General features: G+C 69.9%; 421 protein-coding genes, 2 tRNA genes, 2 pseudogenes and 1 other annotated feature (2 of these 426 only partly in view). Of the genes and pseudogenes, 181 read left to right on the top strand and 244 right to left on the bottom strand.

All coding sequences use genetic code 11. The features are described 5' to 3' along the window. The 3 genes from fmt to def (GY170_RS00430) all read right to left on the bottom strand — a co-directional run. Positions 1-666, bottom strand: the 5' portion of a protein-coding gene (gene fmt, locus GY170_RS00420; protein ID WP_163888914.1) for a methionyl-tRNA formyltransferase. It extends 270 nt beyond the left edge of the window; 666 of the gene's 936 nt are visible here — the first part of the coding sequence; it begins with the start codon at positions 664-666; the stop codon falls past the left edge of the window. 73 nt (positions 667-739) lie between these two features. Continuing rightward, on the bottom strand, positions 740-1231 hold the full coding sequence (def, locus tag GY170_RS00425; protein WP_163888915.1) for a peptide deformylase: 492 nt from the start codon (positions 1229-1231) through the stop codon (positions 740-742). A 40-nt stretch (positions 1232-1271) separates the two neighbouring features. Beyond that, positions 1272-1790 carry a peptide deformylase gene (gene def / locus GY170_RS00430; protein ID WP_163888917.1) on the bottom strand — a complete coding sequence of 173 codons (519 nt, stop codon included), beginning with the start codon at positions 1788-1790 and terminating at the stop codon, positions 1272-1274. Between the two features lie 86 nt (positions 1791-1876). Here def (GY170_RS00430) and GY170_RS00435 point away from each other — a divergent pair, with 86 nt between their 5' ends. Beyond that, positions 1877-3043: a MalY/PatB family protein gene (locus tag GY170_RS00435; protein ID WP_163888919.1), complete on the top strand. Its 1167-nt coding sequence runs from the start codon at positions 1877-1879 to the stop codon at positions 3041-3043. Between the two features lie 34 nt (positions 3044-3077). Here GY170_RS00435 and GY170_RS00440 read toward each other — a convergent pair whose 3' ends face one another. From GY170_RS00440 to GY170_RS00475, 8 genes are all read right to left on the bottom strand, one after another. Continuing rightward, on the bottom strand, positions 3078-3425 hold the full coding sequence (locus GY170_RS00440) for a hypothetical protein (RefSeq protein WP_163888921.1): 348 nt from the start codon (positions 3423-3425) through the stop codon (positions 3078-3080). A gap of 86 nt (positions 3426-3511) precedes the next feature. Beyond that, complete coding sequence (gene cobM, locus GY170_RS00445) at positions 3512-4291, bottom strand: precorrin-4 C(11)-methyltransferase (RefSeq protein ID WP_163888923.1); 780 nt, start codon at positions 4289-4291, stop codon at positions 3512-3514. Continuing rightward, positions 4288-6078, bottom strand: coding sequence for a precorrin-3B C(17)-methyltransferase (cobJ, locus tag GY170_RS00450; protein WP_163888925.1), 1791 nt, complete (start codon positions 6076-6078; stop codon positions 4288-4290). The genes cobM and cobJ overlap by 4 nt, the downstream gene beginning before the upstream one ends. Beyond that, positions 6069-6767, bottom strand: coding sequence for a precorrin-2 C(20)-methyltransferase (gene cobI, locus GY170_RS00455; RefSeq protein WP_163888927.1), 699 nt, complete (start codon positions 6765-6767; stop codon positions 6069-6071). Before cobI ends, cobJ begins: the two co-directional genes overlap by 10 nt. 148 nt (positions 6768-6915) lie before the next feature. After that, positions 6916-8172 carry a precorrin-6y C5,15-methyltransferase (decarboxylating) subunit CbiE gene (gene cbiE / locus GY170_RS00460; protein ID WP_163888929.1) on the bottom strand — a complete coding sequence of 419 codons (1257 nt, stop codon included), beginning with the start codon at positions 8170-8172 and terminating at the stop codon, positions 6916-6918. Then, entirely contained in the window at positions 8165-8794 is a 630-nt protein-coding gene (locus GY170_RS00465; protein WP_163888931.1) for a precorrin-8X methylmutase, read from the bottom strand. Before GY170_RS00465 ends, cbiE begins: the two co-directional genes overlap by 8 nt. After that, the gene (locus GY170_RS00470) at positions 8794-10008 is read right to left on the bottom strand and encodes a sirohydrochlorin chelatase (protein ID WP_163888933.1); all 1215 of its coding nucleotides are present in this window, start codon (positions 10006-10008) and stop codon (positions 8794-8796) included. The genes GY170_RS00465 and GY170_RS00470 overlap by 1 nt, the downstream gene beginning before the upstream one ends. Then, positions 10005-10235 carry a DUF6732 family protein gene (locus GY170_RS00475; protein ID WP_163888936.1) on the bottom strand — a complete coding sequence of 77 codons (231 nt, stop codon included), beginning with the start codon at positions 10233-10235 and terminating at the stop codon, positions 10005-10007. Before GY170_RS00475 ends, GY170_RS00470 begins: the two co-directional genes overlap by 4 nt. Positions 10236-10522: 287 nt before the next feature. Between GY170_RS00475 and GY170_RS00480 the strand changes: the two genes are divergently transcribed. The 5 genes from GY170_RS00480 (at position 10523) to GY170_RS00500 (ending at position 14138) form a co-directional block, all read left to right on the top strand. Continuing rightward, a complete protein-coding gene (locus tag GY170_RS00480; RefSeq protein ID WP_163888938.1) occupies positions 10523-11515 on the top strand; it encodes a glutathione S-transferase family protein in 993 nt (330 codons plus the stop codon). A 112-nt stretch (positions 11516-11627) separates the two neighbouring features. Then, positions 11628-11789 (top strand): hypothetical protein, encoded by a 162-nt coding sequence (locus GY170_RS00485; RefSeq protein ID WP_163888940.1) that lies wholly within the window; start codon positions 11628-11630, stop codon positions 11787-11789. Between the two features lie 69 nt (positions 11790-11858). Further along, positions 11859-12248, top strand: a complete 390-nt coding sequence (locus GY170_RS00490) for a DUF1636 family protein (protein ID WP_163888944.1) — start codon at positions 11859-11861, stop codon at positions 12246-12248. Further along, positions 12245-13162: a threonine-phosphate decarboxylase gene (locus GY170_RS00495; RefSeq protein ID WP_235937764.1), complete on the top strand. Its 918-nt coding sequence runs from the start codon at positions 12245-12247 to the stop codon at positions 13160-13162. The genes GY170_RS00490 and GY170_RS00495 overlap by 4 nt, the downstream gene beginning before the upstream one ends. 61 nt (positions 13163-13223) lie before the next feature. Continuing rightward, positions 13224-14138 carry a CobD/CbiB family cobalamin biosynthesis protein gene (locus tag GY170_RS00500; RefSeq protein WP_163888949.1) on the top strand — a complete coding sequence of 305 codons (915 nt, stop codon included), beginning with the start codon at positions 13224-13226 and terminating at the stop codon, positions 14136-14138. On the opposite strand, the gene GY170_RS00505 is transcribed toward GY170_RS00500, so the two are convergent. After that, positions 14135-14575, bottom strand: coding sequence for an Lrp/AsnC family transcriptional regulator (locus GY170_RS00505; protein WP_163888951.1), 441 nt, complete (start codon positions 14573-14575; stop codon positions 14135-14137). The two genes, GY170_RS00500 and GY170_RS00505, sit on opposite strands and share 4 nt — an antisense overlap. A gap of 128 nt (positions 14576-14703) precedes the next feature. Here GY170_RS00505 and GY170_RS00510 point away from each other — a divergent pair, with 128 nt between their 5' ends. From GY170_RS00510 to GY170_RS00520, 3 genes are all read left to right on the top strand, one after another. Next, on the top strand, positions 14704-15828 hold the full coding sequence (locus GY170_RS00510) for a type III PLP-dependent enzyme domain-containing protein (RefSeq protein ID WP_163888953.1): 1125 nt from the start codon (positions 14704-14706) through the stop codon (positions 15826-15828). A 129-nt stretch (positions 15829-15957) separates the two neighbouring features. Next, a complete protein-coding gene (locus tag GY170_RS00515; protein WP_163888955.1) occupies positions 15958-16677 on the top strand; it encodes an AzlC family ABC transporter permease in 720 nt (239 codons plus the stop codon). After that, positions 16674-17012 (top strand): AzlD domain-containing protein, encoded by a 339-nt coding sequence (locus GY170_RS00520; RefSeq protein ID WP_163888956.1) that lies wholly within the window; start codon positions 16674-16676, stop codon positions 17010-17012. The genes GY170_RS00515 and GY170_RS00520 overlap by 4 nt, the downstream gene beginning before the upstream one ends. A gap of 11 nt (positions 17013-17023) precedes the next feature. Here the strand turns inward: GY170_RS00520 and GY170_RS00525 are convergent, their stop codons facing one another. The 5 genes from GY170_RS00525 to GY170_RS00545 form a co-directional block, all read right to left on the bottom strand. Further along, entirely contained in the window at positions 17024-17674 is a 651-nt protein-coding gene (locus tag GY170_RS00525; protein ID WP_235937765.1) for a hypothetical protein, read from the bottom strand. Positions 17675-17679: 5 nt separating this feature from the next. Then, entirely contained in the window at positions 17680-17814 is a 135-nt protein-coding gene (locus tag GY170_RS00530) for an aa3-type cytochrome c oxidase subunit IV (protein ID WP_163888960.1), read from the bottom strand. A 127-nt stretch (positions 17815-17941) separates the two neighbouring features. Next, positions 17942-18964 (bottom strand): MBL fold metallo-hydrolase, encoded by a 1023-nt coding sequence (locus GY170_RS00535; protein ID WP_163888962.1) that lies wholly within the window; start codon positions 18962-18964, stop codon positions 17942-17944. Beyond that, positions 18961-20658, bottom strand: coding sequence for an acyl-CoA dehydrogenase family protein (locus GY170_RS00540; protein ID WP_163888964.1), 1698 nt, complete (start codon positions 20656-20658; stop codon positions 18961-18963). Before GY170_RS00540 ends, GY170_RS00535 begins: the two co-directional genes overlap by 4 nt. A gap of 365 nt (positions 20659-21023) precedes the next feature. Next, entirely contained in the window at positions 21024-23084 is a 2061-nt protein-coding gene (locus GY170_RS00545) for a lytic transglycosylase domain-containing protein (protein ID WP_163888966.1), read from the bottom strand. Positions 23085-23225: 141 nt separating this feature from the next. Here GY170_RS00545 and dapA point away from each other — a divergent pair, with 141 nt between their 5' ends. After that, a complete protein-coding gene (dapA, locus tag GY170_RS00550; RefSeq protein ID WP_163888968.1) occupies positions 23226-24095 on the top strand; it encodes a 4-hydroxy-tetrahydrodipicolinate synthase in 870 nt (289 codons plus the stop codon). Between the two features lie 4 nt (positions 24096-24099). Here the strand turns inward: dapA and GY170_RS00555 are convergent, their stop codons facing one another. After that, positions 24100-24651, bottom strand: coding sequence for a hypothetical protein (locus tag GY170_RS00555; protein WP_163888969.1), 552 nt, complete (start codon positions 24649-24651; stop codon positions 24100-24102). 327 nt (positions 24652-24978) lie between these two features. Between GY170_RS00555 and GY170_RS00560 the strand changes: the two genes are divergently transcribed. From GY170_RS00560 to GY170_RS00630, 15 genes are all read left to right on the top strand, one after another. Continuing rightward, the gene (locus tag GY170_RS00560; protein ID WP_163888971.1) at positions 24979-25944 is read left to right on the top strand and encodes a metal ABC transporter solute-binding protein, Zn/Mn family; all 966 of its coding nucleotides are present in this window, start codon (positions 24979-24981) and stop codon (positions 25942-25944) included. Further along, the gene (locus tag GY170_RS00565; protein ID WP_163888973.1) at positions 25941-26708 is read left to right on the top strand and encodes a metal ABC transporter ATP-binding protein; all 768 of its coding nucleotides are present in this window, start codon (positions 25941-25943) and stop codon (positions 26706-26708) included. Before GY170_RS00560 ends, GY170_RS00565 begins: the two co-directional genes overlap by 4 nt. After that, positions 26705-27895: a metal ABC transporter permease gene (locus GY170_RS00570; protein ID WP_163888975.1), complete on the top strand. Its 1191-nt coding sequence runs from the start codon at positions 26705-26707 to the stop codon at positions 27893-27895. The genes GY170_RS00565 and GY170_RS00570 overlap by 4 nt, the downstream gene beginning before the upstream one ends. Then, the gene (locus tag GY170_RS00575; RefSeq protein WP_163888986.1) at positions 27895-28824 is read left to right on the top strand and encodes a metal ABC transporter permease; all 930 of its coding nucleotides are present in this window, start codon (positions 27895-27897) and stop codon (positions 28822-28824) included. The genes GY170_RS00570 and GY170_RS00575 overlap by 1 nt, the downstream gene beginning before the upstream one ends. A gap of 58 nt (positions 28825-28882) precedes the next feature. Beyond that, positions 28883-29425, top strand: coding sequence for a dihydrofolate reductase family protein (locus GY170_RS00580; protein WP_163888988.1), 543 nt, complete (start codon positions 28883-28885; stop codon positions 29423-29425). A gap of 558 nt (positions 29426-29983) precedes the next feature. Further along, the gene (locus tag GY170_RS00585) at positions 29984-30679 is read left to right on the top strand and encodes a sugar transferase (RefSeq protein WP_328799876.1); all 696 of its coding nucleotides are present in this window, start codon (positions 29984-29986) and stop codon (positions 30677-30679) included. Positions 30680-30820: 141 nt separating this feature from the next. After that, positions 30821-32203 (top strand): hypothetical protein, encoded by a 1383-nt coding sequence (locus GY170_RS00590; RefSeq protein ID WP_163888990.1) that lies wholly within the window; start codon positions 30821-30823, stop codon positions 32201-32203. A gap of 10 nt (positions 32204-32213) precedes the next feature. Continuing rightward, entirely contained in the window at positions 32214-33521 is a 1308-nt protein-coding gene (locus GY170_RS00595; protein ID WP_163888992.1) for a glycosyltransferase family 4 protein, read from the top strand. Next, on the top strand, positions 33511-35439 hold the full coding sequence (locus GY170_RS00600; protein WP_163888994.1) for a hypothetical protein: 1929 nt from the start codon (positions 33511-33513) through the stop codon (positions 35437-35439). Before GY170_RS00595 ends, GY170_RS00600 begins: the two co-directional genes overlap by 11 nt. Positions 35440-35541: 102 nt before the next feature. Beyond that, positions 35542-36366, top strand: coding sequence for a glycosyltransferase family 2 protein (locus GY170_RS00605; protein WP_163888996.1), 825 nt, complete (start codon positions 35542-35544; stop codon positions 36364-36366). Positions 36367-36544: 178 nt separating this feature from the next. After that, on the top strand, positions 36545-37909 hold the full coding sequence (locus GY170_RS00610) for an oligosaccharide flippase family protein (protein ID WP_163888998.1): 1365 nt from the start codon (positions 36545-36547) through the stop codon (positions 37907-37909). A gap of 79 nt (positions 37910-37988) precedes the next feature. After that, the gene (locus GY170_RS00615) at positions 37989-44282 is read left to right on the top strand and encodes a type I polyketide synthase (protein ID WP_163889000.1); all 6294 of its coding nucleotides are present in this window, start codon (positions 37989-37991) and stop codon (positions 44280-44282) included. Then, complete coding sequence (locus GY170_RS00620; RefSeq protein WP_163889002.1) at positions 44279-45265, top strand: glycosyltransferase family 2 protein; 987 nt, start codon at positions 44279-44281, stop codon at positions 45263-45265. Before GY170_RS00615 ends, GY170_RS00620 begins: the two co-directional genes overlap by 4 nt. Then, positions 45237-49826, top strand: a complete 4590-nt coding sequence (locus tag GY170_RS00625) for a MupA/Atu3671 family FMN-dependent luciferase-like monooxygenase (RefSeq protein ID WP_163889004.1) — start codon at positions 45237-45239, stop codon at positions 49824-49826. The genes GY170_RS00620 and GY170_RS00625 overlap by 29 nt, the downstream gene beginning before the upstream one ends. A 46-nt stretch (positions 49827-49872) precedes the next feature. Beyond that, positions 49873-51165 carry a Wzz/FepE/Etk N-terminal domain-containing protein gene (locus GY170_RS00630; RefSeq protein ID WP_163889006.1) on the top strand — a complete coding sequence of 431 codons (1293 nt, stop codon included), beginning with the start codon at positions 49873-49875 and terminating at the stop codon, positions 51163-51165. Positions 51166-51293: 128 nt separating this feature from the next. Here the strand turns inward: GY170_RS00630 and GY170_RS00635 are convergent, their stop codons facing one another. From GY170_RS00635 to GY170_RS00655, 5 genes are all read right to left on the bottom strand, one after another. Continuing rightward, entirely contained in the window at positions 51294-52760 is a 1467-nt protein-coding gene (locus GY170_RS00635) for a CpsD/CapB family tyrosine-protein kinase (protein WP_163889008.1), read from the bottom strand. A 74-nt stretch (positions 52761-52834) separates the two neighbouring features. Continuing rightward, a complete protein-coding gene (locus GY170_RS00640) occupies positions 52835-53794 on the bottom strand; it encodes a glycosyltransferase family 2 protein (RefSeq protein WP_163889010.1) in 960 nt (319 codons plus the stop codon). Beyond that, positions 53791-54969: a glycosyltransferase family 4 protein gene (locus tag GY170_RS00645; protein ID WP_163889012.1), complete on the bottom strand. Its 1179-nt coding sequence runs from the start codon at positions 54967-54969 to the stop codon at positions 53791-53793. Before GY170_RS00645 ends, GY170_RS00640 begins: the two co-directional genes overlap by 4 nt. Further along, the gene (locus GY170_RS00650; protein WP_163889014.1) at positions 54966-55853 is read right to left on the bottom strand and encodes an NAD-dependent epimerase/dehydratase family protein; all 888 of its coding nucleotides are present in this window, start codon (positions 55851-55853) and stop codon (positions 54966-54968) included. Before GY170_RS00650 ends, GY170_RS00645 begins: the two co-directional genes overlap by 4 nt. Positions 55854-55968: 115 nt before the next feature. Next, on the bottom strand, positions 55969-57102 hold the full coding sequence (locus GY170_RS00655; protein WP_163889016.1) for a Gfo/Idh/MocA family protein: 1134 nt from the start codon (positions 57100-57102) through the stop codon (positions 55969-55971). Between the two features lie 104 nt (positions 57103-57206). Here GY170_RS00655 and GY170_RS00660 point away from each other — a divergent pair, with 104 nt between their 5' ends. Next, positions 57207-57962, top strand: coding sequence for a WecB/TagA/CpsF family glycosyltransferase (locus GY170_RS00660; protein ID WP_163889018.1), 756 nt, complete (start codon positions 57207-57209; stop codon positions 57960-57962). Positions 57963-58590: 628 nt separating this feature from the next. Here GY170_RS00660 and GY170_RS00665 read toward each other — a convergent pair. The 5 genes from GY170_RS00665 to greA all read right to left on the bottom strand — a co-directional run bounded on the left by GY170_RS00665 (position 58591) and on the right by greA (position 64786). Then, the gene (locus GY170_RS00665) at positions 58591-59334 is read right to left on the bottom strand and encodes an SDR family oxidoreductase (protein WP_328799877.1); all 744 of its coding nucleotides are present in this window, start codon (positions 59332-59334) and stop codon (positions 58591-58593) included. Further along, complete coding sequence (locus GY170_RS00670) at positions 59331-60896, bottom strand: GMC oxidoreductase (RefSeq protein ID WP_163889020.1); 1566 nt, start codon at positions 60894-60896, stop codon at positions 59331-59333. The genes GY170_RS00665 and GY170_RS00670 overlap by 4 nt, the downstream gene beginning before the upstream one ends. Beyond that, positions 60896-62980, bottom strand: coding sequence for an acyltransferase family protein (locus GY170_RS00675; RefSeq protein WP_163889022.1), 2085 nt, complete (start codon positions 62978-62980; stop codon positions 60896-60898). Before GY170_RS00675 ends, GY170_RS00670 begins: the two co-directional genes overlap by 1 nt. A 324-nt stretch (positions 62981-63304) precedes the next feature. Beyond that, on the bottom strand, positions 63305-64294 hold the full coding sequence (locus GY170_RS00680) for a hypothetical protein (protein WP_163889023.1): 990 nt from the start codon (positions 64292-64294) through the stop codon (positions 63305-63307). A 21-nt stretch (positions 64295-64315) separates the two neighbouring features. Beyond that, positions 64316-64786, bottom strand: a complete 471-nt coding sequence (gene greA / locus GY170_RS00685; protein ID WP_163889025.1) for a transcription elongation factor GreA — start codon at positions 64784-64786, stop codon at positions 64316-64318. Between the two features lie 216 nt (positions 64787-65002). On the opposite strand from greA, the gene GY170_RS00690 reads away from it, so the two are divergent. Both GY170_RS00690 and GY170_RS00695 read left to right on the top strand, forming a co-directional pair. After that, the gene (locus GY170_RS00690; protein ID WP_163889029.1) at positions 65003-66652 is read left to right on the top strand and encodes an electron transfer flavoprotein-ubiquinone oxidoreductase; all 1650 of its coding nucleotides are present in this window, start codon (positions 65003-65005) and stop codon (positions 66650-66652) included. Between the two features lie 712 nt (positions 66653-67364). Next, positions 67365-68234: a 4-(cytidine 5'-diphospho)-2-C-methyl-D-erythritol kinase gene (locus tag GY170_RS00695; RefSeq protein WP_203531125.1), complete on the top strand. Its 870-nt coding sequence runs from the start codon at positions 67365-67367 to the stop codon at positions 68232-68234. A 102-nt stretch (positions 68235-68336) separates the two neighbouring features. Here the strand turns inward: GY170_RS00695 and GY170_RS00700 are convergent, their stop codons facing one another. From GY170_RS00700 to GY170_RS00765, 14 genes are all read right to left on the bottom strand, one after another. Further along, complete coding sequence (locus GY170_RS00700) at positions 68337-68549, bottom strand: toxin-antitoxin system YwqK family antitoxin (RefSeq protein WP_167803277.1); 213 nt, start codon at positions 68547-68549, stop codon at positions 68337-68339. Between the two features lie 3 nt (positions 68550-68552). Continuing rightward, positions 68553-68822: a hypothetical protein gene (locus GY170_RS00705; protein ID WP_235937767.1), complete on the bottom strand. Its 270-nt coding sequence runs from the start codon at positions 68820-68822 to the stop codon at positions 68553-68555. After that, positions 68819-69415, bottom strand: coding sequence for a glycerol-3-phosphate 1-O-acyltransferase PlsY (gene plsY / locus GY170_RS00710; protein ID WP_394351479.1), 597 nt, complete (start codon positions 69413-69415; stop codon positions 68819-68821). The genes GY170_RS00705 and plsY overlap by 4 nt, the downstream gene beginning before the upstream one ends. Before the next feature lie 14 nt (positions 69416-69429). Further along, on the bottom strand, positions 69430-70713 hold the full coding sequence (gene pyrC / locus GY170_RS00715; protein ID WP_163889032.1) for a dihydroorotase: 1284 nt from the start codon (positions 70711-70713) through the stop codon (positions 69430-69432). Then, on the bottom strand, positions 70710-71318 hold the full coding sequence (locus tag GY170_RS00720) for a hypothetical protein (protein WP_163889034.1): 609 nt from the start codon (positions 71316-71318) through the stop codon (positions 70710-70712). The genes pyrC and GY170_RS00720 overlap by 4 nt, the downstream gene beginning before the upstream one ends. A 67-nt stretch (positions 71319-71385) precedes the next feature. Further along, positions 71386-72348, bottom strand: a complete 963-nt coding sequence (locus tag GY170_RS00725) for an aspartate carbamoyltransferase catalytic subunit (RefSeq protein ID WP_163889036.1) — start codon at positions 72346-72348, stop codon at positions 71386-71388. A 620-nt stretch (positions 72349-72968) separates the two neighbouring features. Next, positions 72969-73409: a large conductance mechanosensitive channel protein MscL gene (gene mscL, locus GY170_RS00730; RefSeq protein WP_163889038.1), complete on the bottom strand. Its 441-nt coding sequence runs from the start codon at positions 73407-73409 to the stop codon at positions 72969-72971. A gap of 112 nt (positions 73410-73521) precedes the next feature. Further along, positions 73522-75915 (bottom strand): phenylalanine--tRNA ligase subunit beta, encoded by a 2394-nt coding sequence (gene pheT, locus GY170_RS00735; RefSeq protein WP_163889040.1) that lies wholly within the window; start codon positions 75913-75915, stop codon positions 73522-73524. A gap of 103 nt (positions 75916-76018) precedes the next feature. Then, positions 76019-76300 carry a YrhK family protein gene (locus GY170_RS00740; protein ID WP_163889042.1) on the bottom strand — a complete coding sequence of 94 codons (282 nt, stop codon included), beginning with the start codon at positions 76298-76300 and terminating at the stop codon, positions 76019-76021. Beyond that, positions 76297-76932, bottom strand: a complete 636-nt coding sequence (locus GY170_RS00745; RefSeq protein WP_167803278.1) for a hypothetical protein — start codon at positions 76930-76932, stop codon at positions 76297-76299. Before GY170_RS00745 ends, GY170_RS00740 begins: the two co-directional genes overlap by 4 nt. Further along, positions 76929-77999: a phenylalanine--tRNA ligase subunit alpha gene (pheS, locus tag GY170_RS00750; RefSeq protein WP_163889044.1), complete on the bottom strand. Its 1071-nt coding sequence runs from the start codon at positions 77997-77999 to the stop codon at positions 76929-76931. The genes GY170_RS00745 and pheS overlap by 4 nt, the downstream gene beginning before the upstream one ends. Before the next feature lie 111 nt (positions 78000-78110). After that, positions 78111-78473, bottom strand: a complete 363-nt coding sequence (gene rplT / locus GY170_RS00755; RefSeq protein WP_163889046.1) for a 50S ribosomal protein L20 — start codon at positions 78471-78473, stop codon at positions 78111-78113. 12 nt (positions 78474-78485) lie between these two features. Beyond that, positions 78486-78686: a 50S ribosomal protein L35 gene (gene rpmI, locus GY170_RS00760; RefSeq protein ID WP_163889048.1), complete on the bottom strand. Its 201-nt coding sequence runs from the start codon at positions 78684-78686 to the stop codon at positions 78486-78488. A 248-nt stretch (positions 78687-78934) separates the two neighbouring features. Then, on the bottom strand, positions 78935-80293 hold the full coding sequence (locus GY170_RS00765; protein WP_394351467.1) for a FliI/YscN family ATPase: 1359 nt from the start codon (positions 80291-80293) through the stop codon (positions 78935-78937). A 92-nt stretch (positions 80294-80385) separates the two neighbouring features. Here GY170_RS00765 and GY170_RS00770 point away from each other — a divergent pair, with 92 nt between their 5' ends. From GY170_RS00770 to GY170_RS00810, 9 genes are read left to right on the top strand one after another with little or no spacing between them, the layout of a single operon-like run. Then, complete coding sequence (locus tag GY170_RS00770) at positions 80386-80772, top strand: FlgB family protein (RefSeq protein WP_163889050.1); 387 nt, start codon at positions 80386-80388, stop codon at positions 80770-80772. A gap of 13 nt (positions 80773-80785) precedes the next feature. Then, positions 80786-81181 (top strand): flagellar basal body rod protein FlgC, encoded by a 396-nt coding sequence (gene flgC, locus GY170_RS00775; RefSeq protein WP_163889052.1) that lies wholly within the window; start codon positions 80786-80788, stop codon positions 81179-81181. Positions 81182-81239: 58 nt separating this feature from the next. After that, on the top strand, positions 81240-81518 hold the full coding sequence (gene fliE / locus GY170_RS00780; protein ID WP_163889054.1) for a flagellar hook-basal body complex protein FliE: 279 nt from the start codon (positions 81240-81242) through the stop codon (positions 81516-81518). Positions 81519-81528: 10 nt separating this feature from the next. After that, the gene (locus GY170_RS00785) at positions 81529-81795 is read left to right on the top strand and encodes a flagellar biosynthetic protein FliQ (protein WP_163889056.1); all 267 of its coding nucleotides are present in this window, start codon (positions 81529-81531) and stop codon (positions 81793-81795) included. 3 nt (positions 81796-81798) lie between these two features. Further along, the gene (locus tag GY170_RS00790) at positions 81799-82515 is read left to right on the top strand and encodes a flagellar hook-basal body complex protein (RefSeq protein WP_163889058.1); all 717 of its coding nucleotides are present in this window, start codon (positions 81799-81801) and stop codon (positions 82513-82515) included. Positions 82516-82527: 12 nt separating this feature from the next. Beyond that, entirely contained in the window at positions 82528-83313 is a 786-nt protein-coding gene (gene flgG / locus GY170_RS00795; protein ID WP_163889060.1) for a flagellar basal-body rod protein FlgG, read from the top strand. Continuing rightward, positions 83313-83744 (top strand): flagellar basal body P-ring formation chaperone FlgA, encoded by a 432-nt coding sequence (flgA, locus tag GY170_RS00800; RefSeq protein ID WP_163889062.1) that lies wholly within the window; start codon positions 83313-83315, stop codon positions 83742-83744. Before flgG ends, flgA begins: the two co-directional genes overlap by 1 nt. Beyond that, positions 83744-84478, top strand: a complete 735-nt coding sequence (gene flgH / locus GY170_RS00805; RefSeq protein WP_163889064.1) for a flagellar basal body L-ring protein FlgH — start codon at positions 83744-83746, stop codon at positions 84476-84478. Before flgA ends, flgH begins: the two co-directional genes overlap by 1 nt. A gap of 10 nt (positions 84479-84488) precedes the next feature. Then, positions 84489-85013 carry a flagellar basal body-associated FliL family protein gene (locus GY170_RS00810; protein ID WP_163889066.1) on the top strand — a complete coding sequence of 175 codons (525 nt, stop codon included), beginning with the start codon at positions 84489-84491 and terminating at the stop codon, positions 85011-85013. 105 nt (positions 85014-85118) lie between these two features. Here GY170_RS00810 and GY170_RS00815 read toward each other — a convergent pair whose 3' ends face one another. From GY170_RS00815 to GY170_RS00835, 5 genes are all read right to left on the bottom strand, one after another. Continuing rightward, a complete protein-coding gene (locus GY170_RS00815; protein ID WP_163889068.1) occupies positions 85119-88451 on the bottom strand; it encodes an efflux RND transporter permease subunit in 3333 nt (1110 codons plus the stop codon). 127 nt (positions 88452-88578) lie between these two features. Then, positions 88579-90153 carry an efflux RND transporter periplasmic adaptor subunit gene (locus GY170_RS00820; protein ID WP_163889070.1) on the bottom strand — a complete coding sequence of 525 codons (1575 nt, stop codon included), beginning with the start codon at positions 90151-90153 and terminating at the stop codon, positions 88579-88581. A gap of 192 nt (positions 90154-90345) precedes the next feature. Further along, positions 90346-90885 (bottom strand): molybdenum cofactor biosynthesis protein B, encoded by a 540-nt coding sequence (moaB, locus tag GY170_RS00825; RefSeq protein ID WP_163889072.1) that lies wholly within the window; start codon positions 90883-90885, stop codon positions 90346-90348. Between the two features lie 34 nt (positions 90886-90919). Continuing rightward, complete coding sequence (locus GY170_RS00830; RefSeq protein WP_163889073.1) at positions 90920-91510, bottom strand: metallophosphoesterase family protein; 591 nt, start codon at positions 91508-91510, stop codon at positions 90920-90922. Further along, on the bottom strand, positions 91507-92334 hold the full coding sequence (locus GY170_RS00835; RefSeq protein WP_163889075.1) for a uracil-DNA glycosylase: 828 nt from the start codon (positions 92332-92334) through the stop codon (positions 91507-91509). The genes GY170_RS00830 and GY170_RS00835 overlap by 4 nt, the downstream gene beginning before the upstream one ends. 220 nt (positions 92335-92554) lie before the next feature. Here GY170_RS00835 and lysA point away from each other — a divergent pair, with 220 nt between their 5' ends. Both lysA and GY170_RS00845 read left to right on the top strand, forming a co-directional pair. Further along, positions 92555-93820, top strand: coding sequence for a diaminopimelate decarboxylase (lysA, locus tag GY170_RS00840; protein WP_163889077.1), 1266 nt, complete (start codon positions 92555-92557; stop codon positions 93818-93820). 72 nt (positions 93821-93892) lie between these two features. Then, positions 93893-96475, top strand: a complete 2583-nt coding sequence (locus GY170_RS00845) for a TIGR02302 family protein (protein WP_328799878.1) — start codon at positions 93893-93895, stop codon at positions 96473-96475. Positions 96476-96798: 323 nt separating this feature from the next. On the opposite strand, the gene GY170_RS00850 is transcribed toward GY170_RS00845, so the two are convergent. The 8 genes from GY170_RS00850 to GY170_RS00885 form a co-directional block, all read right to left on the bottom strand. Next, on the bottom strand, positions 96799-97149 hold the full coding sequence (locus GY170_RS00850) for a hypothetical protein (protein ID WP_163889079.1): 351 nt from the start codon (positions 97147-97149) through the stop codon (positions 96799-96801). A gap of 4 nt (positions 97150-97153) precedes the next feature. After that, positions 97154-97906, bottom strand: coding sequence for a DUF6478 family protein (locus tag GY170_RS00855; protein ID WP_235923979.1), 753 nt, complete (start codon positions 97904-97906; stop codon positions 97154-97156). Positions 97907-98002: 96 nt separating this feature from the next. Further along, a complete protein-coding gene (locus GY170_RS00860; RefSeq protein ID WP_163889083.1) occupies positions 98003-98629 on the bottom strand; it encodes a dihydroxy-acid dehydratase in 627 nt (208 codons plus the stop codon). A gap of 1 nt (position 98630) precedes the next feature. Beyond that, positions 98631-100394: a dihydroxy-acid dehydratase gene (ilvD, locus tag GY170_RS00865; protein ID WP_163889085.1), complete on the bottom strand. Its 1764-nt coding sequence runs from the start codon at positions 100392-100394 to the stop codon at positions 98631-98633. A gap of 470 nt (positions 100395-100864) precedes the next feature. Continuing rightward, complete coding sequence (lpxK, locus tag GY170_RS00870; RefSeq protein ID WP_163889087.1) at positions 100865-101851, bottom strand: tetraacyldisaccharide 4'-kinase; 987 nt, start codon at positions 101849-101851, stop codon at positions 100865-100867. Between the two features lie 43 nt (positions 101852-101894). Continuing rightward, a complete protein-coding gene (locus GY170_RS00875) occupies positions 101895-103292 on the bottom strand; it encodes a 3-deoxy-D-manno-octulosonic acid transferase (protein WP_235924019.1) in 1398 nt (465 codons plus the stop codon). Beyond that, complete coding sequence (locus GY170_RS00880) at positions 103175-103420, bottom strand: DUF4170 domain-containing protein (protein WP_163891060.1); 246 nt, start codon at positions 103418-103420, stop codon at positions 103175-103177. Before GY170_RS00880 ends, GY170_RS00875 begins: the two co-directional genes overlap by 118 nt. Before the next feature lie 526 nt (positions 103421-103946). Continuing rightward, the gene (locus GY170_RS00885) at positions 103947-104366 is read right to left on the bottom strand and encodes a tellurite resistance TerB family protein (RefSeq protein WP_163889089.1); all 420 of its coding nucleotides are present in this window, start codon (positions 104364-104366) and stop codon (positions 103947-103949) included. Positions 104367-104458: 92 nt separating this feature from the next. Here GY170_RS00885 and GY170_RS00890 point away from each other — a divergent pair, with 92 nt between their 5' ends. After that, positions 104459-106045 (top strand): lysine--tRNA ligase, encoded by a 1587-nt coding sequence (locus GY170_RS00890; RefSeq protein WP_163889091.1) that lies wholly within the window; start codon positions 104459-104461, stop codon positions 106043-106045. On the opposite strand, the gene GY170_RS00895 is transcribed toward GY170_RS00890, so the two are convergent. Further along, entirely contained in the window at positions 106033-106917 is an 885-nt protein-coding gene (locus GY170_RS00895; RefSeq protein ID WP_163889093.1) for a CHAD domain-containing protein, read from the bottom strand. The genes GY170_RS00890 and GY170_RS00895 overlap by 13 nt on opposite strands. 98 nt (positions 106918-107015) lie before the next feature. Here GY170_RS00895 and GY170_RS00900 point away from each other — a divergent pair, with 98 nt between their 5' ends. Continuing rightward, positions 107016-107642, top strand: coding sequence for an HhH-GDP family DNA glycosylase (locus GY170_RS00900; RefSeq protein WP_163889095.1), 627 nt, complete (start codon positions 107016-107018; stop codon positions 107640-107642). Between the two features lie 74 nt (positions 107643-107716). Further along, on the top strand, positions 107717-108142 hold the full coding sequence (locus GY170_RS00905) for a DUF4864 domain-containing protein (RefSeq protein ID WP_163889097.1): 426 nt from the start codon (positions 107717-107719) through the stop codon (positions 108140-108142). Positions 108143-108444: 302 nt separating this feature from the next. Here GY170_RS00905 and GY170_RS00910 read toward each other — a convergent pair whose 3' ends face one another. The 6 genes from GY170_RS00910 to GY170_RS00935 form a co-directional block, all read right to left on the bottom strand. Then, on the bottom strand, positions 108445-109527 hold the full coding sequence (locus GY170_RS00910) for a Zn-dependent alcohol dehydrogenase (protein WP_163889099.1): 1083 nt from the start codon (positions 109525-109527) through the stop codon (positions 108445-108447). 163 nt (positions 109528-109690) lie between these two features. Further along, positions 109691-110086 (bottom strand): 4-carboxymuconolactone decarboxylase, encoded by a 396-nt coding sequence (pcaC, locus tag GY170_RS00915; protein ID WP_163889100.1) that lies wholly within the window; start codon positions 110084-110086, stop codon positions 109691-109693. Next, positions 110079-110876, bottom strand: coding sequence for a 3-oxoadipate enol-lactonase (gene pcaD, locus GY170_RS00920; protein ID WP_163889102.1), 798 nt, complete (start codon positions 110874-110876; stop codon positions 110079-110081). Before pcaD ends, pcaC begins: the two co-directional genes overlap by 8 nt. A gap of 87 nt (positions 110877-110963) precedes the next feature. Further along, complete coding sequence (locus tag GY170_RS00925; protein ID WP_163889104.1) at positions 110964-111335, bottom strand: DUF4260 domain-containing protein; 372 nt, start codon at positions 111333-111335, stop codon at positions 110964-110966. 112 nt (positions 111336-111447) lie between these two features. Then, positions 111448-111744: a 50S ribosomal protein L28 gene (gene rpmB / locus GY170_RS00930; protein WP_163889106.1), complete on the bottom strand. Its 297-nt coding sequence runs from the start codon at positions 111742-111744 to the stop codon at positions 111448-111450. Between the two features lie 141 nt (positions 111745-111885). Continuing rightward, positions 111886-112257: a hypothetical protein gene (locus tag GY170_RS00935; protein WP_163889108.1), complete on the bottom strand. Its 372-nt coding sequence runs from the start codon at positions 112255-112257 to the stop codon at positions 111886-111888. Between the two features lie 82 nt (positions 112258-112339). Here GY170_RS00935 and GY170_RS00940 point away from each other — a divergent pair, with 82 nt between their 5' ends. Continuing rightward, a complete protein-coding gene (locus GY170_RS00940; protein ID WP_163889110.1) occupies positions 112340-113083 on the top strand; it encodes an alpha/beta fold hydrolase in 744 nt (247 codons plus the stop codon). A gap of 44 nt (positions 113084-113127) precedes the next feature. On the opposite strand, the gene GY170_RS00945 is transcribed toward GY170_RS00940, so the two are convergent. Next, positions 113128-113616, bottom strand: a complete 489-nt coding sequence (locus GY170_RS00945) for a pyridoxamine 5'-phosphate oxidase family protein (RefSeq protein ID WP_163889112.1) — start codon at positions 113614-113616, stop codon at positions 113128-113130. 166 nt (positions 113617-113782) lie between these two features. Here GY170_RS00945 and GY170_RS00950 point away from each other — a divergent pair, with 166 nt between their 5' ends. Both GY170_RS00950 and GY170_RS00955 read left to right on the top strand, forming a co-directional pair. Next, the gene (locus tag GY170_RS00950) at positions 113783-114208 is read left to right on the top strand and encodes a BrnA antitoxin family protein (RefSeq protein WP_163889114.1); all 426 of its coding nucleotides are present in this window, start codon (positions 113783-113785) and stop codon (positions 114206-114208) included. 100 nt (positions 114209-114308) lie between these two features. Continuing rightward, positions 114309-114785 carry an REP-associated tyrosine transposase gene (locus GY170_RS00955; protein ID WP_163889115.1) on the top strand — a complete coding sequence of 159 codons (477 nt, stop codon included), beginning with the start codon at positions 114309-114311 and terminating at the stop codon, positions 114783-114785. Between the two features lie 476 nt (positions 114786-115261). On the opposite strand, the gene GY170_RS00960 is transcribed toward GY170_RS00955, so the two are convergent. Both GY170_RS00960 and lepA read right to left on the bottom strand, forming a co-directional pair. Continuing rightward, on the bottom strand, positions 115262-115822 hold the full coding sequence (locus tag GY170_RS00960; protein WP_167803279.1) for a hypothetical protein: 561 nt from the start codon (positions 115820-115822) through the stop codon (positions 115262-115264). A 258-nt stretch (positions 115823-116080) separates the two neighbouring features. Then, complete coding sequence (gene lepA, locus GY170_RS00965) at positions 116081-117880, bottom strand: translation elongation factor 4 (protein WP_163889119.1); 1800 nt, start codon at positions 117878-117880, stop codon at positions 116081-116083. A gap of 114 nt (positions 117881-117994) precedes the next feature. Between lepA and GY170_RS00970 the strand changes: the two genes are divergently transcribed. After that, entirely contained in the window at positions 117995-118723 is a 729-nt protein-coding gene (locus tag GY170_RS00970) for a glycosyltransferase family 25 protein (RefSeq protein ID WP_163889121.1), read from the top strand. A gap of 122 nt (positions 118724-118845) precedes the next feature. Here GY170_RS00970 and ppk2 read toward each other — a convergent pair whose 3' ends face one another. Beyond that, positions 118846-119766, bottom strand: coding sequence for a polyphosphate kinase 2 (ppk2, locus tag GY170_RS00975; RefSeq protein WP_163889123.1), 921 nt, complete (start codon positions 119764-119766; stop codon positions 118846-118848). A gap of 180 nt (positions 119767-119946) precedes the next feature. Here ppk2 and GY170_RS00980 point away from each other — a divergent pair, with 180 nt between their 5' ends. Both GY170_RS00980 and GY170_RS00985 read left to right on the top strand, forming a co-directional pair. Beyond that, positions 119947-120222: an arginine transporter gene (locus GY170_RS00980; RefSeq protein ID WP_235923980.1), complete on the top strand. Its 276-nt coding sequence runs from the start codon at positions 119947-119949 to the stop codon at positions 120220-120222. Between the two features lie 13 nt (positions 120223-120235). Beyond that, entirely contained in the window at positions 120236-120919 is a 684-nt protein-coding gene (locus tag GY170_RS00985) for an NAD-dependent deacylase (RefSeq protein WP_163889127.1), read from the top strand. 312 nt (positions 120920-121231) lie between these two features. Here the strand turns inward: GY170_RS00985 and GY170_RS00990 are convergent, their stop codons facing one another. From GY170_RS00990 to GY170_RS01010, 5 genes are all read right to left on the bottom strand, one after another. Continuing rightward, complete coding sequence (locus GY170_RS00990; protein ID WP_163889129.1) at positions 121232-121681, bottom strand: copper chaperone PCu(A)C; 450 nt, start codon at positions 121679-121681, stop codon at positions 121232-121234. A 108-nt stretch (positions 121682-121789) separates the two neighbouring features. After that, entirely contained in the window at positions 121790-122944 is a 1155-nt protein-coding gene (locus tag GY170_RS00995; RefSeq protein ID WP_163889131.1) for a TFIIB-type zinc finger domain-containing protein, read from the bottom strand. A gap of 54 nt (positions 122945-122998) precedes the next feature. Then, positions 122999-123322, bottom strand: a complete 324-nt coding sequence (locus tag GY170_RS01000) for a GFA family protein (protein ID WP_163889133.1) — start codon at positions 123320-123322, stop codon at positions 122999-123001. 1 nt (position 123323) lies between these two features. Beyond that, entirely contained in the window at positions 123324-124463 is a 1140-nt protein-coding gene (locus tag GY170_RS01005) for an SPFH domain-containing protein (RefSeq protein ID WP_163889135.1), read from the bottom strand. A gap of 715 nt (positions 124464-125178) precedes the next feature. Then, positions 125179-126156 carry a DUF2927 domain-containing protein gene (locus GY170_RS01010; RefSeq protein WP_163889137.1) on the bottom strand — a complete coding sequence of 326 codons (978 nt, stop codon included), beginning with the start codon at positions 126154-126156 and terminating at the stop codon, positions 125179-125181. A 517-nt stretch (positions 126157-126673) separates the two neighbouring features. Here GY170_RS01010 and mnmH point away from each other — a divergent pair. Beyond that, a complete protein-coding gene (gene mnmH / locus GY170_RS01015; RefSeq protein WP_163889138.1) occupies positions 126674-127753 on the top strand; it encodes a tRNA 2-selenouridine(34) synthase MnmH in 1080 nt (359 codons plus the stop codon). A 135-nt stretch (positions 127754-127888) separates the two neighbouring features. On the opposite strand, the gene selD is transcribed toward mnmH, so the two are convergent. The 10 genes from selD to GY170_RS01065 form a co-directional block, all read right to left on the bottom strand. Continuing rightward, entirely contained in the window at positions 127889-130024 is a 2136-nt protein-coding gene (gene selD, locus GY170_RS01020) for a selenide, water dikinase SelD (RefSeq protein ID WP_163891063.1), read from the bottom strand. Further along, entirely contained in the window at positions 130021-130638 is a 618-nt protein-coding gene (locus GY170_RS01025) for a pyridoxamine 5'-phosphate oxidase family protein (RefSeq protein ID WP_163889140.1), read from the bottom strand. Before GY170_RS01025 ends, selD begins: the two co-directional genes overlap by 4 nt. Before the next feature lie 38 nt (positions 130639-130676). Continuing rightward, positions 130677-131714, bottom strand: coding sequence for a lipocalin-like domain-containing protein (locus GY170_RS01030; RefSeq protein ID WP_163889142.1), 1038 nt, complete (start codon positions 131712-131714; stop codon positions 130677-130679). Next, entirely contained in the window at positions 131704-134061 is a 2358-nt protein-coding gene (locus GY170_RS01035; protein WP_163889144.1) for an FtsX-like permease family protein, read from the bottom strand. Before GY170_RS01035 ends, GY170_RS01030 begins: the two co-directional genes overlap by 11 nt. 127 nt (positions 134062-134188) lie before the next feature. Beyond that, positions 134189-134845 (bottom strand): ABC transporter ATP-binding protein, encoded by a 657-nt coding sequence (locus tag GY170_RS01040; RefSeq protein WP_235937768.1) that lies wholly within the window; start codon positions 134843-134845, stop codon positions 134189-134191. Continuing rightward, positions 134838-135110 carry a hypothetical protein gene (locus tag GY170_RS01045; protein WP_163889146.1) on the bottom strand — a complete coding sequence of 91 codons (273 nt, stop codon included), beginning with the start codon at positions 135108-135110 and terminating at the stop codon, positions 134838-134840. Before GY170_RS01045 ends, GY170_RS01040 begins: the two co-directional genes overlap by 8 nt. Before the next feature lie 84 nt (positions 135111-135194). Beyond that, positions 135195-136166, bottom strand: coding sequence for a PLP-dependent cysteine synthase family protein (locus GY170_RS01050; RefSeq protein WP_163889148.1), 972 nt, complete (start codon positions 136164-136166; stop codon positions 135195-135197). 13 nt (positions 136167-136179) lie between these two features. Next, positions 136180-137310: a hypothetical protein gene (locus tag GY170_RS01055; RefSeq protein WP_163889150.1), complete on the bottom strand. Its 1131-nt coding sequence runs from the start codon at positions 137308-137310 to the stop codon at positions 136180-136182. Positions 137311-138019: 709 nt separating this feature from the next. Next, complete coding sequence (tdh, locus tag GY170_RS01060; protein ID WP_163891066.1) at positions 138020-139045, bottom strand: L-threonine 3-dehydrogenase; 1026 nt, start codon at positions 139043-139045, stop codon at positions 138020-138022. A gap of 11 nt (positions 139046-139056) precedes the next feature. Next, a complete protein-coding gene (locus GY170_RS01065) occupies positions 139057-140238 on the bottom strand; it encodes a glycine C-acetyltransferase (RefSeq protein ID WP_163889152.1) in 1182 nt (393 codons plus the stop codon). Positions 140239-140430: 192 nt separating this feature from the next. On the opposite strand from GY170_RS01065, the gene GY170_RS01070 reads away from it, so the two are divergent. Together GY170_RS01070 and GY170_RS01075 are read left to right on the top strand one after the other, a co-directional pair. Further along, entirely contained in the window at positions 140431-140787 is a 357-nt protein-coding gene (locus GY170_RS01070) for a GFA family protein (RefSeq protein WP_163889154.1), read from the top strand. Beyond that, positions 140784-141149 (top strand): GFA family protein, encoded by a 366-nt coding sequence (locus GY170_RS01075; protein WP_163889156.1) that lies wholly within the window; start codon positions 140784-140786, stop codon positions 141147-141149. Before GY170_RS01070 ends, GY170_RS01075 begins: the two co-directional genes overlap by 4 nt. Here GY170_RS01075 and GY170_RS01080 read toward each other — a convergent pair. Then, complete coding sequence (locus GY170_RS01080; RefSeq protein ID WP_163889158.1) at positions 141140-141613, bottom strand: GAF domain-containing protein; 474 nt, start codon at positions 141611-141613, stop codon at positions 141140-141142. The genes GY170_RS01075 and GY170_RS01080 overlap by 10 nt on opposite strands. A gap of 239 nt (positions 141614-141852) precedes the next feature. Between GY170_RS01080 and GY170_RS01085 the strand changes: the two genes are divergently transcribed. Continuing rightward, positions 141853-143427, top strand: coding sequence for a gamma-glutamyltransferase family protein (locus GY170_RS01085; RefSeq protein ID WP_163889160.1), 1575 nt, complete (start codon positions 141853-141855; stop codon positions 143425-143427). 90 nt (positions 143428-143517) lie between these two features. On the opposite strand, the gene hspQ is transcribed toward GY170_RS01085, so the two are convergent. Further along, positions 143518-143844 carry a heat shock protein HspQ gene (gene hspQ, locus GY170_RS01090; RefSeq protein ID WP_163889162.1) on the bottom strand — a complete coding sequence of 109 codons (327 nt, stop codon included), beginning with the start codon at positions 143842-143844 and terminating at the stop codon, positions 143518-143520. Between the two features lie 210 nt (positions 143845-144054). Here hspQ and GY170_RS01095 point away from each other — a divergent pair, with 210 nt between their 5' ends. Beyond that, positions 144055-144639 (top strand): transglycosylase SLT domain-containing protein, encoded by a 585-nt coding sequence (locus tag GY170_RS01095; protein WP_163889164.1) that lies wholly within the window; start codon positions 144055-144057, stop codon positions 144637-144639. A 52-nt stretch (positions 144640-144691) separates the two neighbouring features. Here GY170_RS01095 and GY170_RS01100 read toward each other — a convergent pair whose 3' ends face one another. Then, positions 144692-145297 carry a LolA family protein gene (locus GY170_RS01100; RefSeq protein WP_163889166.1) on the bottom strand — a complete coding sequence of 202 codons (606 nt, stop codon included), beginning with the start codon at positions 145295-145297 and terminating at the stop codon, positions 144692-144694. Between the two features lie 143 nt (positions 145298-145440). Here GY170_RS01100 and GY170_RS01105 point away from each other — a divergent pair, with 143 nt between their 5' ends. Both GY170_RS01105 and GY170_RS01110 read left to right on the top strand, forming a co-directional pair. Next, the gene (locus GY170_RS01105; RefSeq protein ID WP_163889168.1) at positions 145441-145932 is read left to right on the top strand and encodes a GFA family protein; all 492 of its coding nucleotides are present in this window, start codon (positions 145441-145443) and stop codon (positions 145930-145932) included. A 1-nt stretch (position 145933) separates the two neighbouring features. Then, entirely contained in the window at positions 145934-146920 is a 987-nt protein-coding gene (locus tag GY170_RS01110) for a Kelch repeat-containing protein (RefSeq protein WP_163889170.1), read from the top strand. Here GY170_RS01110 and gst read toward each other — a convergent pair. Next, positions 146904-147590, bottom strand: coding sequence for a glutathione transferase, Atu5508 family (gene gst / locus GY170_RS01115; RefSeq protein ID WP_163889172.1), 687 nt, complete (start codon positions 147588-147590; stop codon positions 146904-146906). The two genes, GY170_RS01110 and gst, sit on opposite strands and share 17 nt — an antisense overlap. Positions 147591-147736: 146 nt before the next feature. Here gst and GY170_RS01120 point away from each other — a divergent pair, with 146 nt between their 5' ends. Then, complete coding sequence (locus tag GY170_RS01120; RefSeq protein WP_163889174.1) at positions 147737-148531, top strand: hypothetical protein; 795 nt, start codon at positions 147737-147739, stop codon at positions 148529-148531. A 51-nt stretch (positions 148532-148582) separates the two neighbouring features. Here the strand turns inward: GY170_RS01120 and GY170_RS01125 are convergent, their stop codons facing one another. The 8 genes from GY170_RS01125 to recF all read right to left on the bottom strand — a co-directional run bounded on the left by GY170_RS01125 (position 148583) and on the right by recF (position 156413). Further along, positions 148583-149695 (bottom strand): NADH:flavin oxidoreductase, encoded by a 1113-nt coding sequence (locus GY170_RS01125; RefSeq protein WP_163889176.1) that lies wholly within the window; start codon positions 149693-149695, stop codon positions 148583-148585. Positions 149696-149846: 151 nt separating this feature from the next. Further along, a complete protein-coding gene (locus GY170_RS01130; RefSeq protein ID WP_163889178.1) occupies positions 149847-150398 on the bottom strand; it encodes a hypothetical protein in 552 nt (183 codons plus the stop codon). 1 nt (position 150399) lies between these two features. Next, positions 150400-150714 (bottom strand): SMI1/KNR4 family protein, encoded by a 315-nt coding sequence (locus tag GY170_RS01135; RefSeq protein ID WP_163889180.1) that lies wholly within the window; start codon positions 150712-150714, stop codon positions 150400-150402. Between the two features lie 122 nt (positions 150715-150836). Further along, entirely contained in the window at positions 150837-151172 is a 336-nt protein-coding gene (locus GY170_RS01140) for a hypothetical protein (RefSeq protein WP_167803280.1), read from the bottom strand. A gap of 232 nt (positions 151173-151404) precedes the next feature. Continuing rightward, complete coding sequence (gene gyrB / locus GY170_RS01145; protein ID WP_163889184.1) at positions 151405-153819, bottom strand: DNA topoisomerase (ATP-hydrolyzing) subunit B; 2415 nt, start codon at positions 153817-153819, stop codon at positions 151405-151407. Between the two features lie 92 nt (positions 153820-153911). Then, positions 153912-154532 (bottom strand): LysE family translocator, encoded by a 621-nt coding sequence (locus tag GY170_RS01150; RefSeq protein WP_163889186.1) that lies wholly within the window; start codon positions 154530-154532, stop codon positions 153912-153914. Between the two features lie 281 nt (positions 154533-154813). After that, positions 154814-155344 carry a GNAT family N-acetyltransferase gene (locus GY170_RS01155; protein ID WP_163889188.1) on the bottom strand — a complete coding sequence of 177 codons (531 nt, stop codon included), beginning with the start codon at positions 155342-155344 and terminating at the stop codon, positions 154814-154816. Continuing rightward, a complete protein-coding gene (recF, locus tag GY170_RS01160; RefSeq protein ID WP_163889190.1) occupies positions 155328-156413 on the bottom strand; it encodes a DNA replication/repair protein RecF in 1086 nt (361 codons plus the stop codon). Before recF ends, GY170_RS01155 begins: the two co-directional genes overlap by 17 nt. 320 nt (positions 156414-156733) lie before the next feature. Between recF and GY170_RS01165 the strand changes: the two genes are divergently transcribed. Both GY170_RS01165 and GY170_RS01170 read left to right on the top strand, forming a co-directional pair. After that, complete coding sequence (locus GY170_RS01165; protein ID WP_163889192.1) at positions 156734-158413, top strand: tannase/feruloyl esterase family alpha/beta hydrolase; 1680 nt, start codon at positions 156734-156736, stop codon at positions 158411-158413. Between the two features lie 156 nt (positions 158414-158569). Beyond that, a complete protein-coding gene (locus tag GY170_RS01170) occupies positions 158570-159778 on the top strand; it encodes a hypothetical protein (protein ID WP_163889194.1) in 1209 nt (402 codons plus the stop codon). A 201-nt stretch (positions 159779-159979) separates the two neighbouring features. Here the strand turns inward: GY170_RS01170 and GY170_RS01175 are convergent, their stop codons facing one another. Continuing rightward, the gene (locus GY170_RS01175) at positions 159980-160363 is read right to left on the bottom strand and encodes a winged helix-turn-helix transcriptional regulator (RefSeq protein ID WP_163889196.1); all 384 of its coding nucleotides are present in this window, start codon (positions 160361-160363) and stop codon (positions 159980-159982) included. 92 nt (positions 160364-160455) lie between these two features. Between GY170_RS01175 and GY170_RS01180 the strand changes: the two genes are divergently transcribed. Then, the gene (locus GY170_RS01180; protein WP_163889198.1) at positions 160456-161319 is read left to right on the top strand and encodes an SDR family oxidoreductase; all 864 of its coding nucleotides are present in this window, start codon (positions 160456-160458) and stop codon (positions 161317-161319) included. Here the strand turns inward: GY170_RS01180 and GY170_RS01185 are convergent. The 4 genes from GY170_RS01185 to GY170_RS01200 form a co-directional block, all read right to left on the bottom strand. Next, positions 161316-162485: a toxic anion resistance protein gene (locus tag GY170_RS01185; RefSeq protein ID WP_163889199.1), complete on the bottom strand. Its 1170-nt coding sequence runs from the start codon at positions 162483-162485 to the stop codon at positions 161316-161318. The two genes, GY170_RS01180 and GY170_RS01185, sit on opposite strands and share 4 nt — an antisense overlap. 9 nt (positions 162486-162494) lie before the next feature. Further along, a complete protein-coding gene (locus GY170_RS01190; protein ID WP_163889201.1) occupies positions 162495-163397 on the bottom strand; it encodes a 5-bromo-4-chloroindolyl phosphate hydrolysis family protein in 903 nt (300 codons plus the stop codon). A 4-nt stretch (positions 163398-163401) separates the two neighbouring features. Next, positions 163402-163614: a hypothetical protein gene (locus GY170_RS01195; protein WP_163889203.1), complete on the bottom strand. Its 213-nt coding sequence runs from the start codon at positions 163612-163614 to the stop codon at positions 163402-163404. A gap of 136 nt (positions 163615-163750) precedes the next feature. Then, positions 163751-164803 carry a pseudouridine synthase gene (locus GY170_RS01200; RefSeq protein ID WP_163889205.1) on the bottom strand — a complete coding sequence of 351 codons (1053 nt, stop codon included), beginning with the start codon at positions 164801-164803 and terminating at the stop codon, positions 163751-163753. 66 nt (positions 164804-164869) lie between these two features. On the opposite strand from GY170_RS01200, the gene GY170_RS01205 reads away from it, so the two are divergent. The 5 genes from GY170_RS01205 to GY170_RS01225 all read left to right on the top strand — a co-directional run bounded on the left by GY170_RS01205 (position 164870) and on the right by GY170_RS01225 (position 170989). Continuing rightward, entirely contained in the window at positions 164870-165322 is a 453-nt protein-coding gene (locus tag GY170_RS01205) for a nucleoside deaminase (protein ID WP_163889207.1), read from the top strand. A 464-nt stretch (positions 165323-165786) separates the two neighbouring features. Continuing rightward, entirely contained in the window at positions 165787-167781 is a 1995-nt protein-coding gene (gene dnaG, locus GY170_RS01210; protein WP_163889208.1) for a DNA primase, read from the top strand. 165 nt (positions 167782-167946) lie between these two features. Continuing rightward, positions 167947-169950 carry an RNA polymerase sigma factor RpoD gene (rpoD, locus tag GY170_RS01215; RefSeq protein ID WP_163889210.1) on the top strand — a complete coding sequence of 668 codons (2004 nt, stop codon included), beginning with the start codon at positions 167947-167949 and terminating at the stop codon, positions 169948-169950. A 2-nt stretch (positions 169951-169952) separates the two neighbouring features. After that, entirely contained in the window at positions 169953-170225 is a 273-nt protein-coding gene (locus GY170_RS01220) for an HlyU family transcriptional regulator (RefSeq protein ID WP_163889212.1), read from the top strand. Between the two features lie 71 nt (positions 170226-170296). Beyond that, positions 170297-170989 carry a DUF8692 domain-containing protein gene (locus GY170_RS01225; protein ID WP_163889214.1) on the top strand — a complete coding sequence of 231 codons (693 nt, stop codon included), beginning with the start codon at positions 170297-170299 and terminating at the stop codon, positions 170987-170989. A gap of 19 nt (positions 170990-171008) precedes the next feature. Here the strand turns inward: GY170_RS01225 and GY170_RS01230 are convergent, their stop codons facing one another. Together GY170_RS01230 and GY170_RS01235 are read right to left on the bottom strand one after the other, a co-directional pair. Then, positions 171009-171680: an SDR family oxidoreductase gene (locus GY170_RS01230; RefSeq protein WP_163889216.1), complete on the bottom strand. Its 672-nt coding sequence runs from the start codon at positions 171678-171680 to the stop codon at positions 171009-171011. Further along, complete coding sequence (locus tag GY170_RS01235) at positions 171677-172756, bottom strand: AI-2E family transporter (RefSeq protein ID WP_163889218.1); 1080 nt, start codon at positions 172754-172756, stop codon at positions 171677-171679. The genes GY170_RS01230 and GY170_RS01235 overlap by 4 nt, the downstream gene beginning before the upstream one ends. Before the next feature lie 132 nt (positions 172757-172888). Here GY170_RS01235 and GY170_RS01240 point away from each other — a divergent pair, with 132 nt between their 5' ends. The 3 genes from GY170_RS01240 to ribD all read left to right on the top strand — a co-directional run bounded on the left by GY170_RS01240 (position 172889) and on the right by ribD (position 175035). Then, positions 172889-173293, top strand: coding sequence for a secondary thiamine-phosphate synthase enzyme YjbQ (locus tag GY170_RS01240; protein WP_163889220.1), 405 nt, complete (start codon positions 172889-172891; stop codon positions 173291-173293). 177 nt (positions 173294-173470) lie between these two features. Then, positions 173471-173938: a transcriptional regulator NrdR gene (gene nrdR / locus GY170_RS01245; protein WP_163889222.1), complete on the top strand. Its 468-nt coding sequence runs from the start codon at positions 173471-173473 to the stop codon at positions 173936-173938. Positions 173939-173961: 23 nt separating this feature from the next. Beyond that, positions 173962-175035, top strand: coding sequence for a bifunctional diaminohydroxyphosphoribosylaminopyrimidine deaminase/5-amino-6-(5-phosphoribosylamino)uracil reductase RibD (ribD, locus tag GY170_RS01250; protein WP_163889224.1), 1074 nt, complete (start codon positions 173962-173964; stop codon positions 175033-175035). A gap of 133 nt (positions 175036-175168) precedes the next feature. Here ribD and GY170_RS01255 read toward each other — a convergent pair whose 3' ends face one another. The 3 genes from GY170_RS01255 to GY170_RS01265 form a co-directional block, all read right to left on the bottom strand. Then, on the bottom strand, positions 175169-177166 hold the full coding sequence (locus tag GY170_RS01255; RefSeq protein WP_235937770.1) for a capsule polysaccharide biogenesis protein: 1998 nt from the start codon (positions 177164-177166) through the stop codon (positions 175169-175171). Further along, a complete protein-coding gene (locus GY170_RS01260; RefSeq protein WP_163891070.1) occupies positions 177163-178248 on the bottom strand; it encodes a polysaccharide biosynthesis/export family protein in 1086 nt (361 codons plus the stop codon). The genes GY170_RS01255 and GY170_RS01260 overlap by 4 nt, the downstream gene beginning before the upstream one ends. Positions 178249-178463: 215 nt before the next feature. After that, complete coding sequence (locus tag GY170_RS01265; RefSeq protein WP_163889226.1) at positions 178464-179753, bottom strand: capsule polysaccharide biogenesis protein; 1290 nt, start codon at positions 179751-179753, stop codon at positions 178464-178466. A gap of 159 nt (positions 179754-179912) precedes the next feature. Between GY170_RS01265 and GY170_RS01270 the strand changes: the two genes are divergently transcribed. Further along, a complete protein-coding gene (locus GY170_RS01270; protein WP_163889229.1) occupies positions 179913-180515 on the top strand; it encodes a riboflavin synthase in 603 nt (200 codons plus the stop codon). Continuing rightward, positions 180512-181087, top strand: coding sequence for a hypothetical protein (locus GY170_RS01275; protein ID WP_235937772.1), 576 nt, complete (start codon positions 180512-180514; stop codon positions 181085-181087). Before GY170_RS01270 ends, GY170_RS01275 begins: the two co-directional genes overlap by 4 nt. Positions 181088-181178: 91 nt before the next feature. Here the strand turns inward: GY170_RS01275 and GY170_RS01280 are convergent, their stop codons facing one another. Next, positions 181179-181628, bottom strand: a complete 450-nt coding sequence (locus GY170_RS01280) for a DUF1489 family protein (RefSeq protein ID WP_163889231.1) — start codon at positions 181626-181628, stop codon at positions 181179-181181. An 89-nt stretch (positions 181629-181717) separates the two neighbouring features. Between GY170_RS01280 and GY170_RS01285 the strand changes: the two genes are divergently transcribed. After that, a complete protein-coding gene (locus GY170_RS01285; RefSeq protein WP_163889233.1) occupies positions 181718-183976 on the top strand; it encodes an adenosylcobalamin-dependent ribonucleoside-diphosphate reductase in 2259 nt (752 codons plus the stop codon). Between the two features lie 4 nt (positions 183977-183980). Here GY170_RS01285 and GY170_RS01290 read toward each other — a convergent pair whose 3' ends face one another. Continuing rightward, the gene (locus GY170_RS01290) at positions 183981-184898 is read right to left on the bottom strand and encodes a LysR family transcriptional regulator (RefSeq protein ID WP_163889235.1); all 918 of its coding nucleotides are present in this window, start codon (positions 184896-184898) and stop codon (positions 183981-183983) included. Between the two features lie 116 nt (positions 184899-185014). Here GY170_RS01290 and GY170_RS01295 point away from each other — a divergent pair, with 116 nt between their 5' ends. Continuing rightward, positions 185015-185947: a VOC family protein gene (locus GY170_RS01295; RefSeq protein WP_163889237.1), complete on the top strand. Its 933-nt coding sequence runs from the start codon at positions 185015-185017 to the stop codon at positions 185945-185947. Between the two features lie 5 nt (positions 185948-185952). After that, positions 185953-186555: an alpha/beta hydrolase gene (locus GY170_RS01300; protein WP_163889239.1), complete on the top strand. Its 603-nt coding sequence runs from the start codon at positions 185953-185955 to the stop codon at positions 186553-186555. 60 nt (positions 186556-186615) lie between these two features. On the opposite strand, the gene GY170_RS01305 is transcribed toward GY170_RS01300, so the two are convergent. From GY170_RS01305 to GY170_RS01345, 9 genes are all read right to left on the bottom strand, one after another. Further along, complete coding sequence (locus GY170_RS01305; RefSeq protein ID WP_163889241.1) at positions 186616-187467, bottom strand: universal stress protein; 852 nt, start codon at positions 187465-187467, stop codon at positions 186616-186618. A gap of 13 nt (positions 187468-187480) precedes the next feature. Beyond that, positions 187481-188962, bottom strand: a complete 1482-nt coding sequence (locus GY170_RS01310; protein WP_163889243.1) for a SulP family inorganic anion transporter — start codon at positions 188960-188962, stop codon at positions 187481-187483. A gap of 66 nt (positions 188963-189028) precedes the next feature. Further along, positions 189029-189085, bottom strand: a sequence feature (sul1 is cis-regulatory element that is thought to sense ions involved in sulfur or methionine metabolism; They are found in Alphaproteobacteria). A 317-nt stretch (positions 189086-189402) separates the two neighbouring features. Further along, entirely contained in the window at positions 189403-190440 is a 1038-nt protein-coding gene (locus GY170_RS01315; RefSeq protein ID WP_163889245.1) for a GGDEF domain-containing protein, read from the bottom strand. Next, positions 190418-190993, bottom strand: coding sequence for a methanogen output domain 1-containing protein (locus GY170_RS01320; protein WP_203531127.1), 576 nt, complete (start codon positions 190991-190993; stop codon positions 190418-190420). The genes GY170_RS01315 and GY170_RS01320 overlap by 23 nt, the downstream gene beginning before the upstream one ends. A gap of 199 nt (positions 190994-191192) precedes the next feature. Then, entirely contained in the window at positions 191193-191453 is a 261-nt protein-coding gene (locus tag GY170_RS01325) for a hypothetical protein (RefSeq protein ID WP_163889247.1), read from the bottom strand. Between the two features lie 375 nt (positions 191454-191828). Continuing rightward, positions 191829-193118, bottom strand: coding sequence for an O-acetylhomoserine aminocarboxypropyltransferase/cysteine synthase family protein (locus GY170_RS01330; RefSeq protein ID WP_163889249.1), 1290 nt, complete (start codon positions 193116-193118; stop codon positions 191829-191831). 117 nt (positions 193119-193235) lie between these two features. After that, positions 193236-193670, bottom strand: a complete 435-nt coding sequence (locus GY170_RS01335; protein ID WP_163889251.1) for a PPC domain-containing DNA-binding protein — start codon at positions 193668-193670, stop codon at positions 193236-193238. Continuing rightward, entirely contained in the window at positions 193670-195424 is a 1755-nt protein-coding gene (locus GY170_RS01340) for an FAD-dependent oxidoreductase (protein ID WP_163889253.1), read from the bottom strand. Before GY170_RS01340 ends, GY170_RS01335 begins: the two co-directional genes overlap by 1 nt. Before the next feature lie 229 nt (positions 195425-195653). Beyond that, positions 195654-196205, bottom strand: a complete 552-nt coding sequence (locus GY170_RS01345; RefSeq protein ID WP_163889255.1) for a thioredoxin family protein — start codon at positions 196203-196205, stop codon at positions 195654-195656. A 192-nt stretch (positions 196206-196397) separates the two neighbouring features. On the opposite strand from GY170_RS01345, the gene GY170_RS01350 reads away from it, so the two are divergent. The 4 genes from GY170_RS01350 (at position 196398) to yidD (ending at position 198537) form a co-directional block, all read left to right on the top strand. Then, positions 196398-197408 carry a Hint domain-containing protein gene (locus tag GY170_RS01350; protein ID WP_163889257.1) on the top strand — a complete coding sequence of 337 codons (1011 nt, stop codon included), beginning with the start codon at positions 196398-196400 and terminating at the stop codon, positions 197406-197408. 405 nt (positions 197409-197813) lie between these two features. Next, on the top strand, positions 197814-197948 hold the full coding sequence (gene rpmH, locus GY170_RS01355; protein WP_013385276.1) for a 50S ribosomal protein L34: 135 nt from the start codon (positions 197814-197816) through the stop codon (positions 197946-197948). A 23-nt stretch (positions 197949-197971) separates the two neighbouring features. Further along, complete coding sequence (gene rnpA, locus GY170_RS01360; RefSeq protein ID WP_163889260.1) at positions 197972-198319, top strand: ribonuclease P protein component; 348 nt, start codon at positions 197972-197974, stop codon at positions 198317-198319. Continuing rightward, a complete protein-coding gene (gene yidD / locus GY170_RS01365; RefSeq protein WP_163889261.1) occupies positions 198316-198537 on the top strand; it encodes a membrane protein insertion efficiency factor YidD in 222 nt (73 codons plus the stop codon). The genes rnpA and yidD overlap by 4 nt, the downstream gene beginning before the upstream one ends. A 5-nt stretch (positions 198538-198542) precedes the next feature. Here yidD and GY170_RS01370 read toward each other — a convergent pair whose 3' ends face one another. Next, positions 198543-199004 (bottom strand): SRPBCC family protein, encoded by a 462-nt coding sequence (locus tag GY170_RS01370; RefSeq protein ID WP_163889263.1) that lies wholly within the window; start codon positions 199002-199004, stop codon positions 198543-198545. Between the two features lie 598 nt (positions 199005-199602). Further along, positions 199603-200550 carry an NAD(+) diphosphatase gene (gene nudC, locus GY170_RS01375; protein WP_163889265.1) on the bottom strand — a complete coding sequence of 316 codons (948 nt, stop codon included), beginning with the start codon at positions 200548-200550 and terminating at the stop codon, positions 199603-199605. 166 nt (positions 200551-200716) lie between these two features. On the opposite strand from nudC, the gene GY170_RS01380 reads away from it, so the two are divergent. The 3 genes from GY170_RS01380 (at position 200717) to GY170_RS01390 (ending at position 205040) form a co-directional block, all read left to right on the top strand. Then, positions 200717-202624 (top strand): bifunctional 2',3'-cyclic-nucleotide 2'-phosphodiesterase/3'-nucleotidase, encoded by a 1908-nt coding sequence (locus tag GY170_RS01380; RefSeq protein WP_163889267.1) that lies wholly within the window; start codon positions 200717-200719, stop codon positions 202622-202624. Positions 202625-202916: 292 nt separating this feature from the next. Then, positions 202917-204158 carry a dual-specificity RNA methyltransferase RlmN gene (gene rlmN / locus GY170_RS01385; protein WP_163889269.1) on the top strand — a complete coding sequence of 414 codons (1242 nt, stop codon included), beginning with the start codon at positions 202917-202919 and terminating at the stop codon, positions 204156-204158. A 57-nt stretch (positions 204159-204215) separates the two neighbouring features. Continuing rightward, on the top strand, positions 204216-205040 hold the full coding sequence (locus GY170_RS01390; RefSeq protein WP_163889271.1) for a hypothetical protein: 825 nt from the start codon (positions 204216-204218) through the stop codon (positions 205038-205040). Positions 205041-205179: 139 nt separating this feature from the next. Here the strand turns inward: GY170_RS01390 and GY170_RS01395 are convergent, their stop codons facing one another. The 7 genes from GY170_RS01395 to GY170_RS01425 form a co-directional block, all read right to left on the bottom strand. Continuing rightward, positions 205180-206313 carry a Gfo/Idh/MocA family protein gene (locus GY170_RS01395; RefSeq protein ID WP_163889273.1) on the bottom strand — a complete coding sequence of 378 codons (1134 nt, stop codon included), beginning with the start codon at positions 206311-206313 and terminating at the stop codon, positions 205180-205182. Between the two features lie 12 nt (positions 206314-206325). After that, positions 206326-207066 (bottom strand): sugar phosphate isomerase/epimerase family protein, encoded by a 741-nt coding sequence (locus GY170_RS01400; RefSeq protein WP_235923982.1) that lies wholly within the window; start codon positions 207064-207066, stop codon positions 206326-206328. Positions 207067-207068: 2 nt separating this feature from the next. Continuing rightward, complete coding sequence (locus GY170_RS01405; RefSeq protein WP_235937773.1) at positions 207069-209486, bottom strand: glycoside hydrolase family 2 protein; 2418 nt, start codon at positions 209484-209486, stop codon at positions 207069-207071. Further along, positions 209483-210565, bottom strand: a complete 1083-nt coding sequence (locus GY170_RS01410) for an ABC transporter ATP-binding protein (protein ID WP_163889275.1) — start codon at positions 210563-210565, stop codon at positions 209483-209485. Before GY170_RS01410 ends, GY170_RS01405 begins: the two co-directional genes overlap by 4 nt. Before the next feature lie 5 nt (positions 210566-210570). After that, positions 210571-211563, bottom strand: a complete 993-nt coding sequence (locus GY170_RS01415) for a carbohydrate ABC transporter permease (RefSeq protein WP_203531186.1) — start codon at positions 211561-211563, stop codon at positions 210571-210573. A 19-nt stretch (positions 211564-211582) separates the two neighbouring features. Further along, the gene (locus GY170_RS01420) at positions 211583-212518 is read right to left on the bottom strand and encodes a carbohydrate ABC transporter permease (protein ID WP_163889279.1); all 936 of its coding nucleotides are present in this window, start codon (positions 212516-212518) and stop codon (positions 211583-211585) included. Between the two features lie 109 nt (positions 212519-212627). Beyond that, positions 212628-213860, bottom strand: coding sequence for an ABC transporter substrate-binding protein (locus GY170_RS01425; protein ID WP_209316602.1), 1233 nt, complete (start codon positions 213858-213860; stop codon positions 212628-212630). Between the two features lie 244 nt (positions 213861-214104). Here GY170_RS01425 and GY170_RS01430 point away from each other — a divergent pair, with 244 nt between their 5' ends. Genes GY170_RS01430 through GY170_RS01440 form a run of 3 tightly spaced genes read left to right on the top strand, consistent with a single transcriptional unit; the run spans position 214105 to position 217274 of the window. Beyond that, positions 214105-215091 carry a LacI family transcriptional regulator gene (locus tag GY170_RS01430; protein ID WP_235923984.1) on the top strand — a complete coding sequence of 329 codons (987 nt, stop codon included), beginning with the start codon at positions 214105-214107 and terminating at the stop codon, positions 215089-215091. 15 nt (positions 215092-215106) lie between these two features. Next, positions 215107-216162 (top strand): sugar phosphate isomerase/epimerase family protein, encoded by a 1056-nt coding sequence (locus GY170_RS01435; RefSeq protein WP_163889285.1) that lies wholly within the window; start codon positions 215107-215109, stop codon positions 216160-216162. Then, a complete protein-coding gene (locus GY170_RS01440; protein ID WP_235923985.1) occupies positions 216159-217274 on the top strand; it encodes a Gfo/Idh/MocA family protein in 1116 nt (371 codons plus the stop codon). The genes GY170_RS01435 and GY170_RS01440 overlap by 4 nt, the downstream gene beginning before the upstream one ends. 492 nt (positions 217275-217766) lie before the next feature. Here the strand turns inward: GY170_RS01440 and GY170_RS01445 are convergent, their stop codons facing one another. Both GY170_RS01445 and GY170_RS01450 read right to left on the bottom strand, forming a co-directional pair. Continuing rightward, on the bottom strand, positions 217767-218660 hold the full coding sequence (locus GY170_RS01445; protein ID WP_163889287.1) for an LOG family protein: 894 nt from the start codon (positions 218658-218660) through the stop codon (positions 217767-217769). Positions 218661-218732: 72 nt separating this feature from the next. Further along, on the bottom strand, positions 218733-219017 hold the full coding sequence (locus GY170_RS01450; protein WP_163889289.1) for a hypothetical protein: 285 nt from the start codon (positions 219015-219017) through the stop codon (positions 218733-218735). A gap of 261 nt (positions 219018-219278) precedes the next feature. Between GY170_RS01450 and dapD the strand changes: the two genes are divergently transcribed. The 3 genes from dapD to pncA are packed head-to-tail and all read left to right on the top strand — an operon-like array spanning position 219279 to position 221515. Then, positions 219279-220106, top strand: a complete 828-nt coding sequence (dapD, locus tag GY170_RS01455; RefSeq protein WP_163889291.1) for a 2,3,4,5-tetrahydropyridine-2,6-dicarboxylate N-succinyltransferase — start codon at positions 219279-219281, stop codon at positions 220104-220106. Continuing rightward, positions 220106-220873: a class I SAM-dependent methyltransferase gene (locus tag GY170_RS01460; RefSeq protein ID WP_163889293.1), complete on the top strand. Its 768-nt coding sequence runs from the start codon at positions 220106-220108 to the stop codon at positions 220871-220873. The genes dapD and GY170_RS01460 overlap by 1 nt, the downstream gene beginning before the upstream one ends. Before the next feature lie 39 nt (positions 220874-220912). After that, positions 220913-221515, top strand: coding sequence for a bifunctional nicotinamidase/pyrazinamidase (gene pncA, locus GY170_RS01465; protein ID WP_163889294.1), 603 nt, complete (start codon positions 220913-220915; stop codon positions 221513-221515). Positions 221516-221566: 51 nt separating this feature from the next. Here the strand turns inward: pncA and GY170_RS01470 are convergent, their stop codons facing one another. Continuing rightward, positions 221567-222520: an NAD(P)-dependent alcohol dehydrogenase gene (locus GY170_RS01470; RefSeq protein ID WP_394351471.1), complete on the bottom strand. Its 954-nt coding sequence runs from the start codon at positions 222518-222520 to the stop codon at positions 221567-221569. A gap of 33 nt (positions 222521-222553) precedes the next feature. Here GY170_RS01470 and GY170_RS01475 point away from each other — a divergent pair, with 33 nt between their 5' ends. Both GY170_RS01475 and pncB read left to right on the top strand, forming a co-directional pair. Next, entirely contained in the window at positions 222554-223054 is a 501-nt protein-coding gene (locus GY170_RS01475) for a hypothetical protein (RefSeq protein ID WP_163889298.1), read from the top strand. Between the two features lie 53 nt (positions 223055-223107). Next, complete coding sequence (gene pncB / locus GY170_RS01480; protein WP_163891081.1) at positions 223108-224400, top strand: nicotinate phosphoribosyltransferase; 1293 nt, start codon at positions 223108-223110, stop codon at positions 224398-224400. Here pncB and GY170_RS01485 read toward each other — a convergent pair. Further along, entirely contained in the window at positions 224397-225905 is a 1509-nt protein-coding gene (locus GY170_RS01485) for an anti-phage dCTP deaminase (protein WP_163889300.1), read from the bottom strand. The genes pncB and GY170_RS01485 overlap by 4 nt on opposite strands. A gap of 421 nt (positions 225906-226326) precedes the next feature. On the opposite strand from GY170_RS01485, the gene GY170_RS01490 reads away from it, so the two are divergent. Further along, the gene (locus GY170_RS01490; RefSeq protein ID WP_163889303.1) at positions 226327-227328 is read left to right on the top strand and encodes a serine hydrolase domain-containing protein; all 1002 of its coding nucleotides are present in this window, start codon (positions 226327-226329) and stop codon (positions 227326-227328) included. Positions 227329-227341: 13 nt separating this feature from the next. Here the strand turns inward: GY170_RS01490 and arfB are convergent, their stop codons facing one another. The 6 genes from arfB to GY170_RS01520 form a co-directional block, all read right to left on the bottom strand. Next, entirely contained in the window at positions 227342-227755 is a 414-nt protein-coding gene (gene arfB / locus GY170_RS01495) for an alternative ribosome rescue aminoacyl-tRNA hydrolase ArfB (protein ID WP_163889305.1), read from the bottom strand. Between the two features lie 317 nt (positions 227756-228072). Next, entirely contained in the window at positions 228073-228714 is a 642-nt protein-coding gene (locus GY170_RS01500; RefSeq protein WP_163889307.1) for a queuosine precursor transporter, read from the bottom strand. Positions 228715-228814: 100 nt separating this feature from the next. Continuing rightward, a complete protein-coding gene (locus GY170_RS01505) occupies positions 228815-229660 on the bottom strand; it encodes an esterase-like activity of phytase family protein (RefSeq protein WP_163889309.1) in 846 nt (281 codons plus the stop codon). Beyond that, positions 229657-230577, bottom strand: coding sequence for a penicillin-insensitive murein endopeptidase (gene mepA / locus GY170_RS01510; RefSeq protein ID WP_163889312.1), 921 nt, complete (start codon positions 230575-230577; stop codon positions 229657-229659). The genes GY170_RS01505 and mepA overlap by 4 nt, the downstream gene beginning before the upstream one ends. Next, positions 230544-231929, bottom strand: a complete 1386-nt coding sequence (locus GY170_RS01515; protein WP_163889314.1) for an MFS transporter — start codon at positions 231927-231929, stop codon at positions 230544-230546. Before GY170_RS01515 ends, mepA begins: the two co-directional genes overlap by 34 nt. Before the next feature lie 655 nt (positions 231930-232584). Beyond that, positions 232585-233130 (bottom strand): acyl-CoA thioesterase, encoded by a 546-nt coding sequence (locus GY170_RS01520; RefSeq protein ID WP_163889316.1) that lies wholly within the window; start codon positions 233128-233130, stop codon positions 232585-232587. Between the two features lie 157 nt (positions 233131-233287). Between GY170_RS01520 and GY170_RS01525 the strand changes: the two genes are divergently transcribed. Together GY170_RS01525 and recQ are read left to right on the top strand one after the other, a co-directional pair. Then, a complete protein-coding gene (locus tag GY170_RS01525) occupies positions 233288-233575 on the top strand; it encodes a YggT family protein (RefSeq protein WP_163889318.1) in 288 nt (95 codons plus the stop codon). Positions 233576-233643: 68 nt separating this feature from the next. Continuing rightward, complete coding sequence (recQ, locus tag GY170_RS01530; protein WP_163889320.1) at positions 233644-235704, top strand: DNA helicase RecQ; 2061 nt, start codon at positions 233644-233646, stop codon at positions 235702-235704. A gap of 133 nt (positions 235705-235837) precedes the next feature. Here recQ and GY170_RS01535 read toward each other — a convergent pair whose 3' ends face one another. The 3 genes from GY170_RS01535 to GY170_RS01545 all read right to left on the bottom strand — a co-directional run bounded on the left by GY170_RS01535 (position 235838) and on the right by GY170_RS01545 (position 238609). Next, positions 235838-236530, bottom strand: coding sequence for a nitroreductase family protein (locus tag GY170_RS01535; protein WP_163889322.1), 693 nt, complete (start codon positions 236528-236530; stop codon positions 235838-235840). Next, positions 236530-237507, bottom strand: a complete 978-nt coding sequence (gene mbfA / locus GY170_RS01540; protein ID WP_163889324.1) for an iron exporter MbfA — start codon at positions 237505-237507, stop codon at positions 236530-236532. Before mbfA ends, GY170_RS01535 begins: the two co-directional genes overlap by 1 nt. A gap of 106 nt (positions 237508-237613) precedes the next feature. Then, entirely contained in the window at positions 237614-238609 is a 996-nt protein-coding gene (locus tag GY170_RS01545) for an asparaginase (protein WP_163889326.1), read from the bottom strand. A 199-nt stretch (positions 238610-238808) separates the two neighbouring features. On the opposite strand from GY170_RS01545, the gene GY170_RS01550 reads away from it, so the two are divergent. Both GY170_RS01550 and GY170_RS01555 read left to right on the top strand, forming a co-directional pair. Then, a complete protein-coding gene (locus GY170_RS01550; protein ID WP_163889328.1) occupies positions 238809-239333 on the top strand; it encodes an invasion associated locus B family protein in 525 nt (174 codons plus the stop codon). Further along, positions 239333-239716: a glyoxalase superfamily protein gene (locus GY170_RS01555; protein ID WP_163889330.1), complete on the top strand. Its 384-nt coding sequence runs from the start codon at positions 239333-239335 to the stop codon at positions 239714-239716. Before GY170_RS01550 ends, GY170_RS01555 begins: the two co-directional genes overlap by 1 nt. 98 nt (positions 239717-239814) lie before the next feature. Here GY170_RS01555 and rimM read toward each other — a convergent pair whose 3' ends face one another. The 7 genes from rimM to ffh are packed head-to-tail and all read right to left on the bottom strand — an operon-like array spanning position 239815 to position 244140. Then, complete coding sequence (rimM, locus tag GY170_RS01560) at positions 239815-240318, bottom strand: ribosome maturation factor RimM (RefSeq protein WP_163889332.1); 504 nt, start codon at positions 240316-240318, stop codon at positions 239815-239817. Next, complete coding sequence (rpsP, locus tag GY170_RS01565; RefSeq protein ID WP_163889334.1) at positions 240315-240722, bottom strand: 30S ribosomal protein S16; 408 nt, start codon at positions 240720-240722, stop codon at positions 240315-240317. The genes rimM and rpsP overlap by 4 nt, the downstream gene beginning before the upstream one ends. A gap of 41 nt (positions 240723-240763) precedes the next feature. Then, entirely contained in the window at positions 240764-241060 is a 297-nt protein-coding gene (locus GY170_RS01570) for a chorismate mutase (RefSeq protein WP_163889336.1), read from the bottom strand. Further along, a complete protein-coding gene (locus GY170_RS01575) occupies positions 241057-241575 on the bottom strand; it encodes a GNAT family N-acetyltransferase (protein ID WP_163889338.1) in 519 nt (172 codons plus the stop codon). The genes GY170_RS01570 and GY170_RS01575 overlap by 4 nt, the downstream gene beginning before the upstream one ends. Continuing rightward, positions 241572-242093 carry a GNAT family N-acetyltransferase gene (locus GY170_RS01580; RefSeq protein WP_163889340.1) on the bottom strand — a complete coding sequence of 174 codons (522 nt, stop codon included), beginning with the start codon at positions 242091-242093 and terminating at the stop codon, positions 241572-241574. Before GY170_RS01580 ends, GY170_RS01575 begins: the two co-directional genes overlap by 4 nt. Beyond that, complete coding sequence (locus tag GY170_RS01585; RefSeq protein ID WP_163889342.1) at positions 242090-242611, bottom strand: GNAT family N-acetyltransferase; 522 nt, start codon at positions 242609-242611, stop codon at positions 242090-242092. The genes GY170_RS01580 and GY170_RS01585 overlap by 4 nt, the downstream gene beginning before the upstream one ends. Before the next feature lie 2 nt (positions 242612-242613). Further along, positions 242614-244140 (bottom strand): signal recognition particle protein, encoded by a 1527-nt coding sequence (ffh, locus tag GY170_RS01590; RefSeq protein ID WP_163889344.1) that lies wholly within the window; start codon positions 244138-244140, stop codon positions 242614-242616. A 424-nt stretch (positions 244141-244564) separates the two neighbouring features. Between ffh and GY170_RS01595 the strand changes: the two genes are divergently transcribed. Further along, positions 244565-245446, top strand: coding sequence for a DMT family transporter (locus GY170_RS01595; RefSeq protein ID WP_163889346.1), 882 nt, complete (start codon positions 244565-244567; stop codon positions 245444-245446). Positions 245447-245534: 88 nt separating this feature from the next. Here the strand turns inward: GY170_RS01595 and GY170_RS01600 are convergent, their stop codons facing one another. After that, positions 245535-245873 carry an ArsR/SmtB family transcription factor gene (locus GY170_RS01600; RefSeq protein ID WP_163889348.1) on the bottom strand — a complete coding sequence of 113 codons (339 nt, stop codon included), beginning with the start codon at positions 245871-245873 and terminating at the stop codon, positions 245535-245537. 194 nt (positions 245874-246067) lie between these two features. Between GY170_RS01600 and GY170_RS01605 the strand changes: the two genes are divergently transcribed. The 5 genes from GY170_RS01605 (at position 246068) to GY170_RS01625 (ending at position 248749) form a co-directional block, all read left to right on the top strand. Then, positions 246068-246403, top strand: coding sequence for an AtpZ/AtpI family protein (locus tag GY170_RS01605; protein WP_163889350.1), 336 nt, complete (start codon positions 246068-246070; stop codon positions 246401-246403). Continuing rightward, positions 246396-247145 carry a F0F1 ATP synthase subunit A gene (locus GY170_RS01610; RefSeq protein WP_163889352.1) on the top strand — a complete coding sequence of 250 codons (750 nt, stop codon included), beginning with the start codon at positions 246396-246398 and terminating at the stop codon, positions 247143-247145. Before GY170_RS01605 ends, GY170_RS01610 begins: the two co-directional genes overlap by 8 nt. 59 nt (positions 247146-247204) lie before the next feature. Then, a complete protein-coding gene (locus GY170_RS01615; RefSeq protein WP_163889354.1) occupies positions 247205-247438 on the top strand; it encodes a F0F1 ATP synthase subunit C in 234 nt (77 codons plus the stop codon). 176 nt (positions 247439-247614) lie between these two features. Then, entirely contained in the window at positions 247615-248097 is a 483-nt protein-coding gene (locus GY170_RS01620) for a F0F1 ATP synthase subunit B' (protein WP_235924025.1), read from the top strand. Between the two features lie 4 nt (positions 248098-248101). Next, entirely contained in the window at positions 248102-248749 is a 648-nt protein-coding gene (locus GY170_RS01625; protein ID WP_163889358.1) for a F0F1 ATP synthase subunit B family protein, read from the top strand. 52 nt (positions 248750-248801) lie between these two features. On the opposite strand, the gene GY170_RS01630 is transcribed toward GY170_RS01625, so the two are convergent. From GY170_RS01630 to GY170_RS01650, 5 genes are all read right to left on the bottom strand, one after another. Next, on the bottom strand, positions 248802-249209 hold the full coding sequence (locus GY170_RS01630; RefSeq protein WP_163889360.1) for an NUDIX hydrolase: 408 nt from the start codon (positions 249207-249209) through the stop codon (positions 248802-248804). A gap of 98 nt (positions 249210-249307) precedes the next feature. Then, positions 249308-251374, bottom strand: coding sequence for a hypothetical protein (locus tag GY170_RS01635; RefSeq protein WP_163889362.1), 2067 nt, complete (start codon positions 251372-251374; stop codon positions 249308-249310). Between the two features lie 13 nt (positions 251375-251387). Continuing rightward, positions 251388-254186 (bottom strand): DUF4159 domain-containing protein, encoded by a 2799-nt coding sequence (locus GY170_RS01640; protein ID WP_163889364.1) that lies wholly within the window; start codon positions 254184-254186, stop codon positions 251388-251390. 216 nt (positions 254187-254402) lie between these two features. After that, complete coding sequence (locus tag GY170_RS01645) at positions 254403-255290, bottom strand: DUF58 domain-containing protein (protein WP_163889366.1); 888 nt, start codon at positions 255288-255290, stop codon at positions 254403-254405. Beyond that, a complete protein-coding gene (locus GY170_RS01650) occupies positions 255287-256309 on the bottom strand; it encodes an AAA family ATPase (protein ID WP_163889368.1) in 1023 nt (340 codons plus the stop codon). Before GY170_RS01650 ends, GY170_RS01645 begins: the two co-directional genes overlap by 4 nt. Before the next feature lie 151 nt (positions 256310-256460). On the opposite strand from GY170_RS01650, the gene GY170_RS01655 reads away from it, so the two are divergent. Together GY170_RS01655 and GY170_RS01660 are read left to right on the top strand one after the other, a co-directional pair. Next, positions 256461-257024 (top strand): DUF1285 domain-containing protein, encoded by a 564-nt coding sequence (locus GY170_RS01655; protein WP_163891084.1) that lies wholly within the window; start codon positions 256461-256463, stop codon positions 257022-257024. A gap of 121 nt (positions 257025-257145) precedes the next feature. After that, positions 257146-257907: a hydroxypyruvate isomerase family protein gene (locus GY170_RS01660; protein WP_163889370.1), complete on the top strand. Its 762-nt coding sequence runs from the start codon at positions 257146-257148 to the stop codon at positions 257905-257907. A gap of 336 nt (positions 257908-258243) precedes the next feature. Here GY170_RS01660 and GY170_RS01665 read toward each other — a convergent pair whose 3' ends face one another. The 4 genes from GY170_RS01665 to GY170_RS01680 form a co-directional block, all read right to left on the bottom strand. Next, on the bottom strand, positions 258244-260310 hold the full coding sequence (locus tag GY170_RS01665) for a VWA domain-containing protein (RefSeq protein ID WP_163889372.1): 2067 nt from the start codon (positions 260308-260310) through the stop codon (positions 258244-258246). Next, on the bottom strand, positions 260307-260843 hold the full coding sequence (locus GY170_RS01670) for an RNA polymerase sigma factor (protein ID WP_163891086.1): 537 nt from the start codon (positions 260841-260843) through the stop codon (positions 260307-260309). Before GY170_RS01670 ends, GY170_RS01665 begins: the two co-directional genes overlap by 4 nt. Before the next feature lie 287 nt (positions 260844-261130). Next, the gene (locus tag GY170_RS01675) at positions 261131-263392 is read right to left on the bottom strand and encodes a CehA/McbA family metallohydrolase (protein WP_163889374.1); all 2262 of its coding nucleotides are present in this window, start codon (positions 263390-263392) and stop codon (positions 261131-261133) included. A 718-nt stretch (positions 263393-264110) separates the two neighbouring features. Next, the gene (locus GY170_RS01680) at positions 264111-265100 is read right to left on the bottom strand and encodes a DMT family transporter (protein WP_163889376.1); all 990 of its coding nucleotides are present in this window, start codon (positions 265098-265100) and stop codon (positions 264111-264113) included. Between the two features lie 321 nt (positions 265101-265421). Between GY170_RS01680 and GY170_RS01685 the strand changes: the two genes are divergently transcribed. After that, positions 265422-266669: a sensor domain-containing phosphodiesterase gene (locus tag GY170_RS01685; protein WP_203531129.1), complete on the top strand. Its 1248-nt coding sequence runs from the start codon at positions 265422-265424 to the stop codon at positions 266667-266669. Positions 266670-266725: 56 nt separating this feature from the next. On the opposite strand, the gene GY170_RS01690 is transcribed toward GY170_RS01685, so the two are convergent. Together GY170_RS01690 and GY170_RS01695 are read right to left on the bottom strand one after the other, a co-directional pair. Then, positions 266726-267703 carry a calcium/sodium antiporter gene (locus GY170_RS01690; protein WP_163889378.1) on the bottom strand — a complete coding sequence of 326 codons (978 nt, stop codon included), beginning with the start codon at positions 267701-267703 and terminating at the stop codon, positions 266726-266728. 174 nt (positions 267704-267877) lie between these two features. Next, on the bottom strand, positions 267878-270034 hold the full coding sequence (locus tag GY170_RS01695) for an esterase-like activity of phytase family protein (RefSeq protein ID WP_203531130.1): 2157 nt from the start codon (positions 270032-270034) through the stop codon (positions 267878-267880). Between the two features lie 460 nt (positions 270035-270494). Between GY170_RS01695 and urtA the strand changes: the two genes are divergently transcribed. The 5 genes from urtA to urtE all read left to right on the top strand — a co-directional run bounded on the left by urtA (position 270495) and on the right by urtE (position 276635). Then, positions 270495-271781, top strand: coding sequence for an urea ABC transporter substrate-binding protein (gene urtA / locus GY170_RS01700; protein ID WP_163891091.1), 1287 nt, complete (start codon positions 270495-270497; stop codon positions 271779-271781). A gap of 85 nt (positions 271782-271866) precedes the next feature. Further along, positions 271867-273792, top strand: a complete 1926-nt coding sequence (gene urtB / locus GY170_RS01705) for an urea ABC transporter permease subunit UrtB (protein WP_203531131.1) — start codon at positions 271867-271869, stop codon at positions 273790-273792. Between the two features lie 162 nt (positions 273793-273954). Further along, entirely contained in the window at positions 273955-275190 is a 1236-nt protein-coding gene (urtC, locus tag GY170_RS01710) for an urea ABC transporter permease subunit UrtC (RefSeq protein ID WP_163889384.1), read from the top strand. Further along, on the top strand, positions 275191-275931 hold the full coding sequence (urtD, locus tag GY170_RS01715) for an urea ABC transporter ATP-binding protein UrtD (RefSeq protein WP_163889386.1): 741 nt from the start codon (positions 275191-275193) through the stop codon (positions 275929-275931). An 8-nt stretch (positions 275932-275939) separates the two neighbouring features. Further along, entirely contained in the window at positions 275940-276635 is a 696-nt protein-coding gene (gene urtE / locus GY170_RS01720; RefSeq protein ID WP_163891093.1) for an urea ABC transporter ATP-binding subunit UrtE, read from the top strand. A gap of 385 nt (positions 276636-277020) precedes the next feature. Here the strand turns inward: urtE and GY170_RS01725 are convergent, their stop codons facing one another. After that, the gene (locus GY170_RS01725; RefSeq protein WP_163889388.1) at positions 277021-278502 is read right to left on the bottom strand and encodes an NAD-dependent succinate-semialdehyde dehydrogenase; all 1482 of its coding nucleotides are present in this window, start codon (positions 278500-278502) and stop codon (positions 277021-277023) included. A gap of 218 nt (positions 278503-278720) precedes the next feature. Here GY170_RS01725 and rpe point away from each other — a divergent pair, with 218 nt between their 5' ends. The 3 genes from rpe to GY170_RS01740 all read left to right on the top strand — a co-directional run bounded on the left by rpe (position 278721) and on the right by GY170_RS01740 (position 281338). Beyond that, positions 278721-279374, top strand: a complete 654-nt coding sequence (gene rpe, locus GY170_RS01730) for a ribulose-phosphate 3-epimerase (RefSeq protein ID WP_163889390.1) — start codon at positions 278721-278723, stop codon at positions 279372-279374. Between the two features lie 298 nt (positions 279375-279672). After that, positions 279673-280368 (top strand): response regulator transcription factor, encoded by a 696-nt coding sequence (locus GY170_RS01735; protein WP_163889392.1) that lies wholly within the window; start codon positions 279673-279675, stop codon positions 280366-280368. Between the two features lie 25 nt (positions 280369-280393). After that, positions 280394-281338 (top strand): sensor histidine kinase, encoded by a 945-nt coding sequence (locus GY170_RS01740; protein ID WP_235937774.1) that lies wholly within the window; start codon positions 280394-280396, stop codon positions 281336-281338. 656 nt (positions 281339-281994) lie between these two features. On the opposite strand, the gene GY170_RS01745 is transcribed toward GY170_RS01740, so the two are convergent. The 3 genes from GY170_RS01745 to GY170_RS01755 all read right to left on the bottom strand — a co-directional run bounded on the left by GY170_RS01745 (position 281995) and on the right by GY170_RS01755 (position 284464). Next, positions 281995-282831: an NAD-dependent epimerase/dehydratase family protein gene (locus GY170_RS01745; protein ID WP_163889393.1), complete on the bottom strand. Its 837-nt coding sequence runs from the start codon at positions 282829-282831 to the stop codon at positions 281995-281997. Between the two features lie 16 nt (positions 282832-282847). After that, positions 282848-284026, bottom strand: a complete 1179-nt coding sequence (locus GY170_RS01750) for an NAD(P)/FAD-dependent oxidoreductase (RefSeq protein WP_163889395.1) — start codon at positions 284024-284026, stop codon at positions 282848-282850. A 183-nt stretch (positions 284027-284209) separates the two neighbouring features. Then, positions 284210-284464: a GlsB/YeaQ/YmgE family stress response membrane protein gene (locus GY170_RS01755; RefSeq protein ID WP_163889397.1), complete on the bottom strand. Its 255-nt coding sequence runs from the start codon at positions 284462-284464 to the stop codon at positions 284210-284212. Between the two features lie 306 nt (positions 284465-284770). Between GY170_RS01755 and GY170_RS01760 the strand changes: the two genes are divergently transcribed. Both GY170_RS01760 and dapE read left to right on the top strand, forming a co-directional pair. Continuing rightward, positions 284771-285127, top strand: a complete 357-nt coding sequence (locus GY170_RS01760; protein ID WP_163889399.1) for a DUF8846 family protein — start codon at positions 284771-284773, stop codon at positions 285125-285127. Beyond that, positions 285120-286262 carry a succinyl-diaminopimelate desuccinylase gene (gene dapE / locus GY170_RS01765; protein ID WP_163889401.1) on the top strand — a complete coding sequence of 381 codons (1143 nt, stop codon included), beginning with the start codon at positions 285120-285122 and terminating at the stop codon, positions 286260-286262. The genes GY170_RS01760 and dapE overlap by 8 nt, the downstream gene beginning before the upstream one ends. Before the next feature lie 9 nt (positions 286263-286271). Here dapE and rnr read toward each other — a convergent pair whose 3' ends face one another. The 7 genes from rnr to GY170_RS01800 all read right to left on the bottom strand — a co-directional run bounded on the left by rnr (position 286272) and on the right by GY170_RS01800 (position 295409). Next, the gene (rnr, locus tag GY170_RS01770) at positions 286272-288530 is read right to left on the bottom strand and encodes a ribonuclease R (protein WP_163889403.1); all 2259 of its coding nucleotides are present in this window, start codon (positions 288528-288530) and stop codon (positions 286272-286274) included. A 53-nt stretch (positions 288531-288583) separates the two neighbouring features. Then, on the bottom strand, positions 288584-290032 hold the full coding sequence (locus GY170_RS01775; protein WP_163889405.1) for a TIR domain-containing protein: 1449 nt from the start codon (positions 290030-290032) through the stop codon (positions 288584-288586). 116 nt (positions 290033-290148) lie between these two features. Next, entirely contained in the window at positions 290149-291090 is a 942-nt protein-coding gene (locus GY170_RS01780) for an ABC transporter substrate-binding protein (protein ID WP_163889407.1), read from the bottom strand. Between the two features lie 28 nt (positions 291091-291118). Then, positions 291119-292123 carry an ABC transporter permease gene (locus GY170_RS01785; protein ID WP_163889409.1) on the bottom strand — a complete coding sequence of 335 codons (1005 nt, stop codon included), beginning with the start codon at positions 292121-292123 and terminating at the stop codon, positions 291119-291121. Continuing rightward, entirely contained in the window at positions 292120-293637 is a 1518-nt protein-coding gene (locus GY170_RS01790) for a sugar ABC transporter ATP-binding protein (protein WP_163889411.1), read from the bottom strand. Before GY170_RS01790 ends, GY170_RS01785 begins: the two co-directional genes overlap by 4 nt. Before the next feature lie 288 nt (positions 293638-293925). Continuing rightward, the gene (locus tag GY170_RS01795) at positions 293926-294645 is read right to left on the bottom strand and encodes a sugar transferase (RefSeq protein WP_203531133.1); all 720 of its coding nucleotides are present in this window, start codon (positions 294643-294645) and stop codon (positions 293926-293928) included. 155 nt (positions 294646-294800) lie between these two features. Further along, entirely contained in the window at positions 294801-295409 is a 609-nt protein-coding gene (locus GY170_RS01800) for a CDP-alcohol phosphatidyltransferase family protein (RefSeq protein WP_163889413.1), read from the bottom strand. A gap of 160 nt (positions 295410-295569) precedes the next feature. Between GY170_RS01800 and GY170_RS01805 the strand changes: the two genes are divergently transcribed. Then, positions 295570-296823 (top strand): MGH1-like glycoside hydrolase domain-containing protein, encoded by a 1254-nt coding sequence (locus GY170_RS01805; protein ID WP_163889415.1) that lies wholly within the window; start codon positions 295570-295572, stop codon positions 296821-296823. A gap of 315 nt (positions 296824-297138) precedes the next feature. On the opposite strand, the gene GY170_RS01810 is transcribed toward GY170_RS01805, so the two are convergent. From GY170_RS01810 to GY170_RS01820, 3 genes are read right to left on the bottom strand one after another with little or no spacing between them, the layout of a single operon-like run. Further along, positions 297139-297927 (bottom strand): metal ABC transporter permease, encoded by a 789-nt coding sequence (locus tag GY170_RS01810; RefSeq protein ID WP_163889417.1) that lies wholly within the window; start codon positions 297925-297927, stop codon positions 297139-297141. After that, positions 297927-298760 (bottom strand): ATP-binding cassette domain-containing protein, encoded by an 834-nt coding sequence (locus tag GY170_RS01815; RefSeq protein WP_163889419.1) that lies wholly within the window; start codon positions 298758-298760, stop codon positions 297927-297929. Before GY170_RS01815 ends, GY170_RS01810 begins: the two co-directional genes overlap by 1 nt. Next, entirely contained in the window at positions 298757-299239 is a 483-nt protein-coding gene (locus GY170_RS01820; RefSeq protein WP_163889421.1) for a transcriptional repressor, read from the bottom strand. Before GY170_RS01820 ends, GY170_RS01815 begins: the two co-directional genes overlap by 4 nt. Positions 299240-299322: 83 nt before the next feature. Between GY170_RS01820 and GY170_RS01825 the strand changes: the two genes are divergently transcribed. Further along, a complete protein-coding gene (locus tag GY170_RS01825) occupies positions 299323-300198 on the top strand; it encodes a zinc ABC transporter substrate-binding protein (RefSeq protein ID WP_163889423.1) in 876 nt (291 codons plus the stop codon). A gap of 117 nt (positions 300199-300315) precedes the next feature. Continuing rightward, positions 300316-301143, top strand: coding sequence for a TolB family protein (locus tag GY170_RS01830; protein WP_163889425.1), 828 nt, complete (start codon positions 300316-300318; stop codon positions 301141-301143). A 117-nt stretch (positions 301144-301260) separates the two neighbouring features. Here the strand turns inward: GY170_RS01830 and galE are convergent, their stop codons facing one another. The 15 genes from galE to GY170_RS01905 all read right to left on the bottom strand — a co-directional run bounded on the left by galE (position 301261) and on the right by GY170_RS01905 (position 313418). Next, the gene (gene galE, locus GY170_RS01835) at positions 301261-302274 is read right to left on the bottom strand and encodes a UDP-glucose 4-epimerase GalE (RefSeq protein ID WP_163889427.1); all 1014 of its coding nucleotides are present in this window, start codon (positions 302272-302274) and stop codon (positions 301261-301263) included. Between the two features lie 231 nt (positions 302275-302505). Continuing rightward, on the bottom strand, positions 302506-303510 hold the full coding sequence (locus GY170_RS01840) for an ABC transporter substrate-binding protein (RefSeq protein WP_235923987.1): 1005 nt from the start codon (positions 303508-303510) through the stop codon (positions 302506-302508). Between the two features lie 58 nt (positions 303511-303568). After that, positions 303569-304414 (bottom strand): ABC transporter permease, encoded by an 846-nt coding sequence (locus GY170_RS01845; RefSeq protein WP_163889431.1) that lies wholly within the window; start codon positions 304412-304414, stop codon positions 303569-303571. Next, a complete protein-coding gene (locus tag GY170_RS01850) occupies positions 304411-305343 on the bottom strand; it encodes an ABC transporter permease (protein ID WP_163889433.1) in 933 nt (310 codons plus the stop codon). The genes GY170_RS01845 and GY170_RS01850 overlap by 4 nt, the downstream gene beginning before the upstream one ends. Beyond that, positions 305340-305672, bottom strand: coding sequence for a hypothetical protein (locus tag GY170_RS01855; RefSeq protein ID WP_163889434.1), 333 nt, complete (start codon positions 305670-305672; stop codon positions 305340-305342). The genes GY170_RS01850 and GY170_RS01855 overlap by 4 nt, the downstream gene beginning before the upstream one ends. After that, positions 305669-305827 (bottom strand): hypothetical protein, encoded by a 159-nt coding sequence (locus GY170_RS01860; RefSeq protein ID WP_163889436.1) that lies wholly within the window; start codon positions 305825-305827, stop codon positions 305669-305671. Before GY170_RS01860 ends, GY170_RS01855 begins: the two co-directional genes overlap by 4 nt. Continuing rightward, positions 305824-306330: a hypothetical protein gene (locus GY170_RS01865; protein ID WP_163889438.1), complete on the bottom strand. Its 507-nt coding sequence runs from the start codon at positions 306328-306330 to the stop codon at positions 305824-305826. The genes GY170_RS01860 and GY170_RS01865 overlap by 4 nt, the downstream gene beginning before the upstream one ends. Further along, positions 306327-307115 (bottom strand): ABC transporter ATP-binding protein, encoded by a 789-nt coding sequence (locus GY170_RS01870; protein ID WP_163889440.1) that lies wholly within the window; start codon positions 307113-307115, stop codon positions 306327-306329. The genes GY170_RS01865 and GY170_RS01870 overlap by 4 nt, the downstream gene beginning before the upstream one ends. A 208-nt stretch (positions 307116-307323) precedes the next feature. Then, positions 307324-307698 carry a hypothetical protein gene (locus GY170_RS01875; protein WP_163889442.1) on the bottom strand — a complete coding sequence of 125 codons (375 nt, stop codon included), beginning with the start codon at positions 307696-307698 and terminating at the stop codon, positions 307324-307326. After that, positions 307695-308114 (bottom strand): VOC family protein, encoded by a 420-nt coding sequence (locus tag GY170_RS01880; protein WP_209316603.1) that lies wholly within the window; start codon positions 308112-308114, stop codon positions 307695-307697. The genes GY170_RS01875 and GY170_RS01880 overlap by 4 nt, the downstream gene beginning before the upstream one ends. A gap of 61 nt (positions 308115-308175) precedes the next feature. Next, positions 308176-309630 carry a dihydropyrimidinase gene (hydA, locus tag GY170_RS01885; RefSeq protein ID WP_163889446.1) on the bottom strand — a complete coding sequence of 485 codons (1455 nt, stop codon included), beginning with the start codon at positions 309628-309630 and terminating at the stop codon, positions 308176-308178. A gap of 23 nt (positions 309631-309653) precedes the next feature. Further along, the gene (locus GY170_RS01890; protein WP_163889447.1) at positions 309654-310454 is read right to left on the bottom strand and encodes an endo alpha-1,4 polygalactosaminidase; all 801 of its coding nucleotides are present in this window, start codon (positions 310452-310454) and stop codon (positions 309654-309656) included. Positions 310455-310488: 34 nt separating this feature from the next. After that, entirely contained in the window at positions 310489-310791 is a 303-nt protein-coding gene (locus GY170_RS01895) for a hypothetical protein (protein ID WP_163889449.1), read from the bottom strand. A 134-nt stretch (positions 310792-310925) separates the two neighbouring features. Then, positions 310926-312188, bottom strand: a complete 1263-nt coding sequence (locus GY170_RS01900) for a Zn-dependent hydrolase (protein WP_163889451.1) — start codon at positions 312186-312188, stop codon at positions 310926-310928. A 27-nt stretch (positions 312189-312215) separates the two neighbouring features. Beyond that, positions 312216-313418 carry a glycosyltransferase family 4 protein gene (locus GY170_RS01905; RefSeq protein ID WP_163889453.1) on the bottom strand — a complete coding sequence of 401 codons (1203 nt, stop codon included), beginning with the start codon at positions 313416-313418 and terminating at the stop codon, positions 312216-312218. A 190-nt stretch (positions 313419-313608) separates the two neighbouring features. On the opposite strand from GY170_RS01905, the gene GY170_RS01910 reads away from it, so the two are divergent. Further along, entirely contained in the window at positions 313609-314256 is a 648-nt protein-coding gene (locus GY170_RS01910) for a TetR family transcriptional regulator C-terminal domain-containing protein (protein WP_163889455.1), read from the top strand. Positions 314257-314287: 31 nt separating this feature from the next. Here GY170_RS01910 and GY170_RS01915 read toward each other — a convergent pair whose 3' ends face one another. Further along, positions 314288-314548 carry a DUF7218 family protein gene (locus tag GY170_RS01915; protein ID WP_163889457.1) on the bottom strand — a complete coding sequence of 87 codons (261 nt, stop codon included), beginning with the start codon at positions 314546-314548 and terminating at the stop codon, positions 314288-314290. A gap of 53 nt (positions 314549-314601) precedes the next feature. Further along, positions 314602-315612, bottom strand: coding sequence for an LLM class flavin-dependent oxidoreductase (locus GY170_RS01920; RefSeq protein ID WP_163889459.1), 1011 nt, complete (start codon positions 315610-315612; stop codon positions 314602-314604). 172 nt (positions 315613-315784) lie between these two features. Between GY170_RS01920 and GY170_RS01925 the strand changes: the two genes are divergently transcribed. Then, a complete protein-coding gene (locus GY170_RS01925; RefSeq protein WP_163889461.1) occupies positions 315785-317062 on the top strand; it encodes a histidine kinase dimerization/phosphoacceptor domain -containing protein in 1278 nt (425 codons plus the stop codon). A 115-nt stretch (positions 317063-317177) separates the two neighbouring features. Next, complete coding sequence (locus GY170_RS01930; RefSeq protein ID WP_163889463.1) at positions 317178-319082, top strand: potassium transporter Kup; 1905 nt, start codon at positions 317178-317180, stop codon at positions 319080-319082. Between the two features lie 305 nt (positions 319083-319387). Here the strand turns inward: GY170_RS01930 and preA are convergent, their stop codons facing one another. The 5 genes from preA to GY170_RS01955 form a co-directional block, all read right to left on the bottom strand. Next, entirely contained in the window at positions 319388-320692 is a 1305-nt protein-coding gene (preA, locus tag GY170_RS01935; RefSeq protein WP_163889465.1) for an NAD-dependent dihydropyrimidine dehydrogenase subunit PreA, read from the bottom strand. A 22-nt stretch (positions 320693-320714) separates the two neighbouring features. Then, complete coding sequence (locus GY170_RS01940; protein WP_163889467.1) at positions 320715-321500, bottom strand: Fpg/Nei family DNA glycosylase; 786 nt, start codon at positions 321498-321500, stop codon at positions 320715-320717. 20 nt (positions 321501-321520) lie between these two features. Then, on the bottom strand, positions 321521-322057 hold the full coding sequence (locus GY170_RS01945; protein ID WP_163889469.1) for a DedA family protein: 537 nt from the start codon (positions 322055-322057) through the stop codon (positions 321521-321523). A gap of 81 nt (positions 322058-322138) precedes the next feature. Further along, entirely contained in the window at positions 322139-323437 is a 1299-nt protein-coding gene (locus GY170_RS01950; RefSeq protein WP_235924030.1) for an NAD(P)-dependent oxidoreductase, read from the bottom strand. A gap of 108 nt (positions 323438-323545) precedes the next feature. Further along, the gene (locus tag GY170_RS01955; RefSeq protein WP_163889473.1) at positions 323546-324004 is read right to left on the bottom strand and encodes a 4'-phosphopantetheinyl transferase family protein; all 459 of its coding nucleotides are present in this window, start codon (positions 324002-324004) and stop codon (positions 323546-323548) included. Between the two features lie 124 nt (positions 324005-324128). Here GY170_RS01955 and GY170_RS01960 point away from each other — a divergent pair, with 124 nt between their 5' ends. The 3 genes from GY170_RS01960 (at position 324129) to GY170_RS01970 (ending at position 327553) form a co-directional block, all read left to right on the top strand. Further along, positions 324129-324947, top strand: coding sequence for an ABC transporter permease (locus GY170_RS01960; protein ID WP_235923988.1), 819 nt, complete (start codon positions 324129-324131; stop codon positions 324945-324947). A gap of 68 nt (positions 324948-325015) precedes the next feature. After that, complete coding sequence (locus GY170_RS01965; RefSeq protein WP_163889475.1) at positions 325016-326806, top strand: IlvD/Edd family dehydratase; 1791 nt, start codon at positions 325016-325018, stop codon at positions 326804-326806. 3 nt (positions 326807-326809) lie between these two features. Continuing rightward, positions 326810-327553, top strand: a complete 744-nt coding sequence (locus GY170_RS01970; protein WP_163889477.1) for a FadR/GntR family transcriptional regulator — start codon at positions 326810-326812, stop codon at positions 327551-327553. 137 nt (positions 327554-327690) lie between these two features. On the opposite strand, the gene dapB is transcribed toward GY170_RS01970, so the two are convergent. Then, positions 327691-328503, bottom strand: a complete 813-nt coding sequence (dapB, locus tag GY170_RS01975) for a 4-hydroxy-tetrahydrodipicolinate reductase (RefSeq protein ID WP_163889478.1) — start codon at positions 328501-328503, stop codon at positions 327691-327693. 413 nt (positions 328504-328916) lie between these two features. Between dapB and rbfA the strand changes: the two genes are divergently transcribed. The 8 genes from rbfA to GY170_RS02015 all read left to right on the top strand — a co-directional run bounded on the left by rbfA (position 328917) and on the right by GY170_RS02015 (position 335962). Then, complete coding sequence (gene rbfA, locus GY170_RS01980; protein WP_163889480.1) at positions 328917-329309, top strand: 30S ribosome-binding factor RbfA; 393 nt, start codon at positions 328917-328919, stop codon at positions 329307-329309. Next, a complete protein-coding gene (locus GY170_RS01985) occupies positions 329306-330079 on the top strand; it encodes a phosphodiester glycosidase family protein (protein WP_163889482.1) in 774 nt (257 codons plus the stop codon). Before rbfA ends, GY170_RS01985 begins: the two co-directional genes overlap by 4 nt. A 27-nt stretch (positions 330080-330106) precedes the next feature. Then, on the top strand, positions 330107-331015 hold the full coding sequence (truB, locus tag GY170_RS01990) for a tRNA pseudouridine(55) synthase TruB (protein WP_163889484.1): 909 nt from the start codon (positions 330107-330109) through the stop codon (positions 331013-331015). Continuing rightward, positions 331012-331572, top strand: coding sequence for a DUF1643 domain-containing protein (locus GY170_RS01995; RefSeq protein WP_163889486.1), 561 nt, complete (start codon positions 331012-331014; stop codon positions 331570-331572). Before truB ends, GY170_RS01995 begins: the two co-directional genes overlap by 4 nt. 81 nt (positions 331573-331653) lie before the next feature. After that, positions 331654-332592, top strand: a complete 939-nt coding sequence (locus GY170_RS02000; protein WP_163889488.1) for a calcium-binding protein — start codon at positions 331654-331656, stop codon at positions 332590-332592. A gap of 132 nt (positions 332593-332724) precedes the next feature. Beyond that, on the top strand, positions 332725-332994 hold the full coding sequence (gene rpsO / locus GY170_RS02005) for a 30S ribosomal protein S15 (RefSeq protein ID WP_163889489.1): 270 nt from the start codon (positions 332725-332727) through the stop codon (positions 332992-332994). Between the two features lie 132 nt (positions 332995-333126). Then, positions 333127-334146, top strand: a complete 1020-nt coding sequence (locus GY170_RS02010; RefSeq protein ID WP_163889491.1) for a ligase-associated DNA damage response exonuclease — start codon at positions 333127-333129, stop codon at positions 334144-334146. Positions 334147-334336: 190 nt separating this feature from the next. Then, a complete protein-coding gene (locus tag GY170_RS02015; protein ID WP_163889493.1) occupies positions 334337-335962 on the top strand; it encodes an ATP-dependent DNA ligase in 1626 nt (541 codons plus the stop codon). Positions 335963-336045: 83 nt separating this feature from the next. Here the strand turns inward: GY170_RS02015 and yihA are convergent, their stop codons facing one another. The 7 genes from yihA to GY170_RS02050 form a co-directional block, all read right to left on the bottom strand. After that, positions 336046-336696, bottom strand: a complete 651-nt coding sequence (yihA, locus tag GY170_RS02020) for a ribosome biogenesis GTP-binding protein YihA/YsxC (RefSeq protein ID WP_163889495.1) — start codon at positions 336694-336696, stop codon at positions 336046-336048. Between the two features lie 7 nt (positions 336697-336703). Further along, on the bottom strand, positions 336704-337450 hold the full coding sequence (locus GY170_RS02025; RefSeq protein ID WP_163889497.1) for an MOSC domain-containing protein: 747 nt from the start codon (positions 337448-337450) through the stop codon (positions 336704-336706). Continuing rightward, positions 337447-339285 carry a membrane protein insertase YidC gene (gene yidC, locus GY170_RS02030; RefSeq protein ID WP_163889499.1) on the bottom strand — a complete coding sequence of 613 codons (1839 nt, stop codon included), beginning with the start codon at positions 339283-339285 and terminating at the stop codon, positions 337447-337449. Before yidC ends, GY170_RS02025 begins: the two co-directional genes overlap by 4 nt. 135 nt (positions 339286-339420) lie before the next feature. Then, positions 339421-340992, bottom strand: a complete 1572-nt coding sequence (locus tag GY170_RS02035; RefSeq protein ID WP_163889501.1) for a GGDEF domain-containing phosphodiesterase — start codon at positions 340990-340992, stop codon at positions 339421-339423. 132 nt (positions 340993-341124) lie between these two features. Further along, positions 341125-341991, bottom strand: a complete 867-nt coding sequence (ttcA, locus tag GY170_RS02040) for a tRNA 2-thiocytidine(32) synthetase TtcA (protein WP_163889503.1) — start codon at positions 341989-341991, stop codon at positions 341125-341127. After that, complete coding sequence (locus GY170_RS02045) at positions 341988-342452, bottom strand: VOC family protein (RefSeq protein ID WP_203531135.1); 465 nt, start codon at positions 342450-342452, stop codon at positions 341988-341990. Before GY170_RS02045 ends, ttcA begins: the two co-directional genes overlap by 4 nt. Positions 342453-342465: 13 nt before the next feature. Beyond that, a complete protein-coding gene (locus GY170_RS02050) occupies positions 342466-343308 on the bottom strand; it encodes a prephenate dehydratase (protein ID WP_163889505.1) in 843 nt (280 codons plus the stop codon). 117 nt (positions 343309-343425) lie between these two features. On the opposite strand from GY170_RS02050, the gene GY170_RS02055 reads away from it, so the two are divergent. From GY170_RS02055 to GY170_RS02075, 5 genes are all read left to right on the top strand, one after another. Further along, positions 343426-343941, top strand: a complete 516-nt coding sequence (locus tag GY170_RS02055; RefSeq protein WP_163889507.1) for a c-type cytochrome — start codon at positions 343426-343428, stop codon at positions 343939-343941. Between the two features lie 192 nt (positions 343942-344133). Continuing rightward, the gene (locus GY170_RS02060) at positions 344134-346158 is read left to right on the top strand and encodes an extracellular solute-binding protein (protein ID WP_235923989.1); all 2025 of its coding nucleotides are present in this window, start codon (positions 344134-344136) and stop codon (positions 346156-346158) included. Positions 346159-346214: 56 nt separating this feature from the next. After that, positions 346215-347315 (top strand): microcin C ABC transporter permease YejB, encoded by a 1101-nt coding sequence (locus GY170_RS02065; RefSeq protein WP_163889509.1) that lies wholly within the window; start codon positions 346215-346217, stop codon positions 347313-347315. After that, positions 347312-348529 carry an ABC transporter permease gene (locus GY170_RS02070; protein ID WP_163889511.1) on the top strand — a complete coding sequence of 406 codons (1218 nt, stop codon included), beginning with the start codon at positions 347312-347314 and terminating at the stop codon, positions 348527-348529. The genes GY170_RS02065 and GY170_RS02070 overlap by 4 nt, the downstream gene beginning before the upstream one ends. Further along, positions 348526-350112 (top strand): ABC transporter ATP-binding protein, encoded by a 1587-nt coding sequence (locus tag GY170_RS02075; protein ID WP_163889513.1) that lies wholly within the window; start codon positions 348526-348528, stop codon positions 350110-350112. Before GY170_RS02070 ends, GY170_RS02075 begins: the two co-directional genes overlap by 4 nt. A gap of 169 nt (positions 350113-350281) precedes the next feature. Here the strand turns inward: GY170_RS02075 and GY170_RS02080 are convergent, their stop codons facing one another. The 3 genes from GY170_RS02080 to GY170_RS02090 all read right to left on the bottom strand — a co-directional run bounded on the left by GY170_RS02080 (position 350282) and on the right by GY170_RS02090 (position 353614). Beyond that, complete coding sequence (locus tag GY170_RS02080; protein WP_163889514.1) at positions 350282-351814, bottom strand: D-alanyl-D-alanine carboxypeptidase family protein; 1533 nt, start codon at positions 351812-351814, stop codon at positions 350282-350284. Positions 351815-352264: 450 nt separating this feature from the next. Then, positions 352265-352492 (bottom strand): hypothetical protein, encoded by a 228-nt coding sequence (locus tag GY170_RS02085; RefSeq protein ID WP_163889517.1) that lies wholly within the window; start codon positions 352490-352492, stop codon positions 352265-352267. A 426-nt stretch (positions 352493-352918) separates the two neighbouring features. After that, complete coding sequence (locus tag GY170_RS02090) at positions 352919-353614, bottom strand: HAD family hydrolase (protein WP_235937775.1); 696 nt, start codon at positions 353612-353614, stop codon at positions 352919-352921. Positions 353615-353708: 94 nt separating this feature from the next. On the opposite strand from GY170_RS02090, the gene clpS reads away from it, so the two are divergent. Genes clpS through GY170_RS02105 form a run of 3 tightly spaced genes read left to right on the top strand, consistent with a single transcriptional unit; the run spans position 353709 to position 355898 of the window. Further along, positions 353709-354056 carry an ATP-dependent Clp protease adapter ClpS gene (gene clpS, locus GY170_RS02095; protein ID WP_163889521.1) on the top strand — a complete coding sequence of 116 codons (348 nt, stop codon included), beginning with the start codon at positions 353709-353711 and terminating at the stop codon, positions 354054-354056. A 28-nt stretch (positions 354057-354084) separates the two neighbouring features. Continuing rightward, positions 354085-355059, top strand: coding sequence for a class I SAM-dependent methyltransferase (locus GY170_RS02100; protein WP_163889523.1), 975 nt, complete (start codon positions 354085-354087; stop codon positions 355057-355059). Between the two features lie 38 nt (positions 355060-355097). Continuing rightward, a complete protein-coding gene (locus GY170_RS02105) occupies positions 355098-355898 on the top strand; it encodes an SDR family NAD(P)-dependent oxidoreductase (protein WP_163889525.1) in 801 nt (266 codons plus the stop codon). A 55-nt stretch (positions 355899-355953) separates the two neighbouring features. Here GY170_RS02105 and GY170_RS02110 read toward each other — a convergent pair whose 3' ends face one another. Then, complete coding sequence (locus GY170_RS02110) at positions 355954-356337, bottom strand: hypothetical protein (RefSeq protein WP_163889526.1); 384 nt, start codon at positions 356335-356337, stop codon at positions 355954-355956. A gap of 75 nt (positions 356338-356412) precedes the next feature. On the opposite strand from GY170_RS02110, the gene hemF reads away from it, so the two are divergent. Further along, positions 356413-357294: an oxygen-dependent coproporphyrinogen oxidase gene (gene hemF / locus GY170_RS02115; protein WP_163889528.1), complete on the top strand. Its 882-nt coding sequence runs from the start codon at positions 356413-356415 to the stop codon at positions 357292-357294. Between the two features lie 79 nt (positions 357295-357373). Here the strand turns inward: hemF and GY170_RS02120 are convergent, their stop codons facing one another. From GY170_RS02120 to hemE, 4 genes are all read right to left on the bottom strand, one after another. Beyond that, positions 357374-357820 carry a DUF4126 domain-containing protein gene (locus GY170_RS02120; RefSeq protein WP_163889530.1) on the bottom strand — a complete coding sequence of 149 codons (447 nt, stop codon included), beginning with the start codon at positions 357818-357820 and terminating at the stop codon, positions 357374-357376. Between the two features lie 85 nt (positions 357821-357905). Further along, on the bottom strand, positions 357906-358655 hold the full coding sequence (locus GY170_RS02125; protein ID WP_235937776.1) for a gamma-glutamyl-gamma-aminobutyrate hydrolase family protein: 750 nt from the start codon (positions 358653-358655) through the stop codon (positions 357906-357908). Continuing rightward, positions 358652-359629 (bottom strand): amidoligase family protein, encoded by a 978-nt coding sequence (locus GY170_RS18420; RefSeq protein WP_235923990.1) that lies wholly within the window; start codon positions 359627-359629, stop codon positions 358652-358654. Before GY170_RS18420 ends, GY170_RS02125 begins: the two co-directional genes overlap by 4 nt. A gap of 22 nt (positions 359630-359651) precedes the next feature. Continuing rightward, positions 359652-360689, bottom strand: a complete 1038-nt coding sequence (gene hemE / locus GY170_RS02130; RefSeq protein WP_163889536.1) for a uroporphyrinogen decarboxylase — start codon at positions 360687-360689, stop codon at positions 359652-359654. Between the two features lie 74 nt (positions 360690-360763). On the opposite strand from hemE, the gene hemC reads away from it, so the two are divergent. Further along, positions 360764-361711, top strand: coding sequence for a hydroxymethylbilane synthase (gene hemC / locus GY170_RS02135; RefSeq protein ID WP_163889538.1), 948 nt, complete (start codon positions 360764-360766; stop codon positions 361709-361711). Between the two features lie 109 nt (positions 361712-361820). Here the strand turns inward: hemC and choV are convergent, their stop codons facing one another. The 3 genes from choV to choX form a co-directional block, all read right to left on the bottom strand. Then, complete coding sequence (choV, locus tag GY170_RS02140; RefSeq protein WP_163889540.1) at positions 361821-362864, bottom strand: choline ABC transporter ATP-binding protein; 1044 nt, start codon at positions 362862-362864, stop codon at positions 361821-361823. Beyond that, positions 362861-363700, bottom strand: coding sequence for a choline ABC transporter permease subunit (gene choW / locus GY170_RS02145; RefSeq protein ID WP_163889541.1), 840 nt, complete (start codon positions 363698-363700; stop codon positions 362861-362863). The genes choV and choW overlap by 4 nt, the downstream gene beginning before the upstream one ends. A gap of 116 nt (positions 363701-363816) precedes the next feature. Beyond that, positions 363817-364734 (bottom strand): choline ABC transporter substrate-binding protein, encoded by a 918-nt coding sequence (gene choX / locus GY170_RS02150; protein WP_163889543.1) that lies wholly within the window; start codon positions 364732-364734, stop codon positions 363817-363819. Positions 364735-364791: 57 nt separating this feature from the next. Here choX and betI point away from each other — a divergent pair, with 57 nt between their 5' ends. From betI to GY170_RS02185, 7 genes are all read left to right on the top strand, one after another. Continuing rightward, entirely contained in the window at positions 364792-365412 is a 621-nt protein-coding gene (gene betI, locus GY170_RS02155) for a choline-binding transcriptional repressor BetI (protein WP_235937777.1), read from the top strand. Next, complete coding sequence (gene betC / locus GY170_RS02160; RefSeq protein WP_163889547.1) at positions 365409-366914, top strand: choline-sulfatase; 1506 nt, start codon at positions 365409-365411, stop codon at positions 366912-366914. The genes betI and betC overlap by 4 nt, the downstream gene beginning before the upstream one ends. A 5-nt stretch (positions 366915-366919) precedes the next feature. Then, complete coding sequence (gene betB, locus GY170_RS02165) at positions 366920-368377, top strand: betaine-aldehyde dehydrogenase (protein WP_163889549.1); 1458 nt, start codon at positions 366920-366922, stop codon at positions 368375-368377. Positions 368378-368385: 8 nt separating this feature from the next. After that, positions 368386-370044 carry a choline dehydrogenase gene (gene betA, locus GY170_RS02170; protein ID WP_163891105.1) on the top strand — a complete coding sequence of 553 codons (1659 nt, stop codon included), beginning with the start codon at positions 368386-368388 and terminating at the stop codon, positions 370042-370044. Between the two features lie 103 nt (positions 370045-370147). Continuing rightward, the gene (locus tag GY170_RS02175) at positions 370148-370546 is read left to right on the top strand and encodes a hypothetical protein (RefSeq protein WP_163889551.1); all 399 of its coding nucleotides are present in this window, start codon (positions 370148-370150) and stop codon (positions 370544-370546) included. A gap of 110 nt (positions 370547-370656) precedes the next feature. Further along, positions 370657-370983 (top strand): hypothetical protein, encoded by a 327-nt coding sequence (locus tag GY170_RS02180; RefSeq protein WP_163889553.1) that lies wholly within the window; start codon positions 370657-370659, stop codon positions 370981-370983. Between the two features lie 202 nt (positions 370984-371185). Next, positions 371186-371704 (top strand): sigma-70 family RNA polymerase sigma factor, encoded by a 519-nt coding sequence (locus GY170_RS02185; protein ID WP_163889555.1) that lies wholly within the window; start codon positions 371186-371188, stop codon positions 371702-371704. On the opposite strand, the gene GY170_RS02190 is transcribed toward GY170_RS02185, so the two are convergent. The 10 genes from GY170_RS02190 to GY170_RS02235 all read right to left on the bottom strand — a co-directional run bounded on the left by GY170_RS02190 (position 371701) and on the right by GY170_RS02235 (position 381952). Then, complete coding sequence (locus GY170_RS02190; RefSeq protein WP_163889557.1) at positions 371701-372285, bottom strand: response regulator; 585 nt, start codon at positions 372283-372285, stop codon at positions 371701-371703. The genes GY170_RS02185 and GY170_RS02190 overlap by 4 nt on opposite strands. A gap of 125 nt (positions 372286-372410) precedes the next feature. Then, positions 372411-372578, bottom strand: coding sequence for a hypothetical protein (locus GY170_RS02195; protein WP_163889559.1), 168 nt, complete (start codon positions 372576-372578; stop codon positions 372411-372413). Between the two features lie 189 nt (positions 372579-372767). Continuing rightward, a complete protein-coding gene (locus GY170_RS02200; RefSeq protein ID WP_163889561.1) occupies positions 372768-373508 on the bottom strand; it encodes a TIGR04290 family methyltransferase in 741 nt (246 codons plus the stop codon). After that, a complete protein-coding gene (locus GY170_RS02205) occupies positions 373505-374506 on the bottom strand; it encodes a UDP-glucuronic acid decarboxylase family protein (protein WP_163889563.1) in 1002 nt (333 codons plus the stop codon). The genes GY170_RS02200 and GY170_RS02205 overlap by 4 nt, the downstream gene beginning before the upstream one ends. Continuing rightward, positions 374503-375582, bottom strand: coding sequence for a CgeB family protein (locus GY170_RS02210; protein ID WP_163889565.1), 1080 nt, complete (start codon positions 375580-375582; stop codon positions 374503-374505). Before GY170_RS02210 ends, GY170_RS02205 begins: the two co-directional genes overlap by 4 nt. Beyond that, complete coding sequence (locus tag GY170_RS02215) at positions 375579-376670, bottom strand: CgeB family protein (protein ID WP_163889566.1); 1092 nt, start codon at positions 376668-376670, stop codon at positions 375579-375581. Before GY170_RS02215 ends, GY170_RS02210 begins: the two co-directional genes overlap by 4 nt. After that, entirely contained in the window at positions 376667-377776 is a 1110-nt protein-coding gene (locus GY170_RS02220) for a CgeB family protein (protein WP_163889568.1), read from the bottom strand. The genes GY170_RS02215 and GY170_RS02220 overlap by 4 nt, the downstream gene beginning before the upstream one ends. After that, the gene (locus GY170_RS02225; protein WP_163889570.1) at positions 377776-378855 is read right to left on the bottom strand and encodes a glycosyltransferase family 4 protein; all 1080 of its coding nucleotides are present in this window, start codon (positions 378853-378855) and stop codon (positions 377776-377778) included. Before GY170_RS02225 ends, GY170_RS02220 begins: the two co-directional genes overlap by 1 nt. Continuing rightward, positions 378852-380837 carry an NAD-dependent epimerase/dehydratase family protein gene (locus tag GY170_RS02230; RefSeq protein WP_163889572.1) on the bottom strand — a complete coding sequence of 662 codons (1986 nt, stop codon included), beginning with the start codon at positions 380835-380837 and terminating at the stop codon, positions 378852-378854. Before GY170_RS02230 ends, GY170_RS02225 begins: the two co-directional genes overlap by 4 nt. Continuing rightward, positions 380834-381952: an NAD-dependent epimerase/dehydratase family protein gene (locus GY170_RS02235; protein WP_163889574.1), complete on the bottom strand. Its 1119-nt coding sequence runs from the start codon at positions 381950-381952 to the stop codon at positions 380834-380836. Before GY170_RS02235 ends, GY170_RS02230 begins: the two co-directional genes overlap by 4 nt. Positions 381953-382203: 251 nt before the next feature. Between GY170_RS02235 and GY170_RS02240 the strand changes: the two genes are divergently transcribed. From GY170_RS02240 to ureG, 13 genes are all read left to right on the top strand, one after another. Beyond that, positions 382204-383187, top strand: a complete 984-nt coding sequence (locus GY170_RS02240) for an MDR/zinc-dependent alcohol dehydrogenase-like family protein (protein WP_163889575.1) — start codon at positions 382204-382206, stop codon at positions 383185-383187. Next, complete coding sequence (locus tag GY170_RS02245; RefSeq protein WP_163889577.1) at positions 383184-384206, top strand: Gfo/Idh/MocA family protein; 1023 nt, start codon at positions 383184-383186, stop codon at positions 384204-384206. Before GY170_RS02240 ends, GY170_RS02245 begins: the two co-directional genes overlap by 4 nt. A gap of 56 nt (positions 384207-384262) precedes the next feature. Then, on the top strand, positions 384263-384913 hold the full coding sequence (locus tag GY170_RS02250) for an SRPBCC family protein (protein WP_235923991.1): 651 nt from the start codon (positions 384263-384265) through the stop codon (positions 384911-384913). Positions 384914-384922: 9 nt separating this feature from the next. Next, the gene (locus GY170_RS02255) at positions 384923-386092 is read left to right on the top strand and encodes a zinc-dependent alcohol dehydrogenase (RefSeq protein ID WP_163889579.1); all 1170 of its coding nucleotides are present in this window, start codon (positions 384923-384925) and stop codon (positions 386090-386092) included. Between the two features lie 11 nt (positions 386093-386103). Beyond that, positions 386104-386907, top strand: a complete 804-nt coding sequence (locus GY170_RS02260; protein ID WP_163889581.1) for an SDR family NAD(P)-dependent oxidoreductase — start codon at positions 386104-386106, stop codon at positions 386905-386907. Positions 386908-387006: 99 nt separating this feature from the next. After that, a tRNA-Gly gene (locus GY170_RS02265) sits at positions 387007-387080 on the top strand. Between the two features lie 107 nt (positions 387081-387187). Continuing rightward, positions 387188-388978 (top strand): ABC transporter transmembrane domain-containing protein, encoded by a 1791-nt coding sequence (locus tag GY170_RS02270; RefSeq protein WP_163889583.1) that lies wholly within the window; start codon positions 387188-387190, stop codon positions 388976-388978. 51 nt (positions 388979-389029) lie between these two features. Beyond that, entirely contained in the window at positions 389030-389614 is a 585-nt protein-coding gene (locus GY170_RS02275; RefSeq protein WP_163889585.1) for an MOSC domain-containing protein, read from the top strand. 112 nt (positions 389615-389726) lie between these two features. Then, entirely contained in the window at positions 389727-391643 is a 1917-nt protein-coding gene (locus tag GY170_RS02280) for an acyl-CoA synthetase (protein WP_163889586.1), read from the top strand. Positions 391644-391818: 175 nt separating this feature from the next. Beyond that, a complete protein-coding gene (locus tag GY170_RS02285; RefSeq protein WP_163889588.1) occupies positions 391819-392661 on the top strand; it encodes a fumarylacetoacetate hydrolase family protein in 843 nt (280 codons plus the stop codon). A 403-nt stretch (positions 392662-393064) separates the two neighbouring features. After that, positions 393065-393595 carry an urease accessory protein UreE gene (locus tag GY170_RS02290; RefSeq protein ID WP_163889590.1) on the top strand — a complete coding sequence of 177 codons (531 nt, stop codon included), beginning with the start codon at positions 393065-393067 and terminating at the stop codon, positions 393593-393595. Continuing rightward, entirely contained in the window at positions 393585-394220 is a 636-nt protein-coding gene (locus GY170_RS02295) for an urease accessory protein UreF (protein WP_163889592.1), read from the top strand. Before GY170_RS02290 ends, GY170_RS02295 begins: the two co-directional genes overlap by 11 nt. A gap of 31 nt (positions 394221-394251) precedes the next feature. Beyond that, a complete protein-coding gene (gene ureG / locus GY170_RS02300) occupies positions 394252-394905 on the top strand; it encodes an urease accessory protein UreG (RefSeq protein ID WP_268960215.1) in 654 nt (217 codons plus the stop codon). 145 nt (positions 394906-395050) lie between these two features. On the opposite strand, the gene rpoH is transcribed toward ureG, so the two are convergent. Next, the gene (rpoH, locus tag GY170_RS02305; RefSeq protein WP_163889594.1) at positions 395051-395947 is read right to left on the bottom strand and encodes an RNA polymerase sigma factor RpoH; all 897 of its coding nucleotides are present in this window, start codon (positions 395945-395947) and stop codon (positions 395051-395053) included. Between the two features lie 136 nt (positions 395948-396083). After that, the gene (locus GY170_RS02310; RefSeq protein WP_163889596.1) at positions 396084-396527 is read right to left on the bottom strand and encodes a winged helix-turn-helix transcriptional regulator; all 444 of its coding nucleotides are present in this window, start codon (positions 396525-396527) and stop codon (positions 396084-396086) included. 1022 nt (positions 396528-397549) lie between these two features. On the opposite strand from GY170_RS02310, the gene GY170_RS02315 reads away from it, so the two are divergent. The 4 genes from GY170_RS02315 to GY170_RS02330 all read left to right on the top strand — a co-directional run bounded on the left by GY170_RS02315 (position 397550) and on the right by GY170_RS02330 (position 402841). Continuing rightward, positions 397550-398419, top strand: coding sequence for a dihydroneopterin aldolase (locus tag GY170_RS02315; protein ID WP_163889598.1), 870 nt, complete (start codon positions 397550-397552; stop codon positions 398417-398419). After that, on the top strand, positions 398416-399411 hold the full coding sequence (gene folP, locus GY170_RS02320) for a dihydropteroate synthase (RefSeq protein WP_163889600.1): 996 nt from the start codon (positions 398416-398418) through the stop codon (positions 399409-399411). The genes GY170_RS02315 and folP overlap by 4 nt, the downstream gene beginning before the upstream one ends. Then, positions 399405-400754: a phosphoglucosamine mutase gene (gene glmM, locus GY170_RS02325; protein ID WP_163889602.1), complete on the top strand. Its 1350-nt coding sequence runs from the start codon at positions 399405-399407 to the stop codon at positions 400752-400754. Before folP ends, glmM begins: the two co-directional genes overlap by 7 nt. Positions 400755-401425: 671 nt before the next feature. Next, complete coding sequence (locus GY170_RS02330; RefSeq protein WP_163889604.1) at positions 401426-402841, top strand: homospermidine synthase; 1416 nt, start codon at positions 401426-401428, stop codon at positions 402839-402841. Between the two features lie 57 nt (positions 402842-402898). On the opposite strand, the gene GY170_RS02335 is transcribed toward GY170_RS02330, so the two are convergent. Continuing rightward, complete coding sequence (locus GY170_RS02335; protein WP_163889606.1) at positions 402899-405052, bottom strand: DEAD/DEAH box helicase; 2154 nt, start codon at positions 405050-405052, stop codon at positions 402899-402901. Between the two features lie 143 nt (positions 405053-405195). Next, positions 405196-405822, bottom strand: coding sequence for a TetR/AcrR family transcriptional regulator (locus tag GY170_RS02340; RefSeq protein WP_163889608.1), 627 nt, complete (start codon positions 405820-405822; stop codon positions 405196-405198). A 211-nt stretch (positions 405823-406033) separates the two neighbouring features. Here GY170_RS02340 and GY170_RS02345 point away from each other — a divergent pair. The 3 genes from GY170_RS02345 (at position 406034) to GY170_RS18630 (ending at position 407316) form a co-directional block, all read left to right on the top strand. Further along, positions 406034-406108: transfer RNA gene (locus GY170_RS02345), tRNA-Phe, on the top strand. A gap of 146 nt (positions 406109-406254) precedes the next feature. Continuing rightward, positions 406255-406953 (top strand): type ISP restriction/modification enzyme, encoded by a 699-nt coding sequence (locus GY170_RS02350; protein ID WP_163891111.1) that lies wholly within the window; start codon positions 406255-406257, stop codon positions 406951-406953. A gap of 111 nt (positions 406954-407064) precedes the next feature. Further along, positions 407065-407316, top strand: a complete 252-nt coding sequence (locus tag GY170_RS18630; RefSeq protein WP_328799879.1) for a hypothetical protein — start codon at positions 407065-407067, stop codon at positions 407314-407316. A gap of 687 nt (positions 407317-408003) precedes the next feature. On the opposite strand, the gene GY170_RS02360 is transcribed toward GY170_RS18630, so the two are convergent. Next, positions 408004-408195: a hypothetical protein gene (locus tag GY170_RS02360; protein WP_163889609.1), complete on the bottom strand. Its 192-nt coding sequence runs from the start codon at positions 408193-408195 to the stop codon at positions 408004-408006. Between the two features lie 404 nt (positions 408196-408599). Between GY170_RS02360 and proA the strand changes: the two genes are divergently transcribed. Continuing rightward, on the top strand, positions 408600-414473 hold the full coding sequence (gene proA, locus GY170_RS02365; RefSeq protein WP_163889611.1) for an anti-phage protein ProA: 5874 nt from the start codon (positions 408600-408602) through the stop codon (positions 414471-414473). Between the two features lie 31 nt (positions 414474-414504). Here the strand turns inward: proA and GY170_RS02370 are convergent, their stop codons facing one another. Both GY170_RS02370 and GY170_RS02375 read right to left on the bottom strand, forming a co-directional pair. Continuing rightward, the gene (locus GY170_RS02370; RefSeq protein WP_163889613.1) at positions 414505-417915 is read right to left on the bottom strand and encodes an AAA family ATPase; all 3411 of its coding nucleotides are present in this window, start codon (positions 417913-417915) and stop codon (positions 414505-414507) included. Then, positions 417912-419168 carry a metallophosphoesterase family protein gene (locus GY170_RS02375; RefSeq protein WP_328799880.1) on the bottom strand — a complete coding sequence of 419 codons (1257 nt, stop codon included), beginning with the start codon at positions 419166-419168 and terminating at the stop codon, positions 417912-417914. The genes GY170_RS02370 and GY170_RS02375 overlap by 4 nt, the downstream gene beginning before the upstream one ends. A gap of 59 nt (positions 419169-419227) precedes the next feature. Between GY170_RS02375 and GY170_RS18425 the strand changes: the two are divergent. From GY170_RS18425 to GY170_RS02415, 10 genes and pseudogenes are all read left to right on the top strand, one after another. Continuing rightward, positions 419228-419364: pseudogene (locus tag GY170_RS18425) on the top strand (integrase core domain-containing protein); the annotation flags it as partial. 495 nt (positions 419365-419859) lie between these two features. Next, on the top strand, positions 419860-420996 hold the full coding sequence (locus tag GY170_RS02380; RefSeq protein ID WP_163889617.1) for a hypothetical protein: 1137 nt from the start codon (positions 419860-419862) through the stop codon (positions 420994-420996). 130 nt (positions 420997-421126) lie between these two features. Continuing rightward, positions 421127-421393, top strand: a complete 267-nt coding sequence (locus GY170_RS02385) for a hypothetical protein (RefSeq protein WP_163889619.1) — start codon at positions 421127-421129, stop codon at positions 421391-421393. 42 nt (positions 421394-421435) lie between these two features. Beyond that, complete coding sequence (locus tag GY170_RS02390; protein ID WP_163889621.1) at positions 421436-421867, top strand: hypothetical protein; 432 nt, start codon at positions 421436-421438, stop codon at positions 421865-421867. 394 nt (positions 421868-422261) lie between these two features. Next, positions 422262-422549 (top strand): alpha/beta hydrolase family protein, encoded by a 288-nt coding sequence (locus GY170_RS02395; RefSeq protein WP_163889623.1) that lies wholly within the window; start codon positions 422262-422264, stop codon positions 422547-422549. Positions 422550-423010: 461 nt separating this feature from the next. Next, positions 423011-423964, top strand: coding sequence for a fatty acid desaturase (locus GY170_RS02400; RefSeq protein WP_235937779.1), 954 nt, complete (start codon positions 423011-423013; stop codon positions 423962-423964). 28 nt (positions 423965-423992) lie between these two features. Further along, entirely contained in the window at positions 423993-424154 is a 162-nt protein-coding gene (locus GY170_RS02405) for a hypothetical protein (RefSeq protein WP_163889627.1), read from the top strand. Between the two features lie 423 nt (positions 424155-424577). Beyond that, complete coding sequence (locus GY170_RS02410; RefSeq protein WP_163891112.1) at positions 424578-425357, top strand: alpha/beta fold hydrolase; 780 nt, start codon at positions 424578-424580, stop codon at positions 425355-425357. Between the two features lie 326 nt (positions 425358-425683). Next, a pseudogene (locus GY170_RS18665) lies at positions 425684-425833 on the top strand (IS5/IS1182 family transposase); the annotation flags it as partial. Positions 425834-425879: 46 nt separating this feature from the next. Then, on the top strand, positions 425880-426254 hold the full coding sequence (locus GY170_RS02415; protein WP_163889629.1) for a hypothetical protein: 375 nt from the start codon (positions 425880-425882) through the stop codon (positions 426252-426254). A gap of 433 nt (positions 426255-426687) precedes the next feature. Here GY170_RS02415 and GY170_RS18635 read toward each other — a convergent pair whose 3' ends face one another. The 4 genes from GY170_RS18635 to GY170_RS02435 form a co-directional block, all read right to left on the bottom strand. Beyond that, positions 426688-426981 (bottom strand): GNAT family N-acetyltransferase, encoded by a 294-nt coding sequence (locus GY170_RS18635; protein WP_203531139.1) that lies wholly within the window; start codon positions 426979-426981, stop codon positions 426688-426690. Positions 426982-427032: 51 nt separating this feature from the next. Next, entirely contained in the window at positions 427033-427428 is a 396-nt protein-coding gene (locus tag GY170_RS02425; protein ID WP_163889632.1) for a tyrosine-type recombinase/integrase, read from the bottom strand. Positions 427429-427802: 374 nt separating this feature from the next. Further along, positions 427803-428600: a DUF6883 domain-containing protein gene (locus tag GY170_RS02430; protein WP_163889634.1), complete on the bottom strand. Its 798-nt coding sequence runs from the start codon at positions 428598-428600 to the stop codon at positions 427803-427805. Between the two features lie 3 nt (positions 428601-428603). Continuing rightward, positions 428604-429335, bottom strand: a complete 732-nt coding sequence (locus GY170_RS02435; RefSeq protein ID WP_163889636.1) for a hypothetical protein — start codon at positions 429333-429335, stop codon at positions 428604-428606. A 178-nt stretch (positions 429336-429513) separates the two neighbouring features. Here GY170_RS02435 and GY170_RS02440 point away from each other — a divergent pair, with 178 nt between their 5' ends. From GY170_RS02440 to GY170_RS18330, 4 genes are read left to right on the top strand one after another with little or no spacing between them, the layout of a single operon-like run. Continuing rightward, on the top strand, positions 429514-430287 hold the full coding sequence (locus GY170_RS02440) for a DUF4365 domain-containing protein (protein WP_268895025.1): 774 nt from the start codon (positions 429514-429516) through the stop codon (positions 430285-430287). Next, a complete protein-coding gene (locus GY170_RS02445; protein WP_163889640.1) occupies positions 430221-430808 on the top strand; it encodes a hypothetical protein in 588 nt (195 codons plus the stop codon). Before GY170_RS02440 ends, GY170_RS02445 begins: the two co-directional genes overlap by 67 nt. Further along, positions 430808-431545 (top strand): argonaute/piwi family protein, encoded by a 738-nt coding sequence (locus tag GY170_RS18325; RefSeq protein WP_209316604.1) that lies wholly within the window; start codon positions 430808-430810, stop codon positions 431543-431545. The genes GY170_RS02445 and GY170_RS18325 overlap by 1 nt, the downstream gene beginning before the upstream one ends. Then, positions 431467-432252, top strand: a complete 786-nt coding sequence (locus tag GY170_RS18330; RefSeq protein WP_203531141.1) for an argonaute/piwi family protein — start codon at positions 431467-431469, stop codon at positions 432250-432252. Before GY170_RS18325 ends, GY170_RS18330 begins: the two co-directional genes overlap by 79 nt. Before the next feature lie 224 nt (positions 432253-432476). Here GY170_RS18330 and GY170_RS02455 read toward each other — a convergent pair whose 3' ends face one another. Together GY170_RS02455 and GY170_RS02460 are read right to left on the bottom strand one after the other, a co-directional pair. After that, positions 432477-432764: a hypothetical protein gene (locus GY170_RS02455; protein WP_203531142.1), complete on the bottom strand. Its 288-nt coding sequence runs from the start codon at positions 432762-432764 to the stop codon at positions 432477-432479. 11 nt (positions 432765-432775) lie between these two features. Further along, positions 432776-433861 carry a tyrosine-type recombinase/integrase gene (locus tag GY170_RS02460; protein ID WP_235923993.1) on the bottom strand — a complete coding sequence of 362 codons (1086 nt, stop codon included), beginning with the start codon at positions 433859-433861 and terminating at the stop codon, positions 432776-432778. Positions 433862-434334: 473 nt separating this feature from the next. Here GY170_RS02460 and GY170_RS18670 point away from each other — a divergent pair, with 473 nt between their 5' ends. Then, positions 434335-434730: an NUDIX hydrolase gene (locus GY170_RS18670; protein WP_394351480.1), complete on the top strand. Its 396-nt coding sequence runs from the start codon at positions 434335-434337 to the stop codon at positions 434728-434730. Here the strand turns inward: GY170_RS18670 and GY170_RS02470 are convergent. From GY170_RS02470 to GY170_RS02520, 11 genes are all read right to left on the bottom strand, one after another. After that, positions 434701-436059: a hypothetical protein gene (locus GY170_RS02470; RefSeq protein ID WP_163889644.1), complete on the bottom strand. Its 1359-nt coding sequence runs from the start codon at positions 436057-436059 to the stop codon at positions 434701-434703. The two genes, GY170_RS18670 and GY170_RS02470, sit on opposite strands and share 30 nt — an antisense overlap. Before the next feature lie 582 nt (positions 436060-436641). Beyond that, the gene (locus tag GY170_RS02475) at positions 436642-438633 is read right to left on the bottom strand and encodes an alpha-amylase family protein (RefSeq protein ID WP_163889646.1); all 1992 of its coding nucleotides are present in this window, start codon (positions 438631-438633) and stop codon (positions 436642-436644) included. Between the two features lie 105 nt (positions 438634-438738). Beyond that, positions 438739-440295 (bottom strand): ABC transporter substrate-binding protein, encoded by a 1557-nt coding sequence (locus tag GY170_RS02480; protein WP_163889648.1) that lies wholly within the window; start codon positions 440293-440295, stop codon positions 438739-438741. A gap of 40 nt (positions 440296-440335) precedes the next feature. After that, on the bottom strand, positions 440336-441430 hold the full coding sequence (locus GY170_RS02485; protein WP_163889650.1) for an S-methyl thiohydantoin desulfurase family protein: 1095 nt from the start codon (positions 441428-441430) through the stop codon (positions 440336-440338). Then, positions 441427-442545 (bottom strand): S-methyl thiohydantoin desulfurase family protein, encoded by a 1119-nt coding sequence (locus GY170_RS02490; protein WP_163889652.1) that lies wholly within the window; start codon positions 442543-442545, stop codon positions 441427-441429. The genes GY170_RS02485 and GY170_RS02490 overlap by 4 nt, the downstream gene beginning before the upstream one ends. Then, the gene (locus GY170_RS02495) at positions 442542-444098 is read right to left on the bottom strand and encodes a hydantoinase/oxoprolinase N-terminal domain-containing protein (protein WP_163889654.1); all 1557 of its coding nucleotides are present in this window, start codon (positions 444096-444098) and stop codon (positions 442542-442544) included. The genes GY170_RS02490 and GY170_RS02495 overlap by 4 nt, the downstream gene beginning before the upstream one ends. Then, a complete protein-coding gene (locus GY170_RS02500; RefSeq protein ID WP_163889656.1) occupies positions 444095-445765 on the bottom strand; it encodes an ATP-binding cassette domain-containing protein in 1671 nt (556 codons plus the stop codon). Before GY170_RS02500 ends, GY170_RS02495 begins: the two co-directional genes overlap by 4 nt. A gap of 3 nt (positions 445766-445768) precedes the next feature. Then, positions 445769-446692, bottom strand: a complete 924-nt coding sequence (locus tag GY170_RS02505) for an ABC transporter permease (protein ID WP_163889658.1) — start codon at positions 446690-446692, stop codon at positions 445769-445771. After that, entirely contained in the window at positions 446689-447720 is a 1032-nt protein-coding gene (locus GY170_RS02510; RefSeq protein ID WP_163889660.1) for an ABC transporter permease, read from the bottom strand. Before GY170_RS02510 ends, GY170_RS02505 begins: the two co-directional genes overlap by 4 nt. 203 nt (positions 447721-447923) lie before the next feature. After that, positions 447924-450179, bottom strand: coding sequence for a helix-turn-helix transcriptional regulator (locus GY170_RS02515; RefSeq protein ID WP_163889662.1), 2256 nt, complete (start codon positions 450177-450179; stop codon positions 447924-447926). A 734-nt stretch (positions 450180-450913) separates the two neighbouring features. Further along, positions 450914-451371, bottom strand: the final stretch of a protein-coding gene (locus tag GY170_RS02520; protein ID WP_163889663.1) for an ABC transporter ATP-binding protein. The gene runs 619 nt beyond the window's last position; the window shows 458 of its 1077 coding nt (coding positions 620-1077); its start codon lies off the right edge, out of view — the gene reads right to left on this strand; it ends in the stop codon at positions 450914-450916.

Raw genomic sequence — 451371 nt, forward strand, 5'->3', positions numbered from 1 at the left:
GACGTGGGCGGCGAGCTCCGTCGCGGGGCGACGCCAGTCGATGCGGGCCTCGTCCTTGAGGATCTTGGCGGCATAGGTGACGCCCTCCTCAGGCTGCGGCTCCGGCACCAGCTCGGGCAGGCGGGCGAGGGCCTTCACCGCCGCCTCGGCGCCGAGGGCGGAGAGGCGGTCATGGAGCTCGCCTGTGGTCTCCTCCGGGCCGATGGGCGTTGCGCGGCGCAGCAGGACGGGGCCGGTGTCGAGCCCGGCCTCCATCGCCATGATGCAAATGCCCGTCTCCGCATCGCCCGCCATGATCGCCCGGTGGATGGGGGCGGCGCCGCGCCAGCGGGGCAGGAGCGAGGCGTGGATGTTGAGGCACCCCTGCACAGGGGCGTCCAGCACCGGCTGCGGCAGGATGAGGCCGTAGGCCACCACCACCGCCACCTCGGCGCCGAGCGCGGCGAATTCCTCCTGCTCCTCGGCGCCCTTGAGGCTCGCCGGGTGGCGGACGGGCAGGCCCAGCTTCTCCGCCGCTTCCTGCACCGGCGAGGGGCGGGGCTTCTTGCCGCGGCCCGCGGGGCGGGGCGGCTGGGTGTAGACGCAGGCGATCTCGTGCCCCGCCGCCACCAGCGCCCGCAGCGGCGGGACGGAGAAGTCGGGCGTGCCCATGAAGATCAGGCGCATCGGGGCGCTCCTTCCGGCCGGGCCGGTGACCCGCGCGACGGCCCGGCAGGGCCGGCAAGCGTCGACCGGGCCATCAGCCCGCCGCCTTGCGCGCCCGGCGCAGGAACATGTCGCGCTTCACACGGCTGAGGTTGTCGAAGAACATCCGCCCCTCCAGGTGATCCACCTGGTGCTGGGCGGAGATGGCCCAGAGCCCGACGAGATCGCGCTCCTCCATCTCGCCCGCCGCGTTGAGGTACCGCATCGTCACGGCGCGGGGCCGGCGGATGACGGCGGAGCGGCCGGGCAGGTTGGGCGAGGCCTCCTCGTGCTCCATCAGCTTGACGGAGGCGTGCAGCACCTCTGGGTTCGCCATGCGGATCGCCTGCCCCCGCGCGTCGGAGGCATCGACGACCGCGAGGCGCAGCGGCACGCCGATCTGCGGGGCGGCGAGGCCGACGCCCGGCATGGCATCCATCGCCGCGATCATCTCCTCCCAGAGGGCGCGCACCTCGTCCGTCACCGCCTCCACCGGGGCGGCCTTCGTGCGCAGCATCGGGTGCGGCCAGCGCAGGAATTCCCTCATGCGCCCTCCGGCCGGCGGGGCAACTGGCGGAGCGCCCGGCTCACGCCCGCGCCCGCTCGCGCTTCAGCTTCTGCATCTTGCGGGTGATGATCTGCCGCTTCATCGGGCTGAGGTAGTCGATGAAGAGCTTGCCGTTCAGGTGGTCGATCTCGTGCTGCACGCAGGTGGCCCAGAGATCCGCGAAGTGCTCCTCGTGCACCTTGCCGTCGAGCCCCGTCCAGCGCACGTCGACCTCGGCGGGGCGCGTCACCTCGGCATATTGCTCGGGGATCGAGAGGCAGCCCTCCTCGAAGGCGCTGAGATCGTCCGAGGCGCCGATGACCTCGGGGTTGATCAGCACCATCGGGCGGGCCGGCGTCTCCTCGTCCTTGACGCAATCCATCACCAGCAGCCGCGTCATCACGCCGACCTGCGGGGCGGCGAGGCCGATGCCGGGGGCGTCGTACATCGTCTCCAGCATGTCGTCGGCGAGGCGGCGCAGCTCGTCCGTCACCTCGGCGACGGGCTCGGTGCGGGTCTTCAGCCGCGGGTCGGGATGGATGAGGATCGGCAAAATCATGGCCGCTCATCTAGGGCGAAGGGGCCCCGCTTGCAACTGCCGGCCCCGGGGGTAGGCTCCGCGCCGAACACCCCCCTGGAGGCCCCATGAGTTTCGACGAGATCATCGACCGCCGCGGCGCGCACACCGTCAAGTGGGACGGGATGGAGGGCTTTTGCGGCGTCTCCCCGCAGGAGGGCCTGCCGATGTGGGTGGCGGACATGGAGTTCCGCCCCCCGCAGGTGGCGCTGGATGCGGTGCAGCGGATGATCGAGCTCGGCTCCTTCGGCTATTTCGGCGACGACCGCGCCTACCGCGAGGCGGTGCGCTGGTGGGCCGAGGCGCGGCACGGGGTGTCGATCGACCCCGCGCACATCTTCACGACCAACGGGCTGGTCAACGCCATCGCGGTGATCCTCGAGGCGTTCACCGCGCCGGGCGACGGCGTCGTCGTCTTCTCGCCCGTCTACCACGCCTTCGGCCGCGTCGTGCGCACCGCCGGGCGGGAGCTGATCGAGTGCGAGATGGCGGTGGACGAGGCCGGGCTCTACCGGATGGATCTGGAGAGCTACGACATCCCCGACCATGCCAAGGTGCTGATCCTTTGCACGCCCCACAACCCCGCCGGCCGCGTCTGGAGCCGGGCGGAGCTGGAGGAGGTGGCGGCCTTCGCCAAGCGCCACGACCTGCTGCTCGTCTCCGATGAAATCCACCAGGACATCGTGCTGCCGGGCCACCGCCACATCCCCACGGCGCTGATCGAGGGGGTGGAGGATCGGCTCATCACCCTCTCCGCCGCGTCGAAGACCTTCAACATCGCCGGCGCCCATACCGGGCAGGTGATCATCGCCGATGCGGGGCTGCGGGAGCGGTTCGCGGCGCGGATGGCGGGGCTGGGCGTGTCGCCCAATGCCATCGGCATGCACATGACGACCGCCGCCTACTCCCCCGCCGGGGCCGAGTGGGTGGACGAGATGTGCGAATATCTCGCCGGGAACCTCGAGGTTTTCGCAGACGGCATTGCGGCCATCCCGGGCCTCACCCTCATGCCGCAGGAGGGGACCTACCTCTCCTGGGTCAGCTTCGAGGGGACGGGCATGAGCCTCGACGAGGTGCTGGAGCGCATCCAGGGCAAGGCACGCATCGCGCCGAGCCCCGGCCCCTCCTTCGGGACGGGCGGGGACCATTGGCTGCGCTTCAACATCGCCATGCCGCGCCCGCAGATCGAGGAGGCGGTGCGCCGCCTGCAGGAGGCGTTCGCCGACCTGCAGTGAGGCGCGCCGCCAGGGGCGCCTCCGGCGAGGCGCCTCAGCTGCGGGTCAGCAGTCCGGCGGGGACGAAATCATCCTGTGCGAAGTCGAGCGCCGGCCGGTCGGAGACGGGGGTCGCGCGCTTGAACTCGTAGACCCGCTCCTCGCCCTCCTGCTCGGAGGAGACGACGAGGCAGGAATAGAGATGCCGCGGGCCATCGTAGATATCGATGAAGCCGCGCAGCGGCGGGGCGGTGGCTTCGAGCGCGAAGCCGCTCTCCCACAGCCGCAGGACGCGGTGAACATCGTCCCCGTCATGAACGCAAAGACGCTTCGATTTGCGAAGCATGGCCTTGTGCGCCTCTTCGAGCCCCTTGCGCACGGCCTCCGGCAGAAAATCCGACATGTCGCCCTCCCCCTGAGTTGGCGAGTCCTTTGCCACCTCAATAGCAGAAAGCATGTTGGTTAAGAAAACGTTCCTCAAACCGCCTGCTATTCAGGCGATTCCGCCCCCGCCCTGGCGCGCGGGCGCAACAGGTGGGGCCGCGCGGCGTCATAAAGGGCCGAATCGGGGAACCCTTGCGTGGGGGCGAGCGCGGGGCCGACGAAGATGAGCGCCGTGCGCGTGATCTTCGCCTCGCGCACCTTCGGCTGGATGTCGGCCAGCGTGCCACGGATGATCTGCTCGTCCGGCCAGGAGGCGCGGTAGACGACGGCGACCGGGCACTCCTCGCCGTAGAAGGGCGCGAGCCGCCGCGAGATATCCCGCAGCGCCCGGATGCCGAGGTGGATGGCCAGCGTCGTGCCGGTGGCGGCGAAGCCTTCCAGCGTCTCTCCAGACGGCATGGCAGTGGACTTCATCGACATGCGGGTGAGCACGAGGGACTGCGCCACCTCGGGGATCGTCAGCTCCTGCCCCAGCGCGGCGGCCGCGGCGGCCCAGGCGGGGACGCCGGGGGTGATGGCATAGGGGATCGAATCACGCTTGAGCAGGCGGATCTGCTCGGCAATCGCGCCGTAGAGCGAGGGGTCTCCCGAATGGACGCGGGCGACATCCTCGCCGCGCGCATGGGCCTCGGCGATCAGGGCGTGCGTCTCCTCCAGCGTCAGCGGCGCCGTGTCGATCGGCGTGCCGGGGGCGCGGGCGACGACCTCCGCCGGGACCAGCGAGCCTGCATAGAGGCAGACGGGGCAGCTCTCGATCAGCCGCGCCGCCTTGAGGGTGAGCAGGTCGGGGTCGCCCGGCCCGGCGCCGATGAAGTGGACGGTCATTCGGCGGCCCTCGCGATCAGGTGTTTCTCGTAGCCTCGCGGCGTGAAGATGCGCGGGCCGTCGCCTGTCTGCACCAGCCGGGAGGCGGAGGAGCCGATGAGCACCGTGGTCAGCATGTCCACCTCGTCGACCTCCAGTTCATCGAGGCGGCGGTGGCGCAGCGTCTCCTCCGGCCGTCCGAGGCTGCTCGCGAGGAGCACCGGCGTGTCGGCGGGCCGGTGGGCGAGGAGGATCTCCCGCGCCTCGGCGAGGAGGGTGCGGCGGGTCTTCGAGACGGGGTTGTAGAAGGCGATCACGAAGTCCCCCTCCGCCGCCGCCTTGAGCCGGCCACGGATGGCCTCCCGCGGGGTCAGCAGGTCGGAGAGGGAGATGGCGCAGAAGTCATGGCCCAAGAGCGCCCCGGCCCGGGCGGAGGCCGCCTGCATCGCGGTGATCCCGGGGGCGGAGACGACAGCGGCGCGGCGGGCGGCATCGGAGACCCCTCCGGGCCCGTCGCCGCGCGCGATCAGTTCCCAGACCAGCGCGCCCATGGCGTAGATGCCCGAATCGCCGGAGCAGACGAGCGCGACATTGCGGCCCTCCCCGGCCCGCTCCAGCGCATGACGGCAGCGATCCTCCTCCCCGCCGAGCGGGAAGTCTGCACGCGGCTTGCCATGGGCGAGGGGGCCGAGGAGGTCGATATAGAGCGAGTAGCCCACCAGCTCCTCCGCCTCGGCGACCAGTCGGGAGGCCTCCGGTGTGCGCCACGCGGGCTGGCCGGGGCCGATGCCGATGAGGGAGACCTGCCCCCGGGCGCGGCCGGGGAGGGCGGTGAGCGGCGCCGGCGCGAGGCCGAGCGCGACGGTGGCATTGGCGCTCTTGCGCTTGGGCAGGAGCAGCTGGCCCTCCGCCCCGACGGAGGCGAGTGCGGCGTTCTCGGAGACGCCATGCGTGCCGACCTCGGCGAAGACGACGTCGGAGGGCGTGGCGGCGCGGGGGCTCTCGGCCTCCAGCGCGGAGGCGTCGAAAAGGCGCAGCGGGGCGCCGAGATGGGCGGCAAGCGCATGCATGGCGGGCTCGTCGGCCTTTAGATCCAGCGTGGCGATGGCGGCGACGGCGCCGGGGGCGATGGTCGCCTCCGCGAGCGCCTCCTCCGCCAGCGCGATCAGCTCCTCCGGCGGGCAGTTTCGCGCGCAGCCGGCGCCGAGGACGACGCGGGCCGGGTGGAAGGCCAGCGCGCCCTCCGGCGCGGGGGCCAGCCCGGCATGGATGGCGACCTCCGGCCCGGCGGGCAGGGTCGCGAGCCACGGAGCCCCGCCGGAGATCGTCGCCCCGCCGCCGGCGAGGAGCGCGGCCATCGCGGGCTTGGCCGCCTCGGGGTTGGCGAGCCGCCAGCCTTCGGGCGGGGCGTCCAGCGACAGCCCCAGCCGCACGTCGCCCGCCGTCGTCAGGGCCGGCGCGATGCCGAAGGCTTCGGCGATGCGCCGCGCCAGATCATTGGCGCCATGGTGGCCGCCGAGGAGCGGCGTGACGGAGGAGCCATCCTCCGCCACCGCCAGCACCGGCGGCTCAGCGCGCTTGTCCGCCAGGAGGGGCGCGACGGCGCGGATCAGGATGCCGGCGGCGCAGAGGCCGACGATGGGGCGCCCGGCGGCGAAGAGGGAGCGGACATGCTCGGGAACGTCGGTGACGGCGACGTCCCCCGTGGCGCGGCCGGCGAGGGCATGGACCTCGCCGTCCAGCGCCTCCGCCAGCTGGCGGGCGAGGGGGGTATCGGTGAGGGCGAGGATGGCGGGGGTCAGAGCCAAGGGTCCCGGCCTTTCGTGATGAGAAGAAGGGAGAAATAGGCGGCGCCGTCCGGCGCCTCGGCGAGCGGGCAGAGCACCTGCCGGTCCATCGAGACATGCTGCGCGAAGGTGGTCCGCTCCGTCAGGCCGAGCCGCTCGACCACCCGCCGCAGCTTCGGCAGGTGGCGGCCGAGCTTGAGGATGGCGGCGGCATCCGCCGCCGCGATCCGCGCCGCCAGCTCGTCCTCCGGCAGCCCGGCGGACATCACCTCCAGCCGCTCGTCGCGCGCCACCAGCGGCAGGCGGGCGGCAGCGGTGGCGGCGGAGAGGGAGGTGATGCCGGGCACCACCTCGATCGGGTGCTCCTTCAGCCGCGCGGCGAGGTACATGAAGGAGCCGTAGAACAGCGGATCGCCCTCGCAGAGGAGCGCGACATCCTCCCCGGCCGCGAGCGCCGCCCCGATCTCCGCCGCACCCTTGTCATAGGCCGCCTGCGCCGGCTCGCGGGCCGGGCGCATGGGCACCTCTATCCGGATCTCGCGCGCGCCGGCGGGGATGACCTCCGCCGCGATGCCGCGGGCGAGGCTCTCGCCGCCCTCGGGCGCGGGGTAGGCGACGACGCCTGCCTGCCCGATCAGCCGGGCGGCGCGCAGGGTCAGCAGGTCCGGCGCGCCGGGGCCGAGGCCGATGCCGTAGAGAATGCCGGTCATCGCGGGAGCCCTTGCGTGGAGGGGGGCGCTGCCCCCCGCCTGCGGCCCCCCCGGGATATTTCCGGAAAAGCGAGAGACAGGGCGCTCCTGCCCTCGCTTTTCTCCAAATATCCCCGCCGGAGGCATCCGGCATCTGCCCCAAGCGCAGTCATCGCTTCACCAGCGACCACTGGGTCACGGGCCGGAGCGGCTTGAAGCCGGTGAGCCCGCCGACGGGGCCGGCGCGCGAGATGTCGATGCGGGTCAGCTCGCCGCCATGGGTGGAGCGGAGCGCGGCGAGGCGGGCCTCGCCCTCGATCGTCACCGCGTTGGCGGCGAGGCGGCCGAGGGGGCGGAGGGCGGCGAAGGCGGCAGCGAACACCTCCTCCGTCAGGCCGCCGCCGATGAAGATGGCATCGGGCGGGGGCAGGCCGTCGAGGGCCGCGGGGGCCTCGCCGGCGACGAGCTCCAGCCGCGGCGTGCCGAGGGCGAGGGCGTTCTCGGCGGCCAGTGCGCGGCGGTCGGCGCGAGGCTCGATGCCGATGGCGCGGGCGTAGCGAGCGGCGCGCATCCATTCGATGGCGACGGAGCCAGAGCCGCAGCCGATGTCCCACAGGAGCGCGCCGCGCATGGGCATGAGCTTGGCGAGCGTGATGGCGCGGATTTCTCGCTTGGTCATCGTCCCGTCGGAGCGGAAGAGCGCGTCGTCGAGGCCGGGCACGCGGGGCAGGAGGGCGGCGTCGGGCGCGGCGATGCACTCCACGGCGAGGGTGTTGAACTCCGGCACCTCGTGGTCCCAGCCCTCGGCCGTGCCTTCGAAACGCTGCTCGCTCTCGCCGCCCATCGCGGCGAGCACCGTCATCTTCGAGGCGCCGAAGCCGCGCTCGGCGAGGAAGCGGGCGATCTTGCCGGGCGTCTCGGCGCCGGTCGTCAGGATGAGCAGCCGCGCCTCGGGCTGGATGAAGGCGATCATCTGCTCCACCGGGCGGCCGTGGACGGTCAGCGTCTCGCAATCGGCAAGGGACCAGCCGAGCCGGGCGGAGGCGAGCTGGAAGGCCGAGAGCTGCGGGTGAAAGGTGATCTCCTCCGGCGGGATGCCGCGCGCGATGCGCGCCCCGGCGGAGAACCAGAGCGGGTCGCCCGTCACCAGCACCACGGCGCGGCGGCCGCGCAAGGATCGGATCGTGTCGATCATCGCCGAGAAGGGCGAGGGCCAGGCGATGCGCTCGGCGGTGATTGCATCGCTCAGCACATGGTGCCGGTCGCCGCCGAGGATCACCTCGGCCGATTCCACCACGGCGCGGGTGGCGGGGCTGAGGCCGGCGAGACCGTCCTCGCCGATGCCGACGATATGGAGCCACGGGTCGGGGCGGCCCAAGTCATCGAGGGCGGCGCCGTGCAGGGCGCCGAGCGGGGCGTCAGCCATGCGTCTCTCCCAGTGCGAGGGCGTTGACGGCGGCGGAGGCCATGGCCGAGCCGCCGCGGCGTCCCCGGAGGGCGATGAAGTCGCAGCCGCGCGGGTCCCCCGCCAACTCCGCCTTCGATTCCGCCGCGCCGACGAAGCCGACGGGGAAGCCGAGGATGAGGGCGGGCTTCGGCCAGCCCTCGTCCAGCTTCTCCATGAGGTGGAAGAGGGCGGTGGGGGCGTTGCCGATGGCAACGACGGCGCCCTCGATGCGCTCCCGCCAGAGCTCCACCTGCGCGGCGGAGCGGGTGGTGCCGAGCTTCGCGGCGAGGTCGGGCAGGCCCGGGGCATTGATGGTCGTGACCACCTCCGACGCGCCGAGGTGCCGCCGGATGATCCCCGCGCCGACCATCTCGCAATCGCAGAGGACGGGCGCGCCGGAGGCGAGCGCGGCCCGCCCCGCCTCCGCCGCGCCGGGGGAAAAGGCGAGGCGGTCGGCGATCTCCACCATGCCGCAGGCGTGGATCAGCCGGGTGACCACGGGCTCCATCGCCCGGGAGAACCGCTCCAGCCGGGCCTCCTCCCGGACGATGCGGAAGCTCTCTGCGTAGATCGCCGCGGGATCCTTGAGGTAGGGGCGCATCAGGACCTTCGGGTCTTCAGCGCGCTGAGCGGCCCGTGGGGATGGTCGGCATGGGGGTAGGGCGGGTGGTGGTGATCATGGTCGTGATCATGCGAATGCCCGTGGTCGTGGCTGTGCCCATGATCGTGGGAGTGCCCATGGTCATGGTCATGGTCATGGCCGTGGTGGTGGTGCCCATGCCCCGCCGCCTCCTTCTCCAGCCGGCAGAGGCCGGTGCAGAAGGTGTCGCAGAGCTGGCAGTCGGCGACGTTGGAGCCGGGGGCCGCGGCGCCCTGGCCCTCGACGTGGTGGTGGTGGCTCTCCTGCGGGGCGCCGACCTCGTGCTCGAAGCCGATGACGGCGGAGCGGTACTTGCAGGCGGCGCAGGTGGGGGGGACGGCCTCTCCCACCAGCTCCGTGACGCGTTCGGCGAAGGTCTGCAGCACGCCGTCATGGACGCCGAGGTAGGGCGCCTTGAGCCACTCGATCTCCGGATGGCGCTTCGCCACCTCGTCGGTGAAGCCGTAGATCCGGTCGATGAGGATGCCGGAGAAGAGGAAGTACGGGAAGACGATGACCCGCTTGTAGCCGAGCTTGGCGACGTGGCTCAGCGCCGGCTCCACCAGCGGGAAGGTCACGCCGGAATAGCCGACCTCGCACCAGCCGAAGCCCATGCCTTCCCACAGCATCCGCGCGATCTTGGAGACGTTGCCGTTGGCGTCGGGGTCTGAGGCGCCGCGGCCGATGACGACGAGGCAGGTCTCGTGACGGGGCACGTCGGGCGCCCCGGCCAGCGCCTCCTCGATGCGGGCGCGGGCGGCGGCGAGCATCTGCGGGGTCAGGCCCAGCTCACGGCCGTAGAGCACCTCGATGCCCGTCTCCTCCTCGTAGGCGGCGAGGACGGCGGGGATGTCGTTCTTGGAGTGCATCGCGGCCAGCAGCATCCCCGGCACGGCGAGGATGCGCTCGCAGCCCTGCTCGCGGAGGGCGTCGAGGCCCTTGCGGAGGACGGGATTGGCGAACTCGAGGTAGCCGTAGGAGAGCGGCCAGTCCGGCGGCAGGTAGGGCGGCAGCGCCTCGGCGAGGCCGCGGAACTCCTCCACCGCGTTCTGGCTGCGGGAGCCATGGCCGCAGAGGAGGACGCCGGTCTTAGGCTGCGGGCCATGGGCAGCGCCGCCGGGCAGCGCCTCGGCGCCGGAGCCGCCGCGCGGGGCGAAATCGGGACCGCCGCTCATGCCTCCACCTCGTCGCCTTCGGCCTCGGCCTCGGCCGCGTCCTTGCCGCCCTCGTCCTTGCGGCCCTTGAGCGCGCCCCAGACGGCGGCGGCCACGGCGGCGCCGATGGCAGCGCCGGCGACCCAGTGGTCGTGGCCGGCCAGCTCGCCGATATGGCCGACATGGGCCAGGCCCAGCGAGGGCGCGAGGAGCGGGGGTAGGGTGGCGATGGCAATCGTCGGGCGCATGGGAGCCTCCTTTGGCCGCTCGCGCGCCAGATGCTCCGGCGCACCCGGAACAGGGACGATGCGACGCGTCTGGCCCCCGACATGGGTCGACCCGGCGCCGCCAACCGTTCTGGCCCGAAAGCGGGCGTCGTCGGCCCCTCCATAGGGGCTCCGCCCCGCGGCATCAACGCGGGAAGCGCCGCCCCGCCCGCCAAAGGCGACGTCGCTGCCCGGCCACCGGCGGGACTTCGCCTTTCCCGAACAGGCGCCTATATGTTGTGCGTAAGTTAACAGGAGGGACGCCGCACATGGGACAACTCGTTGATGGCACTTGGGAGCCGGGCTGGTACGACACCAAGAAGAGCGGCGGGGCCTTCCAGCGCAGCGAATCGAGCTTCCGCAACTGGGTGACGGAGGACGGCTCCGCCGGGCCCTCCGGCAAGGGCGGCTTCAAGGCCGAGAGCGGGCGCTACCACCTCTACGTCTCCTACGCCTGCCCCTGGGCGCACCGGGCGCTGATCATGCGAGAGCTGAAGGGGCTGGAGCCGCATATCGACATCTCCGTCGTCCACCCCGACATGCTGGAGGATGGCTGGACCTTCGACGACACGTTCGACGGCTCCACCGGGGACCAGCTCTACGGGCTGCCCTTCCTGCGCGACATCTACGTGAAGTCCGAGCCCGAGGCGACGACGCGCGTCACTGTGCCGGTGCTGTGGGACAAAGAGACGGAGACCATCGTCTCCAACGAGAGCGCGGAGATCATCCGCATGTTCAACACGGCTTTCGATTCGATCACCGGCAGCTGCCGGGACTTCTACCCCGAGCACAAGCGCGACGAGATCGACGAGATCAACGCCCGCGTCTACGACACGGTGAACAACGGCGTCTACAAGGCCGGCTTCGCCACCAAGCAGGGCGCCTATGACAGCGCCGTCGGCCAGCTCTTCGAATCGCTCGACTGGCTGGAGGACATGCTGATGCAGAAGCGCTTCCTCACCGGCGACGACGTGACGGAGGCCGATATCCGGCTGCTCACCACGCTGCTGCGGTTCGATCCGGTTTACCACGGCCACTTCAAGTGCAACCGCCGCCGGCTCGTCGATTACCCGAACCTCTGGGGCTACACGCGCGATCTCTACCAGATGGACGGCGTGTCGAAGACGGTGCGGCCGGATCACTACATCCGCCATTACCACTACAGCCACGACACGATTAACCCCAACCGGATCATCCCCGTGGGGCCGGAGATCGACTACACCGCCCCGCCGGGCCGCGAGGGCCTCAGCCGGGGGCACTGAGCAAACCAGAAGCCGGAAGAATTTTAGACGATTTTTCCGGCTTCTCTGCCGCGGCCGGTTGACGCAGGCGTCACCCTGCGGTTGAAACTGTGTTGTCGCCTGCCACCGACGAATGCTGACTGACGAGGTTACCTCGATGACGCGAGTTTTTGCTGCTGCGCTCCTGTTCCTTTTTCTGACGATTATCGCAGCCGTCTTCGTTTCCGGCCCCGAGATCCATGCCGGTATGATCGCCGCCCCGCCCGACATCCCCGCCAGCAATCTCGTCACCTGAGCCGCGATTGGCGCCGCGGGCGCCGCGAATGGGCTTGCGGGCCGGGGCCTGGGCCGGCACATCCGCCTCATGACGAGCTGGATCACAATCTGCGACACCTGCAAGCGTGACGACTGGGCCGCGAGAGGCATGGGCGAGAGCGACGGAGAGCGCCTCGCCGGCCTCATCGAGCCGCGGGCCTCGGCCGCCGGCCTCGCGACGCGCCGCGTCTCCTGCACCATGGGCTGCGAGCGGGCCTGCAACGTGATCGTGCAGGGGGCCGGCAAGATCGGCTACTCCATCGGCACCTTCGAGCCGGGGGAAGAGGCGGCGGAGGCCATCGTCGGCTTCGCGGCGCTTCATGCCGAGAGCGAGACGGGGCAGGTGCCCTACAAGACATGGCCCGCCGGCGTGAAGGGCCACTTCGTCTCCCGCCAGCTGCCGGTGCCGGAGGCGCCGCCCGCCGAGGCGGAGAAGTGAACGAGAGAGACCATGGCGGCGGCCTCGACGCCGCCATCGCCCGCTGGGGCGGAGAGAGGGACGGCTGGCTGGATCTCTCGACCGGCATAAACCCGGTTCCCTATCCCTTGGGCGACATCTCCCCCGGCGCCTGGACAGCGCTCCCCGACAAGGCGGCCGCGGAGCGGCTGAAGGCGGCGGCGCGCAGCTTCTGGCAGGTGCCGGAGGGCGCGGGCGTGCTCGCCGCGCCCGGCGCCTCGGCGCTGATCGCGCGGCTGCCGGCGCTCTGGCCGAAGGGCCACGTGGAGATCGCGGAGCCGACCTACAACGAATGGCGCGCCGCCTTCGACGGCGCCGGCTGGGCGACCGGCCCCGGCGGGGCGACGGTGGCGGTGCACCCGAACAACCCCGACGGGCGGCTCGCCCCGCCCCCCGGCGCGGGCCTGACCATCTACGACGAGAGCTTCTGCGACGTGATGCCCGGGGCGAGCCACGTGGCGCGGGCCGGGGGCGACGTGCTGATCCTCAAGAGCTTCGGCAAGTTCTGGGGCCTCGCCGGCCTGCGCCTCGGCTTCCTGATCGGGGCGCCGGAGCCGCTCGCCCGGATGGCGGAGATGCTCGGCCCCTGGCCCGTCTCCGGCCCGGCGCTTGAGGTCGGCGCACGTGCGCTGGAGGATGCCGGCTGGGCGGAGGAGACGCGCGCCCGGCTCGCCGCGGATGCGGACCGGCTCGATGCGCTGATTCAGGGCGCCGGGGCGAGGGTCGCCGGCGGCACGACGCTCTTCCGGCTCTACGAGGTGGAGGAGGCGGCGGCGTGGCAGGAGCGGCTGGCGGAGCACCACGTCTGGAGCCGCGTCTTCCCCTATGCGCCGGGCTGGCTGCGCCTCGGCCTGCCGGCGCCGGAGCGCTGGGCGCAGCTCGAGGCGGCGCTGTGAGCGGGACGCGGAAACCATATGGTTTCCGCCTTCGATTTCCATATGGAAATCGATCCCCGGCATGAGCCTGCTCTCCGCCCTCGCCCTTGCCGCGGTACTCGACGCGGCCCTCGGCGAGCCCCGCTGGCTCTGGAGCCGCCTGCCGCACCCCGCCGTTCTCATGGGCCGCGCCGTCGCCGCCCTCGATGCGCGGCTGAACGCTGGCCCCCACCGCCGGGCGAAGGGGGTGCTGGCGCTCGCCCTGCTCCTTGCCGGGGCCATCGCCCTCGGTTTCGCCCTCGCCGCGCTGCCGGGGCGCTGGGCGGAGGTCATCGTGGGCGCCATGCTCCTCGCGCAGCGATCTTTGAGCGAGCACGTCGCCGCCGTGGCCACCGGCCTGCGCGCCGGGCTGGCGGAGGGGCGGGCGGCCGTGGCGCTCATCGTCTCCCGCGATACCGCCGGGATGGCGGCGCCGGCCGTGGCGCGGTCGGCCATCGAGAGCGGGGCGGAGAACTTCTCCGACGGGGTCGTGGCACCCGCGCTCTGGTTCGCGCTCGCCGGGCTGCCGGGGCTGATCGCCTACAAGGTGGTGAACACCGCCGATTCGATGATCGGCTACCGGACGCCCCGGCACGAGGCCTTCGGCTGGGCCGCCGCCCGGATGGACGACCTGCTCAACCTCGCGCCCGCCCGCCTCTCCGCCGTCCTGCTGCGCCCCCGCCTGACGGGCTGGGGCCCGCTCGTCGCCGATGCGCGGCGCCACCGCTCGCCGAATGCCGGCTGGCCGGAGGCGGCGATGGCCCGCGCCCTCGGCGTCGCCCTCGCCGGGCCGCGCAGCTACGATGGCGAGATGCGCGACTTTCCGTTCGTGAACGCCGGCGGGCGCAAGGAGATCGGCGCGGCGGAGGTGGAGGCGGCGGTGGGCCGGCTAAGGCTCGGCTGGGGCCTCGGGATGGTGCTGGTCGGCGCGGCGGCGGTGGCGCAGGCGCTCCTCTAGAGCGCCCGGTCGATCCGCGTCGACAGGTGGATCAGACTCTCCAGCGTCACCACGCCGTCGATCTCGCCGATATGGTCCAGTGCCTCGTCCAGCGCCAGCGGCGAGCGGACGCGCAGCTGGCAGCAGAAGTCGAAGCGCCCGGCGGTGGTGTAGACCCGCTCCACCGGCGTCAGCCGGCGCAGGCCCGCCAGCACCGCGCCCTGCGCGGAGGGGGTGATCTGGATGAGCACCGTCGCGCGGATCTCCCCCGGCAGCGCCCCGTCGCCGAGGCGCAACGTGTAGCCGGCGATCACGCCCTGCCGCTCCAGCCGGTCGAGCCGGGCCTGCACCGTCGTCCGCGCCAGCCCCAGCTTCTTGGCCAGCGCCGCCACCGGCAGGCGCGCGTTTTCGCCGAGAACGGCGATCAGGGCCCTGTCCTTGTCATCAAGATTGGTCATTAAGTCGACATTAACGGCGATGCGCCGAGAATCGAGAGCAATTCGAGCAGGGCGACACGTCGAACTGGCGGGGCCGCGGCGTATCTTCATGGGAAAGCCGCAAGGCTGAGCAGGCAGAGGACGGGTAGATGCTTCAGAAGGCAATTCTGGCAGAGCGGCCGCAGGACTGGCTGGTGGCGCATGGGGGCGAGATGCCGGTGCAGTTCTTCTGCCCGCCGGCGCTGGAGGCCAAGCATCGCGCCTTCCGCGAGGGCTTTCCGGGCGAGGTGACCTTCGCCGTGAAGTCCAACCCCGCCGAGGCGGTGCTGACCCAGCTTCATGCCGGCGGCATGGCGGGATTCGACGTCGCCTCGCCGGCGGAGATCGCGCTGATGCAGCGCCTCGCCCCCGGCGCGCACCTGCACTACCACAACCCCGTCCGCTCGCCCGGCGAGATCGCGCTGGCCAAGGCGGCCGGCGCCACCTCCTGGGCCGTGGACCGGCCGGGGGAGCTGGAGAAGCTGCTCGCCGCCGACCTGCCGCGCGAGGCGGAGTTCGCGGTGCGGCTCGACCTGCCGGTGGAGGGCGCCGCCTATGCCTTCTCCGCCAAGTTCGGCGCCGGGCCGGCCGAAGCGGCGAAGCTCATGCGCCGGGCCGCCTCCGCCGGGCGGCGCGTGTCGCTGACCTTCCATGTCGGCACGCAATGCGACGAGCCCTCCGCCTGGGCCGCCTATCTCGAGACGGCGGCGGAGCTGATGGAGGAGACGGGCATCCGCCTTGCCAGCGTCAACGTCGGCGGCGGCTTCCCCTCCGCCCGCAGCGGCGAGCCGGCCGAGCTGGCGCCGATCTTCGAGACCATCTCGTCCTTCGCGCCCCGCTTCCCCGGCGCCCGGCTGGTCTGCGAGCCGGGGCGTGGACTGGTGGCCGACGCCTTCGCCTATGCCGTGCGCATCAAGTCGCTCGACCGGGGCGACGCGATCCTGAACGACGGCATCTACGGGGGCTTGAGCGAGTTCGTCACCCTCGGCCTCTCCGCCTTCGAGGTGGTGGCCGGCGACGGGCGGGAGCTGTCGGAATCGCACCAGCCCCACCGGCTCTGGGGCCCCACCTGCGACAGCCTCGACCGGCTGCCGGGCGAGCCGCTGCTGCCGGCGGACGTGGAGGAGGGCGACTGGCTGCTCTTCTCGGCGATGGGCGCCTACCTCTACGGCGTCAACACCGCCTTCAACGGCTACGGGGCGTGGGACGAGGTCTCCGTCTCCTCGCTCGGCTGAGGGCCGGGCGGAAACCATATGGTTTCCGCCTTCGAATTCCATATGGAATTCGGCGCCCGGCGGCGGCGATTGCGCTCCCCCGGAACTGGGGGTAGGCCGGCTGACGAACCTCCGGCAGCGGCGTGAGCGATGAGCGGCCCCAGCAACAGATCGGTCTACGGGCGCGGCATCCGCGATGCGCTGCCCTTCGTGCTGGTCGTCGGGCCCTTCGCCTTCCTCTTCGCCGTCGTCTCGGCCGAGGCGGGGCTGAACCTGCTGGAGATCTTCTCCTTCTCCTTCATCGTGGTGGCCGGCGCCTCGCAGCTCGCGGCGCTGTCGGTACTGCAGGATAACGGCACGGCGCTGCTGGCGATCTTCGCCGGGCTGGCGGTGAACATGCGGATGGCGATGTACTCCGCCTCGCTCACCCCGTGGCTCGGCAGCCTGCCGCCCCTGCGCCGGATGTTCGCCGCCTACCTGATGATCGACCAGACCTACGCGCTCTCCATCACCCGCTACGAGCAGAGCCCGGAGTGGAGCCTGCGCACGAGGCTGGCCTATTACCTCGGCACCGCGACGACGATCATGCCGGTCTGGTACGTGACCACGACGGTCGGCGCCGTCACCGGGCAGAGCGTGCCGGAGAGCCTGGCGCTCGACTTCGCCATGCCCATCGCCTTCCTCGCCCTGATCGGGCCGGCGCTGCGGACGGCGGCACACGCCGCCGCCGCGCTCGTCTCGGTGGTCGCGTCGCTGCTCCTCGCCGGGCTGCCCTCCGGCTCCGGTCTGCTCATCGCCGCGCTTCTGGCGATGATGACCGGCGCGCAGGTGGAGCGGTGGATGGAGCGGCGCCGGGGGACGGCGGCATGATCGGCGGGCCGGTGCTCTGGGCGGTGATCGCGGCGCTGGGCGTGGGGACGTTCCTGATCCGCTATTCCTTCCTCGGCCTGATCGGCGACCGGAAGATGCCGGAATGGGTGCTGCGCCACCTGCGCTACACGCCCGTCGCCGTGCTGCCCGGCCTCGTGGCGCCGCTCGTGCTCTGGCCCGCCGCGACGGAGGGGGAGACGGATCCGGCCCGTCTCATAGCGGCGCTGGTGGCGCTGGGGGCCGGCTGGCTTGGGCGCTCGGCCGTCTGGGCGATGGTGGCGGGGGCGCTGGCGCTCTACGCCGGGCTGTGGCTGGAGGGCGCGGCCGGCTGGTAGGCGGGCCGGGCTTATTGCGCGGCGGCGGCGGCCTCGATCTCGTCCGAGGCGTCGAAGCCGGCCTCCGGCACGTATTCTTCCAGCTCGCGGAAGCGGTCGTTGTCGTCTTCTTCCCGGTACTCCGTGGTGACGACGCCGGGGACCTTCGCGAACTGTTCCTGCAGCCGCTCGGGGGAGAGCGTCTTGCGGATGAACTCCATCCCCGGCAGCTCCTGCAGGATACCGGCCGTGGCGCGGGCGCAGGCGGCCTTGGGCACCGGGCCGGCGGCGAGCGCCAGTTGCAGCGCCCGCTCGGCCACGGCATCGCTCACCACGAGGTCCTGCCGGATGACGTAGTAGGTCACCCGGGCATGGAAGGAGAGGTAGAGCTGCTCGATGGCCGGCGTGATGCCGAAGAAGACGTCGTTCCGCTCGGGGATCGTCTCGTGCTGGAAGGTGCCGGCCGGGTCGAAGATGACCCGCTGGCTGGCGTTGATCATCAGCCCGGTATGGGCGCCGCTGTCGTCGGAGGAGGCGCGTACCGTGAAGAGGGTGAGCTGCGCCGGCCCCGGATCGCGGTAGGCGACGCGGCGCACGAACTCCTCCGGGGCCCAGACAGGCTCCCCCGGCCCGCAGCCGGCGGCAACCAGCGGCAGGCCGATCAGGAAGGCGCGGCGATGCACCCGGCTCAGCCGGCGATCAGGGCGAGGAAGACCAGGGCGACGACGATGACGATCGCCCCGCGCGTCAGCATCTTCATGAAGCCGTCGAAGGTGGCTTCCTGCGTGGTGATGTCCATGTCGCCATGCTTGTGCTCGGCCATCTGATGTCTGCTCCTCGAAGCCAGGTTTGCCCGGCGATGCCTTAGCCGATCCGCCCGGGCGTGTCAGCCCCCGGATGGCCCGGCCCTGCCGCCCCTCTCCCGGCCTGACGGCCGGGCTCGGGTCCCCTCAGGCCCGGCGCCAGTGCCACGCCCCGTCCACCTCCTCGCGGAGGGCGTCGCCCCTCAGCCAGAGGTGGTTGAGGTGGGCCAGCGTCTCGCCGAGGGCGAGGGTGTACTGGTCGGCGGAGATCTCGCGCGAGAAGAGGACGGGGAAGCACTCGTGCCCCACCCGAGGCTCGGCGAGGAAGGCATGCAGCCGGGCGAGGGCGCCGGTGTGGTTGTCGGCCAGCTGGCGCAGGCGGAAGGGCAGGCCGCGGTAGGGCAGGCGGTGGCCGGGCAGGACGAGCTGCTCGGGCGTCGCGAAGGCGGAGAGCCGCGCGCAGCTTTCGAACCACTCGGCCAGCGGGTCCGCCTCCGGCTCGAACTGGTGGACGGAGATGTTGGGCGAGATGCGGGGGAGGAGCTGGTCGGACCCGATGACCAGCGCCTCGTCCTCCGCCCAGAAGGTCGCCTGCTCGGGCGCGTGGCCGTCGCCCATCCGCACCCGCCAATCGCGCCCGGCGAGGCGGATGACCTCGCCCTCCTGCAGGCGCCGGTAGCCGGCGGGCAGGGGGGCGACGACATCGGCGAAGTTGAAGGGCCGCGAGCCCTCGCGCGACGCGAGCTCCGCCGGGTCCATGCCGGCGCGGCGCCAGAAGGCGAAGGCCTCGGGCGGGGCCGCGTCCTCCTCGTCGAGGATCAGCATCCGGGAGAGCAGCCAGCCGGTGCGCGGCATCCACAGTTCCGCCCCCCGCGCCATGAGCCAGCCGGCGAGGCCGACATGATCGGGGTGGTGGTGGGTGACGATGACGCGGGCGACCGGCTTGCCGGAGAGAGGGCCGTCGAGCAGCGCCTGCAGGGCGGAGCGGCCCTTGGCCCAGTTGAGGCCGGTGTCGATGATCGTCCAGCTGTCGCCCTCGTCGGTGATGTAGATGTTGACGTGGTCGAGCTTCATCGGCAGCGGCAGCCGCGCCCAGTGGAGGCCCTCGGCCACCTGCCACATCTCGCCGGGCGCCGGCGCCGTGTCGAACGGGTGGGAGAGCTCGGTCATGCCAGCAACTCGTCTGCCGCCGGCAGGCCCGCCTCGCCAGCCTCGCGCACATGGGCGAGGAGGCCGGCATGCTCCGGCAGCATCCGGCGCAGGTAGAAGGCGGCGAGCGCCTGCCGCTCGGGCCCGCCATGGGCCGCCGCGCAGAGATGCGCCTGCCCGCCGAGAACGAGCGCGAAGGCCCGCAGGTAGGGCACCGCCACCTCGCCGCGCGCCGCCGGCTCCAGCGCCACGAGGTGCTCCGTCGCCTCACGGAGCGATTCGGCCGCCTGCCAGAGGTGATCGGCGAGCACCGGGCGCGTGGCACGGGCGCCCTCCGCCTCGGTGATGACGCTGTCGATCAGCGCGAAGGCCGCCTCGCCGCCATCCATCAGCTTGCGGCCGACGAGATCGAGCGCCTGGATGCCGTTGGTGCCCTCGTAGATCGCCGTCACGCGGACGTCGCGGGCGAGCTGGGCGGCGCCCGTCTCCTCGATGAAGCCCATGCCGCCATGCACCTGGATGCCCATCTGCGCGACCTCGCAGCCCGTGTCGGTGCCGAAGGCCTTGGCAATGGGGGTGAGGAGGGCGCCGCGCGCGGCCTGCGCCGCGTCGCCGGTGGCGCGAGCCATGTCGAGCGCGCCGGCGCACATCAGGGCGATGGCACGGGCGGCGAAGGTCTGCGCCTGCATTGTGGCGAGCATCCGGCGCACGTCGGCATGTTCGATGATCGTCCCCCGGCCGGAGGCGCGCCCCTGCTTGCGGTCGGAGGCATAGGCCATCGCCAGCTGCGTGGCCGCCTCGGCGACACCGATGCCTTGCGTGCCGACGCCAAGGCGGGCGTTGTTCATCATGGTGAACATCGCCGCCATGCCGCCATGCTCCGCCCCCACCAGCCAGCCGGTCGCGCCCTCGTAGGACATCACCGCGGTGGGGGAGCCGTGGAGGCCCAGCTTGTGCTCCAGCGAGACGACGCGGAGGGCGTTGGCCTCGCCGGGGGTGCCATCGTCCTGCGGCAGGTACTTCGGCACCATGAAGAGCGAGATGCCCTTGGTGCCCGAGGGGCCGTCCGGCAGGCGGGCGAGGACGAGGTGGCAGACATTCTCGGTGAAGTCGTTGTCACCCCATGTGATGTAGATCTTCTGGCCGGTGATGGCGTAGGTGCCGTCGCCCTTCGGCTCCGCCTTCGTTGTCAACGCGCCGACGTCGGAGCCGGCCTGCGGCTCCGTCAGGTTCATCGTGCCGATCCAGTCGCCGGAGGTGAGCTTGGGCAGGTAGAGCGCTTTGAGCTCGTCGGAGGCGTGATGCTCCAGCGCCTCGATCTGGCCCTGGCTCATCAAGGGGGCGAGCTGGAGGGCGAGGCAGCCGCCCGAGAACATTTCGTTGACGGCGGTGGCGAGGGTGAGCGGCAGGCCCATGCCGCCGGAGCTTTCCTCGGCGGAGATGCCGATCCAGCCGCCCTCGGCGATGGCCCGGAAGCCCTCGGCGAAACCCGGCGAGGTGCGCACGACGCCGTTCTCGAGCCGGGCGGGGTGCAGATCCCCCGGGCGCTGGAGGGGGGCGAGGACATCGGCGGCGAGGCGCCCGGCCTCGGTGAGGATCGCCTCCGCCGTGTCGCCGCCGGCCTCCGCGAAGCGCTCCGTTGCGGTGACCTTGGCGAACCCGGTCAGGTGGCCGAGGAGCAGGCGATAATCGTCGAGCGGCGGAACATAGGGCATGTGCGGGACCTCACTTCGCCGGTGAGGGTAGTCGGCAGGCTCCGAAGCGCAAACGCAAACGCGGCGTCACGGGGAGCGGAGGGTGGGGTGCTGTGCCCGACCGTCTGAAGCCGTGCCCTCAGCGAAACCTCACCGCTACGCCCCCCGCCCGGTGCGCGCCGAAGGCGCAGGGCGAGCGCCTGCCCGTCCCGGCGGGCTGGCGCTCTGGCGGGGCTTGGTGCTGAGCGGTGAGCGGGGAGGGGCTTGGCCGGCATAAAGCGCCCCGCGGCGAAGTCGGAGCGCCACCCCACGGGCAGGCGCTCGCCCTGCTCCCGTTGGGAGGGGGAGGAGAGGGGGCGCCGGGCCGAGCGGCGCCCCCTGTTCCCTCAGGGCCGCGCCAGAGGCCGCAGGGAGACGTCCGGCGCGATCTCGGTCGCCCGCCCCTCGATGGCGCGCACGCGCAACTGCTCCAGCTCGGATTGCGTCGGGCGGGAGCGGGGGCGGATGAACGGCTTCTCTCCGCGCAGGAGCGACAGGAAGCGCAGGGGCCCCGGTTGCGGCTCGCCCAGCCGCGCCTGGTAGACGGGCAGCGATTCGGCGACCCGCTGCACGTAGTTGCGTGTCTCGGTGAAGGGGATGTGCTCGATCCAGTCCACCACGTCGACGCCCGCCTCGGGGTCGCGCGGGTCTCCCCGTGCTTCCATCCACTGGCGGGGCCGCGAGGGGCCGGCGTTGTAGCCGGCGGCGATCATCACGGGGGAGGGGCCGAACTCCTCCTCCAGCCCCGCGAGGTAGGTGGAGCCGAGGCGGGCGTTGTACTGCCAGTCCTGCGTCAGCCGCTCGTACTCGTAGTCCAGCCCCTGGTTCACCGCCACTTCCCGGGCGGTGCCGGGCATGAGCTGCATCAGACCCTGCGCGCCCACCGGGGAGCCGACATACTGGTTGAACTCCGATTCCCGCCGCGCGATCGACAGCGCCAGCTCCGGCGCCACCGGCAGATCCATCCCCGTGAGCGGGTGGAGGGGAAAGTAGGCCTCGGGGATCAGGATGCCCCGCTCCGCCGCCACCTTGCCGAGGACGGTCAGCAGGTAGGGCCGCTCGTCCTCCTCCAGCAGCGCGGCGAACTGGCGCAGGCCGGCCTCGTCGAGGTCATTGGCCAGCCGCAGCGTGAAGAGCGCGCTCGTCACCCAGTCCTCCCCCGGCAGGAGGAGCTCCAGCGCCCGCCCCACCTCGGTGGAGAGGAAGGGCGCCCCCTCCCAGCCCGGCAGCTCCGTGCCGGCCAGCTCGGGCGACAGGGGCAGGCCCAGGGCCTCGGTGGCGAGGAGGCCGTAGTACGCCGTCTGGAACTCCGCCGCCGCCTGGTATTCCGCCGTCGACCCGGCGCCGTCGCCCGCCGCCTCCAGCGCCCGGCCGCGCCAGTAATGCCCGCGGGAGAGGGAGACCGGGCCGTCGACGCTGGCGAGGAAGGCGCGGAAATGCCCATCGGCGAGGGCGGGGTCATTCAAGTCGGTCAGCGCAATGAAGCCGGCGAGCCACTCCAGATCGGCATAGAGCGTCCCGTCCGCCTCGAGGTGGTGGCTGGAGGCGAGGTCATAGGCCTCCTGCGGGCGGCCGTCGCGCATCAGCCAGCGGGCGAGCGAGGCGCGCCAGCTCGCCCAGCGGAAGGGCTGGCCCAGCTCGGCGGCGCTGCCGGACTGGGCGCTCATGATGGCGATGGCCTGCGTGTAGTCGCCCTCGTCCGCCGCCCGGTTCATCCGGTCGACGGCGAGGCCGGGGTGGCCGGCGAGATCGGCGGGCACGGCGGCGATCTTCTCCGCCGCGTCGCCCTCGCCGCGGATCAGGGCGATTCGCGCCTCCGCCAGCGCCCGCTCGCTCTGAGAGAGGAACGGCAGCAGCCGCTCCGCATCGCGCGTGCGCCAGCGCCAGAGCATCGCCTCGACACGTGCCGGGTGCAGGGGCGTCAGCTCCTCGCCGAAGGACTGCAGGAGCGCCGCCTCCCCCTCCTCGTCGAGGCCGAGGCCGACCCAGCCCTCCATCAGCACCGCTTCGGCCTCGACACCCCGCCCCAGCGCGATCAGCGCCTCGGCGTAGCGGGCGACGCCCTCGCCCGTCTGCGGGGCCTCGTCGGCGAAATAGGCGGCGACCTCGGCAGGCTGGGTGCCGGGGCTGATCAGCCGCTCCCCCTCCGCCCGCAGCCTCTCGAGCCCGGGCCAGGTGGGGTGGGCGGCGAGGAAGGCGGGGTATTCGGGGAAGCTGGCCGTCCCCTCGCGCAGCCGCATCCAGGTGATCAGCGCCTCCGCCACCTCGCCATCGGGCCGGGCGAGGGCGGCGGCCACGTCCCATTGCTCGTCCCGCAGCGCGGGGACGGCAGACTGGAACGCCTCCTGCGCCGGCGCGAGGGCCGGCGGCAGGCAGAGGCAGGCTGTCAGGCAAAGCTGGCGCAACATGGGGGAGAACCGCTCGTTTTCCCCTGCCTAACGCGGGCGCCGCCGCGCGCAAAGTCACGAACTTGTCGGGTCGCGCAAAGCCGCGTAGGGTCCGCGCGATTTTTCAGGGGGGGACCCCGCAGCCGGAGAGAGGTGTACGCCATGTTCCATGGGTCGATTCCAGCCATGGTCACCCCCTTCAAGGGCGGCGAGGTCGACGTTAAGTCGCTGCGCGCGCTCGTCGACTGGCTGATCGCCGAGGGCAGCACCGGTCTTGTCCCCGTTGGCACCACCGGGGAAAGCCCGACGCTCACCCATGACGAGCATGACCTCGCCGTGAAGGTGGTGGTGGAGCAGGCGGCGGGGCGCGTCCCCGTGATCGCCGGCGCCGGCTCCAACAACACGGCGGAGACGGTGCGCCTCGTCAAGGCGGCGCAGGCCGCCGGCGCCGATGCGGCGCTGGTCGTGACCCCCTATTACAACCGCCCGACGCAGGCGGGGCTGATCGCCCATTTCACCGCCGCCGCCGATTGCGGGCTGCCGATCATCATCTACAACATCCCGCCCCGCTCGGTGGTGGACATGACGCCTGCCACGATGGCGGAGCTGGCGAAGCATGAGATGATCGTCGGCGTGAAGGATGCCACCGCCGATCTCTCCCGCGTGCCGAAGACGCGGCGCCTGTGCGGTGAGGATTTCATCCAGCTCTCGGGGGAGGACCCGACGGCCATCGGCTTCAACGCGCAGGGCGGGCGGGGCTGCATCTCCGTCACCGCCAACGTCGCCCCGCGCCTCTGCGCAGAGCTGCAGGCGAAGACGGCGGCCGGGGATTACGCCGGCGCGCTGGCCCTGCAGGACAAGCTCCAGCCCCTGCACGAGGCGATCTTCGCCGAGCCGGGGCTCGCGGGCGCCAAGCACGGGCTGTCGCTGCTCGGCCGCTGCACGGGGGAGGTGCGCTCCCCCCTCCTGCCGCCGTCGGAGCCGGTGCAGGCGCAGATCGCCGAGGCGATGCGCGGCGCCGGCCTGCTCTGAGGGCCTACCAGACGGCCCAGTGCCGGCCGAACCAGGCATGGCCGACGAAGTGCACGAAGGTCGCCGCGTAGACGAGCGCGCCGGCGAGGGCGAGCGCCCTCTGCCAGCGCGTCTCCAGCCGCCGCCAGATGACGACGAGGCAGGCAGCGAAGAGTACGCCCTCCAGCGAGCCGAAGAACCGCCCGTGATGGTCCGCGTCCCAGAAGGAGAAGGGCGCGTGCCACGCCCAGTCGGTCAACGGCCAGAAGTGGCGATGCGCGTCGCCAGCATGGAGCGGGAGGTCGAAGGCGATGTGCATGAGGGCGGAGGCCGAGAGCAGCGTCAGCCAGGGCCACTGCGTCAGCGCGCCGGCGGCGAGGGCGATCGCGTAGAGCGGGACGGAGTTGAAGATGTCCGCCGCGAGGTTCAGCGGCCCGCGAGCCCCCGGCAGCCCCCACATCAGGAAGTAGGCGATGTCCGGCAGGAGGGCCCCGAAGAGGATCACCCACCAGAGCCGGCGCGGCGGCGGCTTGCCGAGGAGCGCGAGGCTCAGCGCCATGTGGGCGGGCGTGTTCATGGGACTGGCGTAGGGGCCGGCGGGGCCGCGCGTCAAGCCGTGGCGGACGCGGGCGTGCCGGGCTGACGGCCGGCCTACGGGGCGGGCGTGGGAGCGCCCCACCGCTCACCACCCACCCAGCACCGACCCCCGTCGCGGAGGGCTCGTCATGCGCCCCCCTGTTCATCTGGCCCAAAATACCTCGGGGGTGTGGGGGCAGCGCCCCCACGCATCTCCACCTGCGCCCCACCCTCGCATCTTCACCCCATAATTGCGAATGGTTCTCATAATCATTGACAAGACCTGCGATCCTCCTACCTTGATCACAACCGAAGGAGCACAACCCCCGTGAGTCTCACCCGCCGCCGCCTGCTCGGCACTGCCGCCGCTGCCCTTGCCCTGCCCGCCGCCGCCCTGCCAAACGCCGCCCTCGCGCAGGACCCGCTCTCCGTCATCGCCACCACCGGGATGATCGGCGATGCCGCTGCCACGGTGGGCGGCGACGCCGTCTCCGCGTCTTCGCTGATGGGCCCGGGAGTGGATCCGCATTCCTACCGCGCCACCCGGTCGGACATTGTCTCCGTCGGGCGGGCGGAGCTGGTGCTCGTCCACGGCCTCTACCTCGAGGCGCAGATGGAGGCGTTCTTCGAGGATATCTCCCGCCGCACGCCGCTGACCCGCGTGGGTGAGGCCATTCCGCCCGAGATGCTGCTCGCGCACGAGACCTATGCCGACAAGTACGACCCGCATGTCTGGATGGCGCCCGGCCTCTGGCAGATCCCCATCGCCGCCGTGGCCGATGCTATCGCCGCCGCCCGCCCCGAGGCGGCGGAGGGCGTTGCGGCCCGGGCGGAGGCCTATATCGCCGAGGCGCAGGCGCTCGATGCCTACGGGGCGGAGGTCATGGCCACCATTCCCGCCGACCGGCGCGTGCTCGTCACGGCGCATGACGCTTTCCGCTACTTCGGGCGCGCCTACGGGATGGAGGTGCAGGGCATCCAGGGCATCTCCACCGAAAGCGAGGCCGGCCTAGCGCGCATCTCCGATCTGGTGGACCTGCTGGTGGAGCGGCAGATCGGCGCTGTTTTCGTGGAAAGCTCCGTCTCCGACCGCAACATCCGCGCCCTGATCGAGGGCGCGGCGTCGCGGGGGCACGAGGTGGTCATCGGCGGCGAGCTCTATTCCGACGCGATGGGCGCGGAGGGCACCTACGAGGGCACGTGGCTCGGCATGATCGATCACAACATCACCACCATCGCCCGCGCGCTGGGCGGCGCGGCGCCCGAGGGCGGGCGTCTGGGGCGGCTGTCATGAGCGTCGCCGACATCACCCCGGCGCTCTCGGTGCAGGGGCTCACCGTCTCCTACGGGCAGAAGCCGGCGGTCTTCGACGTCTCCGCCGCGTTCCGCCCGCGGGCGATGACGGCGATCATCGGGCCGAACGGGGCGGGCAAGTCGACGATGCTGAAGGCGGCGCTCGGCGTCGTGCCGCGCCTCTCCGGCGAGGTGCGCGTCTTCGGCCAGCCGCTGAGCGAGGCGCGGGCGCGCATCGCCTACGTGCCGCAGCGGGCCAGCGTCGACTGGGACTTCCCGACCAACGTGCGCGACGTGGTGCTGATGGGCCTCTACCGGAAGGTCGGCCTCCTCGGGCGCATCACCGGCGCCCACCGGCGGCTGGCGGACGAGTGCCTCGCCCGCGTCGGCATCGAGGGCTTCGCGGGGCGGCAGATCGGCCAGCTCTCCGGCGGGCAGCAGCAGCGGGTCTTCCTCGCCCGGGCGCTGGCGCAGGAGGCGGATCTCTACCTGCTCGACGAGCCCTTCGCCGGGGTGGATGCGGCGACGGAGCGGGCGATCATCGAGGTGCTCAAGGGGCTGAAGGCCGAGGGCAAGGCCGTCGTCGCCGTGCACCATGACCTCTCCACCGTCGGCGCCTATTTCGACGACGTCCTCCTCCTCAACGTCCGCCGCATCGCCGCCGGCCCGGTGGAGGCCGCTTTCACCGCCGAGAGCCTGCAAGCGACCTATGGCGGCCGGCTCGCCGGCGCGCATATCGACCAGCTGGGGCTCAGAAGCGCATGAGCCCCGTCCTCGAGGCGCTGCTGCTGCAGGCGGGCTACAACGCCGCGCTCGTCGCCATCGGCGCGGCGCTGCTCGGCTTCGCCGCCGGGGCCGCCGGCTCCTTCCTCTTCCTGCGCAAGCGGGCGCTCGTCTCCGACGCGCTGGCCCATGCCACGCTGCCGGGCATCGCGCTGGCCTTCATGATCATGGTCGCCCTCGGCGGCGAGGGGCGGGCGCTCGCCGGGCTGATGGCCGGCGCCGCTGTCTCCGCCGCGCTGGGGCTCCTCGCCGTCGAATGGCTGGCGAGCCGGACGCGGCTGCCGGAGGATGCGGCGATCGGCGCCGTCCTCTCCTCCCTCTTCGGGCTGGGCGTGGTGCTGCTCACCGTGATCCAGACGATGGAGCGGGGCCGACAGGCGGGGCTGGAGAGCTTCCTCCTCGGCTCCACCGCCGGGATGCTGCGGGTGGACGCGGTGGTGATCGGCCTCGGCGGGGCGGCGGCGGTGCTGGCCGTCTGGCTGCTCCGCCGGCCGATGACGCTGGTGGCGTTCGATCCCGGCTTCGCCGCGGCCTCCGGCCTCTCCGTCCGGCGAACGGATCTCGCCATGATGGCCATCGTGCTGCTCGTCACCGTCACGGGGCTGAAGCTCGTCGGCCTGATCCTCATCGTGGCGCTGCTCATCATCCCCGCGGTCACCGCCCGCTTCTGGACGGAGCGGGCCGGCGGTGTGATGTGGATCGCCGCCGGGATCGGCGGCGTCTCCGGCTATGTCGGCGCCGCCATCTCCGCCTCCGCCCCCGCGCTGCCGACGGGGCCGATCATCGTGCTGGTGGCGACAGGGCTCTTCGCCGCCTCGCTCCTCCTCGCGCCGGCCCGTGGGGTGGCGGCGGCGGTGGTGCGGCAGCGGCGCTTCCAGCGCCGGGTGCACCTGCGCCAGGGGCTGCTGGCGCTGGGCAAGGGCGAGCCGATCCACGACGCGCTCAGCCTGCGCCTCCTGCGCGCCGAGGGCCTGATCCGGGCCGACAGGGTGGCCACGCAGGCGGGCCGGGAGGCGGCGGAGGAGGTGGCGCGCGACGAGCGGCGCTGGGCCGTGGCACGGCAGGTCCACCAGGATGGAGGGCTGACCGGCCGCTATGACGGGCTGACGCCGATCACGGAGGTCTTCGCCCCCGACCAGGTGGCCGCCTTCGACAGGGAGATGTCGTGATGGGGGCAGAGTTCGTCCAGCTGTCGCTGACGCCGATCCTCATCGGCGTGCTCGCCGCCATCGCCTGCGCCTTGCCCGGCAACTTCCTCGTGCTGCGGCGACAGGCGCTGATCGGCGATGCCATCAGCCACGTCGTCCTGCCCGGCATCGTCGTCGCCTTCCTGATGACGGGGGCCATCGCCGCGGTGCCGATGCTGCTCGGCGCCGCCGGGGCGGCGCTCGTCGCCGTCGGCCTGATCGAGGCGATCCGCCGGCTCGGCAAGATCGAGCCGGGGGCGGCGATGGGCGTCGTCTTCACCGCGCTCTTCGCCGCCGGCGTGCTGATGCTGGAGCGGACGGATACCTCAGCCGTGCACCTCGACGTCGAGCACGCGCTGATGGGCAACCTCGAGTCGCTGATCTGGTTCTCCGCCGACGGCTGGGCCTCGCTCGTCGACCCCGCGGCGCTGGCGGAGCTGCCGCCGGAGCTGGGGCGCATGGCGATCACCTGCGCTATCGTGGCGGTGCTGACGCTCATCTTCTGGCGGCCGCTGAAGCTCTCCACCTTCGACGAGGGCTTCGCCCGCACGCTGGGCCTGCCGGTGGCGCTGATCGGCCTCGGCCTCGTCGCCACGGCGGCGCTGGCGGCGGTGGCGGCCTTCGACGCAGTGGGCTCGATCATCGTCATCGCCATGTTCATCTGCCCGCCCGCCGCGGCGCGGATGCTGACCAACCGCCTCGGCCGGCAGGTCGGCCTCTCCGCCCTCATCGCCGCCGGCTCCGCCATCGTCGGCTACGTCGCCGCCGGTTACGGTCCGATCTGGCTGGGGGGGGGCGATTCCGTCTCCGCCGCCGGGATGATCGCCGCCATCTCCGGCCTCGTCCTCGCCGCCGCGGCCCGCTTCGGCCCCTGCCGGCACCGGCTCGGCGCGGGGGCGGAGGCGGTGTGAGGGACAGGGTGACGCTGCGTCTGGCCCTCGCTGGCCGGAGGCTCTAAGAGGCGCGCCCATGACGCGCTTTCTCGCCTATGTCTCCATGTCGCTCGACGGGCGCATCGCCGACGCGGACGGCGGCACGGGCTGGCTGGCCGATCATGCCGGCGCGCCGGAGGAGGGGGATCGCGGCTACGCCGCCTTCCACGCCGCCGCCGATGCCGTGGTGATGGGCCGGCGCACGCATGACGACCTGCGCGGCACCGGCGGCCCCTGGCCCTACCGGGGCAAGCCCTGCTTCGTCACCACCTCGCGGATGCTCGACCCGGAGGGGGAGGATATCCTCCCCGTCCTGCCCGATTACGCCGGCCTGCGGGACCGGCTGACGGAGGGCGGCCACGACCGCGTCTGGGTTCTGGGCGGCGCGCAGACCCTCTCCGCCGCCGCGGCTGCCGGGATGCTGGACGAGCTGCGGCTCTTCATCCTGCCCGTGGTGCTGGGCGAGGGGCGGGCCCTGTTCGAGACGGGGACGCCCCCGGGAGCGCGGCTGATCGGCCACCGGCTCTGGCCCGGGGGCGTGGTGGAGCTGACGTATGGGCTGTCGGCCGGGGACGACTGAGGATTCCGGGACGAATCGCTTCCCGGCGCGGGGAGGACAATGAGCTGCTAGGTGGCACATTGTTCCGGCATCTGCGCGAATTCTAGCCGCTAGAGAGTGAGTGCCCGCCCGCGCCCGAGCAGCGGCACTGTGTCGCCGGCGCTTCGTTGCAGCCCTCAAACGTCGAACATTGTCGCCGCATCGCGGCAAGAGGCGCGCGGGAAGGCCCGTTGTTGCGTGCCTCGCCCCAAAGACGCAGCCGCTCGCCGGCGTGCCTTAGCTCACTCGACCCTTCCTGAATTTTCCTAGAATTGACGACAAATGCGAGCGAGTGCTTACGTCCGCTCACGGTGCCGGTCGCGCGTTGCCGAGCCTTCCGCGACCGCCGCCGCCACCGACGGGGCCCCGAGGGGCCGCGCCGCGTCGCAGAGGCTGGGGAAACGTCGCCGGCCAAAGCGCCATCGCTGACCGGCCCCGCCGAGAGCCGCCAGAGACACGTAACTTTCGATACCCGCGGGGCGCGATCCCGCGGCCCGTCGAGCATGACCCCGCCTTCGGGCGCCTCCTGGGAGGGACCACGTGAGTGACATTCTGCGGCCCGTCTACGCGGGCGAGACCGACCTCAATCTCCCCGCCGACGCCGCGCCGGCGCTGCCCGAGATGCCGCACCGGCTGTACCACGGGGTCTTCAAGCGTGCGCTCGACATCCTGCTCTGCCTCGTGGCGCTGCCGCCGGTGCTGCTGGTTGTCGGCCTGCTGGCCCTGATGATCCGCCGCGACGGCGGGCCGGCCTTCTACCTCCAGCCCCGGCTGGGGCGGGGCGGCACGGTCTTCCACATGATCAAGCTGCGCTCCATGGCGACCGACGCCGATGCCCAGCTCGCCGGCCTCCTCTCCCGCTCCGCCGCCGCGCGCGCCGAGTGGGAGGAGCGGCAGAAGCTCACCGACGATCCGCGCATCACCGCCGTGGGGCGCCTCATCCGCAAGACCTCCCTCGACGAGCTGCCGCAGCTCTTCAACGTGCTGAAGGGCGACATGTCGCTCGTCGGGCCTCGCCCCATGCTGCCCGCCCAGAAGGATCTCTACCCGGGGCAGGAGTACTTCCAGATGCGGCCGGGGATCACCGGGTTCTGGCAGATCTCCGTGCGCAACGACTCCAGCTTCCGCGAGCGGGCGCACTGGGACGGCGCCTACTTTCGCCGTGTCTCCCTCGTGACCGATCTCTGGGTGATGCTGCGCACCGTGCGCGTGGTCATGACGGGCACCGGCTGCTGAGCGCCGGCGGCCACGCCCTGCAAGGAGATGTCACCGCGGGGTCGCCGCGGTGTCACCATTTCCGCCCGGGCATGCTAGGAGCATCGCACCGAAGATGAGTGCCAAGGCCGGAACATATGCACGCGACGGGGGGCGCGGCTGATGCCGAACGCCCTCGCCCAGCTTGCGCTGCTCGCGTGGCCTGTCGCCTCCTTCCTGCTCTTCCGCAAGCTGCCGGCGGGGCGGGCTCTGATCGCCTCGCTGCTGATCGCCTACCTCCTCCTGCCGCCGCAGCCGGCGGGGGTGGACCTGCCGCTGCTGCCGCCGCTGACGAAGAACACGATCCCCTCGCTCGTCGCCTTTCTCCTCGTCCTGTCCATGCACCGCGTCGGCCTGCAGATCCTGCCGTCGAGCCTCGCCGGCCGCGTCCTCGTCGGCGCCTTCGTCTTCTCGCCGCTGGCGACGACGGTCACGAACCTCGAATGGGTGATCTGGGGGCCGGTGGTGCTGCCGGGGCTGGGCCTGCGCGATGCGCTCGCCTCCACCGTGCAGCAGCTGCTGATCCTGCTGCCCTTCCTGCTCGCCCGCGCCCTCCTCAGCCAGCCGGAGGACCAGCGGGACCTGCTGAAGGCGCTCGTCATCGCCGGGCTCGCCTACTCGCTGCCGATGCTGCTGGAGGTGCGCCTGTCGCCGCAGCTGAACATCTGGGTCTACGGCTTCTTCCAGCATTCCTTCGAGCAGATGATGCGGGGGGAGGGCTTCCGCCCCATCGTCTTCCTCTACCACGGGCTCTGGGCGGCCTTCTTCTGCATGACCTGCGTCGTCGCCGCCCTGACGCTGGCGAAGGAGGCGGAGGGGCAGGGCCGGGCCGTCTACCTCGGCGCGGCGCTCTACCTCTTCGCGGTGCTCGTCGCCTGCAAGTCGCTGGCCTCGCTCGTCTATGGCGTCCTCGCGGCGCCGCTCATCCTGCTCCTGCGGCCGCTCTGGCAGATCAACATCGCCGCGCTGCTCGCCTGCCTCGCGCTGCTCTACCCTGTCGCCAAGGGGCTGGATCTGGTGCCGCAGGAGGAGATCCTCGCCGCCGCCTCCTCCGCCAGCCATGACAGGGCGGCGAGCCTGAACTACCGCTTCGTCAACGAGGACATGATCCTGCAGCGGGCGGAGCAGAAGCCGCTCTTCGGCTGGGGCGGCTGGGGCCGCAACCTCGTGCGCGATCCCGATACCGGCGTGCAGCTCTCGGTGCCCGACGGGCAGTGGATCGTCACCCTCTCCACCTTCGGCTGGGTTGGCTTCCTCGCCGAGTTCGGGCTGCTGGTGCTGCCGGTCTTCATGCTCTGGCGCAAACGCATGGCCTCCGGCCCCGGCGCCGTGGCCACCATCGTCGGGCCGATCCTGCTGCTGCACGGCATCAACCTCGCCGACCTGATCCCCAACGCCACGCTCACCCCCGTCACCTGGCTGGTCGCCGGCGGGATGCTCGGCTATGCCGAGGGCTTCGTGCCCCAGCATCGGCCGGCCCCGGCGCCGCTGAAGACCGTCTTGTGAGGCTCTTCCCATGACACGACGCATCCTGCTCATCGCCGAGGCGGCCAATCCCGGATGGGTCTCCGTGCCCCTCGTCGGCTGGTCGCTGGCCGCCGCGCTGCGGGAGAGGGAGGATGCCCATCTCGTCACCCAGATCCGCAACCGCGACGCGGTGCTGCGCGCCGGCCTGCGGGAGGGCGAGGACGTCACCTTCATCGACAGCGAGGCGCTGATGCGCCCGGCGTGGAAGCTGGGGGAGAAGGTCGGCGGCAGCAACGGCAAGGGGTTCACGGCCCTGCAGGCGGTGAGCGCGCTGGCCTATCCCTATTTCGAGCGGCTGGTCTGGCAGGCCTTCGAGCAGCGCCTGCGGGGCGGCGAGTTCGCCCTCGTCCACCGCGTCACTCCCCTCTCCCCGGCGGTGCCCAGCCTCCTCGCCCGAAGGCTCGAGCGGATCGGGGTGCCCTTCGTCCTCGGCCCGATCAATGGCGGCGTCCCCTGGCCGAAGGGTTACGAGGCGGAGCGGCGGGCGGAGCGCGAGTGGCTGGCCCCCCTGCGCCCGCTGCACCGGCTCCTGCCCGGGCACCGCGCCACCTATGCCAGCGCCGCCGCCGTTCTCGCCGGCTCTCGCGTCGCTGCCGCCGGTGTCCCCGCGCCGGCGCGGGAGAGGACGATCTGGCTCCCCGAGAACGCCGTCGATCCCTCGCGTTTTCCGCCGAAGCCGCCGCGGGCCCCGGGCCCGCTGCGGGCGGTCTTCATCGGCCGGCTGGTGGCCTGCAAGGGCATGGAGATGGGCATCGCCGCGGCGGCGCCGCTGATCCGCGAGGGTCGGATGACGCTCGACATCATCGGCGACGGCCCGCTGCGCGCCGCGCTGGAGGAGGAGGCCGCCCGCCATGGCGCCAGCGACGGCATCACCTTCCACGGCTGGATGCCGCATGCCGAGGTCGCCGCCACCGCCGGCCGCGCCGATGCGCTCCTCTTCCCCTCCATCCGCGAGTTCGGCGGCGGCGTCGTGCTGGAGGCGATGGCCATGGGCCTCGCCCCGCTGGTGGTGGATTATGCCGGCCCGGCGGAGCTCGTGACCGAGGAGACCGGGTACAAGGTGCCCATCACGCCCCGAGAGACGCTGATCCCCGCCCTGCGCGCCGAGCTGACGCGGATGGTGGAGGCCCCGGCAGAGGTGGCGGAGAAGGGCCGCCGCGCCCGGGCCTGCGTCGAGGAGCACTACACATGGGCCGCCAAGGCCGCCTTCGTCTCCTCCGTCTACGACTGGGCGCTGGGCGAACGCGCCCGGCCCCCCGCCTTCACCCCGGCCGCGGAGCCTCGCGATGCGGCCTGAGCGCGTCCTCGCCCTCCTCCTTGCCCTCGCGCTCCTCGCCCTGCCGCTTCGCGCGCAGGAGGCGCCGGAGCAGCCGGTGCTCGGCATGGGGCTGAACGGCATCGCCGACTGGTCGACGGAGCTGCCCTTCATCGACCAGATGAAGAGCGCCCGCCCCTGGATCGGCCACCTGCCCGGCCAGTGGGGCGGCATGAGCTTCGACGAGCTGCGCGCCGGCGGCTACCTCACGCCCGAGGGCTGGCCCGCGCAGATCCCCGAGGGCATCGAGAAGCTGGAGACCTTCGTCCTGACCGACCTGCCGGTGGAGACGCGCGTCGCTGCCGGCATCTACCTGGTGGAGTGGGAGGGCGAGGGCCGCCTGCAGATCGGCGGCTCCGCCCGCGACGTGCGCGTCGGCGTCAACACCGCCCGCTTCCGCTTCGCGCCTGGCGAGGGGCCGGTCGGCATCGCGATCACCGAGACGGACCCGGCCGACCCGATCCGCGACATCTCCGTCGTCCGCGAGGATCTGCAGCCGCTCCACGAGCTGGGCCTGATCTATGACCCGGATTTCGTCGCCCTCGTCGGCCAGTTCCGTGTCCTCCGGTTCATGGACTGGATGAAGACCAACGGCTCCACCCAGCAGCAGGTGGCGGATCGCCCCCGCCTCTCCGATTTCTCCTGGGCCTGGCGCGGCATCCCGGCGGAGGCGATCGTGACGCTCGGCAACGCCGCCGGCACCGACATCTGGGTGACCATGCCGCACCTCGCCAGCGACGACTACGTCGCCCTCTTCGCATCTTATGTCGAAGAGGCGCTGGACCCGCGGCTCAAGGTCTATGCCGAGTATTCCAACGAGCTGTGGAATTTCATCTTCCCGCAGACGCAATGGGCGCAGGCGCAGGCGGCGGAGCGCTGGGGCGAGGCGGCGGGCGACGGCTGGATGCAGGTCGCCGGCCTCCGCGCCGCCGAGGTGGCCGGCATCTGGGCGAAGGCCTTCGTGGAGAGCCCGGATCGCCTCGTCCGCGTCGTCGCCGTCCACACCGGCTGGCCGGGGCTCGAGGCGGCGCTGCTGGAGGCCCCCCTCGCCGTCGCCGACGGCGCCGCGCCCCCGCACGAGAGCTTCGACGCCTACGCCGTCACCGGCTACTTCGGCCATGACATCGGCAGCGAGGAGAGGGCGGAGGAGGTGCGCAGCTGGGCGACAGCCACCGACGGCTTCGCCCGCGCCGCCGCCGCGCTCCGCGCCGGCTCCTTCGCCGGACTGCTGGAGGAGCTCTGGCCCTACCATGCCGCCAGGGCCGCCGAGTACGGGCTGGAGCTGGTGGCCTACGAGGGCGGCACGCATGTCGCGGCGCAGGGGGCGCTGCTGGAGGACGAGGCCGTCACCGACTTCTTCACCGCCTTCAACTACTCGCCCGAGATGGCGGGCCTCTACGAGGAGATGTTCGCCGCCTGGGCCGCGCTCGGCGCCGGCCCCTTCCTGCACTTCGTCGACGTGGCCCCGCCCAGCAAGTGGGGCTCCTGGGGCGCGCTGCGCTGGCGGGGCGACGACAATCCCCGCTGGCAGGCGCTGCGCGCCGTCAACGCCTCCGGCACCGGCGCCCCCCGCCCCGCCGGCACCTTCGCTGCCGGCCGCTACCTCGTCGGCACCGCCGCCGGCGAGCGGCTGGAGGGGTCGGGGGAGGAGGACGTGCTGGTCGGCCGGGAGGGCGACGACCTGCTCGTGCCCGGCGGCGCCCCGGCTTCGGGGCAGGACGCCGTGCATGGCGGCCCGGGTGACGACGTGCTCCTGCTGCCCGGCGGGCCGGAGGACTGGGCGCAGGACGGGGCGGAGGGCCTCGTCATCCTCACTTCGCCGGCGCATGGCACCATCCGCGCCGCCGCCATCGAGCGGCTGCGCTTCGCGGAGGGCGGCGAGCGCGCGATCCCCCCGTAAGAGCCCAATTCCGGCCGCGTTTCGCGGCTTTCTCGCGCGAGTACCGCGCCGGGCGACGCGCCCGGCCGGGCGCACCCCGGCCCCCGCAGGTTCGAAAGAGGCATGGACGGCATCAGCATCATCATCCCGGCGAACAACGAGGCGGGCCGCATCGGCCCCTGCCTCGCCGCGCTCGCCGCGTCGGCGCCCGTCGCCGGCGCCGTGGAGATCATCGTCTCCGCCAATGCCTGCCGCGACGCGACCGTGGCGGAGGCAGAGGCCGCCCGCCCCGCCATCGAGGCCCGGGGCTGGCGGCTGGCGCTCATCGACCGGGCGGAGCCCGGCAAGCCCGGCGCGCTCAACGCCGGCGACGCCGCCGCGCGCCTGCCTGCCCGGCTCTACCTCGATGCCGACGTCACCGTCTCGCCGCCGCTCCTCGCCCGCATAACGGCCCTCCTCTCGCGCCCCGAGCCCGCCTACGCCTCCGGCCGGCTGCAGATGGAGGCCGGCGGCCCCGTCCCCCGCGCCTATGCCCGCACCTGGGCCCGGGTGCCCTTCATGGCCCGCGGTGTGCCGGGCGCCGGCCTCTTCGCCGTCAATGCCGCCGGCCGCGCCCGCTGGGGCACCTGGCCGGAGATCATCGCCGACGACATCTTCGCGCGCCTCCAGTTCGCCCCCGCTGAGCGCCACCTCGCCGACGCCCCCTATCGCTGGCCGCTGGCGCCAGACTGGCGCAGCCTCGTCCGGGTCCGTCGCCGGCAGGATGCCGGGGTGCGCGAGATCGCCGCCCGCTACCCCGAGCTGGCGGCCAACGAGGACAAGCTCCCCCTCGGCCTCGCCGCGGCCCTCCGCCTCGCCGCCCGCGACCCGCTGTCGATGGGCGTCTATTCCGCCGTCGCCCTCGCCACCCGCACCCGCCCCTCCACCGGCTGGACCCGCAGCCGATGAGCCCTCTCACGCTCTCCCCCCTCCGGCGTCCGGATCGCCCCTCCACGCCCGCCACCCGCCCGCCTCGTCTTTGGTCCAAAAAATCCTCGGGGGGGCTGCCAACGGCAGCGGGGGGCAGACAGCCCCCCTCCGCCGCCTCCCGCCCCGCGCTGCCGCCTGCCCAAACGAGCTTCCCCGCATGACCGCCTTCGTCCGCCTCTTCCGTGGCACCTCGCTGATGCAGCGGGCCGCGCGCACCTCGGTGCAGACGCTCTTCGCCTATGCCGGCGGGCAGGGGCTGCGGCTGGCGTCGAACCTGATCCTCACGCGCCTGCTCTTCCCCGAGGCCTTCGGCGTCATGGCGATGGTCACCGTCATCGTCTCCGGCCTGCTGCAATTCTCCGATCTCGGCTCCGGCCCCGCGATCATGCAGTCCAAGCGTGGCGACGACCCCGACTTCCTCGACACGGCCTGGACGATCCACATCGGCCGCGGTGTCCTGCTCTGGCTCGCCGCCTGCGGGCTGGCCTGGCCGGCGGCGCTCTATTTCGGCGAGCCGGATCTCGCCAAATACCTGCCCGTCGCCGCGATGTCGCTGATCCTCGCCGGCTTCAACCCGACGCGGATGGAGCAGGCGGGGCGGCACATGCAGGTGGGCCGGGTCATGGCGATCGAGCTCGGCGCGCAGACGACGGGGATCGTCGTCGCCGTCGGGCTCGCCGCGCTCACCGGCTCCGTCTGGTCGCTCGTCGCCTCCAACCTCGTCGCGGCGCTCGCGATGCTCTGCGGGCTGACCTTCTTCCTGCCCGGCCACCGCAACCGCCTGAGGCTGGACAGGACGGCGACGGCGGAGCTCGTCCATTTCGGCAAGTGGATCTTCCTGTCCACCGTCGCCGGCTTCGCCGTGCACCAGGCCGACAAGCTGGTGCTGGGCAAGGGGCTCTCGACCCATGACTTCGGCCTCTACAACATCGGCTACTTCCTCGCCTCCTTCCCGCTGCTGCTGGCCTCCACCGTCGCGCGGCGCATCATGATCCCCCTCTACCGCGACAGCCCGCCCGCCGCCTCGGCGGAGAACTTCGCTCGCATCGCCCGCGCCCGCTTCGCGCTGACCGGCGCGATGGCCGGCGCGTCGCTGTTGCTGGCCGCCATCGCGCCGCCGCTGGTGACGCTGCTCTACGACGTGCGCTACGCCTCGGCGGGGGATGTCACGGCGCTGATGGCGGTGATGCAGGTGCCGGCGATCATCGTCATCACCTACGATCAGGCGGCGCTGGCGGGGGGCGACTCGCGCCGCTTCTTCGTGCTCACCGCCGCCCGCGCCGCTTTGATGATCGCGGGCCTCTCGCTCGGCTTCGCCGCCGGCGGGCTCTTCGGGGCGCTGGTCGGCTTCGGCCTTGCCCACCTCGCGGCATGGCCGGTGGTGGCGTGGCTCGCGCGCGCGCATGGCGCGTGGGACGCGCGCCACGACCTTCTCGGCCTTGCCTGCTGGTTGATCGCGGGTGCCGCAATTCTCATCTGGCGCTGGCCACAGATCGGTGAATTGCGCGTCCTCGCGCCTTGATCGGAAATTATGTCAAATCTGTCCCAAATTCGCCCCATTGCACTGGCAGACATGGGGGAGGGAAAGGGTTGCTGCTGCCATGACTGAGTCCCAACCAAGCGATATTGCCATCGTCGGCATGGCTGCGCGCCTGCCCGGCGCCGCGACGCTGGGCGAGTTCTGGGCCAACCTCTCCGCCGGCCTCTCCTCCATCCGCCGCTTCTCCGAGGCCGAGCTTCTGGCCGCCGGCGAGCGGCCGGAGATGATCGCGCGGCCCGATTACGTGCCCTTCGGCGCCCCGCTCGAGGGGTTCGACCAGTTCGACGCGGAGTTCTTCGGCCTCTCCCCCAAGGAGGCCGCGGTGATGGACCCGCAGCACCGCCTCTTCCTAGAAGTGGCGTGGGAGGCGCTGGAGACGGCCGGCCACCCGCCCGAGGGGCTGGGGCCCGTCGGTGTCTTCGCCGGCTCCGGCCAGCCGAGCTATTATTGGGAGAATGTGCTCACCAACGCCGCGCTCGCGCGCGAGACGGGGAGGTTCCTTCTCCGCCACACGGGCAACGACAAGGATTTCCTCTCCACCCGCCTCTCCCATGTGCTCGATCTCAAGGGGCCGAGCGTCAACCTGCAGACGGCCTGCTCCACCTCGCTCGTCGCGACGCATTACGCGTCGCAGGCGCTGCTCCTCGGCGAGTGCGACCTGGCGCTGGCCGGCGGCGTGACGGTCGAGCTGCCGCAGGGGCGGGGCTACATCTACCGCGAGGGGGAGGTGCTCTCCCCCGACGGCGCCTGCCATGCCTTCGACCACCGGGCGCAGGGCACCGTCTTCGGCTCCGGCGCCGCCGTCCTCGCGCTGCGCCGGCGGGAGGACGCGCTGGCGGACGGGGATACCATCTGGGCCGTCATCAAGGGCAGCGCCATCAACAACGACGGCGCCGCCAAGGCCGGCTACCTCGCGCCCAGCGTCGAGGGGCAGGCCGCCGTGGTGCGCGAGGCGCAGGCCATGGCCGGCGTGCGGCCGGAGAGCATCGGCTATGTCGAGTGCCACGGCACCGGCACCTATCTCGGCGATCCGATCGAGGTCGCCGGGCTGGCGGAGGCTTTCGGCCCTACCGGCGGCACCACGCTGCTCGGCTCGCTGAAGACGAACATCGGCCATCTCGATACCGCCGCCGGCGCCGCCAGCCTCATCAAGACGGCGCTGGCGCTGCACCAGCACCAGATCCCGCCGTCGCTCGGCTACGAGGCGCCCAACCCGGCCATCGGCTTCGAGGGCACGCCCTTCCGCGTCGCCGACCGCCTGAGCGACTGGCCGCAGACGGGCGGGCCGCACCGCGCCGGGGTCACCTCGCTCGGCGTCGGCGGCACCAATGCCCATCTCGTGCTGGAGGAGGCCCCGGCCGTCGCCGAGGGGGGGGAGACCGGCTGGCCCTTCCTGCCGCTCGTCCTCTCCGCCCGCTCGAATGCCGCGCTCGATGACGCCTCCGCCCGCCTCGCCGCGCATCTGCGCGCGGCGCCGCACCAGTCCCTGGCAGACATCGCCTTCACCCTGAAGGAGGGCCGCCGCGCCTTCGAGAAGCGCCGTGTCGTCGTGGCGGGGAGCCACGAGGAGGCGGCGGCGCTGCTGGAGGCGGGGGACCGCGCCCGCGTCTATACCCACACCGCCGTGCCGGGCGCCGCGAAGCCCGTCTTCATGTTCCCCGGCGGCGGCTCGCAGAGTGTGGCCATGGGCCGCGACCTCTACGAGACGGAGCCGGTCTTCGCCGACTGGATGGATCGCGGCCTCGCCCTGATCGAGCGGGACGAGCCCCGCATCCGCGAGATCTGGCTGGGCACGCACCCCGAGGCGCAGAGCCTTCTGCGCAAGCCCTCCCTGCAGCTGCCGCTGATCTTCACCACCGAGATCGCGCTGGCGCGGCTCTGGATGGGCTGGGGCGTGACGCCCGACGCGCTCATCGGCCATTCCGTAGGCGAGAACGTCGCCGCCTGCCTCGCCGGCGTCTTCTCCTACGAGGATGCTCACGGCCTCGTCTCCCTCCGCGGGCGGCTGATGGATGGCGTGGCGCCGGGGGGCATGCTCTCCGTCAACCTGCCCGCCGAGGCGCTGGGGGAGATGCTGGGCGGCGAGCTCGACATCGCCGCCATCAACGGCGCCGACCTCACCGTCGCCTCCGGCCCCGCCGCCGCGCTGGCGAAGCTGGAGGCGCGGCTCTCCGCCCGGGGCGTCGAGTACCGCCGGATCGGCATCGACATTGCCGCGCACAGCCGGCTGCTTGAACCGGTGCTGGGCGACTTCCGCGCCTACCTCGCCTCGATAGAGCTGAACGCGCCGCAGATCCCCGTCATCTCCAACCGCACCGCCCTCCCCCTGACGGAGGAGGAGGCGCAGAGCCCCGACTACTGGGTCTCTCACCTGCGCGAGGCGGTGCGCTTCCATGACGGGTTGAGCCACCTGGGGGAGGATCCCTCCCACATCTTCATCCAGGTCGGGCCGGGGCGGGGGATCGCCCAGCTCGCCGGGCAGCATCGCGGCATCGGCGCGGGCCGCGTCACCGGTACCCTGCCGGAGGCGGAGGGGCCGGAGGATCGGCACTTTCTCACCATGCTCGCCCGCGTCTGGGCGATGGGCGGAGAGATCGACTGGCAGCAGGTCTGGGGGGACGAGCCCCGCCGCCGCCTGCCGCTGCCGACCTATCCCTGGCAGCACCAGCGCTACTTCATCGAGCCGGGCCAGAGGGCGGACGAGACGCCCGCCCTGCCGATGCGCGAGGCCGAGACGGCCAAGTGGGGCTGGCAGCCCGCGTGGCGCCCCGACTACGCCCCCTGCGAGGCGGACCTGTCGGATCTCTCCACCCTGCTGCCCACCCGCTTCCTGCTCTTCGCCGACGAGGCGGGGCTGGCCGAGGGGCTGGCGGCGCGGCTGCGCGCCGGGGGCCACCCCACCTGCCTCGTCCATCCCGGCGACGCCTTCGCAGAGCGGGAGGATGGCGACTTCACCCTCGCCCCCGAGCGGGGACGGGAGGGGTACGACGCGCTCCTCGCCCGCCTCGCCGAGCGCGGCGAGCGGCCCGAGCGGATCGGGCACTTCTGGCTGGTGACGGAGGGCGAGCGCTTCCGCCCCGGCTCCTCCTTCTTCCACCGCGTGCAGGAGCAGGGCTTCTGGAGCCTCTTCCACCTCGCCCAGGCGCTGGCGGAGGAGGGGAGCGAGGCCCACCTGATGACCTTCACCACCGGCGCCGCCGCCGCGCCGGGGGAGAGTGTCGCCCAGCCCGCCAAGGCCACAGTATTCGGCCCCGCCCGTGTCATCCCGCGCGAGATGGCGGTGACCTCCGCCACCGTCGATCTGGCGCTGCCCCGCCGCAAGGCCGACCGCCCGGCGCTGGAGGCGCGGCTGCTCGAAGAGCTCTTCGCCGAGCCGCAGAGTGCCGAGGCCGTGCTGCGCGGCGAGCGCCGCTGGCGGCGCGCCTGGCGCCCGGCGCCGCTCGGCGAGGCGGCGGAGCTGCCTCGGGGCGCCCACGTCCTCGTCACCGGCGGGCTCGGCGGCATGGGGCTGACGCTGGCGGAGGCGATGATGCGCCGCCACGGCGCCCGCGTGACGCTGATTTCCCGAAGCGCGCTGCCCGACCGGGCGGAGTGGCCGGCGATCCTGCGCAATGCTTCCCCGACCGACCGGCTCGCCCGCCGCCTGCGCCGCATCGAGGCGCTGGAGGCGCTGGGCGAGGTGGCCCACATCGCCGCCGACGTCGCCAATCTGGAGGACATGCGCGCCGCCCGGGCGGAGGCAGAGGGCCGCTTCGGCCCCGTCACCACCGTGCTCCACGCCGCCGGCGTCATGGACGACGCGCCCATCGCCGCCAAGTCCCCCTTGGCGGTGGAGGAGGTGCTGGCGCCCAAGCTGCACGGCGCCGACGTGCTCCGCGCGCTCTTCAAGCCCGGAGAGCTGGGCCGGCTGATCCTCTGCGCCTCCACCTCCGCTGCCATCGGGCCGGCGGGGCAGGCGGATTACGCCGCCGCCAACGCCTATCTCGACGCGCTCGCCGCCTCCGGCGCCTTCGGGGCGACCAAGGTGACGGCCATCGACTGGGGCATCTGGCAGGGCACAGGCATGGCGGCCGAGAGCATGGCCGCCCGCACGCCCGCCCCGGCGCCCGAGGCGCCGGCGGGCCAGCCGCTCCTGACCACCGCCACCTTCGATGCCGCCGGCCACCGCCGCTTCACCGGTGCCTGGACGGCCCGCCACTGGGCGCTGGGCGAGCACCGCACCGCCACCGGCGAGGCGCTCCTGCCCGGCACCGGCTACCTGGAGCTGGCGGCGGAGGCGCTGGCGGCGCAGGGCGAGCACGGGCCCTACGAGCTGGCGGATCTCACCTTCCTCGCCCCCCTCCGCGTGCCGGACGAGGGCGAGACGCGCGTCGCCGTCACGCTGCGCCGCTCCGATGCCGGCTATGCCTTCGCCGTCGAGAGCGCGCTGCCGGGCGGCGGCTTCGCGCCCAATGCCGAGGGCGAGATCGCCCTGCTGCCCATGAGCGCGCCGCCGCCGCTCGACATCCCCGCGCTGGAGGCCGCCCTGCCGGCGCCGGAGCGGGCGCCCGTCGGCAGCCACCTGCCCTCCCCGCAGGCCGCCAACCTCCGCTTCGGCCCCCGCTGGGATGCGGTGACGGAGCGGCGGATGGGGCAGGGCGAGGGCCTCGCCCGCCTGCGCCTGCCCCCCGCCGCCCGCGCCGACAGCGCCTATGCCCTGCATCCAGCGCTGATGGACATGGCCACCGGCTGGGCGGTGGACCTCGCCCCCGGCTTCGACGGCTCGGCGCTCTGGGTGCCCGTCTCCTACGACAGCGTCCGCGTCCACGACCCCCTGCCGGCGGAGCTCGTCTCCCATGTCCGCCTCGCGGCCGGCGGAGACGACTCCGCCCGCTTCGACATCACCCTCGCCGCGCCCGACGGCGCCGTGGCGGTGGAGATCGAAGGTTTCTCCATGCGCCGCCTCGCCGGCGGCTTCCGCTTCCCCGCCCCGGTGCCGGAGACGAGCGCCGGCCCCGCCCCGCTCTCGCCGGGGGAGGAGCGGCTGCGCCACATGCTCTCCCAGGGCATCCGGCCGGAGGAGGGGGCGGAGCTGTTCTTCCGCGCCCTCGGCACCGGCGCGCCGCAGATCGCCGTCTCCTCCATGCCGCTGCCCGCGCTCATCGCGGCGGCGGCGCGTCAGGAGGCGCCCGAGGCGTCGCAGGCCTTCGCCCGGCCCTCGCTGGAGAGTGACTTCGCCGCCCCCGAGACGGAGGTGGAGAAGCGCCTCGCCGCCATGTGGCGCGAGCTGCTGGGCATCGAGGAGGTGGGCGTCGACGACGGCTTCTTCGATCTCGGCGGCCACTCGCTGATCGCCGTCCGCCTCTTCGCGCAGATCCGCAAGGCCTTCGCGGTGGACATGGCCATGTCCGTCCTCTTCGAGGCGCCGACGATCCGCGGCCTCTCTGCCCTCATCGAGGCGAAGACCGGCCCCGCGCCGGCCGAGGCGGCGGAGGAGGAGGCGCCAAAGCCCCGCCGCCGCTTCACCCATATCGTGCCGATGCACGAGGGCGAGGGCGGGGCGAAGACGCCGTTCTTCCTCGTCGCCGGCATGTTCGGCAACGTGCTGAACCTGCGCCACCTCGCGCAGCTCCTCGGCGCCGACCGGCCCTTCTATGGGCTGCAGGCGAAGGGCCTGATGGGCGACGATGCGCCGCACGAGACGATCGGCGAGGCCGCCACGGCGATGATCGCGGAGATGCGCGCCCTGCAGCCGCGGGGGCCCTACATGGTCGGCGGCTTCTCCGGCGGCGGGCTGACGGCCTACGAGATCGCCCAGCAGCTCACCGCGGCGGGGGAGGAGGTCTCGTCCCTCGTCCTCCTCGACACGCCGCTGCCGCAGCGCACGCCGCTCACCCGGCGCGACCGCGCCATGATCCAGTGGCTGGAGCTGAAGGGGCAGGGGCCGCTCTACCCCGTCCGCTGGGCCTCCCGCCGCGTGGCGTGGGAATTCGAGAAGCGCCGCCCGCGCGAGGACAATGGCCAGGGCTTCCACAACGCCGCCATCGAGGCCGCCTTCCTGCGCGCCGCCGCCGCCTGGCGGCCGGCCCCGTGGGAGGGGCCGATGGCGCTCTTCCGCCCCGCGCTCACCGGCAAGTGGCAGGTCGCCCCCGGCCGCCTCGTCAGCCACGAGCGCGCCTACGTGACAGAAGACAACGGCTGGCGCCCCATGGTGCCGCGACTGGAGGTGTTCGAAGTGCCCGGTGACCACGATTCGATGGTGCTCGAACCCAACGTGCGCGTCCTCGCCGCCCGCATGGCGCGCGTCGTCGCTGCCGCCGAGCAGCCCGCCCGGGCCCGCCGGCGCGCCTGGCCCGTCGGAGAGGCAGCGGAATGAGCCCGTTCATCCACGTCCTCATCCTCAACTGGCGCAGCCCGGAGATGACGCTCCGCGCGATGGAGGCGACGCTGGCCGAGATGGAGGGGCTCGACGGCTTCGTCACCCTCCTCGACAACGACAGCCAGGATGGCTCCTTCGAGCGGCTGCTGACGGCCACCTTCGATTTGCCGCGCGTGCGCGTCGTGCAGACGGGGCACAACGGCGGCTTCGGCGCCGGCAACAACCACGGCATCCTGACGCCGCTCCCCAGCCGGCCGAAGGTGGATTACTGGTACATCCAGAACTCCGACAGCTTCCCGAAGCCCGGCGCCATCCGCACGCTGGTGAAGTATCTCGAGGCGCAGCCGCGCGTCGGCATCGCCGGGTCGCAGCTGGTGGACGAGGAGGGGGTGCCCCAGCAGACGCAGTTCCGCTTCCCCTCCATCCTCTCCGAGTTGGAGGGCGCCGCCCGCACCGGGCCGATCAGCCGGCTCCTCAGCCGTCACGCCGTGCCCTTCCCGCTTCTCAGGGAAGACCAGCCGGTCGACTGGCTCGCCGGCGCCTCGATGCTGATCCGCGCCAGCCTGCTGGAGAGCATCGGTCTCTTCGACGAGCGCTTCTTCCTCTATTTCGAGGAGACGGACCTTTGCCGCCGCGCCCGCCTCGCCGGGTTCGAGACGCATTTCGTCAAGGCCTCCGTGGTCACCCACGGCGGCTCCGTCTCCACCGGCATGCAGGAATGGACGCGGGTGCCGGAGTACTGGTTCGATTCCCGCCTGCACTACTTCGCCAAAAACCACGGGCCGCTCTACGCCGCCGGCGCCACGGCGGCGCATGTGGCGGGCGGGCTGATCCACCGGCTGCGCTGCCTCGTCACCGGCAAGGCCCCGGCCGATCCGCCGGGCTTCTTACGCCACCTGATCCGCCACGACCTGTCCGCCCTGCTCCCCGCCGCCGCCAGAGAGAGACGCAATGCCAAGAACGTTCCTGCTCATCGGTGACGCCGCCCTGACGGCGGAATGCGCGCGCGAGATCACGGCGGCCGGCCACGCGCTCACTGCCGTCGTGACCACCCATGCCGCCCTCGCCGAGTGGGCGGCGGAGGCCGGCGTGCCGGTCGTGGCGCCCGGTCCCGGGCTCGCGGAGCGGCTGGCGGGGCGGGAGGCCGACTGGCTCCTCTCCGCCGCCAACCTGCGGGTTCTGCCGGCGGAGGTGCTGGCGCTCGGGCGCGAGGGGGCGGTCAACTTCCATGACGGCCCGCTGCCGGAGCGGGCGGGGCTCAACGCGCCGGCCTGGGGAATCATCGAGGGGGACGAGCGGCACGGCATCACCTGGCACCTCATCGAGGGCGGGGTGGACGAAGGCGCCGTGCTGGTGGAGCGCCGCTTCGACATCGCCGCAGACGAAACGGCGCTGACGCTCAACGCCAAGTGCTTCGCCGCGGCGCTGGAGAGCGTGCCGGAGCTGCTGGCGATGCTCGCCGAGGGGCGGCCGGAGGGCCGCGCGCAGGAGCTGCCGCACCGCCGCCACCATGGCCGCGGCGATGCGATCCCCCATTTGGGCCTGCTCGACCTGCGCCGCCCGGCGGCGGAGCTGGTGCGCCTCGTCCGCGGGCTCGACCACGGCGGCTACCCCAACCCCCTCGCCACGCCGAAGCTGACCCTCCCCGAGGGGCGGGCGGAACTGACCGGCGCCGAGACGGCCCCCGGCACAGGCGAGCCGGGCGAGGTCCTCGCCGCCGCCCCCGGCACGCTCACCGTGGCCGCCGGCGATGGCGCCCTCCGCCTCACCGGCCCCTTCGAGCCGCTGCCCGCCGTCGGCACCCGCCTGCCGTTCCCCGGCCCGGAGGATGACGCCCCCGCCCGCGCCGCGAAGGCGGAGCCCCACTGGCTGGCGCGCCTCACCCGCTTCGCCCCCCTGCGCCTTCAGGCGGCGGACGGGCAGGGCGGCGCGCCGCTGAGCGAGAGCGTTCCCGGCGCCACGCCCGCCCTCTTCGCCGCACTCGCCGCCCGCCTCTCCGCCGAGGGCGCCGACCTCGCGCTGGCGCTGCCCTCCGACCACCCGGAGGACCTTTCCCCCTGGGCACCCGTCCGCTTCGACGCCGCCGCGCCCCTCTCCTCCGCCGCCGAGGCGCTGGAGGCGGAGATCGCCGCCGCCCGCGCCCGCGGCCCCTTCGCCGCTGACCTGCCGGCGCGCCACCAGCTCCCCGCCCCGGCGCTGCCCGACTTCGCGCTCTCCGAAGACGGCCCGCTCCCCGGCGCCGCGCTGACGCTCTGCGGCGAGGTCCTTCACGGTGACCCGGCCCGCCTTTCCGCCGACCAGTTCGCCCTGATCGCCGCACGCCTCGCCCACCTCGCCGGGCATGCCACCCCGGACATGCCGGCGGCGGAACAGGACATCCTGCCGGAGGCGGAGCGCACGCTCCTCCTCACCGGCTGGAACGCGACGGAGGCCCCCTTCGACACCGCCCGCGCCCTCCATGCGCAGATTGCCGAGACGGCCCGTGACAGGGCCGGCGAGGTCGCCATCGCCTTCGAGGACCGCGCCGTCACCCACGCCGCGCTCGACGCGCGCGCCAACGCCCTCGCCCATGCCCTCCGCGCCGCCGGTGTCACCCGGGGCACGCTCGTTGGCCTTCACCTCACCCGCTCCGCCGATCTCGTCGCCGGGGCGCTGGCGATCTGGAAGGCCGGCGGCGCCTACGTGCCGCTCGACCCGGCCTATCCCGCCTCCCGCCTCGCGCTCTATGTCGAGGACAGCGGCGCCCCCGTCATCCTCACCGAGCGCGCCCTCGCCGGCGGCCTGCCGGGCGGTGCGACGCTCGTGGTCACCGAGGACGTCCCCTCTGCCGCCGAGACCCCGCCCGAGGGCGGCTGCGCGCCGGAGGATCTGGCCTACCTGATCTACACCTCCGGCTCGACCGGCCGACCCAAGGGGGTGATGCTCACCCACCGCAACGTCTCCAACTTCTTCGCCGGCATGGATGCCCGTGTGCCCCATGCCGCCGGCGACCGCTGGCTCGCCGTCACCTCGCTCTCCTTCGACATCTCGGTGCTGGAGCTGTTCTGGACGCTCGCCCGCGGGCTCACCATCGTGCTCTCCGGCGAGGAGAGCCGGGCGCTGCCCTCCGCCGGCGCGCCTACCGGGCCCGGCATGGGCTTCTCGCTCTATTACTGGGGCAACAGCGAGGGCGGCCAGGCGGAGACCTACCGGCTGCTCCTCGAGGGCGCGAAGTTCGCCGATGCCAACGGCTTCACCGCCGTCTGGACGCCCGAGCGGCACTTCCACGCCTTCGGCGGCCCCTACCCGAACCCCTCCGTCACCGGCGCCGCCGTCGCCGCGGTGACCGAGCGGATCGGCGTGCGCGCCGGCTCCTGCGTGGCGCCGCTCCACCACCCGGCGCGGATCGCCGAGGAATGGGCCGTCATCGACAACCTCACCGGCGGCCGCGCGGGGCTCGCCATCGCCTCCGGCTGGCAGCCCGATGACTTCGTCCTGCGGCCGGAGAACGCCCCGCCCGACAACAAGCGCGCCATGATCGAGACGATCGGCCAGCTCCGCCGTCTCTGGGCCGGGGAGGCCGTCGCCTTCCCCCGCGCCGACGGCGCGTTGCACGAGGTCATCACCCAGCCGCGCCCCGTCTCCTCCGAGCTGCCGCTCTGGGTCACCACCGCCGGCAACCCGGAGACGTGGCGCGAGGCCGGGCGCATGGGCGCAAACGTGCTCACCCACCTCCTCGGCCAGTCCGTGGCGGAGGTGAAGGAGAAGATTGCCCTCTACCACGACGCCCTCCGCGAGGCGGGCCACGACCCGGTGGACTTCACCGTCACGCTGATGCTCCACACCTACCTCGCCGCCACGCGCGAGGCGGCGATGGAGATCGCCCGCGAGCCGATGAAGGAGTACCTCCGCTCCGCCGCCGGGCTCATCAAGGGCTATGCCTGGGCCTTCCCGGCCTTCAAGAAGCCGGCCGGCGCCACCAAGCCCGCCGATCTGGACCTCTCGACCCTCTCGGAGGAGGAGATGGAAGCCGTGCTCGACCACGCCTTCGAGCGGTACTTCACCGAGTCGGGCCTCTTCGGGACCATCGAGGATGCCCGCGCCCGCATCGCCGAGCTCTCCGCCATCGGCGTCGGCGAGATCGCCTGCCTGATCGACTACGGCATCGCCACCGACACGGTGCTCGACGGCTTGCGCCCGTTGGCCGAGGTGGTCGCCACCTCCGCCGCGCCCGAGGCCGGCGATTTCTCCATCGCCGCCCAGATCGCCCGGCACCGCGTCACCCACCTGCAATGCACGCCCTCCATGGCCCGCATGCTGCTGGCCGACGAGGCGAGCCGCGCCGCGCTGGCCCAGGTGCGCACCCTCATGCTCGGCGGGGAGGCGCTGCCGGCGACGCTGATCGAGGAGCTGCGGGGCGTCACCTCCGCACAGATCCTCAACATGTACGGCCCCACGGAGACGACCATCTGGTCGACGACCGCCCCCGCCGACGCCGGCCAGACCATCGCCCATGTCGGCACCCCCATCGCCAACACGCAGGTCTACGTGCTGGACGACGGGATGCGCCCCTGCCCGGTCGGCGTCGCCGGCCAGCTCTGGATCGGGGGCGAGGGCGTGGCGAAGGGCTACTGGCAGCGCGAGGAGCTGACGGCGGAGCGCTTCCGCCCCGATCCGTTCCGGGAGGAGGGGCGCATCTACGACACGGGCGACCTCGCCCGCTGGCGCGCCGATGGCGCGCTCGATTTCCTCGGCCGCGCCGACGGGCAGGTGAAGCTGCGTGGCCATCGGATCGAGACGGGGGAGATCGAGGCAGCGCTGGAGGCGGCCCCGGTCGTCGCCCAGGCCGCCGTCGTGCTGCGCGAAGATGGCGGCGATGCCCGCCTCGTCGCCTATGTCCGCCCCGCCTCCGCCGCCGACGAGCCGGCGCTGAAGGCCCGGCTGGCGGCGGCGCTGCCGGCGCATTTCGTCCCCTCCCGCATCGTCGGGCTCGACAGCTTCCCGCTCACGCCCAACCGCAAGCTCGACCGCAAGGCGCTTCCCGCCCCGGGCGCGCCGCGCGGCGCCGCCGCACAGCCCCGTCCGGCCCTGCCGCAGGGCCTGCCCCCGGCGCCGAAGCGCGTCGCCCCCGCGGCTGCGGCCGGCCACATCACCGCCGCCGAGGCGGAGCGCGGCATCGCCCGCATCTGGGCCGATCTCCTCGGCGTGGCGCCCGACGGCCCGTCGGCGCAGTTCTTCGAGTTGGGCGGCCACTCCATCCTCGCCGTGCAGGCGCACCGGGCGATGAAGGAGCGCTTCGGCTTCGTCCGCCTCTCGGTGACGGATATCTTCCGCTCCCCCCGCCTCGGCGACCTCGCCGCCCGTGTCGCCGCGCTCTCCGGCGAGGCCGGCCCGGCCCCCACCCCCGCCCCGGCCCCCACCCCCGCGCCCGCCGCCACGGCGGAGCCGGCCCCGCCGCCACCGCGCTCCGCGCCCGCGCAGCCGGCCCCCGCCGGCTCCCGCGCCGAGCTCATGGCCCGGCGCCGGCAGATGCGCGCCGAGCGGCTGGGGACGGGCCAATGACCCGCCCCGCCGCCTCTCGCCCCGGCCTTCAGAGGAGGATCTGACGATGTCCGCACTCCTGCGCTTCGGCTTTCGCGTGCTGCGCCGCCATGTCTGGCTGATCCTGCTGGTCCTCCTCCTCGGCCTGCCGGCCTCGCTCTGGTTCGCGCTCAGCCAGGACCGGGCCTACCAGGCCATCGCCGTCATCCAGATCGAGGCGCCGCAGATCAACGACGCCGGCACCGGCGCCACCATCACGGCCGACCGCCAGCTCGAGCTGATCGAGCAGAAGCTGATGAGCCGCGAGTCGCTCCTGTCGATGATCGACGAATACGGCCTCTATGGCCCCGAGGTGCCGCGCGACCAGCAGGTGGCCCTCCTCCGCCAGGACGCGCGGATCGAGAAGATCCTGCCGGCGGAGGCGGCCTTCAACCCCAACGTCCAGCCCTCCGGCCTCAACATCACCGTGCGGATGCCGACGCCGGAGCTCGCCGCGACCATCGCCAATGCCTTCCTCGACCAGATCATCACCGAGGCGGAGGCCCGCAACCTCTCCCGCGCCGCCCGCACGCTGGAGTTCTTCCGCACCGAGGAGGCCCGCGTCGGCGCCGCCATCGAGGCGAAGGAGGCCGAGCTGGCCCGCTTCAAGGAGGCCAATTCCGACAGCCTGCCCGAGGCCATCGAGGCGCAGCGCACCCGCCTCGCCCAGCTGCAGGAGACGCAGCTGGAGCTCGACAGCCAGATCATCGAGCTGCAGACGGGCGCCGACCGCATCCGCGAGGAGGATCTCTCCCGCCAGACCTCGCTGCTGCAGAGCCAGCGGGATCTCGTGGCGGAGACCATCGCCGGGATCGAGGCCGCCCTCGCCGCCGCCCCGGAGGTGGAGCGCCAGCTCCTCGCCATCAACCGTGAGCTGGAGCAGCTGCAGACGGAATACACCGCCGTCACCGCCCGGCGGACGGAGGCGGCGCTGAGCAACGAGATCGAGGCGCAGGACAACGCCTCCCGCTTCGAAGTGCTGGAACGGGCGGAGCCGCCCTTCTACCCGGTGACGGCCAGCCGCAAGAAGCTCGCCATCGCGGGCGGCGCCGGCAGCCTCGTCCTCGCCATCGGCCTCGCCTTCCTCTTGGAGCTGCTCAGCCCGACGCTGCGCACGGCGGAACAGGTGGAGCGGCAGCTGGGCGTGCAGCCGATCGTGGTGATCCCCGTCCTCACCTCCCGCCGCGCCCGCCACCGTCGCTGGGGCACCGGCCTCCTCGCGCTCGGCGGCCTCGCCCTCGCCCTCTGGGCGGCGATCCGCGCCTTCGGCGGCCAGCTCTCCGGCCTCCTGCCCTTCCTCGGCCGCAGCCGCACGAGCTGAGGGCAGGGGCGCCCCCTGTCCTCCCCAGTCTTTGGTCCCAAAAATCCTCGGGGGGCTGCCGCAGGCAGCGGGGGCAGACAGCCCCCTCCACCGTCGCCCGCACCGCGCCGCCGCCGGGGCAGGGGCCTTCAGTACCCGTAGTGCTGGGCGTGCAGCGTATCGCCCTTGTTGAGCACCACGCCGACGACGGGCGTATCCTCCCCCAGCCGCCGCTGCGTCTCGCGCACCTCTCCGGCATCCGTCCGGTCGCCCCCGATGACGAGCAGCACGCAGTCGAAATGCGGCGCGAGGGCGATGACGTCGTCCTGCGCCAGCGCCGGCGGCAGGTCGAAGAGCATCAGGTCGGGCCGGTAGCGGGCCGAGAGATCGTCGAGCACCGCGCCGGTGCGCGGCTGCTGGAACAGCTCCGAGGCGAAGGGCTCCACCTTGCCGTTCAGCCCGACCGCGAGATTGCGACCGATGTGCAGCCGGTTGGGGCCGGGGCGATGGAAGAAATCCTCCGCCGGCGCCTCGCCGCGCAGGAAGGCGGCGGTCGAGCCCTCCGCCTGCAGGCCGAGGTAGCGGCCGAGGCCGGGGCGCCGCAGGTCCGCCTCGATGAGCATCGTGCGGGCATTGTCGTAGCGCGACAGGGTGACGGCGAGGTTGATGGAGGTGAAGCTCTTGCCGACGCCGGGCCCGGGGGAGGTGATCCCCAGCCGCCGCCAGCCCCGCTCCTGCATCGCCTTGACGATGCGGGCGCGCAGGATGTCGAAGGCCGCATGCGCGGGGTCCCGCCGGCCTGCGGTGATGACGAGATTGCGCTCCAGCGCCCGCTCGTTGACGGCGAATTGCGGCAGCGCCTCCCAGAGCGCGTCCGTATCGGGCTCCGGGCTCCTCTCCCGCTCGGTCTTCTTGGCAGCGGGCCTCTTAGCAGCGGGCCGCTTCCGGTCACTCGGCGCTACCGCCGGCTCTCCCGGGGGCACGGGAGCAGCGGCGACCGCCGCCTCCGGCGGAGCGCTCCGCGGGGCCGGCGCGTCCTCTCGCTGGGCTTGCGGTGCCGGGGCCGGGGCGGGCTCTTCGCTCGTCGGCGCCGGGATAGCCCGCTCCGGTTCCGCAGGCGGTGAAACTGCCTCTGCCGGCGCGGCTGGCTCAGGCGTCGGCTCCGGCGCGGGTGGAGGCACCGGCTCTACCGTCTCGCCTTCTACGGTCGCAGCCTCCTCTGTCGGAGGCTCATCAACGTCGGGCGTGAGGGGGGCGACGTCGTCCTCCTCCCCCTGATCGATCATCCCGGCGTCCTCGTCGGTTTGCGCCAGATCCGGCTCGGGTGCCGGGGCGGGGGCCTTCGCCGGGCCTTGCTTCGGAGCAGGCGGCTCAGGGCTTTCCGCAGGCTCTGAATCGGCAGTCGGCTCAACATCAGCCGTCGGCTCGGGAGCGGGCTTCGGCACCTGAGGCGGGACAGCCTCGGCCAGCATCCCACCCGCCGAGGCACGGCGGGCGGCGTCGGCGTCGCGCCGGGCCTTGATCCGCTTGGCGGCCTCGATCCGCTCGATAAGGCGCTGCCGCTCTTCGGGGGTCATGGGCCGGCGGGCCGGGGTCTCGTCGCGGGAATCGGTCATCGCCCTGCCTCGTCAATTTGCGTCAGATTATCGAAAAAGGTGGCAAGAATGCGCCCCGGGCAGGGAATCGGGCCTCACTTGTACTCGATCAGCCCCATCGCCCGCCCCGTCAGCCGGCGGCGGTGGTAGGTGAGCAGGCCGATCAGCGTCGGCACCTTGGCGAGCGTATAGAACCCCGCCATCCGCGCCGCGACCCCCGGCGCCAGCCCCCGCCGCCGCAGCCCCAGCGCTGTCTTCGCCCAGGTCGCCGGCCAGGCGAGGAGGAGCAGGAGCGCCCAGGGCGTGAACGCCAGCCCCGCGAGCGTGACCAGCGGCAGCGTGAAGCCCCAGCCCCAGGCGCGCGCCCGCTCGCGGGCATTGGCGCCGCGGTGCTTCGCCGCGATCTGCCCCAGCCCGTGGCCGGCGCGCAGCATCCGCCGCCACCACTGGCCGATCCGCGTCATGTCGATGTCGTGCCACGTCATCACCGCCGGCAGGCGGAGGAGGCCGCGCCCCTCCTCGGCGAGGCGCAGGCAGAACTCGTCATCCTCCGAGGCGATGAAGCTGCCGTCGAACCCGTCGAGGGCCGCGAGGTCCCGGTGCCTGACGAGCATGTCCCCGTGGTTGGAGGTCGTCGGCCCCGGCGGGCGCTGCCACTCCGCCTCTGCCATGCGGTGGTAGATGTTGCGCTCCGGTCGCCGCTCGCGCCGCCAGCCGGTGACCATGCCGAGCGTCGGGTCCGCCTCCAGCGCGGTGCGGCCCTTGGAGAGCCAGCCCGGCTCCAGCGCGCAATCGCCATCGACGAACTGCACCAGCTCCGGCGGCGCCTCCGCCAGTGCCGCCAGCCCGGCATTGCGGGCGCGGGCGGCGGTGAAGGGCTGCGTTTTGTCCAGCTCCACCACCTCGGCGCCGAGACGGCGGGCGAGGGCGACGCTGCCGTCGGAGGAGCCGCTGTCGACGTAGATGACCCGCTCCGCCTCGGCGAGCGCCGCCTCGAGGCAGGCGCGCAGGCGCTCGCCCTCGTCGCGGCCGATGGCGATGACGGCGAGGCTCACGGGCTCCCCCGTAAGAGGGCGGCGAGCGTCTCCGCCTCGCCGGCGGAGGTGAAGCCGGCGGTGACGGCGGCGCGCCCGGCGCGGCCCATGGCGGCGCCGTCGCCGGCGAGAACGGCGAGGATCGCCTCTGCCAGCGCCGCGGGGTCGCCGGGCGGGACGAGGCGGCCGGAGACGCCATCCTCCACCAGCTCCGCCACCCCGGCGATGCGGGTGGCGACGACGGGCACCTCGGCGGCCAGCGCCTCCATCAGCACGACGGGCAGGCCCTCGGCGAAGCTGGGCAGGACGAAGAGATCGGTGGTGCTCAGCGCCTCCGCCACCGCCTCCTGGCTCTGGTAGCCGGCGAAGGTGACGGGCAGGCCGGCCGCCCGCCGCTCCAGCGCCGCCCGGTCCGGCCCGTCGCCGATGAGGGTGAGGCGCAGGTCGGGCCGCTGGCGCAGGGCCTCGGCGAAGGCCTCCAGCAGCACCGGCAGGCCCTTGGCGGCGGCGAGCCGGCCGACGAAGAGGAGCTGCGTGCCCTCCCGCGCCCCGGCGCGGTAGCGGGCCGGGTCGATGCCGCAATGGACGATGTGCAGCTTCGGCCAGTCGGCCTCCGGCGACAGCAGCATCGCCTGAGAGCGAGCGAAATGCGAGATGCAGGCGACGAAGCGGGCGCGGGCGATCTTCTCCGGCAGCGCCCAGCGGTCGGTGGCGAAGAAGTCATCCGGCCCGTGCAGCGTGAAGGAGAAGGGCAGCCCGGTCAGCTCGGCGGCAAGCATGGCGACGGTCCCGGCGGACTGGGCGATGTGGTTGTGGAGATGCGTGGCCCCGATGGCGGCCAGGTGCCGGGCAAGGGTGATGGCCTCGGCGAGGTAGATCGCCTGATAGGCGAGGGCGCGGAGGCCCCCGGGGCTGGTCCGCCACGCCAGCACCGCCGCCCGGGCGAGGCGGCCCGGCCTGCGCAGCGCGTCGCCGAGGGCGAAGAGCACCTCCCGCGGCCGCTTGAGGGCGGGCAGGACGGCAAAGGTCCGCCCCGCCTCCTCCCGCTGCTCGGGGCCGGTGAGATGCTCCGGCCCCGTCCGCCGGATGGTGCAGGTGGCGACGTCGAGGCCGAGGGCGCGGAGGGCGGCGACCTCGCGCTGGATGAAGGTGTCGGTGGCGCGGGGGTACTCGCCGGTGAGATAGGCGATGGTCATCGGTCGCCGACTCCATGCTTCGGGCGCCAGCCGGTCTCCTTCAGGCGGGCGTTGGCGTAGCGCGCCGGAGCGAAGCGGGCGCGGAGGGTCGCCCGGCGCAGGAGGCCGGGCAGGCGCGGGCCGAGCCGGGGAATGCGTGCGAGGAGCGGGGCCGCTTCATCGAGCAGCCGCCAGGGCAGCGGCAGGGCGAGGCGCGGCCAGCCGGTGGCACGGCGCAGGGCGCGGATGCAGGCGGCCCGGTCCGGCAGGTCGTCGCCGACGGCGGTGTAGAGGCGCAGGCCCGGCGCCTCCCGCTCCGCCGCCCGGACAAGCGCCTCGGCGGCGTCGGCGACGTGGAGGAGCGGGACCTCTCCTCGGCCACCGAGGCGCAGCAGGATCGGCCCGGCGGCGAGGCCGAGATGGGCGTTGCTGAGGTGCGTCTCGTCCCAGAGCGCGCCGAGGCGCAGGATGGTCGCGGCGCGGCCGGAGGCGGCGGCCTCCGCCCGGACCATTCCCTCCTGGGCGATCTTGGCGCGGCTGTAGGCGTCGCGGCCCCGCGGGTCCGGCTCCAGCGGTGTCTCCTCTTCGACCAGCGCCGGGCCGCCGCCCTGCACGCCGCCATGTACGCCGATAGAGCCGGCGAGGACGAGGCGGGCGGGGTGGCCCTCCATCGCGCGGAGGAGCGAGAGGGTGGCCTGCACCGTGTCCCGCGCGGCGCGGGCGCTGTCCATCGCGGCGGCGCAGTGGATGACGGCGTCCACGCCGTCGAGCGCGCCGGGGGGCAGGCCCTCGGCGAGGTCGCCCTCGGCGCGGGTGAGGGGGCGGATGTCATGGCCGCGCGCTTCGGCGGCGGCGCGGGTGGCGCGGCCGAGGAAGCCGCCGGCGCCGGTGAGGAGGATCAGCATGGGCGCCTCTCCGGGGTGGCAGGCCGGGGAGGGGGGCTGTCTGCCCCCCGCCGGCTATGCCGGCCCCCCCGAGGATATTTCGAGAAAAGCGAGGGGGCGGGGGCCGGTGCAAGGGTCAGGCGGCCCATGGCATCGGCTCTAGGGGCGGGCAGGTCGTCGTCATCTCGGCGCGGGCGCCGGCGGCGATGGCGAGGGTGACCTCCGTCAGGTGCAGGGCGTAGGCGCCCGAGAGGCGGGAGGGGCGGCCGGCGGCGATGGCGGAGAGCATCTCCGCCGGGCCGAGGGCGAAGTTCATGGAGGCAGCGCCGGAGCGGCGGACCATCGGGTGGGGCCTGCCGGAGAGGCCGATATCGCGCGCCACCGGCTCCTCGAAGAGGCGGCGGCGGAGGGTGCGGCGGCGGCGCAGGCGCACGGGGGCGGCATTGTCCCACGCGCGCGGCACCTCCAGCACGCCGGTGTCGCCGACGATGCGCAGCCGGTGATCATGCGGGGCGGCGATGGAGCAGGTGAGCCGGGCGACGGGGCCCGCGGCGAAGTGCAGCACGGCGGTGGAGAAATCCGGTTGGCCGGTGACGCCGCGCTTGTCCGGGATGGTCTCGGCAATCGCCGCCTCCACCCGCGAGACGCTGCCGAAGGCGGCGATCAGCCAGGAGAGCCAGTAGCCGGCATGTTCCATCGTGCAGCCCACGGTGAACTCGTCGCGCCACGGCCAGGGGGCGCCGCTCTGCGAGGCCCATTGCTCCAGCGGGGCCTGCGGGATGAAGCCGTCGTCGAGCTCCGCGTAGATCAGCCGGGGCGTGCCCGGGTGTCCGGCGCGGAGGGCGCGGAAGAGGCCCTGCGCGGTGCGGGAGAGCACGGAGGAGGGGGCAGAGGCGAGCTGCAGGCCCCGGGCCTCGGCGAGGGCGGCGAGCTCCCGGGCCTCGCCCAGCGCCGTCACCATGGGCTTCTCGGAGAAGACATGCGCGCCGGCGGTCAGGCAGGCGCGGGTGACGGCGGCGTGCTCGCCGGGGTTGGTGAGGTTGAGCACCACGCCGCCCGAGGGGAGGGTCGCGAAGAGCGAGGCCATCGAGGGCAGGGCGGCGATGCCCCAGTGGGTGCAGAAGGCGGCGAGGCGGACGGGATCGCGGTCATGCGCGCCGGTGACCGCGATCTCCGGGTGGAGGGCGAGCGAGCGCATGTAGAGGTCGGCCACGTAGCCGCAGCCGACGAGGCTCACCGCCCCCGATCCCCCTGTGCCGCGCGTTGCCATTCTCTCCCCTAAACCCATGCAACCATGGCAACAGTTTGGCCCGGTTATGGGGGAGAGGGCCAGAGGGGGATTGCGAAGCCGGCGCAGTCGGGGAAGGTGGGTGCATGTGCAGCTTCCTCCTCCCCGCCGGTCCCTGCGACGTGGCCGTCAACGTGCCCGACATGGCCGCGCTGGAGACGGAGGTGAGCCGGCGGCTGGCGGAGGGCGAGGGCTTCGCGCTGGCGACGCTCAACCTCGACCATGTGGTGAAGCTGCGCCGCGATGCCTCCTTCCGGGAGGCCTATGCAAGGCACGAGCTGGTGACGGCCGACGGCAACCCGATCGTCTGGCTCTCGCGGATGGCGGGACACGGGGTGGCGCTGATCCCGGGGTCGGACCTGATCCTGCCGCTCTGCCGGTTGGCGGCGGTGGCGGGGGCGCCGGTGGCGCTGCTCGGCGCGACGGAGACGGCCCTGAGGGGGGCCTCCCGCCGGCTGAAGGAGGAGGTGCCGGGGCTGGAGGTGGCGGCCCGGGTGGCGCCGCCGATGGGCTTCGACCCCGAGGGCCACGCGGCCGAGGCGGCGCTGCAGGAGGTGGCGGAGGCCGGTGCCCGGCTGGTCTTCCTGGCGCTCGGCGCGCCGAAGCAGGAGCGGCTGGCGGCCCGGGGGAGGCGGTTGCATCCGGGGCTGGGTTTCGTCTCCATCGGGGCCGGGCTGGATTTCCTGGCCGGGACGCAGCGGCGCGCGCCGGAATTCGTGCGCGAGCTGGCGCTGGAGTGGCTCTGGCGGATGGTGAACGACCCGAGGCGGCTGGCGCGGCGGTATGTCGACTCGGCGGCGGTGCTGCCGGGTCTGGTCTGGCGGGTGCGGCGGCAGGCGTGACGGGGGCCAGGCAGACCTGCCTGGCGCTCCGTCTCGTCGAGCGCGAGGCTCCATTCCCGCCGGCCCGTGCTTGTCCCCCGCGCGGAATCAAGGCCGGAGGCCGCCGCGCGAGCGCCGGCCCGTCCCCGCGGGCTGGCGCTCTGGCTGGGCTTGGTGCTTAGCGGCCCGCGGCGAGGGGCTTGGCCGGCATAAAGCGCGCAGCAGGAATGTGGCAGCGCCACCCCACAGGCCGGCGTGCGACGGTGGTGCCTGTGGCGGGCCGGGTGTGGCGGGCGTCGCGCTCCACCGGCGAGCGGGGGAGCGGTGGGTTGGAATCCCACCCTACGATTGGGCGCCTCGTAGGGTGGGTTTGTAACCCACCTTGCCTCGGTCCCCTCAGGGGAGACCAAGGTCCCCGCTCTTCCCCCCGCGCGGAATCAAGCCGCAGGCGCCGTGCGAGCGCCGGCCCGTCCCCGCGGGCTGGCGCTCTGTCTGGGCTTGGTGCCTCGCTCGGAGCGGGGAGGGGCGTGGCTGGCATAAAGCGCGCCGCATAGGCGTTGAGGCGCCACCCCACGGGCCGGCGTGCGACGGCAGCGCTGCTTGCGAGCCATGCTGGCTCCCGTCGCACCCGGCGGATCTGCCGCCCCGCCTAACCCAGCCGCCGCGCCGGCGCCCTCTCCGCCATCCCCACCTTCGCCGCCACCCGGCGCTTCAGGCCCATCGGCGGCGGGATCTCGCGGTCCATCTCCCAGGTGGTGCCGGTGAGGCTCGGCTCCTGCCAAAGGGCGAGCGTCGCGCCCCATCCCGCGGCCACGGCGGGGTCCAGCCCCGTCGCCAGGCCCATCCCGGTGTTCAGCGCCCCCGGCATCCAGTCGTTGATGACGATGCGCGGAAAGCGCGCGCCGAGGTCGGCGATCATGGCGCGGGTCAGGGCGCGGCCCGCCTCCTTGCTCACCGAGTAGGCGCCGCTCCCCGCCAGCGGCGCCACGCCGGCGAAGGAGGAGACGTTGAGGATGCGCCCCTCCCCCGCCGCCACCATGTCGCGCAGCGCCTCCTTGGCGGCGGCGGCGTAGCCGGTGAGGTTGGTCGCCATGACGGCGGCGAAGTCCCCGGCGCTCTCCTGCAGGAAATCCGCCCTCGGGTAGACCGCCGCGTTGTTGATGAGGATCGACACCGGCCCCACGTCCCGCACTCTCCCGAACGCCTCCGCGAGGCTCTCCGGGTCGGCCACGTCGGCGGGCACCGGCAGGAACAGCTCTCCCGCCCGCGCCGCCGTCTCCTCCAGCGCCTCCGCCCGGCGCCCGAGGCCGGCGACGCGCTGCCCACGGCCCGTCAGCGCCACGGCCAGCTCCCGGCCGAGGCCGCTGCCGGCGCCTGTCACCACCGCGATCACGGGCGCCTCGCGATGCTATCCGCCACGCGCAGGGCATGGGCGGCGATGGTGAGGCTGGGGTTTACGCCCATCGAGGTGGGGAAGATGCTCGAATCGAGCACCCAGAGGTTCTCCAGCCCGTGCACCCGCCCGTCCGCGGCCACGACGGCACGGGCCGGGTCCTCCCCGAAGCGCAACGTTCCGCAGGGATGGCCGAGGTTCGGCTCCGGCGTGGGGGAGAGCATCATCACCGGCCGCCCGATGCCGCGGATCAGCCGGCGGAAGCGGCGGCGGCGGGCGCGCAGCTCGTCGGTGATCCGGTATTCGATGCGCATGTGTCCGTCCGCCCCCGTCAGCACCCGGTTCTCGTCGTAGGGCAGGTCCTCCAGCAGGCCGACGAAGATCTTCGCCGAGCCAAGGAGCCGCAGCGCCACCGCCGCCGGCAGGCGCGCCGCCTCCTGCGCGAGTCGGGAGCGGCCGGCAGGCACGCCGGCCAGCCGCTCCCGCAGCGCGTGGAGGATGGCGCCGAAGTCGGCCTCCACCCCCAGCGCCTGCACCATGCCGAGGCGCTCGCCCCCGGCGGCGTAGAAATCCCGCAGCCCTACCGCCTTGGCGGCGCCGGTGCCGCGCGCCGCGCGCCCGGGGAAGAGCGCGAAGAGCTCGTTGAAGTGGAACATCAGCCCCCGCCCGACGAGGCCCGAGCGGTTGCCGAGCCCCTCCGGCCAGGCCTCGCTGGCCGAGGCCAGCAGCAGGCGCGGGGAGTTCAGCGCCCCCGCGGCGAGGAGCACGCGGGGGGCGGAGACCTCCCGCATCTCGCCGTGCCGGCGCAGCGTCACCCCGGTGATCCGCCCGCCGTCCTCCTTCAGGCGCAGCACCTCCGCCTCGTCCCAGAGCTCGGCGCGGCCGGTGGCAAGCGCCGGCTCCACCCCGGCGGAGCGGCCGTCGCGCTTGCAGGGGCGGGGGCACTTGGTGCCGACGCAGCCGAGGCAGCCCGGCTCGCCCCGGATCGCGCTGTGCAGCTGGTAGGGATGGCGCCCCGCCTTGCGCAGCGCGGCGAGGATCGCGGCATCCCCCGCCTCCGGTTCGCCCGCCGGCAGGAGGGCGGGCTGCGGCTCTCTGCCCAGCGGGTCGGCCTCGCCCCGCACCTCGTAGAGCGCCTCGGCGGCGTCGAACCAGGGGCGCATCTCGTCCCAACCGATGGGCCAGCCGCCGGTGGGGTGGGGCATCGCGTCCGTCGGCTCCAGGTCATGCCGCTCCGGCCGCTCCAACGTTGCCGCGTAGAAGACGGAGGAGCCGCCGACGGTGCTGCCGATCACCGGGTTGACCGGCCGCTCCACCCCGTCCAGCGCCAGCACCGCCGGCTCGGGCCAGAGCCCGTGGAGGGCGCGGGCGAAGGGGTCGGCCGTGTCCACGGCGGTGCCGTTCGCTTCCGCCCGGTGTCCGGCGCGGCCGCGCTCGAGGAAGAGCACCCGCATCCCCGCCTCCGCCAGCGCCCGCCCGGCGGTGCCGCCGCCCATGCCGGTGCCGATGACGATGACGTCAAAGGAGGCGGCGAAGGGGGCGTCGCGTGTCGGCGCCTCCATCACTCCGCCCCGGTCAGGAAGGGCAGGAACAGCCCGCGCAGTTCCAGCGCGCCGCGGTTCGTCAGGTGGTTGTTGTCGTGGTAGACGGGCACGCCCCCGATCTGGGCGGAACAGACCTCCGGGCAGAGCGCCGGCCAGGGGTCGATCAGGTGGATCTGGCCGGCATTGGCGAGCGCCCAGACCGGTGCCTCGGCATCGCGCACCCGCGCGGCGAGCTGCTCCGACGGCGCGACGGAGCGCTGGGCGAGCGCCCCGGCGCCGATCTTGCGATGCGCGATGAGGCGGGCCAGCTCGCGGCTGTCGAAATCGGGGATCTCCGGCACCTGCCGCAGGACGTGCAGCTCCGGGATGCTCCGCCTGATCTCCTCCTCGGTCAGCGCCCAGGCGCCGGCATAGAGCTCCGCCTGCGGCGCCTCTGGAAGGGGGGAGCCGGGGGCGGGGTGCAGGGCGATGGTGTTGCCGGCGTCGATGCCGATGCCCGTGCCTTGCGCGTAATAGGTCCACCGGCCGACGAGCAGCAGCCGCTCGATGCCGAGCGCCGGCAGCTGCGGCAGGGCGGCGCGCATCACCTCCGTGTCCCGCAGGCAGGCGGCATCCTCGGCGGGGGTGGCGGCGCTCTCCACCTTGGAGAGGCCGAAGAGCGGCGGGCAGCCGGCGTGCCAGACGATCAGCCCGGGCGTTCCGCTCTCCAGCGCCGCGAGGCCGAGCCCGTCCATCAGCGCGCGCAGGTGCGAATCGCCCCAGATCAGCACCTCGGGGTCACCCTCGGGGCCGATGGCGCAGGTCTCCAGCCCGGTGAGCGGGCCGGAGCGGGCGGTCTCGCAGCGGCTCCAGTCCTGCAGGAAACCGCCGGCGGCGGCGATGTAGCCGCGGGCCTCGGGGCCATAGCGCTTGGGCAGCCCGTCCGTCTGCCAGAAGACCAGCCCGGCGAGCAGGGCCGCGGCCAGCGCCCCGCCGGCCCCCGCCAGCATTGGCCGCGCCCGCCCGCCAAAGCGGCCGTGGCGCACCGGCTCCTCCACCAGCGCCCAGGAGAGCACCGAGAGCGCGGCGGCGAGGGCGAGCCAGAGCAGCGCCTCCCACCAGCCCTCGTAGGCCCCCCTCCAGTAGAGGGAGAGGGTGAGCACCGGCCAGTGCCAGAGGTAGAGCGAGTAGGAGAGCCGCCCGATCATCCGCGCCGGCGGCGAGGCCAGAAGCCGGTTCACCGGCCCCCCGCCGCCCGCCTGCCAGAGGAGCAGCGCCGTCCCCGCCACCGGCACGATCGCCTGCCAGCCCGGAAAGCCCTCCGGCCGCAGCAGGAAGATCCCCGCCACCACCGTCGCCAGCCCCGCCGCCCCCGCCAGCGCCCCGCCGGCCCCTCCCGGCGCGGGGCGGCCGAGCGCGAGGCGGGCGAGGAGCACGCCGGTCAGCAGCTCCCACGCGCGGAAGGGGAAGAGGTAGAAGGCGGCGTCCGGCGCGCTCGGCGTCACCCAGAGGCAGGCGGCGAGCGAGACGGCCCAGAGGAGCGCCAGCACCGGCACCATCGCCCGGCGGATCAGCCCGAGTGCGAGGAGCGCCACCGGCAGGAGGAGGTAGAACTGTTCCTCCACCGACAGCGACCACGTGTGCAGGAGCGGCTTCATCTCGGCGGCGGCGTCGAAATAACCCGCCTCCCGCCAGAACTGGATGTTGGAGACCCAGATGGAGGCGGCGATCAGCGACTTGCCGTATTCCCGCAGCTCCCACGGGAGCAGGATGGCGGCGGCCGCGAGCGTCGTGACGCCGGCCATCAGGAAGAAGGCGGGGGCCAGCCGGCGGATGCGGCGCAGGTAGAAGCGCCCCAGGCGCAGGCGCCCCGTCTCCTCCATCTCCTTGAAGAGCAGCCCGCCGATCAGGAAGCCGGAGATGACGAAGAAGACGTCGACGCCGGTGAAGCCGCCCCCGAAGGGCCCGAGACTGAAGTGGTAAAGGATGACCGCCACCACCGCGACGGCCCGCAGCCCGTCGATGGCGGGGCGGTAGGTCAGCCGGGGGCCGGTGCCCGTGGTATAGGCCTGCGCGTCGATGGTCCTGCCTCTGCCCCGCCAGCGGCGCGGGGCCCGTCTCATTGCGGGTTTTCCCGCACGATACGCCTTCTTCCCCGCCTATGCGACGATTTTGCGGCACCTGCGGCAAATCCCCCGTCCGCCGCTGCCCCGGCGCACCTCCCGCCCGCCCACCCCGGCGCGCCGGGGCAGCTCCGCGCCTTGGGGCAACGCGCCGCCTCCGCTACCCGGCGCGACACGCCCCCTTTTCATCTGGCCAAAAATACCCTCGGGGGGCTCCGGGGGGCTGGCCCCCCGGTCCCGCAGCCGGCCAAGGGCGCCTCCGTCAACCACCGGAGGCCCGCCGCCGCCCGCAGGCCGGGCTTCAGCCCGGCACCCCGCCCGTCGTCAGTCGAACGCCCCCGCCACCCGCCCGAGCAGCATGAAGGCCCGCGCGGTGCGCGTCTGCGTCAGCGCGGCGAGCTCCTCGTCGGTCAGCTCCGGTTCGATCTCGCCGAGGATGCGGTCGAAGAGGCGCATGAAGTGGTGCGCCGCGTCGCGGAAGATCGTGTCCTCGCGCATCCGTCCGATGGTCAGGGCGAGGCACTCGCGGTCGCGGATGCCGCCGAGGGAGGCGACCTCGCCACCGCGCTCGCCCGCCGTGAAGCGGCGCCAGAGCTCGGGGCGGGCGCGGTCGGGGCGCAGGTCGTCCATGTAGATCCCCTCCTGGCTGAGGAGGGTCAGCACGTCCTGGCTGGCCTGGATGAGCTGGCGGGCACGGCGATCTTTCAGCGCCCTGCGGAGGGCCGAGAAGCCGGCCTCGTCCTCCTCGTTGTCGGGGAAGTTGAGGGCGCGGACGAAATCTCCCAGCGGCAGAGGCGGGCCCGCCTCCTCCGCCGGCGGGCCGAGGGCAAGGCGGGGCTGGCCGTCCGCCTCCTCCGCCTCCGCCTCCGCCGCCCCCGCCCTCGCGCGGCGGGAGGAGAAGGTCAGCGGCGGCTCGGGCAGCGCCTCCGCCGGCGGGGCGGCCGGGGCGGTGGGGGCCGCCCAGGCCCGGGCGGGCGGGGCGGCCCCGCGGGACTGGCGATCCTCGATATAGGCGTGGCGGATGGCGTCGAACGCCGCCTGTAGGCGCTCCGATTCCTCGCGGACATGCCGGGCGGAGCGGGCGGCGCTGGCGGCGACCCAGATGATCGCGACAGGCAGGACGAGCGCCAGCATGGCGACGACGCTGCCCAGCGTCTCCGGCCGCGCCAACGCCCCTCCCAAGAGCAGATAGCTCCCCGCGCCCACCAGCCAGAGCAGCGCCAGCCCGATGGCCACGAGATCGGCGGCGGTCAGGCCGGGCTGGGCCGGGCGGCTGGCGAGGTCGAGGCCGGGGTCATGCGGCTGGCCGGGCATCGGGCCCCCTTCGCGGCGGCGTCAGATATAGCTGATCTTGAGGATCTCGTAGGCTTTCTCGCCGCCCGGCGTGCGCACCTCGACGCTGTCGCCCTCTTCCTTGCCGATGAGGGCGCGGGCGAGGGGGGACTTCATGTTGAGGCGCCCCTTCTCGATATCGGCCTCGTATTCGCCGACGATCTGGTAGGTCTTCTCCTCGTCGGTGTCCTCGTCCACCAGCTCGACGGTGGCGCCGAACTTGACGGGGCCGGAGAGCTTCTTGGGGTCGATCACGTCGGCGAGGGAGAGCACGCCCTCCAGCTCCTTGATGCGGCCCTCGACGAAGCTCTGCTTCTCCTTGGCGGAATGGTACTCGGCGTTCTCCGAGAGGTCGCCGTGCTCGCGCGCCTCGGAGATCGCCTGGATGATGCTCGGGCGCTCGACGCTCTTGAGCTGTTTCAGCTCGGCGTCGATCTTGTCGAAGCCCGCGCGCGTCAGAGGTATCTTGTCCATGGGTCGGCCCGTCTTTGATTGCTGCCCGTACGTGTCGATCGTATCGGAGCCGGTTTTCTAACGCCCTTCAAGGGTACAAAGTCAAGGCACGGCTGCCGGAGGGGGGCCGGAACGTGCGGGACGTTGCGCGACGGGGCGCGACTGGGCGCGCCCGGCAATTGCCGCTCCGCCCCGAATTGGCTAACCGTTCATGAGCCTTGACCCCGGGAGACCCCAATGAGCCAGCCCGAACGCGAGTCCATGGAATATGACGTCGTCATCGTCGGCGCCGGCCCTGCCGGCCTGTCGGCCGCGATCCGGCTCAAGCAGCTGGATCCGGAGGCGAGTGTCGTCGTGCTGGAGAAGGGCTCCGAGGTCGGCGCCCACATCCTCTCCGGCGCGGTGCTCGACCCCTCCGGCCTGTCGCGGCTCTTCCCCGACTGGCGCGAGATGGATGCGCCGATCCGCACGAAGGTGACGAAGGACCGCTTCTACATGCTGGGCGAGGGGGGCGGCATCCGCATCCCCAACTGGCTCATGCCGCCGCTGATGAACAACCACGGCAACTACATCGTCTCGATGGGCAATGTCTGCCGCTGGCTCGCCGAACAGGCGGAGACGCTGGGGGTGGAGATCTTCCCCGGCATGGCCTGTTCCGAGCTCGTCTGGGGGGAGGACGGTCGGCTGGCCGGCGTGGTGGCCGGCGAGTTCGGGCTGAACCCCGACGGCACGCCCGGCGACGGCTACGAGCCGGGGATGGAGCTTCTGGGCAAGTATGTCTTCCTCTCCGAAGGGGCGCGCGGCTCCCTCTCCAAGGAGGTGATCGACCGGCTGGACCTGCGCGAGGGGCATGACGTCCAGAAGTTCGGCCTCGGCATGAAGGAGATCTGGGAGGTCCCGGACGACGTGCACCAGGAGGGACTGGTCGTGCACACGATGGGCTGGCCGCTCGGCTGGTCCGCCTCCGGCGGCAGCTTCATGTACCACGCCGAGAACAACCAGGTCTTCGTCGGTTACATCGTCGATCTGAACTACAAGAACCCCTATCTCTACCCCTACGGCGAATTCCAGCGCTTCAAGCATCACCCGAAGATCGAGGCGGTGCTGGGCAAGGGCAAGCGCGTCGCCTACGGGGCGCGGGCGGTGACGAAGGGGGGTTTCCAGTCGATTCCCACCTCCGCCTTCCCCGGCGGGCTGCTGCTCGGCTGCGCCTCCGGCCTCGTGAATCTGCCGCGCATCAAGGGCAACCACAACGCCATGCATTCCGGCATCGCCGCCGCCGAGGCCGCCCACGCGGCGCTGGCCGAGGGGCGCGGGGGCGACACGCTGGAGGCCTATGACGCCGCCCTGCGCGAGGGACCCGTCGGCAAGGATCTCCGGCGCGTGCGCAACGTCGCGCCGCTCAACGCGAGGTTCGGGCCGCTGGGCGGGCTGGTGCTCGGCGGCTTCGACATGTGGTGCCAGACGCTCCTGCGCGTCTCGCCCTTCGGGACGCTCAAGCACGGCAAGACCGACGCCGAGGCGACCGAGCCGAAGGAGAAGTACAGCCCGATCGACTACCCCAAGCCCGACGGCAAGCTCTCCTTCGACCGGCTGACGAACGTCGCCTATTCCTTCACCAACCACGAGGAGAGCCAGCCGGCGCACCTCAAGCTGAAGGACCCCTCGGTGCCGGTAGGCTACACGCTGCCGAAATACGCGGAGCCGTCGCGGCTCTACTGCCCGGCAGGTGTCTACGAGGTGGTGGAGGAGGAGAGCGGCGCGAAGTTCGTGATAAACTTCCAGAACTGCGTGCACTGCAAGACCTGCGACATCAAGGACCCGCCTCAGAACATCAAGTGGACCACGCCCCAGGGCGGCGACGGGCCGAACTACCCGAACATGTGAGGCGGGGGGCTTCCGGCCGCGGTGGCCCCGTCTCCGCCTGCGCCTGCCAGGGGGCGCGCGGTGGGGAGAGGGGGTAGGTGGGTTTCCAACCACCGCCGGGCAACCTCTCCGCTGCATCCCCCGCCCGGTACGCGCCAAAGGCGCAGGGCGAGCGCCTGCCCGTCCCCACGGGCTGGCGCTCTGGCCGGGCTTGGCGCTGAGCGGGCCGCGGGGAGGGGCTTGGCCGGCATAAAGCGCGTCGCTCGACCGTCGAAGCGCCACCCCACGGGCAGGCGCCCGCCCTCCGCCTGCAAATGGTGCGCGGGGTGGACATGGGGAGGTGGGTTACAAGCCCACCCTACGGGGACGGCGCTCGGCTCTCCGGCTCCCGCCACATCGTAGGGTGTGTTTCCAACCCACCGCCGCGCGACCTCTCCGCTTCTTCCCCCGCCCGGTACTCGCCAAAGGCGCAGGGCGAGCGCCTGCCCGTCCCCACGGGCTGGCGCTCTGGCAGAGCTTGGTGCTCCGCTCAGTTCGGGGAGGGGCTTTGCCAGCATAAAGCGCTCCGCACGGGCCGTCGAAGCGCCACCCCACGGGCAGGCGCTCGCCCTGCGCCTGCCGGTGTCGCGCCAACGCCAGACCAGCCCCCGCTCCCCCGCAAAGATTGCCCGCCGGCGGCACCGTGGCTAAACCCGGCCGCAGAGGACGCAGGCAAACGAGCGAGGGCAGTCACTTGGTCGAATCCGGGCAGGCCGCCCCCCGCACCGCCATCGTCGTTCCCGCGCCGGCCAAGGTGAACCTCGCGCTGCGGGTCACCGGGCGGCGGGCGGATGGCTATCATGAGCTGCACTCGCTGGCGGTCTTTGCCGGCATCGGGGACGAGCTCTTCGTCTCCCCCGCCGCCAACGTGACGCTGGAGGTCGACGGCCCCACCGCCCCCGGCGTTCCCACCGATGGCTCCAACCTCGTCCTCAAGGCCGCCGAGGCGCTCCGCGCCGCGCGGGGCGTCACCGCCGGGGCGCGCCTGCGCCTCACCAAGCGGCTGCCGCATGGGGCCGGCATCGGCGGGGGCTCCTCGGATGCCGCGGCGGCGATCCGGGGGCTGGCGGCGCTCTGGCGCGTCGCCCCGCTGACGGCGGCGGAGGCGCTGCCGCTGGGCGCCGACCTGCCCGTCTGCCTCGCCGCGCCCGCGCCGCAGGTCATGGCCGGCATCGGCGAGCGCCTCACCCCCGCGCCGGCCCTGCCGCCCTGCGGCCTGCTCCTCGCCAATCCCGGCGTCCCGGTGCCCACCGGCCCCGTCTTCCGCGCCCTCTCCGGCCGCTTCGGCGCGCCCCTGCCGCCGCTGCCGCCCGCCCCGGATTTCGTCGCCCTCACCGACTGGCTCGCCGCCGCCGGCAACGACCTCTCCGCCCCGGCGGAGGAGGTCTGCCCCGCCATCACCGCCGTCCGCTCCGCCCTCTCCGGCGCCCCCGCCTCCGGCATGTCCGGCTCCGGAGCCACCTGCTGGGCGCTCCTGCCTGACCCGGAGGCGGCCGCCCGCCTCGCCGCCGAGATCGCCCGCCACCACCCCGACTGGTGGCTCTGGGGCGGCCCCCTCGCCTGACGCGCCTCTCGCTTTTCTGCAAATATCCGCGGGGGGCGCCGCAGGCGCGGGGGCAGAGCCCCCTCGACGCCCGCCTCCCCGCGCCGCACCAGCCGCGGCGCGCTACCCCTTCATCCGGGTCGTCTTGTAGGGCATCCCGTGCGCGTCATAGGTCGTCCACTCGCCGACCTGCCGCCCCGCCTCGAAATGGCCCGTGCGCAGGCGCGTGCCGTCCTTGCGGAAGAACTCCCAGTAACCCGTCTCGCGCCCGTCCTCCGTCTGGCCCCGCGCCCGGAGGGAGCCGTCCTTGTGCCGCGTCTCGAAGGGCTCCGGCATCACTCAATCCTCCGGCTGCAGATCCATCAGGAAGGAGAGGACATCCTCGGCCGGCATCTCGCAAGGCTTCAGCCGTGGTCCCGCCGCCAGCTCGTAGAGATTGGCGGAGATGTAGCCCGGCCCGTCCAGCGCCCAGGCCTGCAGCTTCCAGCCCCGCCCACCGGCCACCGGCACCCTCGCCACCCGCCAGCGGCGCCCGAGCGCCCGGCCCGTGAAGGCGCCCTCCGGCAGGGCGTGGAAGCGGGCGTGGGCGGCGGGGCCCAGGCCGCTCACTTCTGGCCGATCTTCGGCTCCGTTCCCGCGCGCAGGCGGGCGATGTTGGCCGAGTGGCGCAGCACGATGATGATCGCCAGCGCCAGGCAGAGGAGCGACAGGTCCGGCCGGCCGAGCACGTGGGCAAGGATCGGGGAGCAGACGGCCGCCAGCAGGGCGGAGAGCGAGGAATAGCGCGTCAGCGCCGCCACCACGAGCCAGACGGCGCAGGCGGCGAGGCCCAGCGGCCAGAAGATCGCGAGCAGGATGCCGAGGAACGTCGCCACCCCCTTGCCGCCGCGAAAGCGCAGCCAGACGGGGAAGCAATGGCCCAGCAGCGCAGTGAAGGCGGCCAGCTGCGCCGCGTCGTCCCCGCCCAGCCAATGGGCGAGGATCACGGCGACGGCGCCCTTCGCGGCATCCAGCAGTAGCGTCGCCAGCGCCGCCTTGCGGTTGCCGGTGCGCAACACGTTGGTGGCGCCGATATTGCCCGAGCCGATCTTGCGCAGATCGCCCAGCCCCATCGCCGCGGCCACCACCACCCCGAAGGGGACGGAGCCGAGCAGGTAGCCGGCCACCCCGAGGATCGCCAGCCACAGGCCCGGCGTCGTCATTTCCGGCAGAAAGATCATCCGAACACCCGCTCCCCCGCAACCCAGGTGCCGCGCACCTTGCCCTGAAGACGGGCGCCGTCAAAGGGGGTGTTGCGCGACTTCGAATGCAGCGTCTCGCGGTCGAGCACGAAGGGCGCGTGCTCGTCGAAGAGCACGAGGTCCGCCGGCGCGCCCGCCTGCAGCCGCCCGCCGGGCAGGCCGAGCCGCCGCGCCGGGTTGCGCGACAGGGCGCGGAACAGGCGGTTAAGGCTCAGGTGCCCGCCATGGACGAGCCGCAGCGAGGCCGGCAGCAGCGTCTCCAGCCCCACGGCGCCCGAGGCGGCGACCTCGAAGGGCAGGCGCTTGGATTCCTCGTCCTGCGGCGTGTGGAAGGAGGAGATGACGTCGATCAGCCCCGAGGCGACAGCCTCCACCGCGGCCATCCTGTCATCCTCGCTCCGCAGCGGCGGGGTGAGCTTGAAGAAGGTCCGGTAATCCGCCACGTCGAACTCGTTGAGCGTCAGGTGGTGGACGGAGATGCCGGCGGTGATGTCGAAGCCGTTGGCCTTCGCCCGCTCCAGCGGCGGCAGGGCGCGGGCCGTCGTCACCTGTCCCGCGTGGTAGCTCGCGCCCGTCATCTCGATCAGCGCGATGTCGCGGTCGAGCCCCATCCGCTCGGCCATCGGGCTGACATGCGGCAGGCCGCGCAGCGAGGCGAACTTGCCGGCGGTCGCCACCCCGGCGGCGGAGAGCCCCGGCTCCTGCACGTGGCCGACAACGAGCGCGCCGAGGGCGCGGGCATAGGTGAGGGCGCGGGCATAGACGCGGGTGTTCTCCACCACGCGGAAGCCGTCGGTGAAGGCGACGGCGCCGGCATCCATGAGGAAGCCGATCTCCGTCATCTCGCGCCCCTCGCGCCCCTTGGTCAGCGCCGCCATGGGGCGCACGCGGGCGAGGCTGTCCTCCCGCGCGCGGCGGGAGACGAATTCCAGCACCTCGGGCGTGTCGATGGTCGGGCTGGTGTCGGGCCGCGTGACCATCGTCGTCACGCCCCCGGCCACGGCGGCCCGCCCGGCGGAGCGGAAGCTTTCCTTGTGCCGTTCGCCGGGCTCGGAGACCTTGACGCCAAGGTCCACGATCCCGGGCGCGAGGCAGGCCCCGCCGCAATCGAGCCGCTCGGTGCCGGGGAAGGCGCCGTCCTCCAGCGGGCCGGCGATCACCTCGGCGATCTCGCCACCGCGGATCAGCAGGGCGCCGGGCTGCGGCGCCTCCGCCTCCGGGTCGATCAGGCGGGCATTGGTGAAGAGCAGCTCCGTCACGACACGTCCCTCTCATCGGCCATGGGGCCCGCCTCCTCCAGCTGCCGGGCGCGGGCGGTCAGCGCCTCGCGCGCCAGCCGCTGCACGAGCGCCGGTTCGCCGATGAGGCGGAAGCCGACCGGCGCGTTGATCGTCGCGATGGAGGAGCCGGTGGCCCGCCGCACCTCGCGGGTGGCGCGCTGGCGGTACTGCGATTCCGCGAACCAGACATGGCCGAGGCCGAAGGGCCCCTCCTCGATCTTCAGCAGCGGCTCGCGGAGCGGATAGCGGTGGAGGTGGCGGCCGAAGAAACGGTCCGCCACGTAGGCGGCGCGGTCGGTGAGGGCATACTCCGTCACCCGCCGCCGCTGGGCATCGAAGACCAGCCGGCCGATGGTGAACCAGAGGCCGAGGAGCAGGGCGATCGCCTCCGTGACCGACACCTGCCCCGTCTGGGTGCTGCCGGCGAGCAGCCAGATGCCGAGGCGGATGACGGGGAAGAGCAGCAGCAGGGCGCCGATGGCCCCCTCGGTCGACTTGATGTCGCTCCAGAGGATGCGCCCGTCGGGCCGCCCCTGCCACAAGACGCGCTCCCCCGCCTCGATGCGGCTCTCCCAGCCGCTCATGGCCGGGCGCTCGCGGGTAGGTCGGTCACGTCATGGTCCCTGGCTGAGGATCGGCCGGAGAGGGCAGTCACGCGCCGATCCCCTCGGCGCCGCGGGCGTTGGCCTGCTTGAGGTTCTCCGCCAGGAGCTCCATGGCCGCCATGCGCACGGCGACGCCCATCTCCACCTGCGTCTGGATGACGGAGCGGTTGATGTCGTCGGCGATGGTGCCGTCGATCTCCACCCCCCGGTTCATGGGGCCGGGATGCATGACGATGGCGTCGTCCTTGGCATAGGCGAGCTTCTCGGCATCCAGCCCGTAGCGGTGGTAATATTCCCGCTCGCTCGGGATGTAGCCGCCGTCCATCCGCTCCTTCTGGAGGCGGAGCATCATGACAACGTCGGCGCCCTTCAGCCCCTCCTCCATGCTCTCGAAGACCTCGACGCCGAGCTCGGAGATGCCCGGCGGCATCAGCGTCGGCGGGCCGACGAGGCGGAGGCGGTTCTCCATCTTGCCGAGAAGGAGGAGGTTGGAGCGGGCGACGCGGCTATGGGCGATATCCCCGCAGATGGCGATGGAGAGGCGGTGCAGCCGCCCCTTCGCCCGGCGGATGGTGAGCGCGTCGAGCAGCGCCTGCGTCGGGTGCTCGTGCCGCCCGTCGCCGGCATTGAGGACGGCGCAGTTCACCTTCTGCGCGAGCAGGTCGACGGCGCCGGAGTGGGGGTGGCGGACGACGATGAGGTCGGGGCGCATGGCGTTGAGCGTCAGCGCCGTGTCGATCAGCGTCTCGCCCTTCTTCAGCGAGGAGGAGCCCATGGCCATGTTCATGACGTCCGCGCCGAGCCGCTTTCCGGCGAGCTCGAAGCTGGCCTGCGTGCGGGTGGAGGCCTCGAAGAACATGTTGATCTGCGTGAGCCCGGCGAGCCGCCGCTCCGGCGTGACGCCGTCGCGCATCTCGTTGGCATGGATCTCGGCACGGTCGAGCAGCGCCACGATCTCGTCCTGGCCAAGCGGCTCGATGCCGAGGAGATGTCGGGCGCGGAAGGTCATCGGTCGGTCCCCTTGGGGCGAGGTCATGCCCCGGCGCGAGGGCGGATGCAACATTTGTTGGAAGGCGCGGGCTGTTGAAGGGGCGAGGAGTGGCGCACCGCCCGGGCTGCATCCCCCCGCGCGGAAGCAAGGCCCGCAGGCCGCCGCGCGAGCGCCTGCCCGTCCCGGCGGGCTGGCGCTCTGTCAGAGCTTGGCGCTTCGCGGAGGGCGGGGAGGGGTGTGGCGGGCATAAAGCGCGCAGCGGCGGCGTTGGATGCGCCACCCCACGGGCAGGCTCGAGAGGGGGGTGCTTGCGGAAACGGGTCCGGCTCGAGGCGAGGCATCTAGCGATCCGGCCGCCGCTCTTTCCCCCCCCGCGCGGAATCAAGGCCGCAGGCCGCCGCGCGAGCGCCTGCCCGTCCCAGCGGGCTGGCGCTCTGTCGGGGCTTGGCGCTTCGCGGCGAGCGGGGAGGGATGTGGCAGGCATAAAGCGCCAAGCGGTGCCGTCGGAGCGCCACCCCACGGGCAGGCGTGCGAGGTATGCGCTAGGGGCCGGGCGGGGAAGGTGGGTTACAAGCCCACCCTACGGAGGGCCGCGCTCCGCCCCTTAGGGTGGCTTTTCAACCCACCACGCCCCTCGGCTACGCCTCGCCCCGCGGCTTCAGCAGATCGCGGATATCCGTCAGCAGCTCTTCCTGCGTCGGGCCCTTGGGCGCGGCCGGCACCGGCTCTCCCTGCTCCACCTTCGCGTCCTTGATCCGGTTCACCGCCTTCACCAGCAGGAACACCACCAGCGCGATGATCAGGAAGTTGATCACCGCCGTCACGAAGGCCCCGTAGGCGAAGATCGCGGCGCCGCTCTCGCGTGCCGTCGCCAGCCCCGCATTGGCCGGCACCTCTCCCGACAGCACCACGTACATGTCGGAGAAATCGACGCCCCCGAGGATCAGCCCGATCACCGGGTTGATGAGGTCGTTCACCAGGCTCTGCACGATGGCCGTGAAGGCCGCGCCGATGATGATCCCCACGGCGAGGTCCATGACATTGCCCTTGGCAATGAAGTCGCGAAATTCCTTGATCATAGTCCCACTCACTCAAACGCGCGGCCCCGCCGCACCTCACTGCGGCGAAACCAGCCCCGCCGCATATTCCTGCGGCGAGGCTAGCGCATGTGATCCGGCGCGGGCAGGGGCCTCAGCCCCGCAGGCTGCCGCCCGTGGCTTTCGTGACCTTGTCGACGACCCTGGCCGCCACGGCCTCGATCTCCTCGTCGGTCAGCGTGCCCGCCTTCGGCTCCAGCCGCACGGTGACGGCGAGGCTCTTCTGCCCCTCCGCCAGCGACCCACCGGAGAACTCGTCGAACACCCGCACTTCCGAGATCAGCGCCTTGTCCGCCCCTTGCGCGGCGTTCACCAGCACCTGCGCCTCCACGTCCTTCGGCAGCACGAAGGCGAAGTCACGCTCCACCGCCTGGAAGGCGCTGGCCTCCAGCGCCGGGCGGGCGGGGGACTTGGCGCGGGGCAGGGGCACCTCCTCCGGCGAGAGGGTGAAGGCGACCACCGGCCCCTTCACGTCCATCGCGGCCAGCACCTTGGGGTGCAGCGCGCCGAAGGTGCCCATGACCTTCTTCGGACCAAGGCAGAAGCGCCCGTGCCGCCCGGGATGCCACCAGCCCTCGCCGCCGCGCATGACCTGCATCTTCGCCGGCGCGCCCATGGCGGAGAGCACGGCCTCGGCATCGGCTTTGGCGTCGAACACATCCTCGGCCCGGCTCTCGCCATGCAGATCCTTCGGGCCGGTCTTGCCGACCCAGATGCCGGCGATCTGCCAGCTCTCTTCCCCCGGCTCACCGCCGGAGAAGACATGGCCGACCTCGAAGAGCCCGAAATCCGCCTGCCCGCGCGCCTGATTGCGCGCCGCAGCGGCCAGCAGGCCGGGCAGCAGCGAGGGGCGCATGTGGGACATGTCGGTGGAGATCGGGTTCTCCAGCGCCGTGGCCTCGTCGCCACCGCCGAAGAGCTGGGCCGCGCCCGCCTCGATGAAGCTGTAGGTGACGCATTCGTTGTAGCCGAGCGCCGCCGCCTGCCGCCGCGCGAAGCCGAGGCGGCGCTGCATCGGCGTCAGCACCGGCTGCGGCACGCCGGGCACCTGCGGCATTGGCCGGCCCTCCAGCTTGGTCAGCGAGGCGATGCGGGCGACCTCTTCCACGAGATCCGCCTCGCCCTGAACATCGGGCCGCCAGCTCGGCACGGAGGCCATGTCGCCATCCAGCGTGAAGCCGAGCGCCTCCAGCGTCGCGCGCTGCTCCTCGGCCGGGATCTCCATGCCGACGAGGCTGACCACGCGGTCGGTATCCAGCTTGTAGGCGCGCGAGGTGTCGGGCACCTCGCCGACCTGGATCATCTCGCTGGCCTCGCCGCCGGCGATGTCCACGATCATCCGCACGGCGCGCGACAGCCCCTCGGGCGTGAAGGCCGGATCGACCCCGCGCTCGAAGCGGTAGCGCGCATCGCTGTGCACCTTGAGGGCCCGCCCGGTGTAGGCGATCTGCACCGGGTCCCAATAGGCGCTCTCGACGATCACATCCGTCGTCTCCAGCTCGCTGCCGGAATGCTCGCCGCCCATGATGCCGGCGATGCTCTCTGGGCCATTGTCATCCCCGATCACCATCTGCCCCGGCTGGAAGCGGTAGGTCTTGCCGTCGAGCGCCAGCAGCTCCTCGCCGCCGGCGGCGCGGGAGACGCGGATCGCGCCTTTCACCTTGGCCGCATCGAAGACATGCAGCGGGCGGTTCAGATCGTAGGTGAAGAAGTTCGTGACATCGACGAGGAAGTTGATCGGTCGCAGCCCGATCGCCTTCAGCCGCGCCTGCAGCCACTTGGGGCTCGGCCCGTTGGTCACGCCGCGGATCACCGTCGCGCAGAAGAGCGGGCAGCCGTCCTTGGTGTCGTCATCGACGCTGATCTTCAGATCGGAGGTGAAGGCGGGCGCCACCGCCTCGAACGGGATATCCTTCAGCACCCCCAGCCCCCGCGCCGCGAGGTCCCGCGCCACGCCGCGCACGCCGAGCGCGTCGGGCCGGTTGGGGGTGATGGCGATCTCGATGACCGGGTCGACGGCCTCGGGCCGGTTCTCCGCCAGCCAGTCGGCGAACTCCTCGCCGACCTCGCCCGACGGCAGCTCGATGATGCCGTCATGCTCGTCGCTGAGCTCCATCTCCCGCTCGGAGGCCATCATGCCGTGGCTCTCAACGCCGCGGATATTGCCGACGGAGATGGTGATATCGAGCCCCGGCACATAGGCGCCCGGCTTGGCGACGACGACGGTGATCCCCTCGCGGGCATTCGGCGCGCCGCAGACGATCTGGCGGGTGCCCTCGTCCGTCTCCACCTGGCAGACGCGCAGGCGGTCGGCATCGGGGTGCTGGGCGGCGGAGGTGACCTTGCCGATGGTGAAGCCTCGGAGCTTCTCGGCAGGGTCTTCGATGCCCTCGACCTCGAGCCCGAGATCGGTCAGCGCCTCGGCGATCTCCGCCACGGAGGCGGAGGTCTCGAGATGGTCCTTCAGCCAGGAGAGGGTGAATTTCATCGTTGGTCTCCTTTGCGGGGCCTGGCCCCTCGTCTGGCGTAGGGTGCGTGCTCGTCACGCACCTTTGGGCCAGTGTTTGGTTCGGTGCGTGCGAGCACGCACCCTACGCCTCGTATCTCTTGGCGAGGTCGTCCTCGTCGCCCATCTCGTAGAGCTTCAATTCCCTCGCCAGCCGGATGGTCGGCTTGGCTGCGAAGAGGATCGAGCCGACGAGGAAGAACCACGTGCCCGGGGTCTGCCAATTCTCGAAGAAGAACATGACCGACCCCACGATAAAGCAGAGCGCCGCGCCGAAATCGACGAAGGTATAGGCGATCTCATAGCGCGCCCAGAGGCGGCGAGAGGCCTCGTTCTGGTGACGGCGGTCGTGGTGGAAGAGGGTCATTTCTCGTCCTCCTGAGGGCTGGCATCTGGCTCTCGGTTGGTTCGTCTCTCAGTGCTTCTATTCGGTGGGATCGCACTGGTGTTTCGAACTTCCGCTACTATCCCCCCCCTCCGGGCCCCAGAATAGAAGGCGAACCAAGCGGTTGCCGCACTAAGAGTCATGAGAAAAACTGCAAGGGCGGGGAAGCGCGAAGGTGGAGGAAGATGATCTGCGTCCGTATCGAAGGGAGCTACGCTGCCAGCGGTCAAGACCGAAACCACGCTGTTGGGAGTGCTGGAAACAACACTGAATCTAGTGAGTGATCGTGGTGCGATGGCGGGCAGGCTTATGATGGTTCCTTCAGTTCCGACTGATCTCTCGTACGGAATCTCATTTCTAAAGATGACAGAGTCCGCTTCTTCGCTCAGATATATCTCCAAGTCACGACCAGTAAGTTTTCCCGAATTGAGAAGTGAGATGCTCAAAATGTGGCTGAAATCTTCATATTCTGCATTCGGAATTAGGAATTCGTCCACCACCGTCCAAGAGACGTTTGCCGACGGAGCCAGCATAGGGCCAAAAATTGGGGTGAATAAGACGACCGCCAGGCCCCCGATAACGACCGACACCAAAGAGATGGCGAGGGTCTTCACCGACTAAGACCCCCCGCCAACCCCGGTTGATCAAGCGCCGCAAATCCATAGTGCCGCAGCCAGCGCAAATCGCTGTCGAAGAACGCCCGCAGATCCGGAATCCCGTATTTCAGCATCGCCAGCCGGTCGATGCCCATGCCGAAGGCGAAGCCCTGGTACTCATCGGGGTCGATGCCGGCGTTGCGAAGCACGTTGGGGTGCACCATGCCGGAGCCCAGAACCTCCAGCCAGTCGTCGCCCTCGCCCACCTTCACGGTGCCATTGTCCCACGCGCATTGCACGTCGACCTCCGCCGAAGGCTCGGTGAAGGGGAAGTGCGAGGCGCGGAAGCGGGTTTTCACCTCGGTGCCAAAGAAGGCCGTGAAGAATTGCTCCAGCACCCATTTCAGGTTGGCCATCGAGATGTCCTTGTCGATGGCGAGGCCCTCGATCTGGTGGAACATCGGGGTGTGCGTCTGGTCATAGTCCGCGCGATAGACGCCGCCGGGGCAGATGATGCGGATTGGGGCGCCGCTCTTCTCCATGGTGCGGATCTGGACGGGGGAGGTATGGGTGCGCAGCACGGCAGGGGGGCGGTTATCCCCCTCGGCGCGGCGCATGTAGAACGTGTCCATCTCGGCGCGGGCCGGGTGGTGGCCCGGGATGTTGAGCGCGTCGAAATTGTACCAGTCGCTCTCCACCCGCGGCCCCTCGGCCACCGAGAAACCCAAGCTGGCGAAGATCGCCGTGACCTCTTCGGAGACCTGGCTGATCGGGTGGATCGACCCGGCCGGCCGCCGCCGCGCCGGCAGCGTCACGTCGAGCCATTCGCCGCGCAGCCGCTCCTCCAGCGCCGCATCGGCCAGCGCCGTCTTGCGGGCGATCAGCGCGCTGTTCAGCTCGTCCTTCAGGGCGTTGAGCGCGGGGCCGGCCGTCTGCCGCTCCTCGGGCGTCATCTTGCCCAGCTCGCGCATCTTCAGGGAGACCTCGCCCTTCTTGCCGAGCGCGGCGATCCGCACCTCCTCGATGGCGGCCTCGTCGGAGGCATCCGCGATGGCGGAGAGGTATTTCTCTTTCAGATCGTCCATGTCCGGCCCTTGATTTCCTGCTGCCCTGCTAGCGAGCGGCCCTTCAAAGCACAAGAAGCCGCCGACCCGAAGGTCCGCGGCTTCCCAGAGTTCAACCCGTGTGAGGGTGTCTTACGCGAGCGCGGCCTTCGCCTTGTCGACGATGGCGCCAAACGCCTCGGGCTCGTGCACGGCGAGATCGGCGAGGACCTTGCGGTCCACCTCGATGCCGGCCAGCGACAGGCCGTTGATGAAGCGGCTGTACGTCAGCGCCTCGTCATGGCTGCGCACGGCGGCGTTGATCCGCTGGATCCACAGGGCACGGAACGTGCGCTTGCGGTTCTTGCGGTCGCGCGTGGCGTATTGGTTGGCCTTGTCGACGGCCTGCTTGGCAACCTTGAAGGTGCTGCCGCGGCGGTCGTAATAGCCCTTCGCCTGATCGAGGATCTTCTTGTGGCGACGGTGCGTGATGGGGCCGGTCTTGGTGCGTGACATGTGTGATCCTCCTCAGCGCGCGTAGGGCATCATCGGCTTGATGATACCTTCATCAGCCTTCGACAGCGTGGTGGTGCCCCGCGCCTGGCGGATGAACTTGTTGGTGCGCTTGATCATGCCGTGGCGCTTGCCGGCCTGGCCGGCAACGACGCGGCCCGACGCCGTCACCTTGAACCGCTTCTTGCAGCTCGACTTGGTCTTCATCTTCGGCATCTTTCTCTCCTTGTCGGATCGTTCAGGCGCGACTCGGCAATGCCAAACGGCCGGCCGCGCACAAATGGAGCGCGCCGTATAGGAGCAAACGCCCCCCGAAGCAAGGCCCCGCCATGGGCCTTGAGGCGCCCGGATCCCCTTCATCTGGCCATAAATACCCCGGGGGGTCGCCATTGGTGGCGCCATTGGTCCGAGGCCCGATGGCGACGGGGCTGGCCCCCACGCAGGCCTGCCTCCCCCGTGCCCCCTCACTTCCCCTGCGCCGCCGCCGCCAGCGCCTGTCGCAGCGCCGCGAAATGCTGGCCCGTGTCCGCTCCCTGGCGGGCGAAGAAGCGCTCCAGCGGCTCGTGGGTGGCGATGGCGGCGTCGATCTCCGGGTCCGTCCCCCGGGCGTAGAGCCCGGCCTGGATCATCAGCTCCGCCCGGTCATAGGCGCCCAGCCGGCCGCGGGCCTCTCCGATGAGCTGGTTCTCCTGCGGGCTCGCCGCGTCGGGCAGCGAGCGGGAGACGGAGCGCAGCACGTCCACCGCGGGGAAGCGGCCGCGCTCGGCGATGGCCCGGTCGAGCACCACGTGCCCGTCGAGCACGCCGCGCAGCATGTCGGCCACCGGCTCCTCCATGTCGGAGCCGGCGACGAGCACCGAGTAGATGGCGGTGATGTCGCCCTCCTCCTCCACCCCCGGCCCCGCCCGCTCGCAGAGCGCCGCGATGGCGCCGCCGGTGGAGGGGGGGTACCCGCGCAGCCCCGCCGTCTCGCCGGAGGAGACGGCGAGCTCGCGGTGCGCCTCGGCGAAGCGGGTGACGGAATCGAGCAGCAGCAGCACCTGCAGCCCCTCGGCGCGGAAGTGCTCCGCCACCGCCGTCGCCGCCAGCGCGCAGCGGCGGCGCACCTGCGGGGCGCGGTCCGACGTGGCGGCGACGACGACGGAGCGGGCCATCCCCTCCGGTCCGAGGACACCCTCCACGAAGTGCCGCAGCTCCCGCCCCCGCTCGCCGACGAGGCCGATCACCACGACATCCGCCGCCACCCCCTGCGCCAGCCCGGCCAGCAGCGTCGACTTGCCGACGCCGGAGCCGGCGAAGAGGCCGACGCGCTGGCCCCGCACCAGCGGCAGCAGCGTGTCGAACAGGGCGTAGCCCGTCGCCATCCGTGCCCCCAGCGCCCGCCGCTCCGCCGGCGGCGGCGGCGCGGCGGAGAGGGGGCGGGGCGCGGCGCCGGGCAGGAGCGGGCGGCCGTCGAGCGGGCGCCCGTCCGGGTCGATCACCCGGCCGATCCAGCTGTCGTCGGGGGCGAAGGCGGGGGGCGGCATCAGGCGCACGGGGCAGCCGGTGCCGATCCCCTCCGCCGAGCCCTCCGGCAGCAGCAGCACCTCTCCGGCGACGACGCGGATCACCTCCGCCCCCACCGGCGCGGGGCCGAGGATCTCCACCCGGTCGCCCAGCCGCGCCCGCTCCGCCAGGCCGGAGGCGACGAGCCGTCCGCCCGCGATCTCGCTGATTTCTCCCAGCGGCTGCGTCAGCCGCTGGCGGGAGACGGCGGCGGCCATGCGCGTGAAGAGCGGCGGGCCGATGGCGCTCTGGCTGGGGCGGGGCGGGGCGGCTGTCATGGCGATCTCCCTCGAAAAAGCCGGTCAGGGACAACGCGACCTTAAGGAATCTCGCTTAATCAGCCGTTGAGCCTGAACGAGGGAGAAGCCCGGTGTTCGACAATCTCGCCATTTTCGGCATGGCCGATGCCATGGCCCGCCACGCCGGTGCCCGCACCGCGCTGGTGGCCCGCAACCTCGCCAATGCCGACACGCCCGGCTACCGCGCCAGCCACCTGCCCAGCTTCGCCGAGGTGGCGGATAGCGGCGGGGTGGAGGTGCCATCGCTGCGCACCACCCGCGCCGGCCATATCGGCGGTGACCCTGCCCCCCTGCGCGCCCGGCAGGAGCCGGCGGAGGGCCAGACCTCCCCCAACGGCAACTCCGTCTCCATCGAGGAGGAGATGGTGCGCGCCGTCGCGGCCGAGCGTGAGCATTCCCGCGCCCTCGCCGTCTACCGCCACAGCATGCAGGTGCTCCGCACCGTCATCGGCACCTGAAAGGAGGTCTGCCATGTCCGATTTCGCCGACAGCCTGAACGTCACCGCCTCCGCCATGCGCGCCCAGTCCATGCGCCTGCGCCTGACGGCGGAGAATGTCGCCAATGCCGACACGCCCGGCTACCACCGCAAGACCACCTCCTTCCAGGCCGCCTACGAGGGCGGTCGCGCCACCGGTCTGGTGGAGGCGGGGCCTGTCCGGCTCGACCGCGCGCCCCTGTCGGTGGAGTACGACCCCTCCAACCCGCTCGCGGATGCGGAGGGGAACGTCGAGGGCTCCAACGTCAACCTCCTCCTCGAGGTGGCCGATGCCCGTGAGGCCGGCCGCAGCTACGAGGCGAACCTCAAGATGTTCGAGCAGATCCGCTCGATGTCCACCGAACTGATGAACCTCCTGCGCCGCCGCTAGGCCGGCGCCGCACTACCCCTCACCAGCCGATCCGCACCCATCAAGAGGAGTGACCAGAATGGAACTCGCAGCCGTCGCCCGCCAGTACGAGGCCGCCCGTGCCGCCGCCGAGCCGCAGCCCGGCGCCGCCGAGGGCCTCGCCGGCACCGCCGCCGCCGACTTCGCCGCCCAGCTCCGCCTCGGCGAGGAGACGGCGATGGGCGCCATGTCCGGCGATGCCGACCCGCACGCCCTCGTCCAGGCGCTCGCACAGACGGAGCTGGCCGTCGAGGCGGCCGTCGCCGTGCGCAACAAGGTCGTCGAGGCCTACCAGGAAATCCTGCGGATGCCCGTCTGAGGAGCGCCTGATGGACCCGGCCCTCTTCTACGACACGCTGCGCGCCGGCCTGCGCACCGCCGTGGTCATCTCGCTGCCGATCCTCTCGGTGGCGCTGATCACCGGCGTGGTCATCGGCCTCTTCCAGGCCCTGACCTCGGTGCAGGAAATGACGCTCACCTTCGTGCCCAAGCTCGGCGCCATCGTCGCCGTCTTCTGGCTGACGATGGGCTTCATGTCCGAGGCGCTGCGCAGCCTCTGGGTCGAAACGCTGGTGCCGCTGATCGCGGGGAGCTGAACCATGGACAACGCCATCTACGCCGGCCTCACCCGGCAGACGAGCCTGATGCAAGAGATGCAGAGCATCGCCAACAACATCGCCAACGCGGCGACCACCGGCTTCCGCGCCGAGGGGATGATGTTCTCCGAATACGTGGCCCTCACCGGCCCGGGGGAGCCGTCGCTCTCCATGGGTTTCGGCAATGTCGGCCTCACCTCCGCCGCGCAAGGCGCGCTGACGCAGACGGGCGGGCCCTTCGACCTCGCCGTCGAAGGCCCCGGCTACTTCCTCGTCGCCACGCCGGAGGGCGAGCGGCTGACGCGGGCCGGCGCCTTCACGCCCAGCGCCAACGGCGATCTCGTCACGGCGGAGGGCTACAACGTGCTCGACGCCGGCGGGGCCCCCGTCTTCATCCCGCAGGGCGCCGGCCCCGTCTCCATCGCGCCGGACGGCACCATCTCCGCCGGCGGCCAGCCCGTCGGGCAGATCGGCCTCGTCCGTCCGCTCGATGCCGAGGGGATGCGCCGCGCCGACGGCGTGCGCTTCGAGGCCCCCGCCGGCTGGGAGCCGGAGCTGGAGGGCCGCATGGTGCAGGGCTTCCTCGAGGGGTCCAACGTCGACCCCCTGATCGAGGTGGCGCGGATGATCGAGGTCTCCCGCGCCTACGAGCTCGGCCAGTCCCTCGCCGACCGGGAGGATGAACGCATCCGCGCCACCATTGAATCCGTCACCAGATAGGAGGCTCCGCCCATGCGTGCCCTGCAGATCGCGGCCGCCGGCATGTCGGCCCAGCAGACCCGGGTCGAGGTGATCTCGAACAACCTCGCCAACATGTCCACCACCGGCTACAAGCCGCGCCGCGCCGAGTTCGCCGACCTGCATTACCAGCAGGTCTCCCGGCCCGGCACCATCTCCTCCGCCAGCGGCACGGTGCTGCCGACGGGCGTGCAGCTCGGCCTCGGCGTGCGGGCGACCTCCGTCGCGCAGATCGTGGGGCAGGGGGTGCTCTCCGCCACCGGCGGCGATCTCGATGTCGCCATCGAGGGCGACGGCTACCTCGAGGTGACGCTCCCCGACGGCCGCGCCGCCTATACCCGCGATGGCGGGCTCAAGGTCTCCGGCGACGGGCTGATCGTCACATCCGACGGCTTCCCCGTCGCGCCCGACATCACCATCCCCGCCGATGCGCGGCAGCTCTCCATCAATGCCGATGGCGAGGTCTACGCCTATTTCGGCGACCGGGTGGAGGCGCAGTTCATCGGCCAGTTCACCCTCACCGGCTTCTCCAACCCCCGCGGGCTGGAGGCGATGGGATCGAACCTCTTCCTCGAGACGGAAGGCTCGGGCCCGCCCCTCGGCGGCAACCCGGGGGAGGACGGGCTCGGCGTCCTGCGCCAGGGCTACCTGGAGGAGAGCACCGTCGATGCCGTCCGCGAGGTGACGGACCTGATCGAGGCGCAGCGCGGCTACGAGCTGAACTCCAAGGTCATCTCGGCCTCCGACCAGATGCTCGGCTCGATGGTGCAGGTGCGCTGATGCGCCTCTGGCCCCTCCCCCTCCTCGCCCTTCTCGGCGGGCCGGCGGCGGCCGATATCATGGTCGCCGCCCGCACCATTCCGGCGCAGACACTGCTCGGCCCCGGCGATGTCCTCGCCTCCGAGGGCGATATGCCGGGGGCCGCCTCCGCCCTCGAGGAGGTGGTGGGGATGGAGAGCCGCGTCGCGCTCTATGCCGGCCGGCCGATCCGCCTCGCCGATCTCGGCCCGCCCGCCATCGTCGAGCGCAACGAGGTGATCCCGCTGATCTACAACGCCGCCGGCCTCAGGATCGAAACGGAGGGCCGCGCCCTCGATCGCGCCGGGGTGGGGGAGATCGTCCGCATCATGAACACCGCCTCGCGCAGCACCGTCACCGCGCTCATCGGCTCCGACGGGGCCGCCTATGTCGCCAGTCTGGAGTCCCAGTGATGACCCGCCTCCTCGCCGCCGCCGCAATCGCCCTCCTCGCCGTCGCCGGCTGCGACCGCACGCTGGAGGTCGGCCAGCCGCCGCCGCTCACCCCCGTCGCCATGACGGAGGAGCATCTTGCCATGATGTCCCCCGGCCTGCCGATCGAGACCTCCCCCGTCCTGTCGCCCGCGCCCATCGCGGGGGCCTCGCTCTGGACGGGCGAGCGCGGCTCGCTCCTCGGCGACCGGCGGGCGATGACGCGGGGCGACATCATGACCGTGGTCATCGAGATCGACGATTCCGCCAGCTTCAACAATGCCTCCGGGCGCTCCCGCTCCGGCGGGCAGGATCTGAGCATCGACGAGTTCCTCGCCCTGCCGCAATGGATCGACAACAACGGCGGGCCGAACCTGTCGCCCGCCGTCGGCGTCAACTCTTCCTCAAGCTTCTCCGGCGATGGCTCCGTCAGCCGCAACGAACAGCTGGAGCTTCGCGTCGCCGCCACGGTGACGGAGGTGTTGCCCAACGGCGTGCTGCAGATCCAGGGCCGGCAGGAGGTGCGGGTGAACAACGAGGTGCGCGAGCTTCTGGTCGACGGCTATGTCCGCCCGGCGGACATCACCCGCCAGAACGAGATCACCTACGACAAGATCGCCGCGGCCCGCATTTCCTACGGCGGGCGGGGCATCATCTCCGACGTGCAGCGCCCGCGCTGGGGCGCGGAGATTTCCGAAGTGATGCTACCGTTCTGAGGGTGCCGCCATGAAGAAACTCCTCCTCCCCCTCCTGCTCGCGCTCGTCGGCACCGGCGGCGGTGTCGGCGCCGCGATGTTCCTCCTCCCCGCGGCGGAGCATGAGGAGGCGCTCGGCCCCTGCGGCGATGTCGAGGGGGCGGGCGCGCCCGAGGCGGCGGAGGAGGAGGCCGGCGAGGAGGAGGTCGTCGCCGACGGCCCCTCCACCAACGAATACGCCAAGCTGAACAACCAGTTCGTCGTGCCGGTGGTGCGTGAGGGGCAGGCGGATGCCATGATGCTCCTCTCCCTCTCCATCGAGATCCCGCCGGGCCAGCAATCGGTGATCTTCGCCCATGAGCCGCGGCTGCGGGACGTCTTCCTGCAGGTGCTGTTCGATCATTCCAACGTCGGCGGGTTCGAGGGCAACTTCACCGCCGCCGCCAACATGCGCAACATGCGCGACGCCCTCCGCGCCGCGGGGCGGGAGGTGCTGGGAGACGTGGTCAAGGACGTGCTGGTGACGGATATCGTGCGCCAGCGGCTTCAGGGCTGACCCCCGGCCCCCGGCTGACGCGGGCGGGCCGGGACGGTCGGCGAAGCGGCAGGCAGGGCAGGGCGTGACCCGGCAGGCGCCTGCCTCCCGCAAGCCCCTTACCGCCTACTCCGCCGGCACCGCGGCTCGGCGGCGGCGCAGTATCGCCCAGGTTCCGGCGTAGAGCAGGGCCAGCGCCGCGGCGAGGGCGAGGGCGAAGACGCCCAGCACCGGCCAGCCCTCCGGCACCGTCGCCCATGGCGCGGCGGGCCAGAGCTCCGGCAGCACGATCAGCGTGAAAAGCGCCGCCGCCACGGCCACCGCCAGCAGCGCCGGCACCTGCGCGCCCCGCGCCGGCGCCCGCAGCGCCTTGCGGGCGGAGGCGAAGAGCCGCGCGATATCCGCCTGGATCGCCAGCAGCGCCGGCACCACCAGCAGCACCAGCACCGTCCCGAAGGCCAGCCCGTAGACGAGCGTGATCACCGTCGGCTTGAGGAACTCCGCCTGCGCCGAGCCCTCGTAGAGCAGCGGCGCCAGCCCCAGCACCGTCGTCGCCGTCGTCAGGAAGACCGGGCGCAGCCGGTCCGCCACCCCGTCGACGATCGCCGGCACCAGCCCCCGCTTCTCGGAATACTCGTCGATGGTGGAGACGAGCACGATGGAATCGTTGATGATGATGCCGATCATCCCGATCAGCCCCACCATCGAGAACATCGACAGCGGCATCCCCCAGGCCGCGTGGCCGAGGACCGCGCCGATCAGCCCGAAGGGAATGATCGACATCACGATCAGCGGCCGCGCCCAGGAGGAGAAGATCCACGACAGCACGAGGTAGATCGCCAGCAGGCAGACCATCGTCCCCAGCCGGGCGCCGTTGAGGAACTCCTGCTCCTGCTCGGAGAGGCCCGACATCTCCGTGTCGATATGGTGCACCTGCTCGAGCCGCGGCAGGATGTCCCCCTCGATCTGGCTCATGATCTCCGCCGCGCGGTCGGCATCCTCGTCGTCCAGCCCCGCCGTCACCGAGATGAGCATCGTGCCGTTGATCCGGCGGACGGAGCTGAACCCCGTCCGCTGGCTGACGGTGACGATATCGGCCAGCGGCAGGTAGGTGCCGTCCTCGGCGCGCATCATCGTGCGGTCGAGGAAGTCGGCCGTCAGCTCCTCCTCCGGCAGCTCGACGCGGATGGAGGCGCTGCGCGGCCCGTCGGGGAAGGTCGCCGCCTCCAGCCCGCCCAGCCGCTGGCGGAGGGTGGAGCCGAGCTGGTCGATGGTGAAGCCGAGCGCGCGGCCCTGCGCCGTCAGCGAGAGGATCAGCTCCTCCTTGTCATAGGCCAGCGAATCCTCGGGGCCCGACACCTCAGGGAACTGGCTCAGCTCCGCCTTCAGCGCCTCCGCCGCCTCCTTCAGGATCTCCGGTGTCCCCCCCGACAGCTCGACCGAGATCGCATCGCCCCCCGGCCCCGTGCCCCAGGAGCGGAAGCTGACCGTCTCCGCCATCGGCAGCGCCCGGGTGCGCTGCTGCAGGTCACTGGTGAACTGGCCGGAGGAGAAGGGGCGCAGGTCGGCGTCCACCAGCTCGATGGTGATGGCGCCAAGCTGGTAGCTCTCCTTGTCCTCGGCGCCGGAGAGGGGGCGCCCGTTGTTGCCGCCGATCTGGGCGATGACGTAGTTGATCGGGTTGACGCCGTAGGTCTCCTCGTACTCGGCCCCCAGCTCGGCGGCGGCGCGCTGCATCTCGTGCATCTGCTCGAGGCTGTCCTCGCGCGTCGCGCCCGGCAGCATGGCGAAGTTGCCGCCGACCGTCCCCTGCTCGGGGGAGGAGAAGAAGCGCCACTGCACGTCGCCGCGGATCAGCATCGCCCCCTGCCAGGCCAGCATCAGCAGCGCCAGCGCCACCACCGGGTAGCGGGCGAGGATGACGAGGCGCACGAGCGGGCGGAACAGCCGCTCCTGCACGAAGCGCATGCCCCGGTCGACCTGCCGGCTCGGCCAGTCGTACCAATGCGACTTCCCGGCACTCGCCAGCCCGTGGGAGAGGTGGTTGGGCAGGATGACGAAGCACTCGACAAGGCTCGCCGCCAGCACCGCGATGACGGTGAAGGGAATGTCGGAGATCAGGTCGCCGAAGCGCCCGCCGATGAGGACGAGCCCGTAGAAGGCGATGATCGTCGTCAGCGTGGCGGAGAAGACGGGCAGGAACATCCGCCGAGCCGCGTTCTCCGCCGCCACCTTGGGTGGCTCGCCGAGGCGCGTGGCGCGAAAGTCGGCATGCTCGCCGACGACGATGGCGTCGTCCACCACGATGCCGAGCGTGATGATCAGCGCGAAGAGCGACATGATGTTGAGCGTCAGCCCGAAGGCATACATCACCCCGATCGCCGCCAGCATCGAGACGGGCAGCCCCAGCGCCACCCAGAGCGCGGTGCGCGCGTTGAGGAAGAGGAACAGCAGCACCAGCACCAGCCCCAGCCCCATGGCGCCGTTATCGAGCAGCAGCGAGAGGCGGGCGGTGATCTCCTTGGCGGTGGAGTTGACGAGATCGATGGAGGTGCCGGCGGGCAGCGTCGCCTCCAGCTGCGCGGCGACCTCGCGGGCCGACTCCTCGATGGCGATGGCGTCGCCCTGCGCCGAGCGGCTGATGTCGATCTGCACCGCCGGGTTGTCGCCGACATAGAGCGCCCGGTCGCGGTTGATCGGCAGCGTCTGCACGTCGGCCACGTCGCCGATGGTCAGCGTCGTCCCGTCGGGGGCCTGCTGCAGGACGATCCCCGCGATCTCGCTGGCGGAGCGGCGCGCCTCGCCGGTGCGCAGGCGCTGGGCGCCGGCATCCCCCGCCGGGTCGGCCGTCACCTCCCGCGCGATGGCGGCGGAGATGTCGGACAGGCCGATGTCATGCTGGATGAGCGAGAGCGACGGCACCTCGACGAGGATCGAGGGCGCCGCGATGCCGCTGATCGAGGTCTGCGTGACGCCCTCCTCGAAGAGCCGCGCCACGTAATCGTCGGCGAACTCGGCCAAGGGCTCGATCCCCACCGGCCCGGTGATGATGGCCGAGGCGACCCGCTCGGCCCAGCCGCCCCGCCGCACCTGCGGCTCGTCGGCCCCCTCGGGCATGGAGACGGAGCTGGCGGCCTCCGAGACCTCCTTCTCCGCCGCGTCCATGTCCGCGCCCGGCTCGAATTCCAGCCGGATCGAGGCGCGCCCCTCCGAGGAGCGCGCATCCGATCCGGTGACCCCGGAGACGGAGCGCAGCGCCGGCTCCAGAGACTGCACGATGGCGGCGTCGACATCTTCCGCCCCGGCGCCGGACCATGAGACGGAGACTGAGATGGAATCGATGATGACATCGGGGAAGAACTGCGCCCGCATCCGCGGGAAGGCGAAGACGCCGGCGACGATCATCAGCACCATGACGAGGTTCGCCGCCGTCCGGTGCCGGGTGAAATAGGTGAACATCCCTAGCGTCCCCCGTCCGGGCCGCAGCCGCGGCCCCTGGGGCGCCCGCACCGGTCTTCCGGGCCGCGCACCCGCGCTCCCCGCCCGGGCGAGGCCGGCCGGGCAGGGGAGACCGCCGCCGCGCCCATCAGATGCCCATCCCGCTTTCGAGCCGCGCCACCATCTCCGCCGGCACTTCCGGCTGGGCGAGCGTCTCGCGGATGCGGGCCTTGGCCGCGTCGGGCATCCCGTCGCTCTCGTCGAGATAGGCGATCAGCCGCGCGCGCCGCTCTTCATCGAGCGCGATCATCTCCCCGGTCGACGCAGCTCCGGCGCCACCCTCACCGGGCGGGCCTCCGGCCCCGTCGCCACCTTCACCGGGCGGGCCACCAGCCCCGCCGCCGCCGAAGCCCTCCGGCGCCGCGGCGACCTCCTCGCCCGTGACCAGCTCTTCGCCGCTGTCCAGCAGCGGGCTGATGCGCAGCCCCTCTCCGATCAGCGGCGAGCGCTCGCGGACGACCCACTCGCCCTCCAGATCGGGCGCGCGGATCAGCACCTCGTCGCCCTGCCGGCGGATCAGCGCCACGCTCACCTCGTCCAGCCGGTTGCCTTCGCCCAGCGCCAGCACCGTCCCGTCGGCGGCCAGCGCCGCGGCGGGGAGGCGGGCGATCTGCGTCTGCTCCGGCTCGGCGATGGAGACGGTGACGAAATCACCGGGCCGCAGCCCGTGGGCGCCGCCGATCTCGGCATAGATCAGCCGGCCCGACTGGCTCTCGCCCCCGGCGCTCTCGCGCGTGATCCGCCCCTCCGCCTCCAGCGTCAGGCCTGAGACATCCAGCGCCACCGTCACCGGCGCCGCGATCAGCTCGCCGTCCTCGTCCAGCAGGTTGGCATATTGCGCGGCGCTGACGCGGAAGGCCGCCTCCAGCGCATCGGGGTCGATCAGCTCCGCCACCTGCTCGGAGGCGGAGATGCGGGCGCCCTCGCCGATGGTCACGCTCGCCAGCACCCCGGTGAAGGGGGCAGTGACCTCCGTCTCCGCCAGCGCCCGCTCCGCCTCGTCGACGCTCAGGCGGGTGCGGGCGATGGTGTTCTGGCCCGTGTCCACCGCCGCCTCGGCCTGCGCCAGCGCCTGGCGGCGGGAGAGAACCGTGGCCTGCGCGTTGGAGGCGGCCAGCTCCGCCGTCTCCAGCTCCGTCTGGGTGACGATGCCGCGGTCGACGAGGCCCTGCTGCCGCTCCAGTGCGGCGGTGCGCAGCTCTGCCTGCTCCTCGGCGGAGGCGAGCTCGTCACGCGCCAGCGTCAGCGCCCGTTCGGCATCGCGGGCCTCGGCCTCGGCATCGGCGAGGTCGGCCCGGGCGCGGGCCAGCGCCGCCTCCGCCTCCACGGGGTCGAGCCGCAGCAGCAGCTCCCCGGCCTCCACCTGCCCGCCATCGGCGAAGTCCTCCGACACCCATGTGACGGTGCCGCCGGGATTGGGCCGCAGCGCCAGCGTGCGCCGCGAGCGCAGCTCTCCGTAGACATCGAGGATCGGCCGGATCGTCTCTCCACGCACCTGGACGACGTTCGCCGCCACCACGCGCTCCTGCTGGGGGAAGCTGCGCGGCTCGGCGTTCATCCGTTCGCTGACCGCGCCCCAGAGGACGAGCCCCGCCTGCACCAGCAGCACGACAGTCAGCGCCATGAGGAAGATGCCGAGGAAGGCCCGGCCGACGAATCGCATCTGTTCTCCCCTTTGCCTGAGAAATCAGGGCCATGATGCGGCGGTCTTGTCTACCGCACGCCCCTTCAACGGCCCGTGACGGACAATCCGTCGCGCCAGGGGCGCACAGGTCCGCGGCACTCTGCCGGGGGCGCGCGGAGCGCACCGCCCCGATCCCTAAGGCTCTTCAGCCCGGCACCCCCGGCCCGCGCCTCACGCCTTGCGGCGCATGTGCTCATCGAGCCGCGGCAGGATCTCCACGAAGTTGCAGGGCATGTGCCGGTAGTCGAGCTGCGCCTTCAGGATCCCGTCCCACCCGTCCTTGCAGGCCCCGGGGGAGCCGGGGAGCGCGAAGAGGTAGGTGCCGTTCGCCACCCCGCCGCAGGCGCGCGACTGCACGGCGGAGGTGCCGATCTTCTCGAAGGAAATCATGGTGAAGAGCGTCGAGAAGGCGTCGATCTCCTTCTCGTAGACGGCGCGGTGGGCTTCCACTGTCACGTCCCGCCCCGTCAGCCCGGTGCCTCCGGTGGTGACGATCACGTCGATCCCCGGCTGCGCGACCCAGTCCCGCAGCTGGGCCACCAGCCGGTCCAGATCGTCGGGCAGCAGCGCCCGCTCCGCCAGCCGGTGCCCGGCCTCCTCGATCCGCGTGGCGAGGATGTCGCCCGAGCGGTCATCCTCCGCCTTGCGCGTGTCGGAGACGGTCATCAGCGCGATGTTCAGCGGGATAAACGCCCGCTCTCCGGCGCTCATGTCCGGCTCCGGGGCCGGCTCTGGGCGCCGCGCCTCACAGGTCGGCCCAGTAGAGGCCGGGGCCGAGGTTGCGGCACAGCGAGGTGCCGATTGTCCCCTCCGCGCCCCAGCAATCGTGGACATGGCCGAAGGCCATCAGCCCCGGCTGCATCCGCTCCGCCGCCTCTCGCAGCGCCTCCGACCCGATGGAGCCGGCGCGCGAGTGGCGGTCCCCCACGCCCTTGGGCGGCGAATGGGTGAGCAGCACGTCGCAGGTGTCGTAGGGGGCGAGCAGCCGCTCCGCCTCCGCCTCCTCGATGTCCCACGAGGCGAAATCGGCATCCGGCAGGGGCGGGATGCCGCCGCCGAGGCCGACGACGATGAGGCCGGCGCGCTCGATCTCCTGCCCGTGAAGGACCGTCAGGTCGGTGGCCGCGCGCAGCGCCTCGAGGCTCTCGTTGTTGCCGGGCACGAGGATCGCCTTCTCCCCCAGCGGGGCGAGGATGGCCATGATCTCCGCCAGCCCCTCGTGGGCGTTGGCGAAGTCCCCGGCGAGGAGGACGAGGTCCGCGGCGGGGGCGGCGTCGACGATGGCGCGGGCGGCGTCATGATCGCAATGCAGGTCGGAGGCGGCGAGGATCTTCATGAGGTCTCTTCAAGCTTGGCGGCGAGGTCGAGCAGGTCTGCCCAGGCCTCGCGCTTGGCGGCGGGGTTTCTCAACAGGTAGGCCGGGTGGAACATCGGCAAGGCCGGACGGCCAAGGACCCGCGCCCATTGGCCGCGCAGACGGGTGATCCCGGCGCGGCCCATGAGCGCCTGGCAGGGGGTGTTTCCCATGAGGATCAGCACCTCCGGCTCCGCCAGCTCGACATGCCGCTCGAGGAACGGCAGGTGCATGGCGATCTCCGCCGGCTCCGGTGTCCGGTTGGCCGGCGGGCGCCAGGGCAGGACGTTGGTGATGTAGACGGCGCGGGCCGGGTCGGGGCTGGCGCGGGACATGTCGATGGCGGCGAGCATCCGGTCGAGGAGCTGGCCGGCCTTGCCGACGAAGGGCTTGCCCTGCCTGTCCTCCTCCCGCCCCGGCGCCTCGCCGACGATCATGACGCGGGCGGCGGGGTTGCCGTCGGCGAAGACGAAGCTCTGGGCGGCGAGCCGCAGCGCGCAATGTTCGAAGGCCGACATCGCCTCGGCGAGCGCCTCGAGGCTCTGCGCGCCTTCGGCGATGCGCTTCGCCTCGGCCACCGGGTCCACCCCGGCCGCTTGCGCGGCCTCGCCGGCGGCCGCCGCTTGCGCGGCGGGGGCTGCCGCTGGCGCGGCAGCGGGCGCCCCTTCGGGGCGGGCCGCCTTCGGCGGTGCCTGCGGCAGCTCGAAGCGGTCGATGGGCGACTCGCCGATGGGCTCGTCGGCCCCCAGCTCGATCTGCCAGGCCAGCGCCGCCAGCGCGGCCTCGTATGTCAGCGAGTCTTGCACGCCGCGGATGGTGACAGGCTCCGCGGCCGGGAACAATGCGCCGCCGCGCCCCCAGCGTGCCTTGGGCGCGACCCCAGCCGCCCCGCCCCCCCTTCATCTGGCCAGAAATCCCTCGGGGGGTCGCCACTGGTGGCGCCATGGGTCCGAGCCCCAATGGCGACGGGCTGGCCCCCGCTTCCGCCCGTTGATCGCCGCGCGCCACCGGCCTATGAGCGGCCCCATGGATCACTTCCTCTACCGCGCCGGCGCCCTCCATGCCGAAGATGTCCCCGTGGCGGAGATTGCCGCCGCCGTGGGCACCCCCGTCTACATCTACTCCGCCGCGACGCTGGAGCGGCACTTCCGGCTCTTCGACGAGGCGCTGGGCGATCTGCCCCACCTCGTCTGCTTCGCCGCCAAGGCCGCCGGCAACGTGGCGATCCTCAAGCTGCTCGGCGATCTCGGCGCCGGCGCCGACGTCGTCTCCCTCGGCGAGTACCTCAAGGCCCGCGCCGCCGGCATCCCCGGCGAGCGGATCGTCTTCTCCGGCGTCGGCAAGACGCGGGAGGAGATGTGCCACGCCCTCGCCGGCGGCATCCGCCAGTTCAACCTCGAGAGCGAGCCGGAGATGCGCGCCCTCTCCGAGGTCGCCGCCGAGATGGGCGTCGAGGCGCCGGTGACCATCCGGGTGAACCCCGATGTCGACGCGAAGACCCACGCCAAGATCGCCACCGGCAAGAGCGAGAACAAGTTCGGCATCCCCCTCGCCAAGGCCCGCGCCGCCTATGCCGAGGCGGCGAGCCTCCCCGGCCTGCGCATCGTCGGCATCGACGTGCACATCGGCTCCCAGCTGACCGACCTCGCCCCCTTCGAGGCCGCTTTCGCCAAGGTCGCCGAGCTGACGGAGGCGCTGCGCGCCGACGGCCACGACATCGTCCGCCTCGATCTCGGCGGCGGCCTCGGCATCCCCTACGAGCGCTCCAACTCCGCCCCGCCGCTGCCCGTCGAATACGGGCAGATGGTCCGCCGCACCCTCGGCCACCTCGGCTGCGAGATCGAGATCGAGCCGGGGCGCCTCATCGCCGGCAATGCCGGGCTCCTCGTCTCCGAGGTGATCTATCTCAAGGAGGGCGAGGGGCGGGACTTCCTGATCCTCGACGCCGCGATGAACGATCTCATCCGCCCCGCCATGTACGACGCCTGGCACGACATCGTCCCCGTCACCGAGCCGCCCGCCGGCACCGAGACGCAGCCCTATGACATCGTCGGCCCCGTCTGCGAGAGCGGCGACACCTTCGCCCGCGCCCGCCCCATGCCGCCGGTCAAGCCCGGCGAGCTGGTCGCCTTCCGCTCCGCCGGCGCCTACGGCGCGGTGATGGCCAGCGAGTACAACGGCCGGCCGCTCGTGCCTGAAGTCCTCGTGAGGGGGGATCAATTCGCGGTTATCCGCCGGCGCCCCTCCTATGAAGAGATGATTTCGAGGGATACCCTTCCGTCATGGCTCTGAGCGCATAAGTTGGGGGCCGAAGACGCGAGAGGCGGACAGCTGAGACAGCCCGAGGGCCCCGCGCCCACCCCCTTGCCGGATATCTCCCGCCCCGTAGCGCTGACGCGCGCCGGGATGGTGGCGGAGCGTCTGTGCCGCGCCTTCTGGCCATTCTGGATCGCCGCGGGCCTCGCCATCGCCATGCTCGCCACCGGCTGGCTGCAGGGCGTGGCGGTGGAGCTCTACTGGTTCGCCGGCCTCGCCTTCGGCGCCGCCCTCCTCGTCACCTTCGCCCTTGGCCTCCGCCGGTTCTCCTGGCCCAGCCAGGGCGAGGCGCTGGCGCGGGTGGATGCGGCGCTCCCCGGCCGGCCCATCGCCTCGCTGGCAGATGCGCAGGCCGTCGGCGCCGGCGATGCCGCGTCGGAGGCGGTCTGGAAGGCGCACCAGCGCCGCATGGCCGAGGCGGCGGCGCGGGCGAAGGCGGTGGAGCCCGACCTGCGCCTCTCGGCGCGGGATCGCTACGGCCTGCGCTACATGGCGCTCCTTCTGCTCGTCACCGCGCTCCTCTTCGGCTCGCTCTTCCGCGTCGCCCTGCCCGGCACCGCCGGCCCCGGCACCAGCGCCACCCTCGCCGCCGGCCCGGCGTGGGAGGGATGGGTCGAGCCGCCGGCCTACACCGGCCGCCCCTCGCTCTACCTCGCCGACGTGCCCGCCGGCCTGCTCTCCGTCCCCGAGGGCTCCACCGTCACGCTCCGCCTCTACGGCGATGTCGGCGATCTTGCGGTGCTGGAGACGGTCTCGGGCCGCACCGAGGACGTCCCCTCGGCAGCCGATGCCCAGCAGAGCTTCGTCATCCGGCAGAGCGGCTCCCTCGCCATCGAGGGCGCCGACGGCGCCGAATGGCAGGTCCGCATCCTGCCCGACGCCGCGCCCGAAGTGCAGCTCGACGGGCCGCTGCAGGTGGAGGGGACGGGCGAGATGTCCCAGCCCTTCCGCGCCGCCGATGACTACGGTGTCACCTCCGGCACCGCCACCATGGCCCTCAACCTCGACCGGGTGGACCGCAGCCACGGCCTCGCCGCCGAGCCCGCGGCGCGTGAGCCGATCACGGTCGACCTGCCGATGCCTTTCACCGGCGGCCGGGAGGAGATCGCCGAGCGCCTGGTCGACGATTTCTCCGAGCACCCCTGGGCCAACCTGCCCGTCACCCTGACGCTCCAGGTCGAGGACGCCGCCGGCCAGACGGGCAGCTCCGAGCCGGTGCAGATGATCCTCCCCGGCCGCCGCTTCTTCCAGCCCATCGCCCGCGCGGTGGTCGAGCAGCGGCGGGATCTCCTCTGGAGCCCGCGCAACGGCCGCCGCGTGCTGCAGATGCTGCGCACCGTCGCCTATGAGCCGGAGGGGTTCTTCCCCAACGAGATCACCTACCTGCGCCTCTCCTTCACCCTCCGCCGCCTTGCCGGCTACCTCGAGGATGGCGGCCCGATCACCGCCGAGGAGCAGGAGGAGGTCGCCGCCGCCCTCTGGGAGCTCGCCGTGCAGCTGGAGGACGGCACCCTCGCCGATGCCCGCCAGCGGCTGGAGCGGGCGCGTGACCGCCTCGCCGAGGCAATGCGCAACGGCGCCTCCGAGGAGGAGATCGCCGAGCTGATGGACGAGCTTCGGCAGGCGACCGACCAGTACATGCAGATGCTGGCCCAGAACGCCCAGCCGGCGGAGAACCAGGCCGATCAGCCCTCCGACGCCCAGAACCAGATGCAGCAGATCACGCAGGACGAGATCCAGGCGCTGATGGACCAGATACAGGAGCTGATGGAGCAGGGCCGCATGGCCGAGGCGGCGGAGCTGATGGAAGAGCTCAACCAGCTGATGGACAACATGCAGATGCAGCAGGCCGAAGGCGGGCAGGGCATGCAGAGTCCCGGCCAGCAGTCGATGCAGGATCTGCAGGAGACGCTGCGCGACCAGCAGGGCCTCTCCGATGAGAGCTTCCAGGAGCTGCAGGAGCAGTTCGGCCAGCCCGGCCAGCAGCCGGGGGAGCAAGGCCAGCAGGGGCAACAGGGCCAGCAGGGTCAGGGGCAGAGCCCCGGCGCCGGCGAACCGCAGGATGGCCAGCAGGGCGAGACCGGTCAGGGCGGCGAGGGGCAGGAGGGCCAGCAGCCGGGCGGGCCGGGTGACCTCGCCGAGCGGCAGGAGGCCCTGCGCGACGAGCTGAACCGCCAGCGGCAGAACCTGCCCTTCATGCCGGGCGATCAGGCCGACGCCGCCCGCGATGCGCTCGGCCGCGCCGAGGGCGCCATGGACGGCGCCGAGGAGGCGCTGCGCCAGGGTGATCTCGCCGAGGCGATCGACCGGCAGGCGGAGGCGATGAATGCCCTGCGCGAAGGCATGCGCAACCTCGGCGAGGCGCTGGCGCAGAACCAGCAGCAGCAGGAGCAGGGGCAGGGCCAGCAGGAGGGCCAGACGATGGGCCAGGCCGCCCCCCAGCGCCGCGACCCGCTCGGCCGCGAGATGGGCGAGGCCGGCCAGCTCGGCACCGACGAATCGCTGCTCGGCACGCAGGACCTCTCCGAGCGCGCCGACGAGCTGATGGACGAGATCCGTCGCCGCTCCTCCGAGCGCGAACGCCCCCGGATCGAGCTCGACTACCTCCGCCGCCTGCTCGAGCGGTTCTGAGCCGGGAGCGGAAACCACATGGTTTCCGCCTTCGAATTCCATATGGAATTCGACGCCCCCGCGGCGGCCCACGCCTCCGGATGAGGCCCCAGCAGGGCTGGGTTCACCCCGCCGCTCCCCACGGAGCCGGCGGAACAATATCCCGCGCTAAGAAACCGGCCCTCACCGCCCCGTCGGGTGGGTTTTACAAACACCGTCCTCCGCACGCCGCTCAGCTCCGACAGAACGGCCGCCGGACCCTCCGTCCGGAGCCACCCGCCACTGGCATACGCCCGGTGCACGCCCGGTGCATGCGCCGTGCACAGCCGATTTCCGGCCCGCGCCTACCCCGCCCCGCCCATCCGCCGCAGGATGCTCTTGAGCAGCTCCATCTCGGCGCGCAGCGTCTCCACCTCCGCCCGCAGATCCTCCGCCAGCGGCTGCCCGGCGACGAGGGTGAAGCTGGCCACCGTCTCCCCCGTTCCGGCATCGGCGATCAGGCAGGTCTGCACCCCGTCGCTCACCATGTCGGCCGGCACCGGCAGGTGCAGCGAGGCGCCGCTCTCGTGCCGGTCGACCTGCAGCCCCTCCAGCGCCCGGCCGAGGTGGGTGGCCATCAGCCGCTCCGGCGGGCGCCCCGCCAGCTCGCCATGCCAGACGCCGGCCGCGAGGCGGGAAGATGTCAATCGTGCCATGGGTTTACAGCTCCGCCCGCGGATGGCGCAGCAGCGTCACGTCCCGCAGCAGCACCCGGTTCATCGCCGGTCGGTCGAAGATCAGGTCCAGCCAGAGCCGCTCGATCAGCTTCTCGTTGAGCCGCGAATAGCCGAGGTCGAACTCCACCTCCGCCGTGCCGGAGCCGGGCGGGATCTCTCGCACGATCTGCTCGGTGTTCGGCCCGTGGCGGACGTTCAGCCGCGCGAAGACCTCCACCGGCCGCTCCGCCTCCGTCACCAGCCGCAGGCGGACGAGGTGGCGCTTGCCGAGGCCCTGTCCCGCCTCCGCCGGCAGCTCCAGCACAAGACTTAAGAAGCTGCCCTCAAAGGCAAAAACCTCCATCGACAGCGCGTGCGGCGCCCCCTCTCCGTCCGCCCGGCCGGGAACCTGCCGCAGGATCACCTCGCCGAGCGGGCAGTCGTGGAATAGCGTCACCTCCTCGCCCAGCGCCTGCCGGCTGGACACCCCGGCGCGGCCCGGCTCGGGCAGGCGGCTGGCCCAGAGCGCCGGGCGCCACGCCCAGTCGCAGCCCGCCGGGCGGGCGATCCCCGCCGCGCCGGGGGTCTCCCGCCGTCGCTCATGTGTGGTGATCAGCTCGGAGAGGTGGTGGCGCAGCCGCGACGCGCTCTCGGCCTGCGCGGCCAGCCGCCCCTCGGCGGCGCGCGGCGCCTGCCGCACCCAGCGGGCCCAGCGCTGCTCCACCCGATCCGTCAGGGCGCGCTCGACGCGGCTCATGCCGGTTCTGCCCATCTGCCTGATGCCTCCTGACTCCACCCCGCCGGCGCCTCGCGGATGCTGCCAAATCGGCGCGCCGTTGAACAGCCCGCCGGGCTACTCCGCTCCCGCCTGAGAGCCCGTGTTCGCGGCGCGGAACGTCTCCGCAGCGCTTTCCAGCAGGCCAAGCCCGCCGTCGGTGGAGAGCGGCGCCCGGGCGAGGCCGCGCAGCGCGATGGTCACCAGCCGGCCCTTCACGTCGAAGAAGGCGCGCCATTCCCGCGTCTCGATGCCCGGCGCCGGCGGCGGACTCTCGTCGGTGAAGTGGACGAAGACGATCCCCTCGCGGGGCTGCACGTCATCCACCTCCACCTCCGCGCCGTTGCCATCCTCGGAGAGGAGCGCCGCCCCCGCCTCCGTCAGGAGCAGCCCGGCCAGCTCCCCCTCCTGCCCGGTGACGGCGGCGGAGCCGGCCTGCCCGACCTGTATGGAGAGGAGCGCCTCGGCGGTGGGCATGATGTCCAGCGCCGAGATGAGGCCGCAGCCGGCGAAGAGGGCGAAGCCGAGGCTCGGCCGGCTCGCCTCCGTATCCGCGCAGTAGCCGTAGGGCGCGGTGGCGACGATGTCGCCCCCGTAGAGCGCCAGCGCGCGGGCGCCCTCGCCCGTCGGTGCGCCGATGGCGGCCACGCTCGTCTCGCAGCCGGAGAGGGCGATCAGCACCGCGGCGGCGAGGGCGGCGCGCATGTCAGAGATCCATGTACTGGTGCTTCTCGTGCGCCGCGCCGGGATGCGTCACCGCCCCCTGCCGCGCCCCGCCGACGAGCTGGGCGTATTTCCACAGCGCGCCGGAGGCGTAGATCGTCTCGCGCGGGCCGGCCCATTCCGCCTTGCGGGCGGCGAGCTCGTCCTCCGTCAGCGCGACGGAGATCTCGCCCGACACCGCGTTGATGGTGATCATGTCGCCGTTCTTGAGCATCGCGATGGGTCCACCATGCGCCGCCTCGGGGCCGACATGGCCGACGCAGAAGCCACGCGTGGCGCCGGAGAAGCGGCCGTCGGTGATCAGCGCCACCTTCTTGCCCATCCCCTGTCCGGAGAGGGCGGCGGTGGTGGCGAGCATCTCGCGCATGCCCGGGCCGCCCGCCGGCCCCTCGTTGCGGATGACGATGACCTCGCCCTCCTTGTAGGAGCGCGCCTTGACGGCCTCGAAGGCATCCTCCTCGCATTCGAAGACGCGGGCGGGGCCGGTGAAGACCTGCTCTTCCGGGCTCATGCCGGCGACCTTCACGATGGCGCCGTCGGGGGCGAGGTTGCCCTTCAGGCCCACGACGCCGCCCGTCTTGGTGATCGGCGTCGAGACGGGATGGATCACGCGGCCGTCCGGCCCGCCCTCGATCTTGTCCAGCGCGGCGCCGAGCTCCTCGCCCGAGGCGGTCATGCAGTCGAGGTGGAGGAGGCCGGCCTTGGCCAGCTCCTTCATCACCACCGGCACGCCGCCGGCCTCGAAGAGATCCTTGGCGACGAACTGGCCGCCGGGCTTGAGGTCGACGAAATAGGGCGTGTCGTGGAAGATGTCGCAGACGTCGAAGAGGTCGAAATCGATGCCCGCCTCGTGCGCGATGGCCGGCAGGTGCAGGCCGGCATTCGTCGAGCCGCCGGTGCAGGCGACGACGCGCGCGGCGTTCTCGAGGCTCTTGCGGGTGACGACGTCGCGGGCACGAATGTTCTTCTCGATCAGCTCCATCACCGCCTGGCCGGAGGCCTCGCCGTACTGGTCGCGGCTCTCGTAGGGCGCCGGGGCGCCGGAGGAGTTGAGGAGCGCGAGGCCGATCGCTTCGGAGACGCAGGCCATGGTGTTGGCGGTGAACTGCCCGCCACAGGCGCCGGCGGAGGGGCAGGCGACCCGCTCGAGCACCGCGAGGGCGGCGTCGGAGAGGGTGCCGTTCTGGTGGCGGCCGACCGCCTCGAACATGTCCTGCACGGTCAGGTCACGGGTGGCGAAATCCTCCGGCACGTCGGCGCCGGCGGGCACCTTGCCGGGCAGGATCGAGCCGCCGTAGATGAAGACGCTGGGCACGTTGAGCCGCACCATGGCCATCATCATGCCGGGCAGCGACTTGTCGCAGCCGGCGAGGCCGACGAGCGCGTCGTAGCAATGCCCCCGCATCGTCAGCTCGACGCTGTCGGCGATGGCCTCGCGGCTGGCGAGGGAGGAGCGCATGCCCTCATGGCCCATCGCGATGCCATCGGTGACGGTGATGGTGGTGAACTCGCGCGGCGTGCCGGAGGCCGCCTTGACGCCGAGCTTCACGGACTGGGCCTGGCGGTTGAGCGCGATGTTGCAGGGGGCCGCCTCGTTCCAGCAGGTGGCGACGCCGACGAGCGGCTGGGCGATCTCCTGCTCCGACATGCCCATGGCGTAGTAATAGGAGCGGTGCGGCGCGCGGGCCGGTCCTTCCGTCACATGGCGGCTGGGCAGGCGCGACTTGTCGAAGGGGCGGTTCAGCATGGCTCTTCCCTGGCGTGTAGGTCGGCCGAGGCATAGCCCCCGGGGCCACATGGGGCAAGCTTGATGGCCGTATGGTGGGCGTGGGTGACCGTCTGTCGCGGAGTGTGGGGGAGGGCGGTGCGGGGGGTGCCCGCCGCCCCGACCACAGGCGCAGGGGGCGCAGGCGCAGGGCGAGCGCCGGCCCGTGGGGTGGCGCTCCAACGGTTGAGCGGCGCGCTTTATGGTGCAACCACTCCCCGCTCAGACCTCGGCGCTGCCGGCACCGGAGCGCCAGCCCGCGGGACGGGCCGGCGCTCGCCCTGCGCCTTTGGCGCGTACCGGGCGGGGGAAGAAGCGGAGATGTCGCGGGGCGGTGGGTTAAAAACCCACCCTACGAAGGGGCGCGAGCACCGGGCCGGGGGGATCGGTGGGTTGGAAACCCACCCTACGGGCGCCTCCCCGTAGGGTGGGTTTTCAACCCGCCACCGCGCCTAAAGCCCCAACCGCTCCAGCGCCGCGTCCACCGCGCCCCACTCCTCCACCTGCAACCGCACCGGCAGCGTCAATACCCGGGCGCGGACGTCCGGGGGCAGGCGCACCGCGTCCTTCTCCGTCGTCACCAGCTGGGCCGTCACGGCCTTGGCCTCCGCCTCCAGCCGCTGGATCAGAGCCGGCGTGAAGGGCTGGTGGTCGTCCAGCGCCACCGTGGCGACGAGATCCGTCCCCAGCCCGCGCAGGGTGGCGAAGAACTTCTCCGGCCGGCCGATCCCCGCGAAGGCGAGGGCGCGGATGCCCGGCCAGGGCATCCCCGTCGGCAGCGGCTCCAGCGCCCCCCTCAGGCGCGGGAGCCCCTCCGGCAAGGGCCAGCGCGCCTCGAAGGCCGCCTGCGCCTCCGCCCCGCCGATGGTCAGCAGCGCATCCGCCCGCGCGAGGCCGGCCGCGACTGGCTCCCGCAAGGGGCCGGCTGGCAGGCAGCGGCCGTTACCGAAGCCGAGCGCCGAGTCGGCGACGAGGAGCGAGAGGTCCTTGGCCAGCGACGGGTTCTGGAAGCCGTCGTCCATCAGGATGACCTCCGCCCCCGCCTCCTCCGCCAGCCGGGCGGCGGCGGCGCGGTCCCGCGCGATATGGGTGGGCAGGAAGGCGGAGAGGAGGAGCGGCTCGTCCCCCACCTCCGCCGCGCTCTGCCCGCTGACCGTCAAAGGCCCCGCCTCGCTGCCGCCGTGCCCGCGGGAGATGGAGTGGGGGCGCCGCCCCCGCGCGATCAGCCGCTCGGCAAGGGCGATCAGCGTCGGCGTCTTGCCCGTCCCCCCGGCGGAGAGATTGCCAATGCAGATGACCGGCACCCCGGCGCGGTAGGGCGTGCCCGAGCCGAGCCGCCGCGCCGTCGCACGCCCATAGGCCCAGCCGAGCGGGGCGAGGGCGCGGGCGCGCCAGCCGGGCCGCGCCGGTTCCGCCTGCCAGAAGGCGGGCGGGCGCATCAGCGGGGGTCCCGCTGGGCGAGAAGGGGCGGCGCGGTCATCGTCAGCCCCCGTCCGCCGGTGGCAGGACGGCCTGCAGGTGGCAGGCCAGCCGCTCCATCGCCTCGGCCCCCTGAGAGGTGACGGACCACGCGGCATGGGCCATCAGCGCTGCCTTGTCGGGCATCAGCAGCGCCTCGACCATGCGGCCGAGATCGTCGCCCGATGTCGCCACGCGGGCGGCGCCGGCGCGGGCGAGGCGGCGGTAGGCGGCGTCATGCGGTTCGGTGCGGATGCCGTGCAGCAAGGCGGAGCCCATGGCCGCCGGCTCGAACGGGTGGCGCCCGCCGCCGCGGCTCAGCGTGCCGCCGAGATAGGTGAGCGTCGCCATCCGGTACCACAGGCCGAGGTCGCTCGGCCCGTCGGCGAGGCAGACCTCCGTCGCCTCCCCCGGCTCCTGCCCCGCGGCGCGGTCGGCGACGCTCATCCCCTCGGCGCGGAAGGCGCGGGCGAAGCTGGCGGCCTCGCGGGGCTCGGCGGGAGAGATGGCGAGCAGCAGCCGGTGGGTGGCCCGGGTGGCGCGGCGCTGGGCGGCGACGAGCGAGGGGATCTCGGACGCCGGTGTCTCCGCCGCCAGCCAGACGGGGCGGGGGCCGATGGCCTCCGACACTTCCTCCAATTCGGCCCGGCTGCAGGGCAGGATGGGCGGGGCGGGGACGAGGGCGCCGATGGGCTCCGCCGACGTGGCGCCGGCGCGCAGCAGGTCCGCGACCTGCGCGCGCTCCTCCGCCAGCACGAGGTCGAAGAGCGAGAGGATCGCGCGGGAGAGGCCCGGCAGCGCCCACCAGCGCCGCCCGGAGCCGAGGCGGGCCCCTGCGGGGACGAGGAGGCGCGGCATCGTCCCCGCCCCCGCCAGCTCGGCGAGGAGGGCGGGCCGCTCCGGCGGGCCGAACCAGACGAGCGCGTCCGGCTGCCATCGGGCGAGGAAGCCGCGCGCCTCGGCGCGGCTGTCCGCCGGGGCGGGGGCGGTGAGCGGGGTGGGGCCGGGAAGCGACTTGGAGCGCGGCAGGTCGCCGGTGCAGAGGAGCACCGGCACCCCGTCGCCGCCGGCCTCGGCCCGGTTGGCGAGGTGCGCGGCGAAGCCGGCCAGTGCCTCGCCCGCCTCCTCCCCCTCGGCATGGAGCCAGACGAGCCGGCCCGGCGGGCGCTCCGCGGCCTCGGGTGTGCCCGGCGGCGCGGCTTCGGCAGCCGCACCGTCGGCCCCCGCGGCCGGACGGCCGGGCGCGGCCCGACGGAGCGCCAGGTAGGCGCTCAGCGGCAGGGGCGTCTTCGGGGTCGGGGTGGTCAGCCCAGCTCCTCGGTCGGCGAGGCCGGCGTCTGCTCGTCGCGGAGGCGATGCAGGTGGGCGATGAAGTAGCGCATGTGGGCATTGTCGACCGTGCGCTGCGCCTCGGCCTTCCAGGCGTTGTAGGCGGTCGCGTAGTCCGGGAACATGCCGACGATGTGGATGTCGTCGACATCGCGGAAGACGTTCTTCTGCGGATCGACGAGCTCGCCGCCGAAGACCAGGTGGAGACGCTGCGTTGGCATGGGGGCTCCTTTCGCTGTCGGCCGCATACCTAGGCCGCCGAAGTGTCAGCGGCAAGCGGGGAGGGGTGCGGAGCGGTGGAGCGACGTTGGAGCTGGGGCCCGCGCGCGGAATCAAGGCCGCAGGCCGCCGCGCGACCGTCGTGCATTTGGCGGGCCGGGAATGGTGGGTTGGAAACCCACCCTACGGGGCGTCGCTCGGGCCGGAAGCACCCGAAGACTCAGCCGCCGCTCTTCCCCCCGCGCGGAATCAAGCCGCAGGCGCCGCGCGAGCGCCGGCCCGTCCCGGCGGGCTGGCGCTCTGGATGGGCTTGGTGCTTCGCTCGGAGCGGGGAGGGGCTTGGCGGGCATAAAGCGCGCCGCTCGACCGTTGCAGCGCCACCCCACGGGCCGGCGTGCGGCGGTAGCGCTTGGGGCAGCTTCTCCCAATGTGAGAGCGGGTGCCCAGCAGGCAGCGGAGCGGTGGGTTGAAAACCCACCCTACGGCCGGGTGCCAGGATGGCCGGCGGGGTACCGCCAGGCCTCCCCCTCAGAGGCTCTGGTACCGCGCCTTCGCGCCGCGCTCGATGGCGGCGGCGTGGAGGCGGTCGATGCTCAGCTCGAAGCGCACCTCCTCCAGCATCCGAGCCTCGACCTGGCCGATCTGGCCGTCCGCCGCGGCGACGTCGCAGGCCAGCGCGTAGGCCGTCTCGAAGAGCCGCTCCGGCAGGGCGTCGCGGATCAGGCCGAAGAGCGCGTCGAGCCCGTCCTCCTGCTCCAGGAGCTCGAAGACCGTCTGGCTCACGCGCGGCACGCCGGCGTTGTCGTAGTCCGCGAAGATCGGCAGGTGATCGAGGATGTTCTGGATCTGCAGAAGCTCCGCCGTGCGGATCGTCTCGTCCGAGGCGGAGACGGCGATCATCAGCGCCACCAGCGCATCGGCGGGCGTCAGGGGGCTGTCATCGGTCATCTGGTCTCCTCCGGGTCTATTGCCCATTTATTGACGGCCCCCCCGCCCCGCAATAGGAACCCGGCGCCGACCTGCGGCAGATGGAGTGAATGATGGCGGATCTCAGAGACGTGGCGATGGACAGCAAGGCCTGGCCCTTCCAGGAGGCCCGCGCCCTGCTCAAACGCTATGAGACGGCTCCGCCCGAGAAGGGCCACGTGCTGTTCGAGACCGGCTACGGCCCCTCCGGCCTGCCGCATATCGGTACCTTCGGCGAAGTGCTGCGCACCACCATGGTGCGCCGCGCCTTCGAGGTGATCTCCGACATCCCGACGCGGCTCGTCTCGTTCTCGGACGATCTCGACGGACTCCGCAAGGTGCCCGACAACGTCCCGAACCCCGAGGCGATGGCCGAGAGCCTGCAGAAGCCGCTGACCTCGGTGCCCGACCCGTTCGGCACCCATGCCAGTTTCGGCGATCACAACAACGCCATGCTGCAGCGCTTTCTCGATACGTTCGGCTTCGAGTACGAGTTCGTCTCGGCGCGCGATTTCTACCGCTCGGGCCGCTTCGACGAGACGCTGCTGCTGGCCGCCGAGCGCTATGACGCGCTGATGGATGTGATGCTGAAATCGCTCCGCGACGAGCGCCAGCAGACCTATTCGATCTTCCTGCCGATCAGCCCGACGACGGGGCGCGTGCTCTACGTGCCGATGAAGAATGTCGACGGCGCGAAGGGCGAGATCACCTTCGACGACGAGGACGGCACCGAGACGACGCTGCCCGTCACCGGCGGCAACGTGAAGCTGCAATGGAAGCCCGATTTCGGCGCCCGCTGGGCGGCGCTCGGCGTCGACTGGGAGCCCTACGGCAAGGAGCATGCGCCGAACACGCCGATCTATTCCTCGATCTGCAGCATCCTCGGGGGCAAGCCGCCGCAGGTCTTCACCTACGAATTGTTCCTCGACGAAATCGGGCAGAAGATCTCGAAATCCAAGGGCAACGGCCTGACCATCGACGAATGGTTGACCTACGCCGCGACGGATTCGCTCAGCTACTACATGTACCAGAAGCCGAAGACGGCGAAGCGCCTGACATGGGACGTGATCCCCAAGGCGGTGGACGAATACCACCAGCAGCTGCGCGCCTATGCCGATCAGGAGCCGGCGCAGCGGCTGGCCAACCCGGCCTTCCACATCCACGGGCACAACGTGCCGGCCTCGACGATGGTCGTCTCCTTCGCGATGCTGCTCAACCTCGCCTCCGTCGCCGGGGCGGAGGATAAGGAGACGCTCTGGGGCTTCATCCGCCGCTATGCGCCGGAGGCCAGCGCCGAGGGGAACCCCGATCTCGACGCCGCCGCCGGCTTCGCCGTGCGCTACTACCAGGATTTCGTGAAGCCCGCGAAGACCTACCGGATGCCGGACGACACCGAGCGCGCGGCGATGGAAGACCTCCTCGCCCGGCTGGAAGGCTGGGAGGGCGCGGCGGACCCGGAGGCCCTGCAGAGCATGGTCTTCGCCGTCGGCAAGGAGGCCGGCTTCGAGCCGCTCCGCGCGTGGTTCAAGGCGCTCTACGAGGTGCTGCTGGGGGCCAGCGAGGGGCCGCGCTTCGGCGGGTTCATCGCGCTCTACGGCGTCGAGGAGACCAAGGCGCTGATCGTGCGCGCCCTCAAGGGAGAGCTGGGTCAGGAGGCCTGAGCCAGCCTCCACCACTTGCCCCAGCGCTTCGCCAGCGGGGCCGGCTTCTCGGCGAAGAGGCGGGCGCCGAGGGCAAGGGCCTTGCCGTCCAGCCGCCGCGCCTCGCCCTCCATCGCCTCGCGGAGCAGGGCCTCCTGCTCCTCGCCGAGGCCCGCGCTGGCGATCTGGGTTGCCATCACGTCGAGGTCGTGGCGATCCCCCAGAAGATCCGAGAGGCGGCTGGCGGCGGCGATGTGCGGCGCCATGACCTCCGGCCAGACCGGTTCCAGCAGGCGGGCGTGGTACCAGTGGTACTTGGCGCGCTTGCGCCACTCGTGCAGGTCGTCGCCGTCGCGGCTCTTGCGGGCCGCCTTCATCGCCTCGCGGCCCCGCTCGTAGCTGAGCTGCAGGCCGGGGGAGAGGGCGGGCCAGCCGTCTTCCGTCAGTAACCACGCGCCGGCCCGCTCCCGCGCGGCGTTGAGGCGCAGGCGGCACTCGTCGATTCGGCCGTCGGCCTCCGGGTGCTCCCTTGCCGCGTCCCGCGCCTCCTCGAGGTGGCGGCGCAGGCCGAGGGTGCGGCGGCCGTCCAGCGTGTCGAGGGCAACGACGCGGCCGTAGCTCTCCAGCACCGCGGCACTGTCGCGGAGCGGGGCGAGGACGCGGGCGGCATCGCGGAAGGCGACGTTCTCCGCCGCGTAATCGGGGAAGGCGGGGCGGACGAGCCGGACGAGGCCGCGCAGCTTCTTCAGCCGCTTGCGCACGTCATGCACGGCCGCCTCGCGGGGCATCTCCTCGCTCTGAAGGGAGGCCAGCGCCTTGCCGATCTGCTCGTCGGCCACCCGCCGCAGGAAGGCGGTGGCGGAGGCATCCGAGGGTTTCCAGCGATAGGCCATGACAGGCGAATGCCGCGCCGGTGCCGCGGGTTCCCCCGGGCGGCCGGAACCTGCGCGGCCGCGAAGGGGTTTCCGGGGCAGACAGACAGGAGGACGTGATGGCGCAGGAGGACGTGGCGAAGGCCCTGATCGACGCCCAGGGCAGTCTCTATTCCGAGGAGATGGGCGCACATATCGAGCATGACACCCCGCAGGAGCTGTTCCACTGGCTCATCGGCGCGGTCATGCTCTCCGCCCGCATCAACGCCGGCAACGCGGTGGAGGGGGCGCGGGCGCTGCGCAAGAAGGGGCTGCACAAGATCGAGGCGATCCTGAAGGCCGACCGGGCGCAGATCGTCCGCGTGCTCAACCGCAACGGCTATGCCCGCTACGACAAATCGACGGCGGATTACATTCGCGACAACGCGCGCTTCGTGGAGGAGGAGTACGGCGGCGACATCCGGGGGATGCGCGTGGCCGACCCGATGAAGGCGGTCCAGCGGATCAAGGGGATCGGCCCGGCGGGGGCGGAGATCTTCGCCCGCGAGGTGCAGCTGGTCTGGGACGAGCTCTACCCGGTGCTCGGCAAGCCGGGGGCGAAGGCCGCGACCGAGCTTGGCCTGCCGGAGGAGCCGGAGCGTCTGGCGGAGCTGGCCGGGAGCCGCGAGCGTTTCGTGCGGCTCGTCGCGGCGCTGACGCGCGCGGCGCTGGAGGGGCCGGCGGAGCAGGTGACGGCGGCACGCTGAGGCGGGAGACTTGAAACTCCGCGGGCGCGGGCCCCGTATCTTCCGTAGAGGAACCCTTATCGGAGGACCCTGCCATGCCGCGCCGTTTCATTGCCGCCCTTGCGCTGGTGGTTGCCGTTGCCCTTGCGGGCTTCGGCGCCACGCCGGCCGCCGCCGAGGCGGAGGACGAGATCGAGGAGGTGATCACCAGCCAGCTCGATGCCTTCAACAGCCGGGATGTGGAGGCGGCGTGGCTTTTCGCCAGTCCGGGCATCCAGGCGATCTTCGGCGGGCCGGAGCGCTTCGGCCAGATGGTCGAGGAGGGCTACCCGATGGTCTGGACCTCGGAGGGCGCCCGCATGGCCGGCCAGCCGGATCTGGGGCCCGGCCTCTGGCAGGAGGTCTGGATCACCGACGCGGCCGGGGCCCTGCACGCGCTGGGCTACAAGATGGTGCAGATCGACGGAGACTGGCGGATCGACGCCGTCGTGCTCCTTCCCCCGCCCGATCTCGGCGTCTGACGCCGCCGCTGCCGGGGGCGGCACGTAGGGTGGGTTTTCAACCCACCTTCGCCCAACGGCTGCTCCCTTCTCCTCGCTCGGACCGCGCCAAAATGCGCATGGCGAGCGCCTGCCCGTCCCGGCGGGCTGGCGCTCTGTCTGAGCTTGGTGCTCCGCCCGGGGCGGTGAGGGGCGTGGCCGGCATAAAGCGCGCAGCGGCAAGTCCGGAGCGCCACCCCACGGGCAGGCGCTCGCCCTGCGCCTGAGAGGGGAAAGCCCGGCATCGGGGGGAAGGTGGGTTGAAACCCACCCTACGGGCGCTTTCAGTCGAAGGTGATCACATTGCGGCGGGCGGAGCCGGAGCGGGAGGAGGCGATGGCCTCGTTGATCTCGTCCAGGCGCCAGCGGCGGGAGATGAGGCTGTCGAGCTGCAGGCGCCCCTGCAGGTAGAGATCCGCCAGCCAGGGGATGTCGCGCGCGATCACCGTGTCGCCCATCGCGGTGCCGCGGATCGACTGGCCGTCATAGGCCAGCGCCGTCGGCTCGTAGCTCGACTGGGCGCCCGTATGCGGCATGCCGACCACCAGCATCCGCCCGCGCGGGCCGAGGTAACGGGGGGCGCTGTCGAAGACGGGCAGGGCGCCGGTGGCGACGAAGACGGCATCCGCGCCGCGGCCGAGGGCGGCGCGGGCGGCCTCCCACGGCTCCGGCTCGGCCGCGGAGACGAGATCGGTGGCGCCGAACTCCGCGGCGGCCTGCAGTTTCTCCTGCATCATGTCCACCGCGACGATCCGGCGGGCGCCGGCGAGGCGGGCGCCCTGGATGGCGTTGAGGCCGACGCCGCCGCAGCCGATGACCACCGCATCCTCCCCCGGCCGCAGCTTCGCCGCGTTCACCACCGCGCCGATGCCGGTGATGACGCCGCAGGCGAGGAGGGCCGCCGCCTCGAAGGGAATCGTCTCCGGCAGCTTCGCCACCTGCGACTGGTGAACCGTCACCGCCTCGGCGAAGGCGCCGGAGAACATCGCCTGGTAGACGGGCTGGCCGTCCTTCGTGATCGCCGGCGGGTGCGGGCCGGCCTTGTCCTCGCAATAGACCGGCGCGCCGGTGGCGCAGGTGGGGCAATGGCCGCAGGCGCGGATGAGCGTGACGGCGACCCGGTCCCCCGGCGCCAACCCGGAGACTTCGGGGCCGACGGCGACCACCTCGCCCGCCGCCTCGTGCCCGTAGACGGCGGGCAGCGCGCCGCCCCACTTGCCGTCCATGAAGGTGATGTCCGACTGGCAGATGGCGACCGCGCCCATCTTTACCTGCACCTCGCCGGAGAGGGGGGCGCGCAGCTCCACCTCCTCGACGGAAAGGGGGGTGCCGAAGGCATGGCAGAGGGCGGCGCGGATGGTGGGCATGAGGTCTCTCCTTGTCTCGCGGCCCTTCTTTCGGGGACGGGCGGGCCGATGCTTGGCCCGGAGCGACGCGGGGCGTCGCGAAACGGCCGGCTTGCGGCAGGCGCCGGGGGCGCTTCGCCCCCCGGACCCCCAGAGAGTACTTCGAAAAGGGCGAGAGCAGGGCTCAGGCGGCGCCGTCCTCCTCCGCCCAGATCTCCTTGGCGATGCGGATGGCGGAGTTGGCGCGGGGCACGCCCGCATAGATGGCGACGTGGTGGAGGGCCTCGATGACATCGCTCCGGGAGGCGCCGGTGTTGTGGATCGCCTTGAGGTGCAGGCGCAGCTCCTCCTCGTTGCCGAGGGCCGCGAGGAGGGCGATCGTCAGCATGGAGCGCTCGCGGCGGGAGATGGCATCCGACGACCAGACATGGCCCCAGGCCGCCTCGGTGATCAGGTCGATGAAGCGGGCATCATGCTCGGAGCGCTTGGCGTCGGAGCGGGCGACATGCTCGGGGCCGAGCACCTCCGAGCGGGTCTGGCGCCCCTGGGCAAGGCGGTCGGGGCGGGGCGCGTCAGACATGGCCGTTCTCCTTGAGGAAGGCGGTGAGCAGGCCGGCATATTCGCGCGGCGCCTCGATCTGCGGCAAGTGCCCGGCGCCGCGGATCAGCGCCGTCTCCGCCCCCTCCACCAGCGCCACCGTCTCGCGGACGAGATCGGGCGGGGTGGCCTTGTCCTCCGACCCGGCGATGCCGAGGACGGGAAGGGTGAGCGTCGCGGTCGTTGCCCAGAAATCGGCATGGGAGATGGCGGCGCAGCAGCCGATGTAGCCCTCGACGGGGGTGCCGGTGAGGAGCGCCCGCCAGCGGGCCAGCTCGGGCGAGGCGCGAAAGCCGGCGGAGAACCAGCGCTCCATCACCCCGTCCGCCGCCGGCTCCAGCCCGCCCTTGCGGATGGCGGCGATGCGGTCGTCCCATAGCTGCGGCGTGCCGATCTTGGCGGCGGTGTTGGAGAGGACGAGGGCGGAGAGCAGGTCCCCCCGCTTGATCGCCAGCCCCTGCCCGATCAGCCCCCCGATGGAGAGGCCGACGAAGGTGGCGCCGCGCACCCCCCAGTCCTCGCAGACCGCCTCGGCATCCGAGACCAGCTGGCCCATGTGGTAGGGCGCCGGCGGGGCGGAGGAGCGGCCGTGGCCGCGCAGATCCCAGCGGATGAGGCGCAGCCCAGGGGGCAGGTGGGGGAGCAGCGGCTCCCAGACCGACAGATCCGTGCCGAGGGAATTGGCGAAGACCAGCGCGTGCCCGTCCTCGGGCCCCTCGGCGATGGAATGCAGCTGGATGCCTTCGCCCCGGTCGACGACCCGCTCTTCCATACCGTGCCCTCCCGTTTGGAGCGTTCTAGCGCCCCGGTCTGGCTGCGGAAAGGCTGAATGGCGGCGGCGGCAGGCTTGGGGGCCGACTCAGCGGGGGCCGGGCTCGCGGCCGATCCGCCCCAGATGCGTGAGGTTGAACCCCTCCGCCGATTTCAGCCCGTAGCCCATCATCCGGTCGAAGCCGGCGTGGCCGAGCCAGAGCGCCCCGAGCGCGGCCAGCAGGGGAATGGCCAGAAGCACCCCCGCCGCGATGAGCACCGCGCCGAGGCCGTAGATATGCACCATGTTGTAGACCATCGCGCCCGCCCTCGGGCCGAGCGCGTAGGCGGCAAAGCTGAGATCCGGCGCGAAGAACAGAAGGATCGCGGCCCACCAGGCCACACCGCCGTTCAGCGCCATGAACAGCGCGACGGAGGCGAGGAAGACGATGGCGCCTTCGGCGCGCTGCCACCTGATCATGCCCATCCCCTGCCTGGCTCCTGTCCGGGACAGGGCCAAGGCCCGCCCTTTCCAACGAAAAAGGGCCGGCCCCCGATGGACCGGCCCCCTGTTCTTGCCGGGCGGCGTCGCCTCAGGCGGCGGTGGCTTCGGCCTTCGCCTTGGCGATGTCCTTCTTGAGCTTCAGCGCGCCGGTGGACAGATCATCGTCCTTGGCGCGGGCGAGGAAGGCATCGAGCCCGCCGCGATGGTCCACCGTCCGCAGGGCGGCGGAGGAGACGCGGAACTTGAAGGAGCGCCCCAGCGTGTCGGAGATCAGCGTGACGTCCTGCAGGTTGGGCAGGAAACGGCGGCGCGTCTTGTTGTTGGCGTGGGACACGTTGTTGCCCGTCATCGGGCCCTTGCCCGTCAGTTCGCAGCGGCGCGACATGGTATCATCCTCAGCTTGTTCGGGGCCCGTCGCGCCCCGGCTCAAAACGGCAAGGCCCCGCATACGGGGGCCCTTTGAATTCGGTGTTGCCAGATAGGCGGAATCGCCGGGGCCGTCAAGCGGTGGCCGTCAGGCGCTTGCTCAGATGCGGCCCTGGCTGCGCAGGACGGCCACCGCGATGCCGCCGAAGAGCAGGACATTGAAGGCGAGAATCGCGAGGATGGCGACGGTGCGCGTCTTCAGCCGCTCGCCCCGGCCGTGGCGGCGCAGGTAGCGCGTCACCTCCGTCTCCGCGCGGGAGAAGCGGGCAGGGTCGACCTGCTTGGCGATGCGGGGGTGCTGGCCGAGCGTCTCCGCCTCCGCCAGCACGCGGCCCTCGCGGCGGATGCGGCGGGGCAGGCGGCGGCGGGTGCTGGCGAGCGCCGTCTCCAGCGTCTCCCCCTTCGCGCGGAAGCGTGTGACGAGCATGAGGCGCACCGCCTCGGTTCTGGCAAAGATGTCCGCCGGGTCCATGGGCCTCTCATAGGCCGGCCCGGCGGGGGCGACAATCGCCCCGCCTCTTGGCCTTCGCCGCCGCGCCTGCGAAAGAGGGGGCATGTTGCACACGACCACATATGGCGAGGGCGGCGTGCCGCTGGTGATCGCCCACGGACTCTACGGCTCGGGGCGGAACTGGGGCGTCATCGGCAAGCGCCTGAGCGACCGCGGCCGCGTGATTCTGCCGGACATTCGCAACCACGGGCAGAGCCCCCACTTTGAGAGCCACGGCTACGAGGACATGGCCGGGGATCTGGCGCAGGTCATCGCGGCAGAGGGAGGCCCGGCGGACGTCCTCGGCCACTCGATGGGCGGCAAGGCGGCGATGGTGCTGGCGCTGACCCGGCCGGAGCTGGTGCGCCGGCTCGTCGTGGTCGACATCGCGCCCGTCGCCTACAGCCACACCCAGTCGCACGTCATCGAGGCGGCGCGGCAGGTGGACCTCGCCACCGTCCAGAGCCGGGCGGAGGCGCAGGAGGCGCTGGGGCTGGATCCGGTGGAGGCGTCGTTCCTGCTGCAGAGCCTCGACATGAAGGCGCGGGCGTGGCGGCTGAACCTCGACGTGCTGGAGCGGGAGATGGGGCGGATCACCGGCTTCCCGGAGGTCGGGGGGCGGTTCGAGGGCCCGGCCTTTTTTCTCTCCGGCGGTGAGAGCAGCTACGTGCAGCCGGAGCACCGCGAGCGCATCAAGGCGCTGTTCCCGGAGGCGCGGATACCGAAGATCCCCGGGGCCGGGCACTGGGTGCATGCCGACAATCCCCGCGAGGTCGAGGCGGCGGTGCGGGCGTTTCTGGACGCCTGAGCCCGCCGCCTGGCGGCGCCCCGGAGAGGGGCGCCGAGCCGGGTTCACTCCATGGAGACGGTGGCGTTGTGGCCGCCGAGATCCTTCTTCGGGTCGGAGCCGAGGAGCATTTTTGCCCCTGCGACCAAGGAGTTGGAGTCCAGCCAGATCTCGGCCTCGGCGCCGTCGAGGCGGAGGAGGCGGATCTTGGGGTCGTCCTTGCCGCCTTCGAACCAGGCGGCGACGAAGGGATTCCAGAGCTTGTCGATCATCTCGCGGCTCGGCTCCGGCACGAGGGAGCCGTGGGCGGTGGCGAAGAGATCGTGGTGCTTGGAGACGAAGACCATCTCGGCCTTCGTGGGGCCCGTGATCTCACCGAGATCGGTGTCGCTGGAGGTGAAAAAGTACAGCGGGCCGGGGGTTTGGTCGTCATCGTTCATCGCCGTCATCGGCCGGCCGGCGGCCTGGCCGGGCAGGCCGAGCATGACGGTCTGCTGCGAGGTGAGGGTGGACCAGAACTTGTCCTTGAGCTCTTCGGGGGTGTGGTCGGCCATGGGTCTCTCCTTCTCTTTGGCCTCTCAACGCGCGGCCCCCGTCGGCAGTTTCGCCCCGTCACAGCCCATGCACCGGGCGTGCACCGGGCGTGCACCGCGCGGTGGGGCCGGGCGGCCTTCATCTTCCGGCGCGAGACTGCCCCCGATCCAGTGCGAAGGAGCCCCGATGCAGACCCCCAAGCTGACGACCCGGCAGCGCCGGATGACCGACGAGCTGCGCGACCTCTGGCTGACCATGCTCTTCGACACCCGCCACCCCGTGCTGCTGGAAGGCAAGATGCCGCCCGAATGGGCGGAGATCCTGGAGGGGCCCGAGCCCGCGCAGGTGCGGGTGACGCTGCGCATCGATGCCGACGTGGCGAAGTGGTTCCGCAGCTTCGGGCCGCGCTACCAGAAGAGCGTCGCCCGGGTGCTGCGCGGCTTCATGCTCTACCGCCTGAGCGAGCTCGCCGACGTGGTGGAGGGGCCGCCGGCGCCGATGAAGCAGGGCGACGTGCTGCAGGGCCACGAGGAGCAGCAGCTCGTCAGGGAGCTCCACAAGCTGAGGAAGGAGCGGCGGTCGTGGCTGGTGAAGGGCAAGCCGCCGGAGTGAGGGGGCTTTCGCTTGGGGCGGGGCGGGTGGGCCGGGGACGGCGGCGCCGCAGAGGGCGGCGGGTAATCTTGCCTTAACCGCGGTGGATGAGGCTGGGGGAATGTCGGTCTATCTCCGCCCACGTCGGCCTGGGGCCGTCGTCTTCTTCACCGTTGCGCTTGCGGCGCGCGGCACATGGCTGCTGGTGGAAGAGGTGGCGCGGCTGCGCGCGGCGGTGCGGGCGACGAAGGCGGAACGGCCTTTTGGCATCATCGCGTGGGTGGTGCTGCCGGATCATCTGCATTGCGTCTGGCAGATGCCGGAGGGGGATGCAGATTATTCGGTGCGGTGGCGTCTCATCAAATCGCGTTTCTCGATGGGGATCGATCCCGGCCGTCGCCGGGCGAGCCACATTGCCCGCGGCGAGCGGGCGGTGTGGCAAAGGCGGTTCTGGGAGCACCATATCCGTGGTGAGGCCGACCTCGCGGCGCACGTGCAGTATTGCTGGATGAACCCGGTGAAGCATGGGTTCGTGGCATCGCCGGAGGATTGGGAATGGTCGTCGTATCGCCGGGATAGAGAGACGTATGGGGCGTAGGGTGCGTGCTCTGCACGCACCGATGCGCGGCGGGAGGGCGAGGAAAGGTGCGTGACGAGCACGCACCCTACGCTTGCTTCGATTGCTGGCTACCGCTGGCCCTTTTTCTCGTCTTGTCCGAGAGCTGAGGCTGCCAGGGTCCTAATCTCGGCCTTGGTAGCCTTCTTGGAACCCGAGAGGACCTTCGAGGCGAGGGTTGAGACCCGTGATGAGGATTGCTTCTTAGGCATATCACTATCCATTTGAACTGATGTGGTTTCAGTGATAATGAAGTGCCTGCCGGGTTACCGTCGCAATCGCGGCGTCAGCCGGCAGGACTTGAGTTAGTCCCTTCTAACCATAGGCTTCGCGGCCCTTACCGCACTCCTGTTGTTAGTGATTGCTCCTTCGGTTTGGAAGCTTAGGGGAGCAGTCGGTTCTCAGATGGGCGGCTCCTTTAAGGGCCGCCCTTCCCTTATACACGCCCTACTATTGCCTCACAAGTGCCTTTTTGTCGATTGTATTTCGGCGTAAGGCAGGGCGTAAGTGTCGGAGCGGGGGTTCTGCAGCTTTCCGCTTTTTGTGAGCGTTTCCAGGGACTTGCTGAGGTTGCTGCCGTAGGATGCTCGGTAAAAAGCTTTGGCTCCCTTCATCTCGTTCAAGACGTCTCCTCGGCGGAACTCCTCCTTGCCCTGTGTGTGGTAAAGATTCGCCGCGGCTGCCATCAGTAGGTCGCTCCCGCTCTTCGCGCCCATCTTAACGGCAAAGTCCGTCGTCGAGAGCTTCGCCGCTTGCTGGCCCTCTGAGGGAGCCGATTGCGACGTGATTGAGGTTGTTCCACTGTCAGAGAGCGCCCCTGTATCTGGTAGGTCTAGCTCCAAAAGTTGCTCTATGATGGTGTTGAGGTCGGTCTTCATGAACTCCTCCGACGCTTCGCAGTCGATGGATAAAGCTCCAAGCTTCAAACTGAGTTTTACTTCGGGCATCTGAACCTCTTCCAAGTCTAAAGTACCCTTCCACTGGCCGTGGATATAATGGCCTACATCGCGCTTACTCAAGTATAATATCTAGCTTATGAATATCTGATAGGGCGGGCATAGGATTTTCTAGCCTGTTTATTTATGTAAATACAGTTGGTTAGCGTGTATGTCGTAGTGGGGCTTTGGTTTCAGCAAAATGTTGAAAGTAGGCTGAGATATGACGTCGTTACTTCAGTCAATGTTCCGCGTCCCACATCTGGCCCTAAGGTGCTGTTTTGAAACGAAAAAGGGCCCGCGCGTGCGGGCCCTTCAGGTCATAGCTAATGTCTTAGGACGTCAGCTATCCATCTTCAGCGCCGAGATGAACGCCTCCTGTGGGATCTCGACCTTCCCGAACTGGCGCATCTTCTTCTTGCCGGCCTTCTGCTTGTCCAGAAGCTTGCGCTTCCGGCTGGCGTCGCCACCGTAGCATTTCGCCGTCACGTCCTTGCGCAGCGCAGACAGCGTCTCGCGCGCAATGACCTTGCCGCCGATGGCCGCCTGGATCGGGATCTTGAACATGTGGCGGGGGATCAGCTCCTTCAGCTTCTCCACCATCGCGCGGCCGCGCAATTCCGCCCGGTCGCGGTGGACCATCATCGAGAGGGCGTCGACCGGCTCGTCGTTCACCAGCACCGACATCTTCACGAGGTTATCTTCCCGGTAACCGATGATCTGGTAATCGAAGCTGGCATAGCCCTTCGTGACGCTCTTCAAGCGGTCGTAGAAGTCGAAGACCACCTCGTTCAACGGCAGGTCGTAGACGACCATCGCCCGGGGGCCGGCGTAGGTGAGGTCCAGCTGGATGCCGCGCCGCTCCTGGCAGAGCTTGAGGACGTCGCCGAGATACTCGTCGGGCACGAGGATCGTCGCCTTGATGCGCGGCTCCTCGATATGGTCGACCAGCGTCAGGTCGGGCATGTCGGCGGGGTTGTGCAGCTGCTCCACCTCGCCGCTCTTCATGTGCACATCGTAGACGACGCTGGGCGCGGTGGTGATCAGGTCGAGGTCATACTCCCGCTCCAGCCGGTCGCGGATGACCTCGAGGTGGAGGAGCCCGAGGAAGCCGCAGCGGAAGCCGAAGCCGAGGGCGGCGGAGGTTTCCATCTCGAAGGAGAAGGAGGCGTCGTTGAGGGCCAGCTTCTCCATCGCGTCGCGCAGGTCGTCGAAGTCGTTGGCATCGACGGGGAAGAGGCCGCAGAACACCACGGGGACGGAGGGCTTGAAGCCGGGCAGGGCCTTCGGCGTCTGCTTCTTCTCGTGGGTGATGGTGTCGCCCACGCGGGTGTCGCGCACCTGCTTGATGGAGGCGGTGAAGACGCCGATCTCGCCCGGGCCGAGCGCGTCGATCTGCACCATCTGCGGCTTGAGCACGGCGAGCGTGTCGAGCTTGTAGGTGGCGGCGGTCTTCATCATGCGGATCGTGTCGCCCTTGCGGATGACGCCGTCCATGACGCGGATGAGCACGACGACGCCGAGGTAGCTGTCGTACCAGCTGTCGACGAGCATGGCCTTGAGCGGCGCGTCACGCTCGCCCTTGGGGGCGGGGAGGCGCTGGACGATGGCCTCCAGCACGTCGGGGATGCCGAGGCCGGTCTTGGCGGAGATGAGGACGGCATTGTGCGCCTCGATGCCGATGACGTCCTCGATCTGCTCCTTGACGCGCTCGGGCTCGGCGGCGGGCAGGTCGATCTTGTTGAGGACGGGGACGATCTCGTGATCGGCGTCGATGGCCTGGTAGACGTTGGCGAGCGTCTGCGCCTCGACGCCCTGCGTGGCATCGACCACGAGGAGGGAGCCCTCAACGGCCTGCATCGAGCGGCTGACCTCGTAGGCGAAGTCGACGTGGCCGGGGGTGTCGATGAGGTTGAGGATATAGGTATGCCCGTCCTGCGCCGGATACTCGATGCGGACGGAGTTCGCCTTGATGGTGATCCCCCGTTCGCGCTCGATATCCATGGCGTCGAGCATCTGGGCCTTCATGTCCCGCTCGGCCACCGTGCCGGTGAGCTGGATCAGCCGGTCGGCCAGGGTGGATTTCCCGTGGTCGATATGGGCGACGATGGAGAAATTGCGGATGCGGGAGAGCTCGGTCATGCGGGCCGATATGAGGCCGGCGCGACCTTTCGTCAATCGGGCGCAGCTGCGCCTTGCGCTGGTCATATTGCGGCGGCATCCCTCGGGAGGGCCGGGCGAGCGGAGGGACGGGCGGTGAAAGGCGAGGAGACGGGCGCGGCGCTGGTGCGGCTCTTCCCGCGCATCCATGTCATCAACCTCGCCTCCCGGGCGGACCGGCGGCGCGAGATCGATGCGCAGCTGAGGCGCATCGGCCTGTCGCTGGAGCATGAGGCGGTGCGGCTCTTCCCCGCCGCGCGGCCCGACGATCGCGGCGAGTGGGAGAGCATCGGCGCCCGCGGCTGCTTCCTCAGCCATCTCTCCCTCCTGCGGCAGATCGCGAAGGGCGATGCCCCCGCCGCCCTGATCCTCGAGGACGATTGCGACTTCACCCCCGCCCTCGGCCGCGGCCTCGCCGCGCTTGAGACGACGCCGTGGGACATGGTCTACGGCCATGTCCACGGCTGGGGCGATGCCGGCGGCCTGCCCGAGGGGGCGATTCCCTGCCCGCCGGAGGCGGAGGTGCGCACCAGCCACTTCATCGGGATCACCCGCGACGCCGCCGCCCGTGCCGCCCCCTATCTGGAGGCGATCACCCGCCGCCCCTACGGGGACCCGGCGGGCGGCCCGATGCATGTCGACGGCGCCTACACCTGGTGGCGCCGCTCAGAGCGGGAGATGCCCGTCGTCTGCCTCTCCCCGCCGGCGGCCCGCCAGCGCCCCTCCCGCACCGACATCCAGCCCCACGCCTGGTACGACCGTCTCCCCGCCCTCGCCATGGCCCTGCAGACAGCCCGGCGCCTCAAGCACCGCCTCGGCGGCTGACCCCGCCCCTGTTCTCGCTTTTCTCCAAATATCCGCGGGGGTGTGGGGGCAGAGCCCCCACCGTACCTAAAGGCGTGCGCCGCAGGCGCTCCGCTTCGTAGCCCGAAGCCCGCCCCGCCGCCTCAGTATTTCGACGGCACGTAGAGCTCGCGCGGCAGCACCGCCCGCTCGTAATCCTTGTTGTAGACACGGTCGGGCAGCGTCACCTCCTCGCTCGGCACGTCCTCGTAGGGGACGAGGCTGAGCAGGTGGTCGATGCAGTTGAGGCGGGCGCGCTTCTTGTCGTTGCCCTCCACGATGTACCACGGCGCGTCGGGGATGTTGGTGCGGGCGAACATCTCTTCCTTGGCCTTGGTGTACTGCTCCCACTTCACGCGGGATTGCAGATCCATCGGGGAGAGCTTCCATTGCTTCAACGGGTCGTGGATGCGGGTGAGGAAGCGCATCTGCTGCTCCTCGTCCGTGATGGAGAACCAGTATTTCACCAGCCGGATGCCGGAGCGCACCAGCATGCGCTCGAAATCCGGCACGTCGCGGAAGAACTCGTCCACCTGCCGGTCATCGGCGAAGCCCATGACCCGCTCGACGCCGGCGCGGTTGTACCAGGAGCGGTCGAAGAGCACGATCTCGCCGCCCGCGGGCAGGTGCGGCGTGTAGCGCTGGAAGTACCATTGCGTCCGCTCGCGCTCGTTCGGCGCCGGCAGGGCGACGACGCGGACGACGCGCGGGTTGAGCCGCTGGGTGATGCGCTTGATGACGCCGCCCTTGCCGGCGCTGTCGCGCCCCTCGAAGAGGACGACGACCTTCTCCTTGTTATGGACGACCCAGTCCTGCAGGCGGATCAGCTCCGCCTGGAGGCGCAGGAGGGCACGCAGGTAGTCGGAGCGGCGCATTAGGTCGGGATGGGCGCGATCGTAGATCTCGGCGATCTGCTGGGAGAGGAGCGAATCCTCCAGCTCGATCTCGATCTCCTCGTCGAGGCTGTCGGCCAGCTCCGCCCGAAGCCAGTCCCGCCCGTTCTCGTAATCGCCCGGCCTGCTCATCGTCTCTCCTGACGTCGTCTTTCGAGGGGTCAACCATGACAAGATGACAGGGGGATTACGAGGGGGCGGGGACGGCCCGGAGGGGCGGCGCGCGGATTGCGCGACTGGCCCGGATCGCGCATGATGCGGCCCGAGGCAGGAGACGGAAAGAACATGCGTTCAATGGTCATACTGGCGGCAATGACCGCCCTGGTTGCTTGTGGACCGAGGCTGACGGGCGAGGTGTCGGAGGCCTGCATGGCCGGCGGACGCTCCGCCGCCAACCCGGCGCTCTGCTCCTGCGTGCAGCAGGTGGCGAACCAGACACTTTCGGGCAGCGACCGGAGGAGGGCGGCGACCTTCTTCGAGGATCCGCACCTCGCGCAGGAGGCCCGCACCGCCGACACCCCGGCGATGGAGGCCTTCTGGACCCGCTACCGCGCCTTCGCCGACACGGCGGAGCGGGTCTGCGGCTGAGGCGAGCGCGGGTTTGAGGATCGTCGTCCTCACCGGGGCGGGGCTCTCGGCCGAGAGCGGGCTGAAGACCTTCCGCGATGCCGGCGGCCTCTGGGAGGGGCAGGACGTCATGCAGGTGGCGACGCCGGAGGGCTTCGCCGCCGATCCCGAGCGGGTGCACCGCTTCTACAACGCCCGCCGCGCCCGCGCCGCGGCGGCAGCGCCGAACGACGCCCACCGGGCGCTGGCCCGCCTGCAGGCGGAGGGGCGCCACGAGGTGACGCTGGTCACGCAGAACGTCGACGGCCTGCTGGAGGCGGCGGGGGCCGAGGCCATCCACATGCACGGAGAGCTGGCAGGCGCGCTCTGCGCCGCCTGCGGCGCCCGCTGGCCGGCGCCGGAGGAGATGGGCCCGGCCGATGCCTGCCCGTCCTGCGGGGCGAGGGCGGTGCGGCCCGATGTCGTCTGGTTCGGCGAGGTCCCCTACCGGATGGAGGAGATCGCGGCGGCGCTGGAGCGCGCCGATCTCTTTGCCGCCATCGGCACCTCCGGAGAGGTCTGGCCCGCGGCCGGCTTCGTGGAGGCCGCCGCCGACGCAGGCGCCGAGACGGTGGAGATCAATCTGGAGCCGACGGGCCGCCGGGGCCTCTTCGACCGGGTGATCACCGGCCGCGCCAGCGAGGCGGTGCCGGCGTGGGTGGCGGAGCTTCTGGGCTAGGCGCGTCGGGCCTGCGCCAGGAGCGGAAGGGGCAGGGTCCTCCTCCCGGGGGCTGGCCCCCCTGCGGCCATGGCGACCGGCCGGAGCTGTTCCCCCGCCCGGTACGCGCCAAAGGCGTAGGGCGAGCGCCTGCCCGTCCCGGCGGGCTGGCGCTCTGGCTGGTCCTGGCGCTGAGCGGGCCGCGGGGAGGGACCTTACCGGCATAAAGCGCCCCGCGGCACTGTCGGAGCGCCATCCCACGGGCAGGCGCGCGCCCTGCTCCCGTTGCTCCGGGTGGAGGGCGGGGAGGGGCGTCGGCCGGCCGAGGCGCCCCTACTCCCCCATCCCCATCATCGCGCCGTGCTCGTAGGGCGGCAGGTCCAGGGGGAGGTCGGCGGTGAGGGTGGCGCCGCCCTCGAAGAGGAGGAGGAATGGCAGCAGGGCGCCCTCCTCCAGCGTCGGGTCGAGATCCGTCAGCATCAGGTGCACGGCCCCGGGGGCCATCGCCAGCTCTCCGCCCGCGGGCACCACCGGCATCTCGCCGAGCGGCCGCATGGAGACGACGCCGTCTTCCTCCACCGTCTCGTGCAGCATCATCTCCGCCGCCGCGGGGGTGGAGACACCGGTGAGCCGCAGATCCTCCCCGTCCGGGTTGCGGATGGTGAGGTAGGCCGCCGCCGCCGAGGCCCCCGCATAGGGGGCGGTGACATAGCCTTCCGCCAGCTCCGGATCCGCCAGGGCGGGAGTGGCGAGGAGGGTGAGGGCGGCGAGGGCTAGGCGCATGGGACGGCTCCGGGCGTGGGTCATGGAGGGGAGCTTAGGCGATTGGGCTGCGGATGCCATGGCGAGGTCAGGTCCTCGGGGCGGTGACGCCGGCCAGAGCCTTTGCCCCTACCCCCCGTAGACCGAGTACGCATAGCCCAGCCCGCCGGCCACGATCAGGCCCAGCACGACGGCGATGGTGATCTTGATCCAGCTCCACGGGCGCTCGCCCTGCACCTTGCCGGACTGGGCGTTGACGACGAAGCGGTAGCTCTTGCCCTTGAACTTGTAGGCCGCCGTCCAGACCGGCAGGAGGACGTGCTTGAAGGTCACGTCGGAGACATGCGTCTTCACACTCGTTACCCGCTGTTCGTCGCCGCCGATGTCGAAGCGCACGTCGCGCAGGATCTGGCGGTCCATGATCTGGCGGGCCTCGGAGAAGCCTTCCTCCAGCTGCACCTGGTAGCCCTCCGCCTGGAAGCCGGCGAGGAAGTCGGGGCGATAGGGTTCGAGCGTCGTCAGGTCCCACGGCTCCAGCCCGTCGGTGTAGCTCTTCGGCAGGGTGCGCGAGGCGAGGACGAGGATGTCGTCGAACCAGCGAGAGACGCGGCCGGAGCGGGGGGACCAGCGCGTGCGGCGCTCGCGGACGCGGGTGGGCTTGCCGTCGCGCATGACCGTCCTGGTGACGTAGTAATGCGTGCCCCGCATGCCGGTGTAGGAGGATTGCGTGTCGGCATCATACGTCCAGTAGGGCACATAGATGCCGCGCATCTTGCGGCCCTTGCGGGCATAGTCCTGCAGCCCGTTCGGCGCGAACCAGAGCTTGCCGAGCCACTTGCCCATCGCCTGCCGCGCCTCCGGCTCGGTCAGGACGAAGGGGAGCAGGCCCTTGGGCTTGATGTGGCGCGTGGTGCCCGTGTCGGTGACGACGGGGGTAGCGCAGAAGGGGCATTCGGTGGCGTGCTCGGCCTCGGCGAACTCGATGACGGCGCCGCAATTGGGGCAGTGGGAGGAGCGCACCTCCTCCATCTCCGCCGCGGGCAGGGCGGAGCGCAGGGCGTCCTCGTAATCGAGCTCGCGGATGACCTCGGAGGCCTGCTCCTGCCCGCTTTCCAGCTCCGCCACATTGCCGCAATGGTCGCAGACGAGCCGGCCGGTGCCGGGCTCGTAGCGCATGTCGGCGCCGCATTGATCGCAGGGGAAGCGGAATTCCTCGTCGCCCTCCGGGGACGGAGGGGCGGGGGGCGCATGCGGCACCTTGGGGACAGATCCGTAATCACTCATCAAAGATGCTCATCGGGAAGGCTCGCGGGGTGAGAGAGAGGCGGGCCACGCCGCTCAGGGATCTTGGACCACGGGGATGCCGGCCAGCGTAGCCTGATCGAAATTGGTCATGTTGACGCCCATATGCGGGGTCACGCCGTTGCCATCCCAATGGGTGACGATGCCGCAGGTGGCGCAGCGGTGGAAATCGGCGACCTTGGCGGCGCGCCGGTAGGTGGCGGTCTCACCGGTGATCAAAGCGCTGCCGGCCTTGTAATAGCCCCAGCGAGCGCCGGCCCGGCGGCAATAGTCGCAGGGGCAGGCGTTGATCTCCTCGGGCGGCGAGGGGACGGTGATCGTCACCGCCCCGCAGTCGCAGTGGCCGGTCAGCGCCGCCATCTCACACCGCCGCCGGCGGCGGGGGAGGGGGCGGAGGGGGCTGGATCGTGAAGAGCTGCGCCAGCTCGGTGACGTCGCCGGCCTGCATCCAGCCGTCCTGCCCCGGCGTCCACACCAGTGTCTCGCGCTTGAGCGCGCCGGAGGAGACCTTCTGGCCCATGGAGGCGAGCGAGAAGGGCCCCTGCGTCTGCCCGTTCTCGGCGATGTGCCAGACATGCTCGACGGGCGGCGGCGGAGGCGGCGGCGCGGCCGAGGGGCCGGCCTGGGGGGCGGGGGCGGCGCCCCAGGGGCCGGTGCGACCCATGGTCATGTTCCCCATGTTCATCCCCATGCCGGCGCCCATGCCCATGCCCATGGCGGAGCCGGCGGCGCTCTCGGGGTTCTGCATGGCCTCGGCGGCGGAGAACTGCATGTAGCGGCCCATGTCGCCGACGATGCCCATGGAGGTGCGCTTGTCGAGCATCGCCTCCACCTCCGCCGGCAGGGAGATGTTCTCGATGTAGAACTCGGGGATCTCCAGCCCGTAGGCGGCGATGGTCGGCTTGATCGCCTCGGCCACCAGCTTGCCGAGGTCGGCCGTGTTGGCGGCCATGTCGAGCACCGGGATGCCGGAGGAGGCGAGGACGCGGGAGGCCTCCTGCACCACGATGTTGCGGATCTGGAAGGAGACCTCGGAGGTGGTGAACTCGCCATCCGTCCCCACGATCTCCTGGATGAAGCGGCCGGGGTCGGTGACGCGCATCGAGAAGGTGCCGAAGGCGCGCAGGCGAATGGGCCCGTACTCGGGGTCACGCGCGATGATCGGGTTCTTGGTGCCCCACTTCTGGTCGTTGAAGCGGGTGGTGGCGACGAAGTAGATCTCGCTCTTGAAGGGCGACTTGAAGCCGTGATCCCAGTGCTGGAGGCTGGTCATCACGGGCATGTTGTTGGTCTCGAGCTGGTAGAGACCGGGCTTGAAGACATCCGCCAGCTGGCCCTCGTGGACGAAGACCGCCGCCTGCCCCTCGCGGACCGTCAGCTTGGCGCCGTACTTGATCTCGTGCCCGTAGCGCTCGAAGCGCCAGACCATGGTGTCACGGGTGTCGTCCGTCCAGTGGATGACGTCGATGAACTGGCCGGAGAGGAAATCGAAGATGCCCATGGGTGCGCTCCTGGAAAGTGGCCTGATCTGGACCGGGCGGCGCCGGCTTGTCCAGAGAGTGGCGCCGCCGAGCGGACCGTTCAAGGGGAGCAAGCGGTCGGGTTTTCCCCTGTTGGGGGGGGCGGGGGCGCTCGCGTTATGGCGCCCGGCCCGGGCTTGTCCCCCGCCCGGTACGCGCCAAAGGCGCAGGGCGAGCGCCTGCCCGTCCCGGCGGGCTGGCGCTCTGGTGGGGCTTGGTGCGGAGGTCGGAGCGGGGAGGGGCTTGGCGGGTATAAAGCGCGCAGCGGCGCCGTCGGGGCGCCACCCCACGTGCCGGCGCTCGCCCTGCGCCTGCAAGGGGAGCGCGGGTGGAGAGGGGGAGGTGGGTTGGAAACCCACCCTACGGGTCCCGGTGCCGACCCCGTTCCACGAAGGTGCGCGGCCGGAGCTGTTCCCCCGCCCGGTACGCGCCAAAGGCGCAGGGCGAGCGCCTGCCCGTCCCGGCGGGCTGGCGCTCTGGTGAAGCTTGGTGACGAGCGGCGAGCGGGGAGGGGCTTGGCGGGCATAAAGCGCGCCGCGGCGCCGTCGAAGCGCCACCCCACGGGCAGGCGCCCGCCCTGCGCCTGCAAGCGGGGCGCGGGGTGGAGAGGGGGTAGGTGGGTTGGAAACCCACCTTACGGGGATGGGTTTGTAACCCACCGCTCCCGAACCCCGTCACCAAAGGTGAGCGGCGCGCTCAGATGGGGCCGCTGACCGTCAGCTCGCGGGCGATCTGGGTGACCAGCGGGGTTGCCTCCGCCGCGCTCATGCCGGGGCGGAGGCGGCGGTCGTAGAGGATGCGCAGGAGCAGCTCGTCCTGCCGGGTGAGCAGCGCGAATTCCTGGTCGTCGTTGAAGATCGACGGGCGGGCGGAGGCGCTGTCATTGGGCAGGCCGAGGCCCTGCGCCAGCTCCTCGTGGAGGCAGGCGAGGCGGAGGAGATCGGGGTGCTCGGCGCGGATCAGCGCCAGGGCCGAGCCGAAGGCGTTGCCCGACCGGTCGGCGAAGGAGATCACGAGGCAGTAGGTGTCGCGCGGGGGCGTCAGGATGGCGCGCAGCGAGCTCTCCGAAATGCCGGGGAGGAGGGTGCGGATGCGGGGGGCGTAGCCCGCCCGGTCGTCCTCTCCGAGGAGGAGGACGTGGAAGTTGCCCTGCCCCTGCACGGGGCTGACGCTCATCGGCAGGCCGGTGAGGCGCGACAGCCGGCTGGCATAGGCGGCGACGTTCGCCCTGTCCGACGCCGCCTGCGCGGCCGGGACAGAGGGGCCGGCCTCGACGTTGAAGGTGATCGGCTGCTCCCACCGGTTGAGGACGGAGGCGGTGGGGCGCGCCTCGTAGGCGCCGCCCGTCGTCTCGACGTACTCGTCGTAGAGCGCGATGGAGATGAAGTTGCGGGCCAGCATCGTGTCGGTGAAGGGCGTATCCACCCCGCCGCCATCGGTGCGCAGCAGCCCCTGCGAGAGGAGCCGCGCCTCCTCGCGCCGGTAATAGGCGGCCAGATCGGCGCTGGCGGCGGAGGGGCCGGCCGGCACGGGCGCGGGCGGTGGGACGACCACGGCGGCGGGCGCCGGCACGGGGCGCGGCGCGGTGACGGCCGTGCTCTGCGGCTCGGAACAGCCGAGCAGCGCCGCCAGCCCCGCCAGCGCGACATATCGCCTTGCCCAACCCGCTCTCATGAGGCCCACACCCTCTCCCCTTTCCGGCTGATCTAGCAACTTGCCGGCACCTTTCCAACAGACGGGGGAGCTTCCCGCGCGAAAGGCGGGGCCTCCGTGGCGGCGGGGGAACGGCGGCGGAGGCTACCCTGCCTGAGGGGCGGCTGACGCCGGGCCGGCCCCGCCGCGCTCCCGCCCGCCCGCCCCCGCGCGCCGTGGCCGGCCGGGAGCGGGGCGGCGGCGGTCCCGGGGAGGATGCCGGTGGAGGGGGCGCTGGGCTTCCCCCATGCATCGGTGAGCCAGCGGACCCCTGCCGCCGAGCGGCCGCAACGGCGGCGCCTGATCACCGAGGTCGCGGCCTCTCCCTGCCCCGCGCGCCGGTCGGAGCGTGGCAAGAGTCAGCCCCCTGCCCCCAACCTGCCCCTCGCCCTTTTCCAAATACTCCCGCCGGAGGCTCCGACACCGGCCAGGGGCGCTCCCGCCCGAGACCGGCGCGCCCCGCTGGCGGCGGCCGCGGCTTGCGGCTAGGAAGGCCGGCATGGCCCGCTCCTTCGCTTCCCTCTCCGACTTCCTCGCCCATGGTTTCGACGACGTGATCGACGTCCGCTCGCCGGCGGAGTTCGCCGAGGACCACGTGCCGGGAGCGCTGTCGCTGCCCGTGCTCTCCAACGAGGAGCGGGCGGAGGTCGGCACGATCTACGTGCAGGAGAGCCCCTTCCGCGCCCGCAAGATCGGTGCGGCGCTGGTGGCCCGCAATGCCGCCGATCACATCGCCGGCCCGCTGGCCGACCGTGACGGCGGCTGGCGGCCGCTCGTCTATTGCTGGCGGGGCGGGCAGCGGAGCAACTCCTTCGCCTCCATCCTCTCGCAGATCGGCTGGCGGGCGGAGGTGGTGCAGGGCGGCTACAAGACGTGGCGGCGGCTGGTCTCCGAGGCGCTCTACGAGGGCGAGCTGCCGCTCCGCCTCGTGCTGCTGGACGGCGACACGGGGACGGCGAAGACGGAGCTGCTCCATCGGCTCGCCGCCCGCGGGCGGCCGGTGCTGGACCTCGAGGGGCTGGCGCGCCATCGGGGCTCCCTTCTCGGCACGATGCCGGGCGGGCAGCCGGCGCAGAAGGGGTTCGAGACGGAGCTGGCGGTGGTGCTCTCGCAGCTGGAGCCCGGCGCGGTGGTGCTGGCGGAGGCGGAGAGCAGCAAGATCGGCGCGCTGTCCCTGCCGCCGGCGCTGTGGAAGGCGATGGGCGCCGCGGGGCGGATCGTCATCGAGGCGCCTGTGGAGGCCCGGGCGCGCTACCTCGCCGGGGCCTACGCGGATATCGCGGCGGACAGGGCGGGGCTGCGCGAGAAGCTGATGCCGCTGGTGCGGGTGCGGGGCCGCGAGGTCGTCGACGGCTGGCTGGCCCTCTCCGAGGCGGGCGAGCACGAGCAGCTCGCCGAGGCGCTGATGGTGCAGCATTACGACCCGGCCTATGCCAAGAGCCGCGCGGCGCGGGAGTTCGAGACGCTGGGGACGGTGCGGGCCAAGCGGCTGGACGAGGCGGGGCTCGAGGCGGCGGCGGACGCGGTGGAGCGGGTGCTCGACGGGGTGAAGGCCGGCGACCGGAGCGGTGGGTTGTAAACCCACCCTACGAGGTTGAGCCGCGCCGCCGAGGGACATGGGCTCTCGCGTTGGGGCATCCCGCCGGGTTGAGCTGTGGGTCGGGTGGGTTTGTAACCCACCTTTCCCGTGCCGGCGTTTGAACCGGCCCGCTCGCTATCGGCACACGATCCGCGGCTCGCCCGCCACGACCCGCCCGATCACCGCTGCCGTGTACCCCGCCGCTTGAAGCTCCCCGACTAGCCCGTCGGCCTCCTCCGCCGCCACCGCGGCGAGCATCCCGCCGCAGGTCTGCGGGTCGAAGAGGAGGTCCCCCCGCGCCCCAGACGCGCCGCTCACCGGGCCGGCGCCGGCGCGGTTGTCGGCCCAGATGGTGCTGCGCTCGCCCGCCGCCGCCAGCGCCTCCGCCCCCTCCAGCAGCGGGATCGCGGCCAGCTCCAGCTCTGCCGCGACGCCCGAGGCCTCCGTCATCCCCGCGAGGTGCCCGGCGAGGCCGAAGCCCGTGACATCCGTCATCGCGTGGGCGCCGGAGAGGATCTCCGCCGCCCGGCCCTGGCCGCGCCCCATTTCGTCCAGGCAGGCGGCGACCACAGGGCCGGGCGCCCGGCCGGCCATCTCGGCGGCGAGGATCGTGCCCGTCCCCAGCGGGCCCGTCAGGATCAGCGCATCCCCCGCCCGCGCGCCGGCGAGGGTGATGGGCGCGCGCTCCAGCAGGCCCGTCAGGGAGAGGCCGATCTGCATCTCGGCGCCCATCGTCGTGTGGCCACCGGCGATCTCGGCCCCCGCCTCCGCCAGCGCCGCCCCGGCGCCGGCCATCACCTCCGCCAGCGTCCGCCGCTGCAGCGCCTCGCTCATGCGGGGCAGGGTCAGCGACAGGAGCGCCGCCTGCGGGCGGGCGCCCATGGCCCAGATGTCGCCGAGCGCGTGGAGCGTGGCGAGGCGGGCCATCAGGTACGGGTCCTCCGTGAAGGCGCGCAGGTGATCCGTCGTCACCACCTGCCGGGCGCCGCCGGTGTGCAGCACTGCCGCGTCGTCGCCCGCCAGCCGCTCCAGCCCGGCGCCGGGGGCGGGGAGAGCGGCGAGCGCCTCGCCGAGCGCGCCGCGGCCGACCTTCGCCCCGCAGCCGCCGCAGAGCGCGGCGGCGCCGAAGGCCTCCGCCCCGGCGGCGCGGTGGCGGGGCGGATCGAGGCGCATGGGGGTGACGTCGGAGAGCCTTTCCATGAAGCGCCTGTCGATATGGTCCTTCCAGCGCCAGGCCCAGCCGCCGCGAAAGACCAGCCCGCTGCGCGCGCCGATGGCCCGCTTGCCGCCGAGGGAGACGAGCTTGAGGTAGTCTTTCTGCGGGCGGTAGCGGCGCATCCGCCCCCGCTCCTCCAGCGCCACGCGCAGGTTGTGAAAGAGCACCGGTGCCGCCCGCACCGCGTAGACGCCGGCCTTCGGGCGCGGCGCCCAGCCGTAATGTGCGCAGTCGCCGGCGGCGAAGACGGCGGGGTCGGAGGTCTGGAGCGTTGAGCCAGTGGTGACGAAGCCGTCGTGTAGGGCGAGGCGGGTGTCGGCCAGCCAGCCCTGCGGCGCCGTCGCCGCGGCGCCGACGGTGAAATCCGAGGCGAGCTCGCGCCCGTCCTCCAGCACCACGGCGCCGGCCCTCACCTCGGCGACCGGCGCGCCCTCGACGACCTCCACCTTGCCCGCCAGCTCCTCGCGGATCGCCCGTGCACTCCGCTCCGGCAGGCGGGAGAGGAGGGCGCCGCGCTCCACCACCCGCACGCGGGCGCGGGGGAGGGCGTGGGCCATGGCCATCGCCAGCTCCAGCCCCGCGATGCCGCCGCCGATGACGACCAGCTCCTCCGCCCCCGCCTCGCGGAGCGCGGCCCAGCGCGTGGCGAAGGCGCCCAGCGGCTTGGCGGGCACCGCGTACTCGGCGAAGCCCGGCAGGGCGTGCATGGCGGAGGTGATGCCGATGTCCAGCGAGGCGACGTCGAACCCCACCGGCGGCCGCCCCGCCACCCGCACCTCGCGTCGCTCCAAGTCGATCCCCTCGGCCCGCCCGATGACCAGCCGCGCCCCGGCGGCGCGGGCGAGGCGGACGAGATCGATCTGCAGCGCCTCCAGCGGGTAGTGGCCGGCGGTGAAGCCGGGGAGCATGCCGGAATAGGCGGTGACCGGTCCGGGATCGACGAGCGTCAACCGGGCGCCAGTGAGCGGGCGCATGGCCCAGCGCCTGAGGACCAGCGCATGAGCGTGGCCGCCGCCGATGAGCACGAGGTCGCGGGTGAGCGGGTGGGACATCATGGGGAGAGCCACACCCCGTCCCACCCCGGCGCCGCGAACCGCGCCCGCCGGTGCGCCTCTCCGAGGTGCACCACGTCCATCGCCGTCACCGCCAGCTCCACCCGGGCGAAGCTCTCCGGCGCTGGCCGTTCCTCGTAGGCGAGCCCGTCAGCGATCTCCGTCCCCGGCGCCGGCACCTTGCCGTAGCTGCGCCGCTGGCCCTCGCTCAGCGCCGCCCATTCATCGGCCGTCGCCCCGAGGCGCACCTCCGCGCGGCCCGTCAGCCTCAGCTGCAACCGCCGCCCCTCGTCCCAGAGGAGGATCGAGGCGCGCGCATCCGCCTCCAGCTCGCCCACCTTCGCCGAGCCGGCATCGGTGAAGCACCACGCCCTCATGGCGCGCGCCGACTCCCCCGCCCCTGTCTTTGGTCCAGCAAAATCCCGGGGGGCTCCGGGGGGCTGGCCCCCCGGTCCCTCCCCCTCCACGGGCGGCTCCGCCAGCGCCCAGCCGCGCAGCATCACCACCCGCGCCTCGGGCCCCTCCGCCCCGAGGGTCGCGAGGACCACCTCGCGCGGCGCGTCGCCCAGCGCCCCCAGCGCCCCCTGCCAGAGCTTCAGACGTGTGTCGTATCCCATCGCCACCTTCTCGCAGCCCCGACCCCGGGGCGCCAGCCTCACTCGTAACCGGTCATCTCCAGGTAGCCGCGCCCCTCGTGGCTGCCGGTGACGGTGACTGGCCCCTCCCAGTAGGGCGGCACCACGTCCATCCAGGCCTGCTCGTTGAGCGGCGTCACCTCGATGTCGACGCCCTTGGCTGGCAGCTCGAGGCGCCAGCGGACGGGCACCTCGCGGCCGGCGACCTCGGCCCAGTCCAGCGGGGTGGCCTGCAGGGCGCCGTCGGGGAAGGGCTCGGGCGTGCCGTCGGGGGCGATCCATGTGGCGGGGGTGAAGTCCTCCTCCCCGCGCAGGACGAAGCCCATGAGGCGGGAGCCGTCGTCGAAGGAGAGGCCCCACCAGTCCCACCCCTCCTGCCCGACGCCGAGGTATTGCGAGGAGAATTCGCGGTCGAGCCAGGCCTCGCCGGTCACCTCCACCTCGCCGTCCGGCAGGGTGAGCGTGCCGGTCACCTCGTAGAAGGGCTGGGAGTAGTAGTGGCTCGCCTGACCCGCGGGGCTCTTGACGGAATAGCCCGCCTCGCCCTGCAGGACGAGCGGGCCGGTCGCCTTTAGCGCCACGTCGTAGGCGAAATCCTCCCCGGCGGCGGTGAGGATCACATCGTCCAGCGTCTCGCCGGCCATGCGCCACTCGTCGATCCAGGCGTCGAAGGGCTCGGCCACCACGCCGGCCTGCCCGGTGTCGCCCCGGGCGTAGCGGGCGGCGGCGAGGTGGGTGCTCGCGGAGGTGACGGCGGCATGGGCGAACCAGACGTTCGGGCCCTCGGGCGTCAGGGCGGAGCGGAAGAGCGTCCATTGCAGGCCGTAGTCTGCGCCGTCGGCGCCGGTGAGGTTGGCGGTCACGTACCACCACTCGATGCGGAAGGCGTCATGGGCGCCGTGATCCTCCGGGAAGGAGAAGTCGCGCCCCGGCTGCACCTCGGCGAAGCCCTCCTGCCCCTCGCCGAGGCCCGCATAGCCCTGCGCTGTCGCGGCGGCGGGGAAGAGCAGGAGGAGCGAGGCGAGCCGGCAGGCTCGACGAGCGAGATCAGCGATCATGGGCGAAGACCTTCAGAAGCTCGGCCGGCGCCGTCCGGCTCAGCCGCCACGCCGGCCAGAGGGCGGCGAGGGCGGCGGCGAGGAGGCAGAGGCCGAAGAGCTGCGCGTAATCGGCCGGGAAGAGCGCCATGGGCAGCTCCCAGCCGAAGGCGGCGGTGTTGACGCGCTTCAGGAGCGCCCAGGCGAGGGCGAGGCCGAGCGGGATCGCCGCCAGCCCCGTCAGCGCCGCCAGCATCAGGGCCCGCGCCAGCTCCAGCGCAGAAAGCTGGCCGCGCGTCAGCCCCAGCGCCCAGACCGGGCCGAGCTGCGGCAGCCGCCGCCCGGCGATGGTGAGCAGCGAGAAGAGGATCGCCAGCGCCGCCGTCCCCAGCGTCGCGGCGTTGAGCGCGGCCGTGACCGTGAACGTCCGCTCGAAGATGGAAAGGGAATAGGCCTTCACCTGCGCCTGATCGCTGATCCGCCCCGCCGGGATGCCGCCCGCCACCAGCGCTGCCTGCAGGGCCTGAGGGTCCTCCGCGATGAGGCCGAAGCGGGTGGGGCGCGCCTCGGGGTATAGCTGGCGGAAGAGCTCCTCGGAGACGATCGCCTGCCAGTCGGGGTTGCCGTAATCGCCGTAGATGCCGAGCACCGGCAGCTCCCGCCCGAGGGAGAGGACATCCCCCGTCTGCAGCCCTTCGGCGCGGGCGAACTGCTCGTTGACGATGACGCCGGCCCCGGCATCGAGCCGGTCCCAGACGTCGGGCACCGCGCCCAGGAAGCCCCAGGCGGCGCGGTAGGCCGGGTCGGGGCGCATGCCGAGAAGCTCGCCGGGATGGCCCCGGAGCGGCCTGTCGGCGGAGAGGAGGGGCAGGAGCCGGGCGGCCGCCCCCTCCAGCGCCGCGATCTCCTCCGCCGAGGTCGTGTCGACGTAGAGGTCGGCGATCAGGCGCTGGTCGAGAAAGCCGGTGAAGGTGGTGCGGAAGGACGACACCATCGTCGAGACGCCCACGTTCGCCGCCATGGCGAGGAGCAGCGCCATCAGCGCCAGCGACAGGCCGGGCAGCTGCTGGCGGCTGTCGGCCCAGAACCACTCCGCCAGCGGCCGCCGGGCGAGGGCGGCGGCGGCGCGGAGCGCGAGCGAGAGGAGGCCCGGCAGCAGCAGCGCCGCGCCGAGGAGCAGGCCGGCGAGCAGCGCGAAGGCGGCGGGCAGGCCGGTGGCGGGGATCAGGAGGGCGGCAAGCGCGAGGAGCGCCGCGCCGGTGGCCGCCTGGATCGCCCGGCCGCGCCCGGCGCGCATCGCCCAGGCCCGCCCGCCGGCGGAGGCGAGGAGCGGCATGCGCGCGATCTGCCAGAGGCCGGAGGCCCCGGCGAGCCCGGCGCCGGCGAGGCTCATGGCGACGGCGGCCAGCACGGCGGCGGGGCGCAGCGACAGGGTGCCGGGGACGTCGGCGCCGTAGAGGCCGGCGAGCGAGGCGGAGACATCGGGCAGCAGCAGCGCCGCGAGGCCGAGGCCGAGGGCGAGGCCGAGGGCCGCCGCGGCGATGGCGAAGAGCAGCAGCTCGGCGGAGAGGCAGCGCAGGATGACGGGCAGCGGCGTGCCGAGGGCGCGCAGGGTGCGCACGAGGGGGCGGCGCTGCTCCACCGCGAGGCCGACGGCGGAATTGGCGATGAAGATGCCGGTGGCGAAGGCGAGGAAGCCGAAGGCTGTCAGGTTGAGGTGGAAGGAGCGGGTCAGCCGGTCCACCTCCCCCGCGCCGGAGGCCGGTTGCAGGACGAGGCCGGGCGCGACGTCGGAAAGCGGCGGGCGGCCGAGCGGCACCCCGGGCATGAGGATCAGGCGGGAGGCCTGTCCTTCGAGGCCGAGGAGGCGCTGGGCGACGGCGAGGTCGGTGATCAGCGTGCCGGGGGCGGCGGTGGGATCGGGTATGCGCTCGGCCTCCAGCTCTGCCGGGACGGCGGCGAGGGCGGCGGCGGTGCCGGTGATCTGGCCGGGGGGCGCAAGGAAGGTGGCGAGGTCGAAGCCCGTCCCCTCGCCGGGGGCGAAGGGGGCGGAGAGCGGGTCGATCCCGACGAGACGCTGGCCCTGCCACTGCCCCTCCGCCACCGGCGAGACCAGCCAGCCGGAGCGGCGGAGCGCGGTGAAGGTGGCGATGGGGATCGGGCCGTCGTCGATGGCCACGAGCTGGTCATGGTCCGCCTCGCCGAGGATGCCGGCGGCGGAATCGTAGGCGGCACGCGCCTCGGCATTGATCGCCTGCACGGCCGTCCAGAGCGCTGTCGCCAGCGACAGGCCGGCGAGGAGGGCGAGGAACTGCAGCGGGGCGCGGCGCCAGTGGGAGAGGAAGGCGGCGAGGGTGGCGCGGGTCATGGCGCGCCGCTCCTGGAGTCCCGACGGGTGGAGAGGGCTGAGGGGGGCCGTCTGCCCCCCGCTGCTACGCAGCCCCCCCGAGGATATTTGGAGAAAAGCGAGACAGAGAAGGGGCGGGCCGGGTGCGTCATGGCGGCGGCGGGGTGATGCGGCCGCCGGTGAGGTGGAGGCGGCGGGACATGGCGGAGGCGACGCGGGGAGAGTGGGTGACGGTGAGGAGGGCGGCGCCGCTCTCCGCCGCGAGCTCCAGGAGGAGGGCGAGGACCTCGCCGGCGCTGGCCTCGTCGAGGTTGCCCGTCGGCTCGTCGGCGAGGATCAGCGCCGGGCGGGCGGCGAGGGTGCGGGCGATGGCGACGCGCTGCTGCTGGCCGCCGGAGAGCTCCTCGGGGTATTTCGAGAGATGCGGGGTGAGGCCGAGGCGCTCCGCCAGGCGGGCGGCGAAGTCGGGATCGGGCCGGCCGACGAGGCGGGCGTGGAAGGCGATGTTGGCGCCGGCGTCGAGCGAGGGGATCAGGTTGAACTGCTGGAAGACCAGCCCGACCGTGCCGCGGCGGAGGGCGGCGCGGCCGGCCTCGCCGAGGGTGGCGGTGTTCTCGCCGGCGAGCGTGACGGTGCCGGCGTCCGGCACGTCGAGGCCGGCTGCGAGGTGCATGAGCGTGGACTTGCCGGAGCCGCTCTCTCCCGTGAGGGCGAGGCTCTCGCCGTCGGCCAGATCGAGGCTGACGCCGGCGAGGATCTCGGCGCCGCCGGGGTAGCTCTTGCGGACATCGCGCAGCTCAAGCACCGGCGGCTCGCGTCAGGCCCGCCGCGGCGATGAGGGCAAATAGCAGGATTGTCAGGACCAGGAGGCGCAGCTTCAGCCCGCGCTCCGCCGGGTCCCGCGCCCAGGCGGAGAGGGCGGGGCGGATGGCGGAGGGGCCGGGCCAGAGGTGGCGCGTCTGCGCGACCGCCCGGCTGCGGATGCGGAAGACGGCCTGGAACATCGTCGCCGCCCAGGCGAGGAAGGCGAGACCTTCGAGGATCATCAGGACAGTGTAGGCCGGGCTCATGGCCTATAGATCGGGTCGGGGGCGGCGAAAGGGAAGGGGCGACGTCGAGGTCGGGCGGCGAGGGGGCCGGCGAGCGGCGTGGCGTTACTCCGGCTCTTCCCAGAGATCGGTGGAGAGGTACTTCAGGCCGCTGTCGCAGATGACGATGCCGATGCGGCCGCCTTTTTCCGGCCCCTGCAGCAGCTTGAGGGCCGCCGCGAGGTTGGCGCCCGAGGAGTAGCCGCCGAAGATCCCCTCCTCCCGCGCGAGGGCCCGGGCTGCGGTGCGCGCCTCCTCCCCCGTCACGGAGATGTGGCCATCGACGGGGATGTCCTTGAGGAAGGCGAGATCGGCCATCGCGTAGCCGCCGCCCTGGATCGGGTGGTGGGGGTCGGTGACCTCCGCGCCCGAGAGCGCCTCGGCCCCCGCCGGCTCGACGAGGTAGCCGCGCACGCCGCCGAGGGCCTTCAGCGTGCGGATGCAGCCGGCATAGGTGCCGCCCGAGCCGGCGAAATCGGCGAAGGCGGTGAGGGAGCCGCCGGAGTTCTGCCACATCTCCGATCCCGTGCCGGCGGCATGGGCAGAGGGGTTGCCGGAGCGGTGGAACTGGTCGGCCCGGAAGGCGCCGCGCCGCTCGGTGATGCGCTGGGCCTCCGCCTCCACCAGCGCGAGGTCGGCGCCGGAGACCTGGCCGGGAATCCCGCCTTCCGCCTGCGGCACCAGCACCACCTCGGCGCCGAGGGCGCGCATCATCTTGGCCCGCTCGCGGCTGTTGCCGGCGCTCATGACGGCGATGAAGGGGTGGCCGCGCACGGCGCAGACGATGGCGAGGCCGGTGCCCATGTTGCCGGAGGTCAGCTCCACCACCGCCTGTCCGGGGACGAGATCGCCGCGGCCCTCCGCCTCCTCGATGATGCCGAGGGCGGCGCGGTCCTTCTTCGAGCCGCCGGGGTTGAGGTAGTCGAGCTTGGCCATGATGCGCCCCTCTAGCCCGCGGGCGCGGGTGAGACGGTCGAGCCAGACGGCGGGCGTGCGGCCGATGGTGCCGAGGATGGAGCGGTGGGCCTTCAGATCCATGGCCCCAGTCTGGTCAGGCAGGGGCGCGCTTGTCCAGCGTGGCGGCGGAGATCCGCGAGATGCGGCGCAGGCTCGCCAGCAGGGCGAGGCCGGCGACGAGGCCGACGGCGGCGAGCACGGGGAAGAGCAGCGGCCCGCCCCAGGCGCCGAGGATCGGCGCCAGCGCGAAGGGGCCGAGCGTGCTGCCGGCGAGGCCGCCGATCAGGGGCGCGCTGCTCAGCCGCTCGTCGGGGCCGAGGACGGAGGTGGCCCAGACGTAGAAGGCGGGGAACTGGATGCCGACGGCGGCGCCGGCGGCGATGAAGCCGGGGGCGGTGAGCCCGGCGCTGGCGAGGCCGAGCGCGGCGGCGGTGCCGAAGAGGCCGGCGGCCAGCACCAGCTCCGGCCGGGTTCGCTGGGCGACCCAGTAGAGCGCGAGGCGCCCGGCGAGGAAGGCGGCGAAGAAGCCGGAGGTGGCGAGGGCGACGGAGGACGCCTCCATCCCGAGGGAGAGGAGGGCGGTCGGCCCGTAGCCGGCCAGCCCGCTTTCCAGCACCGCGGAGGCGAAGATGAAGCAGAGGACGGAGAGCCGGCCTGCGTGGAGGGGCGGCACGCCGGTGGGAGCGTTCGGGCGGCGGAGCGCCGGGCGCACCAGCGGCAGGGTGACGAGGGCGATGGCGGCGAGGCCGAGGTAGACCGGCCCGGGCCGGCCGCCGGCGAGCAGGAGCGCCGCCGGGGCGGCGATGGCGCCGAGGCCGAAGACGGCGTTGACGAGGCCCACCATGCCGGGTCCCCGCGGGCCGAACTCCGTCAGGAAGCGCCGGTTGACGACGACGGAGAGCCCGCCGAAACCGATCCCGGCGACGAGCGCGCCGCAGAGGATGCCCCACCAGCCGGGCGAGAGGGCGAGGCCGAGCGTGCCGGCGAGGAGGGCGACGAAGGAGAGCCGCAGCGTCAGCCGCAGGAGGCCGAAGAGCCCCGCGAGCACGGCGAGCGTGCAGCCGAGCCCGTGCACGCCGATCACGAGGCCGGCGCCCCAGGGGCCGTGCTGCTCGCTCCAGACGGGCAGGGCGAGGCCGTAGAGCGCCGGCAGCGCGCCGATCAGCGTGAAGCCGATCCCGCCGGTGACGAGGAGGCGCGCAGGCGTGGAATCGTGGCTGGTCATGGCGGTGGCCTGCTGGGGGTCTCGGCTGGGGTGTCGCGCGCAGCGATGGCGGGCGGCGGGGGGAATGTCAAAGGGCTGAGGCGGGGAGGCGGTTTCGTGCGTGCGGGCGGCGGGGTGACGGTTGAGCTGTGCCCCACGCGCGGAATCAAGCCGCAGGCGCCGCGCGAGCGCCGGCCCGTCACCGCGGGCTGGCGCTCTGGCTGGGCTTGGTGCTCAGCGGCGGGCGGGGAGGGGCGTGGAGGGCATAAAGCGCACCGCGTTGCCGTTGTAGCGCCACCCCACGGGCCGGCGTGTGAGGGCAGCGCATTAGGCGGGCCGGGGATGGTGGGTTGGAAACCCACCCTACGGGATCGCTCGGAACGAGGGCTCCGGAGACCCCGCCGCCGCTCTTCCCCCGCGCAGAATCAAGCCGCAGGCGCCGCGCGAGAGCCGGCCCGTCCCGGCGGGCTGGCGCTCTGGTTGGGCTGGGTGCTCATCGGAGGGCGCAGAAGGGCTTGGCGGGGATAAAGCGCTCAGCGGTGGCGTCGGGGCGCCACCCCACGGGCCGGCGTGAGAGCTGGGCGCTTGTGGAGGCGGGGCCTTGTTTCAGGGGGAGCGATCCGCGGCCAGGCGTTTCGCGGGAAGGCGGACGGGCGGTGGGTTGGAAACCCACCCTACGGGAGGCGCCGGACGGGTGGGGGACATCCGCCCGACAAGCCAGCGGCCGCACCTACCTCCAGTCCAGCACCACCTTGCCGGAGGCGCCGCCGCGCATTTCGGCGAAGCCGGCCTCGAAGTCGGCGGCGTTGAACCGGTGGGTGATGACGCGGCGCACGTCGAGGCCGTTCTCCAGCATCGCCAGCATCTTGTACCAGGTCTCGAAGATCTCGCGGCCGTAGACGCCCTTGATCGTGATCGCCTTGAAGACGATGCGGCTCCAGTCCACCGGGCTCTTGCCCGGCGGGATGCCCAGCAGAGCGATGCGGCCGCCCATCACGAGGCTCTCCACCATCTGGTCGAGCGCGCGCTGGTTGCCGGACATCTCGAGCCCCACGTCGAAGCCCTGCTTCATCTTCAGGCGGGCCACCACGTCGCCCAGATCCTCCTCGGCGACGTTCACCGGCACCACGTCGGCCACCTGCTCCGCCAGCGCCAGCCGCGCCGGGTTCACGTCGGTGATCACCACGTGGCGGGCGCCGACATGGCGGGCGACGGCGGCGGCCATGATGCCGATGGGGCCGGCGCCGGTGACCAGCACGTCCTCGCCGACGAGGTCGAAGCTGAGCGCCGTGTGCACGGCGTTGCCGAGCGGGTCGAGGATGGCGCCGATCTCGTCATCCACCGCATCGGGCAGGGGGACGACGTTGAAGGCGGGCAGGCGCAGGTATTCGGCGAAGGCACCCTGCTCGTTCACGCCGATGCCGCGCGTCGCCGGGTCGAGGTGGAACTTGCCGGCGCGGGACTGGCGGGAGGTCTTGCCGATCAGGTGCCCCTCGCCGGAGACGCGCTGCCCCAGCTCCAGCCCCTCGACATCGCGGCCCATCTCCACGATCTCGCCGGCGAATTCGTGGCCGGTGACCAGCGGGACCGGCACGGTCTTCGCCGCCCATTCGTCCCAGTTCCAGATATGCACGTCTGTGCCGCAGATGCCGGTCTTGTTGACGCGGATCAGCACGTCGTCCGGGCCGATCTCGGGGACGGGGCGCGTCTCCATCCACAGGCCCTCCTCGGGCCGGGCCTTCACGAGGGCGCGCATTTCATTGGTGCTCATTGCAGGGCTCCGGTGGCGCGGCCGGCCTCTTCGAAGGCGGCGAGCGCAGTGTCGAGGTCGGCGCGGGTGAGGGCGGCGTTCATCTGGGTGCGGATGCGGGCGCGGCCCTTGGGCACAACGGGGTAGAAGAAGCCCGAGACATAGACGCCGAGCTCGCCGAGCTTGGCCGCCATGGCCTGCGCCTTCGGCGCCTCGTGCAGCATGACGGGCACGATCGGGTGCTCGCCGGGCAGAAGCTCGAAGCCGAGATCCGTCAGCCCCGCGCGCCAATAGGCGGTGTTCTCGGTGAGCTGCGCGCGCAGGTCGTCGCCCTTCTCGGCCATGTCGATGGCGACGAGCGACGCGGCGCAGATCGCCGGGGGCAGGGCGTTGGAGAAGAGATAGGGCCGGGCGCGCTGGCGCAGCAGGTCGATCACCGGCTGGGGCCCGGCGATATAGCCGCCGATGGCGCCGCCGAGCGCCTTGCCGAGCGTGCCGGTGATGACATCCACCTTCACGCCCGCCCGCTCCGGCGTGCCGGCCCCGGTGGCGCCGACGAAGCCGGTGGCGTGGCAATCGTCGACCATGACGAGGGCGTCGTACTCGTCGGCGAGACGGCGGATCTCGGGCAGATTGGCGAAATAGCCATCCATCGAGAAGACGCCGTCGGTGGCGATCATGATGTTGCGGGCGCCCTTCTCGCGCGCCTCCTTCAGCTTGGCCTCCAGATCGGCCATGTCGGAGTTGGCGAAGCGGTAGCGCTGCGCCTTGCACAGGCGAATGCCGTCGATGATCGAGGCGTGGTTGAGGCTGTCGGAGATCACCGCGTCCTGTGGGCCGAGGAGCGGCTCGAAGAGGGCGCCGTTGGCATCGAAGCAGGCGGCGAAGAGGATGGCATCGTCATGGCCGAGCCAGCGGGCCAGCCGCTGCTCCAGCTGGCGGTGAATCTCCGCCGTGCCGCAGATGAAGCGGACGGAGGCCATGCCGTAGCCCATCTCGCCCAGCGCCTCCTGCGAGGCACGGATGAGATCGGGGTGGTCGGCGAGGCCGAGGTAGTTGTTGGCGCACAGGTTGATGACCTCGCGCCCCGCCACCTGCACCCGGCCGCCCTGCGGGGACGAGAGCGGGCGCTCTTCCTTCCACAGCCCCTCGTCGCGGATCTCTTGCAGCTGGGCTTGGATGTCATCGAGGAAGGGCATGGGGCAGGCTCATCTGTTGGGCGGGGTGCACGGGGCGAGGTGTAGCGCGTCATATAGGGGCGGAACAGCGGCAGGGCAGGGGCGCCGGGGCGTCGCGGGGCGGCTTTTGTTTCCGATCGGGGTCGTTCGGGCGCCGGGATGGACGGGCGCCCCGCGAAGTGGCAGCGTCGACAGGCACACGGGAGCCCGCCGATGATCCAAGCCTCCTGCCTCTGCGGCGCTGTCCGCTACGAGATGGACCGGCCCGCCGGCGCCATCACCGCCTGCCATTGCAGCCAGTGCCGCAAGCTCTCCGGCCACTTTGCGGCCAGCTTCGACGCGGCGCCGGGGGACGTCCGCTGGCTGTCGCAGGAGAGCCTGCGCGTCCACGAGCTGCCCTCGGGCGCCAGCCGCGGCTTTTGCAGGGCCTGCGGGTCCAAGGTCTGGTTCCGCGCGGCGGACGGGGCGTGGAGCTTCGAGGCGGGGCTGATCGACGGCGCCTCGGGCGGGGCGCTGGAGGAGCAGATCTTCCTTCAGGACAAGGGCGATTATTACGAGGTGACGGGATGACGGGCGGCTGTCTCTGCGGCGAGATCACCTTCGAGGTGACGGAGGAGGCGAGCCCCGTCTGGGCCTGCCATTGCGGCCAGTGCCGCAAGCAATCGGGCCATTACTGGGCCTCGTCGACCGTGCCCCTCTCCGGCATCACCATCCATGGCGAGCCGAGCTGGTACCAGGCGAGCGAGAATGTGCGCCGGGGCTTCTGCGGCGGCTGCGGGAGCTTCCTGTTCTGGCAGGTCATCGGGAGCGACGAGATCAGCTTCGCCGCCGGCGCGGTGGAGAGCCCGACGGGGCTGAAGCTGGAGCGGCACATCTTCACCGCCGACAAGGGCGATTACTACGCCATCGAGGACGGGTTGCCTCAGGAGTGAGCGAAGGTCGCAGCGAGGATCGCCGTCAGCGCCTCGGCATCGGCGGCGTCGAAGGCGGCGGGCTGGTCGCTGTCGATATCGAGCACGGCGATGAGGGCGCCCGTGGCGTCCCAGACCGGCAGCACGATCTCCGACCGGGTGGAGCTGGCGCAGGCGATGTGGCCGGGGAAGGCATCGACGTCATCGACGATCTGCACCTCGCCGGTGCGGGCGGCGGCGCCGCAGACGCCGCGCTCGAAGGGGATGACGAGGCAGCCGTGCCCGCCCTGGTAGGGGCCGATCTTCAGAAGTCCCGGGGCGACGACGCGGTAGAACCCCGTCCAGTCGAAGCGCGAATCGGCATGGTGCAGCTCGCAGGCGAGGGTGGCCATGAGCGCGACGATGTCGTCCTCCCCCTCCGTCAGGGCGGCGACACTCTTGGTGAGGGCGGCGTAATCCGCCCTGCCCGGCGATGTTTCCGTCATCGTTTCCGTCATCGAGACGATCCCTTCCAGCGGCGGCACTTTATCGCGGCGGCCCACGCCGCGACATGAACATGCCTTGCTTGTTCCATGACGGTGCCCGCCGCAAGGGCGAGGCTCGCGGATGTAGCTGCATGGCTTCACCCGGCGCCTTGCGCGAAGAGCCCCCACCCATCGCGGGGCGCCGGGTCTTCCCTCCCGCGCGCGTTTGGCCGATGGTCCGGCGTCCGAAGGAGGCCCCCATGCGCGATTTCCACCTGCCCGGCCGTTCGCCCGTCTATGCCGAGAACGGCATCGTCGCCACCTCGCACCCGCTCGCCGCCAAGGTCGGCGTGCAGATGCTCGAGGCCGGCGGCAACGCGGTGGATGCCGCCCTCGCCACCGCCGCCATGCTCGGCCTCTGCGAGCCGCAAATGTGCGGGCTCGGCGGCGACATGTTCGCTTTGGTCTCCCGCCCGGGGGAGGAGGTGGTGGCCCTCAACGGCTCCGGCCGCGCGCCGGCCGGCCTCTCGGCGGAGGAGATGCGGGGGCGCGGGCTGAAAGCGGTGCCGGAGAGCGGCGTGGAGGCGGTGACGGTGCCGGGCGCCGTCGATGCCTTCTGCCGCCTGTCGGAGCGCTACGGGCGCCTCGGCCTGGCGGAGGTCTTCGCGCCCGCCATCCGCTACGCCGAGGCCGGCGTGCCGATGGCGCCGCGCGTCGCCTTCGACCTCGCCACCAGCACCGCGGTGCTGCAGGGCCGGGCGCGGGAGCTCTACTCGGACGGCGGCGCCCCCCTGCGCGAGCGGGCGCTCTTCCGCGCCCCGCTGCAGGCGGAGCTGCTGCGCCGCATCGCCGCCGAGGGGCGGGCCGGCTTCTACGAGGGCGAGGTGGCGGAGGACATGGTCTCCTCCCTGCGGGCACTCGGCGGCACCCATACGGAGGAGGACGTCGCCACCACCGAGGCGACATGGGGCGCCCCCGTCGGCGGCACCTACAAGGGCGTGGAGTTGCTGGAGCATCCGCCGAACGGGCAGGGCGCGACGGCGATCCTCATGGCGAACATCCTCGCCCATTTTGACCTGCCCGCGCTCGCCCCCTTCGGCGCCGCCCGTGCCCATCTGGAGGCGGAGGCGACCAAGCTCGCCTACGACACCCGCAACCGCGTGATCGCCGACCCGGACCATACGGCCCGCCTTGCCCACATGCTGGCGCCGGAGACGGCGGCGCGCCTTGCTGCCCTCATCCGCCCCGATGCCGTCCTGCCGCCGGCCCTGCCGGGCGCCGAGGCGGTGCACCGCGAGACAGTCTACCTGACGGTGGTGGACAGGGAGCGGATGGCCGTCTCCTTCATCTACTCGATCTACCACGGCTTCGGCTCCGGCCTCGCCTCGGATCGCTTCGGCATGCTCTTCCAGAACCGCGGCGCCGGCTTCACGCTGGAGGCGGGCCATCCCAACGAGGCGGGCGGCGGCAAGCGGCCGATGCACACGATCATCCCGGCGATGCTCCGGCAGGAGGGGCGGGTGACGGCCGCCTTCGGCGTCATGGGCGGCGCCTACCAGCCGGCTGGCCATGCGCGGGTGCTGAGCAACATGGTGGATTACGGGATGGACCCTCAGTCGGCCCTCGACGCGCCGCGCAGCTTCGCCGCGGGCGGCAGGCTGAAGGTCGAGCGTGGCTACTCCGAGAACGTCCGCGCCGAGCTCTCCGCCCTCGGCCACGATGTCACCGTCCCCGACGAGCCCCTCGGCGGCGCCCAGATGATCACCATCGGCGCGGACGGCGTTCTGGAAGGCGCCTCCGACCCCCGCAAGGACGGCATCGCCCTCGGCTACTGAAGGCCGCGCCCCCTCGCTTTTCTCAAAATATTCCTCGGGGGGGCTGCCGCAGGCAGCGGGGGGCAGACAGCCCCCCTCCCACGCCGGCCTTCAATTCAGCTGCACCTGCAACGGGTAGGCGCCGTCCTCGAGCGGGCCGAAGAGGTCCGGCAGGTCGGGGTGATCCACCGGCTCGCCGGAGTAATCCGCGATCAGGTTCTGCTCGCTGACATAGGCGACGTAGTAGCTCTGCTCGTTCTCGGCGAGGAGGTGGTAGAAGGGCTGGTCTCGCGCCGGGCGGGCCTCTTCGGGGATCGCCTCGTACCATTCCTCGGTGTTGGCGAACTCCGGGTCGACGTCGAAGATCACGCCGCGGAAGGGGTGCTTCCGGTGGCGGACGATCTGCCCGAGGTGATATTTGGCACGCGTTGTCTGCATATGATCAGCCACGTCCACGCATAGGACGCATGGACGCATAGGTCCATGGGGAGCCGGCCCCGTGCGCCGGAAACAGTGTGTGACGGCGCATCCGACAGTCCGGACACACCGCTTCGGGAACGATAGGGGCGGAGAGGTGCATTCCCTCGCGCGCCATGATGCGCTATCGTGCTTGAAAAAACACCATTCGCCGAAAAGAGCGAGAGGCAGATGAGCAGACTTTTACGCACCCTGGTGCTGCTGGTGCTGGTGTCGGCATGCGGCAGCCGGAACTACGAAGCGCCACGGGAACTGGACGATGCCTGCGCGATCGTCGCGCAGCATCCCGCATATCTCCGCGCCTTCCGCGCCACCCAGCGGGAGTGGGGCGTCCCCGTGCCCGTGCAGATGGCCGTGCTCTATCAGGAGAGCAAGTTCATCGGGAACGCGCGCACCCCGCACCAGTTCGCGCTGGGCGTCATCCCCATCGGGCGGCAGAGTTCCGCCTACGGATACGCGCAGGCGCTGGATGGCACGTGGGAGGAATATCAGCGGCTGGAGGGCGGCTTCCGCGCCCGGCGCGACGATATCGGCGACGCCACGCATTTCATGGGCTGGTACATGAACCAGACGCTGCGCGAGCTCGGCATCCCCCTCAACGACACGCGCAACCAGTACCTCGCCTACCACGAGGGCCGCAGCGGCTACGCGCGCGGCACCTACCGGTCGAAATCCTGGCTGGTGCGCGTGGCGGGGGAGCTGGAGGCGCGGGCGCTGATGTACAACGCCCAGCTGATCGCCTGCCGGAAGATCTGATGGCACGCGCGGGCGGTCTCTTGCGAGGCCGCCCGGCAGGGCGGATGAGCGCCTAGTTCCAGTTCGCCGTTTCGCGGCGGATGTTGAACAGGACGTCTCCCACCGAGGTGCCGCTCTGCAGGTTGTTGAGGATCACCGTCGTCTGCGCGCCGGCATTGTCGGTGATGATCCACTGGCGCAGCTCGGCCGGGTTCGACGAGAACACCATCTGGATCGAGCCGTAATCGGGATGCTCGGGGTCCTGCGCGGTGACGGTCGTCGTCGTGCCGTCGCTGGTATGGCCGGTCACCATGTTGGCCCGTGTGAAGTCGACGTTGTCGTCCAGGATGATCGACAGCGGCGTCTGGTTGAGCGGATAGCGCTCGGGGTTCACGTTCGACCGGCCGTCGAAGACGGCGACGGCGCCGCCACCGGCCACGACGAGGCTCTGCTCCGGCGGATCGTACTCGAAGCGCACACGGCCCGGGCGCTTGATGTAGATCGTCCCGGTGGAGATGGTGCCATCGTCGTTGATCTGCGTGAAGCCGCCGGTCGCCGTTTGCAGGCGGTTGAGATAGTTGGAGATCTCGCCGAGCGAGAGCTGCTGGGCGAAGGCTGCCCCGGGCAGGAGCGCCAGGGCCAGCGGGGCGGCGAGTAGGGTGCGGCGGGTCTTGTCCATAAGGTCCTCTTGGCTGTCTGCCAATTCAGCGGCAGGCGGGTTGCCTCCGATATGGTCCCGACCCTCGGCGAAAGCAAAAGGATAGCCAATAACAGCTCCGTGGTATCCACTGGCCCCGTGAGAGGGCAGGGAGGAGTCTCGCGATGACGGTCAGCTACACGGCCAGCTGCGCCTGCGGCACGGTGCGGATCGAGGCGCGGGGCAAGCCCATCGTCACCGCCGCCTGCGGCTGCGACGATTGCCAGGCCGCCGCCGGGGCGCTGGAGGCAAGGCCCGGCGCCCCGCCATGGAGGGATGCCGACGGCACGACGCCCTTCGCGCTCTTTCACGCCAAGAAGATGCACGTCACCCATGGCGGCGACCGGCTGGAGTTCTTCCGCCTGAAGCCCGGCTCACGCACCCACCGCGCCGTCGCCACCTGCTGCCAGAGCTACCTCTATGCCGGTTTTGATTCGGGGCCCTTCTGGGTCTCCCTCATCCGCGCGCGGATGGAGCCGGCGCCGCCGCTGGACATGCGCCTGCAGACGCGGTTCCTCCCCGGCCCGGCGATGGAAGACGTGCCGGCCCACAAGTCCCTCCCGCCGAGCCTCGTCGGCCGCCTCTCATGGGCGGCGCTGGCTGGCCGCTTCGGCTGAGATGCGCGCCCGCGCCCTCCTCCCCGCCCTGCTCGCGGCGCTGGCCCTCGCCGGCCCCGCGCGGGCGCAGGAGGGCAGCTGGGTGCCCGGCCCGCCGCTGCCGGAGGCGCGGCAGGAGATCTACGCCGAGGTCTTCGAGGGGCGGATCGTCACCGCCGGCGGCTTCGGGATGCTGGGCGTGCCCGCCGCCAGCGCCTGGGCGCTGGACCCGGAGGCGGGGCAGTGGGAGAGCCTGCCGCCACTGCCGACGCCCCGCCACCATGTCGCCCTCGCCGCGGCGGGCGGGCGGCTCTACGCCATCGGCGGCTTCACCGGCCTGCTGCCGACCTGGGCGGCGACGGACGAGGTGCTCGTTCTCGGCCCGGAGGGATGGGAGCCCGCGGCCCCCCTGCCGGAGCCGCGGGGCGAGGCGGTGACGGCGGTGGTGGACGGGCGCATCCACGTGATCGGCGGGCGCGTGCCGTCCCGCCCCGGCGCCGACCGCTTCGACCAGCACGAGGACAGCGCCGGCCATGTCATCTTCGACCCCGCCACCGGCGCGTGGAGCCGGGGGCCGGAGGCGCCCACGGCCCGCAACAGCGCGGCGGGGGCGGTGATCGACGGGAAGATCTACATCGCCGGGGGGCGGCAATCCGGTCCGGCCGGCATGGAGAACATCGCGGCGCTGGAGGTCTACGACCCGGAGGCGGAGCGATGGCAGAGCCGCGCGCCGATGCCGCAGGCGCAGGGCGGCCTCGCGGCGGCGGCGCTGGGCGGGCGGCTGCATGTCTTCGGGGGCGAACACTTCCTCCCCCGCTCCGGCGTCTTCGCGGAGGCCTGGTCCTATGACCCGGCGGTGAATGCATGGGAGGCGCTGCCGCCCATGCCCGTGCCGCGCCACGGGCTTGCCGCCGCCGCCCTTGGCGGGCGCATCTGGCTGATCGGCGGCGCCACGCGGCCGAGCTTCGGCGCGGTGCGTGACGTCTCCGCCTTCACCCCTCCGCCTTGAGGCCCAGCACCTCGCGGAGGGACGCCTCGATCTCGCCGCCGCAATAGCCCTGCCCGTCCCGCGCCCGCTGCGCGGTGAGGAAGGCCTCCAGCCCCGGACGCTGCGCCAGCCGGCCGAGGAGGGCGGAGACCTGCGGAGCATGGCGCTTCAGATCCTCCTCCAGCGGCGGCAGGGCGTGGATCATGGGGGCCCAGAGGCCGAGGGCGGCGATGTCGGCGAGAGTGATCTCCTCGCCCAGCATGAAGGGGCCGCCGTGGTGCTGGTACGTCTCCTCGAAGATGCGCATCCATGTGGCGAGGCGCTCGGCGCGGAATTCGCCCCAGCTCTCCTCCTCCCACATCTGCACGCCGCCGTTCTGGCTGATCTCCTCCAGCACGTCGTTGGCATCGAGGATGGCCTTGGTGGCGGCGGCGCGCGCCTCCGCCCCGGATGGCATCAGCCCGTGCCGCTCCGCCAGGTGAGTCGCGATGGCCGGCATCTGGGCGATCTGCAGCCCGCCCTTCTCGACGAGGTAGGGCGGCGCCATGCCGGGCAGGGGCCGGTCAAAGCGGTGATCGGGGTAGATGGACGAGGGGGATTTCTTCTCGAAGGGCTGGCCCGCCTCGGCGAGGAGCAGTTCGATGAAGATGCCGCGAAAGGGCAGCGGCCAGTAATAGAGCGTGTAGGCCAAGAGGGGTCTCCCTTGCTGTGCCGGGGAGAAGCGCGGGGCGGCGGCGGAGGGTTCCCGGCCCAGGTCACCGGCCAAGTCACCGGCCAAGTCACCGGCCACCTCCCCGGAAGGTTGCGCGCGCCCCGGGCCGGCCGCATCATGGGGCGGTGACCTCGCTGCCCCTCTTCCTCCTCGGCCTCGCCCTCCTGCTTTACGCCGCCGTCGATTTCGGCGCGACGACGCTGGCGGCGATCTCGGGGCCCAAGGCCTCCGGCGTCGTGGCGCGGGGGGTGTTCAACCTGCTCAAGCGGCTCGCCCGGGTGCTGCCGCGAGCGCCCCTGTCCCGCGGGGCCGGGCCGCTGGTGCTGCTCGCCGCGGCAATCACGTGGATCCTCGGCTTCAGCTTCGGCTGGGCCTTCCTCTACCACGGGGCCGGCGGCGCGCTGGCGCTCACCTCCGGCCCGGATGCGCCGCGCTTCTGGGATGTCTGGGCGCATGTGGGGCACATGCTCTCCACCCTCGGCGGCGCCAACACGAAGCCGAGCAGCACGTTCTGGTCGGTGCTGGACGTGCTGGTGGCGATCAACGGCATGGGCCTGCTGACGCTGACGATGACCTTCCTCTACTCCATCACCCAGACGGTGAACGGCGGCCGGGCCCTCGCCCGGCGCATCCATCTGGATGCGGAGAGCCTCGACCCGCGGACGATGGAGGCGGACATCGCGCAGCTTGTCTCGCAGATCCACTTCGCGCCCTTCGCGCTCTACTTCTCCCACCCCGATCCGGCGAGCCGCTTCCCCAACGCGGTGGAGCTGCTGGTGCGCCGGGCCGAGGCGGTGGGCGGCGACGCGCCGGAGCGGCTCGCCTTCCTGCTGCGGGGGATGCCGGGGCTGAACCCGGCCTCGGCGGAGGAGATGGCGGCGAATATCGGCGCGTGGCGCGAGCGGTTCAGCCTCACCTGAGGGGAGCGCGGGGCGGCGGGCCGGGTGTCGGCCCGCCGCCCCTCGTCTCGATCAGGCCAGCTCGGCGAGGGCGGCGGGGCTGAACTGGCTCAGCTCGTCGGCATGGCCGCCCTTGATCTTGGTGACCCAGTGGGGATCGGCGAGGAGCGCCCGGCCGACGGCGATGAGGTCGAACTCGTTGCGATCCATCCGGGTGAGAAGCTTGTCCAGCTCCGCCGCCTCGGTGCTCTGCCCGCCGAAGGAGCCGAGGAAGTCGGCCCCCTTCAGGCCCACGGAGCCGACGGAGATCGTCGCGGCGCCTGTCAGCTTCTTCGCCCATCCGGCGAAGTTCAGCCCGTCCTCGCCGTCGATCTCGGGGAACTCGGGCTCCCAGAAGCGGCGCTGCGAGCAATGGAGGAGGTCGACGCCGGCGTCGACGAGGGGCAGCAGCCACTCCGTCATCGCCTCGGGCGTGGTGGCGAGGCGCTGGGTGTAATCCTGCTGCTTCCACTGGCTGACGCGCAGGCTGAGGGGCAGGTCGGGGCCGATCGCCTCCCGCACCGCGGCGACCACCTCGGCCGCGAAGCGGGAGCGCTCGCGGATGGTGGCGCCGCCCCAGCGGTCGTCCCGCAGGTTGGTGCCGGGCCAGAAGAACTCGTCGATCAGGTAGCCATGGGCGCCGTGCAGCTCCACGAGGTCGAAGCCCAGCCGCGCCGCGGCGCCGGAGGCCTTGGCGAAGGCGGCGATGGTGTCGGCGATGTCCTCTTCTGTCATCGCCTTGCCTCGCGGCGTGTCGGGGGCGAGGAGGCCGGAGGGGCTTTCCACCGGGCTCTCCGGCTCCCACTCGCCGCCACGGGTCGAGCCGGTGTGCCAGATCTGCGGGCCCATGCGCCCGCCGGCGGCGTGCACCTCGTCGATGACCTTTTTCCAGCCGGCCAGCGCCGCGTCGCCATGGAAGAAGGGGATGCCCGGCAGGTTGCGCGAGGCGGGGCGGTCGATGACCGTGCCCTCCGAGAGGATGAGCCCGACCTGCCCCTCGGCGCGCCGGCGGTAATAGGCGGCGTTCGCCTCGCCGGGGATGCCTTCGGGCGCCATGCCGCGGGTCATGGGGGCCATGACGATGCGGTTGGGCATCTTGAGGGATTTCAGCTCGAAGGGCCGGAAGAGCGGCTCGGTGCTCGGCATGGGAGGGTCTCCTGTCTGCGGGTGTCGCGCAGAGGTAGGGACGGCAAACCGGTCTGAAAAGAGACTGGTTTTGGTTCCCTTGCGGAAGGCCCTCGCGGGGTGACGTGAGGGGCGCGCGGGCGGGAAGCCCGGGCGCGCCCTGTGACTTCAATCACTTGGAGGGGAGAGCGGGCGACGAGGGTCGCAGATCCGCCTCTGCCGGAGCGTTCACGTCGAAGGTCAATCGCCGCCCGGTCAGGAGCTGCGCGGCCGCCTCGGGGCCGACCTTCGAACCACCCTCGTTCCCGAAGGTGCGGCGCATGTGCCGGAAGAGCGTCGCCTCGATGTCTCGCACCTCCGGAGCGTCCCCGTGCGCCCAGAAACGCGAGCGAACGAGGGCCCCGCCGGGGTGCTCGCCCCAGAGCTGGAGAACGACCGCCGCAGGCAGCTCGGTGGGGCGGAGCGCGTAGCGCCGCCCGGTGACATGCTCATAGGACGCGGCCTGAACCTGCGTGCCGGGCGGCACCAGAAACAGGCTGTGCTCGAAATGGCCCGGATACATGCGCAGGACGTCGGAAATGTCCCGCGCCCTCTCGTGGACGCGGATCTCCGGGGAATGGATATCCGGGTGAACGAGGTAGACGAAGGTCTCGTCCGCCTCCACCAGATCCATCAGCGCGTGGAAATCGGCGGGGGTGGCGTAGAAATACGTGCACTTGCGCATGTCACTCCGCCGTCAGGCCGGCGAGGAACGCTTCGAAGCTGGGCGCGATGACGTGCAGGCCGACGTCGAAGGGCACTTCGTGGTCGCTGAAAAACACCTTCCCGTGGTTCGGGCCTTTCAGCGCCAGAACGATCGGGTTGCCGAAGGGATCTCCGCCGATGCTCAGATACCAGGGGCGCAGGTGTTCCCCGTATCTCGAGTTGTAGAGCCAGAGGTCGTCGTAATCGTGCTCGGAATTGACGGCATAGAGGTAATGCAATCTCGTGTCTGTCTCTTGCCCGTTTTCCACGAAGGTGATGACGCGATGTTCGGGCATCTGCCCGTTCCGCGCGGCAAGTCAGTCGCGGTAGGCCGGGGGCAGGCGCGCGCCCAGCACGCGCTCCAGCAGATCGAGCGTATCGGGGGCGAGGGTGGAGGGCGTGGGTTTGCGAGCTTTGCTCATGACTGCGCGCTCCGCCTGTAGGCGTTGTAGAGGTCATGCAGCATCTCGCCCTGATCGGGATTGATCTGCGTCTGCTCTCCGGACGGGGAGGTGTGGGTCAGGGTGAAGGTGCCCTTGTCCTCGCCATCCTCGAGGAACCTGACGTGGTCGAGCACACAGAGGACGCCGAAGACACCGGCATGCACGCCCTCGTCCACCAGCTGATGGATCCATTGGCGGCTGCCCTCATCCAGCCCGGCGAGCCAGCTGGCCCGCGCCTTGCGCTCGGCAGAGACGCCGCGGCCGACGGGGCGCTCCGCGAGCCCGAGAATGCTGTCCGGCGTCCTTGCCATCGAAAGGGCGAGCTGCCTGGCAAACGTTTCCTTGTCCATCGTCCTGACGTCACCATGTGAACCAACAATACGGCTGACATGGCGCGAGCTTTTCGAACGCGTCAAGATACTGAATCGCGGGGACTCTCGCGTGGTGATGGAGGGTATTGCGCGCGCGCCTGTTCCGGACCGCGCGTGCGTCCGGCGGCGCGCAAATCCATGCGCGCCGCCAGCGAATCCCTGCGGGCCGCGATCAGAAGTCGAGATGCTCCACGCTCAGGGCGTTCTGCTGGATGAACTCGCGCCGCGGCTCCACCACGTCGCCCATCAGCTTGGTGAAGAGATCGTCCGCCTCGGTGGCGTCGTCGACGCGCACCTGAAGGAGCGTCCGCGCGCCGGGGTCGAGCGTCGTCTCCCACAGCTGGTTGGGGTTCATCTCGCCGAGACCCTTGTAGCGCTGGAGCGTCAGGCCGCGCTGGCCCTCCTCCAGGATCGCCGCGAGCAGGTCGAGCGGGCCGTAGATGAGCTGGTTGCGGTCCTTGCGGACGAGCGTCGCCGGCTTCTCGTAGACCTCGCGCAGGCTGTCGGTGAGGGAGCCGGTGCGCCGCGCCTCGCCGGAGCGGAGCATCGGGCCGTCGAGGGTGCGCAGCTCTTCCACGCCGCGCAGGATGCGGCTGAGGCGGATGCCCCTGTCCTGCGTGATGCGGCCCTGCCAGCCCTTCTCGTATTCCAGCGCGATCAGGTCGAGCCGGGCGGCGACCTTGTCGGCCACGCCCTGCAGGTCGGCATCCACGGCGCCGGGCACGAAGGCGCCGGCGATGGCGGCCTGCTCGAGGATGTGGCGCGGGTAATGCGTCGGGAAGGCATCGAGCACGCGGCGGAGCTGGCGGGCCTCGTCCACCACGCGGGCGAGGTCCTGCCCGGCGATCTCCGACCCGTCGGAGAGGCGGAGGACGGCGCCCTCGACGCCCTGCTGGATGAGGTAGTCATCCAGCGCCGGCTGGTCCTTGAGGTAGACCTCCGACTTGCCGCGCGCCACTTTGTAGAGCGGCGGCTGCGCGATGTAGAGGTAGCCCCCCTCGATCAGCTCGGGCATCTGGCGGAAGAAGAACGTCAGCAACAGCGTGCGGATGTGGGCGCCGTCGACGTCAGCGTCCGTCATGATGACGATCTTGTGGTAGCGCAGCTTGTCGATGTTGAACTCGTCGCGCCCGATGCCGGTGCCGAGCGCCATCACGAGGTTGCCGATCTCCTGGGAGGAGAGCATCCGGTCGAAGCGCGCCCGCTCGACGTTGAGGATCTTGCCCCGCAGCGGCAGCACGGCCTGCGTGCGCCGGTCGCGCCCGGTCTGGGCCGAGCCGCCGGCGCTGTCGCCCTCGACGATGAAGACCTCGGTCTTGCTCGGGTCCTTCTCCGAGCAATCCTTGAGCTTGGAGGCGTTGTAGTTGACGTCCATCGCCGACTTGCGGCGGATCTCGCGGGCCTTGCGGGCGGCCTCGCGGGCGGCGGCAGCCTCGACGATCTTGGTGATGATCGTCTTCGCCTCGGCCGGGTTCTCCTCGAACCACTCGCCGAGCTTCTCGTAGACGAGGCTCTCGACCGCGGGGCGCACCTCGGAGGAGACGAGCTTGTCCTTGGTCTGGCTGGAGAATTTCGGATCGGGCACCTTGACCGACAGCACGCAGGTCAGCCCCTCGCGGGCGTCGTCGCCGCTGATGGTGACCTTCTCGCGCTTGGCCATGCCGCTTTCGGAGACGTACTTGGTGATCGCCCGCGTCAGCGCGCCGCGGAAGCCGGCCATGTGCGTGCCGCCGTCGCGCTGGGGGATGTTGTTGGTGAAGGGCAGCACCGTCTCGTGGTAGCTGTCGTTCCACCACATCGCGACCTCGACGGTGATGCCGTTGTTCTCCCCCTCCACGTGGATGGGGTCGGGCATCAGCGGGGTCTTCGACCGGTCGAGGTATCGCACGAACTCGCGCACGCCGCCCTCGTAGTTGAACTCGGTGCGCAGCGGCACGGCGGGGCGCTCGTCCTCGACGATGATCTGCACGCCGGAGTTGAGGAAGGCCAGCTCGCGCAGCCGCTTCTCCAGCGTCTCGAAGGAGTAATCGAGGTTGGAGAAGGTGCTGGTGGAGGCGAGGAAACGGATCTCGGAGCCGGTCTCGCCGTCGCTGTCGCCGATGACGCGCAGCGGCTCGGCGGTGAAGCCGCCCTCGAACCGGGCGAAGTGGATCTTGCCGGCGCGCCAGATCGTCAGCTCCAGCCAGTCGGAGAGGGCGTTGACGACGGAGACGCCGACGCCGTGCAGGCCGCCCGAGACCTTGTAGGAATTCTGGTCGAACTTCCCGCCCGCGTGGAGCTGGGTCATGATGACCTCGGCGGCGGAGACGCCTTCCTCGTGGTGGATGTCGGTGGGGATGCCGCGGCCGTTGTCACGCACCGAGACCGAATTGTCGGGGTGGATCTTGACCGTCACGTAGGTCGCGTGGCCGGCGAGCGCCTCGTCGATGCCGTTGTCGACCACCTCGTAGACCATGTGGTGCAGGCCCGAGCCGTCGTCCGTGTCGCCGATATACATGCCGGGGCGCTTGCGGACAGCATCCAAGCCCCTGAGAACTTTAATGGAATCGGCGCCGTACTCCGGCAAGTTTTCTGCGGGGTCTGCCATGTAATCCGTCCTGTCTGCCCAAGCGCAAAATATAGTCATTTTACGGGGCCTTGTCACGCCTCCGGCCCCATATTTCGTGGGGCGGGGCGCAATCAGATGAAGGGCAGAATGAGCCCCACGAGGATGAGCAATCCGCCGGCCACGTAGTTGGTGCGCTGAAGGGCCCGCGGAGAGGTCAGCAGGCGGCGAGCGCGGTCGATGAAGAGGGCGAGGCAGAGGTTGCCGATGAAGGGAATGGCGAAGCTGACGGTGCAGATCGCCACCACGTCGGGCCAGCGGAGCGCGGCGACGTCGAAGAAGCCGGGCAGGATGCCCATGTAGAAGAGGATGGCCTTGGGGTTGCCGATGATGACGGCGACGCCGGCGGCGAAGCCCGCCCAGCGTCCCGGCCGGGTGAGGCGCGAGTTGGCCCCGAGCGGCTGCCCGGCGTGGCGGATGATGAGCACGCCCATGATCAGGAAGATCAGCGAGGCGAGAAGCCGCAGCGCGTGCAGGAAGTCCCCCCAGACGGAGAGCACCCAGGAGACGCCGAGGATCGCCAGCAGCGGCCAGAGGATATCCCCCAGCGTCACGCCCACCGCGAGCGGCCAGGCGGCGGCAAAGCCGCCGGAGAGGGCGCGGGCCAGCAGCGCCACCCAGACGGGCCCCGGTGTCAGGAACAGCAGCAGGATGGCGAAGGCGTAAAGGCCGAGCTCCGCGGCGCCGATGGTCATGTCCCGCTCCCCTTGAGGCGGCTCCCTGCTAGAGCGCCGCCTCCCCCTTGTCGATGCCCGCCGCCCTCGCGGCGCTTCGGACTCGTCCGCCGCGTCCTGCGTCCCTCAATCACTGTGCGCCACAATGGATCGGAGCGGGCCTTCACCACCCGCCCCCCTGTTTTTGGTCCAAGAATCTCGGGGGTCGCCATTGGCGCGCCATTGGTCCGAGAGACGATGGCGACGGGCTGGCCCCGGTCCCGCATTCTCAACTCTCCCGCCGCCTCACCGAAGCGCCCAACTCAGAAGCTCCCGCCCATCAGGTCCAGCGGCTTGTCCTCGTCCCAGGCCTCACCCCTCAGCTCCAGCACCATCAGGTCATCCGCCCGGCTGTGGACCATCCGCAGCGAGCGGGCGCCGTCCATGCCGAGGAGGCGCAGGTTCTGGGTGATGGGGCGGAAGCCGGCGGCGGGGTAGAGTTTGGCGACGCCGAAGAGCAGGAAGAAGCGGGCCGGCGAGGCCTTCGCCTCGGCGATGGCCTCCTGCAGGAGGGCCGAGGCGATTCCGCGCCCGCGCGCCTCGGGGTGGGTGCAGACCTCGCCGAGGGTGGCGATGTCCACGAGGTCGTCGCCGAGCCGCACGGCACGCAGGCCGAGGGCCATGTGGCCGAGGAGGCGGCCCTCCTCGCGGGCCAGCAGGCGCAGGTGGTGGCGCTGCTTGTAGAAGCTGCGGCCCTCGTAATCGTCCCATGCGGTGGCGATGAGGGCGGCGATCTCCGCCTCCAGCGGGGCAGCGAGGCGCATCTCCTCGACGCGCTCAATGGCGATGGGCATGGCTTTCGCCCTCCTCTTCCGTGATCTGAAGTCGCAGGGCGCGCTCGCCCAGTTCGTCGAACAGCTCCGGCCCCGTGCCCGTCAGGAAGGCCTGCGCGCCGAGGGCGTGGATCTCGTCGTAGAGCGCCGCGCGGCGGGCGGCGTCGAGATGCGCCGCGACCTCGTCGAGGAGGAGGAGCGGTGCGGGGCCGTCCGCCGCCAGCGCCCGGGCATTGGCGAGGATCAGCGAGATCAGCAGCGCCTTCTGCTCGCCGGTGGAGCAGTCGGCGGCGGGCATCGCCTTCTCCGCCCAGATGGCGGCGAGGTCGGCGCGGTGGGGGCCGTCGAGCGTGCGCCCGGCCGCCATGTCGCGGCGCCGCCCCTCGGCGAAGAGCCGGCGCAGCCCCTCGTCGGACCCTTGCGGCCCCGCCTCGGGGTGGATGAGGGAGAGCGTCGCGGCCGGGAAGGCCGTCTCGGCGGCGTTCTGAGCCGCCATCAGCGCAGAGATGGTGCGCGCTCGCCCGGCCTGGATGCGGGCGCCGGCGGCGGCCATCTGCCCCTCCAGCGCCTCGTACCAATGGGCGTCGCGCACCATGTCCTTCAGGAGGCGGTTTCGCTCACGCATGGCCTTGTCATAGGCCAGCGTCGCCTCGGCATGGGCCGGCTCGAAGCTCATCGCGGCCCGGTCGAGGAAGCGGCGGCGCCCCTCGGCGCCCTCGATGAAGAGCCTGTCCATCGAGGGGACGAGCCAGAGCATCCGCAGCTCGCTGGCCAGCGCCACCTGCGGCGCCGCCTTGCCGCCGATGCGCACGGCGCGGGAGGCCCCGGGCTCGGCGGAGGTCTCCAGCTCCTGCCCGCTGTCGAGCTCCGCCGCGATCTTCCAGCCGAGCGCCTCGGGGCGGCGCGCGAACTCCTCGGCCGAGCCACGGCGCAGGCCCCGGCCGGGGGAGAGCAGCGAGATCGCCTCGATCAGGTTGGTCTTGCCCGCGCCGTTCGCCCCGTGGATCGCCACGATCCGCCCGTCGAACGGGAGCTGCGCCCGCCGCCAGGAGCGGAAGTGCGAGAGGGTGAGGGTGGAGAGGTGCGGCATCGGCGCGGACTATCGGGTGCGGCGGGCGAGGGGGCAAGGGTGCGGTGAGGGGAGCGTGTCTCGGGGGCCGGGGCGGGGGCCAGCCCCCGCACCCCCGAGGTATTTTTAGCCAGATGAAAAGGGGCGGGCCGGAGGGGGGCAGCCCCGTCGCCATTGGCGCTTGAACCGGTGGCGCACCAAGGGCGACCGCCAAGGTATTTTTGGCCAGATGAAAGGGGGCAGGCCGCCGGAGCGGGGGGGTCAATCGTCTTGTCAGAAACAGTTTCCTGATAAACAATTCAGGGGCCGGTCGCCTGTCGCGGCCGGGAAGGGAGGATGACATGACAGGATTGAGAACCGGAGCCCGGCTCGCCGGGCCGCTCGCGGCGCTGGCCGCCTTGTCCGGGGCGGCGTTCGCCCAGGATGGCCCCTTGGCCTGCGGCGAGGATCTGGCCGAAAGCCTCCGCCTTGCCGAGGGCACGCGGGTGACGGCGGTGAGCCATGTGGAGGCCGGCGAGGAGGCGCCGGTGGCCCATTGCCTCGTCTCCGCCGTCACGCAGGAGCGCGAGGGCATGGACGGGGAGAGCTACGCCATCCGCTTCGAAGTGCGCCTCCCGGACGAGTGGAACGGCGATTTCGTCCACCAGTTCAACGGCGGCAACGATGGCGCCGTGGTGCCGGCCTTCGGGCCGCTGATGGGCGCCGACACGTCGGACACGGCGCTGTCGCGCGGCTACGCCGTCGTCTCCAGCGATGCCGGGCACGCGGGCGATGCGCAGGCGGAGACAGCCGGCCTCGCCTCCGGAAACCGCTTCGGCCTCGATGCGCAGGCGCGGCGCAACTACGGCTACGGCGCCGTGGCGGTGCTGGACCCGATCGCCCGCGCGGTGGTCGAGGGCTTCTATGGCAGCGAGATCGGCCACGCCTACGGCGTCGGCGGCAGCAATGGCGGGCGCCACGCGATGATCGCGGCGGCGCGGATGCCGGAGGCCTTCGACGGGCTGCTCATCGGCTACCCCGGCTTCAACCTGCCCAAGGCCGCCGTGCAGCACGCGTGGGACATCCAGGCCTTCAAGTCGATCACCGGCGATGTGCGCACCGCCTTCTCCACCGACGATCTGTCGCTGGTGGCCGAGGAGATGCTGGGCGTCTGCGACGGGTTCGACGGGCTGGAAGACGGGATCATAGGCGACAGCCCCGCCTGCCAGGAGGCTTTCGACGTGACCGCGCTCGCCTGCGAGGACGGCCAGAACGCCGGCTGCCTCGCGCCGGAGCAGACGGAGGTGCTGGCGCGCATCCATGCCGGGCCGACGAACTCCGCCGGCGAGCAGCTCTACTCCCCTTGGGTCTTCGATACCGGGATCGGCAGCGGCGACTGGCGCTTCTGGAAGCTGGAGAGCCCGATCCCGCCGTGGGACAACATGCCCCTGATCGCGACGATGGGGGCGGGCTCGCTCTCCTACATCTTCACCACCCCGCCGACGGAGGTGGGTGGCTCGCCGGCCGAGCTGGAGCAGTTCCTCCTCGATTTCGACTTCGACGAGGACGCGCCGAAGATCTTCGCCACAGACGAGGCCTACTCCGAATCGGCGATGGAGGTGATGACGCCCCCGGGCGCCGATGACCCGGAACTGGCGGAGTTCCGCGATGCCGGGGCGAAGATGATCATCGTGCATGGCAACAGCGACCCGGTGTTCTCGGTCGTCGATACCATTGACTGGTACGAGGCGCTCGACGCCAACAACGGCGGCAACGCGGAGGAGTTCGCGCGGCTCTACACCGTGCCGGGCATGCCGCACGGCGCCGGGGCCAATTCCACCAGCGATTTTGATCTCTTCACCGCGCTGGTGGACTGGGTGGAGAATGGCGAGCAGCCGGGCGCCATCATCGCGGGCACGCTGCCCGGTAGCGAGGCCGAGGCGGCCCTCGGCAGCATCACGCGGCCCCTTTGCCCCTACCCGCAGATCGCCCGCTACGAGAGCGGCGACGAGGCCTCTGCCGATAGCTTCACCTGCGAGTGAGGCTCCTCCCCGCGCCGCCGCCCTCCCGCGGCGGCGCGGACCTAAGCGGGAGGTGGAATTTCTGTGCCAGTCTCTATAAACTCAATAAGGTTGTCGAACATTTTGAGCGACAGGACGAGGCTGGACGACGTGCCTCCACTCTCGTGAAGGTTTCCAATGCGACAGACACCCTATGCAGCAACCGACAGCTTTAGTCCTCCCGCTGAGAACCGTCTCTACCCTGAACTATTCGAGATCCATCGTGATATTCACGGATTATCTCAGGACCTGGAAAACCTCCCGCGACTTCTTGAGATTCAGAGGCGGCTAATTGATGCGATCTTAGAGGCAGAAAGGGAAATTCGGGAAGTCAAGAGAGACAAAGGGGATCCTCGTGAGTGGCAATATGTCCGATATAATTTTCTGTGCCTTGGGGATTGTTTGGCGTTTCTGTACATGGACAGGTTTGCATTGAAGCAGACCTTCTTCGATGTGGATACGGTGAACCCCAAGCAATCTGGTGGTTTCATCACAGACAAGGCTGGCGCCGCTGCAGAGATATCTCTTCTAGAAACTGCTATCGGGCATAAGGTTCCAGCTGTATTATGTGACATCACAAACGTGTTGCGCTATGGCGATATTTGCCTGTTGGGAGGCAGCGATCCTGTTCCTATTGAAGTTAAGTCGTCCAAGACGAAAGACAGTCGAAGCAAGCGCCAAAAAAAGAAGTTAGAAGCTCTTTCTAGCTTTCTTGCTCTGGATCATAGTGAAGGTTTTCGAGGTCTTCCGGGTACAACTCTTAGGGCGGAGTTTGCAGTGCCTCCCAAATCATATTGTGGCCAACTGCAAGAGGCTGTCCAACAAGCAAGCGAGGTAGGCTCCACGAGCTTTGAGGTTGACGATTGCCTGAAAGTTGTTGTCATTATGGAGGATACGCCAGACTACAATGTGCTCTTGAGTGGCTTCGGTTCCTCAAGGGTTCTGGTGAATGCTGTCAATCAGATCAAAACAAACAAGGCTTGGGGTTGTTATTACCCATATGCATTAACTCTCTCAGAGGCCGCGCATTATGAAGGATTTGTTAAGGGACGGGTTCACATTTTCACGTTTCTTGACATGGCAGCCTTCGAGGATAGTTTAGCAATTGAGGGCACAAGGCTGTCCGTCGAGGCCGACGAACATGACATCCAGTGCCAAATCCATTTTTCGAATTTGTTTGCGGAGGACGAAGAAGCTTACTTCATTATTGGGGAGCATATGATGTGCCGAATGTGGACGGATTTCTTGTGTCCAAGTTGGATCGTTCAGAACTCTGTATCTTCGGTAGTAAATAATGTGGAAGCGATTAGGGGCAGCCTATCCACCGCAATGCTAGGAAGTTCGTAAGGGCGGCTCGCATGAATCCTAAGTCAGTTTTTAGAGCCGCCAACCGCTGCGAAGGTCGCTCCGTCCCCAAGCGCTGGCACTCACACGCCCCCACGTTGAAGGTCTGGTTCGGGTCGGAAACACTTGGCAGCCGGGTCAGGACTGCTTGCCATTGGCTCCCGGCAAGATCCAGAAACCCGAGCGTTTGTGCGACATCCCACCCTATTCGGCGGCGATGGCGCGCTGGGCGCGGACGATCTCGCCGATGTTCTCTTCGATCCAGGCGCCGAGGCCGAGCACCCGCTCCGCCAGCCCGTGGCCGAGGGGGGTGAGGGTGTAATCCACCCGGGGCGGCACCTCGTGATGATCCTGCCGGGTGACGATGCCGTCCTCCGCCAGGTTGCGCAGCGTCTCGGTGAGCATCCGCTCGGAGATGCCGCCGATGGTGCTTCGCAGCTCGGAGAAGCGCATCTGCCCGCCTTCCCCCAGCGCGAGGATCACCAGGAGGCCCCAGCGGCTGCTGACATGGCGCAGCACCTGCCGCGACGGGCAGTCGGCGCTCATCAGCCGGCCGCGGAGGGTTTGCGCCTGTTCGGGGGTCGCCATCTTTTTCCCTCACTTACATTTCTGTGGGTACTTACTATTCGTAAGTAGCTCATCTAGGTCAGGGAGGACAGCAGATAAAGGAGACCTTGGAAATGATTGGTGTCACAGGTGCAACCGGCCAGCTTGGCGGGCTGGTGATCGAAGAGCTTCTGAAGCGCGTGAGCCCCGGCGAGATCGTCGCCCTCGTGCGAGACGAGGCGAAGGCCAGGCCGCTGGCGGACAAGGGCGTCGCGGTGCGGCTCGCCGATTACGACAAGCCCGAGACGCTGGCCCCGGCCTTTGAAGGGCTGGACAAGCTGCTGCTGATCTCCGGCTCAGAGGTGGGCCGGCGCGGGCCGCAGCACGAGGCTGTCATCAAGGCGGCGGAAGAGGCGGGCGTGGGCGAGCTGGTCTATACCTCGCTCTACCAGCTGGGTGAGTGGACGGGCGAGCGCGCCACGATCCTTTCGCGGGAGCATCAGGCGACGGAAGATGCGCTGGCCGCGTCCTCGCTGAATGTCACGCTGCTGCGCAACTCGTGGTATTTCGAGAACTACGCGCAGTCGCTGCAGATGGGCGCCGAGCACGGCAGCTTCATCGGCGCCAACGTGGATGCCCCGGTCGCCGCCGCGCCCCGCAGCGACTATGCCGAGGCCGCCGCCATCGTGCTGACGAGGGAGGGCCATACGGGCAAGACCTACGAGCTGGCCGGCGATGACGGTTTCACGATGCCCGAGCTGGCGGAGATCGCGAGTGAGGCCTCGGGCAAGACCATCGCCTACAACCCGCTCCCGCAGGAGGCCTATGCCAAGGCGCTCGAGCAGGTCGGCCTGCCGACGCCGGTCGCCGAGATGCTCGCCGCGTCCGATGCCTCCATCGGCGAGGGCGTGCTGGCACCGGGTTCGAAGGACCTCTCCACGCTGCTCGGCCGGCCGACGACGCCGGTCGAGACCAGCGTACGGCAGCTCTTCAGCTAGCGCCTCGTGGGGGCGGCGGTGCCCACCGCCTCCCCCGTGCCGGTGCCGCGTGACCTCGCAGAGGCGAGGGCGGTCTTCAGATCGCCCTCCATCTTCTGCAGTTCCACCTCGGCGGCGGCGCGCTTCTTCTTGCCCTCGTCGGCGATGGAGAGGCTCTCGTTAATCGTGGCGACGAGGTTCTCGTTCGCCGCCTTCACCGCCTCGATATCGAAGGCGCCGCGCTCCATCTCGGTGCGGATGGCCTTGTTGGCCGTGCGCAGGTTCTCCGCGTTGGCCTTCAGGAGGTCATTCGTCAAGTCGTTCGCCTCCTTCACCGCGCCCGCCGCCTCGGCGCTGCGCTGGATGGTGACCGCCTGCGCCAGCTGCGTCTCCCAGAGGGGGACGGTGTTGACGAGGGTGGAGTTGATCTTGGTGACGAGGGACTTGTCGTTCTCCTGCACCAGCCGGATCGAGGGGAGCGACTGCATCGTCACCTGCCGCGTCAGCCGCAGATCGTGCACGCGGCGCTCCAGATCGTCGCGGGCGGCGCGCAGGTCGCGCAGCTCTTGCGCCGCCATCACGTCATCCTCGCGGACCTTCGCCTCCTTCGCGGGGATCACCTCGCCGTCGAGCTCCGCCAGCTTGGCGGCGCCGGCGGCGATGTAGAGGGCGAGCTCGTCGTAGAAGGCGAGGGTCTTCTCGTAGAGCAGGTCGAGGCTCTCGATATCCTTCAATAGCGCATGTTCGTGCTTGAGAAGGTCATCGGTGATCTTGTCGATCTGGCCCTGCACATCCTCGAACTTGGCGGTGAACTTCGCCATCGGAGAGGCGCGCCCCATCAGCCGCTCGAAGAAGCTGCGCTTGCGGCGCATGTCGAGCTCGGAGAGGGAGAAGCCGCGGATGGTGCTGACGATCTCCCGCAGGCTGTCGCCCGCCGGCCCGACATCCTTGTTGCGCACGCCGGCCAGCATCGACTGGCTGATGCCCTGCAGCTCCGCCTGCGCGGTGGAGCCGAAGCCGACGATGCTCTGCGTGTTGGACAGGTCGATCTGTGCCATGCGCTCGCGGATTGCGGCGGAGATCTCGGGCGTCGCCTCCTCCAGCGGCACCACCTCCTCGGCCTGCGCGGGCTCGGGGAGTATGACGGCGGTCACCTTTTCCACCTCGGCGGTGTTCTTGTCAGCCATGATGATCCCTCACACGCCTTCGCGCTGCAGCCGGTCGCGCAGCACCTTGATTTCGATGTCCATGTTCGTGCGGTCGCTCTCCAGCATCTTCTCGGTGCGGGCGCCGAAGTTCGCCTCCAGATCCGCCAGGAGCGCCTCGTAATCGCCGCGCGCGCCCTCGTCCCGGCGGCGGGCATAGAGCTCGGCGAAGCGGGCGGAGGCGTCGCGGGCACCCATAAGGTAGACGCCGAGGAAGCGGCGCGCCTCCGTCAGGTCGCGCGGGTCTTCCTCCACCGTGCGGATCATCCGGCGGGCGGTGGCCTGGAAGGCGGCGACGCGGTTGTCGAGCCGGCGGTCGGCCAGCGCGGCGATGGCGGCCTGCATCTGGGCGAGGTAGCTCTCCGCCTCGTCGACGACGCGGGCCACACGGTCCTGCTGGAAGTCGTCGACGCCGTCGACGCGCTTGTCGCGCAAGGGGTCGATGCCGAAGGCGACGAGGGCCAGCGCCGTGGCGGCGAGGCCGTAGAGCGCGGGGCCGGCGAGCCCGTCTTCATGGGCGAAGCCGGCGGCGAGGGTGCCGAGGCCGAGGAGTAGCGCGGCGAGGATCTTGCGGGGCAGCGCCGGGCGCCGGGCGGCGGCGCGGGCGTTGTAGGCCGCCTCGGCCCGCAGCCCCTCGCGCATCAGGGTGGCGCCGCCGGCAAGGACGGCCGCCCCGACGAGGCCGGAGACGAGCGACAGCGCGCCGCCGAAGAAGGAGGTGACGAGTAGCAGCACCGCCGGCACGAAGAGCAGGTTCGCCATGCCGCCGGCGGAATCGATCGCCGCCTGGTCGAGCGTCGCCTCGCGGAGCGCCTGGTCGCCCGGGCCGCGGTGGCCGGCCTTCGGCACGTCGCTGGAGCGGGGAGAATACTTGCCGCCGAAGGGCTTCGCCATGGCTCTACAGCCCCCCGATCAGGCCGGTGGAGACGCCGGTGAGCAGCGCGATCAGCACCGCGTAGGCGGTGCCGGTGACGGCCGGGGGCAGGGCGCCCTCACGCGTCAGCGCCGCCGGGCCGGGCCGGCCACGGGCGAGGCGCACGAGCACCAGCGCCGCCAGCGCACAGACGGCGACGAGCGCGATCAGGAAGACGAAGAGCATCAGGCGGATCATGTCTGCTCCAGTTCAGGGCGGGGCCGGGGCCTTGTCTGCATAGATTGGCCCGGCGACGGATTTGGCCAGTCATAGATTTGGTCGCGGGGGGCCTCCTGAAAGGGGGAAAGGCGGAAAAACCCTCCCCCCGGGGGGCTTATCCCCGCCGTTTCGGCCCGGGTTTGCCGCCCGAAGGGGGCTTGCCGCCATGCCCGGCCCGCAGCCCCGGCCCGGTGAAGGGGTTGGCGCGCGTGGGCCGCGCCGCCTCCCCCTGGCGGGTGGGCTTGCCCTTGGGCGCACCCGGCCTGCCCGGGGCACTCCCGGCGCCGCCCGGCTTCGCGTTCCGGCCCGGTTTGCCCGCGGCGCCCGGCTTGCCCCGCGCCCCGGCGGGGCCGCCCTTGCGGGGCGGCTTGCCGCGGCCCGGCTCCTCGGCCGCCTCGCGCTCGCCCAGCTGGTCACGAAGCACCCGGCCCCTCACCTCTTCCACCGTCCCCTCGGGCAGCTTGCCGAGCTGGAAGGGCCCGTAGGAGATGCGGATCAGCCGGTTCACGACGAGGCCCACCGCCTCCATCGCCCGGCGGATCTCGCGGTTCTTGCCCTCGCGCAGGCCGATGGTGAGCCAGGCATTCGCCCCCTGCTGGCGGTCGAGGCGGACCTCCATCGGCTGGAAGCGCTCGCCCTCGATCTCGATGCCCCGGCGCAGCGGCTCCAGCGCCATCTCCTCCGGCGCGCCGTTGACGCGCACCCGGTAGCGGCGCAGCCAGCCGGTGGAGGGCAGCTCCAGCCGGCGCTTGAGGCCGCCGTCGTTGGTGAGGAGCAGCAGCCCCTCGGAGTTGAGGTCGAGCCGGCCGATGGACATCAGGCGCGGCAGATCCTCCGGCAGCTTGTCGAAGATCGTCTCGCGCCCCTTCTCGTCCTTCGCCGTGGTCACGAGGCCCTTGGGCTTGTGGTAGAGCCACAGGCGCGCCGGCTCGGGCGCGGCGACGGGCTTGCCGTCGACGGTGATCCTGTCGCGGTCGGTGACGTTGAGGGCGGGGCTGTCGATGACCTGCCCGTTCACCGCGACGCGCCCCTCGGCGATCATCCGCTCCGCCTCGCGGCGGGAGGCGGCGCCGGCGCGGCTGAGGCGCTTGGCGATGCGCTCGCCGGGCGGGGCGGAGCCCTCGCCTGCGGGCGGCGGGGTAGGCGCGGATCTGGGGCTGCGGGTCATGGTGCCGTCCCTACCCGCTCTCGCGGGCTCTTGCCAGCGGCGCGGGGGCGGGCTCTGGTGGCCGGCATGGATTTTCGCAGCCATATGGGCGAGGCGCTGGAGGAGGCGAGGGCCGCCGCCGGGCGGGGCGAGGTGCCGGTGGGCGCCGTGCTGGTGGCGGCGGACGGCACGGTGCTCGCCCGCACCGGCAACCGGATGCGGGAGCTGCACGACCCCACGGCCCATGCCGAGATGCTCGCCATCCGCGCCGCCTGCGCCGCCGTCGGTTCCGAGCGGCTGCCGGGCGCCGCCCTCTACGTGACGCTCGAACCCTGCCCGATGTGCGCCGCCGCCCTTTCCGCCGCCCGCATCGCCCGGCTGGTCTACGGCGCGGCGGACCCGAAGTCGGGCGGCATCGCGCAGGGCCCCCGGGTGTTCAGCCACCCCCAGTGCCACCACGTGCCCGAGGTGATCGACGGCATCCGCGAGGCGGAATCGGCGGAGCTCATGCGCGGGTTCTTCGGCGCGCGGCGGTTGTGAGGGGGAGGGCGGTGCCGGGCTGAAGCCTGCGGAGACGTCTCCCGCCACCGGCTCTGTCCCCCGGCCGCCGCGTCTTCCCCGCCCGGTACGCGCCAAAGGCGCAGGGCGAGCGCCGGCCCGTCCCGCAGGCTGGCGCTCCGGTGACGTTCGCGCGGAGGTCAGAGCGGGGAGGCAGTTGTACCATAAAGCCCACACGCGGAATCATAGGTGCGCACCCCACGGGCCGGCGCTCGCCCTGCGCCTGCGATGGGGCGCCCGGTTGATGGCGGGGTGGTGGGTTACAAGCCCACCCTACGAGGTCCACGACGCTCGGGCGCCCCCGTCGCACCCTGTCCCCCCTGTCTTTGGTCCCAAAAATCCCGGGGGGCTCCGGGGGGCTGGCCCCCCGGTCCCGCACTCTGCCACCCGGCGCACCGTCCCCGCGACGCCTTGTTGATGCGCCCGCGCGGGGCGATACTCGCGCCATGAGTCTCCCCCCCACCTTCCTCGACGATCTGAAGACGCGCCTCAGTCTCGGGCAGGTCGTCGGCCGCAAGGTCATCTGGGATCGCAAGAAGTCCAACCCCGCGAAGGGGGACCTCTGGGCGCCCTGCCCGTTCCACCAGGAGAAGACGGCGTCCTTCCATGTCGATGACCGGAAGGGCTTCTACTACTGCTTCGGCTGCCACGCGAAGGGCGACGCCGTCTCCTTCGTGCGGGAGACGGAGAACATGGGCTTCATGGAGGCCATCGAGCTTCTCGCCCGCGAGGCGGGGATGGAGATGCCGGCGCGCGACCCTCGCGCTGCCGAGAAGGCCGACGAGCGCGCCAAGCTGACGGACGTCATGGAGGCGGCGCTCAAGTTCTACCGCCTGCAGCTGAAGACGGGCGCCGCCGCCGAGGCGCGCGACTACCTCGCCGGCCGGGGGCTGACGCCCGCCGCGATCGACCGGTGGGAGATCGCCTTCGCCCCCAACGACCGAACGGCGCTGTCGAGGCACCTGCAGGGGCAGGGCATCTCCACGGCGCAGGCCGACGAGGCGGGGCTGGTCATCGTCCCCGACGATGGCGGCGCGCCCTATGACCGGTTCCGGGGGCGCATCCTCTTCCCCATCCGCGACGGGCGGGGGCGGCTGATCGCCTTCGGCGGGCGGGCGATGGACCCGAACGCGCGGGCCAAGTACCTCAATTCGCCGGAGACGCCGCTCTTCGACAAGGGCCGCTCGCTCTTCAACCACCAGCGCGCCCGCGAGGCGGCGGGGAAAGGGCACCCGCTCGTCGTCGCCGAGGGCTACATGGATGTCATCGCGCTGGCCGAGGCCGGGTTCGAGGCGGCGGTGGCGCCGCTCGGCACGGCAGTCACCGCCGACCAGCTGCAGCTCCTCTGGCGGATCTCCGACGAGCCGGTCATCGCGCTCGATGGCGATGCCGCCGGCCAGCGCGCGGCGCTGCGGGTGATCGACCTCGCCCTGCCGCTGCTGGAGGCCGGCAAGTCGCTCCGCGTGGCGCTGATGCCCGAGGGGCAGGACCCGGATGACCTGATCCGCGCCAAGGGGCGGGAGGCCATGTCTGACGTCATCGAGGGCGCCCGCCCGCTGATCGACCTCCTCTGGCAGCGGGAGACGGAAGGCCGCGTCCTCGACAGCCCGGAGCGGAGGGCGGCGCTCGACAAGCGCCTGCGCGAGGTGATCGGCACCATCAAGGACCGCTCGCTCCGCCGCCACTACGGCGAGGAGATCGGCCGTCTGCGCCGGGAGGCCTTCGGCGGTGGAGGCGGCGGTGGCGGCGGCGACCGGCGGGAGGGCCGCCGCGAGTGGCAGCCGCGCGGCGAGTGGCGCGGCAAGGGGCGTGACGGGCGCGGGGTCTTCCTGCCGGCGGTGCGCGCCGAATCGCGGGCGACGATCATGGTCGAGGGCGGCGAGGACAGGATGCAGGAGGCCGCGATCCTCGGCATCCTCGCCGCCACGCCGGCCGTTCTGCCGGAGTTCCTGAGCGAGCTGGAGATGTTCGATTGCCGCCATCCGCCCCATGAAGCGCTGCGCCAGGCGCTCATCCGGGCCGCCGAGGCGAAGGAGCCGGGTGTTGCGCTGGAGGCCGAGGTGGGTGCGCAGGCCCTTGAAAATCTCCGCTCCGACCGCCATCTGGCCGTCATCCCTGCCATCCGCCGGGCCGGAGACGCCGCCCTTGCGCGCCTCTCCGTGGCCGAGGGACTGGCGGGGCTGAAGGCGCGGCGCGGCCACGAGGCGGCGCTCGCGGAGGCGATGGAGGATATCGGCGAGGTCGAGGATGAATGGCTCACCCGCCGCCTGGAAGAAGCGGCCGCGGCGCTCGATCCGACGCGGCGACTCGAGGCGGGGGACAAGCGGGCTACATTGACCGCACCGAACGGCCTCGCCGTGGACAGGGAAGAGAGCGCGGCTCTCGATGCGCTGATCGGCCAGCTTGGCCAGATGAAACCGCCGAAAGGGCGGCAGCGTTAGGCTCCACCTGGGGCCGGGAGGGGTGCTCCGGCCCGTGCCGGACACGCATGACGCAGATTTTGCTGCGGGGCGGTTGCGAATCACCGGACCCCGCGATTGATTCGAATGATCGGTTGAGGGGCGAATCACTTCCTTCGCCCCGATCCCTGTGATGAGGAGCGCCCCATGGCGAAGGACACCGACGACGCCCCGCAGACCGAAGAACAGGATGGGGACATCTCGCTCGACATGAGCCAGGCCGCCGTCAAGCGGATGATTGCCGAGGCGCGCGAGAAAGGGTCCATCACCTACGACCAGCTCAACGCGGTGCTCCCGCCCGATCAGGTCTCTTCCGACCAGATCGAGGATGTCATGGCGATGCTCTCCGAGATGGGCATCCAGGTGACGGACGAGGACGAGGACGGCGAGGAGGAGGCCGAGGACGGCAAGGGCGGCTCCCGCGAGGTCGCGACGACCTCCTCGGGCGGGCGCGATGTCACGCTCGGCTCCGGCGAGCAGGAAAAGCTCGACCGCACCGATGACCCGGTGCGCATGTACCTGCGCGAGATGGGCTCGGTCGAGCTGCTCTCCCGCGAGGGCGAGATCGCCATCGCCAAGCGCATCGAGGCCGGCCGCAACACGATGATCGCGGGCCTCTGCGAGAGCCCGCTGACCTTCCAGGCCATCACCATCTGGCGCGACGAGCTTCTCAGCGAAGACATCCTGCTGCGCGACGTGATCGACCTCGAGGCGACCTTCGGCAACCAGCTCGGCGACGAGGATGACGACACGCCCGTCGTCGATGGCGGCTCCACCGAGGAGAGCAGCTCCGAGGGAAATCGCGAGAAGGGCACCGAGCTCGACGCCGACGGCAACCCCATCTCCCGCGATGACGACGACGACGATGACGAGCAGGCCAACATGAGCCTCGCCGCCATGGAAGCGGCGCTCAAGCCCCGCGTGCTGGAGACGCTGGACGAGATCGCCGACGATTTCGGCCGCCTGTCGGAGATGCAGGATGCCCGCATGTCGGCCACCCTGAACGAGGACGACAGCTTCTCCTCCGTCGCCGAGGGCGAGTACCAGTCCCTGCGCTCGCGCATCGTGGAGCGGGTGAACTCGCTGCACCTGCACAACGGCCGGATCGAGGCGCTGATGGATCAGCTCTACGGTCTCAACCGGCGCGTCATGTCCATCGACAGCGGCATGGTGAAGCTGGCTGACCAGGCCCGCATCAACCGCCGCGAGTTCATCGATGCCTATCGCGGCCGCGAGCTCGACCCCTCGTGGCTGGAGGAGATGAGCGAGAAGTCCGGCCGCGGCTGGCAGGCCCTGATCGAGCGCTCGTCGGAGCGGATCGAGGCGCTGCGCTCAGAGATGGCGCAGGTCGGCCAGTATGTCGGCGTCGACATCTCCGAGTTCCGCCGCATCGTGCAGCAGGTGCAGAAGGGTGAGAAGGAGGCGCGGGCCGCCAAGAAGGAGATGGTGGAAGCCAACCTCCGCCTCGTGATCTCCATCGCCAAGAAGTACACGAACCGCGGTCTGCAGTTCCTCGACCTCATCCAGGAGGGGAACATCGGCCTGATGAAGGCGGTCGACAAGTTCGAGTATCGCCGCGGCTACAAGTTCTCCACCTACGCGACGTGGTGGATCCGGCAGGCGATCACACGCAGCATCGCGGACCAGGCGCGGACGATCCGCATCCCGGTCCACATGATCGAGACGATCAACAAGCTCGTCCGCACCGGCCGGCAGATGCTGCACGAGATCGGCCGCGAGCCGACGCCGGAAGAGCTGGCCGAGAAGCTGCAGATGCCGCTCGAGAAGGTCCGCAAGGTGATGAAGATCGCCAAGGAGCCGATCTCCCTCGAGACGCCCATCGGCGACGAGGAGGATTCGCAACTCGGTGACTTCATCGAGGACAAGAACGCCATCCTGCCGCTGGATTCGGCCATTCAGGAGAACCTGAAGGAGACGACGACGCGGGTTCTGGCCTCGCTGACACCCCGCGAGGAGCGGGTGCTGCGCATGCGCTTCGGCATCGGCATGAACACCGACCACACGCTCGAAGAGGTCGGCCAGCAGTTCTCCGTCACCCGCGAGCGCATCCGCCAGATCGAGGCGAAGGCGCTGCGCAAGCTCAAGCACCCCAGCCGGAGCCGGAAGCTGCGCAGCTTCCTGGATCAATAAAGGTGAGCCTGTTCTCCAAACTCTTCGGCGGCGGCGGCAAGGGCGAATCCCCGGCCGCCGCGGCCGAGCCGGACATGCACGAGGGCTTTGCCATCTACCCCGAGCCGATCCGCGAAGGCTCCAAGTGGCGCATCGCGGCGCGGATCGAGAAGGACGGCAAGACCCACCAGCTCATCCGGGCCGACACGCTGGAGACGGAGGAGGCCGCCGTGCAGGCCTCCCTCGGCAAGGCGCGGCTGATGATCGACCAGATGGGCGAGCGCATCTTCGACTGACGTCGAAGGCCGGGGGCGACCCTCGCGCGGCGGGCGATTGACGCCGCGCGCATTTGTCATAATTTTGTTACATGACAGCGCTCCCGGGCCTTCGGGCTGCCTCGCGGCCCCTGCTCCTCCCGGCCGACCGGCTCGCCCGGACGGTGCTGTACCTGCTTCTCCTCGGCGATGTCTGCCTCGTCGGAGTCTCGACCCTGCTGGAGCTGCGGCTGATCCTCGGCGGCGAGGTCAACGGCCGGCTCCACAACCTCATGCGGCTGAACAACGATTTCGGCGTGCCGGAGTGCTTCAACTTCCTGAAATGGAGCATCGCGCTCCTCGCTTTCGGCCTCGCCTGGCTGCCCGGCCGGCGCCTCGCCAGCCTCTGCCTTCTGCTCATCACCGCCCTGATCTTCGCCGATGACATCGGCCAGATCCACGAGGCCGTCGGCGCCCGGCTCGCCGCGGCGGTGGAGGGGCCCGGCCCCCTCGGCCTGCGGATCGAGGACGTGGGGGAGCTGGTCTACTGGGCGCTGCAGGGGCTCGTCGTGCTCGCCCTGCTGGTGGCCGCCTACCGGGCCGGCGACGGCGTCGAGCGGGCGTTCGTGCTGGCCTTCGGCCTCGCCATCGGCGGCATGATCGTCGCCGGCGCCGGGTTCGACATGCTCCATTCCGCGGTGGACCGGCCGCTCTGGCTGCACCGGGTGATCGCCGTGGCCGAGGACGGCGGGGAGATGGTGTTCATCAGCCTCGCCTGCGTCTGCGCCATCGGCCTCGCGCGGTAGGCGCGCCGGCGCTAGCGCCTCAGTTCACCGGCATCACGAATATCTCTCGCACGTCCGCCCGGGGATTCGCCTCCAGCGCGTGCATCACGGCACCCGCCACGTCCTCCGCCTGCAGCTTGTCGGGCTTGCCGACCTCGAAGAAGGGCGTGTCCACCATGCCCGGCGCGATGAGGGTGCAGCGCCCGCCCCATTCGCGCATCTCCTCGGCGAGGTTGCCGGCAAAGCCGTGGACGAACCATTTCGACGCCCCGTAGATCGAGCTCTTGATGTGCCGTCGCCCGGCGGCGGAGCCGGTGAGCAGCATGTGCCCCGTGCTCCGGTGCAGGTGCGGCAGCGCCGCCTGCGCGGTGTAGAGCAGGCCCATGATGTTGAGATCGATGAGCCCGCGCCAATCCTCCACGTCCCCGCCCTCGACGCCGGAGCCCTTGAGCCCCCGGCCGGCATTGGCGAAGGCGGCATCGACGGCGCCGTAGCGGGCGGCGAGCTGCTCCAGCGCGCCGGCCTGGCTCTCGAGGCTGGTCGCGTCGCCGGGCAGGGGCAGGGCGGCGTCGCCGAGCTCGCCGGCCAGCGCCTGCAGCTTCTCCTCGCTGCGCGCGAAGAGGCCGACATTCCAGCCGGCGGCGACGGCCGCGCGGGCGGTGGCGGCGCCGATGCCGGAGGAGGCGCCGGTGATGAAGAGGGTGCGGGTCATGTTGTCTCTCCGATGTCTGTCCGGGGCTCTTCCTCGATGGGTTCGACCCAGAGCGCCTGGACGAGGATGTAGATGGTCAGGGTGAAGGGCGCCGCGATGACGATGCCGGCGGGCCCGAAGACGGTGCCCATGCCGACGAAGGAGAACATCAGCAGCGCCGGCGGCAGCGAGGCGATCTTCTGGTGGATGATCGGCAGGATGATGTTCGATTCCACCTGCTGGACGACGATGTAGAGCACGATCGTCCACAGCACAGTGCCGCTGCCATCCATGCTGATGGCGAGGATGATCGCCGGAATGGCGGAGACGATGGGCCCGATGAGCGGCACGAACTCCGACAGGCCGGCGATGATGCCGAGCAGGAGCGGGGCGGGCAGGCCGAGCCACCATGTGCCGAGGCCGGTGAGCACCGCGACGACAGCCATCGAGATGGCCTTGCCCCAGAGCCAGGCCTTCAGCCCGCGACCCGCCCGCTCCAGCGCGAAGGCCAGCGGCGGCCGGCGCTTCGGCGGGGCGAGCCGCAGCGCGCCCTCGGCATATTCGCGGGGCTGCGCGGCGAGGAAGGCGCCGGTGATGACGACGAGCAGCACCCCGGCGAGCGCATTGACGAGGCCTGTCGTGTAGGCCGTCGCCTCGTCCATCATCGCGCCCATCGAGAGGCGGGCATTCGGGAAGAACTGGTCGAGCCACGACTGCACGGAATTGATCGCCGTCGGCCATCCCTCCGACAGGCTGGCGAACTGGCGCGTCAGGTCGGTCGCCGTGAAGAAGATCGCCAGCCCGAGCGCGAGGACGATCAGCAGCAGGACGATGCCGACGCCGATGGCGCGGTTGATGAAGGAGACGCGCAGGAACGGGCGGACCAGCGTGTCGAGGATGGTCGCCACCACGATGCCGCCGAAGAGCAGCGCCAGCGCGTGTCGCACGTACCAGAGGAGGAAGAACACCGCGACGAGCCCCAGCACGATGAGCACCCGAACGGAGAAGCCGGAGACGGTGCGCCCGTCCCGCCAGAGCGGCCTCCGGCCCGCGGGATCGTCCGGCTGCGGTCTTTCCGTCACGCCTTTGCTCGCCATGCGGGCCTCCCTCGCTTGCAGGTGCAACTCACCTGCTCGCGCAGCGTTCCCGGAAAAGTGAGGGGCGGGCGGCGCCTTGCACCCGCCGGCGGGGCGGGGAACACTCGGCGCGGACAGGACAGGGGCCGCGCCATGCACCGCATCTTCGAGATTTCCACCTCCGGGCCGGGGCTCTACGAGATCACGAGGGACGTCGCCGGCTGGGTGGAGGGCGAGGGCGTGCTGACGCTCTTCGTGCGCCACACCTCCTGCTCACTGGTGATCCAGGAGAACGCCGATCCCGAGGTGCAGACCGACCTCGCCGCTTTCTTCGAGCGGCTGGTGCCGCCGAGCGACGATGCGTCGATGAGCTATCTCACCCACACCTACGAAGGGCCGGACGACATGCCGGCGCATATCAAGGCGGCGCTCTTGCCGACGTCGCTGCAGATCCCGGTGGTAGAGGGGCGGATGATGCTCGGGACATGGCAGGGGATCTACCTCTTCGAGCATCGCAGGCGTCCGCACCGGCGGCTGGTGGTGGCGATGCTGCGGTGAGAGGGCCGGGGAAGGTGGGTTGAAACCCCACCCTACGGGGCCGGGGTGCTGCGGGATCGCCCCGGCACCCCCGCATGTTGCGCCGGAATTTCGGCCCTACCCAACCCCTTCCGTGCCCCCTATAGTGCCGGTGGACATGTCAGAAGCTGCCCCAAGGCGGGCGAGGGGAGGCGAGCGATGCGCTGCCCGTTTTGCGGAAACGTCGATACGCAGGTGAAGGATTCCCGCCCGGCGGAGGATCACGTCGCCATCCGGCGGCGGCGCTTCTGCCCGGCCTGCGGCGGCCGTTTCACCACCTATGAGCGAGTGCAGCTGCGCGACCTCGTCGTCATCAAGACCTCCGGTCGCCGAGAGGATTTCGACCGTGACAAGCTCGAGCGCTCCATCCGCATCGCCATGCAGAAGCGCCCGATAGAGCCGGAGCGGATCGACCAGATGATCTCCGGCATCGTGCGGCGGCTGGAGAGCATGGGCGAGACGGACATCCCCTCCAAGGTGATCGGCGAGATCGTCATGGAGGCGCTGCACCGCATCGATACCGTCGCCTACGTGCGCTTCGCCTCCGTCTACAAGAACTTCCAGGACCCGGACGACTTCGACAAGTTCGTCGCCGAGCTGCGGCCCAAGCCCCCCGCCGAGGAGTGACGCGGGAGGCCGACGCGCGGGCCATGGCCCATGCGCTGGCCCTCGGCCGGCGCAGCATGGGGCAGGCCTGGCCGAACCCCGCCGTCGGCTGTGTGCTCGTGAGAGACGGCCGCGTGGTCGCCCGCGGCTGGACGGCTCCGGGCGGGCGACCCCATGCCGAGGCGGCGGCGCTGGCGGCGGCGGGAGAGACCGCGCGCGGCGCCACCGCCTATGTGACGCTGGAGCCCTGCGCTCACCATGGCCAGACCCCGCCCTGCGCCGAGGCGCTGGTGGCGGCGGGCGTCTCCCGCGTCGTCATCGCGGCGCCCGACCCCGACCCGCGGGTCGCCGGCAAGGGTGCGGCGATCCTGCGGGCGGCGGGCGTGGAGGTCGTGGAAGGCGTGCGCCGGGCCGAGGCGGAGCTCGATCTCGCCGGCTTCCTCTCCCGCTTCACGACCGGCCGGCCCTGGCTGACGCTCAAGCTGGCGGCGACGCTCGACGGGCGCATCGCCACGGCCACCGGCGAATCAAAGTGGATCACCGGGCCCCGGGCGCGCGCCGAGGTGCAGGCTCTCCGGGCGCGGCACGACGCGGTGATGGTCGGCGGCGGCACGGCGAGGGCCGACGACCCGAGGCTGACGCTGCGCGGCATGGGCGAGCGGCGCGCGCCGGTGCGGGTGGTGCTCTCCCGGCGGCTGGACCTGCCGGTGGAGAGCGAGCTGATGCGCACGGCGCGGGGCATCCCGGTCTGGCTCGTCCACGGCGCCGGGCTGCGCGAGGCGGCTGGCGCCCCCTTCGCGGCGGCGGGGGCGGAACTGGTGGAGGCGCCGGTCGCCGGCGGCCAGATCGACCCGGCCGGGGCGCTGGAAGCGCTGGCCGCCAGGGGCCTGACGCGGGTCTTCTGCGAGGGCGGCGGAGGGCTGGCCGCCTCGCTGCTCGGCGCCGGGCTGGTGGATGAGCTTGTGCTCTTCACCGCCGGGCTGGCCATCGGCGCCGAGGGCACGCCGGCACTGGCGGCCATGGGCCTGGGCGCGCTGGCAGAGGCGCCGCGTCTGGCGCTGGTGGAGAGCCGAGCCGTGGGGGCCGACGTGATGAGCGTCTGGCGGCGGGGCGGCTGAGAGGGCGGAGGGGGGCTGTCTGCCCCCCGCCTTCGGCCCCCCCGAGGAATATTTGGAGAAAAGCGAGACGACGCTCGGGGCCGAGGTTGGCTCCGGGATTGAGGTCGTCCGCGGAGGCGGGCGGCTGCCTGGGCTAACGCCGCCAGAGGTGGGCGCGGGAGGCGAGGGCGCCTTGCGCCTTGGCGAGGAGGCGGTTGGCCGGTCCCGGGTGGGGCATCGTGCCGTTGGCGAGGCGGTGGAGGGCGATCTCCGGCGGACAGGGGCGGTTCGTTACCGGGTCATGGTAGCGCGGGTAGGCGATGAGGGCGGCATGGGCGAGGGCCGTCAGGTCCGGCCGGGCCGTGCGGCGGGGGAGGGGGGCGCCGAGATCCCTCGTCAGGCCCCAGCCTGCGTAGAAGGGCTGGCCGAGCGTGGTGACGGGCAGGTCGCGGAGGAGGGCCTCGAAGCCGAGGGTGGAAGTGATCGTCCAGACCTCCTGCACCTGCCCGAGCAGGGCGACGGGGTCGGCGTTCGTGAGGACGGCGTCGGCGAGGTCGGCGGCATCGGGGACGGCGCCGGGGCGGAGGCCGGCCTCCACGTCCGGGTGCGGCTTGTAGAGGATCCGCGCGCCGGGATTGGCGGCGCGGGCGGCCTCGATGAGGGCGCGGTTGGTGTGCACCTCTCCGGCGCCGAGGCGGATGGAGGCGTCGTCCTCCACCTGCCCGGGGACGAGGATGCGGTGGCCCACCGGCAGGGAGGGGGCGGCGCCGCCGAGGTTGTACTTGGTCAGGCCGGCCGCGACGAGGGCGGCGACGAGGGCCTCGGCGCGGAGGCGGTCGGCCTCGGGCAGCGCGGCGCTGTCGTTGATGAGGCGTTCGAGGCGGCTTTCGGAGCGCGGGTCGTAGTAGATGCCGAGGTCGTCGAGGGTGAGGGAGAGGGGCGGGATCAGCTCTGCCCCGAGGCCGCGGGAGCGCAGGAACCCGTCCTCCACCTGCACGGCGCCCGCCACCTCGCGCCCGGCCCAGGAGAGGAGGCGGCGGCCCGTCCTCTCCGCCAGCGCCGCGGCCTTTGCCGGCGGGTCGGCGTAGCGGATGGCCCGGTGCCGGCCGAGGAAACCGGCAAGCGGGCGGCGCTTCCAGAGGCGAATGTTGGTGGCGACCCAGCCGGCGCGGTCCTCCCGCCAGGCGCGGGCCTCGGCCTCCAGCGTGGCGATGGCCTCTTCGAGAGAGCAGAGGCGGTCGCGGTAGGGGCAGTACCAGCGGGGCGCGAGGATCATCGCGCCGGCGAAGAGCTGCGCCGGGGTCAGCCGGCGCTGGCGGCGGGGGAGGTGGGCAAGATCCTCCGTCAGCCCCCAGCCGGAATAGAAGGGCTGGCCGAAGACATGCGGCCGGTGCCCGGCAAGGATCGCCTCGAAGCCGAGCTGGGAGGAGAAGGTGTAGACCGCGATGGCCCCCTCCAGAAGCGCATGGGGGGAGACGGGGGCGTCGTAGAGCTCCCCCGGGTCGTCCGCGCGGAAGTGGCCGGGGCGGTGGCCGGCGCGGGTTTCCGGGTGGGTCTTGAGGAGGATGCGGGCGCCGGGGTGGTTCAGCCGCGCCTCCGTCAGCATCTCGAGGAAGTCGTTGCGGCCGCCGCCGAGGAGGGAGGCGTCGCCTGCCGTCTGGTCGATGACGAGCACGTAGCCGGGGGGCGGCGGGTCGAGGCTGGGGTCGTGCAGGTTGTATTTGGAGAGGTCCGCCGCCTTCAGACGGGCAATGGCGGCCTTGGCACGTTGCAAAAGCGCATGGTCGTCGAGCGGGTTGGTGGCCAGCAACGTCTCCAGGTCGCTGGGGCGGCGGCCGTCGAAATGCAGGCCCGTCTCGTCGATCAGGAGGCCGAGCGGCGCGTCGCCATCGCGGCCGGGGCGGAGGGAGCGCAGGAAGGCGTCCTCCACCCGCACCAGCTTCGCCCCCTGCCGCGCCGCCACCCGCTCCCCCCGCCAGGCTGTGGGGGAGGCGCCCCAGAGGCCGACGAGATCGCCCTCCCCCGGCAGGCCGAGGGTGACGTCGTAGCCGGAGAGGGAGAGGATGCGGCGGATGCGCCGGTTGAGGAAGCCGCCGTTGAAGACGTGCAGGCGCCGCGGAGCTGGGCCCGCGGCGCCGCCTGCTGCCGTCACTCGAAGCCGGTGGCGGCGGAGCTGATCGTGTCCACCGAGCCGAGCGTGCCGGTGATGGCGGAGATCACCTTGCTGAACTGGCTGAACGGCGCCTCGGTGACGTAGACGGTGTCTTCGTCGCGGATCGCGAAGTCGCGGGCGAAGAAGAGGCCGTTGGGGCGCGTCAGGTCGAGCACGTAGACGATGCGCTGCGTGCCCTGCAGATTCTCCACGCCCGTCAGCTGGCGGGCGATCTCCTCCGGCTCGTTGCGGAAGACGAAGACGCCGGTCGGGTCGGCGGAGGTGGAGGAGAGGCCGCCCACCTGCGCGATGGCCTCCAGCGCGCTGATGGTCTTGCTCTGGAAGGGGACCAGATCCTGCGTGCCGGTGGCGCCGAGGGCGGTGAAGGAGCGGGTGTCCTCCTCCACCACGATGCGGTCGCCGGAGCGCAGGGGCACGTCGTAGGACGGGTGGTCGTAGATGTCGGTGAACCAAGCGGTGGCGCGCTGGCCGCCGCGAACGAGGGTGACCTGGGCGATCTCCGGCTCGATGGTGACGCCGCCGGCCTCGGCCAGCATGGCGGCGAGGGTCCGCGTCGGCCGCTCGATCGGGTAGACGCCCTGCGCCGTCACCGCGCCGACGATGGAGACGGTGGAGCCGTCGCCGGCCAGCCGGCGCACCTGCACCTGAGGGTCGGGCGTCTGCTCTTCGAGCTGCTCGGAGATGATGCGGCGCACCGCCTCCGGCGTGTTGCCGGCGGCGCGGATGCGGCCCGCGTAGGGCACGAAGATGAAGCCCGAGCCGTCGACCTGCACCTCCTCCAGCACCGTGGCGTTCTGCCCGGTGGGGACGAGGAGGCCGTCATCGACGTTCTCCCAGATCGTCAGGCCGAGGATGTCGCCGGGCTGGATGGTATCGGAGCCGAGGACGCCGGCATTGATGAAGCTCTGCGAGAAGCCGAGCGCCGGCGAGACGGCGGAGATGTAGTTGATGCGGTCATCGACGACGAGGATGAAGGCGTCCCCCTCGCGGAGGACGGAACCGGCGTAGATCTCCGAGCTGGTGGGGCCGCTGCGTGGCAGGCCACAGGTGGCGAGGAGCATCAGGGCCGCAAGTGCGGCGACGCCCCGCGCGATGCGCGTGGTGGAAAGGATCACTGCCCGGTCTCCTCGACCTGTTATTCTGCCTCAACTTTGGGATGCAAGGTACCGGGGGAAGGGCCGAAAATCCAGCATGGGCAGGGGTTCGCGCCCGCCGGGGGCCGAGGTGTTGCCTTGCCGCCGCGGAGGGGGGAGCGTCCCACGACATGTGGTTGCGCTCAGGTGACGATGCGCAAGCTCTGCCGGGGCGCCGCCTTGCCGGACTTCAGCGCATCGTAGGGGTCCTCGTCCGCCAGCATCATGTCGACCACCTGTCGCAGCAGCTGCCGCCGCCCGGAGGTGGAGTAGAAGCCGCCGGGGAGCTGGGAGGTCTCCAGCAGGTATCGGCGATAGTCGCGGTAGGCCTGCCCGTTGGGCCGCGTCGGCTGGGCGAAGAACTCCGGCAGCGGCTGGGTGGAGACGAACTCCTCCTTGGCATAGACGGCGCGGCCGAAGACCTTCAGCGGGATGCCCCGCCAGAGCACCTGCTGCGCGGCGGTGGAGTTCACCGTCACCGCGGTGCGGGCATGGTTGAGCAGGCGCGCCAGCTTGCCGCCGGGCACGTAGTGGACGCGGCCGGTGAGGCCGTGGCGCTTCGCCAGATCGGACAGCAGCCGCTTGTAGGGGGCGCGGCCGTTCTCCAGCGGGTGGGCCTTGAAGACGAGATGATGGTGGCGCGGGGCGCCGCGGGCGAAGCCTTCCACCACCACCTCGAGGAAGGCCTCCATCGACTGGAAGGGCGAGTGGACCTGGAAGGAGCTGTCATGCTCCAGCTGCATCAGGACGAGGTGGTAGGGGTAGCCGCCGCGGGTGATGCGGGCCGTCGCCGCCATCCGCTCCAGCGCCAGCCAGGGCATGAGGCCGAGGCGGCGGGTGTAGAGCAGCGCCTCCGTCCAGATCGGCAGGCTGCGGTGGGGCTGGAAGTTGGCGTAGTCGCGGTTCCGGAACAGCAGGAACCAGTGGTAGAGCGCGCCGTAGAAGATGTGCTGGCGCATGTCCCCCCAATGGGCCGGCGGCTCCGGCGCGTCGAGATCAGACAGGGTAAGCGCGCGGGCCATCTCGGGCACGCTCATGTCCATCAGGCGGGAATGGCCGTTGGACCCGCCCCGCTCGTAGGTCACCCACCAGGGCCGCATGTAGCCTTCCTCGAAGACATGGACGCGCAGGCCGAGGGCCCGCGCCCGCGAGATGGCATCGGCATGGACAGGGCGGGTGTCGCCGTAGAGGACGATGTCGGTGATGCGGTGGGCCTCCACGAGGGAGGAGAAGGTCTCCGGCCAGTCCTCCGGGGTGCCGTAGGAGGGGATGTAGTTCGGGGCGCCCATCCAGAAGGCGCGGTCGCCGGCATTGAAGCCGACGCGGTGCACCACGGCCCCCGCGGCGGTGAGCATCCGCCCCAGCCGGTGGAAGAAGGGCCCGTGCGGCCCCTGCAGGAAGAGGAAGCGCCGATCCGGTGCCGGTCTGATCATGGCTGTGCTCCTCACGTCCGCGCGGCCTCGTGCCGGGGCAGAGGCGTAACGGCGGGGTGAGGCGCAATCGGGGCATGAATGGGGAATTGGCCGGGGCCTTGAAGGGGCGCCGGGGCGGGGATAGGGCTGGAGAGATCGGGACTGGCCAGGAGGGCGCTCATGTTCACCGGCATTATCACGGATATCGGCGAGGTGCTCACGGTTCGGGCCGGGGGCGACATGCGGGCGCGCATCGGCTGCGCCTATGACCCGGACGGGATCGCCATCGGCGCCTCCATCGCCTGCGACGGCGTCTGCCTGACGGTGGTCAGCAAGGGCGCCGAGCCGCGCCCGTGGTTCGAGGTGCAGGTGAGCGCCGAGACGCTGTCGAAGACGAGCATCGGCGCCAATGGCTGGCAGCAGGGCCAGAGGCTTAACCTCGAGCGGGCACTGAAGGTCGGCGACGAGCTCGGCGGGCATATCGTGGCGGGACACGTGGATGGCGTGGCCGAGGTGATCTCGATCCGGGACGAGGGAGACTCGACGCGGTTCGTCTTCGAGGCGCCGGAGGCGCTGGCGAAGTTCATTGCGCCGAAGGGCTCGGTGGCGCTGAATGGCACCTCGCTGACGGTGAACGAGGTGGAGGGGGCGCGCTTCGGCGTGAACATCATCCCCCACACCAAGGAGGCGACGACCTGGGGCCGGGTGTCCGAGGGCGACCGGGTGAACCTGGAGATCGACACCATGGCCCGCTACGTGGCGCGGCTGCAGGACTGGGCGTGAGCGGCGCCTCGTCCGCCCTGCCGGGCGGCCTCGGCCACAATGGCGGGCCGGCGATGGATGCGGGGCTGAGCTGGCGCAAGCACGCCTGGGGCAGGGCCCGCGCCGAGCTGATGCCCGTGCTGCCGCTGGAGGTGGTGCGCCGCAGGGTGCGCCGGGCGGAGGAACTGGGCCTGCCCTATCGCACCTACGCCGGCATCCGCGCCGCGACGGGGCGCGACGTGATCGGCTTCATGTTCTCCACCAACGCGCTGCGCATGCTGCGCGCCGGCGAGGCGCCGCCGGAGGCGGTGGCCGGCCAGCTGGCGCGCATTCGCGGCGCGGCACGGCTCGGCCTCGCGCGGCCGCCGGTGACGCCCGCAGCCCTGCTCGACTGGATGGACGAGGCGCACCCGGCGCCGCGCCCCTTCGCGACCTGGGCCGAGGCGCGGGCGGCGGTGAAGGGCGCGCTGGGCGGCCGGCCGGCGCATGGCTGCGTGCTGGTGGGCGATACCGGGGAAGAACGGCTCTGGTCCGAGGCGGGGCAGCTTGCCGGCTACCTCGGGGCGGAGCGGTTCTTCGGGGCCGGGCTCTAGGGGGGAGAGCGGGCAGGGGGCTGTCTGCCCCCCTCTTGGCCTCAAGGCCAATTCACGCCCCGAGGATTTTGAGGGACCAAAGACAGAAGGGTCAGAGGACGCCGATATCGGCGAGGGCGCGGGAGAGTTCCGGCGGCAGCGCCTCCTCCGCCTCGCGGCCCGGGGGCAGGTCCGGCGGGGCGTCGGTGGGCTGGAGATATCGCCAGCCCTGGAACGGCTTGCGGGGGACGATCGCGGTGCGGTGCAGCTCGGGGTCGAGCACGATGGCGCAGCGGCGGATGCCGTCGCCCCGGTCGACCTCGTCGAGGCGCAGGATGCGCTGGCGGGCCTGGATGAGGCCCCGAATCACCCAGTAGATCGAGCCGCCGGCAAGGATCTCCTCCGCCCGCTTCGGCCACATCCGGGTGACGTGGCGCGGCAGGCCGTCGAAGGTCTGCGCCTTGTGCAGCTTCTGCCATGTGGCCAGATCGGTCACGTCTTCCGTGCCGACGCTGAGTTTCAGAAGATGCAGGGCGGGCCCTGCCTTGGTGGAATTCGCCATTTTCACCCCCACATCTGGTAGGTAGAACGGGAAGTCCGATTCTGCCAGCCACCGCCCCTCGCTTTTCCGTCAGCTCGAAGGTTTGCCCCATGACCCGCTTCGCCGCGCCCATCGCCGAACAGATCTGGGACATGAAATACCGCCTGAAGGAGGCCGACGGCACGCCGGTCGACGCCTCCGTCGAGGCCACCTGGGCGCGTATCGCCGGGGCGCTGGCAGCGGTGGAGAAAGAGCCTGCCGCATGGGAGGGGCGCTTCGCCAAGGCGCTGGAAGATTTCCGCTTTCTGCCCGCCGGGCGCATCACCGCCGGGGCAGGCACGGCGCGGAGCGTGACGCTCTTCAACTGCTTCGTCATGGGCACGATCCCCGACACGATGGGCGGCATCTTCGACGCGCTGAAGGAAGCGGCCCTGACCATGCAGCAGGGCGGCGGCATCGGCTATGATTTCTCCACCATCCGGCCCAAGGGCGCGGCGGTGCACGGGGTGGCGGCGGATGCCTCGGGGCCGCTCTCCTTCATGGATGTGTGGGACGCGATGTGCCGCACCATCATGTCCGCCGGCTCGCGCCGCGGCGCCATGATGGCGACGCTGCGCTGCGATCACCCGGATGTGGAGGCCTTCATCGAGGCCAAGAGCGACGCCGCGCGGCTGCGGATGTTCAACCTCTCGGTGCTGGTGACGGACCCCTTCATGGAGGCCGTGAAGGCCGATGGCCCCTGGGAGCTGGTCTTCGACGGGCGCGTCTACAAGACGCTGCCGGCGCGCGACCTGTGGAACCGGATCATGAAGGCGACCTATGATTACGCCGAGCCGGGCGTGATCTTCATCGACCGCATCAACAAGATGAACAACCTGGCCTATGCCGAGACCATCGCGGCGACGAACCCCTGCGGCGAGCAGCCCCTGCCGCCCTACGGCGCCTGCCTGCTCGGCTCGATCAACCTCGCCCGGCTGGTGCGGGACCCCTATGGCGAAGCGCCACATATCGACGAGGCCGAGCTGGCGGAGCTCGTCGGCGATGCGGTGCGGATGATGGACAACACCGTCGACGCCTCGCGCTTCCCTCTGGAGGAGCAGCGCGCCGAGGCGCAGGCCAAGCGGCGGATCGGCCTCGGGGTGACCGGCCTCGCCGATGCGCTGGTGATGCTGGGGCTGGAATACGGCACCGACGACGCCGTCGCCCAGACGCGCACCTGGATGAAGGCGATCGCGCGGGCGGCCTATCTCGCCTCGGTCGAGATCGCCAAGGAGAAGGGGCCCTTCCCGCTGTTCGACGCCGAGCCCTTCCTCGCCTCCGGCACCATGGCGCAGATGGATGACGACGTGCGCGAGGCCATCCGCGAACACGGCATCCGCAACGCGCTGCTCACCTCCGTCGCGCCGACGGGGACGATCTCGCTCTACGCGGGAAACGTCTCCTCGGGCATCGAGCCGGTCTTTGCCGCCGCCTACACCCGCAAGGTGCTGCAGAAGGATGGCTCCCGCACCGAGGAGGAGGTCGTCGACTACGCCCTGCAGATCTGGCGGGCGCAGGGCGGCGAGGGCCTGCCACCCGCCTTCATCGACGCGCAGACGCTCAGCCCCGCCGCGCATGTGCGCATGCAGGCGGCGGCGCAGGAATGGGTCGACAGCTCGATCAGCAAGACGATCAACGTGCCGGAGGATATCGGCTTCGAGGCGTTCAAGGAGGTCTACCTTCAGGCCTACGAGACCGGCTGCAAGGGCTGCACGACATACCGCCCGAACGACGTCACCGGCTCGGTGCTCTCGGTCAGCCAGGAGGCCCCGGCCCCGGCGCTGGTGTCCGAGGAGGGGGGCGAGGTCGTCTACCTCTCCGAGCCGCTGGAGCGGCCGACGACGCTGGAAGGGAACACCTACAAGCTGAAATGGCCGGAGAGCGAGCACGCCATCTACATCACGATCAACGACGTGATCGTGGGCGGGCACCGGCGGCCGTTCGAGATCTTCATCAACTCCAAGAACATGGAGCATTTCGCCTGGACGGTGGCGCTGACGCGCATGATCTCGGCGGTCTTCCGGCGGGGCGGCGACGTGAGCTTCGTGGTGGAGGAGCTGAAGGCGGTGTTCGACCCGCGCGGCGGGGCGTGGATGAAGGGCAAGTACATCCCCTCGATCCTCGCCGCCATCGGCGGGGTGATCGAGGAGCACATGGTGGCCATCGGCTTCCTTGAAGCGGCAGGCTCGGGCCTGAAGAGCGACCCTCAGGCGGAGCTGCTGACCGGCCGTCGCCCTGGCAAGGCCTGCCCGTCCTGCGGGAGCTACGAGCTGCACATGATCGAAGGCTGCATGACCTGCGCGAGTTGCGGGTTCAGCAAGTGCGGGTGAGGGGCTAGACGGCCCCGCCGAAATCGAAGCTGCTCAGGTCCCGGATGTAGGCCTCGAAGAACTCGGTGAAGGTCTCCACCAGCGGGGGGAGCCGCTCGTAGGGCGGGTAGTAGAGCATCAGGTTGAGGGGGGCGACCTGCCAGTCCGGCAGGACGACCTCCAGCGCGCCCGAGGCCAGCCCGCCGCGGACGAGGAAGTCCGGCAGCGTCACGATGCCGTTCCCCGACAGCGCCATGGCGTGGAGGAACTCGCCGTTGTTGGAGGTCACGTCGGTGCCCGCCCGTACCGTCCGCCGCATGCCGCCGCTGGTGAGGAGCCAGCTCTCCGCCCCGCCGTTCGAGCCGTAGGACAGGCAGTGGGCGGGCTGCAGGTCGTCCGGGGTCTCGGGGCGGGGGATGCGCTCGAAGAGCGCGGGGGCGGCGACCACCTGCCGGGGGACCTGGCAGATCCTCCGCCAGATCGTCGACTTGTCCTGCGGCGGGGTGGAGATGCGGATGGCGAGGTCGCAGCTCTCCTCCAAAATGTCGACCAGCCGGTCTGTCAGCTGCAGGTCGATTTCGATGTTCGGGTAGGCGAGGCGGAAGCTCGCCAGCAGCTTCGGCATCAGGCGCATCCCGAAGGACATGGGCGCGTTGATCGACAGCCTCCCCCGGTCGGGCCGCGTGGTGCGGGTGACCTCCTCGGTGACGCGGTCGAAGGCCTCCAGCACCGGGCGGTAGCGGGCGGCGACCATCGCGCCCATCCCGGTGAGGGAGACCTGCCGCGTCGTGCGCACCAGAAGCTGCTGGCCGAGATCCTCCTCCAGCTGCGCGACGATGCGGGTGATGGACGCCGGGGTCATCCGCAGGCTGCGGGCGGCGCCGGCGAAGCTGCCCTGCTCGACAACGGTCAGGAAGACGCGGATGGGTTTGATCTGCTGCACGCGCCATGATTATGGCGATGTGTGATAACAGTAAATGCCGGATAGTTTCTATTCTTCGATATTACCCGGGCGCCTATCTTGGCCTCAACGCACATGCACATGGCTGAGGACGAGACATGATCACTGACATCAAGGGCCTGCACCACGTCACCTCGATGGCGGGGGACGCGGCCGAGAACAATCGCTTCTTCACCGACACGCTGGGGCTCCGCCGGGTCAAGAAGACCGTCAACTTCGATGCGCCGGAGGTCTACCACCTCTATTACGGCGATGAGATCGGCACCCCCGGCTCCGTCATGACCTACTTCCCCTTCGGCGACATGCCGCGCGGGCAGCGGGGCATCGGCGAGGTCGGCGTGACGGAGTTCGCCGTGCCCGAGGGCGCGCTGGGCTACTGGAAGGACCGGCTCGCCGCCAGCGGCGTGACCGGGCTGGCCGAGGACAGCTTCCTCGGCGAGACGCGGCTGGAGTTCGCGGGCCCCGACGGCGACGGCTTCGCCCTCGTCGAGAGCGCCGACCGGGGCCGCACCGCGTGGACGGGCGGCGGCGTGCCCGAGGATGCCGGCATCCTCGGCTTCCATGGCGCCCGGATGCGCCTGCGCGACGAGGCCGCCACCGCCGAGCTGCTGACCTTCATGGGCTACACCAAGGACGAGACGGACGGCGACGTGACCCGCTACCGGATCGAGGGCGGCAACGCGGCCGACACGATCGACCTCGAGGCCGTCTCGGGCGGAAAGGCCGCGGCGCAGGGCGCCGGCTCGGTGCACCACATCGCCTTCGCGGTGGAGGATCGGGCGGCGCAGCTGCGCGTCCGCGAGGCGCTGGTCGATACGGGCTACCAGGTGACGCCGGTGATCGACCGCGACTACTTCTGGGCGATCTACTTCCGCACACCCGGCGGCGTTCTCTTCGAGATCGCCACGAACGAGCCGGGCTTCGACCGGGACGAGGACACCGCCCACCTCGGTCAGGCGCTGAAACTGCCGTCGCGCTACGAGCCCTACCGCGACCGGATCGAGACCCACCTTCCCCCGCTCGGAGCCTGAGTGCCATGACAGCCACGCCCAGCTACCACGCCCGCCGGCATCCCCCCGCCGAGGGCGCCCCGCTGATCTTCGCCTTCCACGGCACCGGCGGCGATGAAGACCAGTTCTTCGAGCTGGTGCGCCAGCTCCAGCCCCGCGCCGGCATCGTCTCCCCCCGGGGGGACGTCAGCGAAGGCGGGGCGGCGCGCTTCTTCCGCCGCACGGGGGAGGGAGTCTACGACATGGACGACCTCGCCCTCAGGACAGAGCGGATGGCCGCCTTCATCGCCGCGGAGGCCGCGGAGCATCCCGGCGCGCCGGTCTACGGCTTCGGCTATTCGAACGGGGCGAACATCCTCGCCTCGGTGGTGATGGCGCAGCCGCGGCTCTTCGAGCGGGTCGGGCTGCTGCATCCGCTGATCCCTTGGGAGCCGCCGCCTGTCGACCTCTCCGGGCGGCGGATGCTGGTCACCGCCGGGCGGCGCGACCCGATCTGCCCGTGGCCCCTCAGCGAAAAGCTGATCCGCTGGGCCGGCGACCAGGGTGCCGAGGTGGAGACCGTTCTCCACGACGGCGGCCACGAGGTGCGCCCGGTCGAGGTGGAGGGGCTGGGCCGCCTGCTGGCCTGACGGGGGACCGGCAGCGACGGGCAAAAAAGGCCCGTCCTGCCGATCCCCGTCAGCCGCGGGTCAGCGCGCCAGCAGGATTGGGACCTTGCAGGTGCGGATCATCTCGAGGCTGGTGGAGCCGACGAAGAGCGTCCGCAGCCGGGAGTGGCCGGAGGCGCCCATGACGAGGTGGTCGATGCCGTCCCCCTCGACGAGGCGGGCCAGCGCCTCCTCCGGCTGGCCGGGGCAGATCGCCGTCTCGGCGTTGAGGCCGGCGCCGTCGAGCATCGCCTTGGCGTCGGCGAGGCCCTTTTTCACCTGAGCCGATTCCGTGCCGGCGGTGACGATCTTGATGTGCAGCCCCGCGTAGAGCGGGTTGCGCGCCACGTAATCCACCGCCCGCATCGCGCCGGGGCTGCCGTCATAGGCGAGGAGCACCTTGCCGATCTCCCGGAAGGCGCGGGAGGCGACGAAGAGCGGCTTGCGCGAGGCGCGCATCACCCGCTCGAGGTTCGAGCCGAGGTGCCCCTGCGCGAAGTCCGATCCCTCGCCGCGCTTGCCGACGACGATCAGCTCCGCCTCGCCCTCCTTCTGCGACAGCGCCTCGATCAGGTCGCCGTGGCGCAGCTGCTCGATGGCGGAGACGCCGTCCTCCTCCACGATGGCGCGGGCATCCTCGAGGATGGCGCGTCCGCGCTGCACCGCCAGCTTCGCCCGCTGCTCGTCGAGATCGGAGAGCTGCTCCAGCAGGGCGCTGCGGGCGCCGAGCGAGATGGCCCCCGACAGGTCGCCCGCGCTTCCGCCCTCTCGCCGCCCGAGGACGTGCAGCAGCTCCACCGACAGGTCGGAGCGGCGCGCGATCCACGCGGCGTGGTCGCAGACACTTCGCGAATAGGCGGAGCCGTCCACCAGGGCGATGAGTTTGTTCCGCATGCCGAGTCCTCCCTCAATGCGTCATCAGGTTGTCCATCGCGCCGGGCTTGTCGTGCTCGGCAAGCCTGTCGACGATGGTCTCCGAGGCCTCGTTCATGCCCCTGATCTCGACGGTCGAGCCGTCGCGCCGGAACTTCAGCACGGCCATGTCCAGCGCGGCAACAGAGGAGATGTCCCAGATATGCGCGCGGCTGACGTCGATGATCACCCGGTCGGCCGCCTCGCGGAAGTCGAACGCGGCCATGAAATCCTCCGCCGAGGCGAAGAAGAGCTGCCCCTCCACCTGGTAGGTGCGCACCCGGCCATCCTCCGACAGTGAGGAGGTGACGCGGAAGAGCTGCGCGATCTTGCCGGCGAAGAAGAGGCCGGAGAGCAGCACGCCCACCAGCACCCCGATGGCGAGGTTGTGGGTGTAGACGACCACCGCCACCGTCGCGAGCATCACCACAGAGGAGGAGCGCGGATGCGTCCTCAGCTGCTTGATGGAGGACCATGAGAACGTCCCGATGGAGACCATGATCATGATCGCCACGAGCGCCGCCATGGGGATCTGCGCCACGAGGTCGCCGAGCGCCACCACCATGAACAGCAGGAAGATCCCGGCCACGAAGCACGACAGGCGGCCGCTGCCGCCCGACTTGATGTTGATGATCGACTGCCCGATCATCGCGCAGCCCGCCATCCCGCCGATGAAGCCGGTCGCGGTGTTGGCGAGGCCCTGGCCCACGCATTCCTGGTTCCGGTTCGACTTCGTGTCCGTCAGGTCGTCGACGATGTTCGCCGTCATCAGGCTTTCCAGCAGACCGACGACCGCGATGGCGGCGGAGTAGGGCAGGATGATGCCCAGCGTCTCCAGCGTCAGCGGGATGTCGGGGATCAGGAACATCGGCAGCGTGTCGGGCAACTCGCCCATGTCTCCGACCGTCCGTACGTCCCACCCCATGAGGACGACCACGAGCGTCAGCACGATGATCGTCACCAGCGGCGAGGGGACGGCCCTCGTCACGTAGGGAAAGAGGTAGATGATGGCGAGCCCGGCGGCGACCAGCGGGTAGGTCAGCCACGGCACGCCGATCAGCTCGGGCACCTGCGCCATGAAGATGAGGATCGCCAGCGCGTTGACGAAGCCGGTCATCACCGAGCGCGAGACGAAGCGCATCAGGTGTCCCAGCCGCGCGAAGCCGGCGAGGATCTGCAGCAGGCCGGCCAGCACCGTCGTGGCCAGCAGGTATTCCAGCCCGTAATCGGCCACGAGCGTGACCATGAGCACGGCCGTCGCGGCGGTGGCGGCGGAGATCATGCCGGGCCGGCCGCCCGCGATGGCGGTGACCACGGCGATGGAGAAGGAGGCATAGAGCCCCACCTTCGGGTCCACCCCGGCGATGATGGAGAAGGCGATGGCTTCGGGGATGAGGGCGAGCGCGACGACGAGGCCCGAGAGCAGGTCGCCACGCACGTTACCGAGCCACTGGCGTCGGTAGGCGTCGAGGGTCATGGGTGAATGTTCCGTTCCTGTCCGGCCCGGCCAATGGCGCACCGGTCATCGTTGCAGGTCTACATGGTTGCCCCGGCGGATCGGCGGCCGGGAGAGCCACCCGGGATCCCACCCGGGTCCAGACGATGCCGGAGCAATTACGCGGCGAGGCCCGGGAAGGCAACCGGCGGGGCGCCCGCGCCCGCTGCCGGCGCGGCGCGCCTGCCACGCCTGCCCGGTCAGGCGGCAGCCTGCCCGGCATGGAGGCGCCGGAGGGGCAAGGCAGGGAGCGGAGCGCGCCATCTGTTGTGCCGGTGGATCAGGCCGGGGCGACGCCGGCGCCGTGCCCGCTGACGTGTCTTGCCGGATGTCCCGTGAGCGGACAGCCGCAGGCACGGGGGATCTGCCATGTCCTCCCGATCCCCCTGCACCATCCCGAGGGGGTCTTCAGCCCGTCGGGATCAGGTGATGAACGCCCCGTCTCCCATCAGTCCAGGATTGGAGTGCGGTGCTTTGACAGGAAAGCTGAACGACGCCCGGCAGGCCGTTTCGGCCTTGCCCGGCGCCCCCGCGTCCACGCTCTTGGCCTTGCGCTTGTCGGCGTACATCGCCATTTCCGCCTCCCCACGAAGGGCCTCGATCGTGTGCCCGGTTCCGATGACGGGCACGGCCCCGACCGCGATGCAGGGCCTGAGCCAGACGACCACCCGCCCATCCGAAAAACTCACTTCGACCGGTCTGGCGACACACTGACGGATCCTTTCTGTCAGGGCAGCGATGTCCTCGGGGTCGATCTGGCGGATCAGGATGCAGAACTCGTCGCCGCCGGTTCGGCCGATCAGGTCATCGTCACGGGTCACCTCTCGCAGGCACCCGGCGAGCGATCGCAGCACGGCGTCGCCCGCGTCATGCCCGAGATTGTCGTTGGTCTTCTTGAAATCGTTGACGTCGAGGTAGAGGAACGCGGCGCTCCGGTTCTCCCTTGCCTCGAGCGCCAGCTCCGCCTGCACCTGCTCCTCGAACTCGACGGCATTAAGCAGCCCCGTCATGCGGTCGATCTGGCAGAGGCGCCGCAGACGGGCGGCTTCATCGCGCAGGGCCTGCACCTCGGCCGCGCCGCCGACGGTGCTGGAGGCATCGGCCGCGCCGGTGACCTTCAGCCCGCTCTTGTCGATCTCCAGAAGGTAGAGCGGCAGTTGGCTATCGATCTGCCGCAGGAACAGGGCGCGCGCGACGCACCGCCCGCGGTCGGGGCACCGGAGGGAGAGCAGCGCCCGCCCCGCGGTCCGCCGGGTCAGCGCCACCGCCGCGGCGAAGCTGCCGGGCGATGCGGGCAGAAGCACCTCTCCGCTATCAACGCCGGCGCGGCGGGCGGCCTGGTTCCCGAACAGAACCTGGCCGGTGCTGTCGGCAACGACCAGGCAGGCCGGCAGATGCTCGATCCCGATCGCGACTCCCTGCAGGAGAAGCTCTGCCTCAGGACCAGAAACGATAGCCATCACCTGCTCTGTCCGGATCGAGATCAACCACAACCCTGCATCGACTGTGTCCCAGCGCGATCGCCTCCTCGATCTCCACTCTCGCATAGCCGCTCGAATCCGCCGCGATGCGGCCGAACACGTTGGTCGTCATCATGCACAGCGAGGGGCGGCCTTTCACCTGCTGCGCGAAGGGGCAGACCGAGTTGACGAAGACGATGCGCCCGCTTTCGATGCTCTCGACGCGGAAGCCGCCGCCGATGCGGGCCTTGAGGTCGACCAGCGCGGCGGCGAGGCCCTCGGCGAGCGCCGGTGCATCGGCGATGCTGCCGGCATAGGCCTCGGACAGCTCCTCGCCCATGCTGCTGCCGACCATGGTGACGAAGGCGGCGGCGTCCTCGTAACCGCAGACGTTCTCGAGGTTCGACGCCAGACTCCCGATCACGCGCGAGAAGAAGGTCGACGGGGTCAACTGGGACGGCCGGGCGACCGCTTCATCCGTCGCAGTCTCGTCGGGCCCGGGGACCGCTTCTGTCCGTCGGCCCTCCGACACCATAGCTGACACATCCTGCATCGCTCGACTCCTTCGAAGATCGAGGGGCAGGGAACGGTAAACTCGTTAAGGCGAGCCTAAGGCGGCATCAGATCATGTGTTTTGGGGGGGACGCGAGCGCGTTGGCCGGGTCTGCGGACGTTGCCGCCGTTCACTGTAAGGCTATCGGAAATGGCGGGTTTGGGAATGTTGGCGGGATTCTTCAGACTGACTGGCAGGGTCAGGATAATGATCGTCTCTTCTTCGCGCCGGTGTATGCAAAGAAGCCGTTCTGAACGGCAAAGAGCCCAAAAATGATTGCCATGCCGGTATCCCCGTCATGGATATACATAATGGTAAGGCTAGCCAGCAGGCAGGCGGCAAAAACATTCCACCACGGTCCTTGGTTTCTGGCACGCTCCTGCCTTTTTGAGTTCAGAGCTTTTTTGCGGTTCGCCTCACGCACAAAGGGATACGAAGCGTCGTTCGCGTCAGGTGCCATTCAGTGTCTCCGAGACGGCTACCTGGTCATCCTCGACCCATAGCTAAAATCGAATTCTGCATACGCCGCATTCAGCCGCAAGGGCTCGGAGCCGAGCTGCGGCAGCGCAGCGAGCAGAGCACCTGGTGCGCCGCAGCGACCGTCGCTATCGGCCCTGATCGGACATTCACCTCGGGCGCAAATGCCGAAGTGCCGTGTCCCGAAGCTGGCGCTGTTTCGCAGCATCCTCGGCACCATTGAGGTCAGCTCTGCGGGACGGAGCTGACGCTCCGAGTCGTCGCCGCTCCGCAGACCGGGTCGGTGACCGCGCCGTCGCGGGCGTGGAGCGAGGCCCGGGGGCCGCGCGGCTTGCTCCGCGCGGCCCCCGGATCAGTCTCAGGCGGTCGCTTTCGCCAGCGCCTGATCCAGATCGGCGATCAGGTCATCGGCATCCTCGATCCCGATCGAGACGCGCACGACCTCGGGGTCGGCGCCGGCCGCGCGCTGCTTGTTCTCCTCAAGCTGGCGGTGCGTCGTGGAGGCCGGGTGGATGATCAGCGAGCGGGTGTCGCCGAGGTTGGCAACGTGGCTGAAGAGCTTCAGCTCCTCGATCAGCTTCACGCAGGCCTCGTAGCCGCCCTTCACCGCGAAGGTGAACAAAGCCCCGGCGCCGCGCGGGCAGACGGTGGCGATGCGCCCGAAATACTTCGAGGATTCAAGGCCGGCGTAGGTCACGTAATCCACGCGCGCATCCTGCTCCAGCCAGGTGGCGATCTTGCGGGCGTTCTGCACGTGCCGCTCCATCCGCAGCGAGAGCGTCTCGATGCCCATCAGCGTGTAATGCGCCGCCTGCGGGTTCAGCGTCATGCCGAGGTCGCGCAGGCCGATGGCGATGCCGTGGAAGGTGAAGGCGAGCGGCCCGAAGGTCTCGGAGAAGGTGAGGCCGTGATAGGCGGGCTCCGGCTCCGACAGAGACGGGAACTTGCCCGAGGCCGCCCAGTCGAACTTGCCGCTGTCGACCACGACGCCGCCGGTGACCGTGCCGTTGCCGGTGAGATACTTCGTCAGCGAATGCACGACGAGCGTCGCCCCGTGCTCGATGGGCCGGCAGAGGTAGGGCGTGGCCGTCGTGTTGTCGACGATCAGCGGCAGGCCCACCTTGTCGGCCACGTCCGCCACGGCACGGATGTCGGTGATGTAGCCGCCCGGGTTGGCGATGGATTCGCAGAAGATCGCGCGGGTGTCGTCATCGACAGCGGCTTCGATGGCGTCGAGATCGTCCATGTCGACGAACTTCGCCGACCAGCCGAAGCGCTGGATGGTCTGCGTCATCTGCGTGACCGTGCCGCCGTAAAGGCGGGTGCTGACCACCACGTTCTTGCCGGGGGCCATCAGCGGGAAGAGCGCCATGATCTGCGCCGCGTGGCCCGACGAGCAGGCGACAGCGCCGGCGCCGCATTCCAGCGCCGCCACCCGATCCTGCAGCACCGCCACGGTGGGGTTGGTCAGGCGCGAGTAGATGAAGCCGACCTCCTGCAGGTTGAAGAGGGCCGCCGCGTGGTCGGCGTCGCGGAAGACATAGGCCGTGGTCTGGTAGATCGGCGTGTTGCGCGCCCCCGTCGTCGGGTCGGGCTTCGCGCCGGCGTGGATCTGAAGGGTGTCGAAGCCGTAGGTCGCGTCGGACATCTGGATACTCCTCTGGTAGTATTGGCCCCGGCTCTATTCGGCCACCTCCGCTCGATGCAATTGCTTTCGCGTGATGCCGCGCGTGCAGCATGACCGGGGCGAGCGGGGCAAGGCGCCTCAGCCGAAGTCCAGCTCGCGCCAGCCGGTGCGCACGTCGAGCGGCCGGTGGAAGCGGGCGGCGCCCGTCAGGCCCAGCACGATCTCCGCCGTCGTGCGGATCTCGCAGCCCGCCAGCAGGTGGCCGCCGCGCATCACGCCCTCCTCGTCGCTGACCGCCATGTGCAGGTGCGGCCCGTCCAGCGACAGCGTGCCGGAGAGGGAGACGATCTCCAGCGGCCCCGGCACCTGCAACGGCTCGTCCCGCCCCGCGGGGCGCAGGGCGGCGGAGTGCAGGCTGCCGCAGCAGGCGGCGACGAAACCGGCACTCATCGCCTCCTCCTCCCGCGCGGAGGCGAAGGCCGCCTCCAGCTCCGCCCGCAGGTCCTCCCCCGGCAGAAGGCGCAGCGCCAGCCAGCGCGTCTCGTCGCCGTGCCAGCGGGCGGTGAGGGCCATCAGAGCGCCAGCACCTGGCCGAGCGCGCGCCGGAGGTCGTCCTGCGGTGCCTCGGGCAGCCCGGTGGAGCGCCACGCGACATGGTGGTCGGGGCGCACGAGGATGCAGCCGCTGTCGCTCACCTCCCGCGCCCGCGCCCAGTCGCCCGTGTGGTCGAGCCACGCGCGCCGTGGCCCGATGACATGGGCGGTGAGCGGCAGGCCCATCTCCGCCGCCAGCGCCTCGGCCGCCGCGACCCACGGCTCGCCGCCGATGCCGGTCAGCAGCGTCCATTGCCCGTGGCCGCAGAGATCGAGGGTGGAGTGCTTCTCCCCCGTCTCGTCGAAGAGCCAGGCGTGGGGCAGGCGGGCGCCGGGCCAGCTCGTCGGCTCGAAGTGCAGCTCCGGGTCCTGCCGGAAGGCGGGCTCCTCGGTGCCGTCGGAGGCGACGGCGCGGGAGCGGTAGCGATGGTTCATCTCCACGCCGTGGGCGTCGAACTCGTAGTGCTTGGCGGCGATGGCGCGGCGCAGCTTCTCGCGCTGCTCCTCGGCCGCGTCCGTCGCCTCGGCGCGGGCATCCATGTTGGCCTGCATCTCTTCCGTGGTGCCGCCGCCGCCCATGCCGAGCGCCTCGAAGATCGGCCCGAACTCGGTGATCGACTTGTTGGCCCGGGTGACGATCTGCTTGGCCACCGGCGCCCGCTCGGCGGAGTAGCTCTCCAGCAGCGCCTCGCCGGCCTCGCCCTTCAGCACGGCGGCGAGCTTCCACGACAGGTTGAAGGCGTCCTGGATGGAGGTGTTGGAGCCGAGCCCGTTCGACGGCGGGTGCCGGTGCGCGGCATCGCCCATGATGAAGACGCGCCGGTCGCGCAGCTCGGTCGCGTACATGTTGTTGACGGTCCACGTGCTGGCGGAGATCAGCTCGATCTCCAGCTCCGGGTCGCCGACGAGCTGGCGGGCGATCTTCGTCGCCAGCGCCTGATCCACCTGCGGCGGCGGGCCGGAGATGTCGTAGCCCCAGACGATCAGCCACTCGTTCCACGGCCGCACCATCCGCACGAGCCCCATGCCGATCCCGCCGACATCGGCGCCCGGCTGCATGACCCAGTAAAGGACGGACGGCCGGTGGGCGACGTATTTGGACAGGTCCGCCCGGAAGAGGATGTTCATCGAGCCATCGACGCCCATCTGCCCCTCGAACGGCAGCCCGCAGCCCTCGGCCACGCGGGAATTGCCGCCGTCGGCGCCGACGAGGTATTTCGAGCGGATCGTGATCTCCTGCCCCGTCAGCCGGTCGAGGCAGGTGGTGGTGACCCCCTCCGCATCCTGCTCATGGCGCAGATACTCGGTGCTCAGGCGCGCCTGCGTCCCCCGCGAGCACGCGGTCTTGAAGAGCAGCGGCTCCATGAAGGTCTGCGGCAGGTCGTTCATGTGGGTGGGGGAGGTCAGCTGGTGCTCGGCGCGGGAGAGCGGGTGCGTGCCCCAGCTCTTCATGCGGCCCAGCTCCTCTCCGGCGAGGCTCTCGCAGAAGACGTTCTCGCCCATCAGGTCCTGCCCGGTGGCGTGCATGTAGGCCTCGGCCTCCACGTCGCGGCCGAGATCCCGCAGCACCTCCATGGTGCGCTGGTTGGTGATGTGGGCGCGGGGCGTGTTGGCGAGCCAGCGGTAGCGGTTCACCGCCATGTTCTCGATCCCGTAGGACGACAGCAGCGCCGCCGTGGCGCCGCCGGCCGGCCCCGTCCCGATGATGAGCACATCTGTCGTGATATCGGCCACGGCCGTTCCTCCCCGTTGTCCTGTCCGCCGGCGCAGCCCTCCCGCCGCCCCGGCCCGCCCAATTCGCCCGAGGTCGCCGCCGGCCGCAAGAGGGCGGGCGGCATTTCCGCCGCGGCGAAGCGCCCCGCCCCCGGCCGGCCGCGCCCCATTCTCGCTTTTCCCGAAATATCCCGGGGGGAGCCGAAGGCGGGGGGCAGCGCCCCCCCTCCCCCCTATCCGCCCGCGCGGCTCAGGCGGCCTTCCACTTGATCGAGCAGCCCATCGACGGCACCTGCTCTCGCGGCCCTTCGCCCGTCTCGGCGATCATCTTCATCGCCTCATAGAGCTCCCGCGTCGTGTCCGGCCCGGCCGGCCCCTTGCCGGCGCTGTCGAGCCGCCCGCGGTACTGCAGCTGCAGATCGGCATTGAAGCCGAAGAAATCCGGCGTGCAGGCAGCCCCGTAGAGCCGCGCCACCTCCTGCGTCTCGTCATGGAGGTAGGGGAAGGGGAAGCCCTCCCGCTCCGCCATCTCCGCCATCTTCTCGAAGCTGTCCTCCGGGTATTCCTCCGCGTCGTTGGCGCAGATGGCGGCGACGCCGAAGCCGAGGGCCTGCACCGCCTCCGCCTCCGTCTTGAGGCGGTCCAGGACGCCGAGCACGTAGGGGCAGTGGTTGCAGATGAACATGAGCAGCAGCCCCTTCGGCCCGGCGAGGCCCTGCAGGGCGTGGGGCTTGCCGTCGGTGCCGACGAGCGTGAAGGGAACGGCATTCCAGCCGAAATCGCAGGCGGGCGGTGTGGCCATGTCTGTCTCCTGTTGCTGCCGACCAAGCTAGCGGCCGGGGCGCGGGGGGCAACCGGCGATGAATCCCGTCTGCCACAGGGCAAGGGGCGCCGGGAGGCCATGGCTTGCCCGCGCGGCAGGGGCCTTGCTAGGCTTGCGGGAAAGGACCGGGAGAGCCCGGCGAACGGGCAGCAACAGGCAGTCAGGGCAGGCATGAGGCAGCGTCACGGCGGGTTATACGTCATCTCCTTCTCCCGGATCCGGGTGGAGGGGCATGACGCGCCGCCGCCGGAGGCGCTCCGCCCCGGCCAGAGCCTCACCTGGGAGGGCCGGGCGCTGCGCGTCGACGGCCCGGCCGACATCCTGCCCCTCGGAGAGCCGCAGGGCGCCGCGGGCCTGCGCCGCCGCGCCGCCCGTGCCCTCCGCCGGGGCGAGCCGGAGGTGGGGCCCGAGGAGGTGGAGGAGGAGATCCCCGCCCACAGCCTCATGCTCACCGACGGCAGGGGCAGCTGGTTTTGCGACATCATCGCCGGCGCGCCGGGGCGCCCGCCGCTCCTGCTCTTCGCCGGGGCCGTGCCGCCGGCGGGGCGGGAGCTCTGGATCGTTCGCGCGCAGGTGAGCGCCGCGCGCGGCGCCCGCGCCGGCGGCGTCGTCTGCTTCACGCCCGGCACGATGATTGCCACCGAGGCCGGCCCGCGGCCGGTGGAGGCGCTGGAGGAGGGCGCCCGCGTCCTGACGAAGGACAACGGCCCGCAGCCCGTCCTCTGGCTCGGCCGGCGGCGGCTGAGCGGGGCGCGGCTGGCGGCGATGCCGTGGCTGGCGCCCGTGCGCCTGCGCCCCGGCGCGCTGGGCGACGGGGTGCCGGATGCGGGCCTCACCGTCTCCCCCGATCACCGGCTTTTGCTGCGCGGCCCCCGGGCCGAGGCGCTCTTCGGCGAGGCGGAGGTGCTGGCGGCGGCGGCGGATCTCGTCGACGACCGGCTGATCCTTCGCGACCGCGGCTGCCGGGATGTCAGCTACGTCCACCTCCTCCTGCCGGCGCATGAGATCGTCTTCGCCAACGGCGTGGAGACGGAGAGCTTCCACCCCGCAATGGCCGATGCCGAGAGCGTCGGCGATGGCCTCCCCGGCATGGCCGAGTGCCTGCCCCCGGTTGCCGGCTACGGCCCCTACGCCCGCCGAATCCTCTCCGCCAGCGAGACAGCGATTCTCTCTCACTCGTAGGGGGGGTGTCCAATCCACCTCCGCGCAACGGTGCCACTCATGCCCCGCCCGGTCCGCGCCAAAGGCGCAGGGCGAGCGCCTGCCCGTCCCCACGGGCTGGCGCTCTGTCTGATCCTGGCGCTGAGCGGCCCGCGAAGAGGGGCTTTGCCAGCATAAAGCGCACCAGCGGGGCCGTTGCAGCGCCACTCCACGGGCCGGCGCCCGCCCTGCGCCTGCGGGTGTTGAGCCATGTGGCTGACCGTAGCCCGCCTGATGTTGACGTATCTCGCCAATCCCCCAAACACCCCTCCCACCGGCGTTGACAGACCCGGCGGCACCCCTTAAACGCCGGGCTTCGAATGAACGGGCCCCGGTGTGCCGCGCTTGGCGCAATCGGTGCGGCCCGAGATGTGACGGAGAGCCGCGATGAAACGCACGTTCCAGCCTTCCAACCGCGTCCGCAAGGCGCGCCACGGCTTTCGCGCCCGCATGGCCACCAAGGCCGGCCGCAAGATCCTGAACGCGCGCCGCGCCCGCGGCCGCAAGGTTCTCTCGGCCTGAGCCGAGCGGAGGAGGGCGGGCCGATGCCGGCCACCCTCACGAAGCGCGCCGAATTTCTTGCCGCCGCGCGAGGGGGAAGAGCCTTCTCGCGCGGTTTCGTGCTGCAAGGCCGCCGTCGCCGGGCAGAGGAGCCGGGCGAGGGCGTGCGCGTCGGGTTCACCTGTTCCAAGAAGGTCGGCAATGCCGTCGCCCGCAACCGAGCCAAGCGCCGGCTGCGCGAGATCGCCCGCGCCGTCCTGCCCGAGCATGGGCGACCCGGCTGGGATTACGTCCTGATCGGCCGCGCCGGCGCCACCGGCTCCCGCGACTTTGCCCTGATGACGGAGGAGCTCTCCCGCGCGCTCGGCGAGCTGCACGGAGGCGCCTCGTGACGCCGCTCGCCCGGGCCTTCGCCCTGCCGGTACGGGCCTACCGGCTCGTCGGATCGCCCTGGGTAGGCCATGGCTGCCGCTTCCACCCCACCTGCTCGGCCTATGCGCTGGAGGCGCTGGAGAAGCACGGCGGCCTGCGCGGCGGCTGGCTGACGCTGCGCCGCCTCGCCCGCTGCCACCCCTGGGGCGGCTCGGGCATCGACAACGTCCCGGACTGAGGGCCTCAGCCGGCGCGGAGCGCCGAGAGCTCGGCGCAGTAGCCCGTCAGCCTGTCCTGCAGCCGCCCCTCCAGCTTGCCGCGCCCCAGCCGCATCGGCTGGAGCATCAGCTTGGCGGCCATCGACTTGCCCTCCGCCTCCACCTCCAGCCGCACGCGCGTGCGCTCCGGCCCGAGGGCGGAGAAGGTGGTGCGGACGGTCAGGATCAGCCCCTCGCTGTCGGAGACGAGGGCGAAGCCGCCCGGCGGCGCCCATTCCGTCATCCGCGGTTTCAGCATCCGCTCGCGGCCCCGCATCTCGAAGGCGACGTCCCACCCGCTGCCGGGGCCGATGGGCGCGCCGGGATCGATCCGCTCGACCCGGGCACCGCGTTTGCGGCCCATGCGGGCGAAGGCCTCGAAATCGGCGAATCGGTCGAAGGACCAGTCGATCGGCGCGGCGATCTCGGCCTCGGCGGACAGCTCCATGGGTGGCTCCTTGCTCGTGCCGTGCTCACGTCCGGCCGTTGATGGCGGCTGGCGCCGGCGGCGTCAATGTTGCGGGAGGGTTGGGCGGAGGCGCGCTGGTCGCGGGAGGCACACCGACGGCGTGCGGGGGAAGGGCCGCGACCGCACCCGTAGGGTGGGTTTCCAACCCACCTTCCCCCGGTCCCCAACCGGGAGCGACATCCGCCTCGCGCCGCCAGCCACAAGCGCCTCCCTCTCACGCCGGCCCGTGGGATGGCGCCCTGACAGCACTGCTGCGCGCTTTATCCCTGCCAAGCGCCTCCCCGCCCTGAGCGAGGCACCCAGCCCAGCCAGAGCGCCAGCCCGCGGGGACGGGCCGGCGCTCGCGCGGCGCCTGCGGCTTGATTCCGCGCGGGGGAAGGAGCGGCGGCCGGTCTCCTCCTGCCCTCGCCCCGAGCGAGCCCGTAGGGTGGGTTTCCAACCCACCTTGCCCGCCCCAAGCACTGTCCTCTCACGCCAGCCCGCCGGGACGGGCCGGCGCTCGCGCGGCGGCCTGCAGCGCTGGTTCCGTGCGGGGGGGGACAAAGCGGCACCCGGGTCTCCGGGTGCACGCCCCGCCTCAGTCCAGCCGGTCCGCCAGCCAGTGCCACAGCAGGAAATGCGCGATCGCCCCCTCCCGTGCCGGGCGGATCACCGCGTCCCGGCCCGCGAAGATCTCCGCCAGGCGCTCGCGGCTCACCCAGACCGCCTCCTCGATCTCCACCGGGTCGAGCGTGATCTCCTCGCTCACCGCCCCGCCGATGCAGCCGAGCATCAGCGACGCCGGGAAGGGCCAGGGCTGGCTGGCGAGGTAGCTCACCTCACCCACCCTTACGCCCGTCTCCTCGAAGACCTCTCGGCGCACCGCGGCCTCGACGCCCTCTCCCGGCTCGATGAACCCGGCGAGGAGGGAGAACATCCCCTCGGGCCAGGCGGGGGCGCGGCCGAGGAGCACCGAGTTGCCCCGGGTGACGAGCATGATCACCACCGGGTCCGTCCGCGGGAAGTGGCGGGCGCCGCAGGCGGGGCAGTGGCGCTGCCAGCCGCCCAGCTCGGGCAGGCTCTCCGCCCCGCAGCGGGCGCAGAAACGGTGCGTCCGGTGCCACTCGAAGAGGGCGCGGGCGGTGGCGGCCAGCTCCGCCTCGCGGGGGGCGAGGGCGGGCATCATCCGTCGCAGCTCGGCGAAGGCGCCTCGGGGCAGGGCGGGGTGGCGCTGCTCGGTCTCGTCCGAGAAGCCGCTCCCCGGCGCCTCGGCGCCCTCCCAGTCCGGCAGGTCCGCGGCGAAGAGCGGCTCGCCGCCCTCTGCGAGGCCGAGGAACAGGCGCGGGGCCTCCGCCAGCACCTCCGCTTCCGCCACCCGCAGCGCGAGCGGGCGCCCGGCCTCCGCCAGCAGCTTGCCGCGCCAGAGCGGCAGCACCGTCGCCGCCTCGTGTGCCCAGAGCTTCGCCTGCCCCTCCACGTCGGGGCGCAGCGGCGCGGCGCGGTCGAGGGCCGAGCCGCCGAAGGTGACTGTCTCGGCGCGTTTCATCCGCCCTTCCTTGCATGCGCCCGATCCGGCGAAAAGGCCGGAGGACCCTGCCGGGGGCAGACCTGCGACCCACTTGCCGCAACGTCGGGTCTTCTGGATCATTGGATTGCGATGGGCGGCGAGACAGGCCATTGCTCTTCGGGTACAGGTTTGGCGGTTGGTTCAGGTGGCGGAGAATCCGCAGACGAAAGCGGGCAGATCGACGGGTGGCGAGACAGCCCACCTGCGGATCCTTGCGACGTCCGATCTGCACATGAGCCTGCTGCCGTGGGACTACTTCACCGACAGCGAGGATCCCCCCATCGGCCTCGCCCGCTGTGCGGAGCTCATCCGCCGGGCCCGCTCCGGGGCGCCCAACGCCTTTCTCTTCGACAATGGCGACTTCCTGCAGGGCAACCCGATGTCCGACCTCCTGGCCGAGCTGGCGGAGGCGGGCCGCCCCATGGCCCACCCGATGATCGGCGCCATGAACCACCTCGGCTACGACGCTGTGACCTTGGGCAACCACGAGTTCAACTACGGGCTCGACTTCCTCTCCGCCTCGCTCTCCGAGGCGCGCTTCCCCGCTGTCTCCGCCAACGTGGCCCGGCGGCTCGGCAACCGGGCGGAGGAGGACGAGCACCTCGTCGCCCCCTACGCCCTGATCGAGCGGCAGATCGTCACCGGCACCGGCGCCCGGCGGCCCCTCAAGCTCGGCGTCATCGGCTTCGCCCCGCCGCAGATCGTGCTCTGGGACGGCCCGCACCTCGGCAATGCCATCGCCACGCGGGATATCGTCGAGGCGGCGCAGGCGCATGTGCCCCGGCTGAAGGCGGCGGGCGCCGATCTCGTGCTGGCGCTCAGCCATTCCGGCATCGGCAGCGCCGAGTACGAGCCGGGGCGCGAGAACGCCTCCGTCCCCCTCGCCGCGCAGGAGGGGATCGACGCGCTGATCTGCGGGCATACCCACCGGCTCTTCCCCACCAGCGGCGGGCCGCGCATCGGCCCGGTGGATCATGACGCCGGCACCATCCACGGCCGCCCCGCCGCCATGCCGGGGGCCTTCGGCTCCCACCTCGCGGTGATCGACCTCGCCGTCGTGCGGGGCGAGCAGGGGTGGCATGTCGTTCGCCATGCCTCCCGCCTCTTTCCCCTCCGTGGCCTCGACGGCTCCCTGCCAGCGGCCGATCCGCAGGTGGTGGAGCTTGCCAGCCCCGCCCATCTCGCCACGCAGGAAGAGGTGCGCCGCCCCGTCGGCCGGCTGAAGGGGCGGCTGCACTCCTACTTCGCCCTCGCCGCGCCCGACCCCTGCCTGACGCTCGCCTCCGATGCCATGCGCGGCGCCGCCGAGGCCCTGCTCGCCGGGCGCCCGGAGGAGGAGCTGCCGATCGTCTGCGCCCATTCCCCCGTCCGCTCCGGCGGCCACAAGGGGCCGGGCAACTACGTCGACATCCCCGAGGGCCCCCTGGCCCTCCGCCACGCGGCGGAGCTCTACGTCTACCCCAACCGCATGGTGCTGACGGAGCTGACCGGCGCTCAGGTGCTGCGCTGGCTGGAGCGGTCGGCTTCCAGCTTCGCGCAGCTGCGGCTGGGGGAGGGGAACCAGCCTCTGCTGGAGGCGGACAGCCCGCCCTACCTCTTCGACGTGCTCGACGGCCTCACCTACGAGATCGACCCGACGCGTCCGGCCCTCAGCAGCGCCGCCGGCATGCTCCTCTCCCCCTCCGCCCGCCGGGTCAGCGACGTGCGGCTGGCGGACGGCACCCCCCTGACGGAGGAGATGCGCGTCGTGGTGGCCACCAATTCCTACCGGATCGGCGGCAGCGCCGGCTACGGCGTGGCCCGCGAGGGGCGCCTGCTGGCGGAGAGCCGGCAGGCCCTGCGTGACATCATCGCCGATCATGTCCGTCTCAGCTCCCCGGTGGAGGCGGTGGCCCGCCCCGTCTGGCGCTTCGCCCGCCTGAAGCGCACCAGCGCCGTGATGCCGAGCGCCCCCGCCGCCTCCGAGGTGCTGCGGGAGCCCGGCGCCCCCGAGCACATCCGCTCCCTCGGCCTGATCCGCGGCGGCTTCGGCCTCTACGAAGTGCGTTTCTAACCGCGCCCCGGCCTCAACCCTCCCGCGGCCCGCTCCCGTCGCGCCACGCCGCCACCTCCCTCTCTTTGGTCCAAAGAATCCCGGGGGGTCGCCATTGGTTCGAGCGACAATGGCGACGGGCTGGCCCCCGGTCCCTCCGTCTCCACCCGTCCCACCTCCGCCCCCCCGCTCCCCCGCCCCCACCGGGGGTCCGGGGGGCGTCCCCCGGCCCCGGCCGCCGCGCGTGATCCCGGACGGGCTTTGCGTCAGGCGGCAAAGGCATTATATGGCGGGCTTCTCCGATAGGATTGCCATGACCGAGCAGCCCAGAGCCCCGATCGCCGCCCCCGCCGGCGCCGCACCCGCCAGTTCCGGCCACGCGGCACCGATCACGCAGGACGTGCTGACCATCCCGCGCCGGGACACGGCGGAGGGGAAGCGCAACCTCGTGGGCATGACGCGTGACCAGATGCGCGCCGCCCTCATCGAGGCCGGCACGCCCGAGAAGCAGGCCAAGATGCGCCTGAACCAGCTCTGGCAATGGGTCTACCACTGGGGCGTGCGTGACTTCGAGGCGATGACCAACCTCGCCAAGCCCTACCGTGCGCTCCTCGCCGAGCATTTCGAGATCCGGCTGCCGGAGGTCGTCTCCCGCCAGGTCTCGGAGGATGGCACCCGCAAGTACCTCGTGCGCATCAACGGCGGCCATGAGGTGGAGACGGTCTACATCCCCGAGGAGGATCGCGGCACGCTCTGCATCTCTTCCCAGGTCGGCTGCACGCTCACCTGCTCCTTCTGCCATACGGGCACACAGAAGCTGGTGCGCAACCTCACCCCGGCGGAGATCGTCGGCCAGGTCATGCTGGCGCGCGACGACCTCGGCGAATGGCCCGAGCCCGGCGCGCCGAAGGACGAGACGCGGCTTCTGTCGAACATCGTGCTGATGGGCATGGGCGAGCCGCTCTACAACTTCGAGGCGGTGCGGGACGCGATGAAGATCGCGATGGACGGCGAGGGGCTCTCCCTCTCGCGCCGCCGCATCACGCTCTCCACCTCCGGCGTCGTGCCGGAGATCGCGCGCACGGCGGAAGAGATCGGGTGCCTGCTCGCCGTCAGCTTCCACGCCACCACCGACGAGGTGCGCGACAAGCTGGTGCCGATCAACAAGCGCTGGAACATCGAGACGCTGCTGGCGGCGCTGAAGGAATACCCCCGCCTGAGCAACTCCGAGCGCATCACCTTCGAATACGTCATGCTCGCCGGCGTCAACGACAGCGACGAGGATGCGCGCCGGCTGGTCAAGCTGATCGAGGGCATCCCGGCCAAGATCAACCTGATCCCCTTCAACGAATGGCCGGGCGCGCCCTACAAGCGCAGCTCGAACAACCGCATCCATGCCTTCGCCGACATCGTCCACAAGGCCGGCTATGCCAGCCCCATCCGCACCCCGCGGGGGGAGGATATCATGGCCGCCTGCGGACAGCTGAAATCGGCCACCGAGCGGGCGCGCAAGAGCCGGGCGGAGATCGCCCGCGAAAGCGGCACCCCCGCCTGAACGCCCGCTTGACGGCGCCGGCCGGCCGGGCGAGGGAAGCCATCAAGGGAGGGCCCCATGAAAATCAAGCTCAACAAGATCGACTTCGACATCGCCGCCGTGCCCGGCAAGCTGCGCACCGCCATCCTGCAGGATGAAAGCGCCGCCCCGGCCCTCGCCAGCGCCGTCTGGGAATGGAACGCCGAGACGGGCGAGTCCACCACGGCGCAGGGCATCGAGAAGGGCCGCATGCGGCTGCCGAATGGCCTGATCTTCTTCGTGCCGAAGAACGCCGAGGGCCCGCGGCCCGAGCGCAATGACGGCGCCACGAAGAAGATGGGCGAGCGCTTCGTCAGTGCCGTCGGCGCCAAGAGCCTCGGCGACGTGGCCGCGGCGCTCAACCGGGTGCTCGGCACCGGCGAGGTGAAGATCCCCGAGGAGACCTATGCGCCGCTCAAGGCCGGCGCCACCTTCCGCATCATCGCCCATCTCGACTTCGCGGTGCTGCAGATGCGTGCCGGCGATCGCAACCTCGCCGCGCATATCCTGCTGCCGGGGCAGGTCGTCTTCCGCCCGCTGATCGTGAACGTCACCGATCAGGCCGCGCATGACGCGGTGCTGGAGGAGCACCCGGGCCTCGACAAGAAGATCCAGGCCGCCGTCCTGCCGCCGCGCTCGAAGGCGGCGATGGACATGCGCCAGCTCGCCCTCGGCAGCCGCTTCAAGGAAGCGCAGACCTTCGCGGCGAGGCTGGAGAAGGAGGGCGCCGACGAGGAGCGCTTGCGCCTGCCGAAGATGGAGATGCAGCGTCTCGGTGCCGAGGCCAAGGTGCTCTCGCAGATCGCCGCCGGCGGCAAGCAGCCCGGTCGCCCCGTGGCGGCCAACGGCGCCGCCAACAGCTAAAGAGCGACCCTCACCCCCGGGCGAACGGAACCCGTGCGAACGGAAATCGCGCGATTTCCGTGCACGATTTCCGCGCGGAAATCGGGGCCCGGCGGGGAAGGGGGGCGCGCCGGAGCAGACGGCGCGCCCGGCCGATGGCTCAGGCCATCAGCGCTTCGGCTTCCTCGGGGGAGAGCGAGGCAGGGCGCTCGCAGGTGGTCGTCATCTCGACGAACTCGCCCGTCTCTCCCGACTTCAGGATCGAGGTCATCACGTCCACCGCGTGCACCGCCAGCTCCAGTGAGCACCGATGCGGGCGGCCCTCGGCGATGGCCGTCGCCATGTCGGCGAGGCCGGCGCAGCGGTAGTTGGCCTGCGTCGGCGCGTCCTTCGGCTGGTTGGCGATGCCGAACGGGTGGCCGCGCTCGGCGATCTCCGCCACGTCCGCGCCCCGCTCGCTCATCTCGACATGGCCGCCGAAGAAGTTCGGGTCCGGCACGTAGAGCGAGCCCTCTTCGCCGTAGAGCTCCATGTTGAAGTGGCGGTGCTTCCACACGTCCCAGCTGGCGCCGAGCGTGACGATGGCGCCGTTCTCGAACTCGAGGATGGCGTGGATATTCGTCGGCGTGTTCACCTTGAGCATCTCGCCCTCGCGCGGGCCGTTGGCGATCTTCCGCTCCGGGAAGGAGATGGAGGCCATGGCGCCCACGCGCTTCACCGGGCCGATGAGCTGGATGAGGTTGGTCACGTAGTAGGGCCCGAGGTCGAGCACGGGGCCGGCGCCGGGCTGGAAGAAGAAGTCCGGGTTGGGGTGCCAGTGCTCCATCCCGTGGTTCTGCACGTGGCAGGTGCCGCCGATGATCCGGCCGACCTTGCCCTCGTCGATCACCGCGCGGGCGAGCTGGTGGGCGCCGCCGAGGAAGGTATCGGGCGCCGAGCCGACGCGCAGGCCCTTCTCGTCGGCCAGCGCCTTCAGCGCCTTCGCCTCGTCCAGCGTCAGCACCAGCGGCTTTTCGCTATAGGCGTGCTTGCCCGCTTCGAGGATGCGGGTGGTGATCTCGTAGTGCACCGCCGGGATGGTCAGGTTCACGATGACGTCGATGTCATCGGCGGCGAGCAGATCCTCCACCGTCGAGGCGCGCACGGGGAACTCCTCGGCGCGGGCCTTGGCGGCGTCCATGTTGATGTCCGCGACGGCCTTCAGCTCCAGCGATTTGAAGAGCGGGGCGAGGCGCAGGTAGGCGTGGGAGATGTTGCCGCATCCGATGATGCCGACACCGAGCTTGGTGGTCATTGAACTGGTCCTTCAGAGGGTCTGGAACGTGGCGAGCGAGCGCGTCGCGAAGCGCTTGTCGTCCGCGGGGTTATCATGTTCGAGCACGAAATGGTCGATGCCCGCGGCCCGCACCTTGGGCAGCAGCGCGGCATAATCGACGGTGCCATGGCCGAGGTCGGCCCAGCCGCCCTCGTTCTCGTTCTCGCCCGCCGGGGCGATGTCCTTGACGTGCACGGCGGAGATGCGGCCCGGGAAGCGGGCGAGCACAATCTCCGGGTCGGCGCCGGCGCGGGCGACCCAGCCGAGGTCGAGCTCCAGCGTCAGCCCCTCGGCCTCGGCGATGCAGTCGAGCCCGGTGACACCGCCGCCGAGATCGACGAGCTCGAAGTCGTGGTTGTGCCAGCCGAAGGTGATCCCGGCGTCCATGAAGGGCTTGCCGGCGGCCGCGAGCCGCTGCCCGAAGGCGCGCCAGCCCTCGGCATCGGTCGGCCGGTCGTCCGGCATCAGGAAGGGCCCGTAGACGGCGCGCATCCCCAGCTCCTTCGCGAGGGCGACGAACTTCTCCGGATCGGATTCGAGGTCATCCACCGCGATATGGGCGGTGGTCATCTTCATGCCGGTCTCGGCGAGCGCGGCCTTTACGGCATCCACGTCGGAGAACAGGGCACCATAGCCCTCCACCTCGGTGAAGCCGGCATCGCGCAGCATGGCGAGCGTCTCGGGCAGGGGGCCGAAATTGCGGGAGCAGAAGAGCTGATAGGAGATGCCCAAGGTCAGGTCCGTTTCATGGTTGCAGAGTGAAGGTCGCGCAGCAGGAACTCCGGCTGCGCTTCGGGATCCGCCGGCGTGAAGCGCAGCGTGCTGGTCGTGCCGGGGCCGAGATGCACCGCGTTGCGGCTCCACCGCCCCGGCACGCTGGCCTCGGCCGTCAGGAAGAAGCTCATCGCCTCGACGCTCAGCGTCACCAGCCAGTCGACGCCCTCGCGGGCGATCTCGGCGGCGGGGCGGGCGTCGGGCAGGTCGTAGCTCTTCCAGGGCTTGGGCGCGAAGATGTCGCCGGCATGGGTGCCGTCGGAGCCTTCCCAGCCGAAGGTGAGCACCTCGCCCTCCTCCAGCGTGCCGGCGGGCAGGGAGATCAGCACCTCCGCCCGCAGCGCCAGCGTGGCGTGGCCCTGCCCGAGCTCTCGCGCCGTGCCGTCCATCGACGTGGCGTAGGCGGTGACGGTGAGGTCCACATCCTCCAGCCGGTCGCTGATGCCGACGATGTCGATGCTGCCGTCCTTGCGCGGCACCGCCGTCGCCAGCACCGGCGCGTAGAAGCTCTGCGCCATGTGGTGCATCAGCTTCCAGTCGCCGCCGTGATCCAGCGAGGACCATGAGCAGACCGGCCACGTATCGTTGAGCTGCCAGTAGAGCGTGCCCATGCAATGCGGCTTGAGGCTGCGCCAATGCGTGACCGCCGTCTTGATGGCGAGGCCCTGCTGGATCTGGCTCAGCCAGACGAAATCCTCGAAGTTCTCGGGCCAGCGGAAGTAGCGGAACATCGTCGCCGCGATGCGCTCGTTGCCGCCCACGTTCTTCTGGTGGCTCTCGAAGATCGGGTTCGAGATGTTCCAGTCCTCGGGCGCGGCGAAGCGCTTGATGGCGTTGAGCGAGGGGTAGGATTGAAAGCCGAACTCGCTGCAGAAGCGGGGGCTGACATCGCGGTAATGGTCGAACTCGCGGTTCTCGTGCCAGACGCTCCAGAAGTGCATGTCGCCGGCGCTGTCGTCATGCCACGCATCGCCGAAGTTCATCGGCCCCGGGGAAGGGGACGAGGGCCACCACGTCGCGCCGGGGGCCGTCTCGCTCAGCGCCGCCTCGATGGTGCGGTTCAGCCGGTCGTAGTTCACCAGATAGCGGTCGCGGTTGTCGCGGCTCTCGGGGAACCACGTCAGCGCGCCGATCAGCTCGTTGTCGCCGCACCAAAGGGCGACGCAGGCGTGGTGATGGAGCCGCCCCGCCTGCTCGCGCACCTCGGCATCGACGTTGGCGAGGAAGTCGGGCGTCGAGGGGTAGAGGTTGCAGGCGAACATGAAGTCCTGCCAGACCATCAGGCCGAGCTCGTCGCAGGCGTCGTAGAAGCTGTCCGGCTCGTAGCGGCCACCGCCCCAGACGCGGATCATGTTCATGTTGGCGTCCACCGCCGATTGCAGCAGATCGCGCGTGCCCGCTTCGGTGATGCGCCCGGCAAGGGCGTCGGCGGGGATCCAGTTGGCGCCGCGCGCGAAGACCGGCTCGCCGTTGACTTGCAGCATGAAGGAGGTGCCGGCGTCGTCGGCCTCCGTCACCAGCTCGATCTGGCGCAGGCCGATGCGGCGGCGGGCGAAGGCCTCTCCGCAGTGAACCTCGAGGTCATGCAGGTGCTGCTCGCCGAGGCCGGCGGGCCACCACAGGCGCGGGTTCTCGATATCGAAGATGGCGGTGATGCCGCCGCCCTCCACAGCGCCTTCCAGCTCCTGCCCGGCGAAGCTCAGGCGGCAGGTCTCCCCCTCCGCGCCGGCGATGTAGGCGGTGACGGTGAGGGTGACGAGGCCCTCGGAATGCTCCTGCTCCACCTCCAGCCGCTCGATGCGGGGGGCGTCAGCGGCGACGATCTCGGCCCGGCCGTAAAGGCCGAAGGGTGCGAGGGCGATGTTCCAGTCCCAGCCGAAGTCGCACTGCACCTTGCGCAGCATGTTCCCGTGCGGGATCGGCGAGTTGCCGGCGTGGTAGGGGATGTAGAAGGGCTGCGCGCCCTGCCGCGCGGCCCCGCCGGCGACGTTGGAATGGAAGGTGATCTCGATCTCGTGCTCGCCGGCGGCGAGGTGAGAGAGGTCGGCCCGCCACGTGCGGAAGGCATTGTCGGCGTCTAGCACGACCTCGCCGTCCACCCTGACGGTGGCCAGCGTGTCGAGGCTTTCCAGCACCAGCTCGGCCGGCCGGTCGCCCTCCAGCGTGAAGCTGCGGCGGGCGAGCCAGTCGCCCTCGCCGATCCAGCGCAGGTCGTATTCGTTGCGTCCCCAGTAGGGCTCCGCGATCTCGCCGGCGGCGGCGAGCGCCGAAATGGCGTCCCCGGGAACCAAGAAGGGGGCGGAGATGTCTCCGCCCGCCTCCTCCAGAACCCAGTCGCCGTGCAGATCGGCCAGAACCGGGCGGGTCGTCTCCGTCACAGCCGCTCCTCGGTGCTGGTGTCGAAGAGCGAGACGCGGGCCGGGTCGATCCCGATGTTGAGGATTTCGCCCTCTTCCACCGGCAGATGCCCGTCCATGCGGATGCGGAAGGGCTCGTCGTTCACCCGGCTCCAGATCAGCGTGTCGGAGCCCATGGGCTCCACCAGCTCGGCCTTCACCTGCATCGTGGCCGGCATGTTGGCCGCCAGCTCGCCGGTGACGATGTGCTCGGGCCGGATGCCGGCGATGGCCGGGCCGTCCTGCGCGCTGCCGGCGGCGAAGTCGTAGCCCTGCATCCGCATCGTGAACTCGCCGGCGCGGAAGGTGCCCCGCTCCAGCGTGCCCTCGATGAAGTTCATCGACGGCGAGCCGATGAAGTCGGCCACGTACTTGTTGACCGGCCGGTTGTAGATCACGTCGGGCGTGTCGAGCTGCATGATCAGCCCGCCCTTCATGATGGCGATGCGGTTGGCCAGCGTCATCGCCTCCACCTGATCGTGCGTCACGTAGATCATGGTGTTCTTCAGCTGATGGTGCAGGCGCTTGAGCTCCACCCGCAGGTCGGCGCGCAGCTTGGCGTCGAGGTTCGACAGCGGCTCGTCGAAGAGGAAGACATCGACGTCCCGCACCAGCGCCCGGCCGATGGCGACGCGCTGGCGCTGACCGCCCGAGAGGGCGCCCGGCTTGCGCTTGAGCAGCGGCTCGATCTGCAGGATCTCGGCCGCGCGGTCGACGCGGCGCTTGATCTCGTCCTTCGGCACGCGGGCGTTCTTCAGGCCGAAGGAGAGGTTCCCCTCGACCGTCATCTGCGGGTAGAGCGCGTAGGACTGGAACACCATGCCGATGCCGCGCTCGGACGGCTCCTTCCAGGTGACGTTCTGCCCCTTGATGAAGATCTGCCCGTCGGTCGGCTCGAGCAGGCCGGCGATGCAGTTGAGCAGAGTGGACTTGCCGCAGCCCGACGAGCCGAGGAGGACGAGGAATTCCCCGTCATGGATGTCGAGGTTGAGGTTCTGCAGCACCTTCACGGCGCCGAAGTGAAGATCGAGATCCTTGATCTGAACGGAGTGGTCGGTCATGTGGGTCAGCCTTTGACGGCGCCGGCCGCAATGCCGCGCACGAAGAGTTTTCCGGAGACGAAGTAGATCGCGAGCGGCACGAGGCCGGTCAGCAGGGTCGCCGCCATGTTGACGTTGTATTCCTTGGTGCCCTGCACCGAGTTGACGATGTTATTGAGCTGCACCGTCATCGGGTACTGCTCGGCCCGCGTGTAGACGACCCCGAAGAGGAAGTCGTTCCAGATGCCCGTCACCTGCAGGATGATGGCCACCACGAGGATCGGCAGGGACATCGGCAGCATGATCCGGAAGAGGATCTGCCAGAAGCCCGCCCCGTCGACGCGGGCGGCCTTGAACAGCTCCTCGGGGATCGAGGCGAAGTAGTTGCGGAACAGCAGCACGAGGATCGGCATCCCGAAGATCGAGTGCACGATCACGAGGCCCGAGAGCGACCCGAAGAGCTGCACGCGGCCCCGGCAGGAGCCCTCGGCGGAGGTGAAGAACCCGCAGGTGCCCTGCCAGATATCGGTGAGGAAAGTGCCGACATCGCGCAGGATGATGACCACCGGGTAGAGCATCACCTGGTAGGGGATGAAGGCGCCGACGAGCAGCAGGGTGAAGAACACCTCGGAGCCTTTGAACTTCCACTTCGACAGCGCGTAGCCCGAGACGCAGGCGATGGAGATCGACAGGATCACCGACGGGATGAGGATGCGCACCGAGTTCCAGAAGCCGCGGGAGAGGCCGTCGCAGTTCACGCCCGTGCAGGCCTCCGCCCAGGCCTTCACCCAGGGCTGGAACGTGATGTCCTTGGGAAGCGAGAACACGTTGCCGAGGCGGATCTCGGGCATCGTCTTCAGCGAGGTGACGATCATCACGTAGAGCGGTAGCAGGTAGTAGATCGCCACCACGATGAGCACGCCGTAGAGCATGATGTTGCGGCGCGAGAGGTTGCGCTTGGGCCGGGCCCCGCGCGGGCCGTCGAGCTGGCCGCGCACCGGGTCTTCCGCGGCCTTCATGGTGTTGAGGGTGCCGATGTCAGCCACGTTTCCGGCCTCCGAATTCGAGAAGCGCCCAGGGGACGAGAATGATGACGACCGAGAGCAGCATCATGGTCGAGGCGGCGAAGCCCTGGCCGAGGTTCTGCCCGCCGAACATCGACTGCATGACGTACTTGGCCGGCACCTCGGAGGAGATGCCCGGGCCGCCGGACGTCTGCGCGACGACGAGGTCGTAGAGCTTGATGATGCCCGAGGCGATGAGCACGATGGCGGTCACGAAGACGGGCCGCATCATGGGGATGATGATGCGCGTGTAGGTCTTCCACACCGGGATCCCGTCCACGCGGGAGGCTTTCCAGATATCGTCATCGATGCCGCGCAGGCCGGCGAGCATGATGCACATGATCAGGCCGGTCCCCTGCCAGAGGCCGGCGATGAGCAGGCCGAACATGACGATGTCGGGGTTGTTGAGCGGGTTGAAGGTGAAGCTCTCCCACCCCAGCGAGCGCACGACGCCCTGCACACCGTAGTCGGGGTTCAGGATCCACTGCCACACGAGGCCGGTGACGATGAAGCTCAGCGCGAAGGGGTAGAGGAAGATGGTGCGGAAGGCATCCTCGAAGCGGATCTTCCGGTCGAGCATCGCGGCGAGCACGAAGCCGATCACCAGCGTCAGCACCAGCGAGCAGATGCCGTAGAGGGCCAGGTTCTGGATCGAGATGATCCACTTGGTTGTGCCCCACAGCCGCTCGTACTGGTCGAGGCCCACCCAGTTCAGCCGGGGCAGAAGGCCCGAGGAGGTGAACGAGTAGACGACCGTCCAGATCGTGCCGCCCATGAACACGATGACCGCGGTCGCGATCATCGGGATCAGAGCGATCTTTGACGAGAGATTGCGGAAAAGCCGGAGCGGGCGCTTTTGCGGCGCTGAACGTTCCGGGGCGACTGTATCGGCGGACTCGGCGATCGCCATGGCTGCCTCCCTGACCTGAGCGATGGGTGAGTATTGCACGTATGAGGCCTTCTGACGAAATGGGCCCCACGTGGGGGCCCATCCGCTTCAGGCCGTGTGGCCGGATATCTTAGCTGGCCTGCTCGATGATCTGGGCATAGCGCTCCTGGGCATCTTCGGCCGTCATGGAGGGCGTGTTCCAGAACTCGGTCATCAGGTCGTTCAGCTGGTTCGTCGTGTCCGGCGAGAGCAGCTGGTTGCCCGACGGCATGGTGTCGCCGTTGGCCAGAAGGTCGAGGCCCTTCTGGGTGCAGTCGTTCACCGTGGTCAGGTCGACGTCGCCGCGGATGGGCAGCGAGCCCTTCACGGAGTTGAACGCCACCTGCACCTCGGGGGACAGCATGAGCGCAGCCATCTCCTTCTGGGCGGCTTCGATCTCCGGATCGCCGGTGACGGGGAAGTAGAAGGCGTCCCCACCGGTGTCGAGGATGGCGATCTCGCCGAGGCCCGGCAGGCAGGAGTAGTCTTCGCCAGCCGTCATGCCGGCCACGGCGAATTCGCCCTGCGCCCAGTCACCCATGATCTGCGCGGCGGCTTCGCCGGTGATCACGGCGTTGGTCGCCTGGTTCCAGTCCTGCACGTCGAGGCCTTCGGCCATCTCGCGAGCGTCGGCATAGGCCTGGAAGACCTGGCCGTAAGCTTCGCCGCGGACGACGGAGGCGTCCTTGTCGCGGTTGACCGCGAGCAGGTTGTCGAGGCCGGCCAGCGCCACGGCCATCACGCCGAAGGAGCCGTTCTGCTGCCAGGCCTGGCCACCCATGGCGAGCGGCACGATGCCGGCTTCGCGGAGGGCAGGGGCGTCTTCGACGAACTCGGTCCAGGTCTCGGGGACCTCGAGGCCGGCTTCTTCGAAGGCGGCGTTCGACAGCCACATCCACTGCCAGGAGTGGATGTTCACCGGGGCGCAGTAGACGCGGCCCTCATAGGTGCAGGCGTCGAGCAGCGACGGCGGGTTGACGATGTCTTCCCAGCCCTGCTCCTCGGCGACGTCGGTCAGGTCGAGGATCAGACCGGCTTCGATCAGCTCCTGGGCCTGCAGGCCGTGGTTGAACTGGAAGGCCGCCGGCGGGTCGCCACCGATGATGCGCGAGACCATCACGGGGCGAGCCACGTCGCCGCCGCCGGCGATGGCGCCGTCGATCCAGTTGTGCTCGGTGTTCTCGTTGACCGCGGTCGCGAATTCCTGAACGGCCGCGGCTTCGCCGCCGGACGTCCACCAGTGCATGACCTCGAGGTCCACGGCACCGGCGCTGGTTGCGCTAACGATAGCGGTCGCAGCCAGGAGCTTGGTGGTGAGTTTCACGATTTGTCCTCCCTGATCTAAATCGTTGTAGAAACCTCTATAACCTTTTAGTTTGACGAGGCAAGAAATATTCGTGCGCCGTTCACGCAGCCTGTGAAACTTAAATGCTGCGCCGCAGCGCCGATATGCCGCAGTGCAGGAGGCACTCGGCAGGGAGGATGAAGGCCACATGGCCGTAAGGAAAACACCCAGCGCCGGCGGGGGCGCGGACGGCCCGATTGTCCGGACCGATCGCAAGCCCACTTTGCGCACCATCGCCGATCTGTCGGGCCTCGCGGTGCCGACGGTCAGCCGGGCGCTGAACGACGCACCCGACATCGGCGCTGGCACGAAGCAGCTGGTGCGCCGAATCGCCGACGAGATCGGCTACATCCCCAACCGCGCCGGCGTGCGCCTGCGCACCGGGCGCACCAACGTGATCGCCCTCGTGCTCTCCACCGAGCAGGAGATCATGAACCACACGGCGCGGCTCATCACCTCCATCTCCGGCGCGCTGCAGGGCTCGCCCTTCCACCTCATCGTTTCGCCCTTCCTCGGCGAGCAGGACCTGATGAAGCCGATTCGCTACCTGGTGGAGACGCGCTCCGCCGACGCGCTGATCTTCAACATGATCGAGCCGGAGGACCGGCGCGTCGCTTACCTGATGGAGCGCGGCTTCCCCTTCGCCACCCATGGCCGCACCATCTGGTCCGACCGGCACGCCTACTGGGATTTCGACAACGACGCCTTCGCCCGCATCGCGGTGACGCGTCTGGCGGAGCGGGGGCGCCGGCACATGCTGCTGATCGCCCCGCCGCAGCACCAGAACTACGCCAAGCTCATGGTCGCCGGCGCCCGGGCGGAGGCTGCGGCCCGCGGCGGCACCATGCTCGTGGCCGACACGGTGACGTCCGACAGCGAATCGGCCCCCATCCGCGCCTTCGTCGCCCGTGCTTTGGCGGAGGAGCCCCGCATCGACGGCATCATCTGCGGCTCTCCGACGGCGGCGATGGCCTCCGTCGCGGCGCTGGAGGGGGCAGGGCGGCGCATGGCCCACGATATCGACGTGGTGGCGAAGGAGGCGATTCCCTTCCTCACGCTTTTCCGCGATTCCATGCTGGTCATCGACGAGGATGTCCGCGCCGCCGGCGAGTTTCTCGCCCGCGCGGCAATGAAAGCTGTCCGCGAACCGGACGCACCGCCCATGCAGGGGCTTGAAATACCGACCGGGGAATCGTTCACCTCGGCCTGAAAGGGAGAGAGACCTATGGCATCACAGATCAAGGGGCCGGCATTGTTCCTGGCCCAGTTCGCGGGGGACGAAGCCCCCTTCAACACGCTGGAGGGCATCGCCGGCTGGGCCGCGGGCCTCGGCTACAAGGGCGTGCAGATCCCCACGTTCGACGCCCGCCTGTTCGATCTGAACAAGGCCGCCGAGAGCCAGGATTACTGCGACGAGGTCGCCGGCATCTGCGCCGACGCCGGCGTGGAGATCACCGAGCTCTCCACCCACCTTCAGGGCCAGCTCATCGCCGTGAACCCGGCCTATGACGAGGTCTTCGACGCCTTCGCCCCCAAGGAGGTGCACGGCAACCCGAAGGCCCGGCAGGAATGGGCCGTCGATCAGGTGAAGAAGGCCGCCGTCGCCTCCGAGCGATTCGGCCTCAAGCACACGGTCAGCTTCACCGGCTCGCTCGCCTTCCCCTACCTCTACCCGTGGCCGCAGCGCCCCGAGGGCCTCGTCGACGAGGCCTTCGCCGAGCTCGCCCGCCGCTGGGTGCCGATCATGGATCACTACGCCGACCACGGGCAGGACATCGGCTTCGAGATCCACCCCGGGGAAGACGTCTTCGACGGCGCGACCTGGGAGATGTTCCTCGAGGCCTGCGGCGGCCACGTCGCGGCGATGATCAACTACGATCCCTCGCACTTCGTGCTACAGCAGCTCGATTACCTCGCCTTCATCGATCTCTACCATGACCGGATCAACGCCTTCCACGTGAAGGATGCCGAGTTCAATCCCGACGGCCGGCAGGGTGTCTATTCCGGCTATCAGCCCTGGCTGAACCGCGCCGGCCGCTTCCGGTCGCTCGGCGACGGGCAGGTCGATTTCGCGGCGATCTTCTCCAAGCTCACCGGCTACGGCTACGATTCGTGGGCCGTGCTGGAGTGGGAATGCTGCATCAAATCGCCTGAGCAAGGCGCGGCCGAGGGCGCGCCCTTCATCGCCAGCCACCTGATCGACCGGGCCGAGAAGGCCTTCGACGATTTCGCCGGCGGCGAGCGGGACGAGGCGCAGATCAAGAGGATGCTGGGGCTATGACGAAGCTGAAACTGGGCATGGTCGGCGGCGGGCAGGGGGCCTTCATCGGCGCCGTCCACCGCATCGCGAGCCGCATCGACGACCGGTGGGAGCTGGTCGCGGGTGCGCTGTCCTCCAACCCCGAGCGGGCGGCGGCCAGCGCCGCCGAGCTGGGGATCGCCGAGGATCGCAGTTACGGCTCCTTCGAGGAGATGGCTCAGGCCGAGGCGGCGCGCGAGGACGGCATCGACGCGGTGGCGATCGTGACGCCGAACCACGTCCACGCCGGGCCGGCGGTCGCCTTCCTCGAGGCCGGCATCAACGTCATCTGCGACAAGCCGCTGGCGGCGACGCCGGAGGATGGGGAGCGCATCGCCGCCGCCGTGGCCGCGAGCAAGGCGAAGTTCATCCTGACGCACAACTACACCGGCTACCCCCTGATCCGTCAGGCGCGGGAGATGGTGGCGCGCGGCGATCTCGGCGAGCTGCGCATCGTGCAGGCCGAATACGCGCAGGACTGGCTGACCGAGGCGCCCGAGCCGGGCAACAAGCAGGCCGACTGGCGCACCGACCCGGCCCGCGCCGGCGGCGGCGGCATCGGCGACATCGGCACGCATGCCTACAACCTGCTCGGCTTCGTCTCCGGCCTGAAGACCTCCGCCCTCGCGGCGGATCTCGCCAGCTTCGTGCCCGGGCGGAAGGTCGACGACAACGCCCACATCCTGCTCCGCTTCGAGGGCGGGGCGAAGGGGATGGTCTGGGTGAGCCAGGTCGCCCCCGGTTGCGAGAACGGCCTGCGCCTACGCCTCTACGGCGACAAGGGCGGGATCGAGTGGCACCAGGAGAACCCCAACGTCATGCGCTACACGCCCTTCGGCGAGCCGACCCGGCTGCTGACGCGCGGCGGCGCCGGTCTCGGCGGCGGGGCGGGGACGGATACCCGCATCCCCCCGGGCCACCCCGAGGGCTACCTCGAGGGCTTCGCCAACCTCTACCGCGACGCGGCCGACCTGATCGCGGGGGAGAACGACGGCGCCCTCCTGCCGGGGATCGAGGCGGGTCTGGAGGGGATGTGGTTCATCTCCGCCTGCCAGGAGAGCTCCGGCAAGGACGGCGCCTGGGTGAAGAAGTAAGGCCGCGCCCCGCCGGCGAATGGCGGGGCGGCCCTTGCCGGTCGCCGGAGGAATCCGGCGGCCGGTGCGTGCCAAGGGCGCAGGGCGTGGCGCATGTCGTGAGGGTGAAGGTGGGTTGAAAACCCACCCTACGAAGGCGGTGTCCCTCTCTCGGCGGGTGCCGGTAATTTGCGGTTCCGGTGCCCCTTCTTCCCGCCGAAGAGCCCCCGCTCCGAGCCTTTCCCCCGCCCGGTACGCGCCAAAGGCGCAGGGCGAGCGCCTGCCCGTCCCGACGGGCTGGCGCTCTGGTGAAGCTTGGTGCCCCGCTCAGGTCGGGGAGGGGGTTGGCCGGCATAAAGCGCTTTAGCGGCGATGTCGGAGCGCCACCCCACGGGCAGGCGCCCGCCCTGCGCCTGCGGGCGTGGCGCATGTCGTGAGGGTGAAGGTGGGTTAAAAGCCCACCCTACGGATAGGCGGCGGCCGGTTCGCCAAGTTCCGGCAACCCCGCCCCCCTCACCCCTCCGGAGGAGCGCCCGCGCTCTGGCCGGTGCCGGTGTCGCGGCCGGGGATGATGTCGCGGCGCTTGCCGAAGTTCTCCCAGCTCTCCATGGCCTCCAGCGCCTCCTCCGCCGTCTCCACGTAGCGGAAGAGGGAGAGGTCGGCGCGGCTGATCGTGCCGGCGTCGGCGAGGGCGTCCCAGTTGATCACCCGGTCCCAGAAATCGCGGCCGAAGAGCAGCACGGGGACCTGCCCCATCCGCCCCGTCTGGATCAGCGTCAGCGCCTCGAAGAGCTCGTCCATCGTGCCGAAGCCGCCGGGGAAGATGCAGACGGCGCGGGCGCGCATCAGGAAGTGCATCTTGCGGATCGCGAAGTAGTGGAAGTTGAAGCACAGCTCCGGCGTGACGTATTCGTTCGGCGCCTGCTCGTGGGGCAGCACGATGTTGAGCCCGATGCTCCGCCCGCCCGCCTCCCTGGCGCCGCGGTTGCCGGCCTCCATCACGCCCGGCCCGCCGCCCGTGCAGATCACGTCCTCCCGCCCGCCGGAGCGCTCCAGCGACCGCTCGGTGACGATGCGGGCGAAGCGGCGCGCCTCCTCGTATTGCTCGGTCAGCTCGGCCAGCGCCTCGGTCTTCGCCTCGGCCCGGCGGGAGGGCGGCAGGATGCGGGCGCCGCCGAAGAGGACGATGGTGCTCTCCACCTCCGCCTCGTCCAGCGCCATCTGCGGCTTCAGCAGCTCCAGCTGGAAGCGGACGGGGCGCAGCTCCTCCCGCGTGAGGAAATCGTCATCCGCGAAGGCGAGCCGGTAGGTCGGCGAGCGCGTCTGCTCGGTATCCGGCACGCCGGCGGCTGTCGTGCGGTCCTCGCCGCTGCGGCGAAGCGGGTGCTGGCGGTGCGGCTGGGTCATGGCGGCTCCTTCGTGAAGCCCTCTTGATGGCAGGCTCCGCGGGCGGCGTCCATCCGCCCGCGGAGCCCCCTCTCAGCTCTGCGAGGCGAGGAAGCCCGGGCAGTCGCGCCGCGCATCCGTCAGGCCGACATAGGAGCCGTTGATGATCAGGTGCCACGTCGGCAGGTAGCCCGGCGCCTGTGCCCGCACGTAGGAGCAGCCGGTGCGCGGGTCCGTCCAGGTGCGCTCGGTGTAGCTGGAGGGCGGGCCGGCCGTCGGGCTGGGGCCGGGCGCGACGCGCAAGGTGGCCTGCTGCGCGGCGGCGGGCGCGGCGAGGGCGACGAGGCTGAGGGCGGCGGCGGCAAGAATGCGGGTCATCTCTTCTCTCTCCACTCTGGGGCGACGGGGCCTCTGTGGCCCCATCCTTCGGTATTGCGGGGCCTCTGTGGCCCGATCGTTCGGTACTGCGGGGCCTGTTATCGCCCCGGCCTGCGTCAAAGCGCGGCCGGAAGCGCGGCCAGATTGCGGCGGATACCGCCGATTTCCCGGCACCGCTTCACCCTTTGGCAACCTCGCGCGATTGCGCCGCCCCGGCCCATGGGGCAAAAGCCGGGGCGACGCCAGCCGAGGGAGCCCGATATGTCCAACGCCCAGCTCGAAGCCGCCATCGAGAGCGCCTGGGAGGCGCGTGCCGAGATCACGCCCGCCACCTCCGGAGAGACCCGCGAGGCCATCGAGGATACGCTGAACGCGCTCGATTCCGGCCAGCTCCGCGTCGCCGAGCGTGGCGAGGACGGCACCTGGCACGTCAACCAGTGGGCCAAGAAGGCCGTGCTCCTCGGTTTTCGCATCAAGGACATGGAGCCGCAATCGGGCGGCCCGCAGGGCTCCGGCTGGTGGGACAAGGTCGACAGCAAGTTCCTCGGCTGGGGGGAGAACCAGTGGCGCGCTGCCGGCTTCCGCGCCGTGCCGAACGCCGTCGTCCGCAAGAGCGCCTACATCGCCCCCGGCGTGGTGCTCATGCCCTCCTTCGTGAACCTGGGAGCTTACGTCGGCGAGGGCACGATGGTGGATACCTGGGCCACCGTCGGCTCCTGCGCGCAGATCGGCAAGGGCGTGCACCTCTCCGGCGGCGTCGGCATCGGCGGCGTGCTGGAGCCGATGCAGGCCGGCCCCACGATCATCGAGGATAACTGCTTCATCGGCGCCCGCTCCGAGGTCGTCGAGGGCGTCATCGTCCGCGAGGGCTCCGTCCTCGGCATGGGTGTCTTCCTCGGCCAGTCGACCAAGATCGTCGACCGGGCGACGGGCGCCGTCACCTATGGCGAGGTGCCGCCCTATTCCGTCGTCGTCTCCGGCTCCATGCCGTCGACCGGCGGTGTGAACCTCTACTGCGCCGTCATCGTCAAGCGGGTGGACGAGCGCACGCGCGGCAAGGTCGGCATCAACGAGCTCCTGCGCGACTGATGCCCGGGCCGGAGGAAGCCCAGTACGCCACGCCGGCCAACCTGACGGCCCGGGGCGATCTGCACGCCCGCTACGCCAGCGAGGACTGGTTCGGCTTCGTCCATGACAAGATCGGTCTGACCTCCGGCGAGACCGTGCTCGACATCGGCTGCGGCGCCGGCTGGATATGGGAGAGGGAGGGGCTGCCCGAGATCGCACTCACCCTCGCCGACCGCTCGCCCGCCATGGTCGAGGCAGCGCTGGGCCGGGCGAAGGTCGCGGATACCCACGGCGAGGTGGCCGACGCCGCCTCGCTCGGCTTCGCCGCCGGCCAGTTCGACGTCATCCTCGCGCTGCACATGGCCTATCACCTCGAGAATCCCGCCGAGGCGCTGGCGCAGATGGCGCCGCTCCTCAAGGAGGGCGGGCGGCTCGTCCTCTCCGTAAACGGCACCGGCAACCTCGGCCCCTTGTGGAACATCGCGGCCGAGTGCCTCGGCATCGCGCCGGTCGATCCCTCCGTGGTCCTCTTCTCCGACCTCGCGGCGGAGGCGGCCCTAGCCGCGACCTTCCGCGAGATCGAGCGCCACGACTTCGTCGACCTCTACCGGGTGGCGGAGGCGGAGCCGCTCGTCGCCTACCTCGCCTCGCTGCCGCCGGCGGCGGAGGGCGGCGCCGCCGCGCTCCCTGCCATCCGCACCTCGGTGGAGGACGCGCTGGCGCGGGGCCCGCTGGAGCTGCCCCGCCGGAGCGCCGTTCTCGTGGCGCGGGCACCGAAACAGCCGTGACCCGATCCTGACCTCCGAGCCCCCCGAAGGGAGATCCCCATGCGCGACGCCCAAGACTGCCTGATCGTCATCGACGTGCAGAACGATTTCTGCCCCGGCGGCGCCCTCGCCGTGACCGGCGGGGACGAGATCGTCCCCGGCATCAACGCCCTGATGGAGGAGTTTCCCGCCGTCGTCCTGACGCAGGACTGGCACCCCGCCGGCCACTCCTCCTTCGCCTCGCAGCACCCGGGCGCCGCGCCGATGTCCCTGACCGAGATGCCCTATGGCCCGCAGGTGCTCTGGCCCGACCATTGCGTGCAGGGCACCCCCGGCTCGGCCTTTCATGAGGGGCTGCGGACGGATGGCGACCTGATCATCCGCAAGGGCTTCCGCCCCGCGATCGACAGCTACTCAGCCTTCTTCGAGAACGACCACGCCACGCCGACGGGGCTGGAAGGCTACCTGCGCTCGCGCGGCCTGACCCGCCTGACGCTGGTCGGCCTCGCCACGGATTTCTGCGTCAACTACTCGGCGGTGGACGCCGCCCGCCTCGGCTTCGACGTCACCGTGCGCATGGATCTCTGCCGCGCCATTGACCTCGAAGGCTCGCTTGCGGCGGCGGAGGCGGGCATGCGCGAGGCGGGCGTGACGCTCGCGTAGGGTGCGTGCTCGCACGCACCACTCGGGCACAGGTGCGTGCAAGCACGCACCCTACGGGACGATCACCAGCTTGCCGGAGATCTCTCCCGCGCCCATCCGCGTCAGCGCGCCGATGCTCTCCTCCAGCGGCGCCACCTCGCCGATGAGCGGCCGCAGCTCCCCGGCCTCGGCGCGTCGCAGCAGCTCCGGCAGATGCGTCGGCCCCATCCTGGCGATCATCAGGCCGGCGCGCCGCCCCTGCCTGTCCGCCCCCCGCGCCATTCCGGCGACGGCCGACCAGAAGGCGCCCATCTCGCCGCCCACCATCCGGTAGGCACCGCCGGGCGTCAGCGCCCGCCGCACGGCGCCCATGCGCCGGCTCCCGAAGAGATCGAGGATCAGATCATAGCGCCGCCCCTCGGCCGCGAAGTCCACCTCCCGGTAATCCAGCACCCGCTGCACCCCGAGCGACCGCAGTGCCTCGGCCTTCCCCGCATTGTCCACCGCCGTCACCTCGGCTCCCGCCGCCAGCGCCAGCTGCACCGCCAGCGGGCCGGAGCCGCCGCCGGCGCCGTTGATCAGCACGGCATCCCCGGCGCCGACCCCCGCCATCCCGTCCAGCGCGATGGCGCCCGACTGGGGCAGCGCGGCGGCGGTGACGTCGCTCACCCCCTCGGGCACCGGGCGCCACAGCTCCGCCGGCGCCGCGCAATACTCGGCGAAGCCGCCCCAGTACTCGAACGTGTCCGCCACCACCCGCATCCCGGGCGCAAAACCCTCCACGCCCGCGCCCACCGCCTCCACCACGCCGACGACATCGGAGCCCGGCACCCGCACGCCGGAGCTGAAGAGCCGTGGCATCCGCGCGTAGGCTGGCCGCCCCGTCAGCCGCTCCCAGTCGGAGGCATTCGCCCCGCAGGCCGTGACTTTCACGACGATTGCCCCAGCTTTGGCCTCGGGCCGGGGCATGTCCCTCAGATCCAGAGCCTCCGGCCCGCCATATCTGGTTTGAACGAGTGCGCGCATGGGTCACCCTCGCGCGACAGGAGGCGAGGCGTCATGGGGAAAATCACCGTCAACGACACCATGCAGCAGGGCTACACCTACGAGACGACAGCCCGCATCGGCGACGTCCACTCGGAGGATTTCGATCCGTGGTGCCCCCCGGCGAAGATGCTGGAGATGGGCGTCTTCGAGGGCAAGTACCTCAACGACTGCCGGGACGAGTTCCCCAAGACGTGGTTCGAGGGCGCCAAGCTGGCCGATGGCAAGGCGGACGCCGAGCTCAACTACTTCGGCATCAAGTCCCGCCAGCCCCTCTCGGTCTGGAAAGAGAAGGGCTGGATCATCGGGCCCGACCCGCGCGGCTGGTTCCAGTGGTACTGCCGCTACTGGATGGGCCGCCGGCTGGAGGGGGTGGACGACAAGCAGAAGTCCCGCTGGCGCAACTTCCGCCGCCATGCCGGCCAGGTGAAGAAGGCCTGCGATCCCGGCGACGTCTACTGCCGCCCCAAGCAGCGCCAGGCGCTCCTCCAATGGGCGCATGACCCCCTGATCTGATGGACAACCACGGCTCGGCCTGCATGATGCGCGGGCCCGAGCCGGAGGACCCCATGGTCGACATCGCCACGCGCGTCTGGAACCACAAGTGGAAGATCGACCCGATCGTCCGCTCCCTGATCGATACCGATTTCTACAAGCTCTTGATGTGCCAGTCCGTCCGCCGCTACCGGCCCGACGTGCAGGTGACGTTCTCCCTCATCAACCGCACCAAGAGCATCCGCCTCGCCGAGCTGATCGACGAGGGCGAGCTGCGCGAACAGCTCGACCACATCCGCTCTCTCTCCCTCACCCGGGGCGAGAGCACGTGGATGCGGGGCAACACCTTCTACGGCAAGCGGCAGATGTTCACGCCCGACTTCATGGACTGGTTCGAGAACCTGCGCCTGCCGCCCTACCACCTCGAGGTCCGCGACGGCCAGTACGAGCTGACGTTCGAGGGCTCCTGGCCCGAGGTCATGCTGTGGGAGATCCCCGCCCTCGCCGTCCTCATGGAGCTTCGCGGCCGCGCCGTCCTCGACACCATGGGCCGCTTCGAGATCCAGGTCCTCTATGCCCGCGCCATGACGCGCCTCTGGGAGAAGATCGAGCGCCTGCGCCCGCATGACGGCCTGAAGATCGCCGATTTCGGCACCCGCCGCCGCCATTCCTTCCTCTGGCAGGACTGGTGCGTGCAGGCGATGCAGGAGGGGCTGGGGAGCAGCTTCACCGGCACCTCCAACTGCCTCATCGCCAAGAACCGCGATCTCGAGGCCATCGGCACCAACGCCCACGAGCTGCCCATGGTCTACTCCGCCCTCGCCGAGAGCGACGAGGCCCTCGCCCGCGCGCCCTATGACGTCCTCTCCGACTGGCATGAGGAGCATGACGGCAACCTGCACATCATCCTGCCCGACACCTACGGCACCCCCGGCTTCCTCGACCGCGCCCCCGACTGGCTGGCCGGCTGGACGGGCATGCGCATCGACAGCGGCGACCCGGCGGAGGGCGCCGAGCGCGCGATCCGCTGGTGGCAGAGCCGGGGGGAGGACCCGACGGAGAAGCTGGTGATCTTCTCCGACGGGCTCGACGCGGGCAAGATCATCGACCTCTACCAGCGCTTCCAGGGCCGGGTGCGGGTGAGCTTCGGCTGGGGCACGATGCTGACGAACGACTTCGGCGGGTTGACGGAGGGGAATTCTCTGGCCCCGTTCTCGCTCGTCTGCAAGGCTGTGGAGGCGAACGGCCGCCCCACCGTGAAGCTGAGCGACAACCCCCGGAAGGCCATGGGGCCGGACGCGGAGATCGCCCGGTACAAGCGGGTGTTCGGGGTGGGGGAGCAGGAGGAGATGGAGGTGGTGGTTTAGGGGGTGTCGTCCAAATAGTGGATGCTCTCTTTTATAGCGTGTAGCTCCTGCGCAGTAGAGCTTATCTGGCTAGCGCCCAACCTGGGTGCGGACATTCCGCCATACCAATCTTCAATTTCACCACGCGAGGTTTGCCTCCGTTCCTTTTCAAAGAGATCCCGGAATCTTCTCGGTGAAATTCCATAAAAATGTTCGACCGTCACTAAAGAAGGGTTCTGCCCTTCGGGGCCAATAATGTTTTTAAAGAGTGCTTCTGCTTTGCTCTTGGGGTAGGGCTCGATAAACACAATTCTTGCGATTCCAGAGGAAACAATGTGTTTAGCGCAATTGTGGCAGGGGTAAGTTGTGACATATATTGTTCCCCCCTTTAACGCACGACCTAATCTCGCGGCATCACAGATAGCGTTCATTTCCGCATGAACCATCCTTCCGTATTCAGTGACGCCGCCGATGAGAGAATCTAAGATCTTGTCCTTCCGGCTTTCGTCGGACAAGATATCTTCAGAAGTCATTTCTGAACGAAGCAGGTCCTGTTCCTCGAGGGAATGCAGGAAGCTGAATATTATGTTGTTTATCTCCTGTTTATTTGCTTCGCCGCCCAAATCTACATCGCGCAGTTTGCCCGAATCCTCTTGGCTATAGATACCTCCACCAGGTTTTGGAACCTCATTACATCCCGTAGATATGAGGTCTCCTTCAGGGGAGAATACCCCAGCGCCAACTTGTCTAGACAGGTCTAAAGATCTAAGGGAGGCAGCCTTGGCCACGTATTGACCATATTCGTCGCGAGTGGGGCCAATTGAGTTTTTTCCAAACAGAACATCTATGAAGCGATCGCTGGAAGTCTGTAGTGCCTCTGCAGATCGACCGTCTAGAAAGACGTCGCCCAACTGAAAGACTTTTGATATTTGTTGCCCGACTTTGTCGGCATCCTTTTCATCTTGATCCATTTGGATCAGCTTCTTCGCATGTCTTTCGCAGTCCTCATTCGTCCAGCCATCTTTCTCGCCGCGGAGGCGCGCGATTAGTCTCTCTAATCTCTGGTTAACAGGGGTTGCGACGCTAACCTGGATAAACCTCCGGCCAAACGCTCTAGTCAGAAGTTCAATTTCCTCCTTGCGTTTAAGCTGGTTTATAATGAAAGCGTGTTGCGCACGCGGTATGCTCTCTTGCTTTCCAACATCGGATTCGACCGTCGCTCCGCTCAATTTTCCACGAAGAGAGCGAATTTTTTGAATGGCCTCCCCGGCTAAAACAGAATTTATCCCGTAGGATGATCTTACCAAGTTTCCCCTGTAAATCTTGTTCTCTAACTCGGAATCCCCTCTGTCGAGCGAGCAAATGCCCCGAGCAAGTAGCAGCTCATTTAATGAGCCGCTTATCGAAATCGAGCTGGATCGATATCCAACCCGTCTTAGCGACACATCCAATGCAGCTTCGGCTTCTTTAATTGGGCAGCCTATCGGGCCGACCATGCCAAATATTAGCTCAAATTGTTCTGACATATCTACTTGAATCTCCAGGATTGTAACTCGGTCACAAATCACATCGACTAGTCAAGTCTGAACTTGTGTCTGCTTCATTATTGAAGCAAAGTGCTCATAGGGAGGAGTGCCTATGTTTGAGGAAAATCCAATGTTCCCAGCGTCTTCGGAGGCAGACTTAAGCCTACTTGTGGAGCCGGCCCGAAACTTGAAGCTCGAACGTAAGAAGCTTGACGAGCTGATCGGCGCTCAGTCAGAGGCTGCCCAAGAATACCTCAGCGGCAAGTTTGTTATGCGCTGAGCCTCTTTCATCCTCACAACGGCCCGCCTTCGCGGGCCTTTTTTTTACAAGCTGTTGCCCTTGCAGTCATAAGCGCTCGCCCCCACCCCCTCACCAAACCGTCACTTCCCCCCATCCCCCCCACCGCCTAGCCTCCCCGGCATGCCCAGCCTCTCCCGCCGCACGGCGCTCGCCCTCTTCGCCGCCGCGCCCCTCGCGGCGCGCGCCCAGTCCGGCCCCGGCGTCGGCGGCCTCCCGGCCCTCCTCGCGGAGTTCCCACAGGCCCATGCCATCGCCATCGCCCAGTCCGGCGAGCTCACGCTGAACGAAGCCGTCCGGGGCCCCGCCATCGACCGCCCCGTCAACGTCAAGTCCGTCTCCAAGAGCCTCGTCGCCGCGATCCTCGGCGCCACCATCGCCGAGGGCACCGTCTCTCTCGAGAGCACCCTCTCCGAGGTCGCCCCCGCCCTCATCCCCGCCGGCGCCGACCCGCGCGTCGCGCAGCTCACGCTGCGCGATCTTGTCACGCTCCGCGCCGGGCTGGAGCGGACGAGCGGGGGGAATTACGGCGGCTGGGTCGCCAGCTCCAACTGGGTGGCCAACCAGCTCTCCCGCCCCTTCGTGGCCGAGCCGGGCGGGCGGATGCTCTATTCCACCGGCTCCGTCCACGTCCTCGGCGCCGCCCTCGCCGAGGCGACGGGCGAGAGCCTCCTCGCTCTCGCGCGCCGCCACCTCGGCACCCCGCTCGGCATCGAGATTCCGGCCTGGACGAGGGACCCGCAGGGCTACTACCTCGGCGGCAACGAAATGGCGCTGACCCCGGCCGCGATGGTCCGCGTCGGCGAGCTCTACCGCCTCGGCGGCGTGTGGGAGGGCACCCGCGTCCTCGCGGAGGGCTACGCGGAAGAGAGCTTCGATCCCGTCACCCGCTCCCCCTATTCCGGCCTCGGCTACGGCCTCGGCTGGTTCACCGGGCGGATGGCGGGGAAGGCCTTCGGCCTCGCGCGGGGCTACGGCGGCCAGCTGATCCTCGTCATGCCGGAGGCGGAGCTGACGGTGGCCATCACCTCCGACCCGACGCTCCCGGCACGGAGCGGCGGCTACTTCGGCGAGCTGATGGATTTCCTCGCCGGCCCGGTCATGGAGGCGACCGGCGCCGCCTAGGGGGCCCGCCCCTCTAGGGATCGCTCCGCAGCTTCTTCACCTCGCTGCGCGCCTTCTTGTCGTCCAGCCGCCGGCGCTTCTGGCTGAGCGGCACGCGCGTCTTCACCCGGCGCTTGGGCGGCACCGTGGCGCGGCGGACAAGCTCCACCAGCCGCTCGCGGGCGATGTCGCGGTTGCGGGCCTGGCTGCGCTCCTCGCTCACCTGGATGAGGAGGGCGCCCTCCTTCGTCCACCGCCGGCCGGCGAGCTTGCGCAGGCGGCGCTTCACCGGATCGGGCAGGGAGGGGGAGCGCTCGGCCTCGAAGCGCAGCTCCACCGCGGTGGAGACCTTGTTGACGTTCTGCCCGCCCGGGCCGCCCGAGCGGATGAACTGCTCGGTCATCTCCCAATCCTGCAGCTCGATCTGGTCGTTGATCCGCAGTCCCATCCGGCCCTCTTCTGCCGCAAAATCCGGTGCACGCCCTGTGTACGCCGGGTGCACGCCCGGTGCACACCCGCTTCGGGCTGATCGCTCACGAAAAGGGCCGCTCCGGCGATGGAGCGGCCCTCTCGAAAGTACAGGAGGTGGGGTCGGTTAGACGCATCCACCTTGGATCTGCGCAGCCAAGGGCTGCCTCAGGTGCGCGTCTCCAAAGCTGTCCCGACTCCTTGCTCCAATCTCTTTCTCGACACTGGATCACCTCCTTTCAATGGGTTTCGCCTGACACCCAGACTTGCAGGCGGGAGATGAATGTCAAATGAAAATCAGGCCCCCGGCGTCACATCCATCCGCCGCCGCAGCATTTGACCCACGATGAGGCGGAAGGGGATCAGCGCCACCAGCGCGATGCCCAGCTTCACGCCCCAGTCGGCCACCGCCAGCGACACCCAGAGCGGCACCACGGGCCCCGCCCCGAGGAACGGCACCGCCTCGCGCGCCCAGCCCGTCGCGGCATCGGCGCCGGCCCCGAAGGAGAGGAACCCGGCGAAGGCGACGGTGAAGAAGATCGCCGTGTCGAGCGTCGAGGAGGCGAGGGTGGAGACGAGCGGCGCTCGCCACCAGCGCCCGACCCGCAGCCGGTTGAAGACGGTGATGTCGAGGAGCTGGGCGGCAAGGAAGGCCGCGCCAGAGGCGACGGCGACGCGCAGCACGACGGCGGGCCCGAACTCCAGCTGGATCTGCGTGCCGATCAGCGAGCAGACGATGCCGGTGGCGAAGCCGATGAGCACCACCCGCCGCGCGGCGGAGGGGCCGTAAAGGCGGTTGGTGATGTCCGTCACGAGGAAGGCGAAGGGATAGGTGAAGGCGCCCCAGGTGAGGAAGCCGTCCCAGAGCAGGAACTGCACGAGGATGTTGGAGGCCACCACGAGAGTGGCCATGGCGATGATCGCCGGGAGAAGTCGCATGTTGTTCATCCGTTTTGGCAAGGTCGCGGAGACTTGGCCGCCCCTCGGGCGGCGGCGCCTCCTAGACCCGCCGGGCGGCGGCGTCAATCAGGGGGCGGCGTCAGCCCGCCAGCCGGTACTCGACGATCTCGCTGCGCAGGAGGGCCAGCTCGTTGTCGTCCGACACCATGGTCAGCCGCAGGTCGCCGTCGCGGCCCCGCCAGACGGCGATGCCCTCGAGGTTGCCATGCGTGCCGGCGGCGGTGCGCAGGAGCGTTGTCTCGCCCGAGCCGTCGGGCCCGAAGCGGCGGACGCGGGAGCGGAAGGCGAAGCCGGTGAAGTCCCGCTCCAACAGGTAGAAGTTCCCGTCGGGCCCGAAATCGGCGCCGACCGGCACGAAGGAGCCGCGCCGGGGGACGGTGAAGGCCGCACCCCAGGCGCCGTCCTCCAGCCGCAGCAGTGTCCAGTCGTCGGTCCCGTCGCCATTGCGCTCCGGCAGCGTGACGAGGCGCCCCTCGGCGTCGATGGCGAGCGCCTCGTAGCCCTCGTTGTCGAAGGCGTCGGGCAGGTCAGGCGGGGCGAGAACGTCGCGAAGCGTCTCGCCCACCTCGGTGATCCGGTCGGTGCCCTCGAAGGAGACGTACATCGTCCCATCCGCCGCGATGGCCAGCCCCTCGCTGTCGCGCTCGTTCTGGGGCAGCTCCTCTCCGTCCGGGCCGACGAAGCTGCGGCGGCTCTCCTCGATGAAGCCGGTGAGCCTGTCGCCCTGCCGCTCCAGCCGGCCGGTGACGAAGGTGCCGCGGTCCATCACCAGCACGACGGAGCTGCCGTCGTCGCTGACCTCGATGGCCGAGGCGCCGCCGGGCAGGGGACCGAGCGGCAGAACCGTGGCCAGCTCCACCTCGCCGCGCGCGCAGCCGGCAACCGCGGCGAAGGCCGCGGCGACGAGAAGGACGACGCGGCTCACTCGCTGCCGGCTACCGCGAGGCAGGCGCCCGGAAGGTCGGACATGCGGACGGGTCCGCTGGACGGCGGAGCGACGTAGTCCGGGTCCGGCGGCGGCGGGTTGATGATGTTGTTCACCCAGGTCTGCGCGTCGGCGCAGCCATCGCCGGGGGGCGGCGGGGCCTGATCCTCGCAATAGGTGGCGCCGGCGGGGCAGTTCAGGCGGACGTGAAAGTGGTAGTTGTGCCCGTACCAGGGGCGCACCTTGTTCAGCCAGCTGCGGTCGCCGGTGGCGGTGTTGCACATCTCCACCTTCGCGCCGGGGAAGACGAAGATCCGCGCCACGCGCGGGTCGGAGGCGGCGGCCCGGAGGATCGCGGTGTGCTGGGGCGTCCACGCGTCGTTCACGTAGGCGCCGGAATTGCGGTCGGTGCGGATGGAAGAAAGGTTCTCCCGCTCCGTCGACGTCAGGTTCAGCCGGTCGGGCGGCAGCATCCAGATATCGGCATCGAGGCCGACCTGGTGGCTGGCATGGCCGGTGAGCATCGGTCCGCCGCGCGGCTGCGACATGTCACCGACGTAGAGCCCTTCCCACCCCGGCTGGCTGGCGGCGAAGCGGGAGAGATCCTGCACGAAATCCACCAGCTCCGGCTGGCCCCAGTTGCGGTTGCGGCTCAGGCGCATCGCCTGCCACGTGGGGCCGGTCTCGGCGAGTTGGACGTTCCCGGCGGCGCAGCCGCGGGAATAGAAGCCGAGCGGCGCGCTGCCGCCGGCGCTCGCCGTGGGCAGGAAGCCGAAGACGTCCTTCGCCACGCGGCTGTCGCTGGCGATGGAGGCGTCGAGGGCGCTGGTGTCGGCCTGGGTGGCGACAGGCTCCGTGCCGCGGCACGCGGCGAGCCCCGAGATCAGGGCGAGGGCGATGAGGATGGGGCGGACCATGCTGCTCGGTCTCCGTTCTTGTTGACGAAGCCTAGCAGGACGAGGCCGGAGAGCAACAGAATGATGACGGGGAAGAAGCCGAGTTGGTTGTCTCCCGTCGCCCATGTCGCGATCGTGATCAGCAGCGGCGCGAGGAAGGCCGTCGCCCGACCCGAGAGGGCGAAGAGGCCGAAGGCCTCCGCCGGGCGCGCCGGGTCGGAATGGCGGACCATCAGCGAGCGGGAGGCGGAGTAGAGCGTGCCGCCCGCCCCGCCGATGGCGGCGCCGCAGATGTAGAAGATGATGTCCGCCCCGCCCTCGGGCAGGGGGATGCCGTAGAGATCGACCCGCGAGATGCCGATGATCACGGTGGAGACGGTGATAAGCACGAGGCAGCAGACGATCAGCACCGGCTTCGGCCCGATCCGCTCGTCCAGCCGCCCGCCGACCCATGTGAGGATGGCGGCGGCGATCGCGGAGATGACGCCGAAGATGCCGACCTGCATGATCTGCCAGTGCAGCACGAGCGTCGCGTAGATGCCGCCATAGGCATAGAGCGCCGCCAGCCCGTCGCGGTAGAGCATGGAGGCGATGAGGAAGTTGCGCAGGCTCCGCTGCCGGGCGACGTTGCGCAGCGTCGTCTTCAGCGTCTGCCAGACCACGCCGAGCGGCGGCGGGGTGACGGGCGGCGGCGTCTCCCGCACCCAGAGCATGTAGGGGATCAGGAAGACCGCGAACCAGATGGCGATGAAGGGCCCGGTGAAGCGCGTCCCCTCCCGCGCCGCGGCATCGAGGCCGAAGGGCGGCTCGCGCCCGATGAGCGTCACCCCCGTCTCGCCCTCCGAGAAGAGCAGCAGGACGATGACGAGCGCCAGCACCCCGCCCCAGTAGCCGAAGGCCGCCGCCCCGCCGGAGATGCGCCCGACGCGGCGCGCGTCCCCCAGGGAGGGGAGGATGGCGTTGTTGAGGTTGAAGGCGCTCTCGGACGCGATGAAGCCGATCCAGAAGAGCAGCAGCACCAGCGTCAGCCCCGTGCCGTCCGGCTGCAGGAACCAGGTGCCGGCGATGCAGAGGATGGAGACAATCGAAAGCGAGAGGATCCAGCGCATCTTGCGCCCGGAGGCATCGGCGAAGGCGCCGAGGAAGGGCGCGGTCAGGGCGATGACGAGGCCGGCGATCGTCTGCGCGCTGGACCACAGGCTCTGCGCGCCGGCATCCGCCTCGGCGAGGGTGTGCCCCTGATCCACCAGAGCGCCGGAGGCGACGGCGGCGAAGTAGGGGCCGAAGACGAAGGTCAGCCCGAGCGTGGCATAGGGCTGTTGCGCCCAGTCATAGAGCATCCAGCCCCAGATGCGGCGGCGCGCGACGTCCATCGGCCTGTCCCCTCTTTCCCCGGGGGGATGAAGAGCCTGTTTGGGCCAGTCTGGCAAGGAAATCGTTTCGATGGCGTGACATGACCGGCCCGTGGGGTGCGCGCTTGCCACGCAACGCGGGAGCCCGGCCGCCTCCTTGGCCAGTAGGGTGCGTGCTTGCACGCACCGGCGCAGGCGCCTGGTCGGCCGCCCTCCATTGGCCTCAGGGTGCGTGCTTGCACCCACCGCGGCCCTGGCCGCCATCCCGCGACCGGCCCGCAGGCGCAGGGCGGGCGCCGGCCCGTGGGGTGGCGCTCCTCCGACTGAGCGGCGCGCTTTATGGTGCCACTGCCTCCCCGCTCAGAACGCTGCGCTGCCGTCACCGGAGCGCCAGCCCGCGGGACGGGCCGGCGCTCGCCCTGCGCCTTTGGCGCGTACCGGGCGGGGGAAAAGCTCCGGGCCGGGTGCAACGCCGTAGGGTGGGTTTCCAACCCACCGCTCCGCACCCACCTTGCGCCCTCGGCGGGGGCAGGGGGTAACTACCTGCTTCTAAACGTTTATACGAAGGGAAGTCGGGCGCACGTCGCGCCGGGTGTCGGGCTGAAGCCCGGCCTACGGGAGGCTGAGTCTCAACAGCAGACCGGGCGGCGCAGGGCGGGATGCTCCTTCCGCGCCCTCACCCCGCCGCCTCCTGCATCGGTGGCCAGGGGCGCGCCTCCTCGGCCGTCACCCAGGCACGCACCCAGTCCGAGAGGGGCGGGGACGTCGGGTCCTGCCCCATCGCGGCGACGACCTCCGCCGGCGGCACGATGCCGCTCGGGCCGACCACCGCCATGCGCAGGAGCGCCGCGTTCGCCGCCTCTCCGGCGGCGTTCCACATGCTCTGCTCGACATACATGAAGCGTGCGTCCCAGCCGGCGCTGCGCGTCCTCAGCTCCACCCGCTCGAAGGGGCGCACGCGGCGGCGGTAGCGGGTGGTGGAGCCGGCGACCGTCATCCCCCAGCCCTTCTCCTTCAGCGCCTCGGCCATGCCGATGCGGTAGGAGAAGGGCAGGCGCCCGAGATCGTAGATCGTCAGCGTGCGGCCGTTGTTCAGCTCCATCCAGATGTCGATGTCGACCGGCCAGATGCGGTGATGGCTGACGGAGGTCTCCCACAGCCCCAGCTTCGGCCCGCGCTTCGCCGCCGCGATGCCGCGCCACATGCGCAAATACGGATACATCGGCCCCCCTGTCCTCGGCCCCCTTCGTCACCCGCCCGACGTCGCGCCGCCGCGCCGGGCGGGTCAAGTTTAACCCAAGGTCACGATGTCTCCGCGCCCGAGGTTGCAAGGGCGCCCGGCAGCGCATAGGTGGATTTCGCCCCAAGTGGAGAGGCCGATGACGTCGCTGTTCGAAATCCTGATGCTGCTGCTCGGCATCGCCAAGTTCTTCATCTTCGCCCACTTCATCATGTCGTGGCTGATCAGCTTCCAGGTGCTGAACGTCCGCCAGCCGCTGGTGAGCCAGATCTGGTATGGCCTCAACCGCCTGCTGGAGCCGATCTACGGCCCGCTCCGCCGCATCCTGCCCAACATGGGCGGGCTCGACCTGTCGCCCCTCGTGGCGCTGATCGGCATCTACATCATCGAGATCCTGCTGCGGAACAACGCGGCGCTGTTCTACTGACGGCGTCGATCCTGCCCGTCCCCCGATCTGGCGATTGAGCCTTGCCCCCGGCAGCGGTAAGCCGGGGCATGGCAGACGGCAGCGACAAGATCGGCGGAGCGGAGCAGCTCCTCCACGATATCTTCGGCTTCACGGAGTTCCGGCCCGGTCAGGCGGAGATCGTCTCCGCCGTGGCGGCGGGCGAGGATGTTCTGGCGATCATGCCCACGGGCGGCGGCAAGTCGCTCTGCTACCAGCTGCCGGCGCTCATGCGCGGCGGCGTCACGCTCGTCATCTCCCCCCTCATCGCCCTGATGCGCGATCAGGTGCGGGCGCTGAAGGAGGCGGGGGTGGAGGCCGGCGCGCTCACCTCCGGCAACACGCCGGAAGAGACGGATGCCGTCTGGGCGGGGCTCGAGGCCGGGACCCTCCGCCTCCTCTACATGGCGCCCGAGCGGCTGGCGGCCGGGGGCGTGCCGCAGATGCTGCGCCGTGCCGGCGTGGGCCTCATCGCGGTGGACGAGGCGCATTGCGTCAGCCAGTGGGGCCATGACTTCCGCCCCGATTACCTTCGCATCGGTGAGCTGAAGCGGGCGCTCGACGTGCCGCTGGCCGCCTTCACCGCCACGGCGGATGAGGAGACGCGCGAGGAGATCGGCCGCAAGCTCTTCGAGGCCCCGCCCCGCACCTTCCTGCGCGGCTTCGACCGGCCCAACATCCACCTCGCCTTCGCGGCGAAGGACGGCCCTCGCCGGCAGATCCTCGATTTCGCCAGCGCCCGGAAAGGCCAGTCCGGCATTATTTATTGCGGCACCCGCGCGAAGACGGAAGGGCTGGCGGAGGCGCTCAACAAGGCCGGCATTCCGGCGCTGGCCTATCATGGCGGCATGGAGGCCGATCAGCGCCGCGAGGGCGAGCGCCGCTTCCAGCAGGAGGACGGGCTCGTCGTGGCGGCGACCATCGCCTTCGGCATGGGCGTCGACAAGCCCGACATCCGCTGGGTCGCCCATGCCGACCTGCCGAAAAGCATCGAGGGCTATTACCAGGAGATCGGCCGCGCCGGGCGCGACGGCGCCCCGGCGGAAACGCTCACCCTCTTCGGCCCCGACGATATCCGCTACCGCCGCCAGCAGATCGACGAAGGGATGGCCCCCGACGAGCGCAAGGGCGCCGACCATGGCCGCCTCAACGCCCTGCTCGGCCTCGCCGAGGCGCTGGGCTGCCGCCGGCAGGTGCTGCTGCGCTACTTCGGCGAGGAGCTGGCCGAGCCCTGCGGCAATTGCGACCTCTGCGACGCGCCGCCCGATGTCTTCGACGGGACGGAGCCGGTGCGCATGGCGCTCTCCGCCGCGCTGCGCAGCGAGGAGCGCTTCGGCGCCGGGCATCTCATCGACATCCTGCGCGGCACGGCGACGGATAAGGTGCGCCAGTGGCGTCACGACGATCTGCCCACCTTCGGCGTCGGCGCCAAATGGTCCAAGGCCGAGTGGCAGGCGATCCTGCGCCAGATGCAGGCGAGGGACCTCATCCGCCCCGATCCCGCCCGCCACGGCGCGCTGCGCATGACCGAGGCGGCGCGCCCGGTCCTGCGCGGGGAGGAGAGCGTGACGCTCCGCCGCGACGCGATGACCCGTGCCGCCCGGCCCGCCCCCCGCGTGCGGGAGATGGTGCGCGAGGAGGATGCGCCGCTCCTCTCCGCCCTCAAGGCCAAGCGCCGGGCGCTGGCGGAGGCGCAGGGCCTGCCCGCCTACATGATCTTCAACGACCGCACGCTCATCGAGATGGCCGAGGCGCGGCCGGGCAACATGGACGAGATCGCCCGCATCAACGGCGTCGGTGGCAAGAAGCTGGCGAAATACGGGGCGGAGTTCTTCTCCGTCATCGCCGGCGAGGCGGAGGAGCTCCACCCCCGCCGCATGAAGCTCGCCGGCCGGGAGGAGGGCGCGCTCTTCGACCGGTTGCAGGCCAGGGCGCTGGACCTGGCGCGCGGGCCGGAGGGGACGGACAAGCCGATGCATTGCCCCGCCCCGGCCCTCGCCCGCGTGGCGGAGGCGCGGCCGACCGACATCGCCGGGCTCTCCCGCCTCATCGGCGCGCGGGCGGCGGAACGGTTCGGGCCGGCTTTCCTGGAGATCCTGCAGGAGGAGTGAGGGCGGGCGCCCTGCCGCGGCGGTGGCGCCTGGCTGAAGGTGCGGGACCGGGGGGCCAGCCCCCCGGAGCCCCCCGAGGGTATTTTGGGCCAGATGAAACAGGCAGAGGCAGCGGCGCGCAGGGGCGGCGGCGTTACTCGAAGGTGGTGAGGATGGCGGAGAGCGGCTTCTTGCGCTTGGCCACTTCCGGCACCGTCGCATCCTCCGCCGGGTAGCCGACGGGGAGGATCATCACCGGCTTCTCGCTGGCGGGGCGGCCGCAGAGCGGGGCGAGGAACTTCATCGGGTTCGGCGTATGCTCCAGGCAGACGAGGCCGGCATGGTGGATGGCGGCGATCAGGAAGCCGGTGGCGATGCCGACGCTCTCGGGCACGTAGTAGTTCTTGTAGCGCGTGCCGTCCTCCGTCTCGCCCCAGCGCTGGGCGAAGATGACGAGGAGCCAGGGCGCCGTCGTCAGGTGCGGCTTTTCCACGCCCGTGCCGATCGGCTCCAGCGCCGCCAGCCACTCGTCGCTGGCGCCGCCGGAGTAGAAGGCGCGCTCCTCCTCCTCGGCGGCGGCGCGGATCTGGGCCTTCATGGCGGGATCGGAAATGGCAGCGAAGTGCCAGGGCTGGTGGTTGGCGCCCGAGGGGGCGGAGCCGGCGGTGGCGACGATGGCCTCGATGACCTCGCGCGGCACCGCCCGGCCCGAGAAGGCGCGCACGGAGTGGCGCTTGCCCATGTAGTCGCGGAAGGCGCGGGCCTGCGCCAGCGCGACCTCCGGCGCCACCTGCACCCGGTCGGGCAGGGGGAGTGGCTGGTAGGAGACCTCGCCCTTGCGGTACATCAGCCCGCCCCGATCAGCGCGCCCGCGGCGAAGACCAGCGCGCCGCCGAGCACCACCTGGAAGGCGGCGCGCAGGAAGGGGGTCTGCATGTAGCGGTTCTGGATCCAGGCGATGGCCCAGAGCTCCACGAAGACGACGATCAGGGCGATGATCGTCGCCGTCCAGAAATGCGGGATGAGGTAGGGCAGGGCGTGGCCGAGGCCGCCGAGCGTCGTCATGATCCCGGTGGCAAGCCCGCGCTTGATCGGCGAGCCGCGGCCGGAGATCTGCCCGTCGTCCGACGCCGCCTCTGTGAAGCCCATCGAGATGCCGGCGCCGACGGAGGCGGCCAGCCCGACGAGGAAGGTGGTGTGCGGGTCATGCGTCGCGAAGGCGGTGGCGAAGATCGGCGCGAGCGTGGAGACGGAGCCGTCCATCAGCCCGGCGAGGCCCGGCTGCACCCAGGTGAGGACGAACTGGCGATGCGCCGTCGCTGCCTCCTCCTCCCGCGCGCCGTCGCCGAGATGCGCGTCGCTCAGGCCCGCGGCGGAGGCCTCATGCCCCGCCTCGGCGGCGGCGAGATCGCCGAGGAGCTGGCGCGTGGCGGTGTCGGTGCTGGCCTTGGCGGCGTGGGTGTAGAAGGAGGCCGCGTCCCGCTCCATCCGTTCGGCCTCGGCGCGGATACGCTCCAGCGAGAGGTTCTCCACCAGCCAGACGGGGCGGCGGGCGTAGTAGCCGGCGACATGCTCGCGGCGGATGAGCGGGATCAGCGTGCCGAAGCGCGCCTCGTGCGCCTCGATCAGGCGGCGGCGATGCTCGTCCTCCTCCTCCGCCATGCCGTCGAAGACACGGGCGGAGGCGGGGTAATCGGCGCGCAGCCGCTCGGCATAGGTGCGGTAGATGCGGGCGTCGTCCTCCTCCGACGAGATGGCGAGCGCCAGCACCTCCTGCTCGGAGAGGTCGGAGAAGCGGCGACGCTGGGAGAGGGGCCGAAACATGGGGGCGACGCTAGGCGGCGCGGCGGCGGGGGGCAAGACGGGAGCCGCCTCTCCCCCCGACCGCCGGCATGGGAGAGCCGGGGGGCAGGCGGCGCCGCGCAGGGCCTCAGCGCAGGGCCGGGGCCAGCCGGATCTCGGCAGCCGGGATGCCGCGGCAGTTGATCAGCTTGGCCTCGGCGTAGCCCTGGTAGGCGGGGGAGGCCCGGTCGAGCACGCCCAGGCCCGCCAGCACGCCGGCGATCGCCGCCTCGGCGGCGCGGGTGGCGCCGTCGGAGATCTTCAGCGCGACGCCGAGGCCCTGCTCGGGCAGGATGGCGGTGTAGACGCCCTCGGCCCCGCCCTTGAGCGTCACCTGCCCACCGCAGGCGCGCATCAGCTCGGTGCAGGCGGCGCCCTCGTCGGCGATCAGCTCGGGATGGGTGCGCATGGCCTCGGCGATGCGGGTCATCGCCTCGGGCCGGCGGCCGGACTGGCCGGGGGCGGCGGCGAAGCGCGCCATGCCCCGGGCGAGATCCCCCAGCCGGCAGGCGAAGTTGGGCGCCGAGCAGCCGTCGATCCCGTAGCCGGGGCTCTCGCGGCCGGTGACATCCTCGAAGGCCTCGCGGACGGCCTTCTGCACCGGGTGGTCGATCTCGATATACTCCGGCCCGGCGCCGAGATGCTTTGTCAGCGTCAGGAAGCCGCTGTGCTTGCCCGAGCAGTTGTTGTGGATCTGGCAGGGCTCCTCATGGCCTCGGATGAGGCCGTAGCGGGCCTCGCGGTTCTCCGGCATGTGGGCGCCGCAGCGCAGGTCGGGCTCGCCGAGGCCGAGCTCCGCCAGCCAGGCGGTGACCCGCTCGGTGTGGATGGCGGCGCCGCGGTGGCTCGCGCCCGACAGCGCCAGCTGCTCGGTCGTCAGCCCGGCGGCGTCGGCGGCGCCGCTCTCGATCAGCGGCAGCGCCTGGATCATCTTGACGGCGGAGCGGGGGTAGATGACGGCATTGGCATCGCCATGCGCCTCCACCACCTCGCCGGCGGCATTGGCGATGACGACATGACCGGCGTGGACGGATTCCATCCGCCCGCCCCGCCAGAGTTCCACCAGATCGACGGCTGCAGCCATGGCCTGCCTCCCCTCCCTCTCGCTCGCGGCGTCAGCGCCAATCCGCGCAAACCTGTGAGGCCGGGGGACTTTCCCCGCGCCGCGATTTGTTGCAGAACCTGTGCTATCGAGACGAGCGGCTCCCTGCCAGCCCGAAATGCCCGGTAGACGGCAACGGGGCCGGGCGCCGCGACGAGGCAAATTACGGAGGTTCGCCCTGATGTTCGCACGCATCGCCGCAGCCGCTCTGGCGCTGACCGCCCTGACGGGCCCCGCGCTGGCGCAGGAAGAAACCGACAACCGGGTCGCCGCGGCGACGGACTGGAGCGTCTTCCAGGAGACGAACCCGACGGAGTGTTTCGCCGTCTCCGCCCCGAAGGAGATGCTGAACACCCGCGACGGCTCGCCCGTCTCGGTGACGCGCGGCGAGACGCTGCTCTTCGTCTTCTACCGGCCCGAGCAGGGCGTGACGGGGCAGGTGACCTTCACCGGCGGCTACCCCTTCGCGGGCGGCTCGACGGTGACGCTGGATATCGGCGGCACCGAATTCCAGCTCTTCACCGAGGGCGAGTGGGCCTGGCCGGCGACGCCGGAGGATGACGCCCGCATCGTCGCCGCCCTGAAGGCCGGCAGCTCGGCGAGCCTGACCGGCGTCTCGGGCCGCGGGACCACCACGCAGGACACCTTCTCCCTTCTCGGCGTCACCGCCGCCATCGACGAGGCGCAGCGCCGCTGCACCAACTGATGGCGATCTTCACGGAGGTCGCCCCCGTCCTGTCGGTTCTCGACATGGGGGCGGCCCTGGAGTTCTGGGGCAAGCTCGGCTTCGTCATCGACTTCGCCGACAGCGAGGTGCCGGAGGAGGCCGAGTATGCCGGCATCTCCCGCGACGGCCTCGCCCTGCACCTGCAGACGCTCCCCGAGGATGCCGCCCGCGGCCAGGCCGCCATCGCCGTGCGCGTGGCCGTGGAGAGCGCGGGCGCGCTCAAGACGCTTTACGACGAGTGGGCGCCGCACGACATCATCGCCGATCCGCTGGAGCTGAAGCCGGAGGGCCGGATGGAGTTCGGCTTCTACGCCCCCGACGGCGCCGCCTTCTTCTTCTATTGGCAGCGCCCGGAGAGCTGAGCCTCACCCCTCGCTTTTCTTGAAATATTCCTCGGGGGGGCTGGCGCAGCCAGCGGGGGGCAGACAGCCCCCCTCCGACGCCGGCCACCCCGGACGGACTACTCCATCTCGTCCGGCGGGTCCGCGACAATGCGGCCCGAAGCGATGTCCACCGTCGGCACCGCCTCCCGCGTGAAGGGCAGCAGGCGGGGCTTGCCGCCGGGGGCGCGGATTTCCAGCAGGTCGCCAGCGCCGTGGTCGTAGACCGCCGCCACTTTCCCGAGCTCGGCCCCGCCGGCGTCGAAGACGGGCAGGCCGATCAGGTCGGCGTGGTAATATTCATCCTCCGGCAGCTCCGGCAGGCGGGATCGCTCGGCATAGAGGCGGGCGCCCTTGAGGGCATCCGCCTCCTCCTTCGTCGAGATCCCGTCCAGCCGGGCCGTCAGGGCGCCGGAGGTGCGCCCGGTCAGCCGGACCGAGGGGAAGCGGTGCCCCCGGTCCGACGTGAGGGGGGCATACTCGGCGATGGCGTCGGGCTCGGCGCAGAAGCTCTTCAGCCGCACCTCGCCCCTGACGCCGAAGGCCCCCGCAACCGCGCCGACGATGACGCGGCTCTCGCTCATTCCGCGGCTTCGCGCTCGGCGGCTTCCTCGGCCTCCACCTGGGCGGCGGCGTCGGAACCGGAGGCTTCGGCTTCGCGGGCGGCGCGCTTCTCGGCACGCTCCTGCATCGCCTTGCCGGGGACGCCCTTCTTGAGGTTGGCGCGCTCCTTCTTCTCGGTCACGCCGGCGGCCTCGAGGAAGCGGGCGACGCGGTCGGTCGGTTGTGCGCCCTGGTCGAGCCAGTGCTTCACGCGGTCGGTGTCCATCTTCACGCGGTCCTCGCTGTCCTTGGGGAGCAGCGGGTTATAGGTGCCGAGCTTCTCGAGGAAGCGGCCGTCACGCGGCATGCGGCTGTCCGTGGCGACGATGGAGTAGTGCGGGCGCTTCTTGGAGCCGCCGCGGGCGAGTCGGATCTTCATGGCCATGGGGAATCTCCTTTGATGGCTCTGTGGTGAGGGAAAGCCCCTCAGGATTGATGTTGTTCGTGGTGCTTGATCACTTCCTGGATGATGAAGGCCAGGAAGGTCTTGGCGAACTCGGGGTCGAGGTCGGCCTCGGTCGCAAGATCGGTGAGCCGGGCGATCTGCGCGGCTTCGCGCGCGGGATCGGACGGGGGAAGGTCATGGGCCGCCTTGAGCTTGCCGACGGCCTGCGTGTGCTTGAAGCGCTCGGCCAGCGTGAAGACGATGATGGCGTCCAGCCGGTCTATGCTTTCGCGGTGCTCGGCCAGAAGGGCGGCGGCGCGGGCGGTTTGATCGGTCATGGGCGGGCCTCCGGGCGGGGGTGACGGTAGACGAGGCAGGGCGTCTCGGGGCGCGGCACCTGCGCCGCCATGTCCTGCAGGGCGCCCAGCCGCTCGGCGAGGGCGATGGAGCGGTGGTTCTGTGGGTCGATGTAGGAGACGATAGTCTCCCACCCGAGGACGGCCCAGGCATGGGCGATGGCGGCCTGCGCCGCCTCGTAAGCGTAGCCCTTGCCCTCGGCCTCGGCGGACCAGATCATCCAGCCGACTTCCGTCTCCGGCCAATCCTCGGGGTACCAGGGGCCGACCATGCCGATGGGCGCATCGCTGTCGCGAAGCGTGACCGTCCACATGCCGTAGCCGCGCATGTCCCAATGACCGATCTCCGCCGCCAGCGCGCGCCACGCGGCGCCGAGGGAGACGGGGCCGCCGATGCCGCGGGAGCGGTCGGACATGAAGAAGTCACGCGCCGCCGGCCAGTCCGCCGCATTGGGGCGGCGCAGGACGAGGCGGGGGGTGTCCAGAAGCTCGGTCATGCCGCCGCCTCCGCGGCAGGATGACGCCAGACCTGCACTTCCTTGCCGGAATCGGTGTGCATCGTGCCTTCCAGCACCGCTCCCAGCCGCTCGGCGAGAGCCAGCGAGCGGGCGTTGCCGGGGGCGATGTCGGAATGGAGGGGGCCGAGGCCCTTCTCCTCCCACGCCCAGACGCGGATGGTGCGGGCGGCCTCCTCGGCGTAGCCCCTGCCCTCGAACCCGTCGAAGATCACCCAGCTCAGCTCCGGCTCCGCCATGGTGACCGGGTGCCAGAGGCCGACGCGGCCGGCGGGGCGGCCCGTCGCCGTCTCCGTCAGCCAGAAGGTTCCGTAGCCGCGAACGGCCCATTGGCCGGCATGGATCAGGCAGCTGTCCCAGGCGTCGCGCGGATTGTCCGACGGCCCGCCGAGGTGGCGGCTGCGCTCGCTCGCCGCGAAGGCGGTGAAGGCCTCGACATGCGCCATGGAGACGGGGCCGAGCGTCAGGCGCTCGCTCTGGAGGACCGGCGGCTGGCTCATGCCGCCACCTCGGCGGGGCGGGAGATGCGCAGCACCACGTCGCCCTCGTCCACCGGCTCGGCCGACAGATCCACCACGCCGCCGAGGCGCTTGGCGAGAGCGATGGAGCGGTCATTCTCCGGCTCGATATAGACGGTGACGGAGGGAAGGGCGGTATTGGCCCAGACCCACGGGAGGACCGCCTGCGCCGCCTCGAAGGCGAGGCCGCGGCCCTCGGCGAAGTCCATCAGCGTCCAGCCGATTTCCACCTCGGGGAAATGCGCGGGATGGTTGAGGCCGACGATGCCGGCGAAGCGGCCCGTCTCTTTCTCTTCCAGCGCCCAGCAGCCGTAGCCGTCGATCAGCCAGAGGCCGAAGGCGGCGGCGAAATCCTCCCACGCCAGCGCGCGGCCGCGCGGGCCGCCCTCGTGGCGGGAGCGGTCCGAGGCCCAGAACCCGGCATAGGGCCCGAAATCCTCGCGCCGCGGGCCGCGGAGGATCAGCCGCTCCGTCTGGAGCCGGGGGATGTCGGGCCGCATCGTCACTTCTTCTTGCCGAAGCCGGAGAGGCCGGGGGGCAGGCCGCCCTGTCCGCCGAGGCCGGGCAGGCCGCCGGGCATGCCCTTCATGCCGCCGAGGGCGCGGGCCGCCTCTTCCATCGCCTTGGGGTCGTTCATGTCGGGCATGCCAGCGCCGCCGCCGGGCATCCCGCCCATGCCGCCCTTGCCCATCAGCTGCTTGGCCATCTGGCGCAGGCCACCCTTGCCGCCCTTGCCGATCTTCTTCATCACGTCGGACATCTGGCGGTGCTGCTTGAGGAGACGGTTGAGCTCCTGCACCTCGAGCCCCGCGCCCTTCGCGATGCGCTTCTTGCGGCTGGCCTGCAGGAGGTCGGGGTTGGCCCGCTCCTTCTTGGTCATGGAGTTGATGAGGGCGATCTGGCGGGCGAGCATCTTGTCGTCGACGCCGGCCTCGGAGATCTGCTTTTGCATCTTGCCCATGCCGGGCATCATGCCGGCGAGGCCTTCCATGCCGCCCATCTTGATCATCTGTTCCAGCTGCATCTTCAGGTCGTTCATGTTGAACTGACCCTTCTGGAAGCGGCGGATCATCCGCTCGGCCTGCTCGGCCTCCAGCGTCTGCTGCGCCTTCTCGACCAGCGCGACGATGTCGCCCATGCCGAGGATGCGGCCGGCGATCCGCTCGGGGTCGAAGCTCTCCAGCGCGTCGAGCTTCTCGCCGAGGCCGACGAAGCGGATCGGCTTGCCGGTGACGGCGCGCATCGAGAGGGCCGCACCGCCGCGGCCGTCGCCATCCATCCGGGTGAGGACGACGCCGGTGACGCCGATCTTGTCGTCGAACTCGGTGGCGACGTTGACGGCGTCCTGACCCGTCAGGCCGTCGACGACGAGGAGCGTCTCGCGCGGGTTGGCGACGTCGCGCACGGCGGCGGCCTGGGCGATCAGCTCCTGGTCGATATGCAGGCGCCCGGCGGTGTCGAGCATGTAGACATCGTAGCCGCCGAGGCTCGCCTGCGTCTTGGCGCGCTTGGCGATGGCGACCGGGTCCTCGCCCTTGACGATGGGCAGGGTGTCGACGCCGATCTGCGTGCCGAGGATGGCGAGCTGCTCCATGGCCGCGGGGCGGTTCACGTCGAGCGAGGCCATGAGGACCTTCTTGCCCTCGCGCTCCTTCAGGCGCTTGGCGATCTTGGCCGTCGTCGTCGTCTTGCCGCCGCCCTGCAGGCCGACCATCAGGATCGGCGCGGGCGGGGAGGAGATCTTCAGCGCGCCCGGCTCGGCATCGCCCTTGAGGACGTGGATCAGCTCGTCATGGACGATCTTGACCACCTGCTGGCCCGGCGTGACCGACTTGGTGACCGCCTGGCCAGTGGCCTTGCTCTCCACGGCCTTGATGAACTCGCGCGCGACGGGCAGGGAGACGTCCGCCTCCAGGAGCGCCACGCGCACCTCGCGCATCGCCGCCTTGACGTCATCGGCCGAGAGCGCGCCCTGCTTCGTCAGCCGGTCGAAGACGCCTGAGAGGCGGTCGGACAGATTTTCGAACATCGGCGCGGGCCCTCCGGGCTGTCTTCTTTAGTGCGGGAACGGCCCAGATATGGGGACGGCCCGGCAAACGGCAAACGCCCCCGTGGGCGAAACCTCGCTGACGGGGGGCGATCCCGGCATGTGGGCCGGGACCGGAGGCTCTGGAGCATCCGGATGGGCGGGGCATTAGCCCGGCAGGGGGGCGGGAGTCAAGAAAGGCGGCCGGGCGGGGCGGCCTCGCCTGCGGCAATCGCCCGCCCGCCCGGCCATCCCCGGTGGGCGCCGCGGAAGACGGGGGGTGGGACGGAGAGCGAGGAGGGGGGCCGTCTGCCCCCCGCTGGCTGCGCCACCCCCCCCGAGAGGTACTTGGAAAAGGGCGAGAGCAGGGAGGTGCTTGCCGGCGGCGGCGGGGTCGGGCACGAACGGCCGGCGGGGAGGGAGCGCCATGAGGCCGGCGACGCAGGGACATCTGGCGATGCTGCTGTTCTCGGCGCTGGTCGCCGGGAGCTTTCCGCTCGGCTCGATGGCGGCGCCGCATATCGCGCCGGCGGCGCTCAACGCCATCCGCTTTTGGTGCGCAACGCTGATCCTCGCGCCCATCGTGCTGGCCCGGCACGTGAGGCCGCGGCGGCTGGTGCCGGTGGCGCCCTGGCGGCATGCGCTGCTCGGCGGGCTCTTCGCCATCTACTTCGTCACCATGTTCGAGGGGCTGAAGACGGCGCCGCCCGTCTCCGCCTCCGCCGTCTTCACACTCACGCCGATCATGTCCGCCGGCTTCGGCTGGCTGCTGATGCGCCAGCGGCTGACGGAGCGGATGGGGCTGGCGCTGCTCCTGGGCGGGCTCGGGGCGCTCTGGGTGATCTTCCGCGCCGACGTCGGGGCGCTGCTGGCGTTCGAGGTCGGGCGGGGGGAGGTGATCTTCTTCTTCGGCTGCGCGAGCCACGCGCTCTACACGCCGATGGTGCGCTTCCTAAACCGCGGCGAGAGTGCGCTGAAGTTCACGTTGCCGATGCTCGTCGCCGGGGCCATCATCCTGACGATCTGGGGCGCGCCGGCGCTGCTGACGACGGATTACGCCGCCCTGCCGGCCATCGTCTGGATCACCATCTCCTACACGGCGGTCTTCGCCTCGGCGACGACCTTCGTGCTGCTGCAGTTCGCCACCCTGCGCCTGCCGTCGGCGAAGGTGATGGCCTACACCTACCTCACCCCCTCCTGGGTGATCCTCTGGACGCTGGCGCTCGGCGATCTCCTGCCGCCGCCGCTGATCCTCGCCGGCGTCGCCCTCTCCATCGCCGCGCTGGTGCTGCTGCTGCGCGAGGACTGAGCCGCCTCTGTCTTTGGTCCGAAAAACCTTCGGGGGGCCGAAGGCGGGTGGCAGACAGCCCCCTTCCGCCCTCTCCCCCAGGCGGGCCTCAGGCCTCCGGCACCTCCAGCCCGAGCTCACGCTGCAGGAACGCCTCGAAGGCGTCGAAATCCACGCCCTCCATCTGGCCGAAGCCGGCCATCCAGGCGCTGGCCTCGCGCAGGGCGTCGGGCTCGAGCTTGCACCAGTTGATGCGGCCGCGCTTCTCCTGGCTGATGAGGCCGGCCCCGGCGAGGACGGCGAGGTGCTTGGAGATGGCGGCGAGGGACATCTGGAACGGCTCGGCGACGTCCGACACCGCCATGTCATCCTCCAGCAGCATGGAGAGGATCGCCCGGCGGGTGGGGTCGGCGAGGGCGGCGAAGACGATGTCCAGTGGGGCGGGCATGGGCGCCATTAGGGCAGGCGCGGGAGAAACCTCAACCGGAAGGTTGAACAAGCTGCCGGGGGCCGTGAGCGCGCGCGTGACGGCTGCCGGAACGAAAATTCAGCCCCGCCAATGCGTTACGCCCCCGCTCCCGCAGCTTGACTCGCCGGGGTTCACAAACTAGCAACCTTCCTCGAAACGGATGCGGGATCCACTTGTCCGACCCCAACCAGAGCGAAGCCGACCGCCTCAAGGCTCTTGAGGACCGTCTGGCTCGCGCAAAGGGGAAGGAGCCGGACAAGCCGCACCAGGACAACCACTATTCGCAGGGCCAGCTGGCCTGGCGGATGGTGATCGAACTTGTGGCCGGTCTCTCGATCGGCTTCGGCATCGGATACGGGCTCGACCGCCTCTTCGGCACGACCCCGATCCTCATGGTGCTGTTCATATTCTTCGGCCTCGCGGCTGGCGTGAACGTCATGCTGCGCACGGCACGAGAGATCGGCAACGGCGGGCAGGCGCCCGAGGAGAAGGGGAGTGACAATGGCTGAGCCGTCGGCAGAGGGCGAACTCGTCTTTCACCCGCTCGACCAGTTCATCGTCGAGCCGCTGTTCGGCGATGGCCCCGTGCGCTGGTTCACGCTGACCAACGTGACGCTTTGGATGGCGCTCACCGTGCTCGCCATCATCCTGCTTCTCGTCGTCGGCACCCGTGGCCGCGCCATGATCCCCTCCCGCGCCCAGTCGGCGGCGGAGATGATCTACGGCTTCGTCTACAAGATGATCGAGGACATCTCGGGCAAGGACGGCATCCGTTACTTCCCCTACATCATGACGCTGTTCCTCTTCATCCTCTTCGCCAACGTGCTGGGGCTGATCCCGACGAGCTTCGCCACCACCAGCCACATCGCCGTCACCGGCGTGCTGGCGCTGGCGGTCTTCATCGGCGTCACCGTACTCGGCTTCGTCAAGAACGGCGCGTCGTTCCTCGGCCTCTTCTGGGTGAGCTCCGCTCCCCTCGTGCTGCGCCCGGCGCTGGCGATCATCGAGCTGATCTCCTACTTCGTGCGGCCGGTCAGCCACTCCATCCGTCTTGGCGGCAACATCATGGCGGGCCACGCCGTGATGAAGGTCTTCGCCGGCTTCGCGGCGATCGCCGCCATCTCGCCCATCTCGGTGCTCGCCATCACGGCGATCTACGGGCTGGAGGTGCTGGTGGCCGTGATCCAGGCCTACGTCTTCGCCATCCTGACCTGTGTCTATCTGAAAGACGCGCTGCACCCGGCCCACTGAGGGCCGTGGCGCGAAAGTCGACAACCCAACAATCCATCCAGTCTCAAGGAGTTAAGATCATGGAAGGCAGTATCGCAGAAATGGGCCAGTTCCTCGGCGCCGGCCTCGCCGCCATCGGTTCCGGCCTTGCCGCCGTGGGCGTCGGCACCGTTGCCGGCAACTACCTCTCCGGCGCGCTGCGCAACCCCTCTGCCGCGGCCTCGCAGACGGCGATGCTCTTCATCGGCATGGCCTTCGCCGAAGCCCTCGGCATCTTCGCCTTCCTCGTCGCCCTGCTGCTGATGTTCGTCTGAGCCCACCTGGTGCTCCTTGACGGGGCCGGGCGCAGAGCGCCCGGCCCGACGTACATTCCACGGAGGCGATGATGGAAGAAGACAGCGTCATCGACGCAGAAGGCGAGACCGTATTCGCCACCGGGGGCGAGCTGCATACGCTTGAGGGTCACCCTGTCGAGGTGGCCGACCCCGGCATGCCGCAGCTCGATTTCTCGACCTATCCCAACCAGATCTTCTGGTTGATCATCACGCTGCTCGTCATCTACTTCGTGCTCTCCCGCATCGCCCTGCCGCGCATCGGCTCGGTGCTGGCGGAGCGTGCCGGGACGATCACCAAGGATCTCGCCTCCGCCGAAGAGCTGAAGGCGAAGGCCAAGGAGGCCGAAGCCTCCTACGAGAAGGCGCTGGCCGATGCCCGCGCCGAGGCGGGCCGCATCGCGGAAGAGACCCGCGCCGAGATCCAGGCGGAGCTCGACGCGCAACTGGCGAAGGCGGATGCCGAGATTGCCGCCCGCACGGCGGAGAGCCGCAAGGAACTGGAGGTGATCCGCGCCGAGGCGGATGCCGCCGCGGCCGAGGTCGCCCGCGAGACGGCTCGGGAGATCGTCGCCACCTTCGGCGCCGGGGCAGACCCGGGCAAGGTCGACGCGGCCGTCGACGCACGGACGAAGGGGTAAGGACATGCGCAGACTTCTGAACGCAGCCATCACCGCGCCGGCCGTGCTCGCCGCCACGCTGGTCTCTGCCGCCCCGCTCTGGGCGCAGGAGATCGACGAGGCGATCGAGATCGAAGGCGGCGAGGCGCATGTCGCCGAGGCGGATGGCGCGCACGACACCTTCCTGTCGCTCTACAACACCGACTTCATCGTGTTGCTGGCGTTCATCCTCTTCATCGGCATCCTGCTCTACTTCCGCGTGCCGCGGATGATCACGCGGCTCCTCGACAACCGCTCCGACACCATCAAGTCGGAGCTGGAGGAGGCCCGGGCGCTGCGCGAAGAGGCCCAGGCGCTGCTTGCCTCCTACGAGCGCAAGCACAAGGAGGTCGAGGCCCAGGCGGAGCGTATCGTCTCCAATGCCCGGTCTGAGGCGCAAGCCGCCGCCGATGCCTCGAAGGCGGAGATCGAGCGGTCTGTCTCTCGCAAGCTGGCCAGCGCGCAGGAGCAGATCGAGGCGGCCCGCGCCGCGGCCATCCGCGAGGTGCGTGACAGTGCGGTGACCATCGCCGTCGCCGCCGCCCGTGACGTCATCGCCGAGCATGTCGGCCAGTCGCAGGGCAGCCAGCTGATCGACGAGTCGATCTCGACGGTGGAGCAGAAGCTGCACTGACGCCGCCACAGCGGACGACCAGGCAAACAGGGGCGCTCCCAGCGGGGCGCCCCTATTGCGTTGCGGCCGCCTCCCGCGCGATCCGCTCGACGTCCTCGCTGAGGTCGAGCGCGGCGAGCCCCTCCAGCGGCACCCAGGCCGCCTCCAGCGCATCATCCGCCGACACCGGCTCTCCCCGCCGCCAGTCGCAGCGCAGCGCGACCATCACGAAGTGGCGCCGCAGCGCCCCCTCCACCCTGTCACAGGCATCGAGCGCCGTCAGCACCTCGCCGGCCTCGGCGGAAACGCCGGTCTCCTCAAGCAGCTCCCGCGCGGCGGCGTCCTGCAGGCTCTCCCCGAACTCCACCTTGCCACCCGGAAAGCCCCACATCCCGGCATCCGGCGGATTGGCCCGCCGGACCAGAAGCACGTCACTTCCGCGTAGTACCACGGCCAGCACGGCGACGATCGGTCGCTCCATCCCTGTCTCTCGCCCTTTTCGAAATACTCCGGGGGTGTGGGGGCAGCGCCCCCACCGCACTCAAGGGTGTGCGCCGCAGGCGCTCCGCTTCGTAGCCGTCACCGCCGCCCCTCGCGGATCCACGCCGCGAGGATCAGCCCGGCCGCCAGCAGCAGGAAGGCCCAGGCCGGCAGCAGCGGCGTCACCGTGATGTCCGTCGCCCGGTAGGCGCCGCGCGGCGTGATGCCGATCCAGCCGCGCCCCGCCGCCGGCCGCCCCTCGCGCACGTCGCGGAGGGTGGGCAGCCCGGCGGAGACGGGGACAACGGCGCCGCCCGTGCCCGCCAGCACCGGCTCCAGTACCGCGCCCGAGGCGATCGTCTCCTCGAACTCGCGGGGCGCCGCCGGGCCGAGGGCGATGACCGTCTCCTCCTCGCCATCCGTCAGCCGGTAGAGGCCCATCTCCGGCGCCTGCCAGAGCGCCTCGAAGCGGCCGGGGGAGACCTCCTCCAGCGTCACGACGCTCTCCGAGCCGTCCGGGCCCGTGACCGTGACGGGGGGTGTCTCCTCGTCCATCGTGCGGCGCACGATGCGCATGGTCTGGCCGGAGGGCTCTGCCCAGAGGCTCTCCTCCTCCAGCTCCGGCTCCTTCATCAGCCAGTGGGCGAGGCGGCGCAGCATCTCCTGCTGCGGGCCGCCGCCCTCGTAGCCTCGGTCCCACAGCCACGCCTGGTCGGAGGCGAGCAGCGCGACGCGCCCCTCGCCGACCCGCTCCAGCATCAGCAGAGGCTCCTCGCCCTCGCCGCGCATCACCACCTGCGCCCCCGGGGTCGGCTCCACCTCCACCTGGCGGAACCAGCGTCCCCACTCCGGCGCGCCGTCGACTGTCTCGTTGGCGCCGTCCAGCGCCGCCGTCACCGGGTGACGCAGGCCCTGCTTGGTGAGGTAGGGGGCGAAGGCGTTCTCCACCAGCCGCGCCGTCGGCTCGCCGGGCAGCACGAAGCCGAGTGGCGAGCGATAGATCGAGGCGGCGCCGGCATATTCCGGACCGGCGGCGACGAGCACCGCGCCGCCGTAGCGGACATACTGGGCGATGTTCTCGAAGTAGTCGGAGGGCAGGATGCCCCGGCGGGAGTAGCGGTCGAAGACGATCAGGTCGAACTCGTCGATCTTCTCGAGGAACAGCTCGCGCGTCGGGAAGGCGATGAGCGATAGCTCGTCCACTGGCACGCCGTCCTGCTTCTCCGGCGGGCGGAGGATGGTGAAATGCACGAGGTCCACCGCGGCATCGGCCTTCAGCAGGTTCCGCCAGGTGCGCTCGCCGGCATGGGGCTCGCCGGAGACGAGCAGCACGCGAAGCCGGTCACGCACGCCATTGATCTGCACCACGGCGGCGTTGTTGCGCCCCGTAAGCTCGCCCTCGACCACGGGCGTGGAGAACTGCAGCACGTTCATGCCGCCGTGGGGAAGCGTCACCGGCAGCTCGATATCCTCCCCGGCCGGCACCTCGAACTCCAGCGGCGGGCCACCGTCGATGGAGATGGAGAGGGGGATGTTGCCGCCGGGCCCAGGGGCGGCGCCCTGATCCTCCAGCCGGAGGGTCAGCGAGATCTGCTCGCCGAGGATGGCGAAGTCGGGCGCGTTGCGCACCACCAGCCGGCGATCCCAGTCCTCCTCCTCGCCGGTGAGCAGCAGGTGGGTCGGCGCCGGCAGGGCAGGGGCCCGTTCCAGATCGTGCAGGCGCCCGTCGGAGAGGAGGACAACGCCGGCGATACGCCCCATCGGCTCCTCGGCGATGGCCTCGGTGAGGGCGGTCATCAAGAGCGTGCCGGAATCGTCGGCGCCGTCACCGACGGTGACGACGCGCAGTTCGGTGTTCTCCCGCGCGGCCACCAGCCGCTGCAGGTGGGCCAGCGCCTCCTCGGTCTGAGCGGGGCGGGTGGCGATGCGCTGGCTGGCGCTTTCGTCCACCACCGCGATGACGATGTCGGAGAGCGCCTGCCGCTCCTCCTCCTGCAGGGAGGGGCCGGAGAGGGCGAGCACCAGAACGGCGGCGGCGAGGCCGCGGAGCCACGCGCCCCGCTGGCGCCGCCAGAGGGAGAGGACGAGCGCGAGCACGGCCAGCCCGGCGGCGACCCAGACGAGGGGCCGGCCAAGCAGCGGGTCGAAGATGATCTCGCCAGTCACGCGCGCCGCTCCCTCAATTGCCCAGCCGTTCCAGCAGCGCCGGGACATGGACCTGGTCGGATTTGTAGTTGCCCGTCAGCACGTGCATCACGAGGTTGACGCCGAAGCGCAGCGCCAGCTCCCGCTGCCGGTCGCCGGCCTGCCCGCGCCCGATGGGCAGGAGCGGGGCGCCGATCTCGTCCACTGCCCAAGCGGCGGCCCAGTCGTTGCCGCCGATCACCACCGGCGTCACGCCGTCGTTGAGGTTGCGGAAGGGCATCCCCTCCAGCTGCTCGGCATCGGGCGTGCTCGCCTCGACCCAGACGTCATGGCTGGCAAAGCGTCCGGGGAAGTCCTGCAGCAGGTAGAAGGTGCGGGTGAGCACGTGATCGGCCGGCAGCGGCTCCAGCGGCGGGATGTTCAGCGGCCGGGCGAGAGCCTGCAGCATCCGCCCCTCGGGCGTGCTGCCGCCGAAGGTGCCGAGATCAGAATCGCGGGTGTCGAAGACGATCATCCCGCCGCCGGCGAGGTAGCGGTTGAGCTTGTCGTAGGCGGCGGGGGAGGGCAGCGCCATGTCCGCCGTCACGGGCCAGTAGAGCAGCGGGAAGAAGGCCAGCTCGTCCGCCTCGATATCGACGCCCATCGGCGGGCCCGGCTCCACAGAGGTGCGGGCGAAGAGCGTGCGCGACAGGCCGAGGAGCCCCGCCTCCGCCAGCTCGTCCACCGTGTCGTCGCCGGTGAGGACATGGGCCAGCACCACCTCGGAGGTGGCGATCTCGGCGAAAAGGTCCGTCCCGGTCTCTGCCGGGGCCTCCCCCTCCTGCGCCCGCGCCGGGCCGGGGGGCAGGGCGGAGAGGAGGACGATGGCCAGTGCCGCGGCGGCTCCCCGACCGGTGCCCCGACCGCCACCGCGCAGGCGGCCGCTGAGGGCGAGGGAGGCGATCATGTCGAGGAGCAGCAGCCCCAGCGCCACCGCCAGCAGCCAGCCTTGCAGCGGCAGCTCGGCGCGGGCGGCGAGCCCCTCCACCGGCACGTCCGCCGGCCACGTGGCGGGGGCGAGCGACATCTCCTCGGAGCCGACGTTGATCGCCAGCGCCCGCTCGCCGGAGGAATAGAGGCCGGGCAGCAGCTCGGGCCCCGGCGTGCCGGCGGCGAGGCGGGCACCGGGCACGCCCGGCAGGTCATCCGCCGGCGCCAGTCGCCCGAAGGCATCGATGAGCTGCTCAGGTTGCCAGATCGTCCCCTCCAACGCCTCCGCCTGCTCGGCGGGGGCGCCGGCGGTGAGGGCGAGCCGCTCCAGCATCTGCACGAAGAGGCCGGAGAGCGGCAGCGACGACCACTCGGCATTGGCGGTGACGTGGAAGAGGATCACCTGCCCCGCGCCGACCTCGCGGCGGGTGACGAGAGGCGTGCCGTCGGCCAGCTCGGCGACGACGCGCGCCGCCAGCTCCGGCCCCGGCTCCGCCAGCACCTGCGCGCTGACCTCGACATCGGGCGGCACCGGCAGGCCGAAGAAGGGCGAGCCCGGCTCGAAGGGCGCCAGCGCCTTCGGCTCCCCCCAGCTCATCGCCCCGCCGACGGAGCGGCCCCCGGCACGCAGGCGCACGGGCAGGAGCGGATCGGTCTCCCCCACCGCCACGTCGGCGGCGGCGAGGCGCGGGCCGGCAAAGCGCAGAAGGAGCCCTCCGTCCTCCACCCAGGCCTCCAGCGCCTGCGTCTCCTCGGGGGAGATCTCGGCGACGTCGGCGAGGATGATGGCGTCGGGGTTGGCGAGCACGATGTCCCCCAGCGTGCCCTCGATGAGGTCCGCCGAGGGCTCCAGCGCCTCGTGGAGGTAGTGGAGCGGCGAGAGCAGCTCGGGCAGCTCGTCGGAGGTGCCGCCGGCCAGCAGCGCGATCTCCCGCCGGCGCAGAGCGTCGCCGGTCAGCTGCACGGCGGCGGCGGAGCGGCGGCCGGGCAGCTCGACGCGGGTCAGGCGGTTGCGCAGCTCGGGCGGCAGGTCGAGCCGCACCTCGGCCTCCGCCTCGCCGGGGGCGAAGCTGAGCTCCGCCTCCGCCAGCGGGCGCTCGGTGCCGGACGGGTCCAGCCCCACGGCGGCGGCGGTGACGGTGAGGTCGGGGCCGACGGGGGTGCGTGTGGCACGCAGCACGACCTCGCCCTCCTCGGCCGCCAGCGGGCGGAGGGCGACGATGGAGCGCGGCGTCTGGAAGACGCTGACCGGCCCGTGCGACTGCAGGAGGGAAAGGAGCGGCGCCCGGCTCGCCCGCTCGAGCCCGTCGGAGAGCCAGTAGGTCTCGAACGGCCCTTCGAGGCTCGCCGCGAAGGCGGTGAGATCCTGCGGCTCCCACGGGCGCGGCTGGACGCCGGGGAGGGACTGGGCGAGCGCCTCGGCGGGTCCGAAGACCGGCGCCTCGGCCGGCGGGTCTGTCAGCGCGACGAGAGCGGTGGGCCGCCCGAGACGCCGCGCCTCGGCCAGCAGCGCCTCGATCCGGTCGGTGCGCGCCGGCCAGTCGGGCGCGTCGGCCCAGCTGGCATCGGCGAGAATGAGGAGCGGCCCGTCGCCGGGCGTGCGCTCCGACGGGTTCAGCACCGGGCCGGCGAAGCCGAGGATGACGAGGCCGAGGGCGGCGAGGCGCAGCAGCAGGAGCCACCATGGCGTGCGGTCCGACTGGCTCTCCTCGTCGCCGAGGCCGAGGAGCAGCGCCACGGCCGGGAAGCGCCGGCGGATCGGCGCAGGCGGGACGGCGCGCAGGATCAGCCAGAGGATCGGCAGAAGGACGAGGCCGAGGAGGAGCCAGGGGGCGGTGAAGCCGAGGGGGCCGAGGAGGGTCATCGCGCGGCTCCGGCCGGTTCACGGGTGGAAAGCGGCCGGGGGGCGCTGCCCCCCGGACCCCCCGAGGTATTTTGGGCCAGATGAAAGGGCGGACGGGACGCCAGCGAGACGGGGCGGGCGGTGGCGCGCGTGGAGGCGCAGGTTGAAGGAGCCGCGGCGCGCGGCGCGGGGGCCGGGCGGCGGGGCCGGGGGGAGAGGGCGTCGGGGCGGGTCATGTCAGGCGCGCTGGTCCAGGGCCGTGTAGAGCCAGAGGAGGGCGGGGGCCGCCGGCTCCGACGTCAGGTGCGTGGTGAAGAGCCAGCCGGACATGCGGGCGAGCTGCGCGAGGCGGTCCTTCCGCTCGGCGAGGCGATCGAGGTAGCGCTGGCGCAGCGCGTCGGCCTTCAGCGTCTCGTGGCGGAGGGAGCCGGCGCCCGATTCGAAGATGGTGCGGCCGCGGAAGGGGAAGCTCTCCTCCTCCGGGTCGAGGATCTGCAGGAAGGCGCCGCGGATGCCGCGATCCGCCGCCTGCGCGATGGCCGCCTCGAGCGGGGCCGGATCGCCGAGGAAATCGGAGAGGAAGACGGCGCGCGAGTGCGGCGGCAGCCCCTCCTGCCCCGGCAGGCCGTATTCCGCGCTCTCCTCCCCCACCAAAGCGTTGGCGAGGCGGGCCAGCTGCGCCTCGCCCGGGCGGGGCGGCAGGCCGTCGCCCTCCGCGGTGGAGCCGGTGAGGCCGACGCGCTCACCGCCGCGGATGAGCAGGGCGGAGAGGGCAAGGGCGAGAAGGCGGGCACGCTCCGCCTTCTGGGGGATCCTGTCCGAGGAGGCGTGGCGCATCGCCGAGGAGCGGTCGACCCAGAGGGCGACGGACTGGGCGATCTGCCACTCCTTGTCCTGTACGAAGGTCTGGTCCGTCTTGCCGGAGCGGCGCCAGTCGATGCGGGTGCTGGCGTCGCTCTGGTGGCTGGGCCGGTACTGCCAGAAGCTGTCGCCGAGGCCGGCCCGCCGCCGGCCGTGCTGGCCGAGCGCCACCGTCGCCGCCAGCTGCTCCGCCGAGGCCAGCAGGGGCGGCAGCGGATCGGCCAGCGCCTCGGCGCGCGAGCGGAGGTCGGCGGGCGCGCTCACGCGGCGCGGCCGACGCGGGTGACGTCTTCCGTCACCCGGCCGATGAGCCCATCGAGGCTCTCGCCCCGGGCACGGGCGGCGAAGCCGAGCGACATGCGGTGCTTGAGGATCGGCGGGGCGAGGCGCGCCACGTCCTCCGCCGAGGGGGCGAGGCGGCCGTTGATCAGCGCCTCGGCCCGCACGCCCAGCATCAGCGCCTGCGCGGCGCGGGGGCCCGGGCCCCAGGAGAGCGACTGGCGGATGTAATCGGGCGCCTCGGGCTCCCCCGGGCGGCAGGCGCGGACGAGATCGAGGATCATCTCGACGATCCCCTCGCCCACCGGCATCCGGCGCAGGAGCTGCTGCGCGTCGATCAGCTCGGCAGCGGTGAAGACCTCGTGCGTCTGCCCCTCCGCCGCGCCGGTGGTGGCGAGCAGGATGTCGGCTTCGGTCTGGCGCGTCGGGTAGGGCACGTCGATCTGCATCAGGAAGCGGTCGAGCTGCGCCTCGGGGAGCGGATACGTCCCCTCCTGCTCGATCGGGTTCTGCGTGGCGAGCACGTGGAACGGCGGGCCGAGCCGGTGGTGCTGGCCGGCGATCGTCACCTCCCGCTCCTGCATCGCCTGAAGGAGGGCGGATTGCGTGCGGGGGGAGGCCCGGTTGATCTCGTCGGCCATCAGCAGCTGGCAGAAGACCGGGCCGGGGATGAAGCGGAAGGACCGGGCGCCGTCCGCGGCCGTCTCCAGCACCTCGGAGCCGAGGATGTCCGATGGCATCAGGTCGGGCGTGAACTGGATGCGCGAGGGGGCGAGGCCCATCACGGTCGCCAGCGTGTCCACCAGCCGGGTCTTGCCGAGACCGGGCAGGCCCACGAGCAGCGCGTGGCCGCCGCAGACGAGCGCGGCGAGCGACAGGTCCACCACCCGCTCCTGCCCGATGAAGCGGCGCGCGATAGCGGTGCGGGCCTCGCCCAGGCGGGCGCCGAGGCTCTCGATGGCGGCGACGAGGTCTTCGCTGCCCGTCTCTTCTCGGCCCGTCATGTCAATTCTCCTTGGCCCTGCGCGTGACGCTGCTACCCTGCCAGCAATCGGGGGCGCTCCGCAAATCCAATGGGCAACACAAGTCAGAGAGAAGCGCGCGAACGGCGGGCGGGAGGATGACGTGAGTGAGAGCGGTGTTCAGACGGGCGGCATGAGCCAGGGCGCGGCCGACAGGCTGGCCGGAGCGGCCCGCGCCGCCGGCGGGCGGGGCCTGCCGCCGGTGCACAAGTGGGATCCGCCCTTCTGCGGCGATCTCGACATGCGCATCGCCCGCGACGGCACGTGGTTCTACCTCGGCACGCCCATCGGAAGGGCGGAGCTGGTGCGGCTCTTCTCCACCATCCTGCGGAAGGACGGGGAGGAGTATTTCCTGGTCACCCCCGTGGAGAAGGTGCGCATCCGGGTCGATGACGCGCCCTTCGTGGCGGTGGATTTCGAGGCCGGGCCGGAGGGGCTGACCTTCCTCACCAATGTCGGCGACCGGGCGCTGGCGGGGCCGGAGCACGCCATCCGCGTCGAGCGCGACGAGGAGACGGGGGAGCCGGCGCCCTACATCCACATCCGCGCCGACCTCTGGGCGCTGATCGACCGCAAGAGCTTCTACCGGCTGGTGGAGATCGGCGAGCGGCAGGAGGTGGAGGGCGTGCGCTGGTTCGGGCTCGGCTCGGCCGGCAAGTTCTTTCCGATCATCGAGGCGGCGGAACTAGATGTTTGATCTTGCGTTGCTTCTTCGGCAATAGGGCGGGGTGAAACGGCCGTTTCGTCGGCCGAAATGACGTGGCGTCGTAGGGGGTACATCTGATGAGATCGCAATCGGCCGCCGGGGGCCGGGCCTGATGCCTCGTTTCGCCGCCTGCCTCGCCTCCCTCTGGCCCGGCCTGTCGCTGACAGAGGCGGCGGGCCGTGCCGCCGATGCCGGATTCGATGCCGTCGAGGTGACCGACCCCTATTCCGCCCCCATCCCGGAGCTTGCGGAGGAGCTGCGGCTGAGGGGCCTCGCCGTCAGCGCCATCGCCTGCCCGCCGCCGAACTACACCGGCGGCCAGCGCGGCTTCGCCGCCGTGCCAGGGCTGGAGGTGCGCTTCAAGGGAGACCTGCGCCGGGCGCTGCGCTACGTGAAGGCGCTGGGCGCGCAGAACCTGATCCTCATGGCCGGAGAGGCGGAGGGGGAGGCGGCGCGCCAGACGTTGCTCGCCAACCTCGCCCACGCGCGGGAGCAGCCGACGGGCACCCGCCTGCTGATCCGCCCCGTCTCTCCCCGCCGGCATCCGGGCGCCATGCTCGGCGACCTCGGCCTCGCGGAGGAGGTGGTGCGGCAGGTGGGCCCCGAGAAGCTGGGGCTCGTCTTTGACGCATGGCACATCCACGAGATGACGGGCGACGTGGCGGGGACATGGGCACGCCTCCACCCGCTCGTCGGCCACGTGCAGGTGGCCGGCTATCCCGGCGGCCACGAGCCGGCCGGCGGCGAGATCGACTACCCGGCCTTCTTCGCCCAGATGGACGAGAGCGGCTACAAGGGCTGGGTCACGGGCAACTATCGCCCCGGCGGTACGGTCGAAGCCGGGCTCGGCTGGCGGGCTGCCCGGGGGGGATGAGCGGCGGCGCCGTCGCAGTCTGACCGGTGTCTGCCCGCAACCATGCAGGGATCGATGCCGTGTTTGCTGCCAGATCTCTCCGTCCCAATCTTGGCGCAACGGCTGCAGGCGCAGGGCGAGTGCCTGCCCGTGGGGTGGCGCTCGGACATTCCCGCTGAGCGCTTAATGCCAGCCAGACCCCTCACCGACCTGAGCGACGCACCCAGCCCCACCAGAGCGCCAGCCCGTGGGGACGGGCAGGCGCTCGCCCTGCGCCTTTGGCGCGTACCGGGCGGGGGCACCGCTCGGGCGGGGTGACCCAGGGGCGCTGATAGCGGGGCTTTGCTCCGCCCCCCCTCACTCGCTCAGCGCCTGCGCCAGCCGCATGAGCTGCACAGCCTCTCCCCGATAGCCGAACGGGTCCTCGCCCCGGCTCTCCGCCGCCAGCGCGATGGCCTCGGCGTAGCCCCACTCGCCCAGCCAATCGCCGCCCGTAAGGAGCTGGCCGAAGCCGGCGATGGCCGCGGCGAAGGCGGCCTCCTGCCCGGGCTCATCGGCCCCCGCCGCGATCGGCGTCTCCAGAAGCTGCGAGGCGTCCTCCCCCGGCGCCTTCCAGCGCAGGCGCAGGAAGCCCAGCTCTCCGTCATGATCCGCAGCCTCCGGCGCCTCCGCGGCGTAGCGCAGATCCTCCGTCAGGCGGGCGGGGGAGCCGACGGCGGTGATCTCGTAGAGCGCCGTCACCTGGTGGCCGGCGCCGAGCTCGCCGGCATCCACCCGGTCATTGGCGAAATCCTCGCGGGCCAGCGCCCGCGTCTCGTAGCCGATGAGGCGGTACTCGGCGATCTCCGCCGGGTTCCACTCCACCTGCACCTTCACGTCGCCGGCGATGGGGAAGAGCGCGCCGGTGAGCTGATCCACCAGCACCTTGCGCGCCTCGGAGAGCGTGTCGATGTAGGCCGCCTGCCCGTTGCCGCTCTGCGCCAGCGCCTGCATCGCCGCATCGTCGAGGTTGCCGCGCCCGAAGCCGAGGACGGAGAGGTAGGTGCCGCTGTCGCGGTTGCCGGCGATGTACTCCTCCAGCGCGCCGGGATCGGAGAGGCCGACGTTGAAGTCGCCATCCGTCGCCAGCAGCACCCGGGAGACCTCGCCCTCGCCGCCCATCTCCTCCGCCAACCGGTAGGCCGCCTCCAGCCCGCCCTGCCCGTTGGTGGACCCGCCGGCGCCGAGGCCCTCCAGCGCCGCGAGAATCGTCTCGCGATCGCCCGCCGCGGTCGGCGGCAGGGCAACCCCGGCGGTGCCGGCGTAGGAGACGATGGCCACCTGATCCTCCGCCCGGAGCTGGGGGAGCATCAGGCGGAGGCTCTGCTGCAGGAGCGGCAGCTTGTCCGGCGCCGCCATCGAGCCGGAGGTATCGACGAGGAAGACGAGGTTGAGCGGCGGGCGATCCGCGACGGCGGGCATCTCGCCCTGCAGGGCGATGCGCACTAGCTGCGTGCCGGCGTTCCACGGCGTCTCGAAGACGTCGATGGTGGGGCGGAACGGCGCCTCGCCGGCCTCGGGGGCCGGGAGGTCGTAGGGGAAGTAGTTGATCATCTCCTCGATGCGCACCGCCTCTTCCGGCGGCAGCTGCCCGTTCATGATGGAAGAGCGGATGACCGACCACGAGGCGGTGTCGACGTCGATGGAGAAGGTGGAGACCGGCTCCTCCGCCGTCACCTTCAGCGCGGTCTGGGGCGCATTGGCGAAGGCCTCCGTGTCCGCCTGCGGCAGGGGCGCCGGCTCGGTGAAGGAGGGGGCCATCTCCGCCATCGGCGCGGGGGCGGGCGCCGTGAGCATCGCGTCGCCGGCCGAGCGGGAGAGGGCATGAGGGGCGAAGCCCTCCCCCTCCGCCGGGGCGGGGGCCATGCGGGTCTGCGCCTCGGGGGCGGGGGGCGCCATGCGCGGGGCGGCTTCGGGAGCGTCGCCCGCGGGGGCGCTTTCCTCGACGGCCGGCTGGTCGTAGCCCCAGAGCTCGACCTCCATGTCCTGCCAGTCGCCGGCGGGTTCGATGCGGGCGGCATCGCCCTCGCCCTGCACGGCCGGCTGGGGCGCGGAGCCGCCCTTGAGGCCGGGGGCGCGCTGGAAGAGCTCCTCCCCCGCGGGGCTGACGAGGACGAGGCCGCAGGCGACGACGGCGGTGGTCAGGCCGAGGCCGGCCTTGCTGGTGAGAGCATCGAGCATCCGTTTCACTCCTCTGAACGGGCCCCCGGCGGGGCGATCAGGGGTGAGACGGGCGCCGCCGCGCGAATCTTGGAGCGCGGCGAAATTTTCCCTCGCGAGGCGCAGGTCCGCCGCCTTCTTCCCCGCATCGGGGGCGGGCGTGGCGGCGCGTGCCGCGCGGCGCAGCTCGTCCATGTCGAAGAGGTCGTCATCGCCGGATGTCATGCGCTCTCCTCTTCTGCCCGCATGGCGCGCAGGCGCTTCTTGGCCTCGCTGACGCGCCACGAGATCGTTCCCTCGCTGACGCCGAGCACGGCGCCCGCCTCGGCATGGCTCACCTCGTCGAGCACCAGCGCCAACGTGTCCCGCAGATCGTCCGGCAGGCGGGTCATGGCGGCGAGCAGCCACTCGCCCCGTGCCTTCGCCTCGGCCATCTCGTCCTGCCGGGCCCGCTCCCAGTCGCCCCAGCCATCCGCCGCCTTGGCCCGCGCGCCCTGCCGGCGCCGCCGGTCATGGGCGGCGTTCACCGCCACCCGGTAGAGCCAGGTGGAAAAGCGCGACTCGCCGCGAAAGCGGGAGAGCTTGGCGGGCAGGGCTGCGCAGATGTCCTGCGTCAGGTCCTCCGCCTCGGCGCGGGCACCGGTGAGGCGGAAAGCGAGGGCGAAGAGACGGTCGTAATGACGGGCGAGCAGCGTGGCGAAGGCTTCCCCGTCGCCCGCCGCCGCCAGCCCAGCAAGGGTCTCGTCGCCGCGTTCCATCAGCATCACGGATGGTTGGACGCGGGCCGGCGGTCAATCCTTGGCGGTGGGGCGAAAAAATTCCGGATCAGATCACATCCAACGCCGCGCCCGCCGGGACGGGCAAGCGCTCGCGCGGCGCCTTCGGCTTGAGTCCGGGCAGGTCAGCGCCTCGATCCGGAGTCCGCGTCGTCCCGCGAACCTGACCGACACGCTCTGAACAAGCCACCACAGACCTTGCCGCCCAGACGAAAACCGGGCCGCGGATTGGTCCGCGGCCCGGCAAGCTCTCAGTCATGAGCGACGGCTCACTCCATCGGCAGGACGTCGGCCTCGGCGATGGGGCTGATCCAGATCGGGTTGGAGAAGGCTTTCTTCTCGGCGCCGTCGGTCACCGTCAGCGCGACCCAGCCCGCGCCGTCGCCGGCCTCGGGGGTGAAGGTAAACTCCGCCGTCGCCTCGTCTTGGCCGTCGAAGCTCACCGTCTCGATCTCGCCCTCGGGGCCGACGAGCGTGGCCGAGGCCAGCCCGTTGACGGAGGTGAGGTCGAAGGAGACCGTCTGCTCCTCGCCCGCAGCGGCGCGCATCTGCGTGCCGAACATGACGGAGGGCTCGATGAGTGGGCCGCGGGTCATGTAGGCGTGGCCGTCCTTGAGGTTCGCCACGAAGCCCTCGGCGCTCAGCTCACCCGGCACGTGCACGTAGGCGCGGGCGGAGCCGGTGCCGTCGTTCCACACGTCATGGGCGTCGGAGCCGGCGGAGAGGTAGATCTGCTGGCCCTTGCTCCACAGCTGGCCGGCGCGGGCGAAGACGGCGGCGTCGTCGCCCTCTCCGTTCAGCTCCAGCAGGTCGAAATCGGGGGCGAAGCCGCCCGGCACGACACCGCCCTCGAGGCTGGCGAGGTAGCCATAGGGGATGAACGGGTGGTTCGACTGGATGGCGTCGGCCCCCATGCGGCGCGCCTCGGCCATGATCTCGGCCGCCGTGGCGGTGGAGGTGTCGACCTCCAGCGTCGCGTCCAGGTCCATCGGGTAGGCGTTGAAGTGCCCCCAGGAGGAGGAGAACTCGATGGACGGGATGAAGGGCACGGAGCGGCTCGCGGCCAGCTCGTCCAGCGCGGCGTAGTTGACGACGCTGTCATGGTCGCTGACGAAGATCAGGTCCAGCCCCGCGGCCAGCTCGCTGCGGGCGAGGTATTCCGGCGGCGTCGTGCCTTCCAGCTGGTCGGCGTGATGGTGCATGTCGGAGGCGTACCAGCTGTCCTCGTAGGGGCGGGCCAGCAGCTCCAGCATCACCTCGACATCCTGCGTGGCGCCGGACTCGACGGTCACGTCCACCTCCTGCCCGGTGCCGAGGAACCCGGCGCCGTGGCCGACGGTGAAGACATACTCCCCCGGGGCCAGCGAGGCTTCGGCCTGGCCGATCTCGTCCAGCGTGGTGAAGATGGTCTGCCGGCCGAGGAACTCCACCAGCGGGGCCTGCCCCTCGGTGATGGTGATGCGCGCGTCCAGCGGCTCGCCGGCATCGTCCGTCACCGTGAAGTTGAGCGTGCCCGGGGCTTCGAGGTCGGCAAAGTCCAGCGTCGTGGCGCCGTCGGCGCTGACGGTGAGGGCCTGCGGCTCGGAGTCAGAATAGCCCTCGGCGGTGGCGTAGACGCTGTACTCGCCTGCGGGCAGGTCGATCTCGTAGCTGCCGTCGGGCGTCTGCGTCCACGCGAAGGGGGTGCCGTCCTTCTCGACGACGAGCACGGCGTTCTCGATGGCGCCGTCGGTGCCGGCGATGTCACCGCTGACGGTGCCGGCCGGGCCTTCGCCGCGAGAGATCTCGTTGGCGACGACGGCGGCGAGATCGCCCGAGCCGCCGACCTGCAGCCAGCCCTCGAAGCTGCGGCTCTCGCCGGGGGCGAGGGTGTGGGTGAGGTAGAGATCCTTGGTATCGTACTCGACATGGTCGAAGTAGGGCGCGTGGAGCGCGATCGACCAGTCGCTGTCATAGGCGACGACGCGGTCGGAGAGCGCGCCCTCGACGTCGCCGTCGACGACGCCGGGCACCGGGAAGAGGTAGCCGCTGTCGGGCCAGAGCGTGAAGCCGGAGAGCAGGCCTTCGAGCGCCGTCTCGCCGTTGTTTGTCATCTCGGTGACGAGGTGGATGGCGTCGGAGCCGTCCTCCAGCGTGTAGGTGGTGGCGAGGTCCGCCTCGCCGAAGTTGCGGGTGATGCGGATCACCGCCTCTTCGGGCGTGTCGGTGACGATCTCCACCTCCAGCCCGTCATTGGGCCAGGCGGACCAGTTGTTCGGGATGAAGTCGGCGAAGGCGATACGGTCGAGATCGGCAGCGCCGTCCTTCACCGCGGCGAGGTCGACGATGGCGCCCCGCGGCACGCCCCAGGGGGCCTGGCTGTCGATGGCCAGCGTGAAGGCCAGCTGGTCGTTCATGACGGTGATGTCGCCGGAGGCGAGCGCCTCGCCGTCGGGAATCGCGGAGGGGCCCTCGGTGATGGAGACATCGGCGAAGGCGGGGCTGGCGAGGCTGGCGGCGGTGCCAAGCAGCAGCGCTGTACGGATGGACATGGGCGAACCTTTCGATGGTGCGATTGGTCGGATGAATTGTTTGATTGGTCAGACAATGCGCCGCTCAAGTGCCGGATTGCAACCGGTTTCTCCGAAAGCGGCGTCTGGATGTCGAAATGCGACGCGTACGTAGGGGGAGAGGGGCGGGAAGGGCAAGGATGGCCGGCCAGAGGCGAGGAGCGCGGTTCACCTTTCAAGGCGACGGGCGGTGATGGTCTGCCAGAGGAACTGACGTCTCACGCCGGCCCGTGGGGTGGCGCAGCAACGTGGCCGCTGAGCGCTTTATCCCTGCCAAGCGCCTCCCCGCCCTGAGCGAGGCACCAAGCCCAGCCAGAGCGCCAGCCCGCGGGGACGGGCCGGCGCTCGCGCGGCGCCTGCGGCTTGATTCCGCGCGGGGAAGAAGCGGCGACGTTTGGCAGGAAGTCCGGCGTTCCGAGCGAGTCCCCGTAGGGTGGGTTTCCAACCCACCATTCCCGGCCCGCCAAATGCACCACCCTTGCACGCCGGCCTGTGGGATGGCGCTCCGACGCCCGCGCTCAGTGCTTTATGCCAGCCAAGCTCCTCTTCGCGGCCCGCTGAGCGCCAAGACCAGCCGGAGCGCCAGGCCGCCGGGACGGGCCGGCGCTCGCGCGGCACCTGTGGCTTGATTCCGCTCTGGAGGAGGAGCGGCGGCCGGGGCTCCGGGGGCCCGCCTACGGCCTTGGCACCCGGCCCGCCCTCAATACCTCCGCGTCGGGCGCCGCGCGGCCACCTCGCGGCCGCGGCGGCGCTCGCGGAGATAGACGAAGACGCCCGAGGCGAGGATCAGCGCCATGCCGACCCATGTCACCGGCGCCGGCAGCGTCCCGAAGACGGCCCAGCCCCAGAAGACTGCCAGCGGCAGGCCGGCGTATTCGAAGGGCGCGATGGTCGCCGCGTCCGCCGCCCGGTAGGCGGCGGCGAGGCAGTAGCCGACGAGTCCGGAGCAGAAGCCCAGCCCCACGAAGAGCCACAGGTCCCTCCCCTCCGGCCAGACCCAGGCGCGCAGCAGGAAGAGCAGGCTCTCGTTCGTCTGCCCCTCCGCGAAGCGCCCGTCTCCCGCCGCAAGGTAGAAGGCCACCGCGACGACGAGGAAGATGCATTGAGTGTAGATCGCCATGGCGGCCGCCGGCATGTCCGCCCCGAGGCGGCGGGTCAGCACCATTGTGCCCGCGTAGGTCAGCGCCGCCAGCAGCGGCAGCGCCAGCACGAGGCGGGAGGCGTGCAGCTCCTCCCCGCCCGCCCAGGGGCGCTGCATGATCAGCACGCCGAGAAAGCCCACCGCCACGGCGGAGAGGCGCAGCGGCCCCACCTTCTCCCCCAGCACGGGGATGGAGAGCAGCGTGATGAACAGCGGCGCCACGAAGAAGAGCGCGGTCGCCTCCGCCAGCGGCAGAGCCGCGAGGGCGGCGAAAAACGCCATGTTGGAGATCACGAGGCAGAGCCCGCGGACGAGGTGCAACCCCGGCCGCCGCGTCTTCAGCGCCCGCCAGCCGCCCTCGTACTGCAGCAGCGTCAGCGTGAAGACGAGGCCGAGAACCGAGCGGGCGAAGACCATCTGGTGCAGCGGGTAGCCCCCCGAGAGCGCCTTGATGAGCATGTCGTTCACCGAGATCGCGGCGGTGCCGAGCAAGATGAGAGCGATGCCGAGGGTGGGGCGGTCCGGGCGGGCGGCGACGAGCGGGGTCATGCCCCTGCGCTATGCGCGCCGCCCCTCCGGGGCAAGAGGCGTCAAGCCCGGGCCCGAATGCCCCCCAGTGTCCTGCGCCGTAGCGCCCCGGTCACAGCCACGCCGGCTCACGTGTGATAACGCGAAGCTGAACGGGACGATGCCATATTGCTGCCTATCTGCCCTGAGAGATCAGGGACTTGGTGAAAGTGACCGATTCTTTGCAGGCGGGCGGATATATTCCCCGCCGCCGAGCGTCTCGGTCAGACGGTTTCGCGAGCGGCGGGACATTTACGAAGAGGCGGCCCGGCCTCGATGGGGAGGCGGGCGGAGATTGAAGTGATGAGTTTCGAAAAACTGCCCATGGTGCTGGACCCCCCGTCGATGGAGAGCGACGGACGCGACATCCTCGATATCGCACTGGAGACGGTGCGCCAGCATCTCGGCATGGAAGTTGCCTACCTCTCGGAATTCGTGGGCGACCTGTCCATCTTCCGCGCCGTCAGCGCGCCGGGGCTGGAGGAGATGGCCTTCCCGGGCAAGGAGCTCGAGAAATCCGCCGTCTACTGCCAGCACATCCTAGACGGACGACTGCCGCGGCTGATCCCCGACACCAGCGCCTTCTCCATCGCGCGGGAGATGCCGATCACCCATGCCGTGCCCATCGGCAGCCATGTCAGCGTGCCGGTGCATCGCGAGGATGGCAGCGTTTACGGCATGTTCTGCTGCCTCAGCCCGACGCCGAACCCCTCCCTCAACGAGCGCGACCTGCGGGTGATGGAGACCTTCGCCGCCATCGCCGCCGGGCAGCTCAACAAGACCCTCATCAAGCGCGCCGAACAGGCGGAGGCGGCGTTGCGGATCGACGGCCTGCTGCAGGGCGGCGAGGGGCTGCAGATCGTTCTGCAACCCATCGTCGAGCTCGCCACCGGTGAGCTCACCGGCTTCGAGGCGCTCAGCCGCTTCTCCGGCACCCCCTACCGGACGCCGGATGTCTGGTTCTCCGAGGCCAACGCGCTCGGCCGGCAGATCGAGCTGGAGGCGCTGGCGGTCAGCAAGGCGCTGGCGCTGATGCCGCAGCTGCCGCCGGGGGCCTCCCTCTCCATCAATGCCTCGCCGGAGACGGTAACCTCCGGCATCCTCGCCACCCTCGCCGAGGCGTCGGAGCCGCACCGGCTGGTGGTGGAGCTGACGGAACATGCGATCATCGAGAATTACGAGCGCGTCTCGGAGGAGATCGAGAGGCTGCGCGCCCTCGGCGTGCGCATCGCCGCCGACGACGTGGGCGCCGGCCATTCCGGCCTCACCCAGATCCTGCGGCTGAAGCCGGAGGTGATGAAGCTCGACCTCGGCCTCGTGCGCGACATCGACACCGATTCCGCCAAGCGCTCGCTGGTGCGCGGCATGGTCTACTTCGCCGACGAGATCGGCACCCGCATCGTCGCCGAGGGGATCGAGACGGAGGCGGAGCTGGTCACGCTCCGCCGCCTCGGCGTGCACAAGGGGCAGGGCTACCACATCGGCCGCCCGGTCGACCTCGCAGGCACGCAGGCGTGGCTCGCCGCGCGGGCCCTGCCGCAGGCGGTCTGAGCCCGGCCCCGGGGCGAGGTGTCAGGGGCCGGGCCGCGGACGGCCCGGCGCCCGGCTCAGGGCCAGATCGACCAGACGTAGATGCCGTAGCCGCCGAGCAGCGCCGCCCCTTCCCAGCGCGCGATGCGATAGCCTGTCCACGCGAGGCCGACGAAGAGCAGCGACACGCCGACCATGACGAGGTTGTCGAATGTTACGATCTCCACCGGCACGGCGCCGGGGGCCAGGAGCGCGGTGAAGCCGCCGATGCCGAGCAGGTTGTAGATGTTGGAGCCGATGATGTTGCCGAAGGCGACGTCGCTCTGCCGCTTCAGCCCGGCGACGACGGAGGTCACGAACTCCGGCATCGAGGTGCCGATGGCGACGATGGTCAGCCCGATGACCGTCTCGGAGATGCCGAAGCCGCGCGCCAGAGAGACGGCGCCGTCGACGAGGAACCCGCCGCCTAGGATGATCAGCACCAGCCCGCCGAGGGCTAGCAGCACCGGGATCCAGGCGGGGCCATGCGCGGCCTTGCCGGGGGCGAGGGCCGGGTCCGCCTCCTGCAGGGCGGTGCTCTTCTGCTGGACGGCGCCGCCGGCCGAGGCCTGCCGCTCCTGCCGGAAGGCGAACCAGACATAGAATGCCAGCGCCGCGATGAAGACGAGGCCGGTCAGCCGGCCGGGTGTGAGCAGCGCGGCGACGAGCGCGAAGGCCACGGCCACCGCCACCATCACCGCGCCGTCGCGCTTCAGCGCGGAGGATTGCACGGTGATGGGGAAGAGCAGCGCCGCGACGCCGCCGATCAGCAGGATGTTGGCGATGTTCGAGCCGACGACGTTGCCGTAGGCGATGCCCGGCGCGCCGGAGAGCGCCGCCTGGACGGAGGTGACAAGCTCCGGCGTCGAGGTGCCGAAGCCGACGAGCGTCAGGCCGATCACGAGGGGCGAGACGCCCATCCGCGTCGCCACCTGCACCGAGCCGCGGACCAGCAGCTCCCCGCCGGCAATCAACATCACGAGGCCGCCGAGCAGCGGCAACCAGACTTCAACCATTATGAGACCTCCCCGCCGCCGGCCCCTGCCGACGGTCATTGGCGGGGCATGTAGTGAGGTCGGGGCCCGGGAAAAGGCCAGTGTCTCTCCGCGCCGCTTTTTCCCCCCTTCTGCAAACGCAGGGCGGGCGGGGTTTCCCCCGCCCGCCCGAGCCATCCCGCAATGGGGCGGCGCTTACATCGGCAGCTCGACGCTCCAGAACAGCGTCTCGCCGGAGTGGTCATCGACGCCGTCATTGTCGGTGGAGATCCACATCGTGCCGTCTTCGGTGAAGGCGAGGCCCTCGACCTTGTCCTGCGCATAGCCGTTCAGCTGCAGCAGGTCGGGGGCGATGTCATAGACGACTTCTTTCGTGACGACCGGGTAGTCCTCGCCCAGCGGCACCGGCTGCATCTCGGAGAGAGCCACGCGGGTCACCTGCTTCACGGCCACATCCGCGCCGATCTGGTTGTCGCGCTCGATGAGATAGACGTAGTCGCCGTGGGCGACGATCTCGCTGAGGCCGATCCAGCCGGTCTCGGCCGCCTCCAGCGGGTAGGCGACGGCGCCCCACTCGCCGGTGGCGGTGTCGTAGGAGATCAGCTTCACGGTGTTCTCGGCGTCATCTTCCCACGGGCGCTGCTGGGCGCCCCAGAGCACGCCACCCACCATCGTGACGCCCTCGAAGCCGGAGTTGGTCTGCACCGCCTCCAGCTCTTCGGGCAGGCGCACCTCTTCGAGGATCTCGCCGGTGGCGGAGACGTGGTAGAAGGCGTTGTAGAAGCCCTCTTCCAGCTTGCCCTCGGAGGCGACCCAGAAGCCGCCCTCACCGTCGAGCGTGATGCCTTCCTGGTCGAGCATGTGATCGCCGAACTGGATGGGCAGCGCATCGGTGATGGTGGCCGGGGTGGTCGTCGTGTCGATCGTGTAGATCATCGGCGAGCCGGCGTAGAAGCTGTCGTTCACCGCGTAGATCGTGGAGCCGTCGCCGACCATGCCGGAGATGGCGCCCCAGCCGATCAGCTCTTCCGAGCCGGCCGAGGTGAGCATCGGGTAGGCGGCGGGGGCCTCCTGATACTCGAAGATCATGACATGCGCGCGGATGCCGCCATCGGGGCCGAGGTCGGTCTCGTTGGCGGAGATGAGCAGGTTGCGCTCGGGGATCACCACGTAGCCTTCCGGCCCGATGCCGGAGGGCAGGAGCTGGGCGAGAACCGGGGCAGCCGGGTCGGTCACGTCATAGACGCCGACGACGGAGCCGCGCTCGGAGCCCACGAAGACCATCGGCGTGCCATTGAAGGTGCCAAACTCGATGCTCTCGGGCTCGACGCCTTTGTTCTCGGAGCGGCCCTCCGGGTAGTGGCCGATCTCGATCAGGGCATGCTCGAAGCTGTTGCCGCTGTCGTAGACCAGCGTGCCGTCCTTGTGGAAGATCGACCAGCCACGGCTGCCGCCGTCCATGTCGCCCTCGTTGGCGGTGGCGAAATGGTCATTGTCGATCCAGTTCACCGCGTCGGGCTCGCGGGGGATGTCCGTCAGGCTCTCGGTGAAGCTGAAGGCGTCGTCCTCGGTGGCATCGATCTCGGTCAGGTCGACCGTGCCGGCGGAGAAGGAGTTCAGCACCTCGCCATCCGCAGAGACGACGACGAGCCAGTTGTTCTCCTGCATCGTCATGACGATCTCGCCCGCGTCGTTGATGTCGACGAACTCGGGCTCGGGGTCTTCCGGGGCGATGTCGGAGAGGCCGGTGACGTCGACGCGCGAGAGGCTGTCGCAATCGAGGCCATTCTCGGCGGTGTTCACCAGCACGAGGTCGCCGGCGGGCATCTGGCCGACGCGGCCGTCGCCGAGGTCTTCGTCACGCTCGTTCTCGATGGCGACGGCGATGAAGGCGCCGTCCTTGCTGGCGGCGATGGAGTCGGGCTGGCCGCCGAGGTCACAGCGGGCGATCTCTTCCTCGGTCTCCATGTCGAGCGCCATGAGGAAGCCGGAGGGCGCCGTGTAGCTCTCCGACGTGTTGACGCCGATATAGGCGACGCCGCCGAAGACGGCGACGGAGGTGGGCTCACCGCCATCCATCTCCACCTGGCCGAGCGGGGCGGGATTGGCCGGGTCGGTGATGTCGATGAGGCCGACGACGCCGGCGGGGCTGTCGGTGTAGATCAGCGTCATGCCGTCTTCCGAGGCGGCGATGATCTCGGCCGATGTCTCTTCCGCCTCGGGGCTGTTGCCGGTGGTGGCAAAGCTGGCGATGCGGTTGAAGGCCATCTCCTGCGCCGAGGCGGCGCCGGCGCCGAGCGTGGCGGCGGCCAGGGCGGCGAGGGAGGTGGCTGTCCGGGCGGTGAACGTCATTGCGGCTGTTTCCTTCATGTCAGTCCGCCGCGGGCATGGGCCGGGCCGGTAACGGGCGGGTGACAGGAGGATGACGGCTGGATGAAAGCCGCGCGGCGCGCGGCGCTCCGGCGCGCAGCTTCCACGTCGTCACGGCATATTGCCGACAGGCGCGACAGCGACTTTACGATCTGCCCGGTTCTTGGCCGTTCTGCCGGCGCCTGCCCAAAATCCGCGCTGCGGGAAGCGATGAAATCTTTGGCAACCCTGACAGTTGTTGCGAGGTGCGGTGGCCCCTGCGGAAGGTGGATCGCGCCGCAGTCGCGCTTTCGTGACGGCGCGCCCGACGATGGACCGCGGCGCAGGGGCAAAGGGGAGGAGGCGCCGGACCACGGCCCTGACCCGGGCCCTCTTGCGGCGCAGGAAAACGAGAGCCGGCAGCGGCCGGATCAACAACGGGGGAAGCTCCAAGATGAAGCTGATGAAACTCGCCGCGGCAGCGGTATTCGCGATGTGGGCGGCGGCCTTCGCCACCACCGCCGCGGCGCAGGAGACGGATTGCCCGATCAAGGTCGGCGTCCTGCACTCCACCTCGGGGACGATGGCGATCTCCGAGACGACGCTGAAAGACACGATGCTGATGCTCATCGAGCAGCAGAACGCCGCCGGCGGCCTGCTCGGCTGTGACCTCGAGCCCGTCGTCGTCGACCCGGCCTCCGACTGGCCGCTCTTCGCCGAGAAGGCGCGTGAGCTGCTGACGGTCGAGAACGTCGACGTCATCTTCTGCTGCTGGACGTCCGTCAGCCGCAAATCGGTCCTGCCGGTCATCGAAGAGCTGAACGGCCTGGTCTTCTACCCGGTGCAGTACGAGGGAGAGGAAAGCTCCTACAACGTCTTCTACACCGGCGCCGCGCCCAACCAGCAGGCGATCCCGGCCGTCGACTACTTCCTCGAAGAGCTGGGCGTCGAGAAGTTCGCGCTGCTCGGGACGGATTACGTCTACCCGCGCACGACGAACAACATCCTCGAGCAGTACCTGCTCGACCACGGCATCCCGGAAGAGGACATCTTCGTCAACTACACGCCCTTCGGCCAGTCCGACTGGTCGACGATCATCTCCGACGTGCAGGAGCTGGCCGCCGATGGCAGCCAGGTCGGCGTTATCTCCACCATCAACGGTGACGCCAACGTCGGCTTCTACAAGGAGCTCGCCTCCGCCGGCATCGACGCCGCCGACATCCCCGTCGTCGCCTTCTCCGTCGGCGAGGAAGAGCTCTCGGGCTTCGACACCGCCGATCTCGTCGGCCACCTCGCGGCGTGGAACTACTTCATGTCCGCCGACACGCCGGAGAACGAGGAGTTCATCGCCAGCTGGCACGAGTACATCGGCAACGAGGACCGCGTGACCAACGATCCGATGGAAGCCCATTACATCGGCTTCAACATGTGGGTGCAGGCGGTCGAGGAAGCCGGCACGACCGACGTCGACCCGGTGATCGAGGCCATGGTCGGCCAGACCTTCCCGAACCTGACGGGCGGCACGGCCGAGATGCTGCCGAACCACCACCTGACCAAGCCGGTGCTCATCGGCGAGATCCAGGCGGACGGCCAGTTCGACATCATCTCCCAGACGGAGCCGGTCGCCGGCGACGCGTGGACGGACTTCCTGCCGGAATCGGCGGTGCTGGAGTCCGACTGGGTCGAACTCGGTTGCGGCATGTACAACACTGAGACCGAGACCTGCGTCCAGATGACGTCCAACTACTGAGGCCTGCCACGGCAGGACCCTGAAGGGGGGCGAGCCATCGCCCCCCTTTTCCACCCAACGAATGACCCGGGGCAGCAAGAAACCGATGCGCGCATTCTTCCTCGCCTGCGCCCTGTGCCTCGCGGCCGGCGCCGCCCTGGCCCAGGATCTGCAATCCCTCCTGCAGCAGAACGCCGAAGAGATTGGCGACCCCTCCCGCCGCACCATCGCCGAGGCGCTGGAGCCGGTGCTGGAGAGTGACTTGCCGCAGGTGCTGGATTTCCTCGAACGCTACGCCGCCCGCGAGGTCTGGCAGCGCCCGGAGGACGGCCTCTTCTTCTACGCCGAGGAGGGGGACGACGCGCTCACCCTCATCGATATCGACACTGGGGAGCCGGTCGGCACCGCCTCCAGCCGCGAGATGAATAACATCCGCGTCAATGCCGGGGTGCGGGGCGTCATCAACTCCGCCCTCGTGCAGTTCCAGCTTTCCGATGACGATGCCTCCCGCCGCATCGCCGCGCTCGACGCCATCGCCCGCTCGCCCGAGCCGGAGCATCTGGCGCCGCTGCTGAACTCCATCGAGGACGAGCCGAGCCCGGCGATCCGCGAGCGCAAGGAGCGGCTGGCGTCGATCCTGACGGCCCGCTTCGGCGAGAGCACCGAGGCGCGGGTCGCGGCCATCGACTCCATGGCCGGCGACACCTCCATCGACGTGCGCGCCACGCTCAACCAGATCCTCGGCGCCTCCGACGAGATCGGCGAGACGCTGCCGGAGGGCGAGAACCTCGCCGGCGAGCGGGAGCTGACGCGCGACGAGGCCTATGCCGAGCTGGCGGAGGAAGGGCTCGCCTCACCCCGGGTCTCCGATGCCGACATTGCCGCGGCGCTGCAGGCGAATATCGAGGGGGACGCGGTAGCCGGCGTGCCCGTCGCCACCATGTCCGACCCGGCGGCCCGCATCCGCGCCTACGAGGCGCTGGCCGAGTCCGGCACCGTGCCGCCCTTCGTCTCCGAGGACGAGGTGGACGATCTGGTCGACGCCTATGTCTATTACCAGGTCTACTACGAGGACGACCCGGCGGTGACGGACGCCGCCCGCGGCGCGCTGGGCGCCATCGAGACTCGCGTGGCGCTCTACCAGTTCGCCGACATCGCGCTCGACGCGCTGTCGCTCGCCTCGATCTACTTCCTCGCCGCCATCGGCCTCGCCATCACCTTCGGCGTCATGGGCGTCATCAACATGGCGCATGGCGAGTTCATCATGATGGGCGCCTATACGGGCTATGTCGTCCAGCAGATCGTGCCGGACTACACCGTCAGCCTCGTCATCGCCCTGCCCCTCGCCTTCGCCGTCACCTTCGCCGCGGGCGTGCTGCTGGAGCGGCTGGTGATCCGCCACCTCTACCATCGCCCGCTGGAGACCTTGCTCGCGACCTTCGGCATTTCCATCGCACTGCAGCAGCTCGCCAAGAACATCTTCGGCACCCAGGCCCGGCCGCTGACCTCGCCGGCGTGGCTGGGCGGGCAGATGGAGATCAACGACATCATCTCCATCTCCAACATCCGCATCGCCATCTTCGTGCTGGCGGCGATCTTCCTCGTCGGCCTGCTGCTGCTGCTCAACCGCACGCGGCTGGGGCTGGAGGTGCGGGCGGTGACGCAGAACCCCGGCATGGCCGCCTCGATGGGCATCAACCCCGACCGGATCAACATGCTGACCTTCGGCCTCGGCTCCGGCATCGCCGGCATCGCGGGGGTGGCCATCGGGCTCTACGCGCAGGTGACCTCGGAGATGGGCGCCAACTATATCGTGCAGAGCTTCATGACCGTCGTCGTCGGCGGGGTGGGGAATGTCTGGGGCACGCTGGCGGGGGCGGGGCTGATCGGCATCCTCCAGAAGGGGATTGAGTGGTTCAACCCGTCCAACACGCTGGCGGCGCAGACCTACATGATCCTCTTCATCATCCTGTTCATCCAGTTCCGGCCGAAGGGCATCGTCGCCCTCAAGGGCCGCGCGGCGGGGGATTGAGAATGACGTACGTCACACGCGGCGATTTCCATATGGAAATCGCGGGCGGAAACCATATGGTTTCCGCTCCCCGGGCCCGACGTTCCGCAGACGATTTTCGCGCGAAAATCGTGCACGGAAATCGCGCGATTTCCGTCTCCCCGGCAGCGGCGGAGCGCCCCGATGCAGCGTAGCTTCTTCTTCCGCAACCCGAGCATCCTCGTTTTCATCGGCCTGCTCGCGGTCTTCACGCTGGCGGTAACGCTGATGAGCGCAGGGGCCGGCTCCGGCGCCATCTCCACCTCCTTCGTGAAGACGCTCGGCCGCACGCTCTGCCTCTGCCTCGTCGCCATCGCGATGGATGTCGTCTGGGGCTATTGCGGCATCCTCAGCCTCGGCCATTTCGCCTTCTTCGGCATCGGCGGCTACGCCATCGGCATGTGGCTGATGTATGCGCGCACGGAGGAGATCGTCGTCTCCTCCCTCGCCGGGGCCACCCTGCCGCCGACGCCGCAGGAGGTGTCGGACGCCATCGGCTCCCAGATCTTCGGGGTTGTCGGCTCCTCCGACTTCCCCGCCATCTGGGCCTTCGCCCATTCGCTGCCGCTGCAATTGCTGGCGGTGGTGCTGGTGCCGGGCCTCCTGGCGCTGGTCTTCGGCTGGCTGGCCTTCCGGAGCCGCGTGACGGGCGTCTACCTCTCCATCCTCACGCAGGCGATGACGCTGGCTCTGTCGCTCTACCTCTTTCAGAACGACTCGGGCCTGCGCGGAAACAACGGCCTCTCGGGTCTGCAGAACATGCCGGGCGAGGACCTCGGGCAGGATGTCATTTCCATCCGCTTCTTCTGGGCCTCCGCTCTCGCGCTGGGCCTCGGCTACGTGCTCTTTGGCTGGGTCGTCTCCGGCAAGATGGGCTCGGTGATCCGCGCGATCCGCGACGACGAGGCGCGGGTGCGGTTCCTCGGCTACCACGTGGAGAGCTACAAGCTCTTCGTCTTCACCATCACCGCCGTCGTCGCCGGCATCGCCGGGGCGCTCTATTACCCGCAGGCCGGCATCATCAACCCGGCGGAGATCGCGCCCATCGCCTCGATCTACCTTGCCGTCTGGGTCGCCATCGGCGGGCGCGGGCGGCTCTACGGGGCGGTCATCGGCGCGGCGCTGGTCTCGCTGGCCTCCACCTGGTTCACCGGGGGCGGGGCGCCGCCCATCGACCTGGGGTTCTACCGGGTCATTTGGACGGATTGGTGGCTGGTGCTGCTCGGCCTCGTCTTCGTGCTCGTCACGCTGTTCTTCCCCAAGGGGATCGGCGGGCTGGTGGACCTGCTGGGCATCAACCGCCCCGTCAAGCAGGGCCGCACCGGCGACTACGGGCCGGACGTGGGCGCCTGGCGCAAGCGGGAAGGGGAGGAGGAATAGATGGCGACGCTGCTCGAGGTTTCCGGCGTCTCCGTCACCTTCGACGGGTTCAAGGCGATCAACAACCTCTCGCTCTCCATCGGAGAGCCGGAGATGCGGGCGATCATCGGCCCCAACGGCGCCGGCAAGACGACGATGATGGATATCATCACCGGCAAGACGAAGCCCGACGAGGGGCGCGTCCTCTGGGGAGAGATGAGCCGCAACCTCCTCGGCATGTCGGAGAGCCGCATCGCGCAGGAGGGGATCGGGCGGAAGTTCCAGCGGCCGACGGTCTTCGAGGCGCAGTCCGTGCGGGAGAACCTGCAGCTGGCGCTCAAGAACCGGCGCGGCGCCTTTGCCGTCTGGCTCCGGCCCAAGGGGCCGACGGATGACGAGCGCATCGACGCGCTGGCCGAAGAGATCGGCCTGACGGACGAGCTGGAGCGCCCGTCGGGCGAGCTCTCCCACGGGCAGAAGCAATGGCTGGAGATCGGCATGCTGCTGGCGCAGGAGCCGCGCCTGTTGCTGGTGGACGAGCCGGCGGCGGGGATGACGCCGGCGGAGCGGCAGCACACGACGGATCTCCTGAAGCGCGCCGCGCAGACGCGCGCCGTGATCGTGGTGGAGCATGACATGGAGTTCGTGCGCCGGCTTGAGTGCAAGGTGACGGTGCTGCACGAGGGGCGGGTGCTCGCGGAGGGCTCGATCGACCATGTCACCTCCAACCAGGAGGTGATCGACGTGTATCTGGGGCGGTGACGATGGCGATGCTGGAAGTCCGGGGGCTCACCCTCAAATACGGTCAGAGCCAGATCCTCTACGACGTCGACCTGACGGCCGAGGCGGGGCGGGTGACGGCGGTGATGGGCACGAACGGGGTGGGCAAGACCTCCCTCCTCAAGGCCATCTCCGGCCGCCACCCCTATGATCGCGGCACGATCACGCTGAACGGGCGAGAGCTGGTGCACGCCTCAGCCCACGCGGCGGCGAAGGCGGGCGTCGCCTACGTGCCGCAGGGGCGGGAGATCTTCCCGCTTCTGTCCGTGACGGAGAACCTCGAGAGCGGTTTCGCCTGCCTTGGCCGGGCGGAGCGGGGCGTGCCGGAGCGGATCTACGAGCTCTTCCCGGTACTCAAGGAGATGGCGGGGCGCCGGGGCGGGGATCTCTCCGGCGGGCAGCAGCAGCAGCTGGCCATCGCGCGGGCGCTGATCACGCGGCCGAAGGTGCTGCTGCTCGACGAGCCGACGGAGGGCATCCAGCCGAACATCATCAAGCAGATCGGCCACGTGATCGCGCAGCTGCGCGACGAGGGCGAGATGGCGGTGGTGCTGGTGGAGCAGTTCTTCGACTTCGCCTACGAGCTGGCCGACCATTTCGTGGCGATCCGGCGGGGCGCCGTCGAGATGAACGAGCCGCGGGCCGAGGTGGACCGGGAGCGGCTCCTGGCCTGCGTGACGATCTGAGGGACGGCGGGACGGCGCTCGCCTGCGGCAATCGCCCCGCCCGCCGTCCCTTTGCGGGCGCCGTAGGGTGGGTTTGTAACCCACCTTCGCCGGTCGCCTCCCCGCGACTCGCCTCGAAGCAGAGGCAGCCGCACCGCCCGGAGCCGCTCCCCCGCCCGGTACGCGCCAAAGGCGCAGGGCGAGCGCCTGCCCGTCCCGGCGGGCTGGCGCTCTGGCTGAGCTTGGCGCTGAGTGGCGGGCGGGGAGGGGCTTGGCTGGCATAAAGCGCACCGCGGACATGTCGGAGCGCCACCCCACGGGCAGACTCTCGCCCTGCGCCTGAGAGCGGGACGCCATGGGGAAGGGAGGGCCGGGCTGAAGCCCGGCCGACCGGTGGGCTAGGGCGTTACGAGACGTCCGTGCAGATGTACTTCATCTCCAGGTAATCCTCGATCCCGTGGCGGGAGCCCTCGCGGCCGAGGCCGGACTGCTTGACGCCGCCGAAGGGGGCCACCTCCGTCGAGATGATACCGGTGTTCACGCCGACGATGCCGTATTCGAGCGCCTCGGCCACCTTGGTCACGCGGCTCAGGTCCTTGGCATAGAAGTAGCTCGCCAGGCCGAAGATGGTGTCGTTGGCCATCTCGATCACCTGCGCCTCGTCGGTGAAGCGGAAGAGGGGGGCGAAGGGGCCGAAAGTCTCCTCTCGCGCCACCATCATCTCCTGCGTGGCGTTCTTCACCACCGTCGGCTCGTAGAACTGGGCGCCGTAGTCGCTGGGGCGACCGCCGGTGAGCACCTCGCCGCCCTTCTCGCGGGCGTCCTTCAGGTGCGCCTCCACCTTCTCGATCGCCTTGGGCTCGATGAGCGGGCCGAGCTCGGTGCCGTCGTCGAGGCCGTCGCCGACTTTCAGGGCCTTCACCGCCTCCGTCAGCTTCGCCGCGAAGGCGTCGTAGACGCCCTCCTGCACGTAGATGCGGTTGGCGCAGACACAGGTCTGCCCGTTGTTGCGGAACTTGCAGGCGATGGCGCCTTTCACCGCCTCGTCGAGATCGGCGTCGTCGAAGACGATGAAGGGGGCATTGCCGCCGAGCTCCATCGAGCACTTCATCACCTGGTCTGCCGCCTGGGCGAGCAGGGTGCGGCCCACCTCCGTCGAGCCGGTGAATGTGAGCTTGCGGACCTTGGGGTTCTCGCAGAACTCCTTCCCCGCCTCCGACGAGCTGGTCGTCGGCACCACCGAGAACACCCCCGGCGGCACGCCCGCCTCCTCCGCCAGCGCCGCCATGGCCAGCGCCGAGAGGGGCGTCAGCGAGGCGGGGCGGGAGACGAAGGAGCAGCCCGCCGCCAGCGCCGGGGCGACCTTGCGGGCGATCATGGCGTTGGGGAAGTTCCACGGCGTGATGCCCGCCGCCACGCCGATCGGCTGCTTGATCACCTGGATGCGGAGGTTCGGCTGGTGGGCGGGGATCGTCTCGCCATAGACGCGCTTGGCCTCTTCGGCGAACCACTCGATGAAACCCGCGCCGTAGGCGATCTCCGTGCGGCTCTCCGTCAGCGGCTTGCCCTGCTCGGCGGTCATGAGGATCGCCAGGTCCTCCTGGTTCTCCATCATCAGCTCGTACCAGCGGTGCATGATCTTCGCCCGCTCCTTGCCGGTCTTCGCGGCCCAGCCGGGCTGGGCGTCGTAGGCGGCGTCGATGGCCGTCGCCAGCTCCTCGCGGCTGAGATCGGCGACGCTGGCGATGACGTCGCCGCGGGCCGGGTTCCTGACGTCGAAGCGCTTGCCGGAGGTGGCGGGGCGCCACTCCCCGTCGATGTAGGCGTCCTGCCTGAGAAGAGACGTGTTCTTGAGGAGCGTGGAGAGATCGGTGGCGGTGTCGAGCATGGGAGCCTCCTTTGCTGGAGCCATTTGGCGCAGGGCGGGGGGCCGCGTCCATGGCCCGCCCGCCGGCTTCGGAAGAGGAGCGCGGCGAGGGGGTGGATGGTTCCGGCCCTGCCGCGGCGGCGGGCGATCCGGCGTGCCGCGAGGCGGACAACCCCCTTGTGATGCCGCCCGCGCTGCGGCATGGCCCGAAGCGAGGTGGCGCAGCGAGGGAGGCAGCCATGGCGCGTGAGGTGAAGATCGCCCCGTCGATCCTGTCGGCGGATTTCGCGAGGCTGGGCGAGGAGGTCCGCGCCGTCGAGGCGGCGGGGGCCGACTGGATCCACGTCGACGCGATGGACGGGCACTTCGTGCCGAACCTGACGATGGGGCCGAACGTCGTCTCCGCCATCCGCCCGCATGTGACGACCTTCATCGACGTCCATCTGATGATCGCCCCGGCCGAGCCCTATCTCGGCGCCTTCGTGAACGCCGGCGCCGATCTCGTCACCGTCCATGCCGAGGCGGGGCCGCACCTGCACCGCTCGCTGCAGTCGATCCGCGAGGCGGGGGCGCAGGCGGGCGTGGCGCTGAACCCCGCCACCCCCGTCTCCCATGTCGAGCACGTGCTGGACGACATCGACCTGATCCTCGTGATGACCGTCAATCCCGGCTTCGGCGGGCAGGCCTTCATCCCCGCCATGCTGGAGAAGATCGCCGCCGCCCGCGCCCTCGTCGGCGACCGCCCGATCCGGATCGAGGCCGATGGGGGTGTCTCGCCGCAGAACGCGGGCGACGTGGTGCGCGCGGGGGCCGACGTTCTGGTAGCCGGCTCGGCGATCTTCGGCGGCGATTACGCCGAGCGGATCAGGGCGATCCGGCAGGCGGCGGGCTGAGCGCGCCGCCCCGGGCGGAGGCGCGGGTGGCGGCGGAGGGCCGGGGGGCCAGCCCCCCGGAGCCCCCCGCGGTATTTCTGGCCAGATGAACAGGGGCGGCGGGGCTGCACAGGCTCTGCACGGGCCGGGGCGCCGGTTTGCACGGGGGGCGGGCACGCTCCGTGCAAACATCGGAGGAATTCATGAGAAGCTGGACGGGACGGACGGGCGCGGAGTGCAGCGGGTGCCGGTTGGAACGAGGCTTTCCGGGCGGGCGGCGCCGGCTTAGCGTGGCGGTGGAGCAGATGGAGCTGGCAAGGTGAGCCCCCGTATCCTCGTCGTCGACGATGACCCGCAGATCCGCGAGCTGGTCGGCATCGCCCTTGGGCGGGCCGGCCTGGCGGTCGCCGAGGCCGGGGACGGCGCGGCGGCGCTGGCGGCGGCGCGGGGCGAGGCCTTCGACCTCGTGGTGCTCGACATCGGCCTGCCGGAGATGGACGGGCGGGAGGTCTGCCGGGAGCTGCGGCGGACCAGCGACGTGCCGGTGATCTTCCTCACCGCGGAGGGCGACGAGATCGACCGGGTGGTCGGGCTGGAGCTCGGCGCGGACGATTACGTCGCCAAGCCCTTCTCCCCCCGCGAGCTGGTCGCCCGGATCAAGGCGGTGCTCAAGCGGTCCCGGCCGGAGGCGGCGCCGGAGCCCGGAGGAGAGCGGCGCCGCGGCGTGCTGGCGCTCGATCCCGGCCGCCACCGGGTGACGGTGCGCGGCCGCGACGTCGTGCTGACGGCGCGAGAGATGGAGCTGCTGGCCAAGCTCATGGAGCGGCCGGAGCATGTCGTCCCCCGGCCGGCGCTGGTGGATGCGATCTGGGGGACGAACGTCAACGTCTCCGACAGGACGATGGACAGCCACCTGCGCAACCTGCGCGCCAAGCTGGCGGAGGCCGGCTGCCCCGACGCGGTGGAGACGCTGCACGGCATCGGCATCCGCATGGGCCCCTGCCTTGGCGACTGAGGGCGGCACGGGCCGCGGCATAAGGGTGAAGTGGCGCCCGTCGCTGGCGCTGGTGATCGGGCTGGTGCTGGCGCTCGTCCTCTGCCTGCCGTTGGCGGGGATAGCCGCCGTCCAGCTTCTCGCGCCGCCGATGCAGACGGCGCGGGCGGCGGTGCTGGTGGGGCTGTCGGTGGTGGCGGCGACGGCGGGCCTCGGCTGGGTGCTCTGGCGGCTGCTCTACCGGCCGATCCGGGCGCTGTCGGCGCGGGCCGAGGCGGTGGGCCGGGGGAGGGCCGGCGCGGAGGCGCCGCTGCGCCACTATGGCACGCGGGAGATGGAGCGGACGGGGCGCGCGGTGATGGAGATGAGCCGCATCCTGATGGGCCGAGAGGCGGTGCTGCGCTCCTACGCCGATCACGCGACGCACGAGCTGAAGGCGCCGCTGACGGTGCTCCGCGGCGCCGCCGAGCTGCTGGACGGCGACGATATTCCGCCGGAGGAGCGGGCGCGGCTCCTCGCCCGCATCGACGAGGCGGCGGACAGGATGACGGCGCTGCTCGATGCCCAGCGGGCGTTGGCGCGTGCGCAGGAGCCGGTGATGCGCGGCAGCACCCGCGTTGCGCCGCTGATGGCGGGCCTCTCGGCGGATCACCCGGAGGCGGAGATCCTGTTGGTCGCCGACGGCATGCTGCCCCTGACGCGGGAGGCGCTGCGGCTGGTGCTGGACCACCTGATCGGCAATGCGGTGGCCCATGGCGCCGGGGAGGTGCGGCTCACGGTGGGGCCGGAGGGCCTGACGGTGGCGGATGACGGGCCGGGGGTGTCGGCCGGGAACAGGTCGCGGATCTTCGATCCGTTCTTCACGACGCGCAGGGCCGATGGCGGGACGGGGATGGGCCTGCCGATCGTGCGGCGGATGCTGGAGGCGCACGGGGCGGAGATCATGCTCCGCGAGGACGGGCCGGGGGCGACGTTCGCGATCCGGTTTTGAAGGGGGCTTGAGGGGCGGGCGCCGCGCGGAGGGACGGTGGGTTGAAAACCCACCCTACGGGGACCCGCTCGGGCGAGGGCACCCGGAGACCCGGCCGCCGCTTCTTCCCCGCGCGGAATCAAGCCGCAGGCGCCGCGCGAGCGCCGGCCCGTCCCGCGGGCTGGCGCTCTGGCTGAGCTTGGTGCTGAGCTCCGAGCGGGGAGGGGCTGGGCTGGCATAAAATTGCGCAGCGGGGCCGTTGCGGCGCCACCCCACGGGCCGGCGTGAGAGCTGGGCGCCTCTTCCGGGCCGGGGGGACGGTGGGTTGGAAACCCACCTTACGGGGGCTCGCTCGGGCCGAGGGCGCCCAGAGACCCCGCCGCCGCTTTTCCCCTCGCGCGGAATCAAGCCGCAGGCGCCGCGCGAGCGCCGGCTCGTCCCGGCGGGCCGGCGCTCTTGCTGGGCTTGGTGCCTCGCTCGGAGCAGGGGAGGGGCTTGGCTGGCATAAATTGCGCAGCGGGGCCGTTGCGGCGCCACCCCACGGGCCGGCGTGTGAGGGCGGCTCTTGTGGCAGATGGGTCCTGGGCCCGCCGGAGGGCGGTGGGGTGAAACCCCACCCTACGGGGTAACTGGCGGACCCGGTGGGGATCGAACGGGGCTGCGGCGCCCCGCCCCGCCTACGCCTTGCCCTCGGTCATCCGGCGGATGGCATCCACGCCGCTCTCGCCCAGCGGCACCTTCGCGAAGGGGCCGCCGAGCTTCGTCAGGCCCATGTCCTGCGCGTCGGGCTGCTTCGCCGTAGCCTCGATGCGCTCGGCCCAGTCCTCGGCATCGTCCTGCGGGCGGTAGCCGAGGAAGGAGGCGGGGGAATTGTCGACCGGGCAGCGGGTGTTGGCGGAGACGCCGAAGATCGTGGTGAAGCCGGTCACCGGCGCCTTGATCGAGGCCATCACGAGGCGGCGCAGGTCGCCGTAGCTGAGCCAGGTGCCGAGGGCGCGCAGGTTGTTCGGGGCAGGCTCGCAGGTGAGGATGCGGATGCAGACGGCCTCCAGCCCGCGCTTCTCCCAGTACATGCGGCCCATGTCCTCGGCGAAGCACTTGGCGAGGCCGTAGAAGGTATCCGGCCGGTGCGCGCCGTTGCAGGGCACGCCGGCGTTGGTGTCCTCCATCCCGACGGCATGGATGGAGCTGGCGTAGATCACGCGGCGGCAGCCGGCGCGGTGGGCGGCCTCCCAGACGTTGTAGGCGCCGATGTAGTTGGGGCCGAGCAGCTCCTCGAAGGGCTTCTCGTCGACGATGGCGCCGAAGTGGACGACCATGTCCGCCCCCTCCATGAGCGGGGCGATCTGGCCCATCTCGGCGAGGTCGGCCTTGACCCAGGTCTCGTTCGGCAGCAGCTCGGCCGGTGCGTCGGCGATGTCGGTGGAGAGCAGCTCGGCGGCGAGGCCGGAGAGCATCTCGCGCAGCTGCATGCCGAGGTTGCCGGCGGCGCCGGTGAGGACGATCTTGCGCATGGGCGTTCCTTCTTCGTCAGATGATCGCATCTTCCACCACCCGCTTGCCGGTGACGAGGCGGGAGACGGAGAGGGGGGTGAGGTCGAGGCTCTGGTAGCCTCCGGTGAGGATCAGCTCTACCAGCCCGCGGCCGATGCCGGCGGCCTGTTGCAGCCCGTGGCCGGAGAAGCCGTTCGCGAAATAAAGGCCTTCGGCCGCCGGGTGCAGGCCGACGAGGGCGTTCTGGTCATGGGTGTTGTAGGCGTAGTGGCCCGTCCAGAAGCGGAGCAGGCGCAGCTGCTCGAAGGCCGGGATGCGGGCGGCAAGGGCGGGCCAGAGCCTCTCCTCGAAGGTGTCGGGATCCATGGAAAAGTCGTCCGGCGCGGCGGGATCGTCATCGAGGGGCGCGCAGCCGATCATGAAGTTGGCGCCGTCCTGGCGGACATGGAAGCCGGAGGGGTCGATCGTCAACGGCAGCTTCGCCGCCAGCGGCGCGGCGGCGAAGGTGAAGGTGTGGCGGCGGCGCGGCTCCACCGGCAGCTCGATGCCGGCCCAACGGGCGACGAGCGCCGCGCGGGGGCCGGCGGCGTTGACGACGGCGCCGGCGGCGATCACCGTGCCGTCCGCCAGCCGGATGCCGGTGATGCGCGCGCCCTCGGACGTCAGCCCGGCCACCTCCGCCTCCACCCATTCCGCCCCCATCTCGCGCGAACGGCGGCGGAAGGTGGAGAAGAGCGTGGCGCCGTCGAAGTAGCCCTCTCCTTCGGTGCCGTGGGAAGCGAGGAGGATGTCCTCCCGCTCCATCCAGGGGAAGCGGGCGGCGAGCTGGCCGGGCTCCAGCAGCACCGTCCGGGCGCCGAGGCTCTTCTGCAGGGCGGCGCGGCTGCGCAGGCGACGGGCGCCCTCCTCCGTCGCGGCGAGGTAGAGGTAGCCGAAGGGGTCGAGCGCGGGGGGCGGGCTCGCCTCCTCCATCACCTCCGGCCAGTCGGCGAGCAGGGCGAGGGTCGCCTGCGAGAGGCGGATGTTCACCTCGGTGCCGAATTGCAGGCGGATGCAGCTGTTGGTGTGGGTGGTGGAGGCTTGGGCGTAGGTCGCGTCCCGCTCGACCACCAGCACCGAGAAGCCGGCGCGGGCCTTCATGGCCCAGAAGGCAGTGGAGGCGCCGGTGATGCCGCCGCCGATGATGACCAGATCGTAGGCGCGGCGGGCGGGCATCGGGACTCTCCGGGCTGAACCGGAGCGGAGCCTAGGGCGGCGCGGAGGCGGGGGAAAGGGGGGCGAGGACAGATGGTGGCGCGCCGCCCGGGGAGGGCTCGGCAAGAAGGCGGGGGGGCAGACAAAGCGAAACCCCCGCCACTGGGGCGGGGGTTCGGTCGTGCGTCGAAACGGTGCTTCGGCTCAGCTGTTGCGGCGGAACAGGCGGCCGACCCAGATGAGGATGCAGGCACCGATGAAGCCGATGATGAGTTGCCCGATCCAGCCGCCAAGCGTTTCGCCGATGATGGCGAAGAGAATGGCGTTGAGGATGAGCGCCCCGACGATGCCGAGAATGATATTCATCAGAAGTCCCATGTTGGACTTCATGAACTGCTCGGCGAGCCATCCGGCGATGGCGCCGATGATGATGGCGGCGAACCAACCTACTCCAGTCATGTGATCAAAACCCCCGCGGTTTTTTTACGTTGTGTTGCTGCGCAAGGCATGTCCCGCGCTTGGCATGTTAACGGTATGGCAGGCAGGTGGTTCCATCGCTCGAAAAATGTCGCGGATTGTGAGGGCCTTCGGGCGGCGCGCTTTCGTGGCAACGGGGGATGCGCCGCGCGTCTTCCTCCCTCCGCACGCGGCGCGCCCTGCGCCGGATCGCCCGGCGGAGCGGCGCGCGGGCGCCGGCCGGTTGACAGCGCCGGGGCCGCTCGCCACGAAGACCGCCACCAAGGCGGCGCAACCGGGGAGCTGAGCATGGCGAAGAAGGAGCAGGGCGAGCGGCGCCAGCAGGTCTACACCCTGCTCGTCGAGGTGGGCCGCAAGGCCGGCGACGGGCTGCCCGAGGGGGCGACCGGCGGGGCGCTGATGGTCTACGCCTCCGGCATCGACGAGGCTGAGGCGGTGCGGGAGACCGTCGCCATCCTCAAGCAGGCCGATCTGGCCCCGCTCGACGTCTCCGGCTACGGCACGCTGGAGGAGCGGCTGGCCGAGGGGCACGACATCCCCGATGACGAGCGAGAGATGATGGAGCGGGCGCTGGCGGAGAATGCCGTCATCGTCGCCCAGATGACCCCCTTCTTCGAAGGTGACGAGGAGCGCGAGGATGACTGACCCTGTCGAGCTGACGCAGGCCCTGATCCGCTGCCCCTCCGTGACGCCGGAGGAGGGCGGGGCTCTGGTGCTCCTGCAGGACCTTCTGGAGGGCGCCGGCTTCACCTGCACCCGGGTCGACCGGGGCGGGGTGTCCAACCTCTTCGCCCGCTGGGGCGACAAGGGCGCGGCGAAGACCTTCGGCTTCAACGGCCACACCGACGTGGTGCCCCCCGGCGATTCCGGCCTCTGGTCCGTCATGCCCTTCGCCGGCGAGGTGCGGGACGGCGAGGTCTGGGGCCGGGGCGCGGCCGACATGAAGAGCGGCGTCGCCGCCTTTGCCGCCGCGGCGGTGGATTTCGTGCGCGAGACGCCGCCGGACGGCGCCGTGATCCTCGCCATCACCGGCGACGAGGAGGGCGACGCGAAGGACGGCACCACCGCGCTGCTGGACTGGATGGACGAGCAGGGCGAGCGCATGGCCATGTGCCTCGTCGGCGAGCCGACCTGCCCGGAGACCTTGGGCGACATGATCAAGATCGGGCGCCGCGGCTCGATGAACGCCGTGGTCACGGTCACCGGCCGTCAGGGCCACTCCGCCTATCCCCACCGCGCCGCCAACCCGCTGCCGGCCCTCGCCGCGCTGGCGGACAGGCTGGCCTCGGAGGAGCTGGACAAGGGCAGCGACCACTTCGACGCCTCGACGCTGGCGCTCACCTCCATCGACACCGGCAACACGGCGACCAACGTCATCCCCGGCGCCGCGAAGATGATGCTGAACATCCGCTTCAACGACCACCACAGCGGCAGCGCGCTGACGGAGTGGCTGCGCGGCGAGGCGGCGGAGGTGGCGGGGCGCTTCGGCGTGACCATCGATATGGCCGTTAAGATCTCCGGTGAGAGCTTCCTCACGCCGCCCGGAGAGCTGTCGGAACTGGTCTCCGGGGCCATTGAGGCGGTGACGGGCCGGCGGCCTGCGCTCTCCACCACCGGGGGCACCTCCGACGCGCGCTTCGTGAAGGATCATTGCCCGGTCGTAGAGTTCGGCCTCGTCGGCCAGACGATGCATCAGGCGGACGAGCGGGTGACGGTGGCGGATATCGAGGGGCTGGCCGCGATCTACCGCCGCATCCTGCAGGATTACTTCGCCGTCTGACGTCCGGGGCTAGCGCTTGCGGACGCGGGTGAGCTTCTTCTCCCGCGCGGCGGACTTCTTCTTCGCGGCGCCCTGCTTGCGGCGGGGCGGCTTGCCGGGGCGATGGGATGGGCCGCGCGGCACCTCCGCCTCGTCGAGGCTCACCAGCTCGCCCACCATGCCACCGGTATCCGCCGCCGCCTCGGAGAGCTTGATCACCGCGCGCTGGCCGAGCCGCATGACGCGGCCCGACTGGCTGCCCATCAGGCTCTGGCTCTCGCGGTCATAGTGGAAGAACTCGCCGCCGAGCGTGCGGATGGGGATCAGCACGTCGGCGCCCGTCCCGTCGAGCTTAATGAAGAGGCCGAACTTCGCCACCCCGGCGACGCGGCCCGGCAGCTCCGTCCCCACCCGCTCGGCCATGAAGGCGGCGAGGTAGCGATCGTTCGTGTCGCGCTCGGCCATCATCGAGCGGCGCTCGGTGTCGGAGATCTGCTCGCCGATCTGGCCCATCCGCTCGATCTGGTCGTCGCTGAGCCCGTCGTCACCCCAGCGATGGGCAGTGATCAGGGCGCGGTGGACGATGAGGTCGGAGTACCGCCGGATCGGCGAGGTGAAGTGCGCGTAGTTGCGCAGCGCCAGGCCGAAATGGCCGAAGTTGTCGGGCCCGTAATAGGCCTGGGACATCGAGCGCAGGGTGCTCATGTTGATGAGCTCCGCCTCGTCCTTGCCCGCGGCCTGCGCGAGCAGCTGGTTGAGGTGCTTTGTCTGCAGCACCTGCCCCTTGGCCAGCGTCAGCCCGGCGCCCTCGGCTACCTCGCGCAAGGATTCCAGCTTCGCCGGGTCCGGCTCTTCGTGGACACGGTAGAGCAGGGGGGTCTTCTTCTCCTTCAGAGTCTCGGCCGCGCAGACATTGGCGAGGACCATGAACTCCTCGATCAGCTTGTGCGCGGCGAGCCTGTCCTTGAAGTCGACGGAGGTGACCTCCCCCGCCTCGTTCAGCACGATCTGCCGCTCCGGCAGGTCCAGCTCCAGCGGCTGGCGGCGGGCGCGGGCGGCGAGGAGCGCGTCATAGGCGGCGTAGAGGGGGCGGATGACCTCGTCCATCATCGCCGCGGCGCGCTCGCTCGGGCCGCCATCCATCGCCGCCTGCACCTCCTCGTAGGGGAAGGAGGCGCGGGATTTCATCAGCCCCCGCGTGAAGCGGTGGGAGAGCTTGGAGCCGTCTTCGCGGATGCGGATCTCCACCGCCAGCACGGCACGCGGCACGCCCTCGTGCAGCGAGCAGAGGTCGCCCGAGAGGCGGTCGGGCAGCATCGGCACGACGCGGTCGGGGAAGTAGGTGGAGTTGCCGCGCTTGAGCGCCTCCCGGTCCAGCTCGGAGCCGGGGCGGACGTAATGGGCGACATCGGCGATGGCGACCCAGAGGACATGGCCGCCCGGGTTGTCCGCCGCGTCGTCGGCGCGGGCGAGGACGGCGTCATCGCGGTCGCGCGCGTCGGCGGGGTCAATGGTGACGAGGGGCAGGTGCTGCAGATCCTCCCGGCCGGAGAGGCCGGCGGGCTTGGCGGCATCGGCCTCCGCCAGCACCTCGGGCGGGAACTCGTGGGGGATGCCGTGCTGGTGGATCGCGATAAGGGAGACGGATCTCGGCGCCCCCGGAGCGCCCAGCCGCTGGGTGACGCGCGCCTTCGGCAGGCCGAGGCGCCCCTTGGGGCCGGATTGCTCCGCCTCCACCAGCTCGCCGTCCTTGGCCCCGTGCTCGTGCCCGAGGGAGACGACCCACTGCCGGTCGGCCTTCTTGTCGATGGGCATGATCCGCCCGCCTTCGGAGCCCTTGCGGTAGATGCCGAGGATCGTCGTCGGCGCATGGCCGATGCGGCGGATCATGCGGGCGGTGTAATCCTGCTCCTCCCCCGGTGTCGGGGTGAGGCGGGCGAGGATCCGGTCCCCCTCGGCGAGCGCCGGATCGCCCTCCCTCGGGAGGACGCGAACGCTCGGCTCCTCCCCCTCGCCGTGCCATTCCATCGGGCGGGCGGAGAGGTCGCCATCGGCGTCGGGCGCCCGGACGAGGAGGATGGTGACGGGGGGCAGCGTCTCGGGGTCCCGGTAGGAGCGGCGCTTCTTCTCGACATGCCCCTCCTCCTCCAGCTCCTTGAGCATGCGCTTGAGGTCGATCCTCTGCGCGCCCTTGAGGCCGAAGGCCTTGGCGATGTCACGCTTGTGCGTCTTCTCCGGGTTGTCCTGGAGAAAGGCGAGGATCTCGGCCTTGGAGGGGAGCGGGGTCATGCTGTGGGAGGTAGCATGGGTGGCGTGGGGTGGCGAGAGGGGGGCGAGGGGGGCTAAGGGAGGGTACCCAAGTGATCGAAGCCCGTTAATTCAGGTACGTCGACTCTGTCCCAATCTCCCAGTCTTGGGCCCTCGAGCTCCCCCGAGCGGTACTTACCAATGAGATGATCGAGCGGACGCCTCTCCTCGAGTCCTAGCAAGTTCAGCAAGAACTGAAATTCCTTTGTCGAGCGCGAGCGCGCGAAGAGCTCAAAAACACGCGCTCGATGGCCCATCAAGTAAATGGTCACCGGAAACCAGCCGCCAAAGGAACGTCGGTCCTCGAGTCGGCTGCGCAGAAAAAGAATAAAATCTACCTCCATGAGGTGCTCAAAGAGAATGCCGCTTCCAATTGTGCGCTCCTTTAGAAGATCTGCTTGCAGGGAAATTCGTCTCAGACCTAGTTCTTTCTTTCGCGCATCAAGAAGTCCATCGAAGTGCCGAAATCCCGTGTAGTCCGTGATTCCGTCCCTCTCCCGCTCTGCGCGCCAACTATCGTAATATGCAGTATCAACTATAGCACTGAAAAGATCGGAGCGCCGTTCGCGCACGAACAGAGTGGAGAAGTGCAAGAACAGCTCATGCGCAAAGAATTTAAAGTTATCAAAGTCGATTTCTCGATACCTGCCTTGCTGAGGATGGAAATATGGCAAGAATCCCTCCAGGAAGTCATGTATTGCCTTTCCAAACCGTTCATCTTCAGTGTACCTGCAGATTGCCTTAACAATCTCGATGCATTCGTTCCTGTATGGAACAAAGTCGCCGTATTTTCTCATGATCTCTTCACCGCCAATGTCTTCACTGGAGGAGATCTTGAAGGCGGGAAGTTCCTCTAGGAGCGTCGAGAAAAACTCGATGACCGCAGGATAAGCGAAGGACTTCCCGCCTTGAACTGCATCCATTGCTCGGCGGTACGAAGCGGAAGTTGGTAGTGAGATGGCGGCATTATCGTCAAGATAGGAGGGACGGGAGCCAATTTTCGGCTTCTCGAATTGCGGCCTTCCAAATATCCATCTGAGAAGTTGCTCAAACCGATCTGTATAGCGTGACGCATCGGTGAAATCGATGAACACCCTTGAGGTGTAGTAAGCCGGCACATAAGGCTTGCCGTAATCATCCCGCTCGAAGATCAGAGCGACGAACTTTCCTTCGTCTTGCTGCTCGTAGAGTCTAGATGAGATGATTTGTGCTTCTGTGCCAGCACCACCCCGACGCGCGTCCGACTTCTCACAGTAGAGCCTGTCGGAGACTATCAACACTTTTCGAACATCCGGATCAGAGACGATCCTCTCCATGAAGACCGTTGCCTCTTGACCTTCTGACAGGTCCCATTTGTCAAGTATGACGTCGACCCCAGAGTCCCTCAGTTCAGTGGCAAGATCCAAAACGCGCTGTTCATGGTCGGGAGTGCTCCAGCTGTAAGATATGAACGCCTTGGGAGCCGGTTCCGCTGGGGTACTCATAGCTAGTCCAATTGCAGAGAAAGTGTCTGAACGCTAGTGTAGCGGATTTCGATGAATTTGACGAAAAAGTCAGGCGCGCGGTCTATGCCCCGCGCGCCCATTGAGAATGTAGCTGATCAGAACGGGCTGTCCGGGAAGTAGTACCCGTCCGCGTTCTCCTGCGTCACCAGCACCGAGCCGATGATCATCTCGCCCGACACCGGCGTCGAGGAGGTCATCCCCACCGCCGTCATCTCGATGGCCGTGGCGATCATCGCCGGCGGGTAGGTGACGTCGGCCGGCACCATGGAGTCGCCGTCGGCGACCCGCTGGATCATCTCCTTCATGCCGGCGCCGCCGAGCACGAACTGGATGTCCTCGCGCCCCGCCGCCTCGATGGCGGCGAGCACGCCCACCGCCATGTCGTCGTCCGAGGCCCAGACGGCGTCGATCTCCGGGTAGCGGGACAGGAAGTCCTGCATCACGGTGAAGCTGTCATCGCGGTTCCAGTTGCCATGCTCCATGCCCAGCACGTTGATGCCCGAGCCCTCGATGGCGGCCTCGAAGCCCTCGACACGCTCGTTGTCGATGGTCGTCGGGATGCCGCGAAGCACCACGATGTCACCGCCGTCGGGCATCATGTCGACCATGTACTCGCCGGAGACGCGGCCGAAGCCGGGGTTGTCGCCGGCGACGTAGAGATCCTCGATCCCCTCCTGGCTGAGGCCACGGTCGACCACCGTGATCCACACGCCCTGGTCGGCGACCGAGGCGACGGGGCCGGTGAGCGGCTCAGATTCGAAGGGCAGCACGACGAGGGCGGAGATGCCACGCGTCGCCACCATGTCCTCGATGTCGGAGACCTGCTTGGCCGGGTCCGACGCCGTGGCGAGCACGAAGTCGAGCTCGGGGTAGACCTCTTCCAGCCGGTCGATGGCCTGCTGGGCATGGAAGTTCATGCCGCCGGCCCAGCCATGCGTGGCCGCGGGGATGGAGACGCCGATGACCATTGTGTCCTGCGCCAGCGCCGGGCCGGCGAGCAGGGCCAGTGCGGCGGCCGTGTACTTGAGATGTTTCATAGTTCCTCCCTGGGTAATGACAGGCCGGTCAGGTGCCGGCCTTGCCTTCGCGCTGCAAGATCACAGCGAGAACGATGATGACGCCCTGGATGGCGCCATTGAGATAGGGGCTGACGGCATCCGTGAGGTTCAGGATGTTGCCGATCAGCCCGAGGATGAGCACGCCCACGACGGAGCCCCAGACGCGCCCGAACCCGCCCTTGAGCATGGTCCCCCCGATGATCACGGCGGCAATCGCCTCCAGCTCCCACAGAACGCCGGTGGCGGCGGAGGCGGAGCCGAGGCGGGGGACGTACATGATCGTCGCCACGCCCACGAGCAGGCCGAGGCCCACGTAGGTGAGCAGGCGGATGCGCCCGACATTCACCGAGGAATAGCGCGCCACGGTGTCGTTGGAGCCGATGGCGGCGCAGTAGCGGCCGAAGGCGGTGCGGCGCATGACGATCTCGCCGATGATGGCGACGACGGCGAAGGTGATGATCGGCCAGCTCACCCCGAAGAGGCCGCCGTAGTAGAGCGGCTGCAGCGCGGTGCGCAGGCCGAAGTCGAGGGAGAGCGTTCCGCCATCGGCCAGCCAGGTGACGAGGGAGCGGTAGATGCCCATCGTGCCCAGCGTGACGATGAAGGCCTCGATCCGCATGGTGGTGATGAGAAAGCCGTTGATCCACCCGGCCGCGAGCCCCGCCACAAGCGCGGCGACGATACCGAGGAGGATCACCGCCAGCCCGCCGCCGAGGCCGGGCAGGGCGGCGTTCATCACCATGATCATCAGCCCGGCGATGAAGGCGGCCATGGAGCCGACGGAAAGGTCCAGCCCGCCGGCGGTGATGACGAAGGTCATGCCCACGGCGATGATGCCGATGAAGGCCGAGCGGGCGAGGACGTTGGTGATGTTGGCATAGCTAAGGAAGTTGGGGTTCATCAGCGCCCCGACGACGATCAGCACGATTAGCGCGATGATCGGGCCGAGGACGCGAAGGTCCATCCACGGCCGTGCCCGGCCGGGTGCCCGCTGTTCGGTGGTGGTGCTCATGCGCTCTCGCTCTCCCGGTCTTCCTCGCCTTCCAGCCCCATGGCGAGGCGGACGATGGCGTCTTCCGTCTTCTCATCCCCGGCGACCTCGCCGACGATCCGCCCCCGCCGCATGACGAGCACGCGGTCGGCGAGGCCGATGACCTCGGGCAGTTCGGAAGAGATGACGATGATGCTCACCCCCTCTTCGGCGAGGCGGTGGATGAAATCGTAGATCTGCTGCTTGGTGCCGATGTCGATGCCACGCGTCGGCTCGTCGATGATGACGATGCGCGGGCCGGTCAGCATCACCTTGGCGACGAGCAGCTTCTGCTGGTTGCCGCCGGAGAGGTTGCCCAGCCGGGCATCGCGGCTCGGCGTGCGGATGTCGAAATCCTCGATCGCCTTCGTCAGCGCCTCGTCCTCGCCCTTATTGTCGAGGAACGGGTTGGTGAAGTCGCGCAAGGATTGCAGCGTGAGGTTGTCGCGCAGCCCCATGTTGAGGAGCAGGCCGCGGCCCTTGCGATCCTCCGTCAGGTAAACGAGCCCCTTGTCCTGCGCCTCGCGCGGGCTGCGGATGGTGACGGGAGCGCCGTCGATCTCCACCCGTCCGGTGGACCGGCGCAGGCCCACGAGCCCCTCCATCGCCTCCGTCCGCCCGGCGCCGATGAGGCCGGCGAGGCCCAGCACCTCGCCCTGGCGGAGCGTGAAGGAGACGCCCTGCGCGAAGCCCGGCACGTCCAGCCCCTCGACCTTCAGCGCCACCGCGTCGCCCAGCGGCGCGCGGCGGGCGGGGTAGAGATCGGTCAGCTCGCGGCCCACCATGGCCTCGGCCATCTGGTCCTCGGTCATTTCCGCCGTCGGCGTCGTGGCGATGACGCGGCCGTCCCGCATGACCGTCACCCGGTCGGAGATGCGCTTGACCTCGTCGAGCTTGTGGCTGGTGAAGAGGATGGCGACGCCATCGGCCCTCAGCCGCTCCACCAGCTCGAACAGCACTTCCGCCTCGCGGTTGGTGAGCACGGCCGTCGGCTCGTCCATGATCAGGACTCGGGCGTCGCGGCCGAGGGCCTTGGCGATCTCAACCATCTGCTTGTCGGGGGTGGAGATGTCCTTCACCCGCGCCGAAGGCGAGACGTGGCACTTGAGCCGGTCGAGCAGCTCGGCGGTTTTCGCCCGCATGGCGCGCCGGTCGAGGAAGGGCCCGCGCTTGAGCTCGCGGCCGAGGAAGACGTTCTCCTCCACCGTCAGCTGCTCGGCGAGGTTGAACTCCTGGTGGATGAGCACGACACCCGCCGCCTCGGCGGCCTGGCTGTCGGGGAAGCGGGCGTCCTTGCCCTCCAGCCGCACCTCGCCCGAGGTCGGCTGCAGGTAGCCGGACATGATCTTCATCGTGGTCGACTTGCCGGCGCCATTCTCGCCGATCAGGGCGTGGACCTCACCGGGGCGCAGGTCGATCTGCACGTCGAAGAGCACCTGCACGGGCCCGAAGCTCCGGCAGACGGAGGATAGCTCGAGCCGCGCCTCACCGGGCATGACGGGCCCCGCGCGCACGTGCATCCGTCTCCACGGCAAAAGGCCAGGGGCCGCCGGGTCGCACCATATAAATCTCCTCCCGCCGGCCCCGTCCTCCACGGGGGTGCGGCCGCGTCAGCCTATCGAAGCTGCGACACGTCTCAAGGGTGTTTCTTCGGAGGGCGAACTTTTTTCAGGCGTCGGGCGGCCTGCAACGCGCGCGCCGAGGCTGGCGCGCCGGTCGGGCCTGGAGTGTCGGGGATGTCCGGGTGAGCGGGTGATTGCCGCAGGCGAGGCCGCCTGCCCGCCTCAGCCCTTGCGGCGGAAGGGGGTCATCGCCGTGCGGGCGATCAGCCAGAGGTCCAGCCCGATGGTGCGGTTCTTCTGATAGATCAGGTCGAGCCGCGCCTTCCGGGGGATGCAGCGGCTGCGATAGGTCGTGTCGGAGGCGATGGGCGTGTCGCAGGCGGCGAGCAGCTTCTCCTCCGTCGGGTAGTAGACGATGGTGGCGAGGCCGGTGATGCCGGGGCGGGACTTGAGCACCTCGCCATAGATCTCCGGGAAGCTCTCGACATACTTGCGCAGCGGCGGGCGCGGCCCGACGAGGGAGATATCCCCGCGCAGCACGTTCCACAGTTGCGGCAGCTCGTCGATACGCACCCGGCGGACGAAGCGCTGCAGGCGGGAGATGCGGACGGCCTTGTCGCCGCCCGTCACGCCCTCGGCGCTCATGTCCACCTGCATGGAGCGCAGCTTGATGAGCTTGAAGCTCTGCGTCGGCGTGCGCATCCTCTCGGAGATGAAGAAGACGGGCCGTCCCTCCACGATGAGCAGGATGAGCATGAAGAGCAGCACGACCGGCCAGAGCGTCAGCGACAGGATCAAGGCGCCGGTCACGTCGAGCGCCCGCTTGGCGGGCGTGATCGTGCGGGCAGGGCGTTTGCCGGGAGCATCGCTCCATCGCCAGAAGAGACCAGCCCCCCGCCCGGCAGCATCGACGGGAAGGACGGCCTCAGAGACTTGCGACATCGATGGCCTTCCCCTTCAATTCCAGCCCGTCCGTGGCCGGATCTACCGGCGACCGCTTGGGCCCAGGCTGGTCGTCAACTGCTGCTACTCGTGGTCCGTCAGCGGCTTGCCGGACGGATGTACTGCGCCTTGGCTACTAGATCGTTTGCCCTTTGTCAGCCCCGGAACAGCCGGCGCGCCGCAATGAGCCGTAATGTGCCTGTCAGGAAACAGGCAGCGCCGAAAAGCCAGGCGAGCGGCGAAAACGCGTCGGGCAGGAGCATCAGCAGCGCGAAGAAGACCAGCGTCTCCCCGCCCTCCAGAAGGCCGTTGGAATAGTAGAGCGTCTTCTCCCCCTGCGCGCTCGTCTCCATCCCCCGCCGCTCTGCGAGGACGGCGAATCCGAGGAAGGTGGCGCCGTTGAAGTAGAAGCTCGCCAGCAGGAAGGCGCCGGCGACGCCGCGCTCCACCGGCTCCGCCAGCACGAAGGCGAGGGGGACGGCGCCGTAGAAGAGGAAGTCGGCGGAGATGTCGAAATAGCCGCCGAAATCCGTCTTCCGCCCCGCCCGGGCGATGGCACCGTCGAGCCCGTCGGCAAGGCAGCGTAGCGCGAAGGGCAGAAGCGCCAGCGCCTCCAGCCCCAGCGCGATCAGCGCCGCGCAGAGCAGGCCGAGGGCGAGGCCCGCGGCCGTCATCGCGTCCGCCGACCAGCCCGCCCGCGCGAAGCGGCGGCCGGCACGGTTGAGCGGCGGGTCGATCAGGCGGCGGAGGCTGGCGTCGAACATGGGGCTCCGGGGTGGCGGCTGCGCCCTTCTAGCCGGCTTTCCCTCCCTTCGTGCAAGACCTGCCGCGAAATCGCGCAAACGTGGTCGCCGGGCGCGCCCCGGCCCGCGAAGCGCCCCGCCGCCCTTGCCTCGCCCCCTCGGAGCGCGCGATGCATCGGGGATGGACGCAGACAAGATCGACAGGCAGGCGCGGCGGATCCTGCGCGGCAATGACCGTGGCGGCTACACCGTCCCCACCGCCGGGCTCTATCCCTACCAGTGGAACTGGGATTCCTGCTTCGCCGCCTGGGGCTTCTCGACCTTCGACGTCAAGCGCGCCTGGTTCGAGATCCACACGCTCTTCACCGGGCAGTGGGACAACGGCATGGTCCCGCACATCATCTTCCACAAGCGGGCCGACGGCTACTTCCCCGGCCCCGATGTCTGGCAGGTGGACAGGGTGCCCCACACCTCCGGCATCACCCAGCCGCCCGTCGCGGCGACGCTGATCCGCTCCGTCTACGATGCCGACAAGCATTACGGCCGCGTGCACATGGAGCTGATCTACGGCCGGCTCGTCGCCTGGCACCGCTGGTTCATGAAGAACCGGGTGGAGGAGGGGATGGCCGCCATCACCCACCCATGGGAATCGGGCCGTGACAACGCGGCCGACTGGGACGCGGCGCTGGAGAATGTCGACGGCTCCAACGTCGGAGACTACACCCGCTGCGACACGCTACATGTCGATGCCGCGATGCGCCCCTCCAAGGCGGATTACGACCGCTACCTCGCCATCGTGCAGTTCTCCCGCGGGGTGGAGTGGGACGATGCGGAAATCGCGGCCAACGGCCCGTTCCGCGTGGCGGACGTGGGCATGACCTTCATCCTGCTGCGCGCCTGCCGGGACCTTCTGCACATCGCCGCCGAGCTCGACCATTACACCGGCGAGATCGAGGGCTGGATCAAGACGCTCGAGGCGGGGGTGGAGCGGCACTGGAACCCCGAGGGCTTCTACGATTCGCTGGACCTGCGCACCGGCGTCTTCTCCGGCGCGCCCGGCTCCGCCTCCTTCCTCGCGTGGTACGCCGGGATGCAGAGCGAGGATCTGCTGACGCTGCTGACCGACATCCTCGACCGCACGCAGTTCGGCATCGCCTCGCTCGATCCGCGTCGCCAGCGCTTCGACGCGCTGCGCTACTGGCGCGGGCCGATCTGGCCGGTGGTGAACGCGATGATCGGGCTGGGGCTGGCGGAGCAGGGGCACACGCTGCTGGCCGCGAAGCTGCGGCGGGACACCCAGCGGCTGATCGCCGAGCACGGCTTCTACGAGTATTTCTCACCGCTGGACGGAGCGCCGGCGGGCGGCAGCTCCTTCACCTGGACGGCCGCCATCTGGCTCGCCTGGGCCGGCCCCCACGCGCGCGGGCGGCTGTAGGGGGAGCTGCCTAGCAACCGTGAGGGGGCCGGCACGCCGGTTGCAGGCGCAGGGCGAGCGCCTGCCCGTGGGGTGGCGCCACAACGGTCCCGCAGCAGCACTTTATGCCTGCCAAGCCCCTCCCCGATCCCCGCTGAGCACCAGGCTTAGCCAGAGCGCCAGCCCGCCGGGACGGGCAGGCGCTCGCCCTGCGCCTTTGGCGCGTGCCGGGCGGGGGCATCGCTCGGACGTCGGGCGGGCCAACTCGAACCGCCCGCCGGCCGTCGAGCGGCGGAAACCAGATGGTTTCCGCCCGCGATTTCCATATGGAAATCGCTACCCCGTCCGCCGCGGCACCATGGCCGTGATGGCGAAGAGCACCGCCGCGAGGCAGACGATGCTCGGCCCCGCCGGCGTGTCGAAGAGGTAGGCCAGCCAGAGCCCGCCGAGCGCCGACGCCGCCCCCAGCAGTGCCGCCAGCAGCGCCATCGCCTCCGGCGTGCGCGCCAGCGGCCGGGCGGCGGCGGCGGGGATGACGAGCATGGCGCCGATGAGCAGCGCGCCCACCACCTTCAGCGCCACGGCGACGACGACGGCGAGGGCGACGACCAGCACCAGCTCCTCCCGGCGCGGGTCGATCCCGGCGGCGCGGGCGAGGTCCGGCCCGAGCGTCGCCGTCAGCAGCGCCCGCCAGCGCCACGCAAGCAGCGCCATCACCGCCGCCGCCCCGCCCCAGATCACCGCCAGGTCGCCCCGCGTCACGGCGAGGATGTCGCCGAAGAGATAGGAGGAGAGGTCTCCCCGCAGCCCCGGTGTCAGCGCCACCGCGACGAGGCCGAAGGCCAGAGCGCCGTGGCTGAGGACGCCGATGGAGGCATCGCTGGAATGGCCGCGCCGCCCCAGCCAAGCGACCGCCAGCCCCATGGCCAGCGCCACCGCCAGCGCGCCCCAGAGGATGGAGACGGAGAGCACCATCCCCAGCGCCACCCCGAGGATAGAGGCATGGGCGGTGGCATGGCCGAAATAGGCCATCCGCCGCCAGACGACGAAGCAGCCGAGCGGCGCCGAGACCAGCGCGATGCCGAGCCCGGCGAGCGCGGCGCGCGTCAGAAAGCTGTCGAACATCAGCTGGCGCCCGTCCCCGTCCCCGGCCCTGCACCCGCCCCGTGCGGCCCGGCCGCATCGAGGGCGAGGCCACGCGCATCCGCAGCACCATCCTCGGGTCCATGGGCATGCGCATGGGCGGCGTGGTCGTGCCCGTGGTCATGCTCGTGCCGGTAGAGGGCCAGCGCCCCTTGCGTGCCCGTGCCGAAGAGCGCCCGGTACTCCGGCGCGCTGGCGACCTGCGCCGGGGCGCCCTCGCAGCAGACATGGCCGTTGAGGCAGATCACCCGGTCGGTCGCCGCCATCACCACGTGCAGGTCGTGGCTGACGAGGAGGATCGCGCAGCCGTGCCGCTGCCGCAACTCCTCGATCTGCCGGTAGAAGGCGGCGGAGCCCTGCTGGTCCAGCCCCTGCGTCGGCTCGTCGAGGATGAGCAGCTGCGGCCGCGCCGTCAGCGCCCGCGCCAGCATCACCCGCTGCGCCTGCCCGCCGGAAAGCTCCGTCATCTGCCGCCCGGCGAGATGCCCCACGCCCGCCTCCTCCAGCGCCCCTGCCGCCTCCGCCCGGCTCACGGGTCGGGGCAGGGAGAGGAAGCGGCGGACGGAAAGGGGCAGGCCCGGGTCCACATGCAGCTTCTGCGGCACGTAACCGACGGTCAGCCCCGGCGCGCGCAGCACGCGGCCCTCGGATGGCGTCAGCGCGCCGATCACCAGCCGCATGAGCGTCGTCTTGCCGGAGCCGTTGGGGCCGACAACGGTGACGATCTCTCCGGGTTCGATGGCGAGGCTCACGCCCTCCAGCACCCGGCGCCCGCCGAGCGAGACGCCGACGCGCTCCAGCGCGACGAGGCTCACGCGGGCGCGCCCTGCTGGCACTCGGGGCAGAGCCCCTCCGCCTCCACCACGACCCGCTCGATGCGAAAGCCCGCCTCTCCGGCGACCTGACCGAGCCGGCCCCGCGCCACCTCCGCCACCGCCTCGGCGACGGCGTCACACTCGCGGCAGATAAGGAAGGCCGGGGTGTGGCTCTCGTCGGGGTGGGCGCAGGCGATGAAGGCGTTGAGCCGCTCGATGCGGTGGGCAAAGCCGTTCTTCACGAGGAAATCGAGCGCCCGGTAGGCGACCGGCGGCTGGGCGCCCAGCCCCTCCGCCCGCAGCCGGTCGAGGATCTCGTAGGCGCCCATCGCCTTGTGCTCGGCCAGCAGAAGCTCCAGCACCCGGCGGCGCTGCGGGGTGAGCTGCAGCCCGGCCTCGCGGCAATGGGCATCCGCCGCCGCGACGCCCTGGGCGATGCAGTCGCGGTGGTCGTGTCTCTCGAAGCCGATGGTCGACATGGAACCCCTCCGGTCACTGCCCTATTGCTATGTTATATTGTCCCGGCTATCAAGGGATAGTGTTATAGTATAACAGGATTCCCATGCGCTCGCTCCTCCCGCTTCTCCTCGCCGCCGGCCCCGCCTTCGCGGAGGTGCCCGCCGTCGCGACGGACATCGCGCCCGTCCACAGCCTCGCGGCGCAGGTGATGGGCGATCTCGGCAGCCCCGTGCAGATCCTCCCCGCCGGCGCCAGCCCGCATGACCACGCTTTGCGCCCCTCCGAGGCGGCGGCGCTGGAGCGGGCAGATGTCGTCTTCTGGGTCGGGCCGGAGCTGACGCCCGGCCTCGCCCGGGCGCTGCCGGCCCTCGCCGCCGGGGCCACCTCGGTGGAGCTGCTGGACGCGCAGGGCCTGAGCCTGCGCGACTTCTCCGGCGGCTCGGGGGACGGCCACCAGCACGAGGGGACGGACCCGCACGCCTGGCTCGCCCCCACCAACGCCGCGCTCTGGCTCACCGCCATCGCCGACACGCTGGCGCAGCTCGACCCGGTGAACGAGGAGACCTACCGCGCCAACGCCGCACAGGGCGCCGCCCGCATTGCCGAGGCGACGGAGGCGGCACGCGCCCGGCTGACGCCGGTGCAGCGCCTGAAGTTCCTCACCTTCCACGATGCCTACGGCTATTTCTCCGAGGCCTTCGACCTCTCCGATGCCGGTGCCATCTCCTTCGGCGACGGCGCCGCGCCCGGCCCCGCCCACCTGGCGGAGCTGCAGGACGAGGTGCGCGCGGGTGACATCACCTGCGTCTTCACCGAAGTGCAGTTCGCCCCCGCCCTCGCCGAGATCCTGCTGGAGGGGACGGAGGCGCGCAGCGCCACGCTCGACCCCCTCGGCACCGACCTGGAGCAGGGCCCGGGCCTCTACCCGGCCCTGATCGAGGAGATGGCGGAGACGGTCGCCGGCTGTCTCGCCGGGTAGACCCTGCGCAGCCCGGCGTCGGCCCGCCCTGTCAACCCTACCTCGCCCCGGCGGCGCCTCTTGCCCCCGCCGGCCGGCGCTGCCCATATGGGCGGGCGCAGCGGGGGAGTGGCCGACATGACGTCTTATCTGGAGATCTTCGATATCGAACGGGGCGAGGCGGAGACGCTGCTGACCGTGCCGGAGCTGATCGAGGCGCCCAACTGGGCCCCCGACGGCAGCTACCTGCTCGTCAACGGCAATGGCGGCCTCTTCCGCGTGCCGCTGGAGGTGCCCGCGCTGGAGCCGGTGGAGACGGGCATGGCCACCAAGCTCAACAACGACCACGGCATCTCGCCCGACGGCGCCACCTACGTCGTCTCCTCCCACGCGCCCGGCAAGAGCTGCATCTTCACGCTGCCCGCCACGGGCGGGGAGCCGACGCGGATCACCGAGGCAATGCCCTCCTGGTGGCACGGCTGGTCGCCCGACGGCGCCAGTCACACCTACACGGCGGTGCGCGACGAGCTGTTCTGGATCTGCACCTGCCCCGCCGCCGGCGGCAAGGAGGTGCGGGTGACGGGCGGCACCGGCGATCATTACGACGGGCCGGATTACACGGCCGACGGCGCCTACATCTGGTTCAACTCCACCCGTGGCGGCACGATGGATCTCTGGCGCGTCCGCCCTGATGGCACCGATCTGGAGCAGATGACCCGCGACGCCCGCGTCAACTGGTTCCCCCATCCCCGCCCGACGGGGCCGGAGGTGCTCTACCTCTCCTACGAGGAGGGGGTCGACGGCCACCCGCGCGACCACGAGGTGGAGCTACGGATGCTCGACACGGCAACGGGCGAGACGCGCGTTCTGGTGCAGCTCTTCGGCGGCCAGGGCTCCATCAACGTGCCCTGCTGGCACCCCGATGGCTCCCGCTTCGCCTTCATGCGCTACAGCCGCCCGGAGTAGCTCCCGGGGAGGGCCCGGGAGCCGCGCTCGCCCTCCCGGATCCCTCTTCATCTGGCCAAAAATACCCTCGGGGGTGTGGGGGCTGGCCCCCACGCACGCCTGCCTCCCCGCGCTCCGTCAGCCCCTGTAGCCGCGCGGGTTGGCGCTCTGCCACGCCCAGATGCTCCGCGCCATCTCCTCAATGCCGTACTCGGCCTCCCAGCCCAGCCGCTCCCTCGCGCGGGTCGGGTCGGCAACCGAGGTGGCGATGTCGCCCGGCCGGCGGGGCGCGATGACGAAGGGCAGCTCGCGGCCCACGGCCTTGGAAAAGGCGGCATGCATTTCCTTGACGGAATAGCCCCGCCCGGTGCCGACGTTGATCGGCTCCGGCCCTTCCAGCGCCTCGGCCCGGCCGAGGGCGGCGACGTGGGCGCGGGCGAGGTCCACCACATGGATGTAGTCGCGCACGCCGGTGCCGTCGGGCGTGTCGTAATCGTCGCCGAAGATGGAGAGGTGCTCGCGCTCGCCCGTCGCCACCTGCGCGAGGAAGGGCATGAGGTTGTTGGGGATGCCCGCAGGGTCCTCCCCGATGCGGCCGGAGGCATGGGCGCCGACCGGGTTGAAGTAGCGCAGCAGCACCGCCGCCCGCCCCGGCCCGGCAGAGGCCCAGTCGGAAAGCACCCGCTCGGCCATTGCCTTCGTCTGCCCGTAGACGTTGATCGGGCGGATCGGGTGCGCCTCGTCGAAGGGCAGGTACTCCGGGTCACCGTAGACGGTGGCGGAGGAGGAGAAGATCACCCGCCCGCAGCCCGAGGCCTCCATCGCGCGGATGAGGGAGAGGGTGCCGGAGACGTTGACCTCGTAGTAATCCACCGGCCGCTCGGCACTCTCGCCCACAGCCTTGAGCCCGGCGAAGTGGATCACCGCCTCGGGGCGGAACTCCTGCGCCACCTCCGTCAGCCGGCCGGTATCCCGGATGTCGGCCTCGTGGACATCCATCGGGCCGTTGGTGAGCTTGCGGACGCGGGCGAGCGCCTCCGCCGAGCCGTTATCGAAATTGTCGACGACGCAGCAATGGTGGCCCTGGCCGAGCAGCTCCACCAGAGTGTGGCTTCCAATGAATCCGGCGCCGCCGGTGACGAGAACACGCATTCAAATCTCCAAAAATCAAATCGGTCGGCCGCAGATACCGCTCCGGCGCCGGGCAGAAAAGGCACCGGCGGGTAGAACAGCCCCTGACCCGTCATGTTGCAAATCCGGCCCGGCCGGAGGCGCTGCCCCCTCCGCCGCAATGACGGCCCCGGGCGCGCCCCCGCGCCGCAGCATCCGGTCAAAAGACGGGGGGCCCGAGGGGCCCCCCGCTGGTCTCTCGCTGTCGCCGGCTTACTCGGCCAGCGCCTCGTCGGTGATCTCCAGCGTGTAGGCGCCCTCCGGCTCCTCCGTGATCGCCGGGTTCTCTTCCGACACGGCGGAGAGGAGCGTCGCCACCGTCTGCTCGTAATCGGCCGGGTCGAGCGCGCCGTTGGAGCCGGCGGTGAGCTTGGCGACCTCGCCCATCATGTAGACCTGGTGCTCCAGCGTCTGGGCGCCGGTCTGGTCATTGTCGACCACGATCTCGGCGGCGGCCTCGGGGTTCTCCTCGGCCCATTTCCAGCCTTCCATCGAGGCGCGCACGAAGCGGACCATCTTGTCGACGAACTCGGGATCCTCGAGGTCTTCCTCCATCACGTAGAGGCCGTCTTCGAGCATGCCGATGCCCATGTCGAGGTAGTTGAAGTTGACGAGGTCATCCTCGGTGAAGCCGTTATCCAGCACCTGCCCGTATTCGTTGTAGGTCATGGTGGAGATGCAATCGGCCTGCCCCTGCACCAGCGGGTCGACGTTGAACGCCTGGCGGAGGACTTCCACGCCGCCCTCGGAGCCGTCGGTGGGCAGCCCGAGCGAGGCCATGTAGGCGTAGAACGGGTATTCGTTGCCGAAGAACCAGACGCCGAGCGTGCGGCCCGGGAAGTCTTCCTCGCTCTCGACGCCGGTGGACTTCAGGCAGGTGAGCTGCAGGCCGCCCGTCTTGAAGGGCTGGGCGATGTTCACCAGCGGCAGGCCGCGTTCGCGCGCGGCGAGCGCGGCGGCCATCCACGTCGTGATGACATCGGCGCCGCCGCCGGCGATCACCTGCTCGGGGGCGATGTCGGGGCCGCCGGGAAGGATGGTGACGTCGAGGCCCTCCTCCTCGTAGAAGCCCTGATCGAGAGCGACGTAGTAGCCGGCGAACTGGGCCTGCGTGACCCATTTCAGCTGCAGCGTCACCTCGTCCATCTCCTGCGCCATGGCGGGCGCGGAGAGGGCGGCCAGCGCGAGCGCGGCGGCGGCGGTAAACTTGGTGGTCATCATATTCATCCTTTCCCTGTCTTTCTGCTCGCCGGCTCTCGCCCGTCTTTCGCGGGCCTCACTTTCGATGGGAGGGGTGCCAGAAGCACAGCCTCCGCTCGATCCATGCGACGACCCCGTAGAGAACAGTGCCGGCGAGGGCCGCCACCATGATCTCCGCCCAGACGAGGTCGATCGACAAGCTCCCGACGCCGGTGGAGATGCGAAAGCCCATCCCGCGGGTCGGAGAGCCGAAATATTCGGCAACCACGGCCCCGATGAGGGCGAGCGTGGTGGAGATCTTCAGGCCGTTGAAGATGAACGGCATCGCCGCCGGCAGCCGCAGGCGCCACATCGTCTGCCCGTAGCTGGCGGCATAGGTGCGCATCAGGTCGCGCTGCATCGCCTCCGTCTCCCGCAGGCCCTGCACGCAGTTCACCAGCATCGGGAAGAAGACCATGACGACGACGACCGCCGCCTTCGATTCCCAGTCGAAGCCGAACCAGCTGACGAGGATCGGCGCGATGCCGACGATGGGCAGCGCGGCGACGAAGTTGCCGATGGGCAGCAGCCCCCGGGTGAGGAAGCTGGAGCGGTCGATGAGCACGGCGGCGATGAAGGCCGCGATGCAGCCGATGGCATAGCCGGAAAGGGCGCCCTTGAGGACGGTCTGCTGGAAGTCTCCCCAGAGCAGCTCGCGGCTGTCGACAAAGCGCGCCCAGACGGCGGAGGGAGCGGGCAGGATCACCGGCATCACGTTGAAATGCCGCACCAGCCCTTCCCAGAGGAGGATCAGCGTCGCGCCGAAGACCAGCGGCACCAGCAGCGAGACGGCCCGCGTCTCGCCGAAGGCGGAGCGGACCATGGCGACGTTGAGCGCCCAGGCCAGCGGCCAGACGATGAGGATGATGGCGAGCCAGCTCATGCCGCCATTCCCCGGCGGCGCAGGACGGAGCGCTGCACCATGTCGAGCGCCGTCACCAGCAGCCCGGCGAGGATCGCCGCGGCGAGGAGCGCGGCCCAGATGGCGAGCGGTGTGCCGAACTGGTCGCCGATGAGGATCCGCGCGCCGAGGCCGGAGATGGCGCCGGTCGGCAGCTCGCCCACGATGGTGCCGACGAGCGCGGCCGCGATGCCGACCTTCAGCGAGGCGAAGAGGTAGGGCATCGAGGCGGGCAGTCGCAGCTTCCAGAAGCTCTGGAAGCCACTCGCGCTGTAGGTCTTCAAGAGGTCGAGCTGCTGGTCCGACGGCGAGTTCAGCCCCTTCACCATGCCGACGAGGATCGGGAAGTAGCAGAGATAGGCGGAGATGATGGCCTTCGGCAGGCCCCGCCCCTCCACCCCGATCTGGGAGGAGAGCACGACGATCATCGGCGCCAGCGCCACGATGGGGATGGTCTGGCTGATGATCGCCCATGGCATCAGCGAGCGCTCGACGACGCGCGCATAGGTGATGGCTACGGCCCCCGCGAGGCCGAGCGCCAGCCCGAGCGCGAAGCCCGAGAGGGTGGAGCGCAGGGTGATCCAGCCATGGTAGATGAGCGAGCGTTTCGAGAAGCCTCGCCCCTCCAGCACCATGGCGCCCGACGTCGCCCAGAGCTCCGACAGCACCTGCCCCGGCGTGGGCAGGCGGGGGCGCTCCAGCCGGAAGGTCTCGCCGATGCGGCCCGGGTTATTGAGCAGCAGCGTGGGGACGGAGAGCTCGCGGCGGACGTTCACGCCCTCGGGCTCCACCGTCTCGCCCATGCGCTCGGCGAGGTCGAGCGAGACGCGGATGTTCATGAAGGGCACGGCCGCGTACCAGAGCGCCCCGATCAGGGCGAGCACGACGAGGACGGGCAGCGCCGCCCTCATGGGCTGGTCCTCGGCAGCACGATCAGCGCCACGGCGGCGACGCCGAGCGCGATGCCGGCCATCTGCATCGGCGCCGGTCGCTCGCCAAACCAGACGAAGGCCACGGCATTGGCGAGCAGCAGCTGCAGCACGGCGGAGATGGAGATGGCGACGGCCATGCCGCTCTCCCGCATCAGCCGCAGCATCATGAGGTTGCCGAGCGTGTAGAGCGCGAGCGCGCATGCGATCAGCAGCCAGCCCGGCTTGCCGAGCGAGGCGCGCAGCAGCGACGAGGCGGCGAGGAACACCACCATCGCCCCGCCGAGCCAGGCATAGAAGCCGGCGCTCATGCCTCCTCCACATGCCCGGCGCGCAGGACGTCGCGCACGTGGTGGGCCATCTCGATGAACTCGGCGCTCTCGCAGATGCCCATGAAGGGCACGGCCGCGTAAGAGAGCGTCCCGATCCGGGCCAGCGCCGAGAGGTTGGCCGGGAGGCGGGTCACGGAACAATGTCCATCGTGGTCTCAACCGTCACTCTGCGGCCAGAGCCCATGTCCCGCACGGTGAGGGCGAAGCGGTAGTTTCCGGGGGGGTCCGTCGCGTCGAGGCCGAAGCTCGTGTAAAAGGGCATCAGGTGACGCTCGTTTGGGTATGGCGTCGCGGGCATGCCGCGGCAAATCGGATCTGGATCCTCAAAGATGACGGCGCCTGCCGGGCCATAGACTGTATAACTGCAGTCGAGCATGATTTTTCCGCGCACTGGGACGGCATTCTCGACGAAGAATACCTGCATCGCGCCCTGATCGAGGTTCAGCTCGGTCAACGGCAACATGAGCGTCGGCGGACCGCGATCGGGACCGGGCACAGATCCGTCGACCCAACGCATGTCATCGATCCAGACCGCCTCGACGGAAAAGGGGCCGTCAAACTGCTGATCAAATGGAGCGCCGAAAGCGGGCCCCGCCAGCGCGGTCAGCGACGCGAGGGCGAGATTGCGTGCGGTCATAGGGCCTCCTCGGCATGCCCGGCGCGCAGCCCGTCGCGCACGCGGTGGGCGATCTCGATGAACTCCCGGCTGTCGCGGATATCGAGCGGGCGCTCGCGGGGCAGGGGGCTATCGATGACGTCGGTGATCCGGCCCGGGCGGGGGGACATGACGACGATCTTGGTGGAGAGGTAGACCGCCTCGGGGATTGAGTGCGTCACGAAGCCGATGGTCTTCTCGGTGCGCGCCCAGAGCTGCAGCAGCTCCTCGTTCAGCCGGTCGCGGACGATCTCGTCGAGGGCGCCGAAGGGCTCGTCCATCAGCAGGATGTCGGCATCGAAGCTGAGCGCCCGGGCGATGGAGGCTCGCTGCTGCATCCCGCCTGAGAGCTGCCAGGGAAACTTCTTCTCGAACCCGGAGAGCTCGACCAGTTCCAGCACCCGGGCGACCCGCTCTTCCTGCTCGGCCCTGGAGAAGCCCATGATCTCCAGCGGCAGGCGGATGTTGCCGCCGATGGTCCGCCACGGGTAAAGCCCGGCGGCTTGGAAGACGTAGCCATAGGCGCGGGCCCGGCGGGCGGCGTCGGGGGAGAGCCCGTTGACCGTGAGCGTGCCGCCCGTCGGCTGCTCCAGCCCGGCGATGCAGCGCAGGAAGGTGGTCTTGCCGCAGCCCGACGGCCCGATGAAGGAGACGAACTCGCCCTTTTCGATGTCGAGGGTGACGTCCTTCAGCGCGTGCACGTCGCCGTCGCCGGTATGGAATACGAGGCTCAGATCCTTGGCGGAAATGACGGGGGCGGCTGTCATGCCGCCTCGCGGGTCAGGGCGGGCCGGGGGGTCTTGCATCTCATGCCGCCACAAAAGCCGAGAGCGGGGCGTTTGCCAAGACGGCAGGCGCGCGGATGTGCTGCGAGGGTGGGCGGATGGTGCATTTCTGGGCAAGGCGTGTCCCGCCCTGGGGTGGGTTTTCAACCAACCTCCCGGGCCCCGTCGGGCGGGCGCCCCCGCGACAGGCTCACCGTGTCCGGAACCGGCCCTCGACCCACCGGTCCACCAGCCCGCAGAGCGCCCCCCAGAGGCCGAATCCCGCAGCCAGCGGCACGGGCAGCAGCAGGAACCCCCAGAACAGCCCCAGCGCCCCACCCGTCACCGCATAGGCCCAGCGTGGGCCGGCGAGGAGATGGATCAGCCAGCGCATCAGCGCGGCGACGGGAAGGCACAGGATCGGTGCGAAGAGCAGAAAGCCCATGAGCGCCGGGACGCTGGCCGTCGCCCACCCCTCTTCAAGAAACACGGCGCCGATCATGCCCACCGCCCCGAGCCAGCAGGCGCTCAGATAGCCCAGGGCGATGCCGATGACCGGCGTCCGGGCGCGATCGGGCGTCGTCACCGCCCCCAAAGCGCCGGCTCCGCGAATTCCACGGAATTCCCAGCCGGATCGCGCACGTAGATCGACCTTGGCCCGTGCGGCCAGTGAAAATCCGCCTCGATCGCCACCCCCGCCGCCGGCAGCGCCTCCGCCAGCCGGTCGAGCTCCGCTGCCTCGGCCGAGAAGCACACATGCCCCGGCCCCCGCGCCCCGTGCGGCGGCACGGGCAGCCGCGCATCCGGCGCCGGCGGCTGCTCCGTCGCCGCGGCGATGAAGCAGAGCAGCACCGACGCCCCGCAGCGGAAGAAGACGTGCCGCCCCTCGACGCGGGTGATCTCCTCCAGCCCCAGCGTGCCGCCGTAGAAGGCCGCCGCCGCCTCGAGGTCGTCCACGTAGAGCGCCGCCTCGAGGATGCCCGAGAGTGCCACGCCCGTCACCGGGCGCACGGAAATCGCGCGATTTCCGTGCACGATTTCCGCGCGGAAATCGTTTTCCCGCTCAAACCCCGCTCGCCGGGATGCCCGAGCGCTCCACGGGCCGCGGATTGGTCAGCGCCTTCCAGCTGGAGAGCGCCCGGTTCACCGACCCGTTGCCCGGCCGTTTCACGAACTCGCCATGCCCCTCGCGTGTCGTCAGATCGCCATCCGTCACCGCGACATGGCCGCGCGTCAGCACGAAGCGCGGCAGGCCCTTCACCTTCTGCCCCTCGAAGACGTTGTAATCGATGGCGGAGGCCTGCGTCGACGCGGTGATGGTCTTCTCCTTTGCCGGGTCGAGCACGAGGATGTCGGCGTCGCTGCCGACGAGGATCGCCCCCTTCTTCGGGTAGCAGTTCAGGATCTTGGCGATGTTCGTCGAGGTGACCGCGACGAACTCCTCCGGCGTCAGCCGCCCCGTCTCCACCCCGTGCGTCCAGAGCATGGGGATGCGGTCCTCCAGCCCCCCGGTGCCGTTCGGGATCTTGGTGAAATCGCCGACGCCGAAGCGCTTCTGCTCGGTCGTGAAGGCGCAGTGATCCGTCGCCACCACCGAAAGCGAGCCCGATTGCAGCCCCGCCCAGAGCGAATCCTGGTGCTTCTTGTTGCGGAACGGGGGGGACATGACGCGCCGCGCCGCATGGTCCCAGTCGGTGTTGAAATACTCGCTCTCATCCAGCGTCAGGTGCTGGATGAGCGGCTCGCCCCAGACGCGCTTGCCGGCCATGCGGGCGCGGCGGATGGCCTCGTGGCTCTCCTCGCAGGAGGTATGCACCACGTAGAGCGGCACGCCCGCCATGTCGGCGATCATGATGGCGCGGTTGGTCGCCTCGCCCTCCACCTGGGAGGGGCGGGAGTAGGCGTGCGCCTCGGGCCCGGTGTTGCCCTCGCGCAGCAGCCGGGCGGAAAGCTCGGCCACCACGTCGCCGTTCTCGGCATGCACCATGGCGATGCCGCCGAGCTCGGCGAGGCGCTGGAACGAGGCGTACATCTCGTCATCGTTCACCATCAGCGCGCCCTTGTAGGCCATGAAATGCTTGAACGTGTTGATGCCGTGATCCTCGATCACCGTCTTCATCTCGTCGAAGACCTGCTCGCCCCACCATGTCACCGCCATGTGGAAGGAGTAGTCGCAATGCGCCTGCCCCGACTTGTTGTGCCAGCGCTTGAGCGCATCGGTCAGGCTCTGGCCCGGGTCGGGCAGGGCGAAATCGACGACCATCGTGGTGCCGCCCGCCAACGCCGCCCGGGTGCCGGTGTTGAAATCGTCGGTGGAGAAGGTTCCCATGAAGGGCATCTCCAGATGCGTATGCGGGTCGATGCCGCCGGGCATGACGAAGCAGCCGGTCGCGTCTAGCTCCTCGTCGCCAGAGAGGCCCGGCCCGATCTCGGCGATCTTGCCGCCCTCGATGAGAATGTCGGCCTTATAGGTGAGGTCGGCGGTGACGATCGTGCCGTTCTTGATGACTTTGCTCATGGAAGGTCCCCTTCGGTTTCGGGTCATGGACAGGCCGCGTGCGCCGGTCCGGCAAGATCGCGGTCATGCAGGATCATCGACAGCCCCTCGGCGGCAGCGTAGGCGCAGGCGGCGGTGAAATCCACGGAGGTGTCGGTGTATTCGGCATCGAGCACAGGTTTGCCGGCGGCGAGGTAGGGCAGCGCGGCGTCGCACCAGCCGTCATCGAAGCAGCCCTCGGCCACCATGAAATCCATCACGGGCACGAGCTGGGGGACGAGATCGGGCACGTTCTTCTGTCCGATCTGAAGGCCCATCCCGTGCGCCATCTCAGCCAGCGCTTCGGCATAGGCCACTAGGTCGGCCGGCCCCACGGCGAAGCCGCTCTCGTTGATATGGACATCGAGATTGTCGGGCTCGATGGCGTCGAACCCCATCGCCGCCGCGCGCGCGAAGCGCTCCCGCATGATCGGCAGGAGCGTTGCGTGGTCGCGGATGTCGAGGAAGCGCTCGTCCGGCCAGTCGCCGTAGACCCGGCCGAGCACATGGTCGGGGAAGGCGCCCGCGTCAGAGCGCCACTCCTCCCACGTCCCGACCGAGATATAGGCGACGGTCATCACGCCGCGCGCCTGCAGAGCCTGGACGTCCGCCGCGTCCACCTCGTCCGGGTCGAGGTCGATGATCGCCACGTCGGCGCTCAGCTCGAAGGGCGGCTGCAGCTGCCAGTCCCACCGCGGCGCCTCCTGCGCCAGCGTGGCCCCGCCCCAGACCGCCAGCATGGCGGCGAGGGCGGCGCCGGCGCGGGCCGGGTGCTGGGTCGGGCGGAGCGGGGGGACTGAGCTCATGGGGCTCCTTCGCGGCGGGCGGGGCGGCGTGTCGTTATCCCTCCCGCGGCGTGCAGATCGGCTGGCCGGCATCGTCAGTGACGTAGAAGCCCGACGGCGGGTCCTTGTCCTCGATGGAGAAGAGCCAGCAGCCATCGGTGTTCTGGAAGGCGACGCTGTCCGGCGTGCCGGCCGGCAGGGCGGCGACGACCTGCGGCGGCGGGGGCGGCGGCGGCTCGGGCGTCGGCGGCTCGATGCCGGGGATGAAGGAGAGGTCGACGGCGCCGGTCTCGACGGTGCCGCAGGCCGCGGCGAGGAGCGGCAGCAGCAGAAGGGCGCGGCGGAAGGGGAAAGTCATGCGAGGTGTTCCTTGGATTGGTGCCGGTCGGGCCCGGCCCGATCCTTCTTGGGCGGCGCGGCAGGGTCAACCCCTGCCGCGGGTGCTCGGCCCGGCGCTTGCGGCGCGAGGCCGCCCGGCAGGGCGGATGAGCCTCACTCCACGATCTCCGCCGTCTCCACAACCGCGTGGAAGAGCACGTCGGCCCCCTTGCGTGCCCACTCCTGCGAGATCTCCTCGGCCTCGTTGTGGGAAAGGCCGTCCACACAGGGGCACATCACCATCGCCGTGGGGTAGAGCCGGTTGATCCAGCAGGCGTCGTGCCCGGCGCCGGAGACGATATCCATGTGGGAATAGCCCAGCCGCTCGGCGGCGCCGCGCACTGCCGCGACGCAGTTCTCGTCGAAGGTCACCGGGTCGAAATGCCCAACCGGTTCGATCTCGATGCCGAGGCCCAGCTCGCCTGCAATCAGCGCCGCCTCCTCCTCCAGCTCGCGCCGCATGGAGGTGAGCTTCTCCAGGTCCGGCGAGCGGAAATCGATGGTGAAGACCGCCTTGCCCGGGATGACGTTCCGCGAGTTCGGGTAGACGTTCGCCTGCCCGATGGCGCCCACGGCGGCGGGCTGGTGATCCATGGCGATCCGGTGCACCGCCTCGGTGATCCGTGCCATGCCGAGCCCGGCGTTGACCCGCATGTGCATCGGCGTCGAGCCGGTATGCGCGTCCTTGCCCGTCAGCGTCACCTGCAGCCACCACAGGCCCTGCCCGTGGGTGACGACGCCGATGTCCTTCCCCTCCGCCTCGAGGATCGGGCCCTGCTCGATGTGGTACTCGAAGAAGGCGTGCATCTCGCGCCCGCCGACCGCCTCCTCGCCGACCCAGCCGATGCGCTTGAGCTCCTCTCCGAAGGTCTTCCCCTCGGCATCCTTGCGGTCGTAGGCCCAGTCCAGCTCGTGCTCGCCGGCGAAGACGCCGGAGGCGAGCATGGCGGGGGCGAAGCGGGTGCCCTCCTCGTTCGTCCAGTTCGTCACCACGATCGGGTGCTTCGTCTTGATGCCGAGGTCGTTCATCGTGCGGATGATCTCCAGCCCGCCGAGCACGCCGAGGACGCCGTCGTACTTGCCGCCCGTGGGCTGCGTGTCGAGGTGGGAGCCGACGTAGACGGGCAGGGCCGTCGGGTCCTCCCCCTCTCTCCGGGCGAACATGGTGCCCATCTTGTCGACGCCCGTCGTCAGCCCGGCCTCGTCGCACCAGCGCTTGAAGAGGGCGCGCCCTTCCGCATCGGCATCCGTCAGCGTCTGGCGGTTGTTGCCGCCGGCGATGCCCGGGCCGATCTTCGCCATCTCCATCAGGCTGTCCCAGAGTCGGGCGCCGTCGATCTTCAGGTTTTCACCCGGGGCGGATGTGGGGGCGGGCATGGGCAGGCTCCTTCTTCGTGTTTCGTCTCAGCCCCGCGCGGCCTCCATCCGGGCGAAGGAGTGCCGGTCCACCCAGCCGCTCTCGCCCCGGGGGTCGCCGAGGAAGTTGTCCATAAGGTCGTACCAGAGCGTGCCGAAGCGCAACCCCGAGAGCACCCGCGGCGCCGCATCGGAGAGGCGGCGCGCCAGCCCCGGCTCATGATAGAGGCGTCCCAGCGTCCGCCCGAGGGAGCCGGGATCGCCCGACCGCGCGATCAGCGCGTCCTCGTCATGGGTGAAGCGGAAGGCGAAGGCCGGGTGATCGGTGATCACCACGGGGGTGGAGACGGACAGCGCCTCGGAGATGACGTTGGGCAGGGCCTCCGCATAGACGGGCCGCGAGGGGACGGCGACAGCATCCGCCTCCGCCATCGCGGCCCGCACCTCGGCATTCGGGCGCAGCCCGGCGAAGCGGGTGAAGGAGGTGAGGCCCAGCCGCTCCGTCTCCTCCTCCAGCGGCAGGCGGTCGGGCCCCTCGCCGAAGAGGACGAGCCGGATGCGCAGGCCCCGGTCGTGCAGCCCGGCCACCGCGCGCAGCAGGTCGCCGACGCCCTTCGCCTCGCTGATGCCGCCGGCGTAGACGATGCTCAGCCCGCCTTCGCAGAAGGGCTGGTGCCGGGGCGTCACCTCGAAGGACGTCCATTCCCACGGAGTGATCCGCTCCTTCGGCACGCCCAGCACCTTGTGGAGCGAGCGCGACGCGCCGAGCGAGTGGTTGCCGACGGCGGTGACGTTCGGCGCCCGCAGTAGCCGGCGCAGGGCGATGTTGTCGCGCATCCGCCGCAGCCCCTCGCTGCGCGACAGCTCCCATGGGCGCACGGGGCGGAAGACGTCGGCGAAGTTGGCGAAGACGGGCAGCCCCGCGGTGCGGACCGCGCGCAGCATCTTCACGTGCGGCGCCGCGACGATGGCCGCCTCCGCCCCGCTCCGCGCGATCAGCTCGGGGCCGAGATCGCTGTCGTAGAAGTGGCGGACGGGCACGCCGATGCAGTGCAGGCCGGGGGTGACCTCGTCCTCGTAGGCGTCCTCGGCGACCGGGTAGGCGACGCTGATCGTCAGCCCGTCGCCTGCCCGCTCCTGCAGGTAGGCGACGGCCCGCCGCTGGTCGTAATAGGTCTCGGTACCGCCTGCGTTGAAATTGCGCATCGCCGTGCGGACGTCACCGTACTGAAAGATCAGTAGTTTCTTCATGTCCGTCCCGGATCGGGGGAGCGCGGCGGCGCTCCGGCCTGGGGCCGCGCGCACACCGGCGGCGACCCTGCCGTGAGGGGAAATTGACCGCGCCGCATCCTTGAAGCTACCTTCCCCCGAGGCCCGCCATCTGCCGTTGGCTGGCCGCAGGTTGCCCCGAGAGCCGGGGCCGGGGCAAGGTGTGAGGCGCGTGCGGGACGATGATGGCAGCAATTGCGCCGGCCCGGCCGCCACCCGCCGGCCCAGCCGCATCCGGGAGCGCAATCGAGAGGCGATCCTCGATGCGGCGCTGGAGGTCTTCTCCAAGAAGGGCTTTCGCGGCGCCACGCTCGACGAGATCGCGGGGGAGGCGGGCCTCTCCAAGCCCAACCTGCTCTACTACTTCCGCTCCAAGTCGGCGATGCATTCGGCGCTGCTCGAACGGATCCTGAGCACCTGGCTCGACCCGTTGCGCGCCCTCGACGAGACGGGAGATCCGCGCGGCGAGATCCTCGGCTACGTGCGCGGCAAGATGGAGATGTCGCGCCGCTACCCCCGTGAGAGCCGCCTTTTCGCCAACGAGGTCCTGCAGGGCGCCCCCCACGTCGCCGCCCGTCTCTCCGGCGAGCTGCGCGCGGTGGTGGACGAGAAGGCCGCGGTGATCGCCGGCTGGGTGGGGGAGGAGCGGCTGCCGCCCCTCGACGGCCACCACCTCATCATCTCCATCTGGGCGCTGACGCAGCACTATGCCGATTTCGAGGTGCAGATCGGCGCGGTGTTGGGTCGGGAAGACCCGTACCCCCGCGCCGAGGCGTTCCTCGAGATGCTGTTCACCCGGCTGATGGCGCCGGGACCCTGACGGCCATCTGTGACGGGCCGCTGCGGGCGCGTCAGTGCTTGCGCAGCGCCTCGATCAGCTCGTCCTTGTCCATGTCGGAGCGGCCCTCGATGCCAATCTCCTGCGCGCGCTCGTAGAGATCGTCCTTCGTCCACTCCTCGTAGGAGGGCGCCTTGCCGCCCTTCTTGGACGGGTGGTCCCCGGCGGCGCGGGCATTGGCGATCCGCGCAGCCTTCTCCTTCGATTCGCCCTGCTTGCGCAGTTCCTCGTAGGTGTCGTCGTCCTTGATCTGCGATCCGTGGTTCTTGGCCATGACGTCCTCCTGTCGTTTGCTCGAAAACGCGGACTGCCCGGGCCTTGTTCCGGCTATTCCGCCGCCGTCGCCGCCGGTTTCGCCATGTCCGACAGGATCTCCGCTGCAATCTCGGTAGAGCGGACGCGGGCGGCATGGTCGTGCATCATGCCGGTGATCATCACCTCGTCGGGGCGATGACGCTCCACCAGCTCCTCGATGCGGCGCCGCACCGTCTGCGGCCCGCCGACTGCGGAGCAGGAGAAGGCCTGCTCGACACCGGCCATCACCTCCGCCGGCACCTCGGAGAGGTCATGCGTCGGCGCCGGCAGCTTGCCGGGGCGACCGGTGCGCAGGCGGGCGAAGGAGAGGATCTGCGAGGAGCGCTGGTACTCCGCCTCCTCGTCGCTGTCCGCCGCGCAGACACCCATCGCCATCATGAAGTATGGCTCCGACAGGTACTGCGAGGGCTGGAAGCGGGTGCGGTAGATGTAGCTCGCCTCCTCCAGCATCGCGGGGGCGAAGTGGCTGGCGAAGGCGTAGGGCAGGCCGAGGTGCGCGGCGAGCTGTGCGCCGTAGAGCGAGGAGCCGAGGATCCAGACGGGCACGTTGGTGCCGGCGCCCGGTACGGCTTGAACCTTGGCGTGCTCCGCCCCGTCGGCGAAGTAGCCCATGATCTCCACCACGTCCTCGGGGAAGCGGTCGGCCCCTTGCATGTTGCGGCGCAGCGCCATGGCCGTCTGCATGTCGGTGCCCGGCGCGCGGCCGAGGCCGAGGTCGATCCGCCCCGGGTAGAGCGTCGCCAGCGTGCCGAACTGCTCGGCCACCACGAGGGGCGCATGGTTGGGCAGCATCACGCCGCCGGAGCCGACGCGGATGGTCGACGTCGCCTCCGCCACGTGGCCGATGACGATGGAGGTCGCGGCCGAGGCGATGCCCGGCATGTTGTGGTGCTCCGCCAGCCAGTAGCGATGGAAGCCAAGGGCTTCGGCACGTTGGGCAAGGTCCCGCGTGTTGACGAGGGCCGTGCCGGCGTCGCTGCCCTCGGGGACGGCGGCGAGATCGAGAAGGGAATATCGGTTCATATGCATCTCCGTTGATATTGAATTGGGATTTCCGCGTCTCGATGCAAGGCTCGCCTTTACAGCCGGCACGCCGGATCATACGATCAATGCGTCGATGGGGGGACCAAGTGCCTGATTTGGCATGTCCCATCATTTCCCTGCCGCCCGGCTCGCGCAGATCGCAGGAGTTCCCATGCTCGCAGACGAACATCCCCTTCAGGGTGACCGGCTCGATTTGCTGGAGGCCTACGGCATCCTCGACACGGAGCCGGAGGAGGAGTTCGACAGCATCACCCGCATCGCTGCGGCGGTGTGCAAGGTGCCGACGGCGCTGATTTCCTTCGTTTCGCATGACCGGCAATGGTTCAAGTCCCGCCTCGGCTGCGCGCTGGAGGAGACGGGGCTGGAAAGCTCGATCTGCAGCCATGCCATCCTCGGTACCGAACTCTTCGAGGTGCAGGATACGCAGGCCGATGCCCGCACCGTGGACAACCCGCTCTGCCAGGGCGAGGACGCGTTCCGCTTCTATGCCGGGGTGCCGATCGTCGATCCGGGCACGGGCCTGCCGCTCGGCTCCGTCTGCGTGCTCGATACCCGGCCGCGCGAGCTGACGGAGATGCAAAAGCAGGTGCTCGGCGATCTGGCGCTGCAGGCGATGCGCCTGATCACGCTGCGCAACTCGGTGCAGCAGCAGGAGATGGCGGCGCGCGAGACGGATCACCGGATCAAGAATTCGCTGCAGTCCGTCGCCTCGCACATCCGCCTGCAGGTGCGGATGCTGCCGAAGGAGAATGTCGTCGCCCGCGAGGCGCTGCAGGCGACGGAGCAGCGGCTGAAGGCCATCGCCACGCTGCACGAGGCGCTGTGCTACTCGGGCACCGGCGAGGAGGTCGACCTGCCGGTCTACCTCGGCCGCATCCTGCGGCTCTCCCTCTCCGAGGCGCCGATGAACATCCGCCACAAGGCCGATCTGGCCGCCTGCAAGGTCGATCCGCGCACCGCGGCGGCGCTGGGCACGCTCGTCAACGAGATGGCGGTGAACGCCGTGCGCCACGCCTTCCCGGGCGGGCAGGAGGGGACGATCTGTCTCACCGGCCACTACCTGCCGGATGGCCATTACGAGCTGACCTGCAGCGACGACGGCATCGGCCTGCCCGAGACACCGGAGCCAGTAGGCGCCAATGGCCGGCCGCGCGGGCTGGGCCATGCGATCATCGAATCGATGCTTCAGCAGCTCGGCGCGCCCCACGCCGCCCCGGGCACGGCGCCCGGAGGCGGGACGAGCCTCTCCGTGCCCTTCCGCCCCACCGGCCCGCGGCAACCGGGCCGGACCGCCGGCGAGGCCGTGAAGGCCGGCGCCGCCGCCGCCCTTGCCAGCCTCGGCGCGGCGGCGGGCGCCCCCCTCGGTGGCGAGCTCGGCGCCGGGACCAGCTTGCCGATCGGCGACGGCAGGGCAGATTCCGCCGCATGAGACGGGCGTCCCGCCCTGCCTGACCGCCAGATGGCGGCTCTTGCCGGGGTGAGGCGGCAGGATTATATGCTCGGCCGCTGAAGCCCTCCTGGGGCTTCCTCCTTCGGGGTTCCCCATGTCTGCCTTCGACGCCGGCTATGCCGGTGATCGGCAGCCGTCCGTATCCGGCACACTCTCCCTCAGCCTCGGCTCCGCCGGGATCGTCTATGGCGATATTGGCACCAGCCCGCTCTACGCGCTCCGCGAGAGCCTGCGTGCCGCGGCCCCGGCCGATCCGGCGCTCGCCGCAGCCGCCGCCAGCGCCAATGTCACCGGCGTCGTCTCGCTGCTCGTCTGGCTGCTGATCGTCATCGTGACGCTGAAGTACGTCGTGCTCATGCTGCGGGCCGACAACAGGGGGGAGGGGGGCACGCTCTCCCTCCTCGCGCTCTGCGAGCGGGCGCTGGGGCGGCGGGGCCGCTGGGTGCTCATCGCCGGCATCGTCGGCACGGCGCTGTTCTTCGGCGACGCGATGATCACCCCGGCCATCTCGGTGCTCTCGGCGACGGAGGGGCTCACCTACCTCTCTCCCGGCTTCGAGCGCTGGGTGCTGCCGGCGGCGGTGGGCATCCTCGTGCTGCTCTTCCTCGCGCAGCGCAGCGGCACGGCACGGGTCGGGCGCTGGTTCGGCCCGATCATGCTGGTCTGGTTCGTCACCCTCGCGGCGCTCGGCCTGCGGCAGATCATCGCCGAGCCGCGCATCCTGCTGGCCCTGAACCCGGTGGTCGGCATCTCCTTCCTTCTGACGCATCTCGGCGCCGCCATGCCGATCCTCGGCGCGGTCTTCCTCGCCGTGACGGGGGCCGAGGCGCTTTATGCCGACATGGGCCACTTCGGGCGTCGGCCGATCCGCCTCGCCTGGTTCGCGCTGGTGCTGCCGGGGCTGATGCTCGCCTACCTCGGGCAGGGGGCGCTCGTCCTCTCCCGGCCTGAGGCGGCGGCGGACCCGTTCTTCCTGATGGTGCCGGAGGCGGCGCTGCCGGCCCTGCTCGTCCTCGCCGCGGCGGCGACGATCATCGCCGCGCAGGCGGTGATCACCGGCGCCTTCTCCGTCGCCCATCAGGCGGCGCAGCTGGGGCTGGTGCCGCGCCTGCGCGCCCGCCACACGTCAGAGACGCATGCCGGGCAGATCTACCTGCCGCAGGTGAACCTGCTGCTCTTCCTCTTCGTGGTGCTGCTGGTGCTGACCTTCGCCTCCTCCGAGCGGCTGGCGACGGCCTACGGCATCGCCGTGACCGGCGTCATGCTGGTGACCTCGGCGCTCGCAATCGTCGTCTTCGCGCATGTCTGGCGCTGGCGGCCGGCGCTGCTGGCGCTCGTCTTCGGCCCGCTGGTGGCGCTGGAGGCGCTGCTGCTGGCGGCGACGCTGACGAAGATCGGCGACGGCGGCTGGCTGCCTCTGACGGTCGCCGCCGGGCTGGTGCTGGTGATGATCGTCTGGGCGGAGGGGACGCGGCTCGTCCTCGTCAAATCCGCCGGAGAGGCCGTGCCGCTGACCCGGCTGATCGCGGATATCGAGCACTCCCCCCGCATCGCGCGGGTGCGGGGGACGGCCGTCTTCCTCTCCGCCCAGCCGGTGGCGGCCCCGCGGGCGCTGCTGCACAACCTCAAGCACAACGGCGTGCTGCACGAGCGCAACATCGTGGTGACGGTGGCCACGGCCGACCGCCCCCACGTGCCGCTGGCGGAGGTGCCGGAGGTGATGCAGCTGTCGGAGAGCTTCCTGCGCGTCCGCCTGACCTTCGGCTATATGGACACGCCGAACCTGCCGGTGGCGCTGAAACAGGCGGTGAAGTTCGACGTCATGCAGACGTCCTTCTTTCTCAACCACCGCAGCTTCAAGCTCTCGCCGAAGAAGGGCCTGACGCGGCTGCGGCACATGCTGTTCGCGGGGCTCTACCGGGCGTCCTCGAGCCCGGGGGAGTATTTCCACCTGCCCTCCAACCGCGTGGTGGAGCTGGGGCAGCAGTTGACGTTGTGAGCGGGGGGCGGCGGGAGGTGGGTTACAAACCCATCCTGCGGGCGGAGGGATCGCTTTCGCCCTGGGGCGCATCGCCCGAGCTCATCCCCCGCCCGTAAGCGCGCCGAAGGCCGGGCGAGCGCCGTCCCGTCCCGCGGGCTGGCGCTCTGGCTGAGCTTGGTGCTCCGCTCAGAGCGGGGAGGTGGGGGCACCATAAAGCGCACGTGCACGATCGTCGGAGCGCCACCCCACGGGCCGGCGCTCGCCCGGCTCCCCCGGGGAGAGGGGCTGCATCGGAGTGGTGGGTTACGAACCCACCGCCTCGCTCACTCCGCCGCCTGGGCGGAGGGGTTGTTCGGGTGTGTCGTCCAGTTGGCGTATTCGCCCTCGACCACGCGGCCCGTCCGCTCGTCCACCGTACCGGCGTCCAGCTCGGTCATGGTGATGCAATCCTCCACCGGGCAGACGTCGACGCAGAGGTTGCAGGCGACGCATTCGTCGTCCTTCACCTCGAAGACCCGGCCGGGCTTCATCGCGATGGCCTGGTGGGAGGTATCCTCGCACGCCGCATAGCAGCGGCCGCACTTGATGCAGAGATCCTGGTCGATCCGGGCCTTGGTGACGTAGTTGAGGTTCAGGTACTGCCAGTCCGTGACGTTGGGCACCGCGCGGCCGACGAAGTCGCTGACCGACGCGTAGCCCTTCTCGTCCATCCAGCCGGAGAGGCCGCGCTTCATCTCGTCCACGATCTTGAAGCCGTAGGTCATCGCCGCCGTGCAGACCTGCACGTTGCCGCAGCCGAGCGCCATGAACTCCGCCGCGTCGCGCCACGTGGTGATGCCGCCGATGCCCGAGATGGGCAGGCCGTGCGTCTCGGCGTCGCGGGCGATCTCGGCGACCATGTTCATGGCGATGGGCTTCACCGCCGGGCCGCAATAGCCGCCGTGGGTGCCCTTGCCGTCGATGGTCGGCTGCGGGCTGAAGTTATCGAGATCTACCGAGGTGATGGAGTTGATCGTGTTGATCAGGCTCACCGCATCGGCCCCGCCGGCCTTCGCGGCGCGAGCGGGCCCGCGCACATCGGTGATGTTGGGGGTGAGCTTCACGATGACGGGCATCCGCGTCATCTGCTTGCACCAGCGGGTGATCATCTCGATCAGGTCGGGCGCCTGCCCCACGGCAGAGCCCATGCCCCGCTCGCTCATCCCGTGCGGGCAACCGCAGTTGAGCTCGATGCCGTCGGCGCCCGTCTCCTCCACCAGCGGCAGGATCTTGCGCCACGCCTCCTCCTCGCAGGGCACCATGATCGAGGCGATCAGCGCCCGGTCGGGGTAGTCGCGCTTGACGGCCTTCATCTCGCGCAGGTTCACCTCCAGCGGGCGGTCGGTGATGAGCTCGATGTTGTTGAGGCCGAGGAGCCGCCGGTCGGCCCCGTAGATGGCGCCGTAGCGCGGGCCGTTGACGTTGACGACGGGCGGCCCCTCCTCGCCCAGTGTCTTCCAGACGACGCCGCCCCAGCCGGCGTCGAAGGCGCGGCGGACGTTGTATTCCTTGTCCGTCGGCGGGGCAGAGGCGAGCCAGAACGGGTTGGGCGAGCGGATGCCGAGGAAGTCGGTGGTCAGGTCAGCCATGGGGTGGTCTCCTGTGGGCGCGTCATGCCCCCTCCTGATGGTCGGGGCAGAAATAGGCGGAGCGGCCGCCGATGCTCTTCTTCTTGATGGTGCCGCCGCAGCGGGGGCAGGGGGCGCCGGGCTTGCGGTGGTGGACGAGCCAGTCGTCCGGCAGGCTCTTCGGCGCGTCCGGTGTGTCGACCGCGGCCTGCAGGATCTCCTGCGCGGCGGCATGGATGTCGCCGAGGCGGTTGTCGCCGAGCGCGTTCGCCGGGATCTCGGGGGAGAGGCCGACGCGGTAGAGCGTCTCGTCCGACCACAGGTTGCCGATGCCGGCGAGGCGGGACTGGTCCATCAGCACGGTCTTGATGGCGCTCTTCGAAGGGCCGACCCGTTCCGCGAACTCGGCCTTGCCGATCTCCAGCGCATCCGGCCCGAGCTTGTGCTCTGCCACGAACGCCTCGACGCTCTCGGCCACGTAGGCATCGCCGAACTTGCGGGGGCAGATGTAGGCGAGGCGGCGGTCGCCCTCGAAGGTCACCGTCAGCTTGGCGTGCTTCGGCGCGCCCTCCGTCTCGTCATAGGTCTGGATGATGCCGGTCATGCCGAGGCTGATCACCAGCCACGGCCCGGTGGCGGAGCCGAGGAAGACGTACTTGCCGTAGCGCCGCGCCTGCGTGAACTGCGTGCCGATCAGCCTCTTCTGTTCCGCCGGCGTCGGCATGGTCATCGGGCCGGGATCGTCGACCGAGATGGCGGCAATTGTCCGGTGGAGGGCCCCGGCCTCCACCCGCCGGCGGTTGGCCTCGGCTGCGGGCAGTTCGGGCATCTAGCGCCCTCCCGCCCGGATCAGTCCGTCGCCAAGCGCCAGAGGAGGGAGATGGCGTCGCCGCCGAGCTGCCCCGACATCGGGATGGCGTAGGCCCAGGCGATGCAGCCGACGATGTCCCACGCCAGAAAGCGGGGGAAGCGCATCAGCGACAGCCCGGCAAGGGCGAAGATCACCGGCCGCAGCGGGCCGAGGAAATGCGCGATGGGCAGCGCGGCCACGCCCCAGCGGCGCATCGTCTCCTTGGCGCGGGCGGTGACGTCCGGCCGGCGGGAGAGGGGCCAGCGCGAGAGCGCCCAGTCCCCGTAGTGCCGGCCGAGCGCGTAGCTGACGCTGGAACCGAGGGCGCTGCCCAGCGCGCCGCCGATCCAGATCGGGGCGAGGTGCAGCGCGCCGCTGGCGGAGAGGGCGCCGAAGCCGAAGAGGATCGTCGTGGAGGGCACGAAGATCGACAGCAGCAAGGTCGTCTCGGCGAACGCCAGCGCGAAGGCGATCACCGCCGCCCATTCGGCGTTCGCCTCCGCGAAGGCGAGAATCGTGTCGATGAAGCCCTGCAAGACCCGCCCCGAATGGCACCGGCGCCTCAGCTATGCCGGGGCATCGGGCGCCGCAAGGGGCGGTGCGGGCCGGGCCGGCGCTCATCCGCCGGCCGTCAGGCTGGCATGGATGTCCTCCGCCGCGTCGCGGCCGTTGGCCACCGCCGTCACCGTCAGGTCATCGCCGCCCGCGGCACAATCGCCGCCGGCCCAGACCTTCTCCAGCGAGGTGCGGCCCGGCCCGGTGACGGCGATCTTCGCCCCCTCGCGGGCGAGCCCCTGATCGCCCGCCAGCCGCTGGCCGATGGCCAGCAGCACCTGGTCGGCCTGCATCAGCACCGGGGCCTCGCTCTCCGGGTGGGTGAAGGCGATCTCCGTCACCGCGCCGTTGCCGCGGATCTCAACCGGGGAGACGTCGAAGACCAGCTGCACGCCCTTGGAGGCAGCCAGATCCTGCTCCCACCGGCTGGCGGGCATGGCCTCGCGCCCCTTGCGGTAGGCCAGCGTGACTGAGGCGGCGCCGAGCAGCTTGGACTGCACGGCCGCGTCCACCGCCGTCATCCCGCCGCCGATCACCACGACGTTCCGCCCGACGGGCAGCGTCGCCTTCTCCTCCGCCTGCCGCAGGCGCTCGATGAAGTGCACCGCCGGCTCAACCCCGGTCATGTCGCTGCCGGGGGCGTTCAACGCGTTGACGCCGCCGAGGCCGAGGCCGAGGAAGACGGCGTCATGGCCCTCCACCAGCTCGGCCAGCGTCAGGTCCTCCCCGAGGGCGCGGCCGGTCTCGATGGTGATGCCGCCGATGCCGAGCAGCCAGTCGACCTCGCGGGCGGCGAAATCGTCGACCGTCTTGTAGGCGGCGATGCCGTATTCGTTGAGCCCGCCGGGCTTGGGCCGCGCCTCGTAGACGGTCACCTCGTGCCCCTTCATCGCGAGCCGGTGCGCGCAGGCCATCCCGGCCGGTCCGCCGCCGACAACGGCGACGTGGCGGCCGGTCGGCGCGCTGCGCACGAAGGGATGCCCCTGCCGCGCCATGACGCTGTCGGTGGCGTGGCGCTGCAGCAGGCCGATCTGCACCGGCTCCCCCTCGGCGATCTCGCGCACGCAGGCGCCTTCGCAGAGGTTCTCCGTCGGGCAGACCCGGGCGCACATGCCGCCGAGGATGTTCTGCTCAAATATCGTGCGGCCCGCGTCTTCCGGCCGGCCGGTGGCGATCTGGCGGATGAAGAGCGGGATGTCGATGGCGGTCGGGCAGGCGGTGACGCAGGGCGCGTCGTAGCAGAAATAGCAGCGATCCGCCGCGACATGCGCCTGATGCTCGCTCAGCGGCGGGTGCAGATCGGCGAAATTATCCCTGATTTCCTGCGGGTCGAGCCGCTCCGGCACGAGGCCCGGCGTCATGGCGTTCGGCAAGGTGCACTCCCGTCCTGATGTCATCCGGAATCGAGGCTGGCACGGAAAGCGAATTTGACCAAGCGGTAAAATATGGGGCGTACTGCGCCGTGCGTCTCAGCCGAGCGCCAGCGCCATGACCCGTCCGCCTTCGCGCGCCAGCTTCACGGCCACCGGCCCGCCGCCCGGCACGTCGACGCTGGCCTCCTCGCCCCCGAAGGCGGAGAGGACGAAGCTCTGCGGGCGCCCGTTCAGCCCCTGCCCATGCGCCTTGGCCGCCGCCTCCTTGGCGCACCAGCCGAAGAGCAGCCCGCCGGCGCCGAGCATCGCCCGCTCTCCCTCTCCGAAGGCACCGTTTGCCAGCGCCTCGGCGTTCACGCCGGCCTCGACCTCCATGTCGATGCCGATCACCCGCCCGGCCGGGGCGGCGGCGGCCAGCGCGGCGCCGCCGGAATGGGTGAGCGTGATGGCGGGGGCGGGGGTGGCGACGCCGAGGGCGGCCAGCGGCTCGGGGTTCACGAAGGGCTTGCCGGCGGCGTCGGCGAGGATCTCGATGTCGGCGGGCAGCAGCAGCACCCCTCATGTATCGTTACCGCTTGAGGGGCGCGGCGCCCCGCCGAAGCAGGCCGCGGGACGCGGCCGGGCCTTGCGCACGGGCGCGCGGCGTGGAATTTTCCGGGGCGCCGGGAAGGAGCCCCGCATGTCCGATCTGAGCCCCGCCGACCTCTCCAGGCTGAAGCCGATTCACAAGCAGCTGCGATTCGCCACGCTGCGGACGATCATGGCGCTGGTCCTGCGCGAGATGAGCTCCACCTACGGGCGCTCCCCGGGCGGCTACCTGTGGCAGATCCTCGAGCCGGCGGCCGGGATCATGCTGCTGACGCTGATCTTCTCGCTCGGCTTCCGCTCCCCCGCGCTGGGGAGCAACTTCGCCATCTTCTATGCCAGCGGGCTGCTGCCGTTCCTGATGCCCCTCAACGTCTCGTCGCGCGTGTCGGGGTCGCTCACCTATTCCAAGCCGCTGCTCGGCTATCCGCGCGTGACGATCCTCGACGCGGTGATGGCGCGCTTCATCCTGAACACGGCGACGCAGGTGCTCACCTCGATCCTCGTCTTCGTCTTCATCCTGTCCTTCTGGGATACCGGCACCATCCTCTACCTGCCCTCGATCCTCCTCGGCTACTCGATGGGCGTGGCGCTGGCGCTCGGGGTGGGCGTGATGAACTGTTATCTTTTTCAACAACTTCCGCTCTGGCGGAGCGTCTGGTCGGTCATCAACCGGCCGCTGCTGCTGATCTCGGGCGTCATCTTCCTGCGCGAGTCGATGCCGGAGCCCTACGGCACGTGGATGGAGTGGAACCCCTACCTGCACGTCGTCTCCGCCGTGCGCCGCGGCTTCTATTACGGATACGAGGCGGAATACGTCGACCCGCTCTACGTCTTCGGCGTGTCGGGCATGATGTTCATCGTCGGCTTCGCCCTGCTGCGCCGCTACCACCGCGACCTGATGGAGCGCTAGGCGCGCCGTTGCGGCTTATTGTCTGACAATGTAGCCTGCCCCGGACGAGACCAGCAGAGGGCAGGGGCATGAGTGATCGGGGAAAGCTGCGCTCGCGCGCCTGGTTCGACAATCCGTCCAGCCCGGAGATCACGGCGCTCTACCTCGAGCGCTATCTGAACTACGGCCTTAGCCTCGAGGAGCTGCGCGGCAGCAAGCCGATCATCGGCATCGCGCAGACGGGCAGCGACCTGTCGCCCTGCAACCGCCACCACCTGGAGCTGGCCAAGCGTGTCCGCGAGGGCATCCGCGAGGCGGGCGGCATCGCGATGGAGTTCCCCGTCCATCCCATCCAGGAGACGGGCAAACGCCCCACCGCCTCGCTCGATCGCAACCTCGCCTACCTCGGGCTGGTGGAATCGCTCTTCGGCTACCCGATCGACGGCGCCGTGCTGACCATCGGCTGCGACAAGACAACGCCGGCGCTGCTGATGGCAGCGGCGACGGTGAACATCCCCGCCGTCGCCCTTTCCGTCGGGCCGATGCTGAACGGCTGGTTCCGCGGCGAGCGCTCCGGCTCCGGCACCATCATCTGGGAGGCGCGCAAGCTCCTCGCCGCCGGGGAGATCGACGAGGAGGGGTTCATCGCCATGGCCGCCTCCTCCGCCCCCTCCGTCGGCTACTGCAACACGATGGGCACCGCCTCCACCATGAACTCGCTGGCCGAGGCGCTGGGCATGCAGCTGCCCGGCTCCGCCGCCATCCCCGCCCCCTACCGCGAGCGGGGGGAGATGGCGTGGCGGACGGGCAAGCAGATCGTCGAGATGGTGCAGGCGGATCGCCGGCCGACGCAGATCATGACGCGCGAGGCCTTCGAGAACGCCATCGTCGTGAACTCCGCCATCGGCGGCTCCTCCAACGCGCCGATCCACCTGCTGGCGATGGCCCGGCACGCAGGTGTCGAGCTCAGCAACCAGGACTTCCAGGACATCGGCCACCACGTGCCGCTTCTGGTGAACCTGCAGCCGGCGGGCAGCTACCTGTCGGAGGATTTCTTCCATGCCGGGGGCGTGCCCGCGGTGATCGGGGAGCTGCTGGCGGCCGGGCTGATCCCGCACCCTGACGTGCTGATGGCCAACGGCCGGACGCTGGCGGAGAATTACAGCGGCCTCTCCAGCCAGCTGCCCGATGTCATCCGCCCCGTCGCCGACCCGCTGGTGGCGGAGGCGGGCTTCCTCAACATGACCGGCAACCTCTTCGCCAGCGCCATCATGAAGACCTCCGTCATCTCGCCCGATTTCCGCGCCCGCTACCTGTCGAAGCCGGAGGACCCGGATGCCTTCGAGGGGCCGGTCTTCGTCTTCGACGGGCCGGAGGATTACCACGCCCGCATCGACGACGCGGCGCTGGGCATCGACGGCACCTCCATCCTCGTGATGCGCGGCACCGGCCCGCTCGGCTATCCCGGCGGCGCGGAAGTGGTGAACATGCGGCCCCCCGCCTACCTGCTCAAGCAGGGGATCGAGGCGCTGCCCTGCATCGGCGACGGGCGGCAATCGGGCACCTCCGGCTCGCCGTCGATCCTCAACGCCGCGCCGGAAGCGGCGGCGGGCGGTAACCTCGCCATCCTGAAGGACGGCGACCGGCTGCGGGTGGACCTCAACACCCAGACCGTCACGCTCCTGCTGTCGGAGGAGGAGATCGAGGCCCGCCGCGCTGCCCTGGAGGCGGCCGGCGGCTACCACGGGCCGGCCAGCCAGACGCCGTGGCAAGCCTATTTCCGCGAGCACGTGCGCCAGTTCGACGAGGGCATGGTGCTCGACCGGGCGGGCGACTTCCACGACGTCGGCAACGCCGCGACGCCGCGCGACAACCACTGAGCGATGGGCGGGACGCAGCCAGAGCCGCTCTACCGCCGCGTCTCCTCCCGCATCGCCGCGATGATCCGCGCCGGGGAGTGGGCCCCGGGAGAGCGGATGCCGCCCGACCGCGAGCTGACGGAGCGGCTCGGCGTCTCCCGCGCCACGGTGCGCGAGGCGATGATCGCGCTGGAGGTGCAGGGCCTCGTCGAGACGCGCTTCGGCCACGGCGCCCGCGTCGCTGCCACCCTGCCGGAGGAGGCTGCCCCCGGCGCCGCCCCGGCCCCCGGCTTCTTCGAGCTGGTCGAGGCGCGGATGCAGGTCGAGGGCCTCATCGCCGGGCTCGCCGCGACCCGCCTGACGGAGCAGGGGCTGTCCCACCTGCGCGCCCTCGCCGAGGGCGTCATGCGCCCGGGCCTGAGCCTGGAGGAGATCGCCGGCCTCGACCGCGCCTTCCACGTCACGCTCGCCGCCGCGACGGGCAATTCCGTCCTGACGGGCCTCGTGGAGGATTTCTGGCGCCAGCGCGCCCGCTTCCCCGACTGGGCGCGCGCCCACAACTTCACCACCGACGCCGACGTCGCCCGCTACATCCGCGACGAGCACCTCGCCATCACCGAGGCGCTGGCGGCCGGCGATGCCGAGGGCGCCCGCGCCCGGATGCAGCTGCATTGCCAGAACTTCGGCGCCTCGCTGCTGGAGAACTGGCACCTCTTCGAAGAGAGCGAGGAGCCGCCGCCCGAGATCGCAGCGCTCTTCCGCCCGTAGGGTGCGTGCTCGTCCCGCACCGATGCCGGCCGGCGGGGATGGGTGCACGGGGCGGGACCGGGGGGCTGTCTGCCCCCCGGAGCCCCCCGAGAGGTATTTGGAAAAGGGCGAGAGGCAGAAGGGGAGGGCGGAGCGCCTCAGAGCCCCAGCACGTCGAACATGTCGTACTCGCCGGGGTGCTTGTCCTGCCCCCACACCGCTGCCTTCAGCGCGCCGCGCGCGAAGAGCGAGCGGTCGGTCGCGACGTGGCGCAGCTCGATCCGCTCGCCCTCGCCGGCGAAGAGCACACTGTGCTCGCCGATGATGTCACCGCCGCGGATGGCGGAGAAGCCGATGGCGCCTTCGCCGCGCGGCCCCGTCTGACCGTCCCGCCCGCGCTCGCTGTGATCGCTAAGCGTGATGCCCCGGCCCTTCGCCGCCGCCTCGCCCAGCATCAGCGCGGTGCCGGAGGGCGCGTCGACCTTGTGGCGGTGATGCGCCTCGATCACCTCGATGTCGAAGGCGGCATCCAGCGCGGCGGCGACCTTCTCCGTCAGCCGGGCGAGGAGGTTGACGCCGAGGCTCATGTTGCCGGCGCGGATCATCACCGCGTGGCGCGCCGCGGCATGGAGGGCGGCGAGGTGCTCCGCCTCGAAGCCGGTCGTGCCGATCACGTGCACCGCGCGGGCCTGCGCCGTCAGCTCGGCATAGGCGACGGTGGCATCGGGGGCGGTGAAGTCGATCACCGCCTGCGCCTTGGCGATGGTGGCGACGGGATCATCGGAGACGGTCACGCCGAGCGCCGCGCCGCCCATCGCCTCGCCGATGTCGCGGCCCAGCCAGTCGGAGCCCTCCCTGTCGAGCGCCCCGACGAGCTTCAACGCCGGGGAGGCCGTCACCAGCCGCACCAGCACCTGCCCCATGCGGCCCGAGGCCCCGGTTACCACCACGCCCGGCACTGTCTCGCTCATCTCGTCGCTCCCGCTGTTCCCCTCCGGCTCTAGCCGCCGCCCGCCGCGAAAGGCAAGGCGTGAGGGGCGGGGAGGTCGCCCGATCCGAGCGCCGTAGGGTGGGTTTCCAAGCCACCTTCCCCCTCTCCACCGGGCAGGCGCTCGCCCTGCGCCTTTGGCGCTTACCGGGCGGGGGCACAGCGGCGGCTTGGCACTCCGATCCGCTCGCCGAGTAGGCCGGGCTTCAGCCCGGCATTCTCACCTTGCTATCCAGTCCGACGCCTCAGCCTCGTCTCGGTCACAAGAAGATGCGGCGACCGGCGGCCCTAGGCGTATGGTCTCTAGTGGTGACTTCAGTCGCCCACCCCTCACCGGCACGTCATCCTGCGGGCCTCCCCATTGGCATCGAGGCCCCCTTGCCTTAGATCACGCCCATGAGCCGCAATCCCTCCTCCGCCTCCGGCCCCTCGCAACGCCAGCTCCGTGTCGGCGAGCTGGTGCGCCGCGCGCTGGCCGACATCCTCATGCGGGGCGACGTGCATGACGAGGTGCTCGGCCGCACCTCCATCACCGTCGGCGAGGTGCGCTGCACGCCCGATCTCAAGCAGGCGACCGCCTACGTCCTGCCGCTCGGCGGCGAGGGCACCGAGGCGGTGCTCGCCGCCCTTCGCCAGAACAAGGCCGAGATCCGCCACCTCATCGCCAAGCAGGTGGATCTGAAATACGCGCCCGACCTGCGCTTCGAGGCCGACGCGACCTTCGACAAGATGGACGAAACCCGCCGCCTTCTGAACGAAGAGCGCGTGCGCCGCGACGTCGAGGAATGATCCCCCGGCTCGCGCTCGCCGCCCTCTTCGCCCTCCTCGCCGCCCCCTCCGTCGCCCTCGATTGCCGGCGGGAGAGCTTCGAGGGGCGGAGCTTCTCGCTCTGCCGCGTGAGCCCCTCCGAAGGAGAGCTGCGGCTCTTCCTCGACGATGCCGAGGGCCAGCCTTACGGCAGCTTCGAGGCGGTGCAAGAGGCGCACCCCGACAGGCGCCTCGCCTTCGCGATGAACGCCGGCATGTACCACCCCGACCGTTCGCCCGTGGGCCACTATGTCGAGGAAGGGGAGGAGGTGATGCGCCTCCTGACCAACGCCAGCCCCGGCAACTTCGGCCTGCTGCCCAACGGGGTGCTCTGCCTCAACGACGACAGCGCCCGGGTGATCGAGACCCTCCGCTTCGCCGACGAGTCGCCCGCCTGCCGCTATGCCACGCAATCCGGCCCCATGCTGGTGATCGACGGCGAGCTGCATCCGCGGTTCCTGGAAAGCTCCACCTCCCGCTTCGTGCGCAACGGGGTCGGCACCACGCCGGAGGGGGACGAGGCGACCTTCGTCATCTCCGACGAGCCGGTGACGTTCTGGGAATTCGGGCGCTTCTTCCGCGACTTCCTCGGCCTCGACCAGGCGCTGTTCTTCGACGGCAACGTCTCCCGCCTGCATGCGCCGGATTTCGGCCGCTCCGACATGGGCCGCTCCATGGGCCCGATCGTCGGGCTGCTGGTGCCGCCCATCGTCGATGGCGGCGAGGTTGACCCGGCCGGGGCCGGCGGCTAATCGGGCGCCTCGCATCCGGAGGCAGGCATGGCACGAAAGCGCAAGGGACGCCCGGTCTCGGGCTGGCTGATCATCGACAAGCCGGCGGGCATGGGCTCCACCGATGTCGTCTCCAAGTGCCGCTGGCTGCTGCAGGCCCAGAAGGCCGGGCACGCGGGCACGCTGGATCCGGCCGCCACCGGCCTGCTCGCGGTGGCGTTCGGCGAGGCGACGAAGACCATCCCCTACGTCACCGATGCGCTGAAGTGCTACCGCTTCACCGTGCGCTTCGGCGCCGCCACCACGACGGACGACGCCGAGGGCGAGGTTCTGGAGACCTCCGACTCCCGGCCCTCCGACGCGGACATCGAGGCGGCCCTCGCCCCCTTCCGCGGCCAGATCAGCCAGGTCCCCCCCGCCTTCTCCGCGGTGAAGGTGGCCGGCGAGCGCGCCTATGACCTCGCCCGCGACGGCGAGGTGGTGGAGCTGGAGGCCCGCCCCCTCTGGGTGGAGCGGCTGGAGCTGGTGGAGCGCCCCGATCCGGGCAGCGCGGTGCTGGAGATGGTCTGCGGCAAGGGCGGCTATGTCCGCTCCATCGCCCGCGATCTCGGCCGCGCGCTCGGCTGCCTCGGCCATGTCACCGCGCTCCGCCGCGTCTGGTCCGGCCCGTTCGACCTCGAGGACGCGGTGACGATTGCCGAGATCGAGGCGCTGGAGGGGCCCGAGGCGCGGGAGGCGCAGCTCCTGCCGCTGGAGACCTCGCTGGAGGATCTGCCGCAGGTCACCGTGCCCGAATCGTCGCTGGTGAAGCTGCGCAACGGCAATGCCGCCTCCGTCATCGCCTCGGGCGTGGAGTTCGGCAGCGAATGCTGGGCCAGCCACAAGGGCGTGCCGGTGGCCATCGGCCGCTACATGGGCGGCGAATTCCACCCCGCGCGGGTGTTCGTGGCCGAATGAGCCGGCCGGCGGCGCGCTGGCCCCCTAGCCTCCTCCGCCGGGAGCACGCGGCGGAGGGGACGCGGTCGGAGGCGTTCTACTCCGCCTGCGAGGCCTATCGCTACCTGCTGCTGCGCGAGTGGGGGGAGGGGCCGCGGATCCTCTGGATCATGCTCAATCCCTCGACGGCGGACGAGCGGCGCAACGACCCGACGATCGAGCGCTGCCAGCGGCGGGCCCGGGCCTGGGGCTGCGGGGCGATGGGTATCGCCAACCTCTTCGCCTTCCGCGCCACGCGGCCCGCGGCGCTGAAGGCGGCGGCGGACCCGCAAGGGGGCGACAACGCGATCGCCATCGAGGCGGCGCTGGGCTGGCTGGCGGGCGGCATGGTGCTCTGCGCCTGGGGCGTGCATGGCGGCCACCTCGGCCGCGGCGCCGCGCTGGCCGCGCAGCTTGCGGCTCGGGGCCAGCAGCTCCACGCCCTCGGCCTGACGAAGGAGGGCCACCCCCGCCACCCGCTCTACCTGCCTTACAGCGCCCGCCCGGCCCCCTGGGTGCCGGGCACCGTCGCCGCTTAACCCTGCCTTTCGGATTTCGCTGAAGGGCGCGCCCGCCCGTGCTATCGGAAAGACGGATGTAGCGAGTACGGGGCCGCCGCGATGTTGGCACTTTTCGGGTTCTTCGGCATCGCCCTCGTCGGGCTGATGCTGCCTGCCCCCTCCGGCGATGATATGCCGGAGCCGGAGCCCGGCACCGGCGGCGGCGGCGAGGTGGATGACGGCGAGGACGACGCGGCGGAGACGGTGCCGCTCGACACCCTCTTCGACGAGCAGGACGAGGGCGACGGCGATGCTCCGCCCCCGCCTCCGGAGGAGGAGCCGCGCCCGGCCCCCGTCGACGAGGTCGCCTTCGGCGCCGACGACGACGAGGTGCAGGAGGGCGACGACGCCAACCAGTATTTCGACGGGCAGGGCGGCGACGATACCCTGATCGGCCATGGCGGCGCCGACGAGCTGCATGGCGGGGCGGGCGATGACAGCCTCGAGGGCGGCGCCGGCGACGACATGCTCTACGGCCATATCGGCGAGGACAGGCTCTCCGGCGGCACCGGGGCCGACACGCTCACCGGCGGCGACGGAGCGGACGTGCTCTCCGGCGGCGCGGGAGCGGACAGCCTCTCCGGCTCCTTCGGCGATGACAGCCTCACCGGCGGCGGGGGGCGTGACCTGCTGCAGGGCGGTGCCGGCGACGACCTGCTGGACGGCACCTCCGGTGAGGCCAGCCCCGCCGCCGACTATCTCAACGGCGGCGCCGGGGATGACCTGCTGATCGGCGGCGCCGGCGACACCCTCTCTGGCGGGCCGGGCGCCGATGCCTTCGCGCTCTCCGGCGATGCCACCGGCCCGGCCGATGTGCAGGATTTCGACCCGGAGCTGGACGAGATCGTCATCCGCTACGACGGCGCCGGCCCGGCGCCCGAGCTGACGACCGAGCTTACCGAGGACGGCCTGATGCTCTACGCGGGCAGCCACCCGCTGGCGGCCCTGCACGGGGTGGAGAGCCTCGATCTCTCCGCCATCCGTCTCCTGCCGCTCTGAGCCCCTTCCCAAGCGGCGCCGAATCCCCTATCAGCCCGCATCCCCGCCGGCTTGTCCGGGGGTGGATCCTCCACGGGCCCGGCTGGACGACATCCCGGCTGGCGCCATAACCCTCTGATCAAGGAGACCCCGATGTCGATCACGCCCGACGAGAAGACCCGTCTCATCAAGGAATACGGCACGAAGGAGGGCGACACCGGCTCTCCCGAAGTGCAGGTTGCCATCCTGTCCTCGCGCATCGCCACGCTCACCGAGCACTTCAAGACGCACAAGAAGGACAACCATGGCCGCCGCGGCCTGCTCAAGATGGTCGCCCAGCGCCGCAAGCTGCTCGACTACGTTAAGCGCCAGGACGAGGCCCGCTACCAGGACCTGATCCAGCGCCTGGGCCTGCGCCGCTAAGCGCGCCGCACCGGACGGACTTTCCAAGGGGTCGCCACTGGCGGCCCCTTTTTCCGTTCCGGGGGCGCCGCCGCGCCCCGCGCCTCGCCACCGCCCCCTCGCCGCGCTCCGACGGCGCGCTAAATCCCGGGCATGGCGGATGTTCTCACCTTCACCGACAGCGGCATCTACTGCCCGGCCGGCGATTTTTACATCGACCCGTGGCGCCCGGTGCCCCGCGCGCTCATCACCCATGGCCATGCCGACCATGCACGGGGTGGCATGGGGCGCTACCTCTCCACCGACGGCGCCGCGCCCGTCATCCGCCACCGCCTCGGAGAGATCGACCTCGCGACCATCCGCTACGGCGAGACGCGCCGCATCGGCGAGGCCGAGGTTTCCTTCCATCCCGCCGGCCACGTCCCCGGCTCCGCCCAGATCCGGGTGGAGGTGAAGGGGCAGGTCTGGGTCGTCTCCGGCGACTACAAGGTCGTCTCAGACGGCCTGTCGGAGCCCTTCGAGCCGATCCCCTGCCACGCTTTCATCACCGAATGCACCTTCGGCCTGCCCGTCTTCAAATGGACGGCGCCGGAGCGGCTGGCGGCGGATCTCAACGCCTGGTGGGCCGCGGCGGCGGGGCAGGGGCGCTTCGCCCTGATCGGCGCCTACTCCCTCGGAAAGGCGCAGCGGGTCATGGCGGCGGCGGATGCCTCCATCGGCCCCATCCTCACCCATGGCGCGGTGGAGAACGTCACCGAGGTCCTCCGTGCCCAGGGCCTGCCCCTGCCGGCCACCATCCGCGTGACGCCGGAGCTGGACCTCAAGGCCCACCCCGGCGCCCTCGTCGTCGCCCCGCCCGCGGCGCTCTCCGCCCCCTGGGCGCGGCGCTTCTCCCCGGCCTCCGCGCCCGCCACCACCGGCTTCGCTTCCGGCTGGATGGCGCTGCGCGGCGTGCGCCGGCGGCGGGCGGCCGACAGGGGCTTCGTCATGTCCGACCATGCTGACTGGGCGGGCCTCAACGACGCCATCCGCGCCACCGGTGCCGAACGCATCTTCGTCACCCACGGCTACACCTCCCCCTTCCGCCGCTGGCTGGAGGAGGAGGGCTATGACGCCCACGTCGTCTCCACCGAATACGCCGGCGAAGGCGAGACGGAGGAGGAAGAGGCATGATCCGTCCCGTCATAGCTCCGTCCCTTGCCCCCCACCAGTGCTCCGTCCACGGGCATCCGGGCGCCGCGCTCCCCCCCGCCGCCGCCCCTGCTCTCGCCCTTTTCAAAATACCTCTCGGGGGGCGCGGGGGGCAGACAGCCCCCCGCTCCGCCACCGCCGCCAGGACCACCATCACCAACGAGTCCCGCCGGTGAAGCACTTCGCCGCCCTCTTCCGTGCCGTCGACCAGACGACGAAGACCTCCGCCAAGGTCGCCGCGATGGCGGAGTACTTCTCCATCGCGCCCGATGCCGACAAGCTCTGGTGCGTCGCGCTCTTCTCCGGCCGCCGCCCCCGGCGCACGATCACCGCCACGGTGCTGCGCGAATGGGCGGCGGAGCGGGCGGGCATCCCCCTCTGGCTCTTCGAGGAATGCTACCCCGTCGTCGGCGACCTCGCCGAGACCATTTCGCTCGTCCTCCCCCCGCCGGAGCAGGAGACAGACCGCCCCCTCAGCCACTGGATCGCCGAGATCCGCCGCCTCTCCGCCCTGCCGGAGGCGGAGCGAAAGGCCGGCATCCTCGCCGCATGGGACGGGCTGGGGCCGACGGAGCGCCTCCTCTTCACCAAGCTCCTCACCGGCGGCTTCCGCGTCGGCGTCAGCCAGAAGCTGATGACCCGGGCGCTGGCGCAGGCGACGGGCCAGGAGGAGGCGGAGCTGACCCATCGCCTGATGGGCAGCTGGACGCCGGAGACTGTCTCCTGGGACAGCCTCGTCCACGCGCCCGATCCCACCGCCGACCTCTCGCGCCCCTATCCCTTCTACCTCGCCTACCAGCTGGAGGACCTCGCCGCCCTCGGCCCCGCCTCCGACTGGCTGGCGGAGCGCAAGTGGGATGGCATCCGCGGCCAGCTCATCCTGCGCGGCGGCGAGCATCACCTGTGGTCCCGCGGAGAGGAGCTGATGACCGACCGCTTCCCCGAGCTGGCGCGCCTGAAAGACTTCCTGCCCCCGGGCACGGTGATCGACGGCGAGGTGCTGGCGTGGAACGGCGCGGCGGAGGAGCCGCTCTCCTTCAACGCCCTGCAGAAGCGCATCGGCCGCAAGACCGTCCCGAAGAAGCTGCTGGCCGAGGCGCCGGCGATCCTCATGGCCTACGACCTCCTCGAATGGCAGGGGGCAGACCTCCGCCAGACCCCCTTCGCCGAGCGCCGCGCCCTGCTGGAGAGCGCGGCGGCGGAGCTGCCCCCCGAGGCGCCCCTCCGTCTCTCTCCCCTCGTCGCGGCGGAGAGCTGGGAGGGGTTGGCCGGGGAGCGCGCCCGCTCACGGGAGCTGATGGCCGAGGGGCTGATGCTCAAGCGTCGCGACTCGCCCTATCTGGCGGGGCGCAAGAAGGGCGACTGGTGGAAGTGGAAGGTCGACCCGCTCTCCATCGACGCGGTGATGATCTACGCCCAGTCCGGCTCCGGCCGGCGGGCGAACCTCTTCACCGATTTCACCTTCGCCGTCTGGAAGGGGGAGGAGCTGGTGCCCTTCACCAAGGCCTACTCGGGCCTCACCGACGCCGAGTTCCGCCAGATCACCGCATGGGTGCGGCGCAACACGCTGCAGAAATTTGGCCCCGTCCGGCAGGTGCCGCCGCAGCATGTCTTCGAGATTGGCTTCGAGGGAATCCAGCGCTCCACCCGCCACAAGTCCGGCGTCGCCCTGCGCTTCCCCCGGATGCTCCGCTGGCGCCATGACAAGCCGGTCGCCGAGGCCAACACCCTCGCCGACCTGCAGACCATGCTCGCCACCTATGGCGGCCCGGAAACGGTGACCGAAGCGGAAGCCTGATCCCCTTCATCTGGCGAGAAATACCTCGGGGGGGCCGCAGGCGGGGGGCAGGGCCCCCCTCCACGGGCAGGCCCCCCGCGCCGTCAGCTCATCTGCGCGATGATCGCCCTCAGCACCTCGAGCCCGTCGCCCTTCTCGGAGCTCGTCAGCACGATCTCCGGAAAAGCCGCCGGGTGCTTCGCCAGCACGGCGCGCGTCGTCTCAAGGGATTTCTCCCGGTCCGCCGCCTTCACCTTGTCGGCCTTGGTCATCACCGCCTGGAAGGTGACGGCGGCGCTGTCGAGGAGCTGCATGATCTCCTCGTCCACCGGCTTGGCGCCGTGGCGGCTGTCGATCAGCACGAAGGCGCGGCGCAGGTTCGGACGGCCGGCGAGGTAGGCCTTCAGGAGGCGCTGCCACGCCTGCACCTTGGGCAGCGGCGCCTCGGCATAGCCGTAGCCCGGCAGGTCGACGAGGTAGTGGCTCTCGGCCAGCGTGAAGAAGTTGATCTCCTGCGTCCGCCCCGGCGTGTTCGAGGCACGGGCGAGCGCCTTGCGGCCGGTCAGCGCGTTGATCAGGGACGACTTGCCGACGTTGGAGCGCCCGGCGAAGCAGATCTCCGGCCGGTCGGCGGGGGGCAGCCCGTCCATGGCGACGACGCCCTTGAGGAACTCCACCTCCCCGGCGAAGAGCTTGCGGCCGGCCTCGGCCTCCTCCGGCTCCGGGGCGGGGGTGAGGGGATAGGGCAGGGCCATCAGCTCGTCACCTCGTCACCTCGTCACCGACCGCCACGTCGCCGCCGCTGAGGACGGTGCAGTAGACGCCGAAATCCCGGTGCCCCCAGCCGCTTTCCAGCGCGCCGAGCGTGTCGGCATCCTTGGCGCCGGTCTGCGGGTTGCCCATGGTCGCCTCGCAGCGGGTGATCCGCTCCTCCACGCGCAGGACGGCCTGGCCGATGCGGATCTCGCGCCCCGTCATGTCGAACTCGGCGAAGGGCTCCCAGCCCTCCACCCAGAGGTTGCCGCGCCAGCGGTTCATGTCGAGGCGCTGCCCCAGCTGCTCGCTCACCGCGCGGTTCGAGGCGGTGGAGAGGAGGGAGACGAAGGGCTGCGGCACATCCGTCAGCGCCCCCTGCGGCGCCCGCTCGACCGAGCGGGGGGCGGGGCGGCTCGCGGGCCAGAGGGGGGCGAGCCAGCGGATGAGCTGGTCGGCCTCGCTCTCCGGGTCCACTGTGATCTCTCCCTGGTCGGGGTGGCTGAGCGTCACGCGCCCCTCCGCCAACTGCGCCGTCACCGCCATCAGCGGGGCTGCAGCGACGCCGCGGACGAAATTGAGCTTGGCGGCCCAGCCCTCCAGCTCGCGGGCGGGGAACTTCGCCGCCTCGTGGGCGACGGCCCAGTGCCGGTCGTAGGGCAGGGCCTGCCCGGCGGTGAGCGTCACGCGGGGCAGCGCCTCGTAGCCGATCGACTTGATCGGGTGGCGGACGATCCCCGCGAGGTGCGCGCTCATTTGCCCTTCGGCTTGCTGTCGGCGTTCGCCACCGCTTCTTCGGCCCGCTTGCGGCGGAAAGTGGAGGCGATGTTGCCGAACACGTCGGGCTTGTGCCCGTGCAGCCGCATGATCGTGTACTGCTGGATGAAGGTGATCGTGTTGTTGGTGATCCAGTAGAGCACCAGGCCGCTGGCGAAGGAGCCGAGCATGAACATGAACACCCAGGGCATCCAGGCGAAGATCATCCGCTGCGTCGGGTCCGGCGGCGCCGGGTTCAGCTTCTGTTGCAGCCACATGGAGACGCCGAGGAAGATCGGCAGCACGCCGAGCGACACGATCGCGATGATCGAGCCGGGATCGGGCGGCGCATAGGGCAGCAGGCCGAAGAGGTTGAGGATCGACGACGGATCGGGGGCCGAGAGGTCGCGGATCCAGCCGATCCACGGCGCGTGCCGCAGCTCGATGGTGTTGATGATCACCTTGTAGAGCGAGAAGAAGATCGGGATCTGGAAGAGGATCGGCACGCAGCCCGAGGCCGGATTGACCTTGTTGGACTTGTAGAGCTCCATCATGCCCTTCTGGAGCTTCTCGCGGTCATCCCCCGCCTTCTCCTTCAGCTTCTCCATCTCCGGCTGCAGCTCGCGCATGCGGGCCATGGAGACATAGGAGCGGTAGGCCAGCGGGAAGACCAGCGCCTTGAGGATCACCGTGAGGATAATGATCGACCAGCCCATGTTGCCGATCAGCTCGTGGATATGGTGCAGCACCCAGAAGATCGGCTTGGTGAGGAAGAAGAACCAGCCCCAGTCAATCGTGTCGAGGAAGCGCTCGATGCCGGCGTCGTTCTGGTAGGAGCGCAGCACCTCCCATTCCTTGGCGCCGGCGAAGAACATGCCGGTGGCTTCCTGCGTCTCCCCCGGCTGCACGGTGAGCGTGGGGAAGAGGATCTCCGCCTGGTAGATGCCTGTGTTCTCGTTGTAGCGGGCCGTCGAGGTGAAGGGGCTGCCCGGCTCGGGGATGAGGTTGGTCATCCAGTAGGTGTCGGAGAAGCCGATCCACCCGCCGGAGGAGCCCGTCATCGTCTCCATCACGCCGCCGCCCGGGGCGGGGTCGAGGTCTTCCATGTTGGAATACTTGACCTCTTCCAGCTCGCCGTCGGTCATCCGCACGAGGCCCTCGTGCTGAATCCATAGCACCCGGTGATCGGGCGTGCCGTGGCGGGCGACGAAGCCGTAGGGCGCGAGCGAGACGGCGCTGGAGGAGGTGTTCTCCACCGTCTGCTCGACGGTGAACATGAACTCGTCATCGACGGAAACGATGCGGTGGAAGATGAGCCCCTGGCCGTTGTCCCACGTCAGCTCGACGGGGGTCTCGGGGGTGAGAACCTCGCCGCCCGCCAGCTCCCACATCGTGTTGGGGCCCGGCACGGCATCGGCGGCGAGGCCACCGGCGGGGGCCCAGCCGTAGACGGCGTAATAGGGGTAGGCCTCGCTGCGCGGGTTGAGCAGGCGCACCATGTCGGCGCCCGGCTCCAGCGACTCGCGATAGGCGGCGAGGCGCAGGTCATCGAAGCGCCCGCCGAGGAGGGAGAGAGAGCCGACGAGGTTCGGCGTCTCGATCACGACGCGCGGCGCCTCGGCGGCGGCCTCCGGCTCGGGCGTGCCGGCGGTGCCGGCCGTCTCGCCGCTCTGCGGCGTCGTGGCGACGGGCGCCCCATCGATGCTGTCGGCCGTCGCCTCCTCGGGGAGGGGCAGCTCTTCCGTCGGCGTCGGCGGGAAAAGCAGCAGCCACACGAGCATGACCAGCATCGACAGGCCGGTCGCGATGAGGAGATTCCGGTTGTTTTCGTCCATGATCGCCCCGTCTGGCCTGCCCTGCGCGATATTCCGCAGGGTTCAACAGGCGTGGGGCTGGAAGGTCAAGCGGATTGTGCCGTGGCCTTTTCACCTTGTGCGGAAGGTTGGAACGGCCCCGCCGGTGGCCCCCTGTCAGCTGGCTCGGCGGGGCAGGCGCGCCGGCTGCGCTGCGGGCAAGGAGGCGCTGCGCAGCCACGTGGCCGTCTCGTCCTTCGGCATGGGCCGGGCGATGCCGAAACCCTGCAGGTGCCCGCAGCCCAGCGTCGACAGGATCTCCATCTCCTCCTCTGACTCCACCCCTTCGGCGAGCGTCTCCAGCCCCAGCTGGCCGGCGATGGTGAGAATGGCGCCCACCATCGTCTGCTTCTCGAACTCCTGGTCGATACCGGAGATGAAGGAGCGGTCGATCTTGATCCGCTGGATGGAGAAGCGCCGGATCGCGGTGATGGAGGCGTGGCCGGTGCCGAAATCGTCGAGGTCGATGCAGCAGCCGAGCCGGGCGAGGCCGGCGAGGTTGCGCATCACCGTGTCCTCGGCGCGGCCCGCGACCACCGTCTCCAGCACCTCCACCACGAGGCGCTGGGCCGGCAGGTTGCGGCTGTCGAGCTCGAAGGCGGTGCGGTCGATCAGCTGCGGGTCGTTGAGCTCGGCGGCGGAGAAGTTGACGGCGATGTGCGGCAGGACGAGCCCCGCCGCATCCCATTCCACCAGCGCATCGAGCGACTGGGTGAGCATCTCCTCCCCCAGCCGGTGCATCAGCCCCGCCTGCTCCAGCGCCGGCAGGAACTCCGCCGGGGAAATCAGCCCGCGCGTCGGGTGGCGCCAGCGGGCCAGCGCCTCGACGCCGGAGATGACGCGCCCCTTGGCGGTGATCTGCGGCTGGAAATAAGCGCGGATCTGCCCCGTCTCCAGCGCATCCGCCACTTCGAACGTCAGGCCGTTGCGGCTGGCGATCCGGCTCTTCATCGCCTCGGAGTAGGAGCGGATGGCGCCGGGGCCGGCACGCTGCGCCTCGATCAGGGCGGCATTGGCGGCCTGCAGCAGGACGGCGGCGTCGGCGCTGTCGGTGCGGCTGGAGAGGGCAATGCCGATGGAGGCGCTGAGATAGACGTTGCCGCTGCCGATCTTCATCGCCCGCCCCAGCGCCCGCTGCAGGCGGCCGGCGAGGGCGATGGCGCTCTCCAGATCCAGCCGGGAGCCGGGGGCGGGCGTGATGCCGAAGGAGGGGCCGTCAAGCCGCGCGACCACGTCATCCTCCCGCAGGGCGGCGCGCAGGCGGGCGGCGCTGCGGCGGAGCAGATCCTCCACCTCGGCGCGGTCATGCGCCTCCTCGATCAGCTTGAAGCGGTCGATCTCCACCAATAGGGCGCCCGTCTCCCCCTGCCCGGTCAGCCGCCGCTCCAGCGCGCGGGAGAACTCGTGGCGGCCGGCGAGACCGGTGACGGGGTCGCGCAGGGCCAGCACGTTGCCGGAGGCGTCGAGCAGGATCATGGCGACGGCCGCGGGGATGGCGAAGGCGAGCAGGGGCAGCAACACCGAGGCCACCGCCTCGCCGCCGAGGCCCTCCGGCGCGCGCAGGGCGACAGCGGTCATCGCCAAGGCCAGCCCCGCCAGGAACAGCACAACCGCCATCCTGCGGCGCCGTGCGCCGCTGGCCAGCCAGTCGCTCAGGATCTGCCGCAGGTCGCGTGCGGGCAACGCCATGAAATAACCCCAAATTCTACGCGCGGCACACATGCTCGAAATATCGGCATGGTCTTGTAAGCCTATGAAGAATCCAATGGGCAGACGTTAAAGCGCGCAACTTCTTTAATTCGAATTGTCCGCGCCCTGCCCCTACGTTATGGAGGGTGACGCCCGCGTCAACGCCGCAAAATCAAACAGGTCCGGGTCCAGCAGGTGACTCGGCCGCGTGTTCATGAGGGCCGAGAACATCTTCTGTCGCCGCCCCGGCGCGCGCCTTTCCCACTCGTCGAGCATGCCCTTGATCTGCTGGCGCTGCAGTCCGTCTTGGCTGCCGCACAGATCGCAGGGGATGATCGGGTAGCTCATCGCCCGGGCGAAGCGCTCGCAATCCTCCTCCGCCACGTGGGCGAGGGGGCGGTAGACGAAGAGGTCGCCCTCGTCGTTGAGCAGCTTCGGCGGCATCGTCGCCAGTTTGCCGCCGTGGAAGAGGTTGAGAAAGAACGTCTCGAGGATGTCGTCGCGGTGATGGCCGAGGACGACGGCCGAGCACCCCTCCTCCCGCGCGATGCGGTAGAGGTTGCCGCGCCGCAGCCGCGAGCAGAGCGCGCAATAGGTGCGCCCGGCAGGCACCTTGTCCTTCACGATGGAATAGGTGTCCTGATACTCGATCCGGTGGGGCACGCCCATCCGCTGCAGGAACTCCGGCAGCACCGTCGCGGGGAAGTTCGGCTGCCCCTGGTCGAGGTTGCAGGCGAGGATGTCGACGGGCAGGAGACCGCGCCATTGCAGCTCGGTCAGCACGGCGAGGAGGGTGTAGCTGTCCTTGCCACCGGACAGGCAGACGAGCCAGCGGCTCCCCGGTTCGATCATCCCGTAGCGGTCGATCGCCTCGCGCGTGTTGCGGACGAGCCGCTTGCGCAGCTTGCGGAACTCGGCGGAGTAGGGCGCGCCGGCGAAGAGCGCGTGGATGTCGTCTCCTGCGTCGGCCGTCTCGTCGATGTCAGAGATGTCGTTCATAGGAGCGGCGGTCCCTTGATCTCGAGCCGGTTGCCCCACGGATCGTGGATATAGGTGCTCTCGCCCATGCCGCGGGCGCCGGAATGCAGCGCTTCGGTCTCGATGGCGACGCCATGCGCGTCGAAGTGGGCGCGCAGCACCTCGCGCGAGCAGCGGGTGATGTTGAGGCAGACGTGATCGACGTTGCGGCCGCCCTCCACGGGCGGGACCATCGCGGCGGCCTTCTCGTCGGAGGTGTCGACCAGCACGATCAGCTGCGGGCCGCACCAGACCTGCTCCATCGCCAGATGGGGGAAGGAATAGCCCGGCCGGCAGCTGAGAACGTCGCAATAGAAGTGCAGTGCCTCCGCCATGTCGCCCACGAGCAGCACCACGTGGTCTAGCCCGATCATGCGGAACGGCGTCGCCGGCTCGCCGGCGTCTTCGATGGCCTGCGCGGCGGGGGAAAGCTCTCCGGTCATCGGTGGCTCCGCTTCAGGTCGCGTGATGGGGCTTCGCGGCGGGGAAGACGCCCATCACATGCAGGTAATCGGTGAAGTAATCGAGTTCTTCCATGGCGCGCATCACGGCGGCGTCATCGGGGTGGCCCTCGATCTCGGCGTAGAACTGCGTGGCGGTGAAGTTGCCGCCCACCATGTAGCTCTCCAGCTTGGTCATGTTGACGCCGTTGGTCGCGAAGCCCCCCATCGCCTTGTAGAGCGCCGCCGGGATGTTGCGCACGCGGAAGACGAAGGAGGTGATCATGCCGGAGGAGCCCCGACGCTGCAGGTCCACGTCGCGGGCCATGATGTAGAAGCGCGTGGTGTTGCTCGCCTCGTCCTCGATATCCTCGGCAAGCAGGTCCAGCCCGTAGACCTCCGCCGCCATGGGGGAGGCGAGGGCCCCCTCCGCCGGGTCGGCCATCTCCGCCACCTTGCGGGCGGCGGCGGCGTTGTCCGACCAGTTGAGTCTCTCCAGCCCATGGGCATTGAGGAAGCCGCGCGCCTGCCCCAGCAGGATGGACATGGAGCGCACGCGGCGCAGCCCCTCCAGCTTCGCCCCCTTAGGGGCCATCAGCGCGATGCGCACCCGCACGAAGGCTTCCTCGACGATGTGCAGGCCGCTGTCGGGCAGCAGCTGGTGCACGTCCGCCACGCGGCCGTAGGTGGAATTCTCCACCGCGATCATGCCCAGATCGGCCCGCCCTTCGCGCACGGCGGCGAGCGCATCCTCGAAGGTGGGGCAGGCGAGGGGCTCGTGGTCGGGCTTGGCTTCGCGGCAGGCCTGGTGGCCATAGGCGCCGGGCTCGCCCTGGTAGGCGATCTTGGGGCTCGTCATGGGCATGTCCTTCGGCCCGGGCCGGCCGGGCTGTTTGCAGGGGCCACTACACCTTGCACAGCCGGGCGCGGAAGGGGTAGATAGCCGCAAATTCGGCGAAGGGACGTAAGACGCGGCATGTTCGACACAATGACTCTTACCAAGCTGCTCGGCGGATTCGCGGGCACGTTTCTCGTCTTCCTGCTCGGCAATTGGGCGGCAGAAAGCGTGTACCACGTCGGCGGCCACGGCGAGTCGGAGCAGGCCTACGTGATCGAGGTCGTCGATGACGCCGACGCCGGCGCCGAGGAAGAGGAAGGCCCCGCTTTCGAGGAAGTCTATGCCAGCGCCGATCCCGCCGCGGGCGAAGGCCTCTTCCGCAACTGTCGCTCCTGCCACGCGGTGGAGCCGGGTGAGAACATGACGGGCCCGACGCTCTACGGTGTCGTCGGCCGGCCGGTCGATGCGGTCGACGGCTACGCCTATTCCGGCGCGCTCGAAGAACATGCCGACGTCTGGACGCCGGAAAACCTCAGCGCGTTCCTCGAGAACCCGCAGGGCTTCGCCCCGGGCACCAAGATGACCTACGCGGGCATGCGGTCCGTCCAGGATCGGGCCGACATCATCGCCTGGCTCGACTCGCTCGACGGCTGACGCCCCGTACAACCGGTTGTGCAACGCCCGGCGCCCGAAAGGGGCCGGGCGTTTTGCTGTGCGGGGGAGGGCGGCGCAGGCGGGCGCGGCCGGCGCTCACGGCCCGTTGACGCAATCTCAACTTGAATGTCGTCGCTTCGGCCCATTAGCCTGCTGGCAAGGTTAGTCACCCGTTCATGACAGGAGTGCGTCATGCCTCATCGACCCACCCGATCCCTTCGCCAGCAGCGCGCCGAAGCGCGCGTCGCCGCGGTGGAAGCGCCCTGGCGCCTCGCGCTCGCCACCGGCGCCGGCCTCGCCGCGCTGCTGGCCGCCGGCGCGCTCCGCGCGCAGGACGATGCGGCGGGCGGTGAGGAGATGGCCACCGAAGAGGCCGCGGGCGAGGCGGAGTTCCGCGTGCCCGAGGGCGCCACGCTCAGCGAGCGAGACGGCGTGCAGACGATCATCACCCACGGCTATTCCAACTTCGGCGATCTGGCCCTGCCGGCGGATTTCGAGCACCTGCCTTACGTGAACCCCGACGCGCCGAAGGGCGGCGAAATCTCGATCTGGGCGCAGGGCACCTTCGACAACCTCAACCCCTATGCCACCAAGGAGGGCCGTCCCGGCGCGCTCTCCACCATCGGGTTCGAGAGCATCCTGCAAGGCACGGCCGACGAGGTCGGGGCGAGTTACTGCTATCTCTGCACCACGATGGAATACCCGGCCGATTTCGACGAGCGCGACTGGGTGATCTTCAACCTGCGCGACGACGTCACCTTCTCCGACGGGGAACCGATGACGGCCGAGGACATCGTCTTCAGCCACAACATCTCCATCGAGCAGGGCACCGTGAGCTTCGCCTCCGTCGTCAGCCAGATGATCCCCGAGGTGGAGGCGCTGGACGATTACACCGTCCGCTTCCGCTTCGGCGAGGACTTCTCCCCGAACAACACGATCAGCCAGGCCGGCACCGTGCTCGCGCGTCCGCAGCACTGGTACGAGGAGACGGGCGCCCGGCTCGATGAATCCAGCTTCGAGATCCCGCCGGGCACCGGCGCCTACGAGCTCGACAGCTACGACATCAACCAGCAGATCATCTACACCAAGGTTGACGACTGGTGGGGGGAGGACATCCCTTTCAACCGTGGCCGCGACAACTACGACACCATCCGTGTGGAATACTTCGCCGACACGACCGCCGCCTTCGAGGCGTTCAAGGCCGGCGAATTCACCTTCCGGCAGGAGAACTCCTCGCTGAACTGGGCCACGAGCTACGATTTCCCCGCGCTCGAGAACGACTGGGTGGTGAGGGAAGAGCTGCCCGATGGCAGCCTGCCGAATGCCACCGGCTTCATCTTCAACATGGAGTCCGGCAAGTTCGAGGATCGCCGCGTCCGTCAGGCGCTGGCGCTGATGTACAACTTCACCTGGACGAACGACACGCTCCAGTACGGCCTCTTCCAGCAGCGTGAGAGCTTCTGGGAAGGCAGCGACTTCGAGGCAGAGGGCGTGCCCGAGGGGCGTGAGCTGGAGCTGCTGGAGACGGTCGCCGACATGATCGACCCGTCGATCCTGACGGACGAGGTGACGATGCCGCACACCTCGGGCGAGAGCCAGCTCGACCGGCGCAACCTCGGCCAGGCGCTGACCCTGCTGGAAGAGGCGGGCTACGTCGTCGAGAACGGGGTGATGATGACCCCGGAGGGCGAGCCCTTCACGGTGGAGTTCCTCTTCTACTCCCCGGCCTTCGACCGCATCCTCATCCCTTATGTCGACAATCTCAGGGCGCTGGGCATCGACGCCAGCTACGAGCGGATCGACGACAGCAACTACACCGAGCGGCTCGAGACCTACGATTACGACATGACCTTCGCGAGCTACAATGTGGGTCTCGAGGAGGGCGAGAGCCTCGGCCAGCGCTTCGGCTCCGACGGGCAGGGCGACGTCTTCAACCCCGCCAACTACGCCAACCCCGCCGTGGACGCTCTGATCCCCTACGTGGCCAATGCCAGCAGCCGCGAGGAGATGGCTGCCGGCGTGCGCGCCATCGACCGGATCATGCGCTACGACATGTGGATGGTGCCGGTCTGGTACCTCGGCAAGCACTGGGTTGCCTATTACGACTTCTATCGCCACCCCGAGGAGCTGCCGCCCTACGCGCTGGGCCAGCTCGACTTCTGGTGGATCGACGAAGCGGCCTACGACAATCTCCGCGCCGAAGGGGCGTTCCGGTAACGGAACGCCGCCACTCCCGGCTGACGCTGTAACCACCGGCCTTCCGAAGGGAAAGCATGGGCGCCTATATCATTCGCCGATTGCTGCTCGTGATCCCGACGCTGTTCGGCATCATGGTCATCAACTTCGTGCTCGTGCAGTTCGTGCCCGGCGGCCCGATCGAGCAGGTCATCGCGCAGATGCAGGGCCGCGGCGACGTCTTCGAGACGATCGCCGGCGGCTCGGGTGACATCTCGCTCGGCGAGCAGTCGGAGAGCTCCGGCAGCTCCACCAACTCCGATTACATCGGCGCCCGCGGCCTGCCGCCGGATTTCATCGCTCAGCTGGAGAGGGAGTTCGGCTTCGACAAGCCGCCGCTCGAGCGTTTCATCGACATGATGTGGAACTACATCCGCTTCGACTTCGGCGAGAGCTACTTCCGCTCCATCTCCGTCGTCGACCTGGTGCTGGAGAAGCTGCCTGTTTCCATCTCGCTCGGGCTCTGGTCGACGCTGATCGCCTACATCGTCTCGATCCCGCTCGGCATCCGCAAGGCGGTGAAGGACGGCACGCCCTTCGATACCTGGACGTCCGGCGCCATCATCGTCGGCTACGCCATCCCCGGCTTCCTCTTCGCGATCCTGCTGATCGTGCTCTTCGCCGGCGGCAGCTACTGGCGCATCTTCCCGCTGCGCGGGCTGACCAGCAGTGATTTCGACAGCCTCAGCCTCGGCGCCAAGGTGCTCGATTACCTCTGGCACATCACCCTGCCGGTCTTCGCCGGGCTCATCGGCGCCTTCGCGGGCCTGACGATGCTGACGAAGAACTCCTTCCTCGACGAGATCAAGAAGCAGTACGTCATGACCGCCCGCGCCAAGGGTCTGACGGAGCGGCGCGTGCTCTACGGCCACGTCTTCCGCAACGCCATGCTGATCGTCATCTCCGGCTTTCCGGCGCTGTTCATCAGCGTCTTCTTCGGCGGCAGCCTGATCATCGAGACGCTGTTCTCGCTCGACGGGCTGGGGCGGCTCGGCTTCGAGGCGGCCGTGGCGCGGGATTACCCGGTGGTCTTCGGCACGCTCTTCGCTTTTTCGCTGATGGGGCTGGTGATCGGGATCGTCACCGACATCACCTACATGTTCATCGATCCGCGCATCGATTTCGGGACACGCCGATGAGCCACGCAGACGACAGGCGCGAGACGATCGACGAGCCGATGCGCGAGGCGGCGGCGACGCCCTTCGGCGCCGGCATCCATGCGCCGACCCCGCCGCAGGTGCAGCGCCGCCGGCTCAGCCCGCTCAACCAGCGACGCTGGCGCAACTTCCGCCGCAACCGGCGGGCGCTGTGGTCGCTGATCATCTTCTGCGTGCTCTTCACCATCTCGCTCTTCGCCGAGTTCGTGGCCAACGATCACCCCATCGCGGTGCAGTACCGCGGCGAGTGGCGGATGCCGATCTTCTCCTTCTACTCGGAGAGGGACTTCGGCGGCGATTTCCCGACGGAGGCGGATTACGCCAGCCCCGAGGTGCAGTGCCTCATCCGCACCGGCGGCCTCAGGGAGTGCTTCGACGATCCCGTCGGCCTGCGGGAGGCTGCCATCGCGGGTGACGTGGAGATCGAGGGCTTCGAGCGCGGCCGCATCCTCTGGCCGATCATCCCCTATGCCTACGACACCATCGTCGACGTGGGCGGCGTCGCCCCGGCGGAGCCCTCCGCCGACAACTGGCTGGGGACCGATGACACCAAGCGCGACGTGGTGGCGCGGGTGATCTACGGCTTCCGCCTGTCGATCTTCTACGCGATCATCGTCACCACCCTGACCTCGCTGATCGGCATCATCGCCGGCGCGGTGCAGGGCTATTTCGGCGGGTGGACGGATCTTCTGTTCCAGCGCTTCATCGAGATCTGGACGGGCACGCCCTCGATCTACGTTATCATCATCGTCTTCGCGATACTGGGACGAAGTTTCTGGCTGCTGGTCTTCCTCTCCGTCCTCTTCGGCTGGCCGGCGCTGGTGGGCGTGGTGCGGGCGGAGTTCCTGCGCGCGCGGAACTTCGAGTATGTGCGCGCCGCCAAGGCGCTCGGCGTCAGCAACTGGACGATCATGTTCCGGCACATGCTGCCCAACGCCATGGTCGCCACCGTCACCATGCTGCCCTTCATCATCACCGGCGCCATCGGCTCCCTCGCCGCGCTCGACTTCCTCGGCTTCGGCCTGCCCTCGTCGGCGCCCTCGCTGGGTGAGCTGACCCTTCAGGCCAAGCAGAACCTGCAGGCGCCGTGGCTCGGCTTCACCGCCTTCTTCACCTTCGCCATTATGCTCACCCTCCTCGTCTTCATCTTCGAGGGGGTGCGCGATGCCTTCGACCCGAGGAAAACCTTCGCATGAGTTCCGTCCTCGACGTGACAGACCTGACGGTCGATTTCCGTCAGGACGGGCGGCGCATCCCCGCGGTGAAGGGGGTGAGCTTCGCCATCGAGCGGGGCGAGACGGTGGCCCTCGTCGGCGAATCCGGCTCCGGCAAGTCCGTCACCGCCCTCTCCACCGTGCAGCTCCTCGGCGACAATGCCGAGGTGGGCGGCCACGTGCGCTTCGGCGGGACGGACATGGTGAGCGCGAGTGACGCGCAGTTGCGCGAGGTGCGGGGCAACGGCATCTCCTTCATCTTTCAGGAGCCGATGACCTCCCTCAACCCGCTGCACACGCTGGAAAAGCAGCTGCGCGAGGTGATCGAGCTGCACCAGGGCCTGCGCGGCGAGGCCGTCAGAGCCCGCATCATCGAGCTGCTGCAGCGCGTCGGCATCCGCGAGGCGGAGAGCCGGCTGACGGCCTATCCGCACCAGCTCTCCGGCGGGCAGCGGCAGCGGGTGATGATCGCCATGGCGCTGGCCAACAACCCCGAGCTGCTCATCGCCGATGAGCCGACGACGGCGCTCGACGTGACGATCCAGGCGCAGATCCTCGACCTCCTGGCCGAGATCAAGCGCGACGTCGGCATGTCGATGCTCTTCATCACCCATGACCTCGGCATCGTGCGCCGCATCGCCGACCGGGTCTGCGTGATGAAGGATGGCGAGATCGTCGAGGAGGGCCCGGTGGAGCAAATCTTCACCTCGCCCGAGCACCCCTACACGCAGATGCTCCTCGCCGCCGAGACGGCCGGCCGCCCCGTGCCGGTGCCGGCGGAGGCGAAGACGATCCTGCAGACGGAGCATCTGAAGATCTGGTTCCCCATCCACCAGGGCCTGCTGAAGCGTACCGTCGGCCACGTGAAGGCGGTCAACGACGCCAACCTCACCGTTCGCGCCGGCGAGACGCTTGGCGTGGTGGGCGAATCGGGGTCCGGCAAGACGACGCTGGCGCTGGCGATCCTGCGGCTGATCGATTGCGAGGGCCGCGTCGTCTTCCTCGGCAACGAGATCGCCGACCTGACGCCCCGGCAGATGCGCCCGCACCGCAAGGAGATGCAGATCGTCTTCCAGGATCCGTTCGGCTCCCTCAGCCCCCGCATGACGGTGGCGGAGATCATCGCGGAGGGGCTGGGTGTCCACGGGGTGGAGCGGGGGCAGAACAAGCGCCAGATGGTGGCGGAGATCATGGCCGAGGTCGGGCTCGACCCGGCGACGATGGATCGCTACCCGCACGAGTTCTCCGGCGGCCAGCGCCAGCGCATCGCCGTCGCCCGCGCCCTGATCCTGCGCCCGCAGCTCATCGTCCTCGACGAGCCGACCTCGGCGCTCGACATGTCCGTGCAGGTGCAGATCGTGCAGCTCCTGCGCGACCTGCAGCAGCGCCACGGCCTCGCCTATCTCTTCATCTCGCATGATCTGAAGGTCGTCCGCGCCCTCAGCCACCGCATCATGGTGATGAAGGAGGGCGACGTGGTCGAAGAGGGCTCGGCCGACGCCATCTTCGACGCCCCGCAGAACGACTACACCAAAGCCCTCATGAGCGCCGCCTTCGTCCGCTGACGCCGCGCCCCGGCCAACAAAAAGGGCGGCACGCTGACCGTCCCGCCCCCTTTCTTTGGTCCTAAAAATCCCTGGGGGTCGCCATTGGCGCGCCATCGGTCCGAGCGACAATGGCGGCGGGGCTGGCCCCCGGTCCTGCCGCCTCAGCCGGGCGCAGCGGCCGGCCCGGTCAGCTCTCCGCCCCGATCATGAAGCACGTCGTCCCGCGCGCCTGCAGTCGCCGGCAGGCGAGGTCGGCGCCTTCGCGGGTCAGCCCCATGAAGTTCGCGTCGTACCCGGTGGAGCCCTGCACCACGCGGCGTAGGGAGCCTTCCAGCGTCACCGTCTCGGCCAGCGCCACGCGGATCAGCACGCGCTCGGCCTCCCCGCGGGAGTTGTAGCGGCCGACGTTGATGCCCCAGGTATGCCCGCCGGAGGTGGACAGGCGGGTGACGATCTCCGGCTCCGCCTCGGGCACGTCGCCCGGCTCGATGGCCTCGGCCGTCATGATCAGCTCCGCCGGGCGGGCCGGCGGCGGGGTTGCCTCGACGGGCGCCAGCTCCGTCGGCGCCAGCGCCGAGCCGGCGACGACGAGCGTGCCGTCCGGCGCCGCGGCGGCATCGGGGCCGGAGCCCGCGGAGGCGGCGGAGATGATGGCATCGGCCAGCGCTTCGGCCACCGCGTCCGGGCTGCCGGAGGCGACGAGCGTGCCGGCGCCTCCCGGGCCTCCCGGCCGCGCCAGCGGGCGCAGCGAGCGGTTGATGATGCCCGAGACGCGAATGGTCCGCGCGGCGGCGCCCTCCACCACGGGCGCGCCCGGCGGTGCCGTGGCCACCAGATCCGCCCCTTCGCGCAGCGTCACCGCCGGCGGCGGCTCGGGCCGGTTGAGGCGGGCGTTGCCGGGGGCGCGGGAGAAGCCCAGGTCCAGCAGTTCGGAGACCTTCTGGTTGCGCTGCGCCGTCGAGGTGCCGCCGAACACAGTGGCGATGATGCGCACGTTGCCGTGCTGGGCGCTGGCGGTGAGGTTGTAACCGGCGGCGTTGGTGAAGCCGGTCTTGATCCCGTCCGCGCCGGGGTAGCTGTCGAGGAAGCGGCGGTTGGTGTTGGAGACGGTGGCAATGCCCGCATCGGCCGTCCGCCGCGAGAAGAGGTTATAATACTGCGGGAAGTCATAGACCATGTGGCGCCCCAGCACGCTCATGTCGCGCGCCGTCGAGAGGTGCCCCTCGGCGGTCAGCCCGTTCATGTTGATGAAGGTGGTGCTGTTCATCCCCATCGCCCGGGCGGTGGCGTTCATCCGCCGCGCGAAGGCCTCCTGGCTGCCCGCCAGCGCCACGCCGATCGCCGTCGCCGCATCGTTGGCCGAGCGGACGGCGGCGGCGCGGATGAGGTAGCGCAGCCGGATCGACTGCCCCGACCGCAGCCCCAGCTTCGAGGGCGGCATGGCCGCCGCGTCGGAGGTGATGACGACCTCGGTATCGAGGCTGATCTCGCCCCGCTGCACCGCCTGGAACGCGATGTAGAGCGTCATCATCTTTGTGAGAGAGGCGGGGTGGAGCCTCGTGTCGGCGTTCTGCTCGAAGAGCACCTCGCCTGTCCGCGCGTCCATCACCAGCGCCGCGTAGGGAGCGGACCTCGCGGCCGATGGCGCGAGGAGCGCGGCGAAGAGCATGAATAGAATCAGCAGGCCCAGACGGGCCGTCCGTACAGGGGATAGCGGCATGGTTTCACTGCCCGATTTTTTCTGCCTCGCGGCTCCGCTTCGTGGCGGATGCCATTGATTGAGGTCACGCTAGCACGGCTCTTCGCCTCCCGAAACAGGTCTTTTGTCAGGCAGATGCGAGGTGAGGCTCATGTGCGGCACTCATGCCGGGGATGGGCTGTGATACAGGGGTTTGGGCGCCGCGAGGTCATGAAAACTCTAGCCATCTGGCGGACTTGTGGCGTCTGATGCGCGGCACAGCGGGTGCCGAACCCCGTGCCGAGCGGGGTGGCTAGTCCATCGGCACCCTCAACGGATTCGGCCCGCCGCGGATCAGCGACGGGCCAAACGATAAGCGCCGGCGATCCCTATCGGGACTCGGCCGGCGCCTGAATGGAGATGTCTGGGATACTGAGATTACGGCTCAGGGCAGAAGCCCGATCCGCGAGGGCGGCCCCTAAAGGCCGTCGCTCAGATCGAGGAGGGCACCGCGGCGCGGGCCTTCGGGCGCATCGCCAGTGAGGTCGGGGCCATAGCCATCACGATGATGGCGGCGACCGTCAGCGGCCAGAATGCGCAGGCAACGAAGGACAGGACGGCCTTGCGGGCATTGTATCCGGGTTTCGCGAAGCCTTCAGAGAAGGTCATTAAGAGCGCGAATGAGGCGACACCAAGGTAGAGGATTGTCAAGAAGGTCATAACAATTGTCTCCAATGTGGCCAGAAGGGCGCTTGCCGCTACTGATTGTTTCGACAATGCAGAGATCGACCCTTCTGTTCAATGTAAAATCAGACCGGGCGGGGATGGTGCCACCTGTATGTCCTGCGAATTTGAGTCGACTCAGACTCGAGACTGAGCCCAGAAGCCGAAATTTCGGGTTAATTGCAGAAGAAGCAGCGACTTAGCGCTTCGCCGGGTGTCGCTTGAGCCCGAAACACGAAGTGAAGCCGGGTTGCCTCCAGAACACACATCGAGCGCCGAACCTCGGCCTGCGCCGGCCCTATGGAGCCTCCGCGGCAGCGCGGACACGAGTCGCGCCGCCAGCCCAAGTGCCTGATGACGCGCTCAATTGTGGCGAGGAATCGACGCCCTACGCTTCCTACAGGCGGCCCGACACTCCGAAACCTAGGCTCCCAGCAACCCGTCCACCAACTCCGGCAGCGCCTCGAGCGTCGCGATCCGGTGGAAGCGGGGGCCGGCGGCCGGGTCCTCCGCCTCCTCTAGCGCCCAGGTCGTCTCGTGCGGCACGTGCACGCCGTGGGCGCCGGCAGCGAGGGCGGGGAGGATGTCGGACTTCATCGAGTTGCCGGCCATCAGCGCGAAGGTGCTGCCGGCGAAGAGGCGGGCGTAGGTCGCCTCCGTCTTGTCCGAGACGATCTCCACCGCGTCGAAGGCATCGCCGAGCCCGGACTGCGCCAGCTTGCGCTCCTGGTCCAATAGGTCGCCCTTGGTGATGAGGATCACGCGCCCCCGCTCGGCCAGCGCCGCCACCGCCTCCTCCGCGCCGGGGAGCAGCTCGATGGGGTGGCGCAGCATCTCCTGCCCGGCGGCGAGGATCTCGGCGATCACCGCGCCGGGGACCTGCCTGTCCGTCACCTCCAGCGCCGTTTCGATCATCGACAGGGTGAAACCCTTGATGCCGAATCCATAGTGGCCGAGGTTGCGCCGCTCGGCGGCGAGGAGCTTCGCGCCCAGCGTCTCCACCTCCGCATGGTCGGCCAGAAGCCCTGCGAATCGCTCCTGCGTCAGGCGGAAGAACTTCTCGTTATGCCAGAGAGTATCGTCAGCATCGAAGGCGAAGACGCGATTTGTGTCCCTCACCGGCGCATCCTTGGGTAAACCGGCCTTTGCAGCCGCGCGTGCGCGCCTATATAACGCTGACACAATCATTGCACGAGCGAGACGAAAACGGACCATGCTGGCCGATTTCTACATGATGGCGACGGGCGCAGGCACCGGGGGCGACGATGATGACGTCGGCCTCAAGCTTGAGACGCGTTCCAAGACGAAGCGCCCCCCGCTCTACAAGGTGCTGATCCTCAACGACGACTACACGCCGATGGAATTCGTCGTGCATGTGCTCGAGCGATTCTTCGGCATGAACCACGCCCAAGCCTTCGAGCTGATGCTCACGGTGCACAAGAAGGGCGTGGCGGTCGTTGCCGTCTATTCCTACGAGATTGCCGAGACGAAGGTGGCGCAGGTGATGGATTTCGCCCAGCGGCACCAGCACCCGCTGCAATGCACGATGGAAAAGGAATAGCCCCCGCCCGGGGCTGACAATAACCCGCATGGCCACCTCCCGCCTGTCCGCCGCGCTCGACGCGGGCGTCCTGTCGCTGCTAGCCGAGGGGCCGATCCTCGTCCTGCGCCCGCCGCCGGAAGCGGACCTCGCCGCCCTGCCGCAGGAGCGCGTGCGGGTGGAGACGGGCTTTCGCCCCCACGCCGATTACTGGTCCGCCGCCGGTTACGAGACGGGCACCGATGCCGGCCCGGCCGCGCTCGCCATCGTCTTCCTGCCGCGCTCCAAGGCCTTCGCCCGGGCGCTGATTGCCGAGGCGGCGGCGCGGGCACCGATGGTGGTGGTCGACGGGCCGAAGACGCATGGCGTCGATTCGTTCTGGCGCGAGGCCCGCAAGCGGCTGGGGGATCTGCCCTCCGACACGCGCGACCACGGCCGCCTCTTCATCATGTCGCCCGGCGATGCGCTGGCCGACTGGGCCGCCGAGGGGCCGCAGCGCGCCGAGGATGGCTGGGTGCGCCAGCCGGGCATCTTCTCCGAGGATCGGATCGACAAGGGCTCCGCCCTGCTGGCCGAGGCGCTGCCGAAGAAGCTGCCCTCGCGCATGGCCGATTTCGGCGCTGGCTGGGGCTTCCTCGCCGCCGCCGCGCTGGAGCGGCGCGGGGTGGAGAGCATCGACCTGATCGAGGCGGAGGCGTTGGCGCTCGAGTGCGCCCGCGCCAACGTGCCCGACCCGCGCGCCGCCTTCCTGTGGGAGGATGCGGCGACCTTCAAGGCGGAGACGCCCTACGCCGGCATCGTCATGAACCCGCCCTTCCACAGCGGCCGCTCGGCCGATCCGGGGCTGGGGCAGGCCTTCATCGCTGCAGCGCGGCGCAATTTGACGCAAGGTGGCCAGCTCTGGCTTGTGGCCAACCGACATCTTCCCTACGAGGCCGCCCTCGATGCCGCTTTTTCGCGCGTCGAAGAATTGGGCGGCGATGGAGCCTTCAAACTGCTCCACGCGACTCGCCCGCGGCGTTAAATTCGTCTTAATGTCCCCAAGCAGGGACGGAGGCAGACATGAGCTTCTCGATCGACGGCAAGACCGCCATCGTCACCGGCGGCGCCCACGGGGTGGGCCTGGCCATCGGGCTGCATTTTCTCGAACAGGGCGCCAATGTCGTCTTCGTCGACCGTGACGAAGAGGCGCTGAACGAAGAGCTGGGCGACAGGGCCGGCGAGGGCAGCTCCGCCCGCATCTTTGCCGGCGACCTGCGCGAGAAGCTGACCATCGCCAACCTCCTCTCGCTGACCATCGACGCCTTCGACGACGTCGACATCCTCGTCAACGCCTCGCGCCAGATCATCAAGACCGAGCTCTTCGACCCGGAAGACGATTCGGTGCCGGTGATGATGGAGCAGAACATGCTCGCCTCGCTGCAGCTCAGCCGGATCGTCGCCAAGAAGATGATCAAGCTGACCCCGGAGGAGGAGGTGCCGCGCGGCGCCATCGTCAACATCTCCACCATCGCGGCGCGGATGGCCCACCCGGAGCTGCTCGCCTACTCCGTCTCCAACGCGGCGCTGGAGCAGCTGACCCGCTCGATGGCCGTGGCGCTGGCGCCGGAGCGCATTCGCGTCAACGCCGTCTCCTTCGGATCGGTGATGAGCCATTCGCTGCACGAGAAGATCAAGGACGACGACGAGATGCGCGAGCGCGTCGTCGGCCGCACGCCGCTGGGCCGCATCGCCTCTCCGCGCGAGCTGGCCGAGGCGGTGCAGTTCCTCGCCTCCGACGGCGCCGGCTTCATCACCGGGCAGGTGCTGACGGTGGATGGCGGGCGCAGCCTGCTCGACCCGGCGGCCTGCTCGGCCTTCTGATCAACAACAGAAGTCGTCTCGCGCCCCCGCCCATGGCGGGCGAGGGCGCCGAACCTCACTCCGGATAGGCTGCCCGGCAGGCGTTGCTCTGCGCCATCGCCTGCGCCTCCTCGCGCTGGCGCCGCTGGAGCAGCGATTCTAGCTTGTCCCGCTCGGCCTGCAGATCCAGCGCGACGGGCACGCGGCGATCCACCGTCTCCGTCTGCTGGCACGGGTAGACGAACTGCTCGCCGCTGGAGGTGGTGCCGGAGCAGCGCCGGTTGCGCACGACGACCTCCTGCTCGGTGCGCAGGCCGTAACCCCGCTCGAGGTTACCCCGCGTCTCGGCGATCAGCCCGTCGAGGGTGCGGACATCGCGCAGGGCGCGGGAAATGCATTGCTCCTGCGGCGTGGCGCAGGCGGCAGCGAGGAGGGGCAGGGCAAGGAGCAGGCGGCGCATCGGGGAGACTCCGGGTCTTGGGTTCCGCCATCGTTTGCGCGACAAGGCGGCGGTTATTCAATAGCGGAGGCAGGCATGGCCGACGAGAGTGCCATGACGGCAGAAAAAGAGCGGGCGGCGGGCTGGTTCCGGGCGCTCCGGGACGAGATCGTCGCCGCCTTCGAGGCGGTGGAGGACGCTCAGGGCGGACCCGGGCCCGCCGGCCGCTTCCAGGTGACAGAAACGCGCCGGGGCGAGGCGGGGGAAGAAGGCGGCGGCGGGCTGATGAGCGTCATGCGCGGCGGCCGCGTCTTCGAGAAGGTCGGCGTCAACGTCTCCGCCGTGCACGGGGAGCTGGGCGAGGCGGCGCAGCGCAGCATGGCCGCGCGCGGCGTGCCGGGCGTCGAGGCCGACCCGCGCTTCTGGGCCTCTGGCATCTCCCTCGTCGCGCACATGGCCAACCCGCACGTGCCGGCGGTGCATATGAACACCCGCATGTTCTGGACGCCGGGCGCCTGGTGGTTCGGCGGCGGCTCCGACCTCAACCCCTGCATTGAGTACGAGGAGGACACGGGGCATTTCCACGCCGTCCAGAAGGAGTTCCTCGATCCGCACGGGGAGGAACACTACCCCCGCCTGAAGGCCTGGGCGGACGAGTATTTCTACATCCCCCACCGCCGGCGGGCGCGGGGCGTGGGCGGCATCTTCCTCGATGACCATTGCACCGGCGACTGGGAGGACGACTTCTCCCTGATCCAGGATATCGGCCGCGCCTTCCTGCCCGCCTACCTGCCCCTCGTGGAGCGGCGGCGCGAGCAGGCGTGGACGGCGGAGGACCGGGAGGTGCAGCTCGTCCACCGCGGGCTCTATGCCGAGTACAACCTCGTCTATGACCGGGGCACCAAGTTCGGCCTCGCCACGGCGCATGACCCCGACGCGGTGCTGATGAGCCTGCCGCCGCTCGCGAAGTGGATCTGAGCCGGCCGGGCGGCGCTCGCCTGCGGCAATCGCCCCGCCCGCCGTCCCATGCGGCCCGGCCCCGGGGGCCCCGCGCAGGCTAGCGGGCGTTGGCGATGGCAAGGGCAGCCGCGAAGACGATGCCGTCCTCGATGAGGCCGGTGCTCGTCTGCCCATGCTCCTCCATCGCGCGCTTGCGCGCCGCCAGCCCGAGGTAGGACGAGGCCGTCGCCGCGCCGATGCCGAGCGCCGCGCCTTCCACCTGCCGCTTCGGCGGGGCCAGCGCCGCGCCGGCGAACCCGGCCGAGATCGTCCGCGCGAGGAGGCCGAGGAAGACGGTGCGGTCCGGCGCCGTCTTCATCTTGTCGCCCGCCATCTCCAGCGCGGCCATCGTCACGCCGCCGGCGGCGATCCACGGCACGTTCATCAGCCGCGCCTCGGGGGTGTCATGCGGAAGGGCGTCGCGCTGGGCGGCAACGGCGAGCGCCCCGAGGGGGCTCATCGAGCGCTGGCCGGCCACGAGGCCCATGAGGATCGAGCGTAGCATCTTGCCTCCTGTCCAGATGTCCGGGGGCAACGGGCGCCTGCGGGCGATGGTTCCTGCGGCATATCGGCCCTGCCGCCGCCCGCAGTCACGGCTCCGCCGCCGCCTCCCGCTCCACCTCGGCCACCTGCCCACGCCCCTCGGCATAGGCCCGCGCCGCCGTGACGAGGGCGCGGAAGATGGCGCGCTGCCGGGGCGCGTACCACAGGTGCTCGGGGTGCCACTGCACCCCCAGCGCGAAGGGGTCGGCAATCCGCTCCACCCCCTGCACCATGCCGCCATCGTCACGGGCCGCCACGCGCAGCCCCGCGCCCAGCCTGTCCACCGCTTGCGAGTGCAGGGCGTTGACGCGCATCTCCTGCCGGCCCGCGATCTGCTCCAGCCGGCTGGCCTCGCAGACGCGGATCTTCTTGCGGGGCAGGATCGTGTAGACGCGGGTGGAGCGGCGAAACGTCTCGTAGGCGTTCTGGTGCAGCGTGCCGCCGAGCGCGACATTGAGCATCTGGCTGCCCCGGCAGATGCCGAGAAGCGGCATCCCCCGCTCCGCCGCCCCCGCCACGAGGCCCTTCTCGAGCGCATCGCGCTCCGGGTCGATGCGGGCGGAGGTGACGATCCCGCCGCCATAGAGATCGGCGGAGATGTCGTCGCCGCCGCCAATGATCACCCCGTCGACGGTGGCAAGATCCGACGGTCGGCCGGCCCCCCAGCGCACGGCGCGCCCGCCGGTCAGCAGGATGTTCAGCGCGAAGAGCGGGAAGATCCGCCAGCCGGAGCGGGCGGAGGTGGTGACGGCGATGCGCGGCCGCTGCTGCCAGGAGAGGTGGGTCCGCGGGCTCACGGCGCGAGGCCCTGGCTCGCGACCACGTTGCCCGTGAAGCGCCGCCAGTCGGCGATGGTGGAGAAGACATCCCGCCGATGCGCGCGCCAGCGGGCCTTCAGCTCGTCCAGCAGGTCGGGCCGGGCGGCGAGCCGCTCCACCGTCACCCAGCGGTTCCATTCGTAGGCGATCCGCCAGCCGGAGGCGTTCACGCGGCTGTCGGGCAGGCGGTAATGGAAGGCGGGGCGCGGCTTGACGGCGCCGAGGCTGCCGCCGAGCCCCTCCGCCACCCGCGCCCGGTCGACATGGGAGAGCACCGGCAGCATGTCGAGCCCGCGGTTGCGCGTCGCTGAATGCTCCAGGTAGCTCGCCGTCAGGTCGGCGAGGCTCCACCCCTCCGCCTGCGCCAGCGCGTCGACGAATGGCCGGGGCCATGGGTCGGAGAAGGGGAGGATCCGGCGGGAGGTGTCGATCGGGTCCTCGTAGCGCAGCCAGTCCTCGAGCAGCCCGTAGGCGGTGACGACGGGAGCCAGATCCTCCACCGTCTCCCCCGGGATCTCCGGGTTGAGATGAAGCCCGAAGCCGTAGAGCGCGGCGGCCTGCGAGCCCTCGGCGCCCGCCTCGCGCAGGGCCTCGCGCAGCGTCTCCAGCGCCGGCAGATCGTCGTGGAGGAGCGGCTCGGTGACGATCTCCACCGGTACGAGGGAGCGGGCAAGGTCCAGCCCCGCCTCGGCAAGCCGGCCGTGCCAGTCGCGGTAGGCGGTGTCGAGATAGACTTTCAGCTCGCCGATGACGGAGCCGGTGACGCGCCGCTCGCGGGGGCCGGCGCGCTCCACCTCGCCGCCCAGCACCTCGGCGGCGAGGTGGGCGGCCTCGTCCTCCGTCAGGCCGGCGAACTCGATTTCCACCCCCGTGCGCCGCTCCTCCCCCGCCGCGTTCGTCGGGCGGGGCAGGGGGGCGAAGTGGCTGCGGTCGATATCGGCGGTCCCGTGCATGGCCCCGAAACGCGGCCCCCGATCAGGCGGTTCCGCGCACCGTGTCGATCATCAGCTGCACGTTCTCCGGGTCGGCATCCGGGGTGATCCCGTGCCCGAGGTTGAAGATGTGCGGCCCGCCCGAGAAGGCGGTCACGATGGCTCGCGTCTCCTCCACCAGCGCGTCGCCGCCGGTGACCATGTGGCGCGAGGCGAGGTTGCCCTGCACCGGGCCGGCGGGCTGCACATGCGCGGCGGCCCAGTCCGGCGTCACGCCGTCATCCAGCGCGATGCAGTCGGCCCCGGTGGCGGCGTGGGCGCCGGCGAAGCGGGTTCCGGCCCCGCGCGGGAAGGCAATGACCGGCAGGCCCGGGTGGCGGGCCTTAAGCGCCGCGGTGATCTCCCGCATCGGGGCCAGGGAATATTGCTCGAAGGCCACGCCCTGCAGCGAGCCGGCCCAGGAATCGAAGAGCTTCACCACCTCCGCCCCGGCGCGGACCTGCGCGGAGAGGTATTCCACCGTCGCCTCCGTCAGCAGATCGATGATCCGCCGGAAGGTCGGCTCGTCCTCGCGCATCAGCTGGTGCGCCGGCGCCTGATCGGGCGTGCCGCGCCCGCCGATGAGGTAGGTCGCCACCGTCCACGGCGCGCCGGCAAAGCCGATCAGCGCCGTCTCGGGCGGCAGCTCGCGCGTCAGGATGGAGAGGGTGTCATAGATGGGCCCCAGCGTGTCGTGGATCGCCGAGACGGGCCGCAGCCCCGCCAGCCCGGCCGGCGTCGTCACCGGCTCCAGCCGCGGGCCCTCGCCGGTGACGAACCACAGCTTGGCGCCGAGCGCCTGCGGCAGCAGCAGGATGTCGGCGAAGAGGATCGCGGCGTCGAAGCCGTAGCGGCGGATCGGCTGCAGCGTCACCTCGGCGGCGAGGTCGGGCGAGTAGCAGAGCGACAGGAAGTCGCCCGCCTGCGCCCGCGTCTCGCGATATTCCGGCAGGTAGCGCCCCGCCTGCCGCATCATCCAGATCGGCGGGGTGGGGAGCCGCTCGCCGCGAAGCGCCCGCAGGAGCGCCTTGTCTTGGGTCATCTTGTCCATCCGGGCTTCGTCCTGCCCGTGGCGGGTCTTGTCAAGGCGCCGCCTTCGTCCTAGCCCTCGCCCCCATGCCCGACCTGCCTTCTCCCGCCTCGCCCCTCCGCATCGGCACCCGCGGCTCGCCGCTCGCCCTCGCGCAGGCCCACGAGACCCGGAGCCGCCTCATGGCGGCGTGGGATCTACCGATGGAGGCCTTCGAGGTCGTCGTCGTGCAGACGACGGGGGACAGGGTGCAGGACAGGGCGCTGAAGGAGCTGGGTGGCAAGGGCCTCTTCACCCGCGAGATCGAGGAGGGGCTGATCCGCGCCGAGCTCGACATCGCCGTCCACTCCATGAAGGACATGCCGGTCCTGCAGCCCGAGGGGCTGACGCTCGATTGTTACCTGCCGCGGGAGGATGTGCGCGACGCCTTCGTCTCGCTGGAGCATGACCGCCTGACGGACCTGCCGCAGCGCGCCGTCGTCGGCACCTCCAGCCTGCGCCGCCGCTCTCAGCTGCTCGTGCGCCGGCCCGACCTTCAGGTGGTGGAATTCCGCGGCAACGTGCAGACGCGCCTGCGCAAGCTGCGCGAAGGCGTGGCGGAGGGGACGTTCCTCGCCATGGCCGGTCTCAACCGGCTGGAGATGGCCGGCGCCGTGCCCGCCGCCCCCATCGGGCCGGACGAGATGCTCCCCGCCGTCGCGCAGGGCGCCATCGGCATCGAGCGCCGGGCCGACGACCGCCGCACCGCCGAGCTGCTCGCCCCCCTCCACCATGCTGAGACGGGGACGCGGCTGGCGGCGGAACGCAGCTTCCTCGCCGCGCTCGACGGCTCCTGCGAGACGCCCATCGCCGGCCTCGCCGAGCTGGAAGGCGGCACGCTCCACCTGCGGGGGGAGATCCTCAAGCCCGACGGCTCTGCCTCCTACGCCGGCCAGACCTCCGGCCCTGCGGAAAAGGCCATGGTCCTCGGCCGCGACCTCGCCGCCGAGCTGCTCGACCAGGCGGGCGACGACTTCTTCGACTGGCGGTCCTGACGCGCCACTTCGCCGTCAGACCCCCTGTCTTTGGTCCAAAAAATCCTCGGGGGGGCCGCCAAAGGCGGCGGGGGGCAGACAGCCCCCCTCCACCCTTCGCCCATCCGCGTCAGATGCTGCCGACCACGCGCTGATCCGCCGGCAGAAGCCCGCGGAGGACGTCGTCGCGGGTGAGCTGGCCGATGACGCGGCCGTCTTCCTCCACCCCGATGGTGCCTTCGCTCTCGATGAGCCGGGCGATCCCGTCGCGCACGAGGTGATCGGCGTCGATCTTGATCGTCGGCTCGGTCGTCAGCGGCGTCATTAGGTCGCGGGCGCGGAAGACGCCGAGCGGGTTCATGTGCTGCACGAACTCGGCGACATACTCGTTCTTCGGGTCCGAGAAGATGTCGCGCGGCTCGCCCGTCTGGATGATGCGCCCGCCTTCCATGATCGAGATCTGGTTGCCGATCTTGAAGGCCTCGTCGAGGTCGTGGCTGACGAAGATGATCGTGCGCTTCAGCCGCTGCTGCAGCTCCAGAAGCTCATCCTGCAGTTTGGTGCGGATCAGCGGGTCGAGCGCCGAGAAGGGCTCGTCCATCAGCAGGATCGGCGCCTGCGTTGCGAAGGCGCGGGCGAGGCCGACGCGCTGCTGCATGCCGCCGGAGAGGTCGCCCACCTTGCGCTCGGCCCATTCGGAAAGGCTGACGAGCGCCAGTTGCTCGTCGACGCGCTCCTTCATGTCCTTCTTGCTCATGCCGCCGAGCTCCAGCCCGAGGCCGACGTTCTCGCGCACCGTGCGCCACGGCAGCAGGCCGAACTGCTGGAAGACCATGGCGACGTGGTGCATGCGGATGCGCCGCAGCTCCGCCGCGCCGGCATGGGTGACGTCGACCATTTTGTCGCCGTCGTTCACGTGCACGGCGCCGCGCACCACGGGGTTGAGCCCGTTGATGGCGCGCAGCAGCGTCGACTTGCCGGAGCCGGAGAGCCCCATGAGGACGAGGATCTCCCCCTCCTCCACCGACAGCGTGCAATCGTGGACGCCGAGGACCTGCTTGGTCTCCTCCTGGATCTCGCCGCGCTGCTTGCCCGCGTCCATCAGGGGCAGGGCGCGCTCGGGGTCGGAGCCGAAGACGATGGAGACGTTGTCGATCTCAACAGCGGTACTCATTTGTTGCGGGTCCCCAGGTTCAGGATGCGGTCGAGCATGATGGCGACGACGACGATGACGAAGCCGGATTCGAACCCGAGCGACGTATCGACCCTGTTCAGCGCCTGCAGAACGGGCACGCCGAGGCCGGAGGCGCCGACGAGCGCCGAGACGACGACCATCGACAGCGACAGCATGATGGTCTGGTTCAGGCCTGCCATGATCTGCGGCAGCGCGTAGGGCAGCTCCACCTTGTAGAGCGCCTGCCGCGGCGTGGCGCCGAAGGCGCGTGCGGCTTCGAGGAGCGACTGCGGCGTCGAGTTGACGCCGAGATATGTCAGGCGGATCGGCGCGGGCAGCACGAAGATGACCGTGGCGATCAGGCCCGGCACGGTGCCGATGCCGAAGAAGACGATGGCCGGGATCAGGTAGACGAAGGTCGGCAGCGTCTGCATCAGATCGAGGATCGGCCGCAGCACGACGTAGACCTTGGGCCTGTGCGCGGCGGCGATGCCGATGGGCACGCCGACGGCCATGCAGACGATACAGGCCGAGAGCACGAGCGTCAGGCTCTCCGTCGTCTCTTCCCAGTAGCCCTGGTTGACGATGAAGAGAAAGCCGAGCGCCACGAAGAGGCTGACCTTCCAGCTACGCTGGATCGCGTAGGTGATGGCCACGAAGACGGCGATGACGATCAGCGGGTAGGGCTCCTGCAGGAGCCACTCGATCCCCTCGATCATCGCGTCCATCAGGTCGGCGAAGATATCGAGCAGAAAGCCCAGGTTGTCGCGGACCCATTCGAAGATCGCGCTGGCGACGTCTCCGACCGGAATCTTGTATTCTTCGAGCCACTCCATGGCGTTATACTGTCCCCCTGACTGTCATTGTTGTGCCGCCGGATAGCAAAAGGGGCGCCCGGCGGGCGCCCCGTTGGCAGGACCGGCCAAAGCGGCCGGCCGGTCCCGCCGGCGCATTACATGCCGAGCGAGGCTTGCACGGCCTCGAGGCCCGGCTCGCCGTCGACGGTGGTCACACCCTCGAGCCAGCCTTCCCAGACATCGGGGTTCGACGTCAGCCAGGCCGCGGTGGCCTCGGCCGGGTCGGCACCCTCATCGAGGATCTGGCCCATGATGGCGTTTTCCATGTCGAGCGTGAAGCTCATGTTCTGCAGGAGCTGGCCGACGTTCGGGCACTCTTCGACATAGCCGGCACGCGTGACCGTGTTCACGATGCCTTCGCCGCCGAAGAACTCTTCACCGCCGGTGAGGTACTCGAGGTCGAAGTTGGCGTTCATCGGGTGCGGGGCCCAGCCGAGGAAGACGATGTCTTCCTGGTCCTCGTAGGCGCGGCTGACCTGCGCCAGCATGCCCTGCTCGGAGGATTCGACGACGTCGAAGCCGGATAGGCCGGACTCGTCGCTCTCGGTGAGCGAGATCAGGTAGTCGTTGCCCTCGTTGCCCGGCTCGATGCCATAGACTTGGCCGTCGAGCTCGTCACGGAAGTCGGCGATGTCGGCGTAGGTCTGCAGGCCCTTCTCGTAGGTATAGGCCGGCACGGCGAGGGTGTAGATCGTGCCCTCGAGGTTGGTGGCGACGGTCTCGATCTCACCGGACTCCAGGTAGGGCCCGATGGCACCGGACTGCGCGGGCAGCCAGTTGCCGAGGAAGACGTCGACATCGTCCGATTCCAGCGCCGCGAAGGTCACCGGAACGGAGAGGATCGACGTCTCGACGTCGTAGCCCAGCCCTTCGAGGATGTGCGTCGCCGTGGCGGTGGTGGTGGTGATGTCCGTCCAGCCCACGTCGGAGAAGCTGACGGAATCGCACTCGGCCTGCGCGAAGGCGGCGGTGGCGCTGAGGGCGAGGACGGAAGCGGTGGCAAAGATTTTCATGTTTGGTCCCTGTTGTTGTTTCAAGGCGTGATCGAATTCTGATTGACCGGTCAAACAATGAGGCTTTATGGCCGGATGGCAACTGTTTTTTCCGGGGAGCGGCAGATGGGCGTCGAAATGCGACGCAGGGAAGAGCTGATCAGGGCGACGATCCTGGTGATCGGCGAGGCCGGCTCGCTCGATATCACCGTGTCCCGTATCGCCAAGAAGGCCGGCGTCTCGCCGGCCCTCGCCTTCCACTATTTCGGTGACAAGGAGCGTCTGTTTCTGGCGTCGATGCGGCATGTGCTGCGCTCCTATCACAACGATGTCGTGACTGCACTGTCATCGGCCTCGACCCCCCGGGAGCGGCTTGAGCGGATCGTCCATGCCAGCTTCGCGCCGGCCAACTTCCATCGCGGTGTCATCGCCGCCTGGCTCAATTTTTACGTGCTCGCGCAGTCCTCCGAGGAGGCGCACCGCCTGCTTCGAATCTACCACAGTCGGCTCAGATCGAACTTCGTGCACGACCTCCGGCCCCTTGTTGGCGACCGCGCCGAAACGGTCGCGGGCCGGCTCGGCGCGCTGATCGACGGGCTCTACCTGCGCCTCGTGCTGACCCCGGTCGAAAGCGCCGGCGAGACCGCCATCGAAACCGTCCTCGCAACCCTGCAAAACGAGTTGAACGCCGCCTCATGACCCAACCGAACATCCTCATCCTCATGGTCGACCAGCTGAACGGGACGCTCTTCCCCGACGGCCCGGCGGACTGGCTCCACGCGCCCAATCTGAAGGCGCTTGCCGCCGAATCAGCCCGTTTCCAGACCTGCTACACCGCCTCGCCGCTCTGCGCGCCCGGTCGGGCGAGCTTCATGTCGGGGCAACTTCCCTCCGTCACCGGCGTCTACGACAACGCCGCCGAGTTCGCCTCCGACCTGCCGACCTACGCCCACCACCTGCGCCGCGCCGGCTACCAGACGGCGCTCTCCGGCAAGATGCACTTCGTCGGCCCCGACCAGCTCCACGGCTTCGAGCAGCGCCTGACGACGGACATCTACCCGGCCGATTTCGGCTGGACGCCGGATTACCGCAAGCCGGGCGAGCGGATCGACTGGTGGTACCACAACATGGGGAGCGTCACCGGCGCCGGCGTCGCCGAGATCACCAACCAGATGGAATACGACGACGACGTCGCCTTCCAGGCGGAGCAGAAGCTCTACGATCTCGCCCGCGGCCGCGATGACCGCCCGTGGTGCCTGACGGCGAGCTTCACGCACCCGCATGACCCCTACGTGGCGCGCAAGAAGTACTGGGATCTCTACGAGGATTGCGAGCACCTGCTGCCGCCCGTCCCGGCCATGCCCTACGAGCAGCACGACGCCCATTCCCGGCGGATCTTCGACGCCAACGACTGGCGCAATTTCGACATCACCGAAGAGAACATCCGCAAGGCGCGGCGCGGCTATTTCGCCAACATCTCGTACCTCGACGACAAGATCGGCGGCATCCTCGACGTGCTCCAGCGCACCCGGCAGGAGGCGGCGATCCTGCTCGTTTCCGACCATGGCGACATGCTGGGCGAGCGGGGCCTGTGGTTCAAGATGAGCTTCTTCGAAGGCTCCGCCCGCGTGCCGCTCATGATCAAGGCGCCCGGCGTGACGCCGGGGCTGGTGGAGCAGCCCGTCTCCACCATCGACGTCTGCCCGACGCTCTGCGATCTCGCCGGTGTCTCGATGGACGAGGTGAAGCCCTGGACGGAAGGGGAGAGCCTGCTGCCCGTCGCCGCCGGCGAGCCCCGCGCCCCGGTGACGATGGAATACGCCGCCGAGGCCAGCTACGCGCCGCTCGTCGGCATCCGCGACGGCCGCTACAAGTACATCCGCTGCGCGCTCGACCCCGAGTTGCTCTTCGATCTCGAGGCCGACCCCCACGAGCTGACCAATCTCGCCGAAGACCCGGCCCATGCCGAGGCGCTGGCGCGCCTGCGCGCCCAGGCCGACGAGCGCTGGGACCTCGCCGAGTTCGACGATGACGTCCGCAAGAGCCAGGCGCGCCGCTGGATCGTCTACGAGGCGCTGCGCAACGGCAGCTATTACCCGTGGGATCACCAGCCCCTGCGCCAGGCCTCCGAGCGCTACATGCGCAACCACATGGATTTGAACGACGTCGAAGAGGGCCAGCGCTTCCCGCGCGGCGAGTGAAATATATGAGCTATGATCCCCAGCCCGCGGGCAGCCACTACATCGGCGGCGCCTATGTCGAGGATAAAGCCGGCGCCGAGATCGCCGTGATCTACCCAGCCACCGGCAAACGCATCGCCACGCTTCATGCAGCGACGCCCGCGGTGATCGAGCAGGCGCTCGCCGCCGCCGAAGCCGCGCAGAAGGACTGGGCCAAATGGTCGCCGCGCGAGCGGGGCCGGGTGCTGACCCGAGCTGCCCAGATCATGCGCGAGCGCAACCGCGAGCTCTCCGAGCTGGAGACGCTTGATACCGGCAAACCCCTGCAGGAGACGCTGGTCGCCGATGCCACCTCCGGCTCGGACGCGCTGGAATATTTCGGCGGGCTGGCGGCCACCCTCACCGGTGAGCACATCCAGCTCGGCGACGATTGGGTCTACACGATCCGCGAGCCGCTCGGGGTTTGCGTGGGCATCGGTGCCTGGAACTACCCCACCCAGATCGCCTGCTGGAAAACGGCGCCGGCGCTCGCCTGCGGCAATGCAATGGTGTTCAAACCGTCGGAGACCACGCCGCTCTGCGCCCTCAAGATCGCCGAGATCATGGTGGAGGCGGGCGCGCCAGCTGGCCTGTTCAACGTGGTGCAGGGCTACGGCGAGGTCGGCGCCAGCCTGGTGACCGATCCGCGCGTCGCCAAGGTCTCGCTCACCGGCTCGGCCCCCACGGGCAAGAAGGTCTATGCCGCGGCGGCGGGCGAGATGAAGCATGTCACGATGGAGCTGGGCGGCAAGTCGCCCCTGATCGTCTTCGACGATGCCGAGCTCGACAATGCCGTCGGCGGCGCCATCCTTGGCAACTTCTACTCCTCCGGCCAGATCTGCTCGAACGGCACCCGCGTTTTCGTGCAGCGCGATCTGGTCGAGCCCTTCCTGGACCGGCTGAAGGAGCGGCTGGGCGGCGTCGTCGCCGGTGACCCGATGGACGAGGCCGTGAACTACGGCCCCATGGTCAGCGAAAAGCAGATGCGCATCGTGCAGGAGTTCATCCGCAAGGGCAAAGACGAGGGCGCCCGCCTCGTCACCGGCGGCGGCCAGATGGCGGGGGCGGGCTTCTTCTTGGAGCCTACCGTGTTTGCCGACGTGACCGACGACATGACCATCGCGCGCGAAGAGATCTTCGGGCCGGTCATGTCCGTCCTCGCCTTCGACACCGAGGAAGAGGCGATCACCCGCGCCAATGCCACGCCCTACGGGCTCTCGGCCGGCGTCTTCACGCGCGACATCTCCCGCGCCCACCGGGTGATCCGCCAGCTCGAGGCGGGCTCGTGCTTCATCAACTCCTACAACGACGCGCCCGTCGAGGCGCCGTTCGGCGGGGTGAAGGCCTCGGGCGTCGGCCGCGAGAACTCCAAGGAAGCCATCAACCACTACAGCCAGGTCCGCTCCGTCTACGTGCGGATGGGCGATGTGGAGGCGCCGTTCTGATGGGCGAGATGCGGGCCGATTACGTCATCGTCGGCGCGGGCAGCGCCGGCTGCGCCATGGCCTATCGGCTCGCCGAGGCCGGAAAGCGCGTGCTGGTCATCGAGCATGGCGGCTCCGACTGGGGGCCGCTCATCCAGATGCCGGGCGCCCTCAGCTACCCGATGAACATGAAGCGCTACGACTGGGGCTACCAGTCCGAGCCCGAGCCGCATCTCGGCGGGCGCAAGCTGGCCCTGCCGCGCGGCAAGGTCATCGGCGGCTCGTCCTCGATCAACGGCATGATCTACGTGCGCGGCCACGCCCGCGACTTCGACCATTGGGCCGAGGAAGGGGCGAGCGGCTGGGGCTATGCCGACGTGCTGCCCTACTTCAAGCGCATGGAAGACTGGCATGCCGGCGGCCATGGCGGCGACACGGACTGGCGCGGGCAGGGCGGGCCCTTGCACGTCACCCGCGGCACCCGCGAGAACCCGCTGACCCGCGCCTTCGTCGAGGCCGGGCAGCAGGCAGGCTACCCGGTCACGCCCGATTACAACGGCCGCCAGCAGGAGGGCTTCGGCCCCTACGACATGACCGTCTGGAAGGGCCAGCGCTTCTCCGCCGCCCGCGCCTACCTGCGCCCGGCGCTCAAGCGCGCCAATTGCGAGCTGGTCCGGGCGCTGGCGCGCCGCGTCGTCATCAAGGATGGCCGCGCCGTGGGCGTGGAGGTCGAGCGGGGCGGCAAGATCGAGGTGATCCATGCCGAGCGCGAGGTGATCCTTGCCGCCAGCTCGATCAACTCGCCGAAGCTGCTCATGCTCTCCGGCATCGGGCCGGGCGCGCATCTGGCCGAGCATGGGATCGATGTGGTCGCCGACCGCCCCGGCGTGGGGCAGAACCTGCAGGACCATCTGGAGCTCTACATCCAGGTCGCCGCCAGCCAGCCCGTCAGCCTCGCGAAATACTGGAACCTTCTCGGCAAGGCCTATGTCGGCGCCCGCTGGCTCTTCACCCGCACGGGGCCGGGCGCGAGCAACCAGTTCGAGAGCGCGGGCTTCATCCGGTCTGCCGCTGGCGTCGAGTACCCCGACATCCAGTACCACTTCCTCCCCATCGCGGTCCGCTATGACGGGCAGGCGAGCCCCGAGGGCCACGGCTTTCAGGCCCATGTCGGGCCGATGCGCAGCCCCTCGCGCGGCGAGGTCACGCTGCGGTCCGGTGACCCGAAGGACGACCCGCGCGTGCTGTTCAACTACATGAGCACCCCGCAGGATTGGGAAGACTTCCGCAAGTGCATTCGCCTGACGCGCGAGATCCTCGGGCAGGAGGCGTTCAAGCCCTTCTACAAGCACGAGATCCAGCCCGGCGAGGCGGCGCAGAGCGACGAGGCGCTGGATGACTTCATCCGCGAGCACGTGGAGAGCGCCTACCATCCCTGCGGCACCGCCAAGATGGGCGCGGCGAGCGACCCGATGGCCGTGGTCGACCCCGAGGCGCGAGTGATCGGGGTGGAGGGGCTGCGCCTTGCCGACAGCTCCGTCTTCCCGCGGATCACCAACGGCAATCTCAACGCGCCCTCGATCATGGTGGGGGAGAAGGCGGCCGATCACATCCTCGGTCGCGCGCCGCTCGCGCCCTCGAATCAGGAGCCGTGGATCAACCCGAACTGGGAAACCTCCCAGCGTTAGGCGCCTCCCGGGCGGCGGAACAATGCCGCCGTCCGGAGCTTTCCTCCTGAACGGTGCCGCCCGCGCCCGAGGGCCGGCGGTGCCCCGTGACGGAGGAAACCCCATGGCCGACGACAAGACCCGCGAGACCGAGGCGCCATCGACCGGAGGCCCCGGCGGCGCCAGCCCGACCCCGGAGCAGACGGGCGAGCGCCCCCCAGCCTCGCCGGAGCCGCGTGGCCCCGCCGCCACCCCGGCCGGCCCCGCCGCCGCCCCCGCCGGCATTGGCCGCGAGGCCGAGCACGAGGTGGATGCGCAGATCGCCCGCGAGCAGGCCACCCCCAGCTACACGCCCGACCCGACCGGCGCCGCCGCCCGCGGCGACCTCGGCAGCGCTGCCGCCGACCCGACGCCGGGCGCGCATGGCACCGCGCCGGAGAGCACCGGGCGCAGCACGGGCCTGATCTGGGGCATCGTAGCGCTGGCGCTCGTCGTCATCGTGGCGCTGGTCGTCCTCTTCTGATCCGGGCGCCGGCCGGAACAAAGCGCCCGGCCCGCCGGTTCCTCCTGTCGAACCCGCGGGTTTGCGGCGGATGACCGCCCGGACCCGCCAGAGCGGAAGAGGGGCCTGCCATGGCTGACGACACCAAGCGGCCGGAGACGACCAGCCAGTTGCGCGACGACATCGACAGGGGCGGCGCCGGCGACAAGGTCGCCTTCGAGGACCCGTCCGCCGCGCCCCTCGGCACCGATGACGAGGCCGCCGGCACCCCACCGACGAAGGCGCAGGTAGATGCCGCCGCCCGGGCGGAGACGCACCGCGCCGAGCCGGCCCGGACGGTGAAGGGCCCCGACGATCTGCAGAGCCCCAAGGCTTCGGGCAGCTCGCATGTCGGCACCTGGATCGCCATCGCCGCCGCCGTGATCATCATCGTGGTGCTGGCACTGGCCTTCCTCTGAGACCGGTCGGAAGGGGCTGCGAGCCATCGCGTCCCTCCCACTTGGCGACCACCAATGCTCCCGGCATCATAGCCCCGCCTCGATCCTCAGCGCTCCCCTTCCCATTTTCCGCCCCCGGCAGAAGAAGCTGCCGCCCGGCGGAACCGGGGCCCAGCGCCGGCGTTGATGTCCATGTGGTGTCATCAGTGGGGGAAGCTGGACCATGACCACGCCCGACAGCGTCAGCGACATCTCTGATGACATCGTCGCCTTCATCCCGGCGCTGCGCGCGTTCGGCCGGTCGCTGACCCGGAACGCGAATGACGCCGACGATCTGGTGCAGGAAACGCTGATGAAGGCGATCGGAGCCGCCCATTCCTTCAAGCCCGGCACTAACCTTCGCGCGTGGCTCTTCACCATCATGCGCAACACCTTCTACACCAACGCCAACCGCGCCCGGCGCGAGACGACCGGTGCCGCCGATTGCGTCTCCGGCCTCGTCACCACGCCCGATACGCAGGAATGGTCGGTGCGCGGACGCGAGCTGATGGAGGCGGTGGACCGTCTGCCCCACCAGTTCCGCGAGATGCTGATCCTCGTCGTGATGCTGGGCGAGAGCTACGAGCAGAGCGCGGTGATCTGCAACTGCGCCGTCGGCACGGTGAAGAGCCGCGTGGCGCGGGCGCGGGCAATGGTGATTGAGGACCTCGGCGACTCCGGGCCACAGAGGCGTAGCGCCTAGTTCAGCAGCCGCGGCCCCGCCTGGTTGATGACGTAGACGAGGATGGCGCGCAGCCATTCCTCCATTGTCATGTCATCGTCCCGGTCGCGCGGCATCTCCAGCGCCAGCTGCAGCGTCCGCTCCACGACCCGGTCCGCAATCGCAGCGTCGTCATAGGCGAGACGCGCCATCAGCCGCAGCTTGGGGATGTGCGTCAGCGGGTCTTCCTGCCAGTTCTGGTCGGAGAGGGTGGAGAGCTCGGACCCCTGCAGCTGCATCAGCTGGCTCGCCATGTCCGGCTTGCGCAGCCGCCCGATGGAGCGGAAGCGCGGCGGCAGCTCCGCCGGGTCTCCGCCGGCGTAGAAGACGAAGGGCACGCCGTGGCCGAGAAGCTCGTCCGCCAGCGGGTAGACGAGGGTGCCGTCGAGCAGGATGTCGAGCACCGCCGCATCGGCATCCGGCGCCAGCTCCGCCGCGGCCTGCAGCGTCGCCACGGGGCCGAGCACCTGCGCGCCCGCCTGCTCGAGGCAGTGGGCGAGATCGGCGGCGACGAAGTCATCCCCGTCGACGATGAGAATGCGCTGTCCGGCAAGTGTGGCCACGCGACGTGTCCTCTTCCATCAAGAGCGGCATGGGTGCGCCGCCGATAAGGAAGGTAAACCGCTCCCGGCCTTTTGCCAGTGGTGGGCGGAGAGGGATCGGGGGTGTGGCCGGCGCTGCCGCCCGGTCAGTCCTTCGGGCCGGCCTCGGCCCGGCACTTCAGGATGGTCTGCAACTCACGGGCGAGCTTGAGGAGGGAATCGGGCGTCTCCTCGCCGCGGATGGCCTGAAGCTGCTGCTCCAGCTGCTCTTCGATGGACGGCAGGTTCTCTGCGTCGTCCTCTCCGTTCGGCATGCGCCTCTCCACCCACGCTTCGCGTCGGCCCGGGATAGGCCGTCGGCCGGTGAGCTCCCCCTTCGGGCACCGGAAAAATGGTCGCGCGATATTGCCCGCCGAGGCGAGACGGGCGCAACCCCGTCAACGATCATTTGCTTGATAATTGTTACGGGGGGTTGCGGGCGGTTGACCCGGCCAGCCCGCGCCTCAGTCCGTCGCGATGCGCGGCGGCGGCTCGACCGCGTAGGGGCGCTCGGCGCGGCGGCAGAGATAGACCTCCGGCTCGGGATGGGCGGTGATCTCGAAGCCGGAGGAGCGCAGCATCGCCTCCACCCCCGCCCGGTTCGGCACGAACCAGTTGGTCGGGTCCCGGGCATAGCGATGCTCGATGAAGGCGAGGCGGGGCCAGCCCTCCGCCTCGAAGGGCGACCAGTCGTCGAAGTCGTAATCCTCCGCCGCCGCGGCGACTTCGCGGGGGCCGCGCTGCATCGACTGGAAGAGCATCTGCTCGCCGACGACATGCTCCCACAGCAGGTCCAGCGCGAGGAGCGGGTGGCGCAGGTGGTAGAGCACGCCCATGAAGATGACGAGGTCGAAGCGCTCTTCCAGCTGCCCGACATCGTAGACGGACATCTGCCGCAGCTCGATATTAGCCCCCTCCGCCTCGGCGGCGAGGCGCGCCTGCTCGAGGTAGCGGGCGTCGCTGTCGATGCCGACGACACGGGCGGCGCCGCGGCGGGCCATCTCCATCGAATAGAAGCCGGCGTTGCAGCCGATATCGAGCACCGTCTTGCCCGTCAGATCCTTCGGGACGGCATGGGCGAAGCCTTGCCACTTGAAGGCGGGATAGTCCCCGAGCGGGTGGTCTGGCGCCGTCTCGATGCCGCCGAGGCGGAGGTTGTGGAACCACGGGCGCAGCTCCTCGATCCGGTCTTTCAGGTCGCTCATTCCGCGGGCCTCGCCATGGCAGTGGCCGGGCGTGCCGCCGGGCCGAGGTTGAGGGTGAACCAGTCCGCCGTGCGCCTCAGCCCCTCGCGGAGCGGCACCTCCGGCGCCCAGCCGAGCAGCGCCGCGGCGCGGGAGATGTCGGGCTGGCGGCGCTGCGGGTCATCCGACGGCAGGGGGCGGAAGCCGATCTCCGAGGGGCCGGGGACCATGCGGTGGATCAGCTGCGCCAGCTCCAGCACCGTGAACTCGCCGGGATTGCCGAGGTTCACGGGCCCCGGCGGCGCCTCCTCGACATCCATCAGCGCGATCAGGCCGCGGACGAGATCGGTCACGTAGCAGAAGGAGCGGGTCTGCCGCCCGGTGCCATAGACGGTGATCTCCCGCCCCTGCAACGCCTGCACGAGGAAGTTGGAGATGATGCGCCCGTCATCGGGACGCATGCGCGGCCCGTAGGTGTTGAAGATGCGCGCCACCCGCACGTCCACCCGCCCGGCGCGGACGAGATCGAAGCAGAGCGTCTCCGCCGCCCGCTTGCCCTCGTCGTAGCAGGCGCGGGGGCCGATGGGGTTGACGTGGCCCCAGTAGGATTCCCTTTGGGGGTGCTCCTCCGGATCGCCGTAGACCTCGGAGGTGGAGGCCTGCACGAAGCGGGCGCCATGTTGCTCCGCCATCTCCAGCAGGCGCAGGGTGCCGACGACGCTGGTCATCATCGTGCGCACCGGGTCGGCCTGGTAATGGGGCGGCGAGGCGGGGCAGGCGAGGTTGAAGACGCAGTCCACCCGCTCGTCGGGCAGCGCGTCGCGGGCCACGTCCGCCTCCACCAGCGAGAAGCTGCGGTTGTTGAGCAGCGGCTGGATGTTCTCCCGCCGGCCGGTCTGGAAGTTGTCGAGGCAGATGACCCGCATCCCCCGCTCCAGCAGCGCGTCGCACAGGTGGGAGCCGACGAAGCCGGCGCCGCCGGCCACGAGCGCCGTGGCCTTCAGGGGGCGGACGTTCATAGTGCCTCCTCCGCCTGCGCGGTCGCCTCATGGAGGCGCGCCACCAGATCGCGTGCCCGCGCCCGGCCGGTATGGCCGGCGAGCACGATCTCCCGCGCCCGCTGGCCGATCCGGGCATCGCCCTCGCCGGTCAGCGCGGCCACCACATCCTCCGTCCCGTCCGCGATCACGATCGCCTCGCTCTCTGGAAGCAGCTCGCCGAGCCCCTCCCAGCGGTCGGAGATGATCGGCGTGCCGCAGGCGGCGGCCTCGAAGAGGCGGACGGAGGGGGAGTGCCCCAGCGCCCGCATCGCGGAGCGGGTGATGTTCAGCGTGTAGGCCTGCGCGTTGTAGAAGGCGGCATGGTCGGCCGGCCCGAGATGCTCGATCCGCTCGACGTTCTCCGGCCAGTCGATGTCGCCCGGGTATTGGGGCCCGGCGACGACGAAGCGCTTCTGCGGCAGGCGCCGCGCCGGCTCGATCAGCAGCGCCTCCAGCCCCGGCTGGCGGTCGGGCGAGTAGGTGCCGAGGTAGCCGAGGTCCCACTTCCGGGGCACTTCCATCGGACGATACCTCTGAGCATCCACCGAGCAGTAGAGCGGCGCGGCGCGGCGGGCGCCGAGGGCGAGCAGCTTGTCCAGCGCGCGGCCGCCGGAGAAGCTGAGATAGGTGTCGAAGAGCGGCAGCAGCTCCGGCGTCAGGTACTCGCAGCTGCCGGCCTCCAGCGCCTCCAGCGTCACGGGCGTGTCGATATCGTAGAAGGCGAAGGTGCCGCGCACCCAGGGGCGCAGTTGTCGGATCACCTCCTCCGCCTCGGGCAGGTAGGAGCCGGCGATCACCGCGTCGGCGTTCGCGATCTCCGTCCCCCACCCCTCCAGCTCGGCCACGCTGTCATAAAGCGCGAAGCGCCAGCCCTGCGGCTCGGGCAGGTCGCGGTGGCTGGCGTACCAGGGCCTGTCGCGCTCGAGGAACAGCACCTCGTGCCCCTCCGCCGCCAGCCCTTCCAGCAGCGCCCGGTAGGTCGTCGCATGACCGTTCCCCCAGGAGGAGGAGACGGTGAGGCCGAGTATGACGATGGTCAGCGGGCGATCCGTCATGCGGCCGGCTCCTTCTGCATCAGGCGGGAGAGCAGGGCGGTCACGTCGGTCGCCCTGTGATCGTAGGTGTGGGCGGCGAGGATGCGGCGGCGGGCCGCCTCGCCGATGGCGGCGGCGCGCTGGGGCGAGAGCGCCTCGACATGCGCGGCGACGTCCTGCCCGTCGCGGGCGACGAGCACTTCGACGTCGGGCTGCAGGAACTGCTCGATCCCCTCCCACGCGTCGGTGATCAGGCAGGCGCCGGCGCCGGCCGCCTCGAAGACGCGGGTGGCGGGGGAGAAGCCGATGGCCGCCATGCTGTCGCGCGCGACGTTGAGGACCGCGCGGGGGGAGTTGTTGAAGGCGTTGTGCGCGCTCGTGCCCACATGGCCGATGGCATGCACGTTGGAGGGCAGGGCCGAGGGCTCCCACCCCGAGCCGCCGAGCAGGAAGCGCCGGTGCGGCAGCCGCTTGGCGGGGCGCAGGAAGAACTCCTCCACCCGCGCCTCGCGGTCGGGCAGGCGGTTGGCGAGGAAGCCGAGATCCGCCTTGAAGCGCGGCTCCGGCTGGACGGGGTGGTGCGTCTGCGGGTCGAGCGCGTTGTAGACGGGCACGCAATCGCGCGCGCCGATGCCCCGGTAGGCCTCCACGACCGGCGGGCCGCCGCCATAGGTGAGCACGATGTCGAACTTGGGCAGGTCGCGGCGGAGCGGATGATCCGGCTGCCCCTCCATCCCGGCGAGCGTGGCCGGGGCGTCGACATCCCACCAGATAAGGACGGCGCCGGCCGCGGCATTCGCCAGCACCTCGGCGCGCAGCGCATCGTCATCCTCGTAGCCGATGCCGGAGGCGACGACGACGACGTCCGCCTCGGCGGCGCGGGTGGCGGCGGCGAGCATCCCCTCGGGCGTGCCGGGCCACACATTCACCCGCGCCCAGGGCGGCGGGTCCATGTCGCGATGCTCCTGCCGGCCCCAGACGTCGGGCTCGTGGAAGGTGATGTCCCACCCGTGGCCGGCGAGGGCGCGCAGGATGCCGCGGTAGTAGGTCGCGGCGCCGTTCCAGTAGGAGGAGACGAGGCTGGAGCCGTAGAAGGCGAGGGTTCTCATTCCGCTGCCTCCCGGGCCGGCTGGCCGACCCTTTCGATGATATCCATCAGCTCCTCCGCCCGGTGGCGGCAGGTGTGGCGGGCGGCGATGGTCTCCCGCCCGCTCGCCGCCAGCTCCGCCGCCAGTGCCTTGTCGTGGAGGACGTGGGTGAGCTGGCGCGTCATCTCTGCGCCGTCGCGGACGGTGAGGTAGTCGGTGCCCGGGCGCAACAGCCCCTCGGCATCCTCCCAAGGGGCGGAGACCAGCGGTATGCCGCAGGCCAGCGCCTCGAAGGGGCGGATGGTGGGGATGCCCGGCAGCGCCTCGGCATAGGGCCGGCGGGGGACATGCACAGTCACCCGGTGGCGGGCGAAGGCCTCCGGCACGCGGGCATTGGCGATGGAGCCCCGGTAGGCGATGCCGGCCTCCTTCAGCGCGGCGCGCGCCTCCTCCGGGTAGCGCACACCGTGCACATCGGCGGAGAGGCCGAGCTCGGCGACGGGGCGGATGAGGAACTCGCGCAGTTCGGCCGAGCGCTCGTCGTCGCCCCAGTTGCCGACCCAGATCAGGTCCCGCTCCGGCGCGATCTCCGGATGCGGGTGGAAGAGGCTGTCATCCGCCGCCTCGTGCCAGGTGAAAACACGATCCCCCCAGCCCATGGCGCGGTAGCGCTCGGCGAGAGTGTCACCGAAGGCGAGCACGGCATCAAAGCCGGAGAGGTCGAGCGCCGCCATCTCCTCGGGCTTCGTCACCGCGCGGTGGTGCGTGTCGTGGAAGAAGAGGCGGAAGCCAGCGCCCTTGGCGCGGCGGCGGCCGATCTCCGCGATCAGCTGCGGATCCGTCCATTCGTGGACGATGACGATGTCGGAGGCGTCGAGCGCCGGTTCCCAATCCTCCGGGGAGGAATAGCTGCGGCTCTGCAGATCCGGGAAGTCGGCGTGGAACTCGGCCACCGCTGCCTCCCCCCGCTCCTCCAACAGGTTGCTGCGCGACCAGCCGCCCGCCGGCTCCAGCGCGAGGCAGGTGTGGCCCATGCCCTGCAGCGCGCGCATCAGGCCGCGCAGGAAGTGGGCGTTGCCGTGGTTCCAGTCGCTGACCAGCGAATGGGTGAAGTAGGTGATATGCATCAGATCACTCCCTGCATGGCCGCGAGGCGCTGGTAGAGCGCCGCCATCGCCGTTGCCTGTTGCTCTGTCCCGAGGCGCTCCGCCCGCGCCTGCGCGGCGGCGCCGAGCGCTTCGCGCTCTCCCGGCGCGCCCGCGAGGGCATCGAGGGCCCGGGCGAGGGCGGCCGGGCTGGCGGGGTCGAAGAAGCGCGCCACGCCGTCCCAGAGCTCGCGGTAGACCGGGATGTCGGAGAGGAGGAGCGGCCGGCCGGCACGCGCCGCTTCCAGCGCCGCGAGGCCGAAGGGCTCGTAGATCGAGGGCGAGACGAAGATCGCCGCCTCCGCCACCCGCGCCATTGCCTGCTCGTACGGCAGGGGGCCGGCGAGCGTGGCGTGGCGCGCCTCCAGCCGCTGGCCGTCCGGCGCCTCGGTCGCACCGATGAGGGTGACGGCGCAGGCGGCGTGCTCCGCCGCCGCGTCGAGGACGGCGCCGTTCTTGCCCTTGTCCCACCATCTCCCGAGCGCCACGGCGCCCGATCCGCCGCCCGGTGGCAGCAGCGGCGCGCGACTGCCGTTGGGGACGACCGCGATGCCGGAGAGCCCGTAGGCCGCCTCCGTCGCCGCGGCATGGGCGCGGGAGGGGGCGAGAATCGCATCGGCGCGGCGCAAGCCGGCGGCGGTGAGATCGGCCTGCCAGCACAGCGGCTCGGGGATCGGCGCCCGGTCGACGACGGCGAACCACGTGGCGAGGCAGGAATGCGTGACGGCGAGCACCGGCGGCCCTCCCGGCGCCAGCTCTGCCGCTAGGGTGGGGCTGTTGAGGTGCAGCACGTCGGCCCCGAGGCGCCGGGCCAGCCCGTCGATCCACGGGCCGGCGCCAGCGATGGCGTCCGGCCGCTCCGCCATCCAGTCCAGCGGGATGTCGCACCAGGCGAGCTCTCCCGTCGCCTCCGCCTCGGCCCTCTGAGCCGGCGAGGGCTCCGGGCCCTGCCCTGCGAAGGCGACGCGGTGCCCCGTGGCCGCCAGCGCGGCGCCGAGATCCATCGCGTAGCGCCAGACGCCGCCGACGGCGTCGACGGTCATCAACACCCGCAGGCTCATGCGCTCTCTTTCCACAGCGGCGCCTGCACCCGGTGCTCGGCCAGCCATCCGGCGAGCTTGTGCAGGCCGGAGCGCCAGTCGGTGCCCGCGCGCCAGCCCGTCGCCGCCGTCAGCGCGGAGGTATCGGCGACGAACCATGGCTGATCGCCGGCCCGCCAGCCGGCGTAGCTGACATCCATCGGCTGCCCGGTGATGCGGCCGATCTCGTCGATCACCTGCCGCAGGCTGACGGCATTCGCCGCCCCGCCGCCGAGGTTGTAAGGCTTGCCCGACATCTCTCCGATATGCGCCAGCGCCAGCCGGTAGGCGGCGACGGCGTCGGAGACCTCCAGCACGTCCCGCACCTGCCGGCCGGAGCCGTAGACGGTGATCGGCTTGCCCGTCAGCGCCGAGATCAGGAAGTGCGCCACCCAGCCCTGATCCTCGGTGCCGAACTGCCGCGGCCCGTAGATGCAGGACATGCGCAGCACCGTCGCGGGGATCCCGTAGCTCTTGGCGTAGTCGAGCACGTACTGGTCCGCCACGCCCTTCGAGCAGCCGTAGGGCGTGCAGAAATCGAGCGGCCGCGTCTCCCCGACGCCCTGCGCATGGCGCTGGTCGGCGGGCTCCACCCGGTCACCGGCCTCGCGCACCTCCAGATCGGCGAGGGCGCCGTAGACCTTGTTGGTGGAGGCGAAGACCACAGGGATCTTGCGGCCCGTGGCGCGGATCGCCTCCAGCAGGTTGAGCGTGCCGCGGGCGTTGACCTCGAAATCCTCGACCGGCGAGGTGAGGCTCGTCGTCACCGCCGTCTGCGCGGCGAGGTGGAAGACGGCCTCGGCATCCCGCACCGCGGCACCGAGCGAGGGCTCGTCGCGCAGGTCCACCGGCACGGCATGCAGGCGGCTGGAGTGGCGGGCGGTCAGCCAGGCGAGGTTCTCCTCCACCCCCGGCCGGGAGAGGTTGTCGAGCACGATCACCTCCCGCCCCTCGGAGAGGAAGCTCTCGGCGAGGTTCGAGCCGATGAAGCCGGCGCCGCCGGTGATCACCACCGGCTTCCGCGCCCGCACCGGCCACGGCGCCGGCAGGCTGGTGACCTCGCGCAGCCGGTTCGGGCCACCCTCCGTCAGCAGCCGGGCGAGGAGCTTGGGCTGCCCGCCGGGGAGCGTCGCGCCGAGGTGGTAATGGCGCGGGTCGAACCAGAGGCCCTCCTGCACGGCGATGTCCGATTGCAGATCCTGCCAGCCGTACCAGTACATCCGGTCGGCCTTAGCATCGAGCGCGCGGATGAACCGCCGCGCCTGCTCCAGATGGTCGCCGCGCCACGTGGAGTAGCCGGTCTCGGTGATCCAGATCTCGGCGTCCGGGTTATGCCGGTCCAGGATGGCCCGCATCTCGCCCATGTGCATGTCCCACCCGGCCCAGGTGCTCTCCTCGCTGTCCCATGTGCCGGGGAACCCGTGGAAGCCGACGGCGTGCATGTAGTCGAGCAGCCCGCGCTGGCCCATCAGGTCCAGCCAGTAGGGATCGAACGGCGCGGGGCCGCCTAGCACCGGCTTCCAACCGCGCTCGCGCACCCAGTGGGCCGCCATGCCGATCATTTCGCAGAACAGGTCGTAGGAGGTATCCTCCCGCCAGTCCCAGTCGAGCAGGTTGTTGGGCTCGTTCCAGAGCTCGACATGCTCGAAGTGCTGCCCGTAGCGCGTCAGCACCACGTCGGTGAAGTCGGCGAAATCCTTGAGGTTGTGCGGCGCGCCGGAACTCTTGCCGTTCCGCGACAGCGAGGGGGGCGTGTAGTGCAGGCAGGGCAGCACCTCCAGCCCGTCGGCGAGGCGCGGCATCAGCCAGTCGTACCACTCCGCGCCGCCGGGGGCGTGGTAGTCGGCCCAGCTGAGATGCGTGCGCAGCCACTTGGCGCCGGAGGCGCGCAGCGCCGGCAGCTCCTGCTCGGCGCGGGCGTAATCGCCGGGGCGGAACCATTCGACGAAGCCGAAGTCATTCATGACACCAGCCCCCTCGCCTCCAGCTCCTGCCGCATGAGGGCGCCCTTGTCGACGGAGGGCGACTTGCGGACCCATTCGACGAAGGGGCCGAGGGAGTCCTCCAGCTTCTTCTGCGGCGCGAAGCCGAGCAGGCGCTCGGCCTTGGAGATGTCGGCATAGCAGTTGCGGATGTCGCCGGCGCGGAAGCGGCCGGTGATCTCGGGGGCCATGTCCGGCAGGTCCATCGCCTCGGCGAGCAGACGCGCCACCCGGTCGATCGTGTAGGACTGGCCCGAGCCGATGTTGATGCACTCGCCCGCCACGCCCGGCGCCTCCAGCGCCTGCCGGAAGGCGCGGGCCACGTCCTCGACATGCACGAAGTCGCGCTTCTGGGCGCCGTCCTCGAAGATCGTCGGCCGCTCGCCATTGGCGAGGCGCGAAGCGAAGTTGGCGAGGACGCCCGTGTATGGGTTGGAGAGGGCCTGCCCGGCGCCGAAGACGTTGAAGAGCCGCAGCGCCACGGCCGGGATGTCGTAGGCCTCGCCGAAGATCAGCACCATGCGCTCCTGCGCATACTTGTTGAGCGCGTAGATGGAGGCGAGGTCGGGGCGCTTGCTCTCGTCCGTCGGCACAGCGGTCAGCGCCTCGCCCTCGGGGGAGAGTGGCTCCCACTGCGCTTTCCTGAGGTCCGCCGTCAGGCGCCGGGCACTGTCGTGGAAGGCGCCGGAGGGGGTGGTGTAGTAGCCCTCCCCGTAGATGCTCATGGAGGAGGCGACGACGATCCGGTCGACGGGCTGGGCGGCGATGGCCTCCAGCAGCACGGCGGTGCCGAGGTCGTTGGCCTTCGTGTAGCGGGCGATCTCGTACATCGACTGGCCGACGCCCACCTCGGCGGCGAGGTGGATGACGCTGTCGCAGCCCGTGAGGGCGCCTCGCAGCGTCTCGGCATCGCACATGTCGCCGACGATGACCTCCGCCTCGGGCGGCGGCTCCTCACCCGGCTCGCCCTCGGTGCGCGCGTGGACCTGCTCGATCATCGCGTCGTAGAGGCGAACCTCGTGGCCTGCCGCGATGAGTTCGGCGGCGACGTGCCGCCCGATGAAACCGCAACCGCCGGTGACGAGTACCCGTGCCATCTTCGTCCCTCTCCGCAAGGTTCCTGAACCGCCTGAACCTCGGGATGGGTCATATGTTCCCAAGCGATTTGAAGCGCATCGACGGGCAGCTTCTTCAATGGTGACTTCTTCAATGACTTGAATGGCTTCCCCCTCCCGGGCCCGTCGCGGGCATAGCGACACCGGGCCGCCACGCTCGGCGGAGGGGGGAACAATTCATGCCCGGGCCGGTTCGGCGGCCATCGGGAAGAAGCTGCAAGGAGCAAGGGATCATGGACGGAATGCAGGGCAGAACGGGCCTCCGCGCGGCGCAGGTGACGGCGGCGGGCGAGGTCTCCATGGTCGAGGCCCCCCTGCCTGAGCCGGGCGAGGGCGAGGTGCGGGTGAAGCTCGAAGGCTGCGGCGTCTGCGCCTCCAACCTCGGGCCTTGGGCGGGGCCCGAGTGGATGAGCTTCCCGCTGGAGCCCGGCGAGCTCGGCCACGAGGCCTGGGGCGTGATCGACGCGGTGGGCGCCGGCGTGGACGAGGGCCGCCTCGGCGAGCGCGTCGCGGCGCTGGGCTTTCGCGGCTACGCCACGCACGACGTGGTGCCCGCCGATGCCGCCATCCCGCTGCCCGCCGCGCTGGAGGGCAGGCCCGTCCCGGCCGAGCCGCTGGCCTGCGGCGTCATGATCTTCGAGCGCGCGCAGATCCGCCCCGGCGACACCGTCGCCATCATCGGCATCGGCTTTCTCGGGGCACTCCTCACCTCGCTCTCCGCCCGCGCCGGCGCCCGCGTCATCGCCATTTCCCGCCGGGCCGAGAGCCTCGATATGGCGAGAGAGATGGGGGCGGCGGAGACCGTCCCCATGGAGGATCACTGGACAATCATGGAGGAGGTGCGCGGCCTCACCTGCGGCGACGGCGCCGACATCACCATCGAATGTACCGGTCACCAATGGCCGCTGGACCTCGCCGCCGAGATCACGCGCGAGAGCGGCCGGCTGGTCATCGCCGGCTACCACCAGGACGGGCCGCGGCAGGTGAACATGCAGACGTGGAACTGGCGCGCCTTCGACATCGTCAACGCCCACGAGCGCAGCCGCGAGAAGAACCTCGCCGCCATGCGCCGCGCGGTGGAGATGCTGGCGACGGGCGAGCTGCAGCCGGATCGCCTCTACACCCACCGCTACGGGCTGGAGGATGTCGGCGCGGCGCTGGATGCGACGCGCGATAAGCCCGAGGGCTTCATCAAGGCACTGGTGGTGATGGGATGAAGGACACCGCGCAGACCACCCGCCCGCGCCTCGGCTTCCTCGGCCTCGGCTGGATCGGCCGCCACCGGATGGAGGCGATCGCCGCCGCCGGCGGGGCCGAGATCGTCGCCCTCGCCGACGTCGATGCCGGCGCGCGGGAGGCGGCCTCTACCTTTGCTCCCGCCGCCGCCCATGGCGAGACGCTGGAGGATGTGCTCGCCGCCGCGCCCGACGGCGTGGTCATCGCCACCCCTTCTGCCCTTCACGCCGCGCAGAGCATCGCGGCGCTGGAGGCCGGCGCCGCCGTCTTCTGCCAGAAGCCCCTCGGCCGCGATGCCGCCGAGACCGCCACGGCGGTGGAGGCCGCCCGCTCCGCCGACCGCCTGCTGGCCACCGACCTCTCCTACCGCCAGACCGCCGCCGTCCTCGCGGCGCGGGAGGAGATCGCCAGCCTCGGCGAGATCCAGGCCGTGGACCTGACGTTCCACAACGCCTACGGCCCCGACAAGCCGTGGTTCCGCGACCGGCGGCTCGCCGGCGGCGGCTGCGTGATCGACCTCGGTGTCCACCTCGTCGACCTCGCGATGTGGCTGATGGACTGGCCCGAGCTCACCTGCCGCTCCGCCCACCTGCGCGCCGGTGGCGCCCCGCTCCGGCCCGGCGCGGCGGAGGTAGAGGACCTCGCCCTCGCCACGCTGGAGACGGCCCAGGGCACGCCCGTCCGCCTCGCCTGCTCGTGGAACCTGCCCGCCGGCTGCGACGCCGTCATCCGGGCCGAGATCTACGGGGCACACGGCGCCGTCGCCGTCTCCAACGTCGGTGGCTCCTTCTTCGATCTGGAGGCGCGGCGGATGGATGGCTGCACCAGCACCGTCCTCGCCTCCCCGCCCGACGACTGGGGCGGCCGCGCTGCCGTGGCGTGGATGGAGCGGCTGCGCTCCGGCACCGGATTCGACCCGGAATGCGCGAGGCTGATCGACGTCGCCCGTGTGCTCGATGACATCTACGCCGTCGGCGGCGCCGCGCCGCCCGCCGGCTGATCGGGGAACAATCGCCGCGCCGAGGGGTTCCCCGCACTCCAGCGAAGGGAGAAGCCATGTCTTACCGAGACGACGGATATTCGAGCCGCCGGGGCCGGCAGGCCCTCGAAGCGGCGCTCGCCATCGCCGCCGGCGCGGCCATCGTGGGCGGCATCCATGCCATGGCACGGCAGACCCAGACCGCGCCCCGTGGCATCCCCGGCGATGCCCCCGGCTACACCAGCCGCAAGAGCATGTACGGCGATTACGCGGTCACCGGCCGCACGATCACCATCAATCGCCCCCGCTCCGAGCTCTACGCCTACTGGCGGGATTTCTCGAACCTGCCGAAGTTCATGGAGAGCGTGGAAAAGGTTGAGTGGGAGGGCGACGTCTCCGTCTGGACGATCCAGGCCCCCGGCGGTGACGTCCGCATCCGCGCCCACATCACCACCGAGAAGCAGGACGAGGAGATCGCCTGGCGCTCCGTCCAGGGCTCCGACATCGACACCGAGGGCAAGGTCACCTTCCGCGATGCCCCCGGCGGGCGCGGCACCGAGGTGGAGGCCATCGTCGCCTACATCCCACCGGTCGGCCGCCTCGGCGCGCTGGTGGCGAAGCTCTTCCAGAAGGAGCCGCGCGTGCAGGGGCGGCGCGAGCTGAAGCGCTTCAAAATGCTCATGGAAACGGGCGAGGTGACCACCTCGCACAACCGGCAGGCCGCCTGAGGAGGACATATGCGCGCGCTCACCTACCACGGCAAACACGATGTCCGCGTCGATACGGTGCCGGACCCGGAGATCATCAACCCCCGCGATGCCGTCATCGAGATCACCTCGACGGCCATCTGCGGCTCTGATCTGCACCTCTACGACGGGGTGATCCCGGGCCTCCTGCAAGGTGACATCCTCGGCCATGAGTTCATGGGCCGGGTGGTGGAGACGGGCCGGGACAGCACCCTGCAGAAGGGGCAGCGGGTCGTCGTGCCCTTCACCATCTCCTGCGGCAAGTGCTTTCACTGCATGAAGCAGCAGTACTCCGCCTGCGACAACTCCAACCCCGCCGAGAAGCAGGACCTGACGGAGCCGCTCTACGGGCATGCCATGTCGGGCCTCTTCGGCTATTCGCACCTCACCGGCGGCTACCCCGGCGGGCAGGCGCAATACGTGCGTGTGCCCTATTCCGACGTCGGCCCCATCGTCATCCCCGACGGGCTGGAGGACGAGACGGTGCTCTTCCTCTCCGACATCCTGCCGACCGGCTGGATGGCGGCGGAGAACTGCGACATCGAGGAGGGCGACACCGTCGCCGTCTGGGGCTGCGGGCCGGTCGGCCTCTTCGCCATCCAGAGCGCGCTGATCATGGGCGCGCACAAGGTCATCGCCATCGACCACTACCCCCACCGGCTGGAGCTGGCCCGCGGCCTCGGCGCCGAGGTCATCGATTACCGGCACACCCACGTGCTGGAGGCGCTGATGGAGATGACCGGCGGCATCGGCCCCGACGCGGTGATCGACGCCGTGGGGATGGAGAGCCACGGCCTCGCCCCCGACGCCATCTCCGACAAGGTCAAGCAGGTCGTGGGCATGGGCGCCGACCGGGGCCACGCGCTCCGCGAGGCGATCATGGCCGTGCGCAAGGGCGGACGGATCTCCATGCCCGGCGTCTATGGCGGCTTCATCGACAAGTTCCCGCTCGGCGCCTTCATGGAGAAGGGCCTGCAATGGCGCACGGGGCAGACGCACGTGCAGAAGTACTCGCACGACCTGCTGCGCCGCATCGAGGAGGGGCAGATCGACACGACCTTCCTCATCTCGCACCGCCTGTCGCTGGAGGATGCCCCGACGGGCTACGCCAATTTCAAGGACAACCAGGACGAGTGGACGAAAGTCGTCCTCAAGCCCTGAGGGAGGTTTACATGGATCGCACGGGCAAGCTTGCTGTCATCACCGGCGCCTCCACGGGCATCGGCCATGAGATGGCAAAGATCTGCGCGGAGGAGGGGCATGACCTGCTCATCTGCGCCAACGAGGCGCGGATCGAGAGCGTCGCCGCCGAGCTGCGCGCCGGCGGCGGCGAGGTCATCGCCCTGCAGGCCGACCTCGCCACGCCGGAGGGCGTCGACCGGCTCTGGGATGCCACCGGCGGGCGGCCGGTGGATTACCTCCTCGCCAATGCCGGCATCGGGCTGGGCGAGGCGTTCCTCGACCAGGACCTCGGCGAGATCGGCGAGGTGATCGACCTCAACGTGAAGGGCACGACGCACCTCCTCTGGCACGTGGGCCGCCAGATGCGCGAGCGCGCGGAGGGGCGCATCCTCATCACCGGCTCCATCGCCGGGCTGATGCCGGGCTCCTACCAGGCGGTCTACAACGGCACGAAGGCCTATCTCGACAGCCTCAGCTATGCCTTGCGCAACGAGCTGAAGGAGACGGGCGTCACCGTCACCTGCCTGATGCCCGGGCCGACGGAGACGGAGTTCTTCGACCGCGCCCACATGGAGGACACACCGGTGGGCGAGGATGACAGCAAGGACGATCCGGCCATGGTCGCCCGCGCCGGCTACAAGGCGATGATGAAGGGCCAGAGCGGCGTCGCGTCGGGCTTCATGAACAAGGTGCAGGCAACCTTCGCGGGCCTGATCCCGGACACGGTGCTTGCCCAAATGCACCGCCACATGGCCGAGCCGGAGGACGATCAGAAGACCGACCCGGCGGCCTGACCCCTCCGCGCCGCCGCCCCGGGGCAGCCCCTCGGGCAGCGGCGAGACGCCGCGGCCGACCTTGACGGCGCCGGTGCTCTGCCGTAGCGAAACCAGCGCGCGGGTGTGATGTAGTGGTAGCCTGTCAGCCTTCCAAGCTGAACGTGCGGGTTCGATTCCCGCCACCCGCTCCAACCCCCGACTTCCCGCCCTCCAGCCCGCCCCGCCTCGCGCGGCCGTCGCAGGTTGTCCCTGCGCACGCGGCTGACTAGATAGCCCTCATCCTTCCGGGAGGGGACAGATGGCAGACCAGCAGCCGCGACAGCTAGAGACGGAGCGGCCCGCCTCGAAGCGCATCCGCGCCCTCGGGGCCCTCGTCCCCTTCCTCGCCCCCTACAAGCTCATGATCGCGCTGGCCGGGCTGGCGCTGCTCTTCACCGCCGGTATCTCCCTGGCGCTGCCCATCGCGGCGCGGCAGGTCGTCGACAACTTCGACGCCGGCGCGCTGACCGATGGCTGGTTCGGCGCCGCCATCGCGCTGGCGGCGCTGCTCGCCGTCGGCACGGCGCTGCGCTACTACCTCGTCACCCGGCTCGGCGAGCGGGTGGTGGCCGATATCCGCAAGGCCGTCTTCGACCGGATGATCGGCATGTCCCCCGCCTTCTTCGAGCGGATCATGACGGGGGAGGTGCTCAGCCGCATCACCACCGACACGACGCTGATCCTCACGGTCATCGGCCAGTCCGTCTCCGTGGCGCTGCGCAATATCCTCATCCTCCTCGGCGGCATCGCCCTGATGCTGGTGACTTCGCTGAAGATGACGCTGATGGTGCTCTGGCCCATTCCGGTCATCTTCATCCCCATCATCGTGCTCGGCCGGCGGGTGCGGCAGCTCTCCCGCGAGAACCAGGACTGGATCGCCGCCTCCTCCGGCGATGCCTCCGAGCAGCTGCTCTCCTCGCAGACGGTGCAGGCCTTCACGCATGAGGGAATCAGCCGGGCGAAGTTCGCCCGCGTGACGGAAAAGAGCTACGGCACCGCGAAGACCCGCATCCTCTGGCGGGCGGTGATGACGGCCATCGTCATCTTCATCGCCTTCGCCGGGGTCGTCGGCTTCCTCTGGATGGGCGCGGCGGATGTGCGCACCGGAGAGATCAGCATCGGCGAGCTGGTGCAGTTCATGATCTACACTGTCATGGTCGCCGGCGCCGTCGGCGCGCTGACGGAGATCTGGGGCGAGCTGCAGCGCGCCGCCGGCGCCACCGAGCGGCTGGTCGAGCTTCTCCACGCCGACGACGCGGTGACAGAGCCGGCCCAGCCCCGCCCGCTCCCCGAGAGGGCCGAGGGGCGCATCGCTTTCGAGAACGTGCGCTTCCACTACCCCTCCCGGCCGATGGAGGCGGCGCTGGAGGGTGTCTCCTTCACCGTCAACCCGGGGGAGACGGTGGCGCTCGTCGGCCCCTCCGGCGCCGGCAAGTCGACGATCATCCAGCTCCTCCTGCGCTTCTACGACCCGCAGGAGGGCCGCGTCCTCCTCGACGGGATCGACCTGCGTGAAATGGAGCGGGATGCCTTCCGCCGCCGCATCGCCCTCGTCCCGCAGGACCCGGTGATCTTCGCCGACACGGCGCGCGAGAACATCCGCTTCGGCCGCCCCGATGCCTCGGATGCCGAGGTGGAGGCCGCCGCCAACACGGCCGCCGCCGACAGCTTCCTGCGGACACTCCCCGAGGGCTACGACACCTATGTGGGCGAGCGCGGGCTCATGCTCTCCGGCGGGCAGAAGCAGCGCGTCGCCATCGCCCGCGCCATCCTGCGCGACGCCCCGGTGATGCTGCTCGACGAGGCCACGAGCGCGCTCGATGCCGAGAGCGAGCAGCTCGTCCAGCGCGCGGTGGAGGAGCTGGCGGAGGGCCGCACGACGCTCATCGTCGCCCACCGCCTCGCCACGGTGAAGAAGGCCGACCGCATCCTCGTCTTCGATCAGGGCCGCATTGTCGCCCAGGGCACGCACGAGAGCCTCGTGGCCGAAGGCGGCCTCTACGCCCGCCTCGCTCGCCTGCAGTTCACCGAAGGGATGGCGGCGGAGTAGGCGCCAACATCGGACTCGCGCGGCGCCGTGGCTGGTGGCATCATGCCTCCCATGGATGACCTCGCCCCCTCTGCCGCCGCCGACACCCGCCACCGCACCCGCGCCGAGCTGGACGCCTCGCTCGAGCACATCGCCGCCGCGCCGAAGGATGGCGGCGCGCTGGAGATGATCGTGGTGCGTCCGGCCGCCGGCCAGCGGGAGACGCCGCAGAGCGTGGAGCTCTCAGCCGCGCTCGGCGTGGCGGGCGACCACTGGTCCCGCGGCTGCTGGCTGGAGGATGCCTCCGGCAACCCGCACCCCGACGTGCAGGTCTGCATGATGTCCTCCCGCGCCATCGCCGCCATCGCCGGCCCGCGGGAGAACTGGGCGCCGGCGGGGGACAACCTGTTCCTCGATCTCGACCTCTCGCCGGCGAACATGCCCCCCGGCACCCGCTTCGCCCTCGGTGAGGCGGAGCTCGTGGTGACGCCCGAGCCGCACAAGGGCTGCGATCAGTTCATCGCCCGCTACGGCCGCGACGCCTGCGTCTGGGTCAATGTCGGCCGCGGGCTGCAGATGCGCCTGCGCGGCATCTACGCCCGGGTGACGAAGGACGGCCGCGTGAGAGTGGGCGATACGGTCCGAAAGCTGCCCTGACGCTGCGAAGCGCCGCTGCGTCGCGGCGGGTAACGGCCTTGCCCATTGATCGGGCAGCGCCGATGCTGATGGCAAGGGGCGCCGGCAAGAGCGCCCGCCAGGGAGGACTGCAATGACTTTCGCGACCATCGAGGACATCCAGTCGATCACCGCCGAACAGGACTGGGAGGCGCGCGATCTGCCGAAGACCATGTGGGGCATGATCGGGCGGGTGGCCGACCGCTGCCCCGACCGCCCGGCGACCACCTTCCAGATGTTCGCCGATCCCGGCGCCAGGGAGGAGACGCTCACCTGGGCGGAGCTGAAGGGGCAGACGGCGCAGGCCGCCAACATGTTCCGCCGGCTCGGCATCGGCGAGGATGACGTCGTCGCCTACCTGATGCCCAACTGCACCGAGGTGATCACCACCTATCTCGGCGGGCAGGTGGCCGGCATCGTCAGCCCGATCAACCCCCTGCTGGACCCCAGCCAGATCGCCGCGCTCCTGCGCGAGACGGGCGCCAAGGTGCTGGTGACGCTCAAGAGCTTCCCCAAGTCCGACGTCGCCCAGAAGGCGGCGGAGGCGGTGCGCCACGCGCCCAACGTCAAGACGGTGCTGGAGGTGGACCTCCTGCGCTACATCTCCGGCATCAAGAAGCTGATCGTGCCCTTCATCCGTCCGAAGGGGGAGGTGCACCACTCCGCCCGCGTCCTCGACTTCCACCACGAGCTGGCGCGCGAGAGCCGCAGCCTGACCTTTCCCGATGCCAAGGGGGACAGGGTCGCCGTCTACTTCCACACCGGCGGCACGACGGGGATGCCGAAGATCGCCCGGCAGCGCTATTCCGGCATCGTCTACAATTGCTGGATCGGCGACCGGCTGATCTTCAAGCCGACGGACGTGATCCTCTGCCCGCTGCCGATGTTCCACGTCTTCGCCGCCATCGTGGCGCTGGGCTCGGCCATCGGCTCCGGCGCGCGGATCGTCTTCCCGACGCCTGCCGGCTTCCGCGGTGACGGGGTCTACGACAATTTCTGGAAGATGATCGAGCGCCACAAGGTGACCTTCGTCATCGGCGTGCCGACGGCCTTCTCGCGGCTCATGCAGGTGCCGGTGAATGCCGACATCTCGTCACTGCGCCTCGCCTTCTCCGGCTCGGCGCCCCTGCCGGGGGAGCTCTACAAGCGCTTCGAGAAGGCGGCGGGCGTGACCATCTGCGAGGGCTACGGCCTGACGGAGGCGACCTGCCTCGTCTCCATCAACCCGCCGGAGGGGGAGAAGCGGATCGGCTCCATCGGCCTGCCCTTCCCGCATTGCGACGTGAAGATCTTCGACGTCGACAGCGGCGAGGAGACGGCCGTGGGGGATGTGGGCGAGATCTGCGTCGACAACCCCGGCGTCTGGCGCGGCAACACCTACATGGATGAGACGAAGAACGTCGATCTCTACCGCGCCGGCCCGACCTCCGAGGCGCAGTACCTGCGCACGGGTGACCTCGGGCGCATCGACGAGCAGGGCTACGTCTGGATCACCGGGCGTGCCAAGGATCTCATCATCCGCGGCGGCCACAACATCGATCCGGCGGAGATCGAGGAGGCGCTGGCCAGCCACCCCGCCGTTGCCATGGCCGGCGCCATCGGCCAGCCGGATGCCCATTCCGGCGAGGTGGCCTGCGCCTATGTCGAGCTGGTGGACGGCGCCGAGGTGACGGTGGAGGAGCTGCTCGCCCACACCACGGCCCGGGTGCACGAGCGGGCAGCCTATCCCAAGCACCTCGAGATCCTCGACGAGCTGCCGAAGACGGCGGTGGGCAAGATCTTCAAGCCCGACCTGCGCAAGCGCGCCATCACCCGTGTCTACAACGAGGCCCTGGCCCGCGCCGACGTCGCCGCCGAGGTCGTCGCGGTAACGGAGGATCGCCGCCGCGGCCTCGTCGCCCGGCTGCGCCCCACCGGCACGGCGACGGACGAGGATGTCGATCGCGCCCTCGGCGGCTTCACCCGTCCGTGGGACTGGGCCGCCGCCCCCGAGGAGGGCGCCTCCGCCTGAGGGGGCGCGCGCCGGCGCCGCCGGGAACGGAAACCATATGGTTTCCGCCTGCGAATTCCATATGGAATTCGCGGCCCCAAGCTCGCGCGGCGGCCGGCGGGTGCGACCTCGCACGTCTGGCATCATTGGCGGGGCTGGGCTAGGACGGCAGCAGATTGATGACAGGGAGACGCCCATGAAACTTCTGCGTTATGGCGAGCCGGGGGCAGAGAAGCCCGGGATGCTCGGCCCGGACGGCGAGATCCGCGACATCTCCAGCCTCGTCCCCGATCTGTCCGGCGACGCGCTGACGCCCGAGGGCCTCGCCCGCATCGCCGGCGCCGACGTCTCCTCCCTGCCGTTGGTGGAGGGCTCGCCCCGCCTCGGCCCGCCGGTCGCCGGCACGGGCAAGTTCATCTGCATCGGCCTCAATTACTCCGACCACGCCGCCGAGACGGGCCAGAAGGTCCCGCCCGAGCCGATCATCTTCATGAAGGCCAGCTCCGCCATCTGCGGGCCGAACGATGCGGTGCGCATCCCCCGCGGCTCCGAGAAGACGGACTGGGAGGTCGAGCTGGCCGTGATCATCGGCAAGACGGCCAAGTACGTCTCCGAGGAGGAGGCGATGGATCATGTCGCCGGCTACTGCGTGGCCAACGACGTCTCCGAGCGCGCCTTCCAGACGGAGCGCGCCGGCCAGTGGACGAAGGGCAAGAGCTGCGACACCTTCGGCCCCGTCGGCCCCTGGCTGGTGACGGCCGACGAGGTCTCCGACCCGCAGGCGCTGCCGCTCTGGCTGAAGGTCAACGGCGAGACGGTGCAGGACGGCACGACCGGCACTATGGTCTACGGCGTGCGCCACCTGATCAGCTACCTCAGCCAGTTCATGAGCCTGCAGCCGGGCGACATCATTTCCACCGGCACGCCCCCCGGCGTCGGCATGGGCCTGAAACCGCCGCGCTATCTCAAGGCCGGCGACGTGATGGAGCTGGGCATCGAGGGCCTCGGCGAGCAACGCCAGGAGTGCGTGCCGGACTGAGAGCAACGGGCGCTGCCGGGAGGGTTTCTCGCCCGGCGGTGACTGGCTGGTGCTTTGCGGCACCAACGCCGCCGCTCCTTCCCCCGCCCGGTACGCGCCACAGGCGCAGGACGAGCGCCTGCCCGTCTCGGCGGGCTGGCGTTCTGGTGGGGCTTAGCGCTTCGCTCGGAGCGGGGAGGGGTGTTGCGGGCATAAAGGGCGCAGCGGCGCCGTGGGAGCGCCACCCCACGGGCAGGTGCCCGCCCTGCGCCTGCAACCGGAGCGCTTGGTTGCCAGCGGAGGGGCCACCCAGCCCGCCGCCCTCCCGCCTGCCGCCTTTTCCGGCAGCCCCCCGCCTCACCATAGTCCGCCTGCTCCGCCGGCCCTTGCAGGCGCCCCCGCCGCCCGGCATCCTCTCCCGGACATGACCGACCTGCCCCCCGCCCGCACGCATCTGCACCCGCCCTTCGAGGGCGAGACGGCCGACATCCTCCGCCTCGCCTACGAGGACCGTCTCCTTCGCCGCAAGCGGGTGGAGACCGTCGCTGGCCACCGCCTCCTCATCGACCTGCCGCAGACGGTCGGCCTCGCTGCCGGCGACGCGCTGGGGCTGGAGGACGGCCGGCTGGTGGTGATCGAAGCGGCGGAGGAGCCGCTGATGGCGGCGGAGGGGGAGGGGCTCGCACGCCTCGCCTGGCATATCGGCAACCGCCACACCCCCTGCCAGATCGAGCCGGGACGGCTGGTCCTGCGCCATGACCGGGTGCTCTGGGCGATGCTGGAAGGGCTCGGCGCCCACCTGACCGCCCTCACCGGGCCCTTCACACCGGAAGGCGGCGCCTACGGGGCCGGGCAGGTGATGGGCCACTCGCACGGCCACGATCACGATCACGATCATGATCACGGGCCGGCCGACGCGCACGACCATCCCCACGACCCCTCCCATGCAGGCTGAGGCGCTGCTCACCCTCTCCCGCTGGCTCTCCCCCGGCTATCCCACTGGCGGCTTCAACTTCTCCGCCGGGCTGGAGAGCGCTGTGGCCGCCGGGCTGGACAAAGCGGGGCTGGAGGCGTGGCTCTCCGGCCTCCTCTGCCATGGCGCGCCCCGCACCGACGCCCTCTTCCTCCACCTCGCCCACGCCGCCCCGCCCGAGGCGCTGCCCTCGCTGGCCGAGCGGGCCGCGGCCATGGCGCTTGGCGCCGAGCGGCTGGCGGAGACGCTCCAGCAGGGCGCCGCCTTCGCCGCCACCACCCGTGCCTCCGCCGGGCTGGACCTGCCCGACATGCCCTATCCGCTCGCCGTCGGCCGCGCCGCCCGGCTCGCCGGCCTGCCGGCGGTGCCCGCCTGCGCACTGTTCCTGCAGGCGCAGATGTCGAACATGGTGCAGGCGGCGCTGCGCCTGATGCCGCTCGGCCAGACGGCCGGCGCCGGCATCATGGAGCGCCTCGCCCCCCTCTGCGCCCGGCTGGCGGAGGAGACGGCGGGGCAGGGGCTCGCCGATCTCGGCACCGCCGCCTTCGCCGCCGACGTCGCCAGCCTCCGCCACGAGGTGCTGGCACCCCGGATGTTCAGATCGTGACAGCCGGACGGAAGCGCCGGGCCCCCCGGATATCGCGCCCCGCCCGTCCCGCCGCCAGACGCAGGAGAGACTGATGCCTTCCCCCAATGGCCCCCTCAAGCTCGGCATCGGCGGCCCCGTCGGCGCCGGCAAGACGACCCTCACCGCCGCGCTCGCCAAGGCCCTGAAGGAGCGCTTCGACCTCGCCGTCATCACCAATGACATCTACACGCGCGAGGATGCCGAGGCGCTGATGCGCCAGCAGATCCTGCCCGCCGAGCGGGTCGTGGGGGTGGAGACGGGGGGCTGCCCGCATACGGCGATCCGCGAGGATGCCTCGATCAATCTCGCCGCCATCGCCGAGCTCAGGGGCAAGTTCCCGGCGCTGGACCTCGTGATCATCGAATCCGGCGGCGACAACCTCTCCGCCACCTTCTCGCCCGAGCTGGCGGACCTGACGATCTACGTGATTGACACCGCCGCCGGCGAGGACATCCCCCGCAAGGGCGGCCCGGCGCTGACCCGCTCCGACATCCTCGTCGTCAACAAGACGGACCTCGCCCCCCATGTCGGCGTTTCGCTGGAGCGGATGCGCGCGGACACGGAGGCGATGCGCGGCGGCCGCCCCTATGTCTTCGCCGCCCTGAGACAGGGCGACGGCGTGGCGGAGGTGGTGCGGCTGGTCGAGGATCTCGGCGGCCTCTGACCAGCGCCCGGCCCGCCTCTCCCCGCAGGCAAAAGAGGGACCCCGGTCACAGCGGCGCGCGCCGCTCCGGGATCCCTCTTTCATCTGGCCAAAAATACCGCGGGGGTGTGGGGGCAGAGCCCCCACGCAGGGCCGGCCGAGGCGATCACGCCTCCTCCAGCATCCCCTTGTCGCGGGCCAGTTCCTGCATCCGGTTCTGCAGCTTCTCGAATGCCCGCACCTCGATCTGACGGATGCGCTCACGGCTGACGCCGTAGCGGCCGGAGAGGTCCTCGAGCGTCACCTGCTCGTCGGAGAGGCGGCGCTGCATGAGGATGTCGCGCTCGCGCTCGTTGAGCACGTCCATCGCCTGGCCCAGCATCTCCCGCCGCGCCTGAAGCTCGTTGCGCTCGGCGTAATCCTCGGCCTGGTCGGCGTCCTCGTCCTCCAGCCAGTCCTGCCATTGCGTGGCGCTGTCGCCCTCAGTGCCGACCATGGCGTTGAGGGAGGCGTCGCTGCCTGACATGCGCCGGTTCATGGAGACGACCTCCTGCTCCGTCACGCCGAGATCGTGGGCGATCTGGGAGACGTTCTCGGGCCGCAAATCGCCTTCCTCCAGCGCGCCGATGCGGGCTTTCGCCTTGCGCAGGTTGAAGAACAGCTTCTTCTGGCCGGAGGTGGTGCCGAGTTTCACGAGGCTCCACGACCGCAGGATGTATTCCTGGATCGAGGCGCGAATCCACCACATCGCGTAGGTGGCGAGGCGGAAGCCCTTCTCGGGGTCGAATCGCTTCACCGCCTGCATGAGGCCGACGTTGGCTTCGGAGATGACCTCGGCCTGCGGCAGGCCATAGCCGCGATAGCCCATGGCGATCTTGGCGGCGAGGCGCAGGTGGGAGGTGACCATCCTGTGCGCGGCCTGGGTGTCTTCATGATCCACCCAGCGCTTGGCCAGCATGTACTCTTCCTCCGGTTCCAGAAGCGGGAACTTCCGGATCTCCTGAAGGTAGCGGTTCAGCCCCTGTTCGGGCGACGGGGCCGGGAGGTTGGCGTAGGTGCTCACGTGACGACGTCCCTGATGTTTATCGTATTAACATTCGATCTGGGGGCGGAAGCCAGCCGTTCAAGGTCTGGATGCGCCCGAAATGTGAAGAATTCCTTGCCGGGCCGACATGGCCCGGCGGTGGTCATGCTCTGTCTCATGTCTTCGCCTCCTGCGGCGGGGCGGAGGGGTGATCTGCCAGCAACCGGGCCTTGAACGCGCGGCACCCTTCGGCTCCGCCGCTCTCCAGCTGCAGCACCTTGTCGCACTGCGCCGGATCGGCGCCGCGGTGGCGGGCGCCCCAGGCGCCGATGGCGGCGATGACGGGAACAAGGTCCGCCCCCGCCTCTGTCAGGCGGAAGTAGCCCTTCTGGCGGTGGGTCGCGCAGCATTCACGGCGCAGGATGCCCGCCGTCGTCAGCCTTTGCAGGCGTTCGGCGAGGACGGAGGGGGAGATGCCCTCCTCCGACCCTTCGAGCAGCGCGCGGAAGTGCTGGCGCCCGCCGAACATGATGTCCCGCAGGACGAGCAGCGTCCAACGATCGCCGATCACCTCGACGGCGAGGTTGATGGGGCAGTCGGATCGATGCGTCACGGGCATGGGGCAGCACTCACTTTCTGTCTCTCGAGACCGATATGGGATGCCTACCGGTTATCTTTCAAGACCGGTATGAGAAAAATATCGGTTAACGGAGCGGGCGGAGGTTCGGGGCTCGGATGGGCCCCAGGGACCAGTGTGCCAGAGCGGTGCGGATTTGGCGGTCACCGCCCGTGCACGGAGTGTGCACCGGACGTGCACCGCCGGAGAGAGGGGCCGGAGGGGCCTCCGATCCGTTGCGGAGCCGGCGGCGCCGTTCTACGCCGGAGCAACGGGAGAGGGAGAGGCGGCGTGAGGGACGGGAGCACAGGGGACCTAGCGGAGTTAGGGGGATGGGCGGACATCGCCGCTGTTTCCCCCCGCGCGGAATCAAGCCGCAGGCGCCGCGCGAGCGCCGGCCCGTCCCGGCGGGCTGGCGCTCTGGCTGGGCTGGGTGCCTCGATCGGAGCGAGGAGGGGCTTGGCGGGGATAAAGTGCATAGGAGGCGAGGTCGGAGCGCTAGCCCACGGGCCGGCGTGTGAGGGTGGTGCATTTGGCGGGCCGGGTGTGGCGGGCGTCGCGCTCCATCTGCGGGCGGGGGGCAGTGGGTTGGAAGCCCGCCCTACGATTGGGCGGTTCGTAGGGTGGGTTTGTAACCCACCTTGCCCCGGGGGCCTTGAGGGAGACCTCTCCGCTCTTTCCCCACGCGCGGAATCAAGCCGCAGGCGCCGCGCGAGCGCCGGCCCGTCCCGGCGGGCTGGCGCTGTGGCTGGGCTGGGTGCTTCGCTTTGGCCGGGGAGGAGTTTGGCGGGCATAAAGCGCACCGGAGGCGCCGTTGGAGCGCCACCCCACGGGCCGGCGTGTGACGGTGGTGCTTGTGGCGGGCCGGGTGTGGCGGGCGCCGCGCCCTACCGGCGAGCGGGTGCGGTGGGTTGGAAACCCACCCTACGGGATGAGCGAGGCGGGGCGGGGCGCTCTATGTGCCATAGACGGAGGGCGCCCGGGCTTCGCCGAACCACAGACCCGGCCATCAAAGGAGCAGCGACATGAGTGACGATATCGCCGAGGCGTTCGGCCATCCCGAGGGGCGCACGCGGGCGCTGGAGGGGTTAGCGGACCGGATCTCTGTCCGCGATTACCGGCTGGAGGCGGAGATCGGCGCCTTCCAGGCGGAGCGGGGGCTGCGGCAGGGGCTGCAGTTCGACGCGGTCGTCGAGGTGGCGGCGCAGGCGGCGGGGGACGATGTCGACGCCATCCTCTCCTACGACAGGATCACCGAGGCCATCGGGGCGGAGCTCTCCGCCGCGCGCCACGACCTGCTGGAGAGCCTCGCCGAGGCCATCGCCGCGCGCATCCTCGCCGAGCCGCTGGCGGCGCGGGTGATCCTGCGGATCCAGAAGCTCGACCGCGGGCCCTACGCGCTCGGCGTCGAGATCGTGCGCGAGAAAGGCGAGGCGGCGGGCGAGGCGGAGATCCCCGCCCATCGAGTCGTGCTGCTGCCGGGGCCGCTCGCGCGGGCGCCGGGGCTGGGCGAGGTGCTGGCGGGGCTGACGGACCTGCCGCTGATCCTCGTCGTCGGGCCGGCGGACCTGCCGCTGCCGGCGGCGGAGGAGGCGGAGGCGGCGCGGCGGATCGGGCTTCTGGCGATGGAGCAGGCGGCCTGGGCGCTGCACGGGAGGCTGCCGGAGCTGGTGCCCGTCTCCAGCCGGACGGAGCTCGACTGGGGCCTGCGCAACGGGCAGACGGGGATCTGGCTCCCCTCCCGGCTGGTGCTGAACAGCCCCTCGGCGCCGGAGGAGATCGACGCCGCGACGCTGGCCGCGTGGCTGGCCGATCACATGGGCGCGGCGGAGCTCGTCAGCCTCGGCGCGCCGGTGCCGGTGACGCTGGTGCCGGCGCGCGAGGTGCCGCTGTGAGGCGCGCGCCGCTGCCGCGCACCGGGCGGGCTCCGGAGGGGGCGCTGCCGCTCGCCGGGCTGGATGGCCTGTGGTTCGACGAGGTGCAGGAGTGGGACGGCGCTCGGCGTCCTGCCACGGAGCTGGGCCCCGAGGAGCGGGCGCGGCTGACCGGCCTGCGGGCAGATGTCTGCGGGCTGAGCCTCGACCGGCCGCGGCTGATGGGCATCCTCAACGTCACGCCCGACAGCTTCTCCGACGGCGGGCGGCACGCGACGCTGGAGACGGCGCTGGCGCGGGCGCGGGAGATGGCGGGCGAGGTGGATATCCTCGACATCGGCGGAGAGAGCACGCGGCCGGGGGCCGAGGAGGTCTCCCGCGCCGAGGAGATCGCGCGCACCGCGCCGGTGATCCGCGCCATCCGCGAGGCGGGGATCGCCACGCCCATCTCCATCGACACCCGCAAGGCCGAGGTGGCGGCGGCGGCGCTGGAGGCGGGGGCCGACATGGTCAACGATGTCTCCGCCTTCCGCTTCGATGCCGAGATGCCGGCGGTGGTGGCGGAGGCGGGCTGCCCCGTCTGCCTGATGCACTCCGTCGCCGACCCGGCGACCATGCAGGGGCAGGCGCAGTACGAGGACGTGGTGGCGGAGGTCTTCGACCACCTCGCCGAGCGGATCGCGCTGGCGGAGAGCCACGGCATCCCGCGCGGGCGGATCATTGCCGATCCCGGCATCGGCTTCGGTAAGACCCTGCAACATAACTTGAAGCTGCTCGCCCATCTGCCGTTATACCATGATCTCGGCACGGCCCTCCTCCTCGGGGCCTCGCGCAAGCGCTTCATCGGCACGATCGGCGAGGCGCCGGAGGCGGAGGACAGGCTGGGCGGCTCGCTCGCCGTCGCCCTGGCAGGGGCGCGGGCGGGGGTGCAGATCATCCGGGTCCACGACACCCGGCAAACACAACAGGGGCTGCGGCTACAGACGGCCCTGATAGAGGCAGAGACATGGTGAGGCAGCTTTTCGGAACCGACGGGGTACGCGGGACGGCCAACACGTGGCCGATGACCGCGGAGATGGCGCTGAAGATCGGCGCGGCGGCGGGGCGATACTTCCGCAACGATGGGTCGAACGGCCACAGGGTGGTGATCGGCAAGGACACGCGGCTCTCGGGCTACATGTTCGAGAACGCGCTGACGGCGGGGCTGACGTCAACGGGGATGAACGTCTTCCTCCTCGGGCCGGTGCCGACGCCGGCTGTCGGGATGCTGACGACCTCCATCCGCGCCGATGTGGGGATCATGATCTCCGCGTCGCACAACCCGCATCAGGACAACGGCATCAAGTTCTTCGGGCCCGACGGGTTCAAGCTGAACGACGCCGCCGAGGCGGAGATCGAGGCGCTGGTGGCGAGCGAGGTGGAGCCGGCGCAGGCGAACAACATCGGCCGCGCGAAGCGGATCGACGACGGCCGCTTCCGCTATGCCGAGCGGCTGAAGAGCACCTTCCCGCCGGGGCTGCGGCTGACGGGGCTGAAGGTGGTGATCGATTGCGCCAACGGCGCCGCCTACAAGGTGGCCCCCGAGGTGCTGTGGGAGCTGGGGGCGACCGTGATCGAGGTCGGCACCCGGCCCGACGGCTTCAACATCAACGACAGGGTGGGGAGCACCCACACGCGGACGGCGGCGGAGACGGTGGTGAGCCACGGCGCCGACATCGGCATCTGCCTCGATGGCGACGCCGACCGGGTGATCATCCTCGACGAGAACGGCGAGGAGGCGGATGGCGACCAGCTGATGGCGCTGATGGCGGCACGGCTGGCGGGGGCGGAGCGTCTGGCCGGCGGCACGCTGGTGGCGACGGTGATGTCGAACCTCGGGCTGGAGCACTTCCTCGCCGCGCGGGGGCTGAACCTGCACCGCACGCGCGTCGGCGACCGCTACGTGGTGGAGGCGATGCGGGCCGGGGGCTTCAACCTCGGCGGGGAGCAATCGGGCCACATCGTGATGACGGATTACGCCACCACCGGCGACGGCCTGCTGGCCGGGCTGCAGGTGCTGGCGGCGATGGTGGAGAGCGGCAAGCCGGCGAGCGAGCTCGTCCGCCAGTTCACCCGGGTGCCGCAGATGCTCAAGAACGTGCGCTACGGCGCCGGGGCCGCGCCGCTGGAGATGCCGCGCGTCTCCGCCGCCATCGCCGACGGCGAGGCGCGGCTGAACGGCTCGGGGCGGCTGGTGATCCGCAAATCGGGCACCGAGCCGCTGATCCGGGTGATGGCCGAGGCGGAGGACGAGGTGCTCCTCGCCGACGTGGTGGACGAGATCGTCGCCGCCGTGCAGGAGGCCGCCGCCGGCTGACGGCGGGGCCTTCGCTGGGGGGACATGGCTGGAAGGCTGCTCCTACAGGATAGGGTCAGCCTGCCACTCCTGCGTTGCCGGGAGTAGGACAGGTCTCGCCGGCCGCTCCTGTCCAAGCGGAACGGGAGGGCCGTACGCTCCTGTCCCGGAAGGGGAGAGGAGGGGGGCCCCTCTCCTGCGCGGAGACGGAGAGGCCAGCGTCATGCTCTGGGACAGACCGGGGCAGGGCAGGCCGGCCTCCTGTCTGGCACCGGCGGCGGAAGGGAGGGCCGTCCTGCTGCTCCTCTCATGACGGTGATGGGGAGGGCAGGGTCAGCCAGTCTCTCCTGCCCAGTCGGGGAGAGTGCGGGTCCAGCTTCCTGCTCCTGTGCAAGCGCAGCAGGTAGGACTATTCGCTCCTATCCGGGGCAGGGAGAAGAAAGTCCCCGTTCCTGCACTGACGGAGAGATTGCCGACCCCCACCAAGGGGCATTGAGGCCTAGCTTCTGCCCGGAGGGAGGAGGGAGGGCCGGCCGCTTCAGTCCCGGAGGGTATAGGGGGCCAGGTCCTTGCTCCTGCGCCGACGGACGGGCCCAGCCCCCAACTCAGGGAGCGCCCATCCCCACCCCCGGGTTTGACCCGGCCGCCGCGCTCGCCTATCCCCCGCGCCCAATGCTTGGACGGAGGGCGACATGAGCGAGCACCCCACTTATGGCCGGATCGAGGGGCGTCTGGTCCTGATCGGCTACGGCTCCATCGGGCGCGGCACGCTGCCGCTGATCGAGCGGCATCTCGAGTTCGACCGGGACAAGCTGATCGTCATCGAGCCCTCCGCCGAGGGGCAGGCGCTGCTCGCCCGCCGCGGCATCCCGCACATGGGCGTGGCGCTGACGCCGGACAATTACCGCGCCGTGCTGACCGACCTGCTGAGGGACGGCGGCTTCTGCGTGAACCTCTCCGTCGATACCTCCTCGCTCGACCTCATGAAGCTCTGCCGGGAGCTCGGCGCGCTCTACATCGACACCGTGGTCGAGCCCTGGGCGGGCTTCTACTTCGAAACGACCGACAATTCGGAGCGTACCAACTACGCGCTCCGCCAGAAGGTGCGCGACGAGAAGGCGGCGAACCCGGGCGGCACCACCGCCGTCTCCTGCTGCGGGGCCAACCCCGGCATGGTGAGCTGGTTCGTGAAGGAGGCGCTGCTGACGCTGGCGAAGGACACCGGCGCCGAAGCCACCCCGCCGGAGGACCGGGAAGGTTGGGCGGCGCTCATGCAGTCCCTCGGGGTCAAGGGCGTGCACATCGCCGAGCGGGACACGCAGGCGCGGGCGACGCCGCGGCCGCGGGGGACGTTCGTGAACACATGGTCCGTCGAGGGGTTCATCGCCGAAGGCTTCCAGCCGGCGGAGCTGGGCTGGGGGACGCACGAGACGTGGTTCCCCGAGAACGGGCACCGCTACGAGACGGGCTGCCAGTCCGCCATCTGGCTCAACCGCCCGGGCGCGATCACCCGGGTGCACACGTGGTGCCCGACGCCGGGGCCGCAGTTCGGCTATCTCGTGACGCATAACGAGGCCGTCTCCATCTCCGACTATTACACGGTGGGGGATCCGGGGGCGCCGGAGTTCCGCCCCACCTGCCATTACGCCTACCACCCCTGCGACGACGCGGTGCTGAGCCTGCACGAGATGTTCGGCTCTGGCGTCAACCAGACCATCCACGAGATCCTCGACGTCGACGAGATCGTGGAGGGGATCGACGAGCTGGGGGTGCTGCTCTTCGGGCACGAGAAGAACGCACTGTGGTTCGGCTCACGCCTCTCCAACGAGGAGACCAAGGGGCTGGCGCCGGATCAGAACGCGACGGGGCTGCAGGTGACGAGCGCCGTGCTGGCCGGCATGGTCTGGGCGCTGGAGAACCCGGAGGCGGGCATCGTGGAGACCGACGAGATGGACCACGCCCGCTGCCTCGAGGTGCAGCGCCCGTATCTCGGCCCGGTGGAGGCGCATTACACCGACTGGACGCCGATCCAGAACCGCTGGGAGCTGTTCCCCGAGGATATCGACGAGAGCGAGCCCTGGTCCTTCCGCAACGTGCTGGCGAGCTGAGGGCCGGCTGAGCGGGCGGGCGCCGGGGCTCCGGCGCCGCGCCCGGCCTTCGGCGGCCTAGCGCTTCGGGCGCGTCGGGCGCTGGTGTCCGCCCTCGCCGCGCTTGTCGGCCGGGCCCTTGCGGGGCTTGCCGCCCGCCGCGCCCTTCGGCGGGACGAAGCGCTTCGACGTGTCGGAGGCGGAGCTGCCCGAGGGGGCCGGGCCACGCCGCTTGCCCGGGGCGCCGCCCGCGGGCTTGCCCGACGGGCCGCCGGGCCTGGGGGCGCCGGGTTTGGAGCCGCCGGGCTTCGAGCCACCGGGTTTGGCGCCGCCGGGCTTGCCCGGTTTGCCGGGCGGGCCGCTGCGCTTCTCGAACTTGCCTTTGCCGGCGCCGGGGCCAGCATCCTTCGGCTTGCCGGGCTTGCCGGGCTTGCGCTCCGGCGCCGTGTCGCGGGGCTTGTAGGGGGCCTTCTTCGGCCGCTCGCCCGCCGGCTCATGGCGCTGGGCCGGGGCCGGCGCGGGGGCATCGGCTTTCGGCGCGGCGGGCGCGGGGCGCTCGGACGGCGGCGGAGCGCGGCGCTCCGGCGGGGGGCCGCGGCGCTCGGCCGGGGGCGGGCGACGCTCCGCGGAGGGGGAGGCGGGGCGCGAGTGGCTCGTGTCCGGGGCGGCGTCGAGGAGGCGGGCGGTGACGCCCTCCTCCAGCGTGCCGCCGGCGCCGAGCCTCGACAGGAAGCCGGGGGCGCTCGCCTCCGTCAGCTCCACGAAGGTCTCGGTCGCCTGCACGCGGATCGCGCCGATGGCATCCTTGTCCAGCCCGCCGGCACGGCAGAGGAGCGGCAGCAGCCAGCGCGGCTCGGCGCCCTCGTTGCGGCCGACCGACAGCGCCACCCAGGCGCTCGGTCCGAAGGGCGCCCGCTCGCGCGGGGCGGGGCGTGCATCGGGGGAGGCGAGCTCCTCCGGCGCGGAATGCTTGGTGCGGTAGAGGCGCAGATAGGCGGCGGCGATGGCCTCCGGCGAGCGCTCGGCGACGAGGCGCCGGGCGAAATCCGCCTCGTTCTCGGTGATCTCGGCGTCCCAGTCGGGATCGCCCAGCAGACGCTCCTCGTCGCGGCGCAGGATCTCGTCGGCGTCGGGGGCGGTCGTCCACTCGGCGGTGACGCGGGCGGTCTTCAGGAGGCGCTCGGCGCGCTTGACCACCTTCGGCGGCACCACCAGCGCGGACATGCCCTTGCGCCCGGCGCGGCCCGTGCGGCCCGAGCGGTGCAGCAGGCCCTCGGCGTTCGACGGCAGCTCGGCATGGATGACCAGCTCGAGGTTCGGCAGGTCGATCCCCCGCGCCGCGACATCGGTCGCCACGCAGACCCGTGCCCGGCCGTCGCGCATCGCCTGCAGCGCGTGGCTCCGCTCGGTCTGGCTGAGTTCACCGGAGAGGGAGACGACGGCGAAGCCGCGGTTGGCGAAGCGCGCCGTCAGGCGGCTGACGGTGGCGCGGGTGTTGGCGAAGACGATGGCGTTCTGCGCCTCGTGGTAGCGCAGGACGTTGATGATGGCGTTCTCGGCATCCTGCGCGGCGACGCGGAGGGCCTGGTAGGAGATGTCGGCGTGCTGGCTGCGATCGGAGAGCGTCGTCACGCGGACGGCGTCGCGCTGGTAATGCTGGGCGAGGGTGACGATCATCGGCGGCACGGTGGCCGAGAACATCAGCGTGCGCCGCTCGGGCGGCGCCTCGCCGAGCATGTATTCCAGATCCTCCCGGAAGCCGAGGTCGAGCATCTCGTCCGCCTCGTCGAGGACGATGGCGCGCAGGGACCCCATGTCGAGCGAGCCGCGCTGGATGTGGTCGCGCAGGCGCCCGGGCGTGCCGACGACGATATGCGCGCCCCGCTCCAGCGCCCGCCGCTCGTCGCGCATGTCCATCCCGCCGACACAGGAGGCCACCTGCGCGCCGGCCTTGGCATAGAGCCAGCCGAGCTCACGCGTGACCTGGAAGGCCAGCTCCCGCGTCGGTGCGACGACGAGCGCCAGCGGTGCGGAGGCGGGCCCGAAGGTCTCCGCGTCGCCGAGGAGCGTGCGGGCGATGGCGAGGCCGAAGCCGACGGTCTTGCCAGAGCCCGTCTGCGCCGAGACGAGGAGGTCGGCGCCGCCCAGATCCTCGGCGGTCACGGCCTCCTGCACGGGCGTCAGGGTGTGGTATCCGCGCTCGGCGAGCGCATCGGAGAGGGTCTGGATCATCTGGAAAGCCGATCTGGATGCTGCGAACGACGCGGCGCGTCGCGGGCCGTCGAGAGAACGGCAGGGCGCGGCCGTCTATCGCGATACCGCGCCCGTGTATACCGGGAAATGGAGTCTGGGGAAATCGCCGGGCGGCGCTGTCTTTATCGCGCCTCGGGGGCGAGCCCGGCCATGAGGATGGTGAGGTGGTTCTCCAGCAGCGCCTCGATGCCGCCATTCTCCATCGGCAGCTTGAGGAAGCTGCCCATGGTGAAGTGCATCAGCAGCGGCCCGACGATGGAGTTGATCGTCAGCTGCGGGTCCACCTTCCGGATGTAGCCCTGCTCCATCCCGCGGCGGAGGAGCTCGCGCAGCGCCGGGATGGCGCGGGTGACGATCTGGTCATGGTAGATCTCGCTCACCTTCGGAGACATCGGCGCCTCGCGCATCAAAAGCAGGGGGACGCGGACGGAATCGTCTCCGTAGAGGTCCTCCACCATGACGCGAACGATCTCTTGCAGGGTGGGGCGGGGATCGCCCCTCGCCTCCGTCATGATGACGAGGATCCGGTCGATCACCGGCTCGATCCGGCGGCGCACGATGGCGAGGAGCAGCGCCTCTTTCGACGGGAAGTAGAGGTACACCGCCCCCTTGGAGATGCCCGCCCGCGCGGCGATGTCCGACACCCGGGTACCCTGGAACCCGTCTTCGAGGAAGAGGGTCAGGGCGGCGTCAAGAATCTCGTCCGGCCTGGCGTCGGGCCGCCGGTAAAACTTCCGGGCACTTGTCATTTCAGGCCGATCTCACTGCACACGGCAACACACGTCGGACCTGAATACTGGAGCCCCCGCGCCCGTGCAACGCGCAGTTCCGTCATCGCGCGGTGGCGTTCGGCGACGCTGCGTCGCAGGGGGTGCATGAGGCCCCCAAAACCCGCTGGACAGCCCCTCGCCACTCTTCTAAGAACCCACCCACCCGGAGCGGCCAGCCGCTCCACCCGGTGCCTGGGTAGCTCAGGGGTAGAGCAGTGGATTGAAAATCCTCGTGTCGGTGGTTCGATTCCGCCCCCGGGCACCACATAAGCTCCTAAAGAATATAGGAAACACTCTAGCAGCCGCCTATGACGGCTGTTGTCCCGGCGGTTGGGATAACACCGGGATATCATTCCTTCTCTGGCACAGGCGGATGACGGCAATGCTCGTGCTCGCAGGTCAGGGCGTGAAATCAATTCTGAGGTTGATCTATTCTCTTCATTCGACGAACGTCGAGGGTCGACCCAAGGTGTCACGGATGATGCGTTGAAGCACTTCAAGTCTGCATTTCCGAATTGTGAGCTCAGTAGAGAGGATATCTTCTACTATGTGTATGGGCTTCTTCACTCAAACGATTATCGAGAGAAGTATGCTGAAAGCCTCTACAAAAACCTCGCGCGTATTCCGGCCGTGAAGACCTACGCCGATTTCCGCGCCTTCTCCGACGCCGGACGGCGCCTCGGCGACCTGCATGTGAACTACGAAACGGTGGAGCCATACCCCGTCACCTACAAGCAGGGCACGCCCGCGCTGTGGAAGATCGACGACCCCAAGGCCTTCTACCGCGTGACCAAGATGAAGTTCGGCGGCAAGCGCGGCGACACCGACAAGACAACGGTGATCTACAACGCCAACATCACCGTGACCGATATCCCGCCGGAGGCCTACGACTACGTCGTCAACGGTAAGCCCGCGCTGGAATGGGTGATGGAGCGCCAGGTGGTCAAGACCGACAAGGCCAGCGGTATCGTCAATGACGCGAACGACTACGCCAACGAGACCATGGGCGACCCGGCCTACCCGCTGGACCTCTTCCGCCGCGTGACAACCGTGAGCCTCGAGACGATGAAGATCGTCAGCGCGCTGCCGGACCTCGAGCTAGGTGAGTGATGGCAGCGCATCAGGCGCTTTGAGCGGTGCAAAGACCCAACTCATTCCCATCGTTGCCGCAGCTATAGAACAAGCATCAAAGCTCTTCTGCGACAATGATGGACCCCAGATATGTCGAAGCCCTACTCAGAGTCTCGCCTGGCCAAATTCCTCACCATTCGCGTGCTGGAATTGCGCCCCAAGAAATCTCAGGCCGAGATCGCCCGTGACGCAGGATTCGTAAACGCCAATATGGTCACGATGATAAAGCAAGGCTCGGCCAAACTTGCCCTCGATCGCGTCCCGATGCTCGCCGCCGCGCTGGAGGTTGATCCGCGCTATCTCTTTCGTCTCGCTCTCGAGCAGGACGGCTTCGAAACCTAGACGAAGGCTATCGATGAGATCTTCAGTGCCATCGTTTCTCGCAACGAAGCGAATTGGATCGAGGAGATCCGTGATGCCAGCGGGCACACGGACCCGGCAATGACCACTCGGCACCGTTCGGCGCTGCGCGCAATCTTCGGGAAATAAGTCGATGAACGAAGATGATCGATGCACGAATTTTTTCCAATTTCGCCCTACCGACCTTACCTCGCCAACGCCCAATGAGCTGGCTTGGCTGAGCTTTCTGCGCGACTTGACATGTGGCGCCGACCCGCCGCCATCTTTGGCTACCATCCAGGCGCTTCGCCGATGCCTCGTCGAGCAGTCTGGGCACGCGCTTATCTCTTGAGGAATGGCGGTCGGCCGCCCATCCCGCTAGCGAAGTCCTAGGAAATTTGCCAATCGGCCATGGGGATGCGCTTTGTGCCCGGCACTGCCCCGCGAAAGATTCTGCCTCTACCAGGCTTCAAAAGATCTGCTCGGCATTCAGCCGCGTTCTGCTGCCACGATTCTCCCACATTCCGCGAGCCAGCTCGCGCATCCGGCCAGCCGAGCATTTCTTTGGAACCATAGGCCGTGACGGCCGCCAGACGGTCGGTGTGCAGCCCGACGCGTTCGCTCGAACCCTGCGGACTAAACGAATTTCCTAATTTGTTCCTCGGCAGCCCTCCGGTAGCGCGAAGGGAATCAGACCCGCCGCTCCATGAAGACCAGACCCGCCGCAAGCTCGGGCGGCATCTCGACATAGGGTCCGCGCCCGGTGAAGCCAGCGGCGTGGTAGAGTGCCCGAGCCTCGTGGTGCAGGGGGCCGGTGTCGAGCCGGATGGTGCCGGAGGTTAGTGCGCAGGTCCATACTGGTATGTCGCATCCACTGGCCACGAAGACGCAACAGCTGCTCCATCTTCTCCGGCGACCTAGTGGTCTGGCCCTCTGGGGGCGTCCTCAAGCTTGACCCGCGCCAGCTCGTCCGCAACCCGATCATGCTCACGACCGCGACCGTCGCGCCATTCTCCTCGTCCGCACCGCGCTCGGCGGCGAGTTCGTCTTCGATGTTCAGATCGTCTTCTGGCTCTGGCTCACGGTCGTCTTCGGCAATCTAGAGTGGCTCGCTGAAGGGCGAGGAAAGGCCCGGAAGGCCGCGCTCCGCTCGACTAATCGTTGTCGACAGCGAGTCTGGGGTTGCCGCGCTGAATGCGCTCGCGTGGAAAAATGTGGACGTAAAATAAAATATCCGCTTCTTTGAAGAGATTCTTCCAGTGCAAGCAGTATAAATCAAAATTGTCATGACAGATTTTTTCAGTATCCGCGATTCTAGTTCACCCAAACATCCAGGCGGCCTCCAGCTATTCGTCTCCAGCGTGCATCGGGTCAATTTTGCCTCGGCCCAGAACGATGTGTCCATCCTGAAGTCCGTGGTGCTCCGGAACGAAGGCGACGGGCCGGTGCATGATCTGCGGGTGCATCTAGCTTCGTCACCCGCGATCTTCCAGGAAAAGTCGTGGACGATAGATCGTATCGCTCCCGGTGCGGAGTGCCGACTCTCGGACCTGTCGACCCCGCTTGATCTTGCCCGCCTTTCTGGACTGGATGAAGCGGAAACCGGAGAACTGACGCTCGAAGTGGAGGTGGGCAGAGAGAGCCTCGTCACGCAACGCCACCGTATCGAACTGCTCGCAAGAGACGAATGGGGTGGCGTCGGTGACATGGCGCACCTGTTGGCGGCATTCGTCTCGCCGAACGATCCTGTGGTGGCACGTCTATTGAAGGAGGCATCGCGGCTGCTGGAGCGCTCGGGGGAGGATGGTTCTCTCGACGGGTATCAGTCGGGCAACCCAGGGCGCGTCTGGATGCTTGCCGGGGCCATCTGGTCGGCTGCAACCGCGATGGGGCTGGCGTATGCCGTTCCACCGGCCTCCTTCGAGCGTGAGGGACAAAAAATCCGGGGGCCGGAACGGATTGCGTCGGAGGGCCTTGCCACCTGCCTCGACACCGCGCTCCTTCTCGCCGCCGCCTTCGAGGCGGCGGGATTGAACCCTGCCGTGCTGTTTTCCGAGGGTCACGCCTGGGTGGGTGTCTGGCTTACGAAGCGCGACTTCGGTCATGTGACCGAGCCCGATCCGGTGACGCTGCGCAAGGCGATCCACGCCCGAGACTTCGTTGCCCTCGAGACAACGCTGCTGACGAAGCGTCCGGCCATCAGATTCGAACAAGCAGTAGACGAGGGTCGCCGCCGGCTGTCCGAGGAGCGTGAGGCCGAATTCGTCATGGCGGTGGATATCGCCCGTGCGCGTGCCGCCCGCATCCGGCCACTTGCGAGCCATAGAGAAGGTCAGACCGCCGAGGCTGCGCAGGAGACAGCAGTTGCGGCGGCGCTGCCCAAACCTCTCGACCTTGGCCTGTTGCCCGGGGAACTCGTCGAGGAGACGCCATCGACTCCGAAGGGGCGCATCGAGCGCTGGCAACGCAAGCTGCTCGACCTGACGCTCATGAACCGGCTGCTGAACTTCAAGGAAAGCAAGCAGACCATCCCCCTGTTCTGCCCGGACGTGCCGTCGCTCGAGGATGCGCTCGCCGACGGGCGCGCGTTCACGCTGCTCGCGTTGCGAGATGACGATCCCGTGGGAAGACGCAATTTCAGCCCCGAGGAACGGGCAAGGGTCGAGGAAGGCGTGGCGGCAGACGCCATCGCGCGTCGCCAGATCGCGGTGCCCCTGACGGGCAAGGAGATGAACGCACGACTGACGACGCTCTTCCGCAAGGCCAAGAGCGACATGGCGGAGGGCGGGACCAATACCCTCTTTCTTGCCGCCGGCTTCTTGCGCTGGAAGAAGTCGGAGGGCGATCAAAGGGTTTACCGCGCGCCGATCCTGCTGATCCCGGCACGTCTCGAGCGAAAGTCGGCACAGTCGGAATTCCGCATTCTTCATCACGAGGATGACGTCCGCATCAATTCTACATTGCTCGAGTTCCTGAAGCGCGACTTCGACCTGAAGGTGCCCGAGCTTGAGGGAGAGCTGCCGCGCGACGAAAGCGGCATCGACGTGCCGCTGATCCTCGAACAGATGCGGATGCGGGTCCGGGATGTAGCCGGGTTCGAGGTGGTGGAAGAGTTAGCACTCTCAACCTTCTCCTTCGCCAAATATCTGATGTGGAAGGATCTCGTCGATCGCACTGACGACCTGCGGCAGAATTCACTGGTCGCACATCTGGTCGACAACCCGGCCGAGCCCTTCCAGGGACACGAGGCACCGGAAATCCGGCCCGATGACCTCGACCGGCGAGTAACTCCGGCCGATCTTGTTACGCCGTTGCCGGCGGACAGCTCGCAACTCGCCGCTGTCGTATCAGCCTCCGAAGGGCGAGACTTCGTGCTGATCGGGCCGCCTGGCACAGGCAAGAGCCAGACGATCGCCAACATCGTCGCACAGTGCCTCGCAAGCGGTAAGACGGTTCTGTTCGTCGCCGAGAAGGCGGCAGCGCTCAACGTGGTCCATCGTCGTCTGTCCGCACAGGGTCTCGGTGACGCGGTGCTCGAGCTTCATTCCAACAAGACCGACCGCAAGTCGGTGCTTTCACAACTCGGACGCAGTTGGGATCGGGCAGCACGGAATACTGGCGCCGAATGGGTCCAGGTTACGGAGGACCTTCGCGTCGCACGGGACAGGCTGAACGCCTACGTCGAAGCACTGCATGCAGTTGGCACCCAGGGGTTCAGCGTCTTCGACGCCATCGCCCAATTGGCTGGGCGCACGTCTGCCTTCACTCTGTCCTTCGCTTCGAAAGACGCCCATGACGCCGAGGGCTATCGGCGCCTGATCGATCTTGCCGAGGCCGCCGGCCGCACCCACGCCGTTGCCGGAGAAGGGCCATCCCTCGACTTAGTGGACGCGGACGACTGGTCATTCGGATGGGAAGCGACATTCCTCAATGCCGCCGAGAAACTGGACGCCGCAGCGACAGACCTGCTCAAGGCGCTGTCCGAGGTGTCCCCTCTGCTCGGTCTCCCGTCCGATACCGACGGAACTGAAATTCGCCGCAAGCGCCTTTCGGCACTCTCGCCGCGGATTGCCGAGGATGCACGAGACCTCTCCAACGTTCCGGATCTCCCCGAGGCCCGGCTTGTGGCGGAGCGGACCCGTCTCGCAGAGGCCCTGAAGGAAGCGACGGAAGCACGTCGACGGCTCGCCGCCAGTTACGGTGCCGAGGCGGCAGACCGGGCGCCGCTGGAGTTGCTGGACGCCGACTGGCGTGCCGCGCATGCCAAGTTCTGGCCCTTTTCATCCTTGGCCAAGCGCCGGGTCCGCTCGGTCCTCCAGAGCTACGCAGAAGCTGGCGTGGCCGACCCTGGCAGCGATCTCCCGGCCCTTCAGCGGCTGCGGACCGCCAGAGAACAGATGGCCGCCTCACCCCTCACCGTGGTGCCAGAGGCCAAGGGCGAGACCGCAGACCTCGGCGCACTGGACCAACTCCTCTCCGAATCCGCCCGGTATCGCGAGTCGGTGCGCATGCTTGCATCCGAGGCAAGCGACGCCGCGCGTCTCGGTCAGTCCTCGGCTGCCCTCGCCAGCCTGCGCGCCGGACCGGAGCGGGACGCCGTCGCTCGCCTTGCGGCGGCCGAGTCGGCCATGGCGGAAGCGGTGCAAGCCTTTGCAACGGCCGGAGGACGTCTGCCGGGCGAGGCGTCGCTCAAGCAGATCCGGACCGGCCTCGCCAAGATCAGGGAAGAACGCGCCCGGCTGGCGGACTGGACGCGATGGAATGAAGCGAGGAGCGCGGCAGAGGCGGCTGGTCTTTCGCCATTGATCGAAGCCCTCGTTGAAGATCGGCTGACCGAGCCAGCGGCCGAGGCCTTCAAGACCGCCTATGCTGCGTGGTGGCTGCCGCTCGCCATGGACTCTTCCGAGGACTTGCGCCGCTTCGCACATTGGGAGCACGAGCATCAGATCCAGACCTTCCGCGCGCTCGACGACGCGGCCGCGCGGTTGGCACCGTCCGAGGTCCTGCGCCGGATCGCAAACGGTCTGCCCACAAGGGACGGGGTGCCGCGCAATTCCGAGTTGGGGACCTTGCGTCACCAGCTCGGGCTCCAGCGGCCCTCTATGCCGATCCGCAGCCTACTGTCGGAAATGCCCAACAGCTTCGCGAAGCTGGCGCCTTGCGTTCTGATGTCACCGCTCTCCGTTGCACAGTATCTCCCGGCCGGACAGCCGGCCTTCGACGTGGTCATCTTCGACGAGGCGTCGCAGATCACGACATGGGATGCGGTCGGGGCGATTGCGCGCGGTCGCCAGGCAATCGTCGTCGGCGACCCCAAGCAGATGCCACCCACCAACTTCTTCGGTCGCACCGACGCGGAGGAGGACCTACCCGAGGTCGAGCGCGACATGCCCTCGATCCTCGATGAGGTCTGTGCTGCGGGCATCCCTACGCGTCGGCTCGACTGGCACTACCGCAGCCGCGACGAGGCACTGATCGCGTTCTCCAACCACCTCTACTATGACGGCGGTCTCGTGACGTTCCCCGGCCCGACCACGGGATCGGACGCACTCGTGTTCCACAAGGTCGGCGGCCAGTTCGACCGTGGGAAGAGCCGCACGAACGAAGCAGAGGCGAAGGCCGTGACAGCGTGGGTGAGGGCACAACTGACCGAGTGGCTTGCGAAGCCCGAAGATGAACGGCCCACGCTCGGTGTCATCACCTTCAACCAGCCACAGCAGGAGCTCATCCAGGATCTTCTGGATGAAGCGCGTCGGCAGGACCCGCGGCTCGAGTGGTTCTTCGAGGAAGAGCGCGAAGAACCGCTGATCGTCAAGAACCTTGAAAACATCCAGGGCGACGAGCGCGACGTGATGCTATTTTCCGTTACCTACGGACGCGACGCCGCCGGCAAGTTGGCAATGGCCTTCGGTCCTCTGAATTCGGACGGAGGCGAGAAGCGCCTGAACGTGGCGGTGACCCGCGCGCGGGCCGAGATGCATGTCTTCGCGTCGCTGACGGCGCATGACATCGACCTTGGACGCACCCGTGCCCGAGGCGTCGCCGACTTCAAGGCGTTCCTCGACTACGCGGAGCGCGGCTCCATCGCTTTGCCTGCCCGCGAAAGCGGAAGTCTCGGACCGGCCGAGAGCCCATTCGAAGAGGCGGTCGCTGCCGCTCTGGCGGCCAAGGGATGGGACATTCGCACGCAGATCGGTGTCTCGGGATTCCGGATCGATCTGGCCGTGGTCAATCCGGACCACGCCGGGACCTACCTTGCCGGCGTCGAATGTGATGGCGCGACCTATCATTCATCGGCCACGGCTCGAGACCGCGACAAGATCCGGCAAGCCGTTCTCGAGGGCTTGGGATGGCAGATCTTGCGGGTGTGGTCGACCGACTGGTTCAAGAACCCGGCGGATGTCGTCGCGCGGCTCCACGCTGCCCTTGAGAAATCTTTGGAGGCGGATCGGGTCCGACGTGAGTCAGAGGACGCACAGCTCGAGGCGGAGAAAGAAACCGCCGATACAGCGCCTCTCGCGCTTCCCGCTCCATCAATCGACGGTGCGGTAACAGGTGCCCCTAGGACCTCAGCACATGACGACACTGTCGAACCGACGAGCCTGACACCCCAACTTGAGGCGCCAATAGAACGTCACGCCACCCTTTATGCCGAGGCGCCTTCCGCACGAAATGTGCCCGAGTCAGATGCGAGCAAACCGCAGCCCAATCCGGAGGCCTTCTACGAGGCGAGCTATCTGCCCGCGCTCGAACGGATCGTGGCCAGCACGATCGAGGCGGACGGTCCACTCCCCATGTCGCGTCTTGCCCGCAGCGTGGCACAGCTACACGGCTGGCAACGCACCGGGCATCGGATTGCCGCGCGGGTCGAGACAGCACTGGGAAGCGCGGAGCGGCATGAGGACCTCGGCTGCGTCTTCGTCTGGCCGCCAGGCTCCTACGCCACGCGAATTCCGCCTCGACCCTTGGGAGACCGCTCCATCCGTGATGTGCCCCCGGCTGAAATCGCGAGCACCATCGACCGACACGAGCGCGGTCTTGCCTCGGCCGAAGATCCGACGCTCGATTTGGCGAGACTGTTGGGTATCGAACGACTAAGCAAGGACGCGCGGGAGTATCTCACTGCCTGCATGGAGTGGTGCGCGCAACACAACGCATAGCGGGGCACTATCTTACGGGGGCCGACGCGTGTCACGCCGCAGTGACATTCCTGCCGGGCAATTCGATCACCCGCACACCGCTGATCCGCGCGCGCGCCATCTCCACCAGATGGGCGTGGTGGGTGAACAGGATGGCCTGTCCGCGGCTCCCAAGCTCTGCCGTTAGGTCAAGGGCCGCGGCGGCACGCTGATCATCGAAGCTCTCGAGGATGTCGTCCGTGACGAAGGGCAGGGGCCCCGCGTCGCGGACGAAGGCCGCGTGGCCCGCTACGCGCAGCGCGAGATAGAGTTGCGCCCGGGTCCCCGTCGACATGCAGTCGGCCGGCACCGAAAGTCCTTCGGAAATCCCGACAAGCCTTTCGTCCTGCCCCTGGACCCATGTATCGAGCCGTGACCAGACGCCGCCGGTCAGCCGGCGGAACGCGGCCTCGGTATCGGCCAGCATTGGGCCGCGGCGACTTTCACCGAGACGGCGCAAAGCGGTGCGCGCAGCTGCCGCGCCGATCGCGCGCACTATCGCCTCTCGCGCGCCGCCGGCCAGTTCTTCTAGGATCGCGGCCCTCTCCTGATCGGCTTCAGCCCCGCCGCCGGCCTTAAGGGCGGAGGCAAGCTCCTGCTGCGCGGCGCCGGCTTCGCGGTCCGCGGCAGCGCTGGCGTCTTCGGCGCGTGTCAGGTCGTCGGCAAGCCCGGCGCGCCGGGCCGGGTCGAGGTCGGCCTCCTCCTCGGCGAGCCGCATCGAGTCGAGATCCCGTCCGGCCTGGGATATCTCCGCTTCCGTGCGCTCCTGCTCCCTGCGCAGGCCATCACGCTCCTCGAATCGGGTGACGAGATGGTCGGGCGGCACGCCTTCGGGCACCTGTTGCCCCGCTAGCAATTCCGCGATGCGCTCGGCCGCCTGTTCCTGCGCCACGCGCGCCTCGCGGGCTGTGTCGGCAGCGTCGTCACGCCGCCTGGCGGCGGCGGCGATCTCCGCCGCTATGCGCTCGGCCTGGGTCCGGCGCTGGCGTGCCGCTCGCACCAGCGCCTCGGCGGTGGCGGCACGTCCGACCACCTCGCGAATGCGCGGCGCGACCGCCTCGAAGGTTTCCAGCGCCTGCTCCATGCGGGCGATCCGGTGATCCAGGTCGCGCAGCTGGTCCAGGGTCCTGGCAAGGTCAGCGGCCACCGGCAAGGCCTCGCGCAGGGCGGCCGGCGCCATCTGCCCTGCCCAGCTTTCCTCGGCCATGTCGGCCAGATCGGCCTTGCGCGCGGCGAGCCGCTCCTGGGCGCGCGTCACCTGCCGGACCAGTCCGGCCCTCTGTTCCTCCCGGGCCTGCCACCGCGCGAGGGCCGTCCCGGCCTCGCGCAACTCCGCCAGCCGCATCTTGGCGGCGACGCCGAGGGGCGTGTCGTCCCGGGACACGCCGCTCGTCTCGAGGGCCTCTCTCAGCCCGCGCTCAAGTGCAGCCAATCGATCCTCTGCGCGCTCTCGCGCTGTGGTGGCCGCCCGCTGCCGCGCCCCCGCCTCGAGCGCGAGCACCAGCGCTCGGCGGCGGGGCAGCAAGGAATCCGGTGGGGTGCCCGGGTTGAGCAGGAGACGCGGGGCGAGCACCGCCAGCCGGTCGCTTACGGCCCCGCATTCGGTCCGTGCGGTCGCGACAGAACGTTTGGCGGCTACCTCCCCGGCGCGGGCCGTCTCAAGCTCCTCGGACCTGCGCAGCAGCAACGCGCGCGCCTCGGCCCCCTCCGCGTGGGCTGCCGTGGCCTCGTCGTCAGCACGCATCGCGGCCTCGAAGCTCTCGGCCGTTTCCGCATCGAGGGCCGCGCGGTGGGTGGACCATGCCTGTTCCCGTGCGAGGCGGCGGCGCTGGACTTCCGCGATACCCATCGCCGCAGGGTTGGCTGCGGCGGCGGCGTAACGCGCTTCTGCCCCCTCGCGCGCGGCAATCGCATCGTCGCACTGTTCTTCTGCAACCGCCTGCGCATCGGCGGTCCGCGCCGCCGCCTGCACCATCGCCGAAACCTCCTCCTCGCTTGCAAGCCCCTCCGCCGACAGACGCGCCTCCCAGCCTATGGGAAGGCTCGCTGCCGCCAACCCGGTCGCCGCGACGGCCTCTGCCTCTGCCTCGTGCAGCGCGTCCAGATCCGGCGCCTCCGCCCTCATGCGCTCCCAAGCTTCGGCCAGCGCCGCCTCTCCTCGAGGGACAGCCGGTGCCTCACCTTGCCCCTCCTCGGCATCGGCCAGTGCTTCCCTCGCGCCGCGAAGATCGTTTTCGGCGTCCCTCACCTCCTGAAGCTGCGACGACAGAAGGTCGAGTGTTGCCGGCGCGAGGCGCATCTCCCGGGCCTCCGCTCCCTCGCCGCCAAGACGACTCGCCAGATCGTCAGCAGACGCCGCGAGCCGGTCGCGATCCGCGTGCCGCTTCTCCAGGTCCGCTTCGGCCCCCGCGACACGCAGCAGAAGCGGATGGTCGTCGAACCGCAGCCCGTCCAGATCGTCGAGCAAGGGGCCGAGATCGACCCCCTCCGGATCGGGCGTCAGTTCCTCGGACAGCAGCCTGGCCGCCTCGGCATAGTCCTCATTGGCGCGCCGCTCCCGCTCGGCGGCCTCGCGTGCTTCGGCGGCGATGCGCACCACCTCATGCGCGACTCCCTGCGCCAGGGCGGGACCCGTGGGATACCCCTCCAGAGCGTTTGCCAGTTCCGCCTGACGCGCACGCAGCTCCCGCCGCCGGGCCGCAGCATCGGCATAGGCGATCGCGCGGCGCGCCTCGGCCACGGCGTTGCGCGCCTCCTGCGCGGCCGCCTCGCGGGCCGTCGCGGTGGTGCGAAGCGCGTCGAAGCGTGTGGGCGAGAGCCGCCGCTCGCGCATTTCCGCCTCCAACTCTTTCAGCCGCCGCTTGGCGGCCGGCAGCACCTGCGCGCTGCCACCCTTCTTGTAGAAGCGCTCCACATCCTCCCTCACCTCGTCCAGCGCGCGCGAAAGGCCGGAAAGCCCGCTGGTGCCGGCATGGAGCAGACGGCCAAGATCTCCCTTCGCGGCGGCGATCTCCTCTCCGCCGGCGCGCAACACGGCATCGTCCAGCGAAAAACGAGTGCGGTAGGCATTCCGGTCGAGGCCGTGAAGCAGTGACGCAAGGCGGTGATCGGCCACCTCGCGTCCACTGCCATCCGTAAGGGAGCCGGTGTTGCGCGCCGTGCGTTGCAGCACGAGCGACCCCTCCGCCGTCTCTACCTCGGCCCCGACGAGCAGGTCCTTGCGCTCGAAGCGGAAAGCATATGGGTGGCCCTGCCTCTGAAGCCCATAGAGCAAATCTAGCCAAGCGGCGAATGCGGTGCTCTTGCCGGCCTCGTTTGGACCGAAGATGACCGTCACGTCCGGTCCTTCGCGCGCGCTCCCGAAGTCGAGAGAGGTCCCCTCGAAGCGGCCGTAGCGAGCGAGGTCGAGCCGGCGCAGCCTCACGGATTCTGCGCCTGAGAGAGCCGCGCCGCGACCGCCGCCAAGCCCTCCTCGATTAGTTCGTCTAGCTCACCGGCGTCCAGCACCTCGCGCAGCTCGGACGGCAGAACGTCCCGGAGATCCGCCAGTATTCGCTCCGCCTCATCCCGGAAGCCTGGGCTCTTCACCTCCTCGCGCATCGCCATCGCGAGGTCGCTAACGAGAGCGGCAGTTTCTGGCATATTTCCGGCGCGCACCAGCACGCGATCAAGATGCACTCCTTCAATGTCCTCGGCGAGCGCACCGAGGAAGCGTGCCGCTTCGCCGGACTGGGCAGAGAAAACCTGCGCACCGGGGCCCGACATCATGACCCGCAGCACCGTGGGGGCATCGCCTGAGCGGCCAGCGGCCAGTGCTTTGCGCACCCGATCCGTTCTGACATCCTGTGCCTCTTCCGCCGGCATGGGCAGCTCCATCTGGCGAAAGGCTACCAGACCGACGGGAAGGGCCTCTGCACGCGCCCCAAGTCCGTCGATATCCACGAGCGTGACCGAGCCCCCATTCGCTTCGCGAATGTGGCGACCCTGGGGAATTCCGCTCATGACCGCGAGCGCTCCATCGCTGCGCCACTCTTGCCGCTTGTGGATGTGGCCGAGCGCCCAGTAGTCGTAGCCGTGGCCCAACAGATCAGAAATCGAGCAAGGGGCGTAGGGATCGTGCCCGCTCGTCCCGTCCGGTGAGCAGTGCATCAGACCGACGTTGATCCGGCCAAGAACAGGCTGCGGGTATTGGGGCAGAAAGCTCTGCGTCTCGGGCTGACCGCCATGAGACAAGCCGTGAAAGCTCGCTTCACCGATATCCACGGTCGGGCGTTCGCGATCTAGAAGCAAGACGTTCTCTCCCAGCGGGCCGTAACGCGCATGATCAAGAAGTCCATCGTGGTTGCCGCGGATCATGATTGTTGGGATGCCCTCAGCGCCAAGCCGCGCCACCGCCATAGAAAGCACTGTTCGTGCGGTGACATCGGGCACTCCGGTGTCAAATATATCCCCCGCGAGAACTAGCGCATCGACCTGACGCTCGATGGCAAGATCAACGATTCTCCTTAGGACATCCCGCGAAGCCGTGCGCAGTCGCTCCCCGAGAGCGGGGTCCCGAAGAGCTACAGAGCGAAAAGGGGAATCGAGGTGAAGATCAGCAGCATGCAAAAGGCGCATACACTGGAGCATATCCATCCAGATGGAGACCACAACTCTTCGCTTTAGAATTGAGGGCATGCAATCTGAAGAATGGCGCGCCTGCGATACTGGCTCTGGCGACCTGCTCCCTCGAGAGCCATGCCGGTGTCCTGATCACGGCTTGGCGCGACGACTATAGCTACCATCGCCCCCATACGACCTCTACAGACTCACACCGTGGGAGCTTCACCAACGTTCAAAAGAGGAACGAAACCTAGAGATAGCCAACTTTTAAGCGGGGTCTAAGCCGTCCCGCCCGAGCTCGTCTGAGCTGTTGGAGAACAATGCGATTTTGTTGCTTGGGCACCGAAAGGGTGCTTACGTAGAAGCCCGGCCCGGTCGGCGTCTCGGAAGCCAGTCTCTTCCTCGGCTCGGCCTCCTGCCACGAGAGCCGCTGGCCGTGTGGCAGCGTTGAGCAATACCGCGAGCGTCGTCCATGCGCACTGGACGCACCCTTCGGCACGCAGCTACGCGATCGTGGTGCGCGACCAGCGTTTGCGGCACCAGAACCGCCGGCACGCCCTCGCGCCTCGAGGCACTTGTCACTGCGGACAAGGCCGAGGCGCAAGCGACCCGGAAGGGGGTGGTGCGCCACCCACACTACCAACTCCACAAGGGCGCTCCGGCACGAATTCTCGAAGGAGACCATTTTCGACCCTCCCAGCGACGCGCATTGAGCGACTCGGGGTTGGGCTGCATAGTGGGCTCAGCCCACAGCCGCCGGGACGCCATGCTCGACAATCCAGAACCACCTGTTTCCCGCGCCACGCTCGACGGGGCGCTCGATCTCTTCCGCGAGATCGTCGCGGTCAACGAGGCCGGCGGACGGCGTTTCGTCTCCTTCCGGCAGGGCGTGCTCCAGGGGGAGGAGGGCTACAAGAGTCGCGTCCACGCGATGGCGCGGCGGCGCATGGCGGCCGAAAACTGGGCGGCGGAAGATGTGGGCACCGGCAAGATCCTCGCGTCGATGGTGCAGGCCATCGCCGTGCCGGGCAACAACCTTCTCGCGATCGACGATCGGAACGGTCCCGATACGCGGACCCAGTTCCCGCTCGAAAAGGCGCTCGCGGACGGCCGGACGGGCGAGATGGAGCGCTTCTTCTTGGACCTCTATGCCCCGACCGATCCGCCTGACGACGAACGGCTCTTTTCCCGCGCCGTCGAGCACTTCGGCCGCGCATACCCCCTGATCGGGTATCTGTTCTTCCTCAGGGATATCGACCGGTTCACCCCGCTGCGTCCCAAGGGATTGCAGGCAGGACTGGCGGAGCTTGGTCTCGACTACAAGCTCGTGCAGAAATGCCAATGGGAAAACTACGGGGGGTTTCTCGAGATCGTTCATGGCCTGCGCCCAATGCTGGCCGAAGCACTGGACGACCCGGTGCTGCGCCTGATCGACGCTCATTCGTTTCTCTGGGTGCTCGGCAGCTGGAAGAGAACCCGCCAGGCAACTGGTGCATCGAGGCACGGAGCCGGTTCCACCTACGGCCCGGCCGAGATCGCCGCCTTCGAGATCGCGCGAAGCATTCTCGCCACAGTTTCCGTGGCAAACGGCCAGATCGTCGAGCGACGGGTGAAGCCCAAATCCACGTCGATGGATCGCGAGAATCTCATGAAACATGTTGCCGAGTTGATCCACGCCCAAAAAGGGCTCTGCAAGTTGACCGGACTGCCGCTCGATCTGCCGCCTGTCAGTGACCGCGACATGATGGCCTCTCCCGATCGGATCGACAGCGGCCTCGGATACGAGATCGGCAACATCCAGATCGTGTGCTGGTTCGCCAATCGCTGGAAGGGCGACGACAGCGACACGAACTTCCGCCGGCTCCTTTCTCGGCTCGGGATCGAGCCCCCGGCTTCGGACTGACGCATGGACCTCTCCGTCCGCCTGTCTGTCTTTCTGCCGGAAATCCCTGATAGGGGTTTCTCGGAGGCGGCAGGCCAGAGCCGCCGGGGGATCGCACACCTTTCTCCTTTTTTTGAGACGGTAGGTAAACATGGCCCCCTCCAAACCCGACATTCCGAAGAAACTGGCCGCCCGGGTCCGCGGCGCACAGGCGCGCGTGACGGATCTGCGCGACTCCCTCATCCACAATCACAAGCGACGCCTCCAGGCGCAGGCAGAGCTCGACGTCTTCCGTCGCCACCCGGAGGCCTATGCCGCGGATCGCTACGGCAACCACGGGGTCGACAGCTACCCCGTCCAAACCCGAACCCGCCGCCTCGCCGACGACGTAGCCTATCACTCGAGCCGCATCAGTTAAATCGAGCGGGACCTTCCGAACGCGGAAGCCGCACTCGTCGCCGTGGAAGCCGATGTCCTCGCTGAGGTGCTGTCCATGCGACCCTCGACGGGTCGCGTGCCATGGCCGAAGCCCCTCCCATCCTTCACCGGGCGCATCTCTCGCGGGCTCGAGGCGCAGCAGCGAGACATCGATGCCGAGCCTGCCCGAGTCTCGGCCTACCGCGCCCGCCTGAAAGCGGAATACGATTCCGAGATGGCCGAGCTCGACCGACAATCGCAGCGCGAGGATGAGGCTGAACAGCGCCGCTTTGCAAGTCTCTCCCCGGCCCAGCAGGAGGCCGAGCGCGCGGAAATCAGGACGTTTCTCAAGGTCCTCGAGGAGCGTGGTCTTAGCGTCGGCGATCTATTCAAGGGTTTGAGCGTCAGCGATACGTTCTACGAGGTCGACCGCGAAGCGCGCGCCAGGATCGCGCGGGGCGGCAGCGAAAGCTGAGTGTCCCTGGCGGCCCCGGCCGGAAGGGGACGCTGACATGAAGGCGATAAACAACGGTGACGGTCTCAGTCGGGCGCTTCGCTTTCCCCTCCCCGGGTGGGGCGGATCGCGTTTGGCCAGCTCGGCAGCGCGTGCTCGCGCAAGAGGAAAGTAGATCAGCAGACTGCGAATTCGTTCGCCCGAGAGTTTTTCAACTGAGACGACATTCAAGGCCTGAATGCAAATCACGGTGGCGGGCCCGGCGAGTTCATCAACGGAATGGGCGGGAAGCGGACCTTCGCTGCGGCTACGACTAAGGTTCTGGAGGGGCGGAAAGCGGCCATTCGCTGCTTCAGCGGGCGAGGTCATCCCAAGCGTGGAGCAGACCTTAGCGCTTTGGCAAACCAACAATTTGGTGCCCTGCATCGTGTACCAGGGGCTGGCGGATACGACCGTCGCCCCTGGCAACACCCATCAGATCACCGGCCCGCTGACGGGCAGAACCACCCGCACCACCGCCACTGGCGGGCGCTCAGCCCGGGTGACCGTGGGCACGAACACCGCGGGTCGCCCGGTGGAGGTGTGGGAGGTGGCCGGAGCAGGCCATGCCTGGGCCGAAGACTCGCAGACAGGCTCCTTCACCGATCCTACGGGCCCGGATGCCTCGGCAGAAATGGTCCGCTTCTTCGCAGCGCAGGGCTAATGCTCTTCAGCCCGGCCGATTTCGGTCGCCAACCTCCCGGGCAACGGGCCGGATCGGAAGACATATCCCCTCTCGTTTCAGCGACTTGCCGATCCAGCGCCGATTTATTCCACGGTCGGGAGTGCTTTCACCGTGACTAGACCTACATTGAGAGAGGAGCGGAGATAAATCCGTTCTCCTATCTCGCCGACGGAACAGAATCTTACGCCGGCGAACGACCGCCAGCTTGTCTAATTCGCCGGCGTGGTTTCCTAGCCATCCGTTCCCTGATGACGCTTCTGCGGCGTCACTTACCGGTTGCCTTTTGCGCACTCTGAACCGTGCGCTCTTCCCTGGCACCCCAGCCCGACAGGACATTTTCCCGATTGCGAGATCTTCAAGATCAGACCGCCCCACAGCCGACAGGACGAGATTGGGTCCGTGTGCTCTCGGCCTATCGTGAGCCCTCGCCGAGGCGCAGCGTGCTCGAGCTCGCGCTGACGGTCGTTCCCTTCGTCGCTCTGCTCGCCCTTTCCTGCTGGGCGCTCTCGATAAGCCATCTGCTTGCGGCAGGGATCGCTGCCGTCAACGGCGCCTTCCTCGTCCGCCTGTTTCTCATCCAGCACGATTGCAGCCATAATGCGCTCTTTCGCTCGCGGCCCGCGAACGAGTGGGTCGGGCGTATCCTCGGTGTCGTGACGCTGACGCCATTTGATGTCTGGCGGCGGTCGCATTCGCTGCACCACGCCTCCGTCGGCAATCTCGATGAGCGCGGCCTCGGCGACATTCCCACGCTGACCGTAGGCGAATATCGTCAACTCTCGCCGCTGCGAAGGGCGATCTATCGCCTCTATCGTCACCCGCTATTCCTGTTCGGCATCGTCCCCGCATTCGTCTTCGTGCTGCGCAACCGCGTGCCGGCCGGGCAGATGCGGGCGGGCCGGCGCTACTGGGTCAGCGCCATGCTGACGAACCTCGCCATAGCCGTGATACTTGGCATCGGGATATGGCTCGGTGGGCCTGCGGCGCTTTATGCGATCGGCCCCACAATCCTCGTCGGCGCCACCATCGGCATGTGGCTCTTCTACGTTCAGCACCAGTTCGAGAAGACGGTCTGGGACCATGAGCCGAAGTGGGACCTGCATGATGCCGCCCTGCACGGCAGCTCACATCTTGTGCTGCCGGCTCCGCTGGCCTGGTTCACCGCCAACATCGGGGCGCATCACGTGCACCACCTGCACGCGCGCGTGCCGTTCTACCGGCTCGCCGAAGTTCTGCGCGACCATCCGGCGCTCGACATGGCCCAGCGGCTGACCCTCTGGCAGAGCTTCCGCTGCGCCCGCCTGCACCTATGGGATGAAGAGCGCCGGCAACTGATGACCTTCCGCCAAGCGCGCGCGGTGCCGCAGATGGCACCACCCCGCATGGCCGCCTGATTTCCCCTCCCTCAAAAAGGATCCCGACATGGGTTATTCGTCCCCGAAGAAACCCTTCAACCTCAAAGCTTTCCTTGAGGCTCCGACCAAGCCCGGCAGCTCCCGCGGCCCCCGCCGCTTCCGCTCGACGGCCTACGCGATCCGCAAGGCGAACAAGGAAGCGTCGCCTGACACGACGCAATCGAGCTGAGAGACAATGTCGGGCTGCCTTCGGGCGGCCCCGCATTCATTTTGCGGCGGACCGATCCGCGGCCGGGTGCAGGCTAGGCAAGCTGGGCATCATGAGACTATTATGCGGCATAGCACGAAACGGCAGCTTCGCCCCGCTCAGCTGTCATCTCAGCTGCGGAGATGCGGCGCGATATTCGACTGTCAGGTTCTTTTGTAGCCGCACCGCACCGATGAATCGGCCGCCGAACGGTAGCAATGGTCCGGCCGGGGGCCATCTTGGCTGACGGGTTCAAATGTCAGTTCTGAGCCGTCCTTGACTGCGGCGAGACGGCCGCACAGGGGTCAGGAATTGATATCTGCTGCACGGCGCCGGCGGCACGACGACCCGTCGGCTACTAGCACCACCGGCGCAACCAGTTCCGCTGCCGAGCGTTGCTTGAGCATGGAACTGAATTGCGAACGTCACGGTGCCGGATCACCCTTGCTCCTGGTTCATGGGCTGGGTGGAAGCGTCCGGTCGTGGGACAGCATCCTGCCGATGCTTGCTCGCGAGTGCGAGGTCGTGTTGGTCGATCTGCCTGGGCACGGGGGGTCTCCGGCGCTTCCGGGACGCCAGACGATCGCCGCCTATGCGGACGCGCTCGAGCACTTCATCGACCGGAACGGGCTCGCCGGCGTCGATACCGTTGGCAGTTCTGTCGGTGCGCGGCTGGTGCTGGAACTGGCACGGCGCGGCATCGGCGGCCACACGGTCGCTTTTGATCCGGGCGGCTTCTGGCGCGGCTGGGAGACGGCGTGGTTCCGCTCCACGCTTGCCGCCTCGGTTCGGCTGGTGCGCCTCCTGCGGCGGCGCATTCCGGCGCTCTCGCACAGCCGCGCCGCGCGGGCCGTTCTGCTCGCGCAACTGTCGGCGAGGCCCGGCGCCCTCGATCCCCTGCTGGTCCGGAACGAGCTGACGGCCATAGCCGAGACAGACGTGTTCGACGCGATGCTGCGCGAACTGGCGCGTGGTCCGTTGCAGGAGGGGACCGCCACACCTCCGGGCCGCGTGACGATTGGCTGGGGCCGTCAGGATCGTCTCCTGCTGCCACGTCAGGCGGAACGCGCGCAAGCGGCCTTCCCCACCGCGCGGTTGCACTGGTTCGAGCGGTGTGGCCACTTCCCGCAATGGGACCGCCCGAAGGAGGCCGCAGAGGTCATCTTGGAAACGATGGCGAGATGAGGCGCGGATGCCTGACGTGACCTACCACGCGCGATCCAGCTCCTCGAGAAACTGCATGATGAGACGGAGATAACTCGAGCGGATGCTTCCTTTGCCCGCTCCGCCGACCTTCACCTTCGAAAATGATGCGCGAGGGATGAATGGCCGATATCGTGAAGCTGCATCGCAGCGTTCGACCATCAAGCCAATGGCAGCTCTGGGCCGGGAGCAGACCTTAGCTGCGGTCGGCACAAGCGGTCAGGTGGGGCGTGTTACGTTCAAAAACTCTTGCTTGATCGAGGGGTGTCGTGCTGATTCAATTCTGCCAATGGGCGGGAGGATCGACGATGATGGGACCGAGGCAGGAGGCGCAACCGGCGCTGTTCTAGGAGTTCTCCCTAGAGCATCACGCCCCGCAGGATCACCTGCTGCAGTCCATTGATCACCGCGTCGACCTAAGCAGCAACGGCGCCTACCTCACGGATTTCTGCAGTCATATATTGCGGGGAGAGAAGTAACTGTGGCTAAGATTCTAGAGTGGTAATGGAAATGCAGCGCTATGATTGCTTTGCCTCACTTGTCGATGAAATCGAGGCGATAGAAGAATACGGAAAAACTGCTGTCAAGAACGAGGTCGATCCAAATATCAGGCTGACTCAGCTTACGAAGAAGATTGGGAAATTTATGAAAAGCGTAGGGGAAGATGACGCAGAACTATCGTTCTTGTTGAACCATGAGCGCGCAGACATTCGCCATTGGGCAGCAAACTTCCTCCCTCAGAAACATGAGCGCAAAAACGAGGCGTGGGGTATACTTGAGGAGCTAGCGGCTAAAGAACGCGGAAGAATTGGCCGGCGGTCGCATCTTTTGGTCACGAAGGTTCGGGAAAGCATGCGCAGGCAAGGCCTGACGGACTAGCCCAACCTTCGTGCGCTCATGGCGAGGTGAAACAAGTTGCCCTTTTCTTGTTGTGTCCATTCTACCAACAGCCGGAATCACCCTAGACTAGTGCGAGGCACGATTGCAGCAGCGGACAGGCCGATAAAACACCTTGTGTAGGCTGGGGTTTCGCCGCCTTAGTAGCCAAGCCGACCGATGCCGCGGAAGTGGGCGTCGACGATGGTCAGAAACCGGAGTTTCCTTTTGAGCGTGCGCTCAGGAAGTCTTTCGCGTTGAACCCGGTTTTCGTATTGAGGCTTGAGGGCATTGTGGTAAAGCGCGGGGCGAAGCTCAGGAAACGCGAAGACGAAAAGAGAGTTTGATTGTGCGCTGCGGTGGATCCCCTGGCGCAAGATGAAGCTTCAATTCCGGTGCTCCGCTTCCCAATTCATTGGCGCGAAGGGCAAGAAGCTCAGAGCCGGCGCTCCATGAAGACCAGCCCCGCTGCAAGCTCGGGCAACACCCAGATATAGGGCCCGCGTTCGGTGAAGTCGGCGGCGCAGTAGAGCGCCCGCGCTTCGTGGTGCAGCGGCCCGGTGTCGAGCCGGATGGTGTCGTAGCCATCCGCCTGCGCCAAGGCGGCGTCGCAAAGTGCCCGGCCGACGCCGCGGCCACGGGCGCCCTCCGCCGCGAGGCATTTTCGACGGCTCTTCCGGCTCTGCTGGACCGTGGCCGGAGTGAATGAGATGCGATGGAAATTGCGCAAAAGTATCGGAGCCTTGCGGCCCCAGTTTAAGTCGCTTGGTGCAATGCTGCGCTAGATCGTTCCCTCGATATCGGACAATGCATCGGCAAGAAGCTGCAGCGCGGCAGCTTGCGGGTCGCGGCGACCCTTCAGGTTCTCGGCCACCCGGAGGTATGTGCCCGCCGCGCCGCTAACATGCTCCCGGCGAAGTGGGTCCTTGTGTCCCAGGATGCGGTCAATCGTGGAGGCGGGCACCTCAAGCGCCAGCATCAGGGTTGCCGCTGTGCGACGAAGATCGTGTCGATGCCAGCCTGACGTGCTCGTCAGCTCGTGAAATGTCTTCTGGAAGCGGTTCCAGTTCCCGATCGGGTTGCCCTCTTGGTTGGGAAAGACGAGCGAGCGCGGCCCGCCCTCTGTGACTGACGGCAGCGTCTGCAAGAGGTCGGTTGCCGCCTGGGACAGGGGCAAGACTGAGATCGTGGCCCGCCTCTTGTCGACTTGATGTGAGGCTTCCGCCAGTGGCGGTTGTCGAAGTCGATGTCCTCCACCTTCAAGGTGGCGGCCTCGTCCAGTCGAGCCCCGGTGAGGAGCAGAAAGCGCAAGAGGATCGGGCGGTAATCATGGGCCGGCGGAACGCGGGAGCGCAGTTCTCCCGGTGCCGGATTGAAAATCCTCGTGTCGGTGGTTCGATTCCGCCCCCGGGCACCACAAAAAAATAAAAACAATATCCTACACTATGGCTCGACGCTTAGGCCGGCATGACATTGCTCGTGGGTATCATTGGGGTATCAGTTTCCTGTGCGGGACAAGGCGAGGATGTCTCAGGAATTTCTCCTGCAAACTTATGTGAGCCTCGCCTCAATCCGTGCTGGAATGCCGTTGAGCGCGAGAACGCGCGCAAAAGCACTTGCATACGCTTCTGCGCGTTCAACTGATTGCGAGGGCAGGAGGCACGGGATTTTCACCCCTCCTCGATATCCACGGTCACCCCTGCCGGTTCGCAACAGCCACCGCGGAAAACTGCGCCGACCATCTTCTATCAAGATGCTAGCCGACCCGCATTCTCCATCCTCGATTACACCAAAGTCCCTCAAGATCATCGGCGTTGGTAAGGTGGCGGCATGCGCAACCCGCGCACACTCATCGGCAAGTTCGAACAGCCGGGACCATTTCGCGTCGCTGTCAGCTTCTGGGAAGATCACAGGTGGTGTTTCGGGCGTGACTATGCCCGGCGAACTTCGGTCGGGCACCGCAGTAGATAGACTTGGAAGCTCGTCTGGCTTCAACATCCAGCCGGTGCGGACAACACCTTGTTTGCCCGTCCTGGAAGTCACGTTCACTAGGCTGTTAAAACGCGCCCCGTAACCGCCGTGCCATTCTTGGATTTCAAGGTCTCGTGGCTCAGATAACAAGAGCCCGTCGTAAAACTGAGCGGCGAGAAATCGCCGGTCTTCGGGCGCGAAACCAAGCTCGTCCACGAAAAATGTTGCGCGTGACCGACCCTTCTCGTGGTCGAAGTTGAACAGGAAGTCGGTGAATTTTCCTTCTAGCATGATGGCTTGCAGTACATCGTGACCGGGCTCGGCCGAGGAAAACCGAAACTCTCTTACGTCCTTGGTTGACCATGAAGATTGAGTCATTTTTTAAAAGACGCGACCTTCGACCGTCACATGCGTTTTACGCTCAAAGCGGTCCAACGAGAGGCGACCGCGCTGCGATAACCCGACTTCGGCCAACTTTAGTCGGTCCGGAACCTGCACGAAAGAATAGTCAACCCAGCTCAGTCCACCCGGCTTGAAGTCTGCTGCCCCCTCAAGTTCAAACTCTTCGAAGCCCTCGATTGAACGTTGTTGAATGACGGCGCCGTTTTCAATGTAGGCGAGGTGCATCAATCCATCGAAAAACGCGCGTCGCAAAAGCGGGTTTCCCAAGTCAATTTCGCACGATCCAACATACCCAGGTTGTTGCCCAAGCATTTCGTCGCATTTGAGGCGGACGCTATTCGAAACATGGGAAAGAGCGAGGCACTCCTCCTGCCGCAAGCGCAGTACATCGAGAATTTCTCGTGGGTTTGGGCCATGCCGCTGGTTTCCGAGCGCCTCCGACATGTCCCAAAGAAGCATTCGATAGAGCAACATGTCGTGAGAGATCGTGTGACTTGACCGCCTTTCGCTTGAGGAGACTTCAGTGACCTTCTGTGCGAACTCTGAAAGCAAAGGCAGGCCCCCACGCAGTTCAGTGGTTATTGTGCCATCTGGGTCGGCTCTTGATACTGCTGCGAGCAGTGCGGCTGTAAATGAACTTAGTGCTGGTTCCCTGACGCCCTGCGCATTCCCATTAAAGAAAAACAGGCACGGAAACTCGGACTGTCTCATCGTCGCGCACCTCTCAGGATTTGTCGTAGATCAAAAGAGCAACCTCTTGGCCACATTGTGATCCTCGCTGACATACCGCTCAAACCTAACTAGAGCTGGGAGAAACATTGAAAAACAACAGTCCACCCCATATGGTAGCGGTCTACCGAGTAGCATCGACAATTTGTGGTCAGGTGTCTTGGCAAAGAAGATACATGCGTCTGGGATAAAAGGTGAACAAGGGCTAGCGCACATCCGCAAGGTTGTGGCTGCCATGGAGTACCTATTCTACGAAACTGGTGGCGTGGAAGCCGGTATCGACGGCACAATCGAAATCCGCGACCCGGAAACGGGCGAGGTGGCCAATCAGATCGTCCAGTTTCGGAGCAAGGCCACCGGCAACCGCCTGCCCGGTGAGTCCGAGCTGGGCTTCCACTGGCCCTGCGACGAACGCGACATCGAGTACTGGACGTTCGGCACCGCGCCGGTGGTGTTGATCGTGGTCGATCTGACCAAGGATCGCGCCTACTGGAAGGACGTGCGGACGTGGTTCGCCGTTCCGCAGAACCGCGCCAGCCGCAAGGTGCAGTTCGACAAGACCGCCGATCTGTTCACTGCCGACGCCGCGCGCGCAGTGCGCGAGGTGGCAGCGACCGCGCGCCCTGGCAGCTACTATTCCGCGCCGCGCCGGAGCGAAGAGTTGACGACCAATCTGCTGCGCGTGTCGGCTATGGCCACGACACTGTACTGGGCACTGACCGATGCGAAGAGCGTTGGCGAGTTCTGGCGCAGAGTGAAGGAACACGACCCTATCCGCCAAGGGAGGCGATCCTTCGCGGCGGGGCGGTACTCTCTTTCCGCAATCTGGACGCTCCGTCGTGGCGCGAGGTCTGTGATACCGGCGCGATGGAGGAGTTCGACGTCTCGGAGTGGTCGCTGTCGGACGACCCGTACAGAGAACGTGACTTCGTAGACCTGCTGAACCGCGCCATGAAGGAGATGGTGAGCCGCGACATGAGTTACGACCGCGATCACCACGCGATGTTTTTTCGCCCCAACCCCGGCAAACGGGATCGCAAGATTGGCTATTTTGCGGAAAAAAAGAAGAGCCCGGGCCGTTTTGTAGCGAAGCAGTACAAGGGATTCTGGCGACATTCGGCGTTCAAGTGGCAGTTCATCCGCATCGAGGACGACTGGTTTGTGCAGATCACGCCAACCTACCACTTCACCCGCGACGGTAGGGAGAAGGACGGTTTCGGTGGCGAGCACCTGTCGAAGATCAAGCGCATGGAGTGGGACCCGGATGTGCGCCGTCAATTCGTCATGTGGCGCGCCTACCTTTGCGCCGACGAGCAGGAAGATATGTTCCAGCAAGCATACCCGTATCTGACGTTCACGCCCGCCGACAAGTTGGCGGCGGACTTCGGTGTGCAAGACGATCTGTGGAAGCCGGTGCGCGCCACCCCGCCGGACACGGAGGGGCTGCTGCTGTGATGAAGCTGTCCCACCTGCCGGAAGCGGAGTTGGAGTTCGGGCAGGCCCACCGCCACATCGAAATTCGGTTCGGCCTGATGGACTACGGCCCGCTCGACGCGGGACAGACCGGCGCGCCGAACGCCGTGCGGGTGGGCCTGATAGGCGACACGGAAACGCTGGAAGGGACTCAGGGCTGGTTAGCCCGCTGCGCCGCTGGCATCGAGGGCAAGGCCGACACCCGCCTGACCAACCTTTATCCGCCGTTCCCCGGCTGCACGGCGGACGGTCCCTTCCGCGTGGCCTGTACCTGCGACGAGCAGGACACCCACACGATACCGGCGCGGGCGTTGCACAAGCTGAGGAATAGCAACCCGCTGAACCTCGCGGACCGCTACGGCGACCTGTTCATTGCAGAATTGCGGGCGTTGGCTGAGGGCAACACCCGGCCGGACGTGGTGCTGATTGGCTTGCCGCTGGACGTGATAGCCGCGATGAATGTGACCACCGACGACGACGAGGTGGTGGAGAGTGAGGCGGCACCTTCCGGTGTGGACTTCCGTGCGCGACTGAAAATTGCGGCGATGGATTTCGGCCTGCCAATTCAGATTTTCTGGCCCACGCTCTACGATCCGACGATCAAAATTCCTCGGATGACAAAAACTGACAGTTCCGAGAGGTGCAGAAGGACGCCACCCGCGCGTGGAATCTGTTCACGGCGCTTCACTACAAGGCGGGCGGCCTGCCTTGGCGGCTAGCGCGCGATTCCCGGAAGATGCGATCCTGCTTCGTGGGCATCAGCTTCCACGAGTCGCACAGCGGCGAGTATCTAGACACCAGCACCGCGCAGATGTTCGACGAGCGCGGCGAAGGTATGATCCTGCGCGGCGGGCGCGCGGCCAAGCTGTCGGACGACCGGCGGCCCTACATGACCGAGGCCCACGCGCACGACCTGCTGTCCCGGTCGATGCAGCGATACCACGACCGGCACGCGCAGTATCCGGCGCGGGTGGTACTGCACAAGACGTCGCCCTTCCAACGCGAAGAAATGGCGGGCTTCGACGCCGCAGTGGAGGAATGCCGGATCGATAATCTGGACTGCATGGCTGTGGCCCCCTGCGCCTTCCGCCTTTTCCGCGACGGGCAGTTCCCGCCCCTGCGCGGCACCCTGTTGCGCTTGGACCGCGACCGCGCAGTTATTTACAGCCGGGGCGGAGTGGACTTCTTCAAGACCTACACCGGCATGTACATTCCCAAGCCGCTGATGATCCGCTCGCAGGCCCCGTCGCAGCCGGTGACACATAATGCGGCAGAAATCTTGGCATTGAGCAAGATGAACTGGAATAACACTCAGTTTGACAATCGAGACCCAATTACCATCGCCGCGTCACGCAAGGTCGGAAAAATCCTCAAATATGTTTCTGAGTGTGACCGCGTCCAAACCCGATACAGCTATTTCATGTAGTAGATTGGTTTTAATGGCGCTTGCCCCTAATTGTTAGGCTCTCCCAAAAAAAGAGGCTGCGCAGTAGCGCCACCCATGTATCGTGTAGGGTGTTGGGGGCTCTACTTTGATTGCACCGATGGGGCACTCCGGGATTTTCGCGCCTCCTTTTCGGAAACTGAACCGTTCACCCATTGCCACGGAGCACGCGGCGTCCTCGCCTTAGCCAGTATGGCAGGACGGTACTAAATCGCCGCCAAGACATCCCGGAAACTGGCGAGACCGGCTTCAAGGTCCTCAATGATTTCCTCCGCAAGTTCTTCTGGCTCGGGCAAGTTATCCAAATCCGTCAAAGACCTGTCCTTGATCCAGAACACGTCCAGGCTCGCCTTGTCGCGCGCGAGAAGATCCTTGACCGAGAACCGACGCCAGCGTCCTTCGGGATTGCTGTCGGGGTGCCATGATTCCTGTCGGCTGTGGAGCGCGCCCGTTCTGTAAAGCTCGACGAACTCGCGCAGATGCTCGAAAGTCATCGGCTTTTTCTTCAATGTGTGATGAATGTTGGTGCGGTAGTCGTAGTACCAGACGTCTTTGGTATGGCCGGTCGGGTTACGGGCTGGGGAACACCCAGCATCGCCATGTTGGTGGACATCGTGCGGCGAAGGTCGTGGATGATCCACGGGTCCGTGCCTTCGGGCAGAGTCTTGTCGAGCCGGTCTTTCAGGCGACCAAACCCGGAGACGGGCGATTTGCCGGTTGTCGTGAACACGAAATCCGACCCGAGGAACCTCGGCCCCCTGCGCAGCACGTCCAGCATCGCGTCGGTGATCGGGACGGTGTGCTGCCTGCCGTTCTTGGCGCGCTGTGAAGGCAGCGTCCACAAGCGTTTTTCGAGGTCGAGTTCCGACCAACGCATTTCAGCGACTTCGGCGCGTCTCTGGTCGCTGAGGATCAACAGGTTCATGCAATCCCCGAAAGGATAGCCTTCGGCGTCACAGGCCGTCGACAGCGCGCCCAGCTCATCGTCGGCCAGCACGCGCTCGCGCGACCGTTCCTTGGACAGCGGTTTCATCCCGGCGACGGGGGAGGCGTCGATCATGCCGCGCTCGACGCACCAGCCCATCAGGTGCTTGAGGTGCGCCAGTGCACGGTTCGCGCTGACCGGCGCGGATTTGTGGATCACGTCGCAGGCTTTCACGACATCGGCGCGCTTGATCTCGTCGATACGTTTGCCGTGCAGGGTCGTGAACTTCGCCAGCAGGGCTTCCTTGCGCTTCCAGTCACGGTTGTGAACCTTGGCGTGTTTCTCGATGTAATCGGGGATCACGTCGCCCAGCGTCGGTTTCTTTTCGATTTCTTTGCCGGTACGATCCTCAAAGCAGCCCGTCTCGATTTCGTATAGGATCTTTTGCACCCTCTCCCGAGCATCAGCCAGCGAAACGACGCCGAACCGTCCGATGGTCAGGCGGCGCATTTCGCCGTTGATGCGCTTGTGCAGGCAAAACGTCTTGGTGCCGGAAGTGCTGATGCGCAGGACAAGACCCGGCATCAACTCGTCCCGAAAATCGAGGCGTTTAGACGGATCAGGCTTCTGCCCTTCGATGAACTTGCTGGAGAGTTTGCGTTTCATAAGCCCATGATAAGACGGGCGGACAAGCCACGTCAGGGGCAACTCTAGACGGCTCGCAGGGTTTTGGTTTGACTTGTGCCGGAACGAGAATCCAGAACACACTCTGTGCAAAGCTGCGCTAGAATGATAGTTTGGCGATGTGCATGGGAGGTGATTGGGCCTGTCCGAAGAGCAAACTAAGCGCTTTCAATGCCATCATCGATCTAGTTGGAGAACCTCTGTTGAACGAGAGGACTGTCACTTACTAGGCCGAGTATTGAAAAATCGCGGTAGACGCACCCTATTTCGGGCCATAAAAATCTACCAAGTCCAAAGCCTCATGGAGACCCCAAATGTCTTCGATCAAGAGACTAGAGAGTAAGCTTGTATTTAAAAATGACTTTGTTTTGGCCTACGACGACACGGTACAGTTTCCGAACGGTGAAAAAGGTTCATACTTTCATACAAAATGGACTGCTCCATATGGAGTGGCGATGATCCCTTATACGTCTGACAAGTGTGTGTTCATTAAATCTCGGAGATATCCCGGCACAGAGATACTCATTGAGTGCCCGAAAGGGTTTGGGGTCGAAGGCAGCACTCCCGAAGCCTGCGCACGCCGAGAACTCTTGGAGGAGACGGGATTGGAGCCATGCGTCCTAAATTACGAAGGAGTGGTAGGAGAGAACTTCCCAACGCATGTATTTTCTTGCAACGTCACGGAAACACCTTCGACCGCACCTGTGTCAGCACTAAACGAAGGGATAGAAGGTCTTGTATATGTTCCAATTTCCGAATTGGATCATAGCTTTATATTGCGGCACCGTATTTCATGCCCTGTAACCATACTGGCGATCCCACTACTTCGATCCGGGAAGAAAGACTTCTGATATCTTATGTTTGCCGGCGTTTTCTTCTAGCCGTTCAAGGTGCACAATTTTATCTTCGTAGGTCTCGCCAAGGCGCTCCAATGCGTCTTCTATTTCGTGAACGTCGCGCCGTCCCTTTGACCTTTCGTCCAGTCCATGCTTCTTCTTAATTCGGCCTAAAATTTGTTCTGCTGCAAATCCAACTAAAGGAATAGTGGTATTTAGAAACGCTCCCGCGGCCTGATTTATGGCTATGCTCACGGCTTCTCCTCCCAAACCACTTGCAGTGTCACCCTTGAACCAGCGGATCGTAGACTGTAGTGGATTGTCATCGAAGGCGAGGGTCGAAGAAGGATCTAGTCGTCTGACTATTTTTTCTTCAATGTCGGACCGTAGCTCTCTATATGCCAGCGAAATTTCCTTGGCCGCTTCGACCCTGTCGCTCTCATTGGATGAGAGATTGTTGAAGCGTTTGAATGCAAACCCGCTCCGAACTTGATTGATATCATCTGGCGTTAGCCGTAAGAGGCCTTCCACCAAAAACGATGTCTTTAATGGCCGGGATTTGATTGTTGTCGTTTCCGGTTTTGTCCAGTCTAGCTTGCATCCCCGCATGATATCAAATGCTTCTGCTAAGTCATCTGTGTACTGCGGCAGCAAGCGCTTAGCATTCGGTAGATTTGCGGCATACGGGCCGATATAGCAGCTTCTTAGGAAACTGAGTTGCTTGTCAGTAGGGGGCGCTCCTTCTGCTTTCAGTACCGCTAGTAACTTTTCTTGAATGAATGTAGTTCCTAGACTGTCGCCAGCGGGCTTTTCAGAGATTTCCTGTTCGATGAGACTTGATATACGTTCATATAGCACATCTCCCAGCCGGTCATGCGCTAGCGGTGAGGTTAGGTTGTCGCGAAGCAATTTTGAAAAGTTATCAGACACATCGCGATAGCTCCAGTTTTCGGTAGCTGCGTTCTCTTCAAGAAATCGCAATTCATGCTTGATAGAATAGAATTCCTTTGACGTTCTCATTTTCCCGTTTCGAACAAAGCTGTTCTGCAAAGCTTCCCAGTAAAAGGACGCATCTTTTGTGTCGCTCTCCCATTTAGGGTGCCAGTCCCATTTGTCGCGAACAAGTATAACAATTGACTTGTTTTCAATCATTTCTCGCACGGTGGAATTGTGGCGAATTATTTGGCGGAAGTTTCTGGTGCCGATAATTTGATTGTCTGAAACAAAGAAGCGGTTCGAAGTAAGGAGATTGTAAATCACGTGTGCCGTGAGAAGGCGCTCCATCGCTGGATCGTTGGAGTGTGCCGTGTCATCATGGAGAACAAGAGAGTAGGTGTCACGCATGAGATCGCCACCATATTTTTTGAAGGAAAGACAAGTTGAAGCTTACCGCTCACAATGTTGGAATCTAGTCCAAAGTGGTCGCCGCCATGTGTGAAGCCGCGAACGTGAGCCGCGTCAGGGACAACTCTAGACGACTTGTAGGGTTTTGGTCCGACTTGTGCCGGAACGAGATACCCGTGTGGTCTCCGGCGTCTGTGGGTATCAGTGGGGTAGCAGGAACGGTGAGCTTGAATGCTCCGGCGTGAGACAGGTCGAGACAATCTGCCAAAAGCAAAGGTTAAGGCTTTCAATCGGCTACGTTACGGGTTGAGCGATCCTGAGACGGTGGGGCGGATCACAAGGCTAATTGAAAATCCTCGTGTCGGTGGTTCGATTCCGCCCCCGGGCACCATTTAAACTCCTGATGACTGTGAGAAACCCACCTCCCAGCGGGCTGTGCCTGCGGTTGGGGATCATGCGCTATCGTTCGCACTCTTGCACGGCTGGATGATGGCGACGGTTGCGCTCGCAGCGTGCGAAGTGGACCGGCGGTCTCTCGCCCATGTCGAAGGCACGGATCGCTGCAGCCGGCCCCCCGCAGCCTCAGCCGTAAACGATCTCGACCATTGCCTGCCCGGTCAGGCGCGGCAGGATGAAGCGCACTCGCTTCCCCGACGCCTCGAAGGGCAGGGCCTCGCCGTCCGGAACAAGGCGCACCGCTGTCACCGGCCGGCGAACGGCGACGTCGACCGAGATGTCATGCAGGGTGGAGATGTCCTGGATCGGTTGCACCGGATTGCCGCGGAGGGTGCCGCGCAGCACGGGGTTGGCGTGCAGCAGGTGCAGCACCTCGCGGCCGTCCTGCTGGCGCAGCAGCGCCCGGCCGGCGCGGGGCAGGGACGTCTCGACCAGCGGTTGCTCTGCGAGGGCGCAGCGGATGAGGTTCTCGGCGATCTCCAGGAGAGCGACCTCGCCGGTGAGGTAGTAGCAGGAGAAGATCGGATGCGCGGCGTGGATCATGCCGCCCTTCTGCACCGCCGCCGCATAGCCCGAGGGCTCCGGCCGGTAGGGCGCGTGGACGTGGCCGGAGAAGGCGCCGGGGCGACGGTCGATGTAGGGGTCATGCACGGCGCCGAGGCTCTCGCCATCGGTGACGCGCAGCCGCTCGGAGGGCAGATAGGTGAAGATCGGCGCGTCGACGCCCTCCGCCGCGATTTCGGGCGCGGCAAAGAGGTAATCGCCACCGCGCATGGGGGAGGGACCCTCCCAGACGGCGCCGATGTCGAAGAGTGGGCCACCCGGGCCGAGCCCGCTGGCGCCTGTCAGGAGCAGGCGCCCGCCGCGGGCGAGGTGCTCCTCCAGCCGGGCCTGAAACGCCGGCGAGATCGCCACGGCGTCGGGGCAGATGACGAGGCTGTAGGGCGAGAGATCGCTCTCGCCATCGACCACGTCGAAGGTGAAGCCGCCCTCCAGCAGCACACGGACCGCGCCATCGTCGGCTTCGGCGTGGTGGGAGGGCTCGCCGGCAAGCCCGCCCGGGGCCATCGCCTCGGCGGAGACGAGGGCGATCTGCCGGGCGGCGGTGGACCCCTCCAGCCACGGCGCGGCGGCGACCATCGGCTGGTAGGCCGAGGCGATCAGCCGGATGGTCGCGGGCTCGACCGCGCCGGTCGGGTGCAGGTGGTCGCCGATGGAGCAGCCGGCGCCATGCGCCGCCATTGCCGCGCATTCGTAGCGGAGCGCCTCGGGGCGCTTGTAGCCGCCGAACTCGCCCCACGTGGTGGCGAACTTGCCGGTCATGCCGAGGAAGGGTACGCCCATGGCGTCGACATAGCGGGCCGAGGTGGGGAAATGGTCGTATCCCCAGCCGGCGGTCGGCAGGCTCTCGACCTCCAGATGCGTGTAGTGCCGGGCGTAGTGCGCGCGGTGACCTTTGCGGATGTGGCCGGAGTTGAAGAAGAGCGGGCAATCGGCGCGGTGGCCGCGCACCACCTCCGTCACCCGGTCGAAGAATTCCTGCGCCGCGATGTCGCCGAAGGTGGCGCGGTCCGCCTCGCTCCGCCAGTCGAGGCCGCGCGCCGCCATCCCCGCCTGTGCATGCGGCGAGATCGAGGGGCGCTGGAAGCAGATGTCAATGAAGATGCCGTCGCCGTCGGGATAGGTGGTCATGACCTCGTCCACCTGCGCGCAGAGGTAGTCGAGATAGGGAGAGGCGAAATCGAGGAAGGCCCAGCCGCCATAGGGCTCGTCGGAATAGAAGGCGAGCCGGCCATCGGGGAGGACGGCCTGCCAGTCGGGATGCGCGGCGGCGGCCTGCTCGTCCCACGCGGCGGAGAGGTAGATCGGGGTGCCGATGCCGCGCGCCTTCAACGCATCCATCTGCGCGCGCAGCAGATCGAAGGAGAGGTGCGGATGCATCCGCCCGACCTTGGTCGGATGATAGCTGAGCCCGTGATGGCACTTGGAGAAGAGCGTGACGCTGTCCACCCCGGCGCCGGCATAGGCCTCGGCGAAGGCTTCCGGCTCGAAGGCGGAGCCGATGCCCTCGATGAGCGGCGAGGTATGGAAATCGAGGTGAACCTGGCGTTGGCGCATGTCGGACGTCCGTCATCAAAACAGAACCGGCCGCCGCGCAGGGAGAAGACGCGGCGGCCGGCAAAGTTCGCCCCGAGCGCGTCGGGGCGATCTCGTAAGGAAGGCTCAGCCTTCCGGGCATTCCCAGTAGAAGCGGGAGAAGTCGAAATCCCAGCTCATCATCGGGATGTATTCGTAGCCCTTCAGGCAGGTGCTCAGCGCGTGGCGCTCCTCCTGGTAGAGGAAGTAGACATCGGCAGCGAGGTCGTAGAGCTCCTGCTGGATATCCTGGTAGATCGCGTTGCGGGCCGTCTCGTCCGTCTCGGCGCGCGCGGCGTCGATCATCGCGTCGATCTCTTCGTTCTCGAGCCATTCCATCGAGGACCATGTCCCGGCCGAGGCGGAATGGAACTGCACGTAGAAGACCGAATCCGGCGAGGGGTAGGACGGGCCGTTGAACACCTGCGTGGTGTTGGGCGTCGTCTCCGGGTCGCTGGCAAGCTCGGTGATCCGGTTCCACGGCTCGGGGCGGATGTCGAGCGTGATGCCGATGGCCTCGAGATTGGCCTGCATCAGAAGCGCGATATCCTCCTCGAAGGAGAGACCGGCCACATAGCTGTGGGTCAGCGTGATCTCCTGCCCGGCATAGGCCGATTGCGCCAGTTCCTCGGCGGCCAGTTCCAGATCGTAGACCGGGGCCGGGATGTCGGCGTTGAAGGCGCCTTCGAAGGCCGGCGACAGCGCCGTCGACATCTCGGCGCCGGGGAAGATCACCTCGCGGATCGTCTGGTAATCCGTGGCATATTGCAGGGCGCGGCGGACATGGATGTCATCCGTCGGGGCGAGCTGGGTGTTGATCTTCATGTAGAAGCCGGTGGCGGTGGGCGTCGAGACCACCTCGTAGCCGTCGAGCGCGCCGATGGCCTCGAAGGTCTCGTTGGCATGGGCGGAGGCGGAGAAGCCGAGCTCGCCCGACGTCGCCAGGGCCCGCACCGTCGCCTCGTCATTGGTGATGACGAAGCGCACTTCGTCGATCGGGTTTTCCGGCCAGCCGTCGTGGTAATCGGGATAGGCGCTGATCACCATCTCCGAGCCACGGTTCCAGCTCGACAGCGTGTAGGGCCCGGCGCCGAGGGAGGTCTCTCCCAGCAGATCCTCGGACCATTCGCCGTCACCCTGTTCCATCGCCGCATCGGAATTGACGACGAGGAAGAGCGGCGTCGCGGTGAGGAAGGGCGCGTAGACGCGGGTCAGTGACATCTCGACGGTCATGTCGTCCACCGCGGTGACGGAGTCGGCATCCACGAGGCCGCTGAAGAGGAAGGACGGACCCTCGTTCAGCGCCAGGAGGCGCTGGATGGACCAGACCACGTCCTTCGCCTCGACGGGGGAGCCGTCGCTGAAGGTCGCGCCGTCCTTGAGGTGGAAGGTGTAGGTGAGGTTGTCGTCGGAGACCTCCCAGCTTTCGGCGAGCTGGGGGATGATCGAGCCGTCGACATCGACGGTGGTGAGGCCGTCGTAGAGGTTCACCGCGGCCATGTACTCGGTGTAATCGTTGATCTTGGCCGGGTCGATCGTGCCGAAGACCTGCACCGCGTTCACAACGATGGAGGTCGGCGCGTCCTGAGCAGCCGCGGGCAGCGCGGCCGAGGCCAGAAGGGCCGTGAGCAGTCCTCTTTTCATATCCAGTCTTCCTCTCTTCCTATCGTGTTTGCTGAAAAAATCACCCGGCCGCGGCGGTGCCGCCGAGCGGAACGAAATCGTGGCCGTAGCCAAAGTAGCCGGGCCCGACGAGCGCCAGGCCCTCCGGCGTGCGCCATTGAGGATCGGCGGGCAGGCCGATCAGCTCGACGGCGAGACCGAAGCGCAGCTGCTCGGTGGTCACCGGCAGGCCGACATCCGCGTCGAGCGCGCAGATGAGATCCGGCGTGCTGGCGCGCACGGTGCCGGCATCGTCCGTCAGCACCAGCATCTCGTTCTGGAACTCAACGGCGAAGACCTGCCCGGCATCCTCGTCGGAGCCGCGGATCGTCGCCTTGCCGCGCGCGAAGCCGCCGACGGTGCGGCGCTCGATATCGACGATCCGGCCGCGGATGAGCCGCTGGCCGCCGCAGGCCTCGCAGAGGGCCGGGCCGGGATGGCGCATGGCGCGTCGCTCCGCCGCGATGATCTCGCCCACGCGCTTGATGAGGGAGATCGTGCCGCGCAGCATCGCGGTCTTCATCACGCGCCCGTCCATCGGGTAGGTGGCGATCAGCGCCGCGCCGCCCATGTCCACCGCCGCGGAGCGCGCGAGGCGCTCCGTCCAGTGGTTGTCGATGGTGCCGAAGACGGCGGTGTTGCCCTTGTCGTCGGCAAGGACGATCGGGCTGGCCTTCACCCCGTGCAGGGTGAAGCTGACCATCTGGAGTTCGGGGAAAGCCCGCCCCATGCCGTCGCCGTCGATCAGCGGCAGGCCCGTCGCCGCGGCCACGGCGAACGGGATGGTGGAATTCAACCCGCCCGCCTCGGCACAGATGAGCGCGCCGACCTTGCGGCCGAGCACGCTTTCGAGCCCGCGCAGGGCCTCCAGCGCCTCGCCGCCGGCGGGGAGCTTCTCGATCATCACGGTCGGCGCGCCCATCATCGCCACGGGCACGCAGAGCGTGTCGTCGTCGATCTCGTCGGCATCGACGACCTCGACATTGCCGTAGGTGGCGAGCGCCTCCTTGGCCATGACCTTCCCGATGTAGGGATCGCCCCCGCCCCCGGTGCCGAGGAAGGCGCCGCCGAGCGCGATGGCGTCCAGATCGTCGGGAGTCACGGTGAAGCTGCTCATGCCGCTTCCTCCTCTTCGGCAAGGGGTCGATAGGTGATCTCGGGGAAGCCGAAGGCCTTCGGGCCCACGACCTCTAGCGCCTGCGGCGACCGCAGCAGGGGGTGGCAGGGCAGGGCGACGATGGCGACACGCTGGCCGTAGCGCAGCATCTCGGTGGTGATGGCCTCGCCGGTGTCGACGTCGAGCACGAGGATCAGGTCGGGCACGCAGACCTCGACCTCGCCCTCGCGGCGGAAGACGAGGTTCTCGTTCTGGATGACGACGGAGCCCTGCACGCCGTGATCCTTGTCGATGCCCGAGAGCATGGCCTCGCCGACGACGAAGCCGCCCCGGAGGTGGCGCTTGAGATCGGTGATCTTGCCGGAGAACATCCGGCGGCCATTTTCCTTGCGGCAGATGGCGTCGATGGGGTCGTCATGGGCGCGCTGGGCGTCACGCACCGCCCGGCCGAGCGCGATGGCTTGCGTGTAGGTGCCGGGGATCGCCGTCCTGCGCACGAACTCCGCCCGCATGGGCGCCGAGGCGAGCACCGCCCCGCCGCCGAGCGCCACGACGCAGGCGCGTGCCATGCGCTCATGCGCCAGCTCCGTTTCCGCGTGGTGGAAGAGGATGACGTTGCCATGCGTGTCGGACATCGCCGAGGGCGTGGAGGTATGGCCGTAGATGGAGAAGGTGGTCATCTGCATCTCGGGGAAGGCGCGGCCCATGCCGTCGCCGTCGAGCACCGGCAGCTTGGCGAGGGCCGCGACGTTCAGGGGCTCCATGGCGTTTGAGCCGCCGATCTCCTCGCAGACGATGGCGTCGACCGTCATCTCCAGATGCGCCTCGAGCGCCCGCAGGCAGCGCAGGCCTTCCTGCCCCTCCTTGATGCGCTCGATCCCGACGACCGGCGCGCCGATGCCGCCGAGCGACAGGCAGAGGGCGTCCGGGTCGATCTTGTCGAGCGGCAGGATGGTCATCGCGTGGCCCTCCGCCATCAGCTGGCGGGCGCGGAGCTTGCCGATGTAGGGGTTGCCGCCACCGCCGGTGCCGAGGATGCCCGAGCCGATCTCCAGCGCCTCGAGATCGTCGAGCGTCAGGTGCCAGAGGTCGGCGGGATCGTAGGGAAGGCTCATTCCATCCCCCCCATCTCGCCCACCACCTTGACGTGGATGCGGGTGGCGTTGCCCGGCAGGTAGGCGAGCGGCACGTCCTCGCGCTCGATCACCTGGATGGTCTCGGCCAGCGCACCGGCGGCGATGGCAGCGGCGGTCGCCTCCTCCTCGGCCTCCTTCAGGCACTCCTCGCGGGTGACCTTCTCGAGCGTGTAGACCCGGTCGACCTCGCCGGAGATCTGCGCGATGGCGGCGCCGACGGCGTTGGCGACGGCGAAGTTCTCCGGGCGGATGACCTCCAGATCGCCGAGCGTCTCTGGCATCAGGATCGAGCCGCCGCCGACGGCGATGACCGGGATCGGCTCGGGCGAGACGCGGCTGCGCTCGACGGCGGCTTCCAGCATCTCGCCGATGCGGGCCATGGCGGCGTCGACCATGGCGGGATCGAGGCCGGAGACCTTGGCCTTGTCCCCCACGTCGGCCTTGCCGGCCGCCACGGCGACATCCGTCGCCGTCAGGGTGCTGCCGCCGAAGACGAGCGCCTCGGTCGAGATGCGGTAGCCGGTGGACTGGGGGCCGACCCTGGTGCCGCCATCGGCCTCCCTGACCAGCGATCCGCCGCCGAGGCCGATAGAGAAGACATCGGGCATGCGGAAGTTGGTGCGCACGCCGCCCACGTCGACAACCGTCGCCGCCTGGCGCGGGAAGCCGAGGTGCAGGGCGCCCACGTCGGTCGTGGTGCCGCCGATATCGACGACGATGGCCTCGGACTTGCCGGTCAGAAAGGCGGCGCCGCGCATCGAGTTCGTCGGGCCGGAGGCAAAGGTCAGGACGGGGAAGTTCTTCACCTTCTCTGCCGCCATCAGCGTGCCGTCGTTCTGCGTCAGGTAGAAGGGGCAGTGCAGGCCGCTCTCGGACAGGGCGCTCTCGAAGGCCGAGACCGTCTTGTTCGCCAGCGGAAGGAGCGCCGCGTTCATGATCGCCGCGCTTTCCCGCTCCAGCAGCCCGAGGCGGCCGATGTCAGTCGACAGCACGATCGGCAGGCCGGGGCAGTGCTGCTGGAGAATCTCGGCGGCCTTCTTCTCCATGTCCGCGTTGATCGGGCCGAAGACGCAGGTGATCGCCGCCGCCTTGAGATCGTTGGCGCGGATTTCGCCGGCGATCCGCTCCAGCTCCGCCTCGTCGAGGGGGGACAGGACGCGACCGTCGAACTCGTAGCCGCCGCGGATCATGTAGCCGTGGTCGCCGAGGACGAACTTGAGATCCTCGGGCCAGTCGACGGCGGGCGGCAGGCAGGCCGTGGCCGGCAGGCAGAGCCGGATGGCGGCGACGTTGGACAGCTGGCGCCGCTCGATCACCGCGTTGGTGAAATGGGTCGTGCCGATCATGACCTTGCTCACGGCGGAGCGGTCGATCCCGGCCTCTTCGAGCACGGCTTCCAGCGCGGCCTTCACCCCGGAGGTCACATCCTCGGTGGTGGCGGCCTTGACCCCGGCCAGCACCTTGCGGCCTTCCATCACGACGGCATCGGTATTGGTGCCGCCCACGTCAATTCCCAAACGATATGTGCTCATGCGTCCTCTTCGGCCAGGGTCGTCGTGGGGACGAGGAACGCGGCGCGCTCTTCCTCCGTCACGGTGGGTTTCAGCGCCTCTTCGGCCTCGGTCAGAACCGGGATCGCGGCGATCAGCGCTCGGGTATAGGCGTGGCTCGGCGCGGCGAAGACCTCTGCAGGCGTGCCCTGCTCGACGATCTCGCCCCGGAGCATGATGGCGATGCGGGAGCAGAAATTCCGCATCAGCGACAGGTCGTGGCTGATGATCACGTAAGTGAGGCCAAGCTCGGCGCGCAGGTGCAACAGCAGGTCGATGACGGTCTTCTGGACGCTCACGTCGAGCGCCGAGGTCGGCTCGTCTAGGATCAGCACCTTCGGCTCCGCCGCGAGGGCCCGGGCGATGGAGACGCGCTGCTTCTGCCCGCCCGACAATTCGTGGGGGTACTTGCCGAGGTAGCTCTCGGGCAGTTTCACCAGCGACATGAGCTCCGTCATCCGGGCGCTGGCGGCGGCCCTGTCCATGCCGATATGGCCAAGCGGCACAGCCAGCGTCTGTGCGACGGTGCGCTTGGGGTTCAGCGAAGTGCCGGGGTTCTGGTAGACGATCTGCGTCAGCCGCCGGCCGGGGCTGGAGGGCGCGCGCACCACCTCGCCCTCCGTCACGTCCAGCAGGCCCATCAGCATCCGCGCGACCGTGGTCTTGCCCGAACCGCTTTCGCCCGCGATGCCGAAGATCTCGCCCTCGGGCACGTCGAAGGTGACGCCGCTGACAGCGCGGTGGCCCTCGCCGCGCGCCCAGATCCCGCCGGAGCGGTAGACCTTGGAGACATCGCGCATGGCGAGCACCGGCGCGGCATCGCTGACCGGCTGGTTCTCCACCCTGTCGCCGTAGAGCGGCGGCACGGCGGCCATGAGCGCGCGGGTATAGGCATCGCGCGGCGCGCCGAAGACTTCGGCCAGCGGCCCCTGCTCGACGATCTCACCCTTGTTCATCACCAGAACCCGGTCGGCGGTCTGGCGCACGACACCGAGGTTGTGGGTGATCATGAGAAGGGACAGTCCTTCCTCGTCGACCAACCCGTTGATCAGCTTGAGGATCTCGGCCTGCGTCGTCACGTCGAGCGCCGTTCCCGGCTCGTCGGCGATGAGCAGGCGCGGCTTGTGCAAGAGCGCGAGGGCGATCAGCACCCGCTGGCGCATGCCGCCCGACAATTCATGCGGCCAGGCATCGAACACGCGATCGGCATCGGCGAGCTGCACGCGGCGCAACGTCTCGAAGATCCGCCGCTTGCGATCCTGCGCGCCGGAGGGCCTGCCGATCCGCCGGTCGGCGAAGCGCAGGATATCGTCGAGATGCTTGCCGATCCGGAACACCGGATTGAACGAGGACAGGGGGTCTTGCATGATGATCGACATGTCGGAGCCCTTGAGCCGCTCGCGCTCGGCCGGGGGCAGGGCCAGCAGGTCCAGCCCGTCGAAGGCGATGCGGCCGCCCTCGATCGTGGCATTCTCGGGCAGCGTGCCCATGATCGCCTTGGAGGTGACGGACTTGCCCGACCCGGTCTCGCCGATCAGCGAGACGCGCTCGCCCTTGGCGATGGAGAAGGACACCCCGTGCAGCACCTGCGCGGTCCGCCCGTAGCCGGTGAAGGAGATCGACAGGTCGCGCACATCGAGCAGGGCCATGGCTCAGGTCTCCACGTCGAACATGTCGCGCAGCCCGTCGCCCAGAAGGTTGAAGCCGAGCGTCGCGTAGAAGATGGCGAAGCCGGGGGCGAGCACCTCCCACCACATCTCGGGCACGAATTGCCGGCCATCGGCGACCATCGAGCCGAGATCGGGCGTGGGGGGCTTCACCCCGAAGCCGAGGAAGGACAGCGTCGCGCCGAAGAGGATGACGAAGGCCGCGTCCAGCGTCGTCTTCACCGAGATGACGGAGATGCAGTTGGGCAGGATTTCGCGCCAGAGGATGTGCAGGTGCGAGGCCCCGGCGAGGCGCGCGGCCTCGATGTAATCCTCCGACACGATCGAGCGGGTGACCCGGTAGATGAGCCGGGCATGCCATGTCCACCAGAGCAGGGTGATGGCGATCATGGCGTTGGTGAGGTTCGGCTCCAGCACGTTGCCGATGGCCAGCGCCATGACCAGCGGCGGCATGGCGAGCATCACGTTGGTGAAGCCGGCGATCAGCCGCTCCGTCCAGCCGCCGAAATAGCCGGCCGCCATGCCGAGCGCCGAGCCGACCGGGACAGAGATGCCGAGGACGCCGATCACGAGCAGGAGCGAGACGCGAAAGCCGAAGACCGTGCGCGAGAAGATGTCGCGGCCGGCCTTGTCGGTGCCCATCCAGTTGTCCGCCGAGGGCGGCATGTGCCGGTTGCGGAAGTCGACGACCGCCCCGACGTGATCGGGGTGGGTGGCGATGAGCGGCGCGAAGAGCGCAACGAGGATCACCGAGGCGACGATGAAGGCGCCGACCAGCGCCGCCGGGTTCCGCGAGAAGCGGAACCACGTCATGTAGCCGGCGCTCAGGGGAGGGGCGTCCGAGTCGAGCGGAAGACCGGTTTCGATATCCGCCTCGGCGGCGGTCTGGGGGAGGTTCTTTGCACTCATGCGGCGGCCCGGCGGCGTTGACGTGGATCTATGACGCTGAGCACGACGTCGATCACGAGGTTGGCGACGATGAAGAACAGCCCGGAGATGAGCACCACGGCCATCAGGGCGTTGAGGTCCTTCTGCAGGATCGCGGTCAGCCCGTAGCTGGCGAAGCCGCCCCATCCGAAGACCATTTCGACGACGAAGGCGTTGCCGATGAGCGAGGCGAATTCGAGCCCCATGATCGTCAGCGGCGCGACGGAGGAGAGCTTGAGCAGGTAGCGGAAGACGATCACCCGGTCGGGCACGCCGAAGCTGCGCAGGGTCAGCACGTGATCCTTGCGCTGGTTCTCGATCATCGCCGAGCGGGTGATGCGCGTCACCTGACCGATGCCCGACATGGCCAGCGCCAGCGCGGGGAAGGCGAGATGCTGCAGCGCATCGAGGAAGACATCCGCCCGGCCGTGGACGATGCTGTCGATCAGCAGAAGGCCGGTCGGCCCGTCGGGCGGCGAGAGCCGGTAATCGACGCGCCCGAGGATCGGCCAGTCGGGGAAGAAGTTCGCCGCCAGAAGCTGCAGCCCGATGGCGAAGAGGAACGACGGGATCGTCACGCCGATCAGAGAGAAGAGCCGGCCGCTGTTGTCGATCCACCGGTCGCGGTGGCGGGCGGTGAGAACGCCGAGCGGGATGGCGATGATGACCATCAGGAAGACCGTCACCAGCACCAGTTCCAGTGTCGCGGGCAGGAAATCGGCGATGTCGCTGAGGACGGGCCGGCCCGAGGTGATCGAGCGGCCGAGGTCGCCCTGCAGCGCGCGGCCCATGTAGGCGACGTATTGCGTGAGGATCGGCTCATCGAGCCCCATCTCGAGCCGGAGTTCCGCGACCTGCTCCTGCGTGGCGGAGGGGCCGAGGGCCATGCGCGCCGGGTCTCCCGGCACCACGCGGGCGAGGAGGAAGATCATCAGCGACAGGACGAGCAGCACCATGATGAAGCCGGCCAGACGGGCCAGGATCGGCTCAATGAAGCTCAGAAATCGCATCTGCCCGTCGGTCCCCCAAAGGCCGCCCGGTCGGGCCGCCTCATAGCCTCGCCCCCACCCCGGGGCTCGGTCGCTTGCACCTTGGGTCAAGCCTGCGACGGGGCCGGCGCAGCTGACAATGATCCCGAGGTCTAGGTTTTGGGCGGATTGGTCGAGGGTGGCTGCCACGCCGTTGTTACAAAGGGCGCCGCGCGGGCGGGGGGCTAGTCAAACCAGCCCAAGGCTTCGGCATTGGCCACCGCCTCGCGCCGGTTGGCGCAGCCGAGCTTGCGGAAGAGATTGGTGAGGTGGAATTTCACCGTCGCCTCGGAGATGTCGAGGTTGCGGGCGACGAGCTTGTTGGACGCGCCCTCCACGAGGAGCGACAGGATGCGCAATTCCCGCGCCGTGAGGATCTCGCGCGCGGCGGCTGAGACGCGGCCCGTCCGGGTATCGCGCAGACGCCTCAGGATGGCGGAGGCGGGGGTGGAGGCGGTGACGTAATCGGCCACGCGCCGATCGCCCATCAGCCGCTCGACCAGCGCGAGATCGGCGGCCAGGGGCGAGAGCGTTTGCGTCTGCGCCGCCTCGGCGAAGACCTCGCGGGCGAACTGGCGGGCGAGGCTGAGGTCCCCCGTTCGCCGCGCCACCTCTGCCTGCAGCAGGCGCAGGCCCATCCGCTGGCGGGAGGTCAGCCCCGGATTGGCGGACATCTGCGCCAGCCGCGCGCCCAGCAGCGGCAGGTCGGGCCGCTCCTCGACGATCTGGCGCAGCCAGATCAGCGCCAGCGCCCGCTCGTCGCGCCCGGTCAGCCGCGTCAGATCCTCGCCCGCGGCCTCGACCCAGACCCGGCTCACGCGCGAGCGCACGGCCGCCGCGACCCGCGCCGCCTCCGTCCAGCGGCCACCCGATTGCAGCGTCCGGGCTTTGAGCGTCTCCATCATGCCGTGGTATTGCCGGTTGCGGGTTTCGGTCAGCCCCCAGCGCTCCAGAAAGCCGACGGCCGCGCGCACCGAGTATTGCCCGGCAATCGCCTGCGCCCCGTAGATGAGGGACAGCTCCAGCAAGGTCGGCCATGTCTCGCCGGAGGCGAAGGCCTCGAACTCGGTCTCGAAGAAGTCCACCAGCGCCGCCGCCTGCCCCTTGTCGAAGGCGATGCAGGCGCGGATCAGCCGCACGAGGCGCGCATCGCCCGGCGCCTCGAAGGGCAGGGCCTTCAGATCGGCGGCGGCGGCCTCCAGCATCCGCTCGGACCCGGCGACATCGCCGCGGAGCAACCGCAGCACGGCACGGTGGAGTTCGACATAGAAGGCAAGCATCGTCATGTCAGCGGCGCGGTAGTGGCTGAGGGCGAGGCGCATGGCCTCCTCCGCCTCGTCGAGCCGGCGCAGCCGCATGTAGAACTCGCTCATCGCGTTGTAGAACGTGCCCCTGTGCAGGTCGTCCGAGAGCGGCATGTCATCGAGATGGCTATGGAGCAGATCGATCAGGGCATCGCCGATCGCGAGATCCTCGTAGATCAGCATGACGATGCGAAATGTGCGAAAGTCCTGCCCGAGATCCACATCGCGGCGCAGGACCTTGGCGATATCCAGCGCCTCCGCGCCGAACCGCTCGGCCACCTGGCGGCGCGCCCATTGGGTCTGGCCGGATTTCAGGGCCCGGATCGCCTGCGACATGACGAGGAGCGGCTCCTCCCGCCGCATGGGCTCCGGGAAGGAATCGAGCAGGTCGGCATAGGCGCGCGGGCCCATCTGATAGACTTGGTACCAGCCCTGTCCGGATCGATAGACCTCCAGCGCCGCATCGTGTCGCCCCCGGTCGAGCAGAAGCTGCGCCGCATGGCCCGCCGCCTGCGGCAGGACAGCCAGCGCCGCGAGCGTCGGCGAGACCTCGGCCCGCGCGGCGATCTCCTCGGCAAAGGCGCGATCGAGCGCGGCCTCCTGCGCCGCGGGGATGACGGCGAGCAGCCCGCTCTCCAGCTGTTGCAGGAGGGGAATGTCGGTCCGTGCCGGCGGGCCCGTGTCGATGCCCGAGCGGCGGGCGAGGAACAGCGCGAGCAGGCGCTGCGTCGGCAGGGGCGAGAGCAGTTCTTCGCGCAGATACTCCGCGTCGGCCCGCCCGGCGACGGGCCAGCCGCCCGCCTCGGCCAGAAGCTCATCCGGCCCGATATCCAGCACCTTGCCATGCGCCCGCGCCCGCGCCAGCCCGGTCAGCCGCACCCCGCCCCGGCAGGCAACGATCAACCGGGCGGCCGGCCCCAGCATCGGCAGCCGCCCGTGCTGCGAGGGGGGCAGATCGCAGAGGCACGTCTCAGCGAGCGGCCCCTCCGGCAGCTCCCGCAGGACAGGCCGGGCCAGGCGCGCCGCGATCTGGCGCAGCAGCTGCGACTTTCCCGTCCCCGCCGGCCCGCGGATGATGACGACCGGGGCCTCGGCCCGCAGGATGCGGTCGCAAAGGGACAGGGCGGCGTGCTCCATGGCCGGTGACGATAGCCGGTCGGCCAAGCTCTTGCCATCGGGTCGAGGCGACGAAGCGCCGGGGTGTGCCGGTAGACAGCCAAAGAAACCGGAGGAGAAATCAGCGGCGTTATGTATCAAGCGCGCTTGCTACCTAACGCCGCGAAATCACGCTCATGCCGGGGGGAGGCAATCCTCTCCACACTCACAAGAGCTATTCCGAGACAAATACGGCGCTGATCGGAGATATGGGCCTTGGCTTGGGTGGCAAGGAATCTATCACATTGCAGCCCGGTGAATCGCATTTCGTCGAGCCAGGGCACGTCCCTTGTTAGGTAATTTCCACGGCGGAGAAGATCACGTTTCGAAACGAAGTCCGGCTGGGTCACACCGGGCTGGAGCACGGACCGTATTTCCTAGCGTGGCTTGCTAATGACGCGCTCTACGAAGACCAAAAGGGGACTCCCCGCAGCCTCGTCCATCTCGCCGTCGTAGTAATCATCAGCGAAATGCGCCCGCCGGCAGTCATGACGTTGATGACACCGCTGATGAACATCCTTGCCGCCCGCGCCCGGCGGAATGGAACGGGCTTGACTTGGTAGAACGCTATTGCGGGGACAGGTCAAGGCCGTAAGGGGCTGACGCATATAGTTTTGCGGCCACTTTATCTCCCTGTTTCGAGTGTCAATGCCTCCCAGAGGAGCCTCCAACCACGGTTGTTGAGGCATTCTGCCAGAGGCGTCCCCCGGTAGCCCTCAGATCGCCCGGCCGCCTGCGTCGAAGAGGCGGGCGGAGGAGGGCTCGAAGCCGAGGCGGATGGTCTCATCGAGGGCGACGGGGCTGCGGCCATCCAGCACGGCCGTCAGGCGGGCGCCGGTGGGGAGGTGGCCGGCCACCACCGTCTCATGGCCGAGGCGCTCGAGGAGGTCGGTGTGCAGCTCCAGGGGGCCGTCGGGCATCCGCTTGAGGTCGTGCGGGCGCAGGCCGAGGGTGATCTCGTCGCCCGCCGCCAGCTTGTCCCCCTCCGGGGCCGGGAGGACGAGGCGGGGGAGGTCGGCGCCCGAGAGGACGGCCTCGTGCCCGTCGACGGCGGTGACCTTTCCGGGGAGGAGGTTCATCTTCGGGGCGCCGATGAAGCCGGCGACGAAGAGGTTCGCCGGGTGCTCGTAGAGCTCCATGGGCGCGCCGATCTGCTGCACCTCGCCATCCTTCA

Source organism: Pseudoroseicyclus tamaricis (assembly GCF_012070395.1).
GTDB lineage: Bacteria > Pseudomonadota > Alphaproteobacteria > Rhodobacterales > Rhodobacteraceae > Pseudoroseicyclus_A > Pseudoroseicyclus_A tamaricis.

Bases quoted from the DNA above. Each gene is read 5' to 3' on its own strand.
- def (WP_163888915.1), bottom strand. From the start codon at position 1,231: ATGAGGGAATTCCTGCGCTGGCCGCACCCGATGCTGCGCACGAAGGCC.
- def (WP_163888917.1), bottom strand. From the start codon at position 1,790: ATGATTTTGCCGATCCTCATCCATCCCGACCCGCGGCTGAAGACCCGC.
- GY170_RS00435 (WP_163888919.1), top strand. From the start codon at position 1,877: ATGAGTTTCGACGAGATCATCGACCGCCGCGGCGCGCACACCGTCAAG.
- GY170_RS00440 (WP_163888921.1), bottom strand. From the start codon at position 3,425: ATGTCGGATTTTCTGCCGGAGGCCGTGCGCAAGGGGCTCGAAGAGGCG.
- cobM (WP_163888923.1), bottom strand. From the start codon at position 4,291: ATGACCGTCCACTTCATCGGCGCCGGGCCGGGCGACCCCGACCTGCTC.
- cobI (WP_163888927.1), bottom strand. From the start codon at position 6,767: ATGACCGGCATTCTCTACGGCATCGGCCTCGGCCCCGGCGCGCCGGAC.
- cbiE (WP_163888929.1), bottom strand. From the start codon at position 8,172: ATGGCTGACGCCCCGCTCGGCGCCCTGCACGGCGCCGCCCTCGATGAC.
- GY170_RS00465 (WP_163888931.1), bottom strand. From the start codon at position 8,794: ATGCGCCCCTACCTCAAGGATCCCGCGGCGATCTACGCAGAGAGCTTC.
- GY170_RS00470 (WP_163888933.1), bottom strand. From the start codon at position 10,008: ATGAGCGGCGGTCCCGATTTCGCCCCGCGCGGCGGCTCCGGCGCCGAG.
- GY170_RS00475 (WP_163888936.1), bottom strand. From the start codon at position 10,235: ATGCGCCCGACGATTGCCATCGCCACCCTACCCCCGCTCCTCGCGCCC.
- GY170_RS00480 (WP_163888938.1), top strand. From the start codon at position 10,523: ATGGGACAACTCGTTGATGGCACTTGGGAGCCGGGCTGGTACGACACC.
- GY170_RS00485 (WP_163888940.1), top strand. From the start codon at position 11,628: ATGCTGACTGACGAGGTTACCTCGATGACGCGAGTTTTTGCTGCTGCG.
- GY170_RS00490 (WP_163888944.1), top strand. From the start codon at position 11,859: ATGACGAGCTGGATCACAATCTGCGACACCTGCAAGCGTGACGACTGG.
- GY170_RS00500 (WP_163888949.1), top strand. From the start codon at position 13,224: ATGAGCCTGCTCTCCGCCCTCGCCCTTGCCGCGGTACTCGACGCGGCC.
- GY170_RS00505 (WP_163888951.1), bottom strand. From the start codon at position 14,575: ATGACCAATCTTGATGACAAGGACAGGGCCCTGATCGCCGTTCTCGGC.
- GY170_RS00510 (WP_163888953.1), top strand. From the start codon at position 14,704: ATGCTTCAGAAGGCAATTCTGGCAGAGCGGCCGCAGGACTGGCTGGTG.
- GY170_RS00515 (WP_163888955.1), top strand. From the start codon at position 15,958: ATGAGCGGCCCCAGCAACAGATCGGTCTACGGGCGCGGCATCCGCGAT.
- GY170_RS00520 (WP_163888956.1), top strand. From the start codon at position 16,674: ATGATCGGCGGGCCGGTGCTCTGGGCGGTGATCGCGGCGCTGGGCGTG.
- GY170_RS00530 (WP_163888960.1), bottom strand. From the start codon at position 17,814: ATGGCCGAGCACAAGCATGGCGACATGGACATCACCACGCAGGAAGCC.
- GY170_RS00535 (WP_163888962.1), bottom strand. From the start codon at position 18,964: ATGACCGAGCTCTCCCACCCGTTCGACACGGCGCCGGCGCCCGGCGAG.
- GY170_RS00540 (WP_163888964.1), bottom strand. From the start codon at position 20,658: ATGCCCTATGTTCCGCCGCTCGACGATTATCGCCTGCTCCTCGGCCAC.
- GY170_RS00545 (WP_163888966.1), bottom strand. From the start codon at position 23,084: ATGTTGCGCCAGCTTTGCCTGACAGCCTGCCTCTGCCTGCCGCCGGCC.
- dapA (WP_163888968.1), top strand. From the start codon at position 23,226: ATGTTCCATGGGTCGATTCCAGCCATGGTCACCCCCTTCAAGGGCGGC.
- GY170_RS00555 (WP_163888969.1), bottom strand. From the start codon at position 24,651: ATGAACACGCCCGCCCACATGGCGCTGAGCCTCGCGCTCCTCGGCAAG.
- GY170_RS00565 (WP_163888973.1), top strand. From the start codon at position 25,941: ATGAGCGTCGCCGACATCACCCCGGCGCTCTCGGTGCAGGGGCTCACC.
- GY170_RS00570 (WP_163888975.1), top strand. From the start codon at position 26,705: ATGAGCCCCGTCCTCGAGGCGCTGCTGCTGCAGGCGGGCTACAACGCC.
- GY170_RS00575 (WP_163888986.1), top strand. From the start codon at position 27,895: ATGGGGGCAGAGTTCGTCCAGCTGTCGCTGACGCCGATCCTCATCGGC.
- GY170_RS00580 (WP_163888988.1), top strand. From the start codon at position 28,883: ATGACGCGCTTTCTCGCCTATGTCTCCATGTCGCTCGACGGGCGCATC.
- GY170_RS00590 (WP_163888990.1), top strand. From the start codon at position 30,821: ATGCCGAACGCCCTCGCCCAGCTTGCGCTGCTCGCGTGGCCTGTCGCC.
- GY170_RS00595 (WP_163888992.1), top strand. From the start codon at position 32,214: ATGACACGACGCATCCTGCTCATCGCCGAGGCGGCCAATCCCGGATGG.
- GY170_RS00600 (WP_163888994.1), top strand. From the start codon at position 33,511: ATGCGGCCTGAGCGCGTCCTCGCCCTCCTCCTTGCCCTCGCGCTCCTC.
- GY170_RS00605 (WP_163888996.1), top strand. From the start codon at position 35,542: ATGGACGGCATCAGCATCATCATCCCGGCGAACAACGAGGCGGGCCGC.
- GY170_RS00610 (WP_163888998.1), top strand. From the start codon at position 36,545: ATGACCGCCTTCGTCCGCCTCTTCCGTGGCACCTCGCTGATGCAGCGG.
- GY170_RS00615 (WP_163889000.1), top strand. From the start codon at position 37,989: ATGACTGAGTCCCAACCAAGCGATATTGCCATCGTCGGCATGGCTGCG.
- GY170_RS00620 (WP_163889002.1), top strand. From the start codon at position 44,279: ATGAGCCCGTTCATCCACGTCCTCATCCTCAACTGGCGCAGCCCGGAG.
- GY170_RS00625 (WP_163889004.1), top strand. From the start codon at position 45,237: ATGCCAAGAACGTTCCTGCTCATCGGTGACGCCGCCCTGACGGCGGAA.
- GY170_RS00630 (WP_163889006.1), top strand. From the start codon at position 49,873: ATGTCCGCACTCCTGCGCTTCGGCTTTCGCGTGCTGCGCCGCCATGTC.
- GY170_RS00635 (WP_163889008.1), bottom strand. From the start codon at position 52,760: ATGACCGATTCCCGCGACGAGACCCCGGCCCGCCGGCCCATGACCCCC.
- GY170_RS00645 (WP_163889012.1), bottom strand. From the start codon at position 54,969: ATGACCATCGCCTATCTCACCGGCGAGTACCCCCGCGCCACCGACACC.
- GY170_RS00650 (WP_163889014.1), bottom strand. From the start codon at position 55,853: ATGCTGATCCTCCTCACCGGCGCCGGCGGCTTCCTCGGCCGCGCCACC.
- GY170_RS00655 (WP_163889016.1), bottom strand. From the start codon at position 57,102: ATGGCAACGCGCGGCACAGGGGGATCGGGGGCGGTGAGCCTCGTCGGC.
- GY170_RS00660 (WP_163889018.1), top strand. From the start codon at position 57,207: ATGTGCAGCTTCCTCCTCCCCGCCGGTCCCTGCGACGTGGCCGTCAAC.
- GY170_RS00670 (WP_163889020.1), bottom strand. From the start codon at position 60,896: ATGGAGGCGCCGACACGCGACGCCCCCTTCGCCGCCTCCTTTGACGTC.
- GY170_RS00675 (WP_163889022.1), bottom strand. From the start codon at position 62,980: ATGAGACGGGCCCCGCGCCGCTGGCGGGGCAGAGGCAGGACCATCGAC.
- GY170_RS00680 (WP_163889023.1), bottom strand. From the start codon at position 64,294: ATGCCCGGCCAGCCGCATGACCCCGGCCTCGACCTCGCCAGCCGCCCG.
- greA (WP_163889025.1), bottom strand. From the start codon at position 64,786: ATGGACAAGATACCTCTGACGCGCGCGGGCTTCGACAAGATCGACGCC.
- GY170_RS00690 (WP_163889029.1), top strand. From the start codon at position 65,003: ATGAGCCAGCCCGAACGCGAGTCCATGGAATATGACGTCGTCATCGTC.
- GY170_RS00700 (WP_167803277.1), bottom strand. From the start codon at position 68,549: ATGCCGGAGCCCTTCGAGACGCGGCACAAGGACGGCTCCCTCCGGGCG.
- plsY (WP_394351479.1), bottom strand. From the start codon at position 69,415: ATGACGACGCCGGGCCTGTGGCTGGCGATCCTCGGGGTGGCCGGCTAC.
- GY170_RS00720 (WP_163889034.1), bottom strand. From the start codon at position 71,318: ATGAGCGGCTGGGAGAGCCGCATCGAGGCGGGGGAGCGCGTCTTGTGG.
- GY170_RS00725 (WP_163889036.1), bottom strand. From the start codon at position 72,348: ATGACCTTCCGCGCCCGACATCTCCTCGGCATCGAGCCGCTTGGCCAG.
- mscL (WP_163889038.1), bottom strand. From the start codon at position 73,409: ATGATCAAGGAATTTCGCGACTTCATTGCCAAGGGCAATGTCATGGAC.
- pheT (WP_163889040.1), bottom strand. From the start codon at position 75,915: ATGAAATTCACCCTCTCCTGGCTGAAGGACCATCTCGAGACCTCCGCC.
- GY170_RS00740 (WP_163889042.1), bottom strand. From the start codon at position 76,300: ATGACCCTCTTCCACCACGACCGCCGTCACCAGAACGAGGCCTCTCGC.
- pheS (WP_163889044.1), bottom strand. From the start codon at position 77,999: ATGGACGATCTGAAAGAGAAATACCTCTCCGCCATCGCGGATGCCTCC.
- rplT (WP_163889046.1), bottom strand. From the start codon at position 78,473: ATGTCACGCACCAAGACCGGCCCCATCACGCACCGTCGCCACAAGAAG.
- rpmI (WP_163889048.1), bottom strand. From the start codon at position 78,686: ATGCCGAAGATGAAGACCAAGTCGAGCTGCAAGAAGCGGTTCAAGGTG.
- GY170_RS00765 (WP_394351467.1), bottom strand. From the start codon at position 80,293: ATGACAGCCGCCCCGCCCCGCCCCAGCCAGAGCGCCATCGGCCCGCCG.
- flgC (WP_163889052.1), top strand. From the start codon at position 80,786: ATGTCCGATTTCGCCGACAGCCTGAACGTCACCGCCTCCGCCATGCGC.
- fliE (WP_163889054.1), top strand. From the start codon at position 81,240: ATGGAACTCGCAGCCGTCGCCCGCCAGTACGAGGCCGCCCGTGCCGCC.
- GY170_RS00785 (WP_163889056.1), top strand. From the start codon at position 81,529: ATGGACCCGGCCCTCTTCTACGACACGCTGCGCGCCGGCCTGCGCACC.
- GY170_RS00790 (WP_163889058.1), top strand. From the start codon at position 81,799: ATGGACAACGCCATCTACGCCGGCCTCACCCGGCAGACGAGCCTGATG.
- flgG (WP_163889060.1), top strand. From the start codon at position 82,528: ATGCGTGCCCTGCAGATCGCGGCCGCCGGCATGTCGGCCCAGCAGACC.
- flgA (WP_163889062.1), top strand. From the start codon at position 83,313: ATGCGCCTCTGGCCCCTCCCCCTCCTCGCCCTTCTCGGCGGGCCGGCG.
- flgH (WP_163889064.1), top strand. From the start codon at position 83,744: ATGACCCGCCTCCTCGCCGCCGCCGCAATCGCCCTCCTCGCCGTCGCC.
- GY170_RS00810 (WP_163889066.1), top strand. From the start codon at position 84,489: ATGAAGAAACTCCTCCTCCCCCTCCTGCTCGCGCTCGTCGGCACCGGC.
- GY170_RS00815 (WP_163889068.1), bottom strand. From the start codon at position 88,451: ATGTTCACCTATTTCACCCGGCACCGGACGGCGGCGAACCTCGTCATG.
- GY170_RS00820 (WP_163889070.1), bottom strand. From the start codon at position 90,153: ATGCGATTCGTCGGCCGGGCCTTCCTCGGCATCTTCCTCATGGCGCTG.
- moaB (WP_163889072.1), bottom strand. From the start codon at position 90,885: ATGAGCGCCGGAGAGCGGGCGTTTATCCCGCTGAACATCGCGCTGATG.
- GY170_RS00830 (WP_163889073.1), bottom strand. From the start codon at position 91,510: ATGAAGATCCTCGCCGCCTCCGACCTGCATTGCGATCATGACGCCGCC.
- lysA (WP_163889077.1), top strand. From the start codon at position 92,555: ATGGATCACTTCCTCTACCGCGCCGGCGCCCTCCATGCCGAAGATGTC.
- GY170_RS00850 (WP_163889079.1), bottom strand. From the start codon at position 97,149: ATGGCACGATTGACATCTTCCCGCCTCGCGGCCGGCGTCTGGCATGGC.
- GY170_RS00855 (WP_235923979.1), bottom strand. From the start codon at position 97,906: ATGAGCCGCGTCGAGCGCGCCCTGACGGATCGGGTGGAGCAGCGCTGG.
- GY170_RS00860 (WP_163889083.1), bottom strand. From the start codon at position 98,629: ATGCGCGCCGCCCTCGCCGCCGCGGTGCTGATCGCCCTCTCCGGCTGC.
- ilvD (WP_163889085.1), bottom strand. From the start codon at position 100,394: ATGCTGAACCGCCCCTTCGACAAGTCGCGCCTGCCCAGCCGCCATGTG.
- lpxK (WP_163889087.1), bottom strand. From the start codon at position 101,851: ATGCGCCCGCCCGCCTTCTGGCAGGCGGAACCGGCGCGGCCCGGCTGG.
- GY170_RS00880 (WP_163891060.1), bottom strand. From the start codon at position 103,420: ATGCCAACGCAGCGTCTCCACCTGGTCTTCGGCGGCGAGCTCGTCGAT.
- GY170_RS00885 (WP_163889089.1), bottom strand. From the start codon at position 104,366: ATGACCGATGACAGCCCCCTGACGCCCGCCGATGCGCTGGTGGCGCTG.
- GY170_RS00890 (WP_163889091.1), top strand. From the start codon at position 104,459: ATGGCGGATCTCAGAGACGTGGCGATGGACAGCAAGGCCTGGCCCTTC.
- GY170_RS00895 (WP_163889093.1), bottom strand. From the start codon at position 106,917: ATGGCCTATCGCTGGAAACCCTCGGATGCCTCCGCCACCGCCTTCCTG.
- GY170_RS00900 (WP_163889095.1), top strand. From the start codon at position 107,016: ATGGCGCAGGAGGACGTGGCGAAGGCCCTGATCGACGCCCAGGGCAGT.
- GY170_RS00905 (WP_163889097.1), top strand. From the start codon at position 107,717: ATGCCGCGCCGTTTCATTGCCGCCCTTGCGCTGGTGGTTGCCGTTGCC.
- GY170_RS00910 (WP_163889099.1), bottom strand. From the start codon at position 109,527: ATGCCCACCATCCGCGCCGCCCTCTGCCATGCCTTCGGCACCCCCCTT.
- pcaC (WP_163889100.1), bottom strand. From the start codon at position 110,086: ATGTCTGACGCGCCCCGCCCCGACCGCCTTGCCCAGGGGCGCCAGACC.
- pcaD (WP_163889102.1), bottom strand. From the start codon at position 110,876: ATGGAAGAGCGGGTCGTCGACCGGGGCGAAGGCATCCAGCTGCATTCC.
- GY170_RS00925 (WP_163889104.1), bottom strand. From the start codon at position 111,335: ATGATCAGGTGGCAGCGCGCCGAAGGCGCCATCGTCTTCCTCGCCTCC.
- rpmB (WP_163889106.1), bottom strand. From the start codon at position 111,744: ATGTCGCGCCGCTGCGAACTGACGGGCAAGGGCCCGATGACGGGCAAC.
- GY170_RS00935 (WP_163889108.1), bottom strand. From the start codon at position 112,257: ATGGACCCGGCGGACATCTTTGCCAGAACCGAGGCGGTGCGCCTCATG.
- GY170_RS00940 (WP_163889110.1), top strand. From the start codon at position 112,340: ATGTTGCACACGACCACATATGGCGAGGGCGGCGTGCCGCTGGTGATC.
- GY170_RS00945 (WP_163889112.1), bottom strand. From the start codon at position 113,616: ATGGCCGACCACACCCCCGAAGAGCTCAAGGACAAGTTCTGGTCCACC.
- GY170_RS00950 (WP_163889114.1), top strand. From the start codon at position 113,783: ATGCAGACCCCCAAGCTGACGACCCGGCAGCGCCGGATGACCGACGAG.
- GY170_RS00955 (WP_163889115.1), top strand. From the start codon at position 114,309: ATGTCGGTCTATCTCCGCCCACGTCGGCCTGGGGCCGTCGTCTTCTTC.
- lepA (WP_163889119.1), bottom strand. From the start codon at position 117,880: ATGACCGAGCTCTCCCGCATCCGCAATTTCTCCATCGTCGCCCATATC.
- ppk2 (WP_163889123.1), bottom strand. From the start codon at position 119,766: ATGAGCAGGCCGGGCGATTACGAGAACGGGCGGGACTGGCTTCGGGCG.
- GY170_RS00980 (WP_235923980.1), top strand. From the start codon at position 119,947: ATGACCGCCCTGGTTGCTTGTGGACCGAGGCTGACGGGCGAGGTGTCG.
- GY170_RS00990 (WP_163889129.1), bottom strand. From the start codon at position 121,681: ATGCGCCTAGCCCTCGCCGCCCTCACCCTCCTCGCCACTCCCGCCCTG.
- GY170_RS00995 (WP_163889131.1), bottom strand. From the start codon at position 122,944: ATGAGTGATTACGGATCTGTCCCCAAGGTGCCGCATGCGCCCCCCGCC.
- GY170_RS01000 (WP_163889133.1), bottom strand. From the start codon at position 123,322: ATGGCGGCGCTGACCGGCCACTGCGACTGCGGGGCGGTGACGATCACC.
- GY170_RS01005 (WP_163889135.1), bottom strand. From the start codon at position 124,463: ATGGGCATCTTCGATTTCCTCTCCGGCCAGTTCATCGACGTCATCCAC.
- GY170_RS01010 (WP_163889137.1), bottom strand. From the start codon at position 126,156: ATGAGAGCGGGTTGGGCAAGGCGATATGTCGCGCTGGCGGGGCTGGCG.
- mnmH (WP_163889138.1), top strand. From the start codon at position 126,674: ATGGCCCGCTCCTTCGCTTCCCTCTCCGACTTCCTCGCCCATGGTTTC.
- selD (WP_163891063.1), bottom strand. From the start codon at position 130,024: ATGATGTCCCACCCGCTCACCCGCGACCTCGTGCTCATCGGCGGCGGC.
- GY170_RS01025 (WP_163889140.1), bottom strand. From the start codon at position 130,638: ATGGGATACGACACACGTCTGAAGCTCTGGCAGGGGGCGCTGGGGGCG.
- GY170_RS01030 (WP_163889142.1), bottom strand. From the start codon at position 131,714: ATGATCGCTGATCTCGCTCGTCGAGCCTGCCGGCTCGCCTCGCTCCTC.
- GY170_RS01035 (WP_163889144.1), bottom strand. From the start codon at position 134,061: ATGACCCGCGCCACCCTCGCCGCCTTCCTCTCCCACTGGCGCCGCGCC.
- GY170_RS01045 (WP_163889146.1), bottom strand. From the start codon at position 135,110: ATGAGCCCGGCCTACACTGTCCTGATGATCCTCGAAGGTCTCGCCTTC.
- GY170_RS01050 (WP_163889148.1), bottom strand. From the start codon at position 136,166: ATGGATCTGAAGGCCCACCGCTCCATCCTCGGCACCATCGGCCGCACG.
- GY170_RS01055 (WP_163889150.1), bottom strand. From the start codon at position 137,310: ATGACCAGCCACGATTCCACGCCTGCGCGCCTCCTCGTCACCGGCGGG.
- tdh (WP_163891066.1), bottom strand. From the start codon at position 139,045: ATGCGCGCCCTCGTGAAGGCCCGGCCCGAGGAGGGCCTGTGGATGGAG.
- GY170_RS01065 (WP_163889152.1), bottom strand. From the start codon at position 140,238: ATGCCCTTCCTCGATGACATCCAAGCCCAGCTGCAAGAGATCCGCGAC.
- GY170_RS01070 (WP_163889154.1), top strand. From the start codon at position 140,431: ATGATCCAAGCCTCCTGCCTCTGCGGCGCTGTCCGCTACGAGATGGAC.
- GY170_RS01075 (WP_163889156.1), top strand. From the start codon at position 140,784: ATGACGGGCGGCTGTCTCTGCGGCGAGATCACCTTCGAGGTGACGGAG.
- GY170_RS01080 (WP_163889158.1), bottom strand. From the start codon at position 141,613: ATGACGGAAACATCGCCGGGCAGGGCGGATTACGCCGCCCTCACCAAG.
- GY170_RS01085 (WP_163889160.1), top strand. From the start codon at position 141,853: ATGCGCGATTTCCACCTGCCCGGCCGTTCGCCCGTCTATGCCGAGAAC.
- hspQ (WP_163889162.1), bottom strand. From the start codon at position 143,844: ATGCAGACAACGCGTGCCAAATATCACCTCGGGCAGATCGTCCGCCAC.
- GY170_RS01095 (WP_163889164.1), top strand. From the start codon at position 144,055: ATGAGCAGACTTTTACGCACCCTGGTGCTGCTGGTGCTGGTGTCGGCA.
- GY170_RS01100 (WP_163889166.1), bottom strand. From the start codon at position 145,297: ATGGACAAGACCCGCCGCACCCTACTCGCCGCCCCGCTGGCCCTGGCG.
- GY170_RS01105 (WP_163889168.1), top strand. From the start codon at position 145,441: ATGACGGTCAGCTACACGGCCAGCTGCGCCTGCGGCACGGTGCGGATC.
- GY170_RS01110 (WP_163889170.1), top strand. From the start codon at position 145,934: ATGCGCGCCCGCGCCCTCCTCCCCGCCCTGCTCGCGGCGCTGGCCCTC.
- GY170_RS01125 (WP_163889176.1), bottom strand. From the start codon at position 149,695: ATGCCGAGCACCGAGCCGCTCTTCCGGCCCTTCGAGCTGAAATCCCTC.
- GY170_RS01130 (WP_163889178.1), bottom strand. From the start codon at position 150,398: ATGCGCAAGTGCACGTATTTCTACGCCACCCCCGCCGATTTCCACGCG.
- GY170_RS01135 (WP_163889180.1), bottom strand. From the start codon at position 150,714: ATGCCCGAACATCGCGTCATCACCTTCGTGGAAAACGGGCAAGAGACA.
- GY170_RS01140 (WP_167803280.1), bottom strand. From the start codon at position 151,172: ATGGCAAGGACGCCGGACAGCATTCTCGGGCTCGCGGAGCGCCCCGTC.
- gyrB (WP_163889184.1), bottom strand. From the start codon at position 153,819: ATGGCAGACCCCGCAGAAAACTTGCCGGAGTACGGCGCCGATTCCATT.
- GY170_RS01150 (WP_163889186.1), bottom strand. From the start codon at position 154,532: ATGACCATCGGCGCCGCGGAGCTCGGCCTTTACGCCTTCGCCATCCTG.
- GY170_RS01155 (WP_163889188.1), bottom strand. From the start codon at position 155,344: ATGCCCATCGCCATTGAGCGCGTCGAGGAGATGCGCCTCGCTGCCCCG.
- recF (WP_163889190.1), bottom strand. From the start codon at position 156,413: ATGCCGCACCTCTCCACCCTCACCCTCTCGCACTTCCGCTCCTGGCGG.
- GY170_RS01165 (WP_163889192.1), top strand. From the start codon at position 156,734: ATGACAGGATTGAGAACCGGAGCCCGGCTCGCCGGGCCGCTCGCGGCG.
- GY170_RS01170 (WP_163889194.1), top strand. From the start codon at position 158,570: ATGCGACAGACACCCTATGCAGCAACCGACAGCTTTAGTCCTCCCGCT.
- GY170_RS01175 (WP_163889196.1), bottom strand. From the start codon at position 160,363: ATGGCGACCCCCGAACAGGCGCAAACCCTCCGCGGCCGGCTGATGAGC.
- GY170_RS01180 (WP_163889198.1), top strand. From the start codon at position 160,456: ATGATTGGTGTCACAGGTGCAACCGGCCAGCTTGGCGGGCTGGTGATC.
- GY170_RS01185 (WP_163889199.1), bottom strand. From the start codon at position 162,485: ATGGCTGACAAGAACACCGCCGAGGTGGAAAAGGTGACCGCCGTCATA.
- GY170_RS01190 (WP_163889201.1), bottom strand. From the start codon at position 163,397: ATGGCGAAGCCCTTCGGCGGCAAGTATTCTCCCCGCTCCAGCGACGTG.
- GY170_RS01195 (WP_163889203.1), bottom strand. From the start codon at position 163,614: ATGATCCGCCTGATGCTCTTCGTCTTCCTGATCGCGCTCGTCGCCGTC.
- GY170_RS01200 (WP_163889205.1), bottom strand. From the start codon at position 164,803: ATGACCCGCAGCCCCAGATCCGCGCCTACCCCGCCGCCCGCAGGCGAG.
- GY170_RS01205 (WP_163889207.1), top strand. From the start codon at position 164,870: ATGGATTTTCGCAGCCATATGGGCGAGGCGCTGGAGGAGGCGAGGGCC.
- dnaG (WP_163889208.1), top strand. From the start codon at position 165,787: ATGAGTCTCCCCCCCACCTTCCTCGACGATCTGAAGACGCGCCTCAGT.
- rpoD (WP_163889210.1), top strand. From the start codon at position 167,947: ATGGCGAAGGACACCGACGACGCCCCGCAGACCGAAGAACAGGATGGG.
- GY170_RS01225 (WP_163889214.1), top strand. From the start codon at position 170,297: ATGACAGCGCTCCCGGGCCTTCGGGCTGCCTCGCGGCCCCTGCTCCTC.
- GY170_RS01230 (WP_163889216.1), bottom strand. From the start codon at position 171,680: ATGACCCGCACCCTCTTCATCACCGGCGCCTCCTCCGGCATCGGCGCC.
- GY170_RS01235 (WP_163889218.1), bottom strand. From the start codon at position 172,756: ATGGCGAGCAAAGGCGTGACGGAAAGACCGCAGCCGGACGATCCCGCG.
- GY170_RS01240 (WP_163889220.1), top strand. From the start codon at position 172,889: ATGCACCGCATCTTCGAGATTTCCACCTCCGGGCCGGGGCTCTACGAG.
- nrdR (WP_163889222.1), top strand. From the start codon at position 173,471: ATGCGCTGCCCGTTTTGCGGAAACGTCGATACGCAGGTGAAGGATTCC.
- ribD (WP_163889224.1), top strand. From the start codon at position 173,962: ATGGCCCATGCGCTGGCCCTCGGCCGGCGCAGCATGGGGCAGGCCTGG.
- GY170_RS01260 (WP_163891070.1), bottom strand. From the start codon at position 178,248: ATGCTCCTCGCCACCTGTGGCCTGCCACGCAGCGGCCCCACCAGCTCG.
- GY170_RS01265 (WP_163889226.1), bottom strand. From the start codon at position 179,753: ATGATCAGACCGGCACCGGATCGGCGCTTCCTCTTCCTGCAGGGGCCG.
- GY170_RS01270 (WP_163889229.1), top strand. From the start codon at position 179,913: ATGTTCACCGGCATTATCACGGATATCGGCGAGGTGCTCACGGTTCGG.
- GY170_RS01280 (WP_163889231.1), bottom strand. From the start codon at position 181,628: ATGGCGAATTCCACCAAGGCAGGGCCCGCCCTGCATCTTCTGAAACTC.
- GY170_RS01285 (WP_163889233.1), top strand. From the start codon at position 181,718: ATGACCCGCTTCGCCGCGCCCATCGCCGAACAGATCTGGGACATGAAA.
- GY170_RS01295 (WP_163889237.1), top strand. From the start codon at position 185,015: ATGATCACTGACATCAAGGGCCTGCACCACGTCACCTCGATGGCGGGG.
- GY170_RS01300 (WP_163889239.1), top strand. From the start codon at position 185,953: ATGACAGCCACGCCCAGCTACCACGCCCGCCGGCATCCCCCCGCCGAG.
- GY170_RS01305 (WP_163889241.1), bottom strand. From the start codon at position 187,467: ATGCGGAACAAACTCATCGCCCTGGTGGACGGCTCCGCCTATTCGCGA.
- GY170_RS01310 (WP_163889243.1), bottom strand. From the start codon at position 188,962: ATGACCCTCGACGCCTACCGACGCCAGTGGCTCGGTAACGTGCGTGGC.
- GY170_RS01315 (WP_163889245.1), bottom strand. From the start codon at position 190,440: ATGGCTATCGTTTCTGGTCCTGAGGCAGAGCTTCTCCTGCAGGGAGTC.
- GY170_RS01320 (WP_203531127.1), bottom strand. From the start codon at position 190,993: ATGCAGGATGTGTCAGCTATGGTGTCGGAGGGCCGACGGACAGAAGCG.
- GY170_RS01325 (WP_163889247.1), bottom strand. From the start codon at position 191,453: ATGGCACCTGACGCGAACGACGCTTCGTATCCCTTTGTGCGTGAGGCG.
- GY170_RS01330 (WP_163889249.1), bottom strand. From the start codon at position 193,118: ATGTCCGACGCGACCTACGGCTTCGACACCCTTCAGATCCACGCCGGC.
- GY170_RS01335 (WP_163889251.1), bottom strand. From the start codon at position 193,670: ATGGCCCTCACCGCCCGCTGGCACGGCGACGAGACGCGCTGGCTGGCG.
- GY170_RS01345 (WP_163889255.1), bottom strand. From the start codon at position 196,205: ATGGCCACACCGCCCGCCTGCGATTTCGGCTGGAATGCCGTTCCCTTC.
- GY170_RS01350 (WP_163889257.1), top strand. From the start codon at position 196,398: ATGAGGCAGCGTCACGGCGGGTTATACGTCATCTCCTTCTCCCGGATC.
- rpmH (WP_013385276.1), top strand. From the start codon at position 197,814: ATGAAACGCACGTTCCAGCCTTCCAACCGCGTCCGCAAGGCGCGCCAC.
- rnpA (WP_163889260.1), top strand. From the start codon at position 197,972: ATGCCGGCCACCCTCACGAAGCGCGCCGAATTTCTTGCCGCCGCGCGA.
- GY170_RS01370 (WP_163889263.1), bottom strand. From the start codon at position 199,004: ATGGAGCTGTCCGCCGAGGCCGAGATCGCCGCGCCGATCGACTGGTCC.
- nudC (WP_163889265.1), bottom strand. From the start codon at position 200,550: ATGAAACGCGCCGAGACAGTCACCTTCGGCGGCTCGGCCCTCGACCGC.
- rlmN (WP_163889269.1), top strand. From the start codon at position 202,917: ATGACCGAGCAGCCCAGAGCCCCGATCGCCGCCCCCGCCGGCGCCGCA.
- GY170_RS01390 (WP_163889271.1), top strand. From the start codon at position 204,216: ATGAAAATCAAGCTCAACAAGATCGACTTCGACATCGCCGCCGTGCCC.
- GY170_RS01395 (WP_163889273.1), bottom strand. From the start codon at position 206,313: ATGACCACCAAGCTCGGTGTCGGCATCATCGGATGCGGCAACATCTCC.
- GY170_RS01410 (WP_163889275.1), bottom strand. From the start codon at position 210,565: ATGACCGACCACTCCGTTCAGATCAAGGATCTCGATCTTCACTTCGGC.
- GY170_RS01415 (WP_203531186.1), bottom strand. From the start codon at position 211,563: ATGAAGGCCGCGGAAGACCCGGTGCGCGGCCAGCTCGACGGCCCGCGC.
- GY170_RS01420 (WP_163889279.1), bottom strand. From the start codon at position 212,518: ATGGCGATCGCCGAGTCCGCCGATACAGTCGCCCCGGAACGTTCAGCG.
- GY170_RS01435 (WP_163889285.1), top strand. From the start codon at position 215,107: ATGGCATCACAGATCAAGGGGCCGGCATTGTTCCTGGCCCAGTTCGCG.
- GY170_RS01440 (WP_235923985.1), top strand. From the start codon at position 216,159: ATGACGAAGCTGAAACTGGGCATGGTCGGCGGCGGGCAGGGGGCCTTC.
- GY170_RS01445 (WP_163889287.1), bottom strand. From the start codon at position 218,660: ATGACCCAGCCGCACCGCCAGCACCCGCTTCGCCGCAGCGGCGAGGAC.
- GY170_RS01450 (WP_163889289.1), bottom strand. From the start codon at position 219,017: ATGACCCGCATTCTTGCCGCCGCCGCCCTCAGCCTCGTCGCCCTCGCC.
- dapD (WP_163889291.1), top strand. From the start codon at position 219,279: ATGTCCAACGCCCAGCTCGAAGCCGCCATCGAGAGCGCCTGGGAGGCG.
- GY170_RS01460 (WP_163889293.1), top strand. From the start codon at position 220,106: ATGCCCGGGCCGGAGGAAGCCCAGTACGCCACGCCGGCCAACCTGACG.
- pncA (WP_163889294.1), top strand. From the start codon at position 220,913: ATGCGCGACGCCCAAGACTGCCTGATCGTCATCGACGTGCAGAACGAT.
- GY170_RS01470 (WP_394351471.1), bottom strand. From the start codon at position 222,520: ATGCGCGCACTCGTTCAAACCAGATATGGCGGGCCGGAGGCTCTGGAT.
- GY170_RS01475 (WP_163889298.1), top strand. From the start codon at position 222,554: ATGGGGAAAATCACCGTCAACGACACCATGCAGCAGGGCTACACCTAC.
- pncB (WP_163891081.1), top strand. From the start codon at position 223,108: ATGGTCGACATCGCCACGCGCGTCTGGAACCACAAGTGGAAGATCGAC.
- GY170_RS01485 (WP_163889300.1), bottom strand. From the start codon at position 225,905: ATGTCAGAACAATTTGAGCTAATATTTGGCATGGTCGGCCCGATAGGC.
- GY170_RS01490 (WP_163889303.1), top strand. From the start codon at position 226,327: ATGCCCAGCCTCTCCCGCCGCACGGCGCTCGCCCTCTTCGCCGCCGCG.
- arfB (WP_163889305.1), bottom strand. From the start codon at position 227,755: ATGGGACTGCGGATCAACGACCAGATCGAGCTGCAGGATTGGGAGATG.
- GY170_RS01500 (WP_163889307.1), bottom strand. From the start codon at position 228,714: ATGCGACTTCTCCCGGCGATCATCGCCATGGCCACTCTCGTGGTGGCC.
- mepA (WP_163889312.1), bottom strand. From the start codon at position 230,577: ATGGTCCGCCCCATCCTCATCGCCCTCGCCCTGATCTCGGGGCTCGCC.
- GY170_RS01515 (WP_163889314.1), bottom strand. From the start codon at position 231,929: ATGGACGTCGCGCGCCGCCGCATCTGGGGCTGGATGCTCTATGACTGG.
- GY170_RS01520 (WP_163889316.1), bottom strand. From the start codon at position 233,130: ATGTATCCGTATTTGCGCATGTGGCGCGGCATCGCGGCGGCGAAGCGC.
- GY170_RS01525 (WP_163889318.1), top strand. From the start codon at position 233,288: ATGACGTCGCTGTTCGAAATCCTGATGCTGCTGCTCGGCATCGCCAAG.
- recQ (WP_163889320.1), top strand. From the start codon at position 233,644: ATGGCAGACGGCAGCGACAAGATCGGCGGAGCGGAGCAGCTCCTCCAC.
- GY170_RS01535 (WP_163889322.1), bottom strand. From the start codon at position 236,530: ATGTACCGCAAGGGCGAGGTCTCCTACCAGCCACTCCCCCTGCCCGAC.
- mbfA (WP_163889324.1), bottom strand. From the start codon at position 237,507: ATGTTTCGGCCCCTCTCCCAGCGTCGCCGCTTCTCCGACCTCTCCGAG.
- GY170_RS01545 (WP_163889326.1), bottom strand. From the start codon at position 238,609: ATGGCTGCAGCCGTCGATCTGGTGGAACTCTGGCGGGGCGGGCGGATG.
- GY170_RS01550 (WP_163889328.1), top strand. From the start codon at position 238,809: ATGTTCGCACGCATCGCCGCAGCCGCTCTGGCGCTGACCGCCCTGACG.
- GY170_RS01555 (WP_163889330.1), top strand. From the start codon at position 239,333: ATGGCGATCTTCACGGAGGTCGCCCCCGTCCTGTCGGTTCTCGACATG.
- rimM (WP_163889332.1), bottom strand. From the start codon at position 240,318: ATGAGCGAGAGCCGCGTCATCGTCGGCGCGGTTGCGGGGGCCTTCGGC.
- rpsP (WP_163889334.1), bottom strand. From the start codon at position 240,722: ATGGCCATGAAGATCCGACTCGCCCGCGGCGGCTCCAAGAAGCGCCCG.
- GY170_RS01570 (WP_163889336.1), bottom strand. From the start codon at position 241,060: ATGACCGATCAAACCGCCCGCGCCGCCGCCCTTCTGGCCGAGCACCGC.
- GY170_RS01575 (WP_163889338.1), bottom strand. From the start codon at position 241,575: ATGACCGAGCTTCTGGACACCCCCCGCCTCGTCCTGCGCCGCCCCAAT.
- GY170_RS01580 (WP_163889340.1), bottom strand. From the start codon at position 242,093: ATGAGCCAGCCGCCGGTCCTCCAGAGCGAGCGCCTGACGCTCGGCCCC.
- GY170_RS01585 (WP_163889342.1), bottom strand. From the start codon at position 242,611: ATGCGGCCCGACATCCCCCGGCTCCAGACGGAGCGGCTGATCCTCCGC.
- ffh (WP_163889344.1), bottom strand. From the start codon at position 244,140: ATGTTCGAAAATCTGTCCGACCGCCTCTCAGGCGTCTTCGACCGGCTG.
- GY170_RS01595 (WP_163889346.1), top strand. From the start codon at position 244,565: ATGAGGCCGGCGACGCAGGGACATCTGGCGATGCTGCTGTTCTCGGCG.
- GY170_RS01600 (WP_163889348.1), bottom strand. From the start codon at position 245,873: ATGCCCGCCCCACTGGACATCGTCTTCGCCGCCCTCGCCGACCCCACC.
- GY170_RS01610 (WP_163889352.1), top strand. From the start codon at position 246,396: ATGGCTGAGCCGTCGGCAGAGGGCGAACTCGTCTTTCACCCGCTCGAC.
- GY170_RS01615 (WP_163889354.1), top strand. From the start codon at position 247,205: ATGGAAGGCAGTATCGCAGAAATGGGCCAGTTCCTCGGCGCCGGCCTC.
- GY170_RS01620 (WP_235924025.1), top strand. From the start codon at position 247,615: ATGCCGCAGCTCGATTTCTCGACCTATCCCAACCAGATCTTCTGGTTG.
- GY170_RS01625 (WP_163889358.1), top strand. From the start codon at position 248,102: ATGCGCAGACTTCTGAACGCAGCCATCACCGCGCCGGCCGTGCTCGCC.
- GY170_RS01630 (WP_163889360.1), bottom strand. From the start codon at position 249,209: ATGGAGCGACCGATCGTCGCCGTGCTGGCCGTGGTACTACGCGGAAGT.
- GY170_RS01640 (WP_163889364.1), bottom strand. From the start codon at position 254,186: ATGACCCTCCTCGGCCCCCTCGGCTTCACCGCCCCCTGGCTCCTCCTC.
- GY170_RS01650 (WP_163889368.1), bottom strand. From the start codon at position 256,309: ATGACGGGCCGAGAAGAGACGGGCAGCGAAGACCTCGTCGCCGCCATC.
- GY170_RS01655 (WP_163891084.1), top strand. From the start codon at position 256,461: ATGAGCCAGGGCGCGGCCGACAGGCTGGCCGGAGCGGCCCGCGCCGCC.
- GY170_RS01660 (WP_163889370.1), top strand. From the start codon at position 257,146: ATGCCTCGTTTCGCCGCCTGCCTCGCCTCCCTCTGGCCCGGCCTGTCG.
- GY170_RS01665 (WP_163889372.1), bottom strand. From the start codon at position 260,310: ATGACATCCGGCGATGACGACCTCTTCGACATGGACGAGCTGCGCCGC.
- GY170_RS01670 (WP_163891086.1), bottom strand. From the start codon at position 260,843: ATGGAACGCGGCGACGAGACCCTTGCTGGGCTGGCGGCGGCGGGCGAC.
- GY170_RS01675 (WP_163889374.1), bottom strand. From the start codon at position 263,392: ATGTCCATCCGTACAGCGCTGCTGCTTGGCACCGCCGCCAGCCTCGCC.
- GY170_RS01680 (WP_163889376.1), bottom strand. From the start codon at position 265,100: ATGACCCCGCTCGTCGCCGCCCGCCCGGACCGCCCCACCCTCGGCATC.
- GY170_RS01685 (WP_203531129.1), top strand. From the start codon at position 265,422: ATGAGTTTCGAAAAACTGCCCATGGTGCTGGACCCCCCGTCGATGGAG.
- GY170_RS01690 (WP_163889378.1), bottom strand. From the start codon at position 267,703: ATGGTTGAAGTCTGGTTGCCGCTGCTCGGCGGCCTCGTGATGTTGATT.
- GY170_RS01695 (WP_203531130.1), bottom strand. From the start codon at position 270,034: ATGACGTTCACCGCCCGGACAGCCACCTCCCTCGCCGCCCTGGCCGCC.
- urtA (WP_163891091.1), top strand. From the start codon at position 270,495: ATGAAACTCGCCGCGGCAGCGGTATTCGCGATGTGGGCGGCGGCCTTC.
- urtB (WP_203531131.1), top strand. From the start codon at position 271,867: ATGCGCGCATTCTTCCTCGCCTGCGCCCTGTGCCTCGCGGCCGGCGCC.
- urtC (WP_163889384.1), top strand. From the start codon at position 273,955: ATGCAGCGTAGCTTCTTCTTCCGCAACCCGAGCATCCTCGTTTTCATC.
- urtD (WP_163889386.1), top strand. From the start codon at position 275,191: ATGGCGACGCTGCTCGAGGTTTCCGGCGTCTCCGTCACCTTCGACGGG.
- urtE (WP_163891093.1), top strand. From the start codon at position 275,940: ATGCTGGAAGTCCGGGGGCTCACCCTCAAATACGGTCAGAGCCAGATC.
- GY170_RS01725 (WP_163889388.1), bottom strand. From the start codon at position 278,502: ATGCTCGACACCGCCACCGATCTCTCCACGCTCCTCAAGAACACGTCT.
- rpe (WP_163889390.1), top strand. From the start codon at position 278,721: ATGGCGCGTGAGGTGAAGATCGCCCCGTCGATCCTGTCGGCGGATTTC.
- GY170_RS01745 (WP_163889393.1), bottom strand. From the start codon at position 282,831: ATGCGCAAGATCGTCCTCACCGGCGCCGCCGGCAACCTCGGCATGCAG.
- GY170_RS01750 (WP_163889395.1), bottom strand. From the start codon at position 284,026: ATGCCCGCCCGCCGCGCCTACGATCTGGTCATCATCGGCGGCGGCATC.
- GY170_RS01755 (WP_163889397.1), bottom strand. From the start codon at position 284,464: ATGACTGGAGTAGGTTGGTTCGCCGCCATCATCATCGGCGCCATCGCC.
- GY170_RS01760 (WP_163889399.1), top strand. From the start codon at position 284,771: ATGGCGAAGAAGGAGCAGGGCGAGCGGCGCCAGCAGGTCTACACCCTG.
- dapE (WP_163889401.1), top strand. From the start codon at position 285,120: ATGACTGACCCTGTCGAGCTGACGCAGGCCCTGATCCGCTGCCCCTCC.
- rnr (WP_163889403.1), bottom strand. From the start codon at position 288,530: ATGACCCCGCTCCCCTCCAAGGCCGAGATCCTCGCCTTTCTCCAGGAC.
- GY170_RS01775 (WP_163889405.1), bottom strand. From the start codon at position 290,032: ATGAGTACCCCAGCGGAACCGGCTCCCAAGGCGTTCATATCTTACAGC.
- GY170_RS01780 (WP_163889407.1), bottom strand. From the start codon at position 291,090: ATGAAACATCTCAAGTACACGGCCGCCGCACTGGCCCTGCTCGCCGGC.
- GY170_RS01785 (WP_163889409.1), bottom strand. From the start codon at position 292,123: ATGAGCACCACCACCGAACAGCGGGCACCCGGCCGGGCACGGCCGTGG.
- GY170_RS01790 (WP_163889411.1), bottom strand. From the start codon at position 293,637: ATGCCCGGTGAGGCGCGGCTCGAGCTATCCTCCGTCTGCCGGAGCTTC.
- GY170_RS01795 (WP_203531133.1), bottom strand. From the start codon at position 294,645: ATGTCGCAAGTCTCTGAGGCCGTCCTTCCCGTCGATGCTGCCGGGCGG.
- GY170_RS01800 (WP_163889413.1), bottom strand. From the start codon at position 295,409: ATGTTCGACGCCAGCCTCCGCCGCCTGATCGACCCGCCGCTCAACCGT.
- GY170_RS01805 (WP_163889415.1), top strand. From the start codon at position 295,570: ATGGACGCAGACAAGATCGACAGGCAGGCGCGGCGGATCCTGCGCGGC.
- GY170_RS01810 (WP_163889417.1), bottom strand. From the start codon at position 297,927: ATGTTCGACAGCTTTCTGACGCGCGCCGCGCTCGCCGGGCTCGGCATC.
- GY170_RS01820 (WP_163889421.1), bottom strand. From the start codon at position 299,239: ATGTCGACCATCGGCTTCGAGAGACACGACCACCGCGACTGCATCGCC.
- GY170_RS01825 (WP_163889423.1), top strand. From the start codon at position 299,323: ATGCGCTCGCTCCTCCCGCTTCTCCTCGCCGCCGGCCCCGCCTTCGCG.
- GY170_RS01830 (WP_163889425.1), top strand. From the start codon at position 300,316: ATGACGTCTTATCTGGAGATCTTCGATATCGAACGGGGCGAGGCGGAG.
- galE (WP_163889427.1), bottom strand. From the start codon at position 302,274: ATGCGTGTTCTCGTCACCGGCGGCGCCGGATTCATTGGAAGCCACACT.
- GY170_RS01840 (WP_235923987.1), bottom strand. From the start codon at position 303,510: ATGACCACCAAGTTTACCGCCGCCGCCGCGCTCGCGCTGGCCGCCCTC.
- GY170_RS01845 (WP_163889431.1), bottom strand. From the start codon at position 304,414: ATGAGCTGGCTCGCCATCATCCTCATCGTCTGGCCGCTGGCCTGGGCG.
- GY170_RS01850 (WP_163889433.1), bottom strand. From the start codon at position 305,343: ATGAGGGCGGCGCTGCCCGTCCTCGTCGTGCTCGCCCTGATCGGGGCG.
- GY170_RS01855 (WP_163889434.1), bottom strand. From the start codon at position 305,672: ATGAGCGCCGGCTTCTATGCCTGGCTCGGCGGGGCGATGGTGGTGTTC.
- GY170_RS01865 (WP_163889438.1), bottom strand. From the start codon at position 306,330: ATGACCGCACGCAATCTCGCCCTCGCGTCGCTGACCGCGCTGGCGGGG.
- GY170_RS01870 (WP_163889440.1), bottom strand. From the start codon at position 307,115: ATGACAGCCGCCCCCGTCATTTCCGCCAAGGATCTGAGCCTCGTATTC.
- hydA (WP_163889446.1), bottom strand. From the start codon at position 309,630: ATGAGCAAAGTCATCAAGAACGGCACGATCGTCACCGCCGACCTCACC.
- GY170_RS01890 (WP_163889447.1), bottom strand. From the start codon at position 310,454: ATGAGCTCAGTCCCCCCGCTCCGCCCGACCCAGCACCCGGCCCGCGCC.
- GY170_RS01895 (WP_163889449.1), bottom strand. From the start codon at position 310,791: ATGACTTTCCCCTTCCGCCGCGCCCTTCTGCTGCTGCCGCTCCTCGCC.
- GY170_RS01900 (WP_163889451.1), bottom strand. From the start codon at position 312,188: ATGCCCGCCCCCACATCCGCCCCGGGTGAAAACCTGAAGATCGACGGC.
- GY170_RS01905 (WP_163889453.1), bottom strand. From the start codon at position 313,418: ATGAAGAAACTACTGATCTTTCAGTACGGTGACGTCCGCACGGCGATG.
- GY170_RS01915 (WP_163889457.1), bottom strand. From the start codon at position 314,548: ATGGCCAAGAACCACGGATCGCAGATCAAGGACGACGACACCTACGAG.
- GY170_RS01920 (WP_163889459.1), bottom strand. From the start codon at position 315,612: ATGAACCGATATTCCCTTCTCGATCTCGCCGCCGTCCCCGAGGGCAGC.
- GY170_RS01925 (WP_163889461.1), top strand. From the start codon at position 315,785: ATGCTCGCAGACGAACATCCCCTTCAGGGTGACCGGCTCGATTTGCTG.
- GY170_RS01930 (WP_163889463.1), top strand. From the start codon at position 317,178: ATGTCTGCCTTCGACGCCGGCTATGCCGGTGATCGGCAGCCGTCCGTA.
- preA (WP_163889465.1), bottom strand. From the start codon at position 320,692: ATGGCTGACCTGACCACCGACTTCCTCGGCATCCGCTCGCCCAACCCG.
- GY170_RS01940 (WP_163889467.1), bottom strand. From the start codon at position 321,500: ATGCCCGAACTGCCCGCAGCCGAGGCCAACCGCCGGCGGGTGGAGGCC.
- GY170_RS01950 (WP_235924030.1), bottom strand. From the start codon at position 323,437: ATGACGCCGGGCCTCGTGCCGGAGCGGCTCGACCCGCAGGAAATCAGG.
- GY170_RS01960 (WP_235923988.1), top strand. From the start codon at position 324,129: ATGTCCGATCTGAGCCCCGCCGACCTCTCCAGGCTGAAGCCGATTCAC.
- GY170_RS01965 (WP_163889475.1), top strand. From the start codon at position 325,016: ATGAGTGATCGGGGAAAGCTGCGCTCGCGCGCCTGGTTCGACAATCCG.
- GY170_RS01970 (WP_163889477.1), top strand. From the start codon at position 326,810: ATGGGCGGGACGCAGCCAGAGCCGCTCTACCGCCGCGTCTCCTCCCGC.
- dapB (WP_163889478.1), bottom strand. From the start codon at position 328,503: ATGAGCGAGACAGTGCCGGGCGTGGTGGTAACCGGGGCCTCGGGCCGC.
- rbfA (WP_163889480.1), top strand. From the start codon at position 328,917: ATGAGCCGCAATCCCTCCTCCGCCTCCGGCCCCTCGCAACGCCAGCTC.
- GY170_RS01985 (WP_163889482.1), top strand. From the start codon at position 329,306: ATGATCCCCCGGCTCGCGCTCGCCGCCCTCTTCGCCCTCCTCGCCGCC.
- truB (WP_163889484.1), top strand. From the start codon at position 330,107: ATGGCACGAAAGCGCAAGGGACGCCCGGTCTCGGGCTGGCTGATCATC.
- GY170_RS01995 (WP_163889486.1), top strand. From the start codon at position 331,012: ATGAGCCGGCCGGCGGCGCGCTGGCCCCCTAGCCTCCTCCGCCGGGAG.
- GY170_RS02000 (WP_163889488.1), top strand. From the start codon at position 331,654: ATGTTGGCACTTTTCGGGTTCTTCGGCATCGCCCTCGTCGGGCTGATG.
- rpsO (WP_163889489.1), top strand. From the start codon at position 332,725: ATGTCGATCACGCCCGACGAGAAGACCCGTCTCATCAAGGAATACGGC.
- GY170_RS02010 (WP_163889491.1), top strand. From the start codon at position 333,127: ATGGCGGATGTTCTCACCTTCACCGACAGCGGCATCTACTGCCCGGCC.
- yihA (WP_163889495.1), bottom strand. From the start codon at position 336,696: ATGGCCCTGCCCTATCCCCTCACCCCCGCCCCGGAGCCGGAGGAGGCC.
- GY170_RS02025 (WP_163889497.1), bottom strand. From the start codon at position 337,450: ATGAGCGCGCACCTCGCGGGGATCGTCCGCCACCCGATCAAGTCGATC.
- yidC (WP_163889499.1), bottom strand. From the start codon at position 339,285: ATGGACGAAAACAACCGGAATCTCCTCATCGCGACCGGCCTGTCGATG.
- GY170_RS02035 (WP_163889501.1), bottom strand. From the start codon at position 340,992: ATGGCGTTGCCCGCACGCGACCTGCGGCAGATCCTGAGCGACTGGCTG.
- ttcA (WP_163889503.1), bottom strand. From the start codon at position 341,991: ATGAACGACATCTCTGACATCGACGAGACGGCCGACGCAGGAGACGAC.
- GY170_RS02045 (WP_203531135.1), bottom strand. From the start codon at position 342,452: ATGACCGGAGAGCTTTCCCCCGCCGCGCAGGCCATCGAAGACGCCGGC.
- GY170_RS02050 (WP_163889505.1), bottom strand. From the start codon at position 343,308: ATGACGAGCCCCAAGATCGCCTACCAGGGCGAGCCCGGCGCCTATGGC.
- GY170_RS02055 (WP_163889507.1), top strand. From the start codon at position 343,426: ATGTTCGACACAATGACTCTTACCAAGCTGCTCGGCGGATTCGCGGGC.
- GY170_RS02060 (WP_235923989.1), top strand. From the start codon at position 344,134: ATGCCTCATCGACCCACCCGATCCCTTCGCCAGCAGCGCGCCGAAGCG.
- GY170_RS02065 (WP_163889509.1), top strand. From the start codon at position 346,215: ATGGGCGCCTATATCATTCGCCGATTGCTGCTCGTGATCCCGACGCTG.
- GY170_RS02070 (WP_163889511.1), top strand. From the start codon at position 347,312: ATGAGCCACGCAGACGACAGGCGCGAGACGATCGACGAGCCGATGCGC.
- GY170_RS02075 (WP_163889513.1), top strand. From the start codon at position 348,526: ATGAGTTCCGTCCTCGACGTGACAGACCTGACGGTCGATTTCCGTCAG.
- GY170_RS02080 (WP_163889514.1), bottom strand. From the start codon at position 351,814: ATGCCGCTATCCCCTGTACGGACGGCCCGTCTGGGCCTGCTGATTCTA.
- GY170_RS02085 (WP_163889517.1), bottom strand. From the start codon at position 352,492: ATGACCTTCTTGACAATCCTCTACCTTGGTGTCGCCTCATTCGCGCTC.
- clpS (WP_163889521.1), top strand. From the start codon at position 353,709: ATGCTGGCCGATTTCTACATGATGGCGACGGGCGCAGGCACCGGGGGC.
- GY170_RS02100 (WP_163889523.1), top strand. From the start codon at position 354,085: ATGGCCACCTCCCGCCTGTCCGCCGCGCTCGACGCGGGCGTCCTGTCG.
- GY170_RS02105 (WP_163889525.1), top strand. From the start codon at position 355,098: ATGAGCTTCTCGATCGACGGCAAGACCGCCATCGTCACCGGCGGCGCC.
- GY170_RS02110 (WP_163889526.1), bottom strand. From the start codon at position 356,337: ATGCGCCGCCTGCTCCTTGCCCTGCCCCTCCTCGCTGCCGCCTGCGCC.
- hemF (WP_163889528.1), top strand. From the start codon at position 356,413: ATGGCCGACGAGAGTGCCATGACGGCAGAAAAAGAGCGGGCGGCGGGC.
- GY170_RS02120 (WP_163889530.1), bottom strand. From the start codon at position 357,820: ATGCTACGCTCGATCCTCATGGGCCTCGTGGCCGGCCAGCGCTCGATG.
- GY170_RS18420 (WP_235923990.1), bottom strand. From the start codon at position 359,629: ATGCACGGGACCGCCGATATCGACCGCAGCCACTTCGCCCCCCTGCCC.
- hemE (WP_163889536.1), bottom strand. From the start codon at position 360,689: ATGACCCAAGACAAGGCGCTCCTGCGGGCGCTTCGCGGCGAGCGGCTC.
- hemC (WP_163889538.1), top strand. From the start codon at position 360,764: ATGCCCGACCTGCCTTCTCCCGCCTCGCCCCTCCGCATCGGCACCCGC.
- choV (WP_163889540.1), bottom strand. From the start codon at position 362,864: ATGAGTACCGCTGTTGAGATCGACAACGTCTCCATCGTCTTCGGCTCC.
- choW (WP_163889541.1), bottom strand. From the start codon at position 363,700: ATGGAGTGGCTCGAAGAATACAAGATTCCGGTCGGAGACGTCGCCAGC.
- choX (WP_163889543.1), bottom strand. From the start codon at position 364,734: ATGAAAATCTTTGCCACCGCTTCCGTCCTCGCCCTCAGCGCCACCGCC.
- betI (WP_235937777.1), top strand. From the start codon at position 364,792: ATGAGGCTTTATGGCCGGATGGCAACTGTTTTTTCCGGGGAGCGGCAG.
- betC (WP_163889547.1), top strand. From the start codon at position 365,409: ATGACCCAACCGAACATCCTCATCCTCATGGTCGACCAGCTGAACGGG.
- betB (WP_163889549.1), top strand. From the start codon at position 366,920: ATGAGCTATGATCCCCAGCCCGCGGGCAGCCACTACATCGGCGGCGCC.
- betA (WP_163891105.1), top strand. From the start codon at position 368,386: ATGCGGGCCGATTACGTCATCGTCGGCGCGGGCAGCGCCGGCTGCGCC.
- GY170_RS02175 (WP_163889551.1), top strand. From the start codon at position 370,148: ATGGCCGACGACAAGACCCGCGAGACCGAGGCGCCATCGACCGGAGGC.
- GY170_RS02180 (WP_163889553.1), top strand. From the start codon at position 370,657: ATGGCTGACGACACCAAGCGGCCGGAGACGACCAGCCAGTTGCGCGAC.
- GY170_RS02185 (WP_163889555.1), top strand. From the start codon at position 371,186: ATGACCACGCCCGACAGCGTCAGCGACATCTCTGATGACATCGTCGCC.
- GY170_RS02195 (WP_163889559.1), bottom strand. From the start codon at position 372,578: ATGCCGAACGGAGAGGACGACGCAGAGAACCTGCCGTCCATCGAAGAG.
- GY170_RS02200 (WP_163889561.1), bottom strand. From the start codon at position 373,508: ATGAGCGACCTGAAAGACCGGATCGAGGAGCTGCGCCCGTGGTTCCAC.
- GY170_RS02205 (WP_163889563.1), bottom strand. From the start codon at position 374,506: ATGAACGTCCGCCCCCTGAAGGCCACGGCGCTCGTGGCCGGCGGCGCC.
- GY170_RS02210 (WP_163889565.1), bottom strand. From the start codon at position 375,582: ATGACGGATCGCCCGCTGACCATCGTCATACTCGGCCTCACCGTCTCC.
- GY170_RS02215 (WP_163889566.1), bottom strand. From the start codon at position 376,670: ATGAGAACCCTCGCCTTCTACGGCTCCAGCCTCGTCTCCTCCTACTGG.
- GY170_RS02220 (WP_163889568.1), bottom strand. From the start codon at position 377,776: ATGCATATCACCTACTTCACCCATTCGCTGGTCAGCGACTGGAACCAC.
- GY170_RS02225 (WP_163889570.1), bottom strand. From the start codon at position 378,855: ATGAGCCTGCGGGTGTTGATGACCGTCGACGCCGTCGGCGGCGTCTGG.
- GY170_RS02230 (WP_163889572.1), bottom strand. From the start codon at position 380,837: ATGAATGACTTCGGCTTCGTCGAATGGTTCCGCCCCGGCGATTACGCC.
- GY170_RS02235 (WP_163889574.1), bottom strand. From the start codon at position 381,952: ATGGCACGGGTACTCGTCACCGGCGGTTGCGGTTTCATCGGGCGGCAC.
- GY170_RS02240 (WP_163889575.1), top strand. From the start codon at position 382,204: ATGGACGGAATGCAGGGCAGAACGGGCCTCCGCGCGGCGCAGGTGACG.
- GY170_RS02245 (WP_163889577.1), top strand. From the start codon at position 383,184: ATGAAGGACACCGCGCAGACCACCCGCCCGCGCCTCGGCTTCCTCGGC.
- GY170_RS02250 (WP_235923991.1), top strand. From the start codon at position 384,263: ATGTCTTACCGAGACGACGGATATTCGAGCCGCCGGGGCCGGCAGGCC.
- GY170_RS02255 (WP_163889579.1), top strand. From the start codon at position 384,923: ATGCGCGCGCTCACCTACCACGGCAAACACGATGTCCGCGTCGATACG.
- GY170_RS02260 (WP_163889581.1), top strand. From the start codon at position 386,104: ATGGATCGCACGGGCAAGCTTGCTGTCATCACCGGCGCCTCCACGGGC.
- GY170_RS02270 (WP_163889583.1), top strand. From the start codon at position 387,188: ATGGCAGACCAGCAGCCGCGACAGCTAGAGACGGAGCGGCCCGCCTCG.
- GY170_RS02275 (WP_163889585.1), top strand. From the start codon at position 389,030: ATGGATGACCTCGCCCCCTCTGCCGCCGCCGACACCCGCCACCGCACC.
- GY170_RS02280 (WP_163889586.1), top strand. From the start codon at position 389,727: ATGACTTTCGCGACCATCGAGGACATCCAGTCGATCACCGCCGAACAG.
- GY170_RS02285 (WP_163889588.1), top strand. From the start codon at position 391,819: ATGAAACTTCTGCGTTATGGCGAGCCGGGGGCAGAGAAGCCCGGGATG.
- GY170_RS02290 (WP_163889590.1), top strand. From the start codon at position 393,065: ATGACCGACCTGCCCCCCGCCCGCACGCATCTGCACCCGCCCTTCGAG.
- GY170_RS02295 (WP_163889592.1), top strand. From the start codon at position 393,585: ATGCAGGCTGAGGCGCTGCTCACCCTCTCCCGCTGGCTCTCCCCCGGC.
- GY170_RS02310 (WP_163889596.1), bottom strand. From the start codon at position 396,527: ATGCCCGTGACGCATCGATCCGACTGCCCCATCAACCTCGCCGTCGAG.
- GY170_RS02315 (WP_163889598.1), top strand. From the start codon at position 397,550: ATGAGTGACGATATCGCCGAGGCGTTCGGCCATCCCGAGGGGCGCACG.
- glmM (WP_163889602.1), top strand. From the start codon at position 399,405: ATGGTGAGGCAGCTTTTCGGAACCGACGGGGTACGCGGGACGGCCAAC.
- GY170_RS02330 (WP_163889604.1), top strand. From the start codon at position 401,426: ATGAGCGAGCACCCCACTTATGGCCGGATCGAGGGGCGTCTGGTCCTG.
- GY170_RS02335 (WP_163889606.1), bottom strand. From the start codon at position 405,052: ATGATCCAGACCCTCTCCGATGCGCTCGCCGAGCGCGGATACCACACC.
- GY170_RS02340 (WP_163889608.1), bottom strand. From the start codon at position 405,822: ATGACAAGTGCCCGGAAGTTTTACCGGCGGCCCGACGCCAGGCCGGAC.
- GY170_RS18630 (WP_328799879.1), top strand. From the start codon at position 407,065: ATGTCGAAGCCCTACTCAGAGTCTCGCCTGGCCAAATTCCTCACCATT.
- proA (WP_163889611.1), top strand. From the start codon at position 408,600: ATGACAGATTTTTTCAGTATCCGCGATTCTAGTTCACCCAAACATCCA.
- GY170_RS02375 (WP_328799880.1), bottom strand. From the start codon at position 419,168: ATGCCCTCAATTCTAAAGCGAAGAGTTGTGGTCTCCATCTGGATGGAT.
- GY170_RS02380 (WP_163889617.1), top strand. From the start codon at position 419,860: ATGCTCGACAATCCAGAACCACCTGTTTCCCGCGCCACGCTCGACGGG.
- GY170_RS02385 (WP_163889619.1), top strand. From the start codon at position 421,127: ATGGCCCCCTCCAAACCCGACATTCCGAAGAAACTGGCCGCCCGGGTC.
- GY170_RS02405 (WP_163889627.1), top strand. From the start codon at position 423,993: ATGGGTTATTCGTCCCCGAAGAAACCCTTCAACCTCAAAGCTTTCCTT.
- GY170_RS02410 (WP_163891112.1), top strand. From the start codon at position 424,578: ATGGAACTGAATTGCGAACGTCACGGTGCCGGATCACCCTTGCTCCTG.
- GY170_RS02415 (WP_163889629.1), top strand. From the start codon at position 425,880: ATGGAAATGCAGCGCTATGATTGCTTTGCCTCACTTGTCGATGAAATC.
- GY170_RS02430 (WP_163889634.1), bottom strand. From the start codon at position 428,600: ATGACTCAATCTTCATGGTCAACCAAGGACGTAAGAGAGTTTCGGTTT.
- GY170_RS02435 (WP_163889636.1), bottom strand. From the start codon at position 429,335: ATGAGACAGTCCGAGTTTCCGTGCCTGTTTTTCTTTAATGGGAATGCG.
- GY170_RS02445 (WP_163889640.1), top strand. From the start codon at position 430,221: ATGGAGGAGTTCGACGTCTCGGAGTGGTCGCTGTCGGACGACCCGTAC.
- GY170_RS18325 (WP_209316604.1), top strand. From the start codon at position 430,808: ATGAAGCTGTCCCACCTGCCGGAAGCGGAGTTGGAGTTCGGGCAGGCC.
- GY170_RS02455 (WP_203531142.1), bottom strand. From the start codon at position 432,764: ATGACTTTCGAGCATCTGCGCGAGTTCGTCGAGCTTTACAGAACGGGC.
- GY170_RS02460 (WP_235923993.1), bottom strand. From the start codon at position 433,861: ATGAAACGCAAACTCTCCAGCAAGTTCATCGAAGGGCAGAAGCCTGAT.
- GY170_RS18670 (WP_394351480.1), top strand. From the start codon at position 434,335: ATGATCCCTTATACGTCTGACAAGTGTGTGTTCATTAAATCTCGGAGA.
- GY170_RS02470 (WP_163889644.1), bottom strand. From the start codon at position 436,059: ATGCGTGACACCTACTCTCTTGTTCTCCATGATGACACGGCACACTCC.
- GY170_RS02475 (WP_163889646.1), bottom strand. From the start codon at position 438,633: ATGCGCCAACGCCAGGTTCACCTCGATTTCCATACCTCGCCGCTCATC.
- GY170_RS02480 (WP_163889648.1), bottom strand. From the start codon at position 440,295: ATGAAAAGAGGACTGCTCACGGCCCTTCTGGCCTCGGCCGCGCTGCCC.
- GY170_RS02485 (WP_163889650.1), bottom strand. From the start codon at position 441,430: ATGAGCAGCTTCACCGTGACTCCCGACGATCTGGACGCCATCGCGCTC.
- GY170_RS02490 (WP_163889652.1), bottom strand. From the start codon at position 442,545: ATGAGCCTTCCCTACGATCCCGCCGACCTCTGGCACCTGACGCTCGAC.
- GY170_RS02495 (WP_163889654.1), bottom strand. From the start codon at position 444,098: ATGAGCACATATCGTTTGGGAATTGACGTGGGCGGCACCAATACCGAT.
- GY170_RS02500 (WP_163889656.1), bottom strand. From the start codon at position 445,765: ATGGCCCTGCTCGATGTGCGCGACCTGTCGATCTCCTTCACCGGCTAC.
- GY170_RS02505 (WP_163889658.1), bottom strand. From the start codon at position 446,692: ATGAGTGCAAAGAACCTCCCCCAGACCGCCGCCGAGGCGGATATCGAA.
- GY170_RS02510 (WP_163889660.1), bottom strand. From the start codon at position 447,720: ATGCGATTTCTGAGCTTCATTGAGCCGATCCTGGCCCGTCTGGCCGGC.
- GY170_RS02515 (WP_163889662.1), bottom strand. From the start codon at position 450,179: ATGGAGCACGCCGCCCTGTCCCTTTGCGACCGCATCCTGCGGGCCGAG.